This is a genomic window from Nocardia sp. NPDC003183, from assembly GCF_053590715.1.
Genome location: NZ_JBSFTG010000001.1, coordinates 908,482 through 1,363,058 on the forward strand (window position 1 = coordinate 908,482; position 454,577 = coordinate 1,363,058).

The window sequence follows — 454,577 nt, forward strand, 5'->3', positions numbered from 1 at the left end:
CCGACCTCGCTGGCCTTGTCCGCGTCGATGTGCCCGCGCGACGGGCCGACGTAGAGTCCGTCCCGCTTGCGCGGGTCGATCTTGGCGCCCTCCTCGTCGAAGGCGAAACCCTCCACCCAGCCCGGGTCCTGATACACCCACGGGTCGGCGATGCCCGGCGGGGCGACCCAGCCGAAGGTGCCCCAGATGTTGAACAGGAACGCCCGGTACTCGGTGGTGAAGCTGGCGACCGTGTGCGGTCCGATCACCCGGCGCGGCAGGTTGTCGCCGACCTTCACCTCGTCGAAGTGGGGCGAGATTCCGTGGCGGTTGGACAGCAGCCAGTCGTTGCGCAGCGCGTCGACCGCGCCGAGTTCGGCCGGGGTCCAGCTCTTCACCGCGCCGAACTGGTTCTCGTAGAGCCCGCGTTCGGCGGCCTCGGCGGCGAGATAGCGGATCGCGGTGGACCGCTCGCGCGCCACCAGGACACCGTGCTGGTTGGTGTGAGTGGTGTCGCCGCGCGAGAACATGGTCGGCCCAGCGAATTTCGTATCGGCGACCTTGTAGTCGTGGAAGCGGCGCTGCTGGAACAGGGTGTCGCCGGGCCGCACCGGGCAGCCGTAGAACCACCATTCCTCGCCGCCGAAGATCAGGTGGCTGCCGGGAATGTGGCCGACGCAGGCGGGCGCCGCACCGTGCCCGTAGTCCAAGGCCACGGCGATCGACTGCGGGGCGACGAGTCCGCCGAAGCGGGATTCCTTGGCGAACTCGTGATCCCAGTGCACGGGATTGGGGTAGTCCATCGCCATCACCCAGCGGCGAATGTCGGAGGTACTGCACGGGTCCCACAGTTGGCCGCCGCCGATCGGCTGACCGACCCGATGGTCGACATCGGACAGATCGAGTTGGGCGGTCGCGGGTCGGTCCGGCTTCGTGCTCACAGCTGCTCCTGAATTATCGATTGACGTCGACGACGATGCGACCGCGCACCGTGCCCGCGATGAGCCGCTCGGCGGCGGCGATGGTGTCGGCCAACGTGATCTCCTCGACGATCGCCTCGATGGTGTCGGCGGCGAGATCGCGGGCGAGCCGGGACCAGGCGGCGTCGCGTCGCGAGCGCGGCGCCATGACGCTGTCGATGCCGTAGAGGGTCACCCCGCGCAGAATGAACGGCGCGACCGAGGACGGGAAATCCATGCCCTGGGCCAACCCGCACGCAGCGACCGCGCCGCCGTAGCGGGTCTGAGCGCAGGCATTGGCCAGGGTGTGACTGCCGACCGAGTCGACGACGCCCGCCCAGCGTTCCTTCTGCAACGGCTTGCCGCCCGCACCCAGTTCGGCGCGGTCGAGCACCGTGGCCGCACCGAGCCGACGCAGGTAGTCGGCCTCGTCGGTTTTTCCGGTCGCGGCGGCCACGGTGAAGCCGGCCGCGGTGAGTAGGGCGATCGCGATGCCGCCGACTCCGCCGGTCGCGCCGGTGACCAGGACCTCGCCCTGCTCGGGTCGCACGCCGTGGTCGAGCAGCGCGCTCACACACAGGCTCGCGGTGTAGCCCGCGGTGCCGATGGCCATCGCCTGACGGGCGGTGAACGCCTCGGGTAGCGGCACGAGCCAGTCGCCGTCGAGCCGGGCGCGCTGGGCGAGGCCACCCCAGTGGGTCTCCCCGACACCCCAGCCGTTGAGTACCACGCGGTCGCCCTTGGCCCAGTCCGGGTGCGCGCTGTCGGTGACGATGCCGGCTAGGTCGATGCCGGGCACCATCGGGAAGCTGCGCACCACGGGGGAGGCGCCGGTGATCGCCAGGGCGTCCTTGTAATTCAGCGTCGAGTACTCGACGTCGATGTCGACGGTGCCGTCCGGGAGTGCGGACTCGGCCACGCTGGTCAGCGCGACTCTTCGTCCCGCATCGTCTTTTTCGATCAGTACCGCGGAGAACTTCGCCGTCGTCGTGTCGTCCATGGCGAGCACATTACGTCAATCCTATTAAGGATAGCAATGCTTGACTGTTCAATGCGTCAGCGGGTGGTCCAGCCGCCGTCGACCACGATCGTCTGGCCGGTGACGTAGCTGCCCGCGTCGCCCGCCAGCCAGAGCACGGCCCCGACGATGTCCTGCGCGGTGCCCTCCTTCGGCAGTGGCGTATTGCGCCGCAGATACTCCGTGGCGCGCTCGCTCTCGTAGAGCGGCCCGGTGATCTCGCTGCGGAAGAAGCCCGGCGCGACCGTGTTCACCCGGATCGAATGCCGCGCCCACTGCACCGCGAGTTCGGCGGTGAGCCCGGACAACCCGGCCTTGCTCGCGGCGTAGGACGCCTGCGGGATGCCGGGGATGCCGACCCGCCCGCTGATCGAGGAGATGTTCACGATCGTGCCGCGACCGAGCGCGCGCATATGCGGAAACACCTGCTGCGACAGCCGCAACGGCGCGACGAGGTTGAGATCCATCGTGCGACGGACGGCGTCGAGGGGTTCGTCCTCGGCGCGTTCGGTGGTGAACATCGTGCCCGCGGCGTTGATCAGGATCTCCGGTGGACCCAGCGCGGCGACGACCGCGGGCACGATCGCCTCGAGCCCCTCGCCGCTGCCGTCGAGATCGGACAGATCGCACGCTACGGCGAGGCCGTCGATCCGCGCGGCGAGTTCGGTCAAACGATCCCGGCGCCGGGCCACCACCGCCACCCGGGCGCCCAGGTCGGCCAGGGCCGTCGCCACCGCGGCGCCGAGACCCGACGACGCGCCGGTCACGATCGCTACCTGTCCGTCGAGGTCGAAAAGCCGTGCGGTCGTGTCGCGCTCGGGTGTCATGGCGGATTCCTCAGGCTTCGGTGGAGTGTGGTCGCCGGGCGGCGAGCGCGGGCAGTTTCGTGCGTTCGACCTTGCCCATCGCATTGACCGGCAGGGCATCGACCACCGACCAGATCTCGGGCACCTTGTACGGCGAGAGCTCGCGCCGGCACAGCGCGGTGAGTTCGGCGATATCGATCGGGGCGCCGGCGCGCTCGAGCACGGCGGCGACGCGATGGCCGAGCCGGTCGTCGGCGATGCCACAGACCGCGACCTTGGCGACGCCGGGGTGGGCGGCGATGACACGTTCCACCTCGAGCGGATAGACGTTCGCGCCACCACGGATGATGACGAGCTTCTTGCGGTCGAGCACGGTCAGCCAGCCGTCCGCGTCGACGGTCCCGATGTCACCGGTCGGGATCGGGCCGGGGGCCGGCGCTCGAATGCCCTCGGGTTCCCAGTAACCCAGCATCGGTCGCCACCGGTGCGCCCACGGTCCGGTGGTGACGCCGTCGAGGCGCAATTCACCGAGCTCACCCGCGCGCAGCGGATGGCCGTCGTCGTCGTACGCCGCGACCGTGTACTGCGGTAGTACCTGCCCGCAGGTTCCGGGGCGTGGGGCCGCGCGCGGCGGGTCGATGGAGACGACGGTCGGCGCCTCGGTCAGGCCGTAGGTGACGTGGGGCACGAGCCCGTGCGCCGCGTGGAACGCCTGTCGCAGCGATTCCGGGGTGTCGCCGCCGCCGCTCCACACCTCGGTGAGCGAGCTGAGATCGAGGTCGGGGCGGCGGGCGAGGTCGTAGAGCTGCGCGGGCGCGCCGTTCCACACGGTGACCCGTCGCGTGGCGATCCATTCGGCGACACCGTCGACGTCGCGCCGGTTCATCACCACCGCGCATCCACCGGCTTGGGCGGTGAGCAGGGTGGACAGGACCATGAGGTTCAGGATGGTGAGCGGAAAGCTGTCGCCCTTGCGCAGTTCGGGGCCCCAGCCGCGTGTGGCGACGAGCGTCGCGCCGGGCAGGAGCAGGTTGCGCTGGCTGTGCACTACGGCTTTGGGCTGTCCCGACGTGCCGCTGGTGAAGGCGATGGCGGCGGGCGCGTCGACGTCGGCCTCGACCCGCGGCGCGACCGACCCGGCGGCCATCAGGTCGGCCCATCGATCGGAATCGACGCACGTGGACGCGGTCAATCGACAGTGCTCCCCGGCGAGCACGACCATCGGAGCGCAGAGCTCGTCGAGGTAGCGCTGCTCACTCGCCGTGAGCGCCTCGCCGATCCCCGCCCAGATCGCGCCGATCCGTTGCGCGCCGTGAAACGCGGCGACGATGTCGAGGTCGTTGGGCAGGCACGCGGCGACCCGGTCGCCGGGCCGCACGCCCAGCGACCACAGTGCCCCCGCCGCCCGGTCGGCCCGTTCGTCGAGTTCGGCATAGGTCCAGACGCCCGACACCGCCTCCACCGCGGCGGCGTCCGGGCGCTCGCGCAGGGCGGTGTCGAATACCCCGGCGACGGTCGCGTGCCGAGGTGGGTGCGAGCCCGATGGGTCGCTGTTGTCGATGTCGTCCACGACTTCTTCTTCCCCTCACTATCCTTGTAATGATTCATACTATAGGCTCGGTCCCGCTGTCCCGGAGCACGCGCGAGCTCCTGGATGTGGCTTCCGCCGATGCCGAATCCGCCCGGCCGCCAACATCTCTCGGCTGCCGGATCCCTGTGACGGAGGAGAGGTCGAGCCGTGATGGCACCTCGAACAACGACGCGCTCGGGACCACTGTCCGAGCTGCGTGTCCTGGATCTGACCGCGATGGTCATGGGCCCCTACTGCACCCAGATCATGGCCGACATGGGTGCGGACGTGATCAAGATCGAGCCGCCCGCCGGGGACAACACCCGCTACATCTCGGTCGGCCCCGACCCGGCGATGGGAGGGGTGTTCGTCAATGTGAACCGGGGCAAACGCAGCGTCGTCCTGGATCTGCGCTCGGAGCCGGGCAAGCAGGCGCTGGGCGCGCTGATCGCCGACGCCGACGTGTTCATCCACTCGATGCGCGCCACCGCGATCGCCGGACTCGGCTTCGACTACGCCGCGGTGTCGGCGATCAATCCGTCGATCGTCTACACCAACTGCTACGGGTACGGCAGGCGTGGGCCCTACGCGAACTTCACTGCCTACGACGACACCATCCAGGCCGAGAGCGGCCTGCTTTCCGCGCAGGAGCAGTTGACCGGAACGGCGGGCTACGTCGGCACCATCCTGGCCGACAAGGTGGCCGGGCTGACAGCGCTCTACGCCACCACCATGGCGCTGTTCCATCGGGAGCGGACGGGGGAGGGGCAGGAGGTCGAGGTCGCCATGTTCGAGACCATGGCCGCGTTCATGCTGGTCGAACACGCCAACGGCGCGCTGTTCAGCCCACCGCTCGGTCCCGCCGTGTACCCCCGCGCCGTCACGCCCAACCGTAAGCCCTACCGGACCAGCGACGGCGGCTATGTCAGCGCGCTGGTCTACAACGACAAGCAGTGGTCGGCGTTCATCGACGCGGTCCAACCACCGTGGGCCGGACCGGAATTCGCCACCCTCGCCCAGCGCGCGGCCCGGATCGATACCGTCTACGGCCTGCTGAGCGAGACGTTCGCCGAGCGCACGACCCAGCAATGGCTCGACCTGCTGCGCGCGCTCGATATTCCGGCCGCCCCGGTGCGCACCCTCGACGAACTCTTCGACGATCCGCACCTGAACACGGCGGGTTTCTTCGAGACGGTCCAGACCGAGCACGGCGCGGTCCGCTTTCCCGGCCCGCCGACCTGGTTCTCCCGTACCCCCGGCCGGGTCGCCGGTGGCGCGCCCGGACTCGGCGCCCACACCACGGAAGTACTCGACGAGATAACGACCCATCACACCACCGCAGCATCGGAGCAGCAATGACCAGTCTCGGAGAAGCCTTTCGCGCGCGTTCCTGGCTCTTCGCGCCAGGCGACAGCAGGCGCAAGATGGAGAAGGCGGCGGCCAGCGCGGCCGACATCGTCATCTTCGATCTGGAGGACGCCGTCCTCGACGCGGCGAAAGCGCAGTCCCGCGCGATGATCGCCGATCTGCTCACCACGCGGCCCGCGGACGCGAGCCGGCTGTGGGTACGGGTCAACCCGCTCGACGGACCACACACCCTGGCCGATCTGGCGGCCGTCGTCGCCGCTCGGCCCGGCGGCATCATGCTGCCCAAGTCGCGCGGTCGCGCCGATGTCGAACGTCTCGACCACTATCTGAGCGCGCTGGAGGTGGCCGCCGGGATCGAACAGGGCTCCACCAAGGTCATCGTGTTGGTGACCGAGACCGCCGAAGCCATGTTCACCACCGGCTCCTACCGTGGCGCGCCCCGGGTGGTCGCGATGACCTGGGGCGCCGAGGACCTCGCCGATTCGGTGGGCGCCGCCGAGAACCGAAATCCGGACGGGAGTTACGGATTCACCTACGAGCTGGCACGGAGTCTGTGTCTGCTCGGCGCCACCGCCGCCGGGGTGGCGGCGGTGGAGACCATCCAGGGCGACTTCCGCGACCTGGCCGGGCTGCGGGCCAGAGCCGAGCGGGTGCGTCGCGACGGCTACAGCGGCATGCTCGCCATCCATCCCGACCAGGTCGAGGTGATCAACGCGGCGTTCACCCCCACGCTCGCGGAATTGGCCGCGGCCCAGGAGATCGTGGATCTGTTCGCCGCCCATCCCGGCGTCGGCGCCCTCGGTCATCGCGGCGCCATGCTCGATCGTCCGCACCTGGCCCGCGCGCAGGCGCTGCTGGCATCGGGCGGACGGGCGTGAGCGTCTCGGTCGCGGCGACAGGGCTGGATCTGGGCCGCTACCTGCGCCACGGCGACCGCATCGTCATCGGTCAGGCGTGCGGCGAGCCGACCACCCTCGTCGAGGCGTTGATCGCGGATGGTCGCGAGATCGGCGGGCTCTCCGCGTTCATCGCCACCAGCTTCTCCGGACTGTTCACCCCCGAGACGGCCGACAGTTTCGCGCTGTCGAGCATGGGCGCGATCGGCACGTTGCGGTCGATGACCAAGGCGCACAAACTGACCGTGATCCCGTGCCACGTGAGCCGGGTCGCGCCGATGATCGCGGCGGGCACGCTCGGCTGCGACGTCGCCTTCGTCCAGGTGAGCCCCGCCGACGCGCACGGCAACCACAGCCTCGGGCTGATCAGCGACTACGTCCGGGCCGCTGTCACGAAGGCGCGGGTCGTGATCGCCGAGGTGAACGAGCGGGTGCCCTACACCCACGGCGCGCTGCTCGCGAGCGCCGACATCGACTGTGCTGTCACGGTTTCGAGGCCACCGGTCGCCGTCGCGCCGACCGCCGCCGACCCGACCGACGACGCCATCGCCCAACACGCCGCCCAGTACATCGGCGACGGCGCCGTGCTGCAGGTCGGCGTCGGCGCGGTGCCGGACGCGGTTCTGCGGCTGCTGGGCGATCGCACCGATCTCGGTGTGCACTCCGGGATGATCGGCGACGGTGTCGTCGATCTCATCGAGTCCGGCGCGATCACCAACGCGCGCAAGGGCATCGATCGAGGTGTGTCGATCACCGGGGCGCTGATCGGCACCGAACGGCTCTACTCCTTCGCCCATCGCAACCCGCTGATCGGCATGCGCGCCACCTCCTACACCCACGACGCGGGCGTGCTGTCGACCCTGGACAATCTGGTGTCGCTCAATTCCGCGCTCGAGGTCGATCTGACCGGCCAGGTGAACGCCGAACAGAGCGGTTCGGCCTATCTGGGCGGGACCGGCGGTCAAGTCGACTTCGTTCGTGGCGGCCTGCGCTCACCGGGCGGGCACGCCGTGATCGCGCTGCCCGCCACCGCGAAAGGCGGCACCCTCAGCCGGATCACCGCGAGTCTGTCCGGTCCGGTGACGACCGCGCGCAGCGACGTGGATGTGATCGTCACCGAGTTCGGCGCCGCCGAACTCGCGGGCGCATCGGTTGCCGAGCGCACGCGCCGACTGATCGCCATCGCCCATCCCGACTTCCGGGCTGAGCTCGACCGAGCCGCCCACCTGATCCAGCAGCGAGGTTTCTGATGAACGACGCCGTGCTCTTCGACGCCAGGGCCGACGGCATCGCCGTGATCACCCTGAACCGGCCGGAAACCCGCAACTGTCTGGCCGCCGATGTGCGCGCGGGTCTGTACGCCGCGTGGGACCGGTTCGAACACGATCCCGCGCTGCGCGTGGCCGTGCTCACGGGTGCGGGTGACAAGGCGTTCTGCGCGGGCGGCGATCTCAAGGAGATGGTGGACACCGGGATGCGGGTGCCCCCGCCGGAGATGTTCCCGCTGCCCTACGACACCATCGAGCTGTCCAAGCCCACGATCGCCGCGGTCAACGGCGCCGCGTTCGCCGGCGGGTGGATGATCGCGCAGGCCTGCGACCTGTGTGTGGCGAGCACGGCGGCGACGTTCGCGATCACCGAGGTGAAGGTGGGGCGCAGCTCGCCGTGGGCCGCGCCGCTGATTCATATGATCCCCCAGCGGATCATGATGGAGCTGCTGCTCACCGGCGCGCCGATCACCGCGCGCCGGGCCTACGAGGTGGGCCTGGTCAATCGCCTCGCCGAGCCGGGCGCGGTCCTGACGGCGGCGCTGGAACTGGCTGCCGAGATCCTGCGCGGCGCACCGCTGTCGGTGCGGGCGGCGCGGGATACGGTGATGCTCGCCACCGAGATGGGCCGTTCCGACGCGCTGGGGGCCGCCAGAGCTGCCGCCGTCGAGTGCTACGACAGTGCCGACGCGCAGGAAGGGCCGCGCGCATTCGCGGAGAAGCGAACCCCGATCTGGCTGGGCCGCTGAGACATTCGGCTGCCGCCACAGCCAATTCGGTGGGTGTACCGGGAACGTCGGCTCGTGCCCGCGGGCCGAATCCGGGCGAGGGGAATACGCTTGCCTCGGCCCGGTTCGGATGCCCTCGATGGTCGTCGCATCGACCGTCGCGAGCGTCAATGCGTGCCGACCGTGGTCACTTCGGCGGGAAGCGGAGCGCGCCGTCGAGGCGGATCACTTCACCGTTGAGGTAGTCGTTCTCGATGATGGACTGCGCCAGCTGCGCGTACTCCGGCGACTGCCCCATCCGCTTCGGGTGGGGGACCTGCGTGCTCCAGTGGGCCTCCAAGCGATCGGCGGCCTTGCCGTAGGCGGGGGTGTTGAACGTACCGGGTGCGATCGTGACGACCCGGATGCCGAGCGGGGACAGGTCGCGGGCCGCGACCAAGGTCATGCCGACCACGCCGCCTTTTGCCGCGGCGTAGGGGAGCTGGCCGATCTGGCCCTCGTAGGCCGCGATCGAGGCGGTGTTGACGATGACGCCGCGGCTGCCTTCGTCGAGCGGTTCCTGCTTGGCGATGGCGGCGGCCGAGAGCCGCAGCACATTGAACACAGCGGTCAGGTAGAACTCGATCGTGGTGCGGAAGCCGTCGAGCGCGAGCGGGCTGCCGTCTTTGCCGACCAGTCGTCCGCCGCTGGCGGGACCGCCGTGCGTATCGACCGAAATCCGCAGCGGGCCCAGGGTTTGCGCCTCGTCGATGGCGGCCTGAACGGACTCCTCGCTGGTGGCGTCGGTGTGCACGTAGCGGATGCCGAGTTCGGCCGCGAGTTCCTTGCCCTTGTCGTCGGCGACATCGGCGACGACCACCTTCGCCCCCGCGGCGTGCAAGCGACGGACGGTGGCCTCCCCGAGCCCGCCGGTACCGCCGACCACGATGGCGGAACTACCACTTATATCCATGTTGTTTTCCTCTCTTGAAATCAACACTCTCTTGCTGTGAGAATAATGTTCTCATGAACATTGGCATGATCCTAGACATGGCCGCCTCGGCCGGGAGCCGATCGGTGATCACGGTCGGCGACCGCTCGCTGTCCGCGGCAGACCTGCTCGACCGCGCCCGACGTGCGACCCCGCGCTTCCAGGAGTACTCCGCGGTGCTGTATCTGGGCGCCAACCACCTGGCCTATCCGATCGCCCTGTTCGGCGCCGTGCTGGCCGGTGTGCCGTTCGTGCCGCTGAACTACCGGCTCGGCGATGCCCAGCTGAGCGCGCTGCTCGAACGCCACCCCGGCGCGCTGGTCCTGCGACCGGAGGACCTCGACGCCCTGGTGGCGGTCGACCCCGCCCAGCCCGACGCGCCCGAGGTGGCGACGCCGTGGGACGCGGACTCGGTGGCGGTGATCCTCTACACCAGCGGCACCACCTCCGCGCCCAAGGCCGCGCTGCTGCGCCACCGGCACCTGATGGCCTACCTGCTCAACACCGTGGAGTTCGGTGCCGCCGCGACCACCGACGCGACCTTGGTGTCGGTGCCGCCATATCACATCGCGGGGCTGACGAACCTGCTCTCCAATCTCTACGCCGGCCGCCGGGTGGTCTATCTGCCCGCCTTCGACCCCGCCGAGTGGCTGGCGACGGTACGCCGGGAACAGATCACCCAGGCGATGCTGGTGCCGACCATGCTGGCGCGCATCGTCGCCGCGGTCGACGGACCCGACGCGAGCACCCCGACCTTGGCGACGCTGGCCTACGGCGGCTCGCGCATGCCGCGACCGGTGCTAGATCGCGCACTGCGGGTGTTCCCCGAGACCGGTTTCGTCAACGCCTACGGGCTCACCGAGACCGCGTCCTCGGTAGCGGTCCTCGGACCGGAGGACCACCGGGCCGCCGCCGCCTCCGCCGACGAGCTCGTGCGCGATCGTCTCGGCTCGGTGGGCCGCCCGTTGCCCGGCATCGAATTCGAGATCCGCAGCGCCGCGGGCGAACCCGTCGCGGTCGGCGAGACCGGATTGGTCTTCGTCCGTGGTGATCAGATCTCGGGCGAATACGGCGGCCGCAGCGCCCTCGACGCCGAGGGTTGGTTCCCCACCGGTGATCTCGGCAGGCTCGACTCCGCCGGCTACCTGTTCATCGACGGCCGCGCCGACGACACCATCATCCGGGGCGGGGAGAACATCGCACCGGCCGAGATCGAGGACGTGCTGCTCGGATGCCCCGGCATCACCGAGGCCGCGGTGATCGGCGTGCCCGATGCGGAATGGGGTCAGCGCCTGGTCGCGGTGGTCGTGGGGGTCGGTGACGAAGCGCAGGTCAAGCAGTGGGTCAAGGACCGGCTGCGTTCGTCGAAGACGCCCGACGCCGTCGTGTTCCGTACCGAGCTGCCCAAGACCGACACCGGAAAACTATTGCGACGCACCCTTGTCGCCGAAATGGAGGGCACCCATGCCTGAAGCAGTCATCGTCTCCGCGCTGCGCACGCCCATCGGGACCGCGCGCAAGGGGACGCTGCGCGACACCGACGGCTTCACGCTGGCCGATCATGTGGTCGCCGCGGTGGCGGCCGACCTCGATCCGAATCAGATCGACGATGTCATCCTGGGCGAGGGGCGTTACGGCGGCGGCGTGCTGGCCAGGCACGCCGCGGTCACCTCGGGGCTCACCACGGTGCCCGGCCTCGCCACCAACCGGCACTGCGCGGCGGGGATGGCCGCGGTGCAGTCCGCCGCGGCGAGCATCCGCGCGGGTATGGACCGGCTCGTCATCGCCGGTGGCGTGAACGCCGATTCCACCGCGCCGCGCCTGCGTTTCCGGGTCGGCGAGGACGAATGGCTCGACCCGTGGACCTCGCCGACGCATCCCGATCGTCCGGATGCGCCGAATCTGGACATGTCCATCACCGTCGGCTGGAACGCGGCGGTCAAAGCCGGTATCTCGCGTGCGGAGATGGACGCCTGGGCGTTGCGTTCGCACCGCAACGCCATCGCCGCCATCGACGAGGGGCGTTTCGCCGACGAGATCGTGCCGATCAAGACCCCGCACGGCCTGTTCGAGGTCGACGAGCACCCACGCCGCGACACCACTATCGAGAAGCTGGCCGGGTTGAAGGTGCTGCACCCCGAGATCGAGGGTTTCAGCATCACGGCGGGCAACGCCGCGGGCGCCAACGACGGGGCCGCGGCCCTGGCCATCGCCAGTGATCGGCTCGGGCTGCCCGCGCTCGGTGTCATCCGGTCGTGGGCGTCGGTCGCGGTCGACCCCGCCGTCACCGGCCTCGCGCCCATCGAGGCGATCGCGAAAGCGGTGTCGCGGGCGGGGATCTCGCTGTCGCAGGTGAGTCTGATCGAGATCAACGAAGCGTTCGCGGTGGTGCCGCTGGCCGCGATCAAGGCGCTCGACATCGACCCGGAACTGGTCAATGTCAGTGGCAGCGGGTGCTCGCTGGGGCATCCGGTCGCGGCGACCGGGGCCAGGATGATCGCCACCCTGGTGCACGAATTGCGGCGCCGTGGTGGCGGTTTCGGCATCGCGGCGCTGTGCGCCGGTGGTGGTATGGGCTCGGCGACGGTCGTCGAGGTAGCCGCGCCCTGAGGTGATACCGGGTGGCCTCCGCGGCCACCCGGTCGTTCAGGATTCGGCGAACCCGAACGCGCAGAAGTCCCAGACTTCGCCCGCGGTGATGGGGTGTGCGCTGTCCTCGTCGGCGCCGCCCGCCGACTGGGCGGTGAACATGACCGTCTGCATCACGACGGCGGCCATGCGGTGCGGGTTGAGGTCGGCGCGCAGCGCACCCGCCTTCTTGGCCTGTTCCATCAGGTCGGTGAACAGCGACAGCAGGGGCGCGTGCGCGACCTTGACCTGAGCAGGGTGCGAGACCAGCAGCTGCGGCGCGAAATCGGTGAACAGGGGCCGTTGGGCGACCGGGTCGGGCCTGCATAATTCGAACAGCAGCTCCACGGTCACCCGCAGCCGATCCAGCGGCTCGGTCTTGCCCTCGGCGGCCGCCGCCAGCTGATCCGCGGTCCGGCTCAGCGCGTCCTCGAACAGGGCGAGCAACAGCTCGTGCTTACCGTCGAACTGCAGGTAGAAGCTGCGCAGCGACTGGCGGGAGCGGTCGACGACTTCCTGCACGGTGAAGTCGGTGGTGCCCTTCTCGGTGATGATCGCCTGCGCCGCGTCGAGGAATTTTTGCACCCGCTGCTCGGCGCGCAGTTTCGCCCCGCGGATGGACCGCTCGACGGCCCGCTGTTTCCACGCGGGCTCTTCGCTGACGCTGGTCACGGTTGCCTCCATCCTCGGTCAGGTGTGCAGAACATGCATGCACTGTACCGGAGAACGTCATATCCAAGGGCTACCAGCCCCGCGTGTCCGCGATCTTGGAGACTATTACTTTCTTCTGACGAGAATGTTATTCTCCGTATCGATACTGACGGTTGCTGGCAAGGAGGCCCTCCGGATGCTCGTGGAGTTCGACTCCGATCAACGGCTGTGGCAGGAAACTGTGCGCGCCGTCCTCACCAAGGAATGTCCGCCCACGCTGATTCGCGCGGTCGCCGACCAGGACGCCGATCCGGACCCGCTGTGGCAGACCTACGTCGAGCTGGGCTGGACCGAATTGGTCGACGCAGGCGATGCGGTGGAACTGGCCATCGTGCTCGAGGAGCTGGGCCGGGCGACCGATCCCACGCCGTACCTGGCGACGATGAGCCAGTTCGCCCCGCTCGCACCGGAGTTCGCGCAGGGTGGGCGCTCGGGAACGGCCGTGTTCACCGGCGTCACGGTGCGGCGCGACGGTGCGGACTGGGTGCTCGACGGCACCGCGCACCATGTCCTCGACGGTGACCGCGCGCAGCACTACGCGGTCGTCACCGATGCCGGGGTGTTCGTCGTCGAGGCGGCCGAGGTGATCGCCCGGCGCACAGCGGTTTTCGACCCGGTCCTGCACCTCGCCGAGGTGAGCTTCGTCGGGGTGCGCGTGCGCGACGACCGGCGCGTCGCCTCGGTGCCCGAACGCGCGCGCCACCTCGCGCTGACCGGGCTGGCGTTGACCACGGTCGGTGCGTGTCAGCGGATTCTGGACCTGGTGCTCGAGCACGTGCGCACGCGTCAGCAGTTCGGCGTCGCGCTCGGTTCCTTCCAGGCGGTCAAACACAAGGCCGCCGACATGCAGATCGCGATCGAACGGGCCAGGGCGCTGGCCTATTTCGCGGCGCTGACGATCGCCACCGATGATCCACGCCGCCGGATCGCCGCCTCGATGGCGAAGGCCGCGTCCGGCGAGTGCCAGTCCCTGGTGTTCCGCCACGGCGTGCAGTTGTTCGGCGGCATGGGTTTCACCTGGGAAAACGACCTGCAATTCGCGCTGAAGCGGGCCAAGGCCGGCGAGCTGCTGCTCGGCGGCGCGCACACGCATCGGGCGCTGATCGCCGAGGAGTACCGTGCAACTGACTTTTGACGCCGACGTCGAGGCCTTCCGGGCCGAATTCGTGGCGTTCCTGGACGAGAACCTGCCCGACGCGGCGGTCGCCGGCGCGGACCGGGCGGCGTCGAGCGCCGACATTCCCGGCTGGGCTCGCGAATGGCAACGCCTCCAGTTCGACAGCGGCTGGCTGCTTCCCGGCAACGCCCCGGAATACGGCGGCCGCAACGCGACGCTCGTGCAGCAGTACGTGCACCTCGAGGAGCTGTCCAAGCGGCACATGTATCACAGCTTCAACCCCCAGGGGCTCGGCATCATCGCCGCCTCACTGCTGTCGTTCGGTACCGAGGAACAGAAGCAGAACTGGGCGGTGCGGATCCTGCGCGCCGAGATCACCGCGGCGCTGGGCATGAGCGAACCGGGCGCCGGGTCCGATCTGGCCGGACTGCGGACCCGCGCGGTGCTCGACGGTGACCACTTCGTCGTCAACGGCCAGAAGGTCTGGACCTCCGGGGCCCACGACGCCGACGTGCTGCTGACCTTCGTCCGCACCGACCCCGACGTCCCCAAGCACAAGGGGATCAGCGTGCTGCTGATCCCGACCGACACCCCGGGCGTGACCCGACGCCCGTTCGCGTCGATCTGCGGTCCGCACGATCTGGACTTCAACGAGGTGTTCTTCGAGGACGTCGTGGTGCCGGCGCAGAACCTGGTCGGTCCGCTGCACGGCGGGTGGGGCGTGGCCAACGGTTCCCTCGGGCACGAGCGCACGCTGCTGTGGCTGAGTTTCGCCGACCGCCTGCGGGAACTGATCGAGGACTTCCGGCCCGAGACCGTGCTCGAGCGTGATGCCTACGCGACCATGGTCATGGACAACCAGGCCTTGCGCCTGCTCGGCTCGGCGGCGCTGGCCCGCGCGGCGCGCGGCGATCAGGATGTGGCCGCGCTGTCGGTGCTCAAGGTGTTCGGTTCGGAGGCGGTGCAGAGCGCCGCGGAGCAGACGCTGCTCGCGGCGGGCGCGGACGGGCTGGTGCACCCGGCCGTCACCGCGCCGTTCAATCCGCTGAATCTGGACAACTTCTCGTGCAGTTGGTTCGAGCGCTACGCGCGCAGCTTCGCGGGGACCATCGCGGGCGGCACGTCCGAAATCCAACGCAACATCATCGCCGAGCGTGTGCTCGGTCTCCCTCGGAGCTGAGGAGCTCGCTGTGTACATCCGCTACGAGGTCGCCGACAAGATCGCGACCATCACCCTGGATCGGCCCGAGGCGGCCAACGCCCAGAACTCGGACCTGCTCGACGAACTCGACGGCGCGTGGACCCGCGCGGCCCAGGACCCCGAGGTCGCGGTGATCGTGTTGCGCGGCGAGGGCAAGCACTTCTCGGCCGGTCACGACCTGAAGGATCGCTGGCCTTCGCCGCAGGACATCACGCTGGAGTGGATCTACCAGAACGAGAGCCGCCGCTACCTCGAGTACTCGCTGCGCTGGCGCAATGTGCCCAAGCCGTCCATCGCCGCGGTTCAGGGGCGGTGCATCGCCGGCGGACTGCTGCTGTGCTGGCCGTGCGATCTGATCGTGGCCGCCGATGACGCGCTGTTCTCCGATCCGGTGGTGCTGATGGGCATCGGCGGCGTCGAATACCACGGGCACACCTGGGAACTCGGCGCACGCAAGGCCAAGGAGATCCTGTTCACCGGTCGCGCGGTGACCGCGACCGAGGCCGAGCAGGTCGGCATGGTGAACAAGGTGGTGCCGCGCGCGGAGCTCGACGAGCAGACCCGCGCGCTGGCCACCCGGATCGCCGCCATGCCGTCGTTCGGTTTGCGGCAGGCCAAACGCGCGGTCAACCAGACACTCGACGTCCAGGGCTTCTACGCCGCCATTCAGTCCGTCTTCGACGTGCACTCGACCGGTCACGGGAACGCGTTGAGCGTGAACGGCTTTCCGATCCTGATGGCGCTGGACGAGATGAAACAGAAGATCGAGTGATTCGTCGCTCATTAAGAAGGGTACAACCAATGCGAAATACACTGCGCCGCAAGGCAATGGCCTGCTGTGGTCTCGTGGCGATCGCCCTCGTCACGGTCACCGGCTGCGGCTCCGACGACGAGGCTTCGAGTAGTTCGTCGACCACGTCGGCGGCCACCTCGTCGGCCAAGGCCGCGGCGGCCGACCCGGCGGCGGTCAAGTCCATCACCGATGCCTATGTGCTGTTCTTCGACGGCAAGGCGGGGGCCGACAAGAAGGTCGCGGTGGTCGAGAAGGGCGCCGAGTTCACCCCGTTGCTGCAGGCGCAAGCGGCCAACCCGCAGGCCCAGAGCACCTCGGTCACCGTGGGTGGGGTGAAGCTGATCGACGCGGACAACGCCGACGTCACCTATTCGCTGCTCATGAACGGCACGCCGGTACTGCCCGATCAGACCGGTCAGGCGGTGCGTCAGGGCGGCCAGTGGAAGGTGGCCGCGGCTACCTACTGCGCGCTGATGGCGATTCAGGGCGGCACCTCGCCCGCTTGTTGAGGTAGTCGAAACAGTGTGGCGCCCAGCGGTTTCCGCTGGGCGCCACACGTGTTTACAGAGTGGTGAATCAGATATTTTCTCAAAGGGTTAACTTTATTCTCTTTCGATGAGAAGATGATTTCCGAAATGGAGAGCGCCGAGAACAGGCGCTTTGTTCGATGAGAAACAGGGCTCGGCCGCCGAGCTTGTGTCAGGAGGACATCGGTGAGATCGCAGCGAGTACTGGTCGCCTTGATGGCGGCCGCGTTGCTGGTGGCGGGCTGTAGCGGCCGCACCGGCAGCGGGGTCGAAGAGGCCGCGGCACCCGGCGGCAAGGCGGTGACGAGCGACTTCGGTGACCTGAACGGGGTCTGCCAGACCGGCAAATCGACGAGTGCGCCGACGCAGGGCGTCACCGCCGGGCAGATCGAAGTCGGCGTGTTCACCGATATGGGCTTCACCAAGAACCCCGAATTGGTCGACGCCGCCAAGGTCTTCACGTCCTGGTGCAACGACAACGGCGGAATCAACGGTCGCAAGCTGGCCTTCAATGTCCGTGACGCGAAACTGCTCGAGGTCCGCGCGCGCATGCTGGAAGCCTGCCGCGAGGACTTCGCGCTGGTCGGTGGCTCCGCCGCACTCGATGCCCTCGGCGTCAAGGATCGGCTCACGTGCACGCTGCCCGAGTTCCCGTCCCAGGTGAGCCAGGCCGAGAACACCGGTTCCGATCTCCAGGTGGGATCCGGTGCCTCCTCCGCGCGCCCCTACGACACCTACGCGGGCATGCATCAGTGGCTGTTCAAGGAGGCCTACCCGGCCTCGGCGGCCGCTGTCGGCATCATCGTGGCCGACTCGCCGGTGGTGAAGTCGATGGCCGACCGATACGGGGAGTCGCTGCCCGCCGAGGGCGCGACCCTGATCTACAACGACCTCTATCCGGCCGCGGGCGTCTCGGATTGGACGCCCTACGCGCAGTCCATCAAGGCCAAGGGCGTGAAGGGCCTGATCTTCCTCGGCGACTTCCGCAGCCTCGCCAAGCTCGAGGACGTGCTCACCAGCATGGACTACAAGCTGGACTGGGTCGACGTCACCAGCAACGCCTACACCCCCGCGTTCCTCGAGCTCGCCCGCACATCGCTGGGCGCGCAGAACAACTTCGCCGACCTGTCGGGGACCGTGCCGCTGGAATCGGCGGCCAGCGTCCCGGCGGTGCAGCGGGCCAAGGATCTGTTCGCCCAGTACGCGCCCGACGGGAAACTGACCTACAACGGGCTGCGCTCGCTGGTGCAGTGGCTGCTGTTCGCGAAGGCGGCCTCGAGCTGCGGCGACAACCTCACCCGCACCTGCGTGGTGGAGGCCGCCCGTAAGGAAACAGCGTGGACCGCCGGCGGTTTGCAGGCGCCCGCCGACATGTCGACCCACACCGTGCCGCCCAAGTGCTTCAACGTGATGAAGGCGACCTCGCAGGGCTGGACGAACGCGGACTTCAAGCCCGACACCGGTCCGTTCCGTTGCGACATGAAGCCCTACGTCTACACCAAGGAATACGGTCGCCCGCTGACGCTGGCCGACGTCAACAAGAGCATGAGCGACGTCAAATAATGGAGCAGTTCATCGCTTTCGGCATCGTCGGGCTCAGCACCGCCGCGATCTACGCCATCATCGGCAGCGGCCTGGTCCTGACCTTCACCACGACCGGTGTCTTCAATTTCGCGCACGGCGCGGCGGGCATGGTCTCGGCCTTCGTGTACTGGCAGTTCACCGTGGGCTGGGGCGTGCCGACGCCGATCGCGGTCGCCCTGGTGCTGCTGGTGTTCGCACCACTGTTCGGGTTGGCGTTCGCGCAGGCGCTGGCGCCCACCCAGGGCCTGGGTGACGCCGAGAAACTCGTCATGACGGTGGCGTTGCTCAGCGGCCTGATGCTCACCGCGCGCTGGATCTGGAATCCGGACGTGGCGCGCACTCTGCCGCGGTTCTTCGCCGACCAGCCACCGCTGCACCTGGGTTCGGTGACGATCACCTGGCATCAGGCATTGACCATGGTGGTGGCCGTCGCGGTGGCCATCGGCCTGCGAATCCTGCTGTACCGCACCAGAACCGGTGCCGAGATGCGCGCGACCGTCGACGATCGGGCGCTGGTCGGGCTCACCGGCGCCGACCCGCAGCGCGCCAATCGGGTGGCCTGGATGCTCGGCATCGAATTGGCGGCCATCGGCGGCATCCTGATTGCGCCGATGGTGGCCCTGGACGCGGCGCAACTGTCTCTGCTGATCATCAGCGCCTACAGTGCGGCGATCTTCGGACGGCTGCGCAGCCTGCCGATGACCTTTCTCGGTGCGATCGTCGTCGGCTGCCTGGAGAGTTATCTCACCGGGTATCTGCCACAGAACGAGTATCTGCCCGGACTGCGGCTGGCCGCGCCCGCGCTGCTGCTGCTCGTCGCGCTGCTGCTGTTCCCACACGGCCGGCTGCGCGGGCGCGATCGGCGGTTGAGCCCGGTGCCGTTGCCGAGCGTGCGTGGTTCGGCGGTGTTCGCGGTCGTCGTCGCGGTGGTCGGGCTCATGCTCGCCACCCTGCTCAGCGAAGCGGATCTGATCAGCTACGGCCTGATCTTCGCCCTCGGGGTGATCGCGTTGTCGTTCGTGCCCCTCGCCGGGTTCGCCGGCCAGATCTCGCTGTGCCAGTTGAGCATCGCCGGGATCGGCGCCGTCGCCTACGCGCATCTGGGCGCCGACGGGCAGTGGTGGGCGCTGCTCGCCGCCATGGCGATCGCGGGCGTCGTCGGCGCGCTGATCGCCCTACCGGCGCTGCGGTTGTCCGGAGTCTACCTCGCGCTCGGCACGGCCGCGTTCGCGGTGGTGCTCGACCGCTGGATCTTCACCCTGCCCTCGTTCGAGGTGTTCGGGGTGCGGATCGCCCTGTTCGACCAGGGCTCGGTGGATCTGGTCGGCCCCAGCCTGTTCGGCACCCAATTGACCAGCACCGCGCAGATCACCGTGTTCGCGGCGATCGTGCTCGGGCTGGCCGGATTCGCGGTGGCGATGCTGCGGCGCGGTCGGCTCGGCCGACGGTTGATCGCCCTGCGCGACAGCGAGGCCGCCTACGCGACCCTCGGCGGAAACCTGCTGGCGGCCAAGATGCTGGTGTTCTCGCTGTCGGCGGCGATCGCCGGACTCGGCGGGGCGCTCTACGGCATGCAGTTGCGGTCGGTGACCGCCGAGCAGTTCAGTTTCGTCGCGGGCCTGCCGATCTTCCTGATCGTGGTCATCGCCGGGCTGGGCGCGGTCGGCAGCGGATTGTTCACCGGCGCTGTCTATTCGGGCCCGCTCAACGCGATTCCCGTGTTGTTCCCGGCGCTGACCAATCTCGTCCATGTCCTGCCCGCCCTGGGCGGTATCGCCTTCAGCGGCGGGTTCCTCGGCCAGGGCGCCCTGGCGCAGATCCGTCGCGAATGGGCCGCGGCACTGCGCGATCGGGTCGTGATGGCGGTGCTGCTCGGTGGGCTGGCGTTGCTGTGGGTGTTGCGCCTGGGCGATGTCATCAACGGCTACGTGTTCACCGCGGGTGCGCTGATCGCGGCCATCGTGGTGCCGCGCTGGGCGAATCGGCGCCACCGTCCGCCCACACCAGCGCAGGTGCCCGTCGAATGGCTCGGCATCGATCAGGCGTGGACCACAGCAGACAAGGAGATGCTCGATCGTGGGATCGCTACTCGAAGTTGAGCAGGTCACGGTGACCTTCGGCGGTCACCGCGCCCTGGACAAGGCCGGGCTGAGCGCCGAGGCGGGCAAGGTGACCGGCCTGATCGGCCCGAACGGCGCGGGCAAGAGCACCCTGTTCGACGTGATCTGCGGATTGCGGCGACCGGTGACCGGCCGGGTCACGATGAACGGCCGCGACGTCACCCGGCTCGGGCCCGCCCGCCGGGCCGGGCACGGGATGGCGCGGACCTTTCAGCGGCTGGAACTGTTCGGCCGCTTGAGCGTTCGCGACAACCTGCTCGTCGCCGCGGAACTCGGGCGCCACCGGCGCGACGCCGCCGGGATCGTCGACGGGCTCCTCGACAGACTCGGACTGGACGAGGTCGCCGACACCGCCGCCGACGATCTGCCGACCGGCACCGGCCGACTGGTCGAGGTGGGCCGGGCGATGGCCGCCCGGCCCAGCGTGGTCCTGCTCGACGAGCCGGCGGCCGGCCTCGACCACACCGAAACCGAGCGGTTCGCCGCGCTGTTGCGGTCGCTGGCCGCCGACGGCGTCGCGGTGCTGCTCGTCGAGCACGACATGGGCCTGGTCATGAATGTCTGCGACCAGCTCTATGTGCTCGACCTCGGCACGATCATCAGTTCCGGGCCGCCCGAGGTGATCCGTCGTGACGCCGCCGTACTCGCCGCCTACCTGGGAGAAGGATGACCTCGTCACTGGAATTACACGGTGTCCGCGCGGCCTACGACGCGATCACGGTGCTGCACGGTGTCGACCTGCGGGTCGGCGCCGGCGAGGTGGTCGCACTGCTCGGTCCCAACGGGGCGGGTAAGACCACCACCCTGCGGGTCGCGGCCGGGGTGCGTGCGGTCACCGCGGGCCGACTGGTCCTCGGTGGCCGAGACGTCACCGGGGCCGACCCCCGCGATCTGGCGGCCGCCGGAGTCTGCCTGATCCCCGAGGGCCGTGGCGTGTTCCCCAACCTGTCGGTCCGCGACAACCTGCTCATGATGACGTTCACCGGCAAGACCCATGCCGAGATCGAGGAGGTGGCGTTCAGCCGATTCCCGATTCTGGCCCAACGCGCCGACCAGATCGCGGGCACGATGTCGGGCGGCGAACAGCAGATGCTCGCGCTCGCCCGGGGATTGGCCACCGACCCCGCCGTGCTGCTGCTCGACGAACTGTCCATGGGCTTGGCCCCGCTGGTGGTCGAGCGGCTCTACGAACAGGTCGGTGAGATCGCCCGCCAAGGCGTGGCGGTGCTGGTCGTCGAGCAGTTCGCCGCCGCCGTCCTCGACATCGCCGACCACGCGGCCGTGCTGGTGCGCGGCCGCATCGAACACCAGGGGCCCGCCGACGGCGAACTCCGCCGCGAACTGGCCAACCTCTACCTAGGAAGTCACTGATGACCGAAACACGTGCCGACCGCTTCGCTCGCGAACTGGCCGAATTGAAGATCCCCGATCCCGCCTCGGGCCGGGGGAGTCTGTGGTTGCGCCTCGGCGCGACCGCGATGGTGGCGGGCCCGGCGCTCGCCGTGGTGGCCTACTTCTTGGCGCACAACACCTCCGATCCGCTGGCCCAGCGCGACGCACTGGCGCTCGCGCTGGTCGGGGTGGCGCTCAGTGTCGTCGGCGCCGCGCTGTTCGTCCGCTACTCGCTCACCGGTGTGCTGCGATTCTGGATGGCACGCCAGTCCTACGATCTGAACCAGCTCGGTGATCGCCTGTCGGAGAACCGAATTCAATTGGACGACGCCGCGTCCGTGGCGTGATGAGCGCCTGATCGAGATCGGGATCGCCCCCACATGAGGGCGATCCCGATCGAGGTCACACAGCGTAATACCTTCACGCACAGCGTAATATGCTCACACACAGCGCAGTTCGGTCACACGCCACGCGGGATGTCGAGGAATTGCGCGTCGATCGCGGTGTCGAGCGCACCCATGGTCGCGCCGAGTTCGGCGGCCAGCGTCCGCACCGTGGCGACGTCCTTGCGCAGGAACTCACCGACCGCGGCATGGAACGCGGCCACCGAACCCTTCGCCGCCACACTGGCGGCGGCGCGACTGGCTCCGCTGGCCTGCTGGAGCGCCGACAGTAGGGTCGCCTCGTCGACGCCGAGTTCGGCGGCCAACTGCACGGCTTCGGTGATCAGGCCGAGCTGGGCCGCGAACAGCGCGTTGTTGACCAGCTTCACGCACTGGCCCGTACCGAGTGGACCCACCGCAAGCACCGGGTCCGCGTAACTCCGCAGGACCGGAAGAGCGCGGGCGACGGCGTCTTCGGCGCCACCGGCGAACACGGTGAGGGTGCCCGCATCGATATCGGGCGGCCCACCGCTGACCGGCGCGTCGACCACCCTGATATCGGAGGAATTGGCTTGCGCGGCAATGTCGTCGGCAGTTCGTGGGCTACCGGTGGTGTGCACGATGAGCGCCGACCCGCCGGGCATGCTCGCCAGCAGCGGAGTATCGAGGCAGACCTCGCGGACCTGGGCGTCGCTGAACACGCAGACCACGACGGCGTCCGCCCCGGTGCCGACCGCGGCCGTGAACGACACGGGCTCGGCACCCAACTCGGTGATCCGTCGGCGCGCGTCGCCGGACCGACCGAGCGCGCGCACTTCGTGCCCCGCCGCGACGAGACGGCGCACCATCGGAGCGCCCATCCGCCCCACCCCGATGAAGCCGATCCGCAAGGCCGTCACCGCGGATGGCCGATGAGGCTCAGTGTCTCGTCGGCCGCGGTCAGCGCGACACCGGTCTCGGCGTCGGCCCCGGTGGCGAGTTCAGCGAGCAGCCCGACGTCCTTGCGCAGGGTGTGCCCAGCGTGCTCACCGATTCGCGCCAGCGTGCCGGCCAGGATACGACCGAGGGCGAAGCTGTTCGCCGACCCGTTCGCGATCACCTCGCCGAGCTTGGCTTGGTCGACGCCGAGGTCGCGCCCGAGCGCCAGAGTGCTCGCCGCGGTCGCGAGGTTCGCGGTGAACAGCAGATTGTTGAGCAGCTTGGTGACCTGGCCCGCCCCGGTATCGCCCAGGTGCACCACCGGATCGGCGTAGGTGCCGAACACCGGCCTGCACTTGTCGACCGCCTCGACCGGGCCACCGGCCATGACGAGCAATCGCCCCTGGGCGACCGCGGGCGCACCGCCGCTGACCGCGGCGTCGATCAACGTAACGCCCTGTGCCGCAGCGGTTTCGGCGAGCTCGCGGCAGGTGTCGGGATGAACAGTGCTGTGCACGGCCACGATCGCGCCCGGCGCGAGTCCGCCGAGCACGCCGTCCTCGCCCGTCAGGACTTCACGGATGTCGGCGTCGTTGCCCACGCACAAACAGACCAGGTCGCTGGCCTGGGCGAGGGCGCGCGGGGTGGGCGCGATCTCGGCCGCGGTCTCGGCGAACTGCTCGAGCGTGGCGGGTCTGCGTGCCCACAGGGTGGTCCGATATCCGGCCGCCACGATTCGCTGCGCCATCGGCGCACCCTGACTACCCAACCCGATGAATCCGATGCGCATCAGCGCACCTCCTATTCGATATGCCACTCACGCAGTAGGTTCGGGCCGCGGGCGCCAGAACAGCGCGAGCAGTCCGGTGGTCGACACCACGCCGGCGCCGAGTGCGATGACGCCCCCGGCCCAGCCGGTGACAGTGATTCCGGCGGCGTGATCGATCGACAGGCGACCCGGTCCGGTGAAGGCCAGCGCCAGCGCGACCACCGCCAGGACGAGTACGTACTCGTACCCCTCCTTGAAGACGAAGAATCCGTTCGCGCGGTGCGCGAGCAGCCCGGCGACGAGCATGACCGCGATCACCGCCGCGCAGGCCAACGGTGTGGCGAGGCCGAGGATCAGCAGCACGCCCGCCCCGATCTCGGCGACCACACTCGCCCACGCCTGCAAGACACCGTTGCGCAGGCCGAGGCCGGCGAACCAGCGGGCCGTGCCCGCGATCCGCCCGCCACCGAGCCAGTGGTTGAGACCGTGCGCGATCATCGTGACGCCGACGACGAGCCGGATCAGAGTCGGCGCCACCTCGGTGACATCCATGGGTTCACCTCCTGAGCCACGACGGGGTGGCTCGGTCGAATCGGGTCAGTTGTCGCTGGTCAGCAGGAGGACACCGCTCGGCGTCAGCCCGCCGCTGCTTGTCACCGCGACCCGCGCGCCCTCGACCTGGCGCGGGCCCGCCTCGCCGCGCAGCTGGCTGACGGCCTCGTGCAACAGCCCCATACCGTGGGTGCGGCCGTGGGAGAGCTGGCCACCGTGGGTGTTGAGCGGGAGCAGCCCGTCGCGCGCGATGTTCTTGCCGCCGTCGAGGAAGTCCTTGGCCTCGCCGATCCCGCAGAAGCCGAGGGCCTCGATCCAGGACAGGCAGTTGAAGGTGAATCCGTCGTAGAGTTCGGCGACGTCGACATCGGTGGGGCGCAGCGAGGTACGCGACCACAGATGCGCGGCCTGGCCCAGGACCTGTGGTTCATGGGTCAGGGTGCTCTGGTCCCATTCGATCCGTTCGAGGATCTGGGTACCGACCGCGGCGACCCGCACCGGTGGCTTCGCCAGATCCGGGGTGGTGTCGATCGCCGAGACCAGCACGGCGACCGCGCCGTCGCAGGGGACATCGCAGTCGTAGAGCCCGAACGGGGTGGTGACCGGCCTGGCGTCGAGGTACTCCGGCATCGTCAGGGGTTCGCGATAGACCGCCGTCGGATTCAGCTCGGCGTTGGCGCGCTGGTTCAGCGCGATCCAGCCGAGCGTTTCCCTGGTGGTGCCGTAGCGATGGAAATGCCGTTGGGCGTTCTGCGCCAACGTATGCGCGGCCGAGGTGGCGCCGAAGGGCATCATCCAACTGGTGGTCCGGCCGCCCGTCGGCGTGATCTTGCCGGTGCGCAGGAGTTCGTTGTACGTCGCCTCCCAGACGGTGCGGAAGCACAGGACGTGCCTGGCCAACCCACCGGCGACGGCCAGCATCGCCGCGATCACCGACCCGCCGGGACCGAAGGTCTCGAAACCGCCGTTGTACCAGGTCGGCCGCAGACCCAGTGCGGCCTCGAGCGCGGTCACGCCGCCCTCGCCGAAACCGCCGACATTGCCGCCGCCGGGATAGGTCGACAAGCCGTCGATGTCGGCCATGGTGAGCCCGGCATCGGCGACCGCGCGCTCACAGGCCGCGATCGTCAGCGACAGCGGCGAAACCATCAGCCGCCGACCGATATCCGACATCCCGATCCCGGTGATGGCGACCTTGTCCTCGAACTTGTCCCGGCCGATCATCGGCCGCACGTGCTCGCCGAACCGGTGCGGTTCGATCTCGTCGGCGGGCAGCGGCGCGGGTTCGGGCTGTTCGGCGGTCGGCCGGAACAGCGGCAACCACACATCCGCGTCCTGTTCGAACACGACCTCCATCCGCATCCCCAGCACGAGGTCGGCCGGGTCACAGCCCACCACATTGGTGGTCAGGCGAACCCGGGGATCCTCCTCGACCGCGACCTGGGCCACGACATACGGCGCGGGTAGCCCCGGCACGCTGAACCGCTGGTTGACGGTGAAGCCGACCAGGGTGGCGAAGCCGGAGACCTCCCGGACTCCGAGGGTGTGCCCGTGGCAGTACCGGCACACCGGTTGCGGTGGATGGATCAAGGCCGCGCAAGAACCGCACTCCTGGATCCGCAGGCGCCCGTCGGCGCCCGCGGTCCAGAAGAACTCGTTCTCCGCGGTCACCTGGGGCAGGGGCCGCCCCGATGGCTCGGCCATCTCGTTCCTCACCGATGGCCGGGCCATCTTGTTGTTCACCGATGGCTCGGCCATCGCGTTGCTCACTAGGTACTGGCGTCACGCTGGGCTGTGACGGGTGCCGCGAGTTGCTGTTCGTCACAGATGGTCTGGAGTTTCGCCAGTGTCTCGTCGAGTCCGGCTCCGAGCCGCACGCCCGGAGTGAACGTCGCCGGGAGGTGCCGCATGCCCTGGATGACCCCGATGGTGTCGTAGTGCACCGCGGTCTCGGGATCACAGCGGTAGTCCGGCATCCGGTCCAGCACGGCGAGCAGCATGCGCTTGAACACGGTGCGTGCCACATTCGAGCCGATGCACCGGTGGATGCCGAGCCCGAAGCTGTAGTGCCGGTTGCGCCGTCGGTCCAGGATGACCTCGTTCGGGTCGTCGAAGACCGCCGGATCCCGATTGGCCATCGCCCACGACAGCCACACCCGATCGCCTTCCTTGAACTGGGTGCCGACGACCTCGCAATCTTCCGCGATCGTGCGCCCGTCACCCGGTGCGGGCGTGTAGTAGCGCAGGAACTCCTCGGTGGCGGAATCGAGGAGATCGTCGCGCTCGCGGCTCAGTGTCTCGCGCTGGTCCGGGTTCTCCGAGAGCCATTCCAGGGCGTGCGCGGTGAGCGCGGTCGTGGTGTCGAAGCCGCCGCCGATGAGCAGGCCGAGCATGCCCAGCATTTCCATATCGGGGAGCGGCTCGCCGTTCATCGTCGCGTTGTTGATCGCGTTGATCAGGCCGGGCCGGGGGTTCTCCCTGATCTCGAACAGATTCTGCAGCAGATCGATGCCCATCGTCCGATGCATTTCCGCGACCCGTGGATACTCCGGTGAATCCGGTGGTGTGTACACCGACGCGTGCGCGGGCTCGTTGTAGATCGTCCATTTGGCGAGCGGGATACCCAGCATGCCCAGAGTCAGCACCGCGGGCACGATATTGGCCAGTTCGTCGACGAAATCGATCCGCCCCGACTCGATCTTCTCGTCGATCGCGGCGCGCACGATCTCGTCGATGAACGGGATCCAGCGGGCCACGGCGGCGGGGGAGAGGTACGGATTCAGCGCCGCGCGCACCTCGCGATGCTCCGGCTCGTCCATTTCCAGAATGCCGCCCCGAACACCGCTCGCCCGTGGAGCTTTCGGGATGGAGATGCCCTTGTAGCCGCGCCGGACCCCGGCCGTGTCGTGGTCGTTGGAGATGTGCGGGCAGCGCGCGAGTTCGAAGACCTCGCGGTTGCCCGCCGCGACCCAGTGCCCGTCGTGGGTGTCGGTCCAGGCGATCGGGCACTGCTCATGCATGGATTCGGTGGTCGCGACGAATTGGTCCCGATATTCGGGGGTCATTCTGTCGAACGAGAAATTCGGTTTCTTGCGTGTGTCGTCGGTCGCCACGTCGTCGACGCTCATGGCGGTGTCCTCTCAGGAAATATCGATGGCGCGTTCCGGGCAGGAGTGGGCTGCTTCACGCACCTGCTCCTCCTCATCGGGCGCGACGGTCTCACTGACCGGCGACGAATGACCGTCGAAGTCGCTCAGCTCGAATGATCGGGGAGCGGTCATCGCGCACAGCGTGTGGCCTTGGCAGCGCGTTGAATCGACTCGAACCTTCACGGCGGGAATTCCTTTCAGGCGTGGTAGTCGTACCACTTCAGGTATCCGCCCGCGTCCACCCGCAATTGGCTGCCGGTGACGAAACGGGACTCGTCGGAGGCCAGGAACAGCACCGCGTCGCTGATGTCCTCGGGCTCGACATACGGAACCGGCATGGCCTGCATGGTGTGGAAGGCCGGCTCGGCGTCCGCGCGGGTCGGATTCTCGAGATCGGGCCGGAACGAGCGGTACATCGGCTCGCTCTGCAACATCGGGGTGTTGCAGTTGGTGGGGTGGATAACGTTGGCGCGGATCTTCTTCGGGGCGATGTGGGTGGCGAGTTCGTGCACCACCATCGACAGCGCCCGCTTGGCGACCATGTACGCGACGCCGCCGGGATCCTTGCCCGGCTGGTCCACCTTGGTGGTGTCCATCAGCGCGGCCAGCGACCCGGTGGCGATGATCGACGCGCCGGCCTGCAGATGCGGCAGTGCGGCGTGGATGGCGTTGAGCACGCCGACCAGGTTGGTGTCGAGCACATCGGTCCAGGCCTGCCACTGCGGCTCGCCCTTCATCCCGGCGATCCCGGCCTGGGCTACGACGATGTCGAGGCGGCCCAGTTCCTGTACTCCGTGCGCGACCGCGTCACGCATCTGCGCGGCATCGCGCACATCGGCCTGGACGGTGACGATGCGCCGCCCGGACTTCTCGACCAGTCGCGCCGTTTCGTCCAGATCCTCGGGACGCGACAGCGGGTACTGGATGGTGTCGATGTCCTGACAGATATCGACGGCGATGATGTCGGCGCCCTCGGCGGCCAGACGCACCGCATGACTGCGGCCCTGGCCGCGAGCGGCTCCGGTGATAAAGGCGACCTTGCCCTCGACACGTCCCACGGGATTTCCTTTCGGTGTGTGCCCACCGGAACGCGGTGAGCCCGTTGTCTGGATTGGTACGACTAGGTGTTACGGCCGCCGTTGACCCCGAGGATCTGCCCGGTGATGTACCCGGCGCTCTCGGAGATCAGGAACGCGCACGCCGCGGCGATGTCCTCGGGTTGGCCCACCCGCCGCACAGGGGTGCGCTGGATGTGGTCGTCGATCGTGCCGCCGAGCAGCTTGGCCGCCTCCGCCTTGCGCAGCATCGGGGTGTCGATGAAGCCGGGCGGGACGGCGTTGACGGTGATCCCGGCCGGACCGAGTTCGAGCGCCAGCGATTTCGTCAGCCCGTTCACCGCGGACTTGGCCGCGACGTAGTGCGCCATGAAGGGCTGACCCGAATGTGTGCTCGACGAGGAGATGTTCACGATGCGACCCCACCCGGCCTCGAGCATGTCGGGCAGCACCGCCTGAACGCAGTGGTAGACGCCGTTGAGGTTGACGTCGATCACCCGCTGCCACTGCGCGAAGTCGATTTTGGAGAAGCGCCCCGTACCGTCCAGGCCCGCGGCGTTCACCAGGATCGTCACGGGACCGAGCTGGGTGCGGATCGCGGCGAAGGCCGCGCCCACCTGCTCGGGATCGGAAACGTCGGCGGTGTGGGCGAATTCGGTATCGGTCGGGCGCAGATCGAGCGTCGCCACGTGATACCCGTCGGCCTGGAGCCGTTGTGCGACAGCGAGACCGATACCGGAGCCGCCGCCGGTGACCACCGCGGTTTTCACGCCCAGGCCTCCTCGCCCGCGAGGGTGGTCCGGTGCAGTTCGCGTTCGGAGGACGCCTGATAGGGCAGCGCCCGATGCAGGATGCCGGTGTTGTCCCAGATCACCAGGTCGCCGACGGTCCAGTCGTGGGTGTAGCCGAAGCGTTCCTGCGTCGACCAGGCGAGCAGCTCGTCGAGCAGCGCCCGGCTCTCCGCGGGATCCATGCCGACGATGTGATCGGCGGTGGCGCCGATCACCAGGGATTTGCGGCCGTCCGCGCGCTCCCAGACCAGGGCCGTCTCGTGGCTCGGCTGGGTACGCCAGTCCGCGACCTGTTCGGGGGTCGGGTCCGGATGCACCAGCCGCTGGGACGCCTCGAAGCTGTGCACCACGCGCAGACCTTCGTAGCGCTTGCGGTCGGCTTCGGGGAGGTTCTCGTAGGCGGCGTAGGTGCTGGCGAACTGGGTGCCGCCACCCTCCATGGCGACGTGGCGGGCCGTGAGCACGGTGGCCTTGGCCGGCACCTCGTTGGTGGTGTCGTCGATATGCCAGAAGAACGTGCCCTCGAGGTACTTGGCTGCCCGGTTCTTCGCGGGATCGAGGGTGATCGTGAAGATCTCCCGGCCGCCGGGTGCCAACACCGTGCCCAGCTCGCGGCAGAACGCGAGTTGAGCTTCGTCATCGAGGTGCAGACCGCGCACGACCAGCACACCGCGCCATTTCAGTGCTTCGAGGCACCGGCTGACCACCGTGTCGTCGTGCAGATCGGCGACGCCGGTGACTTCCACCCCGATCGCGGGACGCAGCGCTGTAGTGTGGATCACAAGAATCTCCCTTCCAGTTGCGAGAACCGTACTCTCGCTGAGGTTTCCTCCGCAAGGGCTGATGTCCGCTTTTCGGCAAACGGGCCGGCGGTGATCGCGGTGTCGGTCGCGGCATTCGGCTGATGCGAGCCCTTGATATGGATATATTGTTCTCTAGAAGAGAGAATCACATTTCCAACGCTCAGCGAGGAGACGGGATGTCATCCCAGGACACGGACTCGATCGGCGCGTCCGCGCCGACCACGGCAGTCACCAAACGATTGCTGATAGACGGACAGCTGGTCGAGGCGGAACAGACCTTCGCCTCGCTCAATCCCGCGACCGGCGAGGTGTACGGCTACGCGCCCGAAGCCACGCTCGAACAGACCGAGGCGGCCATCGCCGCCGCCCGTCGAGCCTTCGACACGACCAGCTGGTCGACCGACGCGGCGTTGCGGGCTCGCTGCCTGGACCAACTCCATCGGGCACTGCTCGACAACGTGGAGGACCTGCGCGAGCTCACCATCGCCGAGGTCGGCGCCACCCGGCGGCTCACCCACGGCAACCAGCTCGACTTCCCGATCGAGATCGCTCGCTTCTACGCCGACCTGCTGCCCGAGTACTCGTTGACCGAGGAACTGAGCGAGCTCGAGATCCGCGGGGAGCGCCACCGGCGCTGGATCGAGAAGGAAGCCGCCGGTGTCGTTTCGGCGATCGTGGCCTACAACTACCCGCATCAGCTGGCCCTGGCCAAGCTCATGCCCGCCCTGGCGGCGGGCTGCACGGTGGTGCTCAAAGCCGCCCCCGATACCCCGCTGGCCACGCTCGCCCTCGGTGAGCTGATCGCCGAGCACACCGATATCCCGCCCGGCGTGGTGAATGTGTTGTCCGCCGCCGACGTCGAGATCGGCAAGCTGATGACCACCCACCCCGACGTGGACCTGATCACCTTCACCGGCTCCACTCCGGTCGGGCGCCAGATCATGGCGGCGGCGAGCGAATCGCTCAAGCGGGTCTTCCTCGAGCTGGGCGGCAAATCCGCGATGGTCCTGCTCGACGACGCCGACTTCGCCACCACGGCGGTGTTCGCCGCGTTCACCATCTGCACCCATGCGGGACAGGGCTGCGCGCTCACCTCGCGGCTGCTGGTGCCACGCGCGCGCCACGACGAGATCGTCGAGCTGGTCGCCACCAATCTGGGCTGGGTGAGCAGCGGGGATCCCAGTGACCCGAAAACCTATATGGGACCGCTGATCAGCGCCAAGCAGCGCGACAAGGTACACGGCCTGGTCGAGCGCGCGGTCGCCGCCGGAGCCACGTTGGTCACCGGCGGTACGAAGGTCGATCCGGGCTTCTTCTACGCACCCACCCTGCTCGCCGGCGTCGATCCCGACAGCGAGATCGCGCAGGAGGAGGTCTTCGGCCCGGTGCTCGTCGTGATCCCCTACGACGATGACGACGACGCGGTGCGCATCGCGAACAATTCGATCTACGGCCTGTCCGGTGCGGTGTTCAGCGCCGATACCGAGCGCGCGCTCGGGATCGCCCGGCGTATCCGCAGCGGAACGTTCAGCATCAACGGCGGTAACTACTTCCAGCCGGACGCTCCCTTCGGTGGATTCAAACAGTCGGGGATCGGCAGGGAAAGCGGTGTCGCCGGGCTGGAGGAATTCCTCGAGAGCAAGACCTACGCCGCGGTCGTCGGGTTGAGCGACGCGTCGGGCGGTGCCCAGTAGTGGGGCCGCTCGAGGGAATTCGCGTCCTCGAGGTCGCGATGTACGGTTTCGTGCCGTCGGCGGGCGCGGTCCTGGCCGACTGGGGCGCCGATGTTGTCAAGGTCGAACACGCGGTCACTGGCGATCCGCAACGCGGCCTCAGACAAATCGGCCGGATGCGGGTCGAGGGTGACCCCAATCCCAATGTCGAACATGCCAATCGGGGCAAGCGCAGCATCGGCGTGGACATGTCGGTGCCCGAGGGGCGCGCGGTGATCCACGACCTCGCCCGCGAGGCCGACGTGTTCCTCACCAGCTTCCTGCCGCAGGCGCGGACCAAATTCGGGATCGACGTGGACGACATCCGCGCGGTGAACCCGAAGATCGTCTACGCGCGCGGCAGTGCGCTCGGCCCGCGCGGCGCGGAATCGGACAAGGGCGGTTTCGACATGACCGCCTTCTGGTGCCGCGGCTCGGTCGCCGCCACCATCACCCCGCCGGGCACCGAGGGCATGGTCTCGCCCCCGGGGCCCGCCTTCGGCGACACCATCTCGGGGACGAACCTCGCGGGTGGGATCGCGGCGGCGCTGCTCAAACGGGAACGCACCGGCGAACCGTCGGTGGTCGATGTCTCGCTGCTCGGGAGCGGGCTGTGGGCGATGGGCCACACCATCGCGCTCTCGGCCCATCTCGGTGAGCCGATGGTGGCGCCGGTACCGGGCGCCCATGGCGCGCCGACCAATCCGCTCTCGGGTCTGTACGCCACGGCCGATGGCCGCTACCTGTCGCTGGTGATGTTGCAGCCGGTGAAGTTCTGGGCCGACGTGTGTCGCCACATCGACCGTCCCGAACTCGCGACCGACCCCCGTTTCGGGACCTCGGCCGACATCGCGGCCAATACCCAGGAGGCCGTGGCGATCCTGCGCGAGGCGTTCGCGAGCCGGACCCTCGCCGAATGGACCGAGCGCCTGGGAACGCTGTCGGGACCGTGGGCGCCGGTCCAGGACAGCCTGCAGGTCGGCTCGGACCCGCAGATCAGGGCCAACGAGTACCTGATTCGCGCCGGTGAGCTCGAATTGGTCGCCAATCCGGTGCAATTCGATGTCACCGCACCCGAACTGGCCCCCGGCCCCGAGTTCGCCGCCCAGACCGAGGAGATCCTGCTGGGCCTCGGGCTGGACTGGGAGCGGGTCATCGCTCTCAAGACAGCGGGCGCGATCACCTGAGATCGGCTCACGATCACGAAAAGCTCCGGCGGGCAAGCACTGTGGTGCCCGCCGGAGCTTTTCTGTTCGGCCCGGCGGTGTCGCGGATGCCACCGGCTCCGCGCTGATCGAGCCAACGTGACAGCGAGCGGCCCGCCTCGGGTGATGCACCGAGGCGGGCCGCTCGTTTTCTGTTCTTCTTCGCTTGTGCGCCGAGCCGATCAGCGGCCGTGTTCGACCTGATCGAACGGCAACCCTCGATCGGCGGCGGCTTCCCGGGGCATCCCGAGGACCCGCTCGCTGATCTGGTTGAGGGCCATCTCGGTGCTGCCGCCCGCCAGGCTCCACGCCTGGCGCATCAGGTAATCCTGTCCGGCTTGGCCGGTCGCGGCATCGTCGGCGTCGAAGCCGGTAGCGGCGGCGGCGCCGGCGATCCGCACCGCCATATCCGCTTGCAGCCACGAATTCCGGGCGCTGAACAGCCGGACCATCGATCCGGCCGCGGGCACGAACTCACCTGCCGCGATACCGCGGGTGATGTGGCCGATCAGCTGATCGTGGACCATATTCAGCGCCCGCGCCTCACCGAGGTCCTCCCTGACCCGTGGGTCATCCAATTGACCTGTCCGCCTCGCCAATTCGATGAGATCGGAGATATCACGCCCGCTGTGGGTCTGGATGCCGCTGGAGTAGGGCGACGCACCCCCGACGGCGCTTCGCTCATGGAACAGCTGCCGGTTCGTGGTTTCCCAGCCACCGTCGACCTCGCCGAGCACCGCCTCCGCGGGCAGCACCACATCGTCGAAGAATTCCTGGCAGAACTCCCGAGACCCGTCGACCTGGGTGATGCGCTGGATAGTGACACCGGGCGCGCGCACCGGAACCAGGAACATGGTGAGCCCGGCGTGTTTGGGCACCGACCAATCGGTGCGGGCCAGGCACAGCCCGTAGTCGGCGGCGTACGCGCCCGAGCTCCAGATCTTGGCGCCGTTGAGCACCCAGGAATCGCCCCGGCGCTCGGCGCGGGTGGTGAGCCCGGCCAGGTCCGAGCCGCCGCGCGGTTCGGACAGGAACTGCACGAGCAGTTCCTCACCGCGCAGCACCGCCGAGAGGTGGGTGCGCTTCTGTTCCTCGGTGCCCATGTCCAGAATCGTCGGCGCGCAGACGGTCAGGGTCGGGATATTGAGCGCCAGCGGCATCTCGTAGGCGCGCGACTCCTCGCTGAACACCCGCTGGTGCTCGGGTGTCAGGCCCAGCCCGCCGTACTCCTTCGGAAAGCAGATGCCGGCGAAGCCGCCGTCGTAGAGGATGCGCTGCAGCTGTTTGGCGCGCTGCCAGGATTCCTCGGACTTGCTGGTTTCCCCGTGCTGATTGGGCGGTGCGGGCTCGAGGTTGTCCGACAGCCAACGTCGGGCGCGGAGGCGGAATTCGTCGACGGGCTCCAGCTCAGCGGTGCTCGTTTCGGTCATGCGACCTTCCTGTCCAGGAGATCGGTGAGGCGACGGCGATGCTCCTCCGGCGTCCCGTACAGCGCGCGCCCGAGGGTGACCCGCCGCAGATACAGATGCATATCGTGTTCCCACGTCACCCCGATGCCGCCGTGGATCTGCACGCAGTCCTGGAGCAGGCCGGGGACGACGGCCCCGATATAGGACTTCGCGACGCTGACCGCCTCGGCGGTTCTGGTCGGGTCGCCGTGGAACGCGTTGGCCGCGGCCCAGGCGGTGGCACGGCAGGCCTCGAGCGAGGTCTTGTGTTCGGCCGCACGATGTTTGAGCGCCTGATAGGACGCCAGCTGCCGGCCGAAGGTGTAGCGGTCGAACATCCACCGCACGGTGAGTTCGAAAGCGTGCTCGGCCGCGCCGGTCGACTCCGCGGCGGTGAGCGCCGCGGCGACCTGCACCTGGGTCTCCAGCGCGGCGGCGGTCTCGCCGGGATAGCGCTGAACGACGGCGTCCTCGCCGACCACGACATCGACCAAGGAGACTTTCGCGGTGCGGCGAACGAGGTCGAGTGTCCAGGTCGGGGTGACGGTGACGCCCGGTGCGTCGGCGGCGATCAGCACCTGGACCGGCCCCTGGGGACCGCGCGCGGAAACCAGCAGCACGTCCGCTTGATCGCCGCACTCCACCCGATCCTTGACGCCGGAGATCCGGAAACCGGTGCCCTCTGGCACCGCGACGGTATCCACCGCCGCGCGCCCCAACCCGTGTCCCGGCTCGTAATGGGCCCAGGCGGCGATGGTCTCGCCACTGAGCACCGCGGCGAGCAGGTCCGCGAAGCGGTTCTGCTCCCTGACCAGCGAGGTCAGCACGGCACTGGTGGTGATGAGCGGGCCGGGCGCGCAGGCCCGCCCGAACTCCGTCGCGACCAGGGCGAGGTCGGCCATCGGCACCGCCGAGACCGATCCGCCGCCGAGCCGCTCCGGGACCAGCGGTGCGGTCCAGCCGAGTTCGGCGCCCCGGCGCCACCATGCGCGGTCGAACCCGACGCCGGAGGCGGCGAGGCCGCGCACGACGTCGAGCGGAACGGACTTGGCGAGAAATTCGCGCGTGGTCGAGCGGAACAGCCGCTGGTCGTCGGAGAGCTCGAAGTCCATCAGAGTGATTCCCAGACAGTCACTTTCATGGCTGCCGGGTCGATGGCCGGGCTGAGCGTGAAACGCCCGTCGGCGGAGCGAACCTTGATCTCCTTCAGTACCGCACCGGCATCGCCGTCGATGAGGTAGTCGGCCTGATAGGTGAATTCCGGGGCCTGCCCGCCGACCGGTTGGGCGCGGAATCGGGTGCACGACTCGACGCCGGGGATCGCCAGCATGTCGGGAATGTGCACCTCGGTGTACCAGGTGTTGTATTCCTCGTCCATGCCCGCGCGGGGACTGGAGAAAACGATCAAATGCATGGCAATGTCCTTCGGTTGTTCGAGTGCTCAGCTGATGTGCTGGGCGGCATAGCGTTCGGCCCATTCCGCACGCGGCCGAATGGTCAGGTCGACATCGAGGGCGTTGTTCCGCAACGCCGCGACCGTCGCCTGTTCGCGGGGGATGTGGGTGAAGGGATCCCAGTTGAGGAATCGGCAGGCGTTGCGCCAGGTGATCTGATGGATGTCGCTGTCGTCGGCGCCGGCGCTGTTGAGTTCTTCCAGCACGAATTCCGGCGCATCGGGGAACAGCGAGTCCGAGTGCGGGTAGTCGCATTCCCACGCGATGATGTCGATCCCGATCTCGTGTCGCATCTTGAGCGAGTTGCGGTCGGTGACATAGCAGGCCATCACGTGCTCGCGGAACACGTCGCTCGGCATCCGGCCGCCGAAGTCGCGGCGCAGCCACTTCTGATTGGTGTAATGGCGGTCGGAGCGGTCGAGGTAGAACGGAATCCACCCGATCCCACCCTCGGACAGGGCGACCTTGAGGCCGGGATAGGTGCGCAGCGCCGGTCCCCACAGCAGGTCCTGGATGGCGATCTGCGACACCGTCGGCGCGAGGCACATGAGATTGTCGATCGGCGCGTTCGGCGCCAGGCGAAGCGCCCCGAAACCCTGCCCGATGTGCAGGTTCATCACGAGTCCGGTATCGGCGAGCGCCGCCCACACCGGACCCCAGTACTCGCCGTCGTGGTAGGAGGGCAGCCCGTCGATGTGCGGCAGTTCCGGCATCGTCACGCCACGGAACCCCTTGGCGGCGACCCGGTTGATCTCGGCGACGGCCAACGCGGGATCCCACAGCGGCAGAATCGCGTTCGGGATGAACCGGCCGGGGTAGGCGGCGCACCACTCGTCGATGTGCCAGTTGTTGTAGGCCGAGATCACCGCGATGGTGATCTCGTCCTTGAACTGGCTCAGATGCCCGGCGCTGAATCCGGCGAAGGTCGGAAAGCACATCGAGGACAGGATGCCGTTGGCATTCATGTCCGCCACCCGGCTGTGGATGTCGTAGACCCCCGGCCGCATCTCGGCGTAGCGGGCCGGATTCTTGTCCCACTCTTCCTTCGGCCACCCCACTACCGCGTTCAAACCGGTGACGCCCACCGGTTTGCCCCGATAGACCCACTGATCGACGCCCTGGTCGTTGGTGATCAGTTTCGGGATGTACTCGGCGTGCTTGCTGGGCGTGTGCCGGGCGAACATATCGGCCGGCTCGACCACATGGTCGTCGATGCTGACCAGGATCATGTCAGAGAAGTTCATGGAGGATTCCTCGAAGTCAGGCGAATTCGGTTAACGCAGTTGGTCTTTCATGACCTTGCCGGTGGCGTTGAGCGGTAGCTCGTCGAGGAACCGCACGGATCGGGGCGCCTTGTAGCCGGCCATTCGGTCGCGGGCCCACGACACCAGTTCCGCCTCCGATACCGGGCCCTTCGCGACCACGAAGGCGCGGCCGACCTGTCCGAGTCGTTCATCGGGCACACCGACGACAGCGACCTGGGCCACGGCGGGGTGCTCGAGCAGAAACGCCTCGACCTCGGCCGGATAGGCATTGAAGCCGCCGACGATGTACATGTCCTTCTTGCGCCCGTTGATCCGCAGGCGACCGTCCAGGTCGAGGCTGCCGAGATCGCCGGTGTGCAGCCATCCGTCGGCATCGATGACCGCCGTCGTCGCGTCCGGATCGTCGAAGTAGCCCTGCATGACGGAGTATCCGCGCACCAGCACTTCGTCGTCCTCGGCGATGCGCACTTCCACACCGTCACAAGGGGTTCCGACGGTGGTCGCGACCTGCTCGAAGGTATCGCCGGGCCGCGACGCTGTCGCGGTGCCGGCTTCGGTGAGCCCGTAGCCGGTCATGATCGACTGGAACGGCAGCTCGGTCTTGACCCGCCGGATCAGTTCGACCGGGATGTCGGCGGCCCCGGTGACCGCGGCCCGCAGCGACGACAGATCCCGGGTCGCGGGCGCGTCGAGCAGGGCGTGATACAGGGTGGGTGGGCCGGGCAGCATCGTCACCCGTTCACGTTCGACGAGCTCGAGCACCTGTTCGACGTCGAACACCGGCACCGGCAGCATCGTGGCGCCGCGGATGAGCGAGCTGATCAACCCCGCCTTGTAGCCGAAGGTGTGGAAGAACGGGTTGACCATCAGATAGCGGTCGCCCTCGCGCAGATCGGCCAGATCGCACCACTCCGCGTACAGCCGCAGAGTCTGGCGGTGATTCATCATCACGCCCTTGGGTCGACCGGTGGTGCCCGAGGTGTAGATGATGTCGGCGATGTCGGTGCCGTTGACCGCCCGTTCGAAAGGCTCACCGTCGGCGAGAAAATCCGATTTCAGGTCGATCACCGGCACGCCCTGCGGGCCGGTGTAGTCCGACCCGAGGAAGCCCTGCTGCACCAACAGCAGCTTGGCGCCGCTGCGCCGCACGACGTCGGCGGCTTCCTCGGCCTTGAACCGGGTGTTGATCGGGACCAGCACGCCGCCCGCGGTGACCAGCCCGAACGCGGCGATGATCCACTCGGCCGAGTTGGGCGCCCAGATCGCCGCCCGATCGCCGCGCTCGATGCCCGCCGCCGCGAAAGCGCCCGCGGCCTTGCGCACCCGGTGGGCGAGATCGATGAAGCTCAACCGCTGTGGCCCGTCGACGATCGCTTCGGCAGTGCCGAAGCGATCGGCGGCGCTCAGGACCATCTGCGGGATGGTCTGCCAGGTCATACCTTCAGCAGCCTCGCGAGATTGCCGCCCATGATCTTGGCCTGGTGCTCCAGGCTCAGATCCTTGATCTCGTGGATGTAGCGTGCCGGTTCGGCCAGGCCCTCCGGGTGCGGGTAGTCCGAACCGAACAGGACGTTGTCCACCCCGAGCAGGTCGGCGATCCCGCCGAGGTCCTCCTCCCAGAACGGGCTGACGAAGATGCTGCGCTTGACCGCCTCGACCGGATCCTGATGGCCGAAGCCCTCCGGCGCCTTCTTGGCGACGTCGGCGAGGTTCTCCAGCAGCGGCGCCAGCCACGACGCGCCGTTCTCGATGACCGCGACCTTGAGTTCGGGGAAGCGGAACAGCGCGCCGTGGCACACCCACGAGGCCACCGCGTCCTGGATCGGACGCCATTCGGTGGTCATCCGGAAGGTGTTGGTCTGGAACGGCAGCATCTCCAGGCTCGAGCCCTCCCACTCGGCGTTGTGCCGCGAGTAGCCGCTGTCGGAGGAGTGCATGGTGACGAGGATGTCGTGCTCGACCACCCGCTTCCAGAACGGGTCGAACTCCGGCAGCGCGAACGAGCGAAGCCCGCGCAGACCGGGGACCGGGGCCGGGCGCACCAGAATCGCCTTGGCGCCGTGCTCGACGCACCAGTCGAGCTCCTCGATCGCCTTCTCGACGATCGGCAAGCTCACCACCGGCACGGTGAAGATGCGGTCCTTGTAGACGAAATTGCCGTCTTCGCCCCAGGTTTCGAGCAGCCACCGGTTCAGCGAATGGATCACCGCGTGGATGAGATCGGGATGGTGGCGCATCCGCTCCTCGACGAGGCTGGCCAGCGTGGGGAACATCAGCGAGCGGTTGAGCTGCAGCTCGTTCATGAGCTCCAGGCGCGCGCCCGGCTCGCGGAACGCCGGGATCGACTTCATCGACTTGCCGAAGATCTCCCGGCGGCTCTTACCCTCGGGGTTGCCGTTCTTGAAGTAGTCCTCCATGGCGCCGGGACGGGCGACGACCTCGAAGGTGGGGTTGGGAATGTATTCGCTGATCTGGCCGAGGACCGCGATCTTGGTACGCCCGTTGACCTCGACGTACTTGATGGTCCCCTCGTACTCGGCAGGGAGGAACTTGGTCAGCGCCTCCTTGGTTTCGTAGAGGTGATTGTCCGCGTCGAACAACTGATACGGCAGATCCAGCTGCGTCATGAGAGCCTCCTTGTTGGTTAGTGAGAATCATATTCTCACAAGATGCGCATGGCAATATTCAGCCGCTACATTTGCGTCCAGACGGCCTTGGTCTGCAGGTAGGCCTCCAGGCCCGCCTTGCCGGACTCGTAGCCCCAGCCCGACTGCTTGTATCCACCGAAGGGCATGGAGTGGTCGAAGACCATCTGGCAGTTCAGCGAGATGGTTCCGGCCTGCAGTTGTTTGGCCAGTCGGTGGCCACGGCCGATGTCCTTGGTCCAGACGGTGGCGGCCAGACCGTAGGAGCTGTCGTTGGCCATCGCGACGACCTCCTCTTCGGTGTCGAAGGGCAGGACCGTGACGATCGGGCCGAAGATCTCCTCGCGGTAGAGGCGGCTGGTGGCGGGGTCGACATTGGTGGCCACGGTGGGGTGCACGAAGTACCCGGTTCGATCGAGACGCTGACCGCCGGCCACGAACTCGATGCCCTCGGATTTGCCCTGATCGACATAACCCAACACCCGGGTGAGCTGCTTGGCGCTGATCAGCGGGCCGGCCATGGTGCCCTCTTCCCTCGGCCCACCCATCTTCATGTTGTCGGCCAGGTTCGCGATGCCCGCCACGACCTTGTCGTAGGAGCCGCGTTGCACGAAGACGCGCGAACCGCACACACACGCCTGGCCCGAATGCACGAAGGCGCCGAAGCCGGCCATCATGATCGCCATATCGAGATCGGCGTCGTCGAAGATCAGCACCGGTGATTTGCCGCCGAGTTCGAGGGTGATCTTGTTGAGGTTGCTCGCCGCCGAGGCCGCCACGATCGCCCTGCCGACCTCGGTGGAGCCGGTGAAGGCGACCTTGTCCACGTCAGGGTGCGCGGTGATCGCCGCGCCGGTGGTGTGTCCGTAGCCGTTGACCAGATTGACCACGCCCTCCGGTACGCCGGCCTGGGCCAGGAGCCGGTCGAGTACCAGCGCCGAAAGCGGAGTCTCCTCGGCGGGTTTCACCACGCTGCTGCACCCGGCCGCGAGGGAGGGGGCGACCTTGGCGCAGTAGTTGAAGACCGGCCCGTTCCACGGGAAGATCAGCCCCACGACATCGTAGGGCTCCTTGAGGGTGTAGCCGTGCTGCCGCGATTCCACGCCGGTGAGCCCGCCGGCGTTGATGTCGTGCGCGATGCCGTCGATCTTCGTGCACCAGCCGGCGTAGTAGCGGAACCACTCCGAGCCGATGCCGACGGTGAGCGCGGCCTGGTTCTGTGGGATTCCGGCGTTGGCCGATTCGAGGTCGGCCAGCAGTTCGGTGTTCTCGTCGATCAGATCCGCGACGCGCCAGAGGATCTTGGCTTTCTCGCTGCCCGCCAGGTTCTTCCAGATGCCGGATTTCGACGCCGCTTTCGCCCGTGCGACGGCGTCGTCGACGGCTTCGGAGCCGCCGTCGGTGAATTCGGTGAGCTGTTCCTCGGTGACGGGATCGACGACGGGGATCGCGTCTCCGGTGCCCGGTCGGTTGCGGATCTCGTCCAGCACAGTCTGCACGCTCATGGCGTAACTCCTCGCATGTCAGCGGTGACTCGAGCGCAACGGATTCGGTACGCGGAATGCACCGTCGTCGCAAGGTTAGGCGCATAACCATCGAGGTGTCCAGACCCCAAATCGGCTCCGGTGAGGAACGGGGAAGCTAGGTGGAAGCCCGCACGATGAGGCGGGCGACATCGGTCGGCTGTGGCGCGGGGGGTGCCGGATATCCCAGTTCGGTGAGGACAGCGGCGATCGCGGCATCGGCCACCGCGGCGGGGATGTACTCCACCGTCGTCAGCGGCGGATCACACAGCGCCCCCATGGGATTGGCCTCGATGCCGATCACGGCGAGGTCGTGCGGGCAGCGCAGACCCGCCTCCCGCAGACCGTGCAACACCAGACCCGCGATCTCGTCGCTCTGCGCGCAGACCGCGGTCACCCCGTCGCGCACCCACCTGGTGACCAGCTCGGCCACACCGCTCGCGGTCACCTCGTCCACGGTGATCGGCGGCAGATCGTGCGCACGCGCGGCGTCGACGATTCCCTGGAGCCAATAGTCGCCGAGGGCACGCCATTTGGCGATATCGGTGCGTCCGAACGCGATCCTGCGGTGTCCACGCGAGACCAGGTGGCCGACGCGCATCGCCCCGACGGTGAGCAGGGGATCGCCGAGCGCGGGCAGCAGCCCGATCTCGATCAGGGGAACCTTCGCGGCGCGCACCTTGCCTCGCGCGTCGCTGCTCAACGGGAACAGGCTCACCACCGCGATCGGATCGAGATTGTCGATCGCGTCGATGATGCGTTCGTAGTCCTCGGTCTCGAAGATCTGCACCTGGAGCAAACCGTATTGCGCGAGCGCGGCGGCCATCAGGCTGCCCGCCTGAATCGGCATGTCGCCCACCGCGACTCGCGGCAGGATCGAGAGCACCACTCCGCTCTCGCCGCGCGCGAGATTTCGGGCGGCGACATTGGGGCGATAGCCGAGTTGCCCGGCGGCGCGGTAGACGGCCTCCCTGGTGCGTGCGGAGATGCGTTTGCCCGCGGAATTGTTCAGGACGTAGCTGACGGTCGCCGTGGAGACGTTCGCCAGCCGGGCGACATCGGCGTGGGTGGGCCGCGCACTTCTGCCGACACTCGTCGCGTCGGGATCGGGAGCGGCCATGCACTCATGATGGCACCGTCACCGCGGACCCGGTGTGTAGGGGCCGCCGTACGGCGTGGGAATGGTCAGCGGTCCCACCGGGGCCTGCTCGGCGGTCTGCAAGGGATCGACGGGCGGTGGCGCGGGAACTGGGTCGTCGGCCGGTCGCGGCGCGTTGCGGGCGCCGCGCGGCATGAGGGTGGGATCGGGGTCGGTGCAGTCCGCGTGCAGATAGGGTGGCGCGTAGTCGGGGACCGAGCCGGCCCGCCGCGGCACGTTGTAGTCGCAGGCGTAGCGGGGGTAGATGCTGGCCAGTGCCCAGACACCGCCGTCGTGGAACGCCGAGGCCACCGCGTCGAGGGCGGATCCGGCGCGCTGGCGGGGAAAGAAGAACTCCTCGAGGGCGGGAATCCGGGAATAGGCGACCTGCGAGACGGTGACGAGATTGCCCAGCAACTGCACCATCGTCGGTGAGTTCTGCGCGAGGACGGTGTCGAGTTCGGTCAGCAGCGGCGGTGTCTGCGCCAGCAGTTGTTCGTAGCCGCCGGTCATCGCTGCCATGCCGCCCGTCACCGCGGCGAGGTTCGCCGACGTGTCCCGCAGGACGGTGCGCCCGTCGTGCAGGGTCGTGACCACGACTCGGCTGTTGCGCAACAGGTTCACGGTGTTGGGCAGCACGGCGTCGAGCGTGGAGATGAGGAACGTGCCACCGTCGATGATGTCGGCCAGCTTGTCGGGCCCGGCCGGACCGACACCCAGTTCCCGCGAGATGGTCGCGAGTCGGCCGGGATCGATCTGGGCGAGGGTGCCACTGAGGCTTTGCAGCATGTCCGCCATCGGCACGGGGGTGGCGGTGCGATCGGCGGTGACCAGCGCTCCGTCGGTCAGATACGGGCCGTCGTTGCTCGCGGGCAGGAAGTCGAGATACTGCTCGCCCGCCGCGGACAGGGCCGCCGCCCGCACCTGCCCCGACACCGAGATTCGCACATTCTCGTCGATGGCGGCGACCGCGATCACCTTCTGGTCGACCACCCGCACCGAGTCCACGCGCCCGACCCGCACGCCACGCAGGGTCACTTCCTGCCCGGGCAGCAGCCCGCCCGACTGGGTGAGTTCGACACGCACGCGATACGGGTGATCGAGCGGATCGACGCCGAAGGTGGACAGGATCAGGTGCGAACAGGCGCCGGTGAGGATGGCGAGCAGTCCGAGCAGCGAGACCACAGCCCGATGCCGGTGCGCGGCCCGGACGACCCCGACGAGCGCGCGCGCCGGTGTTTCCATCCGGCTCGGCCGGGGTGTCGTGGTCATCGTGGTGCTCCTGCCAGCCGGACGCCCAGCCGATCGATCATGTGCTGGAGCGAGCCGACGAAGGCGGTCCAGTCGGTGATGTCGGGGGCCCGGCCGCCGACGCCGCCCGGATTTGCCGGGTCGGGAATCGCGAGCTCGGCGACGTCGACCGCGACGTGCCCGTTGGGACCACTGATCATCTTGAGCACGATCTTGATCATCTCGTTCACCGAGTCGAGGTCGGCCTCCGGATTGAGGGCCGCGGCGTTGAGCCCGGCGGCCAACTGGTTGATGTTGGCGGCCATGCTCGTGGTGTTGGTGCCCGCGACACTGGGGAACCGCGCGAGCTGGGTGGCGATCGTGTGGACGCGATCGACCAGGGTGACCAGGGAATCGGTGTTCTCGGCGAGGACCTCGACGGCCGGTCCGGCCGCGGCCACGGTGTCGGCGAGGGTGGACTGCTGGGCTGCCACCGTCGCGCTGAGATCGGCCGCGCCGTGCAGGACACCGTTGATCTGGTCGGTGCGATCGGCGAGGCCGTGCAACAGTGTTCGGGTCTCGTCGAGCAGTGCGGCGAGCCGGTCACCGCGGCCGCCGACGTGGTCGCTGAGCGCGGCGACGACGGTGGTGAGGTACTGGATGGTGCCGCCGTTGACGAGAAGCGATGCGCGAGTGAGCATTTCCTCGATCGTCGAGGCCGCCGACGTCGACTCGAGCGTGATCGCGGCACCGTCGTCGAGTACCGCGCCGCCGGGCTCGACGATCGGCGGCGGCTTCATCGCCACGAAGACGTCGCCCATCGGGGTGGCCGACCGCAGCTGCGCCGAGGTGCCGACGGGCAACCGGACCGACGAGGTGATGCGCAGGGTCACCAGGGCGGTGTAGTCGCGTGCCGACATGGACTCGACCTGACCGATATCGGCGCCGTTGAGCGTCACCTTCGCCTTCATGGGCAGATTGAGCGCGTTGGAGAAGGTCGCGGTGAGGGTGTAGGTGTCGCCGCCGAGCCCTGGTGCCGGCAGCGGCAACTGGTCGAGCCCCACGGCACATCCACTGGTGGACAGGGCGAGCGCGACGGCGACCGCGAGTCGGGGCGCGAACTGGGTGCGAGGTGTCATCGGCCGCTCTTTCCCGCGATGCCCGCCAGGATGGCGGTGATACCGAAATCCGGTCCCATATCGCGCATGGTTCCGGTCGCGCAGCCCTGGTTCTGCAGTTGGAGCAGGTTGCAGATCTCCTTGACCATCTGGCCGTCGAGCAGCAGCCGGTTGATGTCCACCACGGCGCGCAGTGCGCGGACATTCGGGTCGACGGAGTTGTAGGCGTTGTCGACGACCATCGGGAACACATCGAGGAACTGGGCGAGGTTGTAGTCGTAGGCGGCCAGGGAACCGGTCACCGTGTTCGCGTTGGTGGCGAGACCGGAGATGGTGCCCTGGTGGCGTCGCAGCAGTTCGGTGACCTGGCCGATGATCCGGTTCAGCGCGGCGCCGGTCTCGCCGGAACCCAGCTGTTGTTCGGCCAGGAAATCGGTGAGTTGTGCGACGGCGCCGCCGAATTCGCGCAGCGTTCCGTCATTGCGCGCGGCTGCCGCGGTGAGCTCGTCGAGGTTGGTGACGACGGTGGTGATCGCGTCGCGGGTGGCGGCACCGTTGTCCTGGCCCTGGCGCAACGCCCGGGAGAGTTCGCCCAGGGCCGCCCGCATTTCGTCGCCGTTGCCCGTGGTCGCGGCGGACCCCAGGTCGATCAGGTCGGCGACCGGTCCCGCGCCCTTGCCGTCACCGCCCAGCGAGGTCGACAACTTCTGCGCCATCGACAGCAGCGCGTCGAACTCGACCGGCGACTTCGTGCGGGCGGTACCGAGCACCGCTCCTGAGGGCAGGGTGGGCCCGCCACGATAGACCGGGGTGAGTTCCACGTGACGGTCGGTGAGCAGCGAGTCCGAGATCGTGACTGCCTGCACGTCCGCGGGTAGCTGGATCGCGCTGTCGACTCGCATCTCGACGACGACCTCGGTGCCGCGGGCCTCGATCCGGACGATCCGCCCGACCTTCATGCCGAGCACCGAGACCGGGTTGCCCTCGTAGAGGCCGTTGGCATTGGCGAATTCGGCGGTGATGGTGGTGGTATCCGCCTGCGAACCGACCGAGCAGCTGGTCAGGCAGGCGACGCTCACCGTGAGGGCGGCGAGCTTCAGGGTGGAGATCAGGGCTTTCATCGACAGTCCTGGTGATAGGGGGCGCGGCCGTTCTCGACGGCGACGGCACTCAACGCGCACATCCACGAGTCGACGAAGGCGCCGTCGGGGGCGCTGGCATTGAGTTCGGCACCGGTACCGGTGGCGTTGGCGAACATGCGCCAGGGGACCGGAAGGATCTGCAGGATGTTGCGCAGCAAGTCGTCGTGGCCCGCCATCATCGCGGTCATATCGCGCAGGTCGGTCAGCAATTGTTCGACCTCGGCGTGGTCATCGACCACGATCGGCTCCAGCCGCGCGACCAGCGTGGTGATCGCGTCCAGTAGTCGACGTAGCGCGTCCTGGCGGGCGATGATCTGGCGCAGCACCGTGCCGCCCTGACCCACCACCGAGGCGAGTTCGGCCTGCTGGGAACGGATCACGGTGCTGACCTGGTCGGTACTGGTGAGCAGCGTGCCGATTTGGTCGCGTCGGGTCGCGATGGTGGTCGACAGCGACCGGATATCGCGCAGGATGCCCGGCACCAGCGACGGCATGCCGTCGAGTCCGCGCGACAGCGATGTCATCGACTCGGCGATCTTGTCGGCGTCGAGTTGGTCGAATGTCGTGGTCGCGTCCTGCAGCGCGGTCTCGAGGTCGTAGGGAACGGTGGTCTGGGACAACGGAATTCGATTGTCACGCAGTTCGCCGCCGCCGGACGAGCGCAGCTCGACATAGCGCGAACCGAGCAGCGTGGTGAGTTTGATCGCGGCCGCGGCATCGGCGCCGAGGACGACCTCGTCGTCGACCGACAAGCTCACTTCGACGTGGTCGCCGGCCAGCCGGGTGCCGGTCACTGTGCCGACGGGAATGCCCGCCCAGGTCACCGGGTCACCGGCGGCGATTCCCGCGGCTTGCGCGAAATCGGCCCGCACCGTGCGGGTGCCGAGGTTCAGCGAATTGACCACGACCAGCACGAGCAGCGCCAGCACCACCGAGAGCACGGCGATGAGGCCGGTTCGCATCGACTTGTCGGTGGCGATCGCGCCGGAACCTCGGCGCGTCGAGACGCGAGTGAGGGCGCGCAGTGGTGTCTTCATGGGTCCTACCTACAGATCGCGGAGTGCTGGGGCCGACCGGTCGGGGAGGCGCCGCCCAGGATCTGCGCGATCACCGGATCGATGCCGGGGATGATGCTGAAACTGATATCGCACACGTAGGCGTTGACGAAAGCGCCCGCGTCGGTGGCCCGGATCATGGCCTGGAACAGCAACGGAATATTGAAGCCGAGGAAGGCGAAACGTTGGTTGCCGTCGACGAAGTGCCGCGCGAAGCCGGGTTCGCGGTTCATGAACTCCGTCAGCGACGGACTCGCGCCGTCGACCACCGCGGCGGCGTCGGCCACGACGGTGGAGATCCGCGCGGTCTGGTCCACCAGCGTGTCGCGGCGGGATTCGAGCGCGTCGAAGATCTTGCGGGTCTGGGTGAACGTCGTCTGTAGTCCGGCGCTCTGCCCGGCCAGTGTGGTCATCACCGCCGACAGGTTGTCGATCAGGGTGCCCAGGATCTGGTCGGGCCCGGCGAAGGACTGGACCAGGGTCGCGGTCTCGGTGATCAGGGCGGCGACCGCGCCGTCGTCGCCCTGGAGGGCGCGGATCAGCGCGGAGGTCAGATTGTCGACGTCCGCGGGGTCGAGGGCGCTGAACAACGGCTGGAATCCATTGAGCAGCCCCGACAGATCGAAACTCGGTTCGGTGCGCTCGAGAGGGATCCGCGCGCCGGGCGCCAGCGCCGTCGGGTCGCCGGATTCGGCCCTGCTCAACCCGAGATAGCGCTGTCCGATCAGATTCTGATAGGTGACCGAGGCGATGGTGTTGGCGTAGACGGGCTGATCTCGCTGAATCCGGAAGCCGACCTCGGCATCGGGACCATGGATGCGGATGGAGTCCACCCGGCCGACCTGTACTCCGGCGACCCGGACGTCGTCGCCGACGCGCAGGCCCGAGACATCGCTGAACACCGCGGAATAGGCGTGCGTGTCACCGGTGACATCACGTTGCAGGGTCACGCGGACCATCCAGATCAGCAGGGCGGCGACGAGCAGGAAAGCGGTCAGTCCGGCGAGGTCGCGTGTCATTTTCACCGTGGTTCTCCGGTGGGTGGTTGGGCGGGCACCGTCAGGCCGAGCAATTCGGCCAGGCTCGCGGCTTCCCTTGGTAGACCGAGGCTTTCGGCCACAATGTCGCGCTGGGTGAGCGTGTTCACCGGCTGGTCGGCGGCACCGATGACCGCCGGGCCCGCGGCGGGTCCGTTCGCGCAGCTCGCACCGGCCAGTTCGCCGTACCGTGGGCAGTCGGTCCGGGTGTATTGCTTGTGCGGGGTGAGCTCGACGATCACCTTGGCGGTGCCGCTCTGGGTCGCGGGTTGCCAGAAGTCGCGCGCGAACACCTGCGCGATCCGGGTCTGTGAGGTCGTCATCTGCACGAAATTGGCGCTGCCCGCGGCGAGTAGCTGCAGCACCGGGCCCAGTCTGGAGTTGAGGTCGATGAGAGTATCGGTCCGGTTGTTCAGCGCGGTGCCGACTGTCTCGGTGGTCGCGATACCGCCGGTCAGCAACTCGGACAAGCGGATTCGCTGCTCAGCGACACTGCGCAGCGGCGTGACCGCGCTGTGGAGCGCGGCGAGCAGATCGGGAGCCGATTCCTGGAGTCCGAGTACCGCGTCCGAGAGCCCGGTGAGCAGCGCGGTGTCGTCGGTGCCCGAGAGTTCGGCGTCGTAGGCCCGCACGATGCGCGCGAGCTGGGTGCCCGCGGCCAGCGCGTCCGCGCCGCGGCCGCGGGTCGCGCGTTCGACGGTTTCCAGGATCCCGACGGTGGGATCGGCGTCGGGGCGTCCCACCGCGTCGACGATGCGGCTCAACGCGGTGAGCGAGGTCTGCAGCTGCACACTGGCCCGGCTGTGGTCCTCCGGTATCGATGCTCCGGCGCGCAGGGCGGGGCCCGGCCCGTTGTCGATGAGCTGGATCGAGGGCACCGCGAATACGTTGCTCGGGACGACCCGCGCCGTCACCGTCGCCGGAATGGTGGCCGCGTGCTCGGGCGTCAGCTCGATGCGCACCCTGTTGGGGTGGGCGCGGTCCGCGGCGACCACCTCCTGCACGCTGCCGACCAGGATGCCGCGATATTTGACGTCGGATCGTTTCGGCAACCCGTCGCCCACGTCGACCAGCATCGCGGTGACCTCGATCGTCTGCGCGAACGCGCCTTCGGATCGGGCGACCATCGCCGCGACGGTGGCAGCGACCACGGTCAGCGCGGCGATCCCGCGCACGAACAGCTTGGTGTTACTCAGGTGCCGGTCATCGGACTCGAACACTATCGACATCGCGTTACCCACTGATCCTGGAGCCGGCGTCGAAACCCCACAGCGCCAACGTCATCAACAGATTCACCGAGATCATCACCGTGATGCTGGCGCGCATCGCCCGCCCGGCCGCGACGCCGACCCCCTGTGGTCCGCCACGCGCGTAGTAGCCGAAGTAGCACTGGATCGTGGTGGTGATGGTGACGAACACGATCGCCTTCAACAGCGAGAACACGACGTCGGTGCCGCTGAGCACCAGGTCGAAGTAGTGGGCGTAGGTGCCGAAGGATTGTCCGCCGACCAGCCCGACGAACAATTCGACGGCCAGGTAGTCCGCGGCCAGCGCGGCCAGGAACAGGGGGATCACCGCCACGATCGAGGCGATCAGCCGCGTCGAGACCAGGAAGGGCACCGGCCGGATCGCGATCGCGTCGAGGGCATCGATCTCCTCGGCGATCCGCATCGCGCCCAGCTGCGCGGTGAACCGGCACCCCGCCTGCGCGGCGAAGGCGATCGAGGCCATGATCGGGGCGAGTTCGCGCGTGGCCGCGGTCGCGGCGATCATGCCGGTCGCGGGCTCCATGCCGAGCAGTTTCAAGGCGTTGAAGCCCTCGATGCCGACGATGCCGCCGGCGGCGGCGCCCAGGATGATCATCACCCCCGCCGTTCCGCCACCGACGATGAGCGAGCCGTTGCCCCAGGTCACATCGGACAGGATGCGCAGCGATTCGCGGCTGTAGTGGCGCAGCGCCACCGGTATCGAGATCACCGCGCGCACGAAGAACGTGAACATGTGCCCGAACCGGATGATGCCGCGCCACGGCCCCGCCACCACGGCGAGCACGGCCCGCGCGCCGGGCGGGCGATACACGCTGGCCATCAGAGTGTCGTCCTCGGGAACAACATCGTGTAGATCTGGGTGAATCCGAGGTTGACGACCATCAGCACCACGATGGACGCCACCACGGCGGCATTGACCGAATTCGCCACGCCGCCTGGCCCACCCCGGGTGTTGAGGCCCTTCTCGCACGCGATGACGACGACGATCACGCCGAACACCGCGGCCTTGACCATCGCCAGGTACAGATCACCCGAGGTCGCGAAGGAGGAGAAGGTCGCCATGTAGCTGCCCGGAGTCCCGTCCTGGACATAGACATTGAACAGGTAGCCGGCGAGAAACCCGACGAAACAGCTCACCGCGGTGAGCGCCATCGCGATCAGGATCCCGGCGGCCAGCCGCGGCACCACGAGCCTGCGCAGCACCGAGACCCCCATCACCTCCATGGCGTCGATCTCCTCGCGGATCTTGCGTGACCCGAGATCGGCGCACAGCGCCGAACCCACCGCCGCCGCCAGCAGAATCGCGGTGACCAGCGGCGCCGACTGGCGGATCACGGCCAGGCCACTCGCGGCGCCCGCCAGTGCAGTCGCCCCGACCTGTCCTGCCAGCAAACCGAATTGGATGGACAGGGTCGCGCTGATCGGCACGGCCACCGCCACCGTCGGCAGCAGCGAGGTCTTCACCATGAACATCGCCTGCCCGACGAATTCGTCGAAGGGAAAGCGCCGCCCCGCGATGTCGGTGACCAGGTACCGAAAGGCGTCCCGGCCGAGTTCGACCTGCCGTCCGACGGTCTGTAGCGAGGCGACAGGGTGTCGCCGGCTGTATTGCTTCGACCAATCTTTGATCTCGGTGACCGCTGATGCGCTGGGTTCCACTGCGAGCTCTCTTTCCGATGTCGACGTCGCGTCAGCCCGGTGTGGGCGCGGCGAGTTCGCGAAGGGAGGCCAGGAACAGTTCGTCCATGCGCGGGCTCAGTTCGCTCAGGGTGGCCGCGCCGGCATGACCGACGGAGCCGAAGACGCGTTCGAGGGCGTCGGCGGGCGTGGTGGCGCCGATGGACAGGCACAGGCACGCCACGCCTTCGGCGCGCAGTTCCTCGAGCGCCTTCGCGGCGTCGGCCTCGGCGTAGCGGCCCTCGTAGCCGTCGTCGTAGGGGCAGCCGTCCGACAGCACCACCAACAGCCGATTCTGTGTTCCCGCTTCCTTTTTGAGAATCTCGCCCGCGCCACGGATCCCCGCCCCGAGCCGGGTGTAGTTCGAGGGCGCGAGCTGATTGAGTCTGGCTCGACCGACAGCGCCGAAGCGCTGGTCGAAGGTCTTGATCGCCGGCAGGTACACCGCGTGGCGGCCTTCGGAGCGGAAGGCGTACACCGCGACGCGGTCACCGAGCTCTTCGAGCGTCACGGCCAGGGTGGCGGCCGCGCGCCGCTGGTGCTCGTGCACGGACAGGCCCTCCAGGTCGGCGTCGGTGGACGAGCCGGAGGCATCGAGCAGGATCATGACGCCGAGATTGCGTTCGAGCCTGCGGTGTTCGAGGTACACGTTCTCCGGCCGTGAGTAGCCCGAACGCAGATCGACGAACAGGTCGATGAGCGCCTCGATATCGAGCTCGTCACCATCGGGTCGCCCGCGCAGCACCTTCGGACCGAGCCCGACCCGAGCCAGCCGCCGCCGCAGCACATCGTCTTCCGGTACGCGCGCTGCCGCGATATCGGTGGGAGCGGTCAGCGGGAAATCGACGACCCGGCACCAATCCGGCTTGTACCGGTTGTTGAACACGTCCCACTCGGGATGGAGCGCGCCGCCGATTCCGGCGGCAGCGCCCGGCTTGTCGGCGTCGGTGAACCTGATCCGGGTGGGCAGCGGCCGGGCTTCGGGCCCGACCATCCGCGCCCGCCGTACCGCGCTGACCGGTGCCTCGGTGCCGCCGGGCGAGTCACCGTCGGACCGCGAACTGCCCATGGCCTTGCGCAGGAATTCCATCGCCGACTTGCCGCTGAAGAGGGGATTCTCGAAGAGTTTGAGAATCTTGCTCTCCTCGGACTTCTCGACGCTGTCCTCGATCTCGTCATCGGCCTCGGGGATGTCGCTGAGGTCGAATTCCAGGCGCAGTTCGCGCTCGCTCGCTCGTCCGCCCGGTCCGGGATCCGAGGCCACCAACTGGGAGGGTTTGATGGCGCCGAACCAGGCGGGTGGCTCCTCGACCGGCGTTTTCCCCTTGGCTGCCGCGAGCGAATCTGCGGCAGTCGTGGTCGCGGGGGTACCGCAGAGCCCGACCTCGGTGGCGAGCGGAAGTCGTTGGGCAAGTTCGGTGAGGACGCGACGGCCTTCGAGAGCCAGATAGCGACGAGCCGCCGTCGGACGCCCGCGCAAGGACCGCACCAACGCCGGATCCAGGCTCCCGGCGCCGAGCAGCGCGCTCTGTACGAGCACTTCGCGCCGCTGCTCGGCATCGGTCGCACCGCCGGACACGAACACGATCCGGCCGTTCGTATACGGGGTCCCGCCCGCCGGCAGTTCTGCGATACCCACAGACCTGCCGGCGAGATAGGTGGCCAGGAGCCTGAACCGCTCCGGCCCGTTCGGATCGTTGTCGATCATGGCCGTGGGAGGACAGCGTCGACGAGTTCGCCGAGGGCGGCGACGATATCCGCGTCATCCGAAAGCGCCTGCACCACAGCCGATTGCACGGCGGTACGCAGGGCCAATCCGCCCGCGACGAGGCCGCCGGCGAGGATCAGCATCCGGGTGGAGGACACCTCGCGCAGCGGCGAGTTGTCCAGGTTGCGGATGGCGCTGCCGACCGCGACCAGTGCCCGCGCGGTCTCGGCGTCGACCCCGGCTTCGTGGGCGATCACCTCGCGCTCGACCTCGGGCGGCGGGAAGCCGAGTTCGATCGCGACGAAGCGCTGCCGAGTCGACTCCTTGAGGTTCTTCAGCACGCTCTGATAGCCGGGGTTGTAGGAGATCACCAGCTGAAACCCGGGTGCCGCGGGCAAGGTCACGCCGAGTCGGTCGACCGGAAGTTCGCGGCGGTGATCGGCGAGCGGGTGGATCACCACGGTGGTGTCCTGGCGCGCCTCCACGACCTCGTCCAGATAGAAGATGGCACCCGAGCGCACCGCCCGCGTCAACGGCCCGTCCACCCAGACCGTTTCGCCGCCCTTGAGCAGGAAACGTCCGACCAGATCCGCCGAGGTCATGTCCTCGTGTCCGGCGACGGTGATCAGTTCGCGGCCGAGTTCGGCGGCCATGGTTTCCACGAAGCGGGTTTTTCCGCAGCCCGTGGGGCCCTTGAGGAGAAGCGGGAGGCCGCCTACGGCCGCCGCTCGGAAGACCTCGACCTCGTCGCCGACCGCCCGATAGAACGGTGCACGCGGAACATCGAGTACAGCGCTGGATCGATTGGTCATGTCAGTTTCCTTTGTCGGTGTCGGCGAAGGGAATGATCTTCGGCAATTCCGCACCGTCCGGCAGGATGAGTTTCCCGGTCGAATCTATGTAGCCGCTGTTACGGAAAGGGACCGGCAGATCGGGATGCGGGCAGAGCCGGTCGGTGCCTTCACCGCAGATACCCATGTTGAAGTACGAGCGCTTCTGGATGTCCTCGGGCCAGGGATCGGTGTGCAGGGCGAAGAACTGCGCGGGCAGGTTGTAGCCCACGAAGAAGAAGGTGCTGACCGCCGCGAAGATCGCCAGAAAACGCGTGAACTGTTGTTTGACGAATCCTCCCTGGATCTGGTCCAGGCCGCGCTCGACGATGGTCCGGCCGCGGTCGTCGGTGAAATAGCGCAGCGAGCAGAGGCCGGCCTGAACGCCGCCCCACATGAGCCCCTCGTACAGCGGCCACTGGTAATAGGTGCCGGCATTGATCGACCATGCCTGGAGTGCGCCGGGGTAGGTGAAAAGGCCCATCGGCATCAGGAACAGACCTTCGATGACGAGATCGAAGAAGAATGTCCAGACGAGCAGCACACCGATCAGCGCACCGGTGCTGATATTCGGGAAGCGCTGCTTGGCCTTTCGCATCACCCAGCAGCCGAGAATCGTGCAGAGCAGCACGCCATAGGAATAGCCCGGTGCGTTCATCAGGATCGGCTCGGCCATCATGGCGCCCGGTTCGCCATGGGATTGCCAGCCCGGTACGTCCTGTACCCACGAGCCCCTGTTGAACATCCAGGTGTTGTAGGTACTCCACGTATTGAAGTAGTTGAGCAGGGGATCCTGGAAGAACATCAGGCCGCAGGCCACGAACAGCATGCCGTCGAGCGTTATTCGCCGCTCACGCAGCCATGGCCGGATGATGAAGAAATACGCGCCGACCGGCAGGCCGAGCAGGATCACCGCGGTCCAGACGGTGAGAATCACCTTCATGAAAGTCGGCGGATCGCTCGGTCCGGTGGGGACGCGTTCGAAATTGGGTCCGGCGATCCAGCGCAGCCACACGTATATCTGGAGGGCGAGGATCAACCCGCCGAGGGTTGCCCAGATTTTCACCGCTTTGCTGGTGCCCTGAACTTTTGCGCCGAGGGCGGCCACGTTGCTGAGTGGCTCGGTGACGGTGGTTCCCTTTTTCGGCTCCGACGGTCCGCTCACAGCGCACCTCCTCGATGAATTGTGGTGGTCCGATGTGCGTCGATACGCTCGAAATTCGGAATGGAATCGGCGATGGCCGTGGAAGTCGATGGGGGAGTCATCGATCACGCTCCTGAAGTATCTGTACAACCTGAAATATACCACTGAGAATCTCAGATACTGAGGAGTTTCTTGGATTCGTGCCATAATCGTTCACATGGCTGAGCGGTGGACCAGGGATCGGAGACTCGAGCGCACCAGGGGGCTGCTCCTGGAGGCCGCCGAAGAAGTATTTGCCGAAAAGGGCTTCGCGGCGGCGACACTCGACGACATCGCCCATGCCGCCGGCTACACCAAGGGCGCGATCTACAAGCACTTCGCCACCAAGGAAGAACTGTTCCTGGGGGTGAACGATCGGTACATGCAGCGCTACTTCGATACCTTCACCGAGGTATTGGCGGCGGCGTCGAAGGTGGGAGCCGAAGAGCTGGACCGAGTCGGCGAGCTGTGGCGTCGGCTCGGCGCCGATCGCGGCACCGAGCACGCCGCGCTGGGGATGGAATTCACCCTGTATCTGCTGCGTAACCCCGAGGTCAGGGAACGGGTCGCCGCCCGGCGGGAAGAGGCGGTGGAAGCCTTGGGGCAGTTCATCATCGAGAATCTGGACCGGCTGGGAGCGACGTCGCTGATTCCGCCGATGACGATGGCGAGGGTGCTCATCCACACGACGCCCTCCGTTGTGCTGGGCACCGAACTCGACAGCGTCGACCTCTACGGACCGATCCTCGAGATGTACATGTCCGCGATCAAGCTGCCCTGATCGCGAATTCCGGCCCCGGTCGCTCATGAGCTGCGGATCCCGCTCGGCGGGGCCATGGCTCGAGGGGAGAGGGTATTCGCCTGCGGCAGTGCGGAATTCGCCGGGGGGCGCATCGAGAGTGACACGGTGTCGAGGTAGCCCTCGAGGCCCTCGGCGCCGAACTCGCGGCCGATGCCGCTGTTCTTGACGCCGCCGAAAGGCGCCACGGGATCCATGCTGTAGGGCTCGTTGATGCCGACGGTGCCCGCGCGCACCCGGCGCGCGATCGCCGTGGCGCGCTCGATATCGGGTGACCACACCGAGCCCGAGAGCCCGTACTCGCTGTCGTTGGCGAGATGCAACGCGTGTTCGTCGTCGGCGTAGGCGATCACGCTCAGGACGGGACCGAAGATCTCCTCCTGTGCGATCCGCATGGAATTGTCCACGTCGGCGAGCAAGGTGGGCCGGACGTACCAACCACGCTCGATGCCCTCGGGCAGGTCGCTGCCGCCGACGAGTAGGCGGGCTCCTTCGCGCTGCCCCAGGTCGATGTAGTCCCGAACGCGCTGCTGTTGACGGTGCGAGACCATCGGGCCGACTCGGGTCGCCGGATCGAACGGGTCACCGACGGTGAGGTTTTCGATCACACTCACCAACGCGTCGACGAATTCGTCGCGGCGATGCTGCGGGACGAGGACTCGGGTCTGGGCGACGCAGGCCTGGCCGCTGTTCATCAGCCCGGCCACCATCATGCCGGTGGCCACGGCAGAGGGATCGGCGTCATCGAGCACCACTGCGGCTGATTTGCCGCCGAGTTCGAGGCTGACCTTGCGCAGTGCCGCGCCGCAGACCTCGGCGACTTGTCTACCCGCCCCGGTGGATCCGGTGAACGAGACCTTGTCCACGCCCGGGTGCGCGACCAGGTGCCGGCCAACTTCGCGCCCGGCGGGCAGGATGCTGACCACCCCTGGTGGCAACCCGACCTGATCGAGCAGTTCGGCCATGTGATGCGCGTCCAACGCCGTCTCCGGCGACGGCTTGAGCACCACCGTGCACCCGGCGAGCAGTGCGGGGATCAGCTTGCCCACCATCAGGAACATCGGCATGTTCCAGGGAATGATCGCGGCCACGACCCCGACGGGTTCGTGGCCGACGACCACGTCACGGCCGAGGAACCCGGCTCTGGTGTCGCGCCATCGGTAGGCGGCCGCGATGTCGGCGAAAGCGCTCATCATGATGCCGGGCAACTTGGCGTGCGCCGAGCGCGAGAAGGTGATCGGCGCACCCATTTCGGTGGTGATCAGCTGCGCGAGTTCGTCTTCGCGGGCGCGGTAGCACCGCACCAGCTCGCGGATGATCGCCACGCGCTCCTGCGGATCCGTGCGGGGCCACGGTCCGGTGTCGAACGCCGCGCGCGCGGCCGCGACCGCGCGATCGACATCGGCGGTCGTCGGGTCGGCGACCCGGGCGATGACCTGCTCGGTGTGCGGCGAGATCACCTCGACCGTCGCGTCGGTGGCTGGGTCGACCCAGCGACCGCCGATGTAGAGCTGCTGACGTGGCGACATTGCTACCTCGGATCTGATGCGCGTATTCGGACTGCGGTCGAACGGTTTTCGCTGATCAGGGCTTCTTGTAGACCCGGCCGTCCTTCATCACGAACGGAACGTCCTCGATGGTCGTGATGTCGGCGGTGGGGTCCCCGGGTACGGCGATGATGTCGGCCAGCAGCCCGGGCGCCAGCCGTCCTCGGTCGTCGACGCCGATCAGTTCGGCGCTGACGATCGTCGCCGCGCGCAGCGCCTGCGCCGGTGTCATGCCGCGGTCGACCAGCGCCCAGAGCTCTTTGGCGTTGTGGCCGTGCGGAACCGCGGGCGCGTCGGTGCCGCAGGCGATCTTGACGCCGGCGCGGATGGCCCTGCGCAGGGTCTCGCGCGCCCGTGGGAAGACCTCGGCGGCCTTCTTCTGCAGCGCGGGTGCGGCTTTGGAGACATCGAGTCCTTCGGAGAGGTAGCTCGTGGGCACCAGGAAGGTGCCCTGCTCGACCATCAGCGCGATGGTGTCGTCCTCGGCGAGGGAGCCGTGCTCGATGCAGTCGACCCCGGCGCGCAGGCAGGCGCGGATGCCCGCGTCGCCGTGCGCGTGCGCGGCCACGTGCACCCCGGCCCGATGCGCCTCGTCGACGATCGCGGCCAGTTCCTCGTCGGAGTACTGCTGCGCTCCGGCGACGGTGCCGTGCGACATCACCCCGCCCGATGCCGAGATCTTGATGACCTCGGCGCCGTATTTGATCTGGTAGCGCACGGATTCGCGGACCTGCGGCACGCCGTTGGCGCGGCCCTCCTCCACGGTGATCGGCATGATGTGCGGGGCCAGACGCTGGAACATCGTCGGATCGAGGTGACCGCCGGTCGGGGTGATGGCGTGCCCGGCCGACACGATGCGCGGGCCCTCCAGCCAGCCCTGTTCGATCGCGCGGTGCAGATCCACATCCAGTAGATAGCCGCCGGTCTTCACCATCAGGCCGAGGTTGCGGACGGTGGTGAATCCGGCGTGCAGGGTGACGCGGGCGTTCACCGAGGCCCGCAGGGTCCGATAGACCGGATCGTCCTGCACACCGTGCATCGGGTTGGGCAATCCCGAGGGATTGTCGGGCCCGCCGATGAGCAGGTTGACCTCCATGTCCATCAATCCGGGCAGCAGCGTGAGCGCACCGAGATCGATGACCTGCGCGTCGGCGGGCACCTCGACCGGGTTGATCGCGGTGATCCGGTTGTCGTCCACCACGATCACCGCCGGCGTGTGCCGCTGCCCGGTCTCGACGTCGACCCAGGCCGCGGCCCGCAACACGATGGACCGGCCGCTCACAGGGCGGGCTCGATCACGCAGGTCAACGACGCCGACCCGGTGTCCGGGATGCGCGGCTGTCGCCACACCTCGATCGGAAACGACACCTGAATCATCGAATACAGCAGGTACATCAGGTGTTTGGCGTCTTCGGGCATGTCGTCGATCGAGAACTTGTCGCAGTAGGTGAGCGCGTCCTCGGCCCGTGCGGCGATCGCGTCGTAGAACCGCTGCATGTCGGGCATCGTGGAGCCCAAGCGCTGGTCGTAGCGTTGGGTTTCATCAGCCAGACACCATTTCTCGGCGAACTGCTCGAGATCGCCGAATTCGATCGGCAGTAGCTGCGCGCTCATCGCTTGGCCTCCGTACGCTCGCGCTGATAGTCGCCGACCCAGTCCGCGGCGACCTTGTGCAGGTGCCGGAGCAGGATCTCCTGGTCGTTGAGCTGGAATGTCGTCACCGCGCGCGACTCGAGCATGAGCTGGGTCGCTTCCAGCGTCGAAGAGTCCTGCAGCCCATATTCTTTGAAGGTGACCGCCGCCATTTCGCGGGCGACGCGATCGCGGGGGGTACGGGCGGGCGTGAAGTACAGGTTGCCCTCGAAAATGTGGGTGTTGTGCGAGGTCGGCCAGTACTGGTAGGTGAGATACCAGCCGCCGGACCAGATGAGAATGGTGAAATTCGGCCACAGCTGGAACGAATCCAGCCCCCATGGGTCACAGCCCGCGGGGTTGAGCCCGGCCGGCATCGCACCGAGATCGGGCACGTCCCAGGGGCCGAACAGGCCACTGCGGGTGATGTCCTCCATCGGTTTACGCATCGACGCGTCGAGTTCCCAGGTCACCACCCCGGAGGTGCTGACCAGCCGGTGCGGTCCGTCGAGCTGGTAGTGCGGTGCTTCGAATCCGGCCTGCTGGGCGGCCACGGAGAAATTGTCCGGCGTCTGCTTTCCGTGCAGAATCGGCGCGTGGTAGAACTCCTGGAACGCGTCCAGGTAGAGCTTCCAATTGGCGCCGACCTCGGCCTTGTAGGAATAGCGTTCGGTCAGTGCGTCGAACGGGTATCCCTCGAGACCGGTCACCATCGGGCCGAGGAATTCGCGCAGTGTCTGACGTGGTTGCGCGGCGAGATTGACGAAGATGAATCCCGACCAGACCTCACAGTGCACGCGCGCGAGCCCGAGGCTGTCCTTGTCCAGGTCGAAGAACTCGCTCTCCTGCTGCACGAAGGTCAGCGCGCCGTCGAGTCCGTAGCGCCAGCCGTGGTATTTGCAGGTGAACTGGCGGCAGGTGCCGGAGGTCTCCTCGCGGGGAAACTCGTTCCACACCAGCTTGTTTCCGCGATGACGGCAGATATTGTGAAAGGCGTTGACACTGCCGTCGCGATCACGGACCAGGATGATCGAGGAGTGCGCGGCGTGGATCTCCTTGGTGAAATAGCTGCCGGTGCGTGGCAGCTGTTCGATGCGACCGACATTGAGCCAGGCGCGTTTGAAGATCGCGTCGCGCTCGAGTTCGAAGAACTCCGGCGAGATCGAGTCCTCGTAGGACATCGGCGCGGTGCCGAGTTCGGGGTAGTGCTGGGTCCAGCTACCCTCTGCGGGCTTGGGCCAACGAGCCATGATGTACTCCTGAAAAGACGGTATCGGTGGACTATTCGATCGGTTCTTCACCGAGCACCGTGGTGCGCAACATCTCTCGCGCGGAACCCGACGGGTAGGGCGCGGCGCGATGGATGACACCGCGGTTGTCCCAGATCACCGTGTCCCCGACCGCCCAGGTGTGGCGGTAGACGCGGTCGGGTGCGGTGCAGCGGTTCAGCAGTCCGTCGAGCAGGGCCCGGCTCTCGTCGGCGGGCATCCCGACGACGTGATCTGTCGACGCGCCGAGAACCAGCGAGCGCCGTCCGGTTTTGTGTGTCCAGATCAGCGGGTGTTCCTTGATCGGACGTCGGCGCCACGCCACCAGCTGTTCGGGCGTCGGGTCCGCATTCACCCCGCGCTGCGACGCCTCGAGCGAATGCACCACGCGCAAGGACCGCAGCGACGTCTGCTCCTCGGTGGTCAAGTCGTCGAAAGCCTTGTAGGTGCTGGCGAATTCGGTCTCACCGCCGATGGTGGCGACGGCCTTGGCGGTGAGCACGGTCGCCATCTGCGGGTACGCGTCGTCTTCGGGCGTGCAGCCGTCGATATGCCAGTCGAAGGTCGCGCGCAGGTAGCTCGCCGACGAGTTCTTGGTGGTGTCGAGGCTGACCCGATAGATGCCCTCCACCGGGTGGTGCCCGGGTGAGGTGTCCACCTGTCCGAGCGTGCGGCAGAACGCCACCTGGGTTTCGGGGTCCAGATGCAGGTCCCGGAAGACCAGCACTCCGTTCTCCTCGAGGGCCGACATCACGGTCGCGGCGACGCTGCTGTCGCTGAGCAATTGCTCGCGCCGAACGCCGATGACCTCGGCTCCGACGGCCTGGCCGAGTTTCTCGATGGTAATCGTCATGGTGGAGTTCCTTCGTGTCCTACGGCCAGGGAGCGCTGACGCGCGCGAGTTCGGCGTCGGCGCTGTCGACGGGCTTGGGTTGTTGGAAGATCTCGACGGCCATCGCGACCATGACCAGCGAATACACCAGGTGCAGCAGGTGTATCGCGTCCTCGGGCAATTCCTCGAGCGAGAACTTGTCGCAGTAGGACAGGGCGTCCTCGACACGCGGGAAGCACGCGTCGTAGAAGTCGATCAATTCCTGCATGGGACTGGCCAGGCGGCGGGCGTAGCGCTCGGCTTCGGTCTTCAAGCACCAGTCGACGGCGAACCGTTCGAGGTCGGCGAAGGCGGGCGGCAGCATGGTCGATGTCATCGCGCATCGGCCCCGGCGAGATCGTGCCGGTAGACGTCGACCCAGTCGGCGACGGCCTTGTGGAAGTGGCGCACCAGGATTTCCTGATCATTGACCGGGAAGTGGGTCAGGCCTGCGGTGCGGTACGCCGATTCCAGCGCGGTCTGGGTGCCGGTGAGCATGCCCGCGTCCTGGAGCGCGAACTCCTTGAAGACGACCGAGGCGACCTCGTGCTCGACCCGCTCACGGACCGTGCGCGCGGGCTGGAAGCACAGCATTCCCTCGAACCGGTGGGAATGGTAGGAGGTCGGCCAATAGCGGTAGAGCAGATACCAGCCGCGGTAGATGAGGATCTCGATATTGGGGAAGATCTGGAAGTTGTCGATACCCCACGGCTCGATCCGGCCGGGATTCAAGCCCTTGGGCAGCTCGCCCAGCTCCGGCGACTCCCACGGGCCGACCAGGCCGCTACGGGTCACCCGTTCGATCGGATACATGAACTCCGGCGGCATCGTCCAGCGTCGCGCGCCGCCGGTGGAGACCATCCGATGTGGGCCGTCGACCTGGAAATGCGCGCACTCGAAACCCTTGCCCGGGGTGCGCACCGCGCTGGGAACCTGCTGCGAGTGCAGTCCGGGCACGTGGTAGTACTCCTGGAACGCGTCGGCGAACAACTTCCAGTTACTCTGGTTGTCGGCGCTGAATTCGTACCATTCGGTCATCTTGTCGAACGGGTAGCCATCCAGATCGGTGATCATCGGGCCGAGGAATTCTCGCAGTGTCTGGCGCGGTGTGGCGTCGAGGTTGACGAAGATGAAGCCGGCCCACACGTCGCAGTGCACCGGACTCAGGCCGAGCTGCGATTTATCGAGGTCGAAGAACTCGTTCTCCTGCTGGACGAAGCTCAGTGACCCGTCGAGGCCGTAGCGCCAACCGTGATACTTGCAGGTGATCTGGCGGCATGTTCCCGAGGTCTCTTCTTTGGGAAATTCGTTCCAGACCAGCTTGTTTCCGCGATGGCGGCACACATTGTGAAACGCGTTGACGGCGCCGTCGCGGTCGCGCACCACGATAATCGACGCGCGCGCCACATCGAGTTCCTTGGTGAAGTAGCTCCCGGTCTTCGGCACTTGCTCTATCCGACCCACATTGAGCCAGGCGCGCTTGAAAATGGCCTCGCGCTCGAGTTCGAAGAATTCCGGCGACACCGAATCCTCGAACGACATCATCGACGTTCCGAGCTCGGGATAGTGCTGAGTCCAGGTGCCTTCGGGCGGTCTCGGCCATCGATGGGGCGCGGCCGGTTCGTGGACGACTTTGCTCATGATCGTTCCTCCTGTTCGGGGTCCGGTTGCAGGGCAACGCTGTTGAACACCATCGCCAGGCACAGATAGGAGCCGGCGACGAACAGCAGCTCGATCAGCTGCCGACTGTCGAAATGGAGTTCGAGCTGGGCCCAGACGGCGTCGTCGACGCGATGTCGATCCAGCAGTTGGTCGGTCATCGCCAGCAGTGCGCGCTGCACCGGCGACCACACCGGTGCCTGCGGTCCGTAGCGCACCGCCTCGATCTGCTCCGAGTCGACGCCGAGCGACGTGGCGATCCGAACATGCTGTGCCCATTCGTAATCCGACTCGCTGCGCCAGGCGACCCGCAGGATCACCAGTTCGCGCTCACGCGGGTCCACGGTGGGACGCTCGATCAGCAGACCGTTGTAGGCCAACCACGCACCGGCCAGTTCGGGGTGATGGGCCAGCACGCCCAGGACGCCCGGCATCGCCGGGGCATCGGGTGCTCCGGAGAGGTACCGATCGGCCGATTTCACGTGTCCGCGCAACATCGCGCGCGTCTTCTCGTCCCACTCCCGGACCGGCAGGGGCACCAGTCGAGCAGCGGCGGACAGGCTCATATCACCGACCCGCCGTTCACGCCGAGGACCTGCCCGGTGATGTAGCCGGCTTGCTCCGAGCACAGGAAGACACACGCGGCGGCGATGTCCTCGCCGGTTCCCAAGTGCCCGACCGGGATCGCCGCGGCCATCACGGCGCTCGCGGGCAGATGGCCCGCCGCCTGCGACTGGCGCGACATGGGCGTATCGATGCCCGAGGGCGGAATCGTATTGACCGTGATACCGGCGGCGGCGTACTCGCGCGCCAAGGCCTTGGTCATCGCAAGGACAGCGCCTTTGGACGCGGTGTAGTGCACCATGCCCGGCGAGCCGCGCTGCGCACTCGACGACGAGATCGTCACGATACGACCCCATCCGGCCGCGACCATGTCCGGCACAACGGCTTGCGCGCAGTGGAACACCCCGTTCAGGTTCACGTCGACAACACGGTTCCACGCCTGTGGCGTGATGTCGGTGAACGGCGCGAAATCGACGGAACCCGCACTGGTGACGAGGATTTCGATCGCGCCGAACTCGACCCGGACCTTGCCGATCGCCTCCCGGACCGCGTCGCGATCGGTGACATCGACTGCGCAGGCCATCGCCGTCGCGCCGGTCGCGCGCAACTGTTCGGCGACTCGCTGCGCGGCCGCGCCGTCCACATCGAGGACCGCGACCCGATGTCCGGCAGTGGCGAACGCCACGCAGATCGACAGGCCCATACCGGAGGCGCCGCCGGTGACCACCGCAACCCGAGCTGGTGACCGGCCGCCTACCGCCGCCGAGGCCGTTGTGGCTGTGTTGCTCATATCCGTGTTCCTCTGCTCGTCGGCAAGGTGGGCCGTCGCCGGATCCCAGTGCGGGATGGCGCCGTGGTCGGCGCGGGGGAGGCACATCCTCCAGGGATGGGGTGGGTCGCGATGGACCAGCCGTCGGTGGGCTGCAGGAAAGGCCGAGAAGGCTCGTTCCTTTATTAATCGAGTGCTCAATTTGAGCGAGTGATTAAGATATACGTGACGGCGCTCACCACTGTCAAGAGTCCGATTCGTGAACCGGCCTTGTCAGCGATCGCGGCCCCGCACGGCCGTAAACTGGTGAACCCCAACACCGCTGGGCGCTGTCTGACCATGAACCGCGATCCACGCGACAGACCACAGCGCCTGTCGCACGACAGACAGGTCTCCATGTGAAGCCCGAGCACAGCTCTGACGCCGAGAACTCCACATCCCGCTCCGCGCTGCTGGACGCGGCCGAGCGCATCATGCTGGAGGAGGGCTACGCCGCCGTCAGTTCCCGGCGTCTCGGTACCAGGGCCGGGGTGAATCCCGCGCTCGTCTACTACTACTTCGGCAACATGGACAACTTGTTCGTCGAACTGTTCCGGCGAGGAGCCGACCGTAGCTACGAACGTCAGCTACGGGCGCTGGAATCGGCCCAGCCGCTCTGGGCGCTGTGGGACTCCATTCATGACCAGTCGCACACCGCACTGACCATGGAATTCGTCGCGCTGGCAAACCACCGGAAGGCGATCCGGGCCGAGATCGCCGATTCCTCGCGCCGATTCCGCTCGCTTCAACTCGACGCCGTGGCCGAGATCCTCGCCGGCTACGGCGCGAGCGCGGCCGGCTACACGCCCGGCGCCCTGGTGTTGCTGATGTCGAGTATCTCCCGCTTCCTACGGATGGAGGAAGCCTTCGACGTCGACACCGGCCACGCGGACGTCGTCGATCTCATCGAGTCGTTCCTGCGTGAAGTCGAGGGGGAGCGGCGCGACCGGGTGCGCTGAACCGATTCGCCGGATTCCGTTTCCCGGCGCTTCTCGAGTGGTACCGTCTGCGACCAGTAACACGGTTACTACTCGAGAAAGGCGCCTCTGATCGGGGCGACGACAGCACTCATGATCACTTTTTCTGCCCGTGCGCATCGGCGCGCCGGACTGATACTGGCCGCCGCGCTCCTGGTGTCGATGGGCGCGGTGACCGCGCATTCTGCGCCGCCCGCGACCCGCGCCGACTGCCTGCCCGGCTCGGCCCCTGAATCCGGGCTACAGGGTGACGTTCCCGCCGCCGACCGTGACAGCGGTCGTTCTCGGGACGGATTCCGGTGCAACATCCGGCTACTCGGTGCCGCGGGCGGCCGGGGCGGTGGCATCACCTCGGTGACCTTCGACCACTGCGCCTACGTCGGCACATTCTTTCCCGGTGACCTACTCGGACCCGACGCCGGCGTGCGGGTCATCGATGTACGCGACCCGGCCGCACCCGTGCACACCGCCACACTGACCGAGCCCGCGATGCTGGCGGGAACCTGGGAGAGTTTGAAGGTCAACAAGGCTCGCAAACTGCTGGTCGGCGCGGGCGTGCCCTTCCTGACCGGCGCGGGTCTGCTGTCGGTGTACGACATCAGCGACTGCGCGCATCCGCGCCTGCTCAACCCGGGCACCGGGACCGATCTGTCCTTGCCGCTGCCGATCACCGCTCATGAGGGCGGTTTCTCTCCGGACGGTCGCACCTATTGGAGCTCGGGTACAGCGCCCGGCCTGCTCAGCGCGGTCGACCTGACCGACCCGGCGAATCCGCGAGTGGTGTGGCAGGGCCTGCCCGGGCTGTCCATGCACGGGGTCGGCGTCTCCCCGGACGGCAACCGCCTCTACCTGGCGAACAACCTCGGCGGGATGAAGATCCTCGACATCAGCGCGGTCCAGCGGCGTGACCTCGCACCGCAGGTGCCCGAGCTCGCCGACCTGACCTGGTCGGAGGGCTGGGCGACACAGCACACCGTTCCGGTGACATACGGGGGAGTGCCCCATGTGTTCGCCGTCGACGAAGCCGGGTCCGGTGGGGTGAAACTCATCGATGTCTCCGACGAGCGGCATCCGCGGATCTCCGGCTCGATCAAGCTCGAGATCAACCAGCCCGAACATCAGGACTCGCTGCTCGCTTCAGCTGGGGGTGGGTCGCTGTTCTCCTACGACGCGCACTACTGCGCGGCCGACCGGCCCGTCGATCCCACGGCATTGGCCTGCGGCTGGACCTCGTCGGGAATCCGCGTCTTCGACGTGCGTGATCCCGGAAAGGTCAGCGAGATCGGTTATTTCAACCCGCCCGCCCGCACCGGAGAACATTTCGCGCTGTCGAACTCATCGCACGCGCTGGCCTCGATCATCGGTCTGCCGCTACTGTCGGCGCCCTCTGTCGCGCAGGCGATCCTGCGGGGCGAATTCGATCCGGAGCAGGCGCTGAGCGCACGGACCGGCGCGGCCGTCGGGGACCTGTCGACCGACTGGTGCTTCTCGCCGCCGGAATGGCGCGGAAATCAGCTCTGGACCACCTGCGCCGACAATGGATTTCTGGCGCTCGAACTGTCGCCGCAGGTCTACACCCCGCCGTCCGACCAGAACTCGACCACCGGATCATGATCAGGCGCAGCGGATTCCGCTTCGCCGCGTTCGGTGCGCTCGCCCTGCTGCTGCTCGCGATGGGCGCGGCGCTGCGGCCCGTGCTGCCCGCCGGCGCCACCGCACCGGCGGTTCTGAGCGAAACCGAGGTCGGTTTCGTTCAGGACATGGTGGCCCATCACGGCCAGGCACTGGTGCTCACCCAGCGGCTCGACGCCGACGCTGATCCGTTCGTCGTCGGTCTGGCCCGGCAGATCGCCGACAGTCAGCGCACCGAACTGGGCATGCTGCTCGGTTGGCTCCGCTTGGCCGGCGCACCGGTTGTCAATCCGCGCCGGATGGCGTGGATGCCGGATGCCGAACAGTCACACCGGCATTCGGGCACCGAGACGGACCGGACGATGCCGGGGACTGCCTCGGCCGCCGAACTGGACGAGCTTTCCGTCGCGCGCGGAACACAGGCCGAGATCATTTTCCTGCGGCTGATGCGGCGCCATCACGCCGGTGGGGTCGAGATGGCCGCCGCGGCCGATGCGCTGCTCACCGGAGGCGAGGTCGACCGCTCGGCCCGCGAGATGGTGCGCACCCAGGGGCAGGAAATCGGGCTGATGTCCCTCCTGCTGAACCGGCGCGGGGTCTGACCCGTGCCCGGACAACGACACGATGAAGGTACCGCTATGTCTACGATGACCCGCCGTTCCCTGTTCAGTGGCGCCGCCGCCGCGGGCTTGCTGCTCGCATCGTCGCGTGCCGCCGCCGCGGAGAACGGGCCAGCCGCCCGCACCGGTGGTGTCCCGCTGACCAGGGAGGAACGCAGGGTGGTGGTGATCGGCTCCGGCTTCGGCGGCGGCGTCACCGCGCTACGACTGGCCCAGGCCGGGGTGCCGGTGCTGATGCTCGAGCGCGGGAAGCGCTGGGTCACCGGGCCGAACGCGGAGACCTTCCCGCATGCCACCCAGCCCGACAAGCGGTTGCTCTGGCATCGCTCCAGTCCGACGCTGTTCGGTACGCCACTGCTGTTCGAGCCCTACACCGGACTGGTCGAAGCTGTCTCGGGCAGCGGGATGACGGCGCTGTGCGCGGCCGGTCTCGGTGGCGGATCACTGGTGTATCAGGGCATGTCGCTCCAGCCGACCCGCGAGGTGTTCGAAACGCACTTCCCGGCCGGGCTGAATTGGCAGCAGATGGACCAGGTGTACTACCCCCGCGTCGCGCGCATGCTCGGCCTCGCCACCGCGCCGGACGAGCTGGTCGACAGCGCGCCCTACGCGGCCGCACGGGTCTTCGCCGATCGGGTGCGCGGGGCCGGGATGCCGCTGTCGAAGATCCCGATGCCGATCGACTGGAACTACGCGCTGGCCGAATTGCGTGGGGAGATGAAACCGTCCTACACCAACGGCGACGGTGCGATGGGCGTGAACAACGGCGGCAAGAACACCGTCGACGTCACCTATGTCGCGGCCGCCGAGGCAACCGGGAAGGTGGAGGTGCAGACCCTGCACGAGGTCACCGACATCGAGCGGGCGCCCGACGGTCGCTGGGTGGTGCGGGTCGACCGTCTCGACACCGCGGGCGTTGTTCAGGAGAACAAGATCATCACCACGGGCACCCTGGTCCTCGCAGCGGGCAGCCTCAACACCACCCGCCTGCTGGTGCGGGCCGGCGCCACGGGCGCGATCCCGGATCTGCCGGACGAACTGGGCAAGGGCTGGGGCACCAATGCCGACCGCATCTATGTCTGGCGCGATCCGGCGGCGGGTTTCGGTACCGCGCAGGGCGGTCCGGTCGTCTACGGCAGCAAGAACTGGGACGATCCGCACTCGGCGTTCACGGTGATCCAGGCGTCGCTGCCGCCGCTGTCGATGGACGCGGGCAGCACCATGCTGGTCGGCTACGGCGTGAGCGAGAGCCGCGGCGAATTCGTCTACGACACGGGCTCGGATGTCGCGACACTGCGCTGGCCCTCCGACGGCGACCAGGCTATCCAGGTGGGCCACATCGACCCCGCCGTGCGGCGGATCGCGGGACCGGGCGCGCAGGTGCTCGACACCAACGCGGTCTTCCCGTCCACCTGGCACCCGCTCGGCGGCGCGAACATGGACAGCGTGTGCGATCTGGACGGTCGGGTGCGCGGTCAGCGCGGCCTCTACGTGCTCGACGGCGCCCTCATGCCCGGCAACACCGCGGCCTGCAACCCGTCCATGACCATCGCCGCGATCGCCGAACGCGCGGTGGATGTCCTGGTGCGCACCGATGTGGGTGTCGTGATCTGAGCAAGGGACGCGGACGAGAACGGGCGGGCGGTGTCGTATCGACCCGCCCGCCCGTCGTTCGCGAGGCTACGGTGCTGGAAGTAGTTGCTCGCCATAGACTTCGAGGCAGCGCAGCGCCAGCTCGAGGTGGACCCGTCGGCTCTCGATCGGATGACCCAACCGGCGCTCCGCCTGCTTGAGCCGGTACCGGACGGTATTGCCGTGCACGCCGAGCCGGCTCGCGGCCGCGTCGATATTGCCTCCGGCACAGAGGAATTCGAACACGGTGTCGCGGAGACGGGCGCCTTGCTCGCTTCGATCGGCCAGTTGCCCGAGTTCGCGTTCGATGAGCGCGCGCACGGACTCGATGTCTCCGTCGCCGGTGAGCAGGCAGACCAGGTCGATGTCCTGGTAGGCGGTGACCGCGCCGGAATTCTGTGCGCTGGTCGCGATCCGCTGAGCGGCACAGGCTTCCAGATGGCTTCGCCGAAAGCCCGCCACACCGGGGCGGGGGGTGCCGAGCGCGAGATGAAGGTGTGCGCTCGGCGGCGGCGCCACCGCGGCGATGTCCGGGAGATGCGACGTCGCGATCCAGGCCCACAAACCGTGGACGCCACTGCTGATCAGGAGCGGAGGGGGCGCCCCGAGTGCGCGCGCGATCTGGGCCGCGTAGTCACGCAGCAGACCGGTGGCGTATCGCGCCGGCACCTCGGGGTCGGTCCAGAGAACAAGCGCGACATGGACGTTGTCCATCGAGTGTGCGAGTTTGTCGGGCGAATCGGCCGGTGGTGCCGGTTCCCCGCGCAAGATGGCCTGCACGATCTCTGTGCGCTGGGCATCGGAATTGCGGGTGTGGTGCTCACGCTCGTCCATGTAGGCGGCGACGATGCCGTCGAGGCAGGTATCGAGCCACAGGGTGCTGTGCTCCCAGAAGATGACCAGGACAGCCCCGCGCAGTTCGGGATCGGGGATCTGCTGGTGCAGCACCTGGGTGATGTATCGCCACAACCCCCGCTGCGCGGCGCGGTAGGTCTTGAGCAGCATGTCCACTCCGTAGCCGCGGCGGGCCACGGTCCGTGCGCCGTTCACTGCCTCGGCGGGTGGCCGCGCCTCGAACTGCGTGCGCCCGATCACCGCGAGGAAGCCCAACCAGTGGGCTCTGGTAGCCGCCCGGACTTCTCGATGGACTTCGACGTCGGCGAGGTAGTGCGGGAAGGTCTCCTGGATCGCGGAGTCGACGGCGGACAGGATCGGCTCGGACTCGGCCTCGGATCGCATCCGCAGTGCGAAAGCCGTGAGCCATTCGAAGGCCGGCGCCGTGTCCTCCGCGGACGCGGGCATCGGCTCGCGGACGTGGCGTTGCGTGCGCGGGATCGCCGTCTTCACCGCACGGTCAGGTGGTGGTCGCGCCGGGTCGGCCGCGCGCGGCGCCCGGATGTGCTGTCGGAGGGAGCGGAAGCCGGCATAGGTGCACCTTAGCGCAACCGGACTGTTGTGTCCGGATGTTTCCCGGTCCGCGATGGAAGGCGGGTAGAGATTGTGGGGGCGTACCAATCGCGCATTCGCGGTTGGAACGGCGGACAAATGTCTGACATTCGTTTGGTAAGGCAGGGTTTCGCTGCTAGATTCGAATAGGTCAACGCCGGGCCGCGTATGAATTCCGTACAGTGTGGTGCCGGAAGCTGTCTGGCGTCGGCTCAATTCTTCGAATTGTTGATTCAACAATTCTTCAGGTGATGGGCGCGCGTCGACGGAGCTCGGCGCGCGCATCGACAGCAGCGTCCGGCGCCGTTCGGTGCCGGACGGGATCGGCCGATGGGTAACGTTGGCCGGATGAGCTCGCCGCGCCGTACCAACAGGGGACCTGCTGCCGCCGCGGAGAATCGTCTCGCCCTGCTCGTCGCGGCGAAGGCCGCATTCGCCGAACACGGCCTGGACGTTCCGCTGAACCTGATCGCGCGGACGGCGGGCGTCGGTCAAGGCAGCCTGTACCGGCACTTTCCGAACCGAGAGGCGATCATCCTCGCGGTCTTCGAGGAGAATCTTGGCCAGCTGGAGTCGATGGTCGCCAATGTCGACTCGACGCTGGACGAGCTGCTGGCGGAGATCTTCGACCAAATCGTCGAGGTTGCTGTGCTGTTCGATCTGTTCCGTGTCGCGGACAGCAGCGACCCGCGCCTGGTGGGCATCATCGCCCGCCTGTACGCCTTGCTCGACGAGAAACTCGCCGACGACAGCCGTCGTGGCAGTGTGCGCCGGGGCGTCACCGCCGAGGAGATCTTCCTCGCCGTGGGAATGCTGGGTGCGCTGCTGAACAAGACGCCGGAATGTGAACGGGAATCGGTGGCGGGCAAATGCCGGGGCCTGTTGCTGCACGCCCTGTGTGACTAGAACTCGAGTACTTGACGGAGCGGGGCCATTTCGTCAACAATACGTTCCAGCAACCGGATACTCGTGTCCGGTTGTGGTCGGGAATTCGTGTCGATCCCGTACTCGGCCTCGTTCGAATGGCTGCTGGATTTCATCCGGTGGCGGTATCAGATTTCAGGGGAAATTCTTGAAGAATGCACGCTCGGTCGCCCCGATGATGTCGGCGATCGCCGCGCTGTCGGTCGCGTTCGCCTCGACCACAGTGTTCGCGCCACCGGTCTCTGCGGCATCGGACCCGTTCTACAGCTACCGCGACGACACGCCGCTGGCCGACCTCGCGCCCGGAGCTGTCCTCGACAGCCGGACCACGACCTATCACCTCGTCGGCATCCCCACGCCGATCACCGCGGTGCAATTGCTGTACCGGACCACCGATGCCCGGTATCGGCCGAGTGCCAACGTCACCTCGATCCTGATCCCGCCCGGTGGAGTGGATCCGACTCGGGCGGTCGCCTACCAGTCCTTCTATGACTCGCTCGACCCGGAGCACGGACCCTCACGCTCGATCGCCGGTGACGTCAGCTTCGGCGGTATGGTGCTGACCTCGGAGGCCACGGTGATCGCGGACCTCCTCGTGCGCGGCTACACGGTGATCATCGCCGATACCGAAGGGCAGCAAGCGAATTTCGCGGCGGGGCCCGAGTACGGCATGAACACACTCGACTCGATCCGCGCGGCGGTCCGTTCGGAGGCCACCGGGCTCACGGCGCAGACACGGATCGGTCTGGTCGGCTATTCCGGCGGCGCGATCGCGACCGACTGGGCCGCGGCGCTGGCGCCGGACTACGCCCCCGACGTGAACGCCGCGCTCGTCGGCGCGACCCAGGGCGGTCTGCTGGTCAATCCCGCGCACAACCTGCGCTATGTCAGCGGCAGCGTCGGCTGGTCCGGTGTCGCCGCGATGGCGGTCATCGGTGTCGCGCGCTCCTATGACCTCGATTTCTCGCCCTACCTGAGTGCGTACGGCGCGCAGGTCGTCGCCGCGCTGCGGTCCGCGTCGATCGCCAACGTGCTGTTCCAGTATCCCGGCCTGTCGTGGCAGCAGATGGTCAAGCCCGAGTACGCCGACCCCAATAGTGTTGCGCCCCTGGTGGAAGCGGTCGAGAAGGTCAACCTCGCGAACGCGCCGACCCCGACCATCCCGCTCTACATCGCCCAGGGTGCCAACGGGGTCATGGAAGGTACGGACGGGAGCAAGCCGACGGTCGGCGCCGGTGACGGCGTCATGGTCGCCGGAGATGTCCGTAGCCTCGCCCGCCGGTACTGCGCGGACGGCAACCCCTTCGTCGAATACCGGCAATACGACGAGCTCAGCCATATCCCGACCTTGGCTGCGTGGAGTGTCGGCGCTGTCTCGTGGATCGATGCGCGCTTCGCGGGCGAGGCCGCTGGATCGAGTTGCGGCACGATTCCCGAGGGCAACTCGCTGACATCGGATCTGTGATGTCGTGCTGCCGGTCCCGGCGATCGGCAGCACAGCCGGGTGGACTACGTCGACGGTGGTGCGAATGATGGTGGCGCGCAGGCGGGATTCAGGACGCCGGAGGAGTCTCGGCGCGCGCCGCGAGGAAGTCGTCGACGATCCGAGCGCAATCCTGCGGGGTCGATGCGCGTAGACCGATGAGCTTCGCGAAAACGAGTGGCCCGACCAATTGCGACAGTACGAAGTACGTGTCGAATTCGCCCAGTTGCCGGTGTGCCTCGGGGGTGTCGAGCACCTGGTCGAACGGCACCCGATAGTGGTCGATGATGCGCTGGCGCAGCGAGCTGACGGCCGCGTTGTCGGCGTTGTGGTCCGAGCCGGTCGCCAGCCACGCCAAGGTCGACACCTGCAGTGGCGTGTCTCGAATCGCCTCGGCCTGGCGTTCCAGTAGGGCTATGAGGCGCTCGCGCAGCGGGCCTTCGGGCGGGGTCTCCAGGGCCGACGGCAGCAGCCGTTCGATGGTGGCGGCGCGTAGCTGAATCGCGTTGTCGAAATGCCGGTACAGGGTGGTTCTGGCGACCTTGGACAACCTGGTCACGCCCTCGACGGTGACCGCTTCCACGCCGCCGTCCTGGAGGAGCGCGGAGGCCGCATCGAGTAGCCGGGCGCGTGAGCGCACCCGGCGTGGGTCGACCTCGGCGGCGTCAGTTCCGCTCATATCGTCCAGTATTCCTCTGCCGGTGGACCTTTCCCACGGTCTACCTCCCGTCAGATACTTATGCTACACATAGTAGCGAAGCGATACTGACAGTAGCGGAGGCCCGATGGTTCCCCCCGGACGCGACCGATTGTCCGCGGCCCAGCGTTGGCTGCTCACCTTGTCTTGTCTCGCGGTAGTTCTCGTCACCTCGTCGATGGCCGCGCTGTATACGGCGTTGCCGGAGATCGCGGCCGACACCGGGGCGAGCCAGGCCGAACTCACCTGGATTGTCGACGGCTACACGCTGGCGCTGGCCTGCCTCGTCCTGCCAGGGGGTGCGATCGGTGACAGGTACGGCAGGCGTGTCGTTCTCGTCACGGGGCTCGTCATCTTCTCGTTCGCTTCAGCGGCTCCCTTGTTGCTCGACAGCCCGACGTGGCTGATCGTCGCGCGGGTCGTGACAGGAGTCGGCGCGGCGCTGGTGATGCCGTCCACGCTGTCGTTGCTGACCGCCGGATTTCCGGAGGAACGGCGGAGCAGCGCGGTCGGATTGTGGGCCGGTGTCGCGGGGGTCGGCGCGATCCTCGGCATCCTCGGTTCGGGCGTTCTGATCGAAAACTGGTCTTGGGCTTCGATCTTCGCCGGGATGGCGGTCGCGGGCGCGATGCTCGCGGTGGCAGCCTTCACACTGCCCGAGTCGGTGGACACCTCGAGGTCCGCGATGGACCCGCTCGGTGCGGTCACCAGCGCCGTGGCGATCGGTGCGATCGTGGTCGCGGCGATCGAGGTGCCCGTACGCGGCTGGCTCGATCCGATAGTGATCGGCGCGACCGCTGTAGGGCTGACCGTGGCAACAGCTTTCGTCGCTATCGAACGACGGGTCGCGCACCCGTTGATCGATATCCGGCTCTTCGCGCACCGGGGCTTCGGCAGCGGCACCGCGATAGTGACGGTGCAGTTCCTGGTCACCTTCGGCCTGTTCATGCTGGTCGTGCAGTACTTTCAGCTGATTCTGGGCTACCGTCCGCTGATGTCGGCACTCGCGCTCGCTCCCATGGGCATCCCGATGGTGGTGATCTCCGTGATCGCGCCCAGGGTGGCGGAACGGGTTGGCCTGCGAATCCCCGCCTCTGTCGGTTTGCTGGCGATCGGGGTCGCGATGCTCATGATCGCGCAAGTAGATTCGCACACTTCCTATGGGGACCTCCTCGGCCCGTTGCTGCTGATGAGCGCGGGGATCGGATTGTCCACCGCGCCGGCGACAGCGGCGATCGTCGACGGCACCCCCGTGCAGAAGCACGGTGTAGCCGCGGCGGTCAACGATGCCGCCCGTGAAATCGGTGCCGCCATCGGCATCGCGATCGCGGGCAGCGTGCTCGCGGCGGGTTACGGCGAGCGCATCGCCCCCGCCCTGCCCAGCCTCCCCGAGGCCGCGCGTGAACCGGTCGGTGACTCGCTCGCGGCCGCGCTCGAGGTGGTGGAGCGCGTGGGCCCGCCCGCGCAGCAGCTCGGCGATTTCGCGAAGTCCGCGTTCATCCACGGCATGCAGGAGTCCGCGACCGTGCTGGGATTCCTGACCATCGGGGCGGCCGTACTCATCGCCGTGTGGGCGCCGGGCAGACGCCGCACCGACAAGACCGCCGAAACCGTGGCCTCGCGCGGATAGGTCACGGCGAGAACGATCTCCGCGTTCGGTCGTGGTGGTACGAAAGGTGCCGGGCGCCCGGTGGGTGTAGGACGATGAGGGCGTGAATGCTCCCGCGCCCGGGCCTGTTTTCGATGTCATCGCCGTGTTGAACGGTGCGGTGGACCTGCGGTCCTATCCGCGTCGCAACCTGGTGCTGAGCTCACCGCAGACCGGCGGCTTTGTGTTCGGTTCGGCCGCGTATCAGCGCGCGATCTTCGAACCTGTCGTGCACCTGCTCAACGGTGTCGAGATGCTCGAATCGCAGGGGTGGCAACTGGTCAGCGTGGTCGAGCGCAACATCGACAACGTCTACTACACGCTCGCCTTCATGCGCCGGATCTGAGGCGGATCCAGCCACGACGGCCGCCTGACATCGCCGTGGCCGGTGAGCTCGAGGCGAGCCGACCGGTCCATCACGCCCTGGCGAGACGATCATTCAGGAAGGGGTTCCGCCTCGCCGATGTGGCTCATGATCACCACGGCCTGCCTCAGCAGGGTGGCCTGCTCGTCGGAGAGCTTGCTCAACTGCCCGGCGAGCCAGGCATCACGAGCCGAGACTTTGTCGGTCAGCAGTGACCGGCCCGATCGCGAGGCCGCGACGACGACCTGCCTGCCGTCGGACGGGTGGGGTCTGCGCTCGATCAGTCCCAGCGCGGCCAACGCGTTGATCGTGCGCGTCATCGATGGCGGCCGCACTCCTTCTTTGACGGCGAGCGCGCCCGAGGACATGGCGCCGTCGCGGACGAGGGTGGTGAGCGCTGAGCGTTGGACCAACGAGATCGGCTGGTCGGTGTGATGCAGGCGCAGGAGGCGATCGAGTCTCACAGTCAGTAAGGACAGCGCCCCGGCCACAGCCGCGGTATTCGAGTTCGGTGACACAATCATGAACTTTACGAACAAAAATGCCCGCTGTCCCGGCCGGGGACAGTCCTCAGCCGGGCGGGACAGCCTGCCGAAGCAGCTGCGCCAGTTCAGGACAGCCAATCGTCGAGGTGGGGGAGCTCGGTGGCCACAGTGCCGGTGAAGCGAGGTGGGCGCTTCTGGAGGAAGGACATGATGCCTTCGCGGAGGTCGGCACTGGAGAAAGCGTAGGAGATGAGGCGGGCGTCGAGTGCGAAGACGTCGTCGGGGGTCTTGTCGCCGGACATGGCGACCAGCCCCCGGCGGATGGCTGCTACGGAGACAGGGGCGACCTGGGTTGTCAGTTCGGCGGCAAGGGCCCGAGCGGCGGGCAGGAGGTCTTCGGGGGCGTGCAGGCTGGTGACCAGGCCTGCGGCGAGGGCCTCGTCGGCGCCGAAAACGCGGCCGGTGATCATCCACTCCTTGGCTTTGGCCAGGCTGACGATGCGCGGCAGGAACCAGAGCGAACCACCCTCGGGGAACAGGCCCCGGCGGGCGAAGACGAAACCGAAGCGAGAATCGGTTGCGGCAAGGCGGAAGTCGGCGGCGAGGGTCATGGAGAGGCCGACACCGATGGCGGCGCCCTGCATGGCGACGATGACGGGTTTGTTCAGGTCGGTCATCGGGCGCACGACCCGGGTGGACCATTCGACCCAGTCGGGATCGGTGACGTCCTCCTCGGATCCGTCCGCTGTGAGATCCATGCCGACGCAGAAGTCACGTCCCTCGGCGGCGAGGATCACCGCGCGAACGGCGTCGTCGCGGTCGGCTTCGGTAAAGGCAGCGCCGAGTTCGTCGGCCATCGCGGTGGTGAAGCCGTTGCGCGCCTCGGGACGGTTCAGCGTGATGGTGGCGACAGCCGCGTCAACGCTGTAAATGATGGTTTTGTAGGACAATTCGACTCCTCGGTTCAGCATTTGCCGGATGCGGCGGACACGAGCAGCTCGACCATGGCGGTGGCCTTGCCGGACTGTGGCGGGTCGCCGGTGATGATGTCGCTCCAGACGAAAGCTTCGCCGACGCGCACGATCGCGTAGGCGAGATCGCGGACTTCGATACGCGGATCCAGATCGGGCAGGTCGGTCAGTCGTGAGGCGACCCAGTCGATCATTCGGCCCTGGACGACGGAGTATCCGGAAGTCAGTACGCGCAGGCCGTATTCCGGGTCGTCGGCGACGAATCGGGTCAGCGGTTCGAAGGTGCGGACCGTATCCGCGAGGGTGCCGAAGTGGCGGACGAAGCGTCCGGCGGGATCCTCGGACACACTCGCGCCACGTGCCTCGACGCGACCGATCGCCTCCGCGATGATCCGCCACACCACTTCACCGATGACGACTTCCCGGCTTCCCCACCAGCGATACAGCGTGGCGCGGCCGATCCCGGATGTCCGGGCCAGCTGTTGCATATCGATTCGGCGGCCCTCGAGGAACCACCGGCGCGCGAGGTCGACAACATCCTCGCGCGCCGGTTTCGCGGGCGTGCTCGAGGCCGGGTCCTCCGGTTGCGGCGACGAACTTTCGCCGCTGGTCACGACTATGGCCTCGTCAGCTCGGCGTAGCGAGCGAGGTGGTGGTCGGTGGATCCGAATTCGTGCTCGATCGCGGTCAGCCGCTTGAAGTAGTGGCCGACGGCGAGTTCTTCGGTCATGCCCATCGCACCGTGTAGCTGAACGGAGTTCTGGCCGATGAATCGAGCGGCACGGCTGACGGTGACCTTGGCCGCGGATGCCGCCCGCGCCCGAACCGCCGGTGCCGCGTTCAGTGCGTGGATCGCCAGATACGCTGCGGCGATCGCCTGCTCGAGCTCCATGTACATATCGACCATGCGGTGCTGCAGAACCTGGAAGCTGCCGATCGGCTGACCGAATTGCCGGCGTTGCTTGGCGTATTCGACGGTATCCGCCACCACCTTGCGCATGCATCCGACCGCTTCCGAGGCAATCGCCGCGATCGCCTCGTCGGCTGTGGCCTCGATCGACGACCATGCCTGGCCTTCCGCTCCGAGCAGTGCGGCGGCGGGCAATCGGAATTCGGTGAAGGTGATATCGGAACCGACCCGGTCGTCGATCGTCCGGTAGGAGTGGATTTCGACCCCGGCCGGCGGATTCGCCGCATCGAACTCGCTGAGGAACAACGAGATGCCGGATTCGTCGCGCCGGGCACCCGAGGTGCGCGCGCTGATGATCAGATGGGTCGCCAACGGCGCACTGGTCACGACGGTCTTGCTGCCGTCGATCACCCACGAATCGCCGTCGCGGCGCGCGGTCGTCGAAAGATCGTGCATCGCATGACCCGACGTCGGCTCGAGTGCGGCGAACGCGGTGCGCGCCGTACCGGCCACGATCTGCCGCACCAGTGCATCGGCAGCCGTCCCGCCGCAGCGTTGCAGCAGACCCGCCCCGATGATGACCGTGTCGACATAAGGTTCGACGACGAGCGCACGCCCGAGTTCCTCGGCGATGACCATCATTTCGACCGGCCCACCGCCCATACCGTCGACATTCTCGGGCAGGGTCGCACCGAGGATGCCCAACTCTTCGGCGAAACCGCGCCACACCGCGGGCTGCCACCCCGCGCCGGACTTGACCGCGCTCCGACTCTGCTCCAGGTCGTACCGGGCACCGAGGAATCCGGCCACCGAATCACGCAGGAGTTCTTGCTCTTTGGTGAAGGTGAAGTCCATCAGAGCCCCAATGCTGCCTTGGCGAGAATATTTCGCTGAATTTCGTTGCTGCCCGCGTAGATCGAGCCTGCCCGGTCGTTGAAGTAGCGCAGCGGTGCGACGGCCTGCCACTCGTCGCCGCTGCGGTAGCCGTCGGCCGGTGGCTGGAATCCGGCGATCGGGCCGCCGGGTTTCGTCGCATGCGGTTGGTACACCCGCCCGCGCGGTCCCGCTGCCTCGAGTGCCAATTCGGTGATCTTCTGGCTCAGTTCGGTGGCCAGGATCTTGAGCATCGACGAGGCGGGGCCGGGGTTCTTGCCCTGCGCCAGTACCGACAGCGTTCGGTACTCGAGGATCTCGAGTACCTCGGTGCGAATCCGTGCCTCGGCCAGCTTCGCCGCGAAGGTGGCGTCATCGATCAGCGGATTGCCGTCCGGGCCGGTCTGCCCGGCTGCCGCGGTCGCGACTTCCTGGGCCATCACCTGCAACATCGGCGACAGTGCCCCACCACGTTCGTGTACGAGCAGATACTTCGCCACGGTCCAGCCGTCGTCGATCTGGCCGAGCACATTGCTTTTCGGCACTCGGACGCCGTCGAAGAAGACCTGGTTCTGCACCTGCTCACCGGAGGTCATCACCAGCGGGCGGATCTCGATACCCGGCGAGGTCATATCGATGAGCACGAAGGTGATGCCCTCCTGCTTCTTCCCCTCGCGCGATGTGCGCACGAGGCAGAAGATCCAATTCGCCTCGGTCGCGTGGGTGGTCCAGATCTTGCTTCCGGTGCACACGAAGTCCTCGCCGTCGTCGACGGCGGCCATCGTCAGCGATGCCAGATCGGAACCGGATTCCGGCTCCGAATACCCCTGGCAGAAGAACACCTCACCGGTGAGAATCCGTGGCAGGTAGTACGCCTTCTGCTCGGTTGTGCCGAAGGCGACGATCGCGGGCGCGACCATTCTGATGCCCATCGGCGACAGCGCGGGCGCACCGGCCTGCATCAGTTCCCGGCCGAAGATGTAGTGCTGGGTGAGGCTCCAGTCGCAGCCGCCGTATTCGACCGGCCATGCCGGTGCCGCCCAGCCGCGATCGTGAAGAATGTGCTGCCACTTCATGCTGGCTTCGTGATCCGGATAGACGCTGGTCGCCAAATGTCCGGCACGGCGTAGATCGGGTGTCAGCTTCTCGTCGAGAAAGGTGCGAACCTCGTCTTGAAAGGAGAGATCAGCCGCTGACCAGTCGTAATCCATCAACCCTCCCGGAGGGATGTGCTCCATTGCGCCCATGCAGACCTGCGGTCGCGTGAGACACAATGTACTTCTGTCTCAGTCTGGAATCAAGGGATGTTGAGGCGTCAGTGCCTAGAATGGAGAGTCACTTAATTCTGCTGTCGCCGGTATGGGGGACGAGATATTCGTGGACTGCGCCGACGGCGCGGACCGCGCTCTCGGCAGCGGCCTCCATCGTCGAGGGCATGCCGGTCTCGGTCCAGTCGCCCGCGAGGAACAGGCCCTCGATCGGCGTGCGCTGCGGCAGGCGCAGCGCGTCGAAACCGGGCTGCGCCGAGAAGGTCGCCTGCGGCTGATGGATGACGTGGGTGCGCAGCACCTGCGCCTCGGCGAACTCGGGGTAGTGCTCGGCCAGCGATCGCAGTGCCGCCGCGGTGAATTCGGCGTTGGGCAGATGGACGACATCCCACGAGGCGCTCACGGCCAGTGAGTAACAGTGCCCTGACTCGGTCTCGACGCCGTGCATCCCCGTGGTGTCGAAAACCCACTCGATGGTGGTGTCGCGCAGATTCTCCGCGAGCCTGCGCATCCTGAGCGGACGATCCAGCCACACATACACGCTCGAGATCGGGGCGGGCTCGATCTTGCGCACGGGAGTGAAGTGGTCGTACTGCCCGAGCCGGCCGCGATCGAGCAGTGTTGTCAGCGACCACGGCGGCAAGGTGAGAACCGCCGCGTCCACCTCGATGACCCGCCCGTCGGAGAGCTGCACACCGGCGAGCCCGTCGTCGACGATCTCGAGATCGGTGACTCCGGCACCGACGACGATCTCCGCGCCGTGTGCCCTCAGATAGCGCTCGGCGGGTGCGACGAACAACTCGTGCAGACTCACCCGCGGCCAGACCGCGTCACCGGCCCTGCTGTTCCCTGACAGCGCGCGCTTGCCGATCCAGTGCAGGGTCTGGACGAACAGGGAGGCCGACACCCGCTCGGTCTTCTCGTTGAGCAGACCGATGACGAACTGATCGAGCACCAACGCGCGCAACGATTGCGGTGCACCGATCTGCCTGAACCAGCGGTCGACGGTCAGGTCGTCGAGCTCCGGTGCCGGGCGCAGCGCGGCGCGGGCGATCCGCGCCCAGGTGCGCAGGGCAGCGGGCCGTTCGCGCAGCGGGATCGGTGGCCACACCATCCAGGACAGCCCGACAGCGCGGCGCAGCGTGCCCGGCAGCCAGGCGGGCGCGCGCAGGGTCAGCAGCCGGTCGGGCCCGGTCCTGATCGCGAACGGCGGTGCGTCCCAGAAGAGTTGCTCGCGTGTGCCGATGGTATCGACGTAGCGCAGCAGTGCGTCATAGCAACCGGCGAACAGGTGCTGACCGTTGTCGACCCTGCCTTCGATACCGGGCACCTCGAACGAGATCGTGCGACCGCCGAGGCGTCCTCGCTTCTCGACGAGGGTGACGCGGTGGCCTGTCTCCGCGAGCCAGACCGCCGTGGCCAATCCGGCCAGGCCCGCCCCCGCGACCAGGACGTGCGGGGATTCTTGCTGCCCCATCGGTACCTCCGGGCAATCGATGAATGTGAGAATGAATGAGAGATTTGGTCAGTCATACTCGCACAACGTCGACGTGTTCGTACAGAATGGAAACCGCTCGTGCGGAACGGAACTCGCTGCCCGGCCGATCGCGGCTGAGGTGCGAAGCGCTCGCGTCCGAAAGGGGTCAGCACGTGCGCGGCGGTAGGAGTGTGCCGCGCGGTTGATCGGGGCGTCGGGCTAACTCCGGCGCCTCAGGAGGCTTTCGGGTCCCAGGATCTGCTCGACGACGGCGAGGAAGATCTCGGTCGATTCGTCGACGAGCTCGTCTCTGGTCAGATCGAGTGCTCCGTTGAGCCAGCCGTACACGGTCTCGTACAGCCCGCCGACGAGGTGCATGGCGGCGAGCTCGCCGTATGCGCCCGCGGCGCCGGTGCTTTCGGGGCTGAGTTGCTTGTTCACCGTCGCCAGCACCAGCGCGGCGAAGCCGCGGATCGTCGCCGTGCGGCGTGCGTTGAGGGCGGGGTTGAGCTGGGCTTCGGTGAAGGCGATGCGGATCAGTCGCGGGTCGTCGGCGACCGCCTGCAGGCCCGCGGCGATGGCCGCGTGCACCTTGTCGCGCAGGGGGTCGGGGGCGGCGCGCACACGGACGGCGATGAGCTCGGTCAGCTCACCGATGACCTGGTCGTAGACCTCGGTGACGACGGCGTCCAGGTTGGTGAAGCTCTCGTAGAAGTATCGCTCGGTCAGTCCGGCCTGGCGGCAGAGGCCGCCGACGGTGAGCCGGGCCGAGCCCTGGGTGCCGACGATCTCCCTGGCGGCCTCCAGGAACGTGACCCGGCGCTGCGCGCGCCGCTGTTCGGCAGGCACACCCGCGTACGCACGATCCTTGACCATGCGTCGAGTCTGCCACAAAGCCTTGTCAGATTTCCAAATCTGCTGCATCCTGTTGTCAGATTCGAGCGAGGAGAGAGAATCATGACCGAGGCATTCATCTACGAGGCGATCCGCACGCCGCGTGGGCGTGGCAAGAAGACCGGCGCCCTGCACGGCGTCAAGCCGCTCGACCTGGTGGTCGGGCTCATCGACGAACTGAAGACCCGCCATCCCGGACTCGATCCGGCGGCGATCGATGACATCGTGCTCGGCGTCGTGTCGCCGGTCGGCGATCAGGGTGCCGATATCGCCAAGACCGCCGCCTTGGCGGCCGGGCTGCCCGACACCGTCGCCGGCGTGCAGCTCAACCGGTTCTGCGGCTCGGGTCTCGAGGCCGTCAACACCGCCGCCCAGAAGGTGCGGTCGGGCTGGGAGCAGCTCGTCATCGCCGGTGGCGTGGAGTCGATGTCGCGGGTTCCGCTGGGCTCCGACGGCGGCGCGTGGGCGATGGATCCGGTCACCAACTACGACACCTACTTCGTGCCGCAGGGTGTCGGCGCGGACCTGATCGCCACGATCGAGGGTTTCACCCGTGAGGACGTCGACGCCTTCGCGGTGCGCTCGCAGCGCAAGGCCGCCGCCGCCTGGTCGGGTGGCTACTTCGCCAAATCCATTGTCCCGGTGCGTGATATCAACGGAGCGGTGCTGCTCGACCACGACGAGTTCATGCGCCCCGACACCACAGTGGAAAGCCTGGCCGGGCTGACCCCGTCGTTCGCGGCGATGGGGGAGATGGGCGGCTTCGACGCCGTCGCGATGCAGCGCTACCACCACGTCGAGAAGATCACCCACGTCCACCACGCCGGCAACTCCTCCGGCATCGTCGACGGTTCGGCGCTGGTACTCATCGGCAGTGAATCCGCCGGTGTCGCCGCGGGTCTCACGCCGCGTGCCCGAGTCGTCGCCTCCGCGGTGAGCGGCGCCGATTCCACGATCATGCTGACCGGCCCGGTCCCGGCGACCGAGAAGGTGCTGGCGCTGGCCGGGCTCACGGTCGACGACATCGACCTGTTCGAACTCAACGAGGCCTTCGCCTCGGTGGTGCTCAACTTCCAGAAGAAGCTGAACATCCCCGACGAGAAGCTCAACGTCAACGGCGGCGCCATCGCCATGGGCCACCCGCTCGGCGCGACCGGGGCCATGATCACCGGAACCATGGTCGACGAGCTCGAGCGACGAGGAGCGCGCCGCGCGCTGATCACGCTGTGCATCGGCGGTGGCATGGGCATCGCCACCATCATCGAGCGCGTCTGAGCGTCGGACTCCGATACCGAAGGAACAACGAAAAGCAATGACTGACAACATGATTGCCTGGGAACTCGGCGCCGATCGGGTGCTCGTGCTCACGATGGACGACCCGAACCAGTCGACCAATACGATGACCGAGGCGTTCGCGCGCGACCTCACCGCGACCGTCGACCGGCTCGAGGCCGAGCGCGACAGCTTCGACGGGGTCATCCTCACTTCTGGCAAGGACACGTTCTTCGCCGGCGGTGACCTGAACCTGCTGATGAACGCGACACCGGAGACCGCACCGCAGATCGCACTCGGCCTCGACACCTACAAGGCGGCGTTCCGTCGGCTCGAGACGTTGGGTAAGCCGGTGGTCGCCGCGATCAACGGCACCGCGCTCGGCGGCGGTTTCGAGGTCGCGCTGGCGACCCATCACCGGATCGCGCTCGACGCCAAGGGCAGCCTGCTCGGCCTGCCCGAGGTCACCTTCGGTCTGCTGCCCGGTGCCGGTGGTGTCACCCGGACAGTTCGGCTGCTCGGTATCACCAGCGCGGTGCTCAACGTCGTGGGCCAGGGCCAGCGGATGAAGCCCGCGAAGGCGTTGCAGGTCGGCATCGTTCACGAAGTCGCCGCCACCCGCGAGGAGATGTTCGACAAGGCTCGCGCCTGGATCGCGGCCAACCCCGAGGCCGCGCAGCCGTGGGACGTGAAGGGCTACAAAGTCCCCGGCGGCACCCCGTCGAGCCCGGCGGTGGCGGCCAACCTGCCCGCGTTCCCGGCGAATGTGCGCAAGCAGCTCAAGGGTTCGCCGATGCCCGCACCGATCGCGGTGCTCGCGACCGCGGTGGAGGGCGCGCAGGTCGATATCGACACCGCGTTCGCGATCGAGACCCGCTACTGCACCCACCTGATCTGTGGCCAGGTCTCGACGAACATGATCAAGTCACTGTTCTTCGATCTGGGCACGATCAACAAGGGCGGCAGCCGCCCCGAAGGCTTCCCCGTGCGCACGCCGGAGAAGGTCCTCGTGCTCGGCGCGGGCATGATGGGCGCGGGCATCGCCTATGTGCAGGCCCGCGCCGGCATGCAGGTCGTGCTCAAGGATGTCACGATCGAGGCGGCCGAGCGCGGAAAGGCCTACTCGGCCAAGCTGCTCGACAAGGCCCTGCGCAAGGGCGCGATCACCCAGGACAAGTACGACGAGATCCTCGGTCGCATCCACCCGTCCGCGGACCCGGCCGACGCCGCGGGTTGCGACTTCGTCGTCGAGGCGGTGTTCGAGGATCCGGGTCTGAAGAAGAAGGTGTTCGGCGAGATCGAACATCTGGTGAACGCGGACGCGCTGCTCGGATCCAACACCTCGACCCTGCCGATCACCGATCTGTCCACGGGCGTGCAGCGGCCGAAGGACTTCATCGGACTGCACTTCTTCTCCCCGGTGGACAAGATGCCGCTGGTCGAGATCGTCGTCGGCGAGCAGACCAGCGACGAGGCGATCGCCCGTGCCGTCGATTACACCCTCGCCATCAAGAAGACCCCGATCGTGGTCAACGACAGTCGCGGCTTCTTCACCAGCCGGGTGATCGGCCAGTTCATGGACGAGGCGATCTCGCTGGTCGCCGAGGGCGTGCATCCGGCCTCGGTCGAACAGGCCGCCACCCAGGCCGGGTACCCGGTCGGTGCGCTGGCGCTGGCCGATGAGATCAACATGAAGCTGGCGCAGAAGATCCGGCGCAGCCTGAAGGAGAATCTGCTCGCCGAGGGCAAGAACTGGGTCGACTCGAAGGCGTACCCGCTCGTCGACGCGATGGTCGACGACTTCGAGCGCCCCGGTCGGCTCGAGGGTCGCGGCTTCTACGAATACGACGCCGACGGCAAGAAGCTGGGCCTGTGGCCGGGACTGGTCGAGAAGTACACCCGCGACGATCACGGCATCGCGTTCATCGACATGCAGGAACGGATGCTGTTCGCCGAATCCCTCGATACCGTGCGGTGTTTCGACGAGGGTGTGCTGCGCACCGTGCCGGACGCGAACATCGGTTCCATCTTCGGCATCGGGTTCCCGGCCTGGACCGGCGGCGTCATCCAGTACATCAACCAGTACGCGGGCGGTCTGGCCGGCTTCGTCGCGCGTGCCGATGAGCTGCGGGCCGCCTACGGCGACCGGTTCGAGGTCCCGGAGTCGTTGCGAGTCAAGGCCGCCGCCGGGGAAACTCTCGGCTGACGGTCACGACGACGAACAGAACCCCCGCCGCCCGGGAATACCGGGCGGCGGGGGTTCTGTGCTGGAACGGGCTACAGCGAACGGGCGATCAGTTCCTTCATGATCTCGTTCGTTCCCGCGAGAATACGAAGCACCCGCGCACTGGTGAAGATCTCCGAGATCGGGTACTCGGTCATGAACCCGTATCCGCCGAACAGCTGCAAGCAGCGGTCGGCGACCACGCTCAGCTGATCGGTGAGCCAGTATTTGGCCATCGACGCCGTTGCCACATCGAGCTCGCCCGCCAGGTGGTCGGTGAGGCAGTCATCGAGGAAGACACGACCGATTCTGGCGATGGTGGCGCACTCGGCGAGCTCGAACTTGGTGTTCTGGAAGCCGAGCAGCGATTTTCCGAACGCTTGCCGATCCTTGGTGTAGGCGATGGTCATCGCGACCGCGGCCTCCATCGACGCCACGGCCATCACCGCGCAGACGAGTCGCTCCTGCTGGAGCAGCTTCATCATCTGATAGAAGCCCTGGCCCTCGGCCTCGCCGAGCAGGTTGCCGACCGGCACCCGCAGGCCGTCGAAGAACAGCTCGGCGGTGTCCTGGCCGGTGCCGCCGATCTTGGACAGGGTCCGCCCGCGGGTGAAGCCGGGGGTGTCGTCACCGACCTCCGCGACGATGAGCGACACCCCGGCGGCGCCCTTGTCGGGGTCGGTCTTGGCGGCGATGATGACCGCGTCGCAGAGCGCGCCGTTGCTGATGAACATCTTCGAACCGGTGATGACGTACTCGTCGCCGTCGCGCACCGCCCTGGTCTGAATGTTCTGCAGGTCCGATCCCGTTCCCGGTTCGGTCATCGCGATCGAGAGCAGGCACTCGCCGCTGACCACCTTGGGCAGCAGGCGCGCCTTGAGCTCTTCGGAGGCGAACTCGACGAGGTAGGGCGCGATGATCCCGGAGTGGATCGCGAGGCCCATGGAGGTGTCGCCTGCCTTCGACTGGGCCTCGATGATCGCCGCCTCGTGGGCGAAGGTGCCGCCTCCGCCGCCGTACTCTTCGGGAACAGACGGGGCCAGCAACCCGAGCTTGCCTGCTTTGAGGTAGAGGTCACGGTCGGGGTGACCCTGCTGTTTGTACCGCTCGGCGCCAGGAAGCACCTCCTTCTCGAAGAACTTCGTCGCGAGTTCGCGAACGGCTTCGATCTCATCGTCTACCCAGCCCGCTTGTGCGGTCATCCGTGCCTCCCAGGACGCAATCTGCCTCAATCTGCGGAAACAGATTGTCAGATATATTGGCACGGCGTCAATAGGGAATGCTCGGCGGTCGGTGGTCGCCGTGATCAGCGGCGACCCCGGGTGCGCCGGTAGGCGGCCGGAGTGGTGGCCGTCCAGCGCTTGAAGGCGCGGATGAAGGGGGCCGCCTCGGTGTAGCCGAGCCGCACGGCGATCTCCTCGACCGAGAGTGCGGTGGCGGTCAGCATGTCCTCGGCCAGACCGCGCCGCGCCTCGTCGAGCAGGACGCGGTAGCTGGTGCCGTCGGTGGCGAGATGCCGTCGTAGCGTGCGGCCGGTGGTGCCGAGGTCGTGGGCGACCGCGTCCAGCGACGGCGGAATCGCGATTCCCGCGGTACCGGTGCCTGCCAGCAGATGGTCGCGAACCTCGGCTGCTATCCCGGTGCGGGTGGTCCGGCGGTCGATCAGTTCACGGCATTGCGCCAGGCACAGCGCCAGCGTTGCCTGATTCGCCTGCGGCAGTGGCTGATTCAGGGTTTCGGCGGTGATCGTGATACTGGTTTCGGCCTGCCCGTATCGGGGGTCGACGCCCAGGATCGCGGCGATGTCGTCGCCATAGCCGGGTTCCGGGAACGCGAACCGCGCCTGGTGGATATCCACCGGTCGGCCGAGCAGGTCGTCGAGCACCCGATGCATCGCGAAGGTGTCGCGTTCGACGAGGAACTGCTGGACGTCATCCGGGATCCGATCGTGTCGGATCCGGGCAACCATCTGCTGGTCGTGGAACTCCACGACCGGTGTGCAGAACGCGAAGCTCAACTGGAAGTAGCTCAGCGCCAAGGAGATCGCCTCGCCGAGGGTGGGACTGGTGATCCAGGCGTAGCCGTAGATACCGAAGGCGCTGATGCGGTAACTGCGCCCCACCTCGATGCCGAGCGCGGGCCCGGTTCCGAGTTCGCGCAGCAGATTGCGAACCACCAGCAATTCCGTGCGGGCATCGATCTGGCGGTCGGCGGAGTCGAGGTCGGCGACGGACAGACCCGTACCGGCGAGGATCGACGTGGCGTCGGCTCCGTGTTCGACGGCGAACCGGTGCATCACGGCGACGCTGGCAACACCCCGGGGGAAGTCCCACGTGTCCACTGCTGGTTCCTGTAGCGCGCGCATGCCTTCCATTATGGCCTGAAATGTCAATTTTCTGTCCGCGGGCATCCTCGTTCTCGCGTCGACGGCGACCTACCGTTGACCGCAGAGATCACTGACATGAGGAGCTGGGCTATGCGCACTCGGACAATGCCGTCCGCTGTCATCATCGGCACCGGGTTCGGCGGCCTCGGCATGGCGATGGAACTGCTGCGCCACGGCTTCGACGACCTCGTCATCCTGGAGCGGGCGTCGGATGTGGGTGGGGTGTGGCGGGAGAACACCTACCCGGGCGCCGGGTGCGATATTCCCTCCCCGCTCTACTCGTACTCGTATGCGCCGAAATCCGATTGGCCCAAGCGGTTCTCGGGACAGCCCGATATCCACGCGTATCTGCGGGACGTGGCGCGCGACAACGGCCTGCGCGAGCGGATCCGGTTCGGATCCGAGGTGACCGAAGCCGAATTCGACGATGCGAGCGGGAAATGGACGGTGCGCACCGCCGACGGCTACGAGGCAACCACCGACGTGCTGATTTCCGCGGTCGGTCAGCTCTCGCGGCCCGCGCTGCCCACCATCGCCGGGATCAGTTCGTTCGCCGGACCCGCCTTCCACTCCGCGGAGTGGGACCACAGCGTCGACCTGACGGGCAAGCGGGTCGCCGTTGTCGGCACCGGTGCCAGTGCGATCCAGTTCGTGCCCGCGATCCAGCCGCAGGTGGGGGCCCTGACACTGTTCCAGCGCTCGGCGGCGTGGGTGCTGCCCAAGCCCGATGTCGAGTACAAGGCGTGGCATCACCGGATGTTCGCGACGGTGCCGCCGGTTCGCCTCGCCGAGCGATTCGCGGTCTGGGCCCTGTGTGAGTTTCTGTCGCTGGGCATCGCTGATGTCACCGCGATCAGGGGCCTGGTCACCAGGATCGCCGTGAACCATCTGCGCACGCAGGTCAGCGACCCGCAACTGCGCGCGAAACTGACGCCCGACTACCCGGCCGGCTGCAAACGTGGGCTGTTCTCCAACAACTACTATCCGGCACTCACCCAGCCGAACGTGCGGGTGGAGACGACCGAGATCGCCGAAGTCGTGCCGACCGGGGTGAAAACCGCCGACGGCGTGCTGCACGAAGTCGACGTGATCATCTACGGAACCGGGTTCAAGGGCACCGAATTCCTGTGGCCGATGGCGATTCGCGGCGCGAACGGGCGCAAGCTCGAGGACGAGTGGCAGGGCGGTGCCCGCGCCTACCACGGCATCACGGTGCCCGGCTTCCCGAACATGTTCATGGTGTACGGGCCCAACACGAACCTGGGCGTCGGCTCGATCGTCTACATGATCGAATCGCAGGCTCGCTACATCCGCCAGGCGCTCGAGGAACTGTCCCGCCACCCGGCGCACACCCTCGATGTCCGGCGTGCGGTGGCCGAGGAATACGACGTGAAGCTGCAAGCCCGGCTCGCCCGTACGCCGTGGGGTCTGTGCTCGAGCTGGTATCGCAACGCCGCGGGCCGGATCACCAACAACTGGCCGGGCGCGGTCCTGAGTTATCGACTACAGACCCGAGCCTTGCGCCCCGAGCACTATCACCTGACCACCAACACGACAACGCCTGCGGGCCAGTGATATTCGCGGACCGGAATTCGAAAGAGGCTCATCGATGAAGCTGACCAACGGCACCGCGGCCGAGGTACGCGAGAAGGTGCGGGCGGTGCGCCGGTTGCACCAGACCGGCCTGATCGACCTGTGGCGACCGCGCCGGATCAAGCGCATGATCGCGCTCAACAACTCCTACGGCCCACAAGCGGCGATGATCAGCGCCGGTGCGGCCGATCGGCCCGACGAACCCGCGCTGGCCGATGAGCGCGGCGTGCTGACCTACCGCGAGCTCGACGAACAGTCCAACGCCTTGGCCCACGGTCTGCTCGGGCAGGGCCTGCGCGGCGGCGAGGTGGTCGGCGTGCTGGCCCGTGACCATCGTGGCCTGGTGCTGGCGATGGTGGCGGCAGGCAAGGCAGGGTTGCGGCTGGCCATGCTGAACACCAGTTTCGCCAAGCCGCAACTCACCGAAGTCGCTGTGCGGGAGAAGGTTCGCGCGATTCTGTTCGACAGTGAATTCGCCGGGCTCATCGATGCCCTGCCCGAGACGATGCCCCGGATCCTCACCTGGGTCGACGCGGAACACACGCCGCTGCCGAGCACGGTGACCATCGACATGCTGGTGTCGGCGAACACTGGTGCCCCGCTGCCCCCGCCGGACCGGCCCGCGGGCTTCATCATCCTCACCAGCGGCACCACCGGCCTGCCCAAGGGTGCGCCGCGCACCAAGGTCTCTCCGTTCGCCACCGCCCTGGTCGTCGACCGGGTGCCGTTCCCTCGCGGTGGGGTCGTCATGATCGCGACTCCGGTTTTCCACACCACCGGGATGGGGACCTGGACGATAGCCAGCGCGCTCGGTGCCGAGATCGTGCTGCGGCGCCGCTTCGACGCGCAGGCCACCTTGGCCGCGATCGAGCGGCATTCGGTCGAGATGCTGGTCGCGGTGCCGACCCAGTTGAACCGCATTCTCGCGCTCGGTCCCGACGTCATCGCCGAGTACGACACCTCGACGCTGCGCACGGTTTTCGTCGGCGGCGCACCGCTGCCCCCCGACCTGGCGATCCGATGGCAGGATGCGTTCGGTGACGTGCTCTACAACGGGTACGGCTCCACCGAGGTCGCGATCACCGCTGTCGCCCAGCCGCACGAATTGCGTCGTGCGCCGGGCACCGTCGGGCGGGCACCGGTCACCGCGCGCATCGCGCTCTACGACAGCGACGATCGCCGAATCACCGCGGCGAACGTCTCGGGGCGAATCTTCGCCCGCACCGTCGCCCCGTTCGAGGGGTACACCGACGGGAAGACCAAACAGATCATCGACGGGTACATGTCGACCGGGGACATGGGCCACTTCGACGCCGATGGGCTGCTGTTCATCGACGGCCGCGACGACGACATGGTCGTCTGCGGTGGCGAGAACGTCTATCCGCTGGAGGTGGAGAATCTGCTGGCGGGTCGCGCCGATATCGCCGATGTCGCGGTGATCGGTGTCGACGACGCTGACTTCGGACAGCGGCTGCGCGCCTTCATCGTCGCCGCCACGGACGACAAGCCCGACGCGCAGGAGATCAAGAACTACGTCAAGGACAACCTCGCCAGGTACAAGGTGCCCCGTGACGTGGTGTTCCTCGACGAGATGCCCCGCAATCCCACCGGCAAGATCGTGCGCAAGGCGCTGACCGAGTACGTCGTCGACGGACACGGGGGGCGGTGAGCGTCATGACCGAATACGACTACGACGTGATTGTGATCGGTTCCGGCTTCGGCGGCAGCGTCACCGCGCTGCGGCTGACCGAGAAGGGCTACCGCGTCGGTGTTCTCGAATCCGGGCGGCGATGGAATCCCGAGGATTTCCCGAAGTCCAACTGGAATATCCGCAAGTCGCTGTGGATGCCCCGACTCGGCTTGACCGGGCCGCAGCGGATCAGCGTTCTCGGCAAGTGCGCGGTGTTCAGCGGGTCGGGTGTCGGTGGTGGGTCGGTGATCTACGGCAACACCCTGTACGAGCCGCTGCCCGCGTTCTACGAAGACCGTGCGTGGTCGCACATCACGGACTGGAAATCGGAGCTGGCGCCGTATTACGACCAGGCCAAGCGGATGCTCGGCGTGCAAACCAATCCGCGCGTCGGGCCCAAAGATGAAGTGCTGCTGAAGATTTCCGAGGGCCGCGGGGTTGCCGACACGTTCCATCGCACGAATGTCGGGGTCTTCTTCAACGAGGGTGCGGAGGGCACGGAGGTGCCCGATCCGTACTTCGGTGGTGCCGGCCCGACGCGCGCGGGCTGCATTCATTGCTCCGAATGCCTGACCGGCTGCACGCACAATGCCAAGAACACCACCACGGTGAACTATCTGTACCTGGCCGAACGCAACGGTGCCGAAGTGCACCCGCTCACCACGGTCACCTCGGTGCGGCCGGACGGCAACGGCGGCTACCTCGTGGAGACCATGCGGTCGGGCGGTATCGTCCGCCGGAACCGGCGCCGGTTCACGGCGCGCCAGGTCGTCTTCGCCGCGGCTGCGTTGGGTACCCAGAAGTTGCTGCACCGCATGCGAAACGATGGTGTGCTGCCCGGGTTGTCGCCTCGGCTCGGGGAGCTGACCAGAAGCAATTCCGAGGCGGTGGTCGCGGTATGCAGTCGTAGCCGGTACGACCTGTCCCAGGGTGTGGCGATCACCTCCTCGATTCATCCCGAGCCGCACACCCATATCGAGGTGTGCTCGTACGGCAAAGGGCAGAACGCGCTGTTCACCCAGGGCCTGCCGATGGTCGACGGCGGCGCGTTCCGGATGCTGCGGCTACTGCTCATGGTGGCGGCGCATCCGCTCGAGTTCATCCGGTTGAAGAATGTCCACCGTGCTGCCGAGCGCTCGGTCGTGCTGCTCGTGATGCAATCGCTCGACAACTCGCTGACCTCCTTCTTGAAAGGCCGGCGTCTGGTCACCAGACAGGGGTCGGGGGAGCCGAATCCCGAGTGGATCCCGATCGCGCACGAGATCGCTCGGGAGTACGCCGCCGAAATCGATGGTGACGCGGGAAATCTGGTCACCGACCTGCTGGGTATTCCGGCCACCGCGCACTACATCGGCGGTGCGACCATCGGTGACTCCGCCGACACCGGCGTGGTCGACCCCTGGCAGCGGGTCTACGGATATCCAGGCCTGCACATCGCCGACGGCAGTGCGGTCACGGCCAATCTCGGGGTGAACCCGTCGTTGACCATCACCGCGCAAGCAGAGCGCGCGATGGCGTTCTGGCCCAACAAGGGTGATGCCGACCCCCGTCCCGTGCTGGGTTCTGCTTACGTCCGCCTCGCACCGATCCTGCCCAAGCGGCCCGCTGTTCCCGCTACCGCGCCCGCGGCACTGCGCTACTCGGTTCAGGGTTGACCGCACCATCGTCGAACCACCACGACGCCCCGCAGCGCTTCGGCGCTGCGGGGCGTCGGTGCGTAGCGGCACTGACCGAAAGCCCCCACTGAGTCGATTAGTCGAATATCATCTCACTGTATCATTGCCTTAGTGGCTCTCAGAAGAAGGAGGCGCAGGACTATGCGTCAAGTGTCAACGGTGACCGATCCTGTGACGGCGAGCGATGTCGACGGAGTCCTGCGGTGTCGATACGGCACCGTCGAGGACTTCGACATCGAGCGATTCCTCGACGGGATCGGCGCCTTCGCCGGGGCGGGCGCGAATGTGATCGTGCAGCTCGCGAACCGGCCGGTGGGCTACGGCGTCGTCGAGAGCACCGTCGACTCCGGCCGCGCCGACGTCCATCCGTGGAAGCGGTTGCGCACCACGCTGACCTACATCGCGGTGGCGATGCTCGGTACCGAGCAGGACCGGGACGAGTATCGACAGGCCGTGGGTAGCGTCCATCGACGCGTTCGTTCCGCGCCCGGCGCCGAGGTGAAGTACAACGCGTTCGACCCCGAACTGCAGAAGTGGGTCGCGGTCTGCCTGTGCTGGGGAGTCATGGATACCCACGAACGCCTCTACGGGCCACTGGACAGGGCCACCAAAGAGGTCTTCGTGCAGTACGGGGCCAGATTCGGCACCGGGTTGCAGATGAAGCCCGACATGTGGTTTGCCGACCTGGCGGCCTTCGACAGCTACTTCGAATCGGGGCTGGCGAACATGCAGATCGACGACCTGGTCGCCGAATATCTGCGCAAACTGGTCGGATTGCGCAATGTTCCGAGGCCGCGTCGGCTTGCCGACTTTCATCGTTTCGCCGTCACCGGACTGCTGCCCGAAACCATGCGCGCACAGCTCTACCTTCCGTGGACCGACGAACAGGAGCGGCGGCATCGGCTGATGTTCCGTGCCATCGGGGCCGTCTACGGACGGCTACCCGTCCGTGCGCGGATCGTGCCGTACTCGACGATGCTGCGGGACATGCGGCGGCGTCAGCGGCTCGGCCGCCCCCTGGTCTGACAGAGTCGAGGTTGCGGGCTACCGGCAGACCACATTATGTTCGGGCTCTTGTCAGCTGAGGGGAATGGGATATGGCCGAGTCGATCAGGTTGCTGGCACGTATTCGCGGACACGGCGGTGTCGAGCGCGATAACGCCGACGTCCTGAACGGCGCCTTGGCCGCGTTTCTGGACTTCGGGATCAAGCGCACCAGCATGGCGGAAGTAGCCCGCCGTGGCGGTCTGTCCCTGGCGACGCTGTATCGCCGGTTCGGTGGGAAGACCGACGTGGTCCAGGCGGTGGGGCTCTGGCAGGTGCGCCACCTGCTGGAGCAGGCCGACGCCTCGATGCGCCGGCAGGCCGACGAGGGCGCCAGCGCCGAAGACCAGATCGTCGAACTGTTCGTCGCCTTCGCCCTCGGCTTGCGGAACAACCCGTTGCTCGACCGCCTCCTCGCCACCGACGCCGCCACCGTCCTGCCCTACCTCACCACCGGTGGAGCGCCGGTGATCGAGCTCGGTCGTGACTTCCTGGCCGAGTTCATCACCCGCTTGCAGGAGGCGGGCAAGCTCCCCGCCTACGACCCGCTCCCCGTTGCCGAGTTGGTGGCGCGTACCGCGCTCTCGCTGGTGCTGACCAGGCCGACGGTCATCCCGCTCGACGACGAGGCGGCGGCGCGCCGATTCGCCCGCGATCACATCGCACCCGGGTTCCGTCCGCTGGACGTGCGCACGGCGACCCAGGAGACCGGCGCCGCGCCTCGCTGATTCCCTGGCGTGGGGCAGCGACCACCGCGTGCCGCGGACAGATGTCTCACCGGCTCGGTGAGACATCCGTCCGCGGCCGGACCCCTACCTGCCGAAGCGGCGCCGGCCGCGAGCGCCGGTCGCGCGCATCGCGTTCCGCATGAAGCCGAAGTTCTTGAGGCTGTACGGGTACCAGACGAGTTCGGACTTCTGGGTCGGCAGCGCCGGAGCCGTGATCGCCTGCTTGCGGCAGTACTTGCGCACGCCGTCGGCACCGCCGAATCGGTACCCGGTGCCGGACTGGCCCCAACCACCGTGGGGGAGCGCGAAATTGAACAGATTGATGGTGGCGTCGTTGATATTCACCGCGCCGACGGCCAGTCGCCGCGCGATTGCCTGCCCGCGGGACTTGTTGCCCGTCCACACCGAGGCCGACAGTCCGTACTCGGAGTCGTTGGCGAGCCGGATCGCCTCGTTCGCATCGGCGACCTTGATGACCGGGATCGTCGGGCCGAACGTTTCCTCGGTGATGCACGACATCGAGTGATCGACGTCGACCAGCACCGTCGGTTCGAAGAAGTTTCCCTCGCCTGTCGCCTTGCCGCCGGTGAGCGCTCGCGCGCCTTGGGCCAGCGCGTCATCGACGTGGCGGGTGACGATGTCGAGCTGGGCCTGGTTGGCGAGGGGGCCGACGTCGATGTTTCCGCTGCGGTCGTCGCGGCCGAGCCGCAGCGTCTTGACGTGGGCCACCAGTTTGTTCACGAACTCGTCGTACACCGCGGCCTCGACGTACACCCGCTCCACCGACACGCACAGCTGTCCGGCGTTGGTCAGTGCGCCGAAGGCGATGCCGTTGGCCGCGCGGTCGAGGTCGGCGTCGGCCAGCACGATCGCCGGGTCCTTGCCGCCCATCTCGAGGCTGTAGGGCAGCGTGCGTTCCGCGCAGGCGACCGCGATGCGGCGACCGGTGTTGCCGGAGCCGGTGAACTGGATGAAATCAGCGTTGCCGACCACCGCGGCACCGGTGGCGCCGGATCCGGAGACCACCGTGAACACCGGCGGCGCACCGATCTCGGCCCAGCCGCGCGCGAGGGCGAGCGGCGTCAGCGGGGTCACCTCCGAGGGCTTGAGCAGCACCGCGGCGCCCGCGGCGAGCGCCGGGACGAGGTCGGAGGCAGGCATGGCGAGAGGGAAGTTCCACGGCGTGATGATGCCGACCACCGGATACGGCGTGTACGTGGTGGTCAGCTTCTTGACCCGCATCAACGGGGTGTGGGGGCTCACGGCGGTATCGGCGAGAAACTTCGCGGCGTTTCGCGCGTAGTAGCCCAGCAGGTCGACGGTGAACGCGACCTCGACCTCGGCCTCCACCCGAGGCTTTCCTGACTCGTCTTGAATCGAGTCCGCCAGCTCGTCGCTGTGGTCGAGCACCCAATCCTGCAGCTTGAGCAGCCACTGCTTGCGCCCGGCCGCGCTGATCGAAGCCCACCGCGGCTGTGCTGTGCGCAGCGCGGCCGCGGCTGCGGCGACCTCCTCCGGGGTCGACACGGCGACGGTGCCGACCAGTTCTCCGGACGCTGGGTTGCGAACAGCCAGTTCAGCGGCGTCGACGGTGGGTGTGGCGGAATCAGACACATTTTCTCCTGGATAGCCGTATCGGACTACCAACCACCTTAGACAGAGTGAGATGTTTTGTATATCACTCTGTCATTTCGATGACCGGCTCAGATCTTCGGGTCGAAACGGATCCACCATGTTCATCCGCTATTTACCCCTGCTTGCAAATATCAGAACAGGTGGAAGCCGTGTTTGACCGCTATATGTTACCGAGGATTCTCTCACTGGTGAAGAGGAAAGGGAATCAAAATGGTGATCAGGAAAGCTGGATCGGATCCGACTACAGCTCCCGGCCCGCACGATGGACGAGACCTGCGCGCCTGTCGGCGCGCGCGGAAGGAACGTAGCGAATCCTGCGCGGTGCTACCGTCGCCGCCATCCGCAGGCCGGTGGCGTAGGAGCGGAACGCGGCCCGATCTCCCGGTCTGGACCGGACGTCGAGCAGTTCCTTGGTGCGAGGGTGGAGCAACTCGCGGACGGCGGCGGATGGCAGGAGTCGCGGGACCCAGCTGGTCGGACGCACGATCTCGGGTGCGAGCGTGCGACCGGCTGGGGTGAGGCGTAACTGCTGTGCGCACACCCGTTCGAAATAGTCGCCGAAACCCGCCCAGTCCTGCGGCATGGCCCGCGCCGACACGCCGAATCGCAGATACCACTCGCAGCACTCCTCGTACAGCCGTTCATGGTCGCGATCCGACATCGGCGCGATGAAGGTGTTGATCGCGACCACCAGCGTCTCCACATAGGTCGCGTGCTGAAAGTGGAACAGGTCCGGATTCAGTGCGTGGAAGCGCGCGCCACGGTCGTCGGTTCCGCCGATGTGCCCATGAATGTTGACCATGCGGTGCTGCTGGTCCCGATCGTGATAGGCCATGTGAACCGTCTGCGACACGGTTCGCGCTTTGTGGTACCACAGCCGCATCGCCATGTGTTCGTCGAGAGCTGTCGCGATGGCCGGGTGCAGAATCTGTAGCCCCACCGCGCGCGGCAGGGCGAGCAGAAATCGTCGATCGCCGACGTATCGGCGAAGCAGCGAGGTCCCTTTGTGTGGTGCGGTGGGCACGGGAGACGGTGTGGTCATGGTCGGCTCCGTTCGAAGGCTGGCAGCTGTCAGAGGCTGTCGAGGGGTGGAGATCGCCATGAATGCGCAGCTGAGCGGCGGGACCGGCATATGGCTCGCCTGCCTCGCGTGGGCGTGATGATCGTGCTGCCAGAGGGTGGCGTAGCGCATCGCGAACGGGGAGCGAAACTCGCGGTGTCGGTCTCCGTGGCCGGGCGACGGCGCAGCCGCTGGAATCCCGCGACGAGGTAGCTCGCCGGCAGACAGCAGGGCATCGTTACCTCATCCGATTCTGGGCGGGCCGCCTCGAATAATTATGGTGCACGCTGACACCACAATGATGTGGTGTCAGCGTGCACCAGAAACTGCGGATGGTCAAGGGTCAGCCGTCGAGCAGGTGAGGTAAGCCGGCGCGAAAGCGGTCCGCGTCGATGGCTTTGGCGGCAGCGAAAGCGGGGAGGGAGACCAGCGGGAAGATCTGGGCGCGCGGACTCGGATCGTCGGCGGCGTCGAGGATGGCGTTGGCCGCCGCGCGACCGGATTCGTTGGCGCCCTCCATGGTGGCCAGGTCGATGTGGTGGCGGACATGATCACCGCCGAAATAGAGGTTGGGAATCGCGCAGTGTGCGTCGGGACGATTGTCGTAGGAGCCGACTGTGTTGACCAGCAGCGGGGTTTCGTTGTGGATGGTGGTTCCCGACCAGGTGATGCCGGGGTCCAGATGCCAGGAGTGGATGTCTTCGTCGCGTAGCCAGTCGGTGCCGGTGTTGAGCCAGGCTTTGAGCTGCGCCCAGGTCTCGATGGCGATTTCGGCGGCGGTGCATTCCTTGGCGGTGCGGCCGAAGTGGATTCCGGGTGTGTCCCAGTCGGAGATGTCGACCGACAGGCATTCCAGCACCGAGCCGTCGCCGTAGGTGGCAGGGAAGTCGCCCACCCACATGGGGGCTTGGCGCAGCGCGGTGAGGGCCCAGGGGGAGCCCAACGCGGCGATGTGTCCCTCGGGGATGTCGGTGGGGCGGCGCAGGTAGTACTGGATGCCGACCATCCAGTCGGTGACCAGGTTTCGCATCCCGCCCAGGCGCGGATCGGCCTCGATGATCGTGTCGTCGAGGAGGTCGACCGCGCGGTCGACCGGCATGGCGCACAGGTAGTGGTCGGCTGTCACTGTCGTGGTCCCACCTGTTCCGCTGATCGTCGCAGCGGCGATGCGACCGCCGGCCATCCGCAATGCGGCCAGGCCCTGCCCCATGACGAAGCGGACGCCGAGCGTGCGCAGGTAGTCGACCCACGGATCGATCCAGGCGACGTTGGTCGGGCGGTTGAGGATTCGGTCGACGCCACCGGAGAACTGCGCAACCGTGCCGGACGCGGCCAGGACCAGCGCCTCGCCGATCGTGCCGATGGTTCGTGCGGAGCTGGTCTGCGGCTTCGCGGCGACGGTGATCCGGGTGAGCGCGTTCACCAGGTACTTCCGGTATGCGGGCGACTTTCCCTCGGCCTGCATGATCTGTTCCCAGGTCACGTATTCCCACTGGCCGAAGCGTCGTTCGGTGCTGGAGGTGAACCACACGAGCATCTGCTTGGCGAAGAACGCCAGCTCGTGTGGTGGTAGGTCGGGGATGAAGCCGAGCGCGCCGATGATGCTGTTCTGCATCAGTTCCGGCGTCAACTGACTCAGTCCACCGAGCTCGACCGGGGCGAAGATCGGCGGCAGGTCCTGGAATCCGGCGACCGTGCCCTCGACCCGCACCAGGTTGTCGAGCACACCGTTCTGGTTGCCGGGGAACGGGATTCGGCTCATCGTGTCGGGGACATGCTGATAGCAGCCGGGGAAGAATCGGAACCCGTGTTCACCCGGCAGATGCTGACGACCGGGCGACGCGGTTCCCGGCACGCCCATGCTGCGGGCTTTTCCGCCGAGGAACGCGGGCTCGTAGACGGTGATGTCGTAGCCTCGCTCGGCCAGCTCGTGCGCGGCACTGAGCCCGGCCATGCCGCCACCGAATATCGCCACCGACTTGCCGCCGGAGCGCAGTAGTGGCGAACGCCGGGCAGTCGTCGCTGCGGCGAAGGCCGGGGGAGTCACGGCTAGTGCGGCTCCGGCGACGAGCCCGGCGCGCAGCGCAGTGCGGCGGGTGATCGGTGCTGACAACGGTGTCGGCTGATCAGGCATGGTGTTCTCCTGGACCTGCGGTGGTGAGGGTGAAAGGTGGGTTCGGTGGTGGGCAGTCATCGGTTGCGTTGCCGCGCAGGGTTGTCCGCGTGGTTCGCCATTCGCTGGTCGAGTCGCGGATCTCGCGTGCCACGTCGACGAGGACGGCGGGCAGATGTGCCCACTGGTGGACCGAGGCGCGGACCGCGAGGCCCAGTGCGCGGGACGGGGTATACAGCTCGGCGGGCCGGTGGGTGCGGGAGAAGATGCCCGCGGTGATCTCCGCCAGTTCCGGGTCGTCGGCGGCGGTGCGGTAGAGCTCGATCTCCAAGGGCCGCAACGATTCACCACGTGCCAGCCGATTCGTCCAGTGGAAGATCTCGCGGCACTCGACGACGCGGCGGCGCTCCCACTCCGACAGGGCAGTGTCGAGAGCCCGCGGGTCGTGGAGAACCTCGTCGACCGACTCGGCGAGCGTGCGTCCATAGTGCAGGGCGTCGCGGATGCCCTGCGCGGTGACGGGATCTTTGAAGTGTCCGGAGTCGCCGGGCAATGCCCAGCCCGGGCCCGCGGAACTCCGGAAGTACGAGGAAATGCCGGTGGCGGAACGGATCCGGCCCACGCGCTCACACCCGCGCAGTCGGCTGGTCAAATCCGGAATCCGGGCCAGGGCCTCGGCGTAGCGGCGTTCCGCCACACCGGGACCGCGTCCGAGGTCGCTGACCGTGGGCGGCTGTACCAGGCTGAGCACCAGGCCGTCGTCGCACGGGAAGGCGGTGCCGAGGTCGGCACCGACACGCCACTGGGCGGCGATGTGGCGGGGAGCGTCGGCGGCATCGCGCCAGTAGGCGAAATAGCAGTCGCGCCCGCTCGGCACGCTCAGAAAAGGTCGTTCGGCGCCCACCGCGCGGGCGATGGTGCTGCGCCGCCCGTCCGCGCCGACAACGAGCGCGGCGCGGATCTCCCGGGTCTGGCCCGCGGCGTCGAGGTATCGCACACCGGCGCACCGGTTCCCGTCCCAGACCACCGAGGTGACCCGGCAGCGCGGCCGCACCTGCGCGCCCGCGTTCACCGCGGTGCGCACCAGCACGGCGTCGAGTCCGGTGCGGCGCACACACATCGCGTAGTCGATGCCGTCGACCGAGGGAAAGCCGGAACCGACACCGTGGCCCGCGGCCTGTGCGTAGGCCCTGGTCAACCGTGGCGCACCGAGTGCTTCGACGGCGGCCAATGCATCGAGGCGCTGGAGCTCGGCCAGCCCGGCCGGCCAGAGCAGGTGGGTGGACAGGGTGTCCGACGGCAAGATGGCGGCGTCGAGCACGACCACAGCGCGACCCGCCCTCGCGAGTGTCGCCGCGGTAGCCGACCCCGCGCAGCGCGCGCCGACCACGACGACGTCGGTCCTTTCGACTGCGGTGACGGGGGAATCGACCATGAAGACCACCTCGGTCACTGAGTCTCGGACAGTGTGTCCGATTGATGATGAGGCGGGCCGTATTCAGGTGTCAATAGCCAACCGGGACAGGGGGATTGCCGCGGCCCCTACCCCCGCCACCACGGCGGCCCGCGGGTCTACGGGCACAATGGGACGCATGGGCAATGCCAGCGCACCCGGTGCGGCATCGGCGACGGATAGCCGATGCCCTCACTGACCCGTGTCCCGCGATCGGCGCGCAAACCCGCTGACGACCGGCGGGCGGAATTCGAACGACGGGTCCTGACCGCGGTCGAAGACCTGCTGGCCGACGGCACGCCGTTCACCGAGATCGCCGTGCAGAAGATCGCCGCCGCGTCCGGGTCGGCGAGATCTACCTTCTATCGCTACTTTCCGGACAAGAGCAGACTGCTGATCCGGATGGCCGAGTTGGCCACCGCCGATCTGTTCGCCGCGGCCGAGATGTGGTGGAGTGCCGAGCACACCGATCAGCAGGCCGGAGTCGTGCTGGCCATGCGCGCGATGATCGGCGGGTTCCGCGACCATCGCTATCTGCTGCTCGCCCTGACCGAAGTGGGCTCCTACGACCGGGAGGTCGGTGCGTACTGGCGTTCCCGAGTGGCGACCTTCGCCGAACTGGTGCGTGCCCGGCTGGCGGCCGAACAGGCGTCGGGCCGCGTCGGGCCGCAGCTCGATCCCCGAGCCACCGCCCTGATTCTCACCTCGATGGTCGAACGCACGATCTCGGTCGCCTTCGCCGCCGAAACCGGTGTGGGCGAGGAGGAATTGGCCGAATCACTCGGTCGCGCGATCTGGCTCGTCATCTACGGGGACGCGCCCTAGTCGCTGTCCTTCTGCGAGACAGCGTCCTCGGCTGCGGCTGCGTCTGTGGTTGCGTGGGCGGAACGTTTGCGGCGCGGTGTCGTCTGATCGATGCGCGGATCCTCGGTCACCGCATAGTGTTTGACGTATTCGGACAGGAACGCCTGCACTGTCGCGGTGGCCGGAATGGCCAACAGCGCGCCGACCGCGCCGAGCAGCGCGCCACCGGCGAGTACCGACAGCAGGGCGATCGCGGCATTGACGTCGACGGTGCGCGCGGTGATCCGAGGCTGTAGCAGATAGTCCTGGAACCACTGGTAGACAACCGCGAATACGATGATCCATACCGCGTCCATCGGGTCGACGGTCAGCGCCACGAAGACCGGAACGATCGCGGCGATGTAGGTGCCGATGGTCGGGATGAACGCGGAGATCACGCCGAACCAGACCCCGAGCGCGATGGGGTTGGGCAGGTGCAGGATCGACAGGAATACCCCGTGCACGATCGCGGAGACGATCGCCAGCAGCAACCGCGAGAACAGGTAGCCGCCGGTCTTGTCGATGGCGAGGTCCCAGGCGTGCAGGAAGGTCTGCTGGCGGGCCGGCGGCAGGAGCGAGCACACCGTGCGCCGCACCTTCGGGCCGCCCGCGGTGAGGTAGACGCTGAACAGCGCGATGGTCAGGACCTGGGCCAAGCCGCCCAGGACCGTGGTCGACACGCCCCAGGCATTGTCGGCGGCGGTGTGCGCGTAGCTCTCGAGCAGGTCTGATTCGCGCAGCAGCCGTTGACTCAGGTCGTGCGTTGTGAAGTGCTGTCCGAAGCTGTGATTGACCCAGTCCACGCCCTCGTCGAGCAGTCGTGGCGTCTCATGGACCAGGTTGGTCGCCGTCTCCACGAGCAGGGTCACCAGTGCGGCGAGAAAGGCCAGCACGCAGAGGAAGGTGGCGACGAATACCAGGCCGGTGGCGAGACCACGCGGCACCCCCCGCCGCACCAGCAGTGCGACGGGCGGCTCCATCGCCAGCGAGATGAAGAACGCGACGAACAAGATGATCAGGATGCCGGTCAGCCGGTGGAACGCCCAGTCCGCGAGCAGGAACAGTCCGAAGAATGCCAGTGCCAGCACCATTGCCCGAGGTAGCCACGTCGGCATTCTGGTTCGCGCGGGCGCCTGCGCAGCGCTGTCCCCGGGGTCGATGTCCACGACTTCCAGTGTCGCCCCGGGGCGGTCCTTTTCCCGGCATCAACGCGGCGTCGACCTGCCCGAAGAGTCGGCCCGCTTCTCGGGCAAATAGTTGCAGTTCCTGAAATATTGCAGTTTGTGCTAATTTATGGGCGTGACTCAGGAGCCGGTCAAACAGGCCGCGGTCGGTCTGCGTGAACAGAAGAAGCAACGGACCCTGCTCGACCTCTGCCTCGCCGCGCGGCGATTGGCGGTCGAGCACGGGCTGGACGCGACGAACGTCGACGACATCGCCAAGGCCGTGGGCGTCTCGCCGCGCACGTTCTTCAACTACTACGAGACCAAGCTGGACGCGGTGGTCGGCCCGATCGGTGAGATCGGTACGCCCGAAGCCAGAAGCGAATTCGTCGCAGGGGGTCCGACCGGTGTGCTCATCGAAGACCTCACCTGGCTGCACGCCGCGGGCTTCCAGCCGGAAAGCGAAGTGCGCGAGGGTATCTCGCTGGTCACGAAACTGGTGATGGCCGAGCCGAGAGTGCTCGCCGCCTTCATCGCCTCCGGCGCCCGGATGGAGGCCGCCATCGCCGAACTCCTCGCGGCCAGGTGCGGGGCCGACGTCGACCCCGAATTCGCCTCGCTCACCGCGGGAATCATGACAACCATCACCACGCGGGCGGCGATGTCGCTGGCCGCGGACCCGAACGGGTCGCTGGCGGCAGCGCTGCACGAGCACTGCGCCATGGCCTCCCGGCTGTTCCGGCCGGACGACAGCACAAGGGAGACGCTCCGATGACCACGACGGCCGACTCGCCGCCCACCCCGATCGTCCTGACGCAGAAGCGGATCTGGCTGATCTTCTCCGCTCTGATCGCGGGCATGTTCCTGGCCAGCCTCGATCAGATGATCGTCGGCACCGCGATGCCGACCATCGTCGGCGAACTGGGCGGTGTCTCGCACATGGCCTGGACCGCCACCTCTTACCTGCTCGCCACCACCATTGTGATGCCGATCTACGGAAAACTCGGCGATATGTTCGGCAGGCGATGGCTGTTCCTGTTCGCGATCACCGTCTTCACCGCCGCGTCGATCGGCGCCGCCGCGTCGACCAGCTTCTGGGAGTTCATCGCGTTCCGCGGTCTGCAAGGTGTGGGTGGCGGCGGTCTGATGATCCTGGCGCAGGCCATCATCGCCGATGTGGTGCCCGCCAAGGACCGCGGCAAGTACATGGCTCCGATGGGTGCTGTCTTCGGCATCACCTCGGTCGCCGGACCGCTGCTCGGCGGACTGTTCGCCGACCATCTCGACTGGCGGTGGTGCTTCTGGATCAATGTGCCGATCGGCATCGCCGCGCTGTTCATCGCCTTCCGCTACCTGAACATCCCCAGCCATCGGCCCAAGTTCCGGCCCGACTACCTCGGCATCGTGCTCATGTCGACCGCGACCACCTTGCTGATCCTGATCACCGACTGGGGCGGCAAGCAGTACGCCTGGGGCTCGACGGTGATGGTGTCGATGATCGCCGCTCTCGTCATCGTGGTCGCGGCCTTCGTGTTCGTCGAGTCGAGGGCCGAGGAGCCGATGCTGCCGCTGTGGCTGTTCCGCAATCGCACCTTCGTGCTCACCTCGCTGATCGGATTCCTCGTCGGCCTGGTGATGTTCGCGGCCATCGGCTTCATCCCGACCTACCTGCAGATGGCCAGCGGTACCTCCGCGTCGGTGTCGGGTCTGCTCCTGATCCCGATGATGATCGGCATGATGCTCACGCTGATCACCTCGATGAACGCGATCACCAAAACCGGTCGCTACCGGGTGTACCCGCCGATCGGCGCCGCGCTGATCGGGATCGACATGCTGTGGCTGACCCGCCTGGACGCCAACACCTCGATGTGGCTGGTCTCGGCCATGCTGTTCGTGATGGGCGCCGGCCTCGGCCTGATCATGCAGATCATCGTGCTCGTGGTGCAGAACGCGGTGGCCCCCGACCAGATCGGCACGGCGACCAGCGCCAACAACTACTTCCGTGAAATGGGTGGCGCGCTGGGCATCGCGATCTTCGGTTCCATCTTCACCGGCAGGCTGACCGAGAACCTCACCGGCGCGTTCCAGGCGAACTGGCAGGAAGCGGCGGCGGCGAAAATCGATCCGAGCGCACTGATTCCCTCGGTGGTCAAGAACCTGCCGGACAACCTGCACGACGCGATCGTCAGCGCCTACGTCGACGCGCTGGTCCCCGGGTTCTGGTACCTGATCCCGGGTGCGGTGCTCGCGTTCGCGCTCGCGTTGTTCATCCCGCATCTGACACTGTCCGACGAAGCGGGAATGGTCGCGCGTGGTGAAGCGGTGATGGCCGAGACCGAGCCGGACCTGGTCAAGGAGAGCTGAGCGGGCCGCCTGCCGATCCGGCCGATGCTGCGGCGAATGTATAAGGCCCGCTATCGATTTCGGTAGGGCGGCCTTATCATTCAGGTCGGACACCGTGCGACGTCGCAGCGCCGATCAGAGGAGCGAGTCAGTGACTACCTATACCGAGCAGTGGTCGGAACTGTTCGGAATGACGCTCGACGACTGGCTGTGCACCGGGACCGTGAACGAGGTGCATCCGGACCTGAGCTGGGATCGGGTGCGCCGGTACGCGGTGGCGGAGATGAACAAACGGCTGGCGGACAGCTGGAGAGCCGGCGTAGACGAGGCGGGGACGATCAGTAGCGCCTCGCTCGCGCTCTTCGACGAGGGGCACATGAAAGCGATCGCGACCGAGGTGCGGGTCGCGACGATCGACAGCGTCGCCTGGATGTCCCAGCTCAGCGTCAGACGTCCGGTGGACGGGTCCACCGGAGGCAGCTGACGGAGTGCGGCAGGGGCTGCCGATCACCTGTTGGTCGTGGGGGGCTTCAGGGCTGTTCGGCTCAGCCGTCGAGGTATCGCCGCGGCGATGTGCCGACCGTTCGGCGAAAGGCCGCGAGAAACGCACTGGCGGTGGCGTATCCGACGGTGTGCGCGACGAGGAAGACGGGGCGGCCGTCGGCCAGCAGTGGCAGCGCGGCCTGGATTCTCGCGTGGGTGCGCCAGCGGTCGAAGCTCATCCCGGTGTCCTGCACGAACAATCGGGTGAGCGTGCGACGGCTCACGCCGACGGCCCGGGCGTGGGCTTCCAGGCTGCGCGGGTCGGCCGGGTTGTCCAGTAGCGCGTCGGCGACTGTGCGTACTCGTTCGTCGACGGGGTGGGGCACGTCGATCGGCGTCGCGGGCAGCGGCTGCAACAGGTCGAGGACGACCGCCTCGGCGCGGAGCCGCTGATCATCGGCCAGTGTGCTCTGGGCGAGGTGCACGATCAAGTGGGCCAGCAGGCCGTCGACGCGGACCGCGGTGGGTTCGGGCCAGTCCAGCGCGCAGCGGTCCGGTTCGAAATAGAGGCTGCACAGCACGGCGTCGCGGCTCGCGCCGGTCTTGTGCGCGACTCCTGCGGGCAGCCATAACGCGCGGGTCGGCGGCACGATCCAATGCGCTTGTCCTACAGCGACTCCGAGTACGCCGCTGCGTGTCCAGGCCAGCTGGTGCTGGGGGTGGTAGTGCTCGTGGGTCCACTGTCCGGCCGCGAGCGGGAAGCTGCCGACGACGATCGCGCCCACGCCCGGGGGAGCGGGTTCGAAGGCGGGTTCGGGCACATTCCGAGTCTATGTCCTCAATGCGCTATCAGTTGGCCTGGTGACGTCTAGCGGCCATCTGTCTTCGCTGCCTACCGTCGATGCATGACTTCGATCTCTACGGCGGAATCCGGCTCGGGCGCAGATGTGGCTCGGCGCCGGGCTGTGCTGATCGTGCTCTGCCTGGTCCAGTTCATGTTGAATCTGGACGACAACGTGGTCAGTGTCGCGCTGCCCACCGTGCGCGACGACCTCGGATTCACCACCGCGGGTCTCGCGTGGGTGGTGAACGGCTACATCCTCGCCTTCGGCGGGTTCCTGTTGCTGTTCGGCCGAGTGGCCGATCTCCTGGGTCGGCGCCGGGTGTTCCTCAGCGGCGTAGCCGTTTTCGGCGTGGCGAGCGTGTTGTGCGGGCTCGCGCAGGAACCGTGGCAGTTGGTGGCGGGGCGATTCGTCCAGGGCACAGGTGCGGCGATGGCGAGCCCGGCCGCGCTCGCGCTGCTCACTCTGCTCTATCCGGGTGCGGGCGAACGCGCCAAGGCGATCGGCATCTGGGGGGCGACGGCCGCGGTGGGCGCCACATCCGGGCTGGTGATCTCCGGGGCTCTGACGGGGTTCGCTTCGTGGCGGTGGATTTTCCTGATCAACGTCCCGGTCGTTGTCGTGGCCTCGGTGCTGCTGCCACGGTGGGTCGCGGAGAGCCGGAGTGGACCACGTACGCGGGTCGATGTCGTGGGAGCGGCCCTCATCACCGGCGCACCGGTGCTACTGGTCTACGGCTTGCTGCGCGCGTCCGAAACCGGTTGGGGCGAGCTCGGTTCCACGATGGCGATGATCGCTGCGGTCCTGCTGGCGGTCGCGTTCGTGATCGTGGAGCGGCGCACCGAAGAACCGCTGGTTCCGTTGTCGTTCCTGGCTTTTCGGCCACGAGCGGTGGCCAATGGCGCGACCCTGCTGTTCTCCGCCGCCTTCTACGCGATGGCCTTCCTGTTGATGCTGCACCTCCAGACCGTTCTCGGCTACGGACCTTTCATCGCGGGTCTGGCGTATCTGCCTTTCGGGGCGGGGATTCTGGCCGGGATGTGGGTGTCGTCGCGGGCGGTGAACCGGCTCGGTGAGCGTGCTGGGCTGGTGACCGGACTCCTTGTCAGCGCGGTGGGCCTGGTGCTGATGTCGGGCATCGACGGCCACGACAGCTACGCCTCGGGGGTGCTGCCCGCCCTGCTCGTCACCAGCATCGGCTGCGGGATGAGCCTGCCCGCGTTGGCGGTCACCGGCACCACCGAGGACAACGCCGGAATCGGCTCCGCCGTCCTCAGCTCTGTCCAGCAACTCGGCGGCGCACTGGGTTTGGCGATCCTGGTGACGCTCGCCACGCGTCGCGGTGACTCCTCGGCCGGCTCGATCGACGCTCGGCAGGCCGCGACCCAAGCGTTCTCCTATGCCCTGACGATCGCCGCCGCGCTGGTCGGGCTCGCTGCGGTGCTGATCGCGACGATGCTGCGCAATCACACTCGAGAAACCGAATAGTTGTATCGTGGTGTGCGAATAGGTACTCCAGGGCGGAGGGGAGGAGGCGCGGTGGGCGACAATGTGGAGCCTGTCGATGCATCACCGCCCACACAGCGCGTCGTGTCCGTGCTGGAACTTCTCGCCGACGCGGCTGAACCGCAGACCTCGGCGCAGATCGCCGATTGCCTCGCGCTGAGCCGGTCGACGGTCGGCAACGTGCTCTCCGCGCTGCGGGCGCGCGGGTGGGTCACTCGCCGCGGTGATCTGACCTACGAGTTGGGTCCCGCGTTCCTGCGGACCGCCGAGCGAGAACGAAGCAAGCTCGCCGAGGACTCGTCGTTGCACGCCGCCCTGCAGGGCCTGGCGCAGGACGTGGATTGTGGTGTCGCACTGGTTGTTGTCGACGGCGCCGAGATCCTGTTCAGCGCCGTCGTCGAGAACCGTGGACGAATTCCCGCCGGAATCTCGGTCGGCACCAGATTGCCGCTCATCCCGCCCGCCGCGGCGACGATCGTGGCCCATTCCGCCGACCTGATCCGGCAACCGTGGCTGGCGGCTGCCGAGCCGCAAGATCGCGTGAAATTCGAGCGGCTTCTGGGCGACATCCGCGTCGTCGGCGCCGCGGTCTGGGGGGTCGACTCCCGCAGCGTCGCCACCCTCGATGTCCTCGCCGACGTCGTCGACCATCTCGCCCACGATCCGGTCAGCCGAACGCTGCGCGAACGGGTGCTCGCGCTGCTCGGGGAGATCAGCGGCACGGCTTATCGTCCTGCCGAACTCGACACCGATGTGGCACTGCCGATCAGTTACGTGTCGGCGCCCGTCTTCGGCTCCGGCGGGGATGTGCTGGCGGAGCTGATCGTCGGCCCGATGCGGGCCGCGGTGACCAGGGCCGAACGCGACCGTTACCTGGCCGCGGTGATCGCGGCAGCGAAAGTGATTCCCGGCCTGCGTTGACCGCCACCGAGAGCTTGTGATCATCGACGCCACCGCACGGGTAGCGCGTTCGGTCCACGCAGCGCCACCCCGACCCGACTGGAGCCTCTCGGTGCATGGCGCGGGGTGTTAGCGGCTGGTCTCCATCGTCTGCTTGAAGATGGTCAGGCCGTGGTCCATTGCCGCGCCCATCGGGACGGCGAGGTCGTCGGGTTGGACGTCGTGGATCCAGACGAATCGGCTGTGGCCGTCACCGTGGGGGAAGACCTGCATCGACGCGTTGTCGTGGGTGGGCCGCATGGTGTCGCCGATGACGGAATAGGCGATTCGGCGTGATTGCTCGTCGAAGGCGATGAGGCGCTCGCGAACGACTGTTCCGTCGGCGAAAGTGGCGGTCCTGACCCCGGGCTCGACGAGTCGGCTGTCGGTGACGAATCCCGGGGCCATCCGGACAGGGCCGTCGGTGAAGTCGCTGATGACCGCCCACACCTGTGCGGGGTCGGCGTCGATGAGGATCTCTTTGTGCACGGAAGCCATGCTCTGTGTCGCTTTCTGTCGTGGGTGTCTGTGAGGAGGCGTTATCGCCGGAAGTCGCGGAAGGTGGCGCGCAGGTCGTCGATGATCAGGTCGGGTTCCTCCATGGCCGCGAAGTGGCCGCCGCGATCGAATTCAGTCCAGCGCACGATGGTGTGGTTGCGTTCGGCGATGCGACGGACGGGGACACCGAGGTCGTTCGGCAACACGGCCACCGCGACCGGCACCTCGGTCGCGGGCTCGGGCCGGCCCCACGTCGCGGCGCCCTCGTAGTAATAGCGCGCCGAGGAACCAGCGGTGCCGTTGAGCCAATAGATCATGACGTTGGTGAGCATCGTGTCACGGTCGACGGCGTCCTCGGGGACATCGGTCGAATCGGTCCAGTCCTTGAAGCGCTCGACGATCCAAGCCAGTTGCCCCACGGGGGAATCGGTGAGCGCGTAGGACAGTGTCTGCGGGCGGGTGGCCTGCAGCATCGCGTACGCGCCGAGTTCGTACTGGGCGCGCTGAGCCAGCTGGAGGGCCCGCTTCTCGGCCGGGCTGTCGAGATCGGCCGTCTCGGAAGTGACGGTGGCCGAGGCGATCATGGTCACGTGCAACGCCACGAGGTGGTCGGGATCGAGCACCGCCAGTTCGCGCGAGATGGCAGCACCGGTGTCCTCGCCGTGGGCGGCGTAGCGCTCGTAGCCGAGTCGGCGCATCAGCTCGGCCCAGGCTCGCGCGGCCCGGCTGGTCGACCAGCCGATCGCGGGACCGGACAACCCGAAGCCGGGAATCGTCGGCACTACCACGTCGAACGCGTCCTCGGCCCGGCCGCCGTGCGCGACCGGATCGGTCAGCGGCCCGATCACGTCGAGGAACTCCACGATCGATCCGGGCCATCCATGGGTGAGGATCAACGGCATCGCACCGGGTTCGGCCGACCGGACATGGAGGAAATGCACAGCGTGACCGTCGATCTCGGTGCGGAACTGCGGGAACGCGTTGAGGCGCGCCTCCTGCGCTCGCCAGTCGTAGGTGGTGCGCCAGTACCGCACGAGTTCCTGGGTGTAGTCGAGCGGAATACCCTGCGCCCAGCCGACCCCGGTCACACCGTCGGGCCAGCGGGTGTCGTCCAGACGTCGATGGAGATCGTCGAGCTGGGACTGCGCGACGTCGATGCGGAAGGGAGTGATTGCTTCGCTCATGAAAACCACGCTACGAGACAGTTAGGACAGGTTCTGCCCTAGCAGTGGGGAAGAATGCGAACTGTGTTGGAAACTTCGACTCGCCTCCTCGAACTGCTGTCGTTGCTGCAAACGCCCCGGGTGTGGACCGGCGCCGACCTGGCCGAACGCCTCGAGGTCGACGCTCGCACGGTCCGTCGCGACATCGACAAGCTGCGCACCCTCGGCTACCCGGTACACGCGGTGGCCGGCACCGCCGGATACCGGTTGGGCGCGGGCACCAAGCTGCCACCGCTGCTGCTGAACGACGACGAGGCGGTCGCCGTTGTCCTCGGACTGCGCACGGCCGCGGGCGGATCGGTCACCGGCATCGAGGAGAGTTCGCTACGAGCGCTGGCGAAACTGGAGCAGATCCTGCCGCCACGGCTGCGACACCGGGTCTCGGCGTTGCACGCCGCGACCGTCACCGTGCCCGCCGGAACCGCAACGGTCGACCCCGAGGTACTGACCGCGATCGCCGCCGCGATCCGAGACCACGAACAGCTCCGATTCGACTACCGCACCCACGACGGCGCCGAGGTCCGGCGAACAGCCGAGCCCCATCGACTCGTGCACACCGGGCGGCGCTGGTACCTGGTCGGCTGGGACGTCGAGAAGCAGGACTGGCGCACCTACCGCGTCGACCGACTCCGCCCGCGAATCCCCACCGGGCCACGCTTCACCCCACGCGAGGCGCCCGAAGTCGACCTGGGCGGGTGGGTATCGCGCGGTGTCAGCACCTCCGCCTACCGCTATCAGGCCCGCATCACGCTGGAGGTGTCGGCGGCCGTGGCGGCGGATCGCATCCCGCCGACTGTCGGAGTCATCGAAGCGATCGACGAAGGGCACTGCCTGCTGCGCACCGGCTCGAACTCGCTCGACGAAATAGCGGTCTACACCGGGCTTTTCGGCTTCGGATTCCACGTACACGAACCGCCCGAACTGATCCAGCACCTGCGCGCGCTGGCTGACCGAGTCACCGCGGCCATCACACCATGCGACGACCCGCGGGGTTCGGGGCACAGCGCATCGCGCTGACCGACGGTGCCGTCCGTTTTCCGCCGGATCCGAAGCGGCGCGATTCCTATCGTCGGTGCCATGGACAGCGAACGGATTCCGGAGATTTCGACCATTGCGTTGCGCGCGCCGGTGGTGTGGTTCATGGCGCTGGCCGCCGCGCTGGCGACCGCGAGTGTGTACCTGCTGCAACCGGCCGTCGCCGAGGTCGCCGGATCGCTGGACACCTCCGCGGCGGCGATCGGCACCGCGTTGGCCTGCGGCCCGATCGGCTATCTGGCGGGGTTGGTGTTGCTGGTGCCGCTGGTGGACCGGTTCGCGCCCCGCACCGTGGTGGCGGCGCAGTTCGCGGCGCTGGCGCTGGCCTCGGTCGCCGGGGCGGCGGCCCGTTCGCCGTTGACCTTGGGGATCGTCCTCGGGGTGGTCGGCGCGGGATCGGCGGTCGGAGCCCAGTTGAGTTCGGTGGCAGGGCGGTTCGCGGCCCCTCGTCGGCAGGCCACGGTTCTGGGGATCGTCACCGCGGGCATTTCGGCCGGAATCCTCGCCGGGCGCATCGTCGGTGGCTGGCTCACCGAGATGATCGGTTGGCGCGCAATGCTGCTGGTGTTCGTGGTGCCCTGTGTCGTGGTGGCGGCAGTGTCGTATGTGGTGCTGCCCGCGGTGCGTGGGCGGGCAGCTACCGGATATCTGGATACGGTGCGGGGGATGCCCGGCCTGTTCGCCCGCTTCGCCGCGTTGCGCTGGGCGGCAGCGCGAGGCGCGCTGTGGTTCTTCGCGTTCTGTGCGGTGTGGGCTGGGCTCGCGGTGGCGCTGTCGCAGCCGCCGTACTCGTATACCCCCGAACGGATCGGCCTGTATGCCTGCGCGGGGCTGGCGGGCGTCTTCGCCACCAGGATCGCCGGCAGCTGGACCGATCGAGTCGGCCACCGGAAGGTGATCCTGGTCGGTCTCGCGCTCGCCCTGAGCTCGGTCGTGGTCTTGTCCGTCGCGCTGTCGAACACCGTGGTGACGCTGATCTGTCTCGGCCTTTTCGACGCCGGACTGTTCGCCGCGCAAGTCGCCAATCAGAGTGCGGTGCTGGCCATCGATTCCTCCGCGCCGGCTCGCTTCAACAGCGCCTACATGTCCGTCTACTTCGTGGGAGGAAGCCTCGGCACGGCGTTCGGCGCGGCGGCGATCGGCTGGTTCGGCTGGGTTGGTTCGGTCGCTGCCGCCGCGACCGCCACGGCAGCGGCGGGCGTGGTCGCCCTGGCCGATCGGTCGCGCATCGGCGCGGATTCGTTCGGTGTCGGAGTAGGCGAGGACGGCCGCGATCGTGCGGAGATTTCGGGCGGACGCTGAGCCGGATGCGCGCGGGGTTAGGTGCTGGGGTCGGGCGCTGCTCCGGAGCCGGATGCCGGCGAGGCCACCGCGGCCTCGCCGGTCTCGGCTTCGTCGGCATCGGGCGCGTCGACTGCTGGTTGTGCTCCGGTGGCTATGTCGATCTGCTCGCCGATGTAGCGAATGATCACCGCGATCATCGCCACGACGGGCACGGCGAGGAAGGCCCCGGTGATGCCGTAGAGCGAGCCGCCCGCGGTGACCGCGAGCAACACGATGACGGCGTGGAGTTCCATGCTGCGGCTTTGCAGGACCGGTTGCAGCACATTGCCTTCCAGCTGCTGCACCGCGATGACGATGCCGAGCACGATCAATGCCGTGGTGAGCCCGTTGCCGACCAGCGCGACGAGGACGGCGAGCGCACCGGCGACGAACGCGCCGACCATCGGGATGAATCCGCCGATGAAGGTGATCACCGACAGCACCAACGCCAGTGGCACATCGAGGATGAACAGCGACGCGCCGATGAGGACGGCGTCGACCATGCTGACGATCGCCTGGGTCCGGATGAAGCCACCCAGAGTGGCCCACACCCGCTCCAAAACGGCTTCGACGTGGCGGCCGCTGCGGTTGCCGAACACCTGATGCATCCAGGGCAGAAAACGCGGCCCGTCCTTCAGGAAGAAGAACACCAGCACCAGGACCAGGAACAGGGTGATCAGTAGCGATGTCGCGGTGGACACGCCGGTGAACACACCGTTGGCGATCTGTGCGCCGCTGGACTGGAGTCGTCCGATGATCGCCTCGACCGCGGAATCGAGTTGCTCGTCGCGGATGCGCAGCGGTGGTCCCTGGATCCAGCCGCGTACCTGGTTGACCCCGTCGGTGGCCTTGTCGGCGAGCTGCGGTGCTTGATCGGCCACCGAGGGCACGATCGAGGCGACGACCCCGGCCAGCAGTGCGACGAACCCGAGTAGCGTGATCGACGCGGCGAGCGCGGGTGGCAGTTTGCGCCGGATCAGCCAGCGGGTCAGGGGCCACAGGATCGTGGTCACCACGACCGCCAGTGCCACGGGCAGGATCACCACCCAGAGCCGGGCGGTGATCGTGCCGAGTACCCATGCGCCCGCCGCGATCGCCACGATGCACAGCGCCCATTTGGCCAGCCACAGGATCCCGCCACCGATCACGTCCCCGCGTTCACGCGAAGGCTTGTCGTTCGGTTGCGCCCCACTGGTTTTCTTCACCGGCCCGCTCACGTCGCCCAGTCTGGCACGTGCGCCGCGTCCATCGGAACTTGTCGGTGCCACGGCCTAGCGTTTCGTCCATGTCGGAAACCATCACTGTCGGCGGCATCACCATCGACAGCAACGATCCCGCCGAACTGGCCGAGTTCTGGAGCTCCGCCCTCGGTTACACGGTCCTCGTCGACTCCGGGGACTACATCATGATCACCCCGCCCGGCGTCGGTTTCGGGGAGGGGCGTTATCTCGCGTTCCAGCTGGTTCCTGAAACCAAGGAGACCAAGAACCGGGTGCACATCGATTTCCAGACCACGGCTCGCGCGGCCGAGGTCGCCCGGCTGACGGCACTGGGAGCCACGGTCCACGGCGAACACTCGCTGCCCGGTTTCGCCTGGACCGTGCTGCAGGACCCGCACGGCAACGAGTTCTGCGTCGTCGCCGCCGAGAGCTGAGCGAAGTGGCATGCTGTGCACAATGGCATGAAGTGCATCCTGCGCTGTCTGACGTGTTCGCATAGTGGGTGAGCTGATCAGTCCGGCGCGGGCTCGGCCTCGGCGCGATCGAGTTCTTCGTCCAGCGCGATGGCAGCGGCGATCAGGGCCAGGTGGGTGAAGGCCTGCGGGAAGTTGCCCAGCTGCTCACCCGAGGGACCGATCTCCTCGGCGAACAACCCGACGTGGTTGGCGTAGGTGAGCATCTTCTCGAACGCGTAGCGGGCCTGTTGCAAGCGGCCGGTCCGGGCGAGGGCCTCGACATAGAGAAAGCTGCACAGGTTGAAGGTGCCTTCGGTGCCGAGCAGGCCATCCGGTGACGCCTCGGGGTCGTATCGGTAGACCAGGCTGTCGCTGACGAGTTCCTTGTCCATGGCGTCGAGGGTGCTCAGCCACATCGGGTCGGTGGGGGACAGGAATCTCATCCGGGGCATGAGCAGCAGCGAGGCGTCCAGGACGTCGGTGGCGAAGTGCTGCACGAACGCTTGGCGTTTCTCGCTCCAGCCGCGGTCGATGATCTGCCGGAAGACCGCGTCGCGTTCGGCGGTCCAGCGGACCACGTCGGCGGGCCTGGCTTGCGCGTTCGCCATGCGGATGCTGCGGTCGAAGGCCACCCAGGTCATCAGGCGGCTGTAGGTGAATTCCTGGCGGCCGCCGCGGGTTTCCCAGATGCCCTCGTCGGGGCGATCCCAGTTGTTCGCGAGCCAGTCGACAAGGCGGCTGAATGTCCGCCAACCGGCGATGGCGGCCATATCGGTCCCCTGCGCCAGCGCGTCCGCTGCCTCGCCGTAGATGTCGAGCTGGATCTGGTCAGCTGCGCCGTTGCCGACCCGGACCGGCGCCGAACCCTGGTATCCCTCCAGGTGGGGCAGCGTTATTTCGTCCAGGCGTGGGTCGCCGTCGACGCGGTACATGATCTGCAAGGGTTCGCCGGAGGCGGTGCCGCCCGCGTCGACCCGGTCGCGCAGCCAGCGACGGAACGCATAGGGCTCCTCGGTGAAGCCGAGGTCGCTCAGCGCCCGCACCGACAGCGAGGCGTCGCGGATCCAGGTGTAGCGGTAGTCCCAATTGCGTTCGCCGCCGATTTGTTCGGGCAATCCCATGGTGGCCGCGGCGATCGGCGCGCCGGTCGGGGCGTAGGTGAGCAGTTTGAGGGTGATCGCGGACCGATTGACCATGTCCCGCCAGCGCCCGCGGTAGGTGGACGAGCGCAACCAGGTCTGCCAGAAGCGACGGCACTGGTCGAACTCGTGGGCGATCGTTGCCCACATCGGTGCCGACGAGAAGTCCGCGCCCGCGGGAGCGGTGGTCAGCACGACCGCGGCTCGCTCACCGGCGGACAAGGTGAATCGCGCGGTGATGTCGGCGCCGTCGGGGTGCAACGCGATCGGGTCGGTGGATTGCAGGTGCAGATCGGCGATGCCGGAACGGAAGACGGCGGTGCGTTCATCGACTCGGTCGAGGGTGTGGGTGGCGCGGGCATAGTCGAACCGGGGGCGGCAGGCGAGAGTGAACGTGAAGCTTCCCCGCACCACCCGCGCGAATCGCACCAATCTGTGCCGGTCGGCGGGTTCGGTGCCGCGAATCGGCTCCATGAAGTCGGCGACCTCGCCCACGCCGTCGGGTCCGGAGAACCGCGTCAACAGAATGGCGGTGTCGGGCAGGTACAGCTGCCGGACGGTCACCGGGTTGGTGGTGTCGACGGCGAGCGAGCAATGTCCGCCCTTCTCGCTGTCGAGCAGCGACGCGAACACACTCGGTGAATCGAACCGTGGCGCGCACCACCAGTCGATCGTTCCGGCGGCCGATACCAGCGCCGCTGTCTGCAGATCACCGACGATGCCGTGCTCGTCGATCGGCGGGTACGAGTTCACGAACACTCCTCGCCTCGGACCGCCGTTCGCGCGGTCGGCGAGCTTCAGCCAACCAGCGAACGGCGGCGTCGGCCTCATCCGGAACGGGTGAATCCCGCGCCTCGGAGCTGAGGTTGGCGTGTTCGGCACGAGATTGGCGCGTTCTGTTCTTGTCGTGGCCGCGAGGTAATTCGACACTTACGTTCGGATGGTCGGTGAGTGAACGATGGGAGTGTGCGGTGACAAGGGAGAGTGCCACTGTCTACGTGATTTCCGCGCTGGAGTCGAAAGGAACCGCGACCCGCGATGACTTCGACGTAGCCGGTATCGTCGCGACGTTCCGCGATCTCATCGACGGGTGGGACTTCCGCTTGCTGGAGCGGGAAACGTTCTGGCAGATCGCCTCGACCTACCTCAGGACGTGACGTTGCGAACCGGAGGCGAACCCGTTTCCCAGCGCCGGGCAGCCCGGCGCAGCGAGCCCGCGTCGGAGTAGCCGAGCAGTTCCGCCTGCTTGGTGCCGCTGAGCGAGCCTCCGGACGCCGCTCGCGACAACCTCGCGCTGCGGGCCCGGTCCAGTTCGGCCCGCCAGGTGGTGCCGGATTCGGCCAGCCGCCGCTGCAACGTGCGAGGGCTGATGTTGAGGATCTGGGCGACACTGTCGAGCGAGACCGCCCCGCCGTCGATGGCCTCGTCCACCGCGTCGGCCACTCGTGCGGGCCAGGCCGAGGCAAGGGTCGGCGGTGGCGCCAGGGCGGCGGCCAGCGGTTCCAGAACCGCTGCCAGGACGGGATCAGCGGTGGTCAGGGGAAGATTCAGGTCCGCGGAGCGGAAAGTCATCGAGTCGGCCGGTGCGTCGAATTCCAGTGTGGCGGAGCCGAAGACGGCACGAAAGCGGTCCACGTGCGCGGGAGCGGCCTGACGCAGTGAGACACGCACCGGGTTCAGCGGATCGTCGACGACCCGGCGCGCGCGGCTCAGGACGGCCGACAGGCCCCACAGCTGGGTGTGGTCCCTGCCACGGCCTTCGCCGTCGAGCATCTCGAGGTACAGGGTGGACTCGTCCTCGGTCTCGGTGACCAGGTCGAATCGGTGATTGGTGGTGACCGCGGTGATGTAGGGACCGCAGGTGGCCAGCCCGGCTCCCAGCGTCGGCGCGGACGCGAACAGATAGTCGTACAGCCCGAGGCTGGACAGCTCGTAGCGCTGGGCCACCTGCAGCGCGACGTCCGGGCCGAGACGATGTTCGCCGACCTCCCACAGCCGGGAGAACGTCGCACTGGGTAGATGCACGTCGTGGCCGGTCATCGTCCAATCCGGGACCCCGGTGTCCCGGATCAGCTGCGCACGATCGAGCCCGGCTGCGCCGAGCTGGGAAATGACGAAACGGTGCAGCAAGCTCTGGTCGGTAGCCATGACGTCTCCTCGTGGCAGCGCGCCGATCTGCGAACGTTTACGTCAGCCGCGGGCGTCGACCGATAGGGAGAGTCTGTCGGCGAACGTCTCGGCGCTTCGTGATCGGCACCTCGTGTTTGATCCGGTTCTACCAGTTCCGCGCAGGTCGCGAAAGCAATCGCGAATCTGGTCGGCAATCATGGCAGCGGTCGCGCGATGGGCTCCGATGGCATCCGGCGAACGGTGGATGCTCGGTACTCGAGCGTGCCATGGTGAGTTGTGACCGTGGAACTGTGCTGCCTGACCGTCCGTGTCGACACCGCGCGGTGGAGCGAAACCGTGCTCACGGAGGTCGATCTGGTGGTGCCTGCCGGTCAGATCACCGCTGTGCTCGGTGGGCCCGGCGCCGGAAAGTCCATGGCCGCTTCGGCTCTCGCGGGACGATTGCCCGCCGCCGCGCAATCTTTGGGCCAGGTCTTGGTCGACGGTGTGGCTGTCGACGGTCAGCAATGGGCGGCCTTGCGTGAGGGCGTCGTGGGCTATGTGCCGCAAGAAGGTGTGACGGCATTCGACTCGGGCAAGACGGTAGGCGCCCAATTGCGGGCGTTGGAGCGGCGCCATCGAGCGTGGAGTGTCGAGCGAGCGTGCGCCGCCGCACAGTATCCGGCCGAGGCCTCGGACCTTCTCCCACGTCAGCATTCGGGAGGTCAGATCCAGCGCGCCGCGCTCGCCGCCGCGTTGCTGCCGGCTCCGCGCGTCCTCATCGCAGACGGACCGACCAATTCTCTCGACCGGGCGACGGCGTACGGGGTGTGGCGATCATTGCGCGATTACGCCGACTCCGGTGCGGCGGTACTCGTGGTCAGCAACGAGGTGCAGATGCTGACTCACGGCCGCGTCGCCGACCGAATGGTGATCCTGCACGCGGGCCGGGTCCTCGCCGCGGGAACGACCGCAGAGCTCGGAAAGTCGACCGACACTTTCGTGCGGACCCTGCTCGGGTCGTCCTTCTGACGCGGCGCCGCGATCGGCAGCTCAGTCGGCGCCGGTCACGAAAACACGCTCCAGCAGGGCGAACAGGCAATCTCGATCTCGGTCACTGAGCTTCTTCAGGCCGTCTTGCGTCGACTGCATCTTCGCACGGATCGTATCGGTGACGCGCTCGCCCTCGGGCGTGATGACGAGGTGGGTGACGCGCCGGTCGGACGCGCTGGCCTCGCGGCGCACGAGGTCGCGCTTCTCCAGCCGGTTGATGATCCCGGTGACATTGGACGCGTCGCAGGACAGGGTCTCGGCCAGGGCGCGCATCGCAACAGGCCCTCGGCGCAGCACCGTCAGCGTTTTGCCCTGACTCGCCGTGAGGTTCTCGCTCGCCGCCGCCGCGGTGAAGTCCCCGTAATAGACGCCGAGCGCCACCGAGAGCAGCTCCATGAGCTGGGCCGTATCGACGCGCGCAGCTTCTTCCATGAGGGTCAGCTTATCCGCAGAAACTTGACTATCTCAAATATCTGCCTCTAGCGTGGGGGCATTGCTTGAAGTTCTCAACCTTCGACTTTGTCAAGTACCTCTGAGGAGTATCCAGTGATCGTCACCCAGTCCGAGGCCTCCCGCACGGCGGAGATCCTGTCGCGGCCCGTCACACTGAACGGCCTGACTGTCCCGAACCGCATCGTGATGGCGCCGATGACGCGGATGTTCTCGCCCGGCGGTGTTCCCGGTGACGATGTTCGGTCCTATTACGCCCGCCGCGCCGCCGCGGGTGTCGGTCTGATCGTCACCGAGGGAACCTACGTCGGCCATCAGTCGGCCGGGCAGAGCGACAGTGTGCCGCGGTTCCACGGTGAGGAGCAGTTGGCGGGGTGGGCGAAGGTCGCCGAGGACGTCCACGCGGCGGGCGGCACGATCGTGCCGCAGCTGTGGCATATCGGCATGGTGCGCAATCAGGGCGAGCAGCCCTATGTCGACGCGCCCGCCGTCGGCCCCTCCGGCATTCGCGTCGACGGCACCGAGGGCACCGGCAAGGCGATGACCCAGCGTGACCTGGACGACGTCATCGGCGCCTTCGCCGAGGCCGCCGCGGCGGCCGAGCGTATCGGTTTCGACGGCGTCGAACTGCACGGTGCGCACGGCTATCTGCTCGATCAGTTCCTCTGGGAGCGCACGAACCGCCGCGACGATGTGTACGGCGGTGACGCGGTGGCCCGCACGCGGTTCGCGGCCGAGCTGGTGGGCGCCGTCCGCGCGGTCGTCTCGCCCGAGTTCCCGGTGATCTTCCGTTACTCGCAGTGGAAGCAGGAGGCCTACGACGCCCGCCTGGCCGAGACGCCGCAGGAGCTGGAGGCGATCCTGGCTCCGCTCGCCGCGGCCGGTGTAGACGCTTTCCACGCCTCCACCCGCCGCTACTGGCTCCCGGAGTTCGACGACTCGGAGCTGAACCTGGCGGGTTGGACCAAGAAGCTCACCGGTAAGCCCACCATCACCGTCGGATCGGTCGGCCTCGACGGTGATTTTCTCCGTGCGTTCTCGGGCCAGGGTGCCGAGCTCGGCAGTCTCGACAACCTCCTCGATCGCATGGAGCGCGACGAATTCGACATGGTCGCCGTCGGTCGAGCCCTTCTCCAGGACCCGGAATGGGCCGCCAAGGTCCTGGCGGGGCGGATCGACGAGGTGAAGCCCTACGACGGGACGGCGCTGAAGACGCTGAGCTGAGCGATTCTCGCCGAGGCGGCGCCGTCAGCCGGTGACGGCGCCGTGTGCGGCCGAGCTGACGAGCTTGCGGTACTTCGACAGCACCCCCGAGGTGTATCTGGGCGGCAGCGGTTCCCAGCCGACCTTACGGGCGGCGAGTTCGTTCTCGTCGATCTCGACGTCGAGGATGCGGTTGGCGACATCGAGCACGATCGGGTCGCCGTCGCGGACGAAGGCGATCGGGCCGCCGTCCACCGCTTCGGGGGCGACATGCCCCACGCACAATCCGGTGGTGCCGCCGGAGAACCGGCCGTCGGTGAGCAGCAGAACGTCCTTGCCGAGGCCTGCGCCCTTGATCGCGCCGGTGATGGCGAGCATCTCGCGCATGCCGGGTCCACCCTTGGGCCCCTCGTTGCGGATGACGACGACATCACCGGCCACGATCGTGCCGTCCTCGAGTGCGTTCATCGCGCCACGTTCTCCGTCGAACACCCGGGCCGTGCCGCGGAAGACATCGGAGTCGAAACCGGCGCTCTTCACGACGGCGCCCTCGGGTGCGAGCGAGCCGTGCAGGATGGTGAGCCCGCCGGTACGGTGGATCGGCCGGTCGAGGCGGCGGATCACGTCGCCGTCGAGGCCGAGCTCGATGTGGGCGAGATTCTCGGCCATGGTCGCGCCCGTGACGGTCATGACGTCGCCGTGCATGAGACCGGCATCCAACAGGGCCTTCATCACGACGGGGATGCCGCCGACCCTGTCGACGTCGTTCATGACATAGCGGCCGAACGGCTTGAGATCGCCCAGGTGGGGCACCTTGTCACCGACCCGGTTGAAGTCGGCGAGGGTGAGGCCGACACCGGCTTCGCGGGCGATGGCCAGCAGGTGCAGCACGGCGTTGGTCGACCCGCCGAGTGCCATGACGACGGTGATGGCGTTCTCGAACGCCTCCATCGTCATGATGTCGCGGGCCGTGATCCCCTTGCGCAGCAATCCGACGACGGCCTCGCCGGACTTCTCGGCGAAGTCGTCACGGCGACGGTCCGGGGCAGGCGGTGCGGCCGATCCGGGCAGGCTCATTCCGAGTGCCTCGGCCGCCGAGGCCATGGTGTTGGCCGTGTACATGCCGCCACACGCGCCTTCGCCAGGACAGATCGCCCGCTCGATGCGGTCGACCTCGGCGGGGGTGATCAGACCTTTGATGCAGGCGCCGACAGCTTCGAACGCGTCGATGATCGTGACGTCCTTGCCGTCGATATTGCCGGGCAGGGTCGAACCCGCGTAGAGGAATACGCTCGCCAGGTCCAGTCGCGCGGCGGCCATCAGCATGCCCGGCAAGCTCTTGTCGCAGCCGGCGAGCAGCACCGAACCGTCGAGGCGCTCGGCCATCATCACGGTTTCGACGGAATCGGCGATGATCTCGCGGCTGACGAGTGAGAAATGCATCCCCTCGTGGCCCATCGAGATGCCGTCGGAGACCGATATCGTGCCGAACTCGAGCGGGAAACCGCCCCCGGCGTGAACACCGCGTTTGACCGCCTTGGCCAGCCGGTCGAGCGACAGATTGCACGGTGTGATCTCGTTCCAGCTCGAGGCCACACCGATCTGCGGTTTGACCCAGTCTTCGTCACCCATGCCGACCGCGCGGAGCATGCCACGAGCGGCGGTCTTCTCGAGTCCATCGGTGACATCGCGGGAGCGTGGCTTGATGTCGACGGGCTGATCGGTGTCGTGTGCCATAGCGCAAGCCTACGAGGCCGGGCAATGAAATCGCCACGACGGCGCAGCTATGGGCGGTGCGAACTACTCCGCGGCCATGGCCGATGACGAAGCCCCGATAGCGCTCAGGTCCGCTGGGCCCCGGGTGTTGGCGAGGGAACTGACTGTCGCGGTACCGAATACGCCTTTGCGGTCATAGATCGCCGCGGTGCCCAGCGCGATGCCGTCCTGTGCCAGCCGGTCCAAGCCGACCAGCCCGGCTTCGTCCCCTTCCGGAAGCCTGGTCAACGTCAGCGTGGCATCGGCGTTGATGTATTCCAGGCCATGGCTGCCGAGGTTGGTGACCACATTCGTCACATCGGCGAGTCCCGCGACGAACTGGAACGGCGTCGGTTGCTCACCGACCACGACCGCGATCGGGCGGTGCCAGATCCCCGTGCGGGCCGCGTTGTGGTGGGTGTGGACATCGGGACTCCATCCTTGTTCCTCGCTGAAGTACACGCGATCCTGATCGGGCGAGGGTTCGCGGTCGGCAGGCGGCGGATCCGCGGCCGTCTCCGGCGACCAGCAGATGCCGTGCGGTGTCGGGCCGGGGCGCAGATACAGCGCGCCGGCCCGAGCCACGGCTCGGCCGTCTTGGATCAGCGTCGCATCGAACAACGACAATCGGCGGCCGTCGCGGATCACTTCGACACGAGTTGTGCAGGGCCGCATGAACACCGGGCGGAACAGGTCGAGCGTCCACCGCACCGGCCGCAAGTCGCTCCGTTCGCGAACGATGAGCTCGCGCTCCACCGCACGCGCCAGGACCGCGCCGACAGCCATCCCGCGTAGCTGTCCACCGATCCATCCGCTGCTCGCCTCGGGTTCGGGATGGAGTACCTCGGCGCCACCGATCGGATCGGATTGTGCGCGAAAGAATGCATGGCTCACCGGCGGACTCCTCAGGCATGGGCAGTCTCGCCGAACGCGCGGCACCGGTGGCGCGCGACTGACAGATGCCCGGATCTGAGAGTCGGCGATTTGTCCATGATGCGGCCATCGGGAGGGGACGGCTACTCAGGCGTGGAAGATCACAGGGTGCGTTAGGCTCGGATATGGCTCACCGATCGGTTGTTCTCGGTGCGATGCTGACCGCGGTGTCGTTGCTCTGCGCGTGCACTGTGTTCGGCCGCGGCGAAAGTGATCCGCCTGCCGTGCGTGACGCGGATGTGCTGGTGTCGATCGCTGAGTCGGCGGGGTTCCTGGAGACCGGCCGTGTCGGGAGCCGACGTGTTCCCTTCTTCGAATTGCGGCGCGACGGTACGGTTTTCACCTACGTGGACGACGGTGCCGAGGAGAGTGTGTTCGGCGTGTACTGGGCCCGGCTCACCGAGGACGGCATCGAGCAGGTTCGCGCGTGGTTCGACGAACTCTCCTTCAACGATGCCCACTACCGCGAGTTCTCGCCGCCGACGGACCAGCCGACGACGGTGGTGTACGCGAACTTCGATGGGCCGGTGGGTGTCTCGGTCTACGGCCTGGACACCGACTCCCGCACGCATTCCGGCAATCGCGAGATGCGCAGGTTGGGGAATGTGATCGATCGTTTGCGAGCGCTGCCCGATGACGAGCAGCTCACGGTGCAGCGTCGTGCGCCGTACACGCCGACGGCCCTCGATATCGCGTTCCAGCCCGCGGTCTCACCGGACGACGAGCCGTTGCCCGAGCCGACCAGATGGCCGTTCGCCCTCCCGCTCACGCAGCGCCCCTTGGGCGTCGGCGGCTACGGCAGAGCGCTGTGCGCCACTGTCGACGGTGCCGAGGCTGCCACGATCGTCGAGCTCATGGCCGGACACGACGAGGACACCCCACCGCATTGGACCACCGGGGCGGCACCGGGGTCCGGGCAACCCACCTCGGTCCTGGTGACGGCGAACGCGCTCCTGCGCGGTCGATCCGGGTGCAGCGCGGCGGCGTCGGACCCGGCGTCGTCGAATCGTGTCGTCGTCGAGCCGCTCCAGGACGTGGTACTCGCCGATCCGTCGGGCTGGCAGGGCCGCTATCCGGCCGACCGGTTCACCACCGCGACCAGCTTGGAACTCTATGCGGCGGTGCCGATTCTGGTCCGCGATCTCGAGGCCAGGGAAACGGTCGAGGACGCGGACGGCACCAGCGACAGCACCGAACTCCACGTGCCGACCGGCTCGGACCTCACCTGGTACGACTACGAATTCGTGGCAGCGGAGGCGGGCGGATCCCGCTACCTCGACCTGTCGGCCCGCTACCAGGGCGTGGCTCCCGATCCGTGGGAGCCACCGACCTGGCACGCCCGCATCGCGCTCGGCCCCGAGACCGTCACCAACCTCGACCTGCATTGACCCGCTGCGAACCCGTCGCTGCTGTCGGATGCCGGATCCACACATTGGGCTCCACATAGACCGCGACACCGTGCTCGACCGAACAGGACACCGGGGCCAGTGCTGTGGGTACGAGCACCTGCCCGCTGGTGCCGAACGGCAGGCCGGTCCACGCACGCCATTCCGCCAGCGTCCCAGGAATAACCATGGATCGCGGTGCGATCTTGTCGATCGTGCCGCCGGCCCGGACGTGTACACGCAGCCATGGGTCGACCGGCAGCCCATCCGCCCTCGTCAGCCCGGCGTAGACACTCATCGGTTGTTCGATGTCGGTTTTTCCGGTGGGGCGCACCGGCGCCACGAGCTCGGCGAATCCGAGCCGAGCGGCGTTGTCCCGCAGAGCGGCAAGGATTTCCGCGCTCAGCCCGGTGCCCAGCCTGCTCGGTTCGACGACGATCTCGATCGCGGACACCGTGTCGGGCTGTGCGCCCGTCGCCGAGGTATGGATGGCGCGGCGAATCGCACCGTCCCAGCCGTCGTCGGGGAGGTCGGCCGCACCGAGCCGGAACGGGACGGAATAGGCTCGACCCACCACCTCGCCCGCCTCGTCCTGGCAGACCAGGATGTAGTCGGCGAACCGATCCAGCATCGAGTAGTACAGGCTGCCGACGGGGTCGTGGCGCATGAATTCGGGCCAGGAGTCGGCCATTGCGGTGAAGGCGTCGTACAGGTCGGGGCGGTCCGCGAGAACCGAAATCGTCAGCGGCATGGATCTACGATGCCTCACCCGGCGCCGCGAAATCGAGCGAAATCAGGTCAGTTCGATCGGGCCGCGGAGTTGACGGGCAACCGCGCGGAACCAGCCGAGGTGGTAGTGAGCGCCTTCGGAGTCGAATCGGGAACGTAGCTCGTACCAGCGCAGGCCGGGGTGGCGGTGGTGTACGTCGTGCAGATTGAAGCTGAGGGCGAAGCGCTCGAGGGTGCGGGGCAGGCGCAGATTCATTGCCGCTCTGGGCGATTCGAGGTCTGTGCCGTAGTGGTAGGCGTTGTCGGAGAGGGAGATGATGAGGGCGCGGCCGCCGAGCGCGGCGAGCAGCATCCAGCCGTGCACGCCGTAGGCGAGGAACGCGACGGTGTGGATGACGACGATCGCGGCGGCGTCGGTGCGGAACTTTCCCAGAACCACCGGCTGGGCGACTCGTTCGAGTACAAGACCACCGACCGAATCGGGTGCGTCCACTCGACGTCCCAGTGCGCGAATGGTTCGCTCGGGCATCGGCGCGAGCAGGAGCGCGAGCACTTCGAGCAGGTACAAACCGCCGAACAGTTTCAGATAGAACGGGGGAGCGGCGGACCGCCGAGTGGTCGTCGCCGGGTCGTAGATCTCGCTGCGCTCGCGAACCCGGCTGTATCGATGGTGGAGCAGGTGGCCCACTTTCAGCATCGCGAAGGGCGATCCGTACACCACCGCCAGCATGCGTCCCATCCGGTCGTTACGGGTCCGATTCCGTAGCAGCGACCCGTGAACGGCCTCGTGGATCAGTGACCAGAACGGCGTGATGGTCAGCGTCAGCGGCACCAGGGCCCAACCCCACGCGGCATCCACGGGGAGCAGCACCAGCGGGATCACGAACAGCTGGGTGCCGCCGATTGTCAACGCGAGCACGATGAGTCGCACATTCACCAGGTCACCGCCGGCAGTGCGCGGCACATCGGAGGGGCGCGGGGTGCGAGTTCGAGTCATGGTGCAGCGGTGCTCCGGATAGATCAGGCAAACTCCGTCCCTATCCTGCCACCCGTGCACCCAGGCGTGGCAGGCCCGACGGTACCGCGAACCGGGTGTTCGCCGACAATTCAGCAGAGATGCACCCGCACGGCCGAGGCGGAACGGCTAGGTGTTCTGCTGCTCCGGTTCGATATCGAACTGGAGAGGGAACTGGCTCACGGTCCATGCGGCCACCGCGGTCGACGCCAGGACGTGGAGCAGGTAGATCGTGCAGACCAGGCCGATGCCGTAGTCGCGCATCCACGCACCGAGGGGAATCAGGGCCACCAGGTCGAGGCCGAGCATCAGTAGCGACAGGAGCAGAGCAGGCGCGGCCCAGGACGGCGCGGCCGGTTCGGCGGCCGCATCGGTTGTGGGCGGGAAGTCGACGGGGTTTTCGGTGGCCATGGTGTCCTCACAGGCAAAGCCGGGGGCTGGACGCTGCGTGCTAGCTGATCTGTCACATATTCGGGGTCGCAGGCTGCCCGGATCGGCGCGCGAGGTGAAAATCTCGGCATCCGCAATCGATGGGCAACATGGCGCAAGCGCCTGTCACGCGGCAGCGGTCGACTCTCGGGGGCCGGTTGCCCCGCGGTGTGGCAACCCGAATCGAATCACTGCAGATCGGGGCTGTCGTGGACTGGAATCCGGTGTGGTCACGGATTTGCCGCCGGTGTCGGGCGCACGAGCGCTTCCCGGTGCTTCCCCCTTCTACTGTATACACGATTCCGGGCTCTCATGAGGCGCTGAATCCTGGTCCATAATCGCTCGCGTCAGACCGAAAACACCAGGTGAGGAGTAGCGGAATGGCCTATGTGCTCGGGTTCGACGAGATCGATCGAACAATGGTCGCGATCGTCGGCGGTAAGGGTGCCAACCTCGGCGAATTGTCGCGGATCGACGGTGTCGAGGTGCCGGACGGGTTCTGCGTGACGACCGATGCCTTCGCTCGGACGGTGGCGGGGGAGCCGACGCTCGATGCTCGGCTCGACGAGGTGTCGCGCCTCGCGCCAGGTGATCGGGCCGCGATCTCCCGGCTGAGCGCGCAGTTGCGGCGCATGATCGAGGAACTGGTCGTGCCGGACGCGGTCGTGGAGGCGATCCTCGCCGCGCATGCTCGGCTCGGAGCAGAGGACGCCTGTGCCGTGCGATCCAGTGCGACGGCTGAGGATCTGCCGGGCGCCTCGTTCGCCGGCCAGCAGGACACCTTCCTGAATGTCGTGGGAGCGGCGGCGATCGTCGAGCATGTCCGCCGGTGCTGGGGTTCGCTGTTCACCGAGCGAGCGGTCACCTATCGACTGCGAAACGGCTTCGACCAGAAGAAGGTCCAGATGGGCGTGGTCGTGCAGCGGATGGTGTTCGCGCGCGCCGCCGGCATCCTGATGACGGCCGACCCCCTCACCTCCGACCGGACCGTCGTGTCCATCGACGCCGGTTTCGGTCTCGGCGAAGCGCTCGTGTCGGGTCTGGTCGATGCCGACGTCTACCGGGTTCGCGACGACCACATCACGGACAAGGCGATCGCCACCAAGAAGATTCGCGTGGAGCCGGTCCCGACCGGCGGCACCCAGGTGCGCGAGATCGCGGGCGAACACCGAATCGAGCCGGTCCTCTCCGATGCGCAGGTGCTGCGGCTCGCGCGGCTCGGCCGCCGCATCGAGGCGCATTTCGGCAGCCCTCAGGACATCGAATGGTGTTCGGACGGAGACGATTTCCGCATCGTGCAGAGCAGGCCGATCACCAGTCTGTTCCCGATCCCCGGCGCCGACGACGGGGAGAACCACGTCTATGTGTCGGTGGGCCATCAGCAGATGATGACCGACGCGATGAAGCCGTTGGGGCTCTCCGTGTGGCAGCTCACGAGCAACGCGCCGATGCGCGACGCGGGCGGCCGGTTGTTCGTCGACGTCACCGCGATGGTGTCCGTGCCCGCGAAAGGCGCCGCCTTGGCGGCGGGACTCGGCAAGTCCGACCCGCTGATGGGGGACGCGCTGCGCACGGTGCTCGAGCGCGGTGACTTCGTTCGTGAAGTGCCAGAAGAGGATTCCGGCGCACCAGCGACGCCGTTCGGTACCGCCCCCGCGCCGATCGACACCGATCCCGACATCGTCACCGAGCTCATCACGCAGAGCGAGGCATCGCTGGCGGCTATGAAGCGCGACATCGAGGACCTGTCCGGATCGCCGCTGCTCGAGTTCATCCGGACCGATATCCAGCAGGAGCTGCGGCGGGTCCTGTTCGCTCCCCAGGGTTTGCAGGTGATCATGGCCGCGATGGAGGCCACGGAGTGGCTCAACGATCGGTTGCAGGAATGGCTGGGCGACAAGAACGCCGCCGACGCACTCACCCAGTCGGTCCCCGGCAACGTGACATCGGAGATGGGCCTGGCGTTGCTGGACGTCGCCGATGCGATCCGCCCGCATCCGGCGGTGGTGGCTTACCTGGAGCGGATCGAGGGCGACGATTTCCTGGATGGTCTGGCCGATCACCTGGGCGGTGATGACGCACGAGCCGCGATCGAGGGGTTCCTCGGCAAGTACGGCATGCGCTGCACCGGCGAAATCGACATCACCCGGCCACGCTGGAGCGAGAGTCCCGCCACGCTGGTGCCGACGATCCTCGGCAATATCAAGAACTTCGGGCCGGGTGAGGGCAGACGTCGCTTCGAGGACGGCCTGCGCGAGGCCGAACAATCGGAACGACAGATTCTGCGACGCCTGCGCGCTCTCCCCGAAGGGGAGCACAAGGCCGCCGAGACCGCGCGAATGATCGAGCGTGTGCGCACCTTCTCCGGATATCGGGAGTACCCGAAATACGGCATGGTGAGCCGCTACTTCGTCTACAAGCAGGCGCTGCTGCGCGAAGCCGAACGGCTGGTGCGGGCCGGTGTACTGGACGAGTCCGGCGACATCTTCTTCCTGAGATTCGACGAGCTGCAGGAGGTCGTTCGCACCCATCGGGCCGAGCGGGCCCTCGTCGGTGAACGACAGGACGCGTTCCGTTCGTATCGGTCGCTCACCGCGCCGCGAGTGCTCACCTCCGACGGTGAGGCGCTCGCCGGGGCGTATCGGCGCGAGGACCTGCCCGCCGGGGCACTGCCCGGCTTGGCGGTCTCGGGCGGGACGATCGAAGGTCGCGCCCGCGTCATCGCCGAGATCGCGCAGGCCGACCTGGAATCCGGTGACATCCTGGTCACCGCCTACACCGATCCGAGCTGGACCCCGTTGTTCGTCGGGATCGCGGGACTGGTGACCGAAGTGGGCGGCCTGATGACCCACGGCGCGGTGATCGCCCGCGAATACGGCCTCCCCGCCGTCGTCGGCGTGGAACACGCCACCGAGCTGATCCGCGACGGACAGCGCGTCCGGGTGAACGGCACCGACGGATATCTCGAGATCCTCTCGGAGCCGTAACCAGGACGGCAGCGATGCCCGCGCCGTCGCGGCGTCGCTGGTCGGTGTCGACGGATCAGTCTCGCGGCGGTCGCCGTACTGTCGGTCGGGCCGCTTCGATGCGGGCGGCGAGGTCGACCAGGTCGCCCGCGGGCCGGATGGTGGGGTGCTGCGGTGCCAGATGGCGCGAAACTTTCGGGTCAGCACCAGCGAATCGGCCAGCTCGACCTCGTGCAAGGTGCCCGCACGGAGTTCGTGGGCGACGATCAGGCGGCTGACCACCGCGGGGGCGAGTCCGCTGCGGGTGGTCGCGAGAATGGCTGCGGCGGAACCGAGTTCGGCCGCGGGCCGCGCGGGGGTGCCGTGGATCTGTAGCGCCGCCCAGACGGTGTCCCGTGTCCCGGATCCCTTCTCGCGCCACACCAGCGGCGTATCGGCGAGTTCGCGCGGGCGCACCGGGCGTGCGCGGGTGGCCCACGGATGGGTCGGTGCCACGACCACGACCAGCTCGTCGGCCACGAGCACCCGGCTTCCCAGCCCCGCGGGTGCCTGCGGCCCCTCGACGAATGCGGCGCGTGCGAACCGGCCTGCCCGGTCGAGGCGATCTATTACGAAGACGATCTGCCACCCGGTCAAGAACAGTTCGTCACCGAGAACGTCCGCTTCTTCCACGAACCGCTACCCGGACGGGCGGAGCCACTCGGGCAGCCGGGCGGCGCGACCTTGGTCGGTGTACTCGGCGTCGACACGGTCTATGTGCGGGAGTTCCCGGCATAGTTCCGGCGGATCGTCGACCGGAAGGGCAACGAGTTCGGTGAATCAGGGGGTAAATCCCGCAGGTCGGCGTAGTTGTACGCCAGAATGTCGCCATGCGGACATTCGCCAAGGTGTTGCACGCCGTTACTGTCGGGGTTCTGATCGTCGTCGCTGGTCACGGCGTTGCTGCTGCCGCACCCTCCGGGAGTGCTGACGGTCTGCTGCCGTGGCCGGCTGCCGGGCCCGACGGTGTCCAGGCCTCGGGCGCGGCGTTGGCGGAGGGGCTCACCGGGACGGTGGTGTGGTCGCGGGAGGCGAACACCCCGGTCCCGATCGCCAGTATCGCGAAGGTGATGACGGCGGTGGTCGTGATCGTCAGCGGTGACCTCGAACGGCCGGTGACGGTGCCGCAGGAAGCGGGCGCCTACTGTGCCAGGGAAAACGGCAGCACCGCGGGACTGGTTCCCGGCGAGGTGCTCACCGCGCGCCAGCTGCTCTACGCGCTACTGCTGCCGTCGGGCTGCGACGCCGCCTACACCGTCGCCGAGTCGTTCGGTCCCGGTCAGGGCGGTTTCCTGGCCAGGATGAACGACACCGCGCGGGTGATGGGTTTGGCCGGAACACATTTCAGTGACCCGGCCGGTATGCCGTATCCCACCGATCACTCCACCTATTCCACGCCGGCGGACCTCGTGGCACTGGGTGTGCGGGCGATGAACCTGCCGCTGTTCCGCGAGATCGTCGGTGCGCGGGACTTCCACGTTCCCGCGGGACCCGCCAACCGCGAGCACCACTGGGAAACGACGAACCGCATGCTCGACGAATATCCCGGCACCATCGGCATCAAGACCGGCAACACCGACGCCGCCGGACACTGCCTGATGTTCGAGACGGTGCGCGCCGGCATCCCGCTGATCGGTGTCGTCCTGCACAGCTCCGACCACAGCAGCGCCGCCGCGCGGCAGGACGCCGAGCGCATGCTGAACTGGGCCTACGACCCGATTCTGCGCGTTCTGCAACCAGTCGGGGGCTGACGACCGGCGCGATCCCGGCGCAACGCTTAGCATTCGGGATGTGCGCGGTGGCAGATGGTTTCGGGTCCTCGTTTGCCTGGTCGTCCTGGGCACCAGCGGGTGCGTTGGCGCGGTGGACCGGGCGGATTTCGAGGATCAGCTGCGAGCGCGCGGCGGCGGGTTGGTGAGTTCGTTGCCGCAGGAGGCCATCACGGCGCTGAGCCGGCGAACCGGTGCCACCGACCTCGAAGCGAACGTCATCATTCTCACCCCGCCGAACTCGACCCGGTTCCGCCTCACCTTGAACGACCAACCCGCCCAGATAACCCGGTATCTGGCCGGCGACGAGGTACTGGCCGCTCGGGAACCCACTGTGCGCCTGCGTGTTCGGCCACCTGATCGATCCCGGCAGCTCGACGACTACTCCTTCGCCCTCGGCGCCCTCAGCGCGCCTCGTCCGGTTCGGGTCTCCGCCGCCGACGACCTCGACGGCGAGGATTTCGCCGTCAGCGAGGTACCCGGTCTGTCGCGTATCGAAGACATCGTCGACACCGCCCTCGCCCGAAGCGCGCTGCCCGACGGGCAGGTGACCGTCATCGTGGTGAGCCGTTTCGGCCGCGAGATCCGCATCGTCGCCAATGTCTTGTCGCCGCGCTCGGAGATGGTCGCCGAATTCGACCGGACCGGCACCTTCCTTCGAGTGCGGCAGGTATAGCGAATGCGACGAGTCCTGATTTCCGCGGTGTCGCTTGCCTGCGCCGCCGCCTTTCTCACCATTCTCCTCGCTGTTGCCATCTGGCCGGGCCAAGCGAAACTCACCGCACCCCTGTTCTGCTCACCGCCGGCCACCGAGCCGGTCGTCGTCTCGGACACCTTCCACGACTCCGAAGGAACGTCGACCAATTTCACCCTGTATTGCGTCAGCGACCGCGGGATTCTCACCGACGAGGGCTTCGCGCTCCCCGTGCTGGCGCTCTTCGTCGCCCATCTGCTGATCCTGATCGCCCTGTTCGTCCTCGCCGCCCTGATCGGCCGTATCGGACAGCGGGCCGAGCGATCCGATGGGCAGGTCGAACGGTGGCAAGACAGCTGACGCCGGAAGGCCGCCGTCAGCTTCCAAGTCGACCTGGAGATCCACCGAGAAGTGGTCGATCGGTAGGGGATTCCCCGACTCGGTCATCGTCAGATTCTCCGAACCGAGCCCGACTCGGTGCAGGAAGACCACGGTGACGGTGGCGGCGGCTCGTGCCTGGTCGGTCGGCCACATCCGGGTGGCACTGCCGTCACCGCAGTCGACGAAGCCGAGCCGGTCCAGGTGTGGGCGGGTGGCCTCGGTGGTGAAGGCGCGCAGGCGGATCTCGGTCGGCGACAGCTCGAGTTGGGCGTAGCGATCCGGTGTCTTGTCGCGGTCGAAGAAGTGCAGGACGAGTGGCTCGGGGCCGGGGCCGAGCGCTCGCATGGCGAGGTGCACGCTGCCCAGCAGGTCGGTCAGCAGGCCACGCAGGTGACCGAGGGTGTAGACGCTCCAGATCTCGTTGCCGCGCCCGGCCGAACCGGCCGACCAGGTGAAGCTGACCTCGTAATCGTCGGCGCTCGTGTGCGAGACATCGTGCTCATCGTTGGGGACCCGGTCGGCTTCGTCGATGAGATCCGGGTAGTGGTACTGGGTTTTCCAATTCCGCCACCTGCGCTGGGCATCCGCATCGAGGGCTTCGATTCGCAAGGACACCGTGCCGTGGTGGGAGAGCTCGAGGGTGCGCAGTGTGTCGCCGTCGACCCAGCCGACGCCGAGAGCCGACAGGCCGCAAAACCAGGTCGGTGCACCCCACGTCGTCACCGTCAGGTCCAGGTAGTGACGGAACTGTTCGGGCTCGATGGTCGTCACGGTGAGGGACAGGTGTGCGCGCTGCTCGCCGTCGGCACAGCGGTCGTCGACGATGCAGCCACCGGACGGTGTTCCCGGGATGACCACCACGCCGTCACCCTGGAGCAGCCACCCCGCGGTACCGCACACCTGCTCGACGTCGAGTCGGCTGAAGGTGCGGAAGTCGCTCGCGCGCAGCTGTGTCAGCAAGTCGGCGAACCAGGCATCGGGCACGGTGTCCATACCCGAGCACGCTAGCGCTGAGCACCGACACGAAGCCGTTTCGACGAATCACCGAAACCGTTGCCCCGCTTGGCTATCGGGACCGACCATAAGCGAGCCTCAGCCGATCGCGGGGACCTGCTCGGCGGGGATCGGCGCAGACGGCGGGGTGCCGTCGCCGAAGGGGCGCCCACCCAGTTCCGCACGGTGGTGCGGGGTCAGCCAGTTCGACAGGTCCGGCCCCGCGGGGACGATACCGGTGGGATTGATATCGCGGTGCACGACGTAGTAGTGCTCCTTGATCTGCCCGAAGTCGATGGTGTCGCCGAAGCCGGGAGTCTGGAACAGGTCGCGGGCGTAGGCCCACAGCACCGGCATCTCACTGAGTTTGGTGCGGTTGCACTTGAAATGGCCGTGATAGACGGGGTCGAAACGGGCAAGCGTGGTGAACAGCCGCACGTCGGCCTCGGTGATGGTGTCACCGACCAGGTAGCGCTGAGTGCTCAGCCGCTCGGTGATCCGGTCGAGGGCGGCGAAGAGCCGGACGTAGGCGGCGTCGTAGGCGTCCTGATCGCCGGCGAACCCGCAACGGTAGACGCCGTTGTTGATGTCGCGGAACACGTCTCGGTTGACCTCGTCGATCTGCTCGCGCAGCGGTTCGGGGTACAGCTGCGGTGCGCCCGGCCGGTGGTAGGCCGCCCATTCGGTCGAGAAGTCGAGGGTCATCTGCGCGTAGTCGTTGGTGACGACCTGCCCCGTGACGATCTCGACCATCGCGGGCACGGTGATGCCGCGCGGATAGTCCGGAAACCGGGCCAGATAGGCATCGCGCAGACGGTGGATGCCGAGCACCGGATCGACCTCGCCCGGATCCAGATCGAAAGTCCAGCTGAGCTTGTCGTGGGTGGGCCCGCACAGCCCGAGCGACAGCACCGGCTCGAGCCCGAGCAGCCTGCGCACGATCAGCGTGCGATTGGCCCACGGACACGCCCTGGCCGCGACGAGCCGGTACCGCCCCGGTTCGACGGGATAGCCCTCACGTCCGTCGGCGGTGATCCGCGTGGTGATGTAGTTGGTATCGCGGCGGAACTCGCCCGCCTCGACGTAGGTGCCCGCATCGGCATCGCTCACCGCCCCAGTCTCGCACACCCCGCGCGCCGGACAGCTCGACGCCGTGCACCGCTGGTCGCCGACGCACCGATCGTGGCCGGCCCGGAGTTACCGGCCTAGCATCGCGGGGGCAGCTCGACACCCTCAGGGAGGAACCCGCCGATGAGCCTTCGTCAGTTCGAGTACGCCTTGGCGGTGGCCGAAGAGGGATCGGTGACGGCGGCGGCAGAGGTGTTGCACGTTGCTCAACCGTCGGTGTCGCAGCAGATTCGCGGCCTCGAGCGGGAACTCGGCGTGAAGCTGTTCGCTCGTACGCCGACGGGCCTGGTACCCACCGTGGTCGGTCGCGCCTTCCTGCGCGAAGCGGAGGTCGCGGTGAGCGCGGCGCGGCGGGCACGGGCAACGGCGCGGGCGGGCGCCGACGAGCTGGTGGGTGAGCTGGTAGTCGCGGCGCAGATGGGCTTCGGCACTCGTCAACTGCCGCGTGCGCTGGGTGCGCTGCGCCGCCGGTTCCCCCGGGTGGAGGTCACCGTCTTCGAGGAGCCCAGTTCCGCCGAACTGGAACGCCTGGGGCGCCAGGGCGTCCTCGACCTGGCCCTGATGGCGGCGTGCGAGCAGTCTCCCGACGACGCGCACCACCTCGGCGACGAGGAGTTCGTCGTCGTGCTCGGCGCCGGGCACCCCCAACTCGCCACGGAGCGGGTCGAACTGCGTGCGCTGGCGGGGGAGCCGTGGGTCCGGTTCGACCGGGACAGCGCGCTCGACGCGGTGCTCCTGGACGTGCTGGGCAGCAACGAGCTGACCCCGACCACGGCCGCCCGCGTGTCCCAGACGTCGACGGCGGTGCGGTGGGCCGCCCAAGGGCTGGGGGTGACTCTCGTCCCGGCCTCGGCCGTGCCGCACGGTCACGAGCACCTTGTTCGTCCGGTGAATCCGGTCGTTTCCCAGCCCGTCATCGCTGTCGTCCGGACCGATCCGGGCCCGGCGGAGTCAGCGCTGCTCGAACTCCTTCGCCGCCAGACCTGGACCGAGGCCGCGTCATTCCCGCCGGTGCGCTGACCGGCTTCAGCCCCGGGGGAATTCGCCTCCGTCGACGAACAGATTGGTTCCGGTGAGCCAGCTCGCCCGGTCGGAGACGAGGAACAGCACCGCGTCGGCGATGTCGCCGGGGCGACCGTCGCGCCCCAGCGGCGTCGTGCTGGTCGCGGTGACCGTGTCGCCCAGTGTCGCGTCCATCCGTGCCCACAACTCGCGGGTCTCTTCACCGCCGGGGGTGGCGGTTTTGCCCGGCGACACGGTGTTGACCCGGATTCCGGCGGAGGCCAGGTCCAAGGCGAGTCCCCGGCTGTAGGTCTGCAGCGCGGCCTTCGCGGCCACGTAGTGCAGGAACTGCGGTGCCGCGGTGGGAACCGCGGCCGAGGAGACGTGCACGATCGCGCCAGACCGCCGTTCCCGCATCCCTGGCACCAGCAGCGAGTCCAGCCGCACCGAGGCGAGCAAGTTCAAGTCGAGCGCGTCCTGCCATTCCGCGTCGGGGATCGCCGAAGCGCTCGCGTGCGGGCGCGCGCCACCGGCGTTGTGTACGAGGATGTCCACCCCGCCGAGCACGTCGTGCGCGGCGGCGGCGAGCGCCTGTGCCCCAGCCTGCGTGCGCACGTCGGCGGTCACGAAGGTGGACCCGTCCGGGATGGTGTTCGTCGCCGATCTGGCGGTGGTGAGCACCTCGGCGCCCGCGTCCAGCAGCTGGCGCACGACGGCCGCCCCGATTCCGCGGGAACCGCCCGTGACCAGAGCTCGTTTTCCGGCGAGTTCTCGCGTGTGCGAAACATTCTCGATCGTGGTCATGCCAGCGGTCCTTTCGATTGCGTATTCGCCCGACGGGCAGGGAATCGACATGTGCGGCGCGCGAAACCTCGATGAAATCGCGGTGCGTTCCTCGTCGAGCTGTTTCACGATATGCCCGGAAAACAGTGCGCGGCAAAGACGAAATGTCAGCAGGTGGCATAGGGAATTCCTATGCCGGCCCGGCTCTTCCGCCGGTGCACGTCCCGCTGATGTCGTCGGCCGGTGGCCGTCTGGCGTCTGGCTGAACCCGCCAGTACCCTGTGCCCGTGAGACCGATGGGCAATGCGCCGGGCGGGACGGCGCGACCGCGTGTCGCTCTGACCGCAGTCGCTGTAGTGGTATTTGTGACCTTTCTCGACACCACCGTCGTCAGCGTGGCGCTGGGGGATATTCGCCATGATCTGAGCGCGGACGTGACCGCGCTGCAGTGGGTGGTCAACGCCTACACCGTCGTGTTCGCCGGGCTGATGCTCGCCGGTGGGTCGCTCGGGGACCGCTGGGGTCGCAAGCGGGTGATGATCGTCGGCCTGGTGATCTTCTGTGCCGGGTCGGTGGTATCGGCACTGGCGAGCAGTGTCGCGGTGCTCGTCGCCGGTCGCGCGATCATGGGACTCGGTGCGGCGGCGTCGGAGCCGGGCACACTGTCGGTGCTTCGGCACGTCTTCCCGGACGACCGCACGCGCGCGAAGGCGATCGGGGTATGGGCGGCGGTGTCGGGGCTGGCGTTGGCCGCGGGACCGGTGCTGGGCGGCGTGCTGGTCCATGCGTACGGGTGGCGCTCGATCTTCTGGTTCAACCTGGTGATCGCGGCGGTGGCGCTCGTCGTCGCACTGTGGTCGGTCCCGGAGAGCGCAGACCCGAGCCCCGAGCCGATCGACTGGGCAGGCGCTCTGCTCGGCGCGACGGCTTTCGGATCGGTGATCTATGCCGCGATCTCCGGTCAGGATCGCGGCTACACCTCGCCGTTGGTGCTCGCGTTCTTCGTGCTCGGCGGGCTCGCGTTCGCCGGGTTCATCGCCGTCGAAACACGGGCGCGCGCACCGATGCTCAACTTGCACTACCTGCGCTTTCCGGCAGTGCGTAGTGCACTGATCGTCGCCTTCGCCGTCTACTTCGGCATCTTCTCGATCTTCTTCTTCACCGCGCTGTATCTGCAAGTGATGCAGTCGTACTCGGGTGCGCGTACGGCCACGGTGTTCGCGCCGATGGCCGCCATGATCGTGATCGGCTCGCTGGTCGCGGGGTTCTGGGTGGCGCGGCGAGGTGCGCGCACACCGATGATTCTCGGCTGTGTGGTCGGCGCGGGCGGGATCTTGCTGACCCGCCATATGCTGTCCGGTGAGATCCACGATCCTTCGCTGTCGGCCGCGATGGCGGTGGCGGGCTTCGGCTTCGGGATCGCGGTGGTGCCGTTGACGTCCGCGGTGATGTCGGGAGTTCCGGCGGAACACTCGGGAATGGCTGCCGCGGTGACCAATACGATGCGCCAGGTCGGTTCGGCGTTCGGTGTGGCCGTGCTCGGTGCGCTGGTGAGCGGGTTCCTGTCCTCGGATCTGAAGGCGCGCATGAACGAGCTGGGTCTGCCGACCTCGCTCCAGCCCGACGCCATTCAAGCCGTGGAACTCGGGAAAATCCCCGAGGGCGTCGATATCGGCCCGTATCTGAAATACCTGTCGAAGGTTTCCGAGGTGCTCAATGCCGGCAAGGCGGCATTCCATCACGGACTCGACGTGGCTCTGCTCGTTTCGGCGGTGATGATCCTCGCCGCGGCGGCATTCACCGCGGTCGACGCGGCTCGGCACCGTGCGGATGTCACCTAGCGAATTGCGGTTCGGGTTCGCAGGACTCCGGCCGACGCGCACCGCGCCGGCCGGAATCGGTGTCAGGCGCTGACCGAAGCGGTCACTTCACGAGTCAGTCGCGACGACCACGGACACCAGAAGCAGCCAGGCAGGAATGCCCCACACGCTTCGTCGAGGTGATCCTCGGTGTAGACAATGCTGGAGTCGCACACCTCGATGGCCATGGTGAAGAACGTGATGGTGTCGGGATCGAGGTGGAAACTCCACCCGGGGTTGTAGCTCTGCGCGGTCTTGCGGATCCGGCCCATGACATGAATGGACATCGTCTCGTCGCCGGACAGGATCCGGCGCGCCTCCGCGATCCGTTGTTCGTTGTTCAGCTGGAAAATGAATTCTTTTCCGCTGTAGTCGGTGAATGCAAAGAGCGCCATGACATTTCCCCTTGGTCGATGTGTTCGGCTAGCGGGAGTCGAGCGTGTTGCGAAGTCGAGTGTATCGGCGGAGTCGCGGCAACATGAGCGCATTGCGATTGAAAACTGTTGGGAAACAACAGGTTTAGGGAATCGGTCGGTTTCTGTCTGTGAAACGGGGCAATAGGGGAGCGCCTATCGGCGCGTCCCTGAGGCGAGCTCGTCTCGACGGGGTGATCGCCGCCCCGCCTCCGTCTTCGCCGTGGTGATCAACTCGCGCACCGCGATGGCACCCCGGGCGACCGCACCCGCGACCCGCCCGTCCGCGCCGATCAGTACCGCCGACGGCGTTCCCCGGACCCGATAGCGGAGAGCGGTCTCATTGCCCTGTTGCACCAGGACCGGGATATCACCCACCTCCTGCGCGCGCCCCCAGGCGGCATGTTCGGCAAGATCGCCGTTGCCGACCAGCACGACTGTCAACGTATCCCGCACGCGCGACTGCCAGCGCGGCAACTCGCGGGCCAGCGCCGCGCACATTTCGCACCCCGGATGGACGAACACGAGCAGGACTGCCTTTCCCGGCGCGAGCAACGACGCCAGATCGATCCGCCCGCCCTCGGCGGCCAGTAGCTCGAACTCCGGTGCCACCGCGCCGACCGGCAGACCTTCGGCCCCGAGGGTCGACAGGGCCTGTTCGTCGACCCGGCGACGAAGGGCGCGCAACTCCCCGAGCGTCCAGGTCAGCACGACCGCCAGCGCTACGATCAGCGCGAGCCCCACGCAGGCCTCGACGGGTAATCCGGCAGGGACCTGCGGATACCGGATCGCGCCGACCGTGACCAGTGCGGCCAGCGCCAGCAGTAGCCCGTTACGCACCAGCGTCGCGTGCCCGATGGGCGCCGAACTCGCCGCGCCGAAACAGGAGCAGCTCGGGTGCTCGCCGCGCAGCAGCAATCGCACGATCGCCGCGGTGAACCCGGCGAGCAGCAGTGCGGACACCGCGGCCGCGATCCCCGCCGTCCGCGGGAACAGCAATCCCGCGGCCACCGAACCCTCGGCTACCGGTAACCCGATCGCCACCGTGGGGGCCCATCTGATGTCTGTCCCGAAATCGACCACCGCCTTCCGTGTCGCGGGCCCGTCCGCCAACTTCCCCCATGTCGACAGCCCGAAAGCCCCGGCCAGTACCAATCGCGAACCCCACACTCCGTATTCGATCAGCATTCCGGCACCATCCCACAGCCGAAGCGGTCTGAAAGATGATTCGCGGGAACAGCTTTCACCACGCGAGTGCTTCGGTTACCACGGCGATTCGCGTGGTTTTCGCCGCGACGGGGTGCCGGGTCGGGGCGGGTGTTCGTACCGACCAGTAACCGTGTTACTCTCTGTCGGCGCTGGTGTGACAGGCATCATGATCTGCTGTTCCGGCGACTTGGATCACTGCGGCGACGGCGCCGGCCAGTGATGACGACTGAGAGGTTCTCGATGAAGCGACAGGATCTTCGACGGATGTGGCCGCATGCCGGGCGCGTCGTCGCGGTCATGGTCTTGGCCGGCGCGATGGCGGCGACGGGTGTGGTGACCCAGGCGGGGCGGGTCTCGGCCGAGCCCGTCAGCGCGTTCTACACACCGCCGGACCGGATTCCGCAGGAACCGGGCGCGATCATCAAGACCGCGCCGATGACCTTGTTCGTGACCCCGCCCACCGAGCAGGGATGGCCGGGCAAGGCGCAGCACGTGATGTACACGTCGCGATTGCAGGACGGGTCCCCGGTAGCAGTGAGCGGGACCTACCTCGAGCCGACCGGTCCGTGGCAGGGTCCGGGACCGCGTCCGACGGTGGTCATCGGCCCCGGCACGTCGGGTCAGGCGGACCGTTGCGCGATGTCGGTGGCGTTCTCGACCGGGATGGCGGTGTCCACCCAGCCGTTGGGGATCTCGGCGAACCAGGAGCTACCGTCGTCGGTGGTGTGGAGCGGCCTGGGCGCGCGGGTGCTGGTGACCGACTACGTCGGCCTCGGCACACCCGGCATCCACACCTACGCCAACCGGTTCGAGAGCGGGCACGCGATTCTCGACGGTGTGCGCGCGGCCAACAATCTCGGCGGTGTCGGACCGGAGACGCCGGTCGTGCTCTGGGGCTATTCCCAGGGCGGGGGCGCCACCGCGGCCGCCGCGGAGATGCAGCCGAGCTACGCACCGGAACTGAATCTCAAAGGCACCTGGGCAGGGGGACCGGTCGCCGACCTCACCGCGATCCTGGAGAAGATCGACGGTGCGCTGATCGGCGGAGCGATCGGGTTCGCCGTCAACGGCATGCTCGCGCGCTATCCCGAGCTGCAGCGTGCGGTGGACCGGGTCACCAGCCCGGCCGGGCGCGCGATGCTCGAGACGCTGAGCGACTCCTGCATCGCCGACGTGATCACGTACCACCCCTTCCTCAAAACCGAGTCGCTGACCAACGACGGCCGGCCGCTGTCCGCCCATCTCGCCGAATTGCCCGAAGCCACGCCGGTATTGGCGGAGCTGCGCATCGGTAACTCCACTCCGGCCACACCGGTCCTGATCACCAGTGGCCGCAACGACGACACCGTCCCGTACGGACAGGCCCGACGACTCGCCGAAGACTGGTGCGGCAAGGGCGCCACGGTCACCTTCCGCACGAACGAGCTCCCGCCGATCCTGCCCGGAACCACCATCCCGAATCACTTCGGGCCGGAGATCATCGACGGCTTCGGGCCCGACAACGCGTTCACCTATCTACTCGATCGTCTTGCGGACAAGCCGGTCTCCGGCTGCAGCATCGACTGAACAAGGATCTGTGTGTGAAAGCCATTTCGCGCCGCTCGATGCTGGTTGCCGCGGCAACGGCGAGTGGGCTACTTCTCGGTGCCCGCCCCACGGGCACGCCGACTCCGATCGCGTTGCGGTCCAACAATGTTCCGCTGACCTACGAGGACCATCGGGTGGTGGTGATCGGGTCGGGGTTCGGTGGCGGCGTCAGCGCGCTGCGGTTGGCGCAAGCCGGTGTCACGGTGACGGTTCTGGAGCGAGGTCAGCGGTGGCCCAGCGGTCCGAACGCCGAAACCTTCCCGCGCGCGTCCGCCCCGGACAAGCGATTGCTGTGGTACCGATCGAGCCCGAACCTGTTCGGGCGACCGCTCGTGTTCGACCCGTACGCCGGGTTGGTGGAGGCGGTGCCCGGGGTGAACATGACCGCGCTGTGCGCCGCCGGTGTCGGTGGCGGATCGCTGGTCTACCAGGGCATGTCACTGCAGCCCGCCGAGGCGGTGTTCAACGCGCACTTTCCCGAAGAGCTGGACTGGGCGACGATGGATCGCGTGCACTATCCGCGCGTGGCACGGATGCTCGGGCTGGCCGAAGCTCCCGACGAGCTGATCGCCGCCGACAACTACCGGGCCGCAAGGGTCTTCGCGGATCGAGTACGCGGGGCCGGGATGCCGCTGTCGAAGATCCCGATGCCCATCGACTGGAACTTCGCGCTGGCCGAGCTGCGCGGGGAGATGAAACCCTCCTACACCAACGGTGACGGTGCGATGGGGGTCAACAACGGCGGCAAGCACTCTGTCGACGTCACCTACATCGCCGCCGCCGAAGCGACCGGCCGGTGCCAGGTGCAGACCCTGCACGAGGTGACCGATCTCGAACGCGCCCGCGACGGTCGCTGGACCGTGCACGTGCAGCGTCTCGACACCGCGGGTGTCGTGGTCGAGAACAAGGTACTCACCGCGGGATCGGTGATCCTGGCGGCGGGCAGTCTCAACACCACCCGGTTGCTCGTGCGAGCCGGTGCCAAGGGCCTGATTCCCGACCTGCCCGACGGGCTCGGCCAGAACTGGGGCACCAACGCCGATCGCATCTATGTCTGGTCGGAACCCGCCGCGAACTTCGGTGCGGCACAAGGTGGTCCGGTGGTCTACGGCAGTAAGAACTGGGACGATCCGCAGGCTGCGCACACCGTGATCCAGGCCTCCATCCCGCCGATGTCGGTGGATCCGGGCAGCACGATGCTCGTCGGCTACGGCGTCAGTGACAGTCGCGGGTCGTTCACCTACGACGCCGCCCGCGACGACGCGATTCTGCACTGGCCCCACGACGGCGACCGGACCATCCAGAACAACCACATCGACCCCGCCGTGCGCCGCATCGCGGGTTCGACCGGGATGTTGCTGGACACCAACTCGCTGTTTCCCTCGACCTGGCATCCGCTGGGTGGGGCGAGCATGGGCTCGGTGTGCGACCTGGACGGCCGCGTCCATGACCAGCCGGGGCTCTACGTGCTCGACGGTGCGCTGTTGCCGGGTAACGCCGCCGCGTGCAATCCGTCGATGACGATCGCGGCGGTCGCGGAGCGGGCCTTGGACAACCTCGTCGCCGCGGATGTGGGAACGCGCATCTGAGATCGAATCGCCTCGGTGGCGCGACGAGACGATGGACTACTGTGACGTGGTGGCTAGAAAGGGCGAAGGTGATCCCGCGCGCAAGATCACCGAAACCACCCTGTCGTTGCTCGAATCGGAGGGGTATGACGCGGTTCAGCTGCGCCGGGTGGCCCGCGTCGCCCAGGTGTCGCTGACCACGGTCTACAAGCTGTACCCCACCCGCGACGAACTCGTGCTCGCCGCGGTCGCGCAGTGGATGGCCACGAACACCTACACCGAACTCGACCCGCCGCGAGCCGACGAATCGCTCGCCGATGTGTTGAAGCGGGTGACCCGCTACGTGTTCGAGCCGTGGGAGCGTCACCCACGGATGCTCGCCGCCTACTACCACGCACGCTCCGGTCCGGGTGGGCAGCGACTCGACGCGCAGGGTTTCGCCGCGGTGTTGCCCGCGGTGAGCACGATGTTCGCCAGCCTCGACGAGGACTACGCGGCCGATCTCGCCCTCGTGCTGACCAACATGGTCTATGCGCTGCTGGGACGTTTCGCGCACGGTGATCTGGCGATCACCGAGATCCTGCCCGCACTCGAACGCGCCATCGGCCGACTGACTCAGAACAACGCTCCGTTCGCCGCGGCCGCCGAGCGGACCGCCGGTGCGGGGGCGACTCCGTTCGAGTGGGTGCCCGGTTTCAGCTCGCCCTACTCCCCGGGCACCGAGGCCGACGAGCCGTAACCGGTGTGAAACGTTTTCACGCCGCACCGGAGCAGTTCAAGCTTTGGCAATCGCGACACGGGACTCTGAGGGTTCGGCACCGACGCCGATGCCCAGTAGGAGGAGTCCGAGCGAATGGATCGCCTGAACCACGAGTTCAGTCGGCGCAGCGTGCTGTGCGCTGCGGGGGCGGCGATCGCGCTGACCGCGGTGGCACAGCCGACACAGGCGGGCACGATCACGCGTAAGTGCTCGGTCGACAGCGGTCCGGGAGAGCGCGCCGACCTGGCCGAACAGGCTATCGTGCAGCGGCATGTGCACTCGCTGCTCGGTTTGCCCGACTATCGGCTGGGAGTGCTCGCGTGGCCTGCGGACCTGACCGAAAGGTCCTTGCTCGGGCGATGGTGTTACTGGTGGCAAGCACACCTGCTCGACTGCGCGATCGATGCCGCGCACCGAACCAGCACTCCCGACCGCGTTGATCGGGTCGTCGCCCTCGCACGCGGTATCCGCGCCCGCAACATCACCGGTTGGACCAACCGCTACTACGACGACATGGGGTGGTTGGCAATCGCCCTCGAGCGTGCCGAGCGACTGCTCGACGTCCGGTTCGGCGACGCGATCGGGAATCTGCGGGGCGCCCTGCTCGAAGGATGGAACCCGGATGTGGGTGCGGTGTCATGGCGCAACGGCGACGACTTCTACAACACGCCCGCGATCGGCCCGACCGGCATCGCGCTGGCGCGCCTGGGTGAACTCGACCGCGCCGGCCAACTGGCCGATTTCCTGCACACGCGATTGCGTGACACCGACAGCGGCCTGATCCACGATGGGGTCCACGAGCCCGGCGGGCAGGTGGACCGCACCGTGCACACCTACTGCCAGGGTGTGACCATCGGGCTGGAGGCCGAATTGGCGCTGCGCACAGGCGAATCGGTTCATCGTCAACGTGCTGCCGCCGTGATCGCCGCGGTCGAGCAGCGACTCACCGCCAGGGGGGTGATCGTCGCCGCCGCCGGAAACGATTCCGGGCTCTTCATGGGAATCCTCGCGCGTTTTCTCGCCGAAGCCGCACTGTCGCTGAACAACACGACCGCGGCGAATATCGTGCACGCCTCCGCCCGGGCGGCTTGGGAAAACCGTGCCGAGGTGAACGGGTTGCCGCTGTTCGGCGCGGACTGGACCCGCCCGGTCGCGGTGCCCGAGCATCCGGGGACCTTTCTCCAGCTCGCGGACGCGTCCGCCGCATCGTCGGCGAACCTGAGCCGGGACCTCTCGGTCCAGCTGAGCGCATGGATGCTGCTCGAAGCGGACTACCGGCTCACCGCAGCGGGCCACTGACCGGCCTCATTCACCCGGCGAGAAGGGCAACTGCTGGAACAGTATTCGCGCACCGCCGTCGCCGAGCCGGCCGTCGGGCTCAATGTCACGGACGCTCTGCTCGAAGCAGGTCTGCCGCCCCTGCCCGCCGATCGTGTGGCAGCCGCCCTGCGCGCCGAGATCCGGCGGCTGCTCGACGAGGCGTGAAGCGGCTCAGGGCATTTCGACGGTTTCGGCCCTGGCGATCTCGTTGATCGCGCGCTGAACGGCGTGATCCGGCGGTGTCCGGGCGAGATCGGCGAGGTACTCGATCAGGAGTACCGCCGCGGGTTGGGGGTTGGTCCATGCCCGGTCGGGCTCGGCCGACTCGTCGATCCCGAGCGCCCCGGCGAGCGCGCTGAAGACCGCGGCGGCGTCGAGTCGGGGCAGCCACGTCGCCGATCGGCGTACCACCGATTCCAGCACGGCGCGCACATCGTCGCCGGTGAGACCGTCCGGATGCGCGATCTCGAGCAGGTCCCGAACGATCCCCGCCAGCACCGAGGTGACCTGGTCGGCGGGGAGTTCGGACAGATCCGCGGTGGTCGCACTGAATCGGGGTTCGTCGGCTGCCCTCGCCGCGCTGACGGCGGCCTCGACGGCGGTCGCGATCGCGCGGGCTGACGAAGGCCAGTCGGACGGCCACATGGGTAGTTCTCCTCGAGGGTCGGTACACGTGCCTCGCCTACCTGCGTATGCGGGCTGTTGTCAGCGTAGTCAGTGCCGGGCCGCGGGCCGCACGCGTGTCAGCAGGTCCGACCACTCCACCGGCCGGGTCCGACCCCGTGACCGTGTGGGACCCGAGGCCGATGAGCTCGTTGCCTGGCTGATCGGTTGCGGGGAGGTGACCCGATCGCGCCCGCGCGTGATCGGGTAGCGCGCTACTCACGCGCGCCGGCAGGCCGGCGGGCCACGCTTTCCAGCAGAGGCGACGGATCCCGCCGTTGCCGACTCCGACACAGGAAGCACGACCGCCATGATCATCGACGACACCCTTCGATCGGCCGTCGACACCGACGACACCGGCGAATTCCATTCCGGCCCGGAGGCGGGCTCCGCGCTGATCGGCAGTGTCGCGCACGGGGTACGCGAACTGCGCTACGCCGCGGTCGACGACCTCGCGATCTTCGAGGGCGACATCGTGCTCGGCACCGTCGAGGAGATCGATGCCCGCCGTCGACAGGAAGGCGTGGTGGTCTCCGGTGCGGTGTTCCGCTGGCCGAATGCCGTGGTCCCCTTCGAGGTCGACCCGGCCCTGCCCGCACCGCAGCGGGTCTTCGACGCGGTCGCACACTGGAACGCACGCACCAGGATCCGGTTCGTCCCGCGCACCGGCGCCGACGGCGACTTCGTACGGTTCGTGCCCAGCACGTCGAGCCGGTCGCCGGTCGGGCGGCGGGGCGGACGGCAGACGATCGAACTCGCCGCTTCCGCGCCCGTGGGCACCGTGGTCCACGAGATGGGGCACGCGCTCGGACTCTGGCACGAGCAGAGCAGAGAGGACCGGGGCAACTTCATCGCGGTGCGGCTCGACCGGGTCGACCCGGCGCACCGGCACAACTTCGATCAGCACATCACCGACGGCGACGACGTCGGCGGCTACGACTTCGGCTCGATCATGCACTACCCCGCGACGGCGTTCAGCACCACTGGGCAGGCGACGATCCTCGCGCGTGTGCCCGTGCCGCCCGGCGTGACGATGGGCCAGCGCTCCGCGTTGTCGGCCGGCGATGTGAACGCCGCCCACACGATCTATCCGTGACATCGCGCAGGTGCCCGCGCGGTGAAGTCGAGTGGTCCACTACTCGTGATCGGCACCGCGCACGCGCCCACGCTGAATACCCCAGCACACATTCTCCGGGCGAGGTGACCCATGGATACCGAGAGCGAAGCTCGTACCACCGCGTGGCACGAACAGATGGATGCCGCATCGCAGCGATTCGACGACACCGAGGCGCAACGCGATGAGGTGACGCGCCTGCGGGCGGTGACCGAGTCCGATGTCGTCGACACCAAGGAACAGATTCTCGCCCGCGCCGACCGGCTGCTCGTCACCGGCGAAGTCCCCGCGCAGGCGGTGATCGAACTCGGCAGGCAGGACCCGGTCGACAGCATCCGCTCGCTCGAGCGGGTCATCGGCTTCGCCAACGAGTTGCAGGCCGCGAACTTCCTGACCCGCGGTGCTCGCGCCGCCGCGGCGGTGGCGCGTATCTCGTTGGCCGACAACGGCCGTGAGGTGCCGATGGGTACCGGTTCGATGGTGTCGCCGCAACTGCTGCTCACCAACAATCATGTGCTGCCGACGCGGGGGGCGGCCGAGTCGGTGGTGATCGAGTTCCGGGCCGAGGTCGACATCGACAACGTCCCGAACCCCACCGTGCGCTATCGCCTGGCGCCCGACGACTTCTTCGTGACCGACAAACACCTCGACTACACCGTGGTGCGTGTGGCGCCGGGGCCCGACGGTGTGGCGCCCGGCGCCACATTCGGCTGGAATCCGCTGATCGCCAAGCCCGGCAAGATCGTGATCGGTGAGGCGATGAACGTCGTCGGGCACCCCTCGGGCCGGCTCAAGGAGATCTCGATCCGGCACAACCGCCTCGACCTGCAACTCGACGACTTCCTGCACTACGCCTCCGACACCGAACCGGGGAATTCGGGCTCGCCGGTCTTCAACGATCAGTGGGAGATCGTGGCGCTGCATCACGCCGGAGTCCCGAAGAAGGACGACAAAGGCCGGGTGCTGCGCAAGGACGGCAAACTGTGGCAGTCCGGGGACGGCGACGACGCGATCGACTGGATCGCCAACGAGGGCGTTCGGGTGAGCGTGCTGTTGCACGATCTCGGATCGCGGCAGTTCGATCCGGCCCAGCGCGCCCTGCTCGACGAACTCGGGCTCGCGGCGGTCGCACCGAGCGAGGCGGTTGCCGGACTGCCGGTGCCGCCACGGGGGTCGGCCGCCGAAAGCCTGGTGCGCGGCCTGCGTGGTCGGTCGAGCGCGTTCGGTGGTCGACGCAGCGTGCTGTTCCTGCACGGACGCGGACAACAGGGCCGTGACCCGGTCGAATTGCGCCGCAACTGGACAGCGGGTTTGAACAAGGGACTCACCCTCGCCGGCCTGAGCCCCATCGACCCCGCCGATGTGTACTTCCCCTTCTACGGTGACCAGCTCGTGGAGAGCATGGACACCCGCGAGGCCGTCGACTCCGGTCCGGCACTCTACGAGAGCCTGGTCGCCGAGGCCGCGCGCCGGGCCGGGATGCCGGACGCCGGTGACCTGCCCACCGACCCGCAAGCGCGCGAACTCTTCGGCGGGTTCGGTGCGGTGGTGCTGGGGCGGTTGCGCGACCAGCTCAGCTGGATCGCCGCCCGCAGCGGCCTCGATTCCGCGCTCATCGGCGCCATCTTCAAAGACGTCGCCGCCTATCTCGACGACGAGCGGGTCCGCAAGAGTGTGCTGGACACGGTGCTCATCGATGCGCCCACCGAGGGCGACCTGATCCTGGTCAGCCACAGTCTCGGCACGGTGGTCGCGATGGATCTGCTCACCCAGCTGCCCCGCGAACTGAACGTGCGACTGCTGGTGACGGCGGGCAGCCCGCTCGGGATGGACGGGGTGTACCGCAAGCTGCTGACGGGCGGGCCGAGCAGGCCCGAGCGGGTCGGTGAATGGCTCAACACCTGGTACGCCGGCGATCCGATCGCCATCGGCTGCCCACTGAGTCAGGCCTGGGGGCCGGATCTGCGCGACCTCCCGGTCGAGAACCCCAAGGAGCGGGCGCACGACATCGCCGAATACCTCGCCCACGCCGCGGTGGCGGCCACGATCGGACACACGCTGTCCGCCTGAGCCACACCATGATTCGCACGACAATCACTCGACACAGGCAGGTGGGCCCGCACCCTCGGCGCTACGGCGTGAACGGGCGCTGATCGAGAAGATCGGCGCCCGCGTTGATCGTGAACAGATAAGGAATATCCGCTCACTGCCGTTCCTCCGAGAAATCGGCCCTTCTCGATCCTCCTTCGGCCGTGTCGAACTCGATTGCGTGGCGGACTACTCGAATGTGCGACACAACCGTCGCCGCATCCGCGCATATTCGGGTAGTGGATTACGCATTCGCGCCCGCGCGCCCACGCGCGACGATAGCTCCAGAGAGTTTTTCCGCCGAGAAAGGGCGCCGAAATGTTGGAGACGGATACGGAAGACGCGGTCGTGGCAGCGAGCGCGGATACCGAAGAAGAGGTGTTCGAGTCGGCGAAAACCGGCTACGGCGCCGAAGAAGCCGACGTTCGGGCGATCGACCAGACCAATATCACATCGATCTTCTGGGCACAGAAGATCCTGCGCACCCATGGAACAGGTGCCTGGGTATTCGGATTCCCGAACGCCGACGTGCGGGCAGATAGTCAGGTCTCGGTGAGTCTGACCGAGATCGACACCAACAACATCCCGTTCCTCGGACCTGCCACCACCCAGGTCCTGAATGTGGTTCCGCACGCCGACGGCACGATGACAGTGCGATATCACGTGGGGTGGAACCGCAATATCAGGGTGCTGTTCAACTTCATCATCGCCAATTGAGCCGCCGCGATGGCAGTGTCACGGGTCCGCCGGACTCCGGGCTCCGATCGACAGCGTGGTCGATCCAGGCCATCCGGCACCGTGGCAGTCGCAGGGCAGGTCCGCGTCGCCGACGACGTCGATCAGGACCGGTCATCGACCCCCTGCCGAGCGTTACCCGAGCCGGTGCGCCGCCGCCAGTGCGGTGAGCACCTGCTCGGTTTTGGTATCACCTGACGCGATCGTCAGGCCGAGCGTACGCAGGGCGGCTTCGAGTTCGCGCCGGGCGTCGAGCGCGCGCAGGTGCAGATCAACGGGCGAATCGGCTTGTTGCGGTGTGACTTTCAGCGACAGCTCGACCAGATCGAGTCCGGTGGTGCTCCACCGTTCGACATCGGCGCGCAATGTCCCCACCGGTACCCCCGTCCACCGTGCCGAAGCGACCGGTCCCATCGCGCGCAGGTGGTCGACCGCGACGCCGGGCGGCGTGCAGCTGACCAGGAACTGGCGCTGAGCCGAGTGGAGCGCGCCGGTGACATCGACACCCCGGGCCACGGCCGCGCGCAGCGAACCGGCAGGCCGGGAGCTGATCGCCGAGGCCGACAGCATCCGCCGATCGGCCGACCAGTCGCTTTCGATGCGGTACCGCACACCCGGCTCGGTGAAGGGCGCCCCCCAGCGGCCCGCCAGCTGGGAGGGCACGCACGGTCGCAGTTTGACGGTGAGATCGTCTTCCTCCGCGCCGCTGCGCAACCGGATGACGATGCGGCTCGACAGCAGCGTGGGCGCCCCCGCGGTACCCGGGTGCAGCGGCTCGGCGAACCAGATGTCGCGGTAGACCGCGGCGGTATCGGGACATCGGAGCCGGCGCAGTGCGCCCGCGACATCCCCGTCGAGGTTCACTTTGATCTCGATCGGCGTGATCACCCGGGCCCCCTTTCTGTCGCTGTGACGGGTATTGCCCGCGGTGCGCGGGCTCCCTGGAAGCCAGATTCGCCCATCGACGGGCCGCGGCGCGCGCGTAGTGCGCTACCCGATCAGGTCGCGCGTCCGGGTCGAGCGAGGACCATCGACCACAGCAGCACCGGATCGGCGCCACGGTGCCCGCGTGCGCGTGCCCGCGCGTAGTGGACTACTCGTGACAGGCCTGACCAGGCGCCGGAGACTGGATTCGATCGGTCCGGTAGGCGGCGAGCACGCGCCATTCCGTGGAGGTTCTCGATGGTCGACGCACAGCAGCAAACACTGGTCACTCGCGCATTGGTCACCGCCGCGGAGGCGCTCGACCGGCGGGTCGGCTGGTTCCGGCTACCGACCCCGTTGGGGTTGGCCGTGCTGGTCGGCCTGCGCAGCAGACTGCGGGCGCGCAACCTCTTCGACACCGGCCCGCATCCGGCCGGACCGTTGCCCCCGGACGACGCCGGCGAACACCGCAACGCGCGCACCGTCGAGGGCACTTACAACAGCCCCGACGACCCGCGCGCGGGTTCGATCGGCTGCCGATTCGGCCGCAACGTCCCACTCGATCGCACCTACCCCGAGGATCCCGCGCGGATCATGGAACCCAACCCGCGCACGATCAGCAGGCAGCTGCTCACGCGTGACCGATTCCAGCCGGCCACCACCCTGAATCTGCTGGCTGCGGCCTGGATCCAGTTCGAGGTGCACGACTGGTTCGTGCACGACCCCGCCGAACAGGACCCCTTCGTCGTCACCCTGGACGACGATGATCCGTGGCCGCACCCCCCGATGGCGATCCCGCGCACGGTGACGGTGCCCGCCCCTGACCCGGGCGCCGCGCCGACCTACGTCACCGGCGAGACCCACTGGTGGGATGCCTCTCAGATCTATGGCAAGACAGCGGAATTCGCCGCTTCTTTGCGCTCGGGAAAGCACGGCCAGCTCGTGATCGACGAACTCGGACTCCCGCCGCTGGACGCCGAGCGGCTGGTGGCACTCGATCCCTCGGCGGCCAACGCCTGGGTGGGCCTGGCCCTGCTGCACTCGCTGTTCCTGCGCGAACACAACGCGATCTGTGCCCGCCTGACCCGGCGCTACCCCGACATGAACGACCAGCAGCTCTACGACACCGCCCGGCTGGTCAACTCCGCGTTGATCGCGAAGATCCACACTGTCGACTGGACACCGGCCGTGATCGCCCATCCCACCACCGTCGCGGCTATGCGCGCGAACTGGTTCGGCGTGCTGGGAGAGCGGGTTTCGCGGCGCTTCGGCCACTTCATCGGCAACGAAGTGCTGTGCGGCATACCGGGTTCCGCGCGCGACGACAGCGGAGTGCCGTACTCGCTCACCGAGGAGTTCGTCTCGGTCTACCGTATGCATCCGCTGATCCCCGACGCGCTCGTCGTCCGCAGCCTCGCCGACGACACCGTGCTGGCCGAGCACCCGCTGCCCGACCTCGGCGTCGCCCACATCCGCGAACGGCTCGCCGAGACAGCGATGGACACGCTGCTCTACTCCTTCGGCCGAGCCAACCCCGGCGCGTTGACGCTGCACAACTACCCCGTTCACCTCCAACAGCTGGAGCGTCCGGGCCAACCGCTGCTCGATCTGGCGACCGTCGACATCCTGCGGGTCCGCGAGCGAGGTGTGCCGCGCTACAACGAGTTCCGGCGGCACCTGCGCCTACCGCCGGTCACCTCGTTCGACGAACTCACCGATGACCCGCAGTGGGCACGCGAACTCGAACAGGTCTACGGCGACGTGGACGATGTCGACCTGATGATCGGCCTCTACGCCGAGCCCAAGCCGCCCGGTTTCGGCTTCAGCGACACCGCCTTTCGCGTGTTCGTGCTGATGGCGTCGCGGCGGCTGTCGGCGGACCGGTTCTTCACCACCGACTTCCGGCCCGAGGTCTACACCGAGGCGGGCTTGGCCTGGGTGCGTGACAACACGATGCGCAGCGTGCTGCTGCGCCATTTCCCGACCCTCGCGCCCGCGCTGGAGGGCGTCGCGAATCCGTTCGCCCCGTGGAGGAGCCCGCGATGAGCTATGTGAGCTACCGCGAGGACCTGGAACAACCGCGGCCCGACGAAGAACAGATCATCGACAAGATCATCGCGGTCCTGCGCGACAACAATGAACGCGCCTACCGCAAGTACAAGCGAGGTTTGCGCGACGCCCATGCCAAGAGTCACGGCATCCTGCGCGGCGAACTGACGGTGCCCGCGGGCCTGCCACCCGAACTGGCCCAGGGCATGTTCGCCACCCCGGCCACCTATCCGGTGATCGCGCGGTTGTCGAGTACCTCCGGGGTGATCCGCAGCGACCAGCTACGCGGCGTCCGCGGACTCGGGATCAAGGTGCTCGGGGTACACGGGCCGCGCGCGCTGCCCGACGACGAGGCGAGCACGCAGGACTTCATCATGGTGACCCATCGTGAGTTCCTCTTCGCCGACGCGCACGCCTACCTCACCAAGGGCATGCCGACCGCGTGGGTGCTGGCCCGGCTGCCCGACGCCGCCCTGCGCGCGGGCAGCGACCTCGTCGCCGCGCTGAACACACACGTGCTGCGCCGGATCGGGCGCAGCGTGCCACCGAATCTCGGTGTCTTCGTCGCACCCAACACCCACATCCTCGGCGAGACCTTCTACTCCTCGGCGCCGCTGCGCTACGGCGACTATGTGGCCAAGCTGCTCTACGTGCCGGTGTCGCCGGAAGTCGTTGCACTGCAAGGGCAACCGGTCGACCCCGACGCGGGAGTCAATGCCCATCAGGACCTGATCGTCGACTTCTTCGCCGCGCACAGCGCCACCTACGAACTGCGCGCGCAACTGTGCACCGATACCGCCACCATGCCGATCGAGGACGCGACTGCGCCATGGCCCGAAGACGACTCACCGCACCGCACCGTGGCGACCATCCGCTTCGACGTGCAGGATCCGTACACCCCGCAGCGGCGTGCCTACGGTGACGACGTGCTCTCGTTCAACTCCTGGCGTGGCCTGGACGCGCACCGGCCGCTCGGCTCGATCAACCGGCTCAAGAAGCGCGTGTACGAGGCCTCGAGCAACTACCGCCACGACGTCAACAACGCGCCGCGGCTCGAGCCCCGTGACGCCACCGAGCTCCCGCCGTGACCATCGCGGCACCCGCCCATGCGCCGCGCGCGCCCGCCGCGCCGGTCCACCCGCGCGTCGGCCGTGTCGCCGGGCCGAGTCGTTGTGACAGGGCCGGACGGGAACTACACTTTTCATGTATGGGCGGACTCTGGCAGCTGCTCGATCGTCCCGCCGAATATGACGCCGTCCGTAAGGCTTTGACGAACCGCGACACCGGTGGCGTGATCCTCGTCGGTGCCGCGGGCGTCGGCAAGACCACCCTGGCCCGAATGGTCACCGCTGTGCTGTCCGAGCCGGTGCGCTGGGTGGCCTGTACCGCGTCGTCACAAGCCATTCCACTCGGTGCGTTCGCGCCCTGGATCGCCGCGTCGGTGTCGCGCGATCCGCTCGCGCTGCTGCATTCGGCCCGGGAGAACGTGCTCGCCCAGCCCGATACGGTGATCGGCGTCGACGACGCGCACCTGCTCGACATCCTCTCGGCCACGCTGGTGCACCAGATCGCCGTCGACCGTGGGGCCCGCATCATCGCCACCGTGCGCACCGGGGAATCGCTGCCCGACGCGGTCACCTCACTGTGGAAGGACGGGTACCTCGAGCGAATCGAGTTGGCGCCGTTCACCAAAACCCAGTGCACCGAACTCGTCGAGACCGTGCTCGGCGGGACGCTGGAGGGGCTGAGCGCCGATGTGATGTGGGAGTCCTCGGGCGGCAACCCACTGTTCCTGCGCAACATGGTCGAGGGGGGCGTCGAGGCGAGCACTCTGACCGACGTCAACGGCGTCTGGCAGTTGCGCGGGCCCACCGCGGTGCCCTCGGGTCTGGTCGAGTTGCTCGGCGAGCGGTTGAGCAGGGCGGGCGCGCCTGTGCTCGACGTGCTGGAGACGCTGGCTGTGCACGAGCCGCTCGACGTCGACATCCTCAGCGAGCTCGTCGGCGCCGACGCCGTGGACACTGCCGAGGTCACCGGCCTCATCCGGGTCACGAGCCACAACGGGGTCGTCGATGTCCGGTTCAGTCATCCGCTGCTCGGTGAGGTGGTGCGCTGCCGTCTCGGCACAGCCGCCGCGCGCACCCGGCGCGGACGTCTCGTCGAGACGCTGCAGGACCGTGACCTGAGCACACCGGCCCACCGGATCCGGCTGGCGCGACTGTGCGTGGAAAGCGATCGGCCGATCGACATCGTCTTGCTGATCGACGCGGCCAAGGACGCGGTGTCGCTGGCCAATCTGCCGCTGGGCGAACGGCTCGCGCGCGCCGCGTGCGAGCGTGGCGGTGGGCTGCGCGCGGCCGAACTGCTCTCCCGCGCACTGCTCTGGCAGGGCAGGCCCCAGCATGCCGACGAGATCCTGGCCCGGTTCGATCCCGACCGCCTCGATCCGCTGCAACTGGTGCAGTGGGGTGTGGTGCGCGCCAGCTTGCAGTTCTGGTCGCTCGGCGATGTCGACCACGCCCGCGACCTGGTCGAGATGCTGCGCACCCGCGTCGAGTATCCCGCTCTTCGCCTGACGGTCGATGCCGCCGCGGCGGCGATGGCGGTCCATGAAAACCACCTCGACGAGGGAATCGAGGCTGCCGAGCGGGTGATCGCCGATCCGAACTCACCCCGCCAGGCCGTCGATTTCGCCGCGTTCGCCCTGGGCCTGGCAATGCCGGTGGCCGGTCGCGGCGCCGACTTCGCGCCGATCGCTGCCTGCGGCCGCGCGCAGCAGAAGTCCACCGACGGGATCATCCGGGTGATGGTCCGCTACGGCGACGTTCTCGCCCTGACCACTATCGGCGACCTCGACCTCGCCGAGCAGCGCGCGACCGAATACCGCGAGTTCTCCTCGGCAGGGCAGTTCGTCGGCTGGGCGATCGCGCGCATCGCCGACGGGGTCGTCGCCACCTATCGGGGACGGTTCCGCGAAGCGATCACCGCCTTCGAACAGGCGCTGGCGGCGCTCAACGCCGAGAATTCGCTGCCGTGGAAGCTGCCGGCGCGGCTGCTGCTCGCCCGGGCCTACGCGGCGCTGGGCGAGGTCGAACAGGCCGCGCGGGTGCTCGGTGACGCCGACGAGCACAGCGGGCCACACATGGCCCTGCACGAACCGCAGCGCATCATCGCGCGCGCCTGGCTGGCCGCTGCCGAACACAGCGCGCACTCGGCGGTGGACCTGGCACGCAAGGCCGCCGACCTGGCGCACAGCGCCGGTCAGTACGCCATGGAAGCCGAAGCTCTGCACCATGCCACCCGGTTCGGCGATCGCACCCTCGCCACCCGGCTCACGACCGTCGCCGGTCGTGTCCAGGGCCCGGTGGCGGCGATCTACGCCCGCCACGCCGCTGCCCTCGCCGCTGCCGACCCCCGCGCGCTCGCCGCGGTCAGCCGCGAGTTCGAGTCCGCGGGGCTCCTGCTGTCGGCAGCCGACGCCGCGGCGCAGACAGTGCCGATCTACGACCACGCCGGACAGCGCAGGCCCAGCGCCCAGGCGGCCGCCCGCGCGATGGCCCTGGCCGCCCGCTGCGACGGCGCGGGCACTCCCGCTGTCACCGCGGCGGCGCGCCCCCTGCCGATCACCGAACGCGAACGCGAGATCGCCGCTCTGATCGGCCGTGGCCTGTCCAACCGCGCGATCGCCGAACGACTCTGTGTCTCGGTCCGCACCGTCGAAGGCCACATCTACCGGGCCTGCATCAAGCTCGACGCCACCGACCGCGACCAGCTCGCCGAACTCATCTGAGGTACGCGGGCTACCGGTATCCGATCGCGCGTGCGCTCATCGGCTCGGCTCCGGCAACTGGCATTCGGAGACCTTCGGGTTCATGCCGAGGTAGTTGAGCGGGCCCGCGAGCACCGTGAGTCCGATCGTGCCCAGATCGCCGCAATTGGCCGGGGTATTGGTGAAGTAGTCCCGCTGCATCGCCGCTGCCAGCCCGGCCCCGAACCAGACCAGCATCAGCACCGACAGTAAGAATTTCGCGGTTTGGTGGGCCGGACTGGCCCGGATTTCCCGCACTTCGCGAATCTCTCGGTCCCGTCGATTCCGTCGACCGCGCATCGTCATCGCACCCTTCCCGCCGGCGAGCACCACACTGACACACCATGTGAACAGCGCCGACCCGGTGGACGCCGCCACGACACGCGCGAGATTCTGCTTTATCAACTGTGCAGCCCGGTAGCCGCAGAGTCAATGGACGGTATCGGTCGAAGCCCGCACCGCATCGTCTCGACACGGTGCGGGCGGGCCGAAGATCAGGCCACGGGTACCGTCTGGTCGTCGGCGGCCTTGGCACGCAGATCACCCAGCAGCCTGGTGAGCTTGCGGGAGACACTCATCTGGGACACGCCGAGGCGTTCGGCGATTTCGCCTTGGGAGAGCGTGTCGTAGAACCGCCAGATCAGCAATTGCCGGTCCTGTGGCGACAGCTGCGCCAGCAGCGGCGCGACGGTGATCGTGTCTTCGGTGAGACGGTAGCTCGGATCCAGGTCGCCGAACGTCTCGGCGACGGTCATGCCGGGATCGCCGTCGTTGTCGCGGGCGGGAGTGTCGAGGCTGCGGGTCTGGAAAGCATTGGCCGCCACGAGGGTTCGGGCGATGTCGGTGACCGGCACGTCGAGCTCGGCGGCGAGTTCGTGGGCGGTGGGGGAGCGCTGGAGCCGACGGCTCATCTCTTCGGTCGCTTCCCTGACCTTGCCCTGGAGTTCTTTCTCGCGACGGGGAACGTGCAGAGGCCAGATGTGATCGCGGAAATGCCTGCGCACCTCACCCATGATGGTCGGCACCGCGAAGCCGAGGAACGGTGAACCGGTGGTCACGTCGTAGCGGTCGACCGCCATGACCATGCCGAGCCGCGCGGTCTGGAGCAGGTCGTCGAAGATCTCGCCACGGCCTGCGTACTTGCGAGCGATGTGCTCGGCGAGCGGTAGACAGACCTCGATGATCCGGTCCCGCAGAGCGTCGTGTTCGGGGCTGCGGGGATCGATCAGCGCCCAGTGTGCGAACAGGGGTTCGGCGTTTTCGTAGGTGCGGTCGGTGGTCTCGGACATGCGGATCAGCTCCTGGCCTTCGAATGCTCTCCGGATCTGCGGAGGCGAACCTACAGTGCGTGCAGGTCCAGCATTCTGAACGTCATCATCATTCCCGCGCCGAGGCCGACGGCGCCGAAGATCGCGGCGGGCAGCGATCCGGTGAGCGCAGCCAGGCCGAAGAGGAAGAACACGCAGGTGGCCAACATGATGGTGGTGCTGGTCAGATCCATGCTCGGCGTACTCGTTGTCCGATTACGTGAGTTGGTCATAGATCAAGGGTTCACCAACGCGTCGGTTATTAAACCGTTATTGGTCGACTGGGGTTGACAGAGGTGCCTTTTCGGATTTAGATGTTTGACCCGACGTGCAATGGGAAAGATCAGTTTGCATCGCGCACGCGCAGATCGCGGGCGAGGTGGTCACGCTGTTCGACGACCAAGCGACGCAACGAACTCGGTGCGTCGGCATTCGCGGCGAGCCATCGGTCGACCCCGTCGAGCGAATCGGCGGCGGGAAAGAGCCCGACCACGATGCGTCGAGCGATCTCGATGCTCCGCTGATCCCATACCGTGCGCAGTGCCGCGAAATAGTCGTCGTCGTAGCGTGCGATCAGGTCGCGGTGGCGGCCGGCGCGGAACCCGTCGATGGTGGCGTCGAGGTGGTCGTTGGTCAGGGTGGGGTCGCCCAGCGCTGAATCCCATGCCGCGGCTTTGACATCTGCTCGTGGGCGGGCCGCGAGTGCGCGCAGGTGAGCGGTTCGCCCCGATGCGGTGCCGTCTCGTTCCCCCTCGGCGTCCAGGTCGGCGAGCTTGGCCTCACCGGTGGCGGCCAGCGCCGTCCACAGCGCCCAGCGCAGATCGGGATCCAGGGCCAGGCCCTCCGGTGCCCGGTCGAGCAGGATCGCCCGGATGTCGGTGGCACGGTGGCCGTCGACGGTGGCGGCGGCCGCCACCGCCCGCGCCCACGCCAGCTGCGCGCCGGAACCCGGTGCCGACGAATGGAGTGTGGCCCAGCAGGATTCGAGCCATTCACCGCGCCACCGATCCCGCGCCGGATCGGGCAGATAGTGCCCGATGGTGAAAGACGCGTTCGCCAGGACCGCGGTGAGCAGCGCCATGTTCGTTTCGACGGGCGCGAAATCACGAGCCATCGACAGGTAGCGTTCGGCGTGGAGTTCGCCGTCGCGGGTGGCGTTCCACAGCGCCGACCAGATCAGTCCGCGCGCCAGGGGGTCGGTGACCCGATTCAGTGAACTCTCCACGGTGGCGAGCGAATCCACGTCGAGACGGACCTTCGCGTAGGTGAGATCACCGTCGTTGAGCAGCCGCAGCGCAGCGGGTGCGAGAGTCACCGGTGTGTGAGCGTCGACGATGTCGAGTTCCACGCGCTCGCGAATCACCAAGTCACCCTCAGCATCGAAGTCGTAGAGCCCGACAGCGAGCCGGTGCGGACGCGGATCGGTTTGCACGATCGCACCGCTGTCGAGGGTCAGCGTGGACACCCCGGTCGTTTGCAACCAGGCCCGCGCCCAGCCCGCCAGATGGCGGCCGGAATCCGCCGACAATTCGGCCAGCAGGTCGTCGAGAGTAGTGTTGCCGAATGCGTGCGTGCGGAAATACCGGCGTACACCCGAGAAGAACTCCTCCCGGCCGACATAGGCGACCAACTGTTTGAGTACGCTCGCGCCCTTGGCATAGGTGATGCCGTCGAAATTGAGTTTGGCGGCCTCGAGGTCGGTGATATCGGCGACGATCGGGTGCGTGGTCGGCAGCTGATCCTGCAGATAGGCCCAGGCCTTGCGGCGGTTCGCGAACGCCACCCAGGCGTCGGTCCACTCGGTGGCCTCCGAGCTCGCGAGTGCGCCCATGTAGTCGGCGAAGGATTCCTTGAGCCACAGGTCGTCCCACCACACCATCGTGACCAGATCGCCGAACCACATGTGGGCCATCTCGTGCAGGATCGTATTGGCCCTGCCCTCGTACTGGGCGGCGGTGGCCGCGCCACGGAACACGTAGGCCTCGGTGAACGTGACCAGCCCGGGGTTCTCCATCGCACCCAGGTTGTATTCGGGGACGAACACCTGGTCGTACTTGCCCCACGGGTACGGGTAGTCGAAGTTCTCGGCGAAGAAGTCCAGACCCTGCTTCGTCACCTCGAAGATCGTGTCGGCGTCCAGGTAGCGGGCCAGCGAAGCGCGGCAATAGATCCCGAGCGGGATCGTGAGTTCCCCGCGCGTCCACGACGATTCGACGCGATGGTACGGGCCGGCCGCGACCGCGGTGATATACGTCGAGATCGGCAAGGTGGGGGAGAACTCGACGTTCTGGAGCACGCCGTTGTCCTGGATTGCCGCGAACGGCCGATTCGAGATCACCTGCCACCCGGCCGGTGCGGTCACCGCGAACGTGAACGGCGCCTTCATATCCGGCTGTTCGAAGCAGGCGAAGACCCGCCGCGCATCCGCCGGCTCGTACTGGGTATAGAGGTAGGTCTGGTTGTCGACCGGATCGACGAACCGATGCAGCCCCTCGCCGGAGCGGCTGTAGGCACCGGTGCCCCGCACGACAACGACGTTCGTCTCCGACAAGCCGACGAGCGCGAGCCGGGCTCCGTCGTACTCGACGGCGACATCCGTGCCGTTGACGGTCACCGATTCCACCGCCGGACCGATGAAGTCGAGCCACGTCTGTTCGACGGAGGCACCGAACTCGACGGTGGTCGTCGTCGCGAAACCATCCTGGGACTGATCCGGGGCCGCGGACAGATCGAGTTCGACGCGGTAGGCGCGGACGGTGATCGCGGCCGATCGCGCGGCGGTCTCGGAGCGGCTCAGGTTCGCGGTGTTCACGCCTCGATCCTGCCAGCCGCCCCGGCGCCGTGCGTCGCACTCCACGCGACTGCTACTCCACGGTGACGCTTTTCGCGAGGTTGCGCGGCTTGTCGACATCGCGCCCGAGCGCGATGGCCGTGTGATAGGCGAGCAGCTGCAGCGGAATCGTGAGCAGCATCGGGTCCAATTCCGGTGCGACGCGCGGGACCCGGATCACTTCGTCGGCCGCGTCCGGCGGAAGGTCCGCGTTCGTGACGGCGATCACGGGTCCGCCGCGTGCCTTGATCTGTTCGATGGTGCTGAGGTTCTTGGCCAGCAGTTCGTCGTCGGGGACGATCACCACGCTCGGCATCTCCTGGTCGATCAGCGCGAGCGGGCCGTGTTTGAGCTCGGAGGCCTGGTAGGCCTCGGCGTGCACGTAGGAGACCTCCTTGAGCTTCTGCGCGCCTTCGCGGGCGACCGGCCACGCCCGTACCCGGCCGATGAAGAACATGCTGCGGGCCTTGGCGTAGCGGTGCGCGATCTCGGCGATCGCGTCTTCGTCGGTGAGGACCTGGTCGATGGCGGCGGGCAGGGCGCGCAGGCCGTCGACGATGCGATGGCCGTCGGCGGCCGACAGGTCGCGAACCCGGCCCAGCAGCAGGGCCAGCATCGTGAACGACACGGTCATATTGGTCAATGCCTTGGTCGAGGCAACCGAGATCTCCGGGCCCGCGTGCAGGAACACCCCTGCCCCGCACTGGCGAGCGATCGCGCTGCCCACCGCGTTGACGGCGCCGATGACCCGGCCGCCCTTGCGCTGTAGCTCCTGCACCGCGGCGAGGGTATCGAGGGTTTCGCCGGACTGACTGATCGCGACGTAGAGCGCGTCGGGATCGACGACCGGATTGCGGTAGCGGAACTCCGAGGCCGGTTCCGCGGTGGCCGGAATACGGGCGAGTTCCTCGATCAGCTGGGCACCGAGCTGGCCCGCGTAGTAGGCCGAACCGCAACCGAGGAAGACGACCTTGCTGATACTGCGCAGTTCGCGGGCGTCCATGTTCAACCCGCCGAGGTGGGCGGTGGCGAAGCGGTCGTCGAGGCGCCCACGCAGCGCTCGGCGCACCGCCTCGCTCTGTTCGGCGATCTCCTTGCGCATGAAGTCGGGGAATCCGCCGAGCGCGTAGTCCTCGGCCACCATGTCGATGGTGGTCGGGGTCTTGTCGGTCTGTTCGGACTCGACTCCCAGTGTGCTGGTGCGGAATTCGCTGTCGCGGATGGTCGCGAGCTCGCCGTCGTCGAGGAACACCACCCGCTGGGTGTGGTGGACGAGGGCGGCGACATCGGAGGCCACGAACATCTCGCCGTCGCCGACGCCGAGCACGATGGGGCTGCCGTTGCGGGCGACCACCAGCTCGGCCGGGCGGCGCGCGTCGAGGACCAGCAGACCGTAGGTGCCGCGAACCCGGTGCAGCGCGGCGCGAACGGCGTCTTCGAGAGATTCGGATTCCTCGAGCTCGCGCGCGACCAGGTGGGCGATCACCTCGGTGTCGGTGTCGGAGACGAGATCGATGCCGAGCGCGGTCAGCTCGGCCCGCAGCTGTTCGGCGTTCTCGACGATGCCGTTGTGCACCACGGCGATACGGCCGCTGACATCGGTATGCGGGTGGGCGTTGGCGTCACTGGGCTCGCCGTGGGTGGCCCAGCGGGTGTGCGCGATGCCGACGGTGCCGCGCAGAGCGGTGGTGTCGGCCTTGTCGCGCAGGTCCTGCACCCTGCCCCGGGTTTTGCACACGCGCGCCTTGCCGCGATGCGGCAGTGCCAATCCGGCCGAATCGTAGCCGCGATATTCGAGCCGATGCAGACCCTCCAGCAGCACGGGAACAGCTTGCCGGTGACCGATGTATCCGACGATTCCACACATGGCGTGATGAACCCCTTACCCGTAGACGATGCGACGAAGTTGCCGTTCGGTGAATGACGGTGCCGCGACCGGGCGCTCGCCGAGTTCGATCTCGAGGCGTCGCCAGATCTCGGCATTGCGCATCTCCCGAGCTTGCAGCTCGGCATGCCTGCGCCGGACGAACTGCTCGGCCGTCTCGTCGAAGTAGCCGACGATGTCGGCGACGACCCGGGCCGCCACGCGTTCGGGTAGGCCGGTGGACGCCACGACATAGCGGACCAACTCGGTGGGTACCCCGTCATTCACTCGCACGATCATGCCTGCCCCGACCGGGTTCGCCAACATCCCTGCCCGAATTCGGGCAGATTGTGTCGCGACAGCGCCTCGATGGGACGCGTCATGCATGCAGTCGGTCCGGCCGATGCGCGCGGAGTTCATGCCGTTATCGCCTTGTGAGGTGTGAGCCGCGACTTGCGAACAATTTGCTGGAAGGGTGTCGAGTACACGGAATACTGCGCATCCGAGTGGAGGTTGTGGTGAGGCGACGAATGGGCGACGCATTCAGTGACCGGCTCTATTTCGCGGGCCCCGCGTCGGCATCGGATGAAGCAGGCGGCAGGCCAGAATACGTCGTCGACGCGGCAATCGTGACGATCGCGGAAGAGATCGTGCGCACGGGTTTCGATACCGAGGATATCGTGCACCAGCGGCTGCGCAGGTTCTGTGCGCACGCGAAAGCCGAAGGCGCGATGGTGAATTGCCTTCTCGGTGCGGCAACTGCGGTGGAAGACGGAGGGGTGGTGCCCTTTGTCGGCAGAGTCGTCGGCAGGCTCGGGCACGCGGAGTTGTTGTTCGATCTAGCTCTGGACGAATCGGGTTTCGATCCGTTCGACGGCAACCCGGTGGTGAATTCGGTCGGGCCGGGGGCGATGACGGAGCTGGATTTCGAATTCGTCATCGCTCAGGTGAGTGAGCTGGTCGATAGCTTGCTACTACCCAATTATCTGGCACTGCTCGAATGGCGTGACCTCACCGGGGAGGCGCCGCGATCTCGTCAGCCGGAGCAGTCGGCCGCGTTGCTGTACGAGCTGAACGAACGGCTCGCGCCGGTCCTCGGCGACATGCCGCTGGCCTGGTTGTTGCTGCACTACGCGGAGTTCGGCGTCGCGCCGCTGGCGGACTCGATCCATCGCGCGCTGCTGCGCACGAACGCCGCTGACGCCGTGGCCGCCGCGCGTACCGCCGCGGCGGCACTCACCGCGATGTCGTTCGTGTCCTCCTCGGCCAGGCTGGGTGATCTTCCGGTGGTGTCACGCCGTCCACGGCATCAGCCGACGCTGGTCACCGCCAACCACGTCATGGCCGATCTGGTCTGCGCGCTGTCGCGCTGCGATACCGCGAACGGCTGGCAGGCCGACGCGAAACTGCTGCGGACCGCCGACGCGCAGACGGTCGGCTGGCTGCTGGTCGAGGACCGCCGCCATCGACGTGAAACCCGCAGCAGCCGAGGCGATCTCATGGCATCGGCGATCGGGCTCGAGATCATGCTCGGCGTCGATCACACGTCCGGTTCGGCCCCGGCGACGGCGCAGGCGCCGGCGGCGACCGCGATCACCGCCGATCTGCTTCGCGTCCTGCGCCTGCCCTGGGACCAGATCCCGGAGTCGGCCCGCTACAGTCCGCGTCATCTGGACGGTGCCCTGCGTTTGGCCTGTTGCGCGATGGAGGCCATGGCCCCGGGCGTCGAGTCCATCTCCGATATCCTGCGCCGCGCGGCCGATCGGGCGATCCCCGCGCTGAGCGCCCGCCCGGAACCACCGATCTATCTCCAGGGCGCACTGGCCCTGCTCGAGTCCTGGCATCATGGCGGTGCGCCCCGCACCCGCCCCCTGCTCGAGGCGACCGAACCCATCGCCCCCGTGGTCTTCTCCACGCTGTTGCTGATCGGCGCGGCGCTACTCGAAATGCTCGCCGAGGAGTTCGACGCGGACGTGACACACGTACTCGACGCACTCGAGACGCGCCTGCGAGCCCGCGACCGTCTAGCGGAGTGACGACGGGATGGGTCGTCGCTCTCAGTGAAGATAGGCGGTGAGCTGAGGGACGGCGTTGACCACGTGCTGGGCGATGATCGGTTGGCCGATCAGGGTGAAGGCCCAATCCTGGTGGGGGCGGTGCAGTTTGCCGACGACGATGCCGGTGTGGGCGCCGACGCTGTCGAGATCGATGCGGATCAATTCGATACCGGTGACATTGTCGACGACGCGGCAGAAGCCGTTGGCGATCTGATCGAACCGCTGGCCGGTGTAGCAGGTCACCAGGAACACGATCGTGGTGACGGCGGGATCGAGCAGGGCCAGGTCGACCACGATCACTTCGTTGTCGCCGTCCCCGTCGCCGGTGACGCTGTCCCCGAGATGGCGCAGCGCGCCGTCGCGCGAGGTGAGCTGCTCGTGGAAGGCGACATCGACGAAGCTCTCGCCGGCGAACGACAGCGCCGCCGCGTTGAGATCGATGTCCTTGCGGCGGGGATGCATTCCGTTGGCGTGGGCCGGGTCCCAGCCCAGGCCCATGCTGAGGTGGGTGATTGCGTGCGTCATGCGGTACTCCTGGCCGATAGTAACCCGCCCGACCGAGCACGAGCAGGGTTGCCGACCAGACTTCCCGGCTCGTCGACCCATAAACATGGCGTAAAGATCACGCCCAGCACAAATCTGGCGGCGTGCTGTGCGCGTCGTCCGGCCGGGTTGTGGTCGCCACGGGACTACCGTGACGGCGATGAGCGCACGCTTCGAAGAACTCGGCTGGCGGCAGACCCCGATCGGCGAGATCAGTCTGCGTCGACGCTTCGATCCGACGGTGCGGGCCGATGTCTACGAGGTGAAGCTCGGTGACGAGTACCTGATGTCGAGCTTGTTCACCGTCGCCGAACGTGCGCTGTCGCGGCTGGGATTGGGGCGCACGCCCGGCGACCGGCTGGATGTGCTCGTCGGTGGGCTCGGCTTGGGATACACCGCGCGAGAAACATTGCTGGACCCACGAATTCACGCGCTCACGGTGATCGAGTACTCCGACGCCGTCATCGAGTGGCATCGCCGTGAGCTGCTGCCCGACACCGCCGGGTTGGCTGCCGACTCCCGGGTCGAGCTCGTCTGCGCGGACTTCTTCGCCGCGGCGGCGGGGCCGGTGGGATTCGATCCGGCACAACCGGGACGCGTGTACGACGCGCTGCTGCTCGACATCGACCATTCACCACGCCATGTCCTGCACGGTTCGAATGCCGAGTTCTACACCCGCGAGGGCCTGCGCGCGGTCGCGCGACACCTGGTCGACGGCGGCACCTTTGCGATGTGGTCCGACGACGCACCAGATGACGAGTTCCGCGAAATTCTGGAATCCGCCTTCGTCGATGTGGAGGCGCGGCCGATCCTGTTCGACAACCCGCTGACCCGCGGGCGATCCGGCGCGACGATCTACCTCGCGACCAGGTCCCACCGCGCTCGGAGCACAGACCGCGACCAGGCATTATGTGACTAGGAACAACAATGCGGCGAAGTGATTGCCGTCGGCGTCGCTGAGGTTGATCGTAAGTGTCTGGGAGTAGTTGTCCCACACACCGAACCTCCGGCGATCGCGTCATGACGGGCCGGTTCGGGATCGAGCTTTTCGGATTCGACATCGGAGTCAGGATGAACAGCTTGCTCGAAAACCATCGCGGATGGGTAGCCGACATCTTCACGGATGGGTTGTACGGACGCAGTGACGCCCCGAGCCCCCGCGCGACGGTCGCCAACGATGCCCGGCCGCTGGCCCCCACCGACAGCCACTCGCGCCGACCGGAGGAGGTGATCGGGTGGCGCGCACTGTGCTCCTGCGACGGCTGGCACGGACGAACCTGGCTACGCACCGATCTGTCCGCCGACCACGCCCCCTCCGCGCGGGTGCTGCATTGCTCCACCGGACGGCTCGACGCCGACCTCGCCCGCCTGGTCCTGGCCGAATGGGACTATCACCAGCTCGAGATGCAGGCGCTGATTCCGGTGCGCCTGGCGTTCGAGGACACGGCGTCGGCACAGCGGCGCCTCGTCGAAGCCGTCCGCTTCGTGCGCGCGTCGGGAGCGTCGTGGGAAGCGGTCGCCCGGGTGATCAGCGCGCCGTCGGCGGAAGCGGCCGAATCGCGATTCAGTACTTGGACATCCCAGGGGCACAGCGCGGCGGAATTGCGCATACCGTAATCCCCGCCGATTCGGCCATTCCGCTCAGCCTGAATTCAATGATGGTCGTGGCGCGTTCGTGCTGGTTTCGTGTGACGAGATCGTCCAGGTTCGAGCGAGAGGCCTCCGTATGTCCGTCCACGACGCAGCTGTACCCGGGAGCGCGGTGCGGGTGGTCAAGCTCGGCGCCCACATCGGCGCTCAGGTCGACGGGGTTCGGCTCGGTGGTGACCTGGACGCGCGAACGGTGGCCACCATCCGCGCCGCGCTCAGCGAGCACAAGGTGATCTTCTTCCGGGGCCAGCACCACCTGACCGAGGACGGGCAGTACGAGTTCGCGCAGTTGCTCGGCAACCCGACCACCCCGCACCCGACGGTCACCTCCGCCGGTGCGAAGAGCCTGGCCATCGACTCGCGCCAGACGCGGTCCAACGTCTGGCACACCGATGTCACCTTCGTCGATCGTGTCCCGCAGGCCTCCATCCTGCGTGCGGTCGCCCTGCCCAGCTACGGCGGTTCGACCACCTGGGCTTCGACCGTGGCCGCCTACAACTCGCTGCCGGAGCCACTCCAGCGACTCGCCGAGAGCCTGCGCGCGCGGCATTCGAACCGCTATGACTACGCCGCCGAGATCCAGGACCGACCCGCCGATACCGACCGCGACTACCGTCGCGAGTTCGAGTCCACCTATTTCGAGACCGAGCACCCCGTGGTGGAGGTGCACCCCGAGACCGGTGAGCGCGCCCTGCTGCTCGGCTGCTTCGTCAAGGAGATCGTCGGGCTGTCGAGCAACGAGTCGCGGGCACTGTTCCGGCTGTTCCAGGACCGGATCACCCGCCTCGAGCACACCGCCCGCTGGAACTGGTCGCTGGGCGACGTCGCGATCTGGGACAACCGGGCCACTCAGCACTACGCCATCGACGACTACGACGGCAGCGAGCACCGCAGGCTCACCCGCATCACGCTGGGCGGTCCGGTCCCCGTCGGGATCGACGGCACCGCGAGCACGGTGATCGCCGGCGACGCCGAGCCGTACACCGCACCGCTCGAGCGTGCGGCATAACCATCATCGACCGCCACCAGCTCGCGCGCGTCCCCGGGCCAACACCCGGTATCGACTATCCTTCGACGGCACATTCGACCGTTGATCACGCGCGAACAGGTACCCACTGGCTCAGTCCGACGATGGGAATGCCGTGAATTTGTGGAGCTATGTCCAGGACCGAGGCGAGGTGTTGACCTTCCTCACCTATCAGCATGCGTCGCTGGCCTTTCAGACCGTGCTGGTCGGCACCGTCGTCGCGATCCTCATCGCGGTGGCGGTGTATCGGTTGCCGCTGGCATCGGCGTTGACCCTCACCTCGAGCCGGGTCGCGTTGACGATCCCCTCGCTGGCACTGCTGGCATTGCTGCTGGTCCCGTTCGGCCTCGGTGTGGTGCCGTCGTTCATCATGCTGGCGTTCTTCGCGGCCCTGCCGGTGATCGGTAACGCGATCGTCGGGCTGCGATCGGTGCCTGCCACGGTCGTCGAATCCGCGCGCGGCATCGGACTTTCGCGGTGGCGGATCCTGCTCACCGTCGAGCTGCCGATCGCCTGGCCGGTGATCCTCACCGGGATCAGGGTCTCGACCCAGATGATCGTCGGTGTCGCCGCGATCGTGGCCTACGTCCTGGGGCCCGGCCTCGGCTCGCTGATCTTCAACGGCCTGTCGCGTCTCGGCGGGGCCAACGCGCTCGAAATGGCGCTCACCGGAACCATTCTCATCGTTGCCATCGCGTTGGTCTTCGACGCGCTCCTCGTCCTGCTCGGACGCCTCACGATTGCCAAGGGACTGTGATGACCGATGTGACCAGCCAGCCCGCGCCGACCGCGCCCCAGCGCAACGTGACCGGCGATTCCATCACCTTGGACGGGGTCGTCAAGCGGTACAAGGGCCAGGACACCCCCGCCGTCGAACGTCTGGACCTCGAGATCGAGGCCGGCAATATCGTCGCGTTCGTCGGACCTTCGGGCTGCGGTAAGACGACCACGCTCAAGATGATCAACCGGCTGATCGAGCCGACCGAGGGCCGGATATTCATCGGCGGACGTGACGTGACCCGCGAAGATCCCGACAAGCTGCGGCAGTCGATCGGCTATGTCATCCAGTCCGGTGGGCTGTTCCCGCACTGGTCGGTCGCCAAGAACATCGGCGCGATCCCGCGGGTGCTCGGCTGGGACAAGAAGCGAATCGCCGAACGCACCGAATATCTCCTGGATCTGGTCGGTCTCGACCCCGCGACCTTCGCCGACCGTCTGCCCAAGGACATGTCCGGCGGCCAGCAGCAGCGTGTCGGCGTCGCCCGCGCGCTCGCGGCCGACCCGCCGGTGCTGCTGATGGACGAACCGTTCGGCGCGGTGGACCCGATCACCCGGGTTCGCCTGCAGGACAGTCTGATCGCGATCCAGCACGAACTCGGCAAGACCATCGTGATCGTCACCCACGACTTCGAGGAAGCCACCAAACTCGGTGACAAGGTGCTCATCCTGTCCGAGGGCGGACACGTCGAGCAGTACGCGACACCGGAGGAGATCCTCACCGACCCGGCGACGCCGTTCGTCGAGGAGTTCGTCGGATCGGGCGCGAAACTGGCCTATCTCACGGTGTCTCGGGTCCGTGATGTGGAGGTCGACCCGGTGACCACCGCCAATATCGGCGAATCCTCGCAGGTCGTGATCGGGCGGGCGAAAGCCGCGGGACACACCTGGGTGGTGGTCGTGGACGACGCGGGGCGGCCACGGTCGTGGCCCTCGCTGCCGGAAGTGGCGAGCAAGCCGGAGGTTTCGGACTACCTCGATCGCCGGCTGCCCGTCGTCGCGCAGTCCTCGACCCTCAACGACGCGCTCGACGCCATGCTCGCCGCCAGCCAGGGCGCGACCCTGGTCACCGACGGTCGCGGCGCCGTAGTCGGCTCGCTGAACATCGGCTCGGTGACCGACGTGATCCAGACCAAGCTCGCCGAGGGGCACGCCGCCGCCGAGGACCTGTCCTACGAAACCTACGTCGACGGTTCCGATCCCACACCCACCCCGGTCGTCGCCGCCGACGACGAACACGGATCGGCCGGACCGGCATGAACCGTCTGCGCCGGGTTCCGATCGATGTGTGGTTCGAACCGCTCATCATCGTCGTGATCGGCATCGGATACGTGCTCTGGTATCAGTCGTCGACGTTCACCGCGACCGAACAGGCCTCGCTCGGCTGGGCCAATCTGCAGACCACGATCCTCGAGCACATCCGGCTCACGGTGGTCGCCACGCTGATCGTGGTGGTGGTCGCGATTCCGCTCGGTATCGCCTTGACCAGGCCCGCGTTGCAGCGGTTCGAGCCGATCGCCGTCAACATCGCCAATATCGGTCAGGCCGCGCCCGCCGTCGGACTGCTCGTGCTGTTCACCTTCTGGCTCGGCACCGGATTCCGCACGGCGGTCGTCGGTCTCGTCGTCTACGCGATCCTGCCGATCCTGCAGAACACGATCGTCGGGCTGCGGCAGGTCGATCACCGCACCATCGAGGCCGCTCGCGGCATCGGCTTCTCGGCCGGGCGGACGCTGGTTCAGGTCGAACTGCCGCTGGCCGTGCCGGTGATCCTCAACGGCGTGCGCACCGCGCTGGTCATTTTGGTCGGCACCGCGACGCTGAGTACCTTCATCGGCGCGACCAGCCTGGGCACGCTGATCACGACCGGTGTCACCCTGTTCCTGCCCAAGCTGCTCATCTCCGGCGCCGTGCTCGTCGGGTTGCTGGCGTTGATCATCGATTGGCTCGGCCGACTCGTCGAACTGGCCGCGACCCCACGAGGTGTCTCATGAGGCGAGTCCCGTTGATTACCGCGCTGGTCGCGACGCTGTCGTTGCTCGCCGGGTGTGGCCTGGTGAGCTCGTCGGGCACCTTCCACGACGCGAGCCTGCCCGGCGGCGAACGTCCCCTCGACGGCGCGAAACTGGTCGTCACCTCGAAGAGCTTCACCGAGGGGGTGTTGCTCGGCAAGATCACCGCGACCTACCTGGCCGCAGCGGGCGCCTCGGTCACCGATCTGACCGGCGCGCCGGGATCGGCCTCGTCACGGCAGGCCCAGCTCAACGGCGACGCCGACGTGCTGTGGGAGTACACCGGCACCGGCTGGGTCAACTACCACAACGAGACCGAGACGATCGTGGACCCGCAGGAACTGTGGCAGCGCGTCCACGATGTCGAAAAGCGTGACTACGACCTGGAATGGCTGCCCCCGTCCAACTTCAACGACACCTACGCGTTCGGTGCGTCGACACCGACCGCGCAGCGACTCGGCGTGAAGTCACTCTCGGACGTGGCCGCGCTGCCGGTTGCCGAACGAACGTTCTGTGTCGACGACGAATTCTTCAGTCGCTCGGATGGTTTCATTCCGATGCTGCAGAAATACGGCATCCCCTACAACGATCCCAACGGTGTGCCCGCGGGCAACGTCACCCGCATGGACGCCGGCGTCGTCTACACCGCGACCGCCAAAGACTCTCCCTGCCACTTCGGCATGGTCTACACCACCGACGGCCGCGTCAAGAACCTGAACCTGGTGGTCCTGGACGACGACAAGAAGTTCTTCCTGCCCTACAGCGGGACCGCGGTCGTGCGGGGCCCCGTCCTCGCCGCCCACCCCGAACTGCGCGAACTCCTCGGCACGATCTCCGAACTGCTCACCGACGACCTGATGCGAGAACTCAACGGCCGCGTAGACATCGACGGAGAAGACCCCGCCGACGTCGCCTACGACTGGCTGAAAAGCGCGAAACTGATCGCCTAGCGCAGCGGCACGCTGCCGCGGGCGATCCAGCGCCGGGGAACGTGATCGCCGCCGGTCTATGATCGCGCTGTGCCTCAGGATGGTCTTGCCGACGTGCAGCGTTTCGATCCGGTGCCGGACCCGCGGCCGACGGATGAGGTGTGGCCGGAGCTGACGTGGCCGGTTGCCCCGGATGCCGAACTCGTCGGTGAGACAGTGCGGTTGAGCCCGGTCGATCCGGCAGCGGACGCGGCCGAGTTGTTCGCGGTGCTCGAGCACGATGTCGTGTGGGCCCACATTCCGTTTCGTCCGCGCGATCGACAGGAACTCGAGGTGTTCCTGCGGTCGTGGCACGCGACGCCGGAGAACCATCTGTGGATTGTCCGAACGCGCCGGGCCATCGCCGGCCACCCGGTCGGTGCGATCGTCGGGATGACCTCCTATCTCGAAACCCGAGCGAGGGATGCCCGGTTGGAGATCGGCGCCACCCTCTTCGCCCCGGGCGTGTGGGCGAGTGGGGTGAACCCGGAGGCCAAGTGGCTGCTCCTGGGCTATGCGTTCGACACGCTGGGTGCCGGTCGCGTGGAGCTCAAAACCGATGTTCGCAATCACCGTTCGCAACAGGCCATCGCGCGCCTCGGCGCCCGGTACGAAGGCACACTGCGCCGCTATTCCCGGCGCGCCGACGGCACCGTTCGCGACTCCGTGCTGTTCTCGATCACGGTGGAAGACTGGCCGGACGTCAGAGCGCGTCTTGCCGGCCGGCTTCACGATCTCGGGCGTTCCGTGAACTCGTCCGCGGCACCCCTACGCTGAACGCGGCCGGCCACCGATGCGCTGATACGCGTAGGCGCCACGAGGGTTTCGCGTTTGCGTAGCCTGTCCTGCCGGCGATCCGACTACTCGGCAGGCCCTCACACTGCGCAGTTGCCGAAAGCCTATTTCGAGAGCGGCAGCCCGGTCGGTTCGGGAATCTGTTCGACGGTGAGTCGTTTGCGGAAGACCCAGTAGGTCCAGCCCTGGTAGATCAGGACCACCGGGGTGCACAGGACCGCTGCCCAGCTCATCACCTGGAGGGTGTAGTGGCTGGAGGAGGCGTTGTGGATGTTCAAATCGAACGCGGGGTCGATCGTCGAGGGCATCACGTTCGGGTAGAGCGAGCCGACCAGCAGGATGGTGGCCGCGGCGATCGTGACGGTGGTGCCGATGAACGCCCAGCCGTCACGGGCCGCGCCGGTGGCCCCACCGGCGACGACCAGGCCGAGCACGGCCGCGCCGAGCGCGGCCCAGGTCCAGCCGGAGCCGTAGGCGAGCTGAGTCCACAGCCCGAACCCGCCGACGATCGCCACCGTGGGCACGAACAGGATCCGCACGCATACGCGGGCATCGTCGCGGACTTCACCACCGGTTTTGAGCGCGAGGAAGATCGCGCCGTGCAGGGCGAACAGGATGGCCGTGGTCGCCGCGCCGAGCAGCGCGTAGGGGCTGAGCAGATCCCACACCGAGCCGACGACCTGTCGCTTCTCGTTCAGCGGTACCCCGCGCACGAGGTTGGCGAACACCCAGCCCCACGCCAGTGCCGGAATCCACGAGCCGATGCCGATGCCGATGTCGCACCAGGCCCGCCACTTCGGCGAGTTGATCTTCGATCGCCACTCGATCGCGCAGATTCGCAGGATCAACGCGACCAGCAACAACAGCAGGGCCAGATAGAACCCGGAGAACAAGCTCGCGTACCACTCGGGAAACGCCGCGAACATCGCACCGCCCGCGGTGATCAGCCAGACTTCGTTGCCGTCCCACACCGGGCCGATGGTGTTGAGCACGACGCGCCTGCGCACATCGGAACCCTTACCGAGGATCGGCATCAGCATGCCGACGCCGAAGTCGAAGCCCTCGAGGATGAAGTAGCCGGTGAACAGCACGGCGACCAACACGAACCAGAATTGCTGCAGACTCATCGTCGTCTCCTAGTACGCGAAGGACAGCGGCTCGACGGGTTCGGCGCGGTGCCTGCCGCCACCGCCGTCGTCATCGGGACCGAACTCGTCATCGGAAGCCGTCGGCCCTGGTTCGGGCCCGACCACGGTGTAGCGATGCATCAGGTAGTACCAGACCACCGCCAGCGCGCCGTAGAGCAGCGTGAAGACAGCGAGGGAGAAGATGACCGTTGCCGGTGCGTGATCGGAGACGCCTTGCGCCACCGTCATGCGAATGGTCTTGTCGCCGGTCAGGTTCGGCACCACCACCCACGGCTGACGTCCCATCTCGGTGAAGACCCAGCCCGCGCTGTTGGCCAGGAACGGGGTCGGGATGGCGATCAGGCACAGCCAGGAGAACCAGCGTGTGTCGGGAACTCGGCCACCGCGGGTCATCCAGAGTCCGGCCAGCAGCAAGAGTGCCGGTCCGGCCAGCAGACCGATCATGCCGCGGAAGCCCCAGTAGGTGACGAAGAGGTTGGGCCGGTAGTTGCCGGGTCCGTAGTCCTGGACGTAGGACTTCTGCAGATCCTCCACACCCTGCAACGTGACGCCGGTGAACTTGCCCTCGGCCAGGAACGGCAGGACATAGGGAACCTCCAGCAGATGCGTAACGCTGTCGCAGTTGTTGTGCGTGCCGACGGTGAGGATCGAGAACTTCGGATCGGTCTCGGTGTGGCACAGCGATTCCGCCGACGCCATCTTCATCGGCTGCTGTTCGAACATGATCTTGCCCTGGATATCGCCGGTCAGACCCACCACGACGATCGACGCGGCGATCACCCACATGCCCGCCCGCGCCGCCGGGCGCCACATGGTCTTGGCTTCGTCGAGTTTCGTGGCATCACCACTGCGTACGTTGCGCACCATGAACCAGCCCGCGATGCCGACCACGAAGGTCGCCGCGGTCAAGAACGCGCCGGCGACCACATGGGGAAACGCCGCGAGGGTGGTGTTGTTGGTGAGCAGCGCCCAGATGCTGTCCAGCTCGGCGCGTCCGGTCTCGGGATTGTATTTCGCACCGACCGGGTGCTGCATGAACGAGTTGGCGGCGACGATGAAGTAGGCCGACGCGTTGACACCGATCGCGACGATCCAGATCGTGGCGAGGTGAACGAGTTTGGGCAGGCGAGTCCAGCCGAAGATCCACAATCCGAGGAATGTCGACTCCAGGAAGAACGCGACCAGCGCTTCGAAAGCCAGTGGCGCTCCGAAGACGTCGCCGACGAACCGGGAGTACTCACTCCAGTTCATCCCGAACTGGAACTCCTGCACGATGCCGGTGGCGACACCGATGGCGAAGTTGATCAGAAACAGTTTTCCGAAGAACTTGGTGAGTCGGTACCAGTGTTCTTTTCCGGTGATCACCCACGCCGTCTGCATTCCCGCGACGAGCGGTGCCAGTCCGATGGTGAGCGGGACGAAGATGAAATGGTAGACCGTGGTGATACCGAACTGCCATCTGGAGACATCCAGTGTGCTCATTGCCAGCGAACTCATCGTCGGATCTCCTGCCATCGCAGTGAACTGGTGCCGAACGGTGTCGAGGGGAAATGGATGAATATCAATGAATTCGTCCGCGGGTCCGCGTGGAATGGCCGATCGTGTACACAGTCAGCACTGTTCGATCCTAGGTGACCGGGTCGCGAATTCCGGTCAGGACTCGGCGATCGTCTTCGCGTGCAGCAGGACGTCCTCGATCATCGCGGGAGTCACCCGACCGGTAGCGGTATTGCGCTGACTCACGTGGTAACTGCCGAGCACGGTGACCGATCGGCCGTCGGGATGGGTGATGACGACTTGTGCGCCGTGGGTGAAACGGGGACGTGGGCGTGGCACGTTCCAGCCCCCTGCCAGCAGGACGGTAAAGAGGGCCTGCCAGCCGAAGGCGCCGAGAACGACGATCACCCGCAGCGTCGCGCGCAGCAGCTCCAGTTCCCGGCTGAGGAAAGGCGCGCAGCGCTGCCGCTCTGCGGGTGTCGGTTTGTTCTCCGGCGGGGCGCAGTGCACCGGTGCGGTGAGCCGGGTATCGAGCAGTTCGATCCCGTCGTCGCGGCTGACCGGGTGCGCGCCGGTGGCCAGACCGACCGCGTGCAGTGCGCCGAACAGGACGTTGCCGCTGGGGTCGCCGGTGAACATGCGCCCGGTCCGATTGCCGCCGTGGGCGGCGGGAGCGAGGCCGACTACGAGAATTCGCGCGTCGGCGGGCCCGAAGCCCGGTACCGGTCGACCCCAATACTGTTCGTGGCGGAAGGCCGCGCGTTTGACGACGGCGACCTCCTCGCGCCAGGTGACGAGCCTGGGACAGGCGCGACAGGTGGAAACCAGGCGGTCGAGCGCGGCGATATCGGGGGTGTGGGCCGCCGCTGCCGGGGCTGCTTCCGGATCCACGCCGGTCATCGGCCCAGTCTAGTCGGCGGCCGCGATGCGGTTTCGAGACAGTTCGCCGACGGAACCATATGCGCGGTACCGTCGGTACCAGGTACATTCGGGGGATGTTGTCCACCGAGATCGTGAGCGCCGACGGAGTCGTGCGCGGTCGTGCGGGTCGTCGAATCGCCCGCTGGCGTGCCCTGCCCTACGCGGCCCCACCCATCGGAGCGTTGCGGTTGCGTGCTCCCCAGCCCGTTCGACCGTGGACGGGGGTGCGATCGGCGACCGAGTTCGGCTTCGCCGCGGTGCAGAACCCCAACGGTGCCCGCGTGGGGCCGCGAACCTGGCAACCCACCGGGGAGGATTGCCTGACGCTCAATGTGACCGCTCCGGTGACGCCCTCGTCGACACCGCGCCCGGTCATGGTGTTCTTCCACGGTGGCGGCTACCTGATCGGCACGTCGAGCATGTACTCCGGCGCACGGTTGGCCGCGCGGGGAGACGTGATCGTGGTGTCGGTGAACTACCGACTCGGTGCGCTCGGGTATGTCGATTTCAGCGAATTCTCCACATCGGAGAGACCTTTCGAGTCGAACCTCGGATTGCGCGATCAGGTCGCGGCACTCGAATGGGTGCGCCGCAATATCGCCGCGTTCGGCGGTGACCCGGACAACGTCACCATCTTCGGTGAATCGGCGGGTGCACACGCGGTGGTCAGCCTGTTGGCGACCCCCGCCGCCCGCGGCCTGTTCCATCGGGCGATCGCGCAGAGCGCCCCGGCAGACTGGACCTCCACTCCGGACGAGGCGCGCCACTTCGCCCGCCGTTGCCTGGACCGGCTCGGCGCCGCCCCCGCCGACGCCGCGACCGTCCTGAGCACCGTGTCAGCGAAGGAACTGGGCCGGGCGGGTGACCGCGCGCTGGGCCGGGCGCTGCACGAGAGTCCGGGCAGCTTTCCCTACGCCCCGGTCGCGGACGGCGACTTCCTGCCGGAAATGCCCGTGGACGCGATCGCGGCGGGCCGGGCGCATCCGGTGCCGTTGATCATCGGCACCAACCGCGACGAGGCGACGCTGTTCCAGCGCTTCGCCAAGGCGGTGCCGCACACCCCCGAGCAGCTGACGACCATCTTCGGACGCTACGAACCGGGCGCCGAACAAGCGGTGACCAGCCGATACCCCGGCTACCCGGCCGCGCGGACCGCGGTGCGCGTCGGCGGGGACCACCTGTTCCTGCGTCCGACGCTGGCTGTCCTCGAAGGCCACAGCCGCTATGCCCCCACCTACGCCTACCGGTACGACTACGCCCCGCGCGCACTGCATCTGGCGGGTTTCGGCGCCACCCACGCGCTCGAACTCGTCCCTGTTTTCGGCTGGGTCGACGGACCGGTCGGCCGCGCGATGACAGCGGCGGGCGGCAGGCGGGCGTTCCTGGCGGTCCAGGACCATATCCAGGACAACTGGCTCAGCTTCGCCCGCACCGGCCGGCCGCTGCCGCCCTGGAGCCCCTACACCGCCGAACGCCGGACGACCTCCATCATCGACCATCCACCGCGCGTGCTGGTCGACCCGGAGTCCGCGCGACGCGAAGCGTGGCAAGGCATCCGGAAGTGCGAAGCATGACCGTCGAGCTCGCCGCGGGGCAGCCGGCCGATCGCATCAAGGCGCTTTACGCCGAAGACGGGCAGATCCGTGCGGCGCGTCCCGCCGAGGACGTACACGCCATCGTGACGACCCCCGGGCTCGCGACGGCGCGCATCGTCGAGACCGTCATGACCGCCTACGCCGAGCGCCCGGCGCTCGGCACGCGCCGGACCGCATTGGTCGAGTCGGGCGGACGGCGGACTCGAAAGCTGTTGCCGGAGTTCGATGTACTGACCTACGGGCAGGTGTGGGAGCGCACCCGCGCGCTCGCCGCCGCCTGGCACAGTGACGGCGTCGTCGCGGGGGATTTCATCGCGGTGCTCGGGTTCACCAGCGCCGACTACACCGTGCTCGATCTGGCCACGATCCATGTCGGCGGGGTCGCGGTGCCGTTGCAGGCGGGCGCGGGCCTCGAACAGTTGTATTCGATCCTCGACGAGACCGAGCCGACGGTGTTCGCGGTCGACACCGCCCACCTGGCCATCGCCGTCGACGCGATACTCGCCGGCGCAACACCACGTTCACTGATCGTGTTCGACCATCACGCCGACGACGACGATCACCGCGATGCGCTCGACGCGGCCCGTGCCCGTCTGCGTGCGGGGGGATCGGCCCTGGTGCCGAGCACGCTCGCCGACATCGTCGCACAGGGTCGGCTCGCCGATGCGGCTGCGCTGAGCGTGCCCGCCGACGGCGAAGACCCCCTCGCCCTGCTGATCTACACCTCGGGCAGCACCGGTACGCCCAAGGGCGCGATGTACACCCAGCGCTTGGTCGCGGTCGGCTGGCAGCCCGCGCGGCCGTTGGCCGCGATCAATGTCAACTTCCTGCCGATGAGCCATATCGCGGCCCGCCTCACCCTCAACAGCGTGCTCGCCCGTGGCGGCACCGCGTTCTTCGCGGCGGCGCCGGACCTGTCCACGTTGTTCACCGACATCACGCTCGTGCGGCCTACCGAGATCTTCCTGGTGCCGCGGGTGTGCGACATGATCATGCAGCGCTTCCGTCATGAGGTCGCCGAACGCGGCGAGGCGGCGACCGAGACGGTGAAAACCGAACTGCGTGAACAGTTCCTGGGTGGCAGGTTGATGTCGGCGCTGTGCGGCAGCGCGCCGATCGCCCCCGAGCTGCGTACCTTCGTCGAATCGGTGTTGCAATTGCGCCTGCACGACGGGTACGGCTCCACCGAGACCGGCGGTGGGGTGATCTTCGATACGAAGGTGATGCGCCCGCCGGTGCTGGACTACAAACTCGTCGACGTGCCCGAACTCGGCTATTTCGCTACCGACAAGCCGTATCCGCGTGGGGAATTGCTGCTCAAGACCACCACGATGATCGCCGGGTACTACCGCCGCCCGGAGGTGACCGCCGAGGTCTTCGACGCCGACGGCTTCTGCCGCACCGGCGACGTGGTCGCGGAGCTGGCGCCGGACCGGCTGGCCTACGTCGACCGCCGTAACAATGTCCTCAAGCTGTCCCAGGGCGAGTTCGTGACGGTATCGCGGCTGGAAGCGGTGTTCGCGGGCGCCGATCTGGTGCGCCAGATCTATGTGTACGGCAGCAGCGAACGGTCCTATCTGCTGGCGGTCGTGGTGCCCACCGACGCCGCGCTCGCGGGACCTGCCGACGGGTTGCGCGCCGCGGTGAGTTCGTCGCTGCACCGCGCCGCCGTGTCGGCTGGGCTCGAGCCGTACGAGATTCCGCGCGACTTCATCATCGAGACCGAGCCGTTTTCGACCACCGACGGGACCTTGTCCGGAGTCGGGAAACTGTTGCGCCCGAAGCTGAAACAGCGGTACGGCGAGCGTCTCGAGAAGCTCTACGCGGACCTGGCACGGGGTCAGGAAGACGAACTGCAGCGGTTGCGTCGCGATGCGTCCGGCCTACCGGTGTACGAGACCGTCGTTCGCGCCGCCGGCGCGGTGCTCGGCGGCGATTCGGCAGATCTGCGACCCGATGCGCGATTCGGTGATCTCGGCGGCGATTCGCTGGCAGCACTGTCGTATTCGTCTCTGCTGCGGGAATTGCTAGCGGTGGATGTGCCGGTGAATGTGCTGCTCGGGCCGGACAGCGACCTGGCGCGCATCGCCGACTACGTGCGCCGTGAACGCGAACCAGGCACGCACAGAACCGATTCCGATGCGGTACACGGTATCGATGCGGCCGAGATTCGCGCTGCGGATCTGACACTCGAGAAGTTCTTGGATGTCACCGCGACGGTACAGGTGCCTGCCGCGGCACCCGCGCGGACGGTGCTGATCACCGGCGCCAACGGCTATCTCGGCCGGTTCCTCCTCCTGACCTGGCTGGAACGGCTCGCCCCTCGGGGCGGCAAGGTGATCTGCGTGGTCCGCGGCGGCGATGTGATCGCCGCTCGCGAGCGCCTCGACGCGGCGTTCACCAGTGACAGCGAGCTCGACACTCATTTCCAGCTCCTCGCGAAGGACACGCTGGAAGTGTTGCCCGGCGACATCGGCGAACCGAATCTCGGTCTGCCACAGCCGACATGGGACCGGTTGGCCGCCGAGGTCGATCTGATCGTGCACTCCGCGGCACTGGTGAACCATGTGCTCCCGTATGCGCAGCTGTTCGGCCCGAACGTGGTGGGCACCGCCGAGATCATCCGGCTGGCGCTGACAACGACGCGCAAGCCGGTGAGCTACCTGTCGACGGTGGCTGTCGCGGCGCAGGGGGAGTCCTTCGCTGAAGACGGTGACGTGCGAACCATGAGCCCGGTCCGCCGGCTGGACGATTCCTATGCCAACGGCTACGGCAACAGCAAGTGGGCGGGTGAGGTGCTGCTGCGGGAGGCGGCTGAGCGGTTCGGGCTGGCCGTCGCGGTGTTCCGCTCGGACATGATCCTGGCGCACAGTCACTTCCGTGGCCAGCTCAATGTGCCCGACGTCTTCACCCGGCTCTTGCTGAGCGTGCTCGTGACCGGTCTCGCGCCGATGTCGTTCTACCGCACCGATTCTGCCGGGCAACGACAGCGCGCCCATTACGACGGACTACCAGCCGACTTCGTTGCCACGGCCGTCACCGCACTCGGCGCCGCCGCTACGAGCGGTTACCGCACCTACGACGTCCTGAACCCGCACGACGACGGCATCTCCCTCGACGTCTTCGTCGACTGGCTGATCGACGCGGACTGCCACATCGATCGCATCGACAGCTACGACGAGTGGTTCGCCCGCTTCGAAACAGCCTTGCGGGCCCTCCCTGAACCTCAGCGCAAACACACCCTGCTCCCGCTGCTCGACGCCTATCGCAGGCCCGGTCGTCCACTGCCCGGCTCGGCTCTTCCCGCCGAGGGATTCCGCGCCGCCGTCCGCGCCGCGCAGCTCGGTTCCGACAACGACATTCCGCACCTACCGGCGGATCTCATCGCCAAATATGTCCGCGACCTGACCGGTCTCGGCCTGCTGGAGTAGACCGTACGGGGTGGGCCGGGCGATCCAGGACTGCCAGCGGCTGTCGAGGACGAGCTCGGCCAGGCGCTGGTAGCCGCCGCTGCCGGGGTGGGCACCGTCGCCCGCCCTGGCTTCGCGAGTCCAGACGGGGTCGTCGGCCAAGTGCCGTGTGGTGGCGACGAACGGCACCTTGCGTGATTCGCACAGCTCCGCCATGTCGTCGGCGAGCTCTGCGGTGCGCCGCAGGTGCTCCGCGCCGCCGTCGATGACAGGTGGTGGGCCGATTACCAGCGGATGGATCGCACGCTCCCTGCTTTCGGTCAGCAGGGTCGCGAGGTTGTCGAGGCATTGTGCTCTGCCCACCCGGACGTTGCCGTCCTCCATGACCGCGTCGTTGCTGCCGAACGAGATCACCAGACGATTGTCGGCCCCGGGCAGGACGCGTGGCTCGACCTCTCCCCAGCAGCGGCGCAGGACATCAGCGGAGGTATTGCGCCGGATGCCGAGGTTGAACGCGGTGATACCGGGCCCGCTCGCGGCGAGTACGCGGCCGACCCAGCCGCGGTACTCCGGGTCGCCGATTCCCTGGACGAAGGAGTCGCCGATGAAGCAGATGCGCAGATCCTCATTCATTCGGGCAACTGTACGAGGTGGGGGAGTGGGCTTCGAGGATGGCCTGATCGGCAGCGGGGGAGCGCACAAGCAAAGGGGCAGAGGGTATTTGAAACGGGTGACGATCACGGCAGCCGTAGGTGGAGCTACCGGCGACCTTCTGCGAGGGGTCTCCCGGCTAGATAATTAATCGCGATATTGCGATATGCGCATCTAAACATGTTATTTCGTCACCCATCATGGTCGACTCCATGCACCTGAATACCCTTCAAAAACACAAGGAGGGGAGGGGGCAGGGGCTGCCGTAGTGGGGGAGCGTGCCGGTTGCTACGGCGGGGCGACCATTCGCGCCACGGCCGCCACCACCGCCGCGCGCTGCGCCGCCAGGCGACCGTCGTCGGTGGATCCCGTTCTCGCATGGGTGGCTGAGGTGCGGGTCAGATCGGTGAGCATGCGAAGCATGATCGGGGCGGGGATATCGGTGGTGACGAGGCCTTCGTGCTGACCGCGGCGGAGCTCGGTGATCTTCGCGTCGATGGTGCGACGCAGAGCTTGCGGCATGTCGCCGGATGGTTCGAGTTCGGCCCAGGCTTGTAGGCGGGCGTTGTCGGGGTGGGCGACGAAGTGGTCGAACAGTCGGCCGGCGTAGGCGGGTAGGTCGTCGGCGGACATGGCCGCTTCGCTGCTGGTTTCGGTGGTCCAGCGTTCGGTGACGGCCGCGTAGAGCTCGTTTTTGCCGGGAAAGTAGGCGTAGAGCCGGTCTTTGCTGGCGTGTGCGACGTCCGCGATGCGGTTGATCCGAGCGCCGGCGATGCCGAATTCGGCGAACTCCGCTTTCGCCGCGGTGAGTATTCGCTCCCTGGTTGCCTGACCTGCCGCACGCATGCGCCGAATCCTACCTCTTGCCGAACCATCTGGTTCGGAACTATGGTCCACTGTGAACCGAATGGTTCTGAACTCTGTGAGACGAGGGCTTGATGAGCGCGGACAAACCACGGTGGCAGCAGCTCAAGGAGCAGTCGGACGGTGTGACGACCGCCGAGCTGGATCAGCTGTGGACCCGGCTACGCCCGGCGCGGGCCGAGGACATCCTCGGCGAGTGGCGCGGTGACGCCTTTCAGACAGGTCACCCCCTGTGCCGCGCACTGCCCGCGAGCCGCTGGTACGGGAAGAACTTCCACGCTCTCGACGACGCGAAGCCGCTGATCTGCCGGGCCGAGGACGGCACCCTGTTCTCCAATGTCGAACTGGGACAGGGCGAAGCGACGCTGTGGAACATCGAGTTCCGCGGTGAGGTCACCGCGACCATGGTCTACGACGGTCGCGCGGTGTTCGACCACTTCAAGTGGCTCGACGACACCACCCTGATGGGCATCATGAACGGGCGACCCGAACTGGTTCTCGCGCACGGCGAATACTTCTACTTCCTGCTGGAACGGGTCTCTTGATGCGCACGACGGCGGTGCTGTCGCGCGATCCGGGCGCGGAGTTCTCGATCGAGCCGATCGAGGTCGACGAGCCGCGCGCGGGCGAGATCCTGGTGCGGATCGTCGCTGCCGGTATCTGCCACACCGACCTGGTGAGCCGTCGCGCGGGCGCCGCGGATCGGCCGATCCTGCTGGGCCACGAGGGCGCGGGTGTCGTCGCGGCGGTCGGCTCCGATGTGCGCACAGTGCGGCCCGGCGATCATGTCGTGCTGACCTTTCGGCAGTGCGGTGCCTGTCGCAACTGTGTGGCCGGTCGGCCTGCGTACTGCCACCGGGCGACCGCGCTCAACCAGTTCGGCCGACGCGCGCACGCCACGCCCCGGGCACTGGTCGACGGGTCCCCGATTCTCGACGGGTTCTTCGGTCAGTCGAGTTTCGCCGGTTACGCGCTGAGCACCGAGGACAACACGGTCGTGGTCGACCCCGCGGTCGACCTCGCGGTGGCGGCGCCGTTCGGCTGCGGTTTCCAGACCGGTGCGGGTGCGGTGCTCAACGCTCTGCGGCCGGAGCCGGGTGCGTGGGTTGCCGTGTACGGGGCGGGCGCGGTCGGGATGGCGGGTCTACTCGCAGCCCGGACAGTTCCGGACGTGCGCGTGGTCGTCGTCGAAACATCGGCTGCGCGGCGGGAACTGGCCGTTGAACTGGGAGCTGACGCCGCACTGGATCCTGCCGACGGGCCGACGGCAGCGCGCATCCGTGAACTCACCGATAGTGGTGCGACGCATGCGCTCGACACGACCGGCATCGCCACCGTGCTCGCCGATGCCGTCGCCGCGCTCGCGGTGGGGGCGACGGTGGTGGCGGTGGGTCTTGGTCGCGGTACGCCGCCGATCGATGTCGGTGATCTCGTGCTGCACGGCAAGGTGATTCGCGGCTGCCTCGAAGGCGACAGCGTGCCCGCCACCTTCATTCCCCATCTGCTCGATCTGTACGCGGCCGGTCGTTTCCCGGCCGATCGACTCATCGCCCGGTATCCGCATGCCGAGGTCGGCGCCGCGCTGGCCGATCAGCGTGCGGGCACTGTGGTCAAGCCGGTGCTCACATGGTGAACACCCTCGAATCCCCGGACGCGCCATGACACTTCTCTTCCATGACATCCAGACCGACGAGAGCGCCGAAACGGCCCGCACCCAGCGTCGGCTCACGGTGCTCAACGCCGCGCGTGCGGTCTTCGTGGCCCACGGGTATCACGGTGCGAGCATGGACGACATCGGCGTTCGGGCCGGGATGAGCAAGCCGGTGCTGTACACGCACTACGCGAGCAAGCTCGATCTGTATCTGTCGGTGTTGCAGGGGTATCTGGACCGGATGGTCGACGGCATTCGCGATGCGCTGGCCGACGCGAACGGTCAGGAGGACAAGGTGCGTCGCGCGGTGCTGGCCTATTTCGACTTCGTCGACGAGGACGCAGGCGGGCACACGTTGGTCTTCGAGTCGCCGGTGCCGAGTGAGCCGTGTGTGCGGTGGCGGGTGCGCAATGCCATGGGCGAGTGCGCGGTGCTGGTGAGCGCTGAGTTGCGCGCGGCGGGGATGGACGATGTCCGTGCCTACGCGTGTGCGTTCGGCGTGGTCGGTGCCAGCCATCTCGCGGCGCGGCAGTGGCTGGACACGGGTCGTCCGATTCCGAAGGGCGATGCGGTCGATACCGTTGTCTCGCTGTGCTGGAACGGGTTGTCCGGGGTGGAGACGACGGGGGACTAGGGCCTGTCGCGCCCTGGTTGGGGAGCGACGTCGAGCGCGGTCAGTGCAACGCGGCCGGCAGTGGACTTCCGTCGAGCAGTTCCTCGCTGGGTAGCTGTCCGATGAGTACGGCGAGCGCGCGCTTCCATCGGCGCAGTACCGCCTCGCGTTCGCCGAGTGTGCCGGTGAGCATGGCGGTCATCGAGAGCCCGGTGAGCAGGTCGATGGTGAATTCGACGAGGACTTCGGCTCGTGGATCCGAGGCGTACGGTTCGCCGAGCACTTCCAGGTAGAGCCTGCGCATTTCGGTGAATACGCGACGTTCTTCGATGACGAGCTGGTCGCGGAGTTCGGTGTCGGTGCGTGCGGCGACCCACAGGTCGAGTGCGGTGAAGAAGGCGGGGCTGTTGAGGTCGCGCCAGGCGAGGTCGACGACCGATTGCAGGCGGTCGCGGCCGGGCGCGAGGAGTTCGGCTTCGTGCCGGAATTTCTCGAGCCGGGTGTCGACGACCTGGGTGGTGGCGGCGATGAGCAGTTCGGCTCTGGTGGGGAAGTGGTGCTGGACGGTGCCGCGGGCGAGTCCGGCGCGTTCCTGGACCGCGCTCACGGTGGTTGCGGCGTAGCCGCGTTCGAGCAGGCATTCGGCGGTGCAGGCCAGGATTCTGGCGCGGGTGGATGTCCGACGTTCGGCCTGGGTGCGGCGTGGAGGTTGCACGGTCACCTGAGAAATCGTACGTGCTGCCGACAAGATTCGGTAGATTCAGTGAAAAGTGTCGGCCGTCACCTCTTGACGACGGCCGATGGAGCTGGTGCAATCAAGAAACCGTACGCAGTAACTGTTTATTGACGAAGGGCTGCGATGACGCAGATCTCTCACCTCCGCCGGGGCAGTGGTACGCCGATCGTGCTGGTGCACGGTCTCGGCAGCCGCTGGCAGGTTTTCGCACCGATCATCGATCTGCTCGCCGAGCAGCACGAGGTCATCGCGATCGATCTACCGGGCTTCGGTGACTCACCCGCGCTGGACACTGTGCGACCGGGTCCGCGTGGCTACGCCACCTGGCTCACGCAGTGGTTGGCGGACAACGACATTCGGCGCCCCCATGTGGTCGGGAGTTCGATGGGCGGTGGTATCGCCCTCGAACTGGGCCGGGCCGGGGTCGCGTCCGGGGTCACCGCGTTCTCCCCGGTCGGCTTCTACGGGCCGGTCGGACGGCGGTGGACGCAGGGCCTGCTGACCAGCATGCGTGGCGCCGCTCGGGTCGCCGGACCGGCACTGGACCGGCTGGTCGAGCATCCCGCCGGCCGCGTAGTCCTGCTCTCGTCCATGTTCGGCCGCCCGGTTCGCGTCGATCCCGATGCCGCTCGCACCGATTTGGCCGGGCTGGCGGGGGCCACGTCCTTCGCCGCCGCTCGCGACGACTTCGGCAACTATGTGCTCGACCCCGGCGACGACCGTGGCTCGCTGGGCGAGATCCCGGTGACGATCGCGTGGGGCACCCGCGACATCGTGCTCGTACACCGCACCCAGAGCGCCCGCGCGCGGGTGGTGTTGCCGTTCGCGCAGCACGTCGACCTTCCCGGCTGCGGGCACCTCCCGTTCAGCGACGACCCCGAAACCTGTGCTCGCCTCGTTCTCGAAGGGACCTCATGACCCCGTCCATCGCAGTGATCGGTAGCGGGTTCGGTGGCCTGGCAGCTGTCATCGCACTGAAGAAGCGCGGCTTCGACGACATCGTCGTGTTCGAGAAGGCCGACGATGTCGGCGGCGTCTGGCGGGAGAACACCTACCCCGGTGCGGCCTGCGATGTGCCGTCCCCGTTCTACTCGTACTCCTTCGAGCCGAATCCACGGTGGCCGCACCGATTCTCGCGGCAACCGGCGATCCTCGACTACATCCGGCACGTCGCCGAGAAATACGATGTGCGCCGCCATATCCGGTTCGGCACCGAAGTGCTCGGTGCGGCGTTCGACGACGCGACCGGGAAGTGGACGGTCCGGCTCGGCGGCGGAGAGACCGTGGTAGTCGATGTGCTGGTGTCGGCCGTGGGCCAGCTCTCCCGGCCTTCGGTACCTGCCATCGAGGGCCGTGACAGCTTCGGTGGCACCAGTTTCCATTCCGCCGAGTGGAATCACGACGTGGATCTGACGGGTAAGCGCGTCGCCGTGATCGGTACCGGGGCGAGTGCGATCCAGTTCGTTCCCGAGGTCCAGCGGCAGGTCGACAAGCTGACGCTGTTCCAGCGAACCGCGCCCTACATCATCCCGCGCCCCGATCGCGAGTTCTCGACGCGCCATCATCGGGTGTTCGAGAAGTTGCCGGTGACCGAGCTCGCCGAACGTGGCACCTGGTACGGCGTCGTCGAAGGGCTCAGCGTCGCCTGGGTGTACTCCAAAGCGTTGTCCGCCGCGATCAAGGCTGTGTCGAAGTGGCACATGCGTAGGCAGACCAAGGTCAAGCCGGGACTGTTCGAGAAGGTGTGGCCGGACTATCCGGTCGGATGTAAGCGAATTCTGTTCTCCGACAACTATCTTCCGGCGCTCACCGAACCGAATGTGGAGGTGACCACCGAGCGGATCGCCGAGATCACACCCTCGGGTGTGCGCACCGCGGACGGGCGGGATCACGAGGTGGATGTGATCATCTGGGGGACCGGCTTCACCAGCACCGAGTTCCTGGCGCCGATGACGATCACGGGCGCGCAGGGCCGGGAGCTGACGCAGGAGTGGGACAGCGGCGCGCACGCCTACTACGGCATGACCGTGCCGCGGTTTCCGAACCTGTTCATCATGTACGGGCCCAACACCAATACCGGTGGCGGCTCGATCATCTACTTCCTCGAGGCGCAGGCGAAGTACCTCGGCGACTATGTCGCCCATCTCGCGGCGTCCGGTCGCGCGCTGACGGTGCGTCCGGAGGTGGAGCAGGCTTATGACGAGCGGATCCAGGCGCAGCTCGGCGGCAGCGTGTGGAGTCGCTGCTCGTCGTGGTACCGCCAGGCCGACGGCCGGATCACGACCAACTGGCCACTACTGGGAATCCAATACAAGAAACAGGCGCGGTTCGATCCCGCCGACTATGAGGTGGTGTCGCGATGAGTGACTACGACTACGACGTGATCGTCGTCGGTTCCGGTTTCGGTGGCAGCGTCACAGCGCTGCGGCTGACCGAAAAGGGTTACCGGGTGGGAGTTCTGGAATCCGGCAGGCGCTGGGATGCCGAGGACTTCCCGAAGACGAACTGGAACATTCCCAAGGCCATCTGGGCGCCGCGCCTCGGCCTGACGGGGCCGCAGCGGATCAGCGCGCTGGGCAAATGCTTGGTCTTCAGCGGTTCGGGCGTGGGCGGCGGGTCGCTGATCTACGGCAATACGCTCTACGAACCGCTGCCGGAGTTCTATCGCGATCGTGCGTGGGCGCACATCACCGACTGGAAGTCCGAGCTCGCGCCGTACTACGACCAGGCCTCGCGGATGCTGGGCGTGGTCGAGAATCCGCGGGTCGGGCCGAAGGACGATGTGCTGTTGCAGGTCGCGCGGGATCTGAAGGTCGCCGATACCTTCCATCGCACCCATGTGGGTGTGTTCTTCAACGAGGGTTCTGAAGGCGTCGAGGTCGATGACCCGTACTTCGGTGGTGCGGGTCCGCGCCGGGCGGGCTGTATCCACTGCTCGGAGTGCTTCACCGGCTGCAAGCACAATGCCAAGAACACCACCACGCTCAATTACCTGCACCTGGCCGAGAGCAACGGCGCGCAGGTGCATCCGTTGACGACGGTGACGTCGGTGGCGCCCGACGGTGCGGGCGGTTATCGCGTCGAGACGGTGCAGTCCAACGGTTGGGTGCGCAAGCAGCGTCGCACGTTCACCGCCCAGCAGGTGGTGTTCGCGGCGGCGGCGCTGGGCACCCAGAAGTTGCTGCACAAGTTGCGCAGCGACGGCACGTTGCCGGAGTTGTCCTCGCGGGTCGGCGAGCTGACCCGCAGTAATTCCGAGGCGATCATCGGGGTCACCAGTAAGTCCCGGCGTGATTTCGCCCAGGGCGTGGCGATCACGTCCTCCATTCACCCGGAACCGCAGACGCATGTGGAGGTGTGCACCTACGGCAAGGGACAGAACGCGCTGTTCTTGCAGACCGTGCCGATGATCGACGGTGGTGCGTTCCGGTTCCTGCGGTTGTTGCTGTCGATGGTGTTGCATCCGGTGCAGTTCCTGCGTTCGCAGAATGCGCACGGTGCTTCGGAGCGGTCGGTGATCCTGCTGGTGATGCAGTCGCTGGACAATTCGCTGACCTCCTACCTGAAGGGCAAGCGGTTGGTGACCAAGCAGGGCAGCGGAGAGCCGAACCCGGAGTGGATTCCGATGGCGCACGACATCGCCCGCCGATACGCCGCCGAGTCCGACGGCATCACCGGCAATATCGCCACCGATATCTTCAATATCCCCGCGACCGCGCACTATATCGGTGGCTGCACCATCGGTGACTCCCATGAGACCGGCGTGATCGACCCGTATCAGCGGGTTTATGGCTATCCCGGTCTGCACATCGCCGACGGCAGCGCGATCACCGCCAATCTCGGGGTCAACCCGTCGCTGACCATCACCGCGCAGGCCGAGCGTGCGATGGCGTTCTGGCCGAACAAGGGTGAGCCGGATCCGCGTCCGGATCTCGGGGCCGCCTACCAGCGGATCAGTCCGGTGGCACCCGAACAGCCCGCTGTGCCCGCTTCCGCGCCCGGTGCGCTGCGACTGCCCGCCTGAGGCGAGAGGATCTTCATGACGATCGACCGACTTACCGCGCTCGAACCCGCCTGTTCCCGACAGGACGCGCTGGACCTGTTCGACAGTCTCGCGCCCGTGCCGGCGACCCAGCTCAGCGGCCGATGGAGTGGTCGCGAGCTGGGCACCGGGCACCCGATGGACGGCTTGCTCGTCGCGTCGGGGTGGTATGGCAAGCAGTTCGACGGTCTCGAGAGTGTGCATCCGCTGCTGTTTCGCGGTCCGGCGGGCGATATTTTCGCCGTCGATCCGCAGCGGGTGCCGTTGGGCCTGGTCGGGAAGGTGCCGAGCAAGGTCGTGGACCGGGGTCGGGGGCTGCTCGGGGTGCTGAAACCGGCGTTGCGCGCCCGTGGTTATCGGGCTCGGTTGCGGGCGGTCGAGCACCGCGGGGTGGTCACCACGGCGATGGTCTACGACCATCTGCCGATCATCGATGTGTTCCGCCGGATCGACGACGACACCGTGCTGGGCCTGATGGACTACCGCAATTTCCCCGAGCCGTACTTCTTCGTGCTCGTCCGGGAAAACTCGAGTGATTCTGCCCGTTTGCCCGATTGAATCGGGGGTACGCGCCGAAAACGGAGAGCTCTCGTCGGAAGGAGGCCGTGCCATGACTGACTACATCGATCCCCATCAACACAAGTTTCCCGACACCGAGCGCACGACGCGCTCACACGCGGGTGAGTCGATTCAGGACTCGCTCAATTGGCCGGGGCTGTTCCTCGTCGGAGTCGGCATCGTGATGCTCGCGGCCACCTTGACGGCCGCCGGTTCCGGGTTCGTCGGATGGGCGGTGATCGCCGGAATCCTCAGCGGTGTGTGTCTGCTGTTCGGGGTCGGGATTGTGCTCGCCGAGCATCGCCGGATCAAGGTCAGCGAGGGGTTGCACCTCACCGATCCGTGTGGTCACTGAGGTCAGAACTCGGAAAGGACGTCGATGAACGAACGCGCTGAGCCGGGACGGATCATCGTCGACTATTCGCATCTGTTCCCCGGTGTGGTGGTGCGCGCCGATCGTATGGCCGACGAGTTCGATGTGGTGTTCTCCGATGGGGTGCGCACCGAGGCCGGCATTCTGCAGGACGATGACGGGGTCGCGGCACTCGACGTGGTCGGTTATGCCACGGCCGCGGGCACGGTGCAGCCCGGCCGGGTGTGGCCGATCACCTCGATCGAGGATGCCGGGTCCGAGGTGAATATCAAGCTGGGCCCGTACTTGCGCTAGCTTCACGCCGCTCGATGAGGCCGGTTCGTCGTCACTGGACCTTTCTGCGCCTAACGACTGGACCAGCGTCCATCTCTGCCGCGATGATGACGCCATGAGCGAGCATCCCGCGCAACGGCGCACGCTGGCCGTGTTGGTCGCGGCGCAGATTTTCAGTGGCGCGGGGCTTGCCGCCGGCATCACCGTCGGCGCGTTGCTGGCGCAGGACATGCTCGGATCGACCGGACTGGCGGGGTTGCCCGCGGCGATGTTCACGGTCGGGTCGGCCGCGGCGGCGGTCGGAGTGGGTCGGATTTCGCAGCGGGCGGGTCGACGGGCAGGCCTCACCCTGGGCTATCTGACCGGTGCGCTGGGGAGTTTCGGGGTGGTGGCGGCCGCGGTGACCGGGAGCTTGGCGCTGCTGTTCGTGTCGCTGATCGTGTACGGGGCGGGGACCGCGACGAGTCTGCAAGCGCGATACGCCGGCGCCGATCTGGCGCAGCCCGCGCATCGGGCGCGCGCGATCAGCACGGTGCTGGTGGCGACGACGGTCGGTGCGGTGGTCGGGCCGAATCTGACGACGCCGATGTCGAATATGGCTGTGAACTGGGGCATTCCGGCGCTGTCCGGCCCGTTCGTGCTGTCCGGGGTGGCGTATGTGCTGGCGGCTGTGGTGCTGTGGGTGATGTTGCGGCCGGACCCGCTTGTGCTTGCCCGCGCGATTGCCGAACCGCCCGGCGAGGTGGTCGTGACGCAAGCTCCGACACGGTGGTCGGCGCCGATCGTGGCCGGGACGACGGTGATGGTGGTGACGCAGTTGGTGATGGCCGCGGTCATGACGATGACGCCGGTCCATATGCAGCATCACGGGCACGGGGTGGGCGCGGCCGGATTCGTGATCGCGGTGCACGTCGCGGGGATGTATCTGCCGTCGTTGCTGTCGGGGATGCTCGTGGATCGGTTCGGGCCGGGGCTGGTCGCCGTGGCGGCCGCGGCCACCTTGGTCGCGGCTGCCACGGCGGCTGCGCTCGCACCGCCGAGTTCGGTCGCGGCGCTGGCGGTGGCGCTCGGACTGCTCGGGGTGGGCTGGAATCTGGGACTGGTCGCGGGGACGACGATGATCGCGGATGCGACGCCGGTCGCCACCCGGGCTCGGACGCAGGGCACCGTCGATGTGGGCATCGCGGTCGCGGGCGCTGGGGGCGGGCTGGGATCCGGGGTCGTCGTGGCATTCGCCGACTACCCGGGTCTGGCGTTCCTCGGTGCGGGGATCGCGCTGCTGATCGTGCCCGCATTGGCGTGGGCCACTCGTCGGCCTGCGGTTCGCGACGAGGTCGTGCGGGTCGAGACCTGAGCGATGTGGTGACAGCTCGTCCTGGCAGGCGGCTGGGGCCGTGCGATGATCTGGCGATGAAAGGTCAGACGAGTACCGCCCGGCTGTTGACACTGTTCGGTGGTGTCGCGCTCGTGATGCTGATGGTCAACTGGAGCCTGATGCGCGCGGTCGCGTTCGCGGTGATCTGGGCGGTCGCGGCGGGCGTGCTGGTGTTGCGTGACCGGCGTCGTGGTGGTGAGGACACCGCGCCCGCCGTGGTTTCCGACGCAGGCGTCTCAGACTCCGGCGAGCGCTGAGGCCAGATCCGGCACATCCAGGGCCTGCATGGCCTGCTGGCGCACATCAGCGCAGTGCTGCTGGGTGACGGCATCGATCACCTCGCGGTTGCGAGCCACCGCCACATTGATGCCGCCGCTGCGCACCGCCCAGTTCTGCACTGTGGCGTTGAACGACACGCGCGCCACAGTGACTCCCTGCGCACGCCAATTATCGAGATCCGGGGCCATCATCTCGCACAGGTGCGCGGCCGCCTCATCGGAGATTTCCGGCGCGCCCTCGGCCGACGGTGGCAAACCGGGATCAGGTGCCTCGGTGCTGGTAGCGCAGCCGGCGACAACCAGCAGCCCGATCAACACGGCCCCTCGTAGATGTGTGAACACGACGCTGTCCCTCCGGTAGAGGTTTGTCCTTGCTCAGTGCGAATGCCCGCCTTTCGACGGCTCAAACAGCGGTCCACGGCCGGAAATCGCTGGGGGAGGCAGGGATTCGGACAGCCGACCTGGAACCGATCAGGCCCGGCCCACCGACAACAGGAATAGAGCGAGGCTAGTTCGGCATCGCGCCCAGTTCGGCCGAACGGCGTTCTGCCGCGATCAATGCCTCACCGAAAGCTGAACGCACACCACCCCGCTCGAGTTCTCGCATCGCCCCTGCGGTCGTTCCCTCGGGTGAGGTGACGGCAGCGCGCAACTCCACGCAAGGCCGGCCCGACTCGGTCAACAACGCGGCCGAACCGAGCATGGTCTGCTGCACCAACTGGGTGGCTACCTCCCGGGACAGACCCAGCTGCACGGAGGCGTCGATCATGGCCTCGATCACCAGAAAGAAATACGCGGGCCCCGAACCCGACACCGCGGTCACCGCGTCCATCTGCGACTCGGCGACGGTCACCACCTTGCCGACCGCCTCCATCACCTCACCGACCAGCCGCAACTGCTCCTCGCTACAGTGACGGCCCGCCGCGATGGCGCTCATGCCCTGGCCGACCAGCATCGGGGTGTTCGACATGACCCGCACCACCGGGAAACCGGCGGGCAGCTCAGCTTCCATCCGTGCCGTCGACACACCCGCGGCCAGCGACACCAGCACCTGATCGCGCGCCCTGCCAACCATCGACTCGGCCAGTTCGGCGAGCACGCCGTCCACATCGCGCGGTTTCACCGCGATCACCATCAGATCCGCATTCTCGGTCGCATCCGCGAGGCTGGTCGTCGCCCGGATGCCGAACCGCTCGATCCGCGCCAACACCCGCCCCACAACCACCAGATCCTCGCTCGCCCACCCGGATTCGAGAAGCCCAGCGATCAACGCCTCCCCGATCCGGCCACCACCGATCACCGCAATCCTCGACACAAAACGCAAGGTTAGCGGACAAGTTCCCGGACACGATCCGCCCACCGAACACCCGCCGCGCCTCCCTCTCGGACCGACGCGACTGACCGCTGATGAAATCGAGTTCTCCCGAGCTGAAACCGAGAGATTGATCGTCGTGCGGTCACCGATGATCTACTCGACGCTGCCGATCGCTAGACCGTCAGAGGATGGCCGCCAAGCCGGTTCACCCGAAACCTCATGCACACGAACCAATCCCATCGCGACCAACTGTTCGAGGTACATCTCGGTACGGCGAACCGAGTGGCTCAACTTCGAGGCGAGGTCAGGAGTGGTGATCGGCGCTGTCGGGGAGAACTGGCACAAGCTGGTCAAAATCCAGTCCTGGCAGCGAGTCAGGTGATCCTCGCTCATCACAAGCCCCTGATCTGTTGTGCGCGTTCGTCGAGAACCATCCGCTTCTGCTCCACCAGGGTGGTTCGGGCACGTCGCCGACACCGGCACGTGTCGACCGCGCATTCCAGATGGACTTGCATCACCCGATGGGCCTGCGCAGCCGTCAGCGGGCCGGGGTCACGACCACACAACAGGAGCGCGTTCACCGGGTCGCCGCAATCTGGTCGGCGGGCGGGATCTCGGTTTCGAGCGTGATTTTCAAGGGTCACCTCGGGTGCGTCGGAGCGTAGTGGCACCAAGCTACGAAGCAGCGGGACGCTGACACCACAAACTTGCGCGAACTTGCGTCAGATACCCAAATGTCCAACATCTAATGACCAGTTCAGGGATGCTTGTGCAGTGGTACGCAAGTTTGCGCACACAACTCGACTCGACAGGACGGTACGTCATGCAGTTGAAGTTCCTCGGCAATGGCGGAAGCGGCGGTGGCGGGTGCCCTGCGTTGCTCGCGACCGACACGGGCACCTACATCGTGCAAGGGTGGGAGACCAGCGACTCAGCCATCATCGAGATCCCGCACCTGCTCCTCGGATTCGCCGAACCCGACACCTTCGTCGGCGCGGCGATGACCGACACGGGGCGGGGAACCTTCACCCTGACCGGCCGACCCGTGATCGACCGTGCCACGCTGGGCCAATTGGACCTCGCGCCCGGAGAGACCGCGATCGAGGTCCCGAAGTGTGAGAGGAAGTTCTACGGTGCTCCTACTGGAAGGTGAAGTGTTCGACAACCTCCTGCGGTCCGCCCGCCAGGAGGCATTTCATCTGGAGGTGCAAGACACCTACAGCACCCCCGACGAGACGCAACCGTTCCGCGACTTCCTCAACGGCGGTCCCGCTGACGACTATTCGTGGCTGCGGGGATGGCTGGACCTGGTAGAGGAGACCGCAGCGCGTGGGGTGGCCGTTCGGCGGGCGCGCGTTGTCACGGTTCCGCACACCGACTACACCCGGTGGCTTCTCGAGGTCTCCTACCAGAACGCCGCCGCGGGCGAACAGATTCGGTACCTGTCTCGCCACGACGTAGACGCCGCGCAACTGACCGTCGACGACTGGTGGCTCTTCGACCGGAATTCGGTGGCGTTCACCGTGTTCGAACCCGACGGGCGATGGCGTGGCGGTGCGGTGACCACCGACCCGCGAATCGTGGCGTACTGCGTGCGGGTGCGCGACCTCGTGTGGGAAGCGGCGGTTCCGCACTCCGAATACGTCACTCTCGGTGCGCGGTGACCAACTCGGTCGATGAAGCGCGCGAAGCTCTCGGACTTCGACTCCGGGAGCTTCGTCGCGACGCAGGCATCACAGCTCGCCGGCTCGCACAGCTCGCCGGCTGGCACGAATCCAAAGTTTCGCGCACCGAGTACGGCAAACAGACGCCGTCTGAGGCTGACCTGCAAGCCTGGTGCGAACACACCGGTCGTCCCGACCAACTCCCTGACCTCATCGCGACCGTGCGCAACATCGAAGCGGCCTACATGGAGTGGAAACGCCTGCTCGGTGCCGGTACGCGGCGCCGCCAGAAGATGTCGGTGAAACTCGAAGGCGACACCCGGTCGATGCGCTGGTACGAGCCCACGATCGTGCCCGGCCTGTTGCAGACCGCCGAGTACGCCGAAGGGATCCTGTCGAAGATCATCAGCTTCTACGGCATCCCCGATGATCTCGCCGAGGGTGTCGCAGCACGGGTCGAACGTCAGCGAGTGCTGTACCGCGGTGACCACCGGTTCTCGTTCATCATCGCCGAGCAGGTGCTTCACACGACAATCGTTGACGATCAGGTGATGCTGGGGCAGTTGGATCGGTTGCTGACATTGATGTCCCTGCCACGTCTCGTGCTGGGTGTGGTGCCGATGAACTCACTGTACGAGGGTCCAGCGACGAACGGGTTCGCGATCTTCGATCAGCGGCTCGTTCAGGTCGAGACGGTCACCGCCGAGTTGTCGGTGACGCAGCCGCGTGAGATCGCCCTGTACGAGCGGATGTTCGCGGTGTTGAACGACCAGGCTGTGTTCGGTGACGGTGCGCGTGAGTTGATCGGTGAGGCTGTTCGGGCGCGACGTTAGCGAGCTCGGCCCCATGCGCGGACCGTGGGCGGCGCATAGAACCATTGCTGCTCGTCGGCCAGCTCGGCCTGCGCAGCGACAATGACCTCGGGTGAGACATCGAGTGCTACCAAGGTTTCGTGGGCCTGTGTCCAAGTGAGGTTCCACATGCGCGCCATCGGCGAGCCGCCGCGAAACATCGGAATCTCTGCCTCTGCTCGAACGTCGATGAGCCCCACGGCGCCCAATTGTGCGGGCAGGTCCCTTGCCCAGGCTTGGTTCGCGCCCTCGGTCTCGGTCGACCGCGCGAAGGCTCGCCAGACCTCCCCGAATGCGCCGGGCATTTCATCGAGGACGCCGAGACCGTCGCCTTCCTCGAGCAGAAGAACGCCGCCTGGCGCCAGCGCCCGGGCTAGTCGCTGCAGAACAGTGTCTCGTTGGGCAATGTGGAGCAGCACGAATCGCGTGTGGACGAAATCGAATGCGCCCTGAGGGAGTTCGTCGGTGACGAGGTTCATCCGGGCGACTTCGCCGCCACGGTGGGGCAGGTCCGTCAGGTGGCGCGGGTCAGCGTCTACGGCGAAGACTCGACCACTCGGCAATGCGACATCGCATAGCCATCGCGCGAACGACCCGCCGCCGGCCCCGGCTTCCAGACACCGCCATCCCGGACCCACACCCAGTCGCCGCGCGAGCGCGATGCTCTCAGGGTCATAGGCAGCACCGAGCAGCGCGAGGCGTTCGTTCGCGAAGTCCCATTCATTGGGGAGGGTGTAGTGCGGCTTCCGCGGCGATGAGGTCGGCGATGGCCCGGTCATGATCAGACGTTAATTCGGGCGATCTGGTCGGAGGCAGGTTCTGAGTCGTTTCCCGAGGCCGAGTGATCGAATACACAACGGCGTCAGCCCGAGTCGTGTTCGGGCTCGCTCTCAGCGGTTGCTTCGGGCCTCGAGACCTCGGGCGAGGCGGTCCAAGCTTTGCAGGACTGCGACACGATCTCGATCCAGGTCGGTGAGTAGCTGTGCGTGGGCTTCGAGTTCGCGGGGGAAGACCTCGTCGATCAAGCCAATTCCTGCCGGGGTGAGGCGGATCAGGGTCGATCGTCGATCGGTCGGGTTCTGGGTGCGGGTGATCAGTCCTCGCCGTTCGAGTTTGGTGAGTGTTTTTCCGACGCCTGCCCTGGACATGCCGAGATGTTCGGCCAGTCGGATCGCGGTGAGGGGTGGGTCGGCGTACCGGAGGGGTACAAGTAGGCCCACCTCGGCCGGGGTGATGTGGGCCTGGGCGTAGATGTCCTCCACGGCGCGGTCGAGCAGGGCGGAAATGCGTTTGATCTGGCCGACCACCACCATGGCGGAGGTGTCGAGGTCGGGGTTTCGGACACGCCAGAGATCGGATGTCCGTTCTCGGAGCGACTTTTCGGCCATCACCTCTCCTTTTGTTAACTAGTGAACAATTCGGTACGTTCGGAGCGTACCCGGACGGCGACAAGGTCGTGCGGAGTGGTCGAGGGGGAATTGTGGTCCACGATGTCGTGGTGGTCGGTGGGGGCGCGGCCGGTCTGAGTGCCGCGCTGGTTCTGGCTCGATCGTGTCGTCGGGTAGTGCTCATCGACTCCGGTGAACCCCGAAATATGGCTGCCCAGACGACGCATGGGTACTTGACCCGGGACGGAGTCGCGCCGGGGCAGTTGCTGGCGACAGGCAGCGCGGAGGTGCGCCGCTACGGTGCGCAGGTGCTGACCGACCGAGTCGTGGACATCGCCGCGGTCGACGGACATTTCTCGGTGGTGACCGAAACCGGGGCCGTCGTTGCGGCGCGGGCTGTGGTTGTGGCGACAGGGCTGCGCGATGAACTGCCGGCGACCCCCGGAGTTCGAGAGCAGTGGGGAAAGGGGGTTCTTCACTGTCCGTACTGTCACGGATACGAGGTGCGAGACGCTCCGCTCGCGGTTCTGGGTGGCGCGAACAGGGCATTTTCCGTGCACCAAGCGTCGCTGGTGCGTCAGTGGTCCGACGACGTCCTCTTCTTCCCGCGAGAGATCGCGTTGTCGGACGACGAGCGCCGCCGCTTGTCCGCGCGCGGCGTTCACGTCGTCGAAGGAGAGGTGAACCGAGTGGTTGCGCACGACGGTCGCCTCCACGGCGTGGAACTCGCATCGGGACAGCTCATTTCGCGGACGGCGGTCTTTGTCGGGCCGTGTTTCACTCCCCGTGATGAGCTGCTCACTCGGCTGCGATGCGCGGTCGGCGACGATGGTTGGGTCGCTGTCGATGCCACGGGGCGCACCAGCGTCGCTGGTATCTGGGCCGCGGGCAATGTCGCCGATTCGCCTGCGCAACTCGTCCACGCCGCGGCTGCGGGATCCAGGGCCGCTGTGGCGGTGAATCACTATCTACTGGAACTGGATATCCAGCTTTCGCTCGCCGAGTATTGACTCGGTCCGCTCGTTGCGGGATGTGCTCGAGGCCGAGGGGGGTCGGAATCGTGGTGAGTGCAAACGGTGACCGGCGGTTGTGTGCTCGGCTAACGTTTCGGCGGTCGGGTTGCCTGGTGAGGAGAGTGTGTTGACCGTCGACGTCGATATCGCGGTGCATCCGCTCGATGATCCGGTGCGGGCTTCGTTGCGGGGCGAGCACAGTCGTTTCGCGCGGTGGACGGGGCGGATCGGGCGCTATGAGCCAGAAGTCGCGCGATTCGTCGGGCATCCGGCGGTGCTCGACGAGCAGGATTGGGCTGATCTGGGCGCTGTGCTCGGGTCGGGCGGCAGTGCTGGAATCCGCGGGATCGGGCATGTGGTGCCGGCGGAGTGGGCGGTGCTCGCCGAGTTCGACACCGTGCAGATGGACGGCGCGGGATTGCGGGTTGCCCTCGATCCTGAGCTCGAAAGACTCACTGCCGCTGATGTTCCCGAGATCTTGGAGCTGATCGCCCGAACCGAACCCGGCCCGTACGCGCCGCGGACCATCGAAATGGGCACCTATCTCGGACTGCGGGTCGAGGGTAGGTTGGTGGCGATGGCGGGGGAGCGGCTGCATCCTCCGGGGTGGACCGAGATCAGCGCGGTGTGCACCGATGTCGAATTTCGGGGCCGGGGGATCGCCTCGCGGCTGATTCGGGCGGTCGGGGCCGGAATCCGCGCGCGGGGTGAGACGCCGTTTCTGCACGCGGTCGCACACAACACGACGGCGATCAGTTTGTACGAGACGCTGGGCTTCACCGTGCGCAAGAAGTCGACGCTGACACTGGTGCAAGCGCCCTAGGTCATCGGGTGGCGGCCGATCGGGTCACCTCGTCGGCGATGTCGCTGACACCGGGCATCGCGGCGATCTCGGCGGCGACCGCACGTGCGTTCGTGCTCAGGTCGGGATCAGAGATCAGGGCGTTGAGGTGGGTGGCGGTGATCGAACGGGCAGGCACCGACAGTCCGGCGCCGCGTCGCTGCACCGAGCTCGCGTTCCAGGCTCGGTCGCCCGGTGCGGGGGTGGCGATCTGAGGGACGCCGGCGTGGAGGGCGGCATAGACCGAACCGGCTCCCGCGTGGTTGACCATGGCAGTGCAGTGGGGCAGAGCTTCGTGTAGGGCGATCCACCCGGTCGTGCGGATGTTCGCGGGAAGTGCGGTGTTGCGCATTGTCTTTCGATCGGGTCGCACGATGACGATGTCGGCATCGACATACGGTGCGGCGCGCACGATCGCCCGCAGCATCGTGTCCGGACCGTCGCCGAGCATGGTCGAGCGGGTGACGAGAATGCGTGGGCGTGTGGACGGTTCGCGCAGGAACGCGGGTGTGTCCGCGCCCGGGGCGGAGTACGGGGTGTAGCGCAACGGCCGCCCCTCGACCCGGACGATGCTGGGTGGGGCAATGGACAGGGTGCTCGCCGGAGCGGGCAGGGCGGCGTCGGTGAGCAGACGCAGCAGTTCACGGCGGATCACCGTGCCGTTGTCGAGGGCGATGTTGTGCAGGATCGTGGGTACGCCGAGCCGGTCGGCCACCATCGCCGCGGCCGCCGCGAACGGCTCGTGCACGATCACCTCCGGCGCGAACTCGGTAGCGGCACGCAGCAGCGGCTCGACCATCGGCCGATTGGTGACCGCGAAGACGTGGGCGCCGCCGCGTGCGTCCGCCATCCCTTTCCCCGACCGCACCGCCAGCACCGGATGCCGCCCCAGCCCGCGCACCGCGGCACGCAGATAGTTGATCGGCGGGGCGACATCGGCCACCGGCAATCGCGCCCGCACCACCGCGGCCGCGTCCCCGCCGGTAGCCACCATGACGTCGTGCCCGCGCTCGCGCAGAGTGTCGACCAGCGGCATCATCGGGAACAGATGCCCGATCAGCGGCATCGCCACGAACAGCACTCGCATCAGGTCCCCGCCATCGCCCCGGGCGGCCGCAGTCTCGACCGCCACCATCCAGCACTACGACTCAACGTCGACGATAGTTCACCTCGGCCCCGCATCGAGAGAGTTACGCGGCCGCTGCCCCGTGATAGAACAAGTCGCCGAGGCCGACGGTGAAGACGAGGATGCCATAGAGGGCGTGCTCCACCGAAGTGGTGAGCAGCGAGCGGGTCCGCCGATACCGGGCTGCGAAGACAACACCGGCCGCCGCGCTCAGCAGCACCGAGATCGGGTTGCCGACGATGAAGTGGGCGAAACCGAATGCGACGGCGCTGGCGGCGATCATGCGCGGACCGTCGCCGAAGATCGGCGCGTAGCGGTGAAACAGGAAGGCGCGGAACAGCAGTTCCTGCGGATAGACGCTGACCAGCGGATAGAACACGAGGACCAGGACCCAGATCAGGGGACGTTCGCGCGGTAGATCGAACAGCGAATCGGGCCGGAACACCGCCACCGCGGCGGCGAGGGTCAGGGCCGAGATCGCCCAGAGCGCGAGGATGCCGGGCAGGGCGGGGCGCAGTGCGTCGGCCCGCCAGAAGCTGCCACGGTCGAAACCGGTGCGGCGCAGGTAGATCACGATGCCGACGGTGATCGCCACAAGGAAAGGCAGCGGGCTCACACCGCGCAGCAACACCGCGAACAATCCGGTCAGGCCGAAGAAGAGGGCGACGAATTCGACTGTGAGCCAAGTCTTCCGGCTGGTGTCGACGGTCATCTGCCGAGATTAGCCGCTGTGTTCGGCCTTCGTCGCGGCCAACGTCGCCAGCAAGGCGGGCAGGGCGATGCAGTAGTCGTAGGTGACCAGCTTCTGGGCGTCGGAATCGCGCTGCCACAGACCCGCCGGGCCGCGATAGTCCGGGATTCCGCTGTCGGTGGAGACGCCGGCGCCGGACAGGATCGCCACGAGCTGGGTGGTCATGGGATCCGCCCTGGGTCCGGCAGAGCAGTGCGGTCGACGGATTTCGGTCGTTGTCCTCGCGAAGGGCTATCGCATCTGACTATGCAACGCTAAAGTCTGCCTGGAGTGGACAACAGTGGAAGGTGGCAGACGAATGACGTCGGCAACGGTCAAACGGCAGGTACTCGAACTCGGTGGGGCGTTCATGATCTCGCGCGAGGCCAGGGCGTTCGGGGAGACGACCGGGGTGGCCGGGTTCCACGGCGCCTACACGCGAGGCCGTGGCGGGGTGCTCGGTGACGTCGACGCCGACGTGGTGACCGCCGCCTTCGGCTTCTTCGAACCCGGATGCGTGCGCGCCGCATGGGAATCGGTGCCGATGCCCGCCGCAGGCGCCGCGGTGGAATACATGCTCGCGTGTCGCGATTTCGGGCAACGCAAACTGGCCGCGTTCGAGCAGGCCGACCGGCTCGCACAGCTGCTGCGCCGCGTGGTCGATGCCGCACCCTCGACCGGCTTGCCCCTGTTCGCCGGTTGGCGGGCCATGCCGGTGCCCGAGGACGGGCGGGCCGCGGTGCTGCAACTGACCCATGTGCTGCGCGAGCTCCGCGGCGGACTGCACCTGGTCGCGGTGCTGGCCAACGGACTCACCCCGCTGCAGGCGATCCTGGTCGCGGGCTCCCCGATCCTCGACGGACCCGGTCACGCGAAATTTCTCGGCTGGACCGAACCGTTCGAGACGGTCACCGACGATGTGCGGGTGCGCTGGGACGCGGCGGAGAAGCTGACCGACGAACTGATCGCACCCTGCTTCGATGTCCTCGACGACACCGAGCGCGACGAGCTCGCCACCCTGATGCTCGACGCGCACCGAGTCGCCTTGACGCGCTAGAACGTTCAGGACCCGATGACGTCGCGCCCGCGGCCCACGATCAGTGGGTCGGCGGTGCCGACGATCTCGACATCCTTGTTGCCGTAATCGAACCCGCTCAACACGTGCCGCATCGCGTTGAGCCTGGCGCGCTTCTTGTCGTTGCTCTTGACCACGATCCACGGTGCGTGATCGGTGTCGGTGTGCTCGAAGTTCTCTTCCTTGGCCGCGGTGTAGTCGTCCCATTTGTCGAGCGAGGCCAGGTCCATCGGCGAGAGCTTCCAGTGCCGCACCGGGTCGACCTGGCGGATGGCGAAACGGGTGCGCTGCTCCAGCGGCGAGACCGAGAACCAGAACTTGACCAGGTCGATACCGTCGTCGACGAGCATCCGTTCGAACAGCGGCACCTGCGACAGGAACCGTCGATGCTGTTCGGGCGTGCAGAAACCCATCACCCGTTCGACACCGGCGCGGTTGTACCAGGAGCGGTCGAACAGCACGATCTCGCCCGCGGCGGGCAGGTGCTCGACGTAGCGCTGGAAATACCACTGGGTGGATTCGCGCGCGGAGGGCTTCTCCAGTGCCACGACCCGGGCCCCGCGCGGATTCAGGTGCTCCATGAAGCGTTTGATGGTGCCGCCCTTGCCCGCGGCGTCGCGACCCTCGAACACGATGACGACGCGGCGCCCGGTCGCCTTGACCCAGTTCTGCAGTTTCAGTAGCTCGATCTGCAGTAACCGCTTGTCGAGGTCGTATTGCAGGCGCGAGAGGCGCTCGTCGTAGGGGTAGCCCTCGCGCCAGGTGTCGACGACCAGGCCGCCGGGTTCGGTGAGCAGGATCGGATCGTCGTCGTCGCTGTCGTCGACGGTGAATCCGGTGGTGTCGGCCAGGTTCACGACGGTCGCGAGATCGGCGATCTCGCTGACATCACGGGGGATCGGACGAATCTCGACATCGGTCATCCCGTGACGCTAAATGGTGTGCGTGTCGCGAAGATGAACGCGCGGTGCCCAGCGCAGCGAGGCTGCCGCGCCAACCCGGCAACACGGCGATGTGGGCTCGCTATCGTGAATTGGTGCAGATGGCACCCCGTTCGGGGCAGACTGTGATCTGATTCACGCCGCTACTCGCGAGGCAATGCTGCCCGCCGTGGAGAGGACGACGCCGATGCATGATGGAGGCTCCTTCACCGACCAGTCCGCTCTCCCCGACGGCGAGCCGGCCTCGGGCAGCCGCGTGATCCGGATCGCGTCCGTCGCGGCGCTGGGCGGATTGTTGTTCGGCTTCGACAGTGCCGTGATCAACGGGGCCGTCTCGGCGATCCAATCCGAATTCGATGTCGCCGACGCCGTTCTCGGCTTCGCTGTGGCCTCGGCGCTGCTCGGCGCCGCCGCGGGCGCCATGACCGCGGGCCGGATCGCCGACCGCATCGGCAGGCTCAAGGTGATGAAGATCGCCGCGGTCCTGTTCTTCATCAGCGCGGTGGTCACCGCTTTCGCGCCCGATGTGTGGATCCTGGTCGTCGGCCGGGTGATCGGTGGTCTCGGTGTCGGTGTGGCCTCGGTCATCGCCCCCGCCTACATCGCCGAGACCTCGCCCGCGCGGATCCGCGGCAGGCTCGGATCACTGCAACAGCTGGCCATCGTGCTCGGCATCTTCCTGGCCCTGCTGGTGGACTACGTGCTCGCCCACCTCGCCGGTGGCGCGAGCGAGATCCTGTGGTTCGGGCTCGAAGCCTGGCGCTGGATGTTCTTGTCCATGGTGGTACCCGCCGTGGTCTACGGCGTCTTGGCCTCCACGATCCCGGAGTCGCCGCGCTACCTGGTCGCCACGCACAAGATCCCCGAGGCCCGGCGCGTGCTGTCGATGCTGTTCGGTGAGAAGAACCTCGAGCTCACCATCGGCCGGATCGAGGAGAGCCTGCGCAGCGATACCAAGCCGTCCTGGAAGGACCTGCGCCGACCGGCGGGCGGGCTCTATCCCGTCGTGTGGGTGGGGCTGATGCTGTCGGTGTTCCAGCAGGCGGTCGGCATCAACGTGATCTTCTACTACTCGAATGTGCTGTGGGAGGCCGTCGGCTTCGAGGAATCCCAGTCGTTCCAGATCAGCGTGTTCACCTCGGTGGTCAACATCGCCACCACGATCGTCGCGATCATGCTCATCGACAAGGTGGGCCGCAAACCGTTGCTGCTGACCGGCTCGATCGGAATGACCGTCACCCTGGCCACGATGGCTATCTGCTTCGGCGGCGCCGACCAGCTGCCCGACGCCGAAGGCGTCATGGAGCCACACCTGACCGGTGCGCTCGGTCCGATCGCGCTGGTCGCGGCCAACCTGTTCGTCGTGTTCTTCGGCATGAGCTGGGGCCCGGTGGTGTGGGTGCTGCTCGGGGAGATGTTCCCCAACCGGATCCGTGGCGCCGCGCTGTCGCTCGCGGCGGCCGGCCAGTGGGCGGCGAACTGGGCGATCACCGTCTCGTTCCCCAGCCTGAAGACCTTCTCGCTCGGCTTCGCCTACGGGATGTACGCGGTGTTCGCGCTGCTGTCGCTGGGCTTCGTCGCCAAGTTCGTGCCCGAGACCAAGGGGATGTCGCTCGAGGACATGGACGAGGCCGCCGGCTACGAACGGCCCATCGCCAGCACCTGACCCCGCCCCAAGCGCCACCGGCTCGACCACGTCGTCACCATCGCAGTGCGGTCATCGATCACCCTTCGACGAGGAAGGCTGCGTGATGCATTCGGCCTACGGCTACCCAGCGCAGACGAACCGGGCATCGCGCGCGGTCCGCGGCGGTGAGACGGGCAACGCCCGGACCCACACGAGCGAGACCACCTCGTGGACGGTGGTCGAGGACGCCTGGAACCCGCAGCGCGCCAACTACTTCGAGACGATGTTCACCATCGGCAACGGGCGCCTGGGAACCCGTGGCTCGCTCGAGGAACGGCACACAGGGGCGTTGCCGGGCACGTTCATCGCCGGTGTCTACGACGCCTACGACTCCCCGGTCATCGATCTGGTGAACGCGCCGGACTGGCTCGACAGCGAGGTCTTCGTCGACGGTCTGCGCCTGGACACCGAGTCCGCGCAGGTGGTCGAGCATCATCGTGCACTGGACCTGCGCAGCGGAGTCCTGCACCGCGACACCGTGTTCCGGCTGCCCAGCGGCGCGCGGGCCAGGCTGCGGACCGAGCGGTTCGCCAGTACCGCCGACCGTGATCTGTGCTGTCTGCGGATCGAAGTGACGTGCCTGGATTACGCGGGGGCGGTTACGGTGCGGACCGGTATCGACGCGAACCGGCGCAATCTCGAACGGTTGCCGACCTACCGCGAACAGACGGCATTCGGCTACGAACGCAAGTGGGACAAGTGGGCCAAGTCCACGCACCTGGTGTCGGTCGGTGCGGGATTCGACGGTGAGGTCGGCGTCATCGAAAGCCGCACCATCGACAGCGGGGTCGACCTGGCCTATGCCTTCACCTGCTCGGCCGACAGCGGGCAGCGTCACCAGCGGGTCCGCCACGACGGCATCGAGGTGCAGTGGCATTTCGACGTGGGCGCGGACGAAACCGTGCGGGTGGACAAGCTCGTCGGTATCGCCACCAGTCGCGACTACCGAGCGGTGCGCCCACCTCGGGCGCGCGCACTCGACACCGTCGCGCGCGCAGACTCGTTCGACACCGCCGCCGCGGCCAACCGGGCGGCGTGGGAGGGGATGTGGGCCGCCGCCGATTGCGAAGTGGTCGGCGACGATCGGGTGACCCAGGCGCTGCGGTTCGCGATCTATCACCTGCTCATCGCCGCGGACCCCGACGATCCGACCGTGAGCATCGGCGCGAAAGCGCTGTCCGGCGAGGGCTATCGCGGGCATGTCTTCTGGGATACGGAGGTAATGCTGCTGCCGTTCTTCCTGTTCACCCGGCCGCGCGCCGCCCGCGCGCTGCTGGGCTACCGCCACCACACCCTGCCCGGCGCACGGGAAGTCGCCGCCGACAACGGAACCGGCGGCGCGCGCTATCCGTGGGAATCGGCCGATACCGGCCGCGAGGAGTGTCCGCAATACACCCCGGACGGGAAGGACCGTTTCTACACCCGCGAAGAAGAACTGCACATCACCGCCGATATCGCCTACGCGATCATGCGCTACGCCGCCGTCACCGGCGATGACGACTACCTGTTCGGGCAAGGCTCGGAGATCCTGTTCGACACCGCTCGATTCTGGGTGCAGCGGTGCGTCGAGGACGGCGATCGGCTCGCCATCCGGACGGTGATGGGACCGGACGAGTTCCACTCCCACGTCGACAACAACGCGTTCACGAACAGGCTGGTGCACTGGCATCTTCAGCAGGCGGCGGCGGTGTACGAACGGATGTCGCGGGAACGGCCCCAGCGGGTGCACGAGCTCATGGCCTCGATCGGGCTGGAGGCGGATGAACCAGCCCAGTGGCTCGCCACCGCGGACCGGCTGCGGGCGCCGACCGATCCCGACTGCGGTGTCATCGAACAATTCGACGGCTATTTCGATCGCACGGTGGTGCCCATCGTCGACTGGGACGACAACGGCATGCCGCGACTTCCGGTCGGCTACAGCCCTTTCGACTGCGAGACCACCTCGCTGCTCAAACAGCCCGATGTGGTGATGCTGCTGCACATGCTGCCCGACGAATACTCCCCGGCCACCCGGCGGCTGAACTACGAGTTCTATGAGCAGCGCACGATGCACAAGTCGTCGCTCAGCCCGTCGATCCATGCGATCGTGGGGTTGCAGGTGGGCGATTGCCGCACGGCGGAACGGTATTTCGAGCGGTCGGCGTTCGTCGATCTCGACGACAACCAGGGCAATACCGAAGAGGGCATCCACATCGCGTCGGCGGCGGGCACCTGGCAGGTCGCGACGCACGGCTTCGGCGGATTGCGCGCCGACGCCGACGGATTGCGTTTCGCACCCGCGCTTCCGGCGTCCTGGCAACGGTTACGGTACGCGGTGCACTGGCGGGGTCGGTCGGTGCGGGCCGATCTCGGGCACCGGGACGCGCGCTTCGAGCTGGCCGGTGCGGGGCCATCGGTGGAGATCACGGTGTGGGGTCGGCCGGTGACACTCGAACCCGGTGTCGTGGTCGAGGTCGGGGCGCCATGACCGGCGTCTTCGACGCGCAGGCGGTGCTGTTCGATCTCGACGGCGTCCTCACCGACACCGCGGCGGTGCATCGGCGGGCGTGGTCGGCGCTGTTCACCGAGTTCCTGCCCGCCATCGCGCCGGACGCCGCCCCTTACACCGATGCCGACTACTTCGCGCTGGTGGACGGCAAAGCGCGCGCGGCGGGCGTGCGGTCGGTGCTCGCCTCGCGCGGCGTGCGCGTGCCCGACGGCGAGCTGGACGACCCACCCGGCGAGCAGACGGTGCACGGGTTGGGCAACCGCAAGAACGTCCGTTTCACCGAGATCATCCGTGGTGACGGTGTCGAGGTCTTCGACGGGTCGTTGCGCCTGGTCGACGCGCTCGCCGCCGCCGGTGTCCCGATGGCGGTGGTGTCGAGCTCGCGCAATGCGGTGCTCGTGCTGGACACCGTCGGCCTGCTGGGCAGGTTCGCGATGGTGATCGACGGCGTGGTCGCCCACGACGAGCGCCTCGCGAGCAAACCGGCGCCCGACATGTTCCTCACGGCCGCGCGGGGTCTGGGCGTGGATCCGGTGCGCACGGTGGTGATCGAGGACGCGGTGTCAGGGGTCGAAGCGGGCCGCCGGGGCGGATTCCGGGTGATCGGGGTCGACCGGGGGACCGGCGCCTCGGCCTTGTGGGCCGCCGGTGCCGACGTCGTCGTCAGCGATTTGGCGGATCTGCTCGAAGACCAAAGGGATCGGCGCAGGTCTGCCGTGTCGGGGGAGATCTGAGTTACGCGACGTGAACTGAGCGAGCGTCCGGGTCGAGCAAGTATTCACGCTCGCCGACATGCGCGTGACCGACGGACGATCCGTGGCCGCGCCCATTAGGCTGCGGCGGCGTCACGATCATGTCAGTGTGCTTCGATCAGGTCAGTTGTCCAATAGAGCCATTACCCAGAAGGTGACCATGCACGATCAGTTCTCGTCCGGAATCGGCCGTCGTGAAGTTCTGGCAGGCGCCGCCGGTGTCGTCGCGGGCCTGTCGCTGGTGGGGCTCACGCCCGCCGCGGCGGTGCCTGCCGAAGTGCCCAAGTTCACCCCACAGGCCGGGCGTAACGTGCGGGTGCTGGTCACCGGCGACGCGGGCACCGGCACCCGCACCCAGTGGGCGGTAGCCGACGCGGCACGCGCATTCCACGCACGGCGGCCGTTCTCGCTCGCGGTGGGTCTGGGCGACAACATCTACGACACCGGACCCAACGGGCCCGACGACGAACAGTTCGCCACCAAATTCGAGAATCCCAATGCGGGACTGGACATTCCGTGGGCGATGGTGCTCGGCAACCACGACACCAGCTCGGTGTTCCCCGGCGACGGCGGCTGGCTGGCACGCGGCAACTTCGAGGTGGCCTACCACGCGAAGTCACAGCGCTGGTGGATGCCGAGCCGCTACTACTCGGTGCGCGTGCCCGAACAGAACCCGGTCGTGGAGTTCTTCGTGCTCGACATCAACCCCCTCGCGGCCTACATCCCGCCGTTCCTCGACCCCTACTGGGCCGTCGACGGTCCGTACATGAACGAACAGCGTGCCTGGCTCGACAGCGCGCTCGCCGAGTCCACCGCGCCGTGGAAGATCGCCTGCACCCATCAGGCCTACATCAGCAACGGCCCACACGGCGACGCGGGCAACTACGAGGGCCTGCCGGTCGAACCGATCAACGGCGTGCACGCCAAGCGCTTCTTCGAAGACCACGTGCTGGGCAAGGTGTCGTTTCTGCTGTCGGGCCACGACCACACCCTGCAGGTGCTCGAACCCACACCGGCGACCAAGGGCACCCGCCAGATCGTGTCGGGCGCGGCGGGCAAGACCGCGGGCGGTCAGCCGCGGCTGACGAGCGGTGCGCACAGCGCGCTGTTCGAAACCCAGCACGAACTGGGGTTCATGGTCTTGGACCTCACCGCCGACTCGGTGAACCTGACGGTGCTCACCGTCGACCCGGCCTCGGGCGCGAGCACCGAGGTCTTCGACCGGCGACTGGGCTGAGCGCGACCGGGTGCAGAAAACGCGGTGGCGGGAGGATGATCGGTGGATGGGCTTCTACACCGACCGGATCCTCCCGCACCTCACCGACAAAGTCTGCGGCGTCGCCCAGAACGGGCCGCTGCGCGAGCGAACCTGCGCCGGATTACACGGCGAGGTGCTCGAAATCGGGTTCGGGTCGGGCAACAACATCGGGTTCTATCCGGCCGCGGTCGAGCGGGTCAGCGGGGTCGAGCCCGCCGATACCGCGTGGAAGATCGCCGCGAAACGTGTCGCGGGCAGCTCGACCCCGATCGAACGCGCGGGCCTGGACGGCCAGTCGCTGCCGTTTCCCGACGCCACCTTCGACACCGCCCTGTCGACGTTTACTTTGTGCACCATCCCCGACATCGCGGCGGCACTCGCCGAGATCGGCCGGGTCCTGCGCCCCGGCGGCACCTTGCACTTCGTCGAACACGGACTCGCGCCCGAAGAATCGGTGCAGCTCTGGCAGCATCGCCTCGACCCGATCCAGCAGAAGATCGCCGGCGGGTGTCACCTCTCGCGCGACATCGCGGGACTGATCACCGAAGCGGGTTTCGAGATCACCGAACTCGACCGGTTCTATCAGCCGGGCGCCCCGAAAGCGTGGGCGGCGTTGTCTCTCGGCGTCGCGCGTACTTCCTGAAAACAGCTGATCACCACGATCGGACCAGCGGAGCGTCATGCTCGCGCCGCTGCCATTCGGCGGTGAGACGTCCCAGCCTCTGCGGTGCGGCGATGCTGCGCATGCCGGCGATCTTGTCCGCACGCATCTCCAGGATCGCGACGCCGAGGACTCGATCGCCGAGCGTGACGAGCACGGCCGGGCAGCCGTTGGCCACAACCGCGTAGATCGACGGCGAGCCACCGGCGAGGCGTCGCTTGGCCGGGCTCGGTGTGAAACCGGCCCGCACCGCGGTGGCCAGGCGTTGCGGGCTCGCGTAGCGGATGAGCTTCGCGGCCGAGCCGCCGACGCCGTCGGAGATGCCGGTCGCGTCGTCGGTCAGCAGCGCGACCAGCCGGTCGGTGCGACCCGAGGTGGCGGCCTCGATGAACGCCTGGACGACCCGGCGGGCGGCGCCGTGGTCGATGTCGATGGTGGTGCGCGCGGCGGTGATCCGCCCTCGCGCACGGTGCAGGTGTTGCTGACTTGCCGACACGGTGATGTCGAGGATGCCGGCGATCTCGGCATGCCGGTACGCGAAGGCCTCGTGCAGCACGTACACGGCGCGTTCGGTCGGCGACAACCGTTCCATGAGCGTCAGCACTGCCAGGGTCACCGATTCGCGCTGCTCGACGGTGTCGGCGGGCCCGAGCATCGGGTCGCCGTCGAGCAGCGGTTCGGGCATCCAGGCGCCGACCGCGCGCTCGTGGCGCGCCTTCGCCGAGCGGAGCCGGTCCAGCGCCAGGTTGGTGACGATCTTGGTCAGCCACGCCTCCGGCACCTCGACATAGTCGCGGTCGGCGGCCTGCCACCGCAGGAACGCGTCCTGGACCGTGTCCTCGGCGTCGGCGGCCGAGCCGAGCAGACGGTAGGCGATCGAGGCCAGCCGGTGGCGGCTGGCCTCGAAACGCGCCACGGTGGCAGTGTCCATGAGCACGACTCTAGGTCGCGACCACGGCGTGGGGTCGATTGGCGACCGCGCGGTACCGGCGGCTGGGCATGCCGAAGGTGGGGTGGCTCAGGCTCCAGGGGTTGACCCCGAGGATCACCGCTTTGACGCGGGCGGCCGTTCGCCCGCGCAGGGCCCACGACTTCGATCGCGCGTCACCGTCGACCACCTGGAAGATCCCGTCCTTGCGGCCCAGGCTGATGTGGTTGCCCACATACGACAGTGAGGTCGTCGAGATCTTGCGCCCGGTCCGGTCTCCGACGATCGTGGCCGTGGCCTGCATGCTGGTGAATCCGGCGGACGCGCACGACATCGGCAACGGTAAACCGTTGTCGCCGATGACGAACGCGCTGTCACCGGCGACGTAGACGTCGGGGTGCGAGACCGACCGCATCTGCCGGTCGACGGTGATCTGCCCGTTGGGTTCCACCGCGAGACCGCTGGTCGCGGCGATCGGATGCACCGCGAACCCGGCTGCCCACACTGTCGCCTGTGCGGGGAAAGCGGTGCCGTCGGCGGCAACCGCGCCCGCCGCGTCGACCTGGGTGATGGTGGTGTTCTCGTGGACTGTGATCCCGAGCCGGTCGACGGCGTCGAACAGGTGGCGGCGGGCCTTGCCGCCCAGCCACCCGCCGAGTTCACCGCGCGTGGCCAGGCCGACCTGGAGCCCTGGATGGGATTCGGCGATCTCGGTGGCGGCCTCGATCGCGGTCAGGTTGCCGCCGACCACCAGCACCTTCTCATTCGTGCCCAGGGCGGCCAACCGGGCGCGCAGGCGCAGCGCGGCCGGGCGGGATGCCACGTGGTAGGCGTGCTCGGCGGCCCCGGCGATGCCGTGGACGGCGGCGGTACTGCCCAGCGAGTAGAGCAGGGTGTCGTATTCGATCCTGTCGATGTCGTCGCCGTCGGCAATGGTGACCGTCCGGTGGTCGACATCGACGCCGCTCACCCGCGCTACCCGCAGCCGGATGCCGGTGCCCGCGAACACCTGCGTCAGCGGCAGGTGGCGCAGATTCTGCCCGGCGGCGAGTTGATGATTGCGCAGCCGCTCGGCGAAATCGGGTTCAGCGTTGACGACGGTGATCTCGAAGTCGTCGGAATGGAGTCGGCGGGCCAGTACCCCGGCGGAGAAGGCCCCGGCGTATCCGGCCCCGAGGACGACGATGCGGTGCTTCATGATTGGCTCCTGTCTGGTTCGCGTGCCTTCTGAACGAGACGGCCGCCGAAACCCTGACAGGATCGATCAGTGATGTAGGTCACGCCCGGGTGGCACGGGAGGTGGCGAGGAATTCGGTGATCGCGGTGGCGACGGTGGCAGGTTGGTCGAGCATCGACAAAACGTAGGCGTCGTCGATTTCGACCAGGCGGGAACGGGGAATCAGCGCCGCCAGGCGGTGGCCGTGGGAGCGGGGCATGACTTTGCCAGCGGACGACCACAGGACAAGGGTTTCGCCGGAGAAGCGGTGCAGGGCTTCGGTGTTGGTGACGAGTTCGCGCTTGTCGAAGCCGGAGCGGGTGTAGGCGAGCAGGTCGGCGCGGATGCGGGGGTCACGCAGGCCCGGTTCGGTCCAGGCGTGGACCAGGGCGTCGGGGAGGGGAGTTTTCGCCATCCAGCCGAACATCACGGGGCTGCGGCGCAGCCAGCCGATGCGCATCTGGCGCAAGGCCAGGGTGATGCCGCCGGGCAGGGCCGAGGCGAGCGTGGCGGTTTTGCCTGGGAGGCCGGGCGGGAAGTTGTCGAAGGCTTCGCTGGGGAAAATGATCAAGCGCCCGACTCGTTCGTCGAGGCCGTAGGCGGTGAGGAACAGGGCCCCGCCCCAGTCGGAGTGCACGAGGGTGACGTCGTGCAGGTCCAGTGCGGCGAGGAAGTCGGCGACGAGCTGATTGAGGCCGCGCAAGCTCAGGTCGGTGCCCGGGCGCAGGGGTTCGGGGTGGGCGCCCAGTGGTAGGTCGGGCAGGACGTAGCGGAAGCCGGTGGGCAGGTGGTCGAGGATCGAGTCCCAGACCGTGTGGTTCATCAACAGTCCGTGCAGCAGGACCACCGGGGGTCCTTCGCCGTGTTCGCGGTAGTGGATCCGGCCCGCATCGAGTTCGACGGTCGCCATGACATCCTCCCTTACCCTCCACGGCTAGAGCGTTTGCTCTAGCGTGTTTGCTCTAGTCTGGTGGAGTGAGCGAGCAGATGTCAACGAGTACCCGCGAGCGACTGGTGACCGCGGTCGCGGAATTGATGCGTGTCCACGGCTACAGCGCGATCACCGTCAAACAGATCACCGCCGCCGCCGAGGCGCCGATGGGGTCGCTCTACCACCACTTTCCGCAGGGCAAAGTGCAGATCGCGGCCGAGGCGCTGCGCAGCACCGGCGCGGCCTACATCCAGCTGCTACCGCTGCTGATGGACCCGCACGAGGATCTGCGGGTGGCCGTGCCCGCCGCGTTCGACGACGCCGCGCGCACACTCGAGGAGTCGGGGTGGATGAACATGTGCCCCGTCGGCACCGTCGCGGGCGAGATCGCCGACAGCGAACCGGTTTTGCGGGAGGTGGCCGCGGAGGTCGTGCGGGACTGGATCGACCAGGGCGCACGGTATTTCGTCGAACGCGGCGTCGGGCAAGCCGCGGCACGCGAGCTGATCTTGGCGATGTTGGCCGCGCTGGAAGGGGCATTCATTCTGGGCCGCACACTACATTCGGCCGAACCGTTGCGTGCGGCCGGTCAGGCGATGGAGGCGCGGGTGGATATGGTGCTCGCCGAGCGCGAGGGCGCTGTCGTCGATCGGTGATCACCCGGCACACCACGGTGGCCGTGTCACGGGCCCTGTGACACGGCTGTGGTTGCGCGAGTGGGTATCTCATCACGCGGCGGCGAGTGCTCCGGTGATCTTGCGGGTCATGTCGACCATCGTCGGGTTGGGCCGAGTCTGGTAGAGCTGGGCGGTGTCGAGGGCGACGGCGATGGTGTTGCGGAAGTTCTCGGCCTCCACCGGGTCGTACCGGCCGAGCAGACTCACCGCCGCGGTGAGGGCGGGCAATACCTGATCGGCGAGTTCGGCGACCGAGGAGCCGCTCAGTGCGATGTGCCCGGACTTCTCGGCCAGCACGTGCCCGACCACACCGGTCGCCGACGACAGCGCGATGGTGCCGGTGGTGGCGATCTTGTGCGGCTTGCCGGTAGCCCCGCCCGCGGCGGCGAGCAGGGAGACCGCACCGTATGCGGCGGTGCGCACAGTGATCTTTTCCTGGGCGGTGAGGGTGACAGACATGGTGTTTCTCCTTGGGGTTCTGTTTGTGGGGGAAGGGAATCGGTACCGAGTCAGCGCGAGGCGGTGGTCTCGATCTCACGGACGGCGTCGGCGATGGCGCGGAAGTCCTTGCGCAGGATCGCGCCGTGGTTGCTGGCGACTTTGGCGCTGACGCGAATGTTGGGGTTGCTGTCGAGCACCGCGTCCAGTCCGGCGCGGATCTTCTCCTGCTCGTCGCCACGGCTGCCGAACGAGGTTCCCGAAGCGACCACATACCGCACCGGGACGGCGATGGCATTCAGCACCGGACCCAGTGCGCTGACGCTGGAGAGCTTGCCGAGTTCGATATTGCTGTCGGCCTGCTGCTGTGCGGTCAAACGGGGCGCGAGCCCGGTCGGGCGAGCCAGCGGCAGCACCCAGCTGAGCCGCTTGAACAGCTTGCGGATGCGCTGCTCCATCGCCTCGTCGAGCCAGTCGTAGGGGAACGCGCCGTCGACGAGGACCGCGCCGAGCGCGCCGGCCGGGTTGCGGCTGGTCCAGTGCGCCCCGAGGTAGGCACCGTAGGACCAGCCGACCAGGATCGGCTTCTCGGTGACACCTCTGGCCGCGAGGATCGCGTCGATATCGCGCACGCAGGTGTCGAAGGAGTAGTCGGCCGACTTCTTCGACTTGCCGCGGGCCCGCTCGTCGAAGGTGATGTGACGGTAGCCGGGGCCGAGGTCGGCGATGACCCGGCGCCAGTAGCCCTGGGTGGCGAACTGGCCGTTGAGGTAGACCACCGGGGTTCCGGTGCCGCCGGTGTCGGTGACGGCCAGTTCGGTGTCGTCGATTGTCACCATGCCGGTCCAGGGGGCGACGGTGCTGGTGGGGTTCGAGGCAGTCATTGTCGTGTCCTTGCGTTGCGGTGTTCGGCATTTACTGATGACTAAAAGGTAGATTGCGTTCACTCATCTGTCAACAGTCAACTTGGATAAAACTGCGTGGTAGATACCGATAAATCGCTGATAGTGCAATGACAATGAGCGTGAATGCAACGGGCTAGTGCGTTGCGCTTTGCAATGAAATGAAGGTGAATGCATACTGGGCGTGGTGCGGGCCACCCGCTTCGTACCGGTCGACAGAGAGGTGACCAGCAGCGATGCCCGGAGGCAGACTCACCGACGCGGACCGTCAGCACATCGCCGCGGGGCTCGCGGACGGACTCGGCTACGCCGAGATCGGGCGCGCGCTCGGCCGGCCGGCCTCGACGATCATGCGCGAAGTCACTCGCAACGGCGGACCCGACGACTACCGGGCCGAACGCGCGCAGGCAGCCACCCAGCAGCGCGCACGCCGCCACAAGCAGGCCCAACCGCTCGCGCCACCGATCCCCGACGGTGGTTACGGGCGCGACCCCCGCGCGGTCGCCGACTTCACCGAATCGTTCACCGCGCTGCTCATCGAACAGGGTCTGCCCCGGATGGAAGCCAGAGTGCTTGCCTGCCTGCAGATCACCGACTCCGGAGCGCTCACCGCCGCCGAGTTGGTCGCGCGACTACGCGTGAGCCCGGCCTCGATCTCCAACGCGGTCGCCTTTCTCGAACAGCAGGGCATGCTGCGCCGCGAACTGGTTCCCGGTGAACGGCGCGAGCGCTACCTCGTCGACGACGACATCTGGCTGCGCAACCTCGTCGCCTCGGTGCAGATGCAGAACTCGTTGTCGGCCATGACCCGGCGCGGCGTCGAGATCCTGGGCCCCGATACCCCGGCCGGCGCCCGCTTCGAACAATCCGCCGAGTTCGTCGCCATCGTCGGCGCGGCACTGCGCCAGGCCATGGAGCAGTGGCGAGTGCGCCTGGCCGAACGCAGCGCCGAACGCGAGCTGAATACCGGGGCCTAACCCTGGGCTGTGAGAACTATCCGGGCCACCAGCGCTCGGTGATCGGCGCCGGGTACGGCGACGTTTCGACGCTGGTGGCGCGGGCATTCGCGAGCAGGAAATGGTCGATGCCCACCAGCGGCGGGATGACCTTGTCGGTCGGGTAGGTGACCAGGTGACCCGCGCCGGCTTGGACCGCCGCGTCGGCGAAACGCCCCGACGCCAGGGCGCGGAAGCGGGCATGGTCGTAGGTGGCGTTGAAATCGCCGCCGGCGATCACGGGGCGATCGGTGGGGGACAGGCGCAGGATCTCGTGCAAGCGGGCGAGCTCGTCGGCCCAGACACCGGTGTCGTAGACGGGCGGGACGGGATGGAAGGCGTAGATCGCGACCGGGCCGAGCTCGGGGACGGTGGCGGTGGCCGAGATCTGATTGAGGACGTAGCCGTCGTATTCGACGGTGTCCGACAATGGGAATCGGCTCCAGATACCGGTACCGCTGGCAGTCTGGCCCGGTGCGAGGTAGCGGTGGGGCAGCAACTCGTCGAGGCCGGCCTGCGACAAGCTCGCCACGGCCGCGCGGGTGAGCTCGTTGACGGTCAGAATGGCGATGTCGCGCGCACGCACCTGGTCGACGAGCGCCCGCGGATCGGCACCGTCGAAGAGCAGATTGGCCTGCATCGCCACGATCGGCTGTCCCCGACCACCGTTCTGTGCGACATACAGCGGCGCCTGTGTCGCGATCCCCGCGCCCGCCACCACCACGGCCACACCGGTCGCGATCCACTGCCTGGTCGCCGCGAAACCGGCGACGCCGAGCACCGCACCGCCCATGAGATAGGGCGCGCCCGAAGCCGCGAGGACGAGCGGCTCCAGCGGCCAGCGGGTGAAATGCAGGGCGACCCCGGCAGCGCCGATCGCCGTCGCGGCACCGGCCAGCACGCGGACACCGACTCGGACAACCTGCGCTCGCATCACATCAGCCAAGCACGCCACCGGGACGCAGGCGAATTCCTAGTTCTGCTCACGCCGAGTTCGGCGCGCGAGCAGCGGCGCAAGGGTCCTGAGGGCGGCAGGTGGCGCGACGGGTGCGCGAATGGTGGTAGGAAAGGGGACGTGTCGGCATCTGGCGAGAATTCTGGTTCGAACGGGCGGTCCCGCGCGGAAGACGAGGTGGTGGAGCTGGTCAGCAAGCTGATCCAGTTCGACACCTCCAACACCGGGGAGCTGTCCACCACCAAAGGTGAGCGTGCGTGCGCCGAGTGGGTGGCACAGCAGTTGCACGAGGTCGGTTACGAGACCGAATACGTCGAATCCGGTGCGCCCGGGCGCGGGAACGTGTTCGCGCGGTTGAAGGGCGCCGATTCCAGCCGCGGGGCGCTGATGATCCACGGGCACCTCGATGTGGTGCCCGCCGAGGCCGCCGACTGGAGCGTGCACCCGTTCTCGGGCGCGGTGCGCGACGGCTACGTGTGGGGGCGCGGCGCGATCGACATGAAGGACATGGTCGGGATGACGCTGGCGCTGGCCCGCCAGTTCAAGGCCGAGGGCACGGTTCCGCCGCGCGATCTGGTGTTCGCGTTCCTGGCCGACGAGGAGAACGGCGGCAAATGGGGCTCGCAGTGGCTGGTCGAGCACCGGCCCGACCTGTTCGACGGTGTCACCGAGGCCGTCGGTGAGGTCGGCGGGTTCTCGCTGACCGTGCCCCGCCCCGACGGCACCGAACGCAGGCTCTACCTGGTGGAGACCGCGGAGAAGGGCCTGGGCTGGATGCGGTTGCGTGCCAAGGCCCGCGCCGGGCACGGGTCGTTCCTGCACGAGGACAACGCCGTCACCATCCTCGCCGAAGCTGTCGCGCGCCTGGGCCGCCACACCTTCCCGGTGGTGCTGTCGGACTCGGTGGCCGAGTTCCTCGCCGCGGTCAGCGAGGAGAGCGGGCTGGCGTTCGACCCGCACGGACCCGATATCGAAGGTCAGCTGGCCAAGCTGGGCACCATCTCGCGCATCATCGGCGCCACCCTGCGCGATACCGCGAATCCGACGATGCTGCAGGCCGGGTACAAAGCGAACGTCATCCCCCAGACCGCGGAGGCCGTGGTCGACTGCCGGGTGGTGCCGGGACGGCAGGCGGCGTTCGAACGTGAGGTCGACGAGCTGATCGGACCCGACGTGGAGCGGGAATGGATCACCAAACTCGACTCCTACGAGACCACCTTCGACGGCCACCTCGTCGACGCCATGAACGACGCGGTCCTGGCCCACGACGCCGACGGCCGCACCGTGCCCTACATGCTGTCGGGTGGCACCGACGCGAAAGCGTTCGCCCGCTTGGGGATTCGCTGCTTCGGTTTCGCACCGTTGCAGCTGCCTCCCGAGCTGGACTTCACCGCCCTGTTCCACGGGGTGGACGAGCGGGTGCCGGTGGCATCACTGGAATTCGGCACCCGGGTGCTGGAACACTTCCTTCTGCACAGCTGACCTCGACCCGAAAGGTCCTCGATGACTTACAACCCGTATGACGCGTTGCCGCAGGTGCCCTCGTTCACCGTTACCTCCGCCGACATCACCGATGGTCAGCCCTTGGCCAACGATCAGGTGTCGGGAGTGTTCGGTGCCGGCGGCAAGGACATCTCGCCGCAGCTGAGCTGGTCCGGATTCCCCGAGGGCACGCAAAGTTTCGCGGTGACGGTGTACGACCCGGACGCACCGACCGCGTCGGGGTTCTGGCACTGGGCCGTGGCCAATATTCCGGCATCGGTCACCACCCTCGATACCGGTGCGGGCAGCGAAGGCGGGAGCCTGCCCGCCGGTGCGGTGAGCTTGCGCAACGACGGTGGTTTTCCCGGCTTCGTCGGTGCGGGACCGCCGAAAGGCCATGGTCCACACCGGTATTTCGTGGTCGTGCACGCCGTCGACGTGCCCGAACTCGAGGTCGGGCCCGACGCCACGCCCGCCTACCTGGGGTTCAACCTGTTCTTCCACACTCTGGCCAGGGCCACCCTGATCGGGACCTACGAACAGAACTGAGAACGTGCAACGGCGGTGGCCCTGAGACTTCCAGGGCCACCGCCGTTTTCGCAACTACTTCACGTTGACGACATGCTCGGGCGGGGTCGCGGCGTAGAGCTCGGTGATGGTCTCGGCGTACTTGTTCGAGATCGGGGTCCGCTTGAGCGACATCTTCGGGGTCAGCTCGTCACCGCCGGGCTCCCACAGGTTCTCGACGATCACGAAACGCTTGATCTGCTCCACCCGCGAGAGCTTGCGGTTGCCCGCGAGCACCGCTTCCCTGACCTCGTCGACGATCTCCTTGCGCCGGGCCAGTTCCGCGTGGGTGGCGTCGGTGGCGCCGAAGTCCTTGGCGCGCAAGGCCGCGACGTCGGGGTCGAGCATGATCAGGGCGGTGATGTAGGCGCGGGCCTCGCCGATCGCGACGGCCTGGCCGATCATCGACGAGGCCGCCTTCATGGCGTTCTCGATATTGGAGGGGGCGATGTTCTTGCCCGCTTCGCTGATGATCAGTTCCTTCTTGCGGTCCACGATGCGCAGGTAGCCGTCGGCGTCGAGGGTGCCGATGTCGCCGGTGTGCAGCCAGCCGTCGTCGTCGATCGCCTCGGCGGTCTTGTCGGGCATGTTGCGGTAGCCGGGGGTGATGATCGGGCCGCGCAGCAGCACTTCACCATCGGCGTCGAGACGCAGTTCGCACCCGTCCATCACCCGGCCGACCGAGCCCGGGCGCGGTTTGTCGAGTTCGGTGTAGGTGCCGACGCCCGCGGTTTCCGACATCCCCCACACCTCGGTGACGGCGAAGCCGAGGCCGAGGAAGTACTCGAGGGTCTCCGGCGGTACCGGCGCGGCACCGGAGGCCGCACACTTCAGCTCCGCGAACCCGAGCGCCTCACGCAGTTTCGCCAGCACGAGCGTGTCGGCGATCTTGTGCTGCACGCCGAGTACCAGCGAACTCTCACCGGCCAGCTTCGCCTTGGCCTGCGCGACGCCGACACCGATCGCCCAGTTGGCCAGTGCCTTCTTGACCGGGCTCGGCTCGACCGCGAGCTTGTTCTCGATCCCCGCCTTGATCTTCTGCCACACCCGCGGCACACCGAAGAACACCGTCGGACGGGCGTCCGGCAGAGCGGCGGCGATCTCCCGCGGATCGGTGACGGTGGTGATCTGGATGCCGGTGAGCAGGCTCATGGCATGCGCGGAGATGCGGTCGGCGACGTGCGCGGCGGGCAGATACGACACCGCGCGGTCGTCGAAACCGACCGGCAGCGGACCCGAGACCAGGCCGACGACCTGGGCGATCACATTGCTCTGGGTGAGCTCGATGCCCTTGGACGGGCCGGTGGTGCCGGAGGTGTAGATCAGGGTGGCCAGGTCGCCGGGCTGGACCGCCTGCCAGGCCGCGTCGAAATCGAAGTCCGGTGCGGGATCGGATTCGAGCTCGGCCAACGTGACGGTGCCCTCGGCGGTGCCGTCGACGATGACGGTGTGCTCGATCTCGGCGCCCGAGGCGCGGATGGTGTCGAGGAACGCCTGCTCGGTGATGACCACCGTGTTGCCCGCGTTGGCGAACACGTGCGCGATCTGTTCGGTGGAGCTGGTGTTGTACACCGAGAACGGGATGGCGCCCAGGTGCAGGGCGGCAGTGTCGATCAGGTTGAACTCGGGTCGGTTGGTGAGCATGATGCCGACCGCGTCACCGTGACGCACACCGAGTTTCGCCAACCCGGCGGCCAGTGCGCGCACCCTCGTCGCATATTCGGCCCAGGTGATCTCCTGGGTGCCACCGACCGTGCGCAAGGCGATCTGGTCGGGCCGCAACGCGGCGGTCTGCTGGAAGGCGGCGGGCACGGTGTGCACCGTGACCCCGGATGCGTGCGCGAAACCGATGTCTGTCATATCCCTGTTCCCATAGGCCGAGCTGGACGCCGAGCCAATGCGAGCGAAACTGCCTCGTTGTCTCGAGACAGGGGCGGCAACAGTGGCGTGGCTCACTTATCGTAACCGGACATACGGGATTACGAGGGGGGTTACCGGCGACCTCGTGGTCGCCACCACGACCGCGCCCGCTCCGATCGCTGCTCGTCGGCGAGCGGATCGGCGGGGATGGTGTGCTGGCGGTGGCGCCGTTTGGCCTGCAGATATTGCCTGCCGCGCGGGGAGTGCAAGGTGATGGTGAGGGCGACGGGCTCGACGGTGATCCCGGCCTCGGTCAGCGCCCGGCACTTGTCGGGGTTATTGGTGAGCAGCCGGACCCGGGTGAGTTCGAGGTCGCGCAGAGCGTGCGCGGCGGGCTCGTAGCGGCGGGTGTCGGCGTCGAGGCCGAGGCGCCGATAGCTGTCGAAGGTGTCGGTGCCGGACTGTTCGCTCTCCCGGTAGCCGCGGGCCTTCCAGATCAGGCCCGCCCCGCGACCTTCCTGTTCGAGGTAGACGAGCACACCGGCGCCCTCGGCCTGGATGCGGTCCATCGACTCGGTGAGCTCCCCGCCGCAGTCGCAGTCGTCGGAGCCGAGACCCTCGCCGTAGAGGCATCGCGAGTGCACCCGCACGAGGCAGCCGTCGCGGGGCTCGCCGAAGAGGAAAAGGTGCCCGCCGTCGTCGCGGTCCGGGATCTCGATCACCCGAATCGGTAGCTGCTTGCCCTGGCGACCCAGTCGGTGTGCGGTATCGGCACCAGTTTCCCCGGTCCTGGCACCGCCGAACGACAGAATGGTCAACGATCCTCCGTGCGTGGACAGGGCGACAAGGCGCCGATGCCGGACAGGCGTGAGCTGAATGTCGCGACCTTACCCCCGGATCAGGCCGGGGGCGCGTACAGGCGCACGATGCGGTCGATCTCCTCGGCACTCGGCATCGACACCGCCACCGCGCCCAGATTTTGGGTCGGAATCATCGCCGCGGTCGCCCACACGAAATCAGTTGCGGTGAGCGGGGTTCCGGAATTGACGAGACGATAGGCCAGCGCGCCGGTGAAGGCGGCGGCGGCACCGACCGAGGCCTTGAGTACCTGCGGGAAATGGTCGATGACTGTCTCGATCGTGTCGGAGGCGACCACACACCGGAAGTTCTCGACTGTGCACACGGTCCCGACTCCGAGGCCGCGCAACAGCCGGGCGATATCGGCGGCGGATTCGGCGGATACATCGGGCAGCAGCGCGTCGAGGTCCGCGGCCGCGCCGACGAGGTAGTCGACCGCGCCCAGATGTCGATACAGGCTCTGCGGCACCGGCATGGCCGGTGTCGGACACACGATAACGGGTGGTTTGGGTCGCATCTGCGACACCATCGACAGCACCTGCTCGATCACCGAAGGTGGCGGTTCGAAACTCAGGATCACCGCATCCGAGGCTTCCAGGGCGGCGCGGAGTTCGGGACGGTGGAGGTCTTCGTCTTGGAGCTGGACGCGATTGTCACGGCAGCCGATGATGCGGCTCTCGCCGTTGGGGGTGATCACCACGGCGGTGACCAGCGATGTCGCGAACGGAACGACCTTGACCAGGTCGAGGTGGACGCGTTCGGATTCGATGAATTCGAGGATGCGACGGCCGTATTCGTCGCCGCCGACGGCACAGACCAGATGCACGCCGATGCCGAGACGGGCTGCCGCGACCGCCCGGTTCAGCCCTTTGCCGCCGGGGTGCCCGGTAAAGCTGCCGCTGGCCGCGTTGTCGGCGGCCGGGAAGGAGTCGACCCGGTAGAGGTGGTCGATGACGGCGTCACCGAAGACCGTGACGACACCGCGTTGCGCGGGCACGGCGGTGGTTTGGGCGACGGAGGGTCCGGCCATCGGGTAGCCGGAATCGGTGGCGAGCAGCCCGGCGAGCGCGGTGAAGGCGTTGTGTTCGGAGACCGTACGCAACCGTTTGACGGTGGGAGCCTCCGGAACGGGGTCGACATCGAGCAGGGTGTGCAGTGCGATCCACTGCTCGGTCAAGGCCTCTCGACGTTCCCCGAGGTTGTCTGCGTACAGGCGTTCGACATCGACACCCACGCCGGAGCGGTCGCGAAACAGCCCGAGCGAGAGTGCCGCGTCCACGATCAGCCGGTCCGTCGGCGCCAGCCACTGCGTGACCTCGCGCACCACGGGCAGGATCGAGGCCTCGACACTGGCGCCGGTACGCCGTGCGTGCCGGCGCACCGACAGCAGCTCTAGCAGCGGCGCAGCGTCGATCTCGGTGTGGCGCAGGCGTTCTGCGTTCAAGCCCGCGTACTTGCCCAGCCTGGCCAGGATGGAGCGGATCGCGGCGACGCGGGCGTCCTGGGGAACCATCGGCATGCTGCCTCCCGTCCACTTGTCGAGGCCGACGCGCACCCGATCGGGGCGGACGCCGCACTGCGATCGCCACAATGCCAGGTTTGCCACGCCCGAAATCCGGCAATTACCTACTAACAATGGCAATTGACCAAGACAATTGGCAAATGCCACACTGGATTACGGGGAGTGGATGCCCCGCCAGACGCTCGGGGAGGGCGCAGCGCCCCGCCGGGGAAGGCAGGTCCGCGATGGTTATTCATGGCACCGACAACACGTTACGCAGCGACCGCACGCCGGAATTCGCCCAGCGAACCGACACCGGCGGCTGGCGATTGAGCTGGTTGCCCGAGTACACCCTCACCCGTGAGCAGGCCTGGGCGGGCATGGAGCTCGACGAACTCGTCAGCGACCTCGCCGCTGTGCACGACCGGCTCGCGCACGCCGAGATCAGTGCCCGCGCCGATCTGCTCGGCATCATCTGGCAGCAGGCTCTGATCAAGCTCGCCAAGCGCATCGACGCTCGCCGGGACGGCGACGACGCGCCAGCAGAGGAGTCGTTGCACGATCCACCGGCGCAACTGTCCCGGCTACGCCCGGCCCGATCGATGCACGACGACCGGGCGCCCCAGGCGAACTACGGCTGAGAACTCAGGCCGAGTGGGCGCGGTGCTCGGCGCCGACGGCGTCGGACAGGCGGGCGTAGCCACCCGCGCGCAGGTTGGCGGCGATGCCGCGGTGGACACGGGTGGTCCAGAAGGGGCCACCGTAGATGAACCCGGTGTAGCCCTGCAGCAGAGTGGCCCCGGCAAGGATGCGGGCCCAGGCCTGCTCGGGGGTTTCGATGCCGCCCACCGAGATCAGGACCACCCGATCGCCGACGCGGGTGTAGAGGCGGCGCAGGACCTCCAGCGCACGTTCCGCCACGGGGGCGCCCGACAGCCCGCCCGCGCCCATGGCTTCGACCTCGGCGGCCGGGGTGGCCAGGCCGTCACGGCGGATGGTGGTGTTGGTGGCGACGATGCCCGCCAGACCCAGCTCGACCGCGAGGTCGGCGACGGCGTCGATGTCGTCGTCGGACAGGTCGGGGGCGATCTTCACCAGGACCGGCACCGACACGCTGTCGAGCACAGCCTGCAGGATCGGGCGCAGCGACTCCACGGCCTGCAGGTCACGTAGGCCGGGGGTGTTGGGGGAGGACACGTTGACGACGACGAAGTCCGCGAGCGGACCGAGTAATCGGGCGCTGGTCGCGTAATCGCCCGCGGCGGCGTCGGGTTCGGTGACCTTGGTCTTGCCGATGTTCGCGCCGATCGGGACGGTGGGGCGCGCGCCGTGCAGGCGAGCGGCCGCGGCGGCGGCACCGTGGTTGTTGAAACCCATCCGGTTGATCAGGGCGTGGTCGGCGGGCAGCCGGAACAGTCGCGGCGCGGGGTTGCCGGGCTGGGCATGCGCGGTGACCGTGCCGATCTCGGCGAATCCGAAACCCAGTGTGCCCCAGGCATTCGCGCCGTCGGCGTTCTTGTCGAAACCGGCGGCCAGACCCAGCGGCGCGGGGAAGTCGACACCGAACGCGGTGGTGGCCAGGATCGGGTCCCCGACCACGGTGAGCTTGCGGGCCAGCCAGCGCGTCGGCGGGAACCAGGTGGCCAGACGCAGCGCGGCGAACACCAGGTGATGCACCCGCTCCGGCGGGATCAGGAACATCAGGCGTAACAGGAGGGCGTACATGGTCGGCTCACAATCCGGGTTCGGGCACAGGCAGGACGGCATTCTTGCGGCGGCGCAACAGCACCCGGCGACTGCCGTCGGTGTAGGCGCGCACCCGGGACAACTCCCAGCCACCGAATTCGGCCTGGATGGCCAGTCGCATCGAGGCGGTGACCCGGTTGACCTCGGGTGGCAGTCGCAGGGGCACGTATTCGTAGTCGTCGTTGCTGGTTTCCCAGCTCGGCGGTAACGCCGAGCGCGCATTGCGAGGTGTGGCCATCACTGCCCTCTCTTTTGCTCTTGCACGCCGATCCGCTGCAGGCCATCGCCCGCGGCCGAGGCGACGAACAGGTCGCCGGTGCGTTCGTCGACGGTGATCGCGTCGGGTTGGCGCAGTGTCGCCAGCCTGGCCACCTCGACACCGATGCCGGTCGACAGGTCGTAGCCGACGACCTCGTTGCTCAGCGTGGCGCTCACCCACACCAGCTCCGACCGCGAGTCGTAAGCGAGCGCGTAAGGCGATGATGATACCGGGAAACGCTGGCGCAGCACGAGCGGACCGGCCGAGTAGACCAGCAGTTCACCGCCCGCGGTGTCGGCCACGATGATGCGGCCGTGCGGGTCGGTGATGGCGTTGGTGGCGCCGTCGCCGGCGCGCAGCATCAGGCCGAGCGCGTCCTCGCGCACCGCGACGACGGCGGTTTGCTTGCGGTCGAGCACAGTGATGTTCTCGCCGGTCACCGCGATCGCGTCGGCCGAGACGAGACCGGTGATCGTGCGGGTGACGGTGCCGTCGGCGTTCAGTTCGCGCACGGTGCCGTCGGCGGTGCCGACGACGAGTGTGCCGTCGGTGCGAGTGTGCACGCTGTGCACGTCACCGTCGACAGTGGTCTCGGTGAGCGCGCCGGTGCCCGCGTCTACTCGCAGAACCCGGTTGGGGGCGGCGACGAGGACTTCGCCGGGCTTGCCCTGGGCCAGTGACGCGCCGGCGGCGGGGAGGGCGACCGCGCGTGAGGTTGCCGGTGCGGCGGGGTCGATCAGCGACAGCGTGGTGCCCGCGGTATCGAGGGCGGCGAGCAGACCGGTCGAGTGTTCGGCGAGCAGTGCTTTGGTCGCGGCCGCGGCGAAGACCCGCCCCGCGGGATCGACCGCGGCGGGCGAGACCGCCGCGGTCGCGGGCGCCCTGGTCGGCACATCGGGACCGCCGTCTTCACCGCTGCACCCGGTCAGTACCACCAAAACCGCCGCGCCGACCAACGCAGAGGCGACCGAGCCACGAGGGCGCATGCACCGAACTCCTTCAATCCGCACGAGGTGACTGCCTTGATCACCATCTGACCATGATGACTCACCAGTAGCTCCGACCGGGTATCTGGCGTCGGAGCTGTCGGTGACGCGCGTTACTGTTGACGTGTCGAGCAATTGATCGCCATGCAACGGCAGGAGATCCCCACGATGACCGACCGGACACCGGCGGGTTTCGGCATCGATGACATCTCTGTGGGACCGTTCGCCCACGGCTTCGGCACCACCGACGACGGTCACCCCTTCGCCTTCCGCACTCACCGCGCCACCCTCACGGTGCAGATCTATCGCGCCGACCTGGGCGACGCGGTGCCCAGATCCGACGACGTGGTGGCCCAAGCCCAGGCGCAGGTGACCGACATCGACCTCGGCGACGAACGCAGCGTCAGCGCCTTCGTGCGCGATCTACTCCTCGACGCCGACCCTGTCGAGGCGCCCGCAACCAGTGACATCTCCACAGTTCGCGCCATCCTGGGACGGATCAGTGCCGTCATTGATGGTATGTAGATGGTGATGTCTTCCACACTTTCCGCCAGGGCCGCTGCGGCCACCGCCTGCCTCACGGCCCTCGTCGCCCTCGCCGCGTGCGCGGGAACCACCGACGAGGCCTCGGTCGACGCCGCACGGTCTTCGGCCAACGCTTCCCTCGCTTCCTCCGTCGCGACCTCGGCCAGCAAGGCCAATGTGCCGCTGCCGACCGCCCAACAGCTCGACGCGCAGATCAAACGCGCGCTCGACCCCAACCTGCCCGATGTCGAACGCACCGAACTGATCGAAGACGGCGCCGCGTTCTCCGACGCCATCCCCGACATGTACAAGGCGCTGCGCGACAACCCCCACGCGGTGTACGGCGTCGTCGACCCGGTCTTCGACAACCGTGATGGCACACTCACCGCCACCATGCGCCTGGACAAGGACGGTTCGGGCACCAACGTGCGCACCACCATCGTGCATTTCGTGTTGCTCGACGGTAAGTGGAAGATCTCGCGCACCGACCTGTGTGGCATCCTGCGCTCGGCCGACTACCGCACCGCCGCCTGCGGCTGAGATGCGCGAATCTCGATCCATGCGGTGGGGCAGGTTCGTCTACCGCCACCGATTCCTCGTGCTCGGCTTCTTCGTGCTGACCGTGCTGATCTCGGGGTGGTTCGGTCGCGACCTCGCCGACCGCTACACCCAGGAGGGCTGGTTCGACGAGTCGAGTCAGTCGGTGGCGGCGTCCAAACTGGCCGATGACATTTTCGGCCGCGACACCGACGGCGATCTGATCGTCATCTACACCGCCCCACCCGGCACCACTGTCGACGATCCCGCCGTCCGCGGACCGGTGACGGCCGCCCTGGCCGACCTGCGCAAACAGCACGGTGAGCGCATCCACAAGATCGACAGCTACTGGGACAGCCCCTTCTCTGCCAATGCCTCCGACCCGACCAAACAGCACGCGTTCGCCAGCATCGGGCTGGCCGGGGGCGGCGGAACCGCGACGGTCAACAACTACCTCGCGCTGAAACCCCATCTGCACGCCGATGTCCCCGGCGCCGGGCCCGGCGCGACGACAGTGCAGCTGGCAGGGCTGCAGCCGGTGGTCGAGGGCATCAATATCGGGATGCAGCACGACATCAAGCGCGCCGAGATCATCGCCTTGCCGATCGTGGCGATCCTGCTGTATTTCGTGTTCGGCGGGGTGATCGGCGCACTGCTGCCGGTGCTGATCGGTGGGCTCACCATCCTCGGCACCTCCGGGATCTTGCGGGTGCTCACCGCCCATATCGAGGTCAACGTGTTCGCCAGCGCGGTGATGACGTTGGTCGCGCTCGGATTGGCGATCGACTACGGACTGTTCACGGTGACCCGGTTCCGGGAGGAACTCTCGGCCGGGCGATCGGTCGAGGACGCGACCGCGCGGACCGTCGCCACGGCGGGGCGCACGGTGCTGTTCTCCGCGGCGATCATCGCTTTGAGCCTCGGTGCGCTGTTCATCTTCCCGAACGGGGTGCTGCGCTCGGTGCCCTACGGTGGCATCTCCGCGGTGATGCTGGCGGCGCTGCTGTCGGTCACCGCGCTGCCCGCTGCGTTGAGTATCGCCGGCCACCGGATCGACTGGCTGGGCTGGAAACGTTTCTCGCGCAGCAAGACCGAAGCCGAGATCGATGCCGGGTTCTTCTCCCGGCTGGCGCAGTGGGCGATGCGACGGCCGTGGGCGGTGGTGATCCCGATCGTGCTCGGACTGCTCGCGCTGAGTATTCCGTTGCGCCACATCGAGTTCGGTGGGATCAGCGAGAAATACCTGGCTGCCGACAACCCCGCGCGGGTGGCCCAGGAAGACTTCGATCACCTGTTTCCCGGTTTTCGCACCGAACCGCTGAAACTGATCGTGGTCGGTGCCTCACCCCAGCAGTTGAGCGATATCCGGTTCGAGGCCAATCAGGTTCCCGGACTGACCGGGCGGTTCGAACCTGCGGCGGCGACCAAGGACAACGTCAACGTGCTCTCCGCCGGGCTCGGCGACAAACGCGACGCCGACCGCGTGATCGACGCACTGCGTGCGCTGCCCGCCCCACCGGGCGTGCAGGTGATGGTCGCCGGCATCCCCGCGCTCGAACGCGACAGCATCAACGGGTTGATCGACGGGTTGCCACTGCTGTTGGCGATCCTGATCGCGGCGGCGCTGGCATTGATGATCGTGGCGTTCCGGTCGGTGATCCTGGCGGTGAAGGCCGTCGCGATGAGCGCGCTCAGCCTGGTCTCGACCCTGGGTGTGCTGACCTGGATCTTCGTGGAAGGGCACGGGTCCGAGGCATTCCAGTTCACGCCGGGACCGCTGATGTTCGCGGTAGTGGCCTTGATCGTGACGGTGATCTTCGGATTGTCCACCGACTACGAGGTGTTCCTGCTGTCCCGGATCGCCGAGAAACGGGCCGCGGGCGCCGATGCCGCCGAATCCATCCGCTACGGCGTGGCCCACACCGGCGGGGTGATCACCTCGGCGGCCGCGATCCTGATCGTGGTGACCGGCGCGTTCGGCTTCTCGGATCTGGTGCTGATGAAATACATCGCCTACGGGATGATCGTGGCCCTGATCATCGACGCCACGATCATCCGAATGGTGCTCACCCCGGCCCTGTTGAAGATCATCTGGAAATAGCCCGCTCAGAACTGCTGATTGCCGTAATCGCGGAACCAGGCCACGATCTGGTCGTGGTCGGCGGTTGTGGCCAGTGCCAGCAGGAGCAGCAGGCGTGCCTTCTTGGGTGCGAGGTCGCCGCCACTGACGACGCCCATCTTCGGGTCGACGGTGATCGCGCCCGAGCCGTAGCCGTTGGTGGCGACCAGGGCGATGCCCGTGGTCGTCATCGCGGCGCTCGCCTGGCTCGGGGACGGAGTGCCCGCGAACACGATGCCCTTGGCGCCCGCGGCGACGGCGGCGGTGATGGGCTCGGCGGGGGCGTCGAGGTAGCTGTGGGCGATGTCGACACGGGGGAGGGTGTCGCGGGGGATCGTGGTGAGGTCGAACGGGGTCGTCCAGCGGGCGGGGTCGTCGCAGCGTTGGACGCGGGCGGGGGCGCGTTGCACCCGGATGCCCGCCTGGTCGATGGTGCCGAGGTCGCCGTATTCGTGGGTGGTGAAGGTGTGTACGCGGGTCGAGTCGGTTTTGGTGGCGTCGCGGGCGGGCAGGATCTGCTCGTTGAGGGCGATGACCGTGCCGAAACAGGTGGTGCGGTTGCTCGCCGCGAGGCGGATTGCGTTGTACAGGTTGATCGGTCCGTCGCTGCCGATCGCGGTCCACGGTCGCATCGCCCCGGTCACGACCACCGGTTTCGTGCTGCGCACGGTGAGGTCGAGGAAGTAACTCAGTTCTTCCATGGTGGCCGAACCGGTGCTGACCACGACCGAATCATGGTCGCGGAGGCGACGTTCGACCAGTTGCGCCAGGTCGTAGAGGTCGGCGACGGTGTATTCGCCGGATCCCTTCTGCCCGAAGTCCTCGGTGGTCACGGCGGCGACGTCACCGATTTCGGGGCGCAGCGAGTCGACGAGTTCGGCGATCGGGCGGGTGCCCGGCCGATAGGTTTCGAGGTCGGTGCGCCGGTCGGAGGTGCCTGCGATGGTGCCGCCGAGACCGATCACCGCGACTCGTTGCGCGGCACCGGCCGGTGCGGAGTCGGCTGAGCTGACACCGATTCCGGCACCGGCGACGGTTCCGGCGAGAGCGATCGTGGCGGCGATTTTCGAGACTGTGGGCATGTCACTCACGCTAGGAACGCCACGTGCCCGACCACATCACACCCGCGCGGTACCTCGATCTGATACCGAGGTACCGCGCGGGCCAGATCAGATCGTCTTGATGATGCCGCCGTCGATCACCACGTCGGCGCCGAGGATGTTGGCGGACTTGGCCGAGGCGAGGAAGGCGATCAGCGCGGCGACCTCGGCGGCTTCGGAGATCCGGCGCGAGGCGATGTCGAACTGTTCGGGCAGCGCCTCGAGCAGTTGCTCGTGGGAGATGCCTTGGGCGGCAGCCAGTTTGGCGCCGATGCGGTGTTCGTCGCGCCAGATCCTGGTGCCGACGGGGCCGGGGGAGACGGTGTTGACCCGCACGCCCTGCGGGCCGAACTCCTCGCTGAGCCGTTTGCCGAGGGAGGTGAGGGCGGCTTTGGCTTCGCTGTAGCCGGTGGGGCCCACCGCGGGCAGGTGCGCGTTGATGGACGAGACGTTGATGATGGTGCCGCGGCGATCGAGCAGGCTCGGCAGCGCCGCGCGGGTGGCCCGGATCGCGCTGAACAGGTTGATGTCGAGGAAGTGGTGCCACTGGTCGTCGGTGGTGTCGAGGAACCCGGCCAGCGTGAGCCGATCCGGGTCGCCGCCGCCGACATTGTTGACCAGGATGTCGATGCCGCCGAGTTCCTCCAGTGCGGTGTCGATGACCGTGGTGATGCCCTGCGTCGTCCCCAGATCGGCGGCGACCGTCGCGGCCGCGACCTTGTCGAGCTCGGAAGTGATCGTGCGTGCGGCGCCGACGACACGCACGCCCTCCGCGGCGAGTGTTTCGGCGACGGCCAGACCGATGCCGCGTGAGGCTCCGGTGACGACGGCGGTCTTGCCGGTGAGTTCGAGATCCATGCTCGTACCTTTCTTGAACTACAGGTCAATAATTAGGGCATGCGGAACGTGCTGGCGGGAACGAGGGTTTCAGAGGGTGGTCAGCGCTACGTCGACGAGGCGGTACAGCTGGGCGGCATCGTTGGTCTTCGCCATGAGACGCAGACCCGCACTGGTGGTGAACAACAGGGCCGCAATCGAATTCGGGTCCACCTCACGGTCGACGTCGCCGTCGCGGCGGCCCTGGTCGATACGGGCTGCCAGGGTGGCGACGATGCGTTGTTCGATGCCGCGCAGCACCGCGGTGGCTGCCGCGTCGTGACCGCCGAGTTCTGCCGCGGTGTTGACGGCGAGGCAGCCGCGCCGGGTCGGCGAGGCCATGTCGAGATCGACCGCGGCGCGCAGGTATTCGCGTAGACACTCGCGGGTGGTTCCGGGCCGGGACATGTAGTCCTCGGCCATGGCCACGCCGAGTCGGCCGTAGCGGTCGAGAACGATGTCGAACAGGGCGCGTTTGCTGCCGAAGGTGTTGTACAGGCTGCCTTTCCCGATGCCGGTGGCATCGGCGAGCTGTGCGGGGGAGGTGTTGGCGTAGCCGTGGGTCCAGAACTGGTCCATCGCGCGGTCGAGGACCGTGTCGGTGTCGAAGTTCTGGGGCCTGGCCATGTCTCGACGGTAGACGTTCTATACCTCTAGGTCAATAACTCGGGCGAAAGATCGTGGCCGTGCGTGCCACGATCTCGTGCGCTACTTGCCGATGATGCCGAAAGCGTTGCCGTCGGTGTCTTCCAGGACGCAGATACGGGCGCCGGGGCTGACTTCGCGCGGGGCGGTCCGTTCGGTCGCGCCCGCGGCGATCGCCGCTGCTCTGGCCTTGTCCACATCGTCGACTCCGGCGAAGGCGACCGGACCCGCCGTGACGTCACCGCTGGGGTCGAGGCCGATCTGGACGTCTCCGACTGCCCAGCCGACGTAGTACGGCTCGTCGGTGTGGGGTTCGCCGTAGAGGGTGGTGTAGACGGCTTTCGTCGCGGCCAGATCGGATACGGGGATGACGACGCTGGCGATGGTGGGGCTCATCGGATCTCCTCTTGCGATAGGAGCGAGCCACGTTCGCGAGCGACGAGTGGACCGATCGTCGTGTGCGATGGTGACCGCGGTGGACGAATGACCTCGGCGCCCAGCCTACTCAGCCCCGCTCAGCCCTCCGTCGCTGCCGAGGCCCGCGTGTCGACGCTTCCTCGGCACGGTCGCGTTCGATCAGGACGAACCCGTTGCGTCAGTCGTGACCGCGTTCGGGCAAGACGAGTTGGGCGCCGGTGGTCGGGTGGTCGAAGACGTCGACGGGGTGGTGGTAAACGGCGGTGAGCAGTTCGCGGGTGAGGATCTCGCGCGGGGGGCCGTCGGCGGCGACGCGTCCCGCGTCCAAGACGGTGACCCGGTCGGCGTAGGCGGCGGCGACCCCCAGATCGTGGACCACGACGACCACAGCGGCGCCCTCGGCGGCGCGGGTGGCGGCCAAGCGCAAGACGGCTTCCTGGTGACCGAGGTCGAGGGCCGCGGTCGGTTCGTCCAGCAGCAGGGTGGCGGTGTCCTGGGCCAGAACGCGGGCCAGGGCTACCCGGGCACGCTCGCCGCCCGACAACGACGGGAACACGCGCGTGGCGAGGTGAGTGACGTCGGTGGCGGCCAGTGACGCGCTGATGAGGGCGTCGTCGTCGCCGGCGGCGGGCGTGTGCAGCCACGGGGCGCGGCCCATGGCGACGACCTCACGCGCGGTGAACGGGAAGCCCACGGCGTGCGATTGGGGCAGCACCGCGCGACGGCGGGCCATATCGGCGGGGGTCCAGTGCGAGAGCGCGTGGCCTTCGAGTTTGACCGTGCCTGCGCTGGGCTCGAGTTCGCCGGCGAGCGCGGCGAGCAGGCTGGACTTGCCCGCGCCGTTCGGGCCGACGAGCGCGACGATCTCTCCGGCCGCGACCTGGAAGTCGACCTCGTCGAGGACGGTACGGGTGCCCCGCTCGACGGTGAGCCCGGTGGCGCGCAGGGTGACGGTGCCGAGCTCCGGGCGCGTGGGCACGTCGGGGGTTCGTGCGAACAGCGAACGCCAGGAGGCGCGGCGCTCGCGGGTGGTGTCGGTCATCCCCAACCTCCTGCGCGGGCACGGGTGCGGCGCAGCAGCCAGAAGAAGAACGGGCCGCCGATCAGGGAGGTGAGCATGCCCAGTGGCAGGTCCGCGTTGTGGACCAGCGTGCGGGCGACGACGTCGGCGCCGAGCAGCACCACCGCGCCCACGATCGCGCTGAGCGGGACGAGCACCCGGTGGCCGGGGCCGACCATCATGCGCACCAGGTGCGGCACGATCAGGCCGACGAACAAGATGATGCCGCTGAACGCCACGCCCGCGGCGGTGAGCACGGCGACCACCACGATCACCTGCCTGCGCAGCCGCTCCACGTCGACACCGAGGTGGCGGGCCGCGGAATCGCCGAGCGCGAGCAGATCCAGGCGTGGTGCGATGAGAATCGCGGCCAGGATGCCGACCGAGGCCAGCGCCGCCACCACCGCCACCGACTGCCAGGTGGCGCCGTTGAGGCTGCCGAGCTGCCAGAACACGATCTGATCCCGCGCGGCGGGGCTGGCGACGAACAGCAGCAGCGCGATCAACCCGCCGGCGAAGGCATTGATCGCGACACCGGTGAGGATCAGGGTCACCACTTCGGTGCGACCGCCCGACCTCGACAGCACGTAGACCAGCGCGGTGGTGATCAGACCGGCGACGAAGGCGGCCGCTGCCACCGACCACGCGGCGACGAACGCGCCGCCGACCACGATCACGGTGCCCGCCCCGACCGCCGCGCCGGCCGACACCCCGATGACGCCGGGTTCGGCCAGCGGATTGGCGAACACGCCCTGCAGCAACGCACCCGCTGTCGCGAGCGAGGCGCCGACCAGGACGGCCAGGGCCACGCGAGGGAACCGCACCTCCCACAGCGTCACCTCACCGGCCGGATGCGCGGGCAGGGGCCCGATATCGAGGCCGATCCGGTGCGCCACGCTGCCGAGCACCTCGGCGGCGGTCGTGGGGACCTGCCCGAGCACCGCCGACACCACGGCCAGCACGAGCAGGGCGAGCAGCGCGACCGCGAACACGACGGTCACGCGCGTGGCCCGGTGCGCGGTGGGCGGCAGCGGATCAGGAGTGGAGTCGGTGATCCGCGGGGCGTTCGCGGACTCGGTCAGGTCGGGCACCTCGCTCATGCGGTGTCCACCCGGCACGGTTGCTGATCGCTCATGCCGATTTGCCGTAGACGGCGTCGGACAGCGCGGAGACGACGCGGCCGGTGTTGGGGCCGAAGCTGAGGATCACCGCGTCGGACATGTCGACCACGCGCCGATTGCGGCCCGCCGGAGTCTGGGCGATGCCGGGCACCTTCTCCAGTCCCTCGACGCCACCCACCGATTTCAGCCCGTCCGACATCACGAGCAACACATCGGGCGCGGCGGCGATCATCGCCTCGCTGGTGATGGACACGAACGGTTCGTTCACCCCGGAGGCGGTGCCCGCGTCCACGCCACCGATCGCGGTGATCAGCGAATCGGCGCCCGAGCCGCGCCCGGCGATCATGGTGATCGCGGCACTGCGCAGATACAGGAACGCGATCTTGGGCTGTGGATCCTGCTTCGGCACGCGGGCGGTCGCGGCGGCGATCTCGTCGTGGGTGCGCGCGCCGAGCTGCTTGCCCGCCTCGGGAACGCCCAGTGCGGTGGCCACGGCCTCGATCTGCGGGACGACGCCGTCCATGCTGCGATCGGGGTCGAAGTAGACGACGGTCACCCCGGCTGCGCGTAGCTGCTCACGCACGGCGGGGGCCGCGCTGGTGGTGTCGGTGAGGAACACCGACGGGCGCAGGTTCAGGACCGCTTCGACGCTGAGGCTGCCGTTGCCACCGGCCACATTGGGCACGGACGCGACGGCGGGGAACGAGGCCGAGGTGCTGCGGCCGACGAGGTTCGCGCCGAGGCCGAGCGCCCAGACGGTTTGGGCGAGGGTGCCGTACCGGTCGACGGCGATGATCCGCGAGGTGTCGGTGATCGTCACATCGGTGCCGTCATGGGACTGCACCGTCACCGGCAATCGCGGACTCGGCGCAGGTCCGATCGGTACGGGGTCGAGGTCGGCGAGCTGGGCTGTCACCGGCCCACCGGAATTGGCAGTCGATGCAGGATTGCTTGCGGTGCAAGCGACGGCGCCGGTCAGCACCGTCGCCGCGAGCATCGCCGTCAGCACACCACGCAGTTTCATGCAGGTAAGGCTAGCCATCATTCGGAACGGGCGCTCACATCGTCCAGTGCTGCCGCGATCGCTCGCGGCAACTCGAGTGTCTCGGCGGCCAGCACACCGGTGAGCTGACCGATATCGCGGGCACCGACGATCATGCTCGTGATGCCCGGCCGATCACGGATCCAGGCCAGCGCCACCGCCAGCGGCGACGTGCCGAGCCCGTCGGCGGCGGTGACCAGCGCGTCGACCACCCTGGTCGCGCGATCGTCGTCGAGCCTGCGCCGGATCTCGGCCGCGGTCGCCTCGTCGGCACCCCGCGAATCCGCGGGGACACCGTCGCGATACTTGCCGGTCAGGATCCCACCCGCCAGCGGCGCCGACGCGATGACGCCCACCCCGTGGTGGCGGGCGGCGGGAATCACATCGTTCTCGGTGCCACGCGCGAGCAGCGAGTACGGCGTCTGCGCGGCGCTGATCGGCGCGATCGCGGCCAGACTCGCCAACTGCCACGCCGCGAAACCACGCACCCCCGCGTACCGGGTGCGTCCGGTACGCACCGCGGTCTCGAGGGTTGCCGCGACCTCATCGAGCGGGGTGTACGGATCCCAGGCGGCGATGCTCCAGATGTCGAGATGGTCGGTGCCCAGTTCGAGCAGGGTCCGATCGAGTTGTTTGAGCAGCGTGCGCCGCGACGCGTCGACCACCGGGCCCACCGCCGCGGGCGCGGGCACCGAGTCGCCGACCCCGGCGCCGGGCGCGTGCATCACCACACCCGCGCTTCCGCTGAGCACCAATTCGTCACGCGACACCAGGTCGCCGAGCAGGTCCGCCAGGATCCGCTGCGCCACCCCCTCGCCGTAGACGGGGGAGAGGTCGACGAGCGTGCCACCGGCCTCGGTGAACGCCGCCAACTGCACCGATGCCTCATCGGCATCGGTATGTGTCCCCCAGGTATGAGTCGCCAACCCGATTCGCGACACCCGAAGTCCGCTGCGTCCCACCGTTCGCTGTTCCATCACCGCGCCCGCGCATTCGTCACGGCGACAGCCTAATGCGCGCACCACCACTGCCTCGCTCGGCGACCCGTGCCACGGCGCGGCAGAACTCGATCTCGGTGATGGGCGGGCGACGACCGACCGCAACGACGGGTAGGGTCGCTGCGAGATCGTGGCGGTCACAGCCGCAGGTGAAGGAAAAGCCCAGGAGGACGCCGTCTTTCGGGCGCGAGTCAGCAGGAGGACGTGTTGGGCGAGTCGATGACCTGGTTCCAGGCATTGGTACTCGGATTGGTGCAGGGACTCACCGAGTTCCTGCCGATCTCCTCCTCCGGACACCTTCGGATCGTCTCGGGCGTGTTCTTCGGCGACGACGCGGGTGCCTCGTTCACCGCTGTCACTCAACTCGGCACCGAACTCGCGGTCCTGGTGTACTTCGCCAAAGACATCTGGCGCATCCTCGTCGCCTGGTTCACCACCCTCGGCATGCGGTGGCGGGAACGCTCGCAGCGTGAGGTCGCGGTCGGCGATCGGGTGACCACGAAACTGCCGGTGATGGACCGCAGCGCCCGCGAAGCTCATGAACGTGACACCCAGCGCGAACTCGACTATCGCATCGGCTGGTACGTGATCATCGCCACGATCCCGATCGGTGTGTTGGGGTATCTGTTCAAGGACGAGATCCGCACCGGTGCCCGCAATCTGTGGCTGGTGTCGTTCATGCTGATCGCTTTCGCCCTCGTGATCGCCGCCGGTGAGTACTTCGGTAAGAAAGAACGCCCCATCGAACAGCTCACCACCCGCGACGGCATCGTCATGGGCTTGGCGCAGTGCCTGGCGCTGATCCCGGGCGTCTCTCGCTCCGGCGCCACCTCCACCGCGGGCCTGTTCCTCGGCTTGAAGCGTGAGGCGGCTGTGCGGTTCTCCTTCCTGCTGGCGATCCCCGCAGTGACCGCGTCCGGGCTGTTCAGCCTGCCTGACGCGTTCGAACCGGCAGGTGAGGGGCTCAATGCCAGTGGGCCGCAGTTGCTGGTCGCTACCGTGCTGGCGTTCTTCGTCGGGTATGCCTCGGTGGCCTGGCTTTTGAAGTTCGTCGGCAAGCATTCGTTCTACTGGTTCGTCGGGTATCGGATCATCGTCGGCCTCGCTGTGATGGGCCTGCTGGCCGCCGGCGTCGTCTCCGCCACCTGATCCCGACCCCGACCCATGGTTAGGCTGGTCCCATGACGGTGATCCTGCTCCGGCACGGAGTGTCCACCTCCAACACCGCGCGCACCCTCGCGGGCCGCGCCCCCGGTGTCGAACTCACCGAGCGCGGCACCGAACAGGCCGCCGCGGTGGCCGACCGGCTCGCGATGCTGCCGATCGAACACATCGCCAGCTCGCCGTTGCTGCGCTGTCAGCGCACGGTGGCGCCGCTGGCCGAGAAACTCGGTCTCGAACCCGACCACGACGAACGTCTCATCGAGGTCGACTACGGCGACTGGACCGGGCGCCCGATCGCCGAGCTGGTCACCGAACCGCTGTGGCGGATCGTGCAGGGTCACGCCTCGGGCGCGGTGTTCCCCGGTGGGGAAGGGCTGGCCCAGGTCCAGCAGCGCGCGGTCGCCGCGATCCGCGACATCGAACGCACGCTGGCCGAGAAAGCGGGCCGGGATGTGCTGTGGGTGGCGTGCGCGCACGGCGACGTCATCAAATCGATCCTTGCCGACGCCCTCGGCCTGCACCTGGACAGTTTTCAGCGGATCGCGGTGGAACCGGCCTCGATCAGCGTCGTCCGCTACAGCCCGCACGGGCCGTCGGTGTGGAAGTTCAACGACACCGGCGCCGATCTTTCCGCGCTGGCCGCGTCCGCACCGACGACACCGACACCTGGTGGAGAGGTACCTGCGGCCGCGAACGCGGATAATGGGAATGCGGGGCACCGCGATTCTCCTTAGAGGAGTGTGTTCGTGAGTGTCGATCAGGGTCACGTATCAGGAGGTGCATGTGTCACGCGCAATCCATGTATTTCGCACCCCCGATCGTTTCGTCGCCGGGACCGTCGGTGAACCGGGCGATCGTTCGTTCTACCTGCAGGCTGTGCAGGAGCCGCTGGTGGTGAGTGTGCTGCTCGAGAAGCAGCAGGTGAAGGTGCTCGCCGACCGGATGGGTCTGCTGCTCGACGAGGTAGCGCGCCGCTTCGGCGCCGAGGTGCCACCCGAAGGTGAGGACGTGCGCGATGTCGCGCCGCTGGTCACCCCCATCGACACCGAATTCCGGGTCGGCACCATGGGTCTGGGCTGGGATTCCGACGCAGGCGCCGTAGTGGTCGAGTTGCTCGCGATCACCGAGACCGAGGTCGACGAATCGGTGGTGCTCGACGACACCGACGAAGGCCCCGACGCGGTGCGGGTTTTCCTGACCCCCATCCAGGCACGCGAGTTCGCGTTGCGGTCGGCGCGGGTGATCGCGGCGGGCCGCCCACCGTGCCCGCTGTGCGGGGAACCGCTGTCCTCGCGGGGGCACATGTGTGTGCGCACCAACGGGTACAAGCGCGGCGAGATCTTCGGCGCTGCCGAGCTCGAAGAGGAGTGATCTTCTGTGCCGGTACTCACCGAAGGTGACCTCGACATCGTCGGCCGGATCGGCGTCGCCAGCAACCTCACGCTGGTCTGTGAGATCGCCGCACCCGAACCCGACGGTGCCCCGCTGCGGGTGGTGTACAAGCCGGTGCGTGGTGAACGGCCGCTGTGGGACTTTCCCGACGGCACCCTCGCGGGCCGAGAGGTCGCGTCGTATCTGATCTCCGAACACCTCGGCTGGGGTGTGATCCCCGAAACGGTGCTGCGCGACGGGCCGCTGGGGCCGGGCATGGTGCAGCGCTGGGTCACCTCGGTCGACAACCGCACCGATGCCCGTCAGCGCCTCGACCTGGTCGATCTGTGCACGCCGGGAACCGTGCCCGCGGGATTCTGCGAAGTGCTGCGCGCGCTCGACGAGCAGGGCAACGAGGTCTCGCTCATCCACGCCGACGATCCGCGCCTGCAGCGGATGGCGGTGCTGGATCTGTTGCTCAACAACGCCGATCGCAAAGGCGGGCATGCGCTGGAAGGTGTCGACGGGCAGGTCTACGGCGTCGACCACGGCATCTGTCTGCACGCCGAACCGAAACTGCGCACCGTGCTGTGGGGCTGGGCGGGACGACCGGTGCACGAGTCGCTGATCCCCGACATCACCACCTTCGCCGCGAATCTGCCCGGCGCCGTGGCCGATTCGCTGGCCATCCACATCACCGACGCCGAGATCACCGCCCTGGCCGAACGGGCGAAGGCCTTGCTGGATCACCCGGTGATGCCTGTCCCCAACTCCTCGCGTCCGATCCCCTGGCCCGCATTCTGACAGCAGGTCCGGCGCCGATAAATCGGTCGTGCTCCGCCCGGCCCGGTTGCTACCGTTGCCGCCATGAAGGTCGAATCCCGATTCGCTGCCGCGACCGCACGAGCTCTCAGCTCGCCGGTCGCTGCCGCCTGACCTTCTCTCCCATGCCGGCGACCGGAAACGGTCCGCTGGCGTGCGTCGGTCTTGTCGCTGTTCGTCATGGTGGCCGCTTCCGGTCGATGTCACCTCGATGGAGCAACCACCATGATCACCACAGACCAGACCGTTCGGACCTTCCTCGACTATTTCCGCGAACGCGGGCACGAACTCACACCGGACGGATCACTCATTCCCTCGCCGGGGGATCCGGTGCTGTTCACCACCTCCGGGATGCACCCGTTGACCCCGTATCTGAGGGGTCGGCCCCACCCACTGGGCCGGCGGCTCACCGGCTCGCAGCGATGCTTGCGCACCACCGATCTCGACGAGGTCGGTGACGACACCCACCTCACCGTGTTCGAGATGCTCGGATCGTGGTCACTCGGCGACTACCGCGGCCCGCAGAGCCTGCGGTGGGGAGTGGAACTGCTGCGCGACGGCTTCGGTATCGACCCGAACCGGATGCACGTCACGGTGTTCGGCGGTGACGACCACGTCGAGCCCGACCACGAGTCGTGGCGCACCTGGGACGAGCTGGGTCTGCCGGTCGAACCGACCGTCGACGAGAACTGGTGGTCCAACGGCCCGACCGGACTGTGCGGGCCCGACTCCGAGATCTTCGTCTGGACCGGAGACGACACGCCGCAGGGCACACCGATGACCGATGACCGGTGGGTGGAGGTGTGGAATCACGTCATGATGCGCTACCTGCGCCATCCCGACGGCAGCCTCGAACCGATGCGCCGACCCTGCGTCGACACCGGGCTGGGGCTGGAACGGCTGGTGCGAATCCTGCGGAACTCACAGTCCGTCTTCGAGATCGACCTGTTCGAGCCCTGGCTGAGCACCCTGCCCCGAATCTGGGGCCCGCTCGATGATCGGTCGCTGCGAGTGCTGTCGGACCATCTGCGATCGAGCATCGTCGTCCTCGGCGACGGGGTCACCCCGTCCCCGTCGGGCCGTGGTCACATCCTGCGGCGTTTGCTCCGCCGCACCCTCACCACGTTGTGGCGCGACGATCCGACCCGCACTCTGTCGGACCTGCCGATCGAGCTGGTGGACCACACCCTCGGGCACTTCCGGCAATCCGTGCGCGGCCAGGACGTGCGCACCCTGCTGGTCGAGGAGGAACACAAATTCGATCTGCTGCTCCAGCGCGGGCGAAAGGTCTTGTCCCACCGTCGTTTCAGCGGACCCTTGACCGACGGCGACTACCACTACCTGCACGACACCCACGGTCTGCCCCGCGATCTCGTGGTGTATCTGACCACCGAATCCGGGGTCGGGTGAGCGGGTTCGGATTCTGGGCCCTTCGTGGCGGTAGCAGGTTTTCGGAAGCGCAAGGCCGGACCGGGTGTGAGGATCGCCGGACAACGATGCGAGGAGAAGAGATGCGACAACATGCTGGTCCGGCTCCGTCGGTTGCGCAGTGGCGCGTGGTCGGGGGAAGCCGATGAGAACCGTCGTGCTGAGTCTTGTCGCGGTGCTGTTCGCGGGGATGGGGTTGTACGCGCTGGTCGCTCCCGCCGCGCTGGCACGTCCGTTCGGGACGACGGTGGCGACGGCGGTGAGCCGGGCCGAGATTCGCGCGGTGTACGGCGGTTTCGGGCTGGCCGTCGCCGGGGTGCTGTTCTGGTCGGCGTTCGGTGCCGATGATCTGCGGTCCGGGGCAGCGCTGACCGTGGGTGTCGCGCTGGCCGGGATGGCGGGCGGTCGCATCATCTCGCGACTGGTCGACAGCGCGACGCGCTTCTATCCGAACTGGTTCTACTGCCTGATCGAGCTCGTGGGCGCCGCGCTCGTGCTCGGTGTCGCCTGACAGATCCGGTCGGACACCTTCCCGTAGTGTCCGAAACGGTGAGGTGAGGGCCGATGAGTTTCGAGCGCGAAGGAGGTCTACACGGTATGAGGAAACTGATCTACGGATTCGGCGTGTCAGTCGACGGTTACGTCAACGACCGCGACGGCAGAATCGACTGGACCGACCCCGACGACGAGCTGCACCAGTACCACAACGACAGATTCCGCGGGCTCGAGGTCGCGGTGAACGGTCGCAGGCTCTACGAGCTGATGGCCGAGTACTGGCCGCACGTGCCCGAGGACGCACCGCCCATCCAGCGCGAGTTCGGCGAACTCTGGACCCGCACACCCAAGGTCGTCTGCTCCCGCACGCTCACCGAGGTCCACTGGAACAGCACCCTGGTCAGCGAGAACGTCGTCGAGGAGGTCCGCAGGATCAAGGCCGAAGGCGACGGCGTCATGGAGGTCGGTGGTGCGAGCCTCGCGTCCGCGCTGATGCCACACGGGCTCATCGACGAGTACCAGCTGTTCGTCTCGCCGATAGTGCTCGGCGGTGGCACACCGATGTTCCCGGCACTGGATCAGCGGATCGGGCTGCGCTTGGTCGAGACGCGGCGCTTCGAAACGGTGATGCTGATGCGCTATCAGGTCGACTGAGGTCCGCTCACCGCGGCTGTAGCTGCGGTTTCTCACGGTGGCCAAGGCTCTGTTGCCTGGTCAGCGCCGGTGCTAGTGTGCTCCAAGCACTTTCGTTATCCCCGTGAGATCTGAGGAAACCTATGTCGACCCGTTCTATCGTCACCGCCTCCGCAGCCGCGTTGCTGCTCACCGGTGCTGCCGCTGCTGTTGCCGCGCCCGCGCAGGCGTTCCCTGCCGGGTGGTGGGCTGAGAAGACCTATGTGTGTTCCTCCACCAACCAGGCCGGCGCGCCGCTGCCCGACGTTACGGTGAAGGCCGGCAACGAGGTTGGTGCGGCGTATTACGCGACCCAGCAGCTCGGCCCGGACGCGGCGCAGATGCAGTGCCGCGAACTGTGATGTGATCATGTTCGGTGTCGCCGCACGTCGGGGAGCGGTGGCACCGAAGTCTCATCCCGCGTGCGAGAGCACGAATTCGCTTACCGCAGCAGACTGATTCAGTAGCGCGTGCCCGACTCCGGGCAGGAGCCGCACCTCGCCTCGGGTGAAGGCGCGGGCGCGTTCGGCGGTGCGTGCGGAGTCGAACAGAGCGTCGCGTTCGCCGACGATTATCAGGACCGGGATGTCCACTTCGCGTAGTTGTTCGTCGCGGAAGATGGGCAGTTTTCCGGGGCGGGGCGAGAAATGGGTGAACGTCAACGCGATGTCGTCGACGATCGGATCCGCTTGCGCCCCATCCAGGCCGAGGCCCAGGCGTGCCATCTCGCGCACGCTGTGCCTGCCGATCATCCGTAGCCCGATCGCCTTCACGAGCCAGCCGTAGCGGTGCTTGCCCAGTCCTCCCGGGCACAGCAGGACCAACGTCGTAACCCGGCCCGGCCTGCGCAGGACGTAATCGAGTGCGGTCCACCCACCCAGCGACATGCCGACCAGTGCCACGGTGTCGAGGCCGAGTCCGTCGATGACCTCGTCGAGCCAGCTCGCGGTCGCATCGCTGTCCAGTGCCAGCCGGGTGGGGACGCTGAAGCCGGGTTCGCCGGGCAGATCCACCGCATACACGCGGAAGCTTCTCGACCACTCCGCGATGTCGGCGCGCCAGGTGCTCGCGTTGGCTCCTGAGCCGTGCAGCACGACCAGCGGCGGTGCGTCCGCCGGTCCGGAGGCCACGACGAACGTTTCGCCGATGCCGGTGTCGATCCGCAGTTCCTCGCGTGGCACCGGCCAGGCGTCGAGGTGTTCGCGGTAGCGCTGCTCGACGAGCCGTCGGCCTTCGTCGGTTTTGTAGATCATGAGCGCAGGATTCCGTCCAGGTAGTCGAGCAGGCGGGAACTGTCGGCGAGGCTGCCGAGCAGGATCACTTTGAGACGGTGCCGGGCCGGGTCGTAGCTGGTCTCCACGCGCATCCGCTGACCGCCGCCGCCTCGGGTACCGGCGGTTGCGGTGAGCAGAGTGGTGATCCGGTCGACGGTGGCGCGGTCGATGTCGTCGATCTCGACGATGCAGGAGGACTCGGCGTGTCGACGCGGTGTCGTCTGCGGTGTGGTGATCGGCAGTCCGGTGAAGGTCTCGAGGTCTTCGTGGGTGATGCGGTACTGCTTGCCGATGCGCACGGCGGGGAGTTTGCCGTCGCGCACATAACTGCGCACGGTGCGGACATGCAGTCCGAGCAGTTCGGCGACCTGCTCCACCGAATAGAGACGATCTGTCATGAAACAACCGTAAACGAAGGTGCATATAGGGATCAATAGGGATGTTTTATGAGTTGTGGACTGTGACAATGATCGCGATGGCAACCGTTCGCCCAGGTGGGACCGCACACTGGGCACGACACGCCCGATCCGCCCCGCTACCCCCGTGACCAGCGGATCTGCTCGAGCGCAAACCTTGACGCTCGCGCCGCGACACGTTTGTGTGCAGGTAGCGGGCCGTGCCGCGACGCCGCGAGCAACCCCATGTGCCGGGCCGCGGGCCGAGCACCTCGACAGGGGCTCTACCCTCGAAGACATGCAGTCCTGGTCCGATATCGCCCTGCCGACAGTCCCCGGAACAGGGCCGCCGTTGCGTTTGTACGACACCGCCGACCGTCAGATCCGCCCGGTCACCCCCGGCGAGACCGCGAAGATGTACGTCTGCGGCATCACGCCCTACGACGCCACCCACCTCGGTCACGCCGCCACCTACCTGACGTTCGACCTGGTCAACCGGGTCTGGCGCGACGCGGGCCACGACGTGCACTACGTGCAGAACGTCACCGACGTCGACGACCCGCTGTTCGAGCGCGCCGACCGCGACGGTATCGACTGGCGCGACCTCGGCAGCCGCGAGATCGACCTGTTCCGCGAAGACATGGCCGCACTCCAGGTGCTGCCCCCGCGCCACTACATCGGTGCCATCGAATCGGTGGAGGAGGTGGTGGAGCTGGTGCAGAAGTTGCTCGCGGCCGGCGCGGCCTACATCGTCGACGATGCCGAGTACCCCGACATCTACTTCCGCACCGACGCCACCGAGCAGTTCGGCTACGAATCCGGCTACGACCGCGCCACCATGGAGACGCTGTTCGCCGAACGCGGCGGCGACCCGGACCGGCCGGGCAAACGCGACACCATCGACGCGCTGCTCTGGCGGGCCGAACGCCCCGGTGAACCTTCGTGGGAGGCGCCTTTCGGCGCCGGCAGGCCCGGCTGGCACATCGAGTGTGCGGCGATCGCGCTCAACCGCATCGGCGCCGAGTTCGACATCCAGGGTGGCGGCTCGGACCTGATGTACCCCCACCACGAGTACTCCGCCGCGCACGCCGAGGCGATCACCGGCGCCCGCCGCTTCGCCCGCCACTACGTGCACGCCGGCCTGATCGGCCTGGACGGCGAGAAGATGTCGAAGTCCCGGGGCAACCTCGTCCTGGTGTCGAAGCTGCGCCGCGCCGGTGTCGATCCCGCCGCGATCCGCCTCGGCCTGCTCGCCGGTCACTACCGCGCCGACCGTATGTGGACCGACGAGGTCCTCACCGCCGCGCAGCACCGCCTCGACCGCTGGCGTGAGGCCGTGTCGCTGACCTCGGGCCCCTCGGCCACCGACACCGTCGCCCGGCTGCGCCGGCACCTGGCCGACGATCTCGACACGCCGAAGGCACTCGACGCGATCGACAACTGGGCCGAACAGGCCATCGCCTACGGCGGCGCCGACACCGAAGCCCCCGCCCTGATCCGCGCCGCCGTCGACGCGCTCCTGGGCGTCAGTCTCTGACACGATCGCAGGTCAGCGCGGCGACGGCCCTTCCTGATGCCGCGGTGACCTGCGCCGACCTGTGACACGCCGCCGGTAGAGTCGCCGGGAAGTGAAGCGCGGGGCGCTGTCGCGTCGTGTGCACGACCGGCGACAGGAGCGGCGATGCCCGACCCGCAGGATCAACCGGCCTCCGCCACCACCGTCCTGCACGTGGGTGGGCAACTGCGCGCCAGCTCCCACGGGAGACTGACCAACGGGCTGCGCCACCGGCCCGGCGTCCTCGCGGTCGACCCCAATCCGGTCGCCCAAACCGCCACTGTCACCTACGACCCCACCCGAACATCCGTCGCCGACCTGCGCACCTGGGTCCGCGACTGTGGCTATCACTGCGCGGGGCGCTCGGTCCCGACCCACGTCTGCGATCCGGCGAGCGAGCCGACCACGCATACACGGCCCGCCCCGCACGGTGCCGAATCCGCTACGGCACCCGAGCAGTCCGCCGATTCCATGGTCGGCCATGCGCCGCCTGCGATGCCCTCGCACGGCGAGTCTCCGAGCCATCGCGTGCCGAGTCGGGATCAGCCCCACGCCGCGCACGGCCGTGGGCACGAGCACGGCGGGCACGCGTCGATGTCGATGGACGACATGGCTCGCGACATGCGCAACCGATTCCTCGTCGCGCTGGTCTTCTCCACCCTGGTGATGCTCTGGTCGCCGATGGCCACCCACATGCTCGGCCTGCACCTGCCCGTCCCGTTCGGGATGCGCGCCGACATCTGGATGCTCGTCCTGAGCGTGCCGGTGATCTTCTACTCCTCGACGATCTTCTTCACCGGGGCGTGGGCGGCGTTGAAGGCCCACACCCTCGACATGATGGTGCTGGTCTCGGTGGGGATCGGGACGGGATGGCTGTATTCGCTGTATGTGACGTTCACCGGCGGCGGTGAAGTGTTCTACGAGGCCGCCACGATGCTGGCGACATTCGTGCTGCTGGGCCACTGGTTCGAGATGCGGGCGCGCAGCGGCGCCGGCGACGCGGTGACGAGTCTGCTGGATCTGTCGCCGCCGAAAGCCGTTGTGCTGCGCGACGGTCAGGAAGTGCGGGTGCCGACCGCCGACGTGCGGGTGGGTGAGGTGCTGCTGGTGCGGCCCGGCGCGAAGATCGCCGTCGACGGCACCGTGCTGGACGGGTCGAGCGAGGTCGACGAGTCGATGGTGACCGGTGAGAGCATGCCGGTGCCCAAGCAACCGGGTTCGGCGGTGATCGGCGCGACCATCAACACCACCGGCAGCCTGCGGGTGCAGGCCACCAAGGTCGGGTCCGACACCGCTCTGGCTCAGATCGTCGAATTGGTGCAGCAGGCACAGAATTCGAAGGCCCCGGGTCAGCGGCTGGCCGATCGGGCCGCGTTCTGGCTCACCCTGGTCGCGCTGCTGGGCAGCCTGACCACCCTGGCGGTGTGGTTGCTCGTCGGTGCTTCGCTGAGCACAGCACTGTTGTTCGCGATCACCGTGGTGGTGGTGACCTGCCCGGACGCGCTCGGGCTGGCGACACCCACGGCGATCATGGTCGGCACCGGTCTCGGCGCCGAACGTGGTGTGCTGTTCAAGAACGCGACAGCGCTGGAGGACGCGGCGCGCATCGACGTGGTGGTGCTGGACAAGACCGGCACCCTCACCACGGGCGCACCCGAAGTCACCGACGTGATCACCGCGCCCGGCGTGGACACCGACCGGGTGCTGGCACTGGCCGCGGCGGTGGAACTCGAATCCGAGCATCCCCTCGCCGAGGCCATCGTCGACTACGCGAAAGCCCATGGTGTGGAAACCCTTTCGGCCACCGGGTTCCAGAATGTGGCCGGCCGCGGCGCGACGGCCACGGTCGACGGGCAGCACGTGATCGTGGGCAACCGCGGACTGCTCGACGCCGACCACATCGAGCTGGGCGAGTTGGCGAAACACCGTGACGAACTGGCGGCCTCGGGCCACACCGCAGTCCTGGTCGCCGTCGACGGTCACGCGCACGCGGTGATCGCGCTGGCCGACGCCGCACGCCCGACCTCCGCCGACGCCGTGCGGGCACTGCACGACCTCGGTGTCGGCGTTGTCATGCTCACCGGTGACAACGCAGGCACCGCCGAACGCATCGCCCGCGACCTCGGCATCGACACCGTGATCGCCGATGTCCTACCGAAGGACAAGGCCGACCGGATCGCCGATCTGCAACGCACCGGTAAGAAGGTCGCGATGGTCGGCGACGGGGTGAACGACGCGCCCGCCCTGGCCCGCGCCGACCTCGGTATCGCCATCGGCGCAGGCACCGACGTGGCCATCCAAACCGCCGACGTGGTGCTCATGCGCTCGGACCCGTACGCGGTGTCGACGGCCCTGCGTATCGGTCGCGGCACGGTCCACAAGGAACGCCAGAACCTGGGTTGGGCAGTCGGTTACAACGGCATCGCCCTGCCCATCGCGGCCGGTGTCTTCGCCCCGTGGGGTCTGACCATGCGCCCGGAGATCGCCGCGATGGCGATGTCGGGGTCGAGTCTGATCGTCGCTCTCAACGCGTTGCACCTCAAACGTCTGTCGCTGCCCTCCGCGCCCCAGCACCAGTGAGGGCCGCCCACAGCCCAACGTGGGCCCGCGACCTCGCGGACGGGCACCACCGCGCCGGTTGCCCGCAGTGTGCTGCGCTTATACTGTGGGCCACAGCGCAGCTGACCTGCCGTCGATCGGAGAGCGTCACATGGGGTGCTATCAGCGCATCGTCGTGGGAACCAACGGCTCGGAGGCCGCGCAGACGGCGGTAGCGGTGGCGGGGGAGTTCGCGATGCGCCTCGGTGTCGCGGTCACCGCGGTGAGTGTGTGGAAGGACGCGGGGCGCAAGTCGGCCACCGACGCCGAATGGGCCGAAGCCAACACTCGGGCAGCCGCCGAAGCCCTGCTCGAAGCCGGCGTGACCGAGGTCGCCCGCGCCGAACTCGACGGCACGGCAGGCGCGTTGCTGCTCGAGATCGCCGAACGTGAACCCGCCACGTTGCTCGTGATCGGCGGCGGCAGCCTGGGCAGTTCCAAGGCGCGACTGCTCGGCTCGACCGCCAATCACGTCTCCCACCACAGTCAGACCGACGTCGTGTTCACCAACAAGGTCCCCAAACGCTGGACCACCATCGGGCTCACCACCGACGGATCGGCGAGTTCGCTGACCGCGGTCCGTCGCGGCTACGAGCTCGCCTTGGCGCTGGGTGCGCGCCCGTTCCTGGTGGCTTCGGCCAAGACCGATGACGACGGTGCCGACATCCTGATCGACGTCGAAGGTCAGATCGCGGTCGAGGACCCGGAACTGTTCGGACGCGACATCCTCACCGGGGTCCCCCCGGCGGAGGCAATCTGCAACTCGGCCTGGAAATACGATCTGGTCGTGATCGGCAACCGTGGAATGAGCGGTCCCGCACGTCTTCTGGGCTCGGTGGCCAACAAGGTAACCCACGACATCGACACCAACTTGCTGCTGGTCAACACCACGCACTGAGTCATCGGCCCTCGCGTGCAGGAGGTGTCGGCCACCCACTGGTGACACCACGCGTGGTGATTGCCGTTCGAACGGGAGCGCCGAGTCCGGTCTGATCAGGTGTTTGCTCCGGTTTAGCGGGTAACCGCGGAACTTGCCCGGACCGGGGAGTTCGGTCGCCTATGATGACCGTACGCGCGATGTTCGCCACACAACGGAGTGGACGCCGGATGAATGCTGGGATCGAGGCGGCGGGTTTCTTCGGCCTGCTGGACTGGGAGAAGACGACCGGTCTGAGCAAGTTCTGGGTCGACATGATCACCATCCCGATTTTCAGTGCCATGGCCGGTCTGATCACCAACTGGACCGGGGTGATCATGCTGTTCGCGCCGGTGCGGTTCACCGGCTTCTACGTGCCGGGCCTGAAAACGATCTTCCCGCTGTTGCCGCGCAAGGTGCAGATCCTGCCGACCTTCGCCCCCGGTGGCATCCTCGGCTTCCAAGGCTTCATTCCGGCCCGCTCGGAGAAGATGGCGAGCCTGATGGTCGACAACGCGGTCGCCAAGATCGGCACCGCCAAGGACTTCTTCGACCAGATGGATCCGCGCAAGATCTCCGCGCAGGTCGCGCTGGTGGCGATGCCGAACGTGCGCTCGATGGTCGACTCGATCATGGTCGCCGAGCATCCGCGCCTGTGGGCCGACATGCCGCCGCGCGCACGCGAAGCCGTCTACACCCGGGTCGAGGCCGAGCTGCCCGCGATCACCGATCGCGCGTTCGACTTCATCGGCGAGAACATCGACCAGCTCCTCGACGTGAAGCTGATGGTCGTGGGCTACCTGCGGCGCAGGCCCGAACTGCTCAAGGACGTGATCTACGGGCTCGGCGCACCGGAATTGCGGTTCATGATCCGCAGTGGGGTGCTGGGATTCCCGTTCGGGGTGATCGTGGCGCTGTGGTTGTCGTTGCTGCACTACAGCACCCCCCACGGTGACACCCCCGCGGTGATCTCACTGCCCGGCTGGGTCTACGAGATCCTGCATTTCCTGCCCGCGTGGGCGTGGGTGCTCGCCGGTGGCGCGACGGTAGGTGTGCTGGTCAACATCATCGCGATCAAGGTGGTGTTCGAGCCCGCCGTGCCGCAGCCGCGCTACCGATATCCGTGGGGGGTCGCGAAATTCGCGAAACGGCAGTACCAGGCGGCGGCGGATCTGGGGCATGCGATCGGGTATCAGATCGTCACCCTCGATGTCGTCACCGAGCAATTGCTCGACGGGCCCAGTGGCGACAAAACGCGTGCGGTCATCGCGCACTTCCTCGAGGCCGAGATCGACCGGATCCTGGGCCCGCTGCGGTCGGTGACCCGGCTCGCGATCGGACCCCGCCATTTCGACGCCATCCAGGCCACCGCGGGCGCGAGCCTGGCGACCGAGATGAAGCCGTGGTTGGTCGAGGACGTGGAGTTCTCTCAGACCACCGCGGCCAGCGTCGACCGGCTCGCCACCGAGAAACTGCGTGAACTGCCGCCCGAGGAGTTCGTCGAAATGCTCTACACCGCCATCGAACAGGACGCGTGGCTGCTGTATCTGCACGGTGGCGTGCTCGGTGCCTTCATCGGCGCGCTGCACCTGCTGATCTTCGGAGTGTGAGCAATGGAGCCCAACCCTGATCGCGAACCCAGGATCCCGACCGATCTGCTCGGTTTGGCGCGGATCGCGGGATTGTCGTTGCGCCACATCGTCGGCACGGTGGCCAAGGGCGCTGTGCACACCGCCACCGATCTCGTCGACGACCTCCGTTCCGGCGAACCGATCTCGCAGATCGTCGACGAACGCGTGGAGCTGTTTCGGCGGGCGGCGTTGAGCGCGCTCGGTCTGACCAGCACCGCCACCGGCGTCTACGGCCCGGTCGAAACCAAGGTCGACGCCGAGGATCTCAAGGCGATGGGCGACGCGATGATCACCGAGGGCTGGGACTCCGCGCAGCAACCGCGTGAGCTGCACCCCTCGTTCGTGCCGATCCTGCACGACCTGACACCCGACGAAGCCCGGATCCTGCGCTTCCTGGCTGTCGCCGGGCCGCAACCCGCGATCGACATCCGCACCAAGGCGCCGTTCGGGATCGGCTCGCAACGGCTGGCCGACGGCATCAACATGATCGCCGCCATGGCCGGGTGCGCGCTGCCCGACCGCGACCACCACTACCTGGGCAACCTCAGCCGCCTCGGACTGGTCCGGTTCTCCACCGAACCGGTCGCCGACTTTCGCCGCTACGCGTTCCTGGAAGCACAACCACCGGCGCAGGCGGCCTACAAGTCGGTGAAGATGCGGGCCATCAGCTCCTACCGCAGCATCTACCTGACGGTGTTCGGTAAGCAGTTCTGCGACTCGTGTTTCGTGCTGGGCGACTATACCGGGGGCGGTTGGGCAGGCGATGACCGTGGCGACATCTACCTGGGCAAGGGCCCCCGGCTGCCCTGATCGGTTCAGTCCCGGTTGCGCAGCGCGTCGAGGACTTCGGCGAACATCACGGATTTGATCGCTGTCATCGTGGTCTGGTCTTTGCCGCCCAGCGGTGCCACCAAAGCCAGTGCGGTATCGAGGACTTCGCTTTCCGCGGCGGTGGCGTCGACCAGGTCCAGTGCCAGTGCGTCGGGGCCACCGAAGCGGCGGGCCGTGGTCATGCTGGCCACGGCGGTCTTGGGGGTCGTCTTGGCCTGGATGAGCGCGGCCATGCCGTTGGTGAACGGGATGCGGATGTCGGCCTCGGGGAAACAGAAGTAACCACGGTCGGCGCGCATCACCCGGTAGTCGTGCGCCATCGCCACCATCGCACCCGCACCGAAGGCGTGTCCGCCGATCGCGGCGACCGTCGGCATGGGCAGGGTGAGGACCCGGGCGAACAGGGTGTGCACCGCCGCGACGTATTCGGCGGCCCGGTCGCCGTTGGCCGAGAGCCAGTCCAGGTCGAGACCGTTGGAGTAGATCTTGCCGGTCGCGGTGGTCACCAGCGCGGACGCGCCCTCGGCGACGACCGCGTCGAGGTGGGTGTTCATCTCGTCGAGGAAGTCGGGGGAGAAGCGGTTCTCGCCGTCACCGAGGTCGAGTACGGCGATCGAATCGTGGTGGCGCAGTGTGGGCATGGGGCTGTTTCCTTTTCAGTGGGGACCGAGGTCGAGGACGGCACGCACGGCAGCACGCAGCTGAGCGCGGGCCAGGGGGTCGGTGAGCCGGTCGCGGCGCAGCAGCAGTGCGGTGGGCAGGTCTACCAGGCAGGTGGTGACGGTGGCGACGCCGCGCCGGTCGGCGCGACCCCACAGGGCGCGCGCGAGCCGGTTGAGCGTGGCGACGAGCGCCTTCTCGGTGTCGGCGATCTCCTGTGCCAGGGCGGGCGCGATGTCGCCGGCGAGCAGTTCGGCGCGGTCGACGATCAGCAGCAGGCGCGCGGAGTCGGGATGGTTTTCGGCCAGTCGCGCCGGTGCCTCGGCGGCGTCGAGGACCGCGTCGATGCGGGTCTCGGTGTCGGGCGCGGTGACGGCGCGGTCGATATCGGCCGACTGGAGGGCGAGGAATCGGTGCGCGGCGCGTAACCATGTGCGCGCCAGGACAACCTGGCGGGACTGAAATGTGTGATAGAGCGCGCCATTGGATACTTCGGTAGCGGCGGCGACCGCGCGCACTGTGACAGCGGCGGGTCCGGCGCCTGCTGCCAGCTTTTCGGCGGCGTCCAGCACGGTCTCCGGGTCGTGGGTGCGCGGTCTCGGCATGAACAAAAGTTTACAGAGCGTGCGCTCTGCTATTCCATTCGGATGCGCTCTTGGGCCGTTGTGCACGTATTTCGTTCCGCCACTTGGTATTTCGTCGTCCCAACGGCCCACTCGGGCACAGCGTAGACAACGTTACGTACGCGCGAGGGCTCGATACGATGGGGTACTGTTCGGATTCTTCGGCCCTGCCCGCACGAACAGAACGGCATCGCGATGTCCCGAGTGGTCACCAAGGAGCAGTACTTCGACACCGCGGTGGCGGTGCTCGCAGAGTTCGGCTTCAAAGGTCTCAACATCGGGGTGCTGTGCCGTCGCCTCGGCGTCACCAGCGGCTCGTTCTATCACCACTTCGGCTCCTGGCAGGGCTTCGTCGACACTCTGCTCGAACACTGGGAGAACCGTCAGATGGTCGAGCTACGCGCGCTCGACGTCGGCCACGGTGACGCCGACGCCGACGTGCGGGCGATGTCGGTGCTCGCCAGCGGACTCGAACACGGCGCCGAAGCCGCGCTGCGCGCCTGGGCGGCCAACGACGAGTCGGTACACGTCACCGTCAAGCGGGTCGACGAATCGCGGCGGCGCACCGTGCACCGTGTCATCGACGGCGTCGTCGACGACACGGCCACCGCCACCGTCGTCACCGAATTCGGCATGGCGATGATCATCGGCTACCAACAGCTCGCGGCCGCGGGCGAATCCACCGAACTCGACCACCTGCTCGCCGAATACGCGCGACTGATCTACTCCCACCGCGGCTGACGACCACGTCGGTGCGACGACTGCGTCAGGGTCTCGAGCCGCGCTGATTCGCGACCCCTGGCCGGACGGACACTTCCGTGAGCTAGCCGAGCAATTGGTCCACGTAGCACCATCGCCAGGCTTCCCCGGGCTCCACACTGCGCATCACCGCATGCGCCGAGTCCCGGAAATGGGCGCTCGCGTGGTCACCGATCGAGGACTCACAGCAGCCGATGTTCCCGCAGGCGGTGCACATTCGCAGATGCACCCAGCGCAGACCCTCGTCCAGACACGTCTGACACACCAGCTCACCAGCGGGCGGCTCCGCCAGTGCCGGCGCCTCCTCCAGATGGGCGCACCCCACCGCACCGGCGGCGGTGGACAGCGGTTCGGCGCGGCGCTCGTCGTCGCTCTCGTCGAAACGGTCGATCATCGATTCCTCGAGGTCGAGCCGGGCCAGCACATGTTGGAGGACTTCGTAATCCACCGCCCCCGCGTCGCGAACCGTCAGCACCGCATCGCGTTCGGCGGCCAGCATCGCCAGTCGTAACCGCCGGTACTCCGCGGTCGGTGTCACCAGCTCGGCCTCCGGGCGGCCCAACCGCTCCCAGGCGGCGTTGGAGCGCCAGATCAGTCGCTGTCGTAGCGATTCGATCACCGGTTCGGGGGTGTCCGGTCCGATCCTGCGGTCGAGTTCGGCCAGACCGGCGGTCGAAGCCTGTTGCAGCAGATCGGCTTTGGCGAGTGCGTCTTCCTCGCGACTGGGTCCGCGCAACCGCAGCAACCGCACCAGCCACGGCAGCGAACTGCCCTGCACCAGCAGCGTGCCGCCGACCACCACCAGGGCGAGCAGTTCCAGCACCGGCAACTGCGGTGTCGAGTCGGGCAGCAACAACACCGCCGCCAAGGTCACCACCCCGCGCATGCCCGCCCACGACACCACCGCCGCATGACTCAACGGTTCGGTCGCGCGCCCGAACAACCTGGCCACCAGCACGGGCGTGAACACCCACACCGGGCGCGCCAGCATCACCGCGGCCAGCACACCCACCGCCGCGACGACGAGCGTGGCGTGATCCAACCCGCTGTGCCAGGCGGCCTCGACGATCCAGCGCACCTGCAACCCGATGATCAAGAACACCGCGCTCTCCAGAATGAACTGGATGGTGCGCCAATTGGTGGTCTCGGCGACCCGCGAGGCCGCGCCCTGCCACCGTTGCGCGCCGTGGCCCAGGATCATCCCGCACGTCACGACCGCGATCACACCCGAGGCGTGGAAGTGCTCGGCGGGCAGATACGCCACGAACGGGGCCAGCAGCGACACCGAGGTATCGAGCACCGGGTCGGTGATCCGCCGGCGCAACATCACCAATGCCGCCGCCACCACGGCCCCGATGACACCGCCGCCGACGGCCGCGAGCAGGAAATCGCCGCCGATCTGCCATGCGGTCACCGCACCGGCCATCGCCGCGATCGCCGAACGCAACGCCACCAGTGCGGTGGCGTCGTTGAACAGCGACTCGTCCTCGAGCACCGTCACGATGCTGCGTGGCATCCCTGTGCGTCGGGCCACCGCGGTCGCTGCCACCGCGTCCGGGGGAGCGACCACCGCACCCAACGCGACCGCCGCCGCGAACGGCACCGGCAGCAACCACCACACCACCAGCGCCACGGCGAACGTGCTGAACAGCACCAACCCCACCGACAGTGACGCGATGGTGCGCAGGTTGTCCTTGAAATCGACCAGCGAGGTGCGCAACGCGGCGGTGTAGAGCAGCGGCGGCAGCAACCCCAGCAGCACCACCTCCGGCTCGAGGTGTACCTGCGGCACCATCGGCAGATACGACGCGGCCACCCCGGCCAACGTCAGCACCAGAGGTTCCGACACCCCGAATCGCCGCGCCAGCGCCGCCAGCGCGGTCGCCGAGCCGATGAGGACAACCAGACCGATCGCGACATCCACTCGCGCATTCTCCCACCCACGGACCCATCAGTCCGTCGACGCCACCCAACGACAGCCGCGTCGGCACCGACCATCACGAAAACGGTTGCGGCCGACATCGGTCGGTCGCGCCGGCCCCTAGCCCGTGTCCGCGTCCATCGCGAGGTGGTCGACCGAGCCCCACACACGCAACGCCAGTCGTGGGCCCTCACGCCGCCACTGTGACACCGACGCGTTGGGCACCGGCTCGAGCGAATCCGGTACCGGCGCACCGAGTCCGTCGAGGATGTAGCGCAACGACACCACCACCGCGTCGTGCGTCACCACCAGCACCTGCTCGCCCGCGGCCACCACGTCGAGCTCGTCGAGGAAACTGCGCACCCGCAATGCCACATCGGCCAGGGACTCCCCGCCCGGCGGGCGATAGACCCAGTTGCCGACCAGTTCACGACGCAGCCCCTCCTCGGGCGCGCGCCGCCGGATCGCCCGGTACGGATGCAGTTCGAACACCCCCATCTCCCGATCACGCAACCGTTCGTCGACCAGGGTGCGGATCGGGTGCAGGTGCCGGTTGCGGGAGGCGGCGGCCTCGGCCATCACCGCCCAGGTGACTCTGGTGCGCAGGTAGGGCGAGCAGACCACCAGGGTGGGTCGCTGCGTGCCCGCCAGCCCGGCCAGCCAGTCGCCCAGACAGCGCGCCTGCCACTGCCCGTGGGTGGTCAGTTCCACCGCGGAATCGGTGCCCCGCATCGGCCGCTGCTCGGTCGCCGGGTCGGAGAACCACACATTGGCCTCACTCTGTGCGTGGCGCACCGCCCACAATCCCCCCAGCGCGCGTGGCACCACCAATCCTTCGGGCACCTGTACCCACCCCCTCCGCTGCTCGAACTCCATCGATACCCCTCGTGCTCGTCCCGTCGTGCCCGGACGCGCCAGGGAATAGCGGCCTCGTTGCCGGCGTTACATTCCCCGAATTCGAACGCCTGTCCAGAACTGTCCGGCGGACCACCGCCGCACCCCTCGATGCGCCGCAGGAGGCCCGCTTGTCCACCAGAGTAGAGATCTGGACCGACATCAATTGCCCGTTCTGCTACCTGGGCAAAGCCCGCTTCGAAGAAGCGCTGGCGGGCTTCGCGCACCGGGACGACGTCGAGGTGGTGCACCGGTCCTTCGAGCTCGATCCGACCTTGCCCGCCGGTTCCACCCGTCCGGTCATCCCGGCGATCGCCGAGAAATACGGCATCACCGTCGACCAGGCCGCCGCCAACGAACGCGGCATCGGCGCCCAGGCCGCGGCGATGGGTCTGCCCTACCGAACCGCGGGCCGCGACTCGGGCAACAGCTTCGACATGCACCGGCTCCTGCACTACGCCCTCGACCAGGACAAGCAGGAAGCCCTGCTCGACGCCCTCTACGCAGGCAATTTCGCCGAACCCGAGCCCGTCTTCGGCGATACCGAACGCCTCGTGGCCTTGGCTGTGCGCGCGGGTCTGGACGAGAACTCGGTGCGCGCGGTGCTGGCAGACCCCGATGCCTACGCCGACGCGGTCCGCCGCGACGAAGCCGAGGCCGCCGCGCTCGGTGCCACCGGTGTCCCGTTCTTCGTCTTCGACGGCAAGTACGCGGTCTCCGGCGCCCAACCTCCCGAAACGTTCACCCGGGCACTGAACACCGCCTGGAACGATCGACCTGCTCCCCAGCTCATCGCCGACGGCGACAGCTGCGGCCCCGACGGCTGCGCGGTCCCCACGACCGAGGTCGCGGCGGCCGACTGACCACCGCGGACCTCGCTTCGGCGAGTCAGGCCAGGTCGATGACGACCTTGATATCGGACCCGCCCGGGTCGAACGCCTCGAGCGCCTTCTCCAGCGGCAGCCGCCGGGTGATGAGGCGTTCGAGCCACGACTCGTCCGCTTTTGCCAGCGCTTCGGCGCCCTGTTCGTAGTGGTGACGGTTCGCGTTCACCGAACCGAATACCACCGCGTTGTCGAGCACGATGTTGCGGTTCAATCCGCCGACATCGACATCGGTATCGACACCGGGGGTCGACACCCCGGTCAGGCAGACGATCACGCCGGGATTGTCGATCTCCATCGCCTGCAACGCCACCGCAGGCGCACCGGTCGCCTCGATCACGATGTCGGGGCTGATCTCTTTCGCGGCGGCGGCCGCCGTCCCCGTGTGGAACGTGCCGCCCAGCGCCTGGACCAGCTCTTCTTTCGTCCCGCCGCTGGTCCGGTCGAGGACGTGCACGTCCAGGCCGCGTTGCTGCCCGAGCAGCGCCGCCAGCAGACCGATCGGCCCGGCGCCGGTGACCAGGACGGTGCGCGGATCGAACCAGGCGCGGTTGTTGATCTTCTCGATCTGATCCCAAGCTTTGGCGACCACGGTCGTCGGTTCCAGCAGTACCCCGACCTTCTCCAGCGCCGGATCGAGTCGCACCGCGAAGTCCTCGCGCACCACCCAGGACGTCGACCCGTACCCGTCGATCTCCTTGATCCCGCGCTCGACGTACATCCCGTTGCGGCACATGTCCCATTGGCCGCGCGCGCACGCCCCGCACGGCACCGGATCCGGCCTGCGCACGATTCCGACGACGAGGTCGCCAGGGGCGAATGCGCTACCCGCGGGCGCGGTCTTCACCCGCCCCAGAGATTCGTGCCCGAGCACCATCTGCGACTTGCCCGGTGGCAGCCAGCCGTAGTTGCCCTGCGCGATATCGCGGTCGGTGCCGCAGATACCCAGCGAGATCCCGTCGACGAGCAGTTCGCCGGGACCGACGACCGGGTCGGGCACATCCTCCACCCGCAACGATTGCTTCTGCATGGGAACCACTGTCAACGCACGCATTTCGGCATCCCTTCCGCCCGGACGGGCCAACGGTCGACGTCTGCACGAACCACATCCACGACACCCGGGGGAGCAACCCCATCGCGAACACGCCGCGAACACGGACTACCTGCGACAACGGTACGCGAACAACCCACCGACCGGTCGATACGAGACCATTCGCGAACAATCGGCATCACCGATGGCCGAACGTCACACTCCGCCATCATCGCGGCATCGGGAACCCTGAGTCGCCGATCCTGTCCGCCGTCTCGGCTACGGTGGACAGCGCTCGCACCGATCGACCCGTGGCCAGCTGGAGGCGTCTTGCGCATCATCGTCCGGATCATGCTCGTGCTCGCCGCGCTCGTGTGCGCGCTGGCACCGGCCTCGGCCGCACCGTCGGTCGATGACGTTTCCGCGCGCAAGATCGACGAACTCCTCACCGTGCGCGCCGAATCGGGCGGTCTGGGCCGTGGCGAACTCCTCGAACGGCTCTCCGCGCGGCTGCTCGGCACCCCGTACGGCGCGAACATGCTGATCGGTTCGGCCACCGAGCCCGAACAGCTCGTCGCGGATCTGCGCCGGGTCGACTGCTTCACCTACCTCGACTACATCGATGCCGCCTCCCGCTCCAGCACCCGCGACGAGTTCCTCACCAACCTGATCAGCACTCGCTACATCGATGGTCGCGTCGAATTCGCCCAGCGCAAGCACTTCTTCACCGACTGGGCCACTCGCGAACGGCTCGCCGCCACCGACATCACCGCGAGCCTGAGCCCCGCCGCGGTGACCACCACCAAGCATCTCAACGCGAAAGCCGACGGCAGCACCTACCTGCCGGGCGTTGCCGTGGTCGACCGTGCCGTCACCCATATTCCCGCGGCCGCCGTCGACGGGGCAGTCCAGGCCGCCCTTCGCACCGGCGACTTCCTCGGCGCTTACACCCCCGACGCCGGGCTCGACGTGACCCACGTCGGCATCATCGTCGCGACCCCCACCGGCCCGGTCTTCCGCAACGCCTCCTCGCTCGCGGCGAACAACCAGGTCGTCGATACCCCCTTGACCGAGTATCTCCAGACCGTCCCGGGCGTCGTCGTCCTTCGCCCGCTCTGACCGCCAGAGGAATCGCCATGACCACGCTGCCCGACCGCCCGAACACCGCGCTGCTCGTCGTCGACGTGCAGAACGGCGTCGTCGACGAAGCACCCCGCCGCGACGAGGTCGTCGCGAACATCAACGCCCTTGTCGACCGTGCCCGCACCGCCGATGTCCCGATCATCTGGATCCAGCACTCCTCCGAGGATTTGGTCGAACACAGCGATCCCTGGCACTACGTCCCCGAACTCACCCGCACCGACACCGAACCGCTGGTTCACAAGCACTACGGGGACTCCTTCGAAGACACCGAGCTCGAGGGACTGCTCGCGGCGGTGGGCGCCGGCCACCTGGTGGTCACGGGCGCGGAATCCGACGCCTGCGTCCGTTCGACCATCCACAGCGCGTTCGTGCGCGGATACGATGTCACCCTGGTCGCCGATGCCCACACCACCGGCGACAAGACCCGGTGGGGCGCACCGAAACCCGAAGACGTCATCGCCCACACGAACCTGTACTGGCAATTCCAGCAAGCACCCGGTCGCACCGCGGCCGTGCGCCCGACCGACGAGCTTGACTTCAGGTCGACCTGAACAACCACGGTGGTCTCATGACCACTTTCGGATACGAACAGAGCCTCGGCTACGACCGGCGCGCCACCCGGCTCCTCACCGGCCTGTACCGGCGGATCGCCACCGACATCGACGCCAACACCACCGATTCGGCCACGGTCCTCGACCTCGGCACCGGCCCGGGAAAGCTGTTGTCCCACGTGGCGACTCGTCGCCCCGACCTGCGCCTGCACGGCATCGACCTGTCCCCGCACATGATCGAGATCGCCCGGCGCACCCTCGCTGGGCAGCCGATCGACCTGGCCGTCGCCGACGTCGCCGAGCTGCCCCACCCGCACGCGAGCATCGACTTCGCCGTGTCGAGCCTGAGCATGCACGAATGGCCGGACCTGCCCGCCGCCGTCACCGAACTGCGTCGAGTACTCCGCCCCGGCGGCGGCGCCGCGATCTTCGACTTCCGCTTCACCCGAACCCGCGAGATCCGGCGCGCACTCAGCACCGCATTCGGCTCGGTCGACACCGAAACAGTCCGTCTGCCTTGGCATCCCGTCGCCGTGATCACCTGCTACCGCGTCACCGCATAGGCTCGGCGGATGGCCGGGGAACACACCACGATCGGTGCGGTGGCAGCCCAGTTCGGGCTCGCGACCCACGTGCTGCGCCACTGGGAAGACCGCGGACTGCTCACTCCAGCCCGTGACTCGGCCGGACGCCGCCACTACCGCGGTACCGACATCGACACGATCGCGATGATCGTCCTGGGCAAGAAGGCAGGCTTGTCCCTCGACGATCTCGCCATCCTGTTCATCCGTTCCCCCGATCGGCGCACCCGCCGAGAAGTACTCGAAGCCCATCGCGACCGCCTCGCCGACCAGATCGCCCGCACACGCGCCGCCCTCGACGCCGTCACCCACGTCCTGGACTGCGACGCCGAGGACTTCCGCACCTGCCCTCACTTCCGCGCCGAACTCGCCGGGGTCCTCGACACCCACACCGACCCGCCGGTGTCGGCAACACCGTCCGACGTGGGACGATCGGCCATGTGACCGGCCCACCCGCGAAACCACAGCACTTGCGCGACCTCGCGCTGCTGCGTCGTGTGCGCGACCGCATCGACCGTGAATACGCCCAGCCGCTCGACGTCGAAGCGCTCGCCCGCGGCGTCCACATGTCGGCCGGGCACCTCAGCCGGCAATTCCGCCTCGCCTACGGGGAATCGCCGTACTCCTACCTGATGACCCGCCGCATCGAACGGGCGATGGCACTGCTGCGCCGCGGCGACCTGAGCGTCACCGAGGTGTGTTTCGCGGTCGGCTCGTCCTCGCTGGGAACCTTCAGTACCCGCTTCACCGAACTCGTCGGGGTGCCGCCCAGCACCTACAAACAGCGTCAGGACGAACAGACCGCGGGCATGCCGTCGTGCGTGGTCAAGAAGGTGACCAGACCGATCAGGAATCGAGAAGCTTCCGCTCCGGCCGACAATTAGCGTGGTCGGCATGAACCTCACCATCCACTCGAGCTACCTGCCGCAGGACGACCCCGACGCCGCGCTCGCCTTCTACCGCGACACACTCGGCTTCGAGGTGCGCAACGATGTGGGCTACAACGGGCTGCGCTGGATCACCGTGGGCCCCACCGGCCAGCCCGACACCTCCATCGTGCTGCACCCACCGGCCGCCGACCCCGGCCTCACCGACGACGAACGCCGCGTCATCAGCGAAATGATGGCCAAAGGCACCTACGCCGGCGTCAACCTCGCCACCGACGACCTCGACGGCCTGTTCGAGAAGCTGCAGGCCGGAGACATCGAGATCGTCCAGGAACCCACCGATCAGCCTTACGGCGTGCGCGACTGCGCCTTCCGTGATCCCGCCGGAAATATGGTCCGCATCCAGCAGACCAAGTAACCCATCGCGCCGGTAGATTCGATGTCCGGCGATGTCGACTGATCAAGGGAGACCCATGAGCACGGCCAAGAAGACCGGCACCACCATAGAGCCGGCCGACAGCCACGATGTGATCCGCGTGCACGGCGCGCGGGTCAACAATCTGCGCGATGTGAGCATCGAGATCCCCAAGCGCAGGCTGACGGTCTTCACGGGCGTGTCCGGATCCGGTAAGAGCTCCCTGGTCTTCGGCACCATCGCCGCCGAATCGCAGCGCCTGATCAACGAGACCTACAGTGCGTTCGTGCAGGGCTTCATGCCCAGCCAGGCCCGCCCCGACGTCGACGTCCTGGAGGGTCTGACCACCGCCATCCTGGTCGACCAGTCCCGGCTGGGCGCCGACCCGCGTTCCACTGTCGGCACCGTCACCGACGCCAACGCGATGCTGCGGATCCTGTTCAGCCGCCTCGGCGACCCGCACATCGGGTCGTCGCAGGCGTTCTCGTTCAATGTCGCCTCGATCAGCGGCGCCGGTGCCGTCGAGGTCGAGAAGAACGGTGTCACCGTCAAGGAACGCCGCAGCTTCGCCATCACCGGCGGTATGTGTCCCACCTGTGAGGGCAAAGGCCAGATCAACGACATCGACCTCACCGAGCTCTACGACGAGAACCTCTCCCTCGACGAGGGCCCGTTCAAGATCCCCGGCTACAGCATGGACGGCTGGATGGGCCGCATCTTCAAGGGTTCGGGCTTCTTCGACCCGGCGAAGCCGATCAAGAAGTACACCAAGAAACAGCTCGCCGACCTGCTGTACAAGGAACCGACCAAGATCAAGGTCGAGGGCATCAACCTCACCTACGAAGGACTCATCCCCAAACTGCGCAAGTCGATGCTGTCCAAGGACATCGATTCGCTGCAACCGCATGTGCGCGCCTTCGTCGAACGTGCCGTCACCTTCGGCACCTGCCCCGACTGTGCGGGCACCCGGCTCTCCGCCGCGGCCCGCTCGTCCAAGATCGACGGCATCAGCATCGCCGACGCCTGCGCCATGCAGATCACCGATCTCGCCGAATGGGTCAAGCAGGTCGACGACCCGTCGGTGGCGCCGCTGCTGGAGTCGCTGCGCCAGACCCTGGACTCGTTCGTCGAGATCGGCCTGGGCTACCTGTCGCTGTCGCGTCCCTCGGGCACCCTGTCGGGCGGTGAAGCCCAGCGTGTCAAGATGATTCGCCACCTCGGCTCCTCGCTCACCGACGTCACCTATGTCTTCGACGAGCCCACCGCGGGCCTGCACCCGCACGACATCCAGCGGATGAACGACCTGCTGCTGCGCCTGCGCGACAAGGGAAACACGGTGCTCGTCGTCGAGCACAAGCCCGAAACGATCGTCATCGCCGACCACATCGTCGACCTCGGCCCCGCCGCCGGGTCCAAGGGTGGCACCATCTGCTTCGAGGGCACCGTCGACGGGCTGCGCGCCAGCGACACCGTCACCGGCCGCCACTTCGACGACCGTGCCGCGGTCAAGGACTCGGTGCGAAAGTCGACCGGCGCCTTGCAGATTCGTGGCGCCACCGCCAACAACCTCGACAAAGTCGACGTCGACATCCCCCTCGGCATTCTGGTGGCGATCACCGGCGTCGCGGGCTCGGGCAAGAGCTCGCTCGTGCACGGCTCGATCCCGATCGACGAAGGCGTGATCTCCGTCGACCAAGCCCCGATCAAGGGCTCACGCCGCAGCAACCCCGCCACCTACACCGGTCTGCTCGACCACATTCGCAAAGCGTTCGCCAAGGCCACCGGCGCCAAACCCGCCATGTTCAGCGCCAATTCCGAGGGCGCCTGCCCGAACTGCAACGGTGCGGGCGTGGTCTACACCGACCTGGCGATGATGGCCGGCGTGTCGACGATGTGTGAGGTGTGTGAGGGCAAGCGCTTCATGGCCGAAGTCCTCGAATACACCTTCGCGGGTAAGAACATCAGCGAAGTGCTCTCGATGCCCGTCGACGAAGCCCGCGCGTTCTTCGGCGACGGCGAGGCACGCACCCCCGCCGCCCACAAGATCCTCACCCACCTCACCGAAGTGGGCCTGGGCTACCTCACCATCGGCCAGCCACTGACCACCCTGTCCGGCGGCGAACGCCAGCGCCTCAAGCTCGCCACCCACATGTCCGACAAAGGCGGGGTCTACATCCTCGACGAACCGACCACCGGCCTGCACCTGGCCGACGTCGAACAGCTCCTCGGCCTGCTCGACCGCCTCGTCGAATCCGGCAAGTCCGTCATCGTCGTCGAACACCACCAGGCAGTGATGGCCCACGCCGACTGGATCATCGACCTCGGCCCCGGCGCGGGCCACGACGGCGGCCACATCGTCTTCGAAGGCACCCCCGCCGACCTCGTCGAAGCCCGCTCCACCCTCACCGGCGAACACCTGGCCGCCTACGTCGGCGCCTGACTTCGTGCGGCCGGGCTCAGACTGAGCCCGGCCGCACCTATTCTGGACCGATGCTCGAGATCTCCACCGATCCCGCCGCCGTCGATCTCGACTGGCTCCACCACCGCCTGTCGACCGATGCCTATTGGGCCCTCGGCCGCAGCCGCGAGCGCGTCCGCCGCGTCGTCGAGAATTCTTTGCCCTACAGCGTGTTCCACGACGGTTCCCAGATCGCCTTCGCCCGCCTGGTCACCGACCGCACCACTTTCGCCTGGCTTTCCGACGTCTACGTAGACCGTCGGCAGCGCGGAAAAGGCGTCGGCAAACTCCTCCTTGACCGGATCATGGCCGACGCCGACGACTGGGGGCTACGCCGTATGGCCCTGGCTACCGGCGATGCCCACGACATGTACCGCCCCTACGGCTTCACTGCTCACCCCGAACCGGACCAGTGGATGGAAAAGACCTGGTTGGCCGATCCCGCTTGAATCACGACCGGCCACTCGTTTCACCATGCACGGAAACCGCAACCGTGTTAGTTTCAGTTTCGAAGGTCAACGGCACCGGGAGGATGCATGAGCGTCAGCAGTAGAAGCGCGGTCGCCATTCACGCATTGACGAAATTGGCGCAAGGCGGGGAGAGTTCGTTGACGTCTGTGGAGATCGCGGAGAGCTTGGCGAGCAATCCGGTGCTGGTTCGACGCATCCTCGGCAACCTGCGTGACGCCGACCTGGTGCGGTCCACGGAGGGTCGCGGTGGGGGCTGGACACTCGCCCGCCCTGCTCGCGAGATCACCTTGTTCGACGCCTACCGCGCCGTCGAAGGTTCGCCGGTGCTGTCTCGACATGCCCACCCGCCCAGCGCCGAGTGCGAGGTCGGTCGTCATATGCAGGCGATCGTCGACGAGCAGTTCCGCAACGCCGAGCAGGCCATGGAGGAGCAGTTGGGTCGGACGACCATCGCGCACCTGCTCCAGAAGGTATTCGACATCGAGCGAGCGGCGCGTATGCGCTGATCACAGGACGGCGGGAGACCGCCGTTCTTTTTTACCCGAACTGTAACCGTATTGGTTGCGGTAAAGCTGGGAGAGGGAACCCATGACATCCACGAGACTCGAAACCGACCACGCTGGTTCAGGCCTGGCGTTACTGGCGTGCTCATGCCCGCGATGCTGGCGACGGTCATCGCCAGCGACATGGTCAATCTGCTGCTACCGGCGATAGGCGCCGAGTTCGACGCCTCGGAAGCCGAATTGGCATGGGTCGTCACCGGATTCCTGCTGATGTTCTCCGTCGGCATCCCCTTCTACGGACGCCTGTCGGACCGAGTGAGCCTGCGGACCCTGTTCGTGGTCTGCCTGACAACCTATGCCGCGGGCAGCCTGGTCAGCGCGCTCGCCCCGAGTCTGCTCGCGCTGGTGGCGGGGCGCATCGTGATGGGCATCGGCGCGGCCGGGATCCCGGTGCTCACGATCCTGGGCGTGACCCGGTTGCTGCCGGCGGAAAAACGCGGGATGGGCATCGGGGTGATCTCCGCCGCGGCAGGAATCGGCACCGCGGCCGGACCTGCCCTCGGTGGGGGCATCGGACAGCTGCTCGGCTGGCACGCACCGTTCTGGCTGATGGTCGCCATCGCGCTCGTACTGCTGCCGTTGATCTGGCGAGTCCTGCCCGCTGACTCACCGACCACCGCCGAGCGGTTCGACCTCACCGGCGGCATCCTGCTCGGTGCAGGTGCCGGACTGCTGCTGTTCGGAATCACCCAGGCTCAGGTCGCCGGATTCACGGCGCCCTCGGCGTGGGGATGCCTCGTCGTCGGCATGGCCACACTCGTGGTGTTCGTCGGTCGCAATCGGTGCATCGACCGGCCGTTCGTCCCACCCGCACTGTTCGGCAACCAGGTCTTCCGGATCGCTGTGATCGTCGTGTCGCTGGCAATGAGCGTCAACCTCGGCGCCCTGGTGTTCGTGCCGATCGTGCTCGTCGACGTCGACGGCCTCGATCCGGGCACCGGCGCGCTGGTCATGATCCCGGCCGGCCTCGCCGTCGCGATGCTCTCACCGCTGAGTGGACGCCTGGCCGATCGCATCGGTGCCCGCACCCCTACGCTGACCGGTCTGGCTGTGATGGGACTGTCCGCAGTATTCCTGTCCACTGTGGCCGGAGGCGGTTCGCTGGTCCTCACCGCAATCGGGATCACCGCACTGTGCGCCGGCTTCATCTTCGTGACGACGCCGATCATCAGCGCCGCGGCAGGCGCTCTGGCTCCAGCACAGGCCGGCATCGGGCTCGGGATCCTCCAGGGCGCCCAATTCCTCGGCGCCAGCGCGGGTCCGGCGCTCTTCGGCGCCTTGGTCAGCGCACGACGACAAGCCGGTACCGACGCCCTCAACCCCCTGAACGACACGGGATCCGGGGCGGCATTCTCGGACGCCTTCCTCGCGATGGCCTTCGTCGCCGTCACCGCACTGATCATCGCCCTGTGGATGCGCCCTACTCCCGCATCGAACGAACTGCCATGAAGACCCTGCTTGGAAGTCCTTACTGGCAAGCCGCTGGACCCCACCTCGAGGCCCTGGCCGAATCGAGCGACGGCCGATCGCGACATCACCACAGAATCTCGGTCAGACGGTCGGTCGCTCCGATCAACCAACCGGGATCGCCGTGCCGACGCCCCCAGAGTGCGGCCTTGATCGCCCGGACCTGCGCCCATCGACGGGCACGATCACGGTCGATACCCGCTGCTTCGCAAAACAAGTCCAGTCCGCGACGAATACCGGCGGCCGGATCGGGGGCGAACAGCAGCGGCGCGAACCGGTAGCTGCGAAGGACGGTGATCGTGTCGTAGGCGGGGTCGCCGACATACCCCTTGGGATCGATCGCGAGCCAAGGCTCCCGTTCTCCCACCAGCACATTCGCATCATGAAGGTCGCCGTGGACGAGGGTCTCGGGCTGACCCGGACCGAGGTCACGCAAGGTCTCGGCCGCGGCATCCAGAACGCGGCGGGGGAGTGGATCGCCCAGTTCGGCGGCCGTCGTGCGAAGCTCGTCCGTCCAGTCGGCGACCAGGTCGCTCAGACGCGGCAGCCCGGCGGGGGCGTCGATCGCCAAGCGGTGGGACAGTTGCCCGAGTATGCCGACTGCCTCGTCGAAGTCGGTGATGCCCGCGAGAGTTCGGTGGCCCGCACGCTCGAGCAGCATCGCGAACCGTTCGTCATCACGGTCGAACAGTTGCACCGCACCCCGTCCGTTCCAGGTGGCGAACGCGTCCGGCTCGAACACGTTGCCCGGGTGCGGAAAGGAGATCTTGACGACCGCGGGCGGCAGATCCGGACACAGCACCGGAATGACGATCCCGACGTGGCCGTGCATGACCGGCCCGTCAGGAGTGCACGACCACCGTTGCAGTAATTCATCCGCCAGCCGGGGCAGTGTCGCGATCCATACCCGCCCGGGTTCACCTTCCCGACTGATCGTTTCGCGGGTGAAGACCTCTGGAATCTCGATCATGAGACGACCCTAGGCGTCTATCTCGAGCCGCGGACACCGCCGATGTGACGTATCTCGCCGCCCTCGAGTCTGGTCTCCGCGATGACGACCGGCATAGCCTGAGACACCGCGCAGGAGCGAAATCGACTGCACTAGAAGGATATTCGGCGCAAACCGGACATTCTCGGTTCGGTAGTCGGCCAGCTGGTTTCGACACGCGCACACTGCCGTCCCGGGACGTCTACATCCGGGCCGACGGCAGAATCATGGCAAGGAGCTACACCGGTGCCGGTTCGTCACAATGACCTCAGCCCCGTCATCACCCGCCGCGGCGCACTCGCCGCACTGGCACTGCTCGCTGCTGCCGGCTGCGGCGGTTCGGTCGCGGCCACCACTGGTAAGCCGCACTGGGACTACGACGCCGAGGGCCCCGAGCACTGGGCCGACCTCGACCGCGGCTACTCGGCCTGCCGAGTCGGCCACGCCCAATCGCCGATCGACCTGGACAGCCCCACCGAACTACACCCGTCCGATCACATCGAGATCGACTACCGCCCCATCCCGTCGGTGAACCTGCTGAACAACGGGCACACCGTGCAGGTGAGCGCCCCAGCGGACTCCGGCAACCGCATCGTCGTCGACGCAACGCCGTTCACCCTGACCCAATTCCACTTCCATCTCCCCAGCGAGCACACCGTCGACGGTGCCGAGACCGCCATGGAACTGCATTTCGTCCACACCGCCCGATCGGGCCGGTTGGCCGTTCTCGCCGTCCTACTGAACGCGCACACCGACCCCACCCCGCTGAGTCGGATCCTCACCGCCGCCCCGAACCGCTCAGGGCTCACCCGCGCGGTCGCCACTGTCGACCCGCGCGAATTCCTCCCGGCCGACCTCGCCCAGTTCCGCTACCAGGGCTCCCTGACCACGCCCCCGTGCACCGAAGGTGTCGAGTGGATCGTGCTGCGCCACCCCGCGCCGGTCGCAGCCACTGATGTCGACAATTACCGCGCCCTGTTCCCGCACAGCAACCGACCCACTCAACCGCGCAACGGCCGCCCGGTAGTCCTCGCCGGACCCAACTGAGCCCGCTCGGCACAGGCACCTAATCCTGTGGACGGAGGGTGAGAATCTGTTCGGCAACCCCGACCGGGCCGCGAATGTCGTGCAGGACGGTACTGGTGAGTCCTTGTCCGGTGTGGCCGAAGGTGACGGTCGTGTCGAGACCGGTCCATTCGCCTTCGGGTTGCCGATAGAGATGGACCGTCAGGTCCAGGTTGGGAAACATCCACTTGGTGGGCTCCTGTCGCACCGCGATGCCGTTCGCGGTGTCGACGAGCGCGAGGTAGGAAGCCAGGGGATCGGCTGGTTCCGCGGACACCAAGTCCATCGGTGAGTGCACCCACGCGGTGGTTCGCCCGGGTTGGGGAATGCCGACCGGGCGGGTATCGAGCGAAGCGATGTAGCCGCCGGGCCACACCGAGGTCAGCGGCCAGGACGCCAATGATTCGGGGGTGGGAAGCCGCTCGGGCTCCCCGCCCGCGACGCCCGCACTGTCCTGCGCGCTCAGAAACCACGCGCGGGCCGAGACGACGCTGCGCCCGGCGATGGTGACGGTCGCCTCGACCAGTTCGATGGTGCGACCCGGGCGGATGGTCCGAACGTCGATGTCGAACTCCCCGAACGCGATCCTGCCCAGGATGTCGAAACTGATCCGGCTCATGGCCAACGCTGGGCGCTGTTCGTGGGCGCGTGTTCGCTGGATCTCGTGCACGATCAGCCCGCCGAGGGGGCTGAAGTGCTGCTCGGCGGTGTCCCACGCTCCACCCGCGTGGGCAGTCGGCGCGAAGCGGTGAGCACCGACCCGGTGGAAGTAGGACGTGGGTGCGATCGTATCTCTCACATTTATCAACCTACGGGTCGAATTTTCATCCTGCAAGTCGTCTGATCGTCCTAATAGTCAGCTGTTGGTGGCAGATAGAATCATGCGATGACCGCGACCACGGACGAGAGCGTCGCGCCCGCAGGGCGTGCGGAGAGACGACGCGATCGACGCAAGGCGGAGATGATCGACGCCGCATTGCAGATCCTGTCCAGCGTCGGCTATCAGGGAATGCGATTCGAGGACGTAGCCGAACGCTCAGACATCGCGAAAGCAACTCTCTACTACTACTTTCCGAGCAAAGACGCCTTGGTCTCGGCAGCATTGGAAAAGCTGACCGCTGACGTGCTGACCCATCTCGGCGAGGCACTGGAGACCGCGGCCGGGCTCTCCTCGGCCGAACAGCTGCGCTCGCTCATCGCCGAGCAGTTGCGCGTTCTGACGGTGCTCTACCCGGAAGTGGGCAAACTCTTCTCCTTCCCCGCGCCGTGGCCCGACGAGCACGGTGAATCCATCAAGACCATGCGTCGACGCCACGACCGGATCTTCCGTGCGGTCATCGATCGCGGTGTCGCGTCAGGTGAGTTCGATTGTTCGGACCCCTCCGTGGCGCTGCACTGTCTGCACGGGATCCTGAATCATGCTTCGATCTGGCTCCGGCCCGCCGCGGACCCGGAGGGGCGAACGCGTGAGGCCGTTGTCGACGAATCCATGCGGCTGTTCCTGCGCGCCTGAAGCCGTGTCGGCCATCGCCTTCCACGCGTCAGGATGCGGTTCGCGGCATCGTCAGTCGGCATCGCGGGGGAGCAGGCCCAGGGTGAGGTGGCGGATCAGGTCGTCGAGTAGCTGCTCGGAGTCGTAGTCGGCGGTGTAGCCGGAGCCGACGAAGGTGGCCAAGCCCTGGAGGGCGGCCAGGGCGGTGACGCCGAGCCGTTTCGGGTCACCTGCCACGATCTCGCCGGCGGCCTGACCATCGGCGATGAGGGTGATCGGCACCGCGAACGCCCGGTCGGCGGCCTGCTGGATGTCGGCGGAGGTGGAGTTGTTTCGGCGCGCGAACATCAGCGGCAAGAGCTCGAGGTTGTCGACGGCGAATCGCAGGTAGGCGTAGGCGACGGTTTGCAGACGTGCCGTGATGGGTCCTTCGATCACGGCTTGTTCGAAGCAGGCACCGAGGCGTTCGAGCCCGGTGACGGCCAGTGCGTCGAGTAGTGCCTGCTTGTCGCGGAAATGACGACTCGGGGCCGCGTGGCTGACACCGGTGTCGCGGGCCAGTTGACGCAGCGACAGCCCGTCCACGCCGGCCTCGCGCAGTGTCGCCTCCGCGCGCGTCAGCAGCGCGGCGCGGAGGTCTCCGTGGTGGTACGGGGTGTGCAGGGACATGGTACGAGCAGGATATCCGACGGCCATCCAATGTTTGCGTTGACTACTTTGTTGTCGCTGACTACATTGACGGTTGCCATGACTGACAACACCGCGCCCACCCGCACACAGCGCAGCATGCCGATCCGCGAATGGCTGGCCCCGATCACCCTGGTCACCATCCTGGCGGCGCTCCTGGGCACCATGTACCTCGGCTATACCGCCGACCCCGAAAAGCACCTGCACGACTTCCCGATCGCCCTGGTCAACCAGGACGTCGGCGACACCGTCGGTGGCAAACCCGCCAACATCGGCGCACAGATCACTTCCGCGCTGAGCGAGAACATCCCCGCCGACAAGATCGACCTGCGCCCACTCGGCATCAACGAAGCCCAGCAACAGCTGCAGAACGGCGAGGTCTACGGCGCCATCGTCATCCCCGGCGACTTCACCAAACGCGTCGCCATCCTCGGCGCCGCCTCGATCGTCCCGGGCCAGGTCGAGCAGCCCATCATCTCCGTGCTCACCAACCCCCGGGCGGGCACCCTCGCCGCACAGATCATGAACACCGTCGCCGACCAGGCCATGACACAGGTCAACAGCACCGTCGGCACCCAACTCGCCGAACAGGTCCGCACCGCGGCCGGGGCCACACCCCTCAGCGGCGCCGCACAGCTACAGCTCGCCGAGCCGATCGACGTCGTCGTCACCGCCTACCACCCGCTCCCCGAAGGCACCGGCCAGGGCTTGGCGGCCTTCTTCTACACCCTGGTCCTGCTGATCGTCGGATTCAGCGGCGCGATGATGATCAATTCACTCGTCGACGCCTCACTCGGCTATGTCCCCGCCGAATACGGCCCATGGCACAAGGCCACCACCCCGGCCCCGATCAGCCGCTGGCGCACGCTGCTCATCAAATGGGGGATCGCCGCGATCAGCGCCCCGCTGGCCTCCGGCGTGTTCCTCGGCGTCGGCACCCTGCTGAACATGGCGATCGAGCGACCGCTGATGCTGTTCCTCTATGGCACACTGGCCATCGCCGCCATCGCGGTCACCGCCCTGTCGGTGATGGCCGCCTTCGGCACGGCAGGCCTGATGATCAACCTCATCGTGTTCGTGGTGCTCGGAATCCCGTCATCGTCGGGCACCATCCCGCTCGAGGCGACACCGCGCTGGATCGCCGACATGGCCACGTTCGAACCCATGCACCAGATCTACCTGGCCGTGCGCGCCATCCTGTTCTTCGACGGACACCTCGAAGCAGGCATGGCACAGGGTCTCTGGATGACTTGCGCGGGACTGGCGATCGGCCTGATCGTCGGCGCGGTCGCCACCAACACCTACGACCTGCGCGGCATGCTGCGACTCGGCATCGAGCACGCGCCCGCGCAGTAACTGATCAATCCATGTGGAAGGGCCCTGTGATGCATGAGTTCGAAGCCCCGGCTTCCTACACGATTCCCGAGCACGCGAACAATTCCGACAGTGTGTTCCTGCACGCCGAGCACTCGCCCCACACGGTGTTGTTCAACGTCTCCAACGGTAGCGGCGGACTCACCGATGTCACCGCGGCCGAGTTCGCCCGAACGGTCACCGACGTGGCGAAGGGCCTCATCGCGTCGGGTATCGAACCCGGTGACCGGGTAGCGATCATGGCGCCCACCCGCTACGAGTGGGTCGTGCTCGACCACGCGATCTGGGCCACCGGCGGCTGTACCGTGGCCATCTACGACAGCTCCGCCGCCGAGCAGGCCAAGTGGATCCTGCAGGACTCCGCGACGAAACTGCTCATCGTCGACAGCGACCAACACCGCCGAATCATCGAGGAGATCGACGACCGCGCCCTGCCCGACCTGCGAGAAATCCTGCAGATCGACAAAGGTGCCGTCGCGGAATTGACCACGCGCGGCGCCGACCTCGACGACGCGGCCGTACACACCCGCCGAGCCGAGGTCGGCGCGAGCTCCCCGGCCACCCTGATCTACACCTCGGGCACCACCGGACGCCCCAAAGGCGTGATCCTCACCCACGGAAACCTCTACGCCGAGTCGAAATCCGACCGAATCGCGCTGGGGGAGTTCGTCACCGCGGGCAACAAGACACTGATGTTCCTGCCGCTCGCCCACGTCTTCGCGCGCGCGGTGACGCTGGCCGCGCTCGACGCCAAGGTGGTCGTCGCGTTCAGCTCCGACTGGTCCACACTCGTCGACCAGTTCGGCAGCTTCCGGCCGCATTTCATCCTGGCGGTGCCGCGAGTGTTCGAAAAGGTCTTCAACGGCGCCAAGCAGAAGGCGCACGCCGGCGGCAAGGGAAAGATCTTCGACCTGGCCACCGAGACCGCCATCGCCTGGAGCGAATCCCAGGACACCGGCGGCCCCGGAATCGTCCTCGGACTGCGCCACGCCCTGTTCGGCAAACTCGTCTACCGCAAGCTGCGCCTGGCGCTCGGCGGACGATGCGAGGCGGCGGTATCCGGTGGTGGACCGCTCGGCGCGCGGCTCGGTCACTTCTTCCGCGGCGTCGGGATCCCCGTCTACGAGGGCTACGGACTCACCGAGACCACTGCGGCGATCACCGTGAACACCCCGGCCGATACCCGGGTCGGCACCGTCGGACGCCCGACCGAAGGCCACGCCGTCAAGATCGCCGACGACGGCGAACTGCTGCTACGCGGCCCTGTCGTGTTCCACGAATACTGGGGAAACCCACAGGCCACCGACGACGCCTTCGCCGACGGCTGGTTCCAGACCGGCGATCTCGGCAGCATCGACCGCGACGGCTACCTCACCATCACCGGCCGCAAGAAGGAAATCATCGTCACCGCGGGCGGAAAGAACGTCTCCCCGGGCCTGATGGAAGACTCGCTGCGCGCCCACCCGCTGATCAGCCAGGCGATGGTGGTCGGTGACGGCCGTCCGTTCGTCGGTGCCCTGATCACCCTCGATCCCGAAGCGCTCCCGGCCTGGAAGCAAAGCCACAACCTGCCCGCCGACACCACGAACGAGGCTCTGATCGACAACCCGGATCTCGTCGCGGAGATCGATGCGGCCCTCGCCGACACCAACAAGAAGGTGTCCCATGCCGAGGCGATCAAGAAGGTCCGCATCCTGCCCGTCGACTGGACCGAGGCCACCGGCGAACTGACACCGAAGATGTCGCTCAAGCGAGCAGAGGTCATGAAGAAGTACGCCACCGAGGTGGACAAGATCTACGAACCCGCCGCCAGTAGTCACTGACACCCATTCCGGCACTTCCGGCTGTTACGTCTAACTAAATACCGCGCACAGTACCGAACCAACCCCGTCGAGTTCGTATTCTCACCTGGACCGCGCCCGGCGCGCGGCACCGGAACAGGGGTTGAACACAGCAGATGGCTATATCTGACGTCGAGGCGTACACGCATCTCTCGCCGACCGACATCGAAGAGTTCGGGCAACGCCTGGACGCGTTGCGCAGACAGATCGAATCCAGCCTGGGTGAACGCGACGCGAAATACATCAAGACCGTCATCCGCGTTCAGCGAGCATGCGAGATAGCCGCCCGGCTCGTGCTGATCGACTCCGGTCGGAAAAGCAGTTGGTGGTGGGGGACAGGCCTGCTCACCTTGTCGAAGGTGCTCGAGAACATGGAGATCGGGCACAACGTCATGCACGGCCAGTGGGACTGGATGAACGACCCGGAAATCCACTCCACCACCTGGGAATGGGACCATTCCATGCCCGCCGCCCATTGGAAGGAAGCGCACAACTACCGCCACCACGTCTTCACCAATGTGCTCGGGCTGGACCCCGACGAAGGGTACGGGCTGCTCCGCATCACCCGTGACCGGCGCTGGCGTCCGTATCACCTGGGCAACTTCGTCTACCTCGTCCCGGTGTCACTGCTGTACGAGCTGGGTATGTGCGTGTACCACCTGGAGATCCCGCGCGTGCTGGCGGGCAAGAAGGACAAGAAGAAGTTCCGGCAGGCGCGCGACGAAATCGCCCAGAAGGCAGGTAAGCAGCTGCTCAAGGACTATGTGATCTTCCCGGCGGTAACCGGTCGGAACTGGAAATCGACGATCCGCGCGAACGTCACCGCCAACCTCACCAAGAATGTGTGGGAGCAGATCATCACCTTCTGCGGACATTTCCCCGACGGCGCGGAGAAATTCACCAAGCGCGATATCGAGGGTGAGACCCGTGGCGAATGGTATCTGCGCCAATACCTGGGGAGCGCGAATATCGACGTCGGTCCCCTGATGCGCATCCTTTCCGGCACGCTCAGTCATCAAATCGAACACCACCTGTTCCCGGACCTGCCGAGCAACCGGCTGCCCGAAATCCAGCGTGAAGTGCGCAAGCTCGCGGCCGAATATCGCCTGCCGTACACCACCGGCAGCCTGGTCCGTCAGTACGCGCTGACCCTGCGCACCATCGCCAAACTGTCGTTGCCCGATAAGTACCTCACCGCCGATGCCGACAACGCACCGGAAACCAGCTCCGAAAAGGCCACCGAATCGCGCCGACTCACCCCCGTTCTGGTCTGATTCTCCTTGGCGCACCGCATTACGGCGAAAGGCGATGCGGTGCGCCATCCAGGCACCTTCCATAGTTTCGTCACTGTGACGAAATGGGGGCGGGGAAGTGGGAGGGGGAGTGCCGGGCCTCGGGCAGCCGACTCGGTTTGCCGAGGATGCGGGCCCAGAGTCGCCGATGAGCACATTCAGGGCGAACGGTCATGAATCGGCCGAACCGAGAATTGTCCGGATTCGTCAGCTTTCCTTCGATGTCCCAAAATGTGGCTGATCGAGCTCGCAAGTACCGAAGCGTCGGCGCACGCGCGGCAATGCAGAGAAGCGACAGTGAGCGCCTGTCAGCATGTGATGCAACTAGGCGTGCACCGCAAAGCAACTGCAAAAACCCCTTCCGACAGGCCGCCTTCAAACGCCGATAATGCACATTATGTCAAGTAGTCACTACCCTGGCGGCCAGCACAGCTGCGAGACCTTCCCGCAGGTCCTTGACGAAGTACTCGGGAACCTCCAGCGACGGGAAATGTCCCCCGCTGTCGGGCGATCCCCATCGGACGATCTGCCGGTACCGCTCTTGCGCCCAGACCCGCGGGCACTTGTCGACGTCACGTGGATACATGGTGATTGCCGATGGAACGTCGACACGAAGTTCGGGGTCGAGCGAGTTGTGGCTTTCGTAGTAGATACGAGCGGCCGATGCGCCGGTCCGCGTGAGCCAGTACAGCGTGACGTTGTCGAGAACCCGGTCAATGGAAATCGTCTCGAACGGGCTGTCTTCGGTGTCTGTCCACTCGGCGAACTTGTCGAGGATCCAGGCCAGGAGTCCGACCGGTGAGTCGACGAGCGAGTAGCCGATGGTCTGCGGTCGGGTCGCCTGCTGCTTCGCGTATGCCGCGCGGTGCCGCCAGAAATCGCGAGTCTCCTCGGTCCAGGTGCGCTCGGTGACTGTCAGCCCGTCCGTCGTCAACCCGGGCGGTGCCTCGGCGAACGTCGAGTGGATGCCGAGAACATGCGCCGGGAATCTGCCACCGAGAACCGTGGTGATATTGCCTCCCCAGTCGCCGCCGTGAGCCAGGAACCTGTTGTAGCCGAGCCTTGTCATCAGCTCCACCCAGGCGGCCGCGATCTTCTCGGTCCCCCAGCCTGTGGTGGCCGGTTTGTCGCTGTAACCGAACCCGGGCAGCGAGGGAACGACAACGTGGAACGCCGACGCGTCCGCGTCCTGCGGATCCGCCAACTCGTCTACTACATCGGTGAACTCGGCGATGCTGCCCGGCCAGCCGTGCGTCATGATCAGCGCGGTGGCATCGGCGCGCGTGGATCGGCGGTGCAGGAAGTGGATTTCCAGACCGTCGATGGTTGTGCGGAACTGGCCGATCCGGTTGAGGCGCTCTTCGAACGACCGCCAGTTGTATTCGGTGCGCCAGTAGTTCACGACCTCGACGAGGTCGGCGAGCGGAACCCCCTGCTCCCATCGGCGCGAGTCGGGCGCGGCGCGATAGACAGTCTCGGGCTCCGGTAGTCGTGCCGCGGCCAGTCGTGCGCGCAGATCGTCGAGGTCGGTGTCGGGTGCGTGGGCTTCGAATGCTTGGACGTCGCTGATCGGATTGGGCACGAGACCTCCTGCGATTGGTGAACCGTCTTAGACGGTTCTAACATGACGATATGTCAGCGCGCAACCAGCTAAGGTGGTTCCATGCATGCTGAGTTCCCTGACTTCCGCCTCGGCACTGTGCTGGCGACCAGCTTCACGGCGACGCTGACGGAGCGCTCCGGCGACGCGGTAGAGCGCATCCCGACGCCGCAGCGGCTCGTCGACTGGCTGACGGTGAGCGGCCTGGCCGTGAGTTCCTGCACCACCGCCCAGCTCGCACTCGCACGGGAATTGAGGGAGGCGATTCATCTCGCCGCGACCGCGACCGCGATGCACGACACTCCCCCGGCCTCTGCAGTCCGAGTCATCAACGACCGCAGCATTCAGGGCCGCGCGTCAGCGGTCCTGACGCCCGAGGGCAATCGGCACTGGCGACTCAACTCGGATTCCCGCGTCGACGACGCGCTGGGTGTCATCGCCGCCGACGCGATCAGCATCCTCGCCGGCGAGCGCGACGGAAAATTGGCCTTGTGCGCATCGCCGACCTGTCGAGCCGCCTTCTTCGACACCAGCCAGAGCCGCACCCGCAAATGGTGCGACATGAACACCTGCGGGAATCGTCAGAAGAAGGCGCGCTTCAATGATCGGAAAGCAGGATTACCCGTAGCGAGCAGGTAATCAGCGGCCGGTCTCCCGGTGGATGGACACTCCCCCGTCCGACGTGCGCGAGAACTCCTAGCGTGCGCAGCACAGTGGATGGGAGTTGTCATGAGCACACACACTTCGGTAGCACCCGTCGATGCGGGCGATGTCGGGCAGGTCGACTACGAAACCGATGTTCTGATCGTGGGATACGGGTGCGCGGGTGCGCGGGTGCGGCAGCGGCGCTCGAGTCGTTTGCCGCGGGCGCCGATGTCATCGTGCTGGAGAAGCTGAGTGGTGGCGGCGGGTCGTCCGCGCTGTCGGGCGGCGAGATGTATCTGGGCGGCGGCACCGAGATCCAGCGGGCCTGCGGGTTCGACGACACCGCGCAGGATATGGAAGCGTTCCTGCTGGCCGCGCTGGGACCGGACGCGGACCGGGAGAAGGTCGGCCTCTACAGTCGTGAGAGCGCACGGCACTTCCAGTGGCTCGTCGACCACGGCGTCCCGTTCAAACCCTCGTTGTGGGACTCCCCCACGTGGGTGCCGCCCACTGATGACGGTCTCATGTGGATGGGCGAAAAGGCTTGGCCCTTTGCTGATCTCGCGAAGCCGTCGCCGCGTGGGCACCGGGTCACCTCCGACGGTTTCGGTGGCAAGGTGCTGATGCAGAAGCTGTTCGAGGCCGTCGCCGCGACCGCGGTGGCAGTGCACACCGACACCAACGCGATCCGGCTCGTCACCGAAGCCGGACGTGTGGTCGGTGTCGTGGCGAAGCAGTACGGCCGGTACTACACCTACCGTGCTCGACGTGGCGTCGTCTTGACCACAGGCGGGTTCGCCGACAATGCCGCGATGGTGGCTCAGCACGCACCGCAACTGGTCGGGCTCGGTGTCAACAGTGACGGCGGTGACGACGGGCGCGGCATCGTGATGGCACAGGCTGTGGGCGCCGCGGTGCGGCACATGTCCGCCGCACAGGTGGGGATCTCGCTGATTCCGGGGATGATGGTGCGCGGCATGATCGTCGACGACCTCGGTAGGCGCTTCATCAACGAGGATGTCTATCCCGGGCTCGTCGGCCAGGCCGCTCTGTTCAAGCACGGCCTGAAGGTGTGGGTGATCCTGGACGAGCAGGCCTACGAGGAAGTGCCGGAGAACGAACGGTGGGGCGTACAACCGCATTTCGTGGCCGAGACTCTCGACGACCTCGAACAGCAGATCGGCATGCCGCCCGGCGCGCTGGCGACGACGGTCGCCGAATACAACCGGCACGCGGCTGACGGGCAGGACCCTTACTTCCACAAGGCGGCGCACTGGCTGCGGCCGCTGCGGGCACCGTTCGCCGCGATCGACGTCCAGCGCGGCATCGCCCCGCCCGAGTACGGCGAAGCGGGCCGTGGCGGAGCTGAGGTGTTCACCATCGGTGGACTGCACACCACGGTCGACGGCCGAGTCCTCGACTTGGACGGCGCACCGATCCCGGGTCTGTTCGCCGCGGGCAGGGCAACGTCGGGCCTGCATTCGTGGGGCTACATCAGCGGCACGTCGCTCGGCGACGGCACCTTCTTCGGTCGCCGCGCCGGTGTCGCCGCGGCCACGCCGCCCGCTGGGTCCTGAACCGAGTCGGCGGCTACCGAAACGGGGAGTCTCACCATGGCGATCGTCGAGCCGGGCAGTACCTGGGCGCCGTTCGGGCAGCGCTTGGCCACCACCACGAACGAGCGGCACCGCACGGTGCTCGGAATGGCACGCCGCAGCAACGTGCTCGAATCCGAGTTGGATCGGCTGGTTGTCGATGATCATTGTGTGGTGAACGAGGGTTTCCTGACACTGATCTACGCGGGGTCGGAGTGACGGGCGCGCGCCGGGCGGACATCGCGACCATGCTGCTCGACCGGCTCGGCGACCAGCGGCTCGGCCTGCGCACCCGCGACGCCGAGTGGAGCTGGGATGCGGTGGTCCGGGAGTCGGCTGCCCGTGCGGAGCTTGCCCGCACCGTGCGCCGCGACGGCCCGTTCCATATCGGGGTGCTGTTGGACAATGTGCCCGATTTCGTCTTCTGGCTGGGCGCGGCGGCTTTGGCGGGTGCGACGGTGGCGGGTCTCAATCCGACCCGGGGCGACGCCCAATTGGCTGCCGATATCGGGTATGTCGACTGTCAGTTGATCGTCACCGATGCCGCGGGGATGGCGCGGCTGCGGCAGCTGGATCTCGATCTGGCCGGGGATCGGTTCCTGCTGGTCGATGATCCAGGCTATGGCGCCCGGATCGATGCCTGCCGGGTGCCGCCTGCGGCGGTGGGTGGGCCGGACTCGTTGCTGCTGTTGCTGTTCACGTCCGGCACCACCGGTGCGTCGAAGGCGGTGCGGTGCACTCAGCGCCGTCTGTCGGTGGTTGCCTACGCGGCGACGGCGAAGTTCGGGCATGTGCGCGGGGACGTGGACTACTGCTGTATGCCGCTGTTTCACGGCAATGCGATCATGGCGTTGTGGGCGCCTGCGTTGTCGGTCGGTGCGACGGTCTGCCTGACGCCGAAATTCTCTGCGTCGCAGTTCCTTCCGGATGTTCGGTACTTCGGGGCGACCTATTTCACCTATGTCGGCAAGGCGCTGGGGTATCTGCTGGCCACGCCCGAAACCGCAACGGATTCCGACAATTCGCTGGTGCGCGGATTCGGTACCGAGGCGTCGGTGGCCGATCAGGACGAGTTCCGGCGCCGTTTCGACGCGCAGCTGTTCGAGGGGTACGGCTCCAGCGAGGGCCCGAGCCTGGCCGCCCTGGATCCGGCCGCGCCGCCCGCTGCGCTCGGCAGGCCGGCGCATCCCGGTGTGGCGGTGGTGAATCCTGATTCGTTGCGGGAGTGCGCACGGGCCGAGCTCGACGAGTACGGCCGGGTACTCAACCCTGATGAGGCCATCGGGGAGATGATCGACAAGGCCGGTGCGCTCGCGTTCGAGGGCTACTACAAGAACGAGGTCGCCGACGCCGACCGTCTGCGCAACGGCTGGTATTGGACCGGGGATCTGGGCTATATCGACACCGGTGGATTCCTGTACTTCGCCGGTCGCAAGGGCGACTGGATCCGGGTGGACGGCGAGAACACCTCGGCGCTGATGATCGAGCAGGTTCTGCGCCGTCATCCCGCTGTCATCGCCGCCGCCGTGTTCGGGGTGCCCGATCCGCGTTCGGGCGATCAGGTGATGGCCGCCGTCGAGGTCGCCGATCCGGGTGGTTTCGATGTCGACGCGTTCACCGAATTCCTCTGTGCGCAATCCGATCTCGGCGGCAAAGGTCTCCCCCGGCTGCTGCGCGTCTCGGCGAATCTTCCGGTGACGGGGTCGAACAAGGTGCTCAAACGCGAACTGCAAGAGCAGGCGTGGCGCACCGATGAACCGGTGTACCGGTGGGTGGGGCGTGGCCGGCCGGTCTACGGGCGCATGACCGAGGCGGACCGGCGGTCGGTGGAGTCGGAGTTCGCCGCGCACGGCAGGCAGCGCATGCTGTGACCAGCTCGCGCCTGCGAGACCTCAGGTGAGTAGCCGGATCAGGCCGCCTGCCAGGTAGGTCACCTGGTCGTCGAAGAAGTGGACCAGGTCGTCGGCGCTGGGGATCGCGCCGCGGCGGTGGTTCCATTCCTCGGCGCGGCTCAGTGCCTGGAGGAAGACCATGAGCGCGGTGGCCCAGCGCTGTTCGAGCCGGATGGGGTCGGTGTCGGGAAAGGTGCGCCGGACCTGGTGCAGCAGGACCGCGCGGAGGTCTTGTTCGGCGGCGTCGAGCGCGGGGTGGTTCTGTGCCGACATCTGGGCGACGATAGCGATCCAGCGCATGCCGCGCGTGCGGTGGCGCGAGAGCAGTTCCCGGTACGGGTCGGTGACGGCGCCGACGAGTTCGTCGACGGTCGGCGCGTGCTCGCGGCCGGCGAGCGCGTCGACGTTGGCGCGGATGCGGTCGCGCACACCGGCTCCCAGGTCCAGCAGCACCGCGGCCAGCAGGTCGTCTTTCGTGCCGAAGTGGTAGTTGACCGAGGCGGGGCCCAGCCCGGCGGCGGCGTTGACCGCGCGGACCGAGACCGCGTCGACGCCGTGGGTGGCGAAGAGTCGCTCGGCGGTCTTCACCAAACGCGTGCGCGTCGCGTTTCCTTGGCGATTGGCGACCGGAGTGGTCGGATTCGTGTCGACTGTGCCGGTCATAGGGTCTGCCAGCGGCAGTGCGCGCGGACGCTCAGGCCGGACTCGTCGAACCAGCCCTGGGCCAGGGCGTAGTCGAGCATGGCGGTGAATCGTTCCCGCCAGGTCAGGTCGGCGCCGAAGTGGTCGCCGAGTTCGTCTTCGAGGCGCTGGGTGCTCAGCCACACGTGGGTGCCGTCGAATTCGCCCCAGCCGAGGAGTACATCGTGGAGGCGCACTGTTTCGGGTGTCGCGTGGACGAGTACCGACAGCGAGTCGAAGTCGGTGGACTGGGCCAGCGTGACCGGTGGCTTCCGCCGCGGATCGATGTCGAGAAACATGGTCGGACTCCTCGCGAATCGGCGCCGGTGACCGCCGGGAAAATTGGATCAACTGATCCAATCATCGACATCTGACACGGCCGGTGTCAACAGTCGGATCGGTTGCTTCTTCGGTGAATCGCAGCCTTTCCCGCTGATCGGGAGAAGCACTTCTGGATCAGTTGATCCAAGTCGAAGCTGAGGACGACGCCGTGAGCCCGCTCACCGCACCGTTTCGATGAGGAGACGCACCATGTGGAGCCCCAGTTCGATCAGATTCGGCGCCTTTCTGGCTCCCTATCACCCGCTCGACGCCGACCCAGCCCTGCAGCTGCGTCGCGACATCGACCTGATGGAGCACCTCGACCATCTCGGATTCGATGAGGCGTGGATGGGCGAGCACCATTCCACCGGCGCCGAGATCGTGCCCGCGCCGGACCTGTTCATCGCCGCGGCGGCCGAACGCACCCACCGCATCCGGTTCGGTACCGGGGTGGTGTCGCTGCCCTACCATCACCCGCTGGTCACCGTCGACCGCATCACCCAACTCGACCTGCAGACCCGCGGCCGGGTCATCTTCGGCACGGGGCCGGGCAAGATCCCCCTCGACGCGCACATGATGGGCATCAACCCATCCGATCAGCGCCGTCGCCAGGGCGAAGCACTCGAGGCGATCCTGGGGCTGCTTCGTGGCGATGTCGTCGATATGCAGACCGACTGGTTCACCCTGCGCGATGCACGGGCCCAGCTGCCCACCTACGACCCGGCCGGTATCGAGGTGGCGACCGCGTCCACCATCTCCCCGAACGGATCGGTCCTGGCGGGAACGCACGGACTGTCATTGCTGTCACTGGCCGCGGGTTCGCCGACCGGTTTCGCGGCGCTGGACCGCAATTGGGGCGTCTACGAGAAGACCTGTGCCGAGCACGGTCATCTCGCCGATCGGGCGAACTGGCGGCTGGTCACCCCGATGTTCTTGGCCGAATCGCGCGCCGATGCCGAGCGCGCGGTCTCGCGGCGCATCGGGTCCATGGCTGCTTACGTCAACCGGCAGACCGGGCAGCGCCCGGGCTGGGCGCGGACCTCTCACGGGATCGTCGAGCAGTGGCGCAACGACACGCTCGGTGAGTTCGGGCAGGCCGTCATCGGCACACCGGACGAGGCCATCGCGCAGATCCAGCGGTTGATCGACAAGACCGGCGGATTCGGCACGTTGCTGATCCTGCACGTGGACATGGCCGATTGGGAGGACACCAAACGCAGCTACGACCTGTTCGCCTCCGAGGTCGTGCCGCACTTCAAGAATCGCAATGCCGGACGCCGGGCCAGCCTCCAGTTCGCCGAGGATCACCGCGAGTTGCTGATCGGGCAGTTGGTCACCGCGATCACCGAGGCCACCACCGACTACTACGGCGCCGACGCCGTGACGGGAGCGTGAGGATGCGCGCCGTGCGATTCCTCGACGGAGAATTCACCGTCGGCGAGGTACCCGAACTGCCCGAGACCGGTCCCGGCCAGGTTCGCATCGCGGTGGCTGCCTGCGGAATCTGTGGCAGTGACCTGTCGGTGTCCAAGGATGCGTGCCGCTTCGTCGAAGTCGCCGAGGCGGGCGGGTACCCGCTGGCCACGTTCGACACCGAACGACCGGTGGTGCTCGGGCACGAGTACGCCGGGGTGATCACCGAGCTCGGTGCCGGGGTCACCGATTTCGCGGTGGGCGACCGGGTGGCGGGTTTCGGCTTGGCCACCGATGCCGCGACCGGTATCCCGACGATCATCGGCTACTCCAACACCTACCACGGGGCGTTCGGTGAGGCGATCATCGTCGATGCCTGCTGGGTGCGCGCAGTCCCCGACGACCTGCGACTGGACCATGCGACCCTCGCCGAGCCGCTGCACGTGGGTGAGATGCACGTCCAGCAGTCGGGGCTCACCGCCGCGGACTCGGCGCTGGTGATCGGTTGTGGGACCATCGGTTTGGGCGCCGTCGTCGCGGCCAAGGCTCGTGGCGCGAGGGTGGTGATCGCCTCCGAGCCCTCGCCTCGGCGCCGGGAACTGGCGACGCTCATGGGCGCCGACATCGTCGTCGATCCGACCGAGCAGAATCCCATCGAGGTGTGGAACGCCCTGGTCGCCGACGCCGGCTCCGTTGTCGGTGCGGCCGCGAACGGAATCCTGATCGCCTACGAATGCAGTGGGCGTGCCGGGATACTGAACGAGCTCACCCATCAGATGCCGTTCAATTCGCGGATCCAGGTGCTCGCCGCCGGATTCACGGCCGAAACCATCACCCCGGTCGTGCCCCAATTCCGGCGCATCGCCGTCAATTTCGGTCACGGGCCCTACCAGGACGCCTATGACATCACGCTGCGGCGGCTGGCGGCCGGGTCGATCGACGCGGAGGCGATCATCACCGCGCGCGTGGATCTCGGCGGTGTCGCGGACGCGTTCACGACCCTGCGTAGCCCACAGGATCACGTGAAGATCATCGTCCGGCCCGGTCTTTCCGCGGACTGACCCCCACCGTACGCGGGCAGACCGGGTCTGCCCGCGTCAGTTCAGATGCCGAAACCGCCGGAAACCGACAATTGCTGACCGGTGATGTACCCGGCCTGTTCGGAGGCCAGGAACACGCAGGCGGCGCCGATGTCGGCCGCCGTGCCCCATCGCTTCATCGGCACGAAGCGGCGGGCTTCGGCCTCCCAGGCCGCGTCGACCACGCCCGTGGCTTTCAGCTCGAGGAACATGCCTGCCTCGATGACGCCGACCAGCACTGAATTGGCGCGGATATTGTGCCTGCCTTCCTCTTTCGCGATGCCGCGGACCAGCGCCTCGTTGGCGGCCTTGGGCAGCACGGACAGACCGTCGAGCCGGGGCCACCACCGGTCACCGGCGGAGCCGAGGTGGATCACCGAGCCGCCGCCGTGTTCGCGCAGATGCGGCAGCACGGCGTGCACTGCGGTGAACATGCCGAGCGCTTCCACCTCGATCGACTGCCGGTAGCGGTCGGGTTCGGTGTCGGCGAGGGTGATCTGGTCGACGACCGGGCCGGCACCCCATACGAGCGTGCGGATCCGTCCGTGCTCGGCGATCACCTCGGCGATCACCCGGTCGACGGCGGTCGCGTCGCGGACATCGACCTGATGGGCACTGGCCCGCACGCCGAGCGCACGCAATTCGGCCACGGTGGTCTCGGCCACGGATTGTTTGCTGCGGTAGCAGATCGCCACGTCACCGCCCGCCCGTGCGAAGTCCGCGGCGACGGCGCGGCCGAGGCCGCCACTGCCACCGAAGACCAGTGTGACACCGTCGAGAAGAGTCAGTTGCATCATGGGGGAAAGCTAGCGGCGCCGTGTCTTTCGCCGCATGCGGGTCTCCCGCCCAGCGGGAGCCACGACTGCCGCCTCAACGGACGCCGAAGAGCGCGCCGCCACCGAATGCCGCGCGATGCGAGACCGGTTGTCCGCCATCGATATCGGTGATCCCGTAGTCGACGGCGGCCTCGGCCGTGATCACCGTACTGCCGCTGCGCGCGCCGACCTCGGGATCGGTGGCCAGGGCCAGGACGACCCGGCCGACGAATTCCGGTGTCTCCGCGCCGGCGATCGGGAACCCCTCGATGTCCTCGACACCCAGTGCCAGGACCTGCTCGGTACGCACGATGCCGGGCCACAGCGACAGCGTGCTCACGCCGGTGTCGCGCAGTTCTACGGCCATGTCGGCCGCCATCTTGTCCAGGCCGGCCTTCGACATTCCGTACAGCACCGAGTGCAGGTAGCCGCGGGTGCCGAACGAGGAGATGTTGGCGATGACGCCGCTGCCGCGAGGCACCATGAGCCGTGCCGCTTCGACCGAGGCCACGTAGTGCGCCCGCAGGCCGACACCGATCAGGGTGTCCCAGTCGGCGACGGGCCGTCGCCAGAACGGATCACTGAATCCGGCGAAACCGTCGGGATTGGCCCAGACGTTGTTGACCAGCAGGTCGAGCCCGCCCTGCTCGGCGGTGATGCGAGTGAACACCGCGGCGATCTGCGCGTCGTCGCGGTGGTCGCAGCGCACGGCGATGCCGGCGCCACCCCGAGCGCTCACCTCAGCGGCCGCGACCTCCAGGGGGCCGCCGTCACCTTCGGTGCCGCGCCCGGTCAGATACACCGTCCAGCCTGCTGCGCCCAGTGCCAGCGCGATTCCCTTGCCGACGCCACGGCTGGCGCCGGTCACCAGAGCGATCTTCGACATGTCCGCTCCTACTGCGCGATCCGGGTGGCGTCATCGAGGGGGCGGGTGATCGCCCACAACTGGTGGAACGTGCATGTCGCGATCTTCCAGTGCCCGTCCTGCACCCGGTATTCGTCGGCGTACTCGCCGGTGGCGACGGTTTCGGTGCGCTCGATCAGGTTGACCTGGCGAAAGCGCAGCGTCCACCGGCCGCTGGCCGTGCCGTCCTCGCGCACGGTGATGTCGGGGTGCACGCCGTGGTGCATGTCGAGGATCGCGTTCTTGCCGTCCACCTGCTGCAGCGCGATCGAGGCGAAGACCGCGGCCATGCCGTCGGCGTCGGTCGTACCGAGCGTGCCGTAGTCCAGTACCGAGCCGGCCGCGACGAAACAGTCACGGAACCCGGCCGGGTCTTTGGCATCGCAGGCACGGAAATAGCGGTGCTTGAGCGCGGTGATCGACTCGATCGCCGCCAACCGTGCGAGGTGGCGGGCCGGGTCGTCGGACGGCGGTGTTGCAGACATCGAGCTCCTTGGTCGAATCGACAGATCAGACGTGAAGAAGCTCGAATGGCTGTGAGCGTCCGCTACGTCCCGCGGTCGCCACCGTAGGCCCGGAACGCGGTCACCGCCTGCCTGTCTTCCCGCTCATCGGGAACGCCCGCGGGCCTGTGTACACGCTCAGGGGCGGTCGACGTCGGCGATGATGACCTCGGGCTTGAAGATGACCTTGTAGTGGTAGCGACTCACCTCGGCGGCCTCGAGCTGCTCGACGAAGTAGCTCACGTTGTCCGAGAGACCGAGAAAGTGCTTCTTGTATTCGTCATCGCCGGTCTTGCACGTCACCTCGAGCTGGTTGTTCTCGTCCTTGATCGAGCACTTGCCCTCGATGGACAGCAGGTACTTGTCGGTGATCCCGTTGAAGAACACCACGCGCCGGTTGATCTTGAACTGGTCCGATTCCTTGGACAGGTTCTTCGAGACCACGTCGGCGTCGCTCGAGCACCCGGTCACTGCGATGGCACCCGCGAACAGCGCCGCGACAGCGGCGATCAGTTTCTTGTTCATTCCCCCACCTCGTTCATCCTTCTTCAGACCATCATGAGTGTCTGCGGTCGAGATCGCCACTGTCAGTGCCATTCCCACCCGATTCGGGCCATGGCACGTCGTACGGCGTCGAGCTGGTCACCGACCCGATGGTTGCGCCCGCGCGGCTGTGCGTCCCGCACAAACCAGCTGGGCTCAGATTGTCCGAGTCAGAACGTGGGGGTACCAGCGGCAGATGCCCAGGGCGAAGCGTAGTTCGAAGGTGTCGGTCTCGACGGCGATGCCGTAGCGGCCGGTGACCTGTTGGATGCGGTACTGGACGGTGTTGCGGTGGACGTCGAGGACGCGGGCGGTGCGCGAGTAGCTGGCGCCTTCGGCGAGGAACACCTCGAGAGTGTTGCGCAAAAGTTCCACTTTGGCGCCGTCGCCTGCCAGCGATCCGAGGACGCGGTGGACGAGGCCGGTCAGCTCGTCGGGATCGTCGGACAGCAGCGCGAAGGGCGCGATCGTGTCGTAGTCGACCACAGTGGGCGCGGTCTCCCCGGCCGAGACGACGAGCGCCTTGGCCCGTGCCGCGCTGCGGGCCGAGCGCCGGAAGCCCGGCAGCCCCTCGCCGACCGGCCCGAGCGCTACCCGTATCGGCAAGCCGGAAGCCGCGAGCTGGGCGGTGAGTTCCTCGACCGCGCAGGGCTGTCCGGTCGGGAACCACAGGCACATGGCGCGGTCTCCCGACGCGGCGACCAATTCGGCGCCACCGGTACCCATCGCCGCGGCGAGCAGCTGTCGGGCCTGCTCGAGCGCGCGCACAGCCTCCGCGCCGGTGACCGTCGACCACACTTCAGTGGCGTAGTGCCACTGATCGAGTTGGTAGCCCAGCACTTCCTGGGCGGCGGCGACATCGACATCGTCGTTGTCGAGCAACCGTGCGATCCATTGCTGGCGTGCGGCTTGGCGGCTGCTGAGCCAGCGGTCCCGTTCGGCCTCGTAGATCCGCCCCATCGACGAATTGAGCCGATCCAGGTAGGTGCCCGCGAATTTGAGCAGTTCGGCGATCCGGGCCGGCTGGTCAGGGCCGGGAACGGCCAGGACGAGCCCGATCGCGGCGTCGAGGATCCGGTACTGCCCGAGACCGTAGGCGCGCAGCAGGATCGTCAGCGGCACACCGCGCCGGGCCAGCCGTTGGGCGTAGGCGGCGGCCCCGGGGGGCGGGCCTGCGGTGGCCGGGTCGATGCCGTTCGCCAGCACGTACTGCACGGCGGCGATGTTCTCGGCGATGCTGGCGGCTCGCATCTCGGCCAGATCGGCGGCGACGTCGTTGAGCGGGATCATCTGCTCGGTCACCCGGATGAGGTCGGCGGTGATGGCGTCGACGCGCGGGCCCAGGGCCTGTCCCACCCACACCAGGGATCCGTATGCCGCCATGCGCGCTTCCGTCCGTTGAACAAAAACTGTCGCCGGCATTGTGCCATCCGCACAAATTTCTGGTCGATTCGGTCTCGGCGTCGATAAACAAACCGGTCATGTGGTCGTGACAGCGTGACATGTGGTGTCATGGTCGCCGAACGCCCCGATATCGACTCCTTCTTGCTTGTTCGACACTGGTCCGCCCCGGTAGGCCGAATCCGACAGGGTTCGTGGGTCATCGCAGAGCTGTGGGCCGGTTAGCTGAAGGATGTTGTACTCGAATGCGTGAAGCGCGCACCTCTCCACGTGAAGTTCGTCGTGCGCCGCGCGGTCGAGGCAATCGAAAGTCGAGTGCTCCCCTCTTCCCTCAGCTGCTGACCGCGGCGGTCGACACCGCCGGTGATGCCGTCGCTGTGTCCTGTACCCCGGTCGACGGTGCACGCCGCGAACTCACCTACACCCAACTCGACGAGTACTCGTCCCAACTGGCCAGAGACCTGATCGCGCGTGGCATCGGTCCCGGCGATGTCGTCGCGCTCGGATTCACCCGGTCGATCGAGTCGGTGGCGGCGGTGTGGGCGGTGGCCAAGACCGGCGCTGCCTACGTCCCTGTCGATCCGGCGCTGCCCGCCGAGCGGATCGCCTATCTTCTCGAAGACTCCGGCGCCGTCCTCGGTCTCACCGGCACGCCACATCGGGAGATGCTGGGCGATTCGGTCGACTGGCTCGACATCGACACCCCGGCCCAGCGCGACCGCATCGCCACCTACCCCGCCCACCCGATCTCCTACCTCGACCGAGTTCGTCCGCTGATCGATCAGCACCCGGCCTATGTCATCTATACCTCCGGTTCGACCGGGCGTCCCAAAGGCGTGGTCGTCACCCACACCGGTCTCGGTGCCTTGGTCGCGGCCGCCCGGGAACGCTATTCGGTCGACGAAGGCGACCGCGTGCTGCACGTGTGTTCGCCGAACTTCGACGTCTCGGTACTCGAGCTGCTGGTGGCATTCAACTCCGGTGCCACGCTGGTGGTCTCACCGTCGACGGTCTTCGGCGGCCCCGAACTCGCCGAGCTGCTGCGCCGCGAACGCGTGACCCACCTGCTGATCACCCCGGCGGCGTTGGAATCTGTCGACCCCCGCGACCTGGACGCCCTGCGTGTCGTCGTCGTAGCGGGCGATGCTTTCGGCCCGACCCTGGTCGAGCGCTGGGCCGACGGGCGTGCCTTCTTCAACGGCTACGGCCCGACCGAGGCCACCATCCTCGCCACCGGCACCACCGCACTGCGGCCCGGACAGCCCATCACGATCGGCACGGCATTCGCCGGAGTCGGTGCGACAGTGCTGGATTCGCGCCTGCGCCCGGTTCCCGCGGGCGTGGCGGGTGAGCTGTATCTGTTCGGGCCCGCGCTGGCCCAGAGTTATCGGGGCAGGCCCGCGCTCACCGCTGAACGATTCGTCGCCTCGCCTTTCACCGATTCCCGCATGTACCGGACCGGCGACCTGGTCCGGCGCACCGCCGACGGTGACATCGAATACCTCGGCCGCTCCGATTTCCAGGTCAAGATCCGCGGTTTCCGCGTCGAACTCGGCGAGATCGACGCCGCGCTCACCGCCCACCCCGACATCGAGTACGCGGTCACCCTCGGTACGAAAGCCGACTCGGGGGCGACCGTGCTGGTGTCGTATGTGCTTGCCCAGCAAGGCAAGTCGATCGACGCCGACGCAGTAGCGCGCTTCGTGGGCACCTCCCTGCCCGCCCATATGGTGCCGACAGTCCTGATGACCCTCGACGAGATCCCGTTGACCCCCAACGGCAAACTCGACCGCAACGCCCTGCCCGCACCGGTTTTCGGGGCTGTGGGTTCGCGTGCGCCGGAGGGCCCGGTCGAGACCGCCATCGCCGAACTGTTCACCCAGATCCTGGGTCTGGAGCAGATCGGTGCCGAGGATTCGTTCTTCGCCGCCGGTGGTGACAGCATTCTGTCCATCCAGCTCGTGTCGCGCGCGCGCAATGCCGGCATCACGTTCACCCCGCAGGCCGTGTTCGAGCACCGCACCGTCGCCGGGCTGGCGCGGGTGGCGGTGGTGGGTGCCGAGTCCGCGCCCACGTTGACCGAACTGCCCGGCGGTGGTGTGGGCATGATGCCGTTGACGCCGGTGCTGGCCGCGTCGCTGGCCGGTGGGCGGGTGTTCGGCCGGTTCACCCAGCAGATGGTGTTGGCCCTGCCTGCTGGTATCGACCGAAATGCCCTGGTGGACACCCTCACGGCGGTGATCGACCACCACGACATGCTGCGGGCCGGTCTGCGACAGGTCGACGGGCAGTGGGAGCTGCACACTCTGCCGCCGGGCGCGGTGGACGTGGGCGACCTGCTCCAGCGCGTCGATGTCCCGGCGGACACCGACGCGCTCGGTGAGATCGCCGACGCCGCGATGGATTCCGTGCTCGCGGCGCTGGACCCGCAGGGGTACCGGATGATCGGCTTCGCGTGGCTCGCTCGTCCGGACGGCCCCGACGGTTTGGTCGTCGCCGCCAACCACGCGGCGATCGACGGAGTGTCGTGGCGAATCCTGTTGTCGGACCTGGTCGCCGCGGGGGCCCAGGTCGGCCGACGTGTCGTCCTGCCCCCGGTCGGCACGTCGTTTCGTCGCTGGGCGCACGGCCTGACCGAGGCAGCGCCAAGCAGGCGCGAGGAACTCGACCACTGGCGCCGGACCCTGTCGGTACCCGACCCGCTGCTCGGCGATCGCCCGCTCGACTCCCGCGATACCGCGTCGACGGTGCGAACCATCAACGTCGAAGTTCGCGCCGACATCACCCAGGCGATCCTGACCGACCTGCCCACCCGGTACCGCGCGGGCGCCGAGGACGGCTTGCTCGCCGCCCTGGCCATGGCTGTGCGCACGTGGCGGGCCCGGCGCGGTGTCGACGCCCCCACGACCCGCGTCCGCCTGGAAGGCCACGGCCGCGAACAGTCCGCGGTCGACGGCGCCGATCTGACCCGCACGGTCGGCTGGTTCACCAGCATGTATCCGATCGCCCTCGACCTGAGCGAGGTCGAGGGTGACGCCGCGTGGCACGGTGGCGACGCCACGGCCGCCGTCGTCAAGGCCATCAAGGAACAGCTGCGTGCGGTGCCGCACAAGGGCATCGGTTTCGGCATGCTCCGCCATCTGGACCCGGAATCGGCATCGCGGCTCGACGGCCCCCTCGGCCAGGTCGGCTTCAACTATCTGGGCCGGATCACCGCGGGCGATCTCGGCGATACCGACCACAGCTGGCTACCCACCGCCGGGTGGGGCGAGCCCGTCGCCGAACAAGACCCCGATCTGCCCGCTGCCGCCGTCATCGACATCAACGCCCTGGCCACCGGTACCGACGCCGGCCTGACTTTGCGCGCGTCGTTCTCCTACGCCTCCGGCATCATCGACGAGGCGTCGGTGCGCGAACTGGCCGACTGCTGGACCGCGGCCCTGACGGTCCTCGCCGAACACCTGCGCGATCCGGCAGCCGGTGGACTCTCGCCCGCCGACGTGCCGCTGGTCCAGGTCACCCAGGCAGAACTCGACACCTGGCATCGCGAACGCCCGCACCTGACCGATGTGCTCCCCTTGGCGCCGCTGCAGCTCGGACTGTTCTTCCTCGCCCAGGTGTCGCCGGCCGACCCGTATCTGGTCCAGCTCGCGGTCGAACTGACCGGCGAGGTCGACACCGACCGCCTGCGCCGAGCCGCCCGAACCGTCCTCGACCGCCACGCGATTCTGCGCACGGCCTTCGGATCGTCGGCGGCGGGCACACCGGTCGGTTTCGTGGCCGAGGGTGTCGCGGTGCCGTGGCAGATCATCGACACCGAACTCGACGATGCCGACGAGTTCCTGGCCGCCGAGGCGCGGATCGGTTTCGAACTCTCCACTGCGCCGCTGCTGCGCTTCACGCTGTACCGCCGCACCGACGGCATGCATCTGGTGTTGACCGCGCACCACCTTCTCGTCGACGGCTGGTCGATGCCGTTGCTGATGCAGGAACTACTGCTCTGCTACGCCACCGACGGCGCCCCGGCGGTGCTGCCGCGGGTACGCCCCTACCGTGACTACCTCGCCTGGCTCGCGGGCCGAGACCGTTCCGCCGCGTTGCGCGGCTGGCGTGAGGCGTTGACCGGGCACACCCCGACCCTGCTGACCACCGTGGTCGCGCCGCCGACCGAGCCGTGCGAGGGCCACGGGATGTGCACCGTCGAGCTGTCACCGGCGGAGGCCGAGGACTTGGCGGCCTGCGCCGCGGCCAACGACGTCACGGTCAACACCCTGTTCCAAGCGGCATGGGGTGTGGTGCTGGCCGGTGCGTTCGGCCGCGACGACGTGGTGTTCGGTGCGGTGGTCTCGGGTCGCCCGCCACAGTTGGACGGCGTCGACACCATGGTCGGACTCTTCGCCAACACCATTCCCGTTCGCGTCCGTTTCGCCGAGTCCGAGCCGTTGCGGAACATGTTGTCGCAGCTGCAGTCCCAGCAGATCGCCGTGCTGGACGGCCATCACCTCGGTCTCGCCGAGATCCAGCGGGCCGCGGGCACGGGCGAGCTGTTCGACACGCTCATGGCCTACGAGTCCTATCCGGTCGACACCGAGGGAATGCGACGCGCGCACGGCTCCATCGACGGTCTCGAGATCGTCGATATTCGAGCCGCCAACGCCACGCACTACCCGGTGGCCGTGGGTGTCGAGGTGGGTGAGGGGATTCGCGTCGGCCTCCAGTACCGCCTGGACCTGATCGACACCGGCATCGCACAAGCTCTCGCGCACCGCCTCCGCGCCACCCTCGACGCCTTCCTCCACACACCCGATCAGACCGCCGCACAGCTCCTGGAGACCCTCGACCAGCACAACGATCCGATCGCGGAGGCCGGCTACTGGCATCGCGTCCTCGCGGACCTGCCTGCCGAACTGGGCCTCCCGACAGATCGCGCCCGCCCCGCGGGCCCCGTGCGGGCCGATGCCCACATCGGCTTCGAGATTCCCGCCGAACTCCATCACCGCATGCGGGACTTCGCCGATGCTCGCGACACGACGGTCTTCAGCCTCGTGCACACGGCCTTCGCGGTGCTGCTGGCCCGGCTGGCCAACACCGAAGACATCGCGATCGACACCCCGTGCCCGCAGTCTCCGGATGCCCGCCTGGTGTTGCGACTGCCGGTGTGCGGCGCGACCTGTGTCGACGAGCTGCTGGCTGAGGCGACCACGGTCGCCCGGCGAGCATTCAGGCGAAACGGGTTGTCGCACAGTAATCTCCAGACCGTCCGCGACGCGGCCGGGCCACTGGTGCGGGTCACTGTGATGTCGGACGAATGCCCGACTGTGGCTGCCGTGGAGCGCGACCTCGTGCTGTCGCTACGCGCCCCGAGCTCCGACGACCATCGACGATCAGGCGCCGCGGATGAGCACCGAACAGGTGTCGCCGCCGCCAGCGACCGCCCGGCCGGTCCCATCACCGCCGAATTCGTTTACGCGAGTGCGCTGTTCGACCGGGCAACGGTCGACGTGTTCGCGCAGCGCCTGATTCGCCTGCTGACGGACGCGATCGAGCGCCCGGATACCGCTGTCGGTGATCTCACCATCCTCGATGCCGCGGAAGAATCGGCCCTCACAGCGCGCAACACCGACACCGACACCGACACCGCCCTGTTCCCCGACCTGATCGCACGCGGCAACGCGCTGGGCCTCGACAGGATCGCCGTCCGGCACGAGGGCCGTTCGATCAGCTACGGCGAACTGACCGAGCGGACCACCCGCTGGGCCCGCGAACTGATCGCCCAGGGCGTCGGCCCCGAAGTCGCTGTCGCCGTTGCCCTTCCCCGGTCCTACGACATGGTCGCGGCCGCGCTCGCCATCGCCGCGGCGGGTGGGGTGTATGTGCCGATGGACCCGCGCAATCCCACACGTCGCCTCCAGCACCTGGTCACCGACTCGGGCGCGATACTCGGCATCACCGCCGCCGCGCACCTCGACGACCTGCCCGACGAGCCCGCCTGGCTCACACCCGACGACCTCGACCGAGTCACCGCCACCCACCCGACGACACCGATCACCGACGCCGACCGCCGCGTACCCCTGCGCGTCGACCACCCCGCCTACCTCATCTACACCTCCGGCTCCACCGGTCTGCCCAAGGGCGTCACCGTGACCCACGCCGGTCTGGCACCGCTGGTCGAGGAGGCGGTCCGCCGCTACCGCCTCGAATCCGAGCACCGCTTCCTGCACATCTGCGCCCCCTGGTTCGACCCCTCCGTGCTCGAATGGCTGTGCGCCTTCACCACCGGCGCGACGCTGGTCGTCGTCGGGTCCGACATCGCGGGTGGGATCGAACTCGCGGATCTGCTGGCCGCCGAGTCCGTCACCCACGCCATCATCACCCCCGCGGTCCTGGGCACCCTCGACCCGGCCGGTCTGCACGCATTGGAGTCGTTGTCCGTCGGCGGCGACGTGACCACCCCGGAACTGCTCACGAAATGGCAGCCCGGCCGCCGCTACCTCAACGGTTACGGCCCCACCGAGACCACGATCATCTCGTCCTACGCCGAACTCACTGCCGGACAACCGATCTCGATCGGCACCCCCGTGCACGGCACACACGCGATGATCCTGGACACCCGCCTGAACCCGGTCCCGCCGGGTGTCACCGGCGAGCTCTATCTGAGCGGGCGCGCGTTGGCGCGCGGCTACCGCAATCAGCCGACGACGACCTCGGCCCGATTCGTTCCCGACCCGTGGGGTGCGCCCGGCACCCGCATGTACCGCACCGGCGATCTGGTGCGCCTGCGCGACACCGGCGAGATCGACTACCTCGGCCGTGCCGACACCCAGGTGAAGGTGCGCGGTTTCCGGATCGAACCGGGCGAGATCGATGCTGTGCTCGTCAGCCACCCCGATGTCGAATTCGCGGTGACCGTCGGACGTCGGAGCCCCGCCGGATCGACCACGCTGGTGTCCTATGTGCTCGCGGCACCGGATCGTTGCGCCGACCCCCTCGTACTCACCGCGTACGCCACCGACCGCCTGGCCGCGCAGGCGGTGCCGTCGGCGATCGTGGTGCTCGACGCGCTGCCCCTGACCTCCAACGGCAAACTCGACCGCAACGCCCTGCCCGAACCGGTCGTCGCCACCGCGCCCACCGCGGCGCCCATCGGTGCGAGTCAAACCCTGCTGGCCGAGCTGTTCGCCCGCGTCCTCGGCATACCGCGCGTCGGCGTGCACGATTCGTTCTTCGCGCTCGGTGGCGACAGCATCCTGTCGATCCAGCTGGTGTCGCTGGCCCGCGCCGCGGGCATCGTCTTCACCACCCGTGACGTGTTCGAACACCGCACCGTGGCAAAGCTGTCCGACATCGCCGCGCTCGACAGCCCCGAGTCGCCCGTGCTGGCGGAACTGCCCGGCGGCGGCATCGGCGATATCGCGTTGACGCCGGTCCTTGCCGAGTTCCTGACCACCGGTTCCAGCGACCGTTTCGCCCAGACCATGGTCCTGGCACTCCCCGAGAACATCGACCGCCCAGCTCTGGTCGCCATCATCGCCGCGGTCCTGCGCCACCACGACATGCTGCGCTCGCGCCTGCGACGCGACAGCGACGACTGGCAGTTCGAAGTCCTGCCACCCCATCGTGTCGACGCGGATTCTCTGATCACCGAGATCGACGCGTTCTCGGCGCTCACACCGGATGAGCTGACCCGAATCGGCACGGCCGCCATGGATTCGGCGCTCTCGGCGCTGGATCCCGCCACCGCCCGCATGATCGCCTTCACCTGGATCCGCAGGCACGGCGCTCGCGATGTCCTCGCGGTCGCCGCCCATCACTACGTCATCGACGGTGTCTCCTGGCGGATCCTGCTCCCCGACCTGGTCGTGGCCTGGGCCCAGTACGCAGCAGGTCAGCGGATCGCCCTGCCGCCGGTCGGTACGTCGTTCCGCCGATGGGCGCACGGCCTTGCCACCGTCGAGCGCACCGCCGAACTCGACCACTGGCACCAGGTCCTGTCCACCCCTGACCCGCTGCTCGGCGCCCGCGCGGTCGACAGCAGCCTCGATACCGAGGCGACGATGCGGTCGATCACCGTGCAGATCCCCGCCGAGATCACCGAACCCCTGCTCACGACGCTGCCCGCGCAATACCGGGCAGGCGCCGATCACCCCCTGCTCGCGGCCTTGGCCTTGGCCGTGCGGGTCTGGCGTGCCCGGCGCGGTGTCGACGCTCCCACTCTGCGACTGCGACTCGAAGGCCACGGCCGCCAGGAGGACGCCGTCCCCGGCGCGGATCTGACCCGCACCGTCGGCTGGTTCACCACCGTCTACCCCGTTGCCCTGGACCTGTCCGCGATCACGCCGGCGGTCTTCGACGACGAAGCCCTCGCCGCGACGATGCGCACCGTCAAAGAACAGCTGCTGGCCGTGCCGGACAACGGTATCGGCTTCGGTGTGCTGCGCCGGAACCCGCACACCCGAAACCGGTTGTCCGGCACCATCGGCCAGATCGGCTTCAACTACCTGGGTCGTGCGAGCACCGCGGCCCGGACCACCGACGAGACCGCGTGGCTGCCCACCGCCGACCTCGGTGACATCGCCGTCGACTACGACCCCACCCTGCCCGCGCACACCGTTCTCGACATCAACGCGATCGCCGTCACCACCGACACCGGGCCGCGACTGCGGGCGGACTTCCGCTACGCCACCGGCATCCTGTCCGAGTCCGAGGTCCAGGAGCTGGCCGACGACTGGACGAGCTGGCTCACCGCGCTCGCCGACCACACCCTCCACCCGTCCGCGGGCGGGCTGACCCCCTCCGATGTTGCCCTGGTACAGGTTTCGCAAAACGACCTCGACACCTGGCGCACGACCCACCCGGGTCTGTCGGATGTGCTGCCGCTGTCGCCGCTGCAGCACTCGTTGCTCGCGCTGGGCGAGATGCTCGACGAGTCGGTCCACGCCTACGTCATCCAGCTCATGGCCGAATTGACCGGCGAGCTCGACATCGACCGGCTTCGCCACGCGGCCGCGACGGTGCTGAACCGGCACGCCAACCTGCGCTCGGCCTTCGTCACCACCCCCGACGGCACCCCCGTTCAGCTCGTCGCCGACGCCGTCGAGGCACCGTTGCGGATCGTCGAAGCCACCGACACCGAGCTGCCCGCTCTGCTCGCCGCCGATCAACAGGCAGGTTTCGACCCCACGATCGCGCCGCTGCTGCGATTCACGGTGTACACCATCGGTTCCGGGCGCAGCCACCTCGTCCTGACCGGCCATCACATCCTCCTCGACGGCTGGTCCATGCCGCTGCTGATGAAGGAACTGCTCGTCCTCTACGCCACCCACGGCGACGCGACCCCGCTGCCGCCGGTGCGCCCCTACCGCGACTACCTCGCCTGGCTCACCCGCCAGGACCGCACCGCCGCGGAGCGCGCGTGGTCGGAGGTCCTCGACGGGGTGTCGGCGACGATGATCGCCCCCGAGCTCACCTGGCCGCCGGCGACCGGCCACGGCTACGGCCTGTGCGAGTTCGAACTCGACGCCGCGCGGACGTCCGCGCTGACCGCCGTCGCCGCGGCCGCCGAGGTCACCGCGAACACCGTGTTCCAAACAGCCTGGGGCCTGGTCGTCGCCGCGAGCACCGCACGCGAGGATGTCGTGTTCGGTGCGACCGTGTCCGGGCGCCCGCCCCAGCTGGACGGCGTCGGCGACATGATCGGGCTGTTCGTCGACGCGGTCCCGGTGCGGGTGCGCATCGACCCCACCGCCACCGTCGGTGACCTGATCCGCGCCGTCCAAGCCGAGCAGGCCTCCCTGCTCGATCACCACCACCTCGGCCTCGGCGCGATCCAGCGCGTCGCGGGACCGGGCGAACTCTTCGACACCATGCTCGCTTTCGAGTCCTACCCCGTCGACGTCGAAGGCCTCCAACAAGCAGGCGGCGCGCTCGACGAACTGAGCATCGACGACCTGCACGGCGCCGACCACACCCACTACCCGATCACGGTCCTGGTCTTCCTCGGTGCCCGCACCCAGGTGCAGATCAAGTACCGCCGCGACCTCGTCTCCGATCTCGCGGCCCGCGCGCTCACCGACCGTCTCCGCACGGCGATCGACAACCTCGTCGCCGCCCCGACCACGCCTGTCGTCGACCTCGCCCACCAGCTCACCACCGACCCCGCCGACCCGATCACCCGATCCCGCTACTGGCGCCAGACGTTGGCCGACCTGCCGGCTCGCCTGGTCCTGCCCACCGACCACGTGGTCGCCGGCGGCGCACGTCCCGACCTCTCGCGCGCGCAGCGTGAGCACGGCGACAATCGCCTCGGCGCCGAGCACGGTTGTGCCAGGTCGACCGTCCCGACGACGGTGCACCGAGCCCTCCATGAACTCGCCGGCACCGCGAACGTGAGCAGGCAATCGCTGGTCGGCACCGCCTTGGCTGTACTCCTCGCGCGACTCACGGCATCCGACGACATCGTGATCCGAACCCGCACTCCTGATCTGTTGCTGCGCATCGCCATCGATCTCGCGGCACCCTTCCTCGATCTGCTCACGCGGGCACACGAGGCCGAGACGCTGACGCTGGCTCATGCGGGAATCCCGCTCGCGGACTTCGCCGAGCTGCTCGGCGTCGAGCCCCGCGCGCTGGGACAGGTATCGCTGGAAGTACGGTCCACCGGCTCATCGGACGACCCGTTGCCCGTGCCCGCCGCGGCGACGACCGCAGCCGGTTCGGATGCGCGGCACACCCTGCCCGGGCACGACGCCGTGACAGCCGGCGAACTCCTCGTGACGGTGCTCGAGACGACGTCGGGCTCGGCGATCGAGATGTCTTTCGCCCGAACCGTTTTCGATGACCACGAAGCGGACACGTTCGTGCGGCGCCTGGCCCGGCTGCTCACCGCGATCGCCGCCGACCCACGGATCCCGGCCGGTGACCTACCGCTGTCCGATCACGCCGAGTACACCTTCTTGACTCATCTCGGCGACGGCCCGACTCCGTCGGCCACCCCCACCCTGCCCGAGCTGCTCGTGCGCGGCACCGGCTACGGCCAGCATCGAATCGCCGTGCGCGACACCGCGAACACCTACACCTACGGCACCCTCGACGCCGATTCCTCACGCTTGGCCCGAGTCCTCATCGACGAGGGAATCGGCCCGGAAACAGTCGTCGCCTCGGCGATCCCGCGCTCCTACGAGTCGATCCTCGCGTTCTGGGCCATCGCCAAAGCGGGTGGCGTGTACCTTCCCGTCGACCCGAACTACCCCGAAGACCGTGTCCGTCACATGCTCGCCGACTCCGGCGCGACCATCGGCCTCACGGTCGCCGCGAGGGCGAACAGCCTGCCCGGATCGCTGCGCTGGCTGGCGCTGGACGAACCGGCCGCCCGGGTCCGCACCGCCGCCCGCTCGTCGACCCCGGTACGCGACCGTGACCGCCGAGCACCCTTGCGCCGCGACAACATCGCCTACGTGATCTACACCTCCGGCTCCACCGGCACACCCAAGGGCGTCTCGGTCACCCATGCGGGACTCGGCGCCCTCGTCACCCACTCGGCGGCCCTGATGCGCCTGCGCCACGACCACCGCATGCTGCACGTCTGCTCACCCAGCTTCGACCAGTCGATCGAGGAACTCGCCACCGCCTTCCACCACGGCGCCACCCTGGTCATCGCCCCGCCCGACACCCTGGGCGGCATCGACCTCGACGACCTGCTGCGCACCGAACAGGTGACGCACACGATCATCACCCCCGCCCTGCTGAGCACCCTGAACCCGACCACCCTGCCCGACCTGCAGTGCGTGTCCGCCGGCGGCGAAGCCACCGCCCCCGAACTGCTGGCCACGTGGCAACCGGGCCGCAGCTTCCTCAACGGCTACGGTCCCACCGAGGCAACCATCGGCGCGACCTACTCGGTGCTGCGTGCCGGGGACCGCGTCACGATCGGTCGCCCCGTGCCGGGCATGCGGGCCGTGGTCCTCGACGCCCGTCTGCATCCGGTGCCGGTGGGCGCCACCGGTGAGCTCTATCTCGCGGGTCCCGCACTCGCACGCGGGTACCGTGGCCGCCCCGCCGCCACCGCGGATCGTTTCCTCGCCTGCCCCTGGGCCGGACCCGGCGCACGCATGTATCGCACCGGCGACCTCGTCCGCTGGGTGCACGGCGACACCTACGAGCTGGAATACCTGGGCCGCACCGACTTCCAGATCAAGATCCGCGGCTTCCGGATCGAGCCCGGTGAGATCGACGCCGTCCTGCTGCGGCACCCACAGGTGAGTTTCGCTCTCACGCTCGGCACGCAGAACCCCGCCGGGGACACCGTGCTGGTCTCGTATGTGACAGGCCGCGAGATCGACCCCGGCGCCATCACACGGTGGTCCGCGTCGATGCTGCCCGCGCACATGGTCCCGGCCGCCGTCGTCGTCCTGGACCGTATCCCGCTCTCGGCCGCCGGAAAGATCGACCGGACTGCGCTGCCCGCACCGGAGTTCGTGACGCGCACCTACCGTGCGCCCGCGGCCGGACTGGAACGTACCGTCGCCGAGGCGTTCGCCGAGGTGCTCGGTGCCGAACGCGTCGGCGCCGACGACAGCTTCTTCGATCTGGGCGGCAACTCGCTGCTCGCCACCCGCCTGACCGCTCGGATCGGTGCCGCACTCGACATCCGGGTGCCGGTGCGCGTGCTGTTCGCCGCACCCACCGTCGCCGAATGCGCGCACGAGATCGCCGGATTGGCCCGCGCGGCCCGTCGACCCGCCCTGCGGGCGCGCCCACGACCTGATCACATCCCCCTCTCGCCCGCCCAGCAGCGCATGTGGTTCCTCAACCGCTTCGATACCGGAACCGCCGCCTACAACATCCCGGTCGTGCTCCGCCTGACCGGCGAACTCGACACCACCGCGCTGCGGCAGGCCTTCACCGATCTCGTCGCACGCCACGAGATCCTGCGCACGATCTACCCGGCTGTCGACGAGGTACCGGCCCAGATCGTTCTGCCTCCGGACCACCCGGATGTACCGCGCCTGCACGTCACCACGATCGCCCCGGACGTCGACGAAAGCCTGACCCCCGCAGTGACAGCACTGGTGTCGACCGTTTTCGATGTCACCCGAGAAGTGCCCTTACGTGCCACCCTGTTCGAACTCGGCCCGGACGACCACGTCCTGGCCATGGCCGTGCACCACATCGCCGGTGACGGCTTCTCCGGCGGGCCCCTCACCCGCGACCTCGTCATCGCCTACACCGCACGCGCGCAAGGACAGAGCCCCACCTGGGCACCGCTGCCCGTGCAGTACGCCGACTACGCGATCTGGCAGCAGACCCTGCTCGGCGACGAAACCGATCCCACCTCGGTGTCGGCCACCCAGCTCGCCTACTGGCGGCAAGCTCTGGCCGAGCTGCCCGACCAACTCGAACTACCCCGCGACCGGCCACGACCGGCGATCCAGTCCTACGCGGGCGGGCGGGTTCCGTTCACCGTCGACACCGCCACCCACGCCGCCCTCGCCGAACTGTCGCGGACCCACGGCGCGACCCTGTTCATGGCCGTGCACACCGCCTTCGCGGTGGTACTCGCCGAGCTGTCGGGCACCACCGACATCGCCATCGGCACACCGGTCGCCGGCCGCGGCGACGCCGCCCTCGACGACCTGATCGGGATGTTCGTCAACACCCTGGTCTTCCGCACCCGCGTCGACGCGGGTGCGAGCTTCGCCGCACAGCTCACCCGCCAGCGCGACACCGACCTGGCTGCCTTCGCCCACGCCGACATCCCGTTCGAACGGCTGGTGGAAGTCCTCAACCCGGCCCGCTCCACCGCCCGCCACCCCCTGTTCCAGGTCGGTTTGTCGTTCCAGAACCTGGCCGAGGTGCGCATGGACCTGCCCGGCACGAGTGTGTCGTCGGTAGAACTCGATCGGGAGCTGTCCCAGTTCGACCTGCACCTGATCGTGGCCGACCGCTACACCGCCGAGGGTTCTCCGGCGGGCATCACCGGCTACTGCACCTACGCCGCCGACCTGTTCGACGCGGCCACGGTCGCAGGTTTCCTGGCCCGGCTCACCCGACTGATCACCGCGGTGGTCACCGACCCGGGCGCACCGCTGTACAGCATCGATCTGCTCGCCCCCGCCGAACGAGTCCGGATCCTCGACACCTGGAATCACACAGCGCGACAGGCAGATCCGGCCGCGACCCTCGCCTCGATGTTCGACGCGACCGTCTCGCGCGCCCCGGACGCCCTGGCCCTCGTCGCCGACGACACCCGGCTGACCTACGCCGAACTCGACGAGCGGGTCAACCGCCTGGCCCGCTATCTCATCGCCGCGGGCGTCGGCCCGGAAACCCGGGTGGCACTGGCGATGCGGCGATCGATCGACCTGGTCGTGGCGATGTACGCGGTCAGCACCGCGGGCGGGGTGTACGTGCCGGTCGACCCCGACCACCCGCGATCGCGCACCGGCTACATCCTGGACACGGCCGCCCCGCTGCTCGTCCTCACCAACGCCGACACCTGGCTCGGCGCGGCCGAGGACCTCGCGACAACCCGTGTTCGATGTGTCGAGCAGGTGGACCTCGCCGCACACAGCCCCGCCCCGATCACCGACCGTGATCGCCGCGCGCCCTTGCGCCCCGCGAACACCGCCTACGTGATCTTCACGTCGGGATCGACGGGCCGCCCGAAGGGTGTCGCCGTCTCTCACGCCGCGATCGTCAACCAGTTGCGCTGGAAGACAGCTGAATTCGGTCTCACCGCACAGGACAGCGTGCTCCTCAAGACCGCGGCCACCTTCGACCTGTCGGTCTGGGAGTTCTGGTCCGCGGCGATCTGCGGTGGTCGACTGGTCCTCGCCGCGCCCGACGGCCACCGTGATCCGGCCTACCTCGCCGACCTGATGCGCCGCGAAGAAGTGACAACTCTGCACGTCGTGCCGTCGATGCTCGACACCTTGGTCACCGAGCAACTCCCCTCCTCGCTGCGCCGCGTCCTGGCCATCGGTGAGACTCTGCCGGTCGCACTGACCCGCCGATTCGCCACCGCGGCGCCGAACACCGCCTTGTACAACGTCTACGGCCCGACCGAGGCCGCGGTCTCGATCACCTGCCACCGGGTGAGCGCTGCCGACACGACCACCGTCGCGATCGGCACACCGGTCTGGAACAGCCAGGTCTATGTCCTGGACGCACGGCTACGCCCGGTCCCCGTCGGTGTCCCGGGCGAGCTGTACCTCGCGGGTACTCAGCTGGCCACCGGCTACCTGGGCCGTCCCGACCTCACCGCCGAACGCTTCGTCGCCAACCCGTTCCACGCGGGCACCCGCCTGTACCGCACCGGCGACCTGGCCGCCTGGCGCGCCGACGGCGAACTCGAATACCGCGGCCGCACCGACTTCCAGCTCAAGATCCGCGGCTTCCGCATCGAACTCCAGGAGATCGATGCGGTGCTGGCTTCCCATCCCGACGTCGGCTTCGCCGTCACCGTCGGTCGTGAGAACCAGGCCGGGGAAACAGTTCTGGTGTCCTACGTGGTGGCCTCGCACGGCCACGAGGCCGACATGGACAGTGTCGCGCGATGGGCGGCTCAGGCACTGCCCACCCACATGATTCCGGCCACGATCACGGTGCTCGACGAAGTCCCCCTGTCCCACACCGGCAAACTCGACCGCGCCGCGCTGCCCGCGCCCGCACTCGCCACCCGCGCCTATCGGGCCCCGGACACGGCCATCGAACACACCGTCGCCGCAATCTTCGCCGATGTCCTGCGCCTGGACCGCGTCGGCATGGACGACCACTTCTTCGAACTCGGCGGCACCTCACTGAGCGCCACCCGCCTGTCGACCCAGCTGGGTGCCGCGACGGCCGCGACCGTCCCCGTCACCTGGATCTTCACCACCCCCACCCCGGCGGGCATCGTCGCGGCATTGCGCGCCGAGGGCACCGACAGCGCGGGCATCGACGCCACATTCGACGTCCTGCTGCCTTTGCGCACCGAAGGCACCGGCGAACCGCTGTTCTGCGTCCACCCCATCAGCGGTATCGCCTGGTCCTTCAGCGGCCTCGCAGCCCACCTCGACCGCCCGCTGTACGGTCTCCAGTCACCGGCGCTGAGTTCGAGCGAGCCGCTGCCGGATTCGATCGAGGAATGGGCGCTGCGCTACCTCAAGGAGATTCGCGCGGTGCAGGCCGAAGGTCCGTACCATCTGCTCGGCTGGTCCCTGGGCGGTGTCATCGCGCACGCCATGGCGGTGCAACTCCAGGAGGACGGCGAGCAGGTGGCGGTGCTGGCCATGCTGGACAGCACCCTGTCGTCGGCTTCGACGGCTGTCGCGACGACGGTGACCGCCGCCGACCTGCTCGGCGGATTCGCCGGCACCGAGCAGGTGGACCTCGCCGACCCTGTCGACATCCACCAGCTCGCCCGGACGCTGTTCGAGCGCTCCGCACCACACGCCGCGGTCGACCCGTCCCGTATCGACCGGATCGTCGACGCGGCGACCACCTCGGTCGCCCTCGACGCCGCCTACCACCCCCGCCGTTTCGACGGCACCATCACCTATTTCACCGCGGCCCACAGTGATCCGACCGGAACCACCGGTGCGTCGTCCTGGTCCGAGGCAGTGACCGGCACCGTCGACAATCATGCGGTGGCCGCAACCCACTGGCGCATGACCGAAGACCACGCCCTCACCGTCATCGCCGACACGCTCCGCAAGGAACTGGGCTAGCCGAAACCGAGTGTGGCGCGGCGCTGTCGGCCTGGTAGCGTCGCGGTGTCCGTGACATCGCAGGAGGAGGTGAGACCCATCAACGCAGTAGTCCATGGGTGCTCCCGCCCAGCACGGTCGGCCGCCTGACGCCAAGGTCGCCGGGAGCGCCCCACAAGGCACTCCCGAAGGGCACAATCATGCATTTCACCGCACACACATCGTCGAACGGTGTCGCCGAACGCCATTTCACCCTGGGTGAGATCACCGGCGTCCTCTGGTCTCGCGCAGCCGATTCCGGCACCATCGCCCCGGTGGTGCTGATGGGCCACGGCGGCGGTCAGCACAAGCAGGCACCGGGCATCGTGGCGCGTGCTCAGCACTTCGTCACCGCCTGCGGCTTCACCGTGGTCGCGATCGACGCTCCCGGCCACGGTGGTAGGCCACGAACTCCCGCGGACGACGACCTCATTGCCGCGCTGCGGCATGCCCGAGCTGCGGACGAGCCCGTCGCACCGATCATCGTGGAATACAACGCTTCTCTGGCCGCGCGCGCCGTCCCCGAATGGCAGGCAACCCTCGACGCAGTGCAGCAACTTCCGAGCATCGGCGTTCACGCCCCCGTCGCGTACTGCGGCACCGCGCTGGGTACCGCCATCGGTGTCGCGCTGACCGCGGCGGACCCCCGGATCTCCGCCGCCGTCTTCGGCCTGCTCGGTCACCGATCCCTGACCGAGGCGGCCGCCTCGATCACCGTCCCCGTCGAGTTCCTGCTCCAGTGGAACGACGAATATGTCGACCGTGACAGCGCGCTCGCCTTGTTCGACGCGTTCGGCTCGGCGGAGAAGACCTTGCACGCCAACCCCGGTGGGCACGCCCAGGTCCCGGCGTTCCAGCTGACCACCACCACCGAATTCCTGACCCGCCACCTGGCCCGAACAGCCTGACACCGGCGTGTCCGGGTTCGGCACGATCAGACCCGGACACGCTGAGTGACCCAGATCACTCTTGCGGTTGACCTTGGGTCAACGTGGACGCTCATCTCATGACTTCGAACGTGAACACCACAGCGAGCACCACCACAACCACTGCCGCACAGCACTATCCGACCCTGCAGCAGACCATCGAGGAGATCGTCGCCACCGGATTCGTCGGCCTGCACGTGCGAGTCGACGACGAGCAGGGCGTGTGGGTCGGCAGCGCCGGACGCAGCGAGCTGGGCCAGAGCGCACCACCGCCGATCAACGGGCGCGTCCGGATCGGCAGCAACACCAAGACTTTCGTCGCGACCGTGGTCCTGCAACTGGTAGCCGAGGGCACGATCGCCCTCGACGCTCCCGCCGTCGACTACCTGCCCCGGTTCGAGTTGGATCCGCGCGTCACCGTCCGCATGCTGTTGCAGCACACCAGCGGGATCTTCAACTTCACCGGCGAGTTCTACGAAGACGGGACGAGCGCGCCGGGAGTCGTCGCCTGGAGTGGCAAAGACTGGGTGGACAACCGTTTCCAGACCCACCACACCGACGAGCTGGTACGGCGGGCATTGGCAAAGCCCGCGCGGTTCGAACCGGGCACGGACTGGAGCTACGCCAACACCAATTACGCGCTCGCCAAGCTGTTGATCGAAGCGGTCACCGGTCACTCGCTGGCCGAGGAGATGCAGCGACTGATCCTGGGCCCGCTCGGGCTCTGCGACACCGTCGTGCCGGAGACCTCGACCGAGATCGGCGGACCGCACGCCCACGCCTACTACCGCTATGACGACGCCGGGGTGGAGCAGACGATCGACGTCACCTCCCAGAATCCGTCCTGGATTTCCAGCGGCGGCGACATGATCTCGACCAGCAAGGACCTGCACACCTTCCTCTCCGCACTGCTGCGCGGCACGCTGCTGCCCGCCCCGCTGCTGGCCGAGATGCTCACCCCCGAAGCCAAGGTCGGCTACGGCCTTGGGGTGTTCGTCCAGCAGACCGAGACCGGCACCGTCATCACCCACAACGGCGGCCACGGTGGCCATGCGGCGCTGATGTACAGCACGCTCGACGGCACCAAGACCATGACCGCCGCACTCAACTACATCGACGACGCCGACCTGTCGATGTCGGCGACGTTCCAGGCCGCGACGCAGCGACTGCTCGACGAAGTGTTCGGTGCCGCTACGGCCTGAACGCACCTTCCGGGGTCGCGCCCAGCTGGTCACGACCCCGGATGCTTGACCTCGACGCACCATCAAGGTCAACTTTCTGGGTAGGACTACCTCGAACAAGGCGGACTGAGCAGATGATGAACGGCGTCACGATCGGCCAGGCCGCGGTTTTCGCCGGTGTCACGATCAAGACCGTGCGGCACTACGAGAAGAACGGTCTGCTCGACGAACCGGCCCGCGACAGCTCCGGCTACCGGCGCTACGGTTCGGCCGAACTTTTGCGGTTGGTGCAGGTCAGAACCCTCGCCGCCGCCGGAGTTCCACTGGCCGAGATCGGATCTCTGCTCGACGCCGACGCCGACGCGTTCGCCACCGAGCTCGCCGACGTCGAACGGCGTCTCACCGAGCGGATCGAGGAACTGATCGTGCGCCGAGACACGCTGCACCGGCTGGCCGACGGCGACCGCACGCTGCTGCCCGACCGCGCGGTGGAGCTGCTCGCTCGCCTACCCGGCCTCGGCTTTCCCCCGGCGGAGGTGGCCGCGGCCAGGGAAGGGTGGGTGCTGGCCAGAGCGCTGGTCCCGGAGGGCTTCGACGACTACCTCACCAATGTCGAGAACGCCCTAGAAGACACCGAGTTCCTCGCCCTGAGCAGGCGCGCCTCGGAATCGGCCAGCTGGGAACCGGACGACCCGCGCGTCGAGGAAGTGGCTACCGCGCTGGCCGAGCACTATCTCGCCCACCCCGACCAGCTGAAGATCGTGACGGGCCTGCAAGCCCGCACAGACGCCGCGACACGCTACAAATTGATCCGCCACCACGGTGAAGAGCAGGAATCGGCCCCGGCCCGGCTCTCGGCCCTTGTCGAGGCGAAGCTGCGGGCCGCCGGCGTCTACATCCCCGGATCTCGCTGACCCGCACGCTCAGATCTGCCGCACCCACGCGACGAAGAACAACCCGCCCGCCGCCACGAGAACCAGGGCGACCGGAATCGCCCACCACGACCGGTCACCGCCGAGGACAGTCCGCGTCACCCGCAGCTGTAGCCGGCCGCACAGGGCGATCACCGCGACGAATGCCGGCGCGATCAACGCACCCGACGCCGCGTGCACCAGCCACGCGCCCGCCAGCGTCGGCCCGCCCCACGAGGTCTGGTAACTGTCGGCGGCGACCAACGGATAGGCGAACCCACGCACCAGAACCAGCACGCTGAGCATCGCGAGGAACCAGCCGAGCAGCCCGACACCACCGGAGAGCACCGATTGGATCAGGCAGCGTCGCAGGGAAATATCGTGGGCGCCGACAGGTTCGCGCAAGAGCAGTCGCGGCACCCGCAGCCGGGTCCGCACCCGGGTGAAGGCCAGTGGCAGTGCCAGCAGTTCGTAGAACGCCGACCGTGCCACCGTGCCGATCACCGCAGCGACCCGGCCGCCGCGAGGTCGTCGAACAACAACTGGTCGACCGGGGGAACCAGATCGCGGTCCCCGAATCCGAACCAGGCCAGCGCCTCGATCTCGCTGCTTGCCGTGAGCACCCCGCGATAGTCGGCGGTGTAGCACGCCATCCGGACGACGGTGTCGTGCCCGTCGGCGATCGCGGCCTCATAGGTGCCGACGTGGGTGGCGCTCTCGGGCGTGAGCTCGACGGTCAGTTCTTCGGCGACCTCGCGGACCAAGGTCTGCAGGTCGGTCTCGACCCCTTCCCGTTTGCCGCCGGGGATGAAGAACACGTCCTTGCCGCGCGGGCGGGCACACAGGATGCGACCGTTCTCGATCAGCACCCAGGCCACCGTATCGATGAGCTGCTGTCTCGCAGGTTCCATCACGGCCCGCAGCTTAATCGGCGCGGGCGCGACGGTGTTGCCCAGTCCCTGGCGCCCGGCCGCCGGCGAGGCGGTGCTACCTCTGGCGCACCCGGCGGTCAGTGGCCGGGCAGCACGCACACGGTGTCCAGCCCGAGCACCCGGTTGAGGCGGCCGAACGCCAGCCAGGAACCGATGCTCATGCTCAGTTCCACCACCTCGGCCTGGGAGTACTCGGCGAACATCCTGGCCCAGAATTCGTCGTCGAGGCCGTGGTGGTCGGTGGCGTAGCGCTCGGCGTATTCGGCGGCGAGGCGGGTCCGTTCGTCGAACCGGTCGGTGTCACGCCAGTGGGTGACGGCATCGGGGAATTCCGCTTCGACCTTCTGTCCGTCGCGTTCGGTGCGCCAGTCCTGACAGAACAGGCAGCCGTTGATCTGGGCGATCCGCAACCGGGCCGCTTCGAATTCACGCAGGCCGAGGGTGGAGTGCTCGTAGACCGACAGCGAGAATGCCGCCGCGGCGACGCCGATGCCGGGCACCATCTCGCCCCACACGTAGCCGATGGGATCTTTGCCCTCGGGAATGTCGATGATCATCGTGGTGTCCTTCCGAGTTTGCCGACCGCGGCGCGCAGCGGCACATCGAGTGCGTCATAGAGACCGGGCGGCGCCTCGACCAGCCAGTCGATGGCATTGACCAAACGTCCCACCGCCGTGGCGTTTCCGCCCGCCGCGCGATTGCCGCCTTCATCGGTCGCTTCGACGCTGACCTCGATGTGTGGCGAACCCTCGATGATCACCCGGTGGGCACCGTCACCGTCGGGTGGTGTCGGCCAGTCCGGTGCGCAGCTGGGATGGATGCGGGTGACGTGCTCGATCACGATGCGCGCCTGCCCGTCGACGATGCCTTGCACCTCGAACCGCACCGCCCCCTGTGTGCCCGCGTCGAACGCCCCCATCTGGGTGGTCTGCACTGTCGCGTCGAGGGCGCGCCGGTCGACGGTTTCGCGGATCTCGTCGAGTTCGACACCCAATGCTCTGGCCATCAGCCGGATCTGGCCGCCCCACACCATCGTCGGCACGCTCGCCATCAGCATCGGCGGCTGGTAGTCCATCGGCTGTCCCATCCCGACGAGGTAGCGCACCGAGTCGGGTTGGTCGTAGGTGGAGTAGTCGAAGATCTCCTGGCAGCGCACCACGTCGATGGTGGCGGCGAGCCCGCTGATCAACAGCGGCAGCACATCGTTGCCCCAGCCGGGATCCACCCCGGAGACGAACAGCGAACCACCGCCCGCGGCAATGGCTTCCAGCACCGGCTCGCGCATTTCGGCCGGTGCGTTGCGCGGGTCGTAGAGGGCGTAGAGGGCCGGGGTGACCACGACGGCGCCGGCCCGGATCGCCCGCACGATGTCGGCGAGCGCGTCGTCTGGCCGGATGTCTCCAGACGCTGCGTACACCACCGCCTGGGGTCCGGTGGCGAGTAGCGCGTCGATGTCGTCGACGGCGGCCACCCCCAATTCGGTGTCGAGGCCTGCGAGCGTGCCCGCGTCTCGGCCGACTTTGTCGGGGTTGTGCACGAGCACCCCGGTGAGAACCAGCGCCGGATGGGCAGCCACGGCACGGATGGCCGCGCGGCCGACGTTTCCGGTGCCCCAGACGATCGTGGGGATCATCGAGCCACCGTAGCAAGCGCTTGGTTCGTCGTCTGGCGTATCCGAAATCTCAGCTCGCGCGGACGCCCAGCCCTGGTGTGCCGGTAGCCGCTGCCAGCCGGTTCACCGCTGCGGTCAGGGCGCGCTCGGGGAGTTCGCGCGCGTCGAACATCGACACGACGACCGTGTCGTCGACCTGTTCCCACGTGCCCATGATGCGACCGTCGACCAGCACCAGCGGCGAGATCCAGCCCGCCGTCCTGCTCACCTTCGACCGGTGCTCGGCGGGCAGCAGCACGGTGTCGGCGGTACCGGGTCCCAGTACGTACTGGTCGAACGGACCGAGCAGATGGACACCGCCGTCGAGAGTCGCCGCGGCGAGATCGTCGGCGAACTCGCTCGGAATCCAGCCGATCCGTCCTTCGACGTCGACCTCGGTCAGCGCGTCACCCATCGCCGCGAACCACCCGCGCAGCACGGTTGTGCGCACGCTGTTGCGACTGAGCCACGCGTCGAAGGCCGCCGGGGTCGCGGGACCGTACGCGCCGAGATAAGCGCGGATAAGCGCCGGTGCGGCGATATCGGGTTCCGGGATGCCCTTCCACCCGGGAGTCAGGTCGCCCGGCGCGGTGAAGGTGACCTTGCTCCCGCGCGCGGGACCGTGGCACAGCGCGCCCTGCCAGGCCAACGGCTTGAGCACCGCACCCCAGCCGGAGCGCAACTGCTCACCGAGGTGGGCGAAGCCGGGTTCGGCGAGGACCGCCTCGACCAGTTCGTCCCGGGTCAGGACCTGACCGGCCAGGACTCCCGACACCACCTCCACCAGACCGGCCACCTGCGCCGGGGTCGCGCCGAACGTCTTCTGCCACGACGGTTTCTCCCAGGTCCGCGCCGATCCGATCAGCGACAGCGCGGCCGCGGCCTGCTCGGGCACCATCGCGTGCAGCGTGCCGCGCATCGCCCAGGTCTTGATCAACGTGCCCGCGGCCAACGCCTCGCCGACACCGAGGCCGTGGCCGTGGCCGTGGGAATTGGGACTGCGCACCGCCACAGCCATCTCCGCCGCCGACGCCACCTGCGCCTGCACCCCGGCCAACCGGGTCGCGACATCCTCGGCAGAACCCGCGGTCGGTGCCGCGACGAACTGGCGGCCCAGCCGCCAGGCGAACACCTGATCCCATCCGACACTCAGCATGCGTCCCGTCCCCGTGACCGATCCCATCGGTGTCCCATCAGATCAGATCACTCCGACACGATCGGGCTAACTCGCCTCGGTCCGCCGGGTGGCGACACGGCGCAACGCGGCTCGCAATCCCGCGAATTCGTCGTCACTGATCCGGTCGACGAAATAGTTGAGGACGAGGTCGGATCGCCCGCCCACACCGAGCGCCTCGTGCATGAGCCGGGCGCTGTGTTCCTCGCGGGTCACCGTCGGCCAATACCGGTACGCGCGGCCCTCACGCTCGCGGGCCAGCCAGCCTTTGCGGTGCAGATTGTCCATCGTCGACATCACGGTGGTGTAGGCGATGTCGCGCTCGGTCGCCAACTCGTCGAACAGTTCGCGCACCGTGGTCGTGTCCACATCGCGGTCCCACAGCCGATCCATCAGCACTGCCTCGAGATCCCCGAAACCACGCACCGCCGACCGACTCCTTCACCTTGCCCGAACCGCTTCACAGTACCGGCACCGCCTCGGTGAGAGTCGCGAGCATGGCAAAGGCAAGGAGGGAAAACCACTCCTTGCCACCTCTAACATATAGCGCACCCCGGGGCTTGCGGCAAGACCCCGGTGATGCCGCACAATCTCTCGGCGAGCCCGCAACCTGCGGGAATCTTGTCGAAGGGGAGTAGTCGATGATCGACGTGATCGTGGTCGGCGGTGGACCGACCGGCATGATGCTGGCCGCCGAATTGAGGCTGCACGCGGTGCGGGTGGTCGTGCTGGAGAAGGACGCGGAGCCGACGAAGATCGTCCGCTCGCTCGGCCTGCACGCGCGCAGTATCGAGATCATGGATCAGCGCGGCCTGCTCGACCGGTTCCTCGCGCTCGGACGCCGGCATCCGCTCGGCGGATTCTTCGCCGGCATCCCCACACCGGCGCCCGAGCGACTCGACACCGCCCACCCCTATGTCCTGGCCATCCCGCAACCTCGCACCGATCAGCTGCTGAGCGAGCACGCCACCGCACTCGGTGCCGAGATCCGGCGTGGCACCGAAGTGGTCGGCGTGAGCCAGCGCGACGACGCGGTCACCGTCGAACTGGCCGACGGCACCCGGTTGCGTGCGCGCTATCTCGTCGGCTGCGACGGTGGCCGCAGCACCGTGCGCAGGCTGCTCGGTGTCGCGTTCCCCGGCGAGCCGAGCCGGGTCGAGACCCTGCTCGGCGAAATGGCATTGACCGCGTCACCGGAAACGATCACCGAGGTGATGACCGAAGTCCGCAAGACCCAGCTGCGATTCGGCGCGATGCCCCTGGCAGACGGGGTCTACCGCGTCCTCGCCCCCGCGGCCGGAGTCGCCGAGGACCGGGCTGTCGCGCCCACCCTCGAAGAAATGAAACAACAGCTCATCGCCACCGCGGGCACCGACTTCGGCGCGCACTCGCCGCGGTGGCTGTCGCGTTTCGGCGACGGCACCCGCCAAGCCGAGCACTACCGCGTCGGCCGCGTGCTGCTGGCAGGCGACGCCGCCCACATCCACCCGCCCACCGGCGGACAGGGCCTGAACCTGGGCGTGCAGGACGCGTTCAACCTCGGCTGGAAACTGGCCGCCGAGATCAACGGCTGGGCGCCGGCGGGCTTGCTCGACACCTACCAGACCGAACGCCACCCCGTGGCCGCCGACGTGCTCGACAACACCCGCGCCCAGATGGAGCTGATGTCGCTGGACGCGGGACCACAGGCGGTACGCAGGCTGGTATCCGAGCTGATGGAATTCGACGAGGTGAGCCGCTGTCTCACCGAGAAGATCATCGCCATCGCGATCCGCTACGACTTCGGCGAGGGCGACCCACTGCTCGGTCGGCGATTGCGCGATATCGCCTTGAAACGCGGTCGCCTCTACGCGCACATGCACGCGGGCCGTGGACTGCTGCTCGACCAGACCGGCCACCTCTGCGTGCGGGGATGGGCGGACCGGGTCGACCACATCGTCGACGTCAGCGACGAACTCGACGCCCCCGCGGTACTGCTTCGCCCTGACGGGCATGTGGCATGGGTCGGTCGAGAGCAGCAGGATCTCCTCGACCACCTGCCTGTCTGGTTCGGTCAGCGCGACAGCACCGCAGCGATGTGAGGTGTCGTCCACAGCATCGACGGGGATCGTCTGCGCGACAGCGTGGTTGCGCTGACTCGCTGTCGCCCGGAATCATCGGTGTATGAGGCGCGCAGGGGTGGCCCGATGACCGAGTCCGACACATTCGCCACATTCCGGCCACTGCTGTTCACGATCGCCTACGAAATCCTGGGCTGTGCCGCCGATGCCGAGGACGTGTTGCAGGACAGCTACCTTCGCTGGCGCGACGCGACGGAGGTGACGCATCCGCGCGCGTACCTGGTGCAGATCGTCACCCGTCAGGCGATCAATCATCTCCGCACGGTCCGGCGGCGCCGCGAGGATTACGTCGGCACCTGGCTGCCCGAACCGATCCGTACCGCGCCCGACGCGGGGCAGGATGTGTTGCTGGCCGAATCGGTGTCGATGGCGATGCTGCTCGTGCTGGAAACTCTTGGTCCCACCGAGCGCGCGGTGTTCGTGCTGTCGGAGGTGTTCGGGCACAGCCATCGCGAGATCGCGCAGATGATCGACAAATCCGACTCCGCCGTGCGGCAGATCGCCCACCGGGCCCGCGCGCACGTCGCGTCGCGGCGACGGCGCTTCCAACCGGACTCCGACACCAGCCGCGCGGTGATCGGCCGCTTCCTGCTGGCCGCCAACACCGGCGACGTCAGCGCCCTCATGGCGGTGCTCGCGCCCGACATCCTCCAGATCTCCGACGGCGGTGGCCGTGTGAGTGCCGCGCGCCGCCCGATCATCGGCGCCGAGCCCGTGGCGCGGTTCCTGATCGGGCTGACCCAGAACTCGATGGCGGGCGCGACAGTCGAATTCGGCAGTTTCAACGCGCAGCCCACGGTGATCGCCCGATCGAAGAACGGCGATCTGGATACGGTGCTGGTGGTCGAGCTGACCGACGACCTCGTCACCGGGCTCTACGCGATCCGCAACCCCGACAAACTGCAGTCCATCGATGTCGTGCGCATTCTCGACATCGCGGCCGAACGCACCCTGTGACGGAGGGCACAGCACCTGCATGTCACGCTGGGAACCTGAGCGGTGTCTCCGAGGGTGTCCAGCAACGCAGCGGAACGAAAGGACCATCCCCATGAAGGTCATCCTCGTGTGCAAGTCGGTGTCGCACGGCAACACCCAGCGCGTCGCCGAAACCATCGGCCAGGTGCTCGGCGGACGGGTCGTCGCCCCCGCCGACATCGATCCGGCCGGGCTCGCCGACTACGACCTCGTCGGCTTCGGCTCGGGCATCTACAACATGGCTTTCCATCCGGAACTGCGCCGGTTCATTGCCTCCCTGCCGGCCGGACACGGGGGCAAGGCGTTCGTGTTCCGCACCAGTGGATTCCCGGAACCGCCGTTTCGCCGCTATGTCACCACCTTGACCCGCGACATCGAGAACAAGGGCTTCGACGTTGTCGACGCCTTCGACTGCCGGGGCTTCGACACCTGGCTGCCGCTGCGCCTGGTGGGCGGTATCCGCAAAGGCCACCCCGACGCCACCGACCTCACCGCCGCGCGCGAGTTCGCCGAAAACCTGCAGGCCAGGACTATCTCCACACCCTAAAAGGCCGAACTCGTCGGACCCCGATGCGAACATATGTTCGTGTCCGATTCCGCCGCCCCGCGTCGCCCGCGTATCCAGTCCCGCGCCGAGGCCTCGATCCTGCATGCCGACCTCGACTCGTTCTACGCCTCGGTCGAGCAGCGTGACCAGCCGTGGCTGCGTGGCAAACCGGTCATCGTGGGTGGCGGGGTGGTGTTGGCGGCCAGCTACGAGGCCAAGGCGTTCGGGATACGCACGCCGATGAACGCGGGCCAGGCGCTGCGCCTGTGTCCGCACGCGATCGTGGTGCCGCCACGGATGTCGGCCTATGCCGAGGCAAGCAAAGCGGTGTTCTCGGTATTCCACGACACCACCCCGGTGGTGGAGGGGATCTCGATCGATGAGGCGTTCCTCGACGTCAGCGGGTTACGCCGGATCAGCGGCGAACCGATCGACATCGGGCACCGGCTGCGTGCGCAGGTGGCCGGCCGGGTGGGCCTGCCCATCTCCGTGGGCATCGCACGCAACAAATTCCTCGCCAAGGTCGCCTCCGCCGTCGCCAAGCCCGACGGGTTACGCCTTGTCGAACCCGGCAAGGAGCTCGACTTCCTGCATCCACTGCCGGTGGAGCGATTATGGGGCGTCGGCAAAGTCACCTCGGCGACACTGCACGCCAACGGCATCACCCGCATCGGCCAGCTCGCCGAACTCGGCGAACCCCACCTGCGCGCCATCCTCGGCCCCGCCGCGGCCCGTCACCTGTTCGCCCTGTCCTTGGCTCGCGATCCACGCCGCGTGGAAACCGGCAAACGACGGCGCTCGATCGGCGCCCAACGCGCCCTCGGCCGCCGCCCACGTGACCCCGACGAGATCGCCGCCTACCTCGACGGCCTCACCGACCGCCTCGGCCGCCGCCTGCGCGCCGCCGACCGCGTCTGCCGAACGGTGGTGCTGCGCTTACGTTTCGACGATTTCACCCGCGCCACCCGATCGCACACCCTCGTCGAAGCCACCGATGCCTCCACCGCGATCCGCCACGCCGCCCGCCTGCTGCTGCACGCCGCTCAACCGCTGATCATCGAACGTGGCATCACCCTGATCGGCCTCTCGCTGACCAACCTCGACGACGCCGACACCATGCAACTCACCCTGCCGCTGGACGCGCGCGCCGAGAACACCCTCGACGCCACTCTCGACGACCTGCGCCGCCGCTTCGGTTCCACCGCCATCACCCGCGCCGCACTCCTGCGCAGCGGCGAAGGCCTCTCGGTCCCGCTCCTGCCCGACTGACGTCGGTGGTCACCGACCACTACGGATCCACCGTGCGAGTGGGCGTGGAATAATCGCCGAATGCCTTACGCCGTCATCGGCTTTCTGACTCTCGCCCTGTGGGTGTATTGCCTGGTCGACATCATCACCAGCCCCGACGCGGGCATCCGGCACCTACCGAAGATGGGGTGGATCATCGTCGTCGTGCTGATCCCGACGATCGGTGCGCTGCTGTGGCTGTTCGCGGGCAGGCCGGTCGGCGAGTCAGGACCTGTCTCGAATACCCGGTTCGGTGAATACGATCGCCCCGGTCGCCGGGTCGCGTCGAATCCCGACGACGACGAGGCCTTCCTGCGCGGCTTGCGCGAGCGTGCCGAACAGCAACGTCGCGAGGCCCGCAGGCAACAGCAAGAACGCGACCAGGACCCGGCCTGATCGCCCGCGAAGCACTGTGCCGATCGCGCATCTACGTGCGCTGATCGTGTTTGGCGGGCCGGAACAAGGACCGCGTTCCGAACAGTGAACTGTCGAACCGCTTGCCCGCGTCCGGTTCCCGGTGATACCGCTCGATGCGCAGCACCTCGTTGCGGGAACCGAAGATGAACGGCACCCGCTGATGCACCTGGGCCGGGGGAACCTCCATCATGCGCTCGTGCCCGGTGGTGGCCGCTCCGCCCGCCTGCTCGACGATGAACGCGATCGGGTTCGCCCCGTACAGCAGCGAGACTCGGCCCGGCTGTGCGGGATTGCGCGTATCGCGCGGGTACAGATACAGCCCGCCCCTGGTCAGGATGTGGAAGGTATCGGCCACCAGTGACGCCACCCACCGCATATTGAAATCGCGCCCGCGTGGCCCTTCGACTCCCTCCAAGCACTCGAGCACATACCGGCGCACGGGCCGCTCCCAGAACCGCTCGTTCGCGGCATTGATCGCGAAACCCGACGTGTCCTCCGGGATTCGCATCTGCGGATGAGTCAGCACGAACGCACCGATCTCCCGATCGAGGGTGAACCCGTCGACGCCACTGCCCGTGGTGAGGACCAACATCGTGGCGGGCCCGTACAGGGTGAACCCCGCACAGACCTGCTCCACTCCTGGCTGCAGGAAGTCGGTGTCGGCAGGTTCGGCGTCGCCGGCGACCACCGCTTCCGGCGCCCGCAGAATGCTGAAAATCGAACCGACAGGCAGATTCACGTCGATATTGCTCGACCCGTCCAACGCGTCGTACGCCAGCAGGTACTTCCCCCGGCGCTGCGTCGCGGGCAGCACCGTCGCATGCTGCTCGGACAACAACCCGGACAGATGCCCCGACCACTGCGTCTGCCCCACCATGATCTCATCGGTCAACACATCGAGCCGCCCACTCACCGACGTCTCGTCCTCGACCCCCGACCCGATGATCGCCCCGCGAGTCACCTGATTGGCAATGATCTTCGCCGCCGTTGCCACCACATTCACCAGCGCGGAGAATTCCCCCGACGAACCGGGATGCCGATGCTCTTCCTCGATCGTGTACCGCGTCAGCGTTTTCGGTCCATTCGGCATTCGGTCACGACCCCCTGCGAAATCCGGTGCGTCCCTTGCCCTTTTCAGAATGGCTCACCGACCGCCGATAGGCAATGTGAACTCTCACTTGACCTTGCCCCTGGGGGCAGCGTTTACATTCGCTGCATGAGGATCGGAGAGCTCGCGCGGCTGGCTCAGCTCAGCCCCAAGGCCATCAGGCGGTACGAGGCACTCGGGCTGGTCGCACCCGAACGGCACCCCAACGGCTTCCGCGAATACGACGACCACACCGTCCGCCTGGTGCGCGAAATCCGATCCCTGAACCGTCTGGGCATCCCGGTCGAGGAGACTCGCCCATTTCTGGACTGCCTGGCGACCGGCAGCGAACACGTCGACGACTGTCCCGCCTCCCTGGCCGAATACCAGCGGACCATCGACGCACTGACCGCGGAAATCGACGCCCTCACCGCCCGCAGAGACGCCCTCACCGATCGCCTCCGCGAGGCCGCACACCGCCACAGCACCACCCGACGGCTTCCGTGGCCGACGGCCGTCTCCGTTCTGCAGCCCTCCGATGCGGCGACTCAGCAGGCCGAGCGAACACTCGACATCCCCACCGAGCAAGAGGAATCCCGATGACCCTGAGTTCTGCGATCGCCGGCACCGTCGCGGTGACCGATGAGACATTCGACCACGACGTGCTCGCCCACCCCGGCCTCGTTCTCGTGGACGTCTGGGCCACGTGGTGCCCTTCGTGCAAAATGATCGCCCCCGTGCTGGCCGACGTTGCCCGCGAACGTGCGGCCACACTCGCCGTTCGCACGCTCAATGCCGATGAGAACCCACTCACGGCCCGCACCTACCAGGTCATGGCCGCTCCGACGCTGCTGCTCTTCCGCGATGGCCAACTCCTGCGCACCCTCGTCGGCGCCCGCTCCAAGGCCCGGCTCCTCGCCGAGTTGGACGACGCAGTGCGTCACTGATCCCGAAACCTCCGCCCCCACAAGAACACCCATCGATCGCTGTCGGGTGGGCTGTGCACATACAGGTGTGGGATCGGCGACCGGCCGACGAGGGCGAGTGGCAGCAGGTCAGCGAAGCCCGGCTACACATCGGCGAGCACGGGCTGACCATCAGTTCACCCGTCGACGGCTGGGCCGACGCACCCGTGCCGCCCGGCGACTACCTTGCCGAGATCGCCGGAACGGGTTTCGCGAACTACGGCTGGCCTGGCGACATCACCCCCGGCGACCACTGGCGAATCCGGCTCTGGCCCGACGACGGCACCGCTCCTCGACCCGCCCGACAGTGGGACATGCCCGGCTACGGCATTCCCGCCAACAGCGCCGCACCGCCGACCGAGCCTGCCCCGAATCTGCCCGAGCCCGAATCGGACCGGCAGCGAGAGCTCCGCACCGAGGCCCGCGCCAGAGACCGCGAGGAATGGGGCGGCGACCCGATACCAGCCTTCGCCGGCAGCTATCACGGACGCGAACTCGCGGGCTACGACCGTGCGTTGGCCGAGTCGATAGCCGCCATGAGCGCCACGCGATTGCGTCGACTGGCCGACTACTGCGCACAGCGCGCCTACGACCTCGCCGGTCTCAGCGATCGTGTCTGGGTGCGCCCCGCGTTGGACGCGCTCGCATCCGGCGCACCGCTGCCCGAACCCTTCCACGACAACGACGCCGCGTTCGCGCGACTGGACAAAGACCAGTACGGACCCGACGAGGCGAGCTTCCAGAGCATCGTCGTGCGGGAAGTGGCGCAGGCCCCCAGCCCGACGCCGAACCCGTACGACCGCGGCAACATCAGTCGCCCCCATTTCGCCCTCAACACGGTTTTCCATGCGCGGCATACCGATCCGTTGCAGGGCGCGTTCTCCGCGATCACCGAAGCCGCGATCACCTTCGGCCCAGACGTCGAGAGCCTGTTCACCGGCATCCGCGGCGAGTTCGATCTACCTCCGCGGTCGTGAGCGCCGGGCCCGCTGTCATCGATACCACTGCGCGACTGGTCGATCCGGCGAACCTGCCACGGTGGCGCCACCCTCGGACGTACGATCCGAGCGTGGCCGAATCCCATGGTTCCACCCCTCTGCGTGTGCTGGTCTACAGCAACGATGCCGATACCCGCCAACAGGTGATCCTCGCGCTGGGCCGTAAGCCGCGCGCCGACCTACCGGAGCTCGAATTCTTCGAGGTCGCTACCGCGCCGGTGGTCATCGAGCAGATGGATGCCGGTGGGATCGATCTGGCGATCCTCGACGGTGAATCCGCCCCGACGGGTGGACTCGGTATCGCCAAACAGCTCAAAGACGAGATCGATCAGTGCCCGCCGGTGGTCGTGCTCACCGGCCGACCCGATGACGCCTGGTTGGCCAACTGGTCGCGCGCCGAGGCCGCCGTCTCCCACCCGATCGACGCCATGCAGCTCACCAACGCGGTCGCGGGCATCCTGCTCGCCCGCTGAACAGGACCATCCGGGCATCGTCCCGACCTGTCGGATAGTCCGCTTCGCACCTTTCTATCTATCACCACTGGTAACGCCAGTGGTTCGCTGCCGCATGCCCGGAGCCGATTACCCCCGTATCGCTCATGAATCGCGGTACCGATATCGATCAAACCCCACCCCGGAAACGTGCGGCGGACCCCCGAAACGGCGGTAGTCTGTGCTCTAGCTCACACGAGCACGGGCTCTTGTATAACGCTCCGCCATCGCTGCACAGCCTTGCGCGAGCCCCGGTTCGGCGGACAACGTTGTCGGCCCCGTCTCGCCGAAAGCTGCCGTCCGCGGCCGGGCCACACGGCTCGGCCTGCTCCAGCGAGGAGGGGAAGTGCAGTCGTGAATATCGAGGTGCCCGCACTCGTACTCGGCGCCATCGCCGCGGCGTTCGCGGTGTTCTCCGTCATCATGGCGTCGCTGATCGGCCCGAAACGCTACAACCGGGCCAAACTCGAACCCTATGAATGCGGCATCGAGCCGACCCCGCACGCCATCGCCGGCGGTCCGGGAAACGCAGCGGGACAGCGCTTTCCGGTGAAGTACTACCTCACGGCGATGCTGTTCATCATCTTCGACATCGAGATCGTGTTCCTGTACCCGTGGGCCGTGCATTTCGACACGCTCGGGCTGTTCGGTCTCGCCGCGATGGCGCTGTTCATCGTCAACGTGTCTGTCGCCTACGCCTACGAGTGGCGTCGCGGCGGCCTCAGCTGGGAATGAGTGGGAAATAATGGGTCTCGAAGAGAAACTGCCCAGCGGGTTCCTGCTGAGCACGGTCGAGGATTTCGCCGGCTACCTGCGTAAGGGCTCCGTCTGGCCCGCCACGTTCGGGTTGGCGTGCTGCGCGATCGAGATGATGGCCACCGGCGCCGGACGATTCGACATCGCCCGCTTCGGCATGGAAGCGTTCCGCGCCTCCCCACGCCAGGCCGACCTGATGATCGTGGCGGGCCGGGTGAGCCAGAAGATGGCGCCGGTGCTGCGCCAGGTCTACGACCAGATGACCGAACCGAAATGGGTGCTGGCCATGGGGGTCTGCGCGTCCTCGGGCGGCATGTTCAACAACTACGCCATCGTGCAGGGCGTCGACCACATCGTCCCGGTCGACATCTACCTGCCCGGCTGCCCGCCCCGCCCGGAGATGCTGCTCAACGCGATTCTGGCGCTGCACGCGAAAATCGCCGAGATGCCGATGGGCGTCAATCGCGAGGAAGCGATCCGCGCCGCCGAGCAGGCCGCACTGGCCAGCACGCCGACCATCCGGATGGAGGGCCTGCTGCGATGACATTCGACTCGCCCGACAACACCGACAACCCTGCGGGACACCCGGTTCCGGAGGAATCGCCCGCGCAGGCGCAACCCAAACCGCCACAGGACGAGGTGATCGGCACCCGGCGCGGCATGTTCGGCGTCAGCGGCACCGGTGACACCTCCGGCTACGGCGGCCTGGTCACCCCCGTCGCCCTGCCCGCGGGCACACCTCCCCCGTACGGCAGCTGGTTCGACGCCTTCGTCGGCACCTTGCGCGCCGCACTCGTGGGCCGGGTCATCGCCTTCGATACCGTGATCGAGAGGATCGTGGTCTTCCGCGACGAACTCACCCTGCACGTGAAGCGCGAACACCTCGTCGCGGTCGCGAGCGCGTTGCGCGATGACAGCACACTGCGATTCGAACTGTGCCTGGGTGTCAACGGCGTGCACTACCCCGACGACGACGGCCGCGAACTGCACGCGGTCTATCACCTGAAATCGATCACACACGGACGCCGTGTGCGGTTGGAAGTGTCCGCGCCCGATACCGATCCGCACATTCCGTCGCTGTTCTCGGTCTATCCGACGACCGACTGGCACGAACGCGAAACCTACGACTTCTTCGGCATCCTCTTCGACGGTCACCCCTCCCTGACCCGCATCACCATGCCCGACGACTGGCGCGGGCATCCGCAGCGCAAGGACTACCCGCTCGGCGGGATCCCGGTGGAGTACAAGGGCGCGCGCATACCACCGCCCGACGAGCGGAGGACCTACAGCTGATGACCGACACCGACTTCCGCCGCGACGAACCACCGGTAGTGACCGTCGCAGGCCAGGACTGGGACCAGGTCAGCGAAGTGATCGACGGCGGCGCCGAAGAACGCATCGTGGTGAACATGGGCCCGCAGCATCCGTCCACGCACGGGGTGCTGCGCCTGATCCTCGAAATCGAAGGTGAAACCGTCACCGAGGCCCGCTGCGGCATCGGCTACCTGCACACCGGCATCGAGAAGAACCTGGAATTCCGCAACTGGACCCAGGGCGTCACCTTCGTGACCCGGATGGACTACCTGTCCCCGTTCTTCAACGAAACCGCCTACTGCCTCGGCGTGGAGAAACTCCTCGACATCACCGACCAGATCCCCGAACGCGCCACCGTGGTGCGCGTGCTGCTGATGGAGCTCAACCGCATCTCCTCGCATCTGGTCGCCCTCGCGACCGGCGGCATGGAACTGGGCGCGCTCACCCCGATGCTGTTCGGTTTCCGTGAACGCGAACTCATCCTCGACGTCTTCGAGAACATCACCGGCTTGCGGATGAACCATGCCTACATCCGTCCCGGCGGCTTGGCGCAGGATCTGCCCGCCGACGGCGTCACCAAGGTCAGGGAACTGCTCGACCTGCTGCCCGGTCGCCTGCGCGACATGGAGCACCTGCTCAGCGCGAACCCGATCTGGAAGAAGCGCACCCAGGACATCGGCTACCTCGATCTCACCGGCTGCATGGCCCTCGGCATCACCGGGCCGGTCCTTCGCGCCACCGGTCTGCCGCACGATCTGCGCAAATCAGATCCGTACTGCGGGTACGAGAACTACGAATTCGACATCCCGACGACCACCGGCTGTGACTGCTACGGCCGCTACATCATCCGGATCGCCGAGATGACCGAGTCGATCAAGATCGTCGAACAGTGCCTGGACAAACTGCGCCCGGGACCGGTGATGATCGACGACAAGAAGATCGCCTGGCCCGCCGACCTGGAACTGGGCCCCGACGGTCTGGGCAACTCACCCAAGCACATCGGCAAGATCATGGGCACCTCCATGGAATCGCTGATCCACCACTTCAAGCTCGTCACCGAGGGCATCAGAGTGCCTGCCGGACAGGTGTATTCGGCAGTGGAATCCCCCCGCGGGGAACTGGGTGTGCACATGGTCAGCGACGGCAGCACCCAGCCCTACCGGGTGCACTACCGCGACCCCTCGTTCACCAACCTGCAAGCGGTGGCCGCGATGTGCGAGGGCGGCATGGTCGCCGACGTGATCGCCTCGGTCGCCAGCATCGACCCGGTCATGGGCGGAGTGGACAGATGACAATCGACAACCCCACCAGCACACCGATTCTCCTGAGCCTGAGCACTCGTCCCGAACCGTATCCGCCGCATGTGCGCGAGCGTCTCGAACTGGACGCCAAAGAGATCATCACCCGCTACCCGCACCCCCGCTCGGCCCTGCTCCCCCTGCTGCACCTGGTACAGGCAGAAGAGGGGTACGTGACGGGCACCGGCATCGACTTCTGCGCCGATCATCTGAACCTCACCGGCGCCGAGGTGACCGCGGTCGCCACGTTCTACTCGATGTACCGGCGCACTCCCACCGGCGACTACCACGTCGGGGTCTGCACCAACACCCTCTGCGCGATCCTCGGCGGCGACGCCATCTACGAAGCACTGCAACAACATCTGGCCGTCGAGCACGGCCAAACCACACCCGACGGGGCCATCACCCTCGAACACATCGAATGCAACGCCGCCTGCGACTACGCCCCGGTCATGATGGTGAACTGGGAATTCTTCGACAACCAGACTCCCGAATCGGCAGTCGCGATCACCGACGCCCTCCGAGCGGGCCACCAGGTCCGCCCCACCCGTGGCGCACCACTGTGCACGTTCCGCGAGACCGCCCGCATCCTCGCCGGATTCCCCGACGAGCGTCCCGGCGCGCTCGAAGGAACACCGGGCGCCCCCACCTTGGCAGGGCTCGACATCGCTGCCGCAGAAGAGGACTCGGCAGGGGGTTCGCGATGATGACTCTCACCCCGGTACTCAGCGAACACTGGGCCACCCCGCGGTCCTGGACCCTGGAAAGCTATCGCGCGACCGGTGGCTACGACGGTCTCCGCGCCGCCTTACGCAAGACGCCCGACGAGGTGATCCACACCGTCAAGGACGCGGGTCTGCGCGGTCGTGGTGGCGCGGGCTTTCCCACCGGGATGAAGTGGTCGTTCATCCCGCAGGGTCCCGGCCCCGACGGCACCACGAAACCGCACTACCTCGTCGTCAACGCCGACGAATCCGAACCCGGCACCTGCAAAGACATCCCGTTGATGCTGGCCACCCCGCACACCCTCATCGAAGGCATCGTGATCGCCGCCTACGCGATCCGGGCCGCGACCGCGTTCATCTACGTGCGTGGCGAAGTGGTGCCGGTATTGCGCCGACTGCAAGCCGCCGTCGCCGAGGCCTACGCGGCCGGCCTGCTCGGCCACGACATCCTGGGCTCGGGATTCGACCTGGACCTGATCGTGCACGCCGGCGCGGGCGCCTACATCTGCGGCGAGGAAACCGCGCTGCTCGATTCCCTCGAAGGCAGGCGCGGACAGCCCCGGCTGCGCCCACCGTTCCCCGCCGTCGCGGGCCTGTACGCGTGCCCGACGGTCGTGAACAATGTGGAATCCATTGCCAGCGTGCCCTCGATCCTGCGCAACGGCACCGAGTGGTTCCGCTCGATGGGCAGCGAGAAGTCACCCGGCTTCACCCTGTACTCCCTGTCGGGGCATGTGGCCCGACCCGGCCAGTACGAGGCCCCACTGGGCATCACCCTGCGCGAGCTGCTCGACTACACGGGCGGTGTGCGAGCCGGGCACACCCTCAAGTTCTGGACCCCCGGCGGCTCCTCGACCCCGATGTTCACCGACGAACACCTCGACGTCGCCCTCGACTACGAGGGTGTCGCCGCCGCCGGATCCATGCTGGGCACCAAGGCCTTACAGATCTTCGACGACACCACCTGCGTGGTGCGCGCGGTCCTGCGCTGGACCGAGTTCTACGCCCACGAATCCTGCGGCAAATGCACACCGTGCCGCGAAGGCACCTACTGGCTGGTGCAGTTGCTGCGCCGACTCGAAGCCGGCGACGGAACCGAAGCCGACCTGGACAAGCTCGCCGACATCGCCGACAACATCAACGGCAAATCGTTCTGCGCGCTCGGTGACGGCGCGGCCAGCCCGATCTTCTCCTCGCTGAAGTACTTCCGCGACGAATACCTCGCGCATCAGCGACTCGGCGGCTGCCCGTTCGACCCGGCCGCCTCGACCGTGTGGGCACCAGCGAAAGAGGACCGATGACAGCCATCGCGCCAGGCAACAGCAGCGATGTGGTGCCCGCCGACATGGTGAGCGTCACCATCGACGACACCACGATCGAAGTTCCCGTGGGCACCTTGCTGATCCGTGCCGCCGAACTGATCGGCGTGCAGATCCCTCGCTTCTGCGATCACCCCCTGCTCGACCCGGTCGGCGCGTGCCGTCAGTGCCTCGTCGAGGTCGAAGGGCAGCGAAAGCCGGTCGCCTCCTGCACGATCCCGGTCACCGACGGCATGATCGTGCGCACCCAGGTCAGCTCCCCGGTCGCCGAAAAAGCCCAGCGCGGGGTGATGGAGCTGCTGCTCATCAACCATCCGCTGGACTGCCCGGTGTGCGACAAGGGCGGCGAGTGCCCGCTACAGAACCAGGCGATGTCCACCGGCAGCGCCGAGTCCCGATTCGACGGCGAGAAGCGGACGTATCCGAAGCCGATCCCGCTGTCCACGGCGGTGCTGCTCGATCGGGAGCGGTGCGTGCTGTGCGCACGCTGTACCCGGTTCTCCCAGCAGGTCGCCGGCGACCCGTTCATCGAACTGATGGATCGTGGTGCGCTGCAACAGGTCGGCATCGCTCGAGCCGAACCCCTCGACTCCTACTTCTCCGGCAACACCGTCCAGATCTGTCCCGTGGGCGCTCTCACCGGTACCTCCTACCGTTTCCGGGCTCGCCCGTTCGACCTGGTCTCCACCCCGAGCGTGTGCGAGCACTGCGCCTCCGGATGCGCACAACGCACCGATCACCGCCGCGGAAAAGTGTTGCGCCGCTTGGCCGGTGACGATCCGCAGGTCAACGAAGAATGGAACTGCGACAAGGGTCGCTGGGCCTTCGCCTACGCCACCGAGCGCGACCGCCTCACCACGCCGATGGTGCGCGGCTGGGACGGCGTCCTCGCCGCGGCCTCCTGGCCCGAAGCTCTCGCCGCCGCCGGAGCGGGCCTGAGCGCGGCGATCGGCAATGCCGGAGTGCTCGTCGGCGGCCGCGTCACCGAGGAAGAAGCGTACGCGTACAGCAAGTTCGCGCGCATGGTCCTCGCGACCAACGACATCGATTTCCGCAGCCGGGTGCATTCGGAGGAGGAGGAACGATTCCTCGCCGCCCGCATCGCCGGACGCGGTGTGCGGGTCGACTTCGCCGCGCTCGACCGAGCCCCCGTCGTGCTGCTGGTCGGCTTCGAACCGGAAGAGGAATCGCCCATCGTCTACCTGCGGCTGCGCAAGGCCGCACGGACCCGCGGGCAACGGGTGGTGTCGCTGGCACCGTTCGCCTCCCGCGGCCTCGAACGTATGTCGGGCGCGCTCATCCAAACCCCGCCGTGCGGGGAAGCCGACGTGATCACCTCGATCATGGCCGAAACGTCCGCCGACGCCGCCGAACTCATGACGATGCTGAACACGCCCGGCGCGGTCATCATGGCGGGCGAGCGGCTCGCGGGCAGCCCCGGCGCGCTGTCGGCGGTGACCCGCCTGGCCGATGCCACCGGCGCGGCACTGGCGTGGGTGCCCCGTCGCGCGGGCGAACGCGGCGCGCTGGAAGCCGGTGCCCTGCCCAGCCTGTTGCCCGGCGGCAGGCCCGTCGTGGATCCTTCGGCGCGTCAACAGGTCCGGCATCGGTGGCAGGCCGGTGAACTCCCCGTCACCGTCGGCCGCGACGCCAACGCGATCCTGGCCGGAGCCGCACAGCTGGGTGCGCTGGTCATCGGCGGCGTCGACCCGGCCGACCTGCCCGACCCGGCCGCCGCCCTGGCCGCGATCGACGCGGCCCGGTTCGTCGTCAGCCTCGAAATGCGGCACAGCGCCGTCACCGAACGCGCCGACGTCGTGTTCCCGGTGGCGACCGCGATGGAGAAGTCCGGCACCTTCCGCACCTGGGAAGGCCGCCCGCGCCCCTTCGCCGCGGCCTCGCTCGACACCACCCGCCGCGTCGCCGCTCCCCTGTCGGACCTGCGGGTGCTCAACTCGCTGGCCGCGCAGATGGGCGTCCCGATCAACCTGCCCGACCCCGCCGCCGCCCGCACTGAACTCGACGGGCTCGGCGCCTGGAACGGTGAGCCCATCCCCGCTCCGGAGCTGACCAGCCAGACCCGACCCGTGCCCGGGCCAGGAACGGCGGTGCTCGCCGGATGGCGGATGCTGCTCGACGCCGGCCGCATGCAAGACGGTGAACCCAATCTCGCCGGTGTCGCCCGCCCGCCGGTCGCACGGCTCTCGGCCGCGACCGCCGCCGAGATCGAAGCCGACGATGCCGATCACGTCATCGTCTCCACCGACCGCGGCGAGATCTCGGTGCCGTTGATGATCACGGACCTGCCCGACCGGGTGGTGTGGCTGCCGCTGCACTCACCCGGTTCGACGGTCGCCGCCGAACTCGGTGTGACACCCGGCGCCGTGGTGCGCCTGCGTCGCGCCGACGACAGGATGAAGGAACACCGTCATGAGTGATCGAGTCCTACTCCTCGCGGCCGACGCCGGACCTGTCTTCGGCACCGATCCGCTGTGGCTGGTGGTGGTCAAGGCACTCGGCGTGTTCATCTACCTGATGCTGGTGCCGTTGATCGCGGTCTACGCCGAACGCAAAGTCGTCGCGTGGATGCAGATGCGGATCGGGCCCAACCGGATCGGCCCCGGCGGCATGCTCCAGTCGATCGCCGACGGCGTGAAGATGGCGCTCAAGGAAGACATCATCCCGGCGATCGTGGACAAGCCGATCTTCGTGCTCGCCCCGATCATCTCGGTGATCCCGGCGTTCATGGCCTTCGCGGTGATCCCGATGGGCCCGGAGGTCTCGATCTTCGGCACCCACACCGCGTTGCAGCTCACCGACATGCCCGTCGCGGTGCTCTACATCCTCGCCATCACCTCTATCGGCGTGTACGGCATCGTGCTCGCCGGCTGGTCCTCGGGTTCGACCTATCCGCTGCTCGGCGGCCTGCGCTCGACCGCGCAGGTCATCTCCTACGAGATCGCGATGGCGCTGACCTTCGCCACGGTGTTCCTGCTGTCGGGCACCATGGCGACCTCCGAGATCGTGAGCGCACAGGAGGGCACCTGGTATGTGTTCCTGCTGCTGCCCTCGTTCCTCATCTACTGCGTGTCGATGGTCGGCGAGACCAACCGGGCGCCCTTCGACCTGCCCGAAGCCGAAGGCGAACTGGTCGGCGGTTTCCACACCGAGTACTCGTCGCTGAAGTTCGCGATGTTCATGCTCGCCGAATACGTGAACATGGCCACGGTGTCCGCCCTGGCGACGACGCTGTTCCTCGGCGGCTGGCGGGCGCCGTTCCCGATCAGCCTGTGGGCGGGCGCGAACTCCGGATGGTGGCCGCTGCTGTGGTTCACCCTCAAGGTGTGGACGTTCCTGTTCGTGTTCGTCTGGCTGCGCGGCACGCTGCCCCGCCTGCGCTACGACCAGTTCATGAACCTCGGCTGGAAACTGCTCATTCCGACCTCGCTGGTGTGGGTGATGGTCGTGGCCGCCGCACGGGTGCTCGATCTCGAGGGCATCCCCGGCCAGAACTTCATCCTGGTCGGCGTGGGGCTGGTGATCACCGCGGCCATGATCGCGATGTTCCTGCGCGCAGGCCGCAGCAAGGGGCTACCGCCATTGCCGCCACAGGAGCCATCGACCTCGTCGGTATTCCTGGGTTTCCCGGTGCCGCCGATGCCGGCACGCCCCGCGAACGACCAGCCCGAGTTCGGGTTGTTCGACCCGCTCGCCGGGTTCGCGGTCACCGCGGCCACGATGTTCAAGAAGCCCAATACCGAGTCCTACCCGGAGCAGAAGGTGCCGACCGCGCCGCGCTATCACGGTCGCCACCAGCTCAACCGCTACGACGACGGACTCGAGAAGTGCATCGGCTGCGAACTGTGCGCGTGGGCGTGCCCCGCCGACGCCATCTTCGTCGAAGGCGCCGACAACACCGAGGAGCAACGTTTCTCCCCCGGTGAGCGGTACGGCCGCGTCTACCAGATCAATTACCTGCGCTGCATCGGCTGCGGCCTGTGCATCGAGGCCTGCCCGACGCGCGCGCTGACGATGACCAACGAATACGAACTCACCGACGACAACCGCGCCGACCTCATCTACGAGAAGGACCAGCTGCTGGCCCCCATGCAACCGGGCATGACCCCCGCGCCGCACCCGATGGCACCGGGCACCGACGCGGCCGACTACTACCTCGGCCGGGTCGGTCCCGCACCGTCTGAGCAGGAGGTACTGCGATGAGCACCGCACACGTGCTGGCCGCCGAAGTCGCCCGCACCTCCACCGGTGAGGGTGTGCTGTTCTGGGTGCTCGCCCCGATCGCGGTGCTCGGCGCCCTCGGCATGGTGACCGCGGCCAAGGCCGTGCATTCGGCGATGTGCCTGGCCGCCACCATGATCGCGCTCGCCGTGTTCTACATCGCGCAGGGTGCGCTGTTCCTCGGCGTCGTGCAGATCGTGGTGTACACGGGCGCGGTGATGATGCTGTTCCTGTTCGTGCTGATGCTCGTCGGCGTCGACTCCGCGGAATCGCTGCGGGAGACGTTGCGCGGTCAGCGCATCGCCGCCGCGATCGTCGGGCTCGGATTCGGGTTGCTGTTCATCGGCGGCATCGGCGCGGCCCTGCGCGACAGCGGAACCAGCTTCCCCGGCCGTGGTTTCGGCGACCGCGACGTGATCGCCGAACTCGCCGAGTTGATCTTCCTGCGCTATGTGTGGGCGTTCGAACTCACCGGCGCACTGCTGATCACCGCCACGATCGGTGCGATGGTGCTGGCCCACCGCGAACAGTTCACCCCGAAACGCGGACAGCGGGAAATGTCGCGCGATCGCTTCCGCACTGCCGGCGAACGGGCCACCCCGCTGCCGACACCGGGTGTCTACGCACGGCACAACGCCGTCGACAGCCCCGCCCAGCTTCCCGACGGCTCTTTCGCCGAACTCTCGGTGAGCACGATCCTGCGTCACCGCCGCAACCGCGCCCACACCGAAGCCGCTGTGCTCTCGGTCGGCACGGTCCGCGACGACAATCCGACGGCCGACGAGGAAGGCAAGCGGTGAACCCCCAGAACTACCTGTTCCTGTCTGCGCTGCTGTTCACCATCGGCGCCGCGGGAGTGTTGTTGCGCCGCAACGCGATCGTGGTGTTCATGTGCGTGGAGCTGATGCTCAACGCGGTGAATCTGGCGTTCGTGACCTTCGCCCGGATGCACGGCAACCTCGACGGTCAGGTGATCGCGTTCTTCACCATGGTGGTCGCCGCCGCCGAGGTCGTCGTCGGCCTGGCCATCATCATGACGATCTTCCGCGCCCGCCGGTCGACCTCGGTCGACGACGCCAACCTGCTGAAGTTCTGACATGGGTACCGCAACGCTGTGGCTGCTGCCCGCCCTCCCGCTCGCAGGGGCGATCGTTCTGCTCCTGTTCGGTCACCTCACCGACCGCTGGGGCCCCTACCTCGCCACGACGGCCGCGCTGTCCTCGTTCGTCGTCGCCGCTGTCGCGTTCTTCGGCATGCTCGGGCGCGCCGACGCCGACCGGGCCGTGCACAAGGAACTGTTCAACTGGGTGCCCGTCGGTGATCTACAGGTCGGGTTCAGCCTGCAACTGGACCAGTTGTCGATCTGCTTCGCACTGCTCATCACCGGGGTCGGGTCGCTGATCCACCTCTACTCGATCGGCTACATGAGCCATGATCCGGGCAAGCGCCGGTTCTTCGGCTATCTCAACTTGTTCCTGGCCGCGATGCTCGTCCTGGTCCTGGCCGACAACTTCCTCGTGCTCTACCTGGGCTGGGAAGGCGTGGGCCTGGCGTCCTATCTGCTGATCGGCTTCTGGTACGAGAAGCCCTCGGCCGCAACGGCAGCCAAGAAGGCGTTCGTGGTCAACCGGGTCGGCGACATGGGCCTTGCCATCGCCATGATGGTCATGTTCGCGGCATTCGGTTCCTTCGACTTCCGCACTGTGTTCGCGGCGACCCCGGGCGCGAGCGAAGGCACCCTCACCGCGATTGGTCTGCTGTTGTTGCTGGCCGCCTGCGGAAAATCCGCGCAGGTGCCCCTGCAGTCGTGGCTCGGCGACGCGATGGAAGGCCCCACTCCGGTCTCGGCGCTCATCCACGCCGCCACCATGGTCACCGCCGGTGTGTACCTGATCGCCCGCGCCAACCCGATCTACGACCTCGCGCCGAACGCGCGCACGGCGGTGCTCGCCGTCGGTGCGGTGACGTTGCTGTTCGGCGCCGTCATCGGCTGCGCCAAGGACGACATCAAGAAGGCCCTCGCGGCCTCGACGATGAGCCAGATCGGGTACATGATCCTGGCCGTCGGCCTCGGCCCGGCCGGGTACGCGTTCGCGATCATGCACCTGCTCACCCACGGCTTCTTCAAGGCAGGGCTGTTCCTCGGCGCCGGCTCGGTGATGCACGCGATGAACGACGAAACAGATATGCGCCGCTACGGCGGCCTGCGCACGCTGATGCCGATCACGTTCATCACCTTCGGCCTGGGCTATCTCGCCATCATCGGAGTGCCACCGTTGTCCGGGTTCTTCTCCAAGGACAAGATCATCGAGGCAGCCTTCGACCACGGCGGATCCACCGGAATCCTGCTCGGCGCGGTCACTCTCGTCGGCGCCGCGCTCACCGCGTTCTACATGACCCGCGTCATGCTGATGACCTTCTTCGGTGAGCGCCGCTGGAAGCCCGACACCCACCCGCACGAGTCACCGGCGGTGATGACCGGGCCGATGATCCTGCTCGCGTTCGGATCGGTCTTCGCCGGTGGTCTGTTCGTCTGGGGCTCGTCGCTGGTGAACTGGCTCGAACCCGTCGTCGGTTCCCATCACGCGGAGCCGGTGATTCCCGCGGCGGTGGTCACCGGCCTGGCATTGACCGCGGTCGCCGTCGGTGTCGCCGTGGCCTACCGCAAGTACGCCGAGAGCCCGATCCCTGAGGTCGCGCCCGAGCCGGTCAGCGTGCTGACCGGGGCCGCCCGTGCCGATCTCTACGGCGACAAGATCAACGAAGCCGTGTTCGAACGCCCGGGCCGCCACCTCACGAGGGCGCTGGTGTTCCTCGACGCGAAGGGCGTCGACGGGATCGTCAACGGAACCGCTGCCTCGATCGGCGGACTGTCGGCGCGAATTCGCAAGGTGCAGACGGGTTTCGTGCGCTCCTACGCCCTGTCCATGTTCACCGGCGCGGCCCTGGTGGCCGCCGCCCTGCTGGCGGTGAGGTTCTGGTGAACTCGTTTCCCTGGCTGACGACGCTCTGGCTCGCCCCCGCGATCGGGGCGGGTGTGGTGCTCGTCCTGCCCGCCGCCCGCCGCACGGTGGCGCGTGGCGTGGCGTTCGCGGTGTCGATCGGTGTGCTCGCACTGGCCGTTGTCCTCGCGGTGCGGTTCAAGCCCGGCGGTGCCCAGTACCAATTCGTCGAATCCCACGAATGGATCCCGACATTCGGTGTGGGCTACACACTCGGCCTCGACGGTATCGCCACCGCCCTGGTCCTGCTGACAGCGGTGCTGGTGCCGCTGCTGATCCTGGCAGGCTGGAACGACGACACCCCCACCGGCGACGGACCCAAGACCATCCACCTCTACATGGCGTTGATGCTGCTGGTCGAGTCGATGGTGCTGATCTCCTTCCTCGCCCTCGACATCCTGCTGTTCTACGTGTTCTTCGAAGCGATGCTGATCCCGATGTACTTCCTCATCGGCGGCTTCGGCACCCGCACCACCGACGCCGCGGTCCGCGCCCAACGCTCGCGCGCGGCGGTGAAGTTCTTGCTCTACAACCTCTTCGGTGGGCTGATCATGCTCGCCGCGGTCATCGGGTTGTACGTGCTGACCGCCCAGGCGGGCCTCGGCGAGGGGTCGGCGGGGACCTTCGATCTGCGCGTCGTGGTCGCCGCGGCCAACAACGGTGAACTCGGGGGCAGCACAGCGGTTCTCAACGCCCTGTTCCTCGGGTTCATGTTCGCCTTCGCCGTGAAGGCGCCGCTGTGGCCGCTGCACACGTGGCTGCCCGACGCGGCGGTCTCGGCCACCCCGTCCAGCGCGGTGCTGATGATGGCGGTGGTCGACAAGGTCGGCACCTTCGGCATGCTGCGCTACTGCCTGCTGTTGTTCCCCCTGGCATCGGACACCTTCGCGCCCTTGGTGATCACCCTGGCCGTCATCGGCATCCTCTACGGCGCGCTGCTCGCCATCGGTCAAACCGATGTGATGCGCCTGATCGCCTACACCTCGATCTCGCACTTCGGGTTCATCATCCTCGGCATCTTCGCCATGACCAGCCAGTCCCAATCCGGGGCGACGCTGTACATGGTCAACCACGGACTGTCCACGGCCGCACTGTTTCTCATCGCCGGGTTCCTCGTCTCCCGGCGTGGCACCAGGATGATCGCCGAGTACGGCGGCGTGCAGAAGGTCGCGCCGGTGCTGGCGGGCACGTTCTTCATCGCGGGCCTGGCCACGCTCTCGCTGCCCGGGCTCGCGCCGTTCGTCAGCGAATTCCTGGTCCTGATCGGCACTTTCCCGAAGTACCAGGTGGCAGCGGTGATCGCGACCGGCGCACTGGTCTTGGCCGCGATCTATGTGCTGTGGCTGTATCAGCGGTTGATGACCGGCCCGCTGAAGAAGGGCAACGAACACCTGCGTGATCTGGTGCCGCGCGAGCTGGCCGTGGTGGTGCCGCTGCTGATCGCGCTGCTGGTGCTCGGGTTCTATCCGAAACCGATCCTGGATCTGGTGGATCCCGCGGTGGGACACACTCTCTCGACGATCGGTAAGCACGATCCCGCTCCGACGGTCCCCGCTCCCGAAGCAGGTGCGGCCACCCCGCCCGCAGGCGGCCACAAATGAGGACGGACTCTGTGACCATCACCGAGCTCGCGGCCATCGCGCCCGCACCGAGCATCGAATACCACCTGCTCGCCCCGATGCTGATCGTGTTCGGGGTCGGCGTGGTGGGTGTACTCGTCGAAGCGTTCGTGCCGCGGCCCTACCGGTATCCGACGCAGTTGGTGCTCGGGTCGGCTGGTGTGGTCGGCGCTCTGGTGGCCGTGGTGCTGCTCGCGGGATCCGAGGGCACCGCGGTGATGGGCGCGGTCGCGATCGACGGGGTCACGCTGTTCCTGCAGGGCACGATCCTGCTGGTCTCGCTGCTGGGCCTGCTGCTGATCGCCGAGCGTGGGGCGGTCCCGCGGGCGCGCAGCGGGCCGGGCACGTGGAGTCGGGCGGCGGCCGCGTTGGATCGAGGGGTCGACGCGTTCACACCGCAGGCCTCCGCGGTGCCCGGCAGCGCGCACGAGCTCGCGGCGGTGCGCTCGGGGGTTTCGACCACCGAGGTGTTCCCGCTGACGATGATCGCGGTCGGTGGTCTGCTGCTGTTTCCCGCGTCGAACGATCTGCTGACGATGTTCGTCGCGCTCGAAGTGCTGTCGCTGCCGCTGTATCTGCTGTGTGGGCTGGCTCGCCGCAGGCGGTTGCTCTCGCAAGAAGCGGCGATGAAGTACTTCCTGCTCGGTGCGTTTTCCTCGGCGTTCTTCCTCTACGGTGTCGCGCTGCTCTACGGGCAGACCGGCACGGTGTCGCTGCCGGGAATCGGTGCGGCACTGGACAAGCAGCCCGAGAACGCGACTCTGGCCCTGCTCGGTCTCGGCATGCTCGCCGTCGGGCTGCTGTTCAAGATCGGTGCAGTGCCGTTCCAGGCCTGGGTGCCCGATGTCTATCAGGGCGCCCCGACCCCGATCACCGCGTTCATGGCCGCCGCCACCAAGATCGCGGCCGTCGGGGCGACCATGCGGGTACTGATGGTGGGAGTCGGTGCGCTGGGCTCGGATTGGCGCCCGGTGCTCGCCGCGGTCGCGGTGGCGACGATGGTCGTCGGTGCGGTCATGGCGATCACCCAGACCGATGTGAAGCGCATGCTGGCCTACTCCTCGATCGCGCACGCCGGTTTTCTGCTCGTCGGTGTCGTCGCCGCCGACAGCGCCGGCGTGGCCGCCGTGCTGTTCTACCTGCTGGCCTACGGCCTCGGCACCGTCGGTGCGTTCGCGGTGGTCAGTCTGGTGCGTGACGCCTCCGGTGACGAAGCGACCGCGCTGTCGCAGTGGGCGGGCCTCGGTCGCCGATCCCCGTGGCTCGCTTCGGCATTCGCCCTGTTGCTGCTGTCTTTCGCCGGTCTCCCGCTCACCAGCGGATTCGTCAGCAAGTTCGCGGTCTTCGCCGCTGCCTCCGGTGCGGGCTATACCGCCTTGGTGATCGTCGGTGTCCTCTGCAGCGCCATCGCGGCCTTCTTCTACGTCCGGGTCATCGTGCTGATGTTCTTCACCGACCCTCCGGCCGACGCGCCCATCGTGACCGCCCCGTTCGCCACCACCTTGGTCGTGGCGTTCAGCGCGGGCGCCACCGTGTTGCTCGGTCTGTTCCCCCAGCCGGTTCTCGACCTCGCCGACCGCTCCAACCTGTTCATCCGCTGATGCCGCCGAGTTCCCCGCCCGACCCCCGCCCACCGACCAGCCACGAACGCCAGGCCGGTCAGCCGTGGAACGCGTCCTATCTCGACGGCCCCGCACCGTGGGACATCGGTACCCCGCAGCCCGCTGTCGTGCGGCTGGCCGAATCAGGCGGGTTCTGCGGACCGGTCCTCGATGTCGGGTGTGGCACCGGCGACAACGCCCTGTTCATCGCCGCCCGCGGGTTGCCCGTGCTGGGCGTCGACGTGGCCGAAACGGCGTTGGCCACCGCCAGGCAGGCAGCCGACGATCGCGGGATCGAGGTGGCCTTCGCCATGGCAGACGCCCTACATCTCCAGCGCCTGTATCGCCGCTTCGAAACAGTCCTCGACTGCGGCCTGTTCCACACCTTCGACGAGTCCGAACGCACCGAGTACGCGGCAAGCCTGGCCTCGGTCACCGACTCCGGTGGCACCCTGTACGTATTGTGCTTCAGCGATACCGGTCCTGACACCGGTCCGCACCCCGTCACCAGGCAAGCACTCACCGCGCCCTTCGATGACAACCCGGCCTGGCATATCGCCGCCATCGCCCCCGAGCATCTCCGAACACGCTTCGCCGACTCGGCCTCCGCCTGGCTCGCCACGATCGAACGCCGATAACAGCTCGGCCGATTTCGGGCTTGACCTGAAGGATGGTTGAGCTCTTCACAGTTGGCGCACGAGCGCGGTGCTTACTGATTCCACGGCCAGATCATGACCATCGCCGCGACCATTCGCCCAGCAGGCCGATCCTTCGCTCGCCCCTCCCACCAGTGGCCTACGTGCGCGATTCCCCGACCGTGATCCGATACCGCCGTGCCGGACCGAGTTCGGTGTCCTGGATGCTCTCGAGGACGCCACCACAGCGCTCGATCGTCTTCACCGACCCGATATTCTCGGCCGCGCAAACTACCAGTACTCGGTCCATCCCAGCCACTCGCGCCTCAGCGATGATCTCTCCCAATGCCCACGTGGCCAGCCCTCGACGGCGCGCGGACGGCCGGATCCCGTACCCGATATGCCCGACCGCCCGCACAAGTTCACCGTCCCCGTGCCGCAATGCGATCCCGCCGAGCACACGATCACCCTCGACTATCCAGCGATACGAGCAACGCCCGTCCCCTGACGCGGTGATGAGGCGCGCGACCCAGAGCTCGAATCCACTCGCCGAGTCGACATCGTCACTCGGCAACAAACCGAAACCGTCCTCGTGGACACCGGGCCCCCATTCGACATGCGCGTCGCGCCATTCTCCGTACATATCGACACTGGGTGAGATCAATCTGTGCCCGGACCCGACCGGAATTCCACTGGAGGTGAACACTCTTTCAATCTAATGGGCGAACCGGATCGAAACCCCTGGTCTCGCCGATGTGACCATTGCACGGAGCTTTGTGAACATCCTTAGCGACCAACTCGCTACGACGCGTGACTTCTACGTCGACCTATTGGGTTTCCAAGTCGCCTACGACAGCGATTGGTTCGTACAACTCGTCGACGTATCGAGCTCTACCGTGTCACCGCCCACCGACATAGCTTCTCCGAAAGATGCGGCCGGTGCATGCCGGACGAGACCGGCTGGGTGATTCAGCTCGGGAGGTCCAGGGTGTCGAACTGGTGGGCTGCCCAGATGCGGCGGGAGCGTTCTTCGGGGTAGGGCTGGGTGATGGGTTCGGCGTGGTAGACGCGCGTGGTTCGCGCCTGTGGATCGTAGGGCGCCCAGCCGGCGGTTCCCGAGGTAGCGAAATTCACCCAGTCGGTACGCATGCGGTGGGCGACATCGGTGATTTCGTTCGCGGCGTTCGGATGGGCGAAGCGGTGGGCGCGGACCTCGTCGGGACCGAGGGTGCCGAGGACGAGCAGGAAGTCCAGGCAGTGCGCGGCGCCCTGTTGCGAGTTGAAGCTCCACGCCAGTTCGCACAGCCACACGCGCCCGCCGCCCGCGTGCGCAGCATCGGCCAGATGCAGGCTCGGCATCCGGAACAGCCAGTCGGAGTTGAGGATTTCGAACAGCTGGCCAGATGTCGCCTCCGGATAGGCGGCGCGGTAGCGCCTGTCACCATCCGTGCCTGGTGCGAGGTGGCGAAAAGCTGCGGTCATGGTCTCCGGTGCCGGTTCGCTCCCCGGGCGAGATGTGTAGAGGCGGAACTCGTCACGGGTGTGGCTGACGAGCAGGTCGACGTCGCGTGCGGCACCGCCCGCGATCGCACGCCACGGCGCGCACGGCAATATCTCACCGTCGACAACAGGGGAGAACGGGGTGGGCGTGAGCGCCATCGGGCCCCAGGCATCGACGAACTCGGGCATCGCGGCGATCACCGCGGTGGTGGCGTCGGTGAGTGCGCGTGGCGGCAGCAGGGCGAGGTCTTCGACGGTGGCCTGGACGCCGAGCTGTGCGGCGATCGTGGTCGAGATCGCGGCGGCAAGGCTCGGAGTGAAATAGGTGCCGGGCATGCTCTGGCTGATCGCTCTGCGAAACAGTCCGGCCGCCATCGGCATCACCAGCAGCGCACCGATGGACGCACCGCCCGCGGACTGCCCGAAAACGGTGACGTTGGCGGGGTCGCCACCGAATGCGGCGATGTTGTCCTGGACCCAGCGCAGAGCAGCGATCTGGTCGAGGATGCCGCGATTGTCCGGAGCTCCGGCAATGCGGGCGAAACCGTCGACGCCGACTCGATAGTTCATGCTGACCACCACCACGCCGGCCGCTGCGAGCAGCGCACCGTCGCAATGCGGGTTGGCGGTGTCGTTCTCGAGGTAGGTGCCGCCCTGGATCCACACCATCACCGGCAGTTTCGCGGCCCCGAGGTCGGGTGACCAGACATTCAGGGTCAAACAGTCCTCGGATCCGTCATCGGTCGAGCCGGACGCCGACGACATCACCGAACCGCCATTGCGGACCTGTGGAACTGGAGGGCCGAACATCAGCGCGTCGCGAACGCCCTGCCACCGCTGTGCAGGCCCAGGCGCCGCGAACCGTCGCGCGCCGACCGGCGGCGCTGCATAGCTGATCCCCCGAAAGACCGCGACAGCGCCTTCCCACCGGCCGCGCACAACACCGGCGCCCGTGCGGATTTCAGGTTCGTTGCCCACGCGATACTCACTTCCTGGTGTCAGAGGCCGCGCATCGTCGACCACATCGACGACCACGGCTGTATCGGACCCACGCATTCCCAGATCGTGGCATCGGTGGTGATGCCGGGAATTCCGAGCGGGTAGTCGGTTCGGCCCGCTGGGACGACGGAGGTGAACCAGCGACGCAGATCCGCTTCGGTACCGCCGACGTAGACGACGGTGTCCGCGGTATCCGGCGGGACGCCGAAGTAGCCGAAGCCGCGGTTCGGACTGAAGACCGGCGGTAGACCCGCAGTGGAACGAGCGTGATCGAGCGCTGACGCTTGTACATACCATTGCGTCACGACCACGGCCGTGCGCTGCTGGTGCGGCGGTAATGCGCGGTAGGCGTTCGCGGCAGCCGCCACCAGCTCGGGCCATCCGAGTTCGCTGTATGCCGAAGGTCCCAGTGCGGCAGCGAGATCGGGGGCAGGGGCGTAGTCCGAGGCGGCACGCCACGGCGTCACGTACACGACGGCCGCAACCATCGACAGCGCTGCCGCCTGCACCGCGACAATGGTGAGCCAGCGTCTGGGTATCGCGGCCGATCCGACGGCCCCGGCCGCGATCACCACCGGGTAGATGCCCGCACCGTAGCCGCTGCGACCGCCGCTGATCGCGATGATCGCCACCGCCAGTAGAAACGCCACACCGAGGAACCGGTAGCGGCGCAGGAGCGGCGATCGGCACAACTGCCACACACCGCACACCGCGAGCACCGCGGCGAGCGGACCCCACCATGGCAAGGTGCGCGGGACGAACCACAACGATCCGGCGAAACCGCCGGTCTGGCCGCGAACCACCGCCCCCATGCCCAGATGCGGCCAACCGTTCATGGCCTGCCAGATCAGCCCCGGCGCTGCCGCCAGCAGCACAATGCTCGCGCTCCACCACAGCGCCGGTCGCCGCAACAACGCTCGGGGCCCCAGCCAGGCCACGGCGACGACCACCGCGATCCAGAAAATCGGGATCAGCCATTTGACCTGCACGGCAACGGCTGTCGCGAGCCCAGCCGCCCACAGCAAAGCATCGTCGCGGGTCCGTACCCAGCGCACCAGCAGCCAGGTGAGCACCGCCCACAGCAAGGTATCGATGGCGTTCGTCGACAGAGTCTGCGCCTGACCGAGTACGAACGCCGATGTCGCGCAGGCGATCGCTGTCAGTGACTGGGCTCCGCGAGCACCGCCCAGTTCGCGGGCGATGACCGCGCTCAACACCACTACGGCGAGCGACGCCACCACTGCCGGAATGCGCAACGCGATGAACGATCCGGGAAACAGCCAGTCCATCGAGCGCGCGAGCAGCGGCACCAGTGGACCTTGGTCGGCATAGCCGAACGCAGGGTGCTTGCCCGCGGCGATGAAATACAGCTCGTCGTAGTAGTAGCCGTACCGCGTCGCGGACAGCGTCGCGACGATGCCGAAGACCACTGCCACCACCGTAACAGCGAACCCCGCGAAGGGCGGGCGTGGATCATCGGTCGTAGAAGGAGATCGAGCTGAGTCGACAACCACCCCTCGCACGGTGTCCGACACTACCGGCTCGGCGGGAACGACAAGCATGCAAACGATCCAGTCCTGGCCTACGCCAAGGGTTTCGGGCCCCGGAGGCGCTGTCGCTTCGACAGGCGTCCGACGCCGTCCCCTGTCGGCGGACAACGGCATCAGCTTCGGTCTGCTGCGGTGCCGCTATCGCACGCCGATGCTGCCGACGATCAGATCGGTCAGCGCCGAGATCGCTTCGTCGGGCGTGGTCGTACCCAGGTTCAGTTCCGCGGCCAGTGTTTCGGCCGCGCCGAGCACGCCGACGCAGCGCAGTCGCAGTGCTGTGGCGGTGAGTGGCGAGAACGGTTGCAGGGTGGCTGCCATCCAGTCGCGGTAGCTGTCGAGCATGTCGTGCTGGATCGCCTGGACGTCCGGATTGCCTTTCAGGGCGGCGGAAATCGCGTCGAATTCGGGCATGTCGGTGGCGCAGGCGAAGTAGGCGGTGCCCATGACGCGGGCGATCTCGTCGACGGTGGGGGTGGCGTCGCGGGCGGCTTGTTCCGAGGCCAGGCGGTGGCGTTCGTCGAGTTGACGGTAGAGCGCGAGGAGCAGTTCGGGGCGGGTACCGAAGTGGTCGTAGACGATCGGCCTACTCACGCCCGCAGCTTCGGCGAGAGTGGCCAAGGTCAGGCCGTCGGTGCCTTGCTCTCGCACCAGCGTCAAGGCGGTGTCGAGCAGCTGCTCGCGCCTGGCCGGCTTCGCCAATCTGCCCGATCGTGTGGTCATCGTCCTCCCTTGCGCCATGTCCACAGCTTAGCTACAAAGAGTAAGTTACATTTTGTAGCTTAGTGGAGAGGGATTTCAGCATGGAGCAATCGGTACTGATCTTGGGCGGGTCGGGACAGGCGGGGTCGGACACCGCCGCCCTGTTGCGTCAATGGCATCCGACCCTGCCGTTGACCATCGCGGGCCGTGATCTCGGTCGTGCGCAACGGGTCGCCGACGCCGTCGGCACTGCCACGGCGGTGACGATCGATCTGTCACGCCGCGACCTCGGTCTCGCCGACGCCGACTACTCCGCGGTCGTGGCGACCCTGTGGGACCATCGGCTCAACGGCCTGCACTACGCACAGGACCGTGGCCTGCCCTACCTCAGCATCTCCAGCGGCCTGCTCGACATCGGCCCGGAGATCGTCGCGGGCGCACAAAGGTCCAGTGCGGCGCCGGTTCTGGTCGCCAGCCACTTGATGGCGGGCATCATCGTTCTCGCCGCACTGGATTCCACGCGCGAGTTCGACCGGGTCGACACGGTCCGAGTCGGCGTCGCGCTCGATGACACCGACACCGGCGGACCCGCGGGAATCGCCGACCTGGAACGCTGGTCGGCCGTCACCACGGCGGGTCTCGTGCGCCGCGACGGCGTCTTCACCTGGCTCGCCGAGGCCGACGCGCAAGCCGACGTCCGCACCGTCGACGGCACCGCCCTGCCCGGCCAGAGCATCCCGGTTCTCGACGTGCCCAGCCTGGCCCTCGCTACCGGCGCACCGAACGTCCGGGTCGACTTCGCGGTCGGTGCCACCCCGAGCCGGCGGCGCGGTGAACCTGCCTCCGTCGAGGTTCGGATCGATCTCGCCGGAACCGGCCGGAACGGCGCACCGCTCAACAGAACACAGCACCTCGTCCATCAGGACGGTCAGCGACCGCTGACCGCAGTGGGGATCGCACTCGGCGTCGAACGGCTGCTCGGCCTGCGCGGCGACCGTCCCGCACCGGGCATCCACACCCCGGAGGCATTGATCGACCCCACCTACGCCGTCGAGCGGCTGAGCGAGATCGGTGCCGCGTGGCATCGAGACGGCGGCGGCCCCCGGCCATAACCCGGGGGCCGCCGACTCCTACCGCACCGACCGGAAGAACTCGCGCACATCCTCGATCAGCAGCTCGGGCACTTCCATCGCGGCGAAGTGGCCCCCGCGGTCGTATTCGGTCCACCGGACGAGGTTGTTCTGCTTCTCGGCGATGCCGCGAATCGTGGTGTCACCGGGGAAGACCGCGACCGCTGTGGGGACACCGGAGCTGGGCAGGTCCGCGCCCCACTGCTGGGATTCCTTGTACAGCCGCATCGAGGAGCCCGCGGTCCCGGTGAACCACAAGATCGCTGTTTCGGCGAGCATGGCGTCGCGGTCGAGGGAATCCTCGGGCAGCGCGGCGGCGGGGTCCTTGTAGGTGTTGACGACATCGACGACCCACGCGAGCAGACCTGCTGGTGAATCGGCGAGGGCGTGGGCCAGGGTGTGCGGGCGGGTGCTGTGCACACCCGCGTAGGCAGAAGTTTCGTTGCTGCTCCAATCCTGGAGCGCGGCGAGCTTTTCCTGATCCTGCTCGGTGTAGCCCGCACCGTCGTCGTTCCAGGCGGGGATGGTGATCGCGGCGTTGAGGTGCACACCGGCGACCCGCTCGGTGTCGACCCGACCCACCTGCGGGGCGATGAACGAGCCCGCGTCGCTACCCTGCACGCCGTAGCGCTGGTAGCCCAATTCGCCCATCAGCCGGGCGATCAGGTCCGCGGATCGCTCGGTGGCCGCCTGGCCGGGCTGGTGGGTGGGTCCGGAGAAGCCGAATCCGGGCAGGGTCGGGATGATGAGGTCGAAGGCGTCGCGCGGGTCGCCGCCGTGCGCGCGGGGGTCGGTCAGCGGTCCGATCGTCGCACCGAAGTCGGTGAACGGCCAGCCGTGTACCAAGACCAGCGGCAATGCGCCGGATTCGGGTGAGCGCACGTGGGTGAAGTGCAGGCGCTGCCCATCGATCTCGGTGACGAACTGTGGGTGGGCGTTGCGTGCGGTTTCCGCGGCGCGCCAGTCGAACCCGGTCTGCCAGTAGTCGGCGAGCTCGCGCAGATAGGCGGTGGGCAGGCCGTAGGTCCAGCCGGTGCCGGGCAGGTCGTCGACCCAGCGGGTGCGGGCGAGCCGCTCACGCAGGTCGTCGAGGTCGGATTGCGGGATGTCGATCCGGAAGCTGTCGATGTCGCTCATACCGACAACGCTAGGCAGCACTTAGGTCAGGGCTGTTCCTAAGTTCGCGGCATGATGGAGAGATGTCCGAAACATCCGCTCGGCTGCTCCGGCTGCTGTCGCTGTTGCAGACCCGCCGCGCGTGGTCGGGTGCCGAACTCGCGACCAAGCTCGATGTCACCGCGCGCACCGTGCGCCGCGACGTGGAACGGTTGCGCGGATTGGGCTATCCGGTGCAGGCATGGCAGGGCAGCGCGGGGTATCGGCTGGGAGCGGGTGCGTCGATGCCGCCGCTGCTGCTCGACGACGAGGAGGCCGTGGCCGTCGCGGTCGGCTTGCGCACCACCTCGGGCGGCACGGTCACCGGTATCGAGGACGCCTCGCTGCGCGCGCTCGCCAAGCTGGAACAGGTGCTCCCCTCGCGACTGCGGCACCGGCTCACCACCTTGCAGCAATCGATGGTGCGGGTCGCCGCCGAAGCACCGCGGGTGGCATCCGAGACGCTGCTGACGATCGCGCAGGCGTGTCGATGCCACGAGCGTCTGCGCTTCGACTACACCGATCACGCCGGTCGGACGTCTCGCCGCGATGTCGAACCCGATTCGCTGGTCAATGTGAGTAGGCATTGGTATCTGGTCGGGTGGGATGTCGATCGAGCCGATTGGCGGTCGTTCCGCGTCGACCGGCTCGAGCCGCGAGTGCCGACGGGCCCACGGTTCACCCCGCGACCGCTGCCCGACGGTGACGCGGCGACCTATCTGTCCCGCAGGCTCTCGGTCGCGTCGTGGCCGTGGCGCACCGTCGTCACCCTGCACGGGTCGGCCACCGAGGTGGCCGATCGGGTCTGGCCGGGCATGGGCGTCCTCGAAGCGATCGACGATGTCAGCTGTCTGTTGCATCTGGGCGCCGATTCCCCGGCCGCACTGGCCTGGATGATCACCGCCCTGGACATCGGATTCACGGTCACCGAACCGCCTGAGCTCGTCGCGGCGCTGCGGACGGTGAGCGAGCGATGCCGTAACGCGATCGTTGATGCACCCGGTACAGACTTGCAGCGTGTGCCATTTCCGCGTTGACGGCGTCGCGGAGTCACCTCGACCTTGCTGCGCGGCGGCCGGCGCCCCGACCAGCGAAGGATTCAGTCGCACAGCGCGTGGGTGAGCATCCCGCCGAGATCGACAGACGACGATGTGCCGGTATAGGCGATGGTGACCGCGAGGCCGGACCCCGTGGCACCGGCGACAGTGGAGAAGCCGGGGATGCCGCCGATGTGGCCGACATACTGTGCACCGCACGGCAGCTGGGTGTACCCGAGGCCGAGACCGTAGGACATGCCGTCACCGTTGCCCATGTCGATGCCGTCGAGCATCTGCGCGAGTTGGGGTTGGGGCACGACCCGACCGGCCAGCAGCGCGAGGAAGAACCGATTCACATCGGCGCCGGTGCTCACCAGCGCGCCCGATGCCCACGGCACCGACGGCTCCATCAGGGTCGTGTCGGTGAGTGTCCCGTCGACGGTGGTGTAGCCGGTCGGATGCGGTTGACGGAGACCGGTTTCGCCGGTGGCGGGCAGGTAGGTATTCGACAGGCCGAGCGGTGTCAGGATGCGGTCGCGCAGTTCGTCGGTGTAGCGATGCCCGGTCACGGCTTCGATCAGCATCCCCGCGACGATGTAGTTGATGTTGGCGTACTCGAACCGGCCGCCGGGCGCGAACTTCGCCGGATGTTCCAGGGCCAGGGCGACCTCCTGAGCCGGGGTGAAGGTGCGCCCGTTCTTCGCCGCTTCGTGTTCGTCGAGCTCCGGGGAGCGGGCCGGCTCGGGCAGGCCGCTTCGGTGGCCCAGGATCTGGCGGACGGTGATCGCGCGCCCGTCCACGCCCGCACTGGTGAGCAATCCGGGCAGATACGTGTCGACGGGCCTGTCGAGGTCGACGCGGTGTTCGGCCACCAGCTGCAACACGATCGCGGCGGTGAACGACTTGGTGACACTGCCGACCCGGACATGTTGGGGAACATCGGTTCCGATCGGGGTCGCCGCGCCCGCGTCGGCCAGTCCGGAACTGATAACGGTGTCGGCTTCGTGCGCGGTCAGCGTGGCGATGGCTCCGACTGCACCGGAGCCGACTAGCGCGTGGAGGTCGCCGCGCACGCTGTCCACGCGAGCCGAGGCGAGGGGATCGGCCGTGCTGGTCGTGCAGGCGGACAAGCCCAGCGCGACGGCGAATATCGGCGCAGTGAGGGTTCGAAAACGCATGATCGAACGGTAGGAAGCCGAGGCCCGCACACGCATCGGACTGCGGTACTACCCCCGTCTCGGTCTTCGGTAGCGGGGCAGGGCGGTCCGGTTGCCCTGCCCCGCTACCTCATCCGATCAGTTCCGGCGCAACGCCAGCACCGGAATGGTGCGGATGCCCTTCGTCTTCTCCTCGTATCCGGCGAAACCGGGATACCGTCGTGCCTGCTCGGCGTAGAGGCGGTCGCGTTCCTCGCCGGTCACTTCGGCGACAGTGACCGGAAAGGTCTCGGTGCCGACCTCGGCGTCGGCCGCGCCCGCCGAGATGAGGTTGTAGTACCAGTCGGGGTTGGTGGGGGCACCGGCTTTGGACGCGAAGACGTACATGAGCTTCGGGTCGTTCTCGTCGGCCAAGTACATCATCGGCGACACCAGTTGCCGGTCGGTGCGCCGCCCTCGGTGATGCACCAGCATCATCGGCGCACCCTCGAAGGGCCCACCGACGCGGCCTTCGTTGGCTCGGAACTCGGCGATGATCTTGCTGTTCCAGTCCTGTGATTCGCTCATGCCTGGCATCTTCTCCCCCGGCCCGCTCGTGCGCGAGCAACCACGCTCACGGCTCGTCGAGTACTTCTTGCAGGCGGGTGGCGAAGGTGACGGCATCGTTGACGAATCCGATGTGGTCGCCGGGGAACAGGACCGGGTCGACGCCCAGCGCCGATGCCAGTTCCCGCGAGGTGCGATCGCAGAACTGACCGGTGGACTCGGCACCGATCCCGACGATCACCCGGGTGGGGATCGAACGCAGCAACGGCGGGTCCGGTACCCAGGCGGTGGTCGGGCGCAGTTCATGGGCGAACCAGAAACGTTCGCTGGCGACCTGTCGGGGATCGCGGTCGCCGCCGAAGATCTCTACGAGCATCGGTTCCGGGATGGCAATAGCGGCTTGGGCGAAGAACTTTCGCCACGCGCCGATCACATCGCCGGTGGCGTAGGTGGCGACGATGTCCTCGGTGAGTGGGCGCTGAGCTTCGGCGTCGGGAAGCAGTTCGCGCAGCGGCGCTTCATGGGCCACGACAGTGGTGACCAGGTCGGGGTTGGTCTGGGCCAGGGCCAACGCGGTGACCGCGCCACCGCTGGATCCGAACACCACGGCCGGGCCCGCGCCGAGATGGGTGATGAGCTGGGCGAGGTCCCCGGCGCGGGCGAGCACCGTCGAATCCTGATTCGGGTCGTCGAGGGGGCTGCCGAAATGCCCGCGCGGATCGGCGGTGAGCACGGTATTGGTGGTGGCGAGTTGTTCGGCGGCCGCGGCGAACGAGGCGGCGTTCATCGGGGCACCGACGAGGACGAGCAGCGGTCCCGCACCACGGACCTCGTAGTACAGGCAGGCGTCCGGCACCACGAGGGTGCCGGTGGTGACGGCGGAACTGGCGGTCATGAGGCTCTCCCGGATCTCGGCTACAGGTAGCACTCATACAGACGGTGCGCGCCGGAAGAACTCATCGCTCGCCACGAACATTCTTTTCCGACAGTCTCTTCCGTAGGTCAGGCGAATTCTTGCGGTTGCCCTGGGGTACCGACGTGCAGGCCGTCGCCGATCGCGGACAATGCCACGGTGACGATCGTCGCGTCGAACTCGACGACGAACGGGTCAGCGAGCACACGGTCAGCACGTAGAGTGTACAGACGTGCACTGAATGCTCTTGAGCCCTCCTCGTCGAAGGACGGCAAGTGCGCGAACGCGACGGAGAGAGCGAGCCTTGGCGCGCCCGACGACGTGATGCGTCAGGGACGCTCGGTGGGCAACTCGCCGTACAGCTGCCGCGCCCGGGCAGTCAGCAGCGGCAGCACAACGGTGCGCCAGGTCGGCAGGTCCACAGCTTCGGATCGCCCTTCGACCAGCACGGACGCCCCGGACAACGCGTCGGCATCGTCGACATCGACTCCGGTCACCTGGACGATCTCACGCCGCAGCAGCGTCACGAACTCCGTCGCGGTCTCCGGCGGGACCTGCGCGCAGACCTTGTCCCGCACCGCATTCCAAGCCACCGGGTCCGCGGGCGACCCCCAGTGGCGCGGTCGCCGATCGAAGAGCCGGGCTATCTCGGAAGAATCTGGCACCCGCCGAATCCTACCGAGACCCGCTCGCCGCCGCCGCGGCGACTTCCCGCGAACGCCGCAGCGGCATGGAGGAATCCGCGCGGGGGCGCACTCAACGGCGGCGGCGGAGCTCGTCAGCGCTGGCCCGCAGCGTTCCGGCGACCAGTTCACGTCCCTCGTGCGCCAGATCGACCACCTCGCGCGCGCTCTTGCGGCCCGCGTCGCCCAAGATGGCGGCGAGCGCGGTCCCGGTGCGGCGTGCCGCGATGGACAGCTCGTGGATCAGTTCTCGGCCGGGTTCGAATTTGTCCATCTCGGTGGGACTCCATTCGCAGTGCGGGCCAGCTCGGATGCCTGGCAACACATCAGTGTACAGTCGTGCGCCGAACTCGTGTCAACCCCCGAATCCGGCACTACAGTCCGCCCGTCACCTGAACACGAATCGGTGCGACGCCGCATGTCCTGAACGCGTCCTCCTGGCCACAGGAACACCGGTGCCGCGCAGCCGGGGAGCTGCGCGGCAACCGGGGAGGCGAGTTCAGTTGTAGGAGTTGGCAACCCCGTCGAGCAGGTGCTCGAGGGTCTCGTAGGCCGGCACGTCGACGACGTCGATCAGATCGGCGGCCACCGGCACCGAACGTTCGGCGGCGACCGAGGTGAACTGGGCGGAGTCGCCGGTACGGAAGCCGTGTTCGGCGGCCAGGCGACGCAATTCGGCGTTGTCGGTGAGCAGTTTGCCGATCTTGTCGCCGGTGGCGTCGAGCGGGACGAGGGTGTGGCTCGACAGGACCGTCGGGGCCGGATAGGTCAGCACCATGTCCGGCTTGATCCGGCCCTTGCCCGCGGCTTCGACGAACTGCGCCTCGTAGATGCAGACCAGCGGGGTCGGGCCCATGCCGTTGGTGAGGTACTGGTTGAACGGTCCGTCGCTGCTGTTGTCGGTGTAACCCTGGGCGAGGAACAGTTTCGACAGTGCCGGCAACACGTGCTGTTCGGCGGTGGCGCCGCGCACGATGGTGTGGTCGTTGGCGACATAGCTGGCGATCGAGAGGTACATGGCCGCGGAGTTCGAGCTGCGCGGGTCGGTCGTCGAGACCAGGATGTTCTTGGCGACCGGGTAGGTGGTGTTGTCGGGCAGGTCGTCCCACTGCACGCCGGTCCCGGCCAGCTCCAGGTACTTGCCCATGTCGAACGTCGCGACCGCGCCGGGCTTGATCACTCCGGCCGCTGTGAGCAGGTCCGCGATCGGCCGGTAGGTGGCGATGGCGATCGGTGACGAGAACGGCGTGTACTTGGTGGTGATGTTGCGCTGGCGCTGGATTCGCTCGGCGGCCGGAATGCTCGACGGGAACGCGAAATCGAACGCACCGAGGTCGACGGTGGTCGCGATCTGGCGCGAACCGGCCGGTTCGACCTCGACCCGCAGGCCGTTGTCGGCGAGCACCTTCGCCACGCGCTCGTCGGCGAAGAACGACATCTTCTCCGACCCCACCACCCCGCGCACCACCGTCACGGCGGCGACAGGAGCGGCTGCCGGCGCATCGGCACCGCCGGGCAGGAGCACGACTCCGGCGACGACACCGGCCACGACCACGGCCGCGCCGATCGACAACGGCACCACCGCACGCCTGCTCACCGCACGCTTCGGCGGTTCCTCGGTGGTGTTCGATTCGCGCGCGATCAGTTCCGCGGCGCGCACGCCGGCCGTGGGGGCAGGAACCCGTACCGTCGGGTCGGGATCGGCGAGTTCGCGGCGCACGATCCGCTCGACCAGGATCGGCACGAACTCCCGGATCGGTTTACCGGTGAATCGGTGGTGCGCGGCGCCGACCGCCGACGTCACCTGGTCGACGGGGACGTTCTCGGACAGGTCTTCGACCAAACTCTCGGTCATGCGCCGCATAGCCAGCTCTTCACGCTGGACGGCATCGGCAGCTACGCCGGGGACTACGCGCGACACCACATTCTCCTGGGCTCACATTCGGGCTGCGGACGCGGCGCGCCGAACAGGGCCCTCCCCGTGCGCACGCCGCGGGCCACGCTACCGTCGCGCAGCACAGATACCCCAGCCGTGAGCGAGGGTGCACGCAGAGTTCAGCGCTCGCTCGACTGCCCGCAATGTCACGTTGTCCGTGAGTTCGCGTAAACCTCGAATCTTGAAGTCGCAGTGTGTGATTCGCTACTGCAGCTCGGTAGCGGCCCGAACCGGCGGCGGCTGTTCCTCGGTCGCGGACCCGCGCGCCGCCTGCATCGCCGCCCGCCCGAGCCCACCGGCGAGCAGTTCCATCACGGCGATCACGACCAGCCCGGCACCGGCCATCGTGGCCAGCCCGGTGACCGTCTGGAAGGTGATCGCGATGATGGCGATGCCGATCGCGGTGGTGGCGAGCCCGCACAGTTCGTGCGCCCAGCCGTCCTCGACGCTGTCGTCCCACGCGGCGACCAGCGCGTGCACCACACCGCGCACCGACCAGCCGATGCCGATCCACAGGGCCAGTAGTTCGATATTGCCGCCCTGGAAGGCCAGGCCCGCCAAGATCCCCGTCAGTGCGGCGCTGACCAGTACCAGCACCCGCAGCGGGAACGCGATCCGTGCCATGAACGCCAGATACACCTGCACCACGGTGCTCAGGATCAGCGAGACCCCGAACAGCGTCGCCAGCGTGGATTCGTCGCGCCCGGGCCACAGCAGCAGCGCCACACCGAGCAGGAACGAACATCCGCCGGCGACGAGCATCGCGGTGCGGGTCCGATCCGCGCTGCCGGTCATGTCAGCCGCTCCAGCAGGTAGGGCGCAGTCCGGCTGACCGCACTGTCCGCCACCTGTTTCGGTGTCCCCTGCGCCACGATCCGGCCTCCCTGCCCGCCGCCGCCCGGTCCCATGTCGATCACGTGGTCGGCCCCGGCGACAACGGTCATGTCGTGTTCGACCACCACCACACTGGCGCCGCTGTCGACAAGCGAATTCAGTTGTGTCATCAGGATATCGGTGTCCGCCGGATGCAGCCCGGTAGTCGGTTCGTCGAGCAGGTAGACCGTGCCCGCGCGCCGTGCCCGCTGCAATTCGGTGGCCAGTTTCACCCGTTGGGCCTCACCGCCGGACAGTTCGGTGGCGGGTTGGCCCAGCCGCAGGTAGCCGAGGCCGACATCGCGCAGCGTGCGCAGGGCACGCGCGACGACGTCGACGTCGTCGAGGAAGTCGGCGGCCTGGTCGACGGTCAGATCGAGCACCTCGGCGATGGTTTTGTCACGGTAGGTGATGTCGAGGGTTTCGGGGTTGTAGCGCGCACCGTGGCAGGCCGGGCACGGACTGTAGGTGCTGGGCAGGAACAGCAGCTCCACGGTGATGTATCCCTCGCCCTGGCAGGTCGGGCAACGGCCTTCGGCGACATTGAACGAGAACCGGCCGACACCGTATCCGCGGGCTTTGGCGGCGTCGGTCGCGGCGAAGAGTTTGCGGACCGTGTCGAACAGGCCGGTGTAGGTGGCCAGGTTCGACCGTGGGGTGCGCCCGATCGGCGCCTGATCGACTTCGACGACTCGCACGATGTCCGGGTCGGCGGCGGCGGTCGTCGACACAGCGTGCAGCAGAGTGGATTTGCCCGAACCGGAGACGCCAGTGATCGCGGTGAACACGCCGAGGGGGATGTCGGCGTCGAGGTCGTGCAGGTTGTGGCTGGTGACGGCGCGTAATCGGAGCCCGCCGGTCGGGGTGCGGGCCGCGCGCGGTGGGCGGACGATCTCGTCGAACAGGTAGGGCCGGGTGACCGAGTCGGCCACCTGCCGCAACCCCTCGACCTCACCGGCGTAGAGCACCTCACCGCCGTTCACACCGGCGCCGGGACCGATGTCGATGAGCCAGTCGGCGTGGCGGACGACGTCGAGATCGTGTTCGACCAGGAACACGCTGTTGCCCGAGCGCTTGAGCCGGTCCAGCACTGTCGTCAGTGCCGCGGTGTCGGCCGGGTGCAGTCCCGCCGAGGGTTCGTCGAGAATGTAGACGACACCGAACAGGCCCGACCGCAACTGCCCGGCCAACCGTAATCGTTGCAGCTCACCGCCGGACAATGTCGGGCTCTCCCGGTCGACGCTCAGATAGCCGAGCCCGAGCTCGATGAGCACATCGATGCGGGAGGTGAGGTCCTGGGTGAGTACCGCCACGGCTTCCGTGCCGGGGGTGTAGGGGCGCAGCACCTCGACGAGTTCGCTGAGCGGCAGGTCGGCGAGCTCGGTGATGTTGTACCCGGCGAAGGTCACCGCGAGCGCTTCGGGTTTGAGTCGTCGCCCCGCACACAGTCCGCAGACGGCGGTGTGCAGGTATTCGGCCGCGCGGGCCCTGGTCGCCGCGCTCTTGGATTCGGCGTGCGAGCGCAACAGCAACTGCTTGGCGCCGGTGTAGGTGCCCTGATAGGGGCGGTGGATGCGGTGCGGTTCGCGCACCGGTTCCACTGTGACCACCGGCTTCTCCTCGGTGAACAGGATCCATTCGCGGGCGGCGGGTGAGAGTTCACGCCACGGGCGGTCGATGTCGTAGCCCAGCGCGCCGAGTACGTCGCGTAGATTCTTGCCCTGCCAGGCACCGGGCCACGAGGCGATCGCGCCCTCGCGGATGCTCAGCGACGGGTCCGGGACCATCGACGCCTCGGTGGCCTCGTGGACGACGCCCTGTCCGTGGCAGCGCGGGCAGGCGCCTTCGACGGTGTTCGGGGAGAACGCGTCGGAGTAGAGACGGTTGGTGCCCTCCGGGTAGTGCCCGGGGCCCGTCCTGGCCGGGGTGTCGGGATAGTCGCCTTCGCGGGACATGAGCATGCGCAGCGTGTTCGAGATCGCGGTGACGGTGCCGACCGTCGAGCGTGACGACGGCGAGGATCGGCGCTGGGCCAGGGCCACCGTCGGCGGCAGGCCGGTGACGGTGTCGACATCGGGCGCTTCCACCTGGTTCAGCAATCGGCGGGCATACGGTGCCACCGATTCCAGGTAGCGGCGTTGCGATTCCGCGTAGAGCGTGCCGAACGCCAACGAAGACTTGCCGGAACCCGACACTCCTGTGAAGGCGACCAGGGCATTTCGTGGCATGTCCGCGTCGACATCACGCAGGTTGTGGACCCGGGCGCCACGCACCCGAACCGAAGAATCGACCTCGTGCGAATCCACAGCTACCCACCGTACTCTCGGGGGAGCAACCTTCGGGGCGAACGCGCCCGTTGCCGAGATATTAGAAGAACCACCCCAATTGCGGGGCACGGTCGGTGGTGAAGGCTTCGTCGAACGCACGCAATGCCTTCGGATCCTCGACGGCGATCCGGTGCGCGGCGGCGAACGTGTTCGCGCGATGGGCACCGAAGTAGAGGGCGCCGAGAATATTGATATCGAAGCCGAGAGTCGCTGTCCGGGTGGTCGGCTCGCACTCGGCGACGCCGTCGCGGATCCGCAGGGCGAAGTTCCCGCCGGCGTCGCGGAACGGATCGCGCACCGCCACGACGGTATCGAGGTCGGCGCGGTAGGCGCGGGCGGTCAAAGCGGCGGGGACATCCATGACCCGCGCCCACAGTGCGTCACCGCGGTGGGTCATCTGCACGGTGCGCGGGTCGGTGAGCATGTAGGCGAGCGGATCGTCGTCGGCGATCTCGGCTTCCACGGTGTCGACGAGGTCCATACCGAGCAGCACCCGCCACAGCGCGGCGTGCGCGTCCGGGGTGACCGCACGCAATTCCCACACCGAGGCGATGTCACGGTTCTCGCGCCGCGAGCGCCGATACAGGGCATAGCCGTCGGCGTGCAGCAGGACGAACAGCGTCGTCGCACCGTGGCGGTGGCGTTCTATGTCGGCGAAGAACAGGTCCCACTTGGCATCCGGCCGAACCTGTGCCCCCGCCGTCACCTGCTGCCAGCGCTCGTAGATCTCGCGGATCCGCGGGGCGGCATCGTGCAGTGTCTCCAAGGTGACGCCACCGGGATCCGGTGTGGTGGAACGGAATTCGGCACGCCGCGGATCGATGGAGATCGCGGTGTCGAGGACGGCCACCTCGTAGCCGAACCGCCCGTAGATCGTGCCCTCGCTGGCGGTGAAGATCGTCAACGGCAACTTGTCGGCCTCGGTCCGAGCATGCTGGGCCCGATACAGCTCGCGCAGGATCCCCCGCCGCCGGTGCGTCGGCGCCACCGCGACCCCCGACACCCCACACGCGCGCACCGTCCGCTCCCCCGGCACCGTGATCGTCATCGTCCGATCCACCGTGTGCCCTACGATCCGGTCGCCCTCCACCGCGACCAGTGACCGTTCGACCGGAAAGACCGCTCCCCGGTATTCGTTCTCATCACTCCCGTACCGCATCCCGAACCCGGCCTCCTGCAACCCCGCGATCGCCGCGGAGTCCGCGGGAGTCGCCGTCCGAACGCACACGCTCTTCGCCGATGCCATGCTCGTACCCTGCCACGCCACCCCACCCCGGCACATCCGGTTTTCTCCCCGGCAGAGCACGTGTCGGTCCGTCCCGCACGGGCAGCGCTATGCCCAGTCGGTCACCACGCTGATCAACTCGACAACCGGGCCCAGCGCCGAGGGCGCGGCGACCGAACCGGCTCCGCCGACCCACAACGACACCGGCACCCGATGGAATCGCACGGCAGCGGACCCCCAGGGCACATCGGTGTGCGCGACGCCGTCCACAGCCAGGCCGAGGTTGCCGTCGGCCGACCCGGCCGGTGTCACAACGACCGTCGGGTCGGTCGTGTCGCTCAGACTCTGAGCCTGAGCGGTCGCGCGGCCGGTCAGCAGATCGATGACGGCGGCGATCGCGACCGGATCGCGGGTCGCGTCGTAGATCCAGCGCCGGCCGAGCACCCCGTGCTCGGCAGTGCCGATCAGCGCCGAGTCGCCGCCGTGCAGCGGTGCCCCGCGATAGGTCATCGGCACCTGATACAGCACCTGGTCGGCACCAGACCCGTCGACGAACAGCACGAATTCGATCCCGACCTCTCCGGCCGGGTCGTCGAGGCGGAAGCCACCGACTCTGTCCAGGCACGGGGTCGTGCCCAGGTACCACTGCCGACTGGGCAACCACGCCGCGACGAGATCGCGCTTGGACGGGGTGACGGTGGTCTGATGGATCACTGCCATCGGGGGCCTCAGCCTTTCGCGGTCATGGCGCGCACGTCGGGCAGGGTGCCGATGCGCTGGGTGGTCGGACGGCCGGGGGCCGTGGTTTGGGGCGAGCCGGTGGTGCGGAGCAGGGTCCGGATCTGGTCGGGGGTCGCGCGGCCGGGGCCGGTGGTGCGAATGCCCTGGTAGGCGGCGATGGCGCCGACGACGATCGGAGACGCGCTGGAGGTGCCGCTGAATTCGTCGGTGTACCAGAGGTCTTCGTCGGGACCGCCTTGCAGGTCGCCGTAGCCGGTGGTGGTGACTTCGCGGCCCCAGCCCTGGGTGTCGAGGCGGGCGCCGTGGTTGGAGAAGTCCAGGCGCGAGCGGGCGGGCCCGTGGTCGCGGCCGTGCAGGCCAGGCGGTGGGGCGCCCGCACCGACCAGGATGGCACCGGAATCGGCGGGGCCCGCGCGAAACGGGTTGTGCCAGGTGGCGGGGAAGTCGCCGGGGCGGGTGTCGTAGACGGCGTCATCGAGGTTCTCACCGCCGTTGCCCGCCGCTTCCACGACGACGATGCCCCGGCTCACCGCGTAGCGGATGGCGGCGAGGTCGTCGGGCCACCATTCCACCGCGATGTAGCCGCGCTGATCGGGGGTGGCCTGGTAGTCGAATCGTGGTCCGGGGCGGTGCAGTTCGATGAGCACGATGTCGCCGGGATGCAGGGCGTCGGCCGCGGAGCGGATCGCGGCGGCCGAACCGATGCCGAAAATCGAGATGGCCCTGATGTGGGCGTCGGGTGCGATTCCGGTGACGCCGAATTCGTTGAGGTCGCCACTGATCTCGCCGGCGACGGCGGTGCCGTGGTTGCGCCATCCCAGATCGGCGGAGGCGGTACCGCCGATGACTCCGCCCTGGTTCTGTCGCAGATCTTCGTGGGTGAACCGCCACGCACCCTCGACGTCGATCACCCGCACGCCGGTGCCGAGCCCGCCGGGCCTGCCATGGGCCCACACCGCGTCGATGCCGTGCGGTGCGGCGTCGAGATAGGCCTGTCTGACCCGGAAATCGGGTGTCACAGCGGGCGCGCGCGGTGCGACGATGTTCTCCGCGAGGGGTGCCAGCGGCGGTTCGGCTGCCGGCTTGACGTAGGCGGCGGCGACGGTGTCGTCCTCGCGCAGCCGGTGCGCGAGCTCTCCGAGGTCGCCCAGTTCACCGTGCACCGAGTAGTAGCAGAGGTACTCCCCCGCGACCGGCGCCTGCGGGGTGTCGGCCAGGCGGGCCGCGAGCCGGTTGTCCGGGCCGAAGATCGGTACCAAACGCGCGGTGGCCGGCAGGAGCTCGTCGACCCTGGTGCGCACGGACCGGTTCTCACGCAGCGCGATCGGCGTGATCTCCGGGCCGGTCGGCGTGGTGACGACGATCAGTTCGCCCGGCGGGACCGAGGGTGCGGGCACCCCGGGTCGGCGCTGCCTGCTGGATCGGGTGGAGGCCATGGCTACCAGTCAACCGTGCCCCGCGCCCGCCCGCTACCGTTCTGCCACACCGGCTTTGGCGACACGCCGCTACCACACCGCGGCGACGGCCCCGATCACGGCGATCGCCCCGACATACCCCAGCACCAGCCGGGTATCGCGCAACCAGCATCGACTGCGTTTCAACCCCGCCCGCCACGCCCGCCAGTATCCGGCGAACGCGAGCGCACCGAACCCGACCACCGCCCACGGCCCCACCAACCACGTCAGCAACGCCACCGTCGCGACCACACACAAGGTCAACGGGTCATGCGGTTGCTGCCCGCGCATCGCCTCCTCGTAGTAGACCCCGCGTTCGCTCACCGCACCTCCACCGGCAACAACGCCCGCCCCGCCGGTGCCGCCGCCGACAACCGCTGCCGCGACAGTGCGGGCCAGGCCTGCACCGCGCAGAACGGCGCGCACTGGTCGGCATCGGCACGGGTCCCCACGTGCACGCAGCACTGGGTGAGCCGTTCCTCGATCATCGTCGACATATCCATGAAGGGTTTCACCGTGATCCGCACAACGCGTTCCCCGAGCAGTGTGCGCAACCGTTGACGCCGCCCCGGCAACGCCGACGACGCCAGCGTGAGCAGCGTGGACATTCCCAGATCGCAGTTCTCGCAGATGTTTCGCCACACCCGCCCGATCTCGGGATGCGACAGCGACGACTGCTCCGAGAGCAATCCCAGCAACGATTCCTGGACCGCTACCCGCAGTTCGGCGGGCAGCGCCGAGTCCGCGATCCGGTTGGACACCAGTCCCAGCTGCTGCTTCAGTCTCTCGTGTCCGATCAGCGAGACCAGCGACCGCCATTCACCCGCGTCGTCACGCAGCAGGTAGCCCACCGAGCAGCAGTGTGGATGCGAGCACGGCAGTGCGGTGAGGTCACGCCAGGTCACCAATCCGTCGGTCTGGGGGCCGAGTCGGGCCAGCACACCGGTGTGGGTGAGCCGGTTCATCGGGTCGATCGTTCCCGAACGCCCGGAACCGAATTGCGGTTGGATCGAGACCCCGCCGACGAACGGTGTGTCCATGGCGGTGCGCAGGACCGCGCCGATCTCGTCGTCGTTCACACCCAGGGCCACGGTCATCACCAAGGTGGTGAAGACGGCGTTCGACGACAGCCGTCGCAGTGCCTGTTGTTTACGGACACGCAGGTCACCGCCACGGTGATGGCGGGAGGCCTGCGCGGTTTCCCCGTCGTATTGCAGATACACCTCGACCCGGTCGCGATGGGCACACAGCAGCGCCAGCAGTTCGTCGTCGACGGCGATGCGCAGTCCGTTGGTGTTGAGCAGGATCCGGGTGATCGGCCGTGCGGTCAATTCGGTCAGCAGCCGCGCCAACTGTGGATGCAGAGTCGGTTCGCCGCCGCTGAGCATCAGTACGTCCAAGCGCCCGTTCTCGCGGGCAAGGCGCTGATCGACATTGGCCAGCACGTCCTCGACCGACACCACCCCGCGCAGTTCGGGCGAGGAGTCGGCGAAACAGGTGGGGCAGCGCAGGTTACAGCTGTCGATGATGTCTTCGAGGAGAATGCAGGTGTGCTGGGTCTGCATCTCGGGCAGCCCCCGTAGATACGCCGAGGGCACCGGGTCGAAATTGCCCACGGTGTCGGGCAGGTGCGCTTTGGTCGGAGCGGTCCATTCTTCGAGGTAGGCCAGGATTTCGGGGTCCTCGTCGTAGAGGGTGCGCACCATGCCGTGGGTTCGACACCCTCGTTCAAGAAAGACCTTCCCGTCGCGTTCGGCGAGCCACCCCGACAGTCTCGCGATATCGGGCAGCGCGGTGTCGGGGTGTTCGTCGTGGCAGCGGGGACAGAACGCGGTCACGTAGCGCAGGATCCGATCGCCCCGCAACGGCATCCCGGTCATCGCGCCATCCCGAACATGCCCGTGTACAGCTCCGGGTTGATGGCCGTGCACAAACCCGCCGTGCACACCGTGACCAGCGACCACCCGATCATCAGCCCCATCCCGAACCCTTTGGGCGCGGGCCGTTTGCGCCGGATCAACAGCCAGCCACCCCCGAATGCCGCTGCCGCGCTGACCACCGCGGTCAGCCCGAACAGCGCTTTGGTCGCGGCGTCGTCATCGAGGGAGGCGACGACCATGAACACGAAGAATCCCGCCATCGCGTTCGCCACGATGAACGCCATCGCCCCCGCCAACGCCATCGCCGCGACCTGACCGCCCTGGCCCGGCGGATTCCCGCCTTGCTGCGGCGGTGGGGGCGGCATGTTCGGTGGCGGGCCAGGAGGAAAGTTCATGCCACGACCTTTCGTCGAAGTACACCGTCGTAGTTCCCGCGCCGGTAGCCGATGCTCCAGCGCACCGCGACCAGGACCAGTCCCGGCAGCAGGAACCATTGCGGGCGCGTCAGATCCAGCCATACCGTGTCGTTGGCGCGGGTGAACTCGACCAGGAACCGGAAGATCGCGTACGCCCCGACGTAGAGGGTGAACAGCTCACCCGGCGTGCTGATCCGGTCTCGCAACCACCACAGTGCGCCGAAAGCGGCCAACTGGAACACGATTTCGTAGAGAAAGCTCGGATGCATCGCGACACCGGCCACGCATCCCGGGCACTGCGGCACCGTCGCGGGTGCGTGGATCGCCCATGGCAGGTTCGTCGGCCGTCCCGGTGCCTCGGTGAGCAAGCAGCCGACGCGCCCCACCGCCATGCCCAGCGCCACCGCGGGTGCGAACAGGTCACCGGTCCGTTCCCGATATCCGATGATCTTTTTCGCGATCAACACGCCCACATACGCGCCGAACAATCCGCCGAGCACGCTGCGCGCACCGAACATCCAGCTTTCGTACGGATCGAGGGTCTCGAACAGACTCGACAACCGCATCCCGATCGCCCCGCCGACCAGTGCCCCGGTGACCGCGACCAGGGACTCTTCGCGCAGCGCGTCGCGGCGCCTGCACTCGGCCACGAACACCACCGCGGCCACGGCGACACCGAGCGCGACGAAGAACCCGTGCGTCGGGATCCCCCACATCAGCTGCGCCACCATGGCGAAAGGTTAGCGGGCCCACGGGCGGGCACGCGTGAGTGAAACTACTCCCGAATTCGGGTACTACCCTGTTCGTTGGTGAACGCCGGTGCAGGAGTGAGTGTTTCGTTTAGAATGATGCACGGTGAGATCCTCACCCCGGTGCCGATCCTCGGGTACCAGCGTCAATCATCGCGATAGTTCCACCATCTCGGAATTCCATCGGATACGCAGCCATACAGGGGGTCAATCATGTCTACAGCTGTCGATTTCGCGGCCAGGCTCATCGAACCGCGGGCGATCGTCGCGGCGGGCCATTCGGCGGTTCTCGCCTACATCTCACCGAGCAGGCCGGGTGCGAACTTCGGTGCCAAACCGATCACCGCCGACTACGCTCGCGCGCTCACCGCCGCCGGGCTCGACATCGTCTCCATCTGGCAGTACGGCAAACCCGGCGACGCGACCCCCTCGGACTGGACTACCGGTTTCGAGGGCGGTCGCCGGATGGCCGAACAGGCGTCGGCCACCCACCTGAGCGTGGGCGCGCCTGAACACGCACCGATCTTCTTCGCCGTCGACGAGGACATCTCGCTGTCGCAGTGGAACAGCACGGCCGTGGAGTTCTTCCGGGGCGTGAACTCGGTACTGGGGACCGCCTGGACCGGGATCTACGGGCATTCGCGAGTGTGTGCGTGGGCGATCGAGGACGGGGTGGTCGGCGCACGCGGGGAATTCAGCTGGGCATGGCAGACGCGGGCCTGGTCGGGTACCGAACGGGAACCACGCGCGGTGCTCTACCAGCGGGTGATCGACACCCCGAGCAACCCCGGACCGATCATCGACGGCACCCGCGTCGACGTCAACGACATCCTCGCCCCCGACTTCGGGCAGTGGGCGCTCGACCGTTCGGTATCGGTACCTCAGTTCACCGAGATCGACCGGCTCGGACCCTCGCACTCCCCGCGCGAGGGCGCTCGCATCACCAATTTCCTGTTGCACACCCAAGAGGGCAACGGCACCGCCGAATCCCTTGCCGCCTACCTCAACAACCCCGCCAACGGGGTGTCCTACCACTACACACTGCGCGACGCGGTGGTGGTGCGCGTGGTGCCCGAGGAGCTCGCGTCCTGGTCGGTGCTCTCGGCGAACCCGTTCACGGTGAATCTGTGCTTCGCGGGCAGCCGGATCGCGTGGTCGCGGCAACAGTGGCTGGCCATCGACGGCGACCTGCGGATCGCGGCGTTCCTCGCTGTCCGCAGCGCGCACCGGCACGGGTACTCGACTGAGGTGATCGAGCCGGATTACCACGTCGGCGACGGGATCTCCGACCATCAGTACGTCACGAGGGCACTGGGCATCGGCTCGCATACCGATGTGGGCCCGAACTTCCCGTGGGATGTGTTCGCCGCCCACGTCGCCTCGTTCGCCGACGGAACCGGACCGAACGCGATCGATGTCCGTGCCGCCGCGTCCCCGTGGTTGGGCGCGCGGCGCACCGACGGCGAACTCAGCACACCGGACGGGGTGGGACGTTTCGCCGAATTCGAGCACGGCTACGTGTACTGGCATCCGAGCACCGATGCCCACGCCGTCCCCACCGCGGTCATGGACAAGTACGCGGAGTTGGAGTGGGAGACAGGCCCCTTGGGTTATCCGACGGCCGAGCACACCGAACTGCCCGATCCACGCGGGTCCGGCCCCGGGCTGGCGCAAGCGTTTCAGGGCGGCATGGTCTACCGGCGCGCCGGCCAACCCGCGTACTGGGTGCACGGTGCGATCGGTGCGCGGTGGGCGGCGGCCGGGTACGAGAACGGCGAGCTCGGCTGGCCGGCCTCCGACGAGACCGCCCACGACGACGGGGTCTACCAGGCGTTCGAGTTCGGCCGGATCTACTGGGTGCCCGAACAGATCGTCGCGCTGCGAAATTCCGGCGAACCCGACACTCCGCTGCCCCGGCCCGCGTGAGAGGTCAGGCCAGCAGGATCGCGAGGGTGGTGGCACCGGCGCCCAGTAGCAGTGCCACCACCACCAGGATCGCGATCAGTCGCGTCCGTGAGGTCGGTCCGGTGTAGGTTTCGTCGGCGTTCAGCATGTCGTCGATGTCGATGGCGGCGAACTCACGCGTCGATTCGAGAGGGCCGGGCTGCTCGGTCATGTGCGTGACGCTAGTCCAGGTCACTGCTCGCCGCCCCCGATACCCCCGCTCATGTTTGCGGTAGCGGGGTGCGGGTGGTGGCGAGGAGTTCGTCGAGCTGCGCTTCGGCGCGTTCGGCACGGGCCAGCGTTTGTTTGCGGGCGTCGTCGAGCGCGGCCCACCGTTCGGCGGCTTCGGTGCGCACCTGCTCGAGTGCGGCTGCCGCTTCGTCGCGGCGTTGCTGGGTTTCGGCGGTGGTGGTACGGCGCAGCTCGGCGAGTTCGGTACGGGTGCGGTCGAGTTCACCGCGCGCGGTGTCGAGTTCGGTGCGGGCCCGGCGCCACTCCTCGCGTGCTTCGGCGGCGGCCTCCACGCGTTCGGCGGTGGCTTGTTCGGCGCGTTCGGTGGCACGGTCGGCGTCGGCGGCCCGCTGGATCGCCAGGTCCCGTTCGGCGTTCGCGGCGGCGATCCGGGCCTCGGCGTCGCGGCGCTGGTGCGCGATCTCGGTGTCGGCGCGCTGTTGGGCACGGGCCACGGTGTCGTCGGCTTCTTGTCGCGCCGCGTCGATGACGTCGGCTGCTTGTTGGTGTGCCGCACGCACTTGCGCCTCGGCGTCGCTGCGCGCGGCGAACACATCTTCGGAGGCTTGTCGGGTGAGCGCGTCGACCGAGGCCACGACTTCGTCCCTGGCCGCGAGCGCTTCCCCCACCGTCTGTTCGGCGTGTTCCGCGGCCGCCACCGCCTCTTCGGCCACCGATTCCGCCAGTGCGCGTGCCTCTTCGGCCTCGCGCCGCGCTTGTTCGGCCGCCACTGTCGCCATCTCCGCCTCGGCGATCCGGCGAGCCGCGTCGGCTTGGACCGCCTGGACCTGCGCCTCGGCCACCGACGGATCCCCGATTGTCTGCAGCTCGGCGACCGCTGCGTTCAGCGTGGTCCCCAGCTGCTCGGCCAGTCCCCGGAATTGCCCGAGCAGCTCGTCGGCTCGCAGACGCGCCACCGTCACCGGCCCCTGAGCCGTCACAGTGACGGTAGGGGCCGCACTCTCGGACTCCTGTTGCTGCCGTTGCCTTTCCCGCCACGCCCGCCACCGCGTGTGGTCGGGGTGATCGCAGTACTCGGAGGGACGACCCGGCCCACCGGCGCGGGTAATGGGACGGGCACAGCCCGGATAGTTGCATACGCTCGACACGGGTGAATCGTAGCGTTGGTTTCGTCGATACGTTACGTATTACACGAAACGAAATCCGCGTCGCCCCTTCGCGAGTCAGATCCGGCCATTCCCAGTCTGACCTCCGATAAGTGAACATTATCGGAGGTCAGGATCTGAGATGGTTCCGAATGACCTTGAATGATTTACGTTTTCGTTTGGTCGCAGACAACGAAACGTAATAGCTACGGAACTCATGAAAAACTGTGCTCGCCTGTACGGGCGTACCAATGACCGATTCACTGTGAGCTCACGGCCGATTCAGCGGCTGCACGAAGCCCGCGCCCCGGAAATCAGATGCTCACCCTTGCCAGTCGACATAGCGTCACCCGATGGTCCGCGGCCCAAGGCAGCACACGGTTTCGAAGCTCAGGACGCCCCTGGGTGGGAGACGACCGCGCCTGTTGATGGTGGTGGGTTCGCTCGGGATCGCCACCTCGGGCGTGTTCATCGCACTGGCAGCGGTCTCCCCCGTGACTGCCACCTTCTTTGGATGTGCGCTGGCCGTGCCCGCACTGTGGCTGCTCGCGCAGGGAACGTCGTCGGGACGGTCCACTGTCTCGGCGGCGCTCTTCCTCGATGAAAACCCCATGCAGCTGCAGCTATTCGGCTGTGTCTTGATGCTTGGTGGCGCCTCGCCTCGTGTCGATGGCCGAGGAGGTGTGGAGATGCTGCAGATCCGAGCGGCTGATCGTCACGGCCGCGATGACGATGCCGATCGTGACGCCGATCAGGGTGTCCACGATGCGGCTGACGCCGATCTCGGGCGAGAGGTGCACCCCGAGGCCGACCATCAGCAACGCCATCGGCGTGACCGCCAGTGAGGTGAGCGCGTAGCTGCGGGCGGCCATCACTTCGGCGCTCACCTGGAAGACCACGATCACCACTGCGGTCGCCCAGTACCCCAGGCCCGCCGCGATCAGCAGCGCCCCGATGACCGCGCCGCCGACATTGCCGAGCAGTCGCTGGATTCCACGCTGCACGGTCATCGCGTACGAGACACCCTGCATCGCGGCCATCGCACCCATCGACGCCCACAGCGGATGGGTGAGCCCGGCGGCCGCCGCGAACCACCCCGCGCAGGCCGAGGCGAGCGCGATGCGCGCCGCGTTGCCGAGGACCGCGCGTGAGCGCAGTCCGGACAGGCCCGTCGCCAAAAACCCCTCGGGACGCGGCAGCGCGGACGCCCCGACTTCGGCGCCACGGTCGAAAATGATGCTGCGCCGCTTGATCTTGCGCAGTTCTGCCTCGTGCCCGACCACGTCGAGCAGTCGCGTTCGGTCCCCCGCTGTCCAGTCGTCGACCGCGGCCTCCGCCTCGTCGAGCAAGGCGATCAGGTCACGGTGGTGTCTGGCATCTCCGCCCCGAACACCGCTGAGCGCCACCTTCTCCCGCGCGTGCGCGATCGCGACGCGGGCCGGTTCGACGGACCCACCGCGATCGAGCGTGGCGACAGTCGAGAGCGCCCGGGCGACGGCCAGCCGGGCGGGCCCCAGGGGTAGCACCAGCAGTGGCGCCGTCTGCGCGAGCAGTCCCACCGCGGCGCCGATCGCCGCGGCCGAGCACACGCGGACGACATCGCCGGGGGCACTCACGTATCCGATCGCCGCGGTGGCCGCGAAGACGAGAATCACCGGGCCGGGACCGGTGATCCGGAATGCCGATACCGACATCGCCGCAACCGCGCCACCGACCGCCATCAACGCGACCTCGGCCCACATCGGCACGTGCGCGAGGGCGAGCAGCCCACCTCCTGCGACGAAAGCGACGACCAGGACACCGACGAGCGTCACCTTGGCAGCGACCCGAACCATCGGCTCGTGCCGCGCGAAAGCGGAGGCCAGTGCACCGAGTACCGCGAAGCCGACGTACTGCCGCAAATCGAACAGACCACAGCCGACGAAGACCAGCGCTGCGGCAACGCCGACGCGCAACGAGGCCGCCACGGTCGCGTCGGCAGGCCGAACCTCGAACGCACGCCGCCAGGTGGACGCGGAGATCGAGTGCGCCAACGCGCCACGGGAGTGCCGCAGCCGGGTGGCGGTGGGCGGGTTGTGTAGGTCGGAAGTCGCGGCAGGCACGCTGCCATCCTAAATGTATTTTACTAGTAAAGTATATCTGAAATAGTGTGAGACCGATCGCTAGGATGAGTACATGGCCGACACCTCCCCCGACTTCGTCGACGGCGTTCGAGCCGAATGGGCCGAGACCTATCCCGAGGTGGACACCTCCACGATCGAGGTGATCGGGCGGATCAACCGGATCAGTTCGCTGGCGCTGCACCAGCTCGACCGGGCACTCGCGCCGAGGGGCGTCAACCGCGGCGAATTCGACATCCTGTGCGCCCTGGCCCGCGTCGGCCGCCCACTGCGCGCCAGCGAGGTGACCGCGAGGACCATGACCAGCGGCGCTTCGACCACCAAGCACGCCGACCGGCTGACCAAGATCGGACTGGTCGAACGGCTGCCGTTCGAGCGCGACGGCCGGGTGGTGCTGCTGCAGCTGACCGCGGCCGGGCGCGATCTCGTCGACACCGAACTGCCCAGCCGCGTAGCACGCGACCATCGACTGCTGGAGGGACTCGATGAGCAGGAGCGGCAGACGCTCGCGACCCTGCTCCGCCGGGTATCGCGCAACACCGACGCGGCCGCCTGGCCGGCCCCCGGATCCTGAGCCTTCCCGGCGGCCTTGGCCGTCACAGCTGCGCACCGCGTCGGAGGGTGATCACACCGGGACTGCTCGGACCTCAGCCGCTCAGCGCGGCACGCATGGCCTCGGCGGTGGTGGCGGGGTCGTAGTCCTCGGCGACCCCGCCGACCAGGATGATGTCGCCCTCGATGTGCCGCGAGCGCAACGGCGCGATCTCCTGGTACGCCGGTGAGTCCCACCAGGCGCGCGCCTGGTCGATCCCCGGGAAGCCGATCATCACGATGCCCCCGCTCCAGCTGCCTTCCTTCACTTCGTGTGGTGTCACGTGCACGAGAAAGCGGCCTCCGTACGGCTCGAAGGTGGCGGGAATGCGCTCGATGTAGTCGGCGATGTCCGCGTGCAGCGGGGCGTCCTGCAATCTGGCGATGGCGTAGGCGGTCATGATTCTCCTCGGCTCCGTTGCGGCTCGATGCTCGAAATCGCGTTGTCGTCACCAAGTTAGGTGGCCGACCGTGATCCGGAATCTGTCGTCTATAGGTACTGAGGAGACAGCCACCACGGCTCTACTGCGGCGCCTGGAAGCCGCCGATCTTCTGTTCGAGCAGTTCGGCAAGCCGCAGTGGGGTGCGGTCCTCGAACTGCGGGCCGATCAGCTGCACCCCGACCGGTAGGCCCTCGGGTGAGCGTCCCGCCGGGATGGCGGTGGCGGGCAAGCCGGGCATCGTGGCAACACCGGCCCAGACAAGCTGGTCGAGATACGGGTAATCCGCACCGTCGATATCGAGTCGGCGGCCCAGCAGGTCGGGGTCGTGATCGTGGGCGAACGCGGGCGTGGGCGTGATCGGGCACACGACGGCATCGAATTCGGTGAACAGTCGCCGCCAGCCGGCGCGGTGGAGTTCGCGACTGTTGTTCGCTTCGAGCCAGTCGCGGTGGCTGAACACCAGCGCGCGTTGGCGCACCGCGACGAGACTGCGATCGTCGACGCTCAGCTGTGCGACTCGGGTCCGTAGTTGCTCGTAGGCGTCGACGGGAAAACGCGCGCCCGCGCCGGCGAACAGCAACTGCATGTAGACCGTCGCGGCTTCGGCGAGATCAGGCAGCAGTGAACTGTGCCGTTGCACGCGGGCCCCACTGTCGACCAGCGCGTCGGCCACCCGGTTCACACCTGTGCGCACCGCGGATCCGGTCGGGATGAGCGGATGCTCGTCGAGGATCAGGACACGGAAGTCGGCGAGCCGCTCATGCCGCGAAGGCGGTAGTGCCAGGTCGTATGCCACACCGTTCGTCAGCGGGTCCGGTCCGGCCATGACGTCGAGGAGCAGGGTGAGGTCGCGAGCCGTACGCGCCATCGGACCGACGACCGCGAGGTCGAGATCGGTCGGCAATGCCGTCGCGGGCGGTGCGACCATGCCGCGGGTCGCTGCCAGCCCGAGTGTCGGCTTGTGTGCGTAGATGCCGCAGAAATGCGCGGGGGTGCGCAGAGAACCGCCGATGTCGGACCCGATGGACAGCGCACCGAATCCGGACGCCAGTGCCGCCGCGGACCCGCCGGAGGATCCACCGGGGGTGCGAGCGTGATCCCACGGGTTGTTGGTGGTGCCGTAGATCTCGTTGAAGCTCTGCACGTCCTGCAGTCCCAGCGGCACATTGGTCTTGCCGAGCACCACCGCGCCCGCAGCGGCGAGCCGCGACACCTGCACCGCGTCCGCGGGCGGAGAGTAGTTCGCGAATTGCGGCATGCCCCAGGTCGTGGGAAGCCCGGCGATGTTGTAGGACTCTTTGACCGTCACCGGAATTCCGAGCAGTGCGCTGTCGGCACCGCGGGCGCGTGCCTGGTCGGCACGGTGTGCGGCCTGCCTCGCACGGTCGAAATCACGCACACAGATCGCATTGATCGCCGTGTCGTCACGCTCGATACGGCCGATTGCCTCCTCGGTCAGTTCCACCGATGACACCGCACCCGCCCGCAGCGCGGAGACGAGTTGTTCGGCCGATTGAAAGCTCCACTCCATGAATCCGACCGTACCGAGCTGTCGTGGGCTCTCGCTCTCGCTGCGCGCGCCCCTGTCCGCCAAATATGACCAACGGTTCACCCGCACTGCGGAATTCACGTCCAGGTTGTGCCGTCGACAGAGAATCATCCCAGTTCACAGCGCCGACGCCACGGGGCACAGGCGCACGTCGGCCACGAAATACCGCTGCGCACAACGCGAGGGATGTCTCACTGCGCATCTCGACGATCGAGGTTTTCGACAGTGGGTGTCCTGGGTAGTTCGTTCAGGGCAGTCGCCCCGCCCTCAACGGATGGACCGCGCTGCCACGGTGCCGACGGTCGTCCGCCGACTGATCGGCACCGGAATTTCGCCGAATCAACTCCCAGGAGAAAAATGCGTTCTGTCACAGCCGGTGCCGTCGCGGTAGCCGTCGCCGCCACCATCGCCTGCCTCGCCGGGCCGGCCAATGCCGTCGACAACCCCGCGGAGCCCAACGAGATCATCACCATCGACCTCAATCTGCTCGGGTGCTCCATCGGCGCCGGGCTCGGTGGTGAACTCGCCGCCGCGTTCACCGGAGCTACAACGGGCTCGGCCACCGGATCGAGCAGCAGCGTCGACACCGGCTTCGCCTCCCGCCTGCGTGCGGCCGGCTGCTTGCCGTCCTGGAAGTAGCCAGACGAACACCGATGCCGAGTCACCGGGACGCTGGCCTGCTGGTGACTCGGCATCGGTCTCGTACAGGGTCCGCTGGCGGCCGACTCCCGCTTCGGGTACGACTGGAAGCGAGCAGAGGGGGAAGCTGTGCGGGAATCGAAAAGCGCGACATCAGCGATCGGTCACGGGGCAGGTGGGCGAAGAGTGCGTTCCACCGGGGAATGGCTCGCCTACTTCCAGCAGAATGCGCTCCGGCAGCGTGAGATTCCGTGGCAATCGAACGGGGTCGGGGCATCTCCCGCCGAGATGGCGCCCCTTCGCCGGTCGCTGCAGGCCTGGCAGCTCGGCGAAACATCGGATGGACAGCATCTGGCGGCGTCCGCTGACCGATTTGCCACTGCCACCGACGATCCCGCGTATCGCGAGGTCATCGACCTGTTCATCCGTGAGGAGCAACGCCACGGCGCGCTGCTGGGCCGGATCTTGGACGATGCGGGCATCCCACGGCGACACGCTGATTGGGGCGACACACTCTTTCGCAGACTTCGGTACAGCATCACCGATATCGAGGTCTGGACCACCCCCGTGGTCATGGTCGAAGTTCTGGCGATGGTCTATTACAACGCGATCCGTCGGGCTACCGGCTCACCGGTCCTGCGTGCGGTCTGTGCCCAGATCCTCGCCGACGAAGTGCCCCATGTGCGGTTGCAATGTGAGCGACTCGCGGTGCTGCTGCACAACCGCTCCCGCACCCGCTACCGCTGCACCATGCTCGCCCACCGTGTCCTGTTCCTCGCAGTCATGCTCCTGGTGTGGGTCGGTCACCATCGCGCGCTGCGCGCCGGCGGCTACACGTGGACGCACTACCGCCGGGCCGCCTACACCACGATGAACCGAGCATGGCGACGCATGGATCCGCAACGCTACGTCTGGACCTGATTCAGCTCAGCAGCTTTTCGATGAGGTCGGCCGCGCGCATCGTCCCGCCTTCGGCGTGTGCGTCGGCGCGCAGCCGAGCGCAGCGGCGAGCGAGGTCCGGGTCTGTGACCATGTCGTGCAGAGCCTGGCGGAGGTTCGCGGCGGTGGCGTCCGTGGTGTCGATGCGGCGCGCAACGCCCAGTTCCACGAGCCGGTCCGCGTTCATGAATTGCTCGGCGCCCTGGGGCACGGCGATCATCGGGACACCCGCCAGCAGTCCCTCGCCGCAGCCGCCCATGCCGGCGTGGGTGACGAAGGCGTCCGCGCGTTCCAGGATCGCCCGCTGGGGAACCCAGGAGTGCACTTCGACATTGGCGGCGATGTCGCCGAGCTCGCTCGGGTCGGTGTGTTTGCCGATCTGCAGAACGACGTGCCAGCCGGGGAGCTCGCCGAAGGCTTGGAGGCACTGGCGGTAGAACTCGGGTCGGCGGGTGTATGCCGAGCCCAGGGAGATCAGCAGGACCTTCTCGGCGTGGGCGGGGCGGTCCCAGCCCGCTGACGGGCGGGTGTCGAAGCAGGGGCCGACGAAAGTCACTGTGCCGGAATCGACTCGGTCGGCGTGCGGTTGCATCGCTCGGGGAATCAGCGCCAGCGCCTGGTCGGGCACGCCGGAGAAGTCGTCGACATCGGTGGTCGCGGCACCGCAGTCGGCGAGCCAGCGCGCGAATCTCGCCTGGTAGGCGTCGGCGCCCGGCAGCTGCCGCAACGGTGCCGCGACTTCGTGTTCGTAGCCCTTCCACGCCACGAAAGTGGGCGAGAGCTGGATCATGCGGCGGTGTTGGGTTTCGGCGAGGGCGCGTCCGGCGTAGGCGCCGATGTCGTAGAGATAGAGGTCCGCGGGGTCGTGGTCGTAGGCCGCGCGTAGCTGCGGCAGCGCGAGCTGGGCATTGTCGAGGAACAGGTTCATCACCGCGACAGGGTCTTCGGGCCAGGTGTTGTCGGCCACCGGCAGCATCGAGGTGCACGCGATCAGCTCCGCGCCGGCTTCGGTGATCAGGTCCGCGACGGCCGGGTCGTTGGCGTAGGTGACGCGATGGCCCCGAGCCACCAGCTCACGGATCACTTCCAGGCTCGGCAGGACATGGCTGACGATGGGGATGCCGATCATCGCGATATGGGCTGGACGAGAAGGCATTTCGCTCACTTCGAGGATTCGGCGGCGACTTCGAGGTCGTCGATGCTGCCGGACATGATCGTCGGCACGTGTGTGGTGATGTGCTCGGCGGGCCAGTCCCACCACGCGACTGCCAGCAGGCGGGCGATGTCGCGGTCGCCGAAGCGGGTGCGGATCAGGCGGGCGGGATTTCCGCCGACGATGCCGTAGTCGGGGACATCGCCGGTGACGACGGAGCCGGTGCTGATGATGGCGCCGTGGCCGATCCGCACGCCGGGCATCACCGTCGCGCCGTTGCCGAACCAGACGTCGTTGCCCACAACGGTGTCACCTCTCCCCGGCAGGCCGGTGAGCAGGTCGAAGTGGTCCGACCACGAACCGCCCATGGTGGGAAACGGGAAAGTCGACGGGCCGTCCATGCGGTGGTTGGCCCCGTTCATGATGAACCGCGTTCCGGTGCCCAGGGCGCAGAACTTCCCGATGATCAGTTTCTCCGGGCCGTAGTGGTAGAGGACGTTGCGGGTTTCGAAGGTGGTCGGGTCGTCGGGATCGTCGTAGTAGGAGTACTCGCCGACTTCGATGAGCGGTGAGGTGATCAGCGGCTTCAGCAGTACGACTCGCGGCTGCTCGGGCATGGGGTGCAGCACGGTCGGGTCGGCGGGAACAGGCGAGTGATCGTGCTGCACAGCGGAACTCCTTCGGCGCGTGGGCTATCCGGTGGAGGCCGAACACCTACGGCTTCCTAATACGACAACTGTCGCACTAAGCTACGACGGTAGTACTGTCCCGTCAAGCGATCGGATTGCCGACAATGAGATCCGCATCGGATGCTTCCGAACCCGCTTCCCCGGCACGCTCGCGTCCCGGTGGCCGAACCGCCCGCATCCGAACCCAAGTGCTCGACGCCGTCATCGCCGAGCTGTCCGAACACGGCTACGACGCGCTCAGCATGGACGCGGTCGCGGCCCGCGCGAACGTCCACCGCGCCACGGTGTATCGCCGCTGGCACGACGTCGGCGGCCTGCTCGCCGACCTCTTCGACGCGGCGGGCGGCCGGCAATGGCACCCCCGCGACACCGGCTCCCTACGCGGTGACCTCGCCGCACTCAACCACGAGATCCAGGATTCGTTCACCGAGGTGCCCTCGCTCGCGATGGCGCTGATCGCCGCCTCGTTCCGATCCGAGGAAGCCGCCCGAGCACTGCGTCGCCTCTGGGATGACCGCTACACCCAGTCCGAGATCATCGTCGAGCGCGCGATCGGTCGCGGCGAGCTGCCCTCCGAGGTCGACGCACGAGCCCTCCTGATCGCCGCGACCGCACCGATCTACCACCACCTGGTCCTGTTACGCACCCCACCCGGTCCTCATCTGCCCGACCTCGCGGCGACCAGCGCCGCCCTCGCAGCAGACGCGGGCGCATTCACCCGATGACCCCTCCCACCGATCGGGGACGCGGTCACTGCGAGGACGGCGAGGTGGCGCGCGAACGGCTACGGGCGCACCAGCTTCGAGCCCCCGGTCTATACGAGGGTTCCGTGGCCGACGGTGACGTTGCCGTACAGGTTGCGCGCGAAGACCTGGACGGCCTCTCCGTTCCCCGTCGACTGATCGACGGGTTCCATCCGGTTCTGCACACTGCCGTGCAGGGCGTTGACCTCCAGCCGCGCCGCGCTACCCGGCCGGATGCCGACCTCGAGATCGCCCATCGACGTCTCCAGTCGCAGCACCCCTCGCGCGGCCTCGTCGACGCGGATGTTGCCCTTGGCGGTCTTCGCGCTGACCGAACCGCTCGGGCGTTCGACCACGATGTCACCGGCGGACACTTCGAGATCGCACCGGTCGAATTCGCCGACGCCCACCAGTCGACCCATCGCGAGGGTCGCGTCGAGAGCGGAGCCGATCGGCACCTCGACGGTCACCGAGACCGACGGGTTGCCACCGAACGGGGTGAAGGACTTCCATTTCTTCGGAGCCTCGACCGTGAGCGTGCCGTCGGCGAACTCGACCCGAAGCTGTTCGGCGGCACGGACATCAGCCTTGCTGGCGGTATTGACCGGGCGGACCTCGACCACGGTGTCGGCGCGATCGGAGGCAACCACGGTGACGTCACCACAGGGCACATCGACGGCGACGGCGACCGGCTGCGGCGTCTGGAAAGTAGGCATCTGTACTCCTAGGCTACGAAGGTTGTACGTAGATGTATACGTACATTGCGTGCTCTCACTATAAGTAGATGTATACGTATAGCGCAAGCGCGAGTTTTCGCCTGTGCACAGATGATCAGGGAGCGAGCCTCGCGACATCGGGCGCGTAGACCGTCATCCAGCGTGGACGCAGGCGGTAGTAGACCACCTCGTTGTCCCAGTCGAAGGCGTCGCCGCCGTAGAAATCCTGGAAGTACGCCAGCAGCTCCGGCCAGCCCGCGCCGGGCTCACCGCCCAGCGGGTTGAGGATCTCGACCGTGCCGTGGGTGAACACGCCCAAGTTCTCACCGCGCAAGTGCGCGACGCTGGCAGCGGGCCTGGCCGCGAGGTGGCGCGCCTTCGCGGCAGTGCGCGCCGTGCCGAAGTGCCACTGTCCGTGCAGGAAATGTCCGTCTACCGCGCTGATCCGAGGTTCGCCCTTCGCCGTCACGGTGGACAGCGCGAGGATGCACATGCCGGTGAGGGTCTGGGTGAGTTCCGCTGCGGTCAGCGTGTTCTCGGCGTCGATGATCGATCGCAAGTGGGATGTGGCGCCGGTGAGCGAGGCGTCGAGAAGCGCCTGAAGCGCTGCGAGATCTTCTGGAGTTTCACGCAAGGCGGTCCCTTATCTGTGGATGGTGCGGCAACGGACGATTCCCATCCTCGACCACAACCTTGACATCTTGTGTCAGGTTTCCGTCCGATCTTCGCCGCCCGACAGGCAGATCGAGGTTGCCCGGCGAGGGCGTGCATCAACGTCTTCGCGTCGGGGAGTCGGCCGAGGTCCAGCTCCTCGCGACAGTGGCGAGACGACCGTTGGACAGGCGTTGACAGTGAATTTACTATTTTGTAAATTACTCATACGTCAATAAGAGGAGTCGGCTTGCTGTCCGTGTTCTGGGACCACATCAACAACCCTTTGATCTACGCAGTTCCGTTCTTTCTCGTCTTCATCGCCATCGAAGCGCTGAGCCTGCGCCACGCGGACGCCGAGGACACACCGCGGGCCTACTCGCCCATCGACTCGCGCACCAGCATCACGATGGGTTTCGGTGCGATGGGCGCGATGGCACTGTTCAAGCTCGCGACGCTGTTCGTGTTCGTGATCCTCTACGCCGAGCTGGCGCCGTGGAAGTTGCCCACCGGCTCCTGGTGGTACTGGCCGCTGTTGCTGGTGGTCGTCGATATCGCCTGGTACTGCAATCACCGGTTCTCTCACCGTGTCCGCATCGGCTGGGCCGCACATCAGGCACATCACTCGAGTGAGTACTTCAACCTCGGCACCGCCCTACGACAGAAGTGGAACCCCTGGTCGGAGGCGATCTTCTGGGCGCCGCTACCCCTGCTGGGCTTCGCACCGTGGACGATCTATGTGGCCTTCGCCTTCAACCTGATATACCAGTTCTTCACCCACACCGAGACGATCGACAAGATGTGGCGCCCGCTCGAATTCGTGTTCAACACCCCGTCCCACCATCGCGTCCATCACGGCAGCGACCCCGAATACCTGGACCGCAACTACGGCGGCATCCTGATCATCTGGGACCGCATGTTCGGCACCTTCCAGGCGGAACTGCACACTCCCACCTACGGTCTCACCACCCCGGTCGGCACCTACAACGTGCTGCGCCTGCAGTACCACGAGTACGCCAACATCGTCCGCGACGTTCGCCGTGCGAGCCGGTGGCGTGACCGGCTCGGCTACGTCTTCGCGCCGCCCGGGTGGCAGCCGGCTGTGCGGAAACCCGTGGTGGGTGTCGCGAAGAAGCAGGCGGCATGAATTCCGTCGACGCCGCGGCCCTCGTTCTCCGGCTCACCCTCGGCACCGTCGTCCTCGCTCACGGCATCAATCACGCCTGGGGTGACGGCAAGCTGACCGGCACGGCTGGTCGGTTGATCATCTGGTCGGCATCGCGATGGACGGCACAGCGCCGCTGATGATCTCGGTCGTGCTCGGCGTCGTCTCTGCGACGCTGCTGCTCGGTGTGTTCTGGCGGCCCACACTGCGCGACAGCCGCTGAGCGAGGTCAGCCCTCCTTGATGCTGTTCAGGAAGAACTCTCGGATATCGGCTGCGAGCAGGTCGGGAACCTCCATCGCGGCGAAGTGACCGCCTCGGTCGAATTCCGACCAGTGCCTGATGTCGTAGAGCTGCTCGGCCAGCGGGCGCACCGACTGGGTGATGTCATGGGCGAAGACGGCGACGCCCAGAGGCACCGGGCACGGCGCGCTCGCCCTCGCCGATTCGCGGTGTAGCCGTGCCGAGGATGCCGCGGTGGCGGTGAGCCAGTACAGGGAGATGTCGGTGAGCATCCGGTCGTCGCTGATCGGTGAGCGTGGGTCTGTCCATTGCGCGAAACGTTCGGCGATCCAGGCGAGTTGGCCGACGGGCGAGTCGGTGAGCGCGTAGCCGATGGTCTGCGGGGTGGCAGCCTGGAGTGCCTGGTAGGGCGGTCGATTCGCCATCAGCTGTTTGATCTTGCCAAGTCGTGCTTCGTCGGCGTCGGAGAGTTCGACATCCGGGTTCGGCCGCGTCGGCAGGTAGTTCACATGGACACCGACAACGCTGTCCGGCGCCACCGCTGCGAGCGACTGGGAAATACCCGAGCCGAAGTCGCCACCCTGCGCACCGAAACGCTCGTAGCCGAGCCGCCGCATCAACTCGGCCCACGCGCGCGCCACCCGGACGATGTCCCAGCCGCGCTCGTGGGTCGGCCCGGAGAAGCCGTAGCCCGGAATGGACGGGATCACCAGGTGGAAGTCGCGCGACAGTGGTTCGATCACGTCGAGGAATTCCAGGAACGAGCCGGGCCAGCCGTGGGTGAGGATCAGGGCGAGCGCGTCCGGCTTCGGCGAGCGGACATGGACGAAATGGATGTTCTGGCCGTCGATTTCGGTGGTGAAGTGCGCGAGTTCGTTGAGTCTCGCCTCGTGCGCTCGCCAGTCGTAGCCGGTGCGCCAGTATTCGGCGAGTTCCTTCAGCCGCGCCAGCGGGAAGCCGTAGTCCCAGCCGGCGTCGGCGAGCTCGTTGGGCCAGCGGGTGCGGGCGAGGCGGTCGTTGAGGTCGTCGATATCAGCCTGGGGGATGTCGACGCGGAACGGCTCGATCATGGTCTCAACTCCTTCGTCTACCCAACGTTCGGGCGACTAATGTTTGTGTGACCAACGATATCGCGATCGTTGGTCACACAAACGATTTGTTAGAGTTGTCACATGGAACACCCACCCGAGCCGACCCCAGCCAGGTGGAAAAACCTGCCCACCTGGCTACTCACCCAAACAGCGAACCACGCCCACCGCCTGGTCAGCGATGGTTTCGCGGCCGCCGACGCCCGCGGCTACCACTACCGGATCCTGGCCACCCTCGACGAATTCGGCCCAGCCAGCCAAGCCACCCTCGGTCGCCGCAGCGGCATCCACGTCAGCGACATGGTCGCCACCATCAACGAACTCGCCGAACTCGACCTCGTCGACCGCACCCCCGACCCCACCGACCGCCGCCGCAACGTCATCACTCTCACCACCCCGGGCAAACGCCAACTCCGCCGCCTGGAAAAACAACTCGCCCACAGCCAAGAAGAACTCCTCGACCCGCTCTCCCCCGCCGAGCGAGACCAACTGACCGAGCTGCTCTCGAAGCTGCTGGACCACCACGATCAACAAACCGGGAACTCGGACCAGCCGCCGCACTGAATGACCACGGCACGCCAATGATGGACACACGCGCAGTGTCGGTCGAGCAACAGCACTGGTTGCGCCTGGTTCGGTGCGGACAGCCGAGCAGGCCGCGCTGAGCGATTACCTGGCTTGCAGGAACTGCCCGGCGTGCACCCTGGTGCCGAATCCTTCGGCGAAAACACCGTATTCGTAGAGCACGTGCCCGGCCACGATCGTGGCCGCGACGGCGCGGTCGTTGCGGTTGACCATGCGGTCGACCCCGTCGAGGCCGGGCATGGGCGATTCTGCGTAGGCGGCACTGGAACCGTCGAAGCCGGCAGGGTCGATGATCGCGATATCGGCGCGCGACCCGAGGGCCAGGTGTCCGGCGTCGAGCCCGTACCAATCGGCCAACTCACCGGTGAGGCGATGCACCGCGGCCTCGAGGGGCATGAATTTGCGGGTGTGTACCCGCTCGAGCATCCGGACCCCGAAGTTGTAGAAGGCCATATTGCGCAGGTGGGCGCCGGAATCAGCGAACCCGACCTGCACTTGGGCCGATTGCTGGAGTCGATCGAGCACATCGTCGCGGTCATTGGCGATGGTGGTGCGCCAGCGCAGGTCCGTACCGTAGGCCACCGCCAGATCCAGCAGCGCGTCGACCGGGGAGACGCCCCGCTCGACGGCGACCGAACCGAACGACTTTCCCACCACCGAGGCGTCCGGGCAGGCCACGATCTCGGCGTCGTGCAGGTCGCGATGCCATACCTTGAAGCCGCTCGCCGTCATCTCCTCGCGGAAGCGCTCTCGGAAGGTTTCATCGTCCAGCAGTTCGCCGCGAGCGATGACCTCACGAATGTTCAACGCCGCCGCACCGGAACCGAATTCCTCGAATACGACCACGTCGATACCGTCGGCATAGACCTCGAACGGGACCGGTAGGTGCTGCCAGCGGAACCCGTCACCGCCGAGTGTGTTGACGATCTTCGCCGCGGCGATCGCCATGCGTACCACGGTGCGGTCGGCCTTGACGTCGGCGGCACTGATGATGGTGGTCTTGAGCGGCTTGCGCTTTCGGCCCATGCTCTGGGCGAAGTAGCGCGCCATCTCCGAGCGTTTGGCGAGATTGGGTGTGCTCTGATGGATCCGGCCACGCGCGCGCAGCAGCGCGTTGAGCGCACCGAATTCGCGCCAACTGGCATAGGTCGAGGGCAGCAACCGTGCCGGCCAGCGGGTCCCCTCCAGCTTGGAGAACGAGCTGCGGATCGTGGAAAGACCGACGAATCCGGCATCGAGGGCGGCGGTCAGCATGGCTTTCATCCGTGCCAGCTCGGCGTCGGTGGGGACGACACCCGGCGAGGTCGCGCGATCCAAACCCATGACCGCGGCACGGATGTCGGAGTGCCCGAGAAATCCGGCGATATTGCAACCGAGCGGTAGTGCGTTGATGGCATCGACGTAGGACTGGGGATCGGTCCAGGTCTTGTGCTCCTTGACCGCGGAATGCACTGCGTCCCAGGGCAGTGCCTCGACGCGGGCGAACAGGTCGGCGCAGTCGTCGGCGTCGGCGTAGACAGTCGAGAGCGAGCAATTGCCGAGCACGACCGAGGTGACTCCGTGCCGCACGCTCTCACCCAGGCCCGGCGATCCCAGGACCTCGGCGTCGTAGTGGGTGTGTACATCGAGCATGCCGGGGATCACCCATTTGCCGGTGGCGTCGATCTCGCGCTCGGCAGTCGCCGACTCGATGGTCCCGAGCGCGACGACCTTGCCTTCACGCACGCCGATATCAGTGCGAACGGGTGCCGACCCCGCACCGTCGAACACGGTGCCGTTGCGGATGACGAGCGAATAGTGCGACATCAGAACCCCTCGATACTGGCGAGTATTGAAATTTCGATACTGGCGAGTATCGTCAGCGTGGTGACCACAGTCAACCCCCGAATCCGCACTCCTCGCGCCGAAGTACGGGAACGAGTCCTGACCGCGGCCCTGTCCGAGTTCGCAGGCAAAGGGTTCGTCGGCACCACGATCGACGCGATCGCCGACGTCGCCGGATTCACCAAGGGCGCCGTCTACTCCAACTTCGGCTCCAAAGACGACTTGTTCTTCGCGCTGCTCGACCAGCAGATCAGTCGACGGATCGAGGCGGTCACCGCGCTGGCCGACGCCGCGGCCACTCGCCCCACGATCACAGCGATCGGCGATCTGCTGATGCAGGGCATGATCGACAACCGCGACTGGCAGCTGCTGTTCACCGAATACTGGCTGCGCGCGCTCCGAGACGAGTCCGTCCGCGAGAGATTCGTACAGCACCGTCGTATCGTCCGCGCCGCGATCGCGGCGGCGGTCGAGCGCTTGGATCTCGGAACCGAGATCGACCCCGCCACGACCGCGGTCCTGGTGCTGGCACTCAACAGCGGGCTCTCGATAGAGGAATTCACCGAACCCGGTGTCGTGCCCGCAGACCTGTTCGGCACTGTCCTGCAAGCCGTCACAGCACAGCGATGACATGAGCCGACCGACTACCTCGGCACCTGGCAGACCAGCATCTCGTTGGCGCCCGTCTGAAATTCGTAGTCGACCTTCGTGATTCGGCTGCTGATACCTGATTCGGCAAGATCGGCGAGCAACTTCTCGAGCTGCGGGTAGCGCTCCGACGAACCGATGGGAGTCAGGGGGAACAGCCGGATCTCGGTGGTGGCGACGCGTGCGAGTTCCATGATGGATTGGTGATGGAAGGTGTAGTCGAGGTCGTCGGCGTAGCTGAAGAGCAGATGGGAGCTCAGGGCCAGGTCGAAGGTGTTGTCAGCGAACGGGAGTGTGGGCAGGCGGCCTGGGATGTAGTGGTGGGGGGAGGTGCGGGTGTGGGTGGCGAAGTGTTGTGCCGACTCGCGGCGGGCGCGGTGGTGTTCGTCGGGGTCGGCGAAGAAGGTCCAGCGGTAGGCGTCGGCATGCTCGCGGACGTATCTGTTGCCGCGGTCGGCTTCGGCGACCGCGGTGGCGGCCACTCGGTCGAGACCATCGTCGAAATAGGCTACGTCGCAGGCGGTGACATCACCGCCGCGTCGACTGACCTCGGCGGCGAAGCCGGCCGCCCCACCCGGGCAGTCCAGAATTCGGCGCCCGAGATCGTCGTCGGTGAGCGCGAACATCGCCCGGTACTCGTGCAGGGAGCGCGAGCTGACGAGGATCTCGCCGAACCCTCCGGTCCCCGTAGACGCGTCGTTGTCGATCATGGTCGTCCTTCCGTTCCAGGGCCGCCCGTGGGGCCGGAACAGATGTCGTCACGACAGATCTGGCCACCCTCGGGGCGGCCGCGCACAACTCGGTCAGCCGCTAGGTCAGCGGCCACCACTGTTGCGCGAACATCATCACCCGGTGATTGAACCACGTGGAAGTTCGCTCGAGTAGGAGATTTTCACCGCTGTAGCGGATCATGTGGCGGTGAATCAAGATCGATTGAGGGTCAGGGCGACGGAATTCGCCGGCACACTCGAGGTCCGGATGCTGGTGTGGCGTCCGGTCGTGATGATCTGCGGTCTGACATGAATCCGACCGAGCTCGCAGCGGATCTGGATGAGCGACAGTTCGCCCGGTACGAATGTCCCTGCTGCGAAGAGCCGATCGAGCGCACCTGGAACATGGTCACCCGCGACGGAATCGCCTACGCGGCGTACTTCGCCAACAGCTACCACCACACCGACCAGGCCCATGACACCTGGATCGACGTCATCCTGGGAACCTGGGATACCGAATCCGCAGACGATCATGTGACTTTCGGTTGTCGCGTCGGCCCGGTCCAGAGCAACCCGTACCCGGCGGCGACCCTGGTCCAGGCTTGCTTGGACGGATCCGCCGACGACGTCCACGGCGTGGTGCTCTCGCGCGCGGACGGCTTGGTCCACCCCCGCCTCCCGGAGTTCTGGGACGTCGTCGACTTCGTCTTGGCCAACGACCCGACCGTCACCGCACACCTGTACCAGTAGACAAGGGGTCATCCGGTGTGGATGACCCCTCGCCGCTCAGCCGAGGGGACTGTGCCCCAGCAGAACTCGGCCGCTGAAGCGAGTCTGCTTCGCGCGAGGCAGTGGGTGGAATTGGCAGCCGTGGATGTCACGGTAGAGGCGTTCGAGGTCGCAGGCGCGGGAATAGCCTGCGCCGCCGGTGGTTTCGATCGCCAGGCGGACGGTGGTGATGAGCGCGTCGGCCGCGACGGTCTTGCGGCTGAGGGTGCGGGCGGCGTAGGCATCGGTGTTGGGGAAGCTCAAGTTCTCCGAGGCGGTGAACATGGCGGTGACGAGGTCCTCGGCGGTGGTGTAGGCGTTGAGCATCTCACCCGCCGACTGGACCGTGTGGGCGTCGGAACGGCCTTCCAGCAGACGCGCGGTGAGCTCGACAGCAGCGTCCGCGACACCGAGATAGGCGGCCAGCACCAGCGGAAGCGCCGCACCGATCACCACATTCAGCACCGGCGGCCACGGACCCGCCGGGCGAGTCATCGAGATCGCGGCATCGGGCACGAACACCTCGTCGAGCACGACCGTGTGCGACCCACTCGCCCGCAAACCGAACGAATCCCAGGTCTTGTCGATGCTCACGCCCACGGCGGCCAACGGGATCGCGAAATGCAGCACCTCACCGTCGCAGCGGACACTGGTGACGAGCACATCGCCCACCTCACACCCACTCGCGGGCGCCTTACGCGCACTCACCCGATACCCACCCTCGACGCGCACCGCCTGCCCGTTGGAATCGACCCAATCCGAGGCGCCCGTACTGACCAGAATCGCACCGCCGGCCACCTTCGCGAACACCGCCGAAGCGTCCACCCCATGGTTGTGCCGCCACACCTGCGCGGCCACCAGGTGTGAGTGCATCGCGAACGCGACCGCCGTCGACGGATCGTGCCTGCCGAGTTCGCGCAGGATCTCCCCCATCTCCCGATGAGAGGCGCCCCCACCGCCGAACTCGACCGGCACGAGCGCCGCGGACAGTCCGCTCGCTCGCAATCGATCGAACGCGGCGACAGAGATTTCGCCGGTGCGGTCCCGCTCAGGGACCTCGAGACGCAAGGTTTCACCGATCTCGCGGGCCACCGATACCCGGTCGGTGCTGGACGTGGTGTCAGAAATTGTGGAAGTCATGTTTCGAAGTTAGAAAGCGCCGCGATAACCAGATAGTCCAGAAAGTGGACTCTCCCGGTCCAGAAAGTGGACCCCGTCGGTGCGACGGAGGAGCAATTGCCGACCGCTGAGGTGCCCATGACAATCACGACCGCAGGCTATGGCCAGTACTGTCCGATCTCGCGTGCTCTCGACGTGCTCGGCGAACGCTGGTCGTTGCTCATCCTCCGCGACCTGTTCCTCGGCACAACCCGCTTCAACGACCTCGCCCGCGGCCTGCCGGGCCTGTCGCGCAGCCTGCTCGCCAAACGCCTGCGCCAGTTCGAACGGGCCGGACTCATCGAGAAACTCGGCACCGAACACCTGCTCACCGAAGCAGGCAGCCAGCTCGAGCCCATTCTGTTCGGCCTCGGCGAATGGGGCGCACGCTGGACCTTCGGCGCGCCACAGGAGGAAGAACTCGACGCCGCCCTGCTCGTGTGGTGGATGCACACACGCGTCGACACCTCCATGCTGCCGGGCCGACGGCAGGTGCTGCACGTCCGGTTCACCGACGACGTTCGTCGCTTCTGGATCGTGGTCGAAGGCGCGGTGCCCTCGGTATGTGAGACCGATCCGGGCTATCCCGTCGACGTCACGATCAGCGCGGATGTCGCCGGGCTCTACGAAGTGTGGTTGGGGCGCATGCCGCTCACCCACGCGCAACGCACCGGGCGGATCACCTTCACCGGCCCGCCCGCGCTGACCCGCCGCATGCCCGCGGTGTTGCGGTTGAGTCCGGTGGCCGGATATGTCGCGGCAACTGCGCGCCCCGATCCGCAGGCACGCGCGTCATGAGCCGAAAGGTCTTGCCGTTCAGGTGGATCCGGCTCGCCCGGCGATGCTCATCGCCCAGCGGTACAGCTCTACCGGATCTCCCAGCGTCGCCTGCGATTCAGGCCGCACGAGGACGCCGTTCGCCGCTGACAGCAAGTCGTACAGGCCCAGATAGACCCACTCCCACAGCATGCTGTCGAAGTTGTAGGACATCATCGCCCGTTCGACGCGCCCACGGATCTCGGCGATCTCCTTCGGCTCCAGTCCCACCCCGTGCAACCGTGCTTCGGTCGCCCGCTGGTCCTCGGCATCGAACCAGGTGTCGAGGAACGGCTCGAGCAGATCAGCCCAGATATCGAGACGTCGATGGATCGCGATCGCGTTGCGTCGGCAGAAATCGTCCAGCCCGCGACGATGCTCAGCGTGCACGAACAGCGTCTCACCGGTGACGGTGCGCAGATATGGGCGTATCGCGCCCGGATCGGCTTCGCTGATCGCGGATACCGCGATCACGCCGTCGGGATACACCGACGCGCCCGCGAAAGGGTAGTCGACGAACCGGATTTCCGTGTCGGCGATGACCACCTGCATCGGTCCATGATGTCGGCCGGCGCGGGCTCCGACCGGGTGTCATGAACTATATGGAACAAAACGTGGCGGTAATCACTACTTGCCACGTCATGTTGGCAGCCGCCGTAATCAAAACGTTAGGATTCGACCATGGTGCGTACCGGAGCAGTAACCTCAGAGCCGTACGAACCGAATGTACCTCTGCCCCAACAGCATCCGGCCCGTCTCGAACTGGTCAGCGAAGCTCCCGAGACTGCCTCGGCGCCTGACCGGGAGGTCGACGACCACTTCCCGCGCCTGGGCGACACCAGCTTCCTCACCGGCGCGGCCCGCCACCGCCTCGCGGCCTACATCCACACCCAGCTCGCCGAACTCGAAGAGATGCCGTGACCGCACGCCGATGACATAAGCTGCGACACCGGCAACCATCGGCGGCAGAGGCGATTCACGCGGAGGAGTGGCGAGCTTGAGCGACGCATCGGTGGTGCTTCCCGAGCAGGTCCGCACCGAATTGCGCCGCGGAGTGCGCAGCGTCCTCGTCGACACCGCAGCCCTGCGCCTGGTCCGCGAACGCTTCGACGACACCCAGGCAGGCGCACTGCGCCGCTACCTCGAAGCGTCCCAATCGGCGAACACGTTGCGCGCTTACCGGACCGACTGGATCGCCTGGGCAGGTTGGTGCGCGGCCGAACACCGACAGGCCCTGCCCGCCGACCCACTCGACGTAGCCGTCTACCTGGCCGCCTCCGCCGACGCCCGACGCGAAAACGGCACATGGGCGTTCAGCCCGGCCACCCTGGATCGCAAGTCCGCCGCCATCGCCGCAGTCCACGCCGCCAACGGACTCCCCTCACCGACCCGCTCCGACGTCGTGCGACTCACCCTGCGCGGCATCCGCCGCACCCGTCGCACCCCGCCGACCCGGAAACGACCGGTCCTGCTGCACACCCTCGACCAACTTCTCGCCGAACTCCCCGCACCCGCCTGGCCCACTGAGCCCGCGCGCCGGCGAGACGGTCTGGCGTTGCTGGTCGGCTTCGCCGGCGCACTGCGACGCAGCGAACTCGCGGGCCTGCGCATCAGCGACGTACACGTACGCACCGACCACACCACCGGCGAACCGCTGCTCGTCGTGCACCTGCCGACAACCAAGACCGACCCGACCGGCGTCGCCGAACAGCGCATCGCCCTACCCCGCGGCAAACACCCACGCACCTGCCCGATCTGCGCGTTCGCCGACTGGGTCCGCCTGCTGGAAGTCCACGCCGACACCGGCGACGAGGGCACACGATCCTGGACGGCGAACAACCTCGCCGCCGACCCCGCGATCCATCGCTGCCACGGCTTCACCGGCACCCGGCTCAGCACCGACACCGACCGCGCGCTGTTCCCCACCATCAACCGGCACGGCTCGATCGGCGACACCGCGCTGTCCGGCCGGGCCGTGGCCGAACTGGTCAAGCGCTACGCGGCTCGCGCGGGCCTCGACCCCGACCTGTTCTCCGGGCATTCCCTGCGCGCGGGCTTCGCCACCCAGGCCGCCCTCGGCGGCGCCAGCGACCGCGAGATCATGCGCCAGGGCCGCTGGGCCAACCCCCGCACCGTCCACGGCTACATCCGCACCGCGAATCCGCTCGAAGACAACGCCGTCACCAAACTCGGCCTCTGAACCAGCCCGTGCGGCGACAATCGGCCGTCAGTGCCGCAAACGCGATCGAAGCTCGCGAGCCACCGACAATGCCCTCTGATCAGACGATCCGGTCGAGTCGGAAGATGCGGAACTCGCGACCTCCCGAGCGCTGGAACTCCATCTCGTAGCCCGGCCAGAATTCCACGGCCTGGTCCCACACCCGCTTACGCTCGACACCGGCGATCTCGGTGACCGACACCGGGAACGCGGAGCTGCCGTCGAAGCGCGCCGATGCCGTGCGGGCCGCGCGCAGGTTCGCCGACCAGGCCGGATGCTCCGGCTTGCCCCAGTTCGAGCCAACCAGATAGAAGCCGTCGCCGTCGGGCACACACAGCAGCGAGGTGGTGCGCGGCTGTCCCGACTTGCGCCCGACCACCGTGATCTCGATCGACGGGAGCCCGGCCAGATCGAGCACACCCCACCGACCGCCGCTGAGCCTGCGCAACAGCCGCTCGGTCGGCAGAACAACGCCGGCGCCACGCATCACCCAGGGCTGCGACGCGAACACGCGCGCAAAGCCCGGCAAGGGATTCCAAACCATCCCCGAATCCTGGCTCGAGCGAACCCGGTTCGCCCACTCACGACGGTGTGCTGAGAGCCAACTCACTCGGTGCGCTGGACGGCCGATCGCCGCAGGCGGACCATAGGGGCATGGACGAGGCCCGAAACGAAGCCCGGCGCATCGCGGCGCAGGCCGAAATCGGCAAACACGGGCGGCTCGTTCGCGGCCCTCGCGACGGCAAGCTGCTCAGCGCGGGCATGCTGCCGTTCTTCCGCCTCCGCACACCGCGTGGGTACGGGATTCTGACCACCACGGGGCGCAAGTCCGGTCTTGCTCGCCCGAAGTGCGTCCGGATCCTGCGCGACGGCGATCGCGCGTACCTGGTCCAGTTGATGCCGCCGCACGTGACGGTTGAGCAGCCCGGCGCGGTCAATTCCTGGCTGCTCAACGTCCGCGCCGATCCGCACGTCACCGTGAAGCTGCCCGACGGAACCCACAGCGGGATTGCCAGGGAGATCACCGACCCGGCCGAACTCGCCACCGCGCGCGCTCTGCTGTGCGACACCGTCGTGCTGGTCGACTTCGGCGAATGCACGCTTCACCTACGCGGTATGCCCTCACGGGCAAAGATCCGGCGGCTGCACGAGTACTGGTTCGACACCGGTCGTGCTGTAGCCGTCGACCTCGCGGTCTAACGGAAGCCCCGCCCCTGTCTGTGCTGGTGAGTACGCTTTTTCGTTCGGACATGTTGTGAATTGAGTGATGTTTGGGGCCGTAACGAGGTGATACATATGTAGATGCGCATATCTACGTAACCACATGTAATTGTTGTGACAAGTTCCGGGCCCGCCGCTCCGCCTCAATTCCCCGCACTGTTCCCCTCGATGTCGCACACTGATCTCACTCCCCTCCCCTAGCCCGCCAGGAGTGCCATGCCCTCCCCCAGTGGTCGACGCATCCTCGCTACGTTCGCTGTGGCCGCTTCGGCCCTGCTCACAACCGGCCCCTCCCCCGCTCTCGCCCGACCACCCGCACCGGCTCACCTGGCGCCCCTCGGACCCGAATTCCTGTGGGGCGTGGCAGCTTCCGGCTTTCAGGCCGAAGGTGATGCGCCGGACAGCAATTGGCGCCGCTATGTCGAATCGGGGAGCACGGCCGACCCCTACCTGAACTCGGTGGACTTCCGCGCTCGATACCGCTCCGACATCGCCCTTGCCGCGAAACTCGGTGTGCGGGTGTACCGCATCGGCATCGAGTGGGCCCGGGTTCAACCGCAACCCGGAATCTGGGACGACGCGGCGCTCGCGTTCTACGACGATGTCATCGCGGCCATCACCGAGGCCGGAATGCGGCCGATGCTGACCCTCGACCACTGGGTGTACCCGGGCTGGGCAGCCGACCGCGGCGGCTGGCGCGATCCGGAGATCGTGGCGAACTGGCTGTCCAACGCCCGCCGCGTCGTCGACCGGTACGCCGGCACCGACCCGTTGTGGGTGACGTTCAACGAGCCCACGTTCTATCTGGTCAACGATCTGCGACACGGCGGCATCGGCGCGGCCGACGTACTGACGATGGGTGAACGAATCACCCAGGCCCACAACAGCATCTACGACTACATCCACGCCGTACACCCCGGCGCTCAGGTGACCAGCAACGTCGCCTACATCCCCAGCGTCGACGACGCGGTCAGCGGACCCCTGCTCGACCGGATCTCCGCCCGCCTGGACTACATCGGCATCGACTATTACTACGGCTTCTCCCCCGCACAGCTACAAGTCCCCGATCCCGACCGTCTCTGGACGATTCCGCTGCAACCCGAAGGCATCTACTACGCGCTCGACCACTACGCGCGGAAGTTCCCCGGCCGCCCGCTCTACATCGTCGAAAACGGCATCCCCACCGAGAACGGCCGCCCGCGCGCCGACGGCTACACCCGCGCGGATTCGCTCCGCGACACCGTCTACTGGTTGCAGCGCGCCGTCGCCGACGGCATCCCGGTGATGGGCTACAACTACTGGAGCCTGACCGACAACTACGAATGGGGCTCCTACACACCACGTTTCGGCCTTTACACCGTCGACGTGCTCACCGACCCGACGCTGACCCGCACACCGACCGACGCGGTCGCGGCCTACCGGGCGATCACCACGACGGGTGGCGTCGGCCCCGACTACCGGCCGACCCGCCCCGTCGCTGCATGCTCGCTCGTCGACGGACTCGCCAGTTGCACCGATCCGGTGTCGGTCCCCCGGTAGGGGTTTGAAGCGTCAACGTTTGCTCTACACTCGGGCGGGTGTCGAGCACAGCGTCACGCCCCTCCAGCGCCGTGAGCGGCAGGCAAGCCCGATGGCAGCCGCACAACGACAGCCGCCGGGAGCGGATCGTGCTGGCCGCGGTCGAGCTGATCGAACAGGCGCCCGCCGGCGTCGAGGTGCCGATCATCCAGATCGCCGAGCACGCGGGGCTCGCGAAATCGGTGGTCTACCGGCAGTTCGCCGGTCGCGACGAGCTGGATCGCCGGATCAGGAGCGAGATCGCCGACCGTTTCGTCGCCGACATCGAGGACGCGCTCGACATCGCCGAGGGCTCCATCCACGAAATCCTGGTGCGCACGATCGGCGGCGTCGTCACCTGGATCCAGGATCACCCCCGATTACACGAGTTCCTGCGGACCGGGCCGTCGGAGGCCGATCCCGATATCGACGCGATGAGCGCGCTGATCGCCACCATCGCGGGGTCGACCCGGGCTCTGGTCACCGGCCTGGCCGGGGTGGTCGGCGTGACCGACGAAGCCTCGGCCGACACGATGACCTTCGCCATCGTGTCGATGACCGAGGCCACCGTCACCCGCTGGGCCAACGACCCCGAGCCCGCGCTCACCAGGGATCAGCTCATCGAGGAAGTCGCCTCCTACGCCTGGCACGTGGTCGACGGCGTCGCCCGCCGCCACGGCCTGAACCTCGATCCCGATCAGCAACTCACCGAGATCATCACCCAACTCGTCGCCGGCAACTGAATCGCCGCCACGATCCGCTCAGGCGACGCGCCGCGCGCTGCGTTCGGGCTCGCTGCGGTAGCGCGATGCGGGACCGTCGATACCGAACTTGCGCCACAGCCACTTGGCGGTCGGGTTCATCAGACCGAGGTCACTGGCCAGTTTGCGCATATCGCCGAAGTAGCCCGACAGGATCTGCTGGGAATGCTCCGACTTCCAGAACGCCTGCTCGATGACCTCGCGCGGAATGTCGAACTCGCGCTCGAACGACCGCGGCGGCGCCATGATCTCGTTGGCCAGCCAGCGCATCGCGATCGGGAAGGCCACCGAGCAGACGCCGCGATTGAACTTGCCCATCCGCCCGATGTGCGCGGTGAGGAAGTCACCGGCGAAGGAGATGTGACGCGCTTCCTCGGCGATATGGATCTCCATGGTGCGCAACACCATCGGCGGCATCGTCGCGCCCGCGCGGATGACGGCCTTCTGATAGTGATCGATCGGTTCCTCGCCGCCGAGGATGCCGATGAACAGGATCGTGTGGGCGTAGCCGCCCGCCACACCGATCAGCGGCGACAACGCGCGAAACATCGGCCGCATGCCGGGCACGTCGACGTCGATGCGGTTGACCAGCTCCTGGAACATCTGGATGTGGTTGCACTCTTCGGTCATCTCGTGCAAGCAGTACCGGAACTCGGGCGACCCGTTCGGCAGCTTCATGATGTATTGCATCATGCCGCGGATCAGGATGCTCTCGAAGGCGGCGCCGACCTTGATCGAATTGGCTGTGCGCCATTTGCCGATCTCGATGCGCCGGTCCAGCGGTTGATCGCGGTACCACTGCGTAGCGCCGAGCGGGTCGATCTCCGGCGAGAGGACCCACCGCACGTCGTTCGGGTCAAGGGCGAGCTCGGGTGAATCCCAGTCGATATCGAGGTAGGGATCGAAATGACGGTCGACAGAACCCTGTGACAGGGTTGCCAGCGCCTCTCGGTACTCCTCGGTGATGGGTCCGCCACGGCTCGATTCGGTCAGCGTCATCGGTGCCTCCTCGGTTCGCGTCCGGCGCGCACGGCACTGTTATCGCCGTCACACCGTTCCCCGAGAATAACTGAGACCGTCAGTCCCACACAACCCTGGCGCGATAACGTTTTCTCCCCGCCTACTCGACGAGCAGCACCACCAATTGACGAGCCAGCTCGACATCACCGGGACCACCGAGCCAGATCAGTGGGCGACGTTGATCGAGATGGTCCAGCGCTTCGGGCAGGGATACGAAGACGCGATCGGCGCGCACGACGCAGACCTGGGGCACGGACTCCGAGACAGCGGGTCCACCATCGACATCGAGTGCCAGCGAACCGGTCGAGGCGTCGCCTGCCACCGCATCGCGAACCACCGCGTCACCGGACTCGACCGAATCCGAACCGCTGTGCACGACCTGATGACCCGGCGCGCCGGCCCAGTGATCCAGCCACGCCGGGCCCGGCTCGACCGCGGCGAGCACTGTCTGCACGCTCATGCCGTAGAGGACGTCGGCGACCGCGGCGGGCAGGCCCGCTACATCGACGGTGCGCACCAGCGATCCGTACTCGCGCAATCGGTCGACGAACCGCTCGAGCACCTCGGCCCGCTCGGTCGGATCCACGATCGCGTGCCTGCCCGCGGATCGACGCATGGGTACCCGGCGCTCGTCCTCGGGCAGGTCGAGCAGCCCGTCACGGACTCGGCGCAAGATCTCCTCGCGAGAATTCACTCGGGCACTCTCCTTCGTTGGCGACGCCGATGTCGCCGTTCACACATTCCCTCTCCCCACATACCGCGGGAACTCTTCAATTCGCTACCGTACCGACCGGTCCACATGATCCGGGCGCGGCACGACGAAGCCCAGCAGAAGCAGAAGCTGGTCGATGTTCAGGTCGAAGATCTCCGCCCGATCAGCGAAGGTGTCGCGCCCGTACATGTCGAACACGTCGAAGTTCACGGCACCGAAGAGCGTGGTCCACGCGGTGAGGGCGGACGCGATCACCCGATCGGGGGCGGCGAGGCCGAACTGCTCGCGGATCGTCGCGAAATCGGCAGCCGTCCGCGGAGAGATCGCGGGCTCGAGCACGGGGCCGTTGAGCTGACCCAGTCGGTAGGCACCGTCGACGATGCCCAGCAGAATCTCGATCACGCGCACGCCCGGCGCTTCCGTGTCGGCCGCCGGTGCGGCATAGCCGGGGACGGGGGTACCGAAGAGCAGGCCGTACCAGGCGGGTTCGGCCAACGCCCACTCCCGTACCGCTCGCGCGACGACCCGGAATCGGGTCGCGGGGTCGTCGGGTGCGTCGAGCAGGGCCGCGTCCACCGCGTCGCCGAGTGCGTTGTAGCCGTCGACCACCAGCATGGTCAGCAGTTCTTCGCGGCTGCGGACATACCGGTACACCGCCGACGACACCACGCCCAGATCGCGGGCAACCGCGCGCAACGACAACGCCGCCGCACCCTGCGTGGCCAGATGCTCGCGGCCGATGCGTTTGATGTCGGCGATCGTCTGCGCGCGGGCCAGTGCGCGCGGACCCGGCTGGTCGGAGCTCATCGTCCGATCATCGCCCACTCACGGCGCGGGCCGGATCCCGGCGTCCGGCCGTGTCGTCCTCGGCGGCGGCGCGTTCGATCTCGGCGGCCAAGGTCGCGCCGCCGACCGCCCAGGCCGTCGCCAGCAATCGGTCGCGGAAGCGGCTCAGGTCCACGCCCACCCCTTCACCGCCGTACCCGGTGCCCGAGGCGTCGCGCACCGTGCCGACCACCTCGTCGGCGAGATCGGCGATGCGCGACTGGATCAGCGTCCGCAAGACCCCGCTGAGCGTGACATCGATACCCACGTCGTAGAGGACCAGTGCGGCCTTGAGCATCGTGCGGTCCGCGACGAACCATCGGTGGCCGCGTCGTTCCAGGTACCCCGCCGCGGCGAGTTCGGTGAGCACATCGGTGCCACGCTCCCCCAGCATCGCGGCGAGTTCGGCATCGTCGAGGTAGGACGAGCGTTCGATCGACTGTCCCGCGCGCGGATCGAACAGCGTGCGCCAGTCACCTGCCTGCGGTTCGGTGTCGAATACCTCACGGATGGCGTCCAGCCGCAGCCCGCGTGCCTGCATGGCGACGATGTCGCGCAGCCGGTCCAAGTGCTCGTCGGTGTAGACGACTTCCTTGCCCGCTCGGCCGGGTTTCGGCAGCACGCCGAGCGAGTGGTAGTAGCGGATGGTGCGCGACGCCACGCCGCTGACGTCGGCGAGTTCCGCTCGGGTGTATCGGGCCACCCGACCAGCATAGGTGGGCTCGGAGCCAACGTTGACAGCTCTGGCTGTCGCCATTAGCGTTACCCGCGTCACTGTCGACACCGATCGAGGAGCTCCCCCATGCCCGAGCGCACCACCGATTTCGACGTTCTGATCGTCGGGTCCGGCTTCGGTGGCAGTGTCACCGCACTGCGGCTGGTGGAGAAGGGCTACAAGGTCGGCGTCATCGAAGCCGGTCGCCGCTTCGCCGATGACGAACTGCCCAAGACCAGCTGGGACCTGCGCAAATTCGTGTGGGCGCCGAAGCTCGGCTGCTACGGCATCCAGCGCATCCACCCGCTGCGCGACGTCCTGATCCTGGGCGGCGCCGGCGTCGGCGGTGGCTCGCTGAACTACGCCAACACTCTCTACGTGCCGCCGGAGCCGTTCTTCCAGGATCCGCAGTGGCGCGAGATCACCGACTGGCGCAGCGAGCTCACTCCCTATTACGAGCAAGCGAAGAAAATGCTCGGTGTGGTGACGAATCCCCACATGACTCCCGCCGACGAGATCTTCAAGGCCGTCGCCGAGGACATGGGCGTGGGCGAGACGTTCGTGCAGACACCCGTCGGGGTGTTCTTCGGTACGCCCGGCAAGACCGAGGCCGACCCCTACTTCGGTGGTGCCGGCCCCGAGCGCACCGGCTGCGTGGAATGCGGCGACTGCATGGTCGGCTGTAAGTTCGGCGCCAAGAACACCCTGGTGAAGAACTACCTCTATCTCGCGGAACAGGCCGGCGCACAGGTCATTCCGATGACCACGGTGTCGTCGCTGCGACCGCTGCCCGACGGCACCTGGGATGTGGCCACCGAGCGCACCGGCGCCTGGGTGCGCAAGGCGCCCAAGACCGTGACCGCCAAGCATGTCGTGCTCGCGGCGGGCACGCTCGGCACGCAGAAGTTGCTGCACGCGATGCGCGACGAAGGTGCGCTGCCGAACCTCTCGGACAAGCTCGGCCTGCTCACCCGCACGAACTCCGAGTCGATCGTCGGTGCCGCGACCAAGACGCTCGGGCCCGACCAGGACTTCACCAAGGGCGTCGCGATCACCTCGTCGATCCACCCCACCCCCGACACCCACGTCGAGCCGGTGCGCTACGGCAAGGGCTCGAACTCGATGGGCATGCTGCAAACGCTCATGGTCGACGGCGGCGGGCGGGTGCCGCGGTGGCTGCGGTTCCTGGGCCTCGTGCTGTCCAACCCCCTGATCTTCCTGCGCTTCATGAGTGTGAAGAACTGGAGCGAGCGCACGATCATCTCCCTCGTCATGCAGCACCTGGACAACTCGATCACCACCTACACCAAGCGCGGACTGTTCGGTGGCCGCAAGCTGACCTCCAAACAGGGCCACGGACAACCGAACCCGACCTGGATCCCGGCGGGCAACGATGTGACCCGCCGGGTCGCGGAGAAGATCGGCGGCGTCGCCGGTGGTACCTGGGGTGATGTGTTCAATGTGCCGATGACCGCGCACTTCCTCGGCGGCGCGGCGATCGGCGCCGACCGTGAGCACGGCGTGATCGACGCCTACCACCGCGTGTACGGCTACCCGACGCTCAGCGTCGTCGACGGAGCCGCCGTGTCGGCCAACCTCGGCGTGAACCCGTCGCTCACCATCACCGCGCAGGCCGAGCGCGCGGCCGCCTACTGGCCGAACAAGGGCGAACTCGACACCCGCCCCGAACAGGACGCCGGCTACACCAAGATCGCCCCGGTCCGCCCCAACCAGCCGGTCGTGCCCGCGGGCGCACCTGCCGCCCTGGTCCTGCCGATCGTCGAGATCCGCAGCTCGGAGAAGACCGCGGGCTGATCAGAACGAACCCGGCCCCGGCCTCGCGGTCACCCACCGCGAAGCCGGGGCCGTCTCGAATTGGCTTCGGAGACTTGTTCAGAGTGCGTTGATCCGGGCCAGTGCTTCGAAAGCCAGATCGGCGGCCTGCCACAACGCGGTGATCTCGGTGCGGATGGCGGGCGCGAGAGCGGGGTCTTGCAGGGCGAGGCCGTTGGTGAAGATCACCGTGTTCGCGCCGAGGTCCGCGGCGATGAGCATCTGTTCGGTGGCGACGCCCGCGCCGAACAGCTGGTCCAATCCCTCACCGACGAAATAGAACCGCCACAGCGGGCCGAGGTCGGCGCCGTAGGCCGCTTTGGTGCGGTCGATGATCACGTCGCCGACCGAGGCGATGCCGGCCACGATCTTGAAGTAGTCCGGCGCGTTCTCCGGCCTGCTGCCCACGGCTGCCACCGAGTAGGTCAGGTCGACGGTGAGGTGTGCGTTGTAGCCGGCCATAGCGGTACGGGCGCGCGACGCCCCGCAGTCGCGGGCGAGTGCGAAATAGTGTGCCCAGTGTGGTTCCGCGATGCCACCGGTGAATTCGGCATGCAGATTGTCGAGAAATCGGCGCAGCAGTTCCGAGCTGATCGCGTGCGCGTACTCGCGGTTCGCGAACGCGGCCGGGTCGCGCTGCATCGGCATCACCGCGGCGTATTCGACGCCGTCGAGCCCGATCGCGAACAGCCCGCGGAGGTCGCGATGCTCGACGAGGATCTCGGTGATCCGATGATGGCGGGCCACCGCGTCCTCGAGCCGGCCCAGGCTGTCGGCGCCGGAGATCGCCGACGTGTCCGACAACCGCGCGATCTCGTCGATGTCGTTTTGGGACAGGGTGGACCCACAGGCCGTGTCCCCGGCCGCGCCCGCGGCCGGGTTTGCGGGCAGAATCAGTGCCGCGACGGCGACACACGCGGCTATTGCACTCGATACGCGCACGCGCCGATTCCACCATCTCTCGGCGCGATTCGCGCATCGACGGGCGCGTCGTCGCACCCGATGGGCGTGTCGGCCCACCGTGCCGCGAGGGGCCCCTAGCCTGGACCGATGCCGGAGACGATTGCGATTTCAGGGGCCAGCGGACAAATCGGCGGCCGCGTTGCCCGTCTGCTCGCCCCCTCGGGCGCTCGCCTGCGACTGCTGGGACGCCACGTCGAGCACATCGCGCCGATCGACGGCGCCACCACGGCCACCATCGACTTCGGCGATCCGGCCACCGTGGCGGCCGCGCTCGACGGCGTGCAGACCTTCTTCTTCGTCTCGGCCACCGAGAGCGCCGACCGCGCGGCTCAGCAGACGGCGGTGGTGAACGCCGCGAAAGACGTGGGCGTGCAACGGATCGTGTATCTGTCGTTCGTCGGGGCCGCGCCCGATGCCACGTTCACGTTCGGCCGTGACCACTGGTACACCGAACAGGCCATCCGCGCCTCCGGCCTCGCGTTCACCTTCCTGCGCGACAACCAGTACCAGGACATAATCCCGCATTTCGCCGACGGGGACGGGGTGATCGAAGGTCCGGCCGGAGACGGCGAAGTCGCTGCGGTCACCCGCGCCGATGTGGCGGATTGCGCTGTGGCGGTGCTCGGTTCGGACGCGCACGACGGCACGACCTTCGACCTCACCGGCCCGCGAGCTTTCAGCCTGACCACCGCCACCGCCGACATGACCGAAGTCCTCGGCCGACCGTTCCGCTACGTCGAGCAGACCGTCGACGAGGCCTACGCCTCCCGCGCGAAGTACAACGCGCCGCGATGGGAGGTCGACGGCTGGGTCAGCACCTACACCGCGATCGCCCAGGGCGACCTCGCGCAGGTCACCGACGCGGTCCCACACCTGACGGGCCACCCGGCCATCGACTTCCGCGATTTCCTCACGACAGTGCCGAAGAACTCCTGAACTCTGGTGAGTCGCGCCGAGCGACTTACCCGGTGGTCTCCTCGGCAGCGGGCTCTGTCGCCGGCAACAGCGAGTACGCCAGGCAGACGAGCGCGAAGAACACGTAACCGAGTGCCACGCCGGGCGCGGCGGCCCATTCGACCGCGTGTGCGTGAATCAGTCCGATCCAGCTCAATCCGGCGCCGATAACTGCCGCCACTCCCGCCGCACGGAAACGTTTGTCGAGGATGAACGTGACGATAGCGCCGAGCACGAGACCGGCCAGTACCGCACCGGACCCGAACACCTTCAGCCCGTCATAGACCACGCCCGCTTGACCGAGCGCGTCCGAGCCGACCTTCGCCGCCGACGTCCCCGCCGCGGACAGCGCGTTGTCGATCTGGGTGACGGCCCACTCCGCCAGGTTGGGCAGCAGCGCGGCCACGACCGCCACCGCGTGGATCCGCGGCACCGCCTGGAATGCTTGCGCGCCGATCAGCAGGCCGATGTAGAGCAGGATCGGGACGATCGCCGGGATGGGCAGCAGGGTCGCGAGGATGCCGAAAAGCCCCAGCAGGCACATGATGCCGATGGTCAGGCCGCTGGCGAGGGAATAGCCGGTGCGCCCGCCCGCGTCCTTCCATCCCGGGTGACCGATGTAGACGGCGGGTGGGAAGGGGGAGCCGAAGCCCGCGCCGATCACCGCACCGAAACCGTCGGCCAGCAGCACGCTGCGCAGGTTGTAGTTGTCGCCCGCGGCGGCGGCGCTTTCCACATTGCTCATGGCTTCGGTGAAGTTGTAGATGCCCAGCGGGATGGCGGTGGCCAGCAGCGGAGCGAGGTTGCCGAGTCCGTCGAAGAGCAGGTCCAGGCGCAGGTCGGGCAGCCCGAGGGCGATGTCGTGCGCGGCCTGGGCGACATCGGGTGCCGACATGTACCCGCCGATCCAGCCGATCGCCGTGCCGGCCAGCAGCGCGACCAGTCCGACCGGGATATTGCCCGGCAGCTTGATGTCGGTGAAGAAACCGATCAGGATGATGGCCAGCACCGGCAGTCCGATCCAAGCCACCTCCCACATCTGCGCGGCGGGGCGCATGGCGATGAAGGTGATCGAGATGCCGGCCAGGGTGCCGAGCATCGCGGCACGCGGAGTGACCTTGCGGATGTAGGGGCCGACGAAGGCGCCGATCATCACGATCACGCCGATCATGAACGCCCAGGCCAGCCCGGCCGCCCACGCCTGCAAGGGATCTCCGGTGGCCAGGTAGATCGGCAGCATCACCACGAACACGACGATGAACATGTGCGGAACACTCGGCCCGTAGGGCAGTGCGGTGACGTCGGCGCGTCCTTCGCGGCGGGCCAGGCGCCGCGCCAGCACCATGTAGTACAGGTTGCCCAGCACGAGCGCGACGCCGAGGGCGGGCAGCACCGTCCCGAGGACATCGGTGCTGGGAATCTTCACCACCGCGATGGTGAGTGTGGTCAGGGTGAGGACGTTGACCAAAATGTTGAACGCCAGCCCGAAGAAGGCGTTCGTGTCTCCCCTGGTCCACCACGGAAGTGCCGGTGGCGCAGGTTGTTCCGGTGTGACTGTTGTTTTCGAGGTGTCGACGGACATGGTGGATCCTGTTCGCTAGGCCGTGACGGGGGCAGTGGTGCCGAGTGCGGCGATGACATCCGCGGCGCCGGCAACCCAGCCGAAGATCGCGCCCTGAGCCGCGATCATCGCCAGTCCGACGCGCTGGAATTCCGGGAAATAGGAGCCGACGCAGTCCGCGACCACGAGGCATTCGTAGCCGCGGTCGTTGGCCTCGCGGACGGTGGTGTGGACGCAGACCTCGGTGGTTACCCCGGCGACGAGCAGGGTGGTGATCGAATGCTGTTGCAGCACAGAGGCCAGTTCGGTCGCGTAGAACGCGCCCTTGCCCGGCTTGTCGATGACGGTCTCGCCGTCGAGCGGCGCCAGTTCGTCGATGATGTCGTGGCCGTACTCACCGCGGATCAGGATGCGCCCGAATCGCCCCGGATCACCGATGCGCTGCGAGGGGTTGCCGCGCCGAAGTTTCGACGGTGGGCAATCGGACAGGTCCGGCAGGTGGCCCTCTCGGGTGTGGATCACCGTGATCCCCGCGGCCCTGGCCGAGGCGAGCACACCGGAGAGGGGTTCGATGACGGTGCGCAACAGCGTCACGTCGTTGCCGAGGCTTTCGCCGAAGCCACCGGGGAGCAGGAAGTCTCGCTGCATGTCGATGATGACGAGCGCGGTCGTGGTGGGATCGAAGGTGAACGGGCTCGGGGTGGCGGGGATTTCGGTCATCGTCGCTCCTGGAGGGATACCGGGCCGAGGTGGTGGGGCAGTGCGGTCGTGCGCGGTTCGTCCAGCAGCCGTGCGGCGGCGGCGAGAACGAGGTCGTCGGCGAGTGCCGGGCCGAACACCATGAGCGAGACCGGCCTGCCGTCGCGGGTGGCGCCGGCCGGAACCGCGATCGCGGTCAGGTCGAGGAGATTGCCGAAATGGGTGTAGTGGCCGAGCACGGTGTTGGTCGTGATGGGGTCGGCCAGCACCTCGGGGACAGTGAAAGTGGTGCCGATGGTCGGCACCACCACCGCGTCGACCTCGTCCCATATCCGGGCGACCTCGGCGCGCAGTTCCTGCAACCGCTGCTGTGCGCGGAACACGTCCACGGCGCTGAATCGGCGTCCGCTGTCGAGGATTTCCCGGATCACGGGCAGGATCGAGTCGGGCCGATCGGTCAGGAACTCCTCGAACTCGACCAGACGTTCCGCGACCCACGGACCTTGGTAGAGCAGCGCGCCTGCGGCGAAGAACGGTGCGAGTGTCGTGTCGACGCAGCTGAACCCCATACCCGGCAACCTGTCTCGCGCACCGAGGTGTGCCGCGCGCATGGCGTCGTCGCCGAAGAACTCGAGCTCCTGCGGTGCCGGTAGACCGAGCCGGATCGGGCCACCGGGGAATCGCCCTCCCCTGGCGCGGGTCCACGGATCGTCGTGATCGACCGCCATGATCACCTCGGCGACCAGGTCCAGGTCCTCGACAGTGGTCGCCATGAGGGTGAGGCAGTCCAGCGACTTACACGCGGGCACCAGCCCGACGGTGCTGATCAGGCCGCGCGACGGCTTCCAGCCGACGATGCCGTTGAGTGCGGCGGGCACGCGGCCCGAACCCGCGGTATCGGTGGCCACACAGAACGGCACCTGGCCGAGTGCCACCGCGAGCGCCGATCCCGAACTCGAACCGCCGGAGATCAGATCGCCGCCGAAGACGCTGCGCGGCACCGGGTACGGGGTTCGGGTGCCGTTGAGGCCGGTGGCGAACTGGTCGAGATTGGTCTTGCCGACGAACAGCGCGCCCGCGTCGAGCAGGCGCTGCACGGCGGGCGCGGTGCGGGTGGCGAGGTAGGCGTAGTCGGGGCAGGCCAGCGTTGTCGGATAGCCGGCGACGTCGATACTGTCCTTCACCCCGAAGGGAACACCGTACAGCGGCAGCGTGCGTGCGCCGGGCATGCGCTCGACAGCCGCCGCGGCAGCGAGCAATTCGTCACGGGGTACCGGGGTGATCCAGGTGCCGTCGTCGCCGCGCGCGGCGATCGCGTCGGCCACTCGCGCCGCGGTTCTGCTCGGGGAGCCGTTGCCGCCCTGGTGCTGGGCGAGGATTTCCGTGACCGTAGAGCCTGTCATGTTGTCGATTGTCGACAGAAAGTGTGACGACGGGAGGCTCGGTCTGTATCGGATGTGTTAGCAGATACCGAGTTTCAGGTATGTTTGCTCGCCGTGCCTGCGGAGCGCGGTCTCCGCCCGCAGCGGGTCGTTGGTCTCCAGCGCGGCGAGCAGTTCCTCATGTCGGCGCACACCTTCGCGCCGGGCGCCTACCTCGGTTTCCTCACGGAGATTGCGTGCCATCGCGAGCTGTAGTTTCACCAGGATCTGCTCGTACACGAGGTCCAGTTGCCGATTGCCCGCCAGCGCGACGATTTCGGCGTGGAAGCGGCGGTGGGCGTCGTCGCGGGCGACCCAGTCTTTGCGCCGGTCCGCCGCGGTCAGTTCCGCGAGCGCCGCACGCACCCGCCCCAGCCGCAGGTCCGTACTCGGCAGGGCGACGGTCACCGCGTGCTGTTCCAGCGCTCGCCGCACCTCGAACAACTCGACGATGTCGCGCGCCGACCACACCACGACCCGATACCCACGCCGCGGCAGATGCTCGACGAGGCCCTGCTCCGCCAGGCGCCGCAGCGCCTCCCGCACCGGCGCCCGACTGATCCCGAGCCGCGCGCACAGGGCTTCCTCGCCTACTCGCTCCCCCGGCGCCAACGCGCAGCTGAGAACCTGCGCGCGCACGTGCTCAGCGGTCATCTCCACCAGACTCGCCGGGAGATCGGTCGAATTCGATGCGGCTGCCGTCATGAGTCGAGTCTACGAACAGCGACCGGGGTGGTGCCGACGCCGCTAGACCAGGCGCAGGCTGTCGATCATCTTCTTGGCCTGTTCGGCGGTGAGTTCGCCGGTGGTGCCGCGGTCGACGAGGATGGTCAGGACGAGGGTTGTATTCGCGGCGTTGCGAAAGCCGAAGGTGTAGACGGAGTAGGCATTCGCGGTGCAGCCCGGGATCTGCGGGGTCCACGGGCCCGAAGTCTCGACGAATTGGCCGCTGATTCCGCTCTGGGTCTTCAACGACGTCGGCGCGCTGATCTTTCCGCCGGTCAGGTCCGAATATCCCCCTGCCGCGGCTATTTTCGCGACACTCCTCGCCGCGGCCGCCACATCGGTCTCGGTGGTCGAGGTCACCGCCGCCATGGCGCGATACACCGAGCCGGGGCAATAGTTGGCGCCCTCGGTCGCCTGACCGCGACCGTCGATCGCGCCCGTCGCATTGGAGAACGACATGGTGTCGCTCTCGGAGTGGAGGGTCCACGCCGACGGCACGTCGTAGGCGACGCGATAGGAGGCGATGAGCACGCCCTTCGAGCCCGGCGCGAGCGGTGCGGTACTGGTGCCCGACAGTGGTCCTGATTTCGTCGTGGTGGTGGACGTGCTCGCCGAGGTGGTGGACTCGTCCGAGGAGCTGGCAGCGAACCCGACGGCGACGGCGACCCCGATCACCAGCACGACGACCACCGCGATCGCCGCGATGATCGCGCCCGAACCGCCATTGCGCCGCGGTGGAGGCGAATACTGCTGTGGCGCATAGCCGTACGGCTGCTGGCCGTACGGCGGCTGCTGGGCGAACTGACCCGGTCCGAACTGGGACCCGTACGGCTGCTGACCGATTCCGGGCTGAGACGCATAAGACTGTCCGCCACCGGACTGCGCCGCATACGGGTTGTGACCCGCCCCGGGTTGCTGCCCATACGCCTGCTGTCCGCTCCCCGGCTGGGCCGCATACGGATCGTGGCCCGCCCCGGGTTGCTGTCCGTAGGCCTGCTGACCGCTTCCCGGCTGGGCCGCATACGGATCGTGGCCCGCCCCGGGTTGCTGCCCATACGCCTGCTGCCCGGTCCACGGTTGTCCGACCACTGTCGGCGGCGCGAACGGGTGCTGACCGCTCCCCGGCTGTCCCACTCCGGGCTGCTGCCACTGCTGCCCGGTCCCGTGTTGCTGCCCGTACGGCTGTTCGCCCGTCCCCGGTGGTGCGAATTGCTGTCCGAACACGGTGGGGGGCGCTATCGGATGCTGCCCGCTTCCAGGGTGATTCACTCCCGGCTGCGGGGTGGCGGTGGATTGCGGGCCGTCTTGCGGTCGGGGGGTCGACTGCTCGGCCGGGTTGCCGGGCGAGCGCAGGATGGTGGGGTCGGCGGGGGGTTGTGCGGCCGGGTCAGGGGTGGGGCCTGACATTCCGGGCGCCTCCCACCACCGATCACTGTCGTTTGCCACGGCCCGTCCTTCCTCGCCATCTGCCTCCACGACCATCGAGCGGGTCGCGTCCGGTCAGATCCCCACTCAGAGTAGTGGCGAACCACCGTCGCCGAGAACTCGAAATCGTGCGTTCACGGCCGTTCGGGGTTACTCGGGTGTCACTGGACACCGACCGCGGGATCAGTCCGTCAGCCCGCCGGAGGTGATTCGGTCGGCGGCGCTCACCGTCGCCGCGCCGAGCTCACTCAAGGCGAGGGCGGACAACCGACTGTCGGGGCAGCTCACGACCGCGGCGACGACCGCACCGGCGCGGTCGCGGATCGGGGCGGACAGCGTGACGACGGCGTTCTCGGGGCCGAGTTCGTCGGGCAGGTAATCGATGGTGATCAGTTCGGTGATGACGGAACCGAGCTGGGCGCGCAGGGCGGCCGTGATCGGTGAATCACGCAGGCCCGCCAGCACTTCCAGCATCGGTGTCGAATCGTCGACCAGCCGTTCGACCGAGTAGCCGCGGGTGCGGATCTCGGCGAGCACGCGCGCGAGGCGGTCGCGGTGGGTCGGGTCGGCGGTGGCCAGCCAGGCCTGCTGGACGGGTTCGGGCGCCCAGGCGATGAACTCGCGGCAGACGGGAGGCGCGAGCGGCAGGCGCCTGCCCGGACGGATCCAACCGGCCGAGGGATGCCCGACGACCTCGGTGACCACGATGCTGTCCCCGGCGCGCTCGGCGAGGAACACCGGTACACCCACCTTCTCGGACAGGTCTCGCAGGTGCGGCACTGCGGTGCGACGCAGCGGAAACGCCGCTTCGGCACGCCGGGCGACGGTCAGCAGCCGCAGCCCGATGCCGTAGCAGCCGTCGTCGTCGCGCACGGTCCAGCCATCGGCGGTGAGCTGGGTGAGTACGGCGTGCGCGGTGGCGCGTGACAGCCCCGCTTCGCGCACTATCCGAGCCAGCGACAAACGGTCGGTGGCATGTCGCGACAGCAGCTCGAGCACCTTCACCACGCGCTGTGTCGGCGGCGACGCGGCGCCAGGAATCTCGGCATCACCCATCGAATCCGGGGTCACCTCTTGACCGGCGCGCTCGGCCCGGCTTATCGTCGGTGTCACAATACCGAACAATAGCGTCGAATATTCGACATCGCAACCCGTCGGGGAAAGTTCCCCGGCGAACCGCGCGAACGAAGTGGGTGAACAGTGCAGGCGGGGTACGAGTTATCGCATCTGGCGGCCTTGGAGGCCGAGTCGGTGCACATCTTCCGGGAGGTCGCGGCCACACTCGCGCGACCGGCCCTGCTCTTTTCCGGCGGCAAGGATTCCGCCGTGCTGCTGCACCTGGCGCGACGCGCGTTCTGGCCCGCGCCGCTGCCGTTTCCGCTGCTGCACGTGGACACCGGCCACAACTTCGACGAGGTGATCGAGTTCCGCGACCGCACCGCCGAACGCACCGGCGCGCGCCTCGAGATCGCCCGGGTCCAGGACGACATCGACACGGGTCGCGCGGTGGAACGCCCCGGCGGCACCCGCAACCCGCTGCAGACCACCACGTTGCTGCGCGCGATCGGTGAGCACCGATTCGACGCGGCATTCGGCGGCGCACGCCGTGACGAGGAGAAGGCGCGCGCCAAGGAGCGAGTGTTCAGCTTCCGCAACAGCTTCGGCGAATGGGATCCGCGAGCACAGCGGCCCGAGGTGTGGAACCTTTACAACGGCCGCCATCAGCCCGGCGAGCACATCCGGGTGTTCCCGCTGTCGAACTGGACCGAGCTCGACATCTGGGAGTACATCGACCGCGAGGCCGTCGAGCTGCCGTCGCTGTACTACGCGCACCGGCGTCAGGTCATCGAACGCGACGGCATGCTGTTGTCGGCCGGCCGATTCATCACACCGAAGGCCGGTGAGCGCACGTTCGAGGCGACCGTCCGATTCCGCACGGTCGGCGACGCCACCTGTACCGGTTGCGTCGAGAGCAGCGCCGACACCGCGGCGAAGGTGATCGCCGAGACCGCCGCCACCCGACTCACCGAACGCGGCGCCACCCGTGCCGACGACCGGATCTCCGAGACCGGCATGGAAGACCGCAAGCGAGAGGGCTATTTCTGATGCGCCGCAACCTGTTACGACTGGCGACCGCGGGCAGCGTCGACGACGGCAAGTCCACCCTCATCGGCCGGCTGCTCTACGACTCCAAGTCCCTGTTCGACGATCAACTCGCCGCCATCGAACGAGTCAGCACCGAACGCGGCAGCGCGGCGGCCGATCTCGCGCTGGTCACCGATGGCCTGCGCGCCGAACGCGAGCAGGGCATCACCATCGACGTCGCCTATCGCTACGTGACGACACCACGCCGCAAGTTCGTCATCGCCGATACCCCCGGGCACGTGCAGTACACCCGCAACATGGTGACCGGCGCCTCCACCGCGGACCTCGCGCTGATCCTGGTCGACGCCCGCACCGGCGTTTCCGAACAGACCCGCAGACACGCGTTCCTTGCGACGCTGCTCGGCGTGCCACACCTGGTGGTGTGCGTGAACAAGATGGACCTGGTCGACTGGTCGCAGGAGCGTTTCGAGGAGATCCGCACCGAGTTCGCCGCGTTCGCCGCCAAGTTGACGGTGGGCGATCTGAGCTTCGTGCCGGTGTCGGCGCTGCTCGGCGACAACGTGGTCGACGGCTCGCAGCACATGGACTGGTATCCGGGACCGCCGTTGCTGCGCCACCTCGAGGACGTGCACATCGCCTCGGACCGCAACCTCATCGATGCCCGGCTGCCGATCCAGTACGTCATCCGGGCGCAGGAAGGACTCGACCACCGCAGTTACGCGGGCACCATCGCGGGCGGCATCTTCAAGCCCGGCGACGAAGTGGTGGTGCTGCCCGGCGGGCGGTCCTCCCACGTCAAGGAGATCTGGGGCCCGGGTGGCACGAAGGTCGACGAGGCGTTCACCGGCATGGCGGTCTCGCTGACGCTGGACGACGACATCGATGTCGGGCGCGGGGACCTGCTCGCCCGGCCGGGTAACCGTCCACACATCGGCACCGACCTGGACGCGATGGTGTGCTGGTTCTCCGAGAGTGCTCAGTTGCGCGAGGGTGCCCAGTACTTGGTGCGCACCGCGGCGCAGACCTCGTCCGCCGAAGTCACGGCTATCGACTACCGACTCGATGTGAACACGCTGCACCGGGTCGAGGACGTCACCACGTTGTCGCTCAACGACATCGCGCGCATCCGGTTGCGCAGCCGTCGTCCGCTGCTGTCGGACCCGTATCGGGAGAATCGGCGCACGGGCAGCTTCATCCTGATCGATCCGGTGACCGATCAAACGGTCGCCGCGGGAATGGTGACCGGCCGCGAATCCGGGGCCGATTCCGCGAACGTCGGCACCGAACGCTCGGCCCCGGCCGTGGTCTGGCATCGGTCGGCAGTCAGTCGCGCCGAGCGCGGCCATGCGGGCGCGACGGTGTGGTTGACCGGCCTGTCCGGGTCGGGGAAGTCCACCCTGGCGGTCGAGCTCGAGCGACTGTTGGTCGCGGCAGGCCGGCCCGCCTACCTGCTCGACGGTGACAATCTGCGGCACGGTCTCAACGCCGGCCTCGGCTTCTCCCCCGCCGACCGGGACGAGAACGTCCGCCGGGTCGCCGAAGTCGCCGCGCTGTTCGCCGATTCGGGTGCAGTGGCGATCGTGTCGGTGATCAGCCCGTTCGCCGCACAGCGCACCGCCGCACGGACCGTCCACTCCGACCGCGAACTGCCGTTCCACGAAGTCTTCGTCGACACCCCGCTCGCGGAATGCGAGCGCCGCGACTCCAAGGGCCTCTACGCGAAGGCCCGTGCGGGCGAACTGCCCGGCTTCACCGGAATCGGCTCCCCCTACGAACGACCCGACCATGCTGACCTGGTCATCACTCCCGAGCTCGGCTCACCTGCCGAGATCGCCGCCCACATCCTCCGAGAGCTAGGAATCACAGACCGTTGACCCACTCCAGTACCGCCACCGAATCCGGTAGCAGCGCGCCACCGGAACCACTCACCGCGCCGTTCCTCGCCGCGGTGGCCCAGGCCGAAACACTCATCGCCGGGGCGGAATTCGTCCGCAGCGATCAGGACCTCGCCGAGGGCTACGACTATCTCGCCGCCAGCGTCGCTGCCTGCCTGCGCCTTTCGGGCGCCCACGGCACTTCGCATCCCTATTTCGTGTCCTCGACCGGCCCGTACGCCAAGATGGGCCTGGACAACCCGGACACCCTCTACTACCACGCGACCATCGAACCGACCGCCGAGTACCTCGTGAGCGGGGTGCGCGGCAGCACCGTCGATCTGAGTTTCCAGGTACTCAAAGGCGACTACACCGCGACCGACGTCCCCGGTGGCGCCGACGCCTTCGACGACCGGCGCATTCCGATCGCCGCCGACGGCAGCTTCTCGCTGCGCTTCGGACCGCCGAAGGCCGACGCCGGGCCGGACTACTTCCCACTCGGGGAAGGCGCGTCCATGCTGGCCGTGCGCGAGGTCTACAGCGACTGGACCGAGCGCAAGGGCTCGATCCGGATCGAGCGGGTCGACACCATCGGCACCGCACCGGTCGAACCGGATCTGGCCCGTCTGCGCAAACGGTACGGCGCGGCGGCGAAGATGCTGCTCACCCGCGTGCACACCTGGTTCAACTTCCCGAAGTGGTTCTACCTCGATCTGCCGGTGAACACCCTCACCGCGCCCCGGCTGACGCCCGGTGGACTGAGCACCCAGTACTCCTCGGTGGGGCATTTCGATCTCGCCGACGATCAGGCGCTGGTGATCACCGTCCCGAAATCCGATGCGCCGTATCAGGGATTCCAGCTGGGCAGTCTCTGGTACATCTCCCTGGACTACGTCAACCACCAGACCAGCCTCAATCACACTCAGGCCCAGGTGGATTCGGACGGTCTGATCCGGATGGTGGTGAGCAAGCAGGATCCGGGCATCGCGAATTGGATCGAGACCACCGGCCGCACGCGCGGAATCCTGCAGTTCCGGTGGCAGCGCACCGATCGGCCGATGACCGAGGCCGACGGGCCGACGGTCGAGGTCGTACCGATCGACGCAGTCGCACAACACCTTCCGTATTTCGAACACAACCGGATCGATGCCGCCGGCTGGCGCGACCGGATCTCGGCCCGGCAGCGGGCTTTCGCCGAAAGGATGCTGGGATGAGCGGGGCACTGTTGGACGGCAAGGTCGTCGTCGTTTCCGGGGTGGGACCGGGTCTGGGCCGGTCGATCTGTCTGGAGGCGGCCGCGGCGGGGGCGACGGTCGTGCTCGCGGCGCGCACCGAATCCCGACTGCTCGAGGTAGCCGCCGAAATCGAGGCCGCGGGGGGCGCCACGCTGAGCGTGCCCACCGACATCACCGACGATGCGGCGGTCCAGAATCTCGTGGCGCGCACGGTCGACACCTTCGGCCGGGTCGACGCGCTCGTGAACAACGCGTTCTCGGTGCCGTCGATGAAGCCCCTCGACCGCACCGATTTCGACCACATCCGGTCGAGCCTGGATATGACGGTGCTCGGCGGCTTGCGGATGACGCAGGCGTTCGCGCCCGCGCTCGCCGAGGCCAAAGGCGCTGTGGTGATGATCAATTCGATGGTGGTGCGCCACTCGGAGCCGCGCTACGGCAGCTACAAACTCACCAAGGCCGCGCTGCTGGCCATGTCGCAGACCCTGGCCACCGAACTCGGCGACAAGGGCGTGCGGGTCAACAGCGTACTGCCCGGCTACATCTGGACCGATCAGCTGAAGTGGTATTTCGGTCAGGTCGCCGAGAAGTACGGCATCACCGTCGAGCAGGTCTACGAGCAGACCGCGTCGAAATCCGATCTGAAGCGGTTGCCCGAACCCGACGAGATCGCCCGTGCCGTGGTGTTTCTCGCCTCCGACTGGTCGTCGGCGATCACCGGTCAGACCCTCGACGTCAACTGCGGCGAATACCACAACTAGGAGCTTGTAGAAGATGACTGTGCGCACCGATGTCGGCACCGTGGCCGACCTGCACGCCTCAGCCACCAAACTCACCGGTCTCACCGATTTCGGGGCCGACGACTACACCGAGGCGTTGCAGGTTCTGCTCGACTCGTATCGCGACGAGGCCGGGCTCACCGAGCTCGGCTCCAAGATGTCGCGCTTCTTCCTGCGCGGCACGCTGGTCGCCCGCGCGCTGAGCGAAGCGGCGTGGGCGGCGAATCCCGGCTATGTCGACACCCCGGTCACGCGGCCGATTTTCGTCACGGGTCTCCCTCGCACCGGCACCACCGCGCTGCACCGGCTGCTGGCCGCCGATCCGGCCAACCAGGGGCTGGAGATGTGGCTGACCGACTTCCCGCAGCCGCGACCACCGCGCGAGACCTGGGACGACAATCCCGCCTACCAGCAGATCGACGCGGGCTTGCGACAGCATCAGGTGCAGAACCCCGAGTTCATGGGCCTGCACTACATGAGCGCCTCCGACGTGGAGGAATGCTGGCAGCTACTGCGCCAGTCGGGCATGTCGCATTCCTACGAATGCCTCGCCTACGTGCCGGGCTACTCGCAATGGCTGTCCGGCCAGGACTGGACGCCCGCCTACGCCCGCCACCGCCGCAACCTGCAGCTGATCGGCATGAACGACACCCGCCGCTGGGTCCTCAAGAACCCCAGCCATCTGTTCTGCCTCGATGCCCTCCTGGCGACCTACCCCGACGCCATCGTCATCCAGACCCACCGCGACCCCGCCACGATCATCCCCTCGGTCTGCAGCCTCAACGAACACGCCACCCGAGGCTGGTCAACCACCTTCACCGGCGAAACCATCGGCCGCACCCAGCTCGACCTGTGGTCGCGCGGCCTCCACGAATTCACCGCCGCCCGCACCCGACACCCCGAAGCCACCTTCATCGACATCGACTTCGACGATCTCCGCACCGACCCCCTTGGCGTCGTCGACCGTGTGTACGCCCGTACCGGTGCCGCCCTCACGCCCGAAGCTCGAACCGCCATCACCGCCCTCGACAACGAAAGCCGCACCGGCGCCCGCAAACCCACCCACCACTATTCCCTCGCCGACTACGGCCTCACCGAGAACATGGTCGCCGAAAGTTTCGGTAGCTGATCTCGAACGGTCAGGCTACCGACGCTCGCCGGGCATCCCCGACCGGATGCCGGCGAGCGCTGCGATGTCGTGCTTGTCAGCGAGGCCGGCATCGACCCCGACCGGCCGCCACCTCGTGCGGCGTCATTCGTCGACATCGACCCCGTACCGCCTGGCCAGTTCGGCGAGATCGGTCTCGTAGCCCTGGCCGACCGCGCGCAGCCGCCAATCTTCACCGCGCAGATACAGCTCGGCGAGCAGCAGGGTGCGCTCCACCGTTGCGGCATCGAGCGTGGAACGTATCGCGGTGCTCGATTCCGTGCCTGCGGCGAACTCCAGCTCGATGGCGCCGACGTCGCCGAAGGTGAGACCGGCACCGTCGAGCGAAGCGGCGAGGACGATGCGAGTGCAGTGCTCGGGCAGGTCATCGAGGACCAGGGTGATCGACTGTTCGTTCGGCCCGTCCTCGGAAAGCTTGGCGCCCTGCGATTCTGGCTGGTTGTAGAACAGGAAGTCGTCGGAGTCGTCGACTCGCTCATCGCTGCCGAGCAGGAACGCGACGAGATCCACGGTCGGCGCACTGAGCTGGCTCCACGTTGCCCGCAGAGTCCACGTATTGCCGCCCTCGGCGATCGGCACGTCGATCACCTGACCTCGCGACAACACCGTCGGTTCCGCGGGCCGGATTTCGGCACGACCAGGTGCGGTCGATGCCGCAGGGATCGCCGCGGGCGCGATCGCACCCTGCTCGAGCAGGTCTGGTCCGTGGACCGCCAGTGCGAGTTCGTCGGCCTTTCGCGCGCGCCGGTCGGATTCCCCACCTGCGAGAAGGAGCAGATCTGTCACAGTCGCGGAGAGATTGACCGCGGCCGAACCACCGAGCTCGACGATCCGCGAGCGCGCCGCCGCAGCCTCGCCGTGGGTTCCGCCCAGCACCAGAATCCGCCGACCGGCCAGCGGACCCGATATCGCCCGTGCAGGTGCCGTCGACCGACGTGGCGCCGCAACCGCAGGTACCGCCGCCCCTTTCCGGTGCCCCGGTTCTACCGACTCGAGCAGCGCGACGAACCGAGCCTCATCGATCACCGGCGTTCCGAACTCGAACGCCTTGCGCGCCTTGCCCGTTTCCGCATGGGCATTGTTGGTGACCAACACACTGGTTCGGTTGCTCACCGTGCTCGTGACGTCGAGCCCCGCAGCCTCGGCACGGGCGACGAGCTCTTCCCGTTCGATCCGGGTCTCGCCGGTCAGCGCTACCTTCATCCCCTGGCGCAGGGGGCCGGCCACCGCCAGCTTCCCGGGATAGGCGAAGTCACACGGCTGCTTCGGGCCGCGACGTTCGACCGGCCACCTGGACTGCGTCGGCCTGGCCGAATCAGGTGCGCAGTCGAGCAAAGGGGGTGCGATGCCGAGATGGGCCGCGTCGGCGACCAACGCGCGAAGAACATTCGCGAGAACACGGGTGTCGTCGAGCGCATCGTGCGCCTTCTGCTGCGGCACACCGTAATACGTCGCCAGCGTGCCCAACCTGTAGTCGGGTGTCGGCAGTGCGATGCGGCGGGCCAGTGCCAACGTGCACAGTCGGCGCTGCACCGGCAGAGCTCCGCCGGCCCGGGCGAACTCCTGCAGCAGGAACCCATAGTCGAACAGCGCGTTGTGCGCCACCATCACCCGGCCGTCCAGCATGGCCGTCAGTTGGTCGCGCACCTGACCGAACTCGGGCGAGCCCTGCAGCACCTCGGCAGTGAGCCCGTGAATGTGCACGGGACCCGGATCACAACCCGGATCGATCAGGCTGTGGAACTCTCGCGTCACCCGGCCGGTGCCGTCCAGCGTCACCGCCGCGACGGACAGCACCCGGTGCTGGTGGGGCCGTAGCCCGGAGGTCTCGACGTCCACCACGGTGAACGCACCGAACCCGGCTGTTTGCTGCTGCTCATCGACCTGCGTCATCCCCTGCATGAGCATCGCATCGTTCGCCGAGCCCGGAACGTTGCACTCGAACGATCAGTGACGCGCGAGTTGCGGTGCGAGACTTCGGCACCGAGTCGGGGCACCCGATCCGGGCCGTTGGCGCCGACGGATCACTCGCCGCCCATCGCGATTCGGTAGAGGGTGGCGAGGGCGTCGTCGATGGGGTGTGGCTTCGGCTTTCCGTCGGGGCCGATCTCGTTCCACCGCACGAGGTTTGTCGCGACCGACATCTGGCGGGAGCCGTCGGCGCTGGTCAGAGATAGCGCTTGGGCACCGAAGACACTGCCGTCGTGGCCCCAGAATGTCTGTCCGCCGGGAGTCCGTACCCGGTGCAGGCCGAGACCGTACTCGATCCGCGTACCGTCGAGTGCGATGACGGGCACCGTACGCTGCATCTGCGCCAACGACTCGCGGCTGACGATGTGCCCACCGAACAGCATGCGGTAGAAGCGATTCAGGTCCGCCATGGTCGAGACGAGTCCGGCGCCGGGCATCGCCCACGACATGTTGTAGACGCTGTAGTCGCGCGGCGGATCGATCATTCCGAACAGCCGCTCGTACATTCGCGGGTGCGCAACCGACAGGGTCGGCCCGTCCGGAAACGCGGTGTGCTCGAGCCCGGCGCGTCCGATCACCTTCTCGGCGACATAGGTCTCGTAGGCAGTTCCGGTCACCTGCTCCAGCAGTTCGCCCAGCAGGAAGTAGTTGGTGTTGGAGTACACGCCGGGGGTCGCTCCGGGCGCCCGGGTGGCGGGCGGCGCGCTGACGCCCATTCCGATCAGCTCGACCGGGTCGAACTGGGTGAACTGATGCTTGTCCAAGCTCTCCGATGACAGCTGCGTCCCGCCGAAAAAGGCTGCGAGGGAAGGAAAGGAGTACGGCAAGTGCTCGGCCAGACCGCTGGTGTTGTTGAGCAGCATCCGCACCGTGATCTGCGCGCCACGCTCACCAGGGACCAAGTGCGGCAGGTAGTCACCGATCGGTGTGTCGAGCCCGATCCGCCCCTGCTCGACCTGCTGCATGATCGCGGCCGCGATGAACGTCTTGGTGATGCTGCCTACTCGGTGGACCATGTCGGGGCCGATGGCTTCGCCGGAGGTGACGTCGGCGACCCCCGCCGTGCCACTCCACACCCGGTCGCCGTCACGTACCTCCATGTACACACCGGTCATTCCCGCGTCGCGGACCGCATCCAGCGCGGATTGCAGCGCAGCCGGATCGAGTCCGGAACCTGTTTGCGCAGTGTCTGTTTCGCCGGCCGCCGGCCGCATCGCGCATGCGCTGACGGTCAGGACGGCGACGCCTACCAGCATTGCCAGTGGGATCTTCACGATGTCTGTCCTCTCGTGGTCGGCCGCTGTCGTTCGAAGCGGCGCACCGATACCGTGGCAGGTGTGACCGATAGGGCGCTTTCGAAATCGTGTGGTCCGGCACGGTAGCCGGTGGTCTGGATCCGGCCGGGTCATGCCGGGTATCTCGGGCCCCGACCTCGGCGTCGACCGCAGGCGCCGCCCGCCTGATAGGCAAGGCGGCGCCGAGGTTCAATCGCCGGTCTGCGCCGAATCCAGGGCCGCGAGTAAGGCCACGCCCCGGGGTGAGATCCGATAGCCGGTGCCCAGGCTGATGGTCAGGCCGAGGTTCTTCAGCTTGCGTACGTTGAGTTTGAAGCGGTGCGGGTCACGCCCGAGTTCCTCGGCCAGGTCAGGGGCCCGGGTCGCGGGGCGGCGCTGGATGATTCGGAGCGTGTCGTGGGTCCACGGGCCCTCGGGATCGGTCCGGTCCATGCGGGCGAGGCGGGCGACCAAGGCCGCGGCATCGTCGATCCGGTCGTCGGCGGCCAGCGCGTCGCGCGGGTCTTCGTCGGTGAGACGGCGGATCCGGAGCAGATAGATCGGGTCCTGCGGGCCGCCGCGGAGATCGGCGATCACCTCGGCGGGTGCGTCGTATCCGGCGGCGCGCGCGTCCTCGATGCTGATCTGATCGGCGGTGACCGTCGACAGCTGGTCGACGGCGATGCGCCCCGCGCCGGTGCGGTAGACCTTGCCCTCGGTGGCCTGCCGGTGACGCCATCGGCGAAACAGCACCGTCACCGCCCCGCTGCGGATCCCGGCCCAGCGCTGCTTCTCGATCAGCATGCGACGGCCCGCTGCCGCGCAGCCCGGTCGGGGTGGATCGTGGTCGGTTCGTCCTCGATCATTCCGTCAGGCTATCGTGCGCAGCGCTGACGGAGTCACCCCCGCGGATGGCGTCGGTATGCCATTCACCGTCCGGGTAGGTGATGTAGAGCGGGCCCAGATTGCACGGGTTGAGGCAGCCGGTCGGCGTGATCAGGGCGCCGGGGTGGTCGCGGCGCAGAGTCCGGTGCAGCTCGCCCGCGCCGTACACGGTGCAGCGGGGGCCTCGGCAGACCAGGATGTGCGAGGTGTGGTCGGGGATTTCGGACCAGGCCGGGCTGCGGAAGGCCCGCGGGCTCGCCGTCACCGGTGCGCCGTCCTCGGACATCCTGGCACGCACCACATCGGCGAATCCGGCGGCGGTGTCGATGCCGTCGGTGATTCGCACGTCGAGTTCGCTCGCGCGTGTTTCCTGCCAGTTCGCCACCGCTCGCGCGATCCAGGTCTCGAGGTAGCGGTCGCGTGGCACGGCGAGCGGGATCAGGGTGACCGGCGATCGGTCGCGGGCGGCGGTATCCAGGGCGGTGTGGATGGTCGGCTCCTCCTGGTCGAGTAGCGCGTAACCGACACCGCAGGCCTCGGCCAGAGCTCGGACGGACGGCAGGTCGACGCCCGACGGAGTCGGCCGGGCGACGAGGACATACCGGCGCGTCATGCGGTGCGCACCGTTCGCGGGGCCGGAATCACCAGCGGTGTGCCCGTCATCGGGTCCTCGATCACCGTGCAGTCGATGCCGAAGACTTCCGACACCAGCTCGGGGCGCACGACCTCGGCGGGTGAACCCTGAGCGACCACCCGGCCGTCCTGCACGGCGACGAGATGGTCGGCGTAGCGGGCGGCGAGGTTGAGGTCGTGCAGGACGACGATGATCGTGCGCGGCAACAGATTTCGCAGGACGTCGAGCACGTCGAGTTGGTGCGCCAGGTCGAGAAAGGTCGTCGGTTCGTCGAGCAGCATGACCTCGGGTTCCTGCGCCAGCGCGAGCGCGATCCACACCCGTTGCTTCTGACCGCCCGAGAGTTGATCCACCGATCGGTCGATCAACGCGAGAGTGTCGGTGGCCACCAGCGCTTTGCGCACGGCCTCGTCGTCCTGCGCCGACCACTGACGAAACCAGCGTTGGTGCGGATGACGGCCACGGCCGACGAGTTCGCCCACGGTGATGCTGTCGGGGGCAACGGGCTGCTGCGGCAACATGCCGAGCCGCCGGGCGACCGTGCGCGCGGGCTGCGGTGCGATATCGGCGCCGTCGAGCAGAACCGCGCCCGCCGTGGGCGCGATCAGCCGGGCCAGTCCCCGCAGCAGGGTCGATTTGCCGCAGCCGTTGCGGCCGACGATGACAGTGATCGCACCGGTCGGGAAGTCGACGGTGGCGTCGGTGACGATCGCGGTATCGCCGTAGCCGAGGGTGAGTCCCTCGGTGGTCAGGTGTGCGGTCATCCAGCATGTCCGATCCGGGTTGCACGGGCGAGGAGGTAGACGAGAACGGGAGCGCCGAGGATGGCGGTCACCACCCCGACAGGCAGTTCCGCCGGGAACAGCCGCCGGGCGGCCAGGTCGGCGGCGACCACCAGCAGTGCCCCGGTGGCAGCCGCGGGCGCCAGGCCCGCACCGCGTTCGGCCAGCAGCCGCCGCGCGATCTGCGGCGCCACCAGGGCGACAAAACTGATCGGCCCGGCCGCGGCCGTCGCCAGGGTCGCGGCGGCGGCCGCGACGACGATGAGCGTGATGCGGTGTGGGCCGCGCCGCCCGGCCAGCGAATTCGCCAGTTCGTCGCCCATTTCCAGCAGCGGCAACGAGCGAGCGAGAACGATCAGCGGCGGCACGACCACCACCAGCGCCGCCGCGGCGAACCCGACGTGGGTCCACTCGCGGTTGGCCAAGCTGCCGGTGAGCCACCTGGCGGCCGTGTGCGCCTGGTAGTTGTCGGCGATGGTCAAGATGAACGCGATAGCCGAGGACAGCATCGCCGTGACGCCGATACCGACGAGCACGAGTCGATAGCCGTCGAGCCCGTCCTTGGTGGCCACGGCCACGATCAGCGCCATGGCCACCCCGGCACCGATCATCGCGCCGCCGACCAGCCCCAGCCCGGCGCCACCGAGCAACACACTCACCACCAACGCGCCGAGCGAGGCGCCCGCGTTGATCCCGATGATCTCGGGACTCACCAGCGGGTTGGTCGCGATTCGTTGCAGGATCGCCCCCGAGATCGCGAAGGCCGCGCCGACACACAGCCCGGTGAGCACGCGCGGCAACCGATCGGCCACCACCACGTCGTACTCGATGAGCGTGCCACCGCCACCGAGGACTCGCACCACGTCAGCGACCGTGAGCGGGTAGTAGCCGATCGTGAGTGACCACGCCGCCACCGCCAGCGCGGCCACCGTCACCAGCACGGTGACGATCGTGGACCGTGTCCCGACGCGAAAGACGATGCGCCGGTCCGGTGTTCGCAGCAGCAGCGTCCCGCTGGGCAGTACGCCGCGCTCGGTGCCCGTCACAGTGTGGCCACCTTTCGATTGCGCACGAGATAGAGAAAGAACGGCGAGCCCGCGAAGGCGGTGATGATGCCGACCTGGATTTCCTGTGGCCGCGCCAGCATCCGTCCGAGGATGTCGGCCACCAACAGCAGCGTCGGGCCCAGCAGCGCGCACCACAGCAGGATCCACCGGTAGTCGTGTCCGGCGAAGAATCGGGCGATGTGCGGGATCACCAGACCGATGAAGGCGATCGGTCCGGCGATGGCCACCGCCGAGCCCGCGAGCAGCACCACGCTCAACGCTCCTGTCGCGCGCGTCGCGACCAGCCGCGTGCCGAGCGTGCGCGCCATGTCGTCACCGATGGCGACAGCGTTCAGCGGCCGGGCCACCACTACCGCCAGCAACAGCCCGACAGCGATGAACGGTGCTGTCTGCCACACGGATTCGATGTCGGCGCGAGCCAGCGAGCCGACCACCCAGAAACGGAAATTGTCGAACAGGGTGCGGTCCAGCAGGGTGATCGCCGTGGTGATCGACCCACACAACGCGGTGCAAGCAGCGCCCGCGAGCGCCAGTTTCACCGGTGTCGCGCCACCGAACCCCAACGATCCCAGCGTGTAGACGAACGCCGCGGCGACCGCCGCACCGAGGAAGCCGAACCAGATGAATCCGCCCGTCGCGGTGAGGCCGAACGCACCCATCGCGATCACGATCGCCAGAGACGCACCGGCGTTGACGCCGAGCAGGCCGGGCCCGGCCAGCGGGTTGCGGGTGAGCCCCTGCATCACCGCCCCCGCCAGCGCCAACGCGATACCGGCGAGGAGTCCCGCGACAGTCCTGGGCAGCCTGATGTAGCGCACGACCCGGTCGGTGTCGGTCCCCTGGAAATCGGTGAACGCGACCACGGCCTGGTCGAGGGTGAGCGGGTGCGAGCCGATCAGGATGGACGCGACGCAGACAGCCACCAGCGCGGCGCCGGCCACGATCGGACCGGCGCCGCGAGCGGTGCGCGTCACCGCCGGAACAGCTCGGGATGGATCAGGGTGGCGACCAGTTCGGTCGAGTGCGCGATCCGCACCCCTGCCGCCCGGTCGGCGAACAGGAACGGGTGCACAGTCGCGTTCCGCACGGCCGCCAGATTCGCGAACGCCGGGTTTCCGACGATCTTGTCGACCTGGGGCTGACCGTCGGCGCGCGTGTAGGTCGCCTTGCAGCACAGGCTGGTCAGGATGATGTCGGGGTCACGGGCGATGAGCTCTTCCGCGCCGACGGGCACGTTGCGCTTCGCGGTGAGATCGGCGAAGGCATTCACGCCACCGGCGGCCTCGATGATCTGGGTGATGAAATCGATGCCGCCTGCCACGGTGTAGGAGCCGTCGTCTTTGGGGGTGACGACCGCGACCCGCGGCTTCCCGGCGTTGCCGACCTTGGCGCGGACCGCGTCGATGCGTGAACTCAGCTGCGTGACAACTTCTTCGGCGCGCTCGGAGGCGCCCCACAGGGCACCGAGGTCGCGCAGGTCGGCGTACACGTTGTCGAAGCGGACGGTATCGGGGTCGATCGCCTCATCAGCGAGCCCGTCGGCACTCGGGCACAGCGGACTCAGCACCCAGGTGCGCACACCCAACTCGTGCAGGCTCGCCCTGGTGCCGACGCTGTTCTGCGCCGAGGACGCGAACACCCCGTTGAAACCCGACATGACGAAGTCGGGTCGCTGGGCGAGCAACTCGTCGCGACTCGGCAGCTTCTCGACATACGGTGCGCGCGCCTGCGCACCGGCATATTCCGCGAGCACGGCGGAGTCCAGGAATGCCGTCCCCACCAGCCGATCGGTGACACCGAGCGCGTGCGCGATCTCGATCGACGGCTGATACGCCGCGTAGATCCGCTGCGGTGGGCCGTCGACGGCGACGTCGATCCCACAGTTCACGCGGGTGACAGCAGCTGCGCCGTCCGCGTCGGAGAGGGGTTGCACACCACATCCGGTGACAACGATCGTGCAGGCGAGCAACGCGCCGGAACGTAGGCGCGCGAAAACAGAGCGGGTCAAGAGACGGCCTTCCAGGTCCTCGTGGAATGGGGTACTGCGTAGCCGTGGCCGGTCTCCTGGCTGACGGGATAGTGCGCGGTGAATCCACCTTCCCAGGGCAGGGCCCCAGTGGCTCCGGATGACAGATGTCGTCCGGATCGATTCACAACTCCCGATCACAGTGGCGAGGGCCGCACCGGTTCTCCACCGGTTTCCCGAACACCACGGCTGGTGAACTGTAGCAACGTCGACTGCATCGAGGGGGCGGCGCCGGGGCGGGGTGCTCGCGCGCGGTCGCCGGATCCGATACACAGCCGACTCCCAGCCGGGTCCCACCGGGCTCGACGGTTGCGCCGCGAAGATTCAGCTATCGGCCGAGCACTTCGGCCGGCCGACGATCTCGGCGGTGAGATCGAAGATCAGGAGGAACGCTCATGAGAATGAAGTCGACAGTGGCCAAGACCGCGGTGGCGAGCACTCTCGCCCTCGGGGTGCTGGGTGCCACGGCGGGCGTGGCGAGCGCGGATCCGGGTGGGCACGACCAGCAGCGGCCCGGGCAGGGTCAGGAGCACCGGCCGCAGCAACAGCCGGAGCATCACAACGACGCGCCGCAGCACGGCTTCTGGTTCTTCGGCACCTGGGTTCCCCTGCCCTGAGCCTCACCGCGGACCCGGTGCTCCCCGGGTCCGCGGTGCTCGTCTGTGCGAGTTGCGGTGCAGGACTTCGCTGTCCAGCTCGCGAACCCCATCCGTGCCGACGCCGGTGACGAATGGACTGCAGGCGGGTCGGCACCGTATTTCCGGTACCACTCACTCCCCTGAAGCCGACCCGCCTGCTTGTCACCAGCGCCCATCCGGCCTTCGAGCCCTGGAAGAATCAGCCGTCGCGGTTCCGGTCGGCGCACCGATACTCTGGCAAGGGTGACCGACGGTGCGCCTGTGAAATCGTGTGGTCCGACCCGCTCACCGATGGCCTGGATCAGGCCGGGTTATGCCGGGTACATCGGACCCGAACTCGGTGTCGACCTACATTCCACCTCTGTCGCGGTGCTCAGCGTCGGGCTCGACGGGCCGTTCGCCCTCGAGACCGCCACCCACGGCGAAATACTCACTCGCAGCGCGTACAGCCCTGCCCGCGCGGTGCATCGGGTGAATACCCTCGGCAAATGGATCCTGCTCCTGTGGTCGCCCGCTTCGGCCATCGCAGGCCAGATGACGACCACCGAGGGGCCGTACGGATTCGCCCACCTTCGCGAGCGCGAACTGGTCGAACAATGCCGGCTACCTGATGCGGACCCCGGCCGAATCCTGGCGATCGCAGTCGGCGGTCCCCCGGCCGACATCGATCCGCGCATCGAACGCGTGGCGGCCGCGATCCGTCAGCATCCGGATCACGCGTTTCGGGCCGAACCGATCGCCGCGACCCTCGGTCTGTCGACATCGCACTTTCTCCGGTTGTTCGTCCAGCAGTACGGGACCACGTTCCGCCGCTATCAACAGTGGGCCCGCGTCATCCACGCGATGAGAGCTGTCGCCGCCGGCCACGACCTGACCCGATCCGCGACGGACGCGGGATTCGCCACACCCTCGCATTTCAGCGAGACCTTTCATCGCATGTTCGGGATGTCCGCCACGGCAGCCCTGCGCTCAGGGCTCCGATTCGACCTCGAAACCACGTCAGCACCTTGATGGTTACCCCGGTCAGCAATCCAGATCACCGCGGGTAACCACGCTCAGGACCGGTCGGACAGGGCGGTGGCGGCTGGGTTGGTGGCATCGCGGATCACGCGCAAGCCGGTGATCAAGCCGTCGAGTTGAGTGGGGGTCAGCTGACCGGTGAGCCATTGCTCGAGGGCAGCGAGATAGTCCGGCAGGACCTCTTCGAGGCGGCGGATGCCCGCATCGGTCAAGGCCGCGTAGGCGCTGCGCCGATCAGCCGGGTCGAGTTGGCGTTCGACCAGACCCGCGGTGGCCAGCCGGTCGACTAGCCGGGTGACCCCACTGGTCGAGAGCTCGGTTTGCGTGGCCAGGTCCGACATCCGCAGGCGGCGGCCCGGGGAGCGACTCAGTCGCAGGAGGGCATTGAGGTCGAGACCCGACAGGCCGTGCGCTTTCCAGGTCGGCTCGAGTTTGGCGATGAGGCCGTTGTGCGCCTCGAAGAGCAGACCGGAGATGGTGAAGCGGGGGTCGTCGAACAGCTCGCGCACGGACATAACGCCAGCATAGCTGATATTTGCCATGCGGATAGTTGACATGAGGAATACCTACGAGTAAACCTATGCGTAAGCATTATTCCGCACAGCAAATATCGGAGAGATCATGCAGAACAGCACGTGGGTAGCCGGTTTCCGGACCGGTGTCATCGACCCGAACGAGCAGATCAAGCTCGCCGAATCACGGGAGTTCAGCGACGAGACCGTGCGCCACGTCCTGCACATGGCAGGCGGCGGCGACGCGGTGCGCGTGCGGTTGACCAACCGCTACGGCACCGCCCCGCTGCGGATCGGTGCCACCCGGCTCGCCCAGCGCAAGACCGGTTCGGCGATCGGCACGGATCGCGAGGTCACGTTCGATGGCGCGGCGGACGTCACCATCGATGCGGGCGCCGACCTCGTGAGCGATCCGATCGATCTGGCGGTCGCCGCAGGCGAAGACCTGCTGCTCAGCCTGTATATTCCGGCGTCGACCGGCCTGGCCACCTTCTCCCACCAACCCGGTGAGATCGCCTACATCGTCACCGGCGACCACACTGCGGACGTGGAACTCATCGGTGCCCACGAGGTTCCGTTGCGCTTCTTCGTCACCGGGATCGACGTGCTCGTCACCGATCCGACGGCGGTCGCCGTCGCGTTCGGCGATTCCTGGTTCGAAGGCGTCGGCACCACGCTGAGCGCCAATCACCGCTCGGTCGACGTTCTCAACGCCCGCCTCACCACGGGATGGGTCGTCAACAACGGCATCGCCGGCAATCGTCTCACCGCCGAGGAGATCGGCGAATCCGGTGTACGCCGTTTCGACTCCGACGCGTTGCAGGTCCCCGGTGTCACCGACATCCTCATCAATTTCGGTATCAACGACCTCATCCTCGGCGCGATGGGCGGCCAGTCTTCCGCGACCACCGAGGAATTGATCGCCGGTTTCACCGACCTGGCCGCGCGCGCCCACGCCGCCGGACTGCGCATCCACGCCGCCACCATCGGCCCCTACGCAGGCTGCGTCTACCCCGGCATGCCGCTGCTGGAAACCCAGCCGACTCGCCACGCCGTCAACGAATGGCTGCGCACCACCGACGTTTTCGATTCGATCTTCGACGTCGATCGCGCCGTGGCCGACCCGCACCGTCGCGACTACATCCGCCCCGAGTTCGACAGCGGCGACGGCATGCACCTCAACGACGCGGGCGCTGCGGCCATGGCAGCCACCGTCGATCTCACCGCCCTCTTCCGCTGACATAAACGATCGAGATCAGCACGCTCGCACCGTGTCCGCTTCGGTGCGAGCGTGCTGATCGGCAAGGGTGCTCAGTGCTCGCGGTCGGTCAACCGCAGGGTCACCTCGATGGGTGGGACCCAGGGCTCGGGTAGTTCGTCCAGATCAGCCAGGGTGGTGTGCACGAAGGCCGCGATCCGATGGCGGGCCGCCGAACTCAGCCGTTCGACCCGGTCCGAGGTCAGCGGACTGTCCGCGAACTCGACCACGGGAACATCGCCAGCGTCCCCCGCGATCGTCTCCGACCTGTTCTCCGTGCGTCGCACCATCGCGTCCCCACCCTTCCGAACGGTCTCGGCGGTCGCTCGGGCACAAGCAACCAGCGCCGCCGACATTCATCAGCAAACATCTGGATTACAACATGACCAAGCGTCCACAACAAGCGTTCTTCTCGGCGAATGTTGCGTAGATCGTGACGCCGCACGCCGATCGACACCATGGTCTCAGCGCGTGACGCCGGCAAGCTATGTTCGGGCGAATCGGGCGTACCAAGCGAGCAGTGCGGGGTCGTCGACGGCGCTGGGATCCACGACAGTCGTGGGATCGGCGCCCTGGAGAAGCTTCTTGATGGGGACCTCCAGCTTCTTGCCGGTGCGGGTTCGGGGGATGCCGGGGGCGATGATGATGTCGTCCGGGACGTGGCGCGGGGAAGTCCGCGTGCGGATGATCGCGCGGATCCCGGCAGTCAGGTCGTCGGTCAGGGTGATGCCGTCGGCGAGCACGACGAACAGGGGCATCCAGTAGCCGCCGTCGGGTTGCTCCGCGCCGATGACCAGGGAGTCGGCGATCTCCGGGAGCTGTTCCACCGCTTGGTAGATGTCGGCGCTGCCCATGCGGATCCCGTGGCGGTTGAGAGTGGAGTCGGACCGGCCGTGCACGATCACGCTGCCGTGTTCGGTACGGGTGATCCAGTCGCCGTGGCGCCATACACCGGGAAAGGTGTCGAAATAGGCTGCGCGATAACGCGTTCCGTCCGGATCTTTCCAGAATCCGACGGGCATGGAGGGCATGGGCTCGGTGATGACGAGTTCGCCGACTTCGCCGTGCACCGGGTTGCCCTGTTCGTCCCAGGCTTCCAGGGCCACCCCCAGGTAGGGGGCGGACAGCTCTCCGGGCCGGACCGGGACGGTTCGCGCCCCGCCCGCGAAGGCCGAGACCACGTCGGTGCCGCCGCTGATCGACGCGACCGGAATGTGCGCACCGACGTTGTCGCACAACCAGATCGACGACGACGGAGGCAGCGCCGACCCGGTGACACCGATCAGGCGCAAGGCCGTCAGGTCGTGTTCACGCCGCGGCACCACACCTGCCTTCGCGCACGCCAGCACATAGCCGGGACTGGTGCCGAGAACTGTCGCGCGTACTCGAGCGGCGATGTCCCACAGCGCATCCGGGGCCGGATAGCCAGGGCTACCCGCGTAGCAGACGATGGTCGCGCCGACCAGCAGGCCGGCGACCTGGAAGTTCCACATCATCCAGCTCGGGCTGGTGTACCAGAGAAAGGTGTCGTCGGCACCGATGTCCGACTGCAGCGCCATCGCTTTCAGGTGCTCGAGGAGCACCCCGCCGTGACCGTGGACGATGCCCTTGGGCAGACCTGTCGTGCCCGAGGAGTAGAGCACCCAGAGCGGATGGTCGAAACCCACCTCTGCCGTCGAGAGCGTGGATCGATCGCCACCAGCGGTGACATCCGCCCAGTTCAGCGTCCCGGACAGCCGCTCCTGCGACACCACGATCGTCGCCACCACCGTGGGCAGACCGGCGCGCAGTTCAATGATCTCGTCGGATCGCCGGTGCTGTTTGCCTGCGTAGCGGTAACCCGTACACGTCACCAGCACCACCGGCTCGAGCTGCCCGAGCCGGTCCAGCGCCGCCTTCGCCGAGTAGTCCTGCCCGCACGCACTCCACACAGCGCCGATGCTCGCGGTCGCCAGGAAGGCGATCACCGCCTCGGGGATGTCGGGCAGGTAACCGGCGACCCGGTCCCCTGCCCGAACACCCAAGCCGCGCAGCGTCTGCGCGAACGCCGCCACCTGGTCGAGCAGATCGTCCCACGACAACTCGCTGACCGACCCGTCCTCCGCCACCGACACGATCGCGCGACGATCGGGGCGGGCCTGCCGGATCACCTGGTCGACATAGTTCAGCCGAACCTCGGGAAACCATCGCGCCCCTGGCATTTCCGAGGAGGCCAGCACCGGACCGGGGCGGTCGCCGAGTTCGAAGTAGTCCCATACCGAACCCCAGAATCCGTCCAGATCGTCGACCGACCACTGCCACAACGCGTGGTAGTCGGGCACCGCGACGGTGTGCCGCTCGGCCACGAATCGCGCGAAATCGGTGATCCGAGCTCCGGCGATGTCGTTGTCGTCCGGCACCCACTGCGGTGCCGCTGCCACTGCGGTCATCGGGCGCTCCACCCGCCGTCCATGACATAGGACGAGCCGGTGACCATGCCCGCGGTGTCGGAGGCGAGCCAACCGACCAGCGCCGCGACCTCGTGCGGCTCGATCAGCCGTTTGATCGCGCTCTCGGTGAGCAGCACCTTCTCGAGCACCTCCTGCGCCGGGATCCCGTGCGCGGCGGCCTGCTCGGCGATCTGCTTGTCCACCAGCGGGGTTCGCACATATCCGGGGCTCACACAGTTGCTGGTGACCCCGTGCGGGCCGCCTTCGAGCGCGGTCACCTTCGACAGCCCTTCCAGTCCATGTTTGGCCGTCACGTACGCGACCTTGAACTGGGAGGCGCGGATCCCGTGCACCGAGGAGATGTTCACGATCCGGCCGAAACCCCGCGCGTACATGTGCGGGAGGGCAGCGCGGATGAGCAGGAACGGCGCTTCGACCATCAGGGTCTGCATGGTACGGAACCGGTGGGGTGCGAAATCCTCGATGGGGCTCACGCTTTGCACGCCCGCGTTGTTCACGAGAATGTCGGTCTCGAGCCGCAATTCGGCCAGCGCCTCGACTTCGAGCAGATCGACGCTCCAAGCATGCCCGCCGATTTCGTGCGCCACCGCCTTCGCGGCGACTCCGTCGATGTCGGCGACGGTGACCTCGGCGCCGCGCGCGGCCAGCTCCCGCGCACACGCGGCGCCGATACCGCTCGCCCCACCGGTGACCAGAGCTCTGCGTCCCGTGAGATCGGTCATGCGGGAACACCTTTCGTGGCGGAGGCGTCGGCGAGGTCGACAGATTCGAGGTCGATGCCGCGGGTCTCCTTCGCGCACACCACCGCGATCACGGTGACCGCCGCCGCGCACGCCAGGTACCAGGCGATCGGGACCGACGAACCGAACTCGTCGAGCAGCTTGACCGCGATGATCGGCGCCAGCGAGCCCGCCACGATCGAGGTGACCTGGTAGCCCAGCGACACACCGGAGTAGCGCATCCGAGTCGGGAACATCTCGGCCATGATCGCCGGCTGACCGGCGTACATGAATCCATGGAACACCAGCCCGATGATGATGGCGGACAGGATGATCACACTGTTGCCGCTGTCCATCATCGGGAAGGCGAAGAAGCCCCAGGTGGCCGCGGCGACCGCGCCGGCCAGGTAGACCGGGCGGCGCCCGACACGGTCACCGAGTCGACCCGCTACCGGAATCACCACCATGTGCACGGCGTGGGCGATGAGCAGCCACCACAGAATCGTCGTGGTGTCGGCGTGCACGTGAACCTTGAGATAGGTGATCGAGAACGTGACGACCAGGTAGTACATGATGTTCTCGCCGAAGCGCAGACCCATCGCGGTGAACACACCGCGCGGGTACTTGCGCAGCACCTCGAACGGGCTGAACGAGGCGGCCTTGGCCTGGTCCATCGACTGCTGCGCGGCCACGAAGATCGGGGCGTCGGTCACCTTGGTGCGCACGTAGTAGCCGACCAGCACGACCACCGCCGACAGCCAGAACGCCACGCGCCAGCCCCAGCTCAAAAACGCCGCGTCCGACAGGGTCGAGGTCAGCACCAGCAGCACGATCGTGGCGAGCAGATTGCCCGCGGGCACGCCGGCCTGCGGCCAGCTCGACCAGAAGCCGCGACTGCGACTCGGGCTGTGTTCGGCCACCAGCAGCACCGCGCCGCCCCATTCGCCGCCGATCGCGAAGCCCTGGACGAAGCGCAGGATCACCAACATCGCCGGTGCCCAATAGCCGATCTGGGCGAAGGTCGGCAGACAGCCCATCAGGAAGGTCGCCGCACCGACGAGCACCAAACTCACCTGCAACAACTGCTTGCGGCCGTATCGGTCACCGAAGTAGCCGAAGACGATGCCGCCGAGCGGGCGCGCCGCGAAACCGACGGCGTAGGTGACGAAGGCGGCCAGGATCGCATCGAGGTCGCTGGTGTCCTTGGAGAAGAACACCTTGCTGAACACCAGGGTCGCGGCGGTGCCGTAGAGGAAGAATTCGTACCATTCGACGACGGTGCCCGCCATCGAGGCGGCCACGACCCGCCGCAGTCCGCTGGGGGCTTCGTCCGGGTCGTCGCCGGTCGGTCGTATCGCGTTCCGCACGCTCATCGCACTACTCCTTCGATGTTCCAGGTCACATCACGCCGTCGATGTGATGTGGCCCACAAGCCGTGAGGAGAGTATTCGTGCAGATCCATCTCGGTGACAATGGCCAGTTTCGCAGCAGCAATCTGCGAAACTGCACAGGTGAGTCATTCTTCGTCGACCTCGGGACGCAGGCCGAGCGCTGATGATTTGCTCGTGCTCCTCGCGGTCGGCCGGTCGGGGCGCTACATCACCGCCGCCGAAGAGCTCGGCATGAACCACACGACGATCTCGCGTCGCATCGCCGCCCTCGAACATGCCATGGGCGGACGGGTGCTGACCCGGGTCACCGGCGGCTGGGAGCTCACCGACCTGGGCCGGGAGGCACTGACAGCGGCCGAAGCCGTCGAGGCCGCCGTCCGATCCCTCGGCTCGAGCGCGGGCGAACGCACACTCGAAGGCGTGGTGCGGATTTCGGCCACCGACGGTTTCAGCGCCTACCTCGCGCCACCGTCCGCGGTGCGCGTGCAGCGCAGACATCCGGGCGTCACCGTCGACATCATCGCCGCGACCCGGCGAGCATCCACCCAGCGAACCGGCCTCGATATCGAAGTAGTGGTCGGTACACCGCAGGTCCACCGCGCCGAAGCGATCGAACTCGGCGACTACTGCCTTCGCCTCTACGCCTCGCGCGACTACCTCGCCGAACACGGCGTCCCGACCACCGTCGCCGAACTCACCCGCCACCCGCTGGTCTACTTCATCGAATCCATCCTCCAGGTCGACGACCTCGACCTGGCCCTCGCTTTCGCCCCCACCCTGCGCCGATCCGTCTCCTCGACCAATGTCTTCGTCCACGTGGAAGCCACCAGGGCCGCCGCGGGGATCGGGCTACTCCCCTGCTTCATGGCCGACCGCCACGCCGACCTCGTCCGGGTCCTGCCCGACGAGGTCCGCGTCCAGCTCACCTACTGGCTCGTCGCCCGGCGCGAAACCCTGCGGCGCCCCGAAGTCGCGGCGGTCGTCGAGGCACTGCGGGCTACGGTCCACGAACGCCGTGCGGAGCTACTCGGCGACCACGGCGCCGAGTAGACACGTTGTCTTCCGCAGGTCTCAGGCGGCTGCTTCTGGCGCGGGCTCCGGTGAAGGCAACGCGAAGCAGAGTGCCGCACTCACCACCAGCGCCGCGATGATCGTCAGGGCGCACGCCGTCAGGGCGCTGCGGTAGCCGTCACTGGCGGCGACCCCGAAGAAGATCGCGCTCAGGGACGCGACACCCACTGCGCCACCGAACTGCTGGCCGGTGGTCCAGATCCCCGACGCCGACCCCGCGTATCGCGTCGGCACCGTCGACAGGAACAAGGTCGTCAACGGCGGCTGGACCAGGTTGATGCCGACACCGACGACGAACAGCCCCGGCGCGAGCAGCCATGGATTCACATCGGTGGTCGCGGTCAGTGCCGCGCCCAGCACCGCCAAGGTGCCGACGGCGCCGAAGAGGGTACCGGCGACGACGGCGTAGCGGCCGAACTGCATGGTGAGCCGTCCCACCAGCGGGGCGACCGCCAGTCCGCCGACCGAGAACGCGACGGTCACGACGCCTGCGCGCAGCGCGGTGTAGCCCTGACCCTCTTGGAGCCAGAGAACGAACACGAGCAGGAATCCGCTGAAGGCGGCGAAGGCGACCAGCTGAACAACAAGGGCGACACTGCTGATGCGCGCGCGGAGCAGTTCCAGTGGCAAGAGCGCGCCGGCCCGGCCGACGGCATCGCGATTCTCGACGATGGCGACGAGCGCCACTGCGGCGATGCCCGCGGCCAGCAACAGCCAGATCCACGGCGCCCAGTCATAGGTGCGGCCTTCCAACAGCGGGAACACGATGGCGACCAATCCGACGGTCAGGCCGACCGCGGCGAGCCATCGTGGCCGCAGCGCACCTTCGGCACGGTTCTCCGGGACCAGCCAGGCGCCGAGGCCGAGCAGGATGACGGCCGCCGGGACGCTGACCCAGAAGATCGCGCGCCAACCGAGACCGGCGACGTCCGCGGTGACCAGGACGCCACCGAGCAGCAGCCCGCCGGCCTGCGCGAGTCCGGCGACCACACCGAATATGCCCAGGACAGTGGCGCGTTCGGGGCCGCGGAACAGCACGAACAGGCTGGACAGAACTTGCGGCGCCAGGATCGCCGCGGCCGCGCCTTGGGCAGCGCGACTGGCGATCAGTTCGGTGGGGCTGTTCGCGAGTGCCGACCAAGCTCCGGAGAGAGCGAACAGCGCCAAACCGACGAGGAAGACCCGTTTGCGGCCCCACAGGTCGCCCAGTCGGGCCGCGGTGATCAGCGCTGCCGCGAAAGCGAGCAGATAGGCCGTCGCGATCCAGCCGACCTGGGACGGAGTTCCCCCGAGGTCGGCCTGGATCGCCGGGAGGCCGACGTTGACGATGGTGACGTTGAGCAGGTCCAGGGTGAATCCCAGGACGAGCACGACCATCGCGGCCCAGCGCCGCGGGTACAGCGCTTCGGTCGCGTCGTCTCGGGTGGAAGTCGATGTGCTCATCAGGTGTAGCTCCCTGCGTGGCTAGGTGTCCGGTGTGTGGTCGTCGATGGCTCCGGCACAGACGCCGTCAATGCTGTGTTCGGCGCCACGTGGTCCGACCCGTCGCCGACCAAACCGTGCCGGCGCAGGATCGCGTGCACTGTCGACACAGCCGGGACACGGGTCGATCCGGCTCGCAGCAGGTGCGTCCGGATTCTGCGTGCGCCCCACTGCGGGCGGTCCAGCCGGACCCGCACCACGACGGCCTCGATGTCGGCCGACGTGCGGGCGGGGAAACTCTTCGGGCGGCGCGACCGCGGCGCCAACCCCGCCACGCCGTGTTCCCGGTAGCGCGCGAGATAGCTGTAGTAGCTCTTGCGCGAGATGTTGTATCGCCGGCACACCTCGGTCACCGTCAACCCGTTTCGGTCGGGTGCCTGCAGGATCTCCAGCCACGGCTCGGCCTCGAGACCGATCACCGCGCCGCGTTCGTTCGGCGGGCGGGTTCCGCCTCGGCGAACATGCTGGCGGGCAAGCGGATCGAGCCTGTCTCCGGGGGTTTGCATCATAGATATCTCCCGACATGGAACAGAGCAATTGAACTTGCTGGTTCACTTTAATGTCCTCGCATACACCTCGCAACTCGGTATATAAGAATGAACCCGTCAGGCAACTCAGTCCGCGATTGCGCTATGGTTCATGGATGGCTGTAGCAACACCGCCGACCGGACAGTCGGCCTCGCGTGGACGGATCGACAAGCGGCAGGCGATCCTGGACGCGGCGTTCGTCGTCTTCGCTCGCCGCGGGTACGCGCAGGCGGGCGTGCAGGAGATCGCCGAGGTCGCCGGTGTCGCCAAACCGACCATCTACAACCACCTCAACGACAAGGAAACGCTGTTCCGGCACACGCTGGCCGCCGTGAGCGATGCGGTGCTGGCCGAGAATCTGGCGGTGGTCGAACGCTTGCGCAATCCTGGTGAGGATCTGCGCGCCACCCTGGAAGATGTGGCGTACCGACTGATCCGGTCCTGCTGTACCGAGCAGTCCCGGTCGCTGCGCTGGCTCACCTACGGTCAGGTCGCGCAGTTTCCCGACCTGATGGACGTCGTGGTGAGCCGGACCTCTGATCAGCTCGGCGACGCGCTCGCGGATCGGCTGGCGCGCTTGTCGCTGTCGGGCCACCTGCGCGCGAGCGATCCGGCGATCGCCGCCGAACAGTTCCTCGTGCTGATCACCGGCCCGATGGAGGGCCGCACCCGCCTGGGCACCCGCAAGGTCTCCACCGCCGAGATGCACGCGGTCGCCACCGCTGCCGTCGACACCTTCCTGCGCGCCTATGGGACACCGGAGAACTCGTGAGCCACCAACCTTTTCGATTCGGCCTCGTCACTGTCTCCCCCGCCGACCCGAAGGCATGGACTTCGACCGCGCGATGGGCCGAGGACACCGGGATCTCGGCGTTGCTACTGCCCGATCTGCCCGCACCGGTGCCCGCGCCACTGACCGCGCTCGCCTACGCCGCCGCGGCGACGACCACGCTCGGGGTCGGAACGTGGGTGCTGGCCAACGACTTCCGCAACCCGTTCGTTCTCGCCCGCGAAGCCGCCACCCTGGACCTGGTGTCGGGCGGCCGCTTCCAGCTCGGGCTCGGCGCCGGCCAAACCGCCATCGGCTACGGCGAACTCGGGATCGCGGCCGAGTCCGACCGGATTCGGTTCGAGCGCCTCGCCGAGTCGGTGGGCATCGTCAACGCACTGTTTCGCGGTGAGCGGGTCGAGGCGACCGGCGCCCACTACGCGAATACCGGAACGACCCTGGTTCCCCCGCCGCCGCGGAAGGTGCCGCTGCTGCTCGCCGCGGGCGGGCGTCGGGCGACCGAACTCGCCGCGGCCGAAGCCGATACCGTCGCGTTCAGCACCTTCTCCCGCGATCAGCTCACCCGTCAGGTCGAGTGGCTCGAGAGTGCGGCGGGCCCACGGCTTTCCGACATCGAACGGGCACTGCGCTTCAGCACCCCGACGAGCACCATCGGTCCGCCGATCCCCGATGATGCCCCGAACCTGCTCACCGGATCGCCCGCGCAGGCGGCCGACCAGCTGCGCCGTCTTCGCGACGAGTTCGGGATCTCCTACATCGTTCTCGACGACGACGCGGCGCGCGAGCTGGCGCCCGTGGTGAGTCTGCTGTCAGGTACCTGAGCTCCCGTCGACGAGGTCGGTGCCGGGGATGGCGGCCAGCAGCTGACGGGTGTATTCGTGAACCGGATCGTCGAAAAGCTGCTCGGTGGTGCCGATCTCGACAATGCGACCCTGTCGCATGACAGCGACCCGATGGGCGATCTGGCGCACCACCGCCAGATCGTGCGAGATGAACAGGTAGGCCACGCCGGTGTCGGCTTGCAGCTCGGCGAACAGGTCGAGGATCTGCGCCTGCACCGAGACGTCCAGCGCCGAGACCGGTTCGTCACAGACCACCAGCTCCGGCGACAGGGCCAGCGCCCTGGCGATCGCGACCCGCTGACGCTGTCCGCCGGACAGTTCCGCGGGCCTGCGTCCCAGCGTCGACGCGGGAAGCGCGACCCGGTCGAGCAGTTCGCGCGCCCGCGCCGCCCGCGAGGCGCGGTCACCGACGCCGAAGACCCGCAGCGGCTCGCTGATCACATCCTGGATCGAGAACCGCGGATCCAGCGACTCGTACGGATTCTGATAGATCACCTGGGCGCGACGCCGCAGCTCCCGCAATCGCGCGCCTTTGCTCGCCGTCACATCGTCGCCGTCGAACACGACGCGCCCCGACGTCGGTGGGGCAAGGCGCAGAATCATTCTGGCCGTGGTGGACTTGCCCGACCCCGACTCCCCCACCAGTGCCAGGGTCTCCCCGCGGTGCAGCGAGAAGCTCACACCGTCGACGGCACGGACGATCTTCGCGCGGATCTTCGCGCGTGGCAGCGGGAACTCCTTCACCAAGTTCTCGACCGCGAGCAACGGTTCGGCGCCCGGCCGACATGGCCGGGCCCGGACACCGGCACGTCCGGGCACGCTACGCAACAGCTGCTGGGTGTACGGGTCGCGCGGGTTGTCGAGTATCTCGCGGGTCGGCCCGCTCTCCACGATCCGGCCCCGCGACATCACCGCGATCCGCTGGGCCCGGTCGGCGGCGACTCCGAGGTCATGGGTCACCAGCAGCACTGCGGTGCCGAGGGTTTCGGTCAGGCTCGTGATGTGGTCGAGGATGCGTCGCTGCACGGTGACATCCAGCGCGCTGGTCGGCTCGTCGGCGATGATCAGCGCCGGGTTCGCGGCGATCGCGATCGCGATGAGCGCCCGCTGACGCATGCCACCGGAGAGTTCGTGCGGATACTGCTGGGCACGGGTCTTCGCGTCGGGCATCCCGGCCCGCTCGAGCAGGTCCACCACTGCCTCCGGCGCTGAACGCCGGGTCGCCAAGCCGTGGATGAGCAGGACCTCGGCGACCTGTGTGCCGATGCGCTGCACCGGATTCAGCGAGACACCCGGGTCCTGCGGGATCAAGCCGATCTGTGCCCCACGAATCGCGCGCAGCTCCCTGTCTCCCGCTCTGGCCAGGTCCCTGCTGCCGAACTGGATCCGTCCCGCGTCGATGTGCCCCGCGGCCGGTAGCAGGCCGGTGATGGCATGCGCGGTCGAACTCTTGCCCGAGCCGGATTCTCCGACCAGCGCGACGATCTCGCCCGGCGCGATGTCCAGATCGACCGCCCCTACCGCGCGCACCCGCCCGGTGCTGGTGCGGTAGGAGATCGACAGGCCACGCACTTCCAGCAGATTCCCGGTCATCGTCGATTCGCCCACTCTCCATCGAGTGCCCGCGCGATCCGGTTGGTCGCGAGCACGACGAACGCCACCATGAGGCCCGACAGCGTCGAGATCCACCACGCGTTGGCGAGATAGTTCCGGCCGCTCGAGATGAGCGAGCCCCACTCCGGCGCCGGTGGCACCGCGCCGTAACCGAGAAAGCTCAGCGACGACACCGCCAGCACGGCGGTTCCGAGATCCAAGGTGGCCAGCACGACCACCGGGCCGATCGCGTTCGGCAGGACGTGCCGGCCGAGCACCGTGTACCAGCGCGCCCCCGACGACCACGCGGCCTCCACGAACACCGCCTGCCGTAATCGCAGCACCTCCGCGCGCATCACCCGGGCGAAGCCGGCCACGCTGGCCACACCCACCGCGATCGCCACCTTCACGGTGCCGTAGCCGAGCGCGGTCACCAGCGCCAACGACAGGAACAGCGACGGAATCGACAGCAGCACATCGGCGAAGCGCATCAGCACGTCGTCGACCCAGCGGCCGACGAACCCGGCGATCAGGCCCATCGCGCCCCCGACAACGAACGCGACAGCCACCGCGATGACCGTCGCCTGCAACGACAGCGCGGTGCCGTGCACGACACGGGTGAACATGTCGCGGCCGAGTTCGTCGGTGCCGAACCAGTGCTGTCCGCTGGGCGGCGCGAAGATCTCCGACGGGACGCCGAGCAGCGGATCGCGGGCGGTGAACAGCGTCGGCCACACCGCGGCCAGCACCACCAGCACGAGCGTCACCACCGAGAGCACCAGACCCGGCCGGTACAGCAAAAACCGCGGCAGTCTGCGCCAGTCGAAACCCGTGCGGTGCTCGTCGTCGTCGAACTCGTCGACGACGGTTCGGAGGACGGCCGCCTCGGTCAGCACGGTGTCGGTCACGCGTAACTCCTCGGGCGCGCGACCACGATCCGTGGGTCGAGCACCGGGTAGATCAGGTCGACGATGAGGTTCACCACGACGAAGACGAACGCGCCGAACACCACAACGCCCTGCACGAGCGGAATGTCCTGCACGCTCACCGCGCCCGCCATGACCCGCCCGAGTCCGTTGCGCGAGAACACCGTCTCGATCACCACCGCGCTGGCCACCAGCTGTCCGACGAGCAGTCCGACGATGGTGAGCGCGGGCAGCGACGCACTGCGCAGCGCGTGCCGCAGATGGACCCGGATCCGGCTGGCGCCCTTGGCCCGAGCGGTTTGCACGAACGGCGCGTCCAGGGTGGTCAGCAGGCTCTTCGCCAGTACCTGCGCGATCAGCGCGCCGGTCGGGATGGCCAGCGTGATCGCGGGCAACACCAACCCGGCCAACCCCGCGTTGCCGAACGCGGGGAACAGCCGGATCCGAAACGACAGCAGCTGCACCAGCATCAGGCCCGCCCAGAAGGACGGGATCGAGATCGCCAGCGGCGGCAGCGACAGCAGCACCTGCCGCAGCCAGCGCCGCGAGGTGTAGGTGGCCGCCACGGCGAGCCCGCCGCCGAACAGCACGGCGAGCACCAGCGCCGCCGCCGTGAGCTGCAGCGTCGGCGGTAGCGCCGCGGCGATCGTGCCGGTCACCGACCGGCCCGTGGCCACCGAATCACCGAAGTCGCCGACCAGCGCCCGGCCCAGATAGTCGAGGTACTGCACCACGATGGGCTTGTCGAAGCCGTACTGTGCCCGCAGTGCGGCGAGCTCGGCCGGATCTACCGGCGAAGAGTTCAGTCCGCCGCCCGCCATCGCCGACACCGGGTCGCCCGGCAGGAATTCGAGCACGAAGAACGACACGGTGTACGCCGCCCACAGCACCCCGACCGCCTGGGCGAGACGGCGTAACACGTACCGTCCCATACCGGTTCAGCTCCGCCAGGTGTCGTGCAGCCGGGTCCGGCTCGACGACTCGAAGGTCAGGCCGTGCACGGTCGGCGCCGCCGCGAGCACGGTCTCGAGTTCCACCACCGGGATCACATAAGCATTGCGTACGACCAGCTGCTGGGCCTGCTCCACGAGGGGTGCGCGCTTGGCCGGATCGGCCTCGGCCGCCTGGGCGGTGAGCAGCCCGTCGAGCTCGCTCGGCGGCAGCCAGTAGGCGTTGACCTGCTGGGTCGAGTACAGCGTGCGCAGGCAATCGGGATCGGCCCGGCTCAGGTCGCCGCCCCACAGTCCGTCGAAGTCACCGGAACCGAGCAGCGCCGGGAACTGGGTGACCTGCAACTCCTGCAGCTGCAACTCCACCCCGACCACCTTGAGCTGCTGCTGCACCAGTTCCAGCGCCGCGCGGGTGTTCTGGGAGTTGTTGAACCACACCACGGTCAAGCTCAGTCGGGTGTTGTCCTTGCGCCGGATACCGTCACCGCCCACCTGCCAGCCGGCCGCGTCGAGTAGCGACTTGGACCGGGCGACATCCAGGGCCAGATCCGCCGACAGATCGGTGTAGCCGGGAGTCGTGTGCGAGAGGATGCCCGTAGCGGGCACGGTCCCGCTGGCGAAGACCGCCTCCACGATCTGACGCCGGTCGACCGCGGACTGGATCGCCTTGCGCACCTGCACATCCCGCAGGATCGGCCGGGAGTTGTTGAGGCCGAGGTTGAACACCGCGCCCGGGTGCGATCGCGTCAGCAGGGAAATGCCCGACGCCTTCAACCCCGCTTCGTCGGCGCGGCCGAGACCGGTGGCGACATCGAGCTGGCCGGACTGCACACTGCCGGCGCGAACCCCCGATTCGGGGATGACGGTGAACTCGATGGAGTCGAGGTAGGCCTCGCCCTGCTTGGTCCACAACGGCGAGCCCCACCCGTAGCCGACCCGCTTGCTGATCGTGATCGACTGGTTGGGCACGTATTTCGACAGCACGAAAGGGCCGGAGCCGAGCACGCCGTCGCTGCAGCGTTGCTGGGGTGTCTTCGCGGCATCAGCCGTCGAGATCAGGCCGAGCGCGGCGGTCGAGGTCGCCTGCAGGAACTGCGCGTTGGGCTGTTCGAAGGTGATCTTGGCGGTGTGCTCGTCGACGACCTCGGTGCCGACGTAGCCGGTGATATAGCCCTTGGACAGGATGGCGAGTGCGCCCAGCTTCGGGATCGCGTCGAAGTTCGCCTTCACCACCTGCGCGTTCAGCGGGGTGCCGTCGCTGAAGGTGACGTCGGGCCGCAGCCGGAAGGTGAACGACCTGGCGTCAGGGCTCACCTCCCAGCTCTGTGCCAGCCACGGCACCGGCTTGCCGGTGGTGGGATCCTGGTCGGTCAGCGAATCGACCGTCTCGCGCAGCGAATACAGGGTGTCGCTGCTGCCCACCTGCTGCGGATCGACACAGCCCGCGTCGGAGGCGACCGAGAACTTCAGCGTGCCGCCGGATCTCGGTGGACCGGCATCGCCGCCTTGCTCACCACCGGCGCCACAGGCACCGGTGAACAGGGTGACCACCGCCGCCGATGCCACGGCACAGCGAATCGACTTCGAACGCACAACACTGCTCACGCAAGAATTCCTCTGTCTACTGCCCGGATTCACGTGGGACTCACGGCGGGCGACACGACGAAACATTTCACACCTTGAAATACCCGGTCAACAATTCGGATCACCTCGCTCGGAATACATCGTCGCACCGAATAGTGCGGTACGCCATCGGGCGGTATCGGGCACCGTGCTAGCTTCGCATCGTGTCGATTACCGAACGGCGCGCCGCGCGATGGGTTGTCGCCCGGCAGAGAAAGGACCGACGTGACCGCTGTACATGACAATCTGCTCGCCACGATCGAAGCGGAGCGGGCGATCTTCCGAACGTTCTACAAATTCTTCCGGATCGCCGACACACAGGAGAGCGAACGGTTCAGCGAGTGCTTCACCCCCGACGCGCTGATCGAGTACCGGATCATGCCCGGCCCGCCGGTGCTGTTCCACGGTCGTGACGAGTTCACCGATCACATGAGCCGGGTGCCCAAGTCGCAACGCTCCCTGGTCGCCCATGTCATCGGGCAGGCCACCATCGAGTGGAACGGCGACAAACCCCTGCTCACCGCCTATGCGACCGTGTGGCACTGGTTCTCCAGCACCGCCGCCACCGATGTGGGCCGACCGGCTGACTGGGTGGTCATCGGGCTGGTTCAGGACGAGTTCGAGCAGCACGAGGGTGAGTGGCTCATCTCGCACCGGGATGTGCGGCATGTCGCGGGCCGGGTCGCCGCGGGCCACGGCCCGGGCTGAATATCACGGTTACCCACCGCCGGAGATCGGGCCGGACTCGGCGACGAGTCCGGCCCGATCTCGCGTACACAGGACTTCGCCCGCAATGGTTCGACGAATTGTTCGGAGACATCGGTGACAATATGTTCCGGCGACTTGGGAAACAATTCAATCTGTCGATTTCCGACGCCATGATCGAAATGTCACCGATGTCCCCACAACACTTGCGCGACCGTCCAGGCGATATTCGAACCCTGCGGGCGTGACAGTCGAAACCTACGGTCGAACCGCAGGGTTTCCGACGCGATCTTGTGACCTCTGAATATCGCGTGCAATGGTGATTCCAGCCCGGCCGGAGAAACACGGTGGCCGCGGTTTTCCCGGAGTCCGCTCCGGTACGTGTACGGAACGAGAGGTGTCACAGCGATGTCAGAAGTCCTGGACCTGGTCGAACAGGTCGAGCAGCTCACCGAACGACTCGAGACGCTCGAGGCCGTCCGCGCGCTGAACACCTTGCGTCACGACCTACCCCGCTACATCAACGAGGGCAGATGGGACCAGGTCGGCGAACTGTTCAGTGCCGACGCCTATCTCGACTACCGCCATCTGGGCCAAGCCGACGGTCGAGCCGCCATCCAGGCGTACTTCGCCGGGCTGCCGCAGCTCATCGAAGACAACAGCCCGGCGGGTCAGGTGCTGGTCAAGCAGTTCCTGCACGGGCACGACGTGGAGATCCTCGGCGATCGCGCCACCGGAGTGTCGTTCTTCGAGGAGAAGGTCGTCTTCGACACCGAAAGTTCTTTCGTCGCAGGCAAGTTCACCGACGAGTACGTCCGTGAGGGCGGCCGGTGGCGGTTCGCGCGAATCGCCCTCGACCTGTACTGGGTCATCCCGTACTCGCGCGGCTGGCAGCAGTAGCCGACGTTCGACAACAGAGAGGCTCGTCATGCTCCAGAAGAACACGACCAAGCGCATCGGGTACTGGCTGCTGCACCTGCACCAGCAGTTCGACGTCGCCACCGGCGCGCTGCTGCACGAGCAGAAGCTCACCCGCCGGGACTGGCAGATCCTGCACGCCCTGCAGATCGGTCTGGGCAGCGTCGCCGAACTCGACGCGGCGTTCGAGCCGTTCCTGGTCTCCGACGGCGCCCAGACCTACCAACCGATCGTCGACGACTTCGTCGGCCGCGGCTGGGTCGAGATCTCCGGCGCGACGCTGCGACTCACCGCCGCGGGCGAGACGGCGCACGAGCGCGCCGAAGCTCTGGTGAACGCCCATGCCGACGAATCGCTGCGTGGCATCACCGAGGAGGAATTCCTCGCCGCGAACGCGGTCCTGGCCAAGATCGCCGACAACATCGCCACCGAATGAGCTCGCGAGGAGCGTCATGACTTCCCTGTACGACCGACCTTTCCGCTTCGGTCTCTGCCTGTTCACCCCGTCCACCAGGGCCGAATGGATCGCCAAGGTACGCAAGGCCGAGGAACTGGGCTACGACGTCATCTCGGTGTCGGACCACCTCGGCATGCCCGCCCCGATCCCGACCCTGCTGCTGGCCGCCGAGGCGACCGAGCGGATCCGCATCGGCACACTGGTGTTCAACACCGCCTTCTACCATCCGACGGTGCTGGCCCGCGACCTCGCCACGGTCGACCGGTACTCCGGCGGCCGGGTGGAACTCGGGCTGGGCGCCGGCTACGACCGCGCGCAGTTCGACGCGGCGGGCATCCCGTTTCCCACTGCGGGCGAACGGGTTTCCCAGCTGGAGCGCACGGTCGCCGAGTTCCGCAAACCCAAATCCGAGCTCGACCAGTACGCCCGGTTCGAACAGCCCGGCGGCCCGCCGATCCTGATCGCCGGTCGTGGAGCACGGGTCCTGCGACTGGCGGCCGCCCACGCCGACATCATCGCCTTCACCGGCACCACCGAGGTCCGCGACGGCGACGGGCTGAAGCTGGGCGGCATCACCGAGGTCACCGACCGGATCGACTACGTGCGCGGGCTGCTCGGCGACCGGATCGACCAGGTGGAGTTCAACATTCCCATCCACAAGGTGCTGCCCAAGGGCGCGACCGACGGCGTGACCGATGTCTGGCAGAACCGGCTCGACCTCACACCCGACGAACTCGCCGAACTGCCGTCGCTGCTGTTCGGCACCCCCGAGGAGAACGCCGACACCCTGCGTGAACGGCGCAAGACCCTCGGCTTGACCTACTACACCGTGCTCGAACCCGAGATGGAGGCCTTCGCCCCGATCATCCAGGCGCTCCGATAACAGGGCAGCACCACGTCTTTCGCATGCGGAGGAGACCGACATGACCGAACGAACCACGGTGGACACCGGTACCGGGTACGGCCGCAAGGCTCCGTCCTACGACGCACGCCTGACCGAGGTGGGCCCCGGCACACCGATGGGCGAGGCACTGCGGCGGTACTGGCACCCGATCGCCACCTCAGCCACCCTCACCGCCGAAGCACCCCATCGCACCCGCGTCCTCGGCGAGGATCTGGTCGTCTTCCGGGACGGAAGCGGCCGCGCGGGGGTGGTTTTCGAGCGTTGCGCGCACCGCGGGGCCAGTCTGTTCTTCGGCCGGATCGAGGACGACGGGCTGCGCTGTGGCTATCACGGCTGGAAATACGATGTGCAGGGGCGATGCCTGGAGCAGGCCTGCGAACCCGATCGTGGCAAGCGCCGCGATGCCGCGCGTCAGCCGTGGTACCCGGTCGAGGAACGCTACGGGTTGGTGTTCGTCTACATGGGCCCGCCCGACCGCAAGCCCGTGCTGCCACGCTACGACGTGCTCGAGGACCTCGCCGAGGGTGAGCAGTACTTCGCCGAGTGGCCGTTCCCCGGACTGTCGGTCACCGGCGCCGAGCAGGATTTCCACTGGCTGCTGATCTACGAGAACACGATCGATCCGGTGCACATCAACTGGCTGCACTCCCAGCACAGCGGCTACCAGTTCCTCGGCACCGGCACCACCGGCTTCCCCGAGGACTTCTTCGACCCGTACACCCTGCCGGGCCGCGTCAGCTACGACCGCACCGATTTCGGGGCGAAGTACGGTGTCCGGTTCCTGGACAAGGAGCGCGACGGGGTGCGGACCGAGCGGGTCTGGGGCGCCGAGTTGCACCTGCCCAATGCCACGGTGCTGCCGGACTGGGTCGAACTGACCCCGGATACCAAGGCCGACATGGTGATCTGGGCGGTCCCGATCGACGACACCCGCCATCGCGCATTCTTCTCCATCCGCGCGAGCGATCCCGCTCGCGTGCAACGGTTCCTGTTCGGCATCACCCAGGACGGCAAGAACTCCTGGGAGCTGACCGACCAGGAACGTCAGCGCTTCCCCGGTGACGGCGAGGTGATGACCTCGCAGGGTCCGGTCGCGCTGCATTCCGAGGAGACCTTGGCGACGACGGATCGGGGCGTGGTGCTGCTGCGCCGGTTGCTGCGGACGATGATCGACGATGTGGAGGCGGGCCGTGATCCGCAGGGGGTGAGTCTGATCGAGGAGCCGGTACGGCACACCCAGGCCGGTCTGTTCACCCTCGCCACGGCAGCCGCGGACGAGACCGTGGCAGCGGTGCCTGCGGCCGGTGTCTGACCGGGGCAGCCCCGTGACCTGGATCGATGCGGTGGTCCATGCCCGCACCCCGGCGACATCCGAGATCGCGGTGTTCGAACTCACCCCGGTCGACGGCACCGAGTTCCCCTCCTACACAGCGGGATCCCACGTCGACGTGCACCTGGGTTCGGGCCTGGTCCGCCAGTATTCACTGTGCGGACCGCCCGAGCCGGGCCGATACCGCCTGGCGGTGTTGAACGTCGCGAACTCGCGGGGCGGGTCGCGGGCGATGCACGCGCTCACAGTAGGCAAACCGGTGCGGATCTCGGTCCCGCGCAACCACTTTCCGCTCGCCGACACGAACAGCCATGTACTGATCGCGGGCGGCATCGGAATCACACCGCTGCTGGCCATGCTGACGCACCTCGAGCAGACCGAGGCCGACTACGTTCTGCACTACAGCGCCCGAACCCGCTCTCGCGCAGCCTTTCTCGACGAGCTGTCCGCGAATCCCCGCGTCCGGTTCCATTTCGACGACGAAGACCCGAGCCTACTGCTCGACATCACCCGCGATCTGGGCGATCCGAGACCGGACACCGCGGTCTACGTCTGCGGGCCGGACGGCTTCATGGACTACGTCGTAGGCAAAGCCGAAGCCCTCGGCTGGCCGCGCACAGCACTGCACACCGAACGATTCGGCACCGACCTCACCGCGCCGACCGAGTCGCAAGAGGCCGGATTCACCGTCCGCCTGGCCTCCACCGGCGCCGAATACCTCGTCGGCGACGACCACAGCGTGCTGGATGTCCTGTTGGACAACGGTGTCGACGCGCCCTTCTCGTGCCAGCAGGGCATCTGCGGGGAATGCGTCGTGCGGGTACTGGCCGGCGAACCCGACCATCGCGACGACGTCCTCACCGACACCGAACGCGCCGACGGCATGTTCACCACTTGCTCGTCACGATCGCACTCCCCCGTCCTCGAGGTGGACCTCTGAGTGCGGTCGGCCGAGTCTGGGCACGAAACTCGAAAATGAGTGGCGGCAACCGGTTCCCGAGGGCAAGGCCGCCTGTGTGGTGAGCAGCGCTGGCACCGGCCGCCTCGCGATTCCGTTGATCGAGCAGCACGGCGTCCATGTTCCGAAACTGTTTTAGCGCAATGCTTTCAGCTCGCATGAAAGCATCCAGAGCGATCGTGTGAGCACGACGCGATGCCGCCGCACGCCCGACCTCGACCCAGTAACGACTACAGAGCGTGCTCCGTAGCCCTCATCGTCCACGGCCTCTACAGCACACCCGCGATCGCGTGCTGAGAACACCAAATCCCGAGTCATGACAGAAGCTGACACAGATCGCTAGCCTCGTTGTCATGGCTTCCGAATCTCGTGTGTGGGCGATGACCACGACGTTGCCGACCGAACAGGACGCGCACTCGATCGCAGAAAGCGTGGTTGGAGAACGTCTTGCCGCTGGTGCCGAGATCGTCAAGCAGGACAGCGTGTTCTGGCACCTCGGCGAGGTTGGCACCGGCCCGGAGTGGAGGTTGACCTTCCGCGTCGCCGCAGCCGGTCGGGACCGTCTCGCCGAGCGCATTGCGGAGTTGCATCCATGGAGTCGGCCCGAGATCAGCGCGACCCCGATTCCCTGGACGACCGAGAAATACGCCCAGTGGGTCGAAAGCCCCACAGTGCCCCAGGAATAGGCGCGCGCCGCTGTCGCGCGGGCGAGGAGATCGGGCCCGCCAGTGACGCCACTACCGACGCACCGCTGAGCGACCTCGCGGATTCTGATCAACGGCCGGGCAGATGCGACGGTGGTCGCGAGATCCAAAGCGGTGTCGGCGGTGGCAATCGCGGACTCGGGATCGCCCGCGTCGAGGCACGCGTCGGCCAGCCACGACAGGTAGCGAGCTCGGTCGCGAGCCCAGTGCGCAGGGTAGCCATCCAGACCCCACACCAACGGTGGTGTGGCCTTTCCCGGTTCGCGGAGCACCGACCACACCCGGCCGGTCATTATGTCGAGCTTGCTGTCGTCGATCCATGACCACCAGCTCGGTTCCGGGTCCGAACCGGTGTCGCCCTAGAGCGCGTCCTGACCATGTCGAGAGCGCGAGCCGCGCCGACGCGATCGCCGCTGCGTGCGCGTGACCACGCTCGCCGCGATTCCAGTAGCGTCACCGCTTTCCTGGGAGAGCTGGTTCCGAGCGCGTCGCAGGCCGCGTCGGCGACGTCGGCAGCATCGCGATCGTTGGTTGCGTAGGCAATGTGCACGAGCGCATTCGCTTCGAGCGCCCGGTAGCCGGCCTCTCTCGCCGCCTGCTTGCCGTAGACGAAGAGCTGTGAGCAGCGTCGTTGAAACCGGCGTCGACCGCGGCCCACCCAGTTGAACGGCGAACGCACGTCATGCGTTTTGGGCGCTTACGCAGTCCAGCGACTCCCGTGCGCCCCGTATCTGGCCGGGAAATGCCGCCGGTACGCCACCAGTACGCCACCGCTGTGCGGTTCCTGGCGATGCCGCGGGCAGGCAACGATTGAACACAGGACCTGATCCCGGGGCACCCGAAGCGAAGCCGCTGGCCAGGTACCCCTCGTTGTCGGCAGCGCCACTAGGGAGCCCGCACATGACACATTCCGACAAGCTGCACCCGCAATCCACCGCGGCGAGGCGTGACCATTCATCCGGGGCTAGCAGCGTGCGCCCTTCAGCCAACCCACTCACCGAGGCCACAACCGCCTTCGGCCGATCACGGATTGATCTTGTCAACACTCTCGAGGCGATGCGCCAAGCCGGTTTCCTCGCCACCGCGCCCACCCTGCCAACGGTCGGCACCACAGGGCCACACGCCCCGACGACTCCAATACCCAAGGAGTCCCGATGACACAGACCAGCCCACCGCCCACGGCCTACACCGAGACACCCCGATCACGGTGCGAGTTCTACCGGCACGAGTGCTCACTGCCCACCGTGATCGACCCCGACACCGGGCGAATCACGATGAAGGCCGGGTTCGTCGGCGCGGTAATGATGCCCACCGAGCTGGCACAACGGGTCAAAACCGCCCTCGATGTGCGCGGTGTCGCGCCGTTGCCGATCATCGGCCACCCCCGCGCCGGAATGTGGACATTCCTGGTGAGGTCCGACATCCGCCCGATCGGTGACCCCGCCGTCGTGGCCCAGCTCTGGCGAGCGCGGGTCGTCGTGATCCGTGAGGGCGACATCGCGTTGCCCTCGCCCGTGCCGGACACACTGATGGCTCGCACGTGGATATCCCCGGCCATCAGCAAGTTCCGGCCATCCGGAGCAGTCGTCCTCGAATGCGCCCGAGCTTGCCTACAGGGCCAGCACTCCCGATGACACCGGCGGTGGCTCCCCGCGCCCGGAGGAACCCGATGTCCACCTCACCATCTAGTTCCCCAGCGTACGAATGGATTTCGCTGCCTGCCTGACCGCTGCCCTCGTTTTCGTGCAAGACATCGCCGCTTGCACACCCTGCACGGTGACCGTCGACTCCGGTCACTGCGCCGGGCTCCCGCGCCTCCCGAACGAGCGCTTGTTTTTACTGCCCTGACCTGCGCGAATCACGGGGCAATTCCGACCAACTGAATGACCTTTGCGCCTGCCCCGTGCGGACCCGAGACCCGTCACCGGCCAGGCGGCGCGAAGGCGGCCCCGGAGATCGAATTCCCGGCGATGTCGCGATCTCCGGGGCCACCTATACCTCCACGCACTTCCCGAAACCATGTCCCCCCAATGAAACACGAACACCACCCACCACCGCCGAGGAGTTGGCCCTGGACCGGTTGCTGGACAAGGGATCGATCCCTCGCCCAGATCGCCGCTCACACCACAACTCCTGACGACACCGCTACGAAAGCGACTCTGCGTGAGCTGATCTCCGCTCACTCCAACGAGCACCACACACCCGACAGGCTGCCTGGCAGCGCGATCGAAAGTAGAGGCACCCCATTGACCACCACCGCCCCCACCCTGAACCCAGTCGTCGTCACCGGCGCGGCCGGATTCATCGGTTCCCACCTGACCGACGCGCTTCTCGCTCACGGCATCGAAGTGATCGCGATCGACCGCCGATCGGTGCACACCGACCCTCTCGCTGCCCGCAATCTCGCCGACGCGCTCACCAATCCCAACCTGGCCTTCAACCAAGTTGACCTGGCCACCGACGAGCTCGACGAGTTGATCTCCGGCGCCCGCATCGTGTTCCACCTAGCTGCGGTCCCCGGCGTTCGCGATTCCTGGGACGAGCGGTTCCCCGACTACGCAGCGTCCAATGTCGTTGCCACCCAGCGCCTACTCGCCGCCTGCGAACGCGCCCAGATCCCCCGGCTGGTACTGGCATCGTCGTCAAGTGTCTATGGGCAGACTTCGGGTCCGAGCAGAGAGAGCGACCTGACCTATCCGATGTCGCCCTACGGCGCGACGAAACTCGCCGCCGAACACCTGTGCATGGCGCATGCGGCGCGACCCGATACCAGCACGAGCGTGGTCGCGTTGCGCTACTTCACTGTCTACGGCCCACGTCAACGATCCGATATGGCGATCTCGCGTGTCTTGGCGGCGGTGCTGTCGGGGGTTCCGGTTCCGCTGTACGGCGACGGACAGCAGTCACGGGAATTCACCTACGTCGACGACATCGTCGCCGCGACCCTTGCCGCGGCAGCGATCCCGGTAGACATCGACGCCGAGATCGTCAATGTCGGTGGCGGTTCCAGCGTGTCGATGCTCGAACTGATCTCCCTGATCGGACAGATCACCGGCCGAAAAGTGCCCCTCGCGATGGAAGCACCCCGGGCCGGTGACGTCGAAGCGACCCGCGCCGATCTCACGCTGGCACACGCACTGCTCGAGTATTCACCGTGTGTCGAATTGCGCGAGGGGATCGCGCGCCAGCTGGACTGGATGGTCAAACAACGATCCCCGCAATCAATTTCCGAACCCACCGTCGGCGAGGTGGTGTTGCGATGATCGTGCTCACAGCCGACAACGCCAACGCCCTGTTCGCGTCTGCGTGCCGAGCGATCACTGATTTCGGTGAGCCGGTCAGCCCTCGTGGGATGGCCACCACCGAAATCCTCGGTGCGCACCTGCGATTGACCCAGCCACGACGGCGGTTCGTGGACGTGCCGCCGCTGCGGCTGCTCAATCCGGCCTTCGCGGTAGCCGAGGCGCTGTGGATCCTGTCCGGTTCGGATGACGACTGGATCTTCCAGTACAACCGGGCGTTGACCCGCTATGCCGATGACGGGGTCCTGCGAGGCGCGTACGGGCCGCGAATGCGCCGATGGAACGGCATCGACCAGCTCGACCGGACCCGGCAACTGCTCCAACAAGACCCCGACTCCCGCCAGGCGGTCATCCAGCTCTATGACCCACAACGCGACACTCGCGGGCACCGCGACGTCCCCTGCACCCTGGGCTACCGGTTCTACCTGCGGCGAGGGCGCCTGCACATGCACACCACCATGCGTAGCCAAGATGTGTGGCTCGGGTTTCCCTACGACATCTTCACCAACACGTTGATCCACGAGCTGCTGGCCGGGTGGCTCGGTGCCGAGTTGGGCGAATACCACCACCACATCGACTCGCTCCACCTCTACGCCGAACACGCCAGCGCCGCTGAACAACTCGCCCACGATCCAGACCCTTCCCCGGTCATGCCGGAGGTCGCGATCCCGTGGAACATCGCCGACCAGGTGCTGCACAACACGATCACCGAGATACCCACTCGCGGACTGACCGGGCCATGGTCGGCATTCTCCGACGTCCTGGCCAGCTACCGAGCTTGGACCACCGGCCACCGTGACCACGCCCGAACCCTGCTCGCTCACACCGACAGTGACCTCGCGCGTGCCCTGGAGCGCTGGTACGACCACCTCGCATCCATCCAGGTGCAGCAAGGAGCCCACGCATCATGACCCCGAACACCTCGCGCGCGGTCCTCGGATTCTGCTCCTGGACACACGATTCCGCTGCCGCGCTGATCCTCGACGGCCACCTCGTCGGGTTCGCCGAAGAAGAACGCCTCATTGGCAGCAAACACACCAAGGACTACCCGGCTCACACGGTGGACTGGCTGCTCGCGGAAAGCGATCTCGTCCCGGAGCTGATCGATACCGTCGCCTACAACTTCCGCTCCTCCGGCTACCTCGCCGCCACCAGGCAGCTGCGTCGCCAACTCGCAGACCCGAAGACGCGGGGCAGGGCGCTACCGCGCGCAGCGAGCTTCGCACGGGTTGCGACCCGAACACGCGCTCGCACAAAGCGATTGGATCGACTGTTCCCGCACGCGTCGAGCTCGTCGGTCCTGCATCACCGGGCGCACGGGCTGTATGGCTTCGCGTCCTCGGGCTACGACGACGCCGCTGTGTTGGTGGTCGACAGCCTCGGCGAGATCCAAACCACCACGATCGCTCACGCCCACCGCACTCCCGGCGGCGGATGCACCTACGACATCATCGACGCCATCAACGACCCGGCCTCCCTCGGCTACGCCTACGGTGCGGTCACCGAACACCTCGGCTGGCGTCGTGGTGATGAGGAAGGCACCGTCATGGCCTTGGCCGCCCTCGGTGACCCCGACCGATTCCGGGAACTGATGAGCGACGCTATCCTGATCACCGACACCGGGTTCACTCTGAACCCCGAGTTGTTCCCGGTGCGGGTCCTTTCGCGCCGTTTCGCGCGGCTCAGTACCGAGTTCATCACCCGCAGCTGCCCACCTCGCGGCGACAGCCCAATCGAACAGGTCCACCGCGACCTGGCCGCGGCCCTGCAAGAACGCACCGAGCAGGTCATGGTGCATTTGGCCGTGCGAGCTCGCGGGCTGACCGACGCACGGTTGCTGTGTATCTCGGGCGGCGTCGCGGCCAACTGTGTAGCGATCGGCAAGATCGTCGAATCCGGGCTGTTCGACGAAGTCCACGTGCCACCGGCTCCTGGCGACTCCGGCACCGCGATCGGTGCCGCGACCGCCACTTATCTGGACCGCACCGGGAAACTGGCCACCGGAATCCAGGACCGCTGCTACCTCGGGCTTGCCTTCGGCGATGTCGTGCTGTCGAAGAATCCCCGGCCCGGGTTGACCGCGACCAAACCCGCCCACCCGGCACAGTATCTGGCCGGGGCGCTCGCCGCCGGCGCCGTCGTCGGAGTGTTCCGCGGGCGACTCGAGGCGGGACCTCGTGCTCTGGGCAACCGGTCGATCCTGGCTTCGCCGGCCAACCCCGAGGTCGTCAAGCAACTCAACGACACCGTGAAGTTCCGGGAGCCGTTCCGGCCGTTCGCACCGGTCACGCTCACCGCTACCACGTCGGACTACTTCACTGTGCCCCAACCGGCGCCGTACATGTCGATCGCCTCATCGGTCACCGATCTCGCGCGCGAACAGATCCCGGCGATCGTGCACGCCAACGGCACCGCCCGTGTACAAACCCTCACCGAGGGACAGAACCCGTTCCTGGCCGAGGTCATCACCGAGTTCGCCAAAATCACCGGCATTCCGGTCCTGATCAACACCTCCCTAAACGTCAAAGGCAAACCGATCTGCGGCACCCCCGACATGGCCCTGGACTGCCTGCTCGCCAGCGGGCTCGACGCGGTCATGCTCGAAGGCTGGTGGGTGAGCAAATGAGAATCGGCTACAGCTTCTGGGGCTTCCTCGGCCCCGGCATCACCGACACCCCCGATGGAGGCCGCAGCCACCGCCGAACCCTCATCGACGGCCTGCGCGCTCTCGGCCACAACATCGTGTTCCTCCAGCCCGACCGAGACAGGATCGAAGCCGGAACCGACCTCACCCACACCTACACCTGGGACGCCGGGCTCCCCGAACTCGACGCGCTGTTTCTGGAGTGGCGGTGGCCGATCCCCCGGCGGAACACCACACCTTGCGGTACCCGCGGCCATACTTGCGATCTGCACCGACAACACCAACTGCTCGACCACTACACCCTGCGACGCGGGCTGCCCACGATCGTGTGGGACAAAGACTTGCAACTCCCGGCCGGTCATCCGCTACGCCACACTCCCCAAGTCACCGTGTGCGAGGCGGCGCTGCATCCCACCGACGGCGCGGTCAGCCTGCTGTTCCCGGTCGCCGACGCCGCACTCGACACCGCCGATCCAGACACGCTCTCGCGGCAGGCTCGACCGTTGAGCTTGGCCTACGTCGGTAACCAACACGACCGCGATGACACCTTCGACACCTACTTCGCCACCCCGGCCAGTGAACGCCAGGACTGCCTCGTCGCGGGCAAATGGACCGACACCCGCCGATGGCCCCACGTGAGATTCATCGGCCGGGTCCCGTTCCCCCATGTCGCCCAGATCCACGGCGACTCGCTGGCTACGATGCTGCTGCTGCCCGACCGCTACGCCGCAGTCGGGCAGATGACCCAGCGTCTACCCGAAGCCGTCCTTGCCGGATGTCTGCCAATGACCCCCGCGTACATCCGCAGCGCACCCCGCTTCACCCCCACCCAGCTGCACGTCACCAGCGCCGCCCACATCACCACCGAACTGGCGGCACTGCGGCGCATCGCCGGAACCCCGGCACACGCCGACCTCCTAGCGCAATGTCTGGCCAAGCTCGACATCTTCCGGCTCTCCCGCCAACTCGACACCCTCGACCAAGCCCTTTCCCGAATCGGGGTCCAGTCATGACCGGCCAGCCGCCCGGACCGCCGAATTCGGGGCAGGTAAGGTCGCCGGGCGTGGACCAGCGAATCGTGATCATCGGTTGCGGCGGCAGCGGCAAAACTCACCTCGCCAACCAGCTCGCCGCCCTACTCGGGCTCCCGCTGACCCACCTCGACGCCGTCTATTACGACGCCGACTGGAAACCCCTGCCAGCCGAGGAATTCCAGGCCATCCAACAGCGCCTCGTCGCCGGAGCGCGTTGGCTGATCGAAGGCAACTACGCGGGCACGTTGCCGATTCGACTCGCCGCGGCCGACACCGTCATATTCCTCGACCTGCCCGCGATCACCTGTGTCACCGGCGTGCTGCAACGGCGCTGGCGCTACCGGGGCGGTCAACACCGCGACGGCGTCTATGACCGCATCACCTGGGGATTCCTGCGCTACATCTGGGGCTACCGCGCCCAGATGCGCCCCCGAGTCCGCGAGCTCATCGCCGAACACGGCGACCACGTCGAGCTGGTCACGTTGACCAGCCGCCGCCAAGCCACGCGCTACCTCGCCCGCCTGCACGCTCAAACTTCCACCACCAGCTGACACCGAAACCTTTCGGAGGCGAACAGTCCATGACCTCCACGCCCTTCACCGACCCCGACACCGTCGCGGGCCTCTACGCCGACGCCGGGCGCACCCAGCAACGCACCAGCGCATTGCTTACCGCCAAAACCGGCGGCGACAACGCCACCGCCACCATCGTCGACCTCGCCGCGCACCAGGCACCGAACCATCCGGAAGTGTGTGAAATCGGTTGCAGACGAGGAACAGTCACCCTCGCTCTCGCCGAAAAGCTCACACCTTCCCGTCACACCATCGTCGATATCTCCCCAGCATTCCTGGCCACCGTGGCCAAACGGGCCGCCGACCTCGGATTCGTTGTGGAGACGGTGCGCGGCGACTTCCACTACCTACCACTGCCGGACACCGGTTTCGATGTCCTCGTGGCGGCGTTCTGTCTTTACCACTCGGCACGGCCCGCCGATGTCGTCGCCGAGATCGCGCGCTGCCTCGCACCGGGCGGCCGGGCGATTCTGGCCACCAAATCAGTCGACAGCTACCGCGAGATCGACCAGCTCATGGTCGAAACCGGCCTCGACCCGCAGGCGATCAGCCGGCCGAGTCTGTACGAAACCTTTCACAGCGCTAACGCCGCCGACATCGTCGCAACAGGGCTCGAGGTCATCGATGTCATCCACCGCGACCACACGTTCCGGTTCACCGACTTCGACCACCTCGCCTCCTACGCAGTCACCGTCCCCAAATACCAGCTGCCGCAATGGCTGGGAACCGATCCAGGCGACCTCGCGGCCGAGCTGCGACGGCGAACTCACGATCGGCCACTCACGGCCACCTCGACCGTCACCTACATCGCCGCGAACGGCCAACCATGAGCGCGACAACCTTCGTCAAACATTATTCGTCACCGAGTCGCGCGGAATCTGCTCGCGCACATCATGATTGGCTGCGCCGCCTCAATGCCCCAGTGCGCATTCCGCAACTGCACGAGGTCACCGGCACACGATTGGTTCTCGAACATCTGGAGGGACGCCAACCTGAGCCTGCGGACCTGCCGGTCGTCGCCGCCGCCCTCGGAGATCTCCACACCGCCGCTTACACACGACATCTACATGCGGGGCGACTCGACCAGCCATACGAGGCAACAACGGCGCTGAGATTGGTCGACTTCGTCTCGCCCCGTACGACTGTGCTGCCGCCGGGCTTCGCCATCACGGCGCTACCGTGCGCCCTCTACAAAGACAGCAACATCCGCAACTTCATCCTCCTTGACAACCAGGTCGCCATCATCGACTTCGACGACCTCACCTTGGCGCCCTTCGGCTACGACCTCGCCAAACTCGTCGTCAGCGCAGCCATGACCCACGGGCCGCTGACCTGCACCCTCGTTGAGGACACACTTAACCGCTACAACACACAGACCACCGGCATCGCCAACGCCCACTGCGACATGCGTCGACTTCAGCTCTACACCGAGATCCACCACCAACTCACCAGCCGCTACCTCGGCCACCACGGCTACCTCTATGAATGGTCAAGGGTCCGACCCTGGGGCTGATGATTGGAGCTGATACCACCTCGTACTTATCGGTGGTATCAGCTGCGGTCGGACGGTCCAAGCCGCGCGGCCATCCACACCAACCGCGGCCAGCACGATTCGTTGGCTGACAGCTCGGGTTAACGAACGTCTTTGATCTTCTCGGCTATCAGCAGGGACAGCGATTCGTGTGAGTCGCGGCTCAGGTGTACGCCGTCGATACCCGGACACGCGACCGTAGCCGCGTCGGCGAACAAGACTCCGCGCCTGACGGCAACGCGACGTATCGCATCACCAAGTTCACGTGATTTGCATACCGAGTCAACGTCGTACTCGGAATTTTGCTCAGCGAAATTCGGTTGGCTCTCATCGAGATGAATCGGACTGACCAGCAATACCGCAGGAACCGCGCCGGTGCGGGTCCAGGCCGTGCGCTCGATGTTGCCGAGATAGCCCTCAAGGGCGGCGGCGACCGCATCTGGTTGTCGCCCGAATTTGGTCTTGAGATCGTTGTTTCCCAACATGATCACGACCATGTCCAAAGGTGAGTGGCTGCGCAGGCAGGGTTGAAAGTATGTACGGCCGTTGCGGTCGTCACGATCGGGATCATTCAGGTCAGTGGTCCGGCCGCCGAGACCTTCCTCGATGATGGCGTATCCGCTACCCAGACGTTGCTGTAGCCGTCCTGTCCAGCGCACGTCGGCTGGCCAGCGACCGCGTCCTTCAGCCGGTTGGCCGAAGGTGTTGGAGTCACCGAAGCACAAGACGGTAAAGGCATCAGGGTTGACAATCAAGGTTGGATTCCTAGAGGTTGGGCGGATACGCCGAGGTAGTTGACCACATCGTCGAGCCCGTCCAGCCGTTGCCGACCTCGACGGGCCAGTAGCTCATGGGTCAGAGTGTGGGCCAGCGGGATGTGACCAACGAATTCCGGTGCCAGCGCGCAAGCGTCGCGCAGGGTGCCAACGGCTCCCGCGTCGTCTCGGCTGTGGATCTGGGCTTGGGCAACGTTGATGAGCCTGCGACTTTGGAGGGTGGGCGGGATTCCGGGGCCGCCGCTACTGACAGCAGCCGCGAGCTTCAGAGCCTCACGCGGCCGACTGGCCCCCATCTCGTTGATAACACCGAAACTAGCGGCCGAGGTGCGACCGAAGACGTTGGATACCTCGGGCCTATCGGCATAGTCGTCTTCCAGCTGTGTTCCCGCTGCGTCGCATAGACGGAGGTACCTCTGCGCTTCGCGGTAGTCCCCGGATCGTGAGGCCGCGAAGGCGGCATAGCAGAGAAGTTCTCCCCAGATGGCGACCTGGCGAGGTGTAGCTGTGGACAGACGGGGCTCGATTTCTGCAGCCGCTCGTTCGGCATGGGCGACCGCGTCGTCGTACATATTGTTCTTAGCCAGCAGCCATGACTGGGATCCTTTGATCGCAGCGCGAGTCAGGTCATCTCCGCTCTCAGCCGCGAACTGATCCGCGCGGAGAAGCGCCAGGGATGCCAAGTCCGTCTGACCTGCATAGCCCAGGAGGTTAGAGGTGGCATGAAGCAACTGGGCAAGCGAAACATTTGCCTGGCACCGCGACTCGCCCCCCGTGTCCTCGATTGCGTTGTACGCGCTTGCCAGGACGCCAGGGAGTATCCGCTGCATTTCGCTGAACCGAGCCGAGAAGAATAAGTCCCAGACGTGGGGAACAGCAGCCGTGAACTCCAACTCGGTGCCAAATGGGGTGCTCGGAATGGAGCCCATAAGGACCCGCCGCAACTGAAAAATCCCGTCCTCGTGCGAGACACTGCTCGGGCCGTTCGACGCCGGGCCGGTGCCAGGATGCGTTGTAGCGGCTTGCTGCCGGACTTGAGGACGGTGCCGTCGCCGCCACACCGCTTCGCCTTCGACCACGATTTGATCGAACCGCAACCGATCTTCTGGGCTGGCGTGTTGCTGGTAGGTGGTATCGAGGATCTCTTGGGTCTTGGACCGGGGTCTGACCGCGCTCAGTCCCGCACGCCAATTGTTGATAGTGGTCGTCTCAACACCCAACAGCGCGGCGAACTCTCGGTTCGATCTACGCATCGCCTCTTGCAACGCAGCTGCTTCGAAGCCGGTCCACCCCCGCCCTCGTATCATCGCCGCCCCCAAGGTTTCAGCATTTGAGCAGTAAGTTCACCCGATACGCCCACGGTACCCCACCACTATGAGGTTCTCTGCGCCGTTGTACGCAGCCACGATGGGAATCAGAACACGTTGCCGGGCAACTGATCGCGAATCTCTCCCTATCGGCACCCCGGCTCCCCGCGCGGTGACCAAGGGAGCGCATCACCCCGACAGGCTAGTGCTCACAGTCGGAATGCAGCGGCGGCACGAAGGTAACCGCATTGAAGGCTCGACAGGTGTGGCTCCGATGGCAACCCCCTACCCTGCGACAAGGAACAGGATTGATGAGCGCCTGCCCCGGCCCGAGCCGATACCCGTTCGGACAACGACGAGGCGTCGGCTCCCTCCGACTCCCACTACGGACGTACAGCCAATGCGATTCACACAGAGACATCGATGGGAACATACGTTCGATTATCCATCGATCGCCTACCCGCGCCCACCGGACCGTCTCCGTGTGACCCGACCGCCATATTTGTCGCTGGTCCATCACGATGGGACGTTGGCTGTTCTACTGCCAGGACTCAGGGCTATACCGGGAGCGGTTGAATCACACTTCGACAACCAACTGACCGGCGCATCTTCCCAGGTCGCACGCACGTTCCCATCTTCGTTGCGCCCCGCCGAGGGCACAATCATATTCCCAGGTCAGACCGCCTCTGGCTGACCGTCAGCCACTCCGCCCGCCTCTTTCGTACGCAGCGGCAAATCCCGTGCGCGCGGCGTCTAGCTTGGTAGCCACAGCATCGAGATCGTCGTCGACCTGTGAGCCTCTGCGCGTGACAGGCAAGCCCTAAGTGGCAGAGGAAAGTCACCCGGACACAGTTCACGTCGGACGACAAGCGCCACCACTCTCCTCGAACCTGAATTCCTTTGCCAGACTAACGGTTTGATGCCGGATACCACTGTCGCGGATGCTGTCAGAGGCACCCCGTATCCTGCTG

The 454,577-nt window shown here is 67.5% G+C and carries 421 protein-coding genes, 3 pseudogenes and 1 riboswitch (1 of these 425 running past the window's edge); of the genes and pseudogenes, 212 read left to right on the forward strand and 212 right to left on the reverse strand.

Annotated features, from left to right (window positions below; genetic code table 11):
• The 4 genes in view from ACWDXS_RS04150 to ACWDXS_RS04165 are tightly spaced (at most 56 nt apart) and all read right to left on the reverse strand, a layout consistent with a single transcriptional unit that may run on beyond the window.
• Positions 1–920, reverse strand: partial view of a MaoC family dehydratase gene (locus tag ACWDXS_RS04150; protein WP_449961843.1) — the 5' portion only. It extends 277 nt beyond the left edge of the window; only the first 920 of its 1,197 coding nucleotides appear in the window; the start codon lies at positions 918–920; its stop codon lies beyond the left edge, outside the window.
• A 13-nt stretch (positions 921–933) separates the two neighbouring features.
• Entirely contained in the window at positions 934–1,938 is a 1,005-nt protein-coding gene (gene acuI / locus ACWDXS_RS04155) for an acrylyl-CoA reductase (NADPH) (protein ID WP_067444879.1), read from the reverse strand.
• A 56-nt stretch (positions 1,939–1,994) separates the two neighbouring features.
• Positions 1,995–2,783 carry an SDR family NAD(P)-dependent oxidoreductase gene (locus tag ACWDXS_RS04160; protein ID WP_449961847.1) on the reverse strand — a complete coding sequence of 263 codons (789 nt, stop codon included), beginning with the start codon at positions 2,781–2,783 and terminating at the stop codon, positions 1,995–1,997.
• A 10-nt stretch (positions 2,784–2,793) separates the two neighbouring features.
• The gene (locus tag ACWDXS_RS04165) at positions 2,794–4,332 is read right to left on the reverse strand and encodes an AMP-binding protein (protein ID WP_449961850.1); all 1,539 of its coding nucleotides are present in this window, start codon (positions 4,330–4,332) and stop codon (positions 2,794–2,796) included.
• A 171-nt stretch (positions 4,333–4,503) separates the two neighbouring features.
• On the opposite strand from ACWDXS_RS04165, the gene ACWDXS_RS04170 reads away from it, so the two are divergent.
• Genes ACWDXS_RS04170 through ACWDXS_RS04185 form a run of 4 tightly spaced genes read left to right on the forward strand, consistent with a single transcriptional unit; the run spans position 4,504 to position 8,613 of the window.
• Positions 4,504–5,691, forward strand: coding sequence for a CaiB/BaiF CoA transferase family protein (locus tag ACWDXS_RS04170; protein WP_449961853.1), 1,188 nt, complete (start codon positions 4,504–4,506; stop codon positions 5,689–5,691).
• Positions 5,688–6,578, forward strand: a complete 891-nt coding sequence (locus ACWDXS_RS04175) for an HpcH/HpaI aldolase/citrate lyase family protein (protein WP_449961856.1) — start codon at positions 5,688–5,690, stop codon at positions 6,576–6,578. The genes ACWDXS_RS04170 and ACWDXS_RS04175 overlap by 4 nt, the downstream gene beginning before the upstream one ends.
• Complete coding sequence (locus ACWDXS_RS04180; protein ID WP_449961859.1) at positions 6,575–7,846, forward strand: acetyl-CoA hydrolase/transferase family protein; 1,272 nt, start codon at positions 6,575–6,577, stop codon at positions 7,844–7,846. The genes ACWDXS_RS04175 and ACWDXS_RS04180 overlap by 4 nt, the downstream gene beginning before the upstream one ends.
• Positions 7,846–8,613, forward strand: a complete 768-nt coding sequence (locus tag ACWDXS_RS04185) for an enoyl-CoA hydratase/isomerase family protein (protein ID WP_449961862.1) — start codon at positions 7,846–7,848, stop codon at positions 8,611–8,613. Before ACWDXS_RS04180 ends, ACWDXS_RS04185 begins: the two co-directional genes overlap by 1 nt.
• Positions 8,614–8,779: 166 nt before the next feature.
• On the opposite strand, the gene ACWDXS_RS04190 is transcribed toward ACWDXS_RS04185, so the two are convergent.
• Positions 8,780–9,544, reverse strand: a complete 765-nt coding sequence (locus tag ACWDXS_RS04190) for an SDR family NAD(P)-dependent oxidoreductase (RefSeq protein ID WP_378990217.1) — start codon at positions 9,542–9,544, stop codon at positions 8,780–8,782.
• A 53-nt stretch (positions 9,545–9,597) separates the two neighbouring features.
• Between ACWDXS_RS04190 and ACWDXS_RS04195 the strand changes: the two genes are divergently transcribed.
• Both ACWDXS_RS04195 and ACWDXS_RS04200 read left to right on the forward strand, forming a co-directional pair.
• Entirely contained in the window at positions 9,598–11,034 is a 1,437-nt protein-coding gene (locus ACWDXS_RS04195) for a class I adenylate-forming enzyme family protein (protein WP_449961866.1), read from the forward strand.
• On the forward strand, positions 11,027–12,172 hold the full coding sequence (locus ACWDXS_RS04200) for a thiolase family protein (RefSeq protein WP_449961869.1): 1,146 nt from the start codon (positions 11,027–11,029) through the stop codon (positions 12,170–12,172). The genes ACWDXS_RS04195 and ACWDXS_RS04200 overlap by 8 nt, the downstream gene beginning before the upstream one ends.
• Before the next feature lie 36 nt (positions 12,173–12,208).
• On the opposite strand, the gene ACWDXS_RS04205 is transcribed toward ACWDXS_RS04200, so the two are convergent.
• Positions 12,209–12,862 (reverse strand): TetR/AcrR family transcriptional regulator, encoded by a 654-nt coding sequence (locus ACWDXS_RS04205; protein WP_174551036.1) that lies wholly within the window; start codon positions 12,860–12,862, stop codon positions 12,209–12,211.
• Between the two features lie 175 nt (positions 12,863–13,037).
• Here ACWDXS_RS04205 and ACWDXS_RS04210 point away from each other — a divergent pair, with 175 nt between their 5' ends.
• The 9 genes from ACWDXS_RS04210 to ACWDXS_RS04250 all read left to right on the forward strand — a co-directional run bounded on the left by ACWDXS_RS04210 (position 13,038) and on the right by ACWDXS_RS04250 (position 21,982).
• Positions 13,038–14,036 carry an acyl-CoA dehydrogenase family protein gene (locus ACWDXS_RS04210; RefSeq protein ID WP_067445231.1) on the forward strand — a complete coding sequence of 333 codons (999 nt, stop codon included), beginning with the start codon at positions 13,038–13,040 and terminating at the stop codon, positions 14,034–14,036.
• Positions 14,020–15,198: an acyl-CoA dehydrogenase family protein gene (locus tag ACWDXS_RS04215; protein ID WP_067444907.1), complete on the forward strand. Its 1,179-nt coding sequence runs from the start codon at positions 14,020–14,022 to the stop codon at positions 15,196–15,198. The genes ACWDXS_RS04210 and ACWDXS_RS04215 overlap by 17 nt, the downstream gene beginning before the upstream one ends.
• A 10-nt stretch (positions 15,199–15,208) precedes the next feature.
• Positions 15,209–15,991 carry an enoyl-CoA hydratase gene (locus tag ACWDXS_RS04220; protein ID WP_067444910.1) on the forward strand — a complete coding sequence of 261 codons (783 nt, stop codon included), beginning with the start codon at positions 15,209–15,211 and terminating at the stop codon, positions 15,989–15,991.
• Positions 15,992–16,020: 29 nt separating this feature from the next.
• A complete protein-coding gene (locus ACWDXS_RS04225) occupies positions 16,021–16,521 on the forward strand; it encodes a hypothetical protein (protein ID WP_067444912.1) in 501 nt (166 codons plus the stop codon).
• A gap of 234 nt (positions 16,522–16,755) precedes the next feature.
• Positions 16,756–18,102: an ABC transporter substrate-binding protein gene (locus ACWDXS_RS04230; protein WP_449963407.1), complete on the forward strand. Its 1,347-nt coding sequence runs from the start codon at positions 16,756–16,758 to the stop codon at positions 18,100–18,102.
• Positions 18,102–20,222, forward strand: a complete 2,121-nt coding sequence (locus ACWDXS_RS04235; RefSeq protein WP_449961876.1) for a branched-chain amino acid ABC transporter permease — start codon at positions 18,102–18,104, stop codon at positions 20,220–20,222. Before ACWDXS_RS04230 ends, ACWDXS_RS04235 begins: the two co-directional genes overlap by 1 nt.
• Complete coding sequence (locus tag ACWDXS_RS04240) at positions 20,200–20,913, forward strand: ABC transporter ATP-binding protein (protein WP_449961879.1); 714 nt, start codon at positions 20,200–20,202, stop codon at positions 20,911–20,913. The genes ACWDXS_RS04235 and ACWDXS_RS04240 overlap by 23 nt, the downstream gene beginning before the upstream one ends.
• A complete protein-coding gene (locus ACWDXS_RS04245; protein ID WP_379314769.1) occupies positions 20,910–21,614 on the forward strand; it encodes an ABC transporter ATP-binding protein in 705 nt (234 codons plus the stop codon). Before ACWDXS_RS04240 ends, ACWDXS_RS04245 begins: the two co-directional genes overlap by 4 nt.
• Positions 21,614–21,982 (forward strand): hypothetical protein, encoded by a 369-nt coding sequence (locus ACWDXS_RS04250; RefSeq protein WP_379297474.1) that lies wholly within the window; start codon positions 21,614–21,616, stop codon positions 21,980–21,982. Before ACWDXS_RS04245 ends, ACWDXS_RS04250 begins: the two co-directional genes overlap by 1 nt.
• A gap of 113 nt (positions 21,983–22,095) precedes the next feature.
• Here ACWDXS_RS04250 and ACWDXS_RS04255 read toward each other — a convergent pair.
• From ACWDXS_RS04255 to ACWDXS_RS04295, 9 genes and pseudogenes are all read right to left on the reverse strand, one after another.
• Positions 22,096–22,923: pseudogene (locus ACWDXS_RS04255) on the reverse strand (NAD(P)-dependent oxidoreductase); the annotation flags it as partial.
• Positions 22,914–23,726, reverse strand: a complete 813-nt coding sequence (locus tag ACWDXS_RS04260) for an NAD(P)-dependent oxidoreductase (RefSeq protein ID WP_449961883.1) — start codon at positions 23,724–23,726, stop codon at positions 22,914–22,916. The pseudogene ACWDXS_RS04255 and the gene ACWDXS_RS04260, both read right to left, overlap by 10 nt.
• A 27-nt stretch (positions 23,727–23,753) precedes the next feature.
• Positions 23,754–24,257 carry a DoxX family protein gene (locus ACWDXS_RS04265; protein ID WP_449961886.1) on the reverse strand — a complete coding sequence of 168 codons (504 nt, stop codon included), beginning with the start codon at positions 24,255–24,257 and terminating at the stop codon, positions 23,754–23,756.
• Between the two features lie 45 nt (positions 24,258–24,302).
• Entirely contained in the window at positions 24,303–25,961 is a 1,659-nt protein-coding gene (locus ACWDXS_RS04270) for a thiolase C-terminal domain-containing protein (RefSeq protein WP_449961889.1), read from the reverse strand.
• A 65-nt stretch (positions 25,962–26,026) separates the two neighbouring features.
• Positions 26,027–27,385 carry a cytochrome P450 gene (locus tag ACWDXS_RS04275; protein ID WP_449961892.1) on the reverse strand — a complete coding sequence of 453 codons (1,359 nt, stop codon included), beginning with the start codon at positions 27,383–27,385 and terminating at the stop codon, positions 26,027–26,029.
• A 12-nt stretch (positions 27,386–27,397) separates the two neighbouring features.
• Positions 27,398–27,589: a ferredoxin gene (locus ACWDXS_RS04280; RefSeq protein WP_067444937.1), complete on the reverse strand. Its 192-nt coding sequence runs from the start codon at positions 27,587–27,589 to the stop codon at positions 27,398–27,400.
• A 14-nt stretch (positions 27,590–27,603) separates the two neighbouring features.
• Entirely contained in the window at positions 27,604–28,464 is an 861-nt protein-coding gene (locus ACWDXS_RS04285) for a mycofactocin-coupled SDR family oxidoreductase (protein ID WP_378990201.1), read from the reverse strand.
• A gap of 62 nt (positions 28,465–28,526) precedes the next feature.
• Entirely contained in the window at positions 28,527–29,231 is a 705-nt protein-coding gene (locus tag ACWDXS_RS04290; protein WP_387444708.1) for an SDR family NAD(P)-dependent oxidoreductase, read from the reverse strand.
• Positions 29,228–30,034 carry a TauD/TfdA dioxygenase family protein gene (locus tag ACWDXS_RS04295; RefSeq protein WP_379314866.1) on the reverse strand — a complete coding sequence of 269 codons (807 nt, stop codon included), beginning with the start codon at positions 30,032–30,034 and terminating at the stop codon, positions 29,228–29,230. The genes ACWDXS_RS04290 and ACWDXS_RS04295 overlap by 4 nt, the downstream gene beginning before the upstream one ends.
• Before the next feature lie 197 nt (positions 30,035–30,231).
• On the opposite strand from ACWDXS_RS04295, the gene ACWDXS_RS04300 reads away from it, so the two are divergent.
• Positions 30,232–31,749, forward strand: a complete 1,518-nt coding sequence (locus ACWDXS_RS04300; protein WP_067444948.1) for an aldehyde dehydrogenase family protein — start codon at positions 30,232–30,234, stop codon at positions 31,747–31,749.
• Positions 31,749–32,954, forward strand: coding sequence for a CaiB/BaiF CoA transferase family protein (locus tag ACWDXS_RS04305; RefSeq protein WP_387444714.1), 1,206 nt, complete (start codon positions 31,749–31,751; stop codon positions 32,952–32,954). Before ACWDXS_RS04300 ends, ACWDXS_RS04305 begins: the two co-directional genes overlap by 1 nt.
• A 200-nt stretch (positions 32,955–33,154) precedes the next feature.
• Here the strand turns inward: ACWDXS_RS04305 and ACWDXS_RS04310 are convergent, their stop codons facing one another.
• The 19 genes from ACWDXS_RS04310 to ACWDXS_RS04400 all read right to left on the reverse strand — a co-directional run bounded on the left by ACWDXS_RS04310 (position 33,155) and on the right by ACWDXS_RS04400 (position 54,618).
• A complete protein-coding gene (locus ACWDXS_RS04310; protein ID WP_449961900.1) occupies positions 33,155–34,402 on the reverse strand; it encodes an acyl-CoA dehydrogenase family protein in 1,248 nt (415 codons plus the stop codon).
• Positions 34,399–35,532, reverse strand: a complete 1,134-nt coding sequence (locus tag ACWDXS_RS04315) for an acyl-CoA dehydrogenase family protein (RefSeq protein ID WP_449961903.1) — start codon at positions 35,530–35,532, stop codon at positions 34,399–34,401. Before ACWDXS_RS04315 ends, ACWDXS_RS04310 begins: the two co-directional genes overlap by 4 nt.
• Positions 35,532–35,834, reverse strand: a complete 303-nt coding sequence (locus ACWDXS_RS04320) for a DUF4286 family protein (protein ID WP_132369824.1) — start codon at positions 35,832–35,834, stop codon at positions 35,532–35,534. The genes ACWDXS_RS04315 and ACWDXS_RS04320 overlap by 1 nt, the downstream gene beginning before the upstream one ends.
• Before the next feature lie 27 nt (positions 35,835–35,861).
• On the reverse strand, positions 35,862–37,118 hold the full coding sequence (locus tag ACWDXS_RS04325) for an amidohydrolase family protein (protein WP_449961907.1): 1,257 nt from the start codon (positions 37,116–37,118) through the stop codon (positions 35,862–35,864).
• A 30-nt stretch (positions 37,119–37,148) separates the two neighbouring features.
• Positions 37,149–38,576: a FadD3 family acyl-CoA ligase gene (locus ACWDXS_RS04330; RefSeq protein WP_449961910.1), complete on the reverse strand. Its 1,428-nt coding sequence runs from the start codon at positions 38,574–38,576 to the stop codon at positions 37,149–37,151.
• Positions 38,573–39,766 carry an amidohydrolase family protein gene (locus ACWDXS_RS04335; protein WP_449961913.1) on the reverse strand — a complete coding sequence of 398 codons (1,194 nt, stop codon included), beginning with the start codon at positions 39,764–39,766 and terminating at the stop codon, positions 38,573–38,575. Before ACWDXS_RS04335 ends, ACWDXS_RS04330 begins: the two co-directional genes overlap by 4 nt.
• Positions 39,767–39,831: 65 nt before the next feature.
• The gene (locus ACWDXS_RS04340) at positions 39,832–41,289 is read right to left on the reverse strand and encodes an aldehyde dehydrogenase family protein (protein ID WP_449961916.1); all 1,458 of its coding nucleotides are present in this window, start codon (positions 41,287–41,289) and stop codon (positions 39,832–39,834) included.
• A 136-nt stretch (positions 41,290–41,425) separates the two neighbouring features.
• Positions 41,426–42,427: a LacI family DNA-binding transcriptional regulator gene (locus ACWDXS_RS04345; RefSeq protein ID WP_449961919.1), complete on the reverse strand. Its 1,002-nt coding sequence runs from the start codon at positions 42,425–42,427 to the stop codon at positions 41,426–41,428.
• Between the two features lie 18 nt (positions 42,428–42,445).
• Complete coding sequence (locus ACWDXS_RS04350) at positions 42,446–43,717, reverse strand: MlaD family protein (RefSeq protein WP_449961922.1); 1,272 nt, start codon at positions 43,715–43,717, stop codon at positions 42,446–42,448.
• The gene (locus tag ACWDXS_RS04355; protein ID WP_449961925.1) at positions 43,714–44,814 is read right to left on the reverse strand and encodes an MlaD family protein; all 1,101 of its coding nucleotides are present in this window, start codon (positions 44,812–44,814) and stop codon (positions 43,714–43,716) included. Before ACWDXS_RS04355 ends, ACWDXS_RS04350 begins: the two co-directional genes overlap by 4 nt.
• On the reverse strand, positions 44,811–45,914 hold the full coding sequence (locus ACWDXS_RS04360) for an MCE family protein (protein WP_449961928.1): 1,104 nt from the start codon (positions 45,912–45,914) through the stop codon (positions 44,811–44,813). Before ACWDXS_RS04360 ends, ACWDXS_RS04355 begins: the two co-directional genes overlap by 4 nt.
• The gene (locus tag ACWDXS_RS04365) at positions 45,911–46,972 is read right to left on the reverse strand and encodes an MCE family protein (RefSeq protein WP_449961931.1); all 1,062 of its coding nucleotides are present in this window, start codon (positions 46,970–46,972) and stop codon (positions 45,911–45,913) included. Before ACWDXS_RS04365 ends, ACWDXS_RS04360 begins: the two co-directional genes overlap by 4 nt.
• 5 nt (positions 46,973–46,977) lie before the next feature.
• Entirely contained in the window at positions 46,978–48,009 is a 1,032-nt protein-coding gene (locus ACWDXS_RS04370; protein WP_449961934.1) for an MlaD family protein, read from the reverse strand.
• 2 nt (positions 48,010–48,011) lie between these two features.
• Positions 48,012–49,256, reverse strand: coding sequence for an MCE family protein (locus ACWDXS_RS04375; RefSeq protein WP_449961937.1), 1,245 nt, complete (start codon positions 49,254–49,256; stop codon positions 48,012–48,014).
• Between the two features lie 4 nt (positions 49,257–49,260).
• Entirely contained in the window at positions 49,261–50,115 is an 855-nt protein-coding gene (locus tag ACWDXS_RS04380) for an ABC transporter permease (RefSeq protein ID WP_378990183.1), read from the reverse strand.
• Entirely contained in the window at positions 50,115–50,954 is an 840-nt protein-coding gene (locus tag ACWDXS_RS04385; RefSeq protein ID WP_379314699.1) for an MlaE family ABC transporter permease, read from the reverse strand. The genes ACWDXS_RS04380 and ACWDXS_RS04385 overlap by 1 nt, the downstream gene beginning before the upstream one ends.
• Positions 50,955–50,985: 31 nt before the next feature.
• Positions 50,986–52,680 carry a VWA domain-containing protein gene (locus ACWDXS_RS04390; protein ID WP_449961942.1) on the reverse strand — a complete coding sequence of 565 codons (1,695 nt, stop codon included), beginning with the start codon at positions 52,678–52,680 and terminating at the stop codon, positions 50,986–50,988.
• Positions 52,677–53,492: an AAA family ATPase gene (locus tag ACWDXS_RS04395; RefSeq protein WP_449961945.1), complete on the reverse strand. Its 816-nt coding sequence runs from the start codon at positions 53,490–53,492 to the stop codon at positions 52,677–52,679. The genes ACWDXS_RS04390 and ACWDXS_RS04395 overlap by 4 nt, the downstream gene beginning before the upstream one ends.
• 1 nt (position 53,493) lies before the next feature.
• On the reverse strand, positions 53,494–54,618 hold the full coding sequence (locus ACWDXS_RS04400) for a spirocyclase AveC family protein (RefSeq protein WP_449961948.1): 1,125 nt from the start codon (positions 54,616–54,618) through the stop codon (positions 53,494–53,496).
• Between the two features lie 253 nt (positions 54,619–54,871).
• Here ACWDXS_RS04400 and ACWDXS_RS04405 point away from each other — a divergent pair, with 253 nt between their 5' ends.
• Positions 54,872–55,474: a TetR/AcrR family transcriptional regulator gene (locus tag ACWDXS_RS04405; RefSeq protein ID WP_449961951.1), complete on the forward strand. Its 603-nt coding sequence runs from the start codon at positions 54,872–54,874 to the stop codon at positions 55,472–55,474.
• 23 nt (positions 55,475–55,497) lie between these two features.
• Here the strand turns inward: ACWDXS_RS04405 and ACWDXS_RS04410 are convergent, their stop codons facing one another.
• The 9 genes from ACWDXS_RS04410 to ACWDXS_RS04450 are packed head-to-tail and all read right to left on the reverse strand — an operon-like array spanning position 55,498 to position 63,823.
• On the reverse strand, positions 55,498–57,021 hold the full coding sequence (locus ACWDXS_RS04410) for an aldehyde dehydrogenase (protein ID WP_449961954.1): 1,524 nt from the start codon (positions 57,019–57,021) through the stop codon (positions 55,498–55,500).
• 55 nt (positions 57,022–57,076) lie between these two features.
• A complete protein-coding gene (locus ACWDXS_RS04415; RefSeq protein WP_449961957.1) occupies positions 57,077–58,321 on the reverse strand; it encodes an amidohydrolase family protein in 1,245 nt (414 codons plus the stop codon).
• Positions 58,318–58,653, reverse strand: coding sequence for a hypothetical protein (locus ACWDXS_RS04420; protein ID WP_449961960.1), 336 nt, complete (start codon positions 58,651–58,653; stop codon positions 58,318–58,320). Before ACWDXS_RS04420 ends, ACWDXS_RS04415 begins: the two co-directional genes overlap by 4 nt.
• Positions 58,650–59,921 carry an aromatic ring-hydroxylating oxygenase subunit alpha gene (locus ACWDXS_RS04425; RefSeq protein WP_387444744.1) on the reverse strand — a complete coding sequence of 424 codons (1,272 nt, stop codon included), beginning with the start codon at positions 59,919–59,921 and terminating at the stop codon, positions 58,650–58,652. The genes ACWDXS_RS04420 and ACWDXS_RS04425 overlap by 4 nt, the downstream gene beginning before the upstream one ends.
• 31 nt (positions 59,922–59,952) lie before the next feature.
• Positions 59,953–60,792 (reverse strand): TauD/TfdA dioxygenase family protein, encoded by an 840-nt coding sequence (locus ACWDXS_RS04430; protein WP_449961963.1) that lies wholly within the window; start codon positions 60,790–60,792, stop codon positions 59,953–59,955.
• Positions 60,793–60,811: 19 nt separating this feature from the next.
• A complete protein-coding gene (locus tag ACWDXS_RS04435) occupies positions 60,812–61,147 on the reverse strand; it encodes a hypothetical protein (protein ID WP_379318196.1) in 336 nt (111 codons plus the stop codon).
• A complete protein-coding gene (locus tag ACWDXS_RS04440) occupies positions 61,144–62,451 on the reverse strand; it encodes an aromatic ring-hydroxylating oxygenase subunit alpha (RefSeq protein WP_449961967.1) in 1,308 nt (435 codons plus the stop codon). The genes ACWDXS_RS04435 and ACWDXS_RS04440 overlap by 4 nt, the downstream gene beginning before the upstream one ends.
• Positions 62,448–63,035, reverse strand: coding sequence for a carboxymuconolactone decarboxylase family protein (locus tag ACWDXS_RS04445; protein WP_449961970.1), 588 nt, complete (start codon positions 63,033–63,035; stop codon positions 62,448–62,450). The genes ACWDXS_RS04440 and ACWDXS_RS04445 overlap by 4 nt, the downstream gene beginning before the upstream one ends.
• Positions 63,032–63,823, reverse strand: coding sequence for an SDR family NAD(P)-dependent oxidoreductase (locus ACWDXS_RS04450; protein WP_449961973.1), 792 nt, complete (start codon positions 63,821–63,823; stop codon positions 63,032–63,034). The genes ACWDXS_RS04445 and ACWDXS_RS04450 overlap by 4 nt, the downstream gene beginning before the upstream one ends.
• 377 nt (positions 63,824–64,200) lie before the next feature.
• Between ACWDXS_RS04450 and ACWDXS_RS04455 the strand changes: the two genes are divergently transcribed.
• From ACWDXS_RS04455 to ACWDXS_RS04470, 4 genes are all read left to right on the forward strand, one after another.
• Positions 64,201–64,800, forward strand: a complete 600-nt coding sequence (locus ACWDXS_RS04455) for a TetR/AcrR family transcriptional regulator (RefSeq protein ID WP_378990165.1) — start codon at positions 64,201–64,203, stop codon at positions 64,798–64,800.
• Between the two features lie 180 nt (positions 64,801–64,980).
• Positions 64,981–66,432: an LVIVD repeat-containing protein gene (locus tag ACWDXS_RS04460; RefSeq protein WP_449963410.1), complete on the forward strand. Its 1,452-nt coding sequence runs from the start codon at positions 64,981–64,983 to the stop codon at positions 66,430–66,432.
• Positions 66,429–67,052, forward strand: a complete 624-nt coding sequence (locus ACWDXS_RS04465; protein WP_387444755.1) for a DUF305 domain-containing protein — start codon at positions 66,429–66,431, stop codon at positions 67,050–67,052. The genes ACWDXS_RS04460 and ACWDXS_RS04465 overlap by 4 nt, the downstream gene beginning before the upstream one ends.
• Positions 67,053–67,088: 36 nt before the next feature.
• Entirely contained in the window at positions 67,089–68,684 is a 1,596-nt protein-coding gene (locus ACWDXS_RS04470) for a GMC oxidoreductase (RefSeq protein WP_378990163.1), read from the forward strand.
• Positions 68,685–68,750: 66 nt separating this feature from the next.
• Here ACWDXS_RS04470 and ACWDXS_RS04475 read toward each other — a convergent pair whose 3' ends face one another.
• Entirely contained in the window at positions 68,751–70,049 is a 1,299-nt protein-coding gene (locus ACWDXS_RS04475) for a PucR family transcriptional regulator (RefSeq protein ID WP_449961978.1), read from the reverse strand.
• 447 nt (positions 70,050–70,496) lie between these two features.
• On the opposite strand from ACWDXS_RS04475, the gene ACWDXS_RS04480 reads away from it, so the two are divergent.
• Positions 70,497–71,054 (forward strand): TetR/AcrR family transcriptional regulator, encoded by a 558-nt coding sequence (locus tag ACWDXS_RS04480; RefSeq protein ID WP_449961980.1) that lies wholly within the window; start codon positions 70,497–70,499, stop codon positions 71,052–71,054.
• Between the two features lie 166 nt (positions 71,055–71,220).
• Positions 71,221–72,537 (forward strand): lipase family protein, encoded by a 1,317-nt coding sequence (locus ACWDXS_RS04485; RefSeq protein ID WP_449961983.1) that lies wholly within the window; start codon positions 71,221–71,223, stop codon positions 72,535–72,537.
• A gap of 88 nt (positions 72,538–72,625) precedes the next feature.
• On the opposite strand, the gene ACWDXS_RS04490 is transcribed toward ACWDXS_RS04485, so the two are convergent.
• On the reverse strand, positions 72,626–73,234 hold the full coding sequence (locus ACWDXS_RS04490; protein WP_387444764.1) for a TetR/AcrR family transcriptional regulator: 609 nt from the start codon (positions 73,232–73,234) through the stop codon (positions 72,626–72,628).
• 106 nt (positions 73,235–73,340) lie between these two features.
• Between ACWDXS_RS04490 and ACWDXS_RS04495 the strand changes: the two genes are divergently transcribed.
• Positions 73,341–74,882 (forward strand): MFS transporter, encoded by a 1,542-nt coding sequence (locus ACWDXS_RS04495; protein WP_449961987.1) that lies wholly within the window; start codon positions 73,341–73,343, stop codon positions 74,880–74,882.
• An 82-nt stretch (positions 74,883–74,964) separates the two neighbouring features.
• Positions 74,965–75,246: a hypothetical protein gene (locus ACWDXS_RS04500; protein ID WP_378990155.1), complete on the forward strand. Its 282-nt coding sequence runs from the start codon at positions 74,965–74,967 to the stop codon at positions 75,244–75,246.
• Positions 75,247–75,335: 89 nt separating this feature from the next.
• On the opposite strand, the gene ACWDXS_RS04505 is transcribed toward ACWDXS_RS04500, so the two are convergent.
• The 7 genes from ACWDXS_RS04505 to ACWDXS_RS04535 all read right to left on the reverse strand — a co-directional run bounded on the left by ACWDXS_RS04505 (position 75,336) and on the right by ACWDXS_RS04535 (position 82,124).
• A complete protein-coding gene (locus ACWDXS_RS04505; protein ID WP_379318283.1) occupies positions 75,336–75,788 on the reverse strand; it encodes a MarR family winged helix-turn-helix transcriptional regulator in 453 nt (150 codons plus the stop codon).
• Between the two features lie 86 nt (positions 75,789–75,874).
• Complete coding sequence (locus tag ACWDXS_RS04510; protein ID WP_387444769.1) at positions 75,875–76,699, reverse strand: enoyl-CoA hydratase-related protein; 825 nt, start codon at positions 76,697–76,699, stop codon at positions 75,875–75,877.
• A gap of 14 nt (positions 76,700–76,713) precedes the next feature.
• Positions 76,714–77,334: a QsdR family transcriptional regulator gene (locus ACWDXS_RS04515; RefSeq protein ID WP_449961992.1), complete on the reverse strand. Its 621-nt coding sequence runs from the start codon at positions 77,332–77,334 to the stop codon at positions 76,714–76,716.
• Between the two features lie 2 nt (positions 77,335–77,336).
• On the reverse strand, positions 77,337–78,485 hold the full coding sequence (locus ACWDXS_RS04520) for an acyl-CoA dehydrogenase family protein (RefSeq protein WP_449961995.1): 1,149 nt from the start codon (positions 78,483–78,485) through the stop codon (positions 77,337–77,339).
• Positions 78,485–79,714 (reverse strand): acyl-CoA dehydrogenase family protein, encoded by a 1,230-nt coding sequence (locus tag ACWDXS_RS04525; RefSeq protein ID WP_378990149.1) that lies wholly within the window; start codon positions 79,712–79,714, stop codon positions 78,485–78,487. Before ACWDXS_RS04525 ends, ACWDXS_RS04520 begins: the two co-directional genes overlap by 1 nt.
• Before the next feature lie 124 nt (positions 79,715–79,838).
• Positions 79,839–81,248: a hydroxysqualene dehydroxylase HpnE gene (gene hpnE, locus ACWDXS_RS04530; protein ID WP_449961998.1), complete on the reverse strand. Its 1,410-nt coding sequence runs from the start codon at positions 81,246–81,248 to the stop codon at positions 79,839–79,841.
• A 219-nt stretch (positions 81,249–81,467) separates the two neighbouring features.
• Positions 81,468–82,124: a TetR/AcrR family transcriptional regulator gene (locus ACWDXS_RS04535; protein ID WP_378990433.1), complete on the reverse strand. Its 657-nt coding sequence runs from the start codon at positions 82,122–82,124 to the stop codon at positions 81,468–81,470.
• A gap of 78 nt (positions 82,125–82,202) precedes the next feature.
• Between ACWDXS_RS04535 and ACWDXS_RS04540 the strand changes: the two genes are divergently transcribed.
• Together ACWDXS_RS04540 and ACWDXS_RS04545 are read left to right on the forward strand one after the other, a co-directional pair.
• Positions 82,203–83,417: an acetyl-CoA C-acetyltransferase gene (locus tag ACWDXS_RS04540; RefSeq protein ID WP_378629992.1), complete on the forward strand. Its 1,215-nt coding sequence runs from the start codon at positions 82,203–82,205 to the stop codon at positions 83,415–83,417.
• A gap of 37 nt (positions 83,418–83,454) precedes the next feature.
• The gene (locus tag ACWDXS_RS04545) at positions 83,455–85,620 is read left to right on the forward strand and encodes a 3-hydroxyacyl-CoA dehydrogenase NAD-binding domain-containing protein (protein WP_387444777.1); all 2,166 of its coding nucleotides are present in this window, start codon (positions 83,455–83,457) and stop codon (positions 85,618–85,620) included.
• A gap of 71 nt (positions 85,621–85,691) precedes the next feature.
• Here the strand turns inward: ACWDXS_RS04545 and ACWDXS_RS04550 are convergent, their stop codons facing one another.
• Together ACWDXS_RS04550 and ACWDXS_RS04555 are read right to left on the reverse strand one after the other, a co-directional pair.
• The gene (locus tag ACWDXS_RS04550) at positions 85,692–86,840 is read right to left on the reverse strand and encodes an acyl-CoA dehydrogenase family protein (RefSeq protein ID WP_379317732.1); all 1,149 of its coding nucleotides are present in this window, start codon (positions 86,838–86,840) and stop codon (positions 85,692–85,694) included.
• A 104-nt stretch (positions 86,841–86,944) separates the two neighbouring features.
• Complete coding sequence (locus ACWDXS_RS04555; RefSeq protein WP_449962003.1) at positions 86,945–87,979, reverse strand: AraC family transcriptional regulator; 1,035 nt, start codon at positions 87,977–87,979, stop codon at positions 86,945–86,947.
• 135 nt (positions 87,980–88,114) lie between these two features.
• On the opposite strand from ACWDXS_RS04555, the gene ACWDXS_RS04560 reads away from it, so the two are divergent.
• From ACWDXS_RS04560 to ACWDXS_RS04580, 5 genes are all read left to right on the forward strand, one after another.
• Positions 88,115–89,599: a flavin-containing monooxygenase gene (locus tag ACWDXS_RS04560; protein WP_379316676.1), complete on the forward strand. Its 1,485-nt coding sequence runs from the start codon at positions 88,115–88,117 to the stop codon at positions 89,597–89,599.
• 34 nt (positions 89,600–89,633) lie between these two features.
• Positions 89,634–91,286 (forward strand): acyl-CoA synthetase, encoded by a 1,653-nt coding sequence (locus ACWDXS_RS04565; protein WP_449962006.1) that lies wholly within the window; start codon positions 89,634–89,636, stop codon positions 91,284–91,286.
• 5 nt (positions 91,287–91,291) lie between these two features.
• On the forward strand, positions 91,292–92,962 hold the full coding sequence (locus tag ACWDXS_RS04570) for a GMC oxidoreductase (protein WP_449962009.1): 1,671 nt from the start codon (positions 91,292–91,294) through the stop codon (positions 92,960–92,962).
• 180 nt (positions 92,963–93,142) lie between these two features.
• Positions 93,143–94,009, forward strand: a complete 867-nt coding sequence (locus tag ACWDXS_RS04575; RefSeq protein ID WP_449962012.1) for an oxygenase MpaB family protein — start codon at positions 93,143–93,145, stop codon at positions 94,007–94,009.
• A 71-nt stretch (positions 94,010–94,080) separates the two neighbouring features.
• On the forward strand, positions 94,081–94,755 hold the full coding sequence (locus ACWDXS_RS04580; protein WP_387444792.1) for a TetR/AcrR family transcriptional regulator: 675 nt from the start codon (positions 94,081–94,083) through the stop codon (positions 94,753–94,755).
• Between the two features lie 84 nt (positions 94,756–94,839).
• On the opposite strand, the gene ACWDXS_RS04585 is transcribed toward ACWDXS_RS04580, so the two are convergent.
• The 4 genes from ACWDXS_RS04585 to ACWDXS_RS04600 form a co-directional block, all read right to left on the reverse strand.
• Positions 94,840–96,369 carry an aldehyde dehydrogenase family protein gene (locus ACWDXS_RS04585; protein WP_378990133.1) on the reverse strand — a complete coding sequence of 510 codons (1,530 nt, stop codon included), beginning with the start codon at positions 96,367–96,369 and terminating at the stop codon, positions 94,840–94,842.
• Between the two features lie 262 nt (positions 96,370–96,631).
• Positions 96,632–97,432, reverse strand: coding sequence for an oxygenase MpaB family protein (locus tag ACWDXS_RS04590; protein WP_378990132.1), 801 nt, complete (start codon positions 97,430–97,432; stop codon positions 96,632–96,634).
• Positions 97,433–97,793: 361 nt separating this feature from the next.
• Entirely contained in the window at positions 97,794–99,584 is a 1,791-nt protein-coding gene (locus ACWDXS_RS04595; RefSeq protein WP_449962017.1) for a hydroxysqualene dehydroxylase, read from the reverse strand.
• Positions 99,577–100,998 carry an NAD(P)/FAD-dependent oxidoreductase gene (locus tag ACWDXS_RS04600; RefSeq protein ID WP_449962020.1) on the reverse strand — a complete coding sequence of 474 codons (1,422 nt, stop codon included), beginning with the start codon at positions 100,996–100,998 and terminating at the stop codon, positions 99,577–99,579. Before ACWDXS_RS04600 ends, ACWDXS_RS04595 begins: the two co-directional genes overlap by 8 nt.
• A gap of 204 nt (positions 100,999–101,202) precedes the next feature.
• On the opposite strand from ACWDXS_RS04600, the gene ACWDXS_RS04605 reads away from it, so the two are divergent.
• A complete protein-coding gene (locus tag ACWDXS_RS04605) occupies positions 101,203–101,841 on the forward strand; it encodes a TetR/AcrR family transcriptional regulator (protein ID WP_387444801.1) in 639 nt (212 codons plus the stop codon).
• Here ACWDXS_RS04605 and ACWDXS_RS04610 read toward each other — a convergent pair.
• Positions 101,838–103,025, reverse strand: coding sequence for an AI-2E family transporter (locus ACWDXS_RS04610; protein ID WP_449962024.1), 1,188 nt, complete (start codon positions 103,023–103,025; stop codon positions 101,838–101,840). The genes ACWDXS_RS04605 and ACWDXS_RS04610 overlap by 4 nt on opposite strands.
• 133 nt (positions 103,026–103,158) lie before the next feature.
• On the opposite strand from ACWDXS_RS04610, the gene ACWDXS_RS04615 reads away from it, so the two are divergent.
• The 3 genes from ACWDXS_RS04615 (at position 103,159) to ACWDXS_RS04625 (ending at position 105,849) form a co-directional block, all read left to right on the forward strand.
• Positions 103,159–103,797, forward strand: coding sequence for a TetR/AcrR family transcriptional regulator (locus tag ACWDXS_RS04615; RefSeq protein ID WP_379313566.1), 639 nt, complete (start codon positions 103,159–103,161; stop codon positions 103,795–103,797).
• Positions 103,794–105,386, forward strand: a complete 1,593-nt coding sequence (locus tag ACWDXS_RS04620) for an MDR family MFS transporter (protein ID WP_378990125.1) — start codon at positions 103,794–103,796, stop codon at positions 105,384–105,386. Before ACWDXS_RS04615 ends, ACWDXS_RS04620 begins: the two co-directional genes overlap by 4 nt.
• A gap of 130 nt (positions 105,387–105,516) precedes the next feature.
• A complete protein-coding gene (locus ACWDXS_RS04625) occupies positions 105,517–105,849 on the forward strand; it encodes a hypothetical protein (protein ID WP_449962029.1) in 333 nt (110 codons plus the stop codon).
• A 61-nt stretch (positions 105,850–105,910) separates the two neighbouring features.
• Here the strand turns inward: ACWDXS_RS04625 and ACWDXS_RS04630 are convergent, their stop codons facing one another.
• Positions 105,911–106,669 carry a helix-turn-helix domain-containing protein gene (locus ACWDXS_RS04630; protein ID WP_449962032.1) on the reverse strand — a complete coding sequence of 253 codons (759 nt, stop codon included), beginning with the start codon at positions 106,667–106,669 and terminating at the stop codon, positions 105,911–105,913.
• Between the two features lie 84 nt (positions 106,670–106,753).
• On the opposite strand from ACWDXS_RS04630, the gene ACWDXS_RS04635 reads away from it, so the two are divergent.
• Both ACWDXS_RS04635 and ACWDXS_RS04640 read left to right on the forward strand, forming a co-directional pair.
• Positions 106,754–108,178 carry an MFS transporter gene (locus ACWDXS_RS04635; protein WP_449962034.1) on the forward strand — a complete coding sequence of 475 codons (1,425 nt, stop codon included), beginning with the start codon at positions 106,754–106,756 and terminating at the stop codon, positions 108,176–108,178.
• 102 nt (positions 108,179–108,280) lie between these two features.
• On the forward strand, positions 108,281–109,117 hold the full coding sequence (locus ACWDXS_RS04640) for a helix-turn-helix domain-containing protein (protein ID WP_387444814.1): 837 nt from the start codon (positions 108,281–108,283) through the stop codon (positions 109,115–109,117).
• A gap of 108 nt (positions 109,118–109,225) precedes the next feature.
• On the opposite strand, the gene ACWDXS_RS04645 is transcribed toward ACWDXS_RS04640, so the two are convergent.
• Complete coding sequence (locus ACWDXS_RS04645; protein WP_378990117.1) at positions 109,226–109,633, reverse strand: SRPBCC family protein; 408 nt, start codon at positions 109,631–109,633, stop codon at positions 109,226–109,228.
• A 41-nt stretch (positions 109,634–109,674) separates the two neighbouring features.
• Positions 109,675–110,817 carry an epoxide hydrolase family protein gene (locus tag ACWDXS_RS04650; protein ID WP_449962039.1) on the reverse strand — a complete coding sequence of 381 codons (1,143 nt, stop codon included), beginning with the start codon at positions 110,815–110,817 and terminating at the stop codon, positions 109,675–109,677.
• 63 nt (positions 110,818–110,880) lie between these two features.
• Between ACWDXS_RS04650 and ACWDXS_RS04655 the strand changes: the two genes are divergently transcribed.
• Both ACWDXS_RS04655 and ACWDXS_RS04660 read left to right on the forward strand, forming a co-directional pair.
• Positions 110,881–111,873 (forward strand): helix-turn-helix transcriptional regulator, encoded by a 993-nt coding sequence (locus ACWDXS_RS04655; protein ID WP_449962042.1) that lies wholly within the window; start codon positions 110,881–110,883, stop codon positions 111,871–111,873.
• Positions 111,874–111,933: 60 nt separating this feature from the next.
• Positions 111,934–113,193: an MFS transporter gene (locus tag ACWDXS_RS04660; RefSeq protein WP_449962045.1), complete on the forward strand. Its 1,260-nt coding sequence runs from the start codon at positions 111,934–111,936 to the stop codon at positions 113,191–113,193.
• 17 nt (positions 113,194–113,210) lie between these two features.
• Here the strand turns inward: ACWDXS_RS04660 and ACWDXS_RS04665 are convergent, their stop codons facing one another.
• Positions 113,211–114,431 carry an AI-2E family transporter gene (locus tag ACWDXS_RS04665; protein ID WP_449962048.1) on the reverse strand — a complete coding sequence of 407 codons (1,221 nt, stop codon included), beginning with the start codon at positions 114,429–114,431 and terminating at the stop codon, positions 113,211–113,213.
• 68 nt (positions 114,432–114,499) lie between these two features.
• Between ACWDXS_RS04665 and ACWDXS_RS04670 the strand changes: the two genes are divergently transcribed.
• Positions 114,500–114,868 (forward strand): VOC family protein, encoded by a 369-nt coding sequence (locus ACWDXS_RS04670; RefSeq protein WP_449962051.1) that lies wholly within the window; start codon positions 114,500–114,502, stop codon positions 114,866–114,868.
• A gap of 77 nt (positions 114,869–114,945) precedes the next feature.
• Here ACWDXS_RS04670 and ACWDXS_RS04675 read toward each other — a convergent pair whose 3' ends face one another.
• Complete coding sequence (locus ACWDXS_RS04675; protein ID WP_378990106.1) at positions 114,946–116,781, reverse strand: glycoside hydrolase family 15 protein; 1,836 nt, start codon at positions 116,779–116,781, stop codon at positions 114,946–114,948.
• Positions 116,782–116,999: 218 nt separating this feature from the next.
• Between ACWDXS_RS04675 and ACWDXS_RS04680 the strand changes: the two genes are divergently transcribed.
• Entirely contained in the window at positions 117,000–117,185 is a 186-nt protein-coding gene (locus tag ACWDXS_RS04680) for a hypothetical protein (RefSeq protein ID WP_378652994.1), read from the forward strand.
• On the opposite strand, the gene ACWDXS_RS04685 is transcribed toward ACWDXS_RS04680, so the two are convergent.
• Positions 117,175–118,176: an AraC family transcriptional regulator gene (locus ACWDXS_RS04685; protein WP_379313797.1), complete on the reverse strand. Its 1,002-nt coding sequence runs from the start codon at positions 118,174–118,176 to the stop codon at positions 117,175–117,177. The two genes, ACWDXS_RS04680 and ACWDXS_RS04685, sit on opposite strands and share 11 nt — an antisense overlap.
• Before the next feature lie 258 nt (positions 118,177–118,434).
• On the opposite strand from ACWDXS_RS04685, the gene ACWDXS_RS04690 reads away from it, so the two are divergent.
• Positions 118,435–119,169, forward strand: a complete 735-nt coding sequence (locus ACWDXS_RS04690; protein ID WP_449962056.1) for an ATP-binding cassette domain-containing protein — start codon at positions 118,435–118,437, stop codon at positions 119,167–119,169.
• Between the two features lie 21 nt (positions 119,170–119,190).
• Here the strand turns inward: ACWDXS_RS04690 and ACWDXS_RS04695 are convergent, their stop codons facing one another.
• Positions 119,191–119,622, reverse strand: coding sequence for a MarR family winged helix-turn-helix transcriptional regulator (locus tag ACWDXS_RS04695; RefSeq protein ID WP_378990102.1), 432 nt, complete (start codon positions 119,620–119,622; stop codon positions 119,191–119,193).
• A 114-nt stretch (positions 119,623–119,736) separates the two neighbouring features.
• Between ACWDXS_RS04695 and ACWDXS_RS04700 the strand changes: the two genes are divergently transcribed.
• The gene (locus tag ACWDXS_RS04700) at positions 119,737–120,864 is read left to right on the forward strand and encodes an NADH:flavin oxidoreductase (protein WP_449962059.1); all 1,128 of its coding nucleotides are present in this window, start codon (positions 119,737–119,739) and stop codon (positions 120,862–120,864) included.
• Between the two features lie 24 nt (positions 120,865–120,888).
• On the opposite strand, the gene ilvD is transcribed toward ACWDXS_RS04700, so the two are convergent.
• Both ilvD and ACWDXS_RS04710 read right to left on the reverse strand, forming a co-directional pair.
• On the reverse strand, positions 120,889–122,580 hold the full coding sequence (ilvD, locus tag ACWDXS_RS04705) for a dihydroxy-acid dehydratase (RefSeq protein ID WP_378990100.1): 1,692 nt from the start codon (positions 122,578–122,580) through the stop codon (positions 120,889–120,891).
• A 63-nt stretch (positions 122,581–122,643) separates the two neighbouring features.
• A complete protein-coding gene (locus tag ACWDXS_RS04710) occupies positions 122,644–123,492 on the reverse strand; it encodes an acyl-CoA thioesterase domain-containing protein (protein WP_449962062.1) in 849 nt (282 codons plus the stop codon).
• A 164-nt stretch (positions 123,493–123,656) separates the two neighbouring features.
• On the opposite strand from ACWDXS_RS04710, the gene ACWDXS_RS04715 reads away from it, so the two are divergent.
• Complete coding sequence (locus ACWDXS_RS04715) at positions 123,657–124,919, forward strand: hypothetical protein (RefSeq protein WP_449962065.1); 1,263 nt, start codon at positions 123,657–123,659, stop codon at positions 124,917–124,919.
• Here ACWDXS_RS04715 and ACWDXS_RS04720 read toward each other — a convergent pair.
• The 3 genes from ACWDXS_RS04720 to ACWDXS_RS04730 form a co-directional block, all read right to left on the reverse strand.
• Positions 124,897–125,667, reverse strand: a complete 771-nt coding sequence (locus ACWDXS_RS04720) for a hypothetical protein (RefSeq protein WP_449962068.1) — start codon at positions 125,665–125,667, stop codon at positions 124,897–124,899. The genes ACWDXS_RS04715 and ACWDXS_RS04720 overlap by 23 nt on opposite strands.
• A gap of 42 nt (positions 125,668–125,709) precedes the next feature.
• On the reverse strand, positions 125,710–126,642 hold the full coding sequence (locus tag ACWDXS_RS04725; protein WP_449962071.1) for a fatty acid desaturase family protein: 933 nt from the start codon (positions 126,640–126,642) through the stop codon (positions 125,710–125,712).
• 147 nt (positions 126,643–126,789) lie between these two features.
• Complete coding sequence (locus ACWDXS_RS04730) at positions 126,790–127,071, reverse strand: hypothetical protein (protein ID WP_378990094.1); 282 nt, start codon at positions 127,069–127,071, stop codon at positions 126,790–126,792.
• Between the two features lie 398 nt (positions 127,072–127,469).
• Between ACWDXS_RS04730 and rph the strand changes: the two genes are divergently transcribed.
• On the forward strand, positions 127,470–130,076 hold the full coding sequence (gene rph, locus ACWDXS_RS04735) for a rifamycin-inactivating phosphotransferase (protein ID WP_449962074.1): 2,607 nt from the start codon (positions 127,470–127,472) through the stop codon (positions 130,074–130,076).
• 55 nt (positions 130,077–130,131) lie between these two features.
• Here rph and ACWDXS_RS04740 read toward each other — a convergent pair.
• A pseudogene (locus ACWDXS_RS04740) lies at positions 130,132–130,655 on the reverse strand (LysR substrate-binding domain-containing protein); the annotation flags it as partial.
• Here ACWDXS_RS04740 and ACWDXS_RS04745 point away from each other — a divergent pair.
• The 3 genes from ACWDXS_RS04745 (at position 130,536) to ACWDXS_RS04755 (ending at position 132,539) form a co-directional block, all read left to right on the forward strand.
• On the forward strand, positions 130,536–130,832 hold the full coding sequence (locus ACWDXS_RS04745; RefSeq protein ID WP_449962077.1) for a 4Fe-4S dicluster domain-containing protein: 297 nt from the start codon (positions 130,536–130,538) through the stop codon (positions 130,830–130,832). The pseudogene ACWDXS_RS04740 and the gene ACWDXS_RS04745 overlap by 120 nt on opposite strands.
• A 92-nt stretch (positions 130,833–130,924) precedes the next feature.
• Entirely contained in the window at positions 130,925–131,845 is a 921-nt protein-coding gene (locus ACWDXS_RS04750) for a D-alanyl-D-alanine carboxypeptidase family protein (protein ID WP_449962080.1), read from the forward strand.
• A gap of 112 nt (positions 131,846–131,957) precedes the next feature.
• Positions 131,958–132,539: a hypothetical protein gene (locus ACWDXS_RS04755; protein WP_449962083.1), complete on the forward strand. Its 582-nt coding sequence runs from the start codon at positions 131,958–131,960 to the stop codon at positions 132,537–132,539.
• A gap of 120 nt (positions 132,540–132,659) precedes the next feature.
• Here ACWDXS_RS04755 and ACWDXS_RS04760 read toward each other — a convergent pair whose 3' ends face one another.
• Positions 132,660–133,931 carry a hypothetical protein gene (locus ACWDXS_RS04760; protein ID WP_449962085.1) on the reverse strand — a complete coding sequence of 424 codons (1,272 nt, stop codon included), beginning with the start codon at positions 133,929–133,931 and terminating at the stop codon, positions 132,660–132,662.
• 99 nt (positions 133,932–134,030) lie between these two features.
• On the reverse strand, positions 134,031–135,041 hold the full coding sequence (locus tag ACWDXS_RS04765) for a glutathione S-transferase family protein (RefSeq protein WP_449962088.1): 1,011 nt from the start codon (positions 135,039–135,041) through the stop codon (positions 134,031–134,033).
• A 141-nt stretch (positions 135,042–135,182) separates the two neighbouring features.
• On the opposite strand from ACWDXS_RS04765, the gene ACWDXS_RS04770 reads away from it, so the two are divergent.
• Positions 135,183–136,079, forward strand: a complete 897-nt coding sequence (locus ACWDXS_RS04770) for a LysR family transcriptional regulator (protein WP_449962090.1) — start codon at positions 135,183–135,185, stop codon at positions 136,077–136,079.
• Between the two features lie 6 nt (positions 136,080–136,085).
• Here ACWDXS_RS04770 and ACWDXS_RS04775 read toward each other — a convergent pair whose 3' ends face one another.
• Entirely contained in the window at positions 136,086–136,865 is a 780-nt protein-coding gene (locus ACWDXS_RS04775; protein WP_449962093.1) for an oxidoreductase, read from the reverse strand.
• 344 nt (positions 136,866–137,209) lie between these two features.
• Here ACWDXS_RS04775 and ACWDXS_RS04780 point away from each other — a divergent pair, with 344 nt between their 5' ends.
• The gene (locus ACWDXS_RS04780; protein WP_449962096.1) at positions 137,210–138,685 is read left to right on the forward strand and encodes an MFS transporter; all 1,476 of its coding nucleotides are present in this window, start codon (positions 137,210–137,212) and stop codon (positions 138,683–138,685) included.
• A 62-nt stretch (positions 138,686–138,747) separates the two neighbouring features.
• Here the strand turns inward: ACWDXS_RS04780 and ACWDXS_RS04785 are convergent, their stop codons facing one another.
• Positions 138,748–139,098 (reverse strand): BP74-related protein, encoded by a 351-nt coding sequence (locus ACWDXS_RS04785; protein WP_378990083.1) that lies wholly within the window; start codon positions 139,096–139,098, stop codon positions 138,748–138,750.
• 174 nt (positions 139,099–139,272) lie between these two features.
• Positions 139,273–140,304, reverse strand: coding sequence for a peroxiredoxin family protein (locus ACWDXS_RS04790; RefSeq protein ID WP_449962098.1), 1,032 nt, complete (start codon positions 140,302–140,304; stop codon positions 139,273–139,275).
• A gap of 285 nt (positions 140,305–140,589) precedes the next feature.
• Here ACWDXS_RS04790 and ACWDXS_RS04795 point away from each other — a divergent pair, with 285 nt between their 5' ends.
• From ACWDXS_RS04795 to ACWDXS_RS04810, 4 genes are all read left to right on the forward strand, one after another.
• Positions 140,590–141,891 (forward strand): lipase family protein, encoded by a 1,302-nt coding sequence (locus tag ACWDXS_RS04795; RefSeq protein WP_449963414.1) that lies wholly within the window; start codon positions 140,590–140,592, stop codon positions 141,889–141,891.
• 14 nt (positions 141,892–141,905) lie between these two features.
• Entirely contained in the window at positions 141,906–143,501 is a 1,596-nt protein-coding gene (locus tag ACWDXS_RS04800; RefSeq protein WP_378990077.1) for a GMC oxidoreductase, read from the forward strand.
• 49 nt (positions 143,502–143,550) lie between these two features.
• Complete coding sequence (locus tag ACWDXS_RS04805; RefSeq protein WP_379312141.1) at positions 143,551–144,219, forward strand: TetR family transcriptional regulator; 669 nt, start codon at positions 143,551–143,553, stop codon at positions 144,217–144,219.
• 114 nt (positions 144,220–144,333) lie between these two features.
• Positions 144,334–145,539, forward strand: a complete 1,206-nt coding sequence (locus ACWDXS_RS04810; RefSeq protein WP_449962103.1) for a glycoside hydrolase family 76 protein — start codon at positions 144,334–144,336, stop codon at positions 145,537–145,539.
• A gap of 192 nt (positions 145,540–145,731) precedes the next feature.
• Here the strand turns inward: ACWDXS_RS04810 and ACWDXS_RS04815 are convergent, their stop codons facing one another.
• Entirely contained in the window at positions 145,732–146,205 is a 474-nt protein-coding gene (locus ACWDXS_RS04815) for a hypothetical protein (RefSeq protein WP_449962105.1), read from the reverse strand.
• A 328-nt stretch (positions 146,206–146,533) separates the two neighbouring features.
• Here ACWDXS_RS04815 and legP point away from each other — a divergent pair, with 328 nt between their 5' ends.
• The 3 genes from legP to ACWDXS_RS04830 all read left to right on the forward strand — a co-directional run bounded on the left by legP (position 146,534) and on the right by ACWDXS_RS04830 (position 150,142).
• Positions 146,534–147,319 carry a Dot/Icm T4SS effector Zinc-dependent metalloprotease LegP gene (gene legP, locus ACWDXS_RS04820; RefSeq protein WP_387444874.1) on the forward strand — a complete coding sequence of 262 codons (786 nt, stop codon included), beginning with the start codon at positions 146,534–146,536 and terminating at the stop codon, positions 147,317–147,319.
• Between the two features lie 111 nt (positions 147,320–147,430).
• Complete coding sequence (locus ACWDXS_RS04825; RefSeq protein ID WP_449962110.1) at positions 147,431–149,407, forward strand: trypsin-like serine peptidase; 1,977 nt, start codon at positions 147,431–147,433, stop codon at positions 149,405–149,407.
• Between the two features lie 336 nt (positions 149,408–149,743).
• Positions 149,744–150,142: a hypothetical protein gene (locus tag ACWDXS_RS04830; protein ID WP_378990071.1), complete on the forward strand. Its 399-nt coding sequence runs from the start codon at positions 149,744–149,746 to the stop codon at positions 150,140–150,142.
• 153 nt (positions 150,143–150,295) lie between these two features.
• On the opposite strand, the gene ACWDXS_RS04835 is transcribed toward ACWDXS_RS04830, so the two are convergent.
• Positions 150,296–151,048 carry a hypothetical protein gene (locus ACWDXS_RS04835; RefSeq protein WP_449962113.1) on the reverse strand — a complete coding sequence of 251 codons (753 nt, stop codon included), beginning with the start codon at positions 151,046–151,048 and terminating at the stop codon, positions 150,296–150,298.
• Positions 151,049–151,342: 294 nt separating this feature from the next.
• Here ACWDXS_RS04835 and ACWDXS_RS04840 point away from each other — a divergent pair, with 294 nt between their 5' ends.
• From ACWDXS_RS04840 to ACWDXS_RS04850, 3 genes are all read left to right on the forward strand, one after another.
• Positions 151,343–153,130 (forward strand): peroxidase family protein, encoded by a 1,788-nt coding sequence (locus tag ACWDXS_RS04840; RefSeq protein ID WP_449962116.1) that lies wholly within the window; start codon positions 151,343–151,345, stop codon positions 153,128–153,130.
• A complete protein-coding gene (locus tag ACWDXS_RS04845) occupies positions 153,127–154,221 on the forward strand; it encodes a catalase family protein (protein WP_378990068.1) in 1,095 nt (364 codons plus the stop codon). The genes ACWDXS_RS04840 and ACWDXS_RS04845 overlap by 4 nt, the downstream gene beginning before the upstream one ends.
• A gap of 119 nt (positions 154,222–154,340) precedes the next feature.
• Complete coding sequence (locus ACWDXS_RS04850) at positions 154,341–156,923, forward strand: LuxR C-terminal-related transcriptional regulator (protein ID WP_378990067.1); 2,583 nt, start codon at positions 154,341–154,343, stop codon at positions 156,921–156,923.
• A 36-nt stretch (positions 156,924–156,959) separates the two neighbouring features.
• Here ACWDXS_RS04850 and ACWDXS_RS04855 read toward each other — a convergent pair whose 3' ends face one another.
• From ACWDXS_RS04855 to ACWDXS_RS04880, 6 genes are all read right to left on the reverse strand, one after another.
• Positions 156,960–157,139, reverse strand: a complete 180-nt coding sequence (locus ACWDXS_RS04855) for a hypothetical protein (protein ID WP_449962120.1) — start codon at positions 157,137–157,139, stop codon at positions 156,960–156,962.
• A 296-nt stretch (positions 157,140–157,435) separates the two neighbouring features.
• Positions 157,436–158,230 carry a SigB/SigF/SigG family RNA polymerase sigma factor gene (locus ACWDXS_RS04860; RefSeq protein ID WP_449962122.1) on the reverse strand — a complete coding sequence of 265 codons (795 nt, stop codon included), beginning with the start codon at positions 158,228–158,230 and terminating at the stop codon, positions 157,436–157,438.
• Between the two features lie 50 nt (positions 158,231–158,280).
• Positions 158,281–158,481, reverse strand: coding sequence for a hypothetical protein (locus ACWDXS_RS04865; protein WP_378628880.1), 201 nt, complete (start codon positions 158,479–158,481; stop codon positions 158,281–158,283).
• Positions 158,482–158,591: 110 nt separating this feature from the next.
• Positions 158,592–161,060, reverse strand: coding sequence for an aminopeptidase N (gene pepN / locus ACWDXS_RS04870; protein ID WP_449962125.1), 2,469 nt, complete (start codon positions 161,058–161,060; stop codon positions 158,592–158,594).
• A 52-nt stretch (positions 161,061–161,112) separates the two neighbouring features.
• Complete coding sequence (gene glmS / locus ACWDXS_RS04875; protein WP_387444894.1) at positions 161,113–162,945, reverse strand: glutamine--fructose-6-phosphate transaminase (isomerizing); 1,833 nt, start codon at positions 162,943–162,945, stop codon at positions 161,113–161,115.
• 15 nt (positions 162,946–162,960) lie between these two features.
• Positions 162,961–163,230 carry a hypothetical protein gene (locus ACWDXS_RS04880; RefSeq protein WP_378990060.1) on the reverse strand — a complete coding sequence of 90 codons (270 nt, stop codon included), beginning with the start codon at positions 163,228–163,230 and terminating at the stop codon, positions 162,961–162,963.
• Between the two features lie 242 nt (positions 163,231–163,472).
• Here ACWDXS_RS04880 and ACWDXS_RS04885 point away from each other — a divergent pair, with 242 nt between their 5' ends.
• The gene (locus ACWDXS_RS04885) at positions 163,473–164,978 is read left to right on the forward strand and encodes a hypothetical protein (protein WP_449962127.1); all 1,506 of its coding nucleotides are present in this window, start codon (positions 163,473–163,475) and stop codon (positions 164,976–164,978) included.
• 21 nt (positions 164,979–164,999) lie between these two features.
• Here the strand turns inward: ACWDXS_RS04885 and ACWDXS_RS04890 are convergent, their stop codons facing one another.
• Complete coding sequence (locus tag ACWDXS_RS04890) at positions 165,000–165,611, reverse strand: TerD family protein (protein ID WP_449962129.1); 612 nt, start codon at positions 165,609–165,611, stop codon at positions 165,000–165,002.
• A gap of 91 nt (positions 165,612–165,702) precedes the next feature.
• Here ACWDXS_RS04890 and ACWDXS_RS04895 point away from each other — a divergent pair, with 91 nt between their 5' ends.
• From ACWDXS_RS04895 to ACWDXS_RS04930, 8 genes are all read left to right on the forward strand, one after another.
• Positions 165,703–166,461 carry a spermidine synthase gene (locus ACWDXS_RS04895; protein WP_449962131.1) on the forward strand — a complete coding sequence of 253 codons (759 nt, stop codon included), beginning with the start codon at positions 165,703–165,705 and terminating at the stop codon, positions 166,459–166,461.
• Between the two features lie 152 nt (positions 166,462–166,613).
• The gene (locus ACWDXS_RS04900; protein WP_449962134.1) at positions 166,614–167,159 is read left to right on the forward strand and encodes a hypothetical protein; all 546 of its coding nucleotides are present in this window, start codon (positions 166,614–166,616) and stop codon (positions 167,157–167,159) included.
• Positions 167,160–167,268: 109 nt separating this feature from the next.
• Positions 167,269–168,201 (forward strand): TauD/TfdA dioxygenase family protein, encoded by a 933-nt coding sequence (locus tag ACWDXS_RS04905; protein WP_449962136.1) that lies wholly within the window; start codon positions 167,269–167,271, stop codon positions 168,199–168,201.
• A gap of 133 nt (positions 168,202–168,334) precedes the next feature.
• A complete protein-coding gene (locus ACWDXS_RS04910) occupies positions 168,335–168,976 on the forward strand; it encodes an ABC transporter permease (protein WP_378628901.1) in 642 nt (213 codons plus the stop codon).
• Entirely contained in the window at positions 168,976–170,256 is a 1,281-nt protein-coding gene (locus tag ACWDXS_RS04915) for an ATP-binding cassette domain-containing protein (protein ID WP_449962139.1), read from the forward strand. Before ACWDXS_RS04910 ends, ACWDXS_RS04915 begins: the two co-directional genes overlap by 1 nt.
• Positions 170,253–170,990 (forward strand): ABC transporter permease, encoded by a 738-nt coding sequence (locus ACWDXS_RS04920; protein WP_378990051.1) that lies wholly within the window; start codon positions 170,253–170,255, stop codon positions 170,988–170,990. Before ACWDXS_RS04915 ends, ACWDXS_RS04920 begins: the two co-directional genes overlap by 4 nt.
• Positions 170,987–171,958, forward strand: coding sequence for a glycine betaine ABC transporter substrate-binding protein (locus ACWDXS_RS04925; protein ID WP_449962142.1), 972 nt, complete (start codon positions 170,987–170,989; stop codon positions 171,956–171,958). Before ACWDXS_RS04920 ends, ACWDXS_RS04925 begins: the two co-directional genes overlap by 4 nt.
• Positions 171,959–172,027: 69 nt before the next feature.
• Positions 172,028–172,753, forward strand: coding sequence for a GNAT family N-acetyltransferase (locus tag ACWDXS_RS04930; RefSeq protein ID WP_449962145.1), 726 nt, complete (start codon positions 172,028–172,030; stop codon positions 172,751–172,753).
• A 122-nt stretch (positions 172,754–172,875) separates the two neighbouring features.
• Here ACWDXS_RS04930 and cydB read toward each other — a convergent pair whose 3' ends face one another.
• The 3 genes from cydB to ACWDXS_RS04945 all read right to left on the reverse strand — a co-directional run bounded on the left by cydB (position 172,876) and on the right by ACWDXS_RS04945 (position 176,316).
• On the reverse strand, positions 172,876–173,898 hold the full coding sequence (gene cydB, locus ACWDXS_RS04935; RefSeq protein ID WP_378990048.1) for a cytochrome d ubiquinol oxidase subunit II: 1,023 nt from the start codon (positions 173,896–173,898) through the stop codon (positions 172,876–172,878).
• A gap of 9 nt (positions 173,899–173,907) precedes the next feature.
• On the reverse strand, positions 173,908–175,401 hold the full coding sequence (locus ACWDXS_RS04940; protein WP_449963417.1) for a cytochrome ubiquinol oxidase subunit I: 1,494 nt from the start codon (positions 175,399–175,401) through the stop codon (positions 173,908–173,910).
• A 171-nt stretch (positions 175,402–175,572) separates the two neighbouring features.
• Positions 175,573–176,316, reverse strand: coding sequence for a uracil-DNA glycosylase (locus tag ACWDXS_RS04945; protein ID WP_449962149.1), 744 nt, complete (start codon positions 176,314–176,316; stop codon positions 175,573–175,575).
• A gap of 95 nt (positions 176,317–176,411) precedes the next feature.
• Here ACWDXS_RS04945 and ACWDXS_RS04950 point away from each other — a divergent pair, with 95 nt between their 5' ends.
• On the forward strand, positions 176,412–177,911 hold the full coding sequence (locus tag ACWDXS_RS04950; protein WP_449962152.1) for a carboxylesterase/lipase family protein: 1,500 nt from the start codon (positions 176,412–176,414) through the stop codon (positions 177,909–177,911).
• Positions 177,908–181,363 carry a carboxylic acid reductase gene (car, locus tag ACWDXS_RS04955; protein ID WP_449962155.1) on the forward strand — a complete coding sequence of 1,152 codons (3,456 nt, stop codon included), beginning with the start codon at positions 177,908–177,910 and terminating at the stop codon, positions 181,361–181,363. Before ACWDXS_RS04950 ends, car begins: the two co-directional genes overlap by 4 nt.
• On the opposite strand, the gene ACWDXS_RS04960 is transcribed toward car, so the two are convergent.
• On the reverse strand, positions 181,301–181,975 hold the full coding sequence (locus ACWDXS_RS04960; RefSeq protein ID WP_449962158.1) for a GDSL-type esterase/lipase family protein: 675 nt from the start codon (positions 181,973–181,975) through the stop codon (positions 181,301–181,303). The two genes, car and ACWDXS_RS04960, sit on opposite strands and share 63 nt — an antisense overlap.
• Before the next feature lie 306 nt (positions 181,976–182,281).
• A complete protein-coding gene (locus tag ACWDXS_RS04965) occupies positions 182,282–182,839 on the reverse strand; it encodes a TetR family transcriptional regulator (protein WP_378990043.1) in 558 nt (185 codons plus the stop codon).
• 92 nt (positions 182,840–182,931) lie between these two features.
• Between ACWDXS_RS04965 and ACWDXS_RS04970 the strand changes: the two genes are divergently transcribed.
• Genes ACWDXS_RS04970 through ACWDXS_RS04980 form a run of 3 tightly spaced genes read left to right on the forward strand, consistent with a single transcriptional unit; the run spans position 182,932 to position 185,142 of the window.
• Positions 182,932–183,402, forward strand: coding sequence for a DUF4334 domain-containing protein (locus ACWDXS_RS04970; protein ID WP_378990041.1), 471 nt, complete (start codon positions 182,932–182,934; stop codon positions 183,400–183,402).
• Positions 183,402–184,490: an NAD(P)-dependent alcohol dehydrogenase gene (locus ACWDXS_RS04975; protein WP_449962163.1), complete on the forward strand. Its 1,089-nt coding sequence runs from the start codon at positions 183,402–183,404 to the stop codon at positions 184,488–184,490. The genes ACWDXS_RS04970 and ACWDXS_RS04975 overlap by 1 nt, the downstream gene beginning before the upstream one ends.
• 25 nt (positions 184,491–184,515) lie before the next feature.
• On the forward strand, positions 184,516–185,142 hold the full coding sequence (locus ACWDXS_RS04980) for a TetR/AcrR family transcriptional regulator (protein ID WP_378990039.1): 627 nt from the start codon (positions 184,516–184,518) through the stop codon (positions 185,140–185,142).
• Between the two features lie 40 nt (positions 185,143–185,182).
• On the opposite strand, the gene ACWDXS_RS04985 is transcribed toward ACWDXS_RS04980, so the two are convergent.
• Entirely contained in the window at positions 185,183–185,842 is a 660-nt protein-coding gene (locus ACWDXS_RS04985; RefSeq protein ID WP_387444912.1) for a TetR/AcrR family transcriptional regulator, read from the reverse strand.
• A gap of 138 nt (positions 185,843–185,980) precedes the next feature.
• Between ACWDXS_RS04985 and ACWDXS_RS04990 the strand changes: the two genes are divergently transcribed.
• The 8 genes from ACWDXS_RS04990 (at position 185,981) to ACWDXS_RS05025 (ending at position 192,735) form a co-directional block, all read left to right on the forward strand.
• A complete protein-coding gene (locus ACWDXS_RS04990; protein WP_379313870.1) occupies positions 185,981–186,775 on the forward strand; it encodes an alpha/beta fold hydrolase in 795 nt (264 codons plus the stop codon).
• The gene (locus ACWDXS_RS04995) at positions 186,772–188,220 is read left to right on the forward strand and encodes a flavin-containing monooxygenase (protein ID WP_449962168.1); all 1,449 of its coding nucleotides are present in this window, start codon (positions 186,772–186,774) and stop codon (positions 188,218–188,220) included. Before ACWDXS_RS04990 ends, ACWDXS_RS04995 begins: the two co-directional genes overlap by 4 nt.
• Complete coding sequence (locus ACWDXS_RS05000; protein ID WP_449962171.1) at positions 188,217–189,881, forward strand: GMC oxidoreductase; 1,665 nt, start codon at positions 188,217–188,219, stop codon at positions 189,879–189,881. Before ACWDXS_RS04995 ends, ACWDXS_RS05000 begins: the two co-directional genes overlap by 4 nt.
• A gap of 15 nt (positions 189,882–189,896) precedes the next feature.
• Positions 189,897–190,457 carry a DUF4334 domain-containing protein gene (locus ACWDXS_RS05005; RefSeq protein WP_378990033.1) on the forward strand — a complete coding sequence of 187 codons (561 nt, stop codon included), beginning with the start codon at positions 189,897–189,899 and terminating at the stop codon, positions 190,455–190,457.
• Positions 190,458–190,509: 52 nt separating this feature from the next.
• Entirely contained in the window at positions 190,510–190,812 is a 303-nt protein-coding gene (locus tag ACWDXS_RS05010; RefSeq protein ID WP_378990032.1) for a hypothetical protein, read from the forward strand.
• Positions 190,813–190,836: 24 nt separating this feature from the next.
• Positions 190,837–191,124 carry a hypothetical protein gene (locus ACWDXS_RS05015; protein ID WP_378990031.1) on the forward strand — a complete coding sequence of 96 codons (288 nt, stop codon included), beginning with the start codon at positions 190,837–190,839 and terminating at the stop codon, positions 191,122–191,124.
• Positions 191,125–191,218: 94 nt separating this feature from the next.
• A complete protein-coding gene (locus tag ACWDXS_RS05020) occupies positions 191,219–192,457 on the forward strand; it encodes an MFS transporter (protein WP_449962175.1) in 1,239 nt (412 codons plus the stop codon).
• Positions 192,458–192,513: 56 nt separating this feature from the next.
• Entirely contained in the window at positions 192,514–192,735 is a 222-nt protein-coding gene (locus ACWDXS_RS05025; RefSeq protein WP_387444921.1) for a hypothetical protein, read from the forward strand.
• On the opposite strand, the gene ACWDXS_RS05030 is transcribed toward ACWDXS_RS05025, so the two are convergent.
• The gene (locus ACWDXS_RS05030; RefSeq protein ID WP_378991877.1) at positions 192,715–193,098 is read right to left on the reverse strand and encodes a hypothetical protein; all 384 of its coding nucleotides are present in this window, start codon (positions 193,096–193,098) and stop codon (positions 192,715–192,717) included. The genes ACWDXS_RS05025 and ACWDXS_RS05030 overlap by 21 nt on opposite strands.
• A 166-nt stretch (positions 193,099–193,264) precedes the next feature.
• Positions 193,265–194,071: a pyrroline-5-carboxylate reductase gene (gene proC / locus ACWDXS_RS05035; RefSeq protein ID WP_449962178.1), complete on the reverse strand. Its 807-nt coding sequence runs from the start codon at positions 194,069–194,071 to the stop codon at positions 193,265–193,267.
• An 823-nt stretch (positions 194,072–194,894) separates the two neighbouring features.
• Here proC and ACWDXS_RS05040 point away from each other — a divergent pair.
• Genes ACWDXS_RS05040 through ACWDXS_RS05050 form a run of 3 tightly spaced genes read left to right on the forward strand, consistent with a single transcriptional unit; the run spans position 194,895 to position 196,568 of the window.
• Positions 194,895–195,224 (forward strand): hypothetical protein, encoded by a 330-nt coding sequence (locus ACWDXS_RS05040; protein WP_449962181.1) that lies wholly within the window; start codon positions 194,895–194,897, stop codon positions 195,222–195,224.
• Between the two features lies 1 nt (position 195,225).
• Positions 195,226–195,735: a DUF6879 family protein gene (locus tag ACWDXS_RS05045; protein ID WP_449962184.1), complete on the forward strand. Its 510-nt coding sequence runs from the start codon at positions 195,226–195,228 to the stop codon at positions 195,733–195,735.
• On the forward strand, positions 195,732–196,568 hold the full coding sequence (locus ACWDXS_RS05050) for a DUF5753 domain-containing protein (protein WP_449962187.1): 837 nt from the start codon (positions 195,732–195,734) through the stop codon (positions 196,566–196,568). The genes ACWDXS_RS05045 and ACWDXS_RS05050 overlap by 4 nt, the downstream gene beginning before the upstream one ends.
• On the opposite strand, the gene ACWDXS_RS05055 is transcribed toward ACWDXS_RS05050, so the two are convergent.
• Together ACWDXS_RS05055 and ACWDXS_RS05060 are read right to left on the reverse strand one after the other, a co-directional pair.
• Positions 196,565–197,365 carry a class I SAM-dependent methyltransferase gene (locus tag ACWDXS_RS05055; RefSeq protein ID WP_449962189.1) on the reverse strand — a complete coding sequence of 267 codons (801 nt, stop codon included), beginning with the start codon at positions 197,363–197,365 and terminating at the stop codon, positions 196,565–196,567. The two genes, ACWDXS_RS05050 and ACWDXS_RS05055, sit on opposite strands and share 4 nt — an antisense overlap.
• A gap of 111 nt (positions 197,366–197,476) precedes the next feature.
• Entirely contained in the window at positions 197,477–197,974 is a 498-nt protein-coding gene (locus ACWDXS_RS05060) for a MarR family winged helix-turn-helix transcriptional regulator (protein ID WP_449962192.1), read from the reverse strand.
• On the opposite strand from ACWDXS_RS05060, the gene ACWDXS_RS05065 reads away from it, so the two are divergent.
• The gene (locus tag ACWDXS_RS05065; protein WP_449962195.1) at positions 197,944–198,984 is read left to right on the forward strand and encodes an NAD(P)/FAD-dependent oxidoreductase; all 1,041 of its coding nucleotides are present in this window, start codon (positions 197,944–197,946) and stop codon (positions 198,982–198,984) included. The two genes, ACWDXS_RS05060 and ACWDXS_RS05065, sit on opposite strands and share 31 nt — an antisense overlap.
• A 127-nt stretch (positions 198,985–199,111) precedes the next feature.
• Positions 199,112–199,810, forward strand: a complete 699-nt coding sequence (locus ACWDXS_RS05070) for a GNAT family N-acetyltransferase (protein WP_378991874.1) — start codon at positions 199,112–199,114, stop codon at positions 199,808–199,810.
• Position 199,811: 1 nt separating this feature from the next.
• On the opposite strand, the gene ACWDXS_RS05075 is transcribed toward ACWDXS_RS05070, so the two are convergent.
• From ACWDXS_RS05075 to ACWDXS_RS05085, 3 genes are all read right to left on the reverse strand, one after another.
• Positions 199,812–200,915, reverse strand: a complete 1,104-nt coding sequence (locus tag ACWDXS_RS05075) for a glycosyltransferase (protein WP_449962199.1) — start codon at positions 200,913–200,915, stop codon at positions 199,812–199,814.
• 103 nt (positions 200,916–201,018) lie between these two features.
• Positions 201,019–201,666, reverse strand: coding sequence for a CPBP family intramembrane glutamic endopeptidase (locus ACWDXS_RS05080; RefSeq protein WP_449962202.1), 648 nt, complete (start codon positions 201,664–201,666; stop codon positions 201,019–201,021).
• Between the two features lie 9 nt (positions 201,667–201,675).
• Complete coding sequence (locus ACWDXS_RS05085) at positions 201,676–201,870, reverse strand: Sir2 family NAD-dependent protein deacetylase (protein WP_449962205.1); 195 nt, start codon at positions 201,868–201,870, stop codon at positions 201,676–201,678.
• A gap of 133 nt (positions 201,871–202,003) precedes the next feature.
• Between ACWDXS_RS05085 and ACWDXS_RS05090 the strand changes: the two genes are divergently transcribed.
• Positions 202,004–202,741 carry an SCO6745 family protein gene (locus ACWDXS_RS05090; RefSeq protein ID WP_378991871.1) on the forward strand — a complete coding sequence of 246 codons (738 nt, stop codon included), beginning with the start codon at positions 202,004–202,006 and terminating at the stop codon, positions 202,739–202,741.
• 5 nt (positions 202,742–202,746) lie between these two features.
• Here the strand turns inward: ACWDXS_RS05090 and ppk2 are convergent, their stop codons facing one another.
• On the reverse strand, positions 202,747–203,682 hold the full coding sequence (ppk2, locus tag ACWDXS_RS05095; protein ID WP_378629995.1) for a polyphosphate kinase 2: 936 nt from the start codon (positions 203,680–203,682) through the stop codon (positions 202,747–202,749).
• Between the two features lie 205 nt (positions 203,683–203,887).
• Between ppk2 and ACWDXS_RS05100 the strand changes: the two genes are divergently transcribed.
• The 5 genes from ACWDXS_RS05100 (at position 203,888) to ACWDXS_RS05120 (ending at position 210,528) form a co-directional block, all read left to right on the forward strand.
• Positions 203,888–205,366, forward strand: a complete 1,479-nt coding sequence (locus ACWDXS_RS05100; protein ID WP_378991869.1) for a sugar porter family MFS transporter — start codon at positions 203,888–203,890, stop codon at positions 205,364–205,366.
• An 85-nt stretch (positions 205,367–205,451) separates the two neighbouring features.
• On the forward strand, positions 205,452–207,854 hold the full coding sequence (locus ACWDXS_RS05105; RefSeq protein ID WP_449963419.1) for a glycoside hydrolase family 65 protein: 2,403 nt from the start codon (positions 205,452–205,454) through the stop codon (positions 207,852–207,854).
• Positions 207,851–208,609 (forward strand): HAD family hydrolase, encoded by a 759-nt coding sequence (locus tag ACWDXS_RS05110; RefSeq protein ID WP_449962211.1) that lies wholly within the window; start codon positions 207,851–207,853, stop codon positions 208,607–208,609. The genes ACWDXS_RS05105 and ACWDXS_RS05110 overlap by 4 nt, the downstream gene beginning before the upstream one ends.
• 178 nt (positions 208,610–208,787) lie before the next feature.
• Positions 208,788–209,864, forward strand: coding sequence for a metallophosphoesterase (locus tag ACWDXS_RS05115; RefSeq protein WP_378991866.1), 1,077 nt, complete (start codon positions 208,788–208,790; stop codon positions 209,862–209,864).
• A gap of 46 nt (positions 209,865–209,910) precedes the next feature.
• Entirely contained in the window at positions 209,911–210,528 is a 618-nt protein-coding gene (locus ACWDXS_RS05120; RefSeq protein WP_449962215.1) for a methyltransferase domain-containing protein, read from the forward strand.
• A gap of 10 nt (positions 210,529–210,538) precedes the next feature.
• Here ACWDXS_RS05120 and ACWDXS_RS05125 read toward each other — a convergent pair whose 3' ends face one another.
• The 3 genes from ACWDXS_RS05125 to ACWDXS_RS05135 all read right to left on the reverse strand — a co-directional run bounded on the left by ACWDXS_RS05125 (position 210,539) and on the right by ACWDXS_RS05135 (position 213,600).
• Positions 210,539–211,477 (reverse strand): sigma-70 family RNA polymerase sigma factor, encoded by a 939-nt coding sequence (locus ACWDXS_RS05125; protein ID WP_449962218.1) that lies wholly within the window; start codon positions 211,475–211,477, stop codon positions 210,539–210,541.
• Between the two features lie 10 nt (positions 211,478–211,487).
• Positions 211,488–212,672, reverse strand: a complete 1,185-nt coding sequence (locus ACWDXS_RS05130) for an NAD(P)/FAD-dependent oxidoreductase (protein WP_449962221.1) — start codon at positions 212,670–212,672, stop codon at positions 211,488–211,490.
• 79 nt (positions 212,673–212,751) lie between these two features.
• Positions 212,752–213,600 (reverse strand): alpha/beta fold hydrolase, encoded by an 849-nt coding sequence (locus ACWDXS_RS05135; RefSeq protein ID WP_449962224.1) that lies wholly within the window; start codon positions 213,598–213,600, stop codon positions 212,752–212,754.
• Between the two features lie 65 nt (positions 213,601–213,665).
• Between ACWDXS_RS05135 and ACWDXS_RS05140 the strand changes: the two genes are divergently transcribed.
• Positions 213,666–214,277: a TetR/AcrR family transcriptional regulator gene (locus ACWDXS_RS05140; protein WP_449962227.1), complete on the forward strand. Its 612-nt coding sequence runs from the start codon at positions 213,666–213,668 to the stop codon at positions 214,275–214,277.
• 72 nt (positions 214,278–214,349) lie between these two features.
• Here ACWDXS_RS05140 and ACWDXS_RS05145 read toward each other — a convergent pair whose 3' ends face one another.
• Entirely contained in the window at positions 214,350–214,757 is a 408-nt protein-coding gene (locus ACWDXS_RS05145; RefSeq protein WP_378991858.1) for a hypothetical protein, read from the reverse strand.
• A 50-nt stretch (positions 214,758–214,807) separates the two neighbouring features.
• Positions 214,808–215,620: an alpha/beta fold hydrolase gene (locus ACWDXS_RS05150; RefSeq protein ID WP_449962230.1), complete on the reverse strand. Its 813-nt coding sequence runs from the start codon at positions 215,618–215,620 to the stop codon at positions 214,808–214,810.
• Positions 215,621–215,874: 254 nt separating this feature from the next.
• Here ACWDXS_RS05150 and ACWDXS_RS05155 point away from each other — a divergent pair, with 254 nt between their 5' ends.
• Positions 215,875–216,615: a GbsR/MarR family transcriptional regulator gene (locus ACWDXS_RS05155; protein WP_387444941.1), complete on the forward strand. Its 741-nt coding sequence runs from the start codon at positions 215,875–215,877 to the stop codon at positions 216,613–216,615.
• A gap of 16 nt (positions 216,616–216,631) precedes the next feature.
• Here the strand turns inward: ACWDXS_RS05155 and ACWDXS_RS05160 are convergent, their stop codons facing one another.
• A complete protein-coding gene (locus ACWDXS_RS05160; protein ID WP_449962233.1) occupies positions 216,632–217,567 on the reverse strand; it encodes an endonuclease/exonuclease/phosphatase family protein in 936 nt (311 codons plus the stop codon).
• A 141-nt stretch (positions 217,568–217,708) separates the two neighbouring features.
• Here ACWDXS_RS05160 and ACWDXS_RS05165 point away from each other — a divergent pair, with 141 nt between their 5' ends.
• On the forward strand, positions 217,709–219,070 hold the full coding sequence (locus tag ACWDXS_RS05165) for a M20/M25/M40 family metallo-hydrolase (protein WP_378991853.1): 1,362 nt from the start codon (positions 217,709–217,711) through the stop codon (positions 219,068–219,070).
• 21 nt (positions 219,071–219,091) lie between these two features.
• Positions 219,092–219,619 (forward strand): YbhB/YbcL family Raf kinase inhibitor-like protein, encoded by a 528-nt coding sequence (locus tag ACWDXS_RS05170; protein WP_387444944.1) that lies wholly within the window; start codon positions 219,092–219,094, stop codon positions 219,617–219,619.
• Positions 219,620–219,673: 54 nt separating this feature from the next.
• On the opposite strand, the gene ACWDXS_RS05175 is transcribed toward ACWDXS_RS05170, so the two are convergent.
• The 3 genes from ACWDXS_RS05175 to ACWDXS_RS05185 all read right to left on the reverse strand — a co-directional run bounded on the left by ACWDXS_RS05175 (position 219,674) and on the right by ACWDXS_RS05185 (position 223,874).
• Entirely contained in the window at positions 219,674–221,497 is a 1,824-nt protein-coding gene (locus ACWDXS_RS05175) for an AMP-dependent synthetase/ligase (RefSeq protein WP_449962237.1), read from the reverse strand.
• Between the two features lie 131 nt (positions 221,498–221,628).
• Positions 221,629–222,315 carry a GTP cyclohydrolase II gene (locus ACWDXS_RS05180; RefSeq protein ID WP_449962240.1) on the reverse strand — a complete coding sequence of 229 codons (687 nt, stop codon included), beginning with the start codon at positions 222,313–222,315 and terminating at the stop codon, positions 221,629–221,631.
• A gap of 80 nt (positions 222,316–222,395) precedes the next feature.
• On the reverse strand, positions 222,396–223,874 hold the full coding sequence (locus ACWDXS_RS05185; RefSeq protein WP_449962243.1) for a PfkB family carbohydrate kinase: 1,479 nt from the start codon (positions 223,872–223,874) through the stop codon (positions 222,396–222,398).
• A 227-nt stretch (positions 223,875–224,101) separates the two neighbouring features.
• On the opposite strand from ACWDXS_RS05185, the gene ACWDXS_RS05190 reads away from it, so the two are divergent.
• On the forward strand, positions 224,102–224,497 hold the full coding sequence (locus tag ACWDXS_RS05190; RefSeq protein WP_449962246.1) for a hypothetical protein: 396 nt from the start codon (positions 224,102–224,104) through the stop codon (positions 224,495–224,497).
• Positions 224,498–224,501: 4 nt separating this feature from the next.
• Here ACWDXS_RS05190 and ACWDXS_RS05195 read toward each other — a convergent pair whose 3' ends face one another.
• From ACWDXS_RS05195 to ACWDXS_RS05205, 3 genes are read right to left on the reverse strand one after another with little or no spacing between them, the layout of a single operon-like run.
• Positions 224,502–225,581, reverse strand: coding sequence for a quinone-dependent dihydroorotate dehydrogenase (locus tag ACWDXS_RS05195; protein ID WP_449962248.1), 1,080 nt, complete (start codon positions 225,579–225,581; stop codon positions 224,502–224,504).
• Between the two features lie 7 nt (positions 225,582–225,588).
• Positions 225,589–225,840, reverse strand: coding sequence for a DUF5703 family protein (locus tag ACWDXS_RS05200; protein ID WP_378652767.1), 252 nt, complete (start codon positions 225,838–225,840; stop codon positions 225,589–225,591).
• Positions 225,840–226,847 (reverse strand): YncE family protein, encoded by a 1,008-nt coding sequence (locus tag ACWDXS_RS05205; RefSeq protein WP_449962251.1) that lies wholly within the window; start codon positions 226,845–226,847, stop codon positions 225,840–225,842. Before ACWDXS_RS05205 ends, ACWDXS_RS05200 begins: the two co-directional genes overlap by 1 nt.
• Positions 226,848–227,015: 168 nt before the next feature.
• On the opposite strand from ACWDXS_RS05205, the gene ACWDXS_RS05210 reads away from it, so the two are divergent.
• From ACWDXS_RS05210 to ACWDXS_RS05220, 3 genes are read left to right on the forward strand one after another with little or no spacing between them, the layout of a single operon-like run.
• Positions 227,016–227,372: a hypothetical protein gene (locus tag ACWDXS_RS05210; protein ID WP_378629053.1), complete on the forward strand. Its 357-nt coding sequence runs from the start codon at positions 227,016–227,018 to the stop codon at positions 227,370–227,372.
• 6 nt (positions 227,373–227,378) lie between these two features.
• Positions 227,379–227,912, forward strand: coding sequence for a hypothetical protein (locus ACWDXS_RS05215; RefSeq protein ID WP_378991844.1), 534 nt, complete (start codon positions 227,379–227,381; stop codon positions 227,910–227,912).
• A 19-nt stretch (positions 227,913–227,931) separates the two neighbouring features.
• Entirely contained in the window at positions 227,932–230,010 is a 2,079-nt protein-coding gene (locus ACWDXS_RS05220; RefSeq protein WP_449962255.1) for an MMPL family transporter, read from the forward strand.
• Between the two features lie 5 nt (positions 230,011–230,015).
• Here ACWDXS_RS05220 and ACWDXS_RS05225 read toward each other — a convergent pair whose 3' ends face one another.
• From ACWDXS_RS05225 to ACWDXS_RS05260, 8 genes are all read right to left on the reverse strand, one after another.
• On the reverse strand, positions 230,016–231,110 hold the full coding sequence (locus tag ACWDXS_RS05225) for an asparaginase (RefSeq protein WP_449962258.1): 1,095 nt from the start codon (positions 231,108–231,110) through the stop codon (positions 230,016–230,018).
• Between the two features lie 87 nt (positions 231,111–231,197).
• The gene (locus ACWDXS_RS05230) at positions 231,198–231,986 is read right to left on the reverse strand and encodes an SDR family oxidoreductase (RefSeq protein ID WP_449962261.1); all 789 of its coding nucleotides are present in this window, start codon (positions 231,984–231,986) and stop codon (positions 231,198–231,200) included.
• A gap of 69 nt (positions 231,987–232,055) precedes the next feature.
• Positions 232,056–232,631: a TetR/AcrR family transcriptional regulator gene (locus tag ACWDXS_RS05235; RefSeq protein WP_378991838.1), complete on the reverse strand. Its 576-nt coding sequence runs from the start codon at positions 232,629–232,631 to the stop codon at positions 232,056–232,058.
• A gap of 81 nt (positions 232,632–232,712) precedes the next feature.
• Positions 232,713–233,045, reverse strand: coding sequence for a VOC family protein (locus ACWDXS_RS05240; protein WP_378991837.1), 333 nt, complete (start codon positions 233,043–233,045; stop codon positions 232,713–232,715).
• Between the two features lie 199 nt (positions 233,046–233,244).
• Positions 233,245–234,108: a heme ABC transporter ATP-binding protein gene (locus ACWDXS_RS05245; protein ID WP_449962265.1), complete on the reverse strand. Its 864-nt coding sequence runs from the start codon at positions 234,106–234,108 to the stop codon at positions 233,245–233,247.
• The gene (locus ACWDXS_RS05250; protein ID WP_378991835.1) at positions 234,105–235,226 is read right to left on the reverse strand and encodes a FecCD family ABC transporter permease; all 1,122 of its coding nucleotides are present in this window, start codon (positions 235,224–235,226) and stop codon (positions 234,105–234,107) included. Before ACWDXS_RS05250 ends, ACWDXS_RS05245 begins: the two co-directional genes overlap by 4 nt.
• A 31-nt stretch (positions 235,227–235,257) precedes the next feature.
• A complete protein-coding gene (locus ACWDXS_RS05255) occupies positions 235,258–236,271 on the reverse strand; it encodes a heme/hemin ABC transporter substrate-binding protein (RefSeq protein WP_449962268.1) in 1,014 nt (337 codons plus the stop codon).
• Positions 236,272–236,288: 17 nt separating this feature from the next.
• Positions 236,289–237,266: an aldo/keto reductase gene (locus tag ACWDXS_RS05260; RefSeq protein ID WP_378991833.1), complete on the reverse strand. Its 978-nt coding sequence runs from the start codon at positions 237,264–237,266 to the stop codon at positions 236,289–236,291.
• A 240-nt stretch (positions 237,267–237,506) separates the two neighbouring features.
• On the opposite strand from ACWDXS_RS05260, the gene ACWDXS_RS05265 reads away from it, so the two are divergent.
• From ACWDXS_RS05265 to ACWDXS_RS05300, 8 genes are all read left to right on the forward strand, one after another.
• Complete coding sequence (locus tag ACWDXS_RS05265; protein WP_387445373.1) at positions 237,507–238,436, forward strand: undecaprenyl-diphosphate phosphatase; 930 nt, start codon at positions 237,507–237,509, stop codon at positions 238,434–238,436.
• Between the two features lie 32 nt (positions 238,437–238,468).
• Positions 238,469–239,185: a histidine phosphatase family protein gene (locus ACWDXS_RS05270; protein WP_378991832.1), complete on the forward strand. Its 717-nt coding sequence runs from the start codon at positions 238,469–238,471 to the stop codon at positions 239,183–239,185.
• A 49-nt stretch (positions 239,186–239,234) separates the two neighbouring features.
• Positions 239,235–239,822 carry a DUF3090 domain-containing protein gene (locus ACWDXS_RS05275; RefSeq protein ID WP_266288581.1) on the forward strand — a complete coding sequence of 196 codons (588 nt, stop codon included), beginning with the start codon at positions 239,235–239,237 and terminating at the stop codon, positions 239,820–239,822.
• A gap of 6 nt (positions 239,823–239,828) precedes the next feature.
• Positions 239,829–240,626 carry an SCO1664 family protein gene (locus ACWDXS_RS05280; protein ID WP_387444961.1) on the forward strand — a complete coding sequence of 266 codons (798 nt, stop codon included), beginning with the start codon at positions 239,829–239,831 and terminating at the stop codon, positions 240,624–240,626.
• A gap of 243 nt (positions 240,627–240,869) precedes the next feature.
• On the forward strand, positions 240,870–242,054 hold the full coding sequence (locus ACWDXS_RS05285) for an alanine--tRNA ligase-related protein (protein ID WP_449962274.1): 1,185 nt from the start codon (positions 240,870–240,872) through the stop codon (positions 242,052–242,054).
• A gap of 163 nt (positions 242,055–242,217) precedes the next feature.
• The gene (locus ACWDXS_RS05290; RefSeq protein WP_449962277.1) at positions 242,218–242,583 is read left to right on the forward strand and encodes a DUF4345 domain-containing protein; all 366 of its coding nucleotides are present in this window, start codon (positions 242,218–242,220) and stop codon (positions 242,581–242,583) included.
• A gap of 86 nt (positions 242,584–242,669) precedes the next feature.
• Entirely contained in the window at positions 242,670–243,221 is a 552-nt protein-coding gene (locus tag ACWDXS_RS05295) for a dihydrofolate reductase family protein (protein ID WP_379314757.1), read from the forward strand.
• A 122-nt stretch (positions 243,222–243,343) separates the two neighbouring features.
• The gene (locus ACWDXS_RS05300) at positions 243,344–243,601 is read left to right on the forward strand and encodes a hypothetical protein (protein WP_194828263.1); all 258 of its coding nucleotides are present in this window, start codon (positions 243,344–243,346) and stop codon (positions 243,599–243,601) included.
• 51 nt (positions 243,602–243,652) lie between these two features.
• On the opposite strand, the gene ACWDXS_RS05305 is transcribed toward ACWDXS_RS05300, so the two are convergent.
• On the reverse strand, positions 243,653–244,492 hold the full coding sequence (locus tag ACWDXS_RS05305) for an alpha/beta fold hydrolase (protein WP_449962280.1): 840 nt from the start codon (positions 244,490–244,492) through the stop codon (positions 243,653–243,655).
• A complete protein-coding gene (locus ACWDXS_RS05310; protein WP_378991826.1) occupies positions 244,489–244,911 on the reverse strand; it encodes a helix-turn-helix domain-containing protein in 423 nt (140 codons plus the stop codon). The genes ACWDXS_RS05305 and ACWDXS_RS05310 overlap by 4 nt, the downstream gene beginning before the upstream one ends.
• A gap of 295 nt (positions 244,912–245,206) precedes the next feature.
• Here ACWDXS_RS05310 and mshC point away from each other — a divergent pair, with 295 nt between their 5' ends.
• The 5 genes from mshC (at position 245,207) to ACWDXS_RS05335 (ending at position 252,418) form a co-directional block, all read left to right on the forward strand.
• A complete protein-coding gene (gene mshC / locus ACWDXS_RS05315) occupies positions 245,207–246,445 on the forward strand; it encodes a cysteine--1-D-myo-inosityl 2-amino-2-deoxy-alpha-D-glucopyranoside ligase (protein WP_378991824.1) in 1,239 nt (412 codons plus the stop codon).
• A gap of 144 nt (positions 246,446–246,589) precedes the next feature.
• Positions 246,590–249,043, forward strand: coding sequence for a heavy metal translocating P-type ATPase (locus ACWDXS_RS05320; protein ID WP_449962284.1), 2,454 nt, complete (start codon positions 246,590–246,592; stop codon positions 249,041–249,043).
• A 130-nt stretch (positions 249,044–249,173) separates the two neighbouring features.
• Positions 249,174–249,959 (forward strand): universal stress protein, encoded by a 786-nt coding sequence (locus tag ACWDXS_RS05325; protein WP_387444970.1) that lies wholly within the window; start codon positions 249,174–249,176, stop codon positions 249,957–249,959.
• Between the two features lie 209 nt (positions 249,960–250,168).
• A complete protein-coding gene (locus ACWDXS_RS05330; RefSeq protein WP_449962287.1) occupies positions 250,169–251,587 on the forward strand; it encodes a hypothetical protein in 1,419 nt (472 codons plus the stop codon).
• Between the two features lie 3 nt (positions 251,588–251,590).
• Positions 251,591–252,418 (forward strand): Abi-alpha family protein, encoded by an 828-nt coding sequence (locus ACWDXS_RS05335; RefSeq protein WP_378991816.1) that lies wholly within the window; start codon positions 251,591–251,593, stop codon positions 252,416–252,418.
• Between the two features lie 5 nt (positions 252,419–252,423).
• On the opposite strand, the gene ACWDXS_RS05340 is transcribed toward ACWDXS_RS05335, so the two are convergent.
• Positions 252,424–253,080, reverse strand: coding sequence for an enoyl-CoA hydratase-related protein (locus ACWDXS_RS05340; protein WP_378629090.1), 657 nt, complete (start codon positions 253,078–253,080; stop codon positions 252,424–252,426).
• A 15-nt stretch (positions 253,081–253,095) separates the two neighbouring features.
• Positions 253,096–253,704: a TetR family transcriptional regulator gene (locus ACWDXS_RS05345; RefSeq protein WP_449962292.1), complete on the reverse strand. Its 609-nt coding sequence runs from the start codon at positions 253,702–253,704 to the stop codon at positions 253,096–253,098.
• A gap of 213 nt (positions 253,705–253,917) precedes the next feature.
• On the opposite strand from ACWDXS_RS05345, the gene ACWDXS_RS05350 reads away from it, so the two are divergent.
• Positions 253,918–254,463 (forward strand): TetR/AcrR family transcriptional regulator, encoded by a 546-nt coding sequence (locus ACWDXS_RS05350; protein ID WP_378629092.1) that lies wholly within the window; start codon positions 253,918–253,920, stop codon positions 254,461–254,463.
• A gap of 82 nt (positions 254,464–254,545) precedes the next feature.
• On the opposite strand, the gene ACWDXS_RS05355 is transcribed toward ACWDXS_RS05350, so the two are convergent.
• Both ACWDXS_RS05355 and ACWDXS_RS05360 read right to left on the reverse strand, forming a co-directional pair.
• Positions 254,546–256,405, reverse strand: a complete 1,860-nt coding sequence (locus ACWDXS_RS05355) for a Na+/H+ antiporter (protein ID WP_449962296.1) — start codon at positions 256,403–256,405, stop codon at positions 254,546–254,548.
• A gap of 117 nt (positions 256,406–256,522) precedes the next feature.
• Positions 256,523–257,245 (reverse strand): histidine phosphatase family protein, encoded by a 723-nt coding sequence (locus ACWDXS_RS05360; protein ID WP_449962299.1) that lies wholly within the window; start codon positions 257,243–257,245, stop codon positions 256,523–256,525.
• 182 nt (positions 257,246–257,427) lie between these two features.
• Here ACWDXS_RS05360 and ACWDXS_RS05365 point away from each other — a divergent pair, with 182 nt between their 5' ends.
• Positions 257,428–258,159 (forward strand): DsbA family oxidoreductase, encoded by a 732-nt coding sequence (locus ACWDXS_RS05365; protein WP_379316113.1) that lies wholly within the window; start codon positions 257,428–257,430, stop codon positions 258,157–258,159.
• Positions 258,160–258,184: 25 nt separating this feature from the next.
• Here ACWDXS_RS05365 and ACWDXS_RS05370 read toward each other — a convergent pair whose 3' ends face one another.
• On the reverse strand, positions 258,185–259,210 hold the full coding sequence (locus tag ACWDXS_RS05370; RefSeq protein WP_378991806.1) for a glucose 1-dehydrogenase: 1,026 nt from the start codon (positions 259,208–259,210) through the stop codon (positions 258,185–258,187).
• Positions 259,211–259,561: 351 nt separating this feature from the next.
• Between ACWDXS_RS05370 and ACWDXS_RS05375 the strand changes: the two genes are divergently transcribed.
• The 10 genes from ACWDXS_RS05375 to ACWDXS_RS05420 all read left to right on the forward strand — a co-directional run bounded on the left by ACWDXS_RS05375 (position 259,562) and on the right by ACWDXS_RS05420 (position 267,728).
• Positions 259,562–260,329 (forward strand): DUF1460 domain-containing protein, encoded by a 768-nt coding sequence (locus tag ACWDXS_RS05375; protein ID WP_449963424.1) that lies wholly within the window; start codon positions 259,562–259,564, stop codon positions 260,327–260,329.
• A 17-nt stretch (positions 260,330–260,346) separates the two neighbouring features.
• On the forward strand, positions 260,347–260,904 hold the full coding sequence (locus ACWDXS_RS05380; RefSeq protein ID WP_378991803.1) for an isochorismatase family protein: 558 nt from the start codon (positions 260,347–260,349) through the stop codon (positions 260,902–260,904).
• Between the two features lie 17 nt (positions 260,905–260,921).
• Complete coding sequence (locus ACWDXS_RS05385) at positions 260,922–261,467, forward strand: class I SAM-dependent methyltransferase (RefSeq protein WP_449962305.1); 546 nt, start codon at positions 260,922–260,924, stop codon at positions 261,465–261,467.
• 9 nt (positions 261,468–261,476) lie between these two features.
• Positions 261,477–261,929 carry a MerR family transcriptional regulator gene (locus ACWDXS_RS05390; protein WP_378991801.1) on the forward strand — a complete coding sequence of 151 codons (453 nt, stop codon included), beginning with the start codon at positions 261,477–261,479 and terminating at the stop codon, positions 261,927–261,929.
• On the forward strand, positions 261,926–262,369 hold the full coding sequence (locus ACWDXS_RS05395) for a helix-turn-helix transcriptional regulator (RefSeq protein ID WP_378991799.1): 444 nt from the start codon (positions 261,926–261,928) through the stop codon (positions 262,367–262,369). The genes ACWDXS_RS05390 and ACWDXS_RS05395 overlap by 4 nt, the downstream gene beginning before the upstream one ends.
• 10 nt (positions 262,370–262,379) lie before the next feature.
• Entirely contained in the window at positions 262,380–262,790 is a 411-nt protein-coding gene (locus ACWDXS_RS05400) for a VOC family protein (protein ID WP_378629104.1), read from the forward strand.
• Between the two features lie 55 nt (positions 262,791–262,845).
• Positions 262,846–265,227: an ATP-binding cassette domain-containing protein gene (locus ACWDXS_RS05405; protein WP_387444982.1), complete on the forward strand. Its 2,382-nt coding sequence runs from the start codon at positions 262,846–262,848 to the stop codon at positions 265,225–265,227.
• Between the two features lie 50 nt (positions 265,228–265,277).
• Positions 265,278–265,694: a GNAT family N-acetyltransferase gene (locus ACWDXS_RS05410; protein WP_449962311.1), complete on the forward strand. Its 417-nt coding sequence runs from the start codon at positions 265,278–265,280 to the stop codon at positions 265,692–265,694.
• An 87-nt stretch (positions 265,695–265,781) separates the two neighbouring features.
• A complete protein-coding gene (locus ACWDXS_RS05415; protein ID WP_378991793.1) occupies positions 265,782–266,222 on the forward strand; it encodes an Rrf2 family transcriptional regulator in 441 nt (146 codons plus the stop codon).
• A gap of 144 nt (positions 266,223–266,366) precedes the next feature.
• On the forward strand, positions 266,367–267,728 hold the full coding sequence (locus ACWDXS_RS05420) for an MFS transporter (RefSeq protein ID WP_449963427.1): 1,362 nt from the start codon (positions 266,367–266,369) through the stop codon (positions 267,726–267,728).
• Between the two features lie 85 nt (positions 267,729–267,813).
• On the opposite strand, the gene ACWDXS_RS05425 is transcribed toward ACWDXS_RS05420, so the two are convergent.
• The gene (locus ACWDXS_RS05425) at positions 267,814–268,716 is read right to left on the reverse strand and encodes an aminoglycoside phosphotransferase family protein (protein ID WP_449962315.1); all 903 of its coding nucleotides are present in this window, start codon (positions 268,714–268,716) and stop codon (positions 267,814–267,816) included.
• A gap of 264 nt (positions 268,717–268,980) precedes the next feature.
• On the opposite strand from ACWDXS_RS05425, the gene ACWDXS_RS05430 reads away from it, so the two are divergent.
• Complete coding sequence (locus tag ACWDXS_RS05430) at positions 268,981–269,781, forward strand: carbonic anhydrase (protein ID WP_449962318.1); 801 nt, start codon at positions 268,981–268,983, stop codon at positions 269,779–269,781.
• Positions 269,782–269,800: 19 nt separating this feature from the next.
• Here the strand turns inward: ACWDXS_RS05430 and ACWDXS_RS05435 are convergent, their stop codons facing one another.
• Positions 269,801–270,598 carry a thioesterase family protein gene (locus ACWDXS_RS05435; protein WP_378991788.1) on the reverse strand — a complete coding sequence of 266 codons (798 nt, stop codon included), beginning with the start codon at positions 270,596–270,598 and terminating at the stop codon, positions 269,801–269,803.
• 87 nt (positions 270,599–270,685) lie between these two features.
• On the opposite strand from ACWDXS_RS05435, the gene ACWDXS_RS05440 reads away from it, so the two are divergent.
• Positions 270,686–271,312 (forward strand): TetR/AcrR family transcriptional regulator, encoded by a 627-nt coding sequence (locus tag ACWDXS_RS05440; protein ID WP_378991787.1) that lies wholly within the window; start codon positions 270,686–270,688, stop codon positions 271,310–271,312.
• A gap of 51 nt (positions 271,313–271,363) precedes the next feature.
• Here the strand turns inward: ACWDXS_RS05440 and ACWDXS_RS05445 are convergent, their stop codons facing one another.
• Positions 271,364–271,960, reverse strand: coding sequence for a TetR/AcrR family transcriptional regulator (locus ACWDXS_RS05445; protein WP_449962323.1), 597 nt, complete (start codon positions 271,958–271,960; stop codon positions 271,364–271,366).
• A gap of 78 nt (positions 271,961–272,038) precedes the next feature.
• On the opposite strand from ACWDXS_RS05445, the gene ACWDXS_RS05450 reads away from it, so the two are divergent.
• From ACWDXS_RS05450 to ACWDXS_RS05460, 3 genes are all read left to right on the forward strand, one after another.
• The gene (locus ACWDXS_RS05450; protein ID WP_379317196.1) at positions 272,039–273,334 is read left to right on the forward strand and encodes a YhgE/Pip domain-containing protein; all 1,296 of its coding nucleotides are present in this window, start codon (positions 272,039–272,041) and stop codon (positions 273,332–273,334) included.
• Between the two features lie 29 nt (positions 273,335–273,363).
• Positions 273,364–275,175 carry an AMP-dependent synthetase/ligase gene (locus ACWDXS_RS05455; protein WP_449962327.1) on the forward strand — a complete coding sequence of 604 codons (1,812 nt, stop codon included), beginning with the start codon at positions 273,364–273,366 and terminating at the stop codon, positions 275,173–275,175.
• Between the two features lie 134 nt (positions 275,176–275,309).
• Positions 275,310–276,467: a fatty acid desaturase family protein gene (locus ACWDXS_RS05460; protein WP_387444992.1), complete on the forward strand. Its 1,158-nt coding sequence runs from the start codon at positions 275,310–275,312 to the stop codon at positions 276,465–276,467.
• 418 nt (positions 276,468–276,885) lie between these two features.
• Here ACWDXS_RS05460 and ACWDXS_RS05465 read toward each other — a convergent pair whose 3' ends face one another.
• The gene (locus tag ACWDXS_RS05465; protein ID WP_449962330.1) at positions 276,886–278,067 is read right to left on the reverse strand and encodes an epoxide hydrolase family protein; all 1,182 of its coding nucleotides are present in this window, start codon (positions 278,065–278,067) and stop codon (positions 276,886–276,888) included.
• Between the two features lie 81 nt (positions 278,068–278,148).
• On the opposite strand from ACWDXS_RS05465, the gene ACWDXS_RS05470 reads away from it, so the two are divergent.
• The 4 genes from ACWDXS_RS05470 to ACWDXS_RS05485 all read left to right on the forward strand — a co-directional run bounded on the left by ACWDXS_RS05470 (position 278,149) and on the right by ACWDXS_RS05485 (position 282,196).
• Positions 278,149–278,724 (forward strand): CGNR zinc finger domain-containing protein, encoded by a 576-nt coding sequence (locus ACWDXS_RS05470; protein ID WP_449962333.1) that lies wholly within the window; start codon positions 278,149–278,151, stop codon positions 278,722–278,724.
• Between the two features lie 179 nt (positions 278,725–278,903).
• Entirely contained in the window at positions 278,904–280,307 is a 1,404-nt protein-coding gene (locus ACWDXS_RS05475; RefSeq protein ID WP_449962336.1) for an FAD-dependent oxidoreductase, read from the forward strand.
• 36 nt (positions 280,308–280,343) lie between these two features.
• A complete protein-coding gene (locus ACWDXS_RS05480; protein ID WP_449962339.1) occupies positions 280,344–280,544 on the forward strand; it encodes a hypothetical protein in 201 nt (66 codons plus the stop codon).
• A gap of 29 nt (positions 280,545–280,573) precedes the next feature.
• Entirely contained in the window at positions 280,574–282,196 is a 1,623-nt protein-coding gene (locus ACWDXS_RS05485) for an AMP-binding protein (protein ID WP_449963429.1), read from the forward strand.
• 21 nt (positions 282,197–282,217) lie between these two features.
• Here the strand turns inward: ACWDXS_RS05485 and ACWDXS_RS05490 are convergent, their stop codons facing one another.
• Together ACWDXS_RS05490 and ACWDXS_RS05495 are read right to left on the reverse strand one after the other, a co-directional pair.
• On the reverse strand, positions 282,218–282,880 hold the full coding sequence (locus tag ACWDXS_RS05490; RefSeq protein ID WP_378991774.1) for a TetR/AcrR family transcriptional regulator: 663 nt from the start codon (positions 282,878–282,880) through the stop codon (positions 282,218–282,220).
• Positions 282,877–283,197 carry a hypothetical protein gene (locus tag ACWDXS_RS05495; RefSeq protein ID WP_387445000.1) on the reverse strand — a complete coding sequence of 107 codons (321 nt, stop codon included), beginning with the start codon at positions 283,195–283,197 and terminating at the stop codon, positions 282,877–282,879. The genes ACWDXS_RS05490 and ACWDXS_RS05495 overlap by 4 nt, the downstream gene beginning before the upstream one ends.
• Before the next feature lie 232 nt (positions 283,198–283,429).
• Between ACWDXS_RS05495 and ACWDXS_RS05500 the strand changes: the two genes are divergently transcribed.
• Positions 283,430–284,614 carry an LLM class flavin-dependent oxidoreductase gene (locus ACWDXS_RS05500; RefSeq protein ID WP_449962344.1) on the forward strand — a complete coding sequence of 395 codons (1,185 nt, stop codon included), beginning with the start codon at positions 283,430–283,432 and terminating at the stop codon, positions 284,612–284,614.
• Between the two features lie 2 nt (positions 284,615–284,616).
• Positions 284,617–285,693, forward strand: coding sequence for an alcohol dehydrogenase catalytic domain-containing protein (locus ACWDXS_RS05505; RefSeq protein WP_449962347.1), 1,077 nt, complete (start codon positions 284,617–284,619; stop codon positions 285,691–285,693).
• Between the two features lie 41 nt (positions 285,694–285,734).
• Here ACWDXS_RS05505 and ACWDXS_RS05510 read toward each other — a convergent pair whose 3' ends face one another.
• From ACWDXS_RS05510 to ACWDXS_RS05530, 5 genes are all read right to left on the reverse strand, one after another.
• The gene (locus ACWDXS_RS05510; protein WP_449962350.1) at positions 285,735–286,508 is read right to left on the reverse strand and encodes an SDR family NAD(P)-dependent oxidoreductase; all 774 of its coding nucleotides are present in this window, start codon (positions 286,506–286,508) and stop codon (positions 285,735–285,737) included.
• Positions 286,509–286,581: 73 nt separating this feature from the next.
• A complete protein-coding gene (locus ACWDXS_RS05515; RefSeq protein ID WP_378991767.1) occupies positions 286,582–287,412 on the reverse strand; it encodes an SDR family NAD(P)-dependent oxidoreductase in 831 nt (276 codons plus the stop codon).
• Between the two features lie 8 nt (positions 287,413–287,420).
• Positions 287,421–287,915, reverse strand: a complete 495-nt coding sequence (locus tag ACWDXS_RS05520) for a nuclear transport factor 2 family protein (protein ID WP_449962353.1) — start codon at positions 287,913–287,915, stop codon at positions 287,421–287,423.
• 156 nt (positions 287,916–288,071) lie between these two features.
• The gene (locus tag ACWDXS_RS05525; protein ID WP_378991765.1) at positions 288,072–288,458 is read right to left on the reverse strand and encodes a beta-sandwich lipoprotein; all 387 of its coding nucleotides are present in this window, start codon (positions 288,456–288,458) and stop codon (positions 288,072–288,074) included.
• Between the two features lie 174 nt (positions 288,459–288,632).
• Entirely contained in the window at positions 288,633–289,859 is a 1,227-nt protein-coding gene (locus ACWDXS_RS05530; RefSeq protein ID WP_387445006.1) for a PucR family transcriptional regulator, read from the reverse strand.
• A gap of 263 nt (positions 289,860–290,122) precedes the next feature.
• On the opposite strand from ACWDXS_RS05530, the gene ACWDXS_RS05535 reads away from it, so the two are divergent.
• From ACWDXS_RS05535 to ACWDXS_RS05550, 4 genes are all read left to right on the forward strand, one after another.
• Complete coding sequence (locus ACWDXS_RS05535) at positions 290,123–306,583, forward strand: amino acid adenylation domain-containing protein (RefSeq protein ID WP_449962356.1); 16,461 nt, start codon at positions 290,123–290,125, stop codon at positions 306,581–306,583.
• 179 nt (positions 306,584–306,762) lie between these two features.
• Positions 306,763–307,509: an alpha/beta hydrolase family protein gene (locus tag ACWDXS_RS05540; protein WP_449962359.1), complete on the forward strand. Its 747-nt coding sequence runs from the start codon at positions 306,763–306,765 to the stop codon at positions 307,507–307,509.
• A 98-nt stretch (positions 307,510–307,607) separates the two neighbouring features.
• Complete coding sequence (locus ACWDXS_RS05545; RefSeq protein ID WP_449962362.1) at positions 307,608–308,729, forward strand: serine hydrolase domain-containing protein; 1,122 nt, start codon at positions 307,608–307,610, stop codon at positions 308,727–308,729.
• 113 nt (positions 308,730–308,842) lie between these two features.
• Positions 308,843–309,622 (forward strand): MerR family transcriptional regulator, encoded by a 780-nt coding sequence (locus ACWDXS_RS05550; RefSeq protein ID WP_449962365.1) that lies wholly within the window; start codon positions 308,843–308,845, stop codon positions 309,620–309,622.
• 9 nt (positions 309,623–309,631) lie between these two features.
• On the opposite strand, the gene ACWDXS_RS05555 is transcribed toward ACWDXS_RS05550, so the two are convergent.
• From ACWDXS_RS05555 to ACWDXS_RS05580, 6 genes are all read right to left on the reverse strand, one after another.
• Positions 309,632–310,123: a hypothetical protein gene (locus tag ACWDXS_RS05555; protein WP_449962368.1), complete on the reverse strand. Its 492-nt coding sequence runs from the start codon at positions 310,121–310,123 to the stop codon at positions 309,632–309,634.
• The gene (locus ACWDXS_RS05560; RefSeq protein WP_378630003.1) at positions 310,120–310,530 is read right to left on the reverse strand and encodes an NUDIX hydrolase; all 411 of its coding nucleotides are present in this window, start codon (positions 310,528–310,530) and stop codon (positions 310,120–310,122) included. Before ACWDXS_RS05560 ends, ACWDXS_RS05555 begins: the two co-directional genes overlap by 4 nt.
• 98 nt (positions 310,531–310,628) lie before the next feature.
• Entirely contained in the window at positions 310,629–311,108 is a 480-nt protein-coding gene (locus tag ACWDXS_RS05565) for a carboxymuconolactone decarboxylase family protein (RefSeq protein WP_378991755.1), read from the reverse strand.
• Positions 311,105–312,184, reverse strand: a complete 1,080-nt coding sequence (locus tag ACWDXS_RS05570; RefSeq protein WP_449962372.1) for an NAD(P)H-dependent amine dehydrogenase family protein — start codon at positions 312,182–312,184, stop codon at positions 311,105–311,107. Before ACWDXS_RS05570 ends, ACWDXS_RS05565 begins: the two co-directional genes overlap by 4 nt.
• A 49-nt stretch (positions 312,185–312,233) precedes the next feature.
• Positions 312,234–313,358, reverse strand: coding sequence for a winged helix DNA-binding domain-containing protein (locus ACWDXS_RS05575; protein ID WP_449962375.1), 1,125 nt, complete (start codon positions 313,356–313,358; stop codon positions 312,234–312,236).
• 66 nt (positions 313,359–313,424) lie between these two features.
• Positions 313,425–313,802 carry a BlaI/MecI/CopY family transcriptional regulator gene (locus tag ACWDXS_RS05580; RefSeq protein WP_378991750.1) on the reverse strand — a complete coding sequence of 126 codons (378 nt, stop codon included), beginning with the start codon at positions 313,800–313,802 and terminating at the stop codon, positions 313,425–313,427.
• 215 nt (positions 313,803–314,017) lie between these two features.
• On the opposite strand from ACWDXS_RS05580, the gene rox reads away from it, so the two are divergent.
• From rox to ACWDXS_RS05605, 5 genes are all read left to right on the forward strand, one after another.
• On the forward strand, positions 314,018–315,457 hold the full coding sequence (gene rox / locus ACWDXS_RS05585; protein WP_449962378.1) for a rifampin monooxygenase: 1,440 nt from the start codon (positions 314,018–314,020) through the stop codon (positions 315,455–315,457).
• Positions 315,458–315,562: 105 nt separating this feature from the next.
• Positions 315,563–316,453: an RNA polymerase sigma-70 factor gene (locus ACWDXS_RS05590; protein ID WP_449962381.1), complete on the forward strand. Its 891-nt coding sequence runs from the start codon at positions 315,563–315,565 to the stop codon at positions 316,451–316,453.
• Between the two features lie 91 nt (positions 316,454–316,544).
• The gene (locus ACWDXS_RS05595; protein WP_449962384.1) at positions 316,545–317,018 is read left to right on the forward strand and encodes a flavodoxin family protein; all 474 of its coding nucleotides are present in this window, start codon (positions 316,545–316,547) and stop codon (positions 317,016–317,018) included.
• 33 nt (positions 317,019–317,051) lie between these two features.
• Positions 317,052–318,287, forward strand: coding sequence for a DNA polymerase IV (gene dinB, locus ACWDXS_RS05600; RefSeq protein WP_449962386.1), 1,236 nt, complete (start codon positions 317,052–317,054; stop codon positions 318,285–318,287).
• Positions 318,288–318,347: 60 nt separating this feature from the next.
• Positions 318,348–318,701: a PLD nuclease N-terminal domain-containing protein gene (locus ACWDXS_RS05605; protein ID WP_378652648.1), complete on the forward strand. Its 354-nt coding sequence runs from the start codon at positions 318,348–318,350 to the stop codon at positions 318,699–318,701.
• Positions 318,702–318,732: 31 nt separating this feature from the next.
• Here the strand turns inward: ACWDXS_RS05605 and ACWDXS_RS05610 are convergent, their stop codons facing one another.
• On the reverse strand, positions 318,733–319,812 hold the full coding sequence (locus tag ACWDXS_RS05610) for a class 1 fructose-bisphosphatase (protein WP_378991739.1): 1,080 nt from the start codon (positions 319,810–319,812) through the stop codon (positions 318,733–318,735).
• A gap of 126 nt (positions 319,813–319,938) precedes the next feature.
• Here ACWDXS_RS05610 and ACWDXS_RS05615 point away from each other — a divergent pair, with 126 nt between their 5' ends.
• From ACWDXS_RS05615 to ACWDXS_RS05700, 18 genes are all read left to right on the forward strand, one after another.
• Positions 319,939–320,412 (forward strand): MerR family transcriptional regulator, encoded by a 474-nt coding sequence (locus ACWDXS_RS05615; RefSeq protein ID WP_449962391.1) that lies wholly within the window; start codon positions 319,939–319,941, stop codon positions 320,410–320,412.
• Complete coding sequence (locus ACWDXS_RS05620) at positions 320,409–320,756, forward strand: thioredoxin family protein (protein ID WP_379315365.1); 348 nt, start codon at positions 320,409–320,411, stop codon at positions 320,754–320,756. The genes ACWDXS_RS05615 and ACWDXS_RS05620 overlap by 4 nt, the downstream gene beginning before the upstream one ends.
• A 53-nt stretch (positions 320,757–320,809) precedes the next feature.
• Entirely contained in the window at positions 320,810–321,751 is a 942-nt protein-coding gene (locus ACWDXS_RS05625) for a hypothetical protein (RefSeq protein ID WP_449962394.1), read from the forward strand.
• Positions 321,752–321,843: 92 nt separating this feature from the next.
• A complete protein-coding gene (locus tag ACWDXS_RS05630; RefSeq protein WP_378991733.1) occupies positions 321,844–322,245 on the forward strand; it encodes an Rv3143 family two-component system response regulator in 402 nt (133 codons plus the stop codon).
• 372 nt (positions 322,246–322,617) lie between these two features.
• Entirely contained in the window at positions 322,618–322,998 is a 381-nt protein-coding gene (locus ACWDXS_RS05635; protein WP_056819816.1) for an NADH-quinone oxidoreductase subunit A, read from the forward strand.
• 10 nt (positions 322,999–323,008) lie between these two features.
• On the forward strand, positions 323,009–323,563 hold the full coding sequence (locus ACWDXS_RS05640) for a NuoB/complex I 20 kDa subunit family protein (protein WP_019047013.1): 555 nt from the start codon (positions 323,009–323,011) through the stop codon (positions 323,561–323,563).
• Positions 323,560–324,312 carry an NADH-quinone oxidoreductase subunit C gene (locus ACWDXS_RS05645; protein ID WP_449962404.1) on the forward strand — a complete coding sequence of 251 codons (753 nt, stop codon included), beginning with the start codon at positions 323,560–323,562 and terminating at the stop codon, positions 324,310–324,312. Before ACWDXS_RS05640 ends, ACWDXS_RS05645 begins: the two co-directional genes overlap by 4 nt.
• Positions 324,312–325,625 carry an NADH dehydrogenase (quinone) subunit D gene (gene nuoD / locus ACWDXS_RS05650; RefSeq protein ID WP_378629165.1) on the forward strand — a complete coding sequence of 438 codons (1,314 nt, stop codon included), beginning with the start codon at positions 324,312–324,314 and terminating at the stop codon, positions 325,623–325,625. The genes ACWDXS_RS05645 and nuoD overlap by 1 nt, the downstream gene beginning before the upstream one ends.
• Positions 325,622–326,338, forward strand: a complete 717-nt coding sequence (gene nuoE / locus ACWDXS_RS05655; RefSeq protein ID WP_449962408.1) for an NADH-quinone oxidoreductase subunit NuoE — start codon at positions 325,622–325,624, stop codon at positions 326,336–326,338. The genes nuoD and nuoE overlap by 4 nt, the downstream gene beginning before the upstream one ends.
• Positions 326,338–327,657, forward strand: a complete 1,320-nt coding sequence (gene nuoF / locus ACWDXS_RS05660) for an NADH-quinone oxidoreductase subunit NuoF (RefSeq protein ID WP_449963432.1) — start codon at positions 326,338–326,340, stop codon at positions 327,655–327,657. The genes nuoE and nuoF overlap by 1 nt, the downstream gene beginning before the upstream one ends.
• Complete coding sequence (locus tag ACWDXS_RS05665) at positions 327,654–330,113, forward strand: NADH-quinone oxidoreductase subunit G (protein WP_449962411.1); 2,460 nt, start codon at positions 327,654–327,656, stop codon at positions 330,111–330,113. The genes nuoF and ACWDXS_RS05665 overlap by 4 nt, the downstream gene beginning before the upstream one ends.
• On the forward strand, positions 330,106–331,896 hold the full coding sequence (nuoH, locus tag ACWDXS_RS05670) for an NADH-quinone oxidoreductase subunit NuoH (protein WP_449962413.1): 1,791 nt from the start codon (positions 330,106–330,108) through the stop codon (positions 331,894–331,896). Before ACWDXS_RS05665 ends, nuoH begins: the two co-directional genes overlap by 8 nt.
• Entirely contained in the window at positions 331,893–332,714 is an 822-nt protein-coding gene (locus ACWDXS_RS05675; RefSeq protein ID WP_379312089.1) for an NADH-quinone oxidoreductase subunit J, read from the forward strand. Before nuoH ends, ACWDXS_RS05675 begins: the two co-directional genes overlap by 4 nt.
• On the forward strand, positions 332,711–333,010 hold the full coding sequence (gene nuoK, locus ACWDXS_RS05680) for an NADH-quinone oxidoreductase subunit NuoK (protein WP_378991725.1): 300 nt from the start codon (positions 332,711–332,713) through the stop codon (positions 333,008–333,010). The genes ACWDXS_RS05675 and nuoK overlap by 4 nt, the downstream gene beginning before the upstream one ends.
• 1 nt (position 333,011) lies before the next feature.
• The gene (gene nuoL / locus ACWDXS_RS05685) at positions 333,012–334,898 is read left to right on the forward strand and encodes an NADH-quinone oxidoreductase subunit L (RefSeq protein WP_449962418.1); all 1,887 of its coding nucleotides are present in this window, start codon (positions 333,012–333,014) and stop codon (positions 334,896–334,898) included.
• Positions 334,895–336,517, forward strand: coding sequence for an NADH-quinone oxidoreductase subunit M (locus tag ACWDXS_RS05690; protein WP_387445027.1), 1,623 nt, complete (start codon positions 334,895–334,897; stop codon positions 336,515–336,517). Before nuoL ends, ACWDXS_RS05690 begins: the two co-directional genes overlap by 4 nt.
• Positions 336,514–338,136, forward strand: a complete 1,623-nt coding sequence (gene nuoN / locus ACWDXS_RS05695; protein WP_449962420.1) for an NADH-quinone oxidoreductase subunit NuoN — start codon at positions 336,514–336,516, stop codon at positions 338,134–338,136. The genes ACWDXS_RS05690 and nuoN overlap by 4 nt, the downstream gene beginning before the upstream one ends.
• Positions 338,136–338,774 carry a class I SAM-dependent methyltransferase gene (locus ACWDXS_RS05700; protein WP_387445029.1) on the forward strand — a complete coding sequence of 213 codons (639 nt, stop codon included), beginning with the start codon at positions 338,136–338,138 and terminating at the stop codon, positions 338,772–338,774. The genes nuoN and ACWDXS_RS05700 overlap by 1 nt, the downstream gene beginning before the upstream one ends.
• A 157-nt stretch (positions 338,775–338,931) precedes the next feature.
• Here ACWDXS_RS05700 and ACWDXS_RS05705 read toward each other — a convergent pair whose 3' ends face one another.
• From ACWDXS_RS05705 to ACWDXS_RS05720, 4 genes are all read right to left on the reverse strand, one after another.
• On the reverse strand, positions 338,932–339,477 hold the full coding sequence (locus tag ACWDXS_RS05705) for a GNAT family N-acetyltransferase (RefSeq protein ID WP_449962424.1): 546 nt from the start codon (positions 339,475–339,477) through the stop codon (positions 338,932–338,934).
• Positions 339,478–339,740: 263 nt separating this feature from the next.
• Positions 339,741–341,249 (reverse strand): carboxylesterase/lipase family protein, encoded by a 1,509-nt coding sequence (locus tag ACWDXS_RS05710; RefSeq protein WP_449962427.1) that lies wholly within the window; start codon positions 341,247–341,249, stop codon positions 339,741–339,743.
• Between the two features lie 20 nt (positions 341,250–341,269).
• Positions 341,270–342,709, reverse strand: coding sequence for an ArnT family glycosyltransferase (locus ACWDXS_RS05715; RefSeq protein ID WP_449962430.1), 1,440 nt, complete (start codon positions 342,707–342,709; stop codon positions 341,270–341,272).
• 249 nt (positions 342,710–342,958) lie between these two features.
• Positions 342,959–343,540, reverse strand: coding sequence for a TetR/AcrR family transcriptional regulator (locus ACWDXS_RS05720; protein WP_449962432.1), 582 nt, complete (start codon positions 343,538–343,540; stop codon positions 342,959–342,961).
• 80 nt (positions 343,541–343,620) lie between these two features.
• Between ACWDXS_RS05720 and ACWDXS_RS05725 the strand changes: the two genes are divergently transcribed.
• Positions 343,621–344,631, forward strand: coding sequence for a saccharopine dehydrogenase (locus ACWDXS_RS05725; protein WP_449962435.1), 1,011 nt, complete (start codon positions 343,621–343,623; stop codon positions 344,629–344,631).
• Positions 344,632–344,649: 18 nt separating this feature from the next.
• Here the strand turns inward: ACWDXS_RS05725 and ACWDXS_RS05730 are convergent, their stop codons facing one another.
• The gene (locus ACWDXS_RS05730) at positions 344,650–345,786 is read right to left on the reverse strand and encodes an epoxide hydrolase family protein (RefSeq protein ID WP_449962438.1); all 1,137 of its coding nucleotides are present in this window, start codon (positions 345,784–345,786) and stop codon (positions 344,650–344,652) included.
• 62 nt (positions 345,787–345,848) lie between these two features.
• On the opposite strand from ACWDXS_RS05730, the gene ACWDXS_RS05735 reads away from it, so the two are divergent.
• Positions 345,849–346,841: a helix-turn-helix transcriptional regulator gene (locus tag ACWDXS_RS05735; protein WP_449962441.1), complete on the forward strand. Its 993-nt coding sequence runs from the start codon at positions 345,849–345,851 to the stop codon at positions 346,839–346,841.
• Positions 346,842–346,903: 62 nt separating this feature from the next.
• Here the strand turns inward: ACWDXS_RS05735 and ACWDXS_RS05740 are convergent, their stop codons facing one another.
• The 15 genes from ACWDXS_RS05740 to ACWDXS_RS05810 form a co-directional block, all read right to left on the reverse strand.
• Positions 346,904–348,019, reverse strand: coding sequence for a serine hydrolase domain-containing protein (locus ACWDXS_RS05740; protein ID WP_449962444.1), 1,116 nt, complete (start codon positions 348,017–348,019; stop codon positions 346,904–346,906).
• 117 nt (positions 348,020–348,136) lie between these two features.
• On the reverse strand, positions 348,137–348,565 hold the full coding sequence (locus tag ACWDXS_RS05745) for a nitroreductase/quinone reductase family protein (protein ID WP_449962446.1): 429 nt from the start codon (positions 348,563–348,565) through the stop codon (positions 348,137–348,139).
• A gap of 46 nt (positions 348,566–348,611) precedes the next feature.
• Entirely contained in the window at positions 348,612–349,439 is an 828-nt protein-coding gene (locus tag ACWDXS_RS05750) for an alpha/beta fold hydrolase (protein WP_449962449.1), read from the reverse strand.
• Positions 349,440–349,786: 347 nt separating this feature from the next.
• Complete coding sequence (locus tag ACWDXS_RS05755) at positions 349,787–350,122, reverse strand: hypothetical protein (protein ID WP_379312105.1); 336 nt, start codon at positions 350,120–350,122, stop codon at positions 349,787–349,789.
• 91 nt (positions 350,123–350,213) lie between these two features.
• Entirely contained in the window at positions 350,214–350,414 is a 201-nt protein-coding gene (locus ACWDXS_RS05760; RefSeq protein ID WP_378629218.1) for a hypothetical protein, read from the reverse strand.
• Between the two features lie 225 nt (positions 350,415–350,639).
• Complete coding sequence (locus tag ACWDXS_RS05765) at positions 350,640–352,061, reverse strand: three-helix bundle dimerization domain-containing protein (RefSeq protein ID WP_449962453.1); 1,422 nt, start codon at positions 352,059–352,061, stop codon at positions 350,640–350,642.
• Positions 352,062–352,280: 219 nt separating this feature from the next.
• Entirely contained in the window at positions 352,281–352,871 is a 591-nt protein-coding gene (locus ACWDXS_RS05770; protein WP_378991697.1) for a DUF308 domain-containing protein, read from the reverse strand.
• A complete protein-coding gene (locus ACWDXS_RS05775) occupies positions 352,868–355,177 on the reverse strand; it encodes an ATP-binding cassette domain-containing protein (protein ID WP_449963435.1) in 2,310 nt (769 codons plus the stop codon). The genes ACWDXS_RS05770 and ACWDXS_RS05775 overlap by 4 nt, the downstream gene beginning before the upstream one ends.
• Positions 355,178–355,316: 139 nt before the next feature.
• Positions 355,317–356,522: a GNAT family N-acetyltransferase gene (locus tag ACWDXS_RS05780; RefSeq protein ID WP_449962457.1), complete on the reverse strand. Its 1,206-nt coding sequence runs from the start codon at positions 356,520–356,522 to the stop codon at positions 355,317–355,319.
• Between the two features lie 87 nt (positions 356,523–356,609).
• Positions 356,610–357,221, reverse strand: coding sequence for a maltokinase N-terminal cap-like domain-containing protein (locus tag ACWDXS_RS05785; protein ID WP_449962460.1), 612 nt, complete (start codon positions 357,219–357,221; stop codon positions 356,610–356,612).
• 8 nt (positions 357,222–357,229) lie between these two features.
• Positions 357,230–358,678, reverse strand: coding sequence for a S8 family serine peptidase (locus tag ACWDXS_RS05790; RefSeq protein WP_449962463.1), 1,449 nt, complete (start codon positions 358,676–358,678; stop codon positions 357,230–357,232).
• Positions 358,679–358,747: 69 nt separating this feature from the next.
• Positions 358,748–359,020: a hypothetical protein gene (locus tag ACWDXS_RS05795; protein ID WP_378991692.1), complete on the reverse strand. Its 273-nt coding sequence runs from the start codon at positions 359,018–359,020 to the stop codon at positions 358,748–358,750.
• Positions 359,017–360,567, reverse strand: coding sequence for a radical SAM protein (locus ACWDXS_RS05800; protein ID WP_449963438.1), 1,551 nt, complete (start codon positions 360,565–360,567; stop codon positions 359,017–359,019). Before ACWDXS_RS05800 ends, ACWDXS_RS05795 begins: the two co-directional genes overlap by 4 nt.
• Positions 360,568–360,572: 5 nt before the next feature.
• Positions 360,573–360,971, reverse strand: a complete 399-nt coding sequence (locus ACWDXS_RS05805) for a hypothetical protein (protein ID WP_449962465.1) — start codon at positions 360,969–360,971, stop codon at positions 360,573–360,575.
• Positions 360,968–361,723, reverse strand: a complete 756-nt coding sequence (locus ACWDXS_RS05810; RefSeq protein ID WP_449962468.1) for a prolipoprotein diacylglyceryl transferase — start codon at positions 361,721–361,723, stop codon at positions 360,968–360,970. Before ACWDXS_RS05810 ends, ACWDXS_RS05805 begins: the two co-directional genes overlap by 4 nt.
• A 231-nt stretch (positions 361,724–361,954) precedes the next feature.
• Here ACWDXS_RS05810 and ACWDXS_RS05815 point away from each other — a divergent pair, with 231 nt between their 5' ends.
• Complete coding sequence (locus ACWDXS_RS05815; RefSeq protein ID WP_449962471.1) at positions 361,955–363,667, forward strand: glycoside hydrolase domain-containing protein; 1,713 nt, start codon at positions 361,955–361,957, stop codon at positions 363,665–363,667.
• A gap of 4 nt (positions 363,668–363,671) precedes the next feature.
• Here ACWDXS_RS05815 and ACWDXS_RS05820 read toward each other — a convergent pair whose 3' ends face one another.
• The 3 genes from ACWDXS_RS05820 to ACWDXS_RS05830 form a co-directional block, all read right to left on the reverse strand.
• Positions 363,672–363,857 (reverse strand): hypothetical protein, encoded by a 186-nt coding sequence (locus ACWDXS_RS05820; RefSeq protein ID WP_378991687.1) that lies wholly within the window; start codon positions 363,855–363,857, stop codon positions 363,672–363,674.
• A 49-nt stretch (positions 363,858–363,906) separates the two neighbouring features.
• Positions 363,907–364,857, reverse strand: a complete 951-nt coding sequence (locus ACWDXS_RS05825) for a hypothetical protein (protein ID WP_449962474.1) — start codon at positions 364,855–364,857, stop codon at positions 363,907–363,909.
• Between the two features lie 788 nt (positions 364,858–365,645).
• Entirely contained in the window at positions 365,646–367,124 is a 1,479-nt protein-coding gene (locus tag ACWDXS_RS05830) for an FUSC family protein (RefSeq protein WP_449962477.1), read from the reverse strand.
• Between the two features lie 65 nt (positions 367,125–367,189).
• Here ACWDXS_RS05830 and ACWDXS_RS05835 point away from each other — a divergent pair.
• Positions 367,190–367,716 (forward strand): annotated as a pseudogene (locus ACWDXS_RS05835) (MarR family winged helix-turn-helix transcriptional regulator).
• 73 nt (positions 367,717–367,789) lie between these two features.
• Here the strand turns inward: ACWDXS_RS05835 and ACWDXS_RS05840 are convergent.
• Entirely contained in the window at positions 367,790–368,134 is a 345-nt protein-coding gene (locus ACWDXS_RS05840; RefSeq protein WP_449962480.1) for a DUF1330 domain-containing protein, read from the reverse strand.
• A 121-nt stretch (positions 368,135–368,255) separates the two neighbouring features.
• On the reverse strand, positions 368,256–369,707 hold the full coding sequence (locus ACWDXS_RS05845) for an amidase (RefSeq protein WP_449962483.1): 1,452 nt from the start codon (positions 369,705–369,707) through the stop codon (positions 368,256–368,258).
• A gap of 375 nt (positions 369,708–370,082) precedes the next feature.
• Between ACWDXS_RS05845 and ACWDXS_RS05850 the strand changes: the two genes are divergently transcribed.
• Complete coding sequence (locus ACWDXS_RS05850; RefSeq protein WP_378991678.1) at positions 370,083–370,364, forward strand: hypothetical protein; 282 nt, start codon at positions 370,083–370,085, stop codon at positions 370,362–370,364.
• Positions 370,365–370,550: 186 nt separating this feature from the next.
• Positions 370,551–371,285, forward strand: a complete 735-nt coding sequence (locus ACWDXS_RS05855) for a ferritin-like domain-containing protein (protein ID WP_449962486.1) — start codon at positions 370,551–370,553, stop codon at positions 371,283–371,285.
• A gap of 1 nt (position 371,286) precedes the next feature.
• On the opposite strand, the gene ACWDXS_RS05860 is transcribed toward ACWDXS_RS05855, so the two are convergent.
• On the reverse strand, positions 371,287–372,459 hold the full coding sequence (locus tag ACWDXS_RS05860) for a macrolide family glycosyltransferase (protein WP_449962489.1): 1,173 nt from the start codon (positions 372,457–372,459) through the stop codon (positions 371,287–371,289).
• Positions 372,460–372,464: 5 nt separating this feature from the next.
• Positions 372,465–373,073 (reverse strand): CatB-related O-acetyltransferase, encoded by a 609-nt coding sequence (locus tag ACWDXS_RS05865; protein WP_449963441.1) that lies wholly within the window; start codon positions 373,071–373,073, stop codon positions 372,465–372,467.
• 176 nt (positions 373,074–373,249) lie between these two features.
• Here ACWDXS_RS05865 and ACWDXS_RS05870 point away from each other — a divergent pair, with 176 nt between their 5' ends.
• Positions 373,250–373,870: a TetR/AcrR family transcriptional regulator gene (locus ACWDXS_RS05870; protein ID WP_449962492.1), complete on the forward strand. Its 621-nt coding sequence runs from the start codon at positions 373,250–373,252 to the stop codon at positions 373,868–373,870.
• Positions 373,871–373,959: 89 nt separating this feature from the next.
• Here the strand turns inward: ACWDXS_RS05870 and ACWDXS_RS05875 are convergent, their stop codons facing one another.
• Together ACWDXS_RS05875 and ACWDXS_RS05880 are read right to left on the reverse strand one after the other, a co-directional pair.
• Positions 373,960–374,604, reverse strand: coding sequence for a hypothetical protein (locus tag ACWDXS_RS05875; RefSeq protein ID WP_449962495.1), 645 nt, complete (start codon positions 374,602–374,604; stop codon positions 373,960–373,962).
• 115 nt (positions 374,605–374,719) lie between these two features.
• Positions 374,720–375,238 carry a pyridoxamine 5'-phosphate oxidase family protein gene (locus ACWDXS_RS05880; protein ID WP_449962497.1) on the reverse strand — a complete coding sequence of 173 codons (519 nt, stop codon included), beginning with the start codon at positions 375,236–375,238 and terminating at the stop codon, positions 374,720–374,722.
• A 276-nt stretch (positions 375,239–375,514) separates the two neighbouring features.
• On the opposite strand from ACWDXS_RS05880, the gene ACWDXS_RS05885 reads away from it, so the two are divergent.
• Positions 375,515–376,402: a sterol desaturase family protein gene (locus tag ACWDXS_RS05885; protein ID WP_449963444.1), complete on the forward strand. Its 888-nt coding sequence runs from the start codon at positions 375,515–375,517 to the stop codon at positions 376,400–376,402.
• On the forward strand, positions 376,399–376,560 hold the full coding sequence (locus ACWDXS_RS05890; RefSeq protein WP_387445067.1) for a hypothetical protein: 162 nt from the start codon (positions 376,399–376,401) through the stop codon (positions 376,558–376,560). The genes ACWDXS_RS05885 and ACWDXS_RS05890 overlap by 4 nt, the downstream gene beginning before the upstream one ends.
• 89 nt (positions 376,561–376,649) lie before the next feature.
• Here the strand turns inward: ACWDXS_RS05890 and ACWDXS_RS05895 are convergent, their stop codons facing one another.
• On the reverse strand, positions 376,650–377,732 hold the full coding sequence (locus ACWDXS_RS05895) for an epoxide hydrolase family protein (RefSeq protein WP_449962501.1): 1,083 nt from the start codon (positions 377,730–377,732) through the stop codon (positions 376,650–376,652).
• 102 nt (positions 377,733–377,834) lie between these two features.
• On the opposite strand from ACWDXS_RS05895, the gene ACWDXS_RS05900 reads away from it, so the two are divergent.
• Positions 377,835–378,314 carry a MarR family winged helix-turn-helix transcriptional regulator gene (locus ACWDXS_RS05900; protein WP_449962505.1) on the forward strand — a complete coding sequence of 160 codons (480 nt, stop codon included), beginning with the start codon at positions 377,835–377,837 and terminating at the stop codon, positions 378,312–378,314.
• 105 nt (positions 378,315–378,419) lie between these two features.
• On the opposite strand, the gene ACWDXS_RS05905 is transcribed toward ACWDXS_RS05900, so the two are convergent.
• Positions 378,420–380,141 carry an N-acyl-D-amino-acid deacylase family protein gene (locus ACWDXS_RS05905; RefSeq protein WP_449962508.1) on the reverse strand — a complete coding sequence of 574 codons (1,722 nt, stop codon included), beginning with the start codon at positions 380,139–380,141 and terminating at the stop codon, positions 378,420–378,422.
• A gap of 60 nt (positions 380,142–380,201) precedes the next feature.
• On the opposite strand from ACWDXS_RS05905, the gene ACWDXS_RS05910 reads away from it, so the two are divergent.
• Complete coding sequence (locus tag ACWDXS_RS05910) at positions 380,202–380,789, forward strand: TetR/AcrR family transcriptional regulator (RefSeq protein ID WP_449962511.1); 588 nt, start codon at positions 380,202–380,204, stop codon at positions 380,787–380,789.
• 14 nt (positions 380,790–380,803) lie between these two features.
• Here the strand turns inward: ACWDXS_RS05910 and ACWDXS_RS05915 are convergent, their stop codons facing one another.
• Positions 380,804–381,517, reverse strand: coding sequence for a class I SAM-dependent methyltransferase (locus ACWDXS_RS05915; protein WP_449962513.1), 714 nt, complete (start codon positions 381,515–381,517; stop codon positions 380,804–380,806).
• Positions 381,518–381,826: 309 nt separating this feature from the next.
• Between ACWDXS_RS05915 and ACWDXS_RS05920 the strand changes: the two genes are divergently transcribed.
• On the forward strand, positions 381,827–382,267 hold the full coding sequence (locus ACWDXS_RS05920; RefSeq protein ID WP_378991663.1) for a hypothetical protein: 441 nt from the start codon (positions 381,827–381,829) through the stop codon (positions 382,265–382,267).
• A gap of 36 nt (positions 382,268–382,303) precedes the next feature.
• Here ACWDXS_RS05920 and ACWDXS_RS05925 read toward each other — a convergent pair whose 3' ends face one another.
• Positions 382,304–383,425, reverse strand: coding sequence for an acyl-CoA dehydrogenase family protein (locus ACWDXS_RS05925; protein WP_449962516.1), 1,122 nt, complete (start codon positions 383,423–383,425; stop codon positions 382,304–382,306).
• Positions 383,426–383,542: 117 nt separating this feature from the next.
• On the opposite strand from ACWDXS_RS05925, the gene ACWDXS_RS05930 reads away from it, so the two are divergent.
• Positions 383,543–384,241 (forward strand): winged helix-turn-helix transcriptional regulator, encoded by a 699-nt coding sequence (locus ACWDXS_RS05930; protein WP_449962519.1) that lies wholly within the window; start codon positions 383,543–383,545, stop codon positions 384,239–384,241.
• Between the two features lie 18 nt (positions 384,242–384,259).
• On the opposite strand, the gene ACWDXS_RS05935 is transcribed toward ACWDXS_RS05930, so the two are convergent.
• Complete coding sequence (locus tag ACWDXS_RS05935) at positions 384,260–384,811, reverse strand: hypothetical protein (protein ID WP_449962522.1); 552 nt, start codon at positions 384,809–384,811, stop codon at positions 384,260–384,262.
• A gap of 129 nt (positions 384,812–384,940) precedes the next feature.
• Between ACWDXS_RS05935 and ACWDXS_RS05940 the strand changes: the two genes are divergently transcribed.
• A complete protein-coding gene (locus tag ACWDXS_RS05940; protein WP_449962525.1) occupies positions 384,941–385,180 on the forward strand; it encodes a hypothetical protein in 240 nt (79 codons plus the stop codon).
• 76 nt (positions 385,181–385,256) lie between these two features.
• The gene (locus ACWDXS_RS05945; protein WP_449962528.1) at positions 385,257–386,459 is read left to right on the forward strand and encodes a site-specific integrase; all 1,203 of its coding nucleotides are present in this window, start codon (positions 385,257–385,259) and stop codon (positions 386,457–386,459) included.
• Between the two features lie 79 nt (positions 386,460–386,538).
• Here ACWDXS_RS05945 and ACWDXS_RS05950 read toward each other — a convergent pair whose 3' ends face one another.
• Positions 386,539–387,021, reverse strand: a complete 483-nt coding sequence (locus tag ACWDXS_RS05950; protein ID WP_378991654.1) for a nitroreductase family deazaflavin-dependent oxidoreductase — start codon at positions 387,019–387,021, stop codon at positions 386,539–386,541.
• Between the two features lie 110 nt (positions 387,022–387,131).
• Between ACWDXS_RS05950 and ACWDXS_RS05955 the strand changes: the two genes are divergently transcribed.
• From ACWDXS_RS05955 to ACWDXS_RS05965, 3 genes are all read left to right on the forward strand, one after another.
• Entirely contained in the window at positions 387,132–387,677 is a 546-nt protein-coding gene (locus ACWDXS_RS05955; RefSeq protein ID WP_449962531.1) for a nitroreductase/quinone reductase family protein, read from the forward strand.
• Positions 387,678–387,914: 237 nt separating this feature from the next.
• Entirely contained in the window at positions 387,915–389,237 is a 1,323-nt protein-coding gene (locus ACWDXS_RS05960) for a family 1 glycosylhydrolase (RefSeq protein ID WP_449962534.1), read from the forward strand.
• 38 nt (positions 389,238–389,275) lie between these two features.
• A complete protein-coding gene (locus ACWDXS_RS05965; protein WP_378652493.1) occupies positions 389,276–389,998 on the forward strand; it encodes a TetR/AcrR family transcriptional regulator in 723 nt (240 codons plus the stop codon).
• 18 nt (positions 389,999–390,016) lie between these two features.
• On the opposite strand, the gene ACWDXS_RS05970 is transcribed toward ACWDXS_RS05965, so the two are convergent.
• From ACWDXS_RS05970 to ACWDXS_RS05985, 4 genes are all read right to left on the reverse strand, one after another.
• Positions 390,017–391,015 carry an AurF N-oxygenase family protein gene (locus ACWDXS_RS05970; RefSeq protein ID WP_449962538.1) on the reverse strand — a complete coding sequence of 333 codons (999 nt, stop codon included), beginning with the start codon at positions 391,013–391,015 and terminating at the stop codon, positions 390,017–390,019.
• 121 nt (positions 391,016–391,136) lie between these two features.
• Positions 391,137–391,730, reverse strand: a complete 594-nt coding sequence (locus ACWDXS_RS05975; protein WP_378991646.1) for a hypothetical protein — start codon at positions 391,728–391,730, stop codon at positions 391,137–391,139.
• An 84-nt stretch (positions 391,731–391,814) separates the two neighbouring features.
• Positions 391,815–392,555, reverse strand: a complete 741-nt coding sequence (locus tag ACWDXS_RS05980; RefSeq protein WP_449962541.1) for a TetR/AcrR family transcriptional regulator — start codon at positions 392,553–392,555, stop codon at positions 391,815–391,817.
• Positions 392,556–392,562: 7 nt separating this feature from the next.
• Complete coding sequence (locus ACWDXS_RS05985) at positions 392,563–393,276, reverse strand: MerR family transcriptional regulator (RefSeq protein ID WP_378991643.1); 714 nt, start codon at positions 393,274–393,276, stop codon at positions 392,563–392,565.
• A gap of 99 nt (positions 393,277–393,375) precedes the next feature.
• Between ACWDXS_RS05985 and ACWDXS_RS05990 the strand changes: the two genes are divergently transcribed.
• On the forward strand, positions 393,376–395,103 hold the full coding sequence (locus tag ACWDXS_RS05990) for a GMC oxidoreductase (RefSeq protein ID WP_378991642.1): 1,728 nt from the start codon (positions 393,376–393,378) through the stop codon (positions 395,101–395,103).
• A 78-nt stretch (positions 395,104–395,181) separates the two neighbouring features.
• Here the strand turns inward: ACWDXS_RS05990 and ACWDXS_RS05995 are convergent, their stop codons facing one another.
• A complete protein-coding gene (locus ACWDXS_RS05995; RefSeq protein ID WP_387445081.1) occupies positions 395,182–396,063 on the reverse strand; it encodes a DUF5995 family protein in 882 nt (293 codons plus the stop codon).
• A gap of 108 nt (positions 396,064–396,171) precedes the next feature.
• Here ACWDXS_RS05995 and ACWDXS_RS06000 point away from each other — a divergent pair, with 108 nt between their 5' ends.
• Complete coding sequence (locus ACWDXS_RS06000) at positions 396,172–397,020, forward strand: SDR family oxidoreductase (RefSeq protein WP_449962546.1); 849 nt, start codon at positions 396,172–396,174, stop codon at positions 397,018–397,020.
• A gap of 25 nt (positions 397,021–397,045) precedes the next feature.
• On the opposite strand, the gene ACWDXS_RS06005 is transcribed toward ACWDXS_RS06000, so the two are convergent.
• The 6 genes from ACWDXS_RS06005 to ACWDXS_RS06030 all read right to left on the reverse strand — a co-directional run bounded on the left by ACWDXS_RS06005 (position 397,046) and on the right by ACWDXS_RS06030 (position 403,983).
• The gene (locus ACWDXS_RS06005; protein WP_378994988.1) at positions 397,046–398,620 is read right to left on the reverse strand and encodes a regulator; all 1,575 of its coding nucleotides are present in this window, start codon (positions 398,618–398,620) and stop codon (positions 397,046–397,048) included.
• 15 nt (positions 398,621–398,635) lie between these two features.
• On the reverse strand, positions 398,636–399,319 hold the full coding sequence (locus ACWDXS_RS06010) for a cysteine hydrolase family protein (protein ID WP_449962550.1): 684 nt from the start codon (positions 399,317–399,319) through the stop codon (positions 398,636–398,638).
• The gene (locus tag ACWDXS_RS06015; protein WP_449962553.1) at positions 399,316–400,701 is read right to left on the reverse strand and encodes an allophanate hydrolase; all 1,386 of its coding nucleotides are present in this window, start codon (positions 400,699–400,701) and stop codon (positions 399,316–399,318) included. The genes ACWDXS_RS06010 and ACWDXS_RS06015 overlap by 4 nt, the downstream gene beginning before the upstream one ends.
• Positions 400,702–400,758: 57 nt before the next feature.
• Positions 400,759–401,424 carry a GntR family transcriptional regulator gene (locus ACWDXS_RS06020; RefSeq protein ID WP_449962556.1) on the reverse strand — a complete coding sequence of 222 codons (666 nt, stop codon included), beginning with the start codon at positions 401,422–401,424 and terminating at the stop codon, positions 400,759–400,761.
• A gap of 42 nt (positions 401,425–401,466) precedes the next feature.
• A complete protein-coding gene (locus tag ACWDXS_RS06025) occupies positions 401,467–402,891 on the reverse strand; it encodes a hypothetical protein (RefSeq protein ID WP_449962559.1) in 1,425 nt (474 codons plus the stop codon).
• Positions 402,892–403,053: 162 nt separating this feature from the next.
• Positions 403,054–403,983, reverse strand: coding sequence for an IclR family transcriptional regulator (locus tag ACWDXS_RS06030; protein ID WP_378994978.1), 930 nt, complete (start codon positions 403,981–403,983; stop codon positions 403,054–403,056).
• 87 nt (positions 403,984–404,070) lie between these two features.
• Here ACWDXS_RS06030 and cysD point away from each other — a divergent pair, with 87 nt between their 5' ends.
• The 5 genes from cysD to ACWDXS_RS06055 are packed head-to-tail and all read left to right on the forward strand — an operon-like array spanning position 404,071 to position 409,993.
• Complete coding sequence (gene cysD / locus ACWDXS_RS06035; protein ID WP_378629403.1) at positions 404,071–404,976, forward strand: sulfate adenylyltransferase subunit CysD; 906 nt, start codon at positions 404,071–404,073, stop codon at positions 404,974–404,976.
• Positions 404,976–406,850, forward strand: a complete 1,875-nt coding sequence (gene cysC / locus ACWDXS_RS06040) for an adenylyl-sulfate kinase (protein ID WP_449962564.1) — start codon at positions 404,976–404,978, stop codon at positions 406,848–406,850. Before cysD ends, cysC begins: the two co-directional genes overlap by 1 nt.
• Entirely contained in the window at positions 406,847–408,064 is a 1,218-nt protein-coding gene (locus tag ACWDXS_RS06045) for a hypothetical protein (RefSeq protein ID WP_378994972.1), read from the forward strand. The genes cysC and ACWDXS_RS06045 overlap by 4 nt, the downstream gene beginning before the upstream one ends.
• Positions 408,061–408,846, forward strand: a complete 786-nt coding sequence (locus ACWDXS_RS06050; RefSeq protein ID WP_387445090.1) for an SDR family oxidoreductase — start codon at positions 408,061–408,063, stop codon at positions 408,844–408,846. Before ACWDXS_RS06045 ends, ACWDXS_RS06050 begins: the two co-directional genes overlap by 4 nt.
• Positions 408,847–408,859: 13 nt before the next feature.
• Positions 408,860–409,993: a sulfotransferase family protein gene (locus ACWDXS_RS06055; RefSeq protein WP_449962569.1), complete on the forward strand. Its 1,134-nt coding sequence runs from the start codon at positions 408,860–408,862 to the stop codon at positions 409,991–409,993.
• Positions 409,994–410,116: 123 nt separating this feature from the next.
• Here ACWDXS_RS06055 and ACWDXS_RS06060 read toward each other — a convergent pair whose 3' ends face one another.
• The 8 genes from ACWDXS_RS06060 to ACWDXS_RS06095 form a co-directional block, all read right to left on the reverse strand.
• On the reverse strand, positions 410,117–411,925 hold the full coding sequence (locus ACWDXS_RS06060; protein WP_449962572.1) for an exonuclease domain-containing protein: 1,809 nt from the start codon (positions 411,923–411,925) through the stop codon (positions 410,117–410,119).
• A 131-nt stretch (positions 411,926–412,056) separates the two neighbouring features.
• Complete coding sequence (locus ACWDXS_RS06065) at positions 412,057–413,277, reverse strand: serine hydrolase domain-containing protein (RefSeq protein WP_449962575.1); 1,221 nt, start codon at positions 413,275–413,277, stop codon at positions 412,057–412,059.
• Positions 413,278–413,487: 210 nt separating this feature from the next.
• Positions 413,488–414,081, reverse strand: a complete 594-nt coding sequence (locus ACWDXS_RS06070) for a hypothetical protein (RefSeq protein WP_378994961.1) — start codon at positions 414,079–414,081, stop codon at positions 413,488–413,490.
• 58 nt (positions 414,082–414,139) lie between these two features.
• Positions 414,140–414,775: a (2Fe-2S) ferredoxin domain-containing protein gene (locus tag ACWDXS_RS06075; RefSeq protein WP_449962579.1), complete on the reverse strand. Its 636-nt coding sequence runs from the start codon at positions 414,773–414,775 to the stop codon at positions 414,140–414,142.
• Complete coding sequence (locus tag ACWDXS_RS06080) at positions 414,772–415,560, reverse strand: ABC transporter ATP-binding protein (RefSeq protein WP_449962582.1); 789 nt, start codon at positions 415,558–415,560, stop codon at positions 414,772–414,774. The genes ACWDXS_RS06075 and ACWDXS_RS06080 overlap by 4 nt, the downstream gene beginning before the upstream one ends.
• Positions 415,557–416,624: a FecCD family ABC transporter permease gene (locus tag ACWDXS_RS06085; RefSeq protein ID WP_387445095.1), complete on the reverse strand. Its 1,068-nt coding sequence runs from the start codon at positions 416,622–416,624 to the stop codon at positions 415,557–415,559. Before ACWDXS_RS06085 ends, ACWDXS_RS06080 begins: the two co-directional genes overlap by 4 nt.
• Positions 416,621–417,619, reverse strand: a complete 999-nt coding sequence (locus ACWDXS_RS06090; RefSeq protein WP_449962586.1) for a FecCD family ABC transporter permease — start codon at positions 417,617–417,619, stop codon at positions 416,621–416,623. The genes ACWDXS_RS06085 and ACWDXS_RS06090 overlap by 4 nt, the downstream gene beginning before the upstream one ends.
• Complete coding sequence (locus tag ACWDXS_RS06095; RefSeq protein WP_449962589.1) at positions 417,616–418,653, reverse strand: ABC transporter substrate-binding protein; 1,038 nt, start codon at positions 418,651–418,653, stop codon at positions 417,616–417,618. Before ACWDXS_RS06095 ends, ACWDXS_RS06090 begins: the two co-directional genes overlap by 4 nt.
• Positions 418,654–418,682: 29 nt before the next feature.
• Positions 418,683–418,888, reverse strand: a riboswitch (cobalamin riboswitch).
• 184 nt (positions 418,889–419,072) lie between these two features.
• Between ACWDXS_RS06095 and ACWDXS_RS06100 the strand changes: the two genes are divergently transcribed.
• Together ACWDXS_RS06100 and ACWDXS_RS06105 are read left to right on the forward strand one after the other, a co-directional pair.
• Positions 419,073–419,288: a hypothetical protein gene (locus ACWDXS_RS06100; RefSeq protein WP_449962592.1), complete on the forward strand. Its 216-nt coding sequence runs from the start codon at positions 419,073–419,075 to the stop codon at positions 419,286–419,288.
• 264 nt (positions 419,289–419,552) lie between these two features.
• Entirely contained in the window at positions 419,553–420,320 is a 768-nt protein-coding gene (locus ACWDXS_RS06105; RefSeq protein WP_387445098.1) for a helix-turn-helix domain-containing protein, read from the forward strand.
• A 44-nt stretch (positions 420,321–420,364) separates the two neighbouring features.
• Here the strand turns inward: ACWDXS_RS06105 and ACWDXS_RS06110 are convergent, their stop codons facing one another.
• Positions 420,365–420,844 carry a MarR family winged helix-turn-helix transcriptional regulator gene (locus ACWDXS_RS06110; protein WP_378994944.1) on the reverse strand — a complete coding sequence of 160 codons (480 nt, stop codon included), beginning with the start codon at positions 420,842–420,844 and terminating at the stop codon, positions 420,365–420,367.
• A 106-nt stretch (positions 420,845–420,950) separates the two neighbouring features.
• Here ACWDXS_RS06110 and ACWDXS_RS06115 point away from each other — a divergent pair, with 106 nt between their 5' ends.
• Positions 420,951–422,081 (forward strand): GDSL-type esterase/lipase family protein, encoded by a 1,131-nt coding sequence (locus ACWDXS_RS06115; RefSeq protein ID WP_449962597.1) that lies wholly within the window; start codon positions 420,951–420,953, stop codon positions 422,079–422,081.
• Between the two features lie 71 nt (positions 422,082–422,152).
• Here ACWDXS_RS06115 and ACWDXS_RS06120 read toward each other — a convergent pair whose 3' ends face one another.
• The 4 genes from ACWDXS_RS06120 to ACWDXS_RS06135 form a co-directional block, all read right to left on the reverse strand.
• A complete protein-coding gene (locus ACWDXS_RS06120) occupies positions 422,153–422,389 on the reverse strand; it encodes a hypothetical protein (protein WP_449962600.1) in 237 nt (78 codons plus the stop codon).
• A 195-nt stretch (positions 422,390–422,584) separates the two neighbouring features.
• Positions 422,585–424,528 (reverse strand): acetoacetate--CoA ligase, encoded by a 1,944-nt coding sequence (locus tag ACWDXS_RS06125; RefSeq protein ID WP_449962604.1) that lies wholly within the window; start codon positions 424,526–424,528, stop codon positions 422,585–422,587.
• Complete coding sequence (locus tag ACWDXS_RS06130; RefSeq protein WP_449962607.1) at positions 424,525–425,271, reverse strand: 3-hydroxybutyrate dehydrogenase; 747 nt, start codon at positions 425,269–425,271, stop codon at positions 424,525–424,527. The genes ACWDXS_RS06125 and ACWDXS_RS06130 overlap by 4 nt, the downstream gene beginning before the upstream one ends.
• Complete coding sequence (locus tag ACWDXS_RS06135; protein ID WP_449962610.1) at positions 425,268–426,641, reverse strand: MFS transporter; 1,374 nt, start codon at positions 426,639–426,641, stop codon at positions 425,268–425,270. Before ACWDXS_RS06135 ends, ACWDXS_RS06130 begins: the two co-directional genes overlap by 4 nt.
• Before the next feature lie 99 nt (positions 426,642–426,740).
• Between ACWDXS_RS06135 and ACWDXS_RS06140 the strand changes: the two genes are divergently transcribed.
• The gene (locus ACWDXS_RS06140) at positions 426,741–427,709 is read left to right on the forward strand and encodes a LysR family transcriptional regulator (protein WP_449962613.1); all 969 of its coding nucleotides are present in this window, start codon (positions 426,741–426,743) and stop codon (positions 427,707–427,709) included.
• A 21-nt stretch (positions 427,710–427,730) separates the two neighbouring features.
• On the opposite strand, the gene ACWDXS_RS06145 is transcribed toward ACWDXS_RS06140, so the two are convergent.
• Together ACWDXS_RS06145 and ACWDXS_RS06150 are read right to left on the reverse strand one after the other, a co-directional pair.
• The gene (locus tag ACWDXS_RS06145) at positions 427,731–429,173 is read right to left on the reverse strand and encodes an MFS transporter (protein WP_378994930.1); all 1,443 of its coding nucleotides are present in this window, start codon (positions 429,171–429,173) and stop codon (positions 427,731–427,733) included.
• Positions 429,173–429,721 carry a helix-turn-helix domain-containing protein gene (locus tag ACWDXS_RS06150; RefSeq protein ID WP_449962616.1) on the reverse strand — a complete coding sequence of 183 codons (549 nt, stop codon included), beginning with the start codon at positions 429,719–429,721 and terminating at the stop codon, positions 429,173–429,175. The genes ACWDXS_RS06145 and ACWDXS_RS06150 overlap by 1 nt, the downstream gene beginning before the upstream one ends.
• Positions 429,722–429,855: 134 nt before the next feature.
• Here ACWDXS_RS06150 and ACWDXS_RS06155 point away from each other — a divergent pair, with 134 nt between their 5' ends.
• Together ACWDXS_RS06155 and ACWDXS_RS06160 are read left to right on the forward strand one after the other, a co-directional pair.
• Positions 429,856–430,512: a TetR/AcrR family transcriptional regulator gene (locus tag ACWDXS_RS06155; protein ID WP_378994926.1), complete on the forward strand. Its 657-nt coding sequence runs from the start codon at positions 429,856–429,858 to the stop codon at positions 430,510–430,512.
• On the forward strand, positions 430,509–431,351 hold the full coding sequence (locus ACWDXS_RS06160) for an LLM class flavin-dependent oxidoreductase (protein WP_449962620.1): 843 nt from the start codon (positions 430,509–430,511) through the stop codon (positions 431,349–431,351). Before ACWDXS_RS06155 ends, ACWDXS_RS06160 begins: the two co-directional genes overlap by 4 nt.
• Here the strand turns inward: ACWDXS_RS06160 and ACWDXS_RS06165 are convergent.
• From ACWDXS_RS06165 to ACWDXS_RS06180, 4 genes are read right to left on the reverse strand one after another with little or no spacing between them, the layout of a single operon-like run.
• The gene (locus tag ACWDXS_RS06165) at positions 431,340–432,965 is read right to left on the reverse strand and encodes a dipeptide ABC transporter ATP-binding protein (protein ID WP_449962623.1); all 1,626 of its coding nucleotides are present in this window, start codon (positions 432,963–432,965) and stop codon (positions 431,340–431,342) included. The genes ACWDXS_RS06160 and ACWDXS_RS06165 overlap by 12 nt on opposite strands.
• Positions 432,962–433,873 (reverse strand): ABC transporter permease, encoded by a 912-nt coding sequence (locus tag ACWDXS_RS06170; protein ID WP_449962626.1) that lies wholly within the window; start codon positions 433,871–433,873, stop codon positions 432,962–432,964. The genes ACWDXS_RS06165 and ACWDXS_RS06170 overlap by 4 nt, the downstream gene beginning before the upstream one ends.
• On the reverse strand, positions 433,870–434,823 hold the full coding sequence (locus ACWDXS_RS06175; RefSeq protein ID WP_357372660.1) for an ABC transporter permease: 954 nt from the start codon (positions 434,821–434,823) through the stop codon (positions 433,870–433,872). The genes ACWDXS_RS06170 and ACWDXS_RS06175 overlap by 4 nt, the downstream gene beginning before the upstream one ends.
• A 6-nt stretch (positions 434,824–434,829) precedes the next feature.
• Positions 434,830–436,446 (reverse strand): ABC transporter substrate-binding protein, encoded by a 1,617-nt coding sequence (locus ACWDXS_RS06180; protein ID WP_449962629.1) that lies wholly within the window; start codon positions 436,444–436,446, stop codon positions 434,830–434,832.
• 243 nt (positions 436,447–436,689) lie between these two features.
• On the opposite strand from ACWDXS_RS06180, the gene ACWDXS_RS06185 reads away from it, so the two are divergent.
• The 15 genes from ACWDXS_RS06185 to ACWDXS_RS06255 all read left to right on the forward strand — a co-directional run bounded on the left by ACWDXS_RS06185 (position 436,690) and on the right by ACWDXS_RS06255 (position 451,505).
• Entirely contained in the window at positions 436,690–437,172 is a 483-nt protein-coding gene (locus ACWDXS_RS06185; protein ID WP_396891857.1) for a nuclear transport factor 2 family protein, read from the forward strand.
• A gap of 405 nt (positions 437,173–437,577) precedes the next feature.
• Entirely contained in the window at positions 437,578–438,069 is a 492-nt protein-coding gene (locus tag ACWDXS_RS06190) for a nuclear transport factor 2 family protein (protein WP_301907189.1), read from the forward strand.
• A gap of 28 nt (positions 438,070–438,097) precedes the next feature.
• A complete protein-coding gene (locus tag ACWDXS_RS06195; RefSeq protein ID WP_387445109.1) occupies positions 438,098–438,523 on the forward strand; it encodes a MarR family winged helix-turn-helix transcriptional regulator in 426 nt (141 codons plus the stop codon).
• Positions 438,524–438,539: 16 nt separating this feature from the next.
• Positions 438,540–439,427 carry a TIGR03621 family F420-dependent LLM class oxidoreductase gene (locus tag ACWDXS_RS06200; protein WP_328662537.1) on the forward strand — a complete coding sequence of 296 codons (888 nt, stop codon included), beginning with the start codon at positions 438,540–438,542 and terminating at the stop codon, positions 439,425–439,427.
• Positions 439,428–439,467: 40 nt separating this feature from the next.
• On the forward strand, positions 439,468–440,760 hold the full coding sequence (locus ACWDXS_RS06205; RefSeq protein WP_449962634.1) for a Rieske 2Fe-2S domain-containing protein: 1,293 nt from the start codon (positions 439,468–439,470) through the stop codon (positions 440,758–440,760).
• A 13-nt stretch (positions 440,761–440,773) separates the two neighbouring features.
• Positions 440,774–441,718 carry a PDR/VanB family oxidoreductase gene (locus tag ACWDXS_RS06210; RefSeq protein WP_449962637.1) on the forward strand — a complete coding sequence of 315 codons (945 nt, stop codon included), beginning with the start codon at positions 440,774–440,776 and terminating at the stop codon, positions 441,716–441,718.
• A 398-nt stretch (positions 441,719–442,116) separates the two neighbouring features.
• Positions 442,117–442,422 (forward strand): divalent-cation tolerance protein CutA, encoded by a 306-nt coding sequence (cutA, locus tag ACWDXS_RS06215; RefSeq protein WP_449962640.1) that lies wholly within the window; start codon positions 442,117–442,119, stop codon positions 442,420–442,422.
• 1,172 nt (positions 442,423–443,594) lie between these two features.
• Positions 443,595–444,074, forward strand: coding sequence for a DNA-directed RNA polymerase subunit beta (locus ACWDXS_RS06220; RefSeq protein ID WP_449962643.1), 480 nt, complete (start codon positions 443,595–443,597; stop codon positions 444,072–444,074).
• Between the two features lie 612 nt (positions 444,075–444,686).
• Positions 444,687–445,703, forward strand: a complete 1,017-nt coding sequence (locus tag ACWDXS_RS06225) for an NAD-dependent epimerase/dehydratase family protein (protein WP_449962646.1) — start codon at positions 444,687–444,689, stop codon at positions 445,701–445,703.
• Positions 445,700–446,653: a thymidylate synthase gene (locus ACWDXS_RS06230; RefSeq protein WP_449962649.1), complete on the forward strand. Its 954-nt coding sequence runs from the start codon at positions 445,700–445,702 to the stop codon at positions 446,651–446,653. Before ACWDXS_RS06225 ends, ACWDXS_RS06230 begins: the two co-directional genes overlap by 4 nt.
• Entirely contained in the window at positions 446,650–448,368 is a 1,719-nt protein-coding gene (locus tag ACWDXS_RS06235; RefSeq protein WP_449962652.1) for a carbamoyltransferase family protein, read from the forward strand. The genes ACWDXS_RS06230 and ACWDXS_RS06235 overlap by 4 nt, the downstream gene beginning before the upstream one ends.
• Positions 448,365–449,399: a hypothetical protein gene (locus ACWDXS_RS06240; RefSeq protein WP_449962655.1), complete on the forward strand. Its 1,035-nt coding sequence runs from the start codon at positions 448,365–448,367 to the stop codon at positions 449,397–449,399. The genes ACWDXS_RS06235 and ACWDXS_RS06240 overlap by 4 nt, the downstream gene beginning before the upstream one ends.
• 50 nt (positions 449,400–449,449) lie before the next feature.
• Positions 449,450–449,971, forward strand: coding sequence for a hypothetical protein (locus ACWDXS_RS06245; protein WP_449962658.1), 522 nt, complete (start codon positions 449,450–449,452; stop codon positions 449,969–449,971).
• 29 nt (positions 449,972–450,000) lie between these two features.
• Entirely contained in the window at positions 450,001–450,822 is an 822-nt protein-coding gene (locus ACWDXS_RS06250) for a class I SAM-dependent methyltransferase (protein ID WP_449962661.1), read from the forward strand.
• On the forward strand, positions 450,819–451,505 hold the full coding sequence (locus ACWDXS_RS06255; protein ID WP_449962664.1) for a phosphotransferase: 687 nt from the start codon (positions 450,819–450,821) through the stop codon (positions 451,503–451,505). Before ACWDXS_RS06250 ends, ACWDXS_RS06255 begins: the two co-directional genes overlap by 4 nt.
• Before the next feature lie 119 nt (positions 451,506–451,624).
• On the opposite strand, the gene ACWDXS_RS06260 is transcribed toward ACWDXS_RS06255, so the two are convergent.
• Together ACWDXS_RS06260 and ACWDXS_RS06265 are read right to left on the reverse strand one after the other, a co-directional pair.
• A complete protein-coding gene (locus tag ACWDXS_RS06260) occupies positions 451,625–452,278 on the reverse strand; it encodes a GDSL-type esterase/lipase family protein (RefSeq protein ID WP_449962667.1) in 654 nt (217 codons plus the stop codon).
• Entirely contained in the window at positions 452,275–453,564 is a 1,290-nt protein-coding gene (locus tag ACWDXS_RS06265; RefSeq protein ID WP_449962670.1) for a hypothetical protein, read from the reverse strand. Before ACWDXS_RS06265 ends, ACWDXS_RS06260 begins: the two co-directional genes overlap by 4 nt.
• Positions 453,565–454,577: the final 1,013 nt, after the last annotated feature.

What these genes read in the sequence shown, in the direction of transcription:
- acuI (WP_067444879.1), bottom strand. Translation starts at nt 1,938, where the DNA reads ATGGACGACACGACGACGGCGAAGTTCTCCGCGGTACTGATCGAAAAA.
- ACWDXS_RS04160 (WP_449961847.1), bottom strand. Translation starts at nt 2,783, where the DNA reads ATGACACCCGAGCGCGACACGACCGCACGGCTTTTCGACCTCGACGGA.
- ACWDXS_RS04170 (WP_449961853.1), top strand. Translation starts at nt 4,504, where the DNA reads ATGGCACCTCGAACAACGACGCGCTCGGGACCACTGTCCGAGCTGCGT.
- ACWDXS_RS04175 (WP_449961856.1), top strand. Translation starts at nt 5,688, where the DNA reads ATGACCAGTCTCGGAGAAGCCTTTCGCGCGCGTTCCTGGCTCTTCGCG.
- ACWDXS_RS04185 (WP_449961862.1), top strand. Translation starts at nt 7,846, where the DNA reads ATGAACGACGCCGTGCTCTTCGACGCCAGGGCCGACGGCATCGCCGTG.
- ACWDXS_RS04190 (WP_378990217.1), bottom strand. Translation starts at nt 9,544, where the DNA reads ATGGATATAAGTGGTAGTTCCGCCATCGTGGTCGGCGGTACCGGCGGG.
- ACWDXS_RS04195 (WP_449961866.1), top strand. Translation starts at nt 9,598, where the DNA reads ATGAACATTGGCATGATCCTAGACATGGCCGCCTCGGCCGGGAGCCGA.
- ACWDXS_RS04200 (WP_449961869.1), top strand. Translation starts at nt 11,027, where the DNA reads ATGCCTGAAGCAGTCATCGTCTCCGCGCTGCGCACGCCCATCGGGACC.
- ACWDXS_RS04210 (WP_067445231.1), top strand. Translation starts at nt 13,038, where the DNA reads ATGCTCGTGGAGTTCGACTCCGATCAACGGCTGTGGCAGGAAACTGTG.
- ACWDXS_RS04225 (WP_067444912.1), top strand. Translation starts at nt 16,021, where the DNA reads ATGCGAAATACACTGCGCCGCAAGGCAATGGCCTGCTGTGGTCTCGTG.
- ACWDXS_RS04230 (WP_449963407.1), top strand. Translation starts at nt 16,756, where the DNA reads ATGGCGGCCGCGTTGCTGGTGGCGGGCTGTAGCGGCCGCACCGGCAGC.
- ACWDXS_RS04235 (WP_449961876.1), top strand. Translation starts at nt 18,102, where the DNA reads ATGGAGCAGTTCATCGCTTTCGGCATCGTCGGGCTCAGCACCGCCGCG.
- ACWDXS_RS04245 (WP_379314769.1), top strand. Translation starts at nt 20,910, where the DNA reads ATGACCTCGTCACTGGAATTACACGGTGTCCGCGCGGCCTACGACGCG.
- ACWDXS_RS04250 (WP_379297474.1), top strand. Translation starts at nt 21,614, where the DNA reads ATGACCGAAACACGTGCCGACCGCTTCGCTCGCGAACTGGCCGAATTG.
- ACWDXS_RS04260 (WP_449961883.1), bottom strand. Translation starts at nt 23,726, where the DNA reads ATGCGCATCGGATTCATCGGGTTGGGTAGTCAGGGTGCGCCGATGGCG.
- ACWDXS_RS04265 (WP_449961886.1), bottom strand. Translation starts at nt 24,257, where the DNA reads ATGGATGTCACCGAGGTGGCGCCGACTCTGATCCGGCTCGTCGTCGGC.
- ACWDXS_RS04270 (WP_449961889.1), bottom strand. Translation starts at nt 25,961, where the DNA reads ATGGCCGAGCCATCGGGGCGGCCCCTGCCCCAGGTGACCGCGGAGAAC.
- ACWDXS_RS04275 (WP_449961892.1), bottom strand. Translation starts at nt 27,385, where the DNA reads ATGAGCGTCGACGACGTGGCGACCGACGACACACGCAAGAAACCGAAT.
- ACWDXS_RS04300 (WP_067444948.1), top strand. Translation starts at nt 30,232, where the DNA reads ATGTCATCCCAGGACACGGACTCGATCGGCGCGTCCGCGCCGACCACG.
- ACWDXS_RS04310 (WP_449961900.1), bottom strand. Translation starts at nt 34,402, where the DNA reads ATGACCGAAACGAGCACCGCTGAGCTGGAGCCCGTCGACGAATTCCGC.
- ACWDXS_RS04315 (WP_449961903.1), bottom strand. Translation starts at nt 35,532, where the DNA reads ATGGACTTCGAGCTCTCCGACGACCAGCGGCTGTTCCGCTCGACCACG.
- ACWDXS_RS04320 (WP_132369824.1), bottom strand. Translation starts at nt 35,834, where the DNA reads ATGCATTTGATCGTTTTCTCCAGTCCCCGCGCGGGCATGGACGAGGAA.
- ACWDXS_RS04325 (WP_449961907.1), bottom strand. Translation starts at nt 37,118, where the DNA reads ATGAACTTCTCTGACATGATCCTGGTCAGCATCGACGACCATGTGGTC.
- ACWDXS_RS04330 (WP_449961910.1), bottom strand. Translation starts at nt 38,576, where the DNA reads ATGACCTGGCAGACCATCCCGCAGATGGTCCTGAGCGCCGCCGATCGC.
- ACWDXS_RS04335 (WP_449961913.1), bottom strand. Translation starts at nt 39,766, where the DNA reads ATGACGCAGCTGGATCTGCCGTATCAGTTGTTCGACGCGGACAATCAC.
- ACWDXS_RS04340 (WP_449961916.1), bottom strand. Translation starts at nt 41,289, where the DNA reads ATGAGCGTGCAGACTGTGCTGGACGAGATCCGCAACCGACCGGGCACC.
- ACWDXS_RS04345 (WP_449961919.1), bottom strand. Translation starts at nt 42,427, where the DNA reads ATGGCCGCTCCCGATCCCGACGCGACGAGTGTCGGCAGAAGTGCGCGG.
- ACWDXS_RS04350 (WP_449961922.1), bottom strand. Translation starts at nt 43,717, where the DNA reads ATGACCACGACACCCCGGCCGAGCCGGATGGAAACACCGGCGCGCGCG.
- ACWDXS_RS04355 (WP_449961925.1), bottom strand. Translation starts at nt 44,814, where the DNA reads ATGACACCTCGCACCCAGTTCGCGCCCCGACTCGCGGTCGCCGTCGCG.
- ACWDXS_RS04360 (WP_449961928.1), bottom strand. Translation starts at nt 45,914, where the DNA reads ATGAAAGCCCTGATCTCCACCCTGAAGCTCGCCGCCCTCACGGTGAGC.
- ACWDXS_RS04365 (WP_449961931.1), bottom strand. Translation starts at nt 46,972, where the DNA reads ATGAAGACACCACTGCGCGCCCTCACTCGCGTCTCGACGCGCCGAGGT.
- ACWDXS_RS04370 (WP_449961934.1), bottom strand. Translation starts at nt 48,009, where the DNA reads ATGACACGCGACCTCGCCGGACTGACCGCTTTCCTGCTCGTCGCCGCC.
- ACWDXS_RS04375 (WP_449961937.1), bottom strand. Translation starts at nt 49,256, where the DNA reads ATGTCGATAGTGTTCGAGTCCGATGACCGGCACCTGAGTAACACCAAG.
- ACWDXS_RS04380 (WP_378990183.1), bottom strand. Translation starts at nt 50,115, where the DNA reads ATGGCCAGCGTGTATCGCCCGCCCGGCGCGCGGGCCGTGCTCGCCGTG.
- ACWDXS_RS04390 (WP_449961942.1), bottom strand. Translation starts at nt 52,680, where the DNA reads ATGATCGACAACGATCCGAACGGGCCGGAGCGGTTCAGGCTCCTGGCC.
- ACWDXS_RS04395 (WP_449961945.1), bottom strand. Translation starts at nt 53,492, where the DNA reads ATGACCAATCGATCCAGCGCTGTACTCGATGTTCCGCGTGCACCGTTC.
- ACWDXS_RS04405 (WP_449961951.1), top strand. Translation starts at nt 54,872, where the DNA reads ATGGCTGAGCGGTGGACCAGGGATCGGAGACTCGAGCGCACCAGGGGG.
- ACWDXS_RS04410 (WP_449961954.1), bottom strand. Translation starts at nt 57,021, where the DNA reads ATGTCGCCACGTCAGCAGCTCTACATCGGCGGTCGCTGGGTCGACCCA.
- ACWDXS_RS04420 (WP_449961960.1), bottom strand. Translation starts at nt 58,653, where the DNA reads ATGAGCGCGCAGCTACTGCCGATCGAATTCGGCGATCTCGAGCAGTTC.
- ACWDXS_RS04425 (WP_387444744.1), bottom strand. Translation starts at nt 59,921, where the DNA reads ATGGCTCGTTGGCCCAAGCCCGCAGAGGGTAGCTGGACCCAGCACTAC.
- ACWDXS_RS04430 (WP_449961963.1), bottom strand. Translation starts at nt 60,792, where the DNA reads ATGACGATTACCATCGAGAAACTCGGCCAGGCCGTCGGAGCCGAGGTC.
- ACWDXS_RS04435 (WP_379318196.1), bottom strand. Translation starts at nt 61,147, where the DNA reads ATGACATCGACCATGCTGCCGCCCGCCTTCGCCGACCTCGAACGGTTC.
- ACWDXS_RS04440 (WP_449961967.1), bottom strand. Translation starts at nt 62,451, where the DNA reads ATGAGCAAAGTCGTCCACGAACCGGCCGCGCCCCATCGATGGCCGAGA.
- ACWDXS_RS04445 (WP_449961970.1), bottom strand. Translation starts at nt 63,035, where the DNA reads ATGAGCCTGTCCGCCGCTGCTCGACTGGTGCCCCTGCCGGTCCGGGAG.
- ACWDXS_RS04450 (WP_449961973.1), bottom strand. Translation starts at nt 63,823, where the DNA reads ATGAGCAACACAGCCACAACGGCCTCGGCGGCGGTAGGCGGCCGGTCA.
- ACWDXS_RS04460 (WP_449963410.1), top strand. Translation starts at nt 64,981, where the DNA reads ATGGGCGCGGTGACCGCGCATTCTGCGCCGCCCGCGACCCGCGCCGAC.
- ACWDXS_RS04465 (WP_387444755.1), top strand. Translation starts at nt 66,429, where the DNA reads ATGATCAGGCGCAGCGGATTCCGCTTCGCCGCGTTCGGTGCGCTCGCC.
- ACWDXS_RS04470 (WP_378990163.1), top strand. Translation starts at nt 67,089, where the DNA reads ATGTCTACGATGACCCGCCGTTCCCTGTTCAGTGGCGCCGCCGCCGCG.
- ACWDXS_RS04480 (WP_449961980.1), top strand. Translation starts at nt 70,497, where the DNA reads ATGAGCTCGCCGCGCCGTACCAACAGGGGACCTGCTGCCGCCGCGGAG.
- ACWDXS_RS04490 (WP_387444764.1), bottom strand. Translation starts at nt 73,234, where the DNA reads ATGAGCGGAACTGACGCCGCCGAGGTCGACCCACGCCGGGTGCGCTCA.
- ACWDXS_RS04495 (WP_449961987.1), top strand. Translation starts at nt 73,341, where the DNA reads ATGGTTCCCCCCGGACGCGACCGATTGTCCGCGGCCCAGCGTTGGCTG.
- ACWDXS_RS04505 (WP_379318283.1), bottom strand. Translation starts at nt 75,788, where the DNA reads ATGATTGTGTCACCGAACTCGAATACCGCGGCTGTGGCCGGGGCGCTG.
- ACWDXS_RS04520 (WP_449961995.1), bottom strand. Translation starts at nt 78,485, where the DNA reads ATGGACTTCACCTTCACCAAAGAGCAAGAACTCCTGCGTGATTCGGTG.
- ACWDXS_RS04525 (WP_378990149.1), bottom strand. Translation starts at nt 79,714, where the DNA reads ATGGATTACGACTGGTCAGCGGCTGATCTCTCCTTTCAAGACGAGGTT.
- hpnE (WP_449961998.1), bottom strand. Translation starts at nt 81,248, where the DNA reads ATGGGGCAGCAAGAATCCCCGCACGTCCTGGTCGCGGGGGCGGGCCTG.
- ACWDXS_RS04535 (WP_378990433.1), bottom strand. Translation starts at nt 82,124, where the DNA reads ATGGTCAAGGATCGTGCGTACGCGGGTGTGCCTGCCGAACAGCGGCGC.
- ACWDXS_RS04545 (WP_387444777.1), top strand. Translation starts at nt 83,455, where the DNA reads ATGACTGACAACATGATTGCCTGGGAACTCGGCGCCGATCGGGTGCTC.
- ACWDXS_RS04550 (WP_379317732.1), bottom strand. Translation starts at nt 86,840, where the DNA reads ATGACCGCACAAGCGGGCTGGGTAGACGATGAGATCGAAGCCGTTCGC.
- ACWDXS_RS04560 (WP_379316676.1), top strand. Translation starts at nt 88,115, where the DNA reads ATGCGCACTCGGACAATGCCGTCCGCTGTCATCATCGGCACCGGGTTC.
- ACWDXS_RS04565 (WP_449962006.1), top strand. Translation starts at nt 89,634, where the DNA reads ATGAAGCTGACCAACGGCACCGCGGCCGAGGTACGCGAGAAGGTGCGG.
- ACWDXS_RS04570 (WP_449962009.1), top strand. Translation starts at nt 91,292, where the DNA reads ATGACCGAATACGACTACGACGTGATTGTGATCGGTTCCGGCTTCGGC.
- ACWDXS_RS04580 (WP_387444792.1), top strand. Translation starts at nt 94,081, where the DNA reads ATGGCCGAGTCGATCAGGTTGCTGGCACGTATTCGCGGACACGGCGGT.
- ACWDXS_RS04590 (WP_378990132.1), bottom strand. Translation starts at nt 97,432, where the DNA reads ATGACCACACCGTCTCCCGTGCCCACCGCACCACACAAAGGGACCTCG.
- ACWDXS_RS04595 (WP_449962017.1), bottom strand. Translation starts at nt 99,584, where the DNA reads ATGCCTGATCAGCCGACACCGTTGTCAGCACCGATCACCCGCCGCACT.
- ACWDXS_RS04600 (WP_449962020.1), bottom strand. Translation starts at nt 100,998, where the DNA reads ATGGTCGATTCCCCCGTCACCGCAGTCGAAAGGACCGACGTCGTCGTG.
- ACWDXS_RS04605 (WP_387444801.1), top strand. Translation starts at nt 101,203, where the DNA reads ATGCCCTCACTGACCCGTGTCCCGCGATCGGCGCGCAAACCCGCTGAC.
- ACWDXS_RS04620 (WP_378990125.1), top strand. Translation starts at nt 103,794, where the DNA reads ATGACCACGACGGCCGACTCGCCGCCCACCCCGATCGTCCTGACGCAG.
- ACWDXS_RS04635 (WP_449962034.1), top strand. Translation starts at nt 106,754, where the DNA reads ATGACTTCGATCTCTACGGCGGAATCCGGCTCGGGCGCAGATGTGGCT.
- ACWDXS_RS04645 (WP_378990117.1), bottom strand. Translation starts at nt 109,633, where the DNA reads ATGGCTTCCGTGCACAAAGAGATCCTCATCGACGCCGACCCCGCACAG.
- ACWDXS_RS04650 (WP_449962039.1), bottom strand. Translation starts at nt 110,817, where the DNA reads ATGAGCGAAGCAATCACTCCCTTCCGCATCGACGTCGCGCAGTCCCAG.
- ACWDXS_RS04660 (WP_449962045.1), top strand. Translation starts at nt 111,934, where the DNA reads ATGGACAGCGAACGGATTCCGGAGATTTCGACCATTGCGTTGCGCGCG.
- ACWDXS_RS04670 (WP_449962051.1), top strand. Translation starts at nt 114,500, where the DNA reads ATGTCGGAAACCATCACTGTCGGCGGCATCACCATCGACAGCAACGAT.
- ACWDXS_RS04685 (WP_379313797.1), bottom strand. Translation starts at nt 118,176, where the DNA reads ATGGCTACCGACCAGAGCTTGCTGCACCGTTTCGTCATTTCCCAGCTC.
- ACWDXS_RS04695 (WP_378990102.1), bottom strand. Translation starts at nt 119,622, where the DNA reads ATGGAAGAAGCTGCGCGCGTCGATACGGCCCAGCTCATGGAGCTGCTC.
- ilvD (WP_378990100.1), bottom strand. Translation starts at nt 122,580, where the DNA reads ATGGCACACGACACCGATCAGCCCGTCGACATCAAGCCACGCTCCCGC.
- ACWDXS_RS04715 (WP_449962065.1), top strand. Translation starts at nt 123,657, where the DNA reads ATGGCTCACCGATCGGTTGTTCTCGGTGCGATGCTGACCGCGGTGTCG.
- ACWDXS_RS04720 (WP_449962068.1), bottom strand. Translation starts at nt 125,667, where the DNA reads ATGCCGCTGACGATTTCGGTTCTCGCGGACCGCCCCGACCTGTACGAC.
- ACWDXS_RS04725 (WP_449962071.1), bottom strand. Translation starts at nt 126,642, where the DNA reads ATGACTCGAACTCGCACCCCGCGCCCCTCCGATGTGCCGCGCACTGCC.
- ACWDXS_RS04730 (WP_378990094.1), bottom strand. Translation starts at nt 127,071, where the DNA reads ATGGCCACCGAAAACCCCGTCGACTTCCCGCCCACAACCGATGCGGCC.
- rph (WP_449962074.1), top strand. Translation starts at nt 127,470, where the DNA reads ATGGCCTATGTGCTCGGGTTCGACGAGATCGATCGAACAATGGTCGCG.
- ACWDXS_RS04745 (WP_449962077.1), top strand. Translation starts at nt 130,536, where the DNA reads ATGGGTCGGTGCCACGACCACGACCAGCTCGTCGGCCACGAGCACCCG.
- ACWDXS_RS04750 (WP_449962080.1), top strand. Translation starts at nt 130,925, where the DNA reads ATGCGGACATTCGCCAAGGTGTTGCACGCCGTTACTGTCGGGGTTCTG.
- ACWDXS_RS04760 (WP_449962085.1), bottom strand. Translation starts at nt 133,931, where the DNA reads ATGGACACCGTGCCCGATGCCTGGTTCGCCGACTTGCTGACACAGCTG.
- ACWDXS_RS04770 (WP_449962090.1), top strand. Translation starts at nt 135,183, where the DNA reads ATGAGCCTTCGTCAGTTCGAGTACGCCTTGGCGGTGGCCGAAGAGGGA.
- ACWDXS_RS04775 (WP_449962093.1), bottom strand. Translation starts at nt 136,865, where the DNA reads ATGACCACGATCGAGAATGTTTCGCACACGCGAGAACTCGCCGGAAAA.
- ACWDXS_RS04785 (WP_378990083.1), bottom strand. Translation starts at nt 139,098, where the DNA reads ATGGCGCTCTTTGCATTCACCGACTACAGCGGAAAAGAATTCATTTTC.
- ACWDXS_RS04790 (WP_449962098.1), bottom strand. Translation starts at nt 140,304, where the DNA reads ATGCTGATCGAATACGGAGTGTGGGGTTCGCGATTGGTACTGGCCGGG.
- ACWDXS_RS04795 (WP_449963414.1), top strand. Translation starts at nt 140,590, where the DNA reads ATGTGGCCGCATGCCGGGCGCGTCGTCGCGGTCATGGTCTTGGCCGGC.
- ACWDXS_RS04810 (WP_449962103.1), top strand. Translation starts at nt 144,334, where the DNA reads ATGGATCGCCTGAACCACGAGTTCAGTCGGCGCAGCGTGCTGTGCGCT.
- ACWDXS_RS04815 (WP_449962105.1), bottom strand. Translation starts at nt 146,205, where the DNA reads ATGTGGCCGTCCGACTGGCCTTCGTCAGCCCGCGCGATCGCGACCGCC.
- legP (WP_387444874.1), top strand. Translation starts at nt 146,534, where the DNA reads ATGATCATCGACGACACCCTTCGATCGGCCGTCGACACCGACGACACC.
- ACWDXS_RS04825 (WP_449962110.1), top strand. Translation starts at nt 147,431, where the DNA reads ATGGATACCGAGAGCGAAGCTCGTACCACCGCGTGGCACGAACAGATG.
- ACWDXS_RS04830 (WP_378990071.1), top strand. Translation starts at nt 149,744, where the DNA reads ATGTTGGAGACGGATACGGAAGACGCGGTCGTGGCAGCGAGCGCGGAT.
- ACWDXS_RS04840 (WP_449962116.1), top strand. Translation starts at nt 151,343, where the DNA reads ATGGTCGACGCACAGCAGCAAACACTGGTCACTCGCGCATTGGTCACC.
- ACWDXS_RS04845 (WP_378990068.1), top strand. Translation starts at nt 153,127, where the DNA reads ATGAGCTATGTGAGCTACCGCGAGGACCTGGAACAACCGCGGCCCGAC.
- ACWDXS_RS04850 (WP_378990067.1), top strand. Translation starts at nt 154,341, where the DNA reads ATGGGCGGACTCTGGCAGCTGCTCGATCGTCCCGCCGAATATGACGCC.
- ACWDXS_RS04855 (WP_449962120.1), bottom strand. Translation starts at nt 157,139, where the DNA reads ATGCTGGTCTGGTTCGGGGCCGGGCTGGCAGCGGCGATGCAGCGGGAC.
- ACWDXS_RS04860 (WP_449962122.1), bottom strand. Translation starts at nt 158,230, where the DNA reads ATGTCCGAGACCACCGACCGCACCTACGAAAACGCCGAACCCCTGTTC.
- ACWDXS_RS04865 (WP_378628880.1), bottom strand. Translation starts at nt 158,481, where the DNA reads ATGACCAACTCACGTAATCGGACAACGAGTACGCCGAGCATGGATCTG.
- glmS (WP_387444894.1), bottom strand. Translation starts at nt 162,945, where the DNA reads ATGTGTGGAATCGTCGGATACATCGGTCACCGGCAAGCTGTTCCCGTG.
- ACWDXS_RS04885 (WP_449962127.1), top strand. Translation starts at nt 163,473, where the DNA reads ATGGGCGACGCATTCAGTGACCGGCTCTATTTCGCGGGCCCCGCGTCG.
- ACWDXS_RS04890 (WP_449962129.1), bottom strand. Translation starts at nt 165,611, where the DNA reads ATGTTTATGGGTCGACGAGCCGGGAAGTCTGGTCGGCAACCCTGCTCG.
- ACWDXS_RS04895 (WP_449962131.1), top strand. Translation starts at nt 165,703, where the DNA reads ATGAGCGCACGCTTCGAAGAACTCGGCTGGCGGCAGACCCCGATCGGC.
- ACWDXS_RS04900 (WP_449962134.1), top strand. Translation starts at nt 166,614, where the DNA reads ATGAACAGCTTGCTCGAAAACCATCGCGGATGGGTAGCCGACATCTTC.
- ACWDXS_RS04905 (WP_449962136.1), top strand. Translation starts at nt 167,269, where the DNA reads ATGTCCGTCCACGACGCAGCTGTACCCGGGAGCGCGGTGCGGGTGGTC.
- ACWDXS_RS04915 (WP_449962139.1), top strand. Translation starts at nt 168,976, where the DNA reads ATGACCGATGTGACCAGCCAGCCCGCGCCGACCGCGCCCCAGCGCAAC.
- ACWDXS_RS04920 (WP_378990051.1), top strand. Translation starts at nt 170,253, where the DNA reads ATGAACCGTCTGCGCCGGGTTCCGATCGATGTGTGGTTCGAACCGCTC.
- ACWDXS_RS04925 (WP_449962142.1), top strand. Translation starts at nt 170,987, where the DNA reads ATGAGGCGAGTCCCGTTGATTACCGCGCTGGTCGCGACGCTGTCGTTG.
- cydB (WP_378990048.1), bottom strand. Translation starts at nt 173,898, where the DNA reads ATGAGTCTGCAGCAATTCTGGTTCGTGTTGGTCGCCGTGCTGTTCACC.
- ACWDXS_RS04940 (WP_449963417.1), bottom strand. Translation starts at nt 175,401, where the DNA reads ATGAGCACACTGGATGTCTCCAGATGGCAGTTCGGTATCACCACGGTC.
- ACWDXS_RS04945 (WP_449962149.1), bottom strand. Translation starts at nt 176,316, where the DNA reads ATGACCGGCGTGGATCCGGAAGCAGCCCCGGCAGCGGCGGCCCACACC.
- ACWDXS_RS04950 (WP_449962152.1), top strand. Translation starts at nt 176,412, where the DNA reads ATGTTGTCCACCGAGATCGTGAGCGCCGACGGAGTCGTGCGCGGTCGT.
- car (WP_449962155.1), top strand. Translation starts at nt 177,908, where the DNA reads ATGACCGTCGAGCTCGCCGCGGGGCAGCCGGCCGATCGCATCAAGGCG.
- ACWDXS_RS04960 (WP_449962158.1), bottom strand. Translation starts at nt 181,975, where the DNA reads ATGAATGAGGATCTGCGCATCTGCTTCATCGGCGACTCCTTCGTCCAG.
- ACWDXS_RS04965 (WP_378990043.1), bottom strand. Translation starts at nt 182,839, where the DNA reads ATGCGTGCGGCAGGTCAGGCAACCAGGGAGCGAATACTCACCGCGGCG.
- ACWDXS_RS04970 (WP_378990041.1), top strand. Translation starts at nt 182,932, where the DNA reads ATGAGCGCGGACAAACCACGGTGGCAGCAGCTCAAGGAGCAGTCGGAC.
- ACWDXS_RS04975 (WP_449962163.1), top strand. Translation starts at nt 183,402, where the DNA reads ATGCGCACGACGGCGGTGCTGTCGCGCGATCCGGGCGCGGAGTTCTCG.
- ACWDXS_RS04980 (WP_378990039.1), top strand. Translation starts at nt 184,516, where the DNA reads ATGACACTTCTCTTCCATGACATCCAGACCGACGAGAGCGCCGAAACG.
- ACWDXS_RS04990 (WP_379313870.1), top strand. Translation starts at nt 185,981, where the DNA reads ATGACGCAGATCTCTCACCTCCGCCGGGGCAGTGGTACGCCGATCGTG.
- ACWDXS_RS04995 (WP_449962168.1), top strand. Translation starts at nt 186,772, where the DNA reads ATGACCCCGTCCATCGCAGTGATCGGTAGCGGGTTCGGTGGCCTGGCA.
- ACWDXS_RS05000 (WP_449962171.1), top strand. Translation starts at nt 188,217, where the DNA reads ATGAGTGACTACGACTACGACGTGATCGTCGTCGGTTCCGGTTTCGGT.
- ACWDXS_RS05005 (WP_378990033.1), top strand. Translation starts at nt 189,897, where the DNA reads ATGACGATCGACCGACTTACCGCGCTCGAACCCGCCTGTTCCCGACAG.
- ACWDXS_RS05010 (WP_378990032.1), top strand. Translation starts at nt 190,510, where the DNA reads ATGACTGACTACATCGATCCCCATCAACACAAGTTTCCCGACACCGAG.
- ACWDXS_RS05015 (WP_378990031.1), top strand. Translation starts at nt 190,837, where the DNA reads ATGAACGAACGCGCTGAGCCGGGACGGATCATCGTCGACTATTCGCAT.
- ACWDXS_RS05020 (WP_449962175.1), top strand. Translation starts at nt 191,219, where the DNA reads ATGAGCGAGCATCCCGCGCAACGGCGCACGCTGGCCGTGTTGGTCGCG.
- ACWDXS_RS05025 (WP_387444921.1), top strand. Translation starts at nt 192,514, where the DNA reads ATGAAAGGTCAGACGAGTACCGCCCGGCTGTTGACACTGTTCGGTGGT.
- ACWDXS_RS05040 (WP_449962181.1), top strand. Translation starts at nt 194,895, where the DNA reads ATGCAGTTGAAGTTCCTCGGCAATGGCGGAAGCGGCGGTGGCGGGTGC.
- ACWDXS_RS05055 (WP_449962189.1), bottom strand. Translation starts at nt 197,365, where the DNA reads ATGACCGGGCCATCGCCGACCTCATCGCCGCGGAAGCCGCACTACACC.
- ACWDXS_RS05065 (WP_449962195.1), top strand. Translation starts at nt 197,944, where the DNA reads ATGTCCGTTCTCGGAGCGACTTTTCGGCCATCACCTCTCCTTTTGTTA.
- ACWDXS_RS05060 (WP_449962192.1), bottom strand. Translation starts at nt 197,974, where the DNA reads ATGGCCGAAAAGTCGCTCCGAGAACGGACATCCGATCTCTGGCGTGTC.
- ACWDXS_RS05075 (WP_449962199.1), bottom strand. Translation starts at nt 200,915, where the DNA reads ATGCGAGTGCTGTTCGTGGCGATGCCGCTGATCGGGCATCTGTTCCCG.
- ACWDXS_RS05080 (WP_449962202.1), bottom strand. Translation starts at nt 201,666, where the DNA reads ATGACCGTCGACACCAGCCGGAAGACTTGGCTCACAGTCGAATTCGTC.
- ACWDXS_RS05085 (WP_449962205.1), bottom strand. Translation starts at nt 201,870, where the DNA reads ATGACCACCCAGCTCGTGGCGATCCTGTCCGGCGCCGGCGTCTCCACC.
- ACWDXS_RS05090 (WP_378991871.1), top strand. Translation starts at nt 202,004, where the DNA reads ATGACGTCGGCAACGGTCAAACGGCAGGTACTCGAACTCGGTGGGGCG.
- ppk2 (WP_378629995.1), bottom strand. Translation starts at nt 203,682, where the DNA reads ATGACCGATGTCGAGATTCGTCCGATCCCCCGTGATGTCAGCGAGATC.
- ACWDXS_RS05100 (WP_378991869.1), top strand. Translation starts at nt 203,888, where the DNA reads ATGCATGATGGAGGCTCCTTCACCGACCAGTCCGCTCTCCCCGACGGC.
- ACWDXS_RS05105 (WP_449963419.1), top strand. Translation starts at nt 205,452, where the DNA reads ATGCATTCGGCCTACGGCTACCCAGCGCAGACGAACCGGGCATCGCGC.
- ACWDXS_RS05110 (WP_449962211.1), top strand. Translation starts at nt 207,851, where the DNA reads ATGACCGGCGTCTTCGACGCGCAGGCGGTGCTGTTCGATCTCGACGGC.
- ACWDXS_RS05115 (WP_378991866.1), top strand. Translation starts at nt 208,788, where the DNA reads ATGCACGATCAGTTCTCGTCCGGAATCGGCCGTCGTGAAGTTCTGGCA.
- ACWDXS_RS05120 (WP_449962215.1), top strand. Translation starts at nt 209,911, where the DNA reads ATGGGCTTCTACACCGACCGGATCCTCCCGCACCTCACCGACAAAGTC.
- ACWDXS_RS05125 (WP_449962218.1), bottom strand. Translation starts at nt 211,477, where the DNA reads ATGGACACTGCCACCGTGGCGCGTTTCGAGGCCAGCCGCCACCGGCTG.
- ACWDXS_RS05130 (WP_449962221.1), bottom strand. Translation starts at nt 212,672, where the DNA reads ATGAAGCACCGCATCGTCGTCCTCGGGGCCGGATACGCCGGGGCCTTC.
- ACWDXS_RS05135 (WP_449962224.1), bottom strand. Translation starts at nt 213,600, where the DNA reads ATGGCGACCGTCGAACTCGATGCGGGCCGGATCCACTACCGCGAACAC.
- ACWDXS_RS05145 (WP_378991858.1), bottom strand. Translation starts at nt 214,757, where the DNA reads ATGTCTGTCACCCTCACCGCCCAGGAAAAGATCACTGTGCGCACCGCC.
- ACWDXS_RS05150 (WP_449962230.1), bottom strand. Translation starts at nt 215,620, where the DNA reads ATGACTGCCTCGAACCCCACCAGCACCGTCGCCCCCTGGACCGGCATG.
- ACWDXS_RS05155 (WP_387444941.1), top strand. Translation starts at nt 215,875, where the DNA reads ATGCCCGGAGGCAGACTCACCGACGCGGACCGTCAGCACATCGCCGCG.
- ACWDXS_RS05160 (WP_449962233.1), bottom strand. Translation starts at nt 217,567, where the DNA reads ATGCGAGCGCAGGTTGTCCGAGTCGGTGTCCGCGTGCTGGCCGGTGCC.
- ACWDXS_RS05170 (WP_387444944.1), top strand. Translation starts at nt 219,092, where the DNA reads ATGACTTACAACCCGTATGACGCGTTGCCGCAGGTGCCCTCGTTCACC.
- ACWDXS_RS05175 (WP_449962237.1), bottom strand. Translation starts at nt 221,497, where the DNA reads ATGACAGACATCGGTTTCGCGCACGCATCCGGGGTCACGGTGCACACC.
- ACWDXS_RS05185 (WP_449962243.1), bottom strand. Translation starts at nt 223,874, where the DNA reads ATGCCGATGGTTCCCCAGGACGCCCGCGTCGCCGCGATCCGCTCCATC.
- ACWDXS_RS05190 (WP_449962246.1), top strand. Translation starts at nt 224,102, where the DNA reads ATGGTTATTCATGGCACCGACAACACGTTACGCAGCGACCGCACGCCG.
- ACWDXS_RS05195 (WP_449962248.1), bottom strand. Translation starts at nt 225,581, where the DNA reads ATGTACGCCCTCCTGTTACGCCTGATGTTCCTGATCCCGCCGGAGCGG.
- ACWDXS_RS05200 (WP_378652767.1), bottom strand. Translation starts at nt 225,840, where the DNA reads ATGGCCACACCTCGCAATGCGCGCTCGGCGTTACCGCCGAGCTGGGAA.
- ACWDXS_RS05205 (WP_449962251.1), bottom strand. Translation starts at nt 226,847, where the DNA reads ATGCGCCCTCGTGGCTCGGTCGCCTCTGCGTTGGTCGGCGCGGCGGTT.
- ACWDXS_RS05210 (WP_378629053.1), top strand. Translation starts at nt 227,016, where the DNA reads ATGACCGACCGGACACCGGCGGGTTTCGGCATCGATGACATCTCTGTG.
- ACWDXS_RS05215 (WP_378991844.1), top strand. Translation starts at nt 227,379, where the DNA reads ATGTCTTCCACACTTTCCGCCAGGGCCGCTGCGGCCACCGCCTGCCTC.
- ACWDXS_RS05220 (WP_449962255.1), top strand. Translation starts at nt 227,932, where the DNA reads ATGCGGTGGGGCAGGTTCGTCTACCGCCACCGATTCCTCGTGCTCGGC.
- ACWDXS_RS05225 (WP_449962258.1), bottom strand. Translation starts at nt 231,110, where the DNA reads ATGCCCACAGTCTCGAAAATCGCCGCCACGATCGCTCTCGCCGGAACC.
- ACWDXS_RS05230 (WP_449962261.1), bottom strand. Translation starts at nt 231,986, where the DNA reads ATGGATCTCGAACTCACCGGCAAGACCGCCGTCGTCACCGGAGCCTCA.
- ACWDXS_RS05235 (WP_378991838.1), bottom strand. Translation starts at nt 232,631, where the DNA reads ATGGCCAGGCCCCAGAACTTCGACACCGACACGGTCCTCGACCGCGCG.
- ACWDXS_RS05240 (WP_378991837.1), bottom strand. Translation starts at nt 233,045, where the DNA reads ATGAGCCCCACCATCGCCAGCGTCGTCATCCCCGTATCCGATCTGGCC.
- ACWDXS_RS05245 (WP_449962265.1), bottom strand. Translation starts at nt 234,108, where the DNA reads ATGACCGACACCACCCGCGAGCGCCGCGCCTCCTGGCGTTCGCTGTTC.
- ACWDXS_RS05250 (WP_378991835.1), bottom strand. Translation starts at nt 235,226, where the DNA reads ATGAGCGAGGTGCCCGACCTGACCGAGTCCGCGAACGCCCCGCGGATC.
- ACWDXS_RS05255 (WP_449962268.1), bottom strand. Translation starts at nt 236,271, where the DNA reads ATGAAACTGCGTGGTGTGCTGACGGCGATGCTCGCGGCGACGGTGCTG.
- ACWDXS_RS05260 (WP_378991833.1), bottom strand. Translation starts at nt 237,266, where the DNA reads ATGGAACAGCGAACGGTGGGACGCAGCGGACTTCGGGTGTCGCGAATC.
- ACWDXS_RS05265 (WP_387445373.1), top strand. Translation starts at nt 237,507, where the DNA reads ATGACCTGGTTCCAGGCATTGGTACTCGGATTGGTGCAGGGACTCACC.
- ACWDXS_RS05270 (WP_378991832.1), top strand. Translation starts at nt 238,469, where the DNA reads ATGACGGTGATCCTGCTCCGGCACGGAGTGTCCACCTCCAACACCGCG.
- ACWDXS_RS05285 (WP_449962274.1), top strand. Translation starts at nt 240,870, where the DNA reads ATGATCACCACAGACCAGACCGTTCGGACCTTCCTCGACTATTTCCGC.
- ACWDXS_RS05290 (WP_449962277.1), top strand. Translation starts at nt 242,218, where the DNA reads ATGAGAACCGTCGTGCTGAGTCTTGTCGCGGTGCTGTTCGCGGGGATG.
- ACWDXS_RS05295 (WP_379314757.1), top strand. Translation starts at nt 242,670, where the DNA reads ATGAGGAAACTGATCTACGGATTCGGCGTGTCAGTCGACGGTTACGTC.
- ACWDXS_RS05300 (WP_194828263.1), top strand. Translation starts at nt 243,344, where the DNA reads ATGTCGACCCGTTCTATCGTCACCGCCTCCGCAGCCGCGTTGCTGCTC.
- ACWDXS_RS05305 (WP_449962280.1), bottom strand. Translation starts at nt 244,492, where the DNA reads ATGATCTACAAAACCGACGAAGGCCGACGGCTCGTCGAGCAGCGCTAC.
- ACWDXS_RS05310 (WP_378991826.1), bottom strand. Translation starts at nt 244,911, where the DNA reads ATGACAGATCGTCTCTATTCGGTGGAGCAGGTCGCCGAACTGCTCGGA.
- mshC (WP_378991824.1), top strand. Translation starts at nt 245,207, where the DNA reads ATGCAGTCCTGGTCCGATATCGCCCTGCCGACAGTCCCCGGAACAGGG.
- ACWDXS_RS05320 (WP_449962284.1), top strand. Translation starts at nt 246,590, where the DNA reads ATGCCCGACCCGCAGGATCAACCGGCCTCCGCCACCACCGTCCTGCAC.
- ACWDXS_RS05325 (WP_387444970.1), top strand. Translation starts at nt 249,174, where the DNA reads ATGGGGTGCTATCAGCGCATCGTCGTGGGAACCAACGGCTCGGAGGCC.
- ACWDXS_RS05330 (WP_449962287.1), top strand. Translation starts at nt 250,169, where the DNA reads ATGAATGCTGGGATCGAGGCGGCGGGTTTCTTCGGCCTGCTGGACTGG.
- ACWDXS_RS05335 (WP_378991816.1), top strand. Translation starts at nt 251,591, where the DNA reads ATGGAGCCCAACCCTGATCGCGAACCCAGGATCCCGACCGATCTGCTC.
- ACWDXS_RS05340 (WP_378629090.1), bottom strand. Translation starts at nt 253,080, where the DNA reads ATGCCCACACTGCGCCACCACGATTCGATCGCCGTACTCGACCTCGGT.
- ACWDXS_RS05345 (WP_449962292.1), bottom strand. Translation starts at nt 253,704, where the DNA reads ATGCCGAGACCGCGCACCCACGACCCGGAGACCGTGCTGGACGCCGCC.
- ACWDXS_RS05350 (WP_378629092.1), top strand. Translation starts at nt 253,918, where the DNA reads ATGTCCCGAGTGGTCACCAAGGAGCAGTACTTCGACACCGCGGTGGCG.
- ACWDXS_RS05370 (WP_378991806.1), bottom strand. Translation starts at nt 259,210, where the DNA reads ATGCAGAAGCAATCGTTGCGGGTGGAGGATGTGCCCGACCCGGTCGTC.
- ACWDXS_RS05375 (WP_449963424.1), top strand. Translation starts at nt 259,562, where the DNA reads ATGCTCGTGCTCGCCGCGCTCGTGTGCGCGCTGGCACCGGCCTCGGCC.
- ACWDXS_RS05380 (WP_378991803.1), top strand. Translation starts at nt 260,347, where the DNA reads ATGACCACGCTGCCCGACCGCCCGAACACCGCGCTGCTCGTCGTCGAC.
- ACWDXS_RS05385 (WP_449962305.1), top strand. Translation starts at nt 260,922, where the DNA reads ATGACCACTTTCGGATACGAACAGAGCCTCGGCTACGACCGGCGCGCC.
- ACWDXS_RS05390 (WP_378991801.1), top strand. Translation starts at nt 261,477, where the DNA reads ATGGCCGGGGAACACACCACGATCGGTGCGGTGGCAGCCCAGTTCGGG.
- ACWDXS_RS05400 (WP_378629104.1), top strand. Translation starts at nt 262,380, where the DNA reads ATGAACCTCACCATCCACTCGAGCTACCTGCCGCAGGACGACCCCGAC.
- ACWDXS_RS05405 (WP_387444982.1), top strand. Translation starts at nt 262,846, where the DNA reads ATGAGCACGGCCAAGAAGACCGGCACCACCATAGAGCCGGCCGACAGC.
- ACWDXS_RS05410 (WP_449962311.1), top strand. Translation starts at nt 265,278, where the DNA reads ATGCTCGAGATCTCCACCGATCCCGCCGCCGTCGATCTCGACTGGCTC.
- ACWDXS_RS05415 (WP_378991793.1), top strand. Translation starts at nt 265,782, where the DNA reads ATGAGCGTCAGCAGTAGAAGCGCGGTCGCCATTCACGCATTGACGAAA.
- ACWDXS_RS05420 (WP_449963427.1), top strand. Translation starts at nt 266,367, where the DNA reads ATGCCCGCGATGCTGGCGACGGTCATCGCCAGCGACATGGTCAATCTG.
- ACWDXS_RS05425 (WP_449962315.1), bottom strand. Translation starts at nt 268,716, where the DNA reads ATGATCGAGATTCCAGAGGTCTTCACCCGCGAAACGATCAGTCGGGAA.
- ACWDXS_RS05440 (WP_378991787.1), top strand. Translation starts at nt 270,686, where the DNA reads ATGACCGCGACCACGGACGAGAGCGTCGCGCCCGCAGGGCGTGCGGAG.
- ACWDXS_RS05445 (WP_449962323.1), bottom strand. Translation starts at nt 271,960, where the DNA reads ATGTCCCTGCACACCCCGTACCACCACGGAGACCTCCGCGCCGCGCTG.
- ACWDXS_RS05450 (WP_379317196.1), top strand. Translation starts at nt 272,039, where the DNA reads ATGACTGACAACACCGCGCCCACCCGCACACAGCGCAGCATGCCGATC.
- ACWDXS_RS05455 (WP_449962327.1), top strand. Translation starts at nt 273,364, where the DNA reads ATGCATGAGTTCGAAGCCCCGGCTTCCTACACGATTCCCGAGCACGCG.
- ACWDXS_RS05460 (WP_387444992.1), top strand. Translation starts at nt 275,310, where the DNA reads ATGGCTATATCTGACGTCGAGGCGTACACGCATCTCTCGCCGACCGAC.
- ACWDXS_RS05470 (WP_449962333.1), top strand. Translation starts at nt 278,149, where the DNA reads ATGCATGCTGAGTTCCCTGACTTCCGCCTCGGCACTGTGCTGGCGACC.
- ACWDXS_RS05480 (WP_449962339.1), top strand. Translation starts at nt 280,344, where the DNA reads ATGGCGATCGTCGAGCCGGGCAGTACCTGGGCGCCGTTCGGGCAGCGC.
- ACWDXS_RS05485 (WP_449963429.1), top strand. Translation starts at nt 280,574, where the DNA reads ATGCTGCTCGACCGGCTCGGCGACCAGCGGCTCGGCCTGCGCACCCGC.
- ACWDXS_RS05490 (WP_378991774.1), bottom strand. Translation starts at nt 282,880, where the DNA reads ATGACCGGCACAGTCGACACGAATCCGACCACTCCGGTCGCCAATCGC.
- ACWDXS_RS05495 (WP_387445000.1), bottom strand. Translation starts at nt 283,197, where the DNA reads ATGTTTCTCGACATCGATCCGCGGCGGAAGCCACCGGTCACGCTGGCC.
- ACWDXS_RS05500 (WP_449962344.1), top strand. Translation starts at nt 283,430, where the DNA reads ATGTGGAGCCCCAGTTCGATCAGATTCGGCGCCTTTCTGGCTCCCTAT.
- ACWDXS_RS05505 (WP_449962347.1), top strand. Translation starts at nt 284,617, where the DNA reads ATGCGCGCCGTGCGATTCCTCGACGGAGAATTCACCGTCGGCGAGGTA.
- ACWDXS_RS05510 (WP_449962350.1), bottom strand. Translation starts at nt 286,508, where the DNA reads ATGATGCAACTGACTCTTCTCGACGGTGTCACACTGGTCTTCGGTGGC.
- ACWDXS_RS05515 (WP_378991767.1), bottom strand. Translation starts at nt 287,412, where the DNA reads ATGTCGAAGATCGCTCTGGTGACCGGCGCCAGCCGTGGCGTCGGCAAG.
- ACWDXS_RS05520 (WP_449962353.1), bottom strand. Translation starts at nt 287,915, where the DNA reads ATGTCTGCAACACCGCCGTCCGACGACCCGGCCCGCCACCTCGCACGG.
- ACWDXS_RS05525 (WP_378991765.1), bottom strand. Translation starts at nt 288,458, where the DNA reads ATGAACAAGAAACTGATCGCCGCTGTCGCGGCGCTGTTCGCGGGTGCC.
- ACWDXS_RS05530 (WP_387445006.1), bottom strand. Translation starts at nt 289,859, where the DNA reads ATGGCGGCATACGGATCCCTGGTGTGGGTGGGACAGGCCCTGGGCCCG.
- ACWDXS_RS05535 (WP_449962356.1), top strand. Translation starts at nt 290,123, where the DNA reads ATGCGTGAAGCGCGCACCTCTCCACGTGAAGTTCGTCGTGCGCCGCGC.
- ACWDXS_RS05540 (WP_449962359.1), top strand. Translation starts at nt 306,763, where the DNA reads ATGCATTTCACCGCACACACATCGTCGAACGGTGTCGCCGAACGCCAT.
- ACWDXS_RS05545 (WP_449962362.1), top strand. Translation starts at nt 307,608, where the DNA reads ATGACTTCGAACGTGAACACCACAGCGAGCACCACCACAACCACTGCC.
- ACWDXS_RS05550 (WP_449962365.1), top strand. Translation starts at nt 308,843, where the DNA reads ATGATGAACGGCGTCACGATCGGCCAGGCCGCGGTTTTCGCCGGTGTC.
- ACWDXS_RS05560 (WP_378630003.1), bottom strand. Translation starts at nt 310,530, where the DNA reads ATGGAACCTGCGAGACAGCAGCTCATCGATACGGTGGCCTGGGTGCTG.
- ACWDXS_RS05565 (WP_378991755.1), bottom strand. Translation starts at nt 311,108, where the DNA reads ATGATCATCGACATTCCCGAGGGCAAAGATCCCATCGGCTACGTGTGG.
- ACWDXS_RS05570 (WP_449962372.1), bottom strand. Translation starts at nt 312,184, where the DNA reads ATGATCCCCACGATCGTCTGGGGCACCGGAAACGTCGGCCGCGCGGCC.
- ACWDXS_RS05575 (WP_449962375.1), bottom strand. Translation starts at nt 313,358, where the DNA reads ATGCTGAGTGTCGGATGGGATCAGGTGTTCGCCTGGCGGCTGGGCCGC.
- rox (WP_449962378.1), top strand. Translation starts at nt 314,018, where the DNA reads ATGATCGACGTGATCGTGGTCGGCGGTGGACCGACCGGCATGATGCTG.
- ACWDXS_RS05590 (WP_449962381.1), top strand. Translation starts at nt 315,563, where the DNA reads ATGACCGAGTCCGACACATTCGCCACATTCCGGCCACTGCTGTTCACG.
- ACWDXS_RS05595 (WP_449962384.1), top strand. Translation starts at nt 316,545, where the DNA reads ATGAAGGTCATCCTCGTGTGCAAGTCGGTGTCGCACGGCAACACCCAG.
- dinB (WP_449962386.1), top strand. Translation starts at nt 317,052, where the DNA reads ATGTTCGTGTCCGATTCCGCCGCCCCGCGTCGCCCGCGTATCCAGTCC.
- ACWDXS_RS05605 (WP_378652648.1), top strand. Translation starts at nt 318,348, where the DNA reads ATGCCTTACGCCGTCATCGGCTTTCTGACTCTCGCCCTGTGGGTGTAT.
- ACWDXS_RS05610 (WP_378991739.1), bottom strand. Translation starts at nt 319,812, where the DNA reads ATGCCGAATGGACCGAAAACGCTGACGCGGTACACGATCGAGGAAGAG.
- ACWDXS_RS05615 (WP_449962391.1), top strand. Translation starts at nt 319,939, where the DNA reads ATGAGGATCGGAGAGCTCGCGCGGCTGGCTCAGCTCAGCCCCAAGGCC.
- ACWDXS_RS05620 (WP_379315365.1), top strand. Translation starts at nt 320,409, where the DNA reads ATGACCCTGAGTTCTGCGATCGCCGGCACCGTCGCGGTGACCGATGAG.
- ACWDXS_RS05640 (WP_019047013.1), top strand. Translation starts at nt 323,009, where the DNA reads ATGGGTCTCGAAGAGAAACTGCCCAGCGGGTTCCTGCTGAGCACGGTC.
- ACWDXS_RS05645 (WP_449962404.1), top strand. Translation starts at nt 323,560, where the DNA reads ATGACATTCGACTCGCCCGACAACACCGACAACCCTGCGGGACACCCG.
- nuoD (WP_378629165.1), top strand. Translation starts at nt 324,312, where the DNA reads ATGACCGACACCGACTTCCGCCGCGACGAACCACCGGTAGTGACCGTC.
- nuoE (WP_449962408.1), top strand. Translation starts at nt 325,622, where the DNA reads ATGACAATCGACAACCCCACCAGCACACCGATTCTCCTGAGCCTGAGC.
- nuoF (WP_449963432.1), top strand. Translation starts at nt 326,338, where the DNA reads ATGACTCTCACCCCGGTACTCAGCGAACACTGGGCCACCCCGCGGTCC.
- ACWDXS_RS05665 (WP_449962411.1), top strand. Translation starts at nt 327,654, where the DNA reads ATGACAGCCATCGCGCCAGGCAACAGCAGCGATGTGGTGCCCGCCGAC.
- nuoH (WP_449962413.1), top strand. Translation starts at nt 330,106, where the DNA reads ATGAGTGATCGAGTCCTACTCCTCGCGGCCGACGCCGGACCTGTCTTC.
- ACWDXS_RS05675 (WP_379312089.1), top strand. Translation starts at nt 331,893, where the DNA reads ATGAGCACCGCACACGTGCTGGCCGCCGAAGTCGCCCGCACCTCCACC.
- nuoL (WP_449962418.1), top strand. Translation starts at nt 333,012, where the DNA reads ATGGGTACCGCAACGCTGTGGCTGCTGCCCGCCCTCCCGCTCGCAGGG.
- nuoN (WP_449962420.1), top strand. Translation starts at nt 336,514, where the DNA reads ATGAGGACGGACTCTGTGACCATCACCGAGCTCGCGGCCATCGCGCCC.
- ACWDXS_RS05700 (WP_387445029.1), top strand. Translation starts at nt 338,136, where the DNA reads ATGCCGCCGAGTTCCCCGCCCGACCCCCGCCCACCGACCAGCCACGAA.
- ACWDXS_RS05720 (WP_449962432.1), bottom strand. Translation starts at nt 343,540, where the DNA reads ATGACCACACGATCGGGCAGATTGGCGAAGCCGGCCAGGCGCGAGCAG.
- ACWDXS_RS05725 (WP_449962435.1), top strand. Translation starts at nt 343,621, where the DNA reads ATGGAGCAATCGGTACTGATCTTGGGCGGGTCGGGACAGGCGGGGTCG.
- ACWDXS_RS05730 (WP_449962438.1), bottom strand. Translation starts at nt 345,786, where the DNA reads ATGAGCGACATCGACAGCTTCCGGATCGACATCCCGCAATCCGACCTC.
- ACWDXS_RS05735 (WP_449962441.1), top strand. Translation starts at nt 345,849, where the DNA reads ATGTCCGAAACATCCGCTCGGCTGCTCCGGCTGCTGTCGCTGTTGCAG.
- ACWDXS_RS05740 (WP_449962444.1), bottom strand. Translation starts at nt 348,019, where the DNA reads ATGCGTTTTCGAACCCTCACTGCGCCGATATTCGCCGTCGCGCTGGGC.
- ACWDXS_RS05745 (WP_449962446.1), bottom strand. Translation starts at nt 348,565, where the DNA reads ATGAGCGAATCACAGGACTGGAACAGCAAGATCATCGCCGAGTTCCGA.
- ACWDXS_RS05750 (WP_449962449.1), bottom strand. Translation starts at nt 349,439, where the DNA reads ATGACCGCCAGTTCCGCCGTCACCACCGGCACCCTCGTGGTGCCGGAC.
- ACWDXS_RS05760 (WP_378629218.1), bottom strand. Translation starts at nt 350,414, where the DNA reads ATGGACAAATTCGAACCCGGCCGAGAACTGATCCACGAGCTGTCCATC.
- ACWDXS_RS05770 (WP_378991697.1), bottom strand. Translation starts at nt 352,871, where the DNA reads ATGACCGGCAGCGCGGATCGGACCCGCACCGCGATGCTCGTCGCCGGC.
- ACWDXS_RS05775 (WP_449963435.1), bottom strand. Translation starts at nt 355,177, where the DNA reads ATGCCACGAAATGCCCTGGTCGCCTTCACAGGAGTGTCGGGTTCCGGC.
- ACWDXS_RS05780 (WP_449962457.1), bottom strand. Translation starts at nt 356,522, where the DNA reads ATGGCATCGGCGAAGAGCGTGTGCGTTCGGACGGCGACTCCCGCGGAC.
- ACWDXS_RS05785 (WP_449962460.1), bottom strand. Translation starts at nt 357,221, where the DNA reads ATGGCAGTGATCCATCAGACCACCGTCACCCCGTCCAAGCGCGATCTC.
- ACWDXS_RS05790 (WP_449962463.1), bottom strand. Translation starts at nt 358,678, where the DNA reads ATGGCCTCCACCCGATCCAGCAGGCAGCGCCGACCCGGGGTGCCCGCA.
- ACWDXS_RS05800 (WP_449963438.1), bottom strand. Translation starts at nt 360,567, where the DNA reads ATGCCGTTGCGGGGCGATCGGATCCTGCGCTACGTGACCGCGTTCTGT.
- ACWDXS_RS05805 (WP_449962465.1), bottom strand. Translation starts at nt 360,971, where the DNA reads ATGAACTTTCCTCCTGGCCCGCCACCGAACATGCCGCCCCCACCGCCG.
- ACWDXS_RS05810 (WP_449962468.1), bottom strand. Translation starts at nt 361,723, where the DNA reads ATGGTGGCGCAGCTGATGTGGGGGATCCCGACGCACGGGTTCTTCGTC.
- ACWDXS_RS05815 (WP_449962471.1), top strand. Translation starts at nt 361,955, where the DNA reads ATGTCTACAGCTGTCGATTTCGCGGCCAGGCTCATCGAACCGCGGGCG.
- ACWDXS_RS05820 (WP_378991687.1), bottom strand. Translation starts at nt 363,857, where the DNA reads ATGACCGAGCAGCCCGGCCCTCTCGAATCGACGCGTGAGTTCGCCGCC.
- ACWDXS_RS05840 (WP_449962480.1), bottom strand. Translation starts at nt 368,134, where the DNA reads ATGACCGCCTACGCCATCGCCAGATTGCAGGACGCCCCGCTGCACGCG.
- ACWDXS_RS05845 (WP_449962483.1), bottom strand. Translation starts at nt 369,707, where the DNA reads ATGGAGTGGAGCTTTCAATCGGCCGAACAACTCGTCTCCGCGCTGCGG.
- ACWDXS_RS05850 (WP_378991678.1), top strand. Translation starts at nt 370,083, where the DNA reads ATGCGTTCTGTCACAGCCGGTGCCGTCGCGGTAGCCGTCGCCGCCACC.
- ACWDXS_RS05860 (WP_449962489.1), bottom strand. Translation starts at nt 372,459, where the DNA reads ATGCCTTCTCGTCCAGCCCATATCGCGATGATCGGCATCCCCATCGTC.
- ACWDXS_RS05865 (WP_449963441.1), bottom strand. Translation starts at nt 373,073, where the DNA reads ATGCCCGAGCAGCCGCGAGTCGTACTGCTGAAGCCGCTGATCACCTCA.
- ACWDXS_RS05870 (WP_449962492.1), top strand. Translation starts at nt 373,250, where the DNA reads ATGAGATCCGCATCGGATGCTTCCGAACCCGCTTCCCCGGCACGCTCG.
- ACWDXS_RS05875 (WP_449962495.1), bottom strand. Translation starts at nt 374,604, where the DNA reads ATGCCTACTTTCCAGACGCCGCAGCCGGTCGCCGTCGCCGTCGATGTG.
- ACWDXS_RS05890 (WP_387445067.1), top strand. Translation starts at nt 376,399, where the DNA reads ATGAATTCCGTCGACGCCGCGGCCCTCGTTCTCCGGCTCACCCTCGGC.
- ACWDXS_RS05895 (WP_449962501.1), bottom strand. Translation starts at nt 377,732, where the DNA reads ATGATCGAGCCGTTCCGCGTCGACATCCCCCAGGCTGATATCGACGAC.
- ACWDXS_RS05900 (WP_449962505.1), top strand. Translation starts at nt 377,835, where the DNA reads ATGGAACACCCACCCGAGCCGACCCCAGCCAGGTGGAAAAACCTGCCC.
- ACWDXS_RS05905 (WP_449962508.1), bottom strand. Translation starts at nt 380,141, where the DNA reads ATGTCGCACTATTCGCTCGTCATCCGCAACGGCACCGTGTTCGACGGT.
- ACWDXS_RS05915 (WP_449962513.1), bottom strand. Translation starts at nt 381,517, where the DNA reads ATGATCGACAACGACGCGTCTACGGGGACCGGAGGGTTCGGCGAGATC.
- ACWDXS_RS05920 (WP_378991663.1), top strand. Translation starts at nt 381,827, where the DNA reads ATGAATCCGACCGAGCTCGCAGCGGATCTGGATGAGCGACAGTTCGCC.
- ACWDXS_RS05925 (WP_449962516.1), bottom strand. Translation starts at nt 383,425, where the DNA reads ATGACTTCCACAATTTCTGACACCACGTCCAGCACCGACCGGGTATCG.
- ACWDXS_RS05930 (WP_449962519.1), top strand. Translation starts at nt 383,543, where the DNA reads ATGACAATCACGACCGCAGGCTATGGCCAGTACTGTCCGATCTCGCGT.
- ACWDXS_RS05935 (WP_449962522.1), bottom strand. Translation starts at nt 384,811, where the DNA reads ATGCAGGTGGTCATCGCCGACACGGAAATCCGGTTCGTCGACTACCCT.
- ACWDXS_RS05940 (WP_449962525.1), top strand. Translation starts at nt 384,941, where the DNA reads ATGGTGCGTACCGGAGCAGTAACCTCAGAGCCGTACGAACCGAATGTA.
- ACWDXS_RS05950 (WP_378991654.1), bottom strand. Translation starts at nt 387,021, where the DNA reads ATGGTTTGGAATCCCTTGCCGGGCTTTGCGCGCGTGTTCGCGTCGCAG.
- ACWDXS_RS05955 (WP_449962531.1), top strand. Translation starts at nt 387,132, where the DNA reads ATGGACGAGGCCCGAAACGAAGCCCGGCGCATCGCGGCGCAGGCCGAA.
- ACWDXS_RS05960 (WP_449962534.1), top strand. Translation starts at nt 387,915, where the DNA reads ATGCCCTCCCCCAGTGGTCGACGCATCCTCGCTACGTTCGCTGTGGCC.
- ACWDXS_RS05970 (WP_449962538.1), bottom strand. Translation starts at nt 391,015, where the DNA reads ATGACGCTGACCGAATCGAGCCGTGGCGGACCCATCACCGAGGAGTAC.
- ACWDXS_RS05980 (WP_449962541.1), bottom strand. Translation starts at nt 392,555, where the DNA reads ATGAGCTCCGACCAGCCGGGTCCGCGCGCACTGGCCCGCGCGCAGACG.
- ACWDXS_RS05990 (WP_378991642.1), top strand. Translation starts at nt 393,376, where the DNA reads ATGCCCGAGCGCACCACCGATTTCGACGTTCTGATCGTCGGGTCCGGC.
- ACWDXS_RS06000 (WP_449962546.1), top strand. Translation starts at nt 396,172, where the DNA reads ATGCCGGAGACGATTGCGATTTCAGGGGCCAGCGGACAAATCGGCGGC.
- ACWDXS_RS06005 (WP_378994988.1), bottom strand. Translation starts at nt 398,620, where the DNA reads ATGTCCGTCGACACCTCGAAAACAACAGTCACACCGGAACAACCTGCG.
- ACWDXS_RS06010 (WP_449962550.1), bottom strand. Translation starts at nt 399,319, where the DNA reads ATGACCGAAATCCCCGCCACCCCGAGCCCGTTCACCTTCGATCCCACC.
- ACWDXS_RS06015 (WP_449962553.1), bottom strand. Translation starts at nt 400,701, where the DNA reads ATGACAGGCTCTACGGTCACGGAAATCCTCGCCCAGCACCAGGGCGGC.
- ACWDXS_RS06020 (WP_449962556.1), bottom strand. Translation starts at nt 401,424, where the DNA reads ATGACGGCAGCCGCATCGAATTCGACCGATCTCCCGGCGAGTCTGGTG.
- cysC (WP_449962564.1), top strand. Translation starts at nt 404,976, where the DNA reads ATGCGCCGCAACCTGTTACGACTGGCGACCGCGGGCAGCGTCGACGAC.
- ACWDXS_RS06050 (WP_387445090.1), top strand. Translation starts at nt 408,061, where the DNA reads ATGAGCGGGGCACTGTTGGACGGCAAGGTCGTCGTCGTTTCCGGGGTG.
- ACWDXS_RS06055 (WP_449962569.1), top strand. Translation starts at nt 408,860, where the DNA reads ATGACTGTGCGCACCGATGTCGGCACCGTGGCCGACCTGCACGCCTCA.
- ACWDXS_RS06060 (WP_449962572.1), bottom strand. Translation starts at nt 411,925, where the DNA reads ATGACGCAGGTCGATGAGCAGCAGCAAACAGCCGGGTTCGGTGCGTTC.
- ACWDXS_RS06070 (WP_378994961.1), bottom strand. Translation starts at nt 414,081, where the DNA reads ATGCTGATCGAGAAGCAGCGCTGGGCCGGGATCCGCAGCGGGGCGGTG.
- ACWDXS_RS06075 (WP_449962579.1), bottom strand. Translation starts at nt 414,775, where the DNA reads ATGACGCGCCGGTATGTCCTCGTCGCCCGGCCGACTCCGTCGGGCGTC.
- ACWDXS_RS06080 (WP_449962582.1), bottom strand. Translation starts at nt 415,560, where the DNA reads ATGACCGCACACCTGACCACCGAGGGACTCACCCTCGGCTACGGCGAT.
- ACWDXS_RS06100 (WP_449962592.1), top strand. Translation starts at nt 419,073, where the DNA reads ATGAAGTCGACAGTGGCCAAGACCGCGGTGGCGAGCACTCTCGCCCTC.
- ACWDXS_RS06110 (WP_378994944.1), bottom strand. Translation starts at nt 420,844, where the DNA reads ATGTCCGTGCGCGAGCTGTTCGACGACCCCCGCTTCACCATCTCCGGT.
- ACWDXS_RS06115 (WP_449962597.1), top strand. Translation starts at nt 420,951, where the DNA reads ATGCAGAACAGCACGTGGGTAGCCGGTTTCCGGACCGGTGTCATCGAC.
- ACWDXS_RS06120 (WP_449962600.1), bottom strand. Translation starts at nt 422,389, where the DNA reads ATGGTGCGACGCACGGAGAACAGGTCGGAGACGATCGCGGGGGACGCT.
- ACWDXS_RS06125 (WP_449962604.1), bottom strand. Translation starts at nt 424,528, where the DNA reads ATGACCGCAGTGGCAGCGGCACCGCAGTGGGTGCCGGACGACAACGAC.
- ACWDXS_RS06130 (WP_449962607.1), bottom strand. Translation starts at nt 425,271, where the DNA reads ATGACCGATCTCACGGGACGCAGAGCTCTGGTCACCGGTGGGGCGAGC.
- ACWDXS_RS06135 (WP_449962610.1), bottom strand. Translation starts at nt 426,641, where the DNA reads ATGAGCGTGCGGAACGCGATACGACCGACCGGCGACGACCCGGACGAA.
- ACWDXS_RS06140 (WP_449962613.1), top strand. Translation starts at nt 426,741, where the DNA reads ATGGCCAGTTTCGCAGCAGCAATCTGCGAAACTGCACAGGTGAGTCAT.
- ACWDXS_RS06145 (WP_378994930.1), bottom strand. Translation starts at nt 429,173, where the DNA reads ATGAGCACATCGACTTCCACCCGAGACGACGCGACCGAAGCGCTGTAC.
- ACWDXS_RS06150 (WP_449962616.1), bottom strand. Translation starts at nt 429,721, where the DNA reads ATGATGCAAACCCCCGGAGACAGGCTCGATCCGCTTGCCCGCCAGCAT.
- ACWDXS_RS06155 (WP_378994926.1), top strand. Translation starts at nt 429,856, where the DNA reads ATGGCTGTAGCAACACCGCCGACCGGACAGTCGGCCTCGCGTGGACGG.
- ACWDXS_RS06165 (WP_449962623.1), bottom strand. Translation starts at nt 432,965, where the DNA reads ATGACCGGGAATCTGCTGGAAGTGCGTGGCCTGTCGATCTCCTACCGC.
- ACWDXS_RS06175 (WP_357372660.1), bottom strand. Translation starts at nt 434,823, where the DNA reads ATGGGACGGTACGTGTTACGCCGTCTCGCCCAGGCGGTCGGGGTGCTG.
- ACWDXS_RS06190 (WP_301907189.1), top strand. Translation starts at nt 437,578, where the DNA reads ATGTCAGAAGTCCTGGACCTGGTCGAACAGGTCGAGCAGCTCACCGAA.
- ACWDXS_RS06195 (WP_387445109.1), top strand. Translation starts at nt 438,098, where the DNA reads ATGCTCCAGAAGAACACGACCAAGCGCATCGGGTACTGGCTGCTGCAC.
- ACWDXS_RS06200 (WP_328662537.1), top strand. Translation starts at nt 438,540, where the DNA reads ATGACTTCCCTGTACGACCGACCTTTCCGCTTCGGTCTCTGCCTGTTC.
- ACWDXS_RS06205 (WP_449962634.1), top strand. Translation starts at nt 439,468, where the DNA reads ATGACCGAACGAACCACGGTGGACACCGGTACCGGGTACGGCCGCAAG.
- cutA (WP_449962640.1), top strand. Translation starts at nt 442,117, where the DNA reads ATGACCACGACGTTGCCGACCGAACAGGACGCGCACTCGATCGCAGAA.
- ACWDXS_RS06220 (WP_449962643.1), top strand. Translation starts at nt 443,595, where the DNA reads ATGACACAGACCAGCCCACCGCCCACGGCCTACACCGAGACACCCCGA.
- ACWDXS_RS06230 (WP_449962649.1), top strand. Translation starts at nt 445,700, where the DNA reads ATGATCGTGCTCACAGCCGACAACGCCAACGCCCTGTTCGCGTCTGCG.
- ACWDXS_RS06235 (WP_449962652.1), top strand. Translation starts at nt 446,650, where the DNA reads ATGACCCCGAACACCTCGCGCGCGGTCCTCGGATTCTGCTCCTGGACA.
- ACWDXS_RS06240 (WP_449962655.1), top strand. Translation starts at nt 448,365, where the DNA reads ATGAGAATCGGCTACAGCTTCTGGGGCTTCCTCGGCCCCGGCATCACC.
- ACWDXS_RS06250 (WP_449962661.1), top strand. Translation starts at nt 450,001, where the DNA reads ATGACCTCCACGCCCTTCACCGACCCCGACACCGTCGCGGGCCTCTAC.
- ACWDXS_RS06255 (WP_449962664.1), top strand. Translation starts at nt 450,819, where the DNA reads ATGAGCGCGACAACCTTCGTCAAACATTATTCGTCACCGAGTCGCGCG.